Genomic DNA, 451655 nt, shown 5'->3' on the forward strand with positions numbered 1-451655 from the left:
GGTCGTGCCCATGGATTTGGCGGCTTCTGTAAGCGCAACCATTTCGGCATGCTTTGTTGGATCTGACTGCAGGCGAACCTCATTCTCTCCTTGGCCGACCACCTGACCATCAAGAACAATGGCCGCAGCAATGCCCGCTTTGCCGCTTTGTGCTCGTGCTTGAAGCGCACGATTAACAGCTTCGCGCATCGAGGCATTCTCGGCATTCGAGATCGCCTGCCTAGACAGGGCGCTATCGGATGCACGGTAACTGTCTTCCGTATGGTGGGCTGAACGAGAGGCATCAGATCCGAAACGCATTGGCAGCTCCAAAAATGTCATAGCGAAATCCGCAATAGCGATATGGGTTGCCTAGCGTGCATCAGGTGCAGCTTAGCCAACAGGATTCCGAAGAGGGGTAGGAACCAGTCAGCGTTGATGTGATCCAGCTTACTACTTCGAGCGTTTGACAACATGCTGTCAAACCAAATGCGGTGGCCTAGATGCCTTCAAGAGACCCTGACGTGCGAAAATTGGCGCTAACAATTTTCGCGGCCAACAGCCAGCTGCTGCATGCCGGGAATCAACTTGTTGCGCATCTCGGGCTGAGTAGTGCGTGGTGGCAGGTTTTGACGGCGCTTCGAGCGTCAGAGGCGCCGCTGACCACAGCGGGCCTGTCACGCAAGATGGGCCTGAGCCGACAAGCTGTTCAGCGCATCGTGGATCTGCTCGAACTCCATGACTTAGTGAAGCTTCAGCCCAATGCGCGACATCAACGCGCGAAACTCGTGGTTTTGACCGAGGCCGGCTTTGCGGCCGTTGGACGAGCTGAAAGGGCCGTTGGCCCCATCGATAAAGTCATTGCCGACCGGCTTGGCGCCGAGCGAATCCGCAATGCGATCAACACCCTCGAAGAGCTCAACGATGTCATCGCGGGAAACTTGGCAGCGGAAGTGGAAAAGCTCTCAAAGAAAGGATGAACTGATGATTTTGGTTACTGGTGCAACCGGCGGCATTGGCGGTGAACTCTGCAAATTGCTCGCTGAATCTGGAGTTCCGTTCCGGGCCATGGCGAGAAAACCCGACCAGATCGACCGGCTGCGGGAGCGCGGCTGGGACGTGGTGCAGGCGGATTTCTCCAAGCCCAGTTCAATTGTTGCCGCAGCGAAGGGGTGTGATCAGATGTTCCTGATTTCCCCACCGACAGAGGAGCAGGTGCAGCGGGAGACCGATGCGATCGATGCCGCAAAGCAGGCTGGCGTGGCGCGGGTCGTCAAGATTTCTGCATCGGACAGTAATGTACGATCGCCGGTGCCCTGGGCGAAGTCTCATGCGCTCATCGACCACCATCTGCGGGCCAGCGGCCTCAATTGGACGATTCTGAAGCCCACGGCCTTCATGCAGAATTTTCTCTGGTTCAAAGAGCCGATATCCAAGGGATTTCTGCCGCAGGTGACGGGCAACGGGAGTGTCTCTTGGGTGGACACCAGAGACGTGGCGCGCGTGGCGAAGTCTGTGCTCATCCAGGATGGGCATGACGGCGCGACCTATTTCCTGACTGGACCTCAGACCCTCGACATGAAGACCATTGCCGGCCGACTCTCGGAACTGGTGGGGCACAAGGTTCGATATCTCAACCTGCCGACTCCTGCCTTCAAGGCCATTCTGCGCCTGGCCGGGAATTCGAACTGGATGGCGAGGGGACTGGTCGTTCAGTTTGCCGATGTCGTTGCTGGTCACCACGACATCGACCCAACTTTTGAAATCGAGCGGCTGACGGGGGCCCCCGCGCATGATTTCGAGAGCTTTGCCGCCGAGCATATTGGCGCGTTCAGAAAAGCGGCCTGATATTGGCGTGACGCTGAAGGGTGGCGGCTCATAATTCCCCCTCCAGCGTCATTCCTACGCTATTTGCGCAAAAAAGAGTCGGGTGAGGGCTGTTTTTAAATCCCAATTGAGGAGGCTATCTTTTCCAGTCGATCACTTACTCCCAGGACGGCAAAGGTTTAACATCAGAAGACGCTGGACACGCCACTGCGGAAACGCCGAGGATTCAACGGGATAATTCGTCGCGCGCTTTTTCCAGTTCTTCGGCGTAGCGTCGCAGCAGATGGCTCTCGGTGAGCGTGCCGATGACTTTCCGCCCAACCAAGTCCGAAACAACGACCAGGGCGTCCGCATTGCTCTTTTCGAAAAGGGCCTCAGCGTCCACTGCGCTCAATGCGGGATGGAGCATTACCTCTCCATGGCGAAGGATGTTCTTGACCGCTGCCGAATTGTCCGCGGTACCCTCGCCGTAGGCATCAGCCACATCGATCATCCCAGCAGACTTCCATCGTCACGCAGGGCTATGACCCGTGTAGCTGATCCGAGCGGATAAAGCCGGCGGAACTCATCCAAGCTGATGAGCTCGGGTACCGACTTGGTATCACGTCGCATCATCTTGCCTACCGTCAGATTCCGCATCCAGCCCACGTCATGGGCGCTACGGATAGTTTCACCACGCAAGTGAAAGCGCCAAGTCGTAAAGGAATAGCCAAAGGTCTCGCGTAAGAGCATTGACGACGCGACCGCGGCGACCAAAACAGCGATCGTGAGTGGCAGACTGCCGGAGGTTTCAAGCGCCAGAAACGCCATGGTCAGTGGCCCACCAACTATGGCAGTAGCTAGTCCCGTCATTCCCACCAGCATAAAGACTTCGGGATACGGGAGCAGTGTCGGATAGACCAGCTCCGTCAGCTGGTAAAACACTTGGCCAAGAACTGCACCGATAAAGAGCGATGCGAAGAACAGGCCACCGCGAAACCCCGAACCGAGCGAAATCGCCGATGCCAGAACTTTCAGGATGACCACGGAAACCGCCAGCGCGAGTGGAAACGGGGGTTGGGAGAACGTACTTTGGACTGCACCGTGCCCCGCAGACAGCACGGCGGGACTTACCAGCGCCAGCCCTCCAACCAGCAGGCCTCCAATCGCAGGACGAGACCAGCTCGGAGCGCGAAGCCGCTGGAAAGCAACTTCCATCAGGCCGACCAGCCGCATGAGCAGTATGCCGATCCCTCCCATTGCCAGTCCGATCAACAAGATCAGCAGCACCTGGGGCATACCAATGTCCACCACCCGCGTGATCGTAACAATTGGCTCGCCATGGCCGAACAGCGATGCAACCAAGATGGCTGCAATGGACGCAGCAACAACCGGGCTAAGTGTGGAAATAGTATATGTGCCGATAATAAGCTCAAAGGCATGAAAGGCACCCGTCAATGGAGCGCCAAAGGCTGCTGCGATCGCCCCTGCCGCACCGCAACCGACAAGTTTTCGCATGTCGCCGCGGCGTAGCTGAAACAAGTCGCCAAGCTTGGATGCAACACCGCCGCCCATCTGGGTATAGGCCGCTTCCAGCCCGACGGACGCGCCGAAACCGTTCGAGATCAGTGTCTGTCCGGTAATGATGAAACTATCGAGCATGGAGAGCTTTCCGCCATGCAAGGCATTTGCTTCCACCAGATCGACATTGCGCGACTTGCGTTGGCGAAGCAGCAAGGCGATGGCACCCAGCACAATGCCTCCTGCTGCTGGGATAAAAGCAGCGTCGAAAGGCAAATGGTCCAGGGCGCTCAGGCGTTGGTTTGGTTCCAATTGATACAGCAACTGCTGTAGCCCGTAGGCAAGTTCACGCAGGATCAACACCATCATACCCGCCAGGGCGCCCACGATGACGGCCAGAAGCACCAGCCAGCTTTCCCGGCGACGGACCATGGTGCGAAGCCGCACGAGCGAGGCCTCGAGTCGTATGTTTGCGACCCACCAGCCTGTAATTCGGGACCAAGCTTCCCCGACGCTGGACATGGCAAAGATATGCCGCGCCGACGATGGCGAAGCATCAGGCTGCTGATCTTGGATGGGAAGCTCGGGCATTCGCTATCGGTCTACCTTCATGTGAGAAGAGGATCAACCATTGCAGGTCACCAGCACCCTTTGGGTAGCGAATTCGGGTGTTCGAACCTGCTCTGGTGACAGCTAGACGACGGCCTCTACGGTTCAACGCCCGGATGTGGACTGGCTCCGCTTGTCACCATGGACTGGATGTGACCGATCGATTGCGGTCATGGCATGTGGACATTGATTGTTCTTAAAGCCGCCCTTTGATCGGATTAGTTTTCCTAAAAGATACCGAGCTTGCCCTAGTATGAAATCCTTACTTCGGTGACAGCCTAACGCGTGGTGCGGACCCTGGCGCGGGCCAAAGGCACAAATTCGATGACAGGTGGCCCAATGTCCTTCAGGCCGGACTGCAAGGGTTTGCGCACGTTATAGCTGAAGGGCTTGGCGGCAGGACAACGGCTTATGATGATCCGGACGGCGGCCCCGATCTGAATGGCGCAAAGGTCTTGCCTTTGTTGTTGGCGAGCCACGCTCCACTCGACCTGACTATGATCATGCTCGGGACCAATGACCTCAAGCGAACCATCCACGGTCAAGCTGAGGGTGTGGCAGCGGGCATTGAGGTGCTGATCGACATCGTAAGAGCCCTTAAGGCCTCCATGAAGATCATGCTTGTCTCGCCGCCACACTTCACGGCGTCACCCAACCATGGAGGTCAACCCCGTGCTGGTCGTTCAACTGAGGAATCCCGCCGTGTCGCACCGCTACTGGAAGAGATAGCTCGTCGCCGACTTCTCAGATTTTTGATGCTTCGACCGTTACGATTGGATCAGCAGTCGACGGTGTCCACCTGGACAGGGAAAACACACGCGCATTGGGAATGGCGTTGATACCCGTGGTGCGAGACATACTTTCCGAGCCTTGATGCCCCGGCGAAATCTCAAGGTAGGTGGCCGCATTGGGCGCTTCTGACTCCGAAGCTGCCGTTCCGCTTACCACCCCGCTTTTGACGTGGCGGCGACCTAAGAGACCGGCAGCTTTCGGGAAATCAAAAATGCTGTCTCAACGGCCGGAACGGGGCGCTCAACCGACCGTCTGGTCTCGACCCGAGGCTGTGTGAAACCTCCTGACAATGCTATGATTTGATAATGCTTCGGGGGTGCGAGATGGGACGTTTTGTCTAGGCTGCCGACCGTCATCAGGCGAGCTTTCTGCCGGCGGCACGGGCCGAGATCGACGCCCCCGAGATGATTGCCCTTCCCGAGCGTGGCTACTAAGAGGGCGAGCAGATCCGCTCCCGCGCGAAGCCGGCATCATCCCCATGGTGCCAAGCTCAATACGTCACCGGCTCAAGCGCGAGGCTTCTGGGGCAAGGCCGCGTTCGATTATCAGCCAGAGACAGACACCTACCGGTGCCCTGCCGGCCAACAGCTGCATAAGCGCTTTGCCCGTGTCGCGGGCGGCAGGCTTATCAGCGTTTGCTTCAATCAGATGGCCTGCAGCGCATGCCCATCCCGCCCCTGTGTACGGCTGGCAAGGAGAAGCGCATCCGACGACGGGAGCATGAGGCGGTGCTCGATGAGATGGAGCGCCGGTTCGAAGTGATGCCAGAAGCGATGGCAGTCCGTCGCTGTACGGCCGAGCAGGTCGCCGTCGGCACCATCAAGGGCAAGATGGGCGCCCCCAGTTCCGAACGCGGGGGCTCCAGAGCGTTGCCGCAGAAGCCAGCCTGGCAATGCTCGACTGCAACATCAAGCGCGCCATCGCCGTTGCCGGCGTTGCCTACACCCTTAAGGCGATAGCGGGAAGAACGGAGCTGAAGCGCGTCGCAGCAAACACCCTGAGCAATCATGTGCGCCGAGTTCTCACATGGCCTCGACCCCATTGGGGACATTTGCGCTCCCCTAACGTTTCCTCAAAAGCAGCCGGTCTTTGTGATTATCGCCCGTTGAAGCCAGGATCTAAACACGCAAGGCGCTCAGGGGCGTTCCGACGAAACTGGAAAGGGCCACGTTGGAGGATCAGTATGCGATCGCCTGTTGGATAGTTATCCACATGCCCCAAAGTTGGTAAGCTGCGTATGTGCGGCCCACAAATACTGTTATCCGGCGTTTGGTCCGCGATGCCTCATAATGGTGACGACCAACTTGCTTGCTGAAATCCAGATCAGTCATTGACTTAGGTTACTGAGCTTATTCACATCGGCTTAAGCACAAGCACGCATTTTAGGTGGTGCGACCGATGACTACCGATGCGCCCTGCGTCGACGCTCGGATTGCGATCCGGGGATTTCAAATGCCAAGCTTTTTCACCGCCAGCCTTTCACGTCGCTTGTATGGTCTACTGGCTATCTTCGCTGTTGGCCTTCTGGGAGTGATGTCCTACCAACTCTACAGCCAGCGGTCATCGCTACAAGATTTCAAGCGAACCGAGCTGCAAAGTGTTGTGCAGACCGCCGTGAGCACGGTGCAGAGTTTCTATGACCGCGCGCAAGCGGGGGAATTTACGGAAGATCAGGCTAAATCCATGGCACTCGAGACGTTGCGTGCCATGCGGTATCAGGGCAACGAATATTTCTTCGTCGATACATACGACCTCGTCATGCTGATGCATCCGACAAAGCCGGAGAAGCAGGGATCGGATCGAGCTGTCGAAAAAGATGGTCGCGGTACGCTCTACATCAAGGAAATGGTCGAGGCGGTCAAAGCCAATGGCTCAGCTTTCAAAGAGTACCTTTTCACAAAGCCTGAGGGCGGGCTTGCCGATAAGGTTGCTTACGCCCAGGGCTTCGCACCTTGGGGTTGGAGCATTGCTTCAGGCATCCTTTTCACCCAGGTCGACGCCATTTTCTGGCAGTCGGTTCTTGGTGGCGCAATCATCACCGCGTGCATAATTTTGGCGATCCTTGCAGCGGGCATTGTGGTTGCGCGCTCGATCGCCCGGCCGATGGCAAAACTGAATAGCCATATGGCGCAGATCGCTGAAGGTGCGTTTGATACCCAGATCGAAGGCACTCAGCGCCGCGACGAAATCGGTGCTATGGCCCGAGCCGTAGAAGTTTTCCGGGAAAACGGCCTCAAGGTTTCCCAGATGACCGAAGCCGAGGCTGCTCGCATTATTCGCGACCAGGGAGCTCGTCAGGACATGATGATGGAGTTGCAACAGGCATTCGGCGATGTCGTCGATTCTGCGATTGAAGGCGACTTCAAAAAGCGTGTTCCCGCTACTTTCCCTGACGCCGAGCTGAACTCTTTGGCGAACTCGGTGAATGATCTCCTCGAGAGTGTCGACAATGGACTAAGCGAAACGGCTATGGTGCTCAGCGCACTCGCTAACACCGATTTGACGACCCGTATGAGCGGCCAACACCGTGGCGCTTTCGCCAAACTCAAAGCGGACGTCAATCAAGTGGCTGATCGCTTGACCGACATTGTCGGTCAACTCCGCGGCACGTCAGGCACTTTGAAATCGGCAACGAGCGAAATCCTTGCCGGCGCGAATGACCTTTCGGAGCGCACGACGCGCCAGGCTGCGACGATCGAAGAGACTTCGGCTTCGATGGAGCAGCTTTCCCAGACCGTGACCGAGAATGCTAGAAAAGCATCCGACGCCAGCCAGAAAGCGACTGCAGTGTCGCAGTCGGCGGAAGAAGGCGGGGTCGTTATGGACAAGGCTAACTCCGCAATGGAACGCATCACGCAATCGTCTTCAAAAATCTCGAACATCATCGGCATGATCGACGACATTGCGTTCCAGACAAACCTGCTTGCGCTCAATGCTTCCGTCGAAGCTGCTCGCGCTGGCGAAGCAGGGAAGGGTTTCGCCGTTGTCGCTGTCGAGGTGCGCCGGCTTGCTCAGTCAGCCGCTCAAGCGTCTTCCGAGGTAAAGGTTCTTATAGAGCAAAGTGCGCAGGAAGTTGGAACTGGCTCAAGGCTCGTTGCTGATGCATCGCATAAGCTCGAGGCTATGATGGAAGGACTTCGCGCGAACACTGCCCTACTTGATGATATCGCCCGCGCAAGTGGAGAACAGGCCTCAGCCATTGCCGAGGTCAACACCGCTGTTCGTCAGATGGATGAGATGACCCAGCACAATGCGGCTCTCGTTGAACAGGTGAATGCGGCTATCGAGCAGACCGAGAACCAGGCGAGTGAACTCGACCGGATTGTCGATGTTTTTACCATCGAAGCCATTTCGCATCGCATGTCGGCGCCTCAGAGCCGGCCGGCTCGCGTCATGCCGAAGGGTAAGGCGGCAGCGTCTTCTTACCTCACCCAAGGCAACGTTGCTCTCAAGGATGACTGGTCAGAATTCTGATCATTCCTATCCCTAGGCGTGGCGGTCTGGTGCTCAGGCCGTCACGCTTGTTCGGCTTGATCCCAGTTCGATGTCCTTAGGGATGGAGGTCGAGTGCGGATGATTTACCAATGTGAGCAGCCCAAGTTTGCGAGTGGCGCAGGCATAGAAAGTTGCACCCCAGACCTAAGCAGTCCGTCAGCTTTCGGGAAATCAATAATGCGGCTTGAAGGGCTGGAATGGGGCGCGTTTCTGCCAATGGCCTCCGACCTTGGATCAGCCCTAATGGTTAGTAGTGAGCTGTTTGGAAGCAACTCTAGCTGCGAAGATCATAGGCGTTGTTCAAAGTGCCATTTCACGAATTCGTCCGTTGTTCGGACACCATGGTCCATCACAGCCTCATAAACCGTAGCGCTGGGTATTTTGGCAGGCCCGTAGTCAGCAGACCCGAGTACGTCGTGTTTGATCTGCAAGATGATTTGCCGGTCAGTTTCCGTCAGGCGGGGTAACAGAGTCGTTAGGTGCTGGAGGTCTGGCTGCCTATCGGGCTCATCGATCAGCCAGATATCGATAGTCCATTCGGTCTTGTCGGGTGGTTGCACCGACAGCCACAGGTATAATCCGTCAGGGTATTTATCGGGTTCTAGGTTCCAGGACCCAGTGTCGTTTCGGAATCTGACGGTACCCACGTGCTCAGTCAGAAGCATCATCTGAGCGCCGATATTGGCAAATACCTCGAGCGCCTCATCATTCAGTCGATCGCAAATGACAGTAATGTCGATGTCCCGCCTAACCATGAGGCCCATGGCCGAGCTGCCGACACGGATCGGACGTCCGACTTTCGCAAGCCGATGCTCCAACTCTAGTAGAGCGACAACCTCGTCTGCTTCCGCCTGCATTCGTGCCTGAGCATCGCGTAGCTCTCGCATGGCCTTCTCCGAGGGTTGCCAACATGGCCAGATACCATGCTGGAAGTGATTGCTTTGCCCCTAACTTACCCAGAAGAAGTTGGTCTGCCAGTCTCGCCAAAACTGCTATCACCTGACATCGAGCGGGACGGCTGCTTTTGGGACGTGGCGGAGGCCTTCCGAATGGCAGAAATGGGGCGCTTTCCAACAAACGGACGCTTAGCTAAAGCCGGCTAGCATCATGGCGATGCGCTTGCGGACGGCGGACGAGTGGCCGACTGTAGAAAGCGTGGTGTCACGGAACCAGCGCATCGCGGGGGAGCGGAGCGTGGCCATACGGGTGAGCCGGTCGGTTCGCTCGAGCACCTGGCCAGCAAGGGCGCGCCGTTTGGTGTCGTAGGTGTCCAACATATCCTTTTCGCCGTTGAGGAAACCTGCCAACGCCGTGGCCAGTGCTTCGGCATCGCGCAGGCCCAGGTTCATGCCCTGCCCACCGGCCGGGCTGTGCACGTGAGCGGCGTCGCCGACAAGGAGAAAGGGACCGGCGTGGAAGCGGTCGGCGAGCTTGTGGTGGACTTGAAAGCGCGACCCCCACAGCACCTCCTGCACACGGGCGCCGCTGGTGGGGCCACGCTGGTCAATGACACGCTGGACATCGGCGACTGTGGGCAAGGATGGCGCATCGGCCAGTTGGGCTACCACACGGTACCGCTGGCGGCTCATCGGCGCAACAACTAGGGTGCCTTGGGCGGCAAAGAACAGACCCACCTCGTGCTGGCCGATGGGCCAATCCATGTGGACGTCGGCCAACATAAAGGAGCCGTAGGTGGCCCCCGGAAAGGCAATGCCCGCCTGAGCACGGACGAAGCTTTTTTCGCCGTCGGCACCAACGACGAAACGTGCCTGGAGACTGTATTCCTCGCCTAGCTGGTCGAGCGTGGCGAGGACGCCATTGGCGTGCTGGTCCAACTGCGTGATCAGGGCCGGCCTAAGGATATCGTGCCCCATTTCCTGCAGCCGCGCGGAGAGGATGGCTTCGGTTTCGTCCTGGGGGATCATCAGGGCAAAGGGACTCTCGCCACCAAGAACAGAGAAGGCTACTTCGAGCAGGACTCGGTCGCGATCGCGGACCCGGAAATCGGGTGCCTTGATACCCTGTGCGATCAACCGATCCGCGACACCTAGGCGTCCGAGCGTTTGGAGGGTTGCAGCGTGGATGACAGCGGCGCGTGAGGTATTCTGCGCTGCGGGCAGGGCATCGACGATGCGGAAGTCCACCCCTACCTGGGCAAGGCCAATGGCAGTGGCAAGGCCGGCAGGACCGGCACCGACAATCAATACATCCGTTTGCTTGATCATGGCTTCTCACTCTCTATGTAAACGCTTGATTACATCTCGGGTGGCGCGTAAGTCAACAAGTGTTTACAAGGGGGCGACGATGCGGGATGCGACGGCGACACAGGAGCGGTTGTTGCTGGCGGCTCGCCGCCGCTTTGCCGCGCAGGGTTTCGAGCGGACCACGGTCCGCGAGATTGCTGACGATGCAGGGGTTAATGTCGCCCTGATCAACCGTTATTTTGGCGGTAAGGACGATCTGTTTGCCCAAGCGGTCGCGATCGACCTTCAACTGCCCGATCTCAGCGCAGTGCCGCCGGAGCGGATTGGGACGCGTCTGGTGGAACACTTCTTTCGCCGCTGGGAAGGCGAGCCAGCAGACGACCTGCTGCGCGTGCTGGTGCGGACGGCGGCCACCCATCCGGCAGCGGCAGCCCGCGTTGTTGACATCTTTAACAATCAGGTACGGCCGCTAGTTGCCGTGCTGGCGGGCGAGGGGGAAGCAGCGCAACGCGCCAGCCTTGTGGCGACGCAGGTGCTGGGGCTGGCCTATTGCCGGTATGTTCTGAGCCTGGGAGCGAACGAGCTTACGCTGGCGTCAACGCGTTTCATAATCGGCGAAACGATCCAACGCTACCTTTTCGCGCCGCTCGAAGCCTGATCTCTCTGGAAGAGAGGCATTGTAGTGCTGCACCTTCGCGCCACCCGGTAAAGTCACCGAGCACTGTGGCCGTCTGCCAAAGACATGGAAGCTCTCAACGTCAATCAAGCGGTCCGGAGAACAAACAATCGATGTAAACTTTAGGGAAGCCGGCGGGAGGAGTCGAATGACCGAATTGGGGCGCGTTTCAGTCGCCACTGATTTGGCAGAATGCGGCAGTGCGAGCGTTAGATTGTAGCTCCCATCACTCACGGTTGCGCAAATATTGTTCCATGTTGAAGCTCGGCAGCCAGTGCTCGCGGCGCACTGTCCATAATTCATACGTGGGCGTGAAACGATTGATTTCGTCTAGCGTCCCTAATGGCACCTCGACCTCATCCTCCCACCGAGCAAAAACCGAAGACCCACATACAGGGCAGAAATGGCGGTCTTTGAAGGAATGGACCATCCCGGTGATTAGCACTTGGTTTTGATCGAAAATGGCGGATGCATAGAACGCCGCTCCATGATGCTTTCGGCAGTCCAGACAATGGCAGACGCCGACGCGTTTAGGATATCCTGTCGCTATCAATTGCACTGCTCCGCATAGGCAGCCGCCCTCCACACTGTTCTCCATCAATACCTCCATTGCCCGGTGAACGAGTTCTCGCAGTGGCTCCAGCGCTAGCCGCGTCAAAGATGTCCGATCGCGCTTCTTACTGCGACCTGTAGCGGCTGAAGTCGCAACTATGAACAGCTGAAGGATCCATGACGGTCCGGTAGTTATACGTCGCGCAGTCGATATGGGTGCCGATGCTAATTCTGCTTTTAGACCGTTCAAGCACGCCTTTGCTCGGACCGTCGGAGCCGATGCCCGCCCGGTGAACGCACCACTCGATATCGAGTGCTTGCGTTGCTAGATAGGTCATCACCGCCTCATTATCGCGGTGTTGGCCATCGAAACTTCGACCAACAGTGTTTCTGAGCACCCACATGATTGGCGATAGCCGGCGTCCATGAGGGCGGCTGAACCCTCCAGCCTGATAAAGAAACCGTTTGACGCCGTGGCGTCGCATCGATGGGATTAGCTTCTCAACGAAAGCGGTGTTGATCTTGGCTTGCTCCTGAAGCTTTCGGTCGCCCAACATACAGACAATGAAGTCGACACCGGCAACAAGCGCATCAGTGTCGACAGCTTCGGTCACCGATCCGTACACCACCTCGAGATTGGGGCCGGCTATCAGCTTTCCTGGCGTCCTGACCAAGGCTCTGACCCTGTGTCCGTCAGCTAGGACTCGAGCGAGGAAGTGCTTTCCGGTTCCGCCAGTCGCGCCTAGCACAAGGAATGTCGCTTGCTTGAACATCGTGTTTAGCTCCGCTTGGTCAGGATTATCTTTCCACTGTCTAGTTCATGTAGACATCGCATAAGAGCCGGTTGTCAATGACAATCTTTCTGGTGTAAAGATTGGCTATGGCTTCATACCACCATGGCTCGTTGCGGGCGGCTCTGCTCGCTGCCGCCGAAACAATCTTGCAACGCGAGGGGATCAACGCCCTGACCTTGCGGGCCGCCGCTCGTGAGGCTGGTGTCTCCCACACAGCGCCGGCGCATCACTTCAACGACCTTGCTGGACTGTTGAGCGCGTTGGCCGCATTGGGATTCAGCCGCCTTCATGATTTCGCACGCGCAGAGGCTGGAAATGTGGAAATCCCGGATCAACTTCTGGCCCATGCAAGGGGATACATCGCGTTTGCCCGCGCTCATCCTGAATTGTTCAAGTTGATGTTTCGCTCGGAGCGCTTGGATTGGGACCACCCTGACCTCGCAAGCGCCGCCGCACATGCATACTCGCTTCTGACGCCTGCGGCTGGTGAACGGCCGGCGCATATCGGACATAGCCAAGACGCGCTCGCAGATACGATGGCGCGGTGGTCCTATGTCCATGGTCTAGCAATGCTGCTCATAGACGGGCGGCTATCGGCAGGCGTGAGCATGTCGCCAGGGGCCGATGAAGACACACTCATCGCCGATTTAATCAAGCGTCTGCAACGTCTAGACGGGCGCGGTCATCGATAAAACGCCATCAGCTATCGATATGTCGGCACCTGAAACTGCCGGTCTCTTTCCAACCCCAACTTGAGCCTTTGCGGCGGCCGCAGCGGACTGGCAGCTTTCGGGAAATCAGAAACGCGGTCTGAATGGCGGGAATGGGGCGCAATCGGGACGAACGTTATCGACCGACTGAGTCCACTCGGCGGACGGAGTGCTATGCAGCTTTGAACGGCGGCAAGGGCGTAGTCTCGGCAAGGTCATGAACCAAGCGAGCAAAAAGCTATTACTTCGGTGCAAGCCCCAGCAGTATGACCTCTGCAGTCAAGTTACAGGCGGTGTTTGATCGCTTGAAGTTGTAAGGCTTGTCTAGGCGTTTGCCCATCCGCGTGACACATTCCGCCTAACTTTCTTGGAGGATATTATTGTGTCGGATCACCACACCCTCAACGACGGGACCACTCTGCCAAAGGTCGGCTTGGGCACTTACAGCCTTTGGGGCCATGCTGGCGTTGAAGCGATGGTTGCGGCCCTTGAAGGGGGCTACCGGCTCCTCGATTCCGCTGTGAATTACGAGAACGAAGGCGCCGTTGGAAAAGCCATCAGAAGTTCGGGTATCCCGCGCGGAGACATTCGCGTTGCCTCCAAACTTCCAGGCCGCCACCATAAGAAAAGCGCGGTGGTTCGCACCATCGAAGAGTCCGTCCTCAGGACCGGCCTCGATTATCTCGATCTCTATCTCATTCACTGGCCCAATCCGAGCCAAGGCCTTTATCTCGAAGCGTGGGAAGGCATGATCGAGGCACGCGAGAAGGGCCTTGTGCGCTCCATTGGCGTATCCAATTTCCTGCCCGAATATCTTGATGTGTTGATTGAGAAGACCGGCGTGACGCCAAGTGTCAATCAGGTTGAACTTCACCCATATTTCAACCAGGAAGAACAGCGCGAGGCGGACCGGACGCGCGGCGTGCTCACCCAAGCCTGGACCCCGATCGGCAAGAACACCGCACTGCTCGAGGAGCCGACCATCGTTGCCATCGCCCGAGAGCTCCAAAAGACTCCGGCGCAGGTGGTCCTGCGTTGGCATGTGCAGCTTGGTGTGCTGCCGATCCCGAAATCGGCGACGCCCTCCCGCCAGGTCGAAAATCTTACGATTGAGGATTTCAGGCTCAACGAGGCGCAAATGTCAGCGATCTCAGCCCTGAACCGCGCCGATGGCCGCATCTTCGATGCCGACCCATCTACACATGAAGAGTTTTAGGGCAGGACGAGGCAGCGGTATCAAGCGGACGCGGAGCTGCGTCCGCTTATCCCATTCTCGCACCAGAACCTGACAGTCCGCTATCTACCCTAAGATGATGATGCAGGGGGCTGTATCCTCCCCCACTTCAGCCATTCTCAGGCCAGCCAAGGCCCGCCGCAACTCGCCATCGCGGTTAGTCGATCGCTCCGGACAGGTCCTCGGGCGTGTCGATCGTTCGCATCCATTTGAGGGATTTGATTTCCCAACCTGGATCAGATGCTTTCAGGTCCGCGAGTAGCCCGGGCAGGTGTCTCGCGCCATAAGTCATGTAGATGTTCTGGTGCGTGTCGGCAATGATCCGCTCCGCCAGCTTGCGGTTGCGGAAGTCGAGGATCACGGGGTCAAGAGCGCTGGGCGCCTTATGGCCTGACAGTGCCATCGTCACCCAACCACGGCAGGCGGTGCCGATGAGACTGCGTTGTTCAGGGTTTGCCGACTGCAGAAGACCGAGAAGCTGGCCAATACCGCCCCCTCCGGTGTCGCTGCTGCTGGACTCGGACTTTTCCGCTTGAACAGCAGCGGCAAAGGCGGGGTGATCTGATACGAGGCGCTCGTATTCATGCATCATGTCTGCCGTCGACACGTCGGCATTGATATGCCGTTCTGGATGCGCCGTCATGTCCGCGCGCAGCAATTGGAAGTAGTCGAGCTGGAATGAGAGGCCGCAGGTATTGCCCAGCATTTCGTAATTATCACTAAGGTCGCCGCCACCCGCCACGGTCTGGGAGAACCAGGCATCCCCTTCTGGATCGCCGACGACACCCTCGTAATAGACGACGACGCCATCGCTCAATGCCTTCTCGAGGTCGTAAATCACGCTCTTGTAAAAGCCCTCGGACCCCACGTGCATCATGCCCTGCAAAAACACGGTCTTCGTGCCGTTCGACAGAGTCGCCTGCGGTACAGTGAGAGGATCGAGTGCGGTGCGGAGGGCGAGGAAGTAGATCGGCGCGGCAATTACGGCTGTCAGGGTGAAGAGCGTGCCGGCCGCAGCCTTGGCATAACTTGTCCACCAGCTTTGACGACGCTGACCGGAAAAGAGTCGTCGGACTATCCAGGCCAGGGAAAAGCCGGCAAAAGCGCGAGAGTGACGACGATCAGCGGCATCCATGCCCAGGCACCGAATAAGACTGGCACCCCCAGCAGGAAGGCAACGAAAAGCACAAACCAGGCAATGGCCGACAGTCTAAGCCTGAACCGCTCCGCGCCACTAATCGATGCTGGCGACGCGGCAAATGAAGTGTCAGAAATGGCGCCCCCAGCGTAGCGTTGAAAAGGCCCCCCGCTGGGGTGCCTCTCGTTTCGCTGAATTAATTCAATGAATCGAAGCTGCCATCAAGGGCGAACCAGCAATTGAAGGAAGTGCTCTCGCCGTCGCGATCGAAATATCCCTGCGTCACGTAGCGGTTGCCACTCTGGAAGGCGGTGTTGACAGTAATGTACTGAGGCCGCACGCCGAACTCCGCCGAGGCCTCGCCGGAACAGAAGCGCGGCATCTGGCTTGTATCGAGCTGGTCCGGTGTGCCGTTTTGAGGAGGGCTCATTTGACGCGGCGTAGTTGGGTCCGTTGCACGTCCCTGGGAATTTTCGACATAGAGTGTTAGGTCGTAGTCCGCAGTTTCGCCACGGCGCGCGGCATTGCGCATCAGGTAGACATCGATGATGTAGTTGCCGCTCGAGGGGACAACAAGCGACGTGTCATTGCCTGAGATGGAGCCGTTGAACAGCGCCTCGCTGGCGCCGGGCGCGGTGATGTTGAAGTAGTTGCTGGAATTGTCGGTATCGAGCTGGACATCCATTGTCTGACCTGCTGAAACGCCGATCGAGTAGCGCACGCTTTCATTTCCGGTAATGCTGTCTTCGACGGTAGTGCCCGAGGTGCCACGCGGAAAACGGACTGTCTCGTTGCGCACGCGTTGCCATCGCGCCTGCCAGCACGAAAGACAGCAGACTTATCTTGATCAGTGATCGCATGGTTGAAACTCCTTTGCTTGCAGGATATTCGCCGTCAATCATGACGCAAGATTTTCAGTTTGAGCACACCGGCGAAGCGATGCCGTCAAATCTCGGCCGAGTCAGAATGTGAGAGCCTCGTCACCATAAACACTAAGATACCTGACGGCAGCCGTGGTGAGGACCGGACAGTGCGACTCCATTTTGGACATGCCAATTGTATCGGCATTACCGGACGGTCGTCCGAGAATGACCAAGTTATGAGATGCCCAAACCTTTGACCATCGGCATCCGAAAAACGAACTTCGTCTCTATCTCGTCAGACATTACGTCAATTCGACCGTGATGGGCCTGAGCGATCTGGCTGGCAATATACAGTCCTAGGCCAAGACCCTGAGCACTGGGTCGCACTTCGCCGCGGTAGAAGGGTTGGAACAACCGGTCCAACGCAGCCTGCGGGATCGGCTCGCCACCATTGGCAACGGACAACTCGAACTCCCCGTCGTTCATCCTGGCTTCCACGACGACAAGTTGCTCATCGGAACCATGAGTGAGCAGCATCGCTTGATAGGTCAGGTGTCTATCTCGCCGGGATCAAAGCTAACATTGGTCGTGCAGATCAAGTGATGCGACGCGTCGGACACTGCGACCTTCACTGCATGCGCCCTAGTTGTGCAGGCGGTGTCCATCGATAGTTCCGAGGTTGTTCTGACTGCCTCCTCATGCGCCTTCTGAACTGACGGCAATTCGTGGCCATCTGGATCGACTACTGTTTTGTCATCTTCCGAGATGTCGAAAAAGAACCGCGGCATGGCGAACCTCCGGCTCCAATACGGTTGAAGGTCAGAAGCCGTTCCATCACAAGCCGTTAGTGACTAATCAACGGCTGGCAACCAATGTGGCCCCAAGACATGGACCGGGCATACAAACGCGTAGCATCCCCGACTTATGCAGATCCCTGAGACCTTCTCGGCGAAAGGCTTGCTTCGGCGCGAGCCCTTCCACACATTTCCAGTCACGGCGACTTCGTGGGGCCGCTTTCGCCGTTTCTATTGGTTTCTTCGGGTACCATCGCGACGCCGCCCTGAACAGGTGGCGCCCCCCCGCCGGCGACTTTATCGAGCGAGGCATCTGGCATCTCGTCTCTATCTGCGCGGGACACAATTTTATTCTGCGGATTATTTTTGGTCATGGAATTCTCCAACCCACCAACACTAACACCGAAGTGAGAAACGGCGAACTACAGAGAGTCGTCAATGCGTCCCACATCCGTTGCCAGGTAGACTGAAAGACCGAATTCTCACCACCGTGCCGCGGAAGGTAATGGCGCGGCAACCGTCTCGCCTTCGCCCTTGGTAACACACAACTGCCTAAATCCGTCCCAGCCGCAATAGCTCAGGCGACCGTCGGCACGCGCTATGCCGAAGGCCGAGTTAGGCGCGCCACATTCCTCGCAATAGTAGATCGGAAATTTGTGTGTCGTATCGGCGATTGGCGAAACAGCGCCGCTCTCGGATTGGAATTTCGTAGGCATCGACTCTTTTCTTTGAATGCTGCCCGCAGGTGCTAAATCTGGCGAGAAGCACGGTCAAGGAGCTGACCCATGCCGGCGGCGGGTTCGCCGATTAGCAACCGAGTTTTAGTCGGTGGCGTTTGCTAAGAAGTAGGAGGATTCCCATGCAGTATCGTAAGCTCGGCAACAGTGGTGCAGTCGTCTCGGCTTATTGTCTTGGCACAATGACCTTTGGGGCAGAATCGGACGAGGCGACCTCAATCCGGCTGATGGACCAGTATGTTGAGGCGGGCGGCAACTTCCTAGACACGGCCAATGTCTATAGTGCCGGCGTATCCGAAGAGATCGTCGGACGCTGGCTCAAGACCAAGAAGCTTCGCGATCTGGTCGTCACCACCAAAGGTCGTTTTCCAATGGGTGACGGCCCAAACCACCTTGGCTTGTCGCGAAAGAATCTAAACGAGACGCTCGACGCTTCTTTAAGAAGACTTCAAGTCGAGCACATCGACCTTTATCAGCTCCATGCCTTTGACGCATTGACGCCACTTGATGAAACGTTGCGTTTCCTCGACGACGCAATCGCAGCAGGCAAGATCGGCTATTACGGACTCTCCAATTTCCTTGGCTGGCAGCTTACAAAAGCAGTCTGGATCGCTAAGGGGCAGGGTTATCAGCCTCCGGTAACTCTGCAGCCGCAGTATAATCTGCTGGTACGCGACATTGAGCACGAGATCGTGCCGGCGGCTCTTGATGCCAATATTGGCCTTCTGCCTTGGTCTCCCCTCGGCGGAGGATGGTTGAGCGGCAAATATCAGCGCGATCAAATGCCGACCGGAGCCACAAGGCTGGGCGAGAATCCGAAGCGCGGCATGGAAGCCTTCGACAAGCGAAACGGCAATGCCAAGACTTGGGACGTTATCGGCGCGGTTGAAGACATTTCTCATTCCCGCGGCGCCACGATGGCACAGGTCGCTTTGGCCTGGGTTGCTGCACAACCTGCGGTCACTTCCGTAATCATCGGCGCCAGAACAACCGAACAGCTCACAGACAATCTTGGTGCAGCGGACTTGGTGCTCAGCCAGGAAGAGGTGACCAAACTCAGCGACGTCAGCAAACCAGAAATGTCAGATTATCCCTATGGCGAAGGCGGCATTGGTCAGCGCCATCGCAAGCTCGAAGGAGGGCGATGAAGGACGGCTAAAGCATCGCGCCATAGGTGTGGCTGATTGTGGCTATTGCTCAGTGGAGACGCTTCACGCCACCGTTAGTGCGCACACTTCGATTGCGCACTCATCCGTGTGAACGCCGATACACATCTTCGATTTCTGATCTCGGTTCGGGAGCCAGATTTCGATCCGCCGGATTTCCCTAGGTGCACAGCGAGAAGCGCGACGTGACAGAGCTCACGCGCGCGAATGATCTTGTAGGACGCCGGTGTTGGGCAAAACGCTCGGCTTCTTTCCTGCGCCGAGGCCATGGCCACACGGAACAACCATTGGATATCAACGGCAGGGATGGTGCTCGTCGGTCAGATGCCGGGTAGCGCCCAGGGCGTCATGTTCATTACCATCGAGAACGAGACTGAACCGCCAATCTCATTGTCTGGCCCAAGGTCTTCGAACAGCACCGCCGGATCGTCCTCGGCGGGTCCATGATGTCCATTTATGGCAAGCTGCAAAGAGAAGGAGAGTTAGTCCACCTTATAGCGAAGTCCATGACGGACATGACCGCTGAACTTGCAACCGTCGGCGGCAGGGACGGGCGGTTTTCCGTTCGACCCGGTCGCGGTGACGAATTCGCTCATGGCGGGTCATCCGGCGACTCCAGGACAAGAGAACGGGACGGGTTCTGTCAGCGTGATATCTCTGTGCCGGATCTGCATATCGACACGTTGAAGGTCAAAGGCCGAAATTTTCACTGACCGGCACAAGTGGCTGAGCCTCCGTGATTGGCACGATTAGCCACCCGGTCCTCACTCATCACCATTCTCATAAAGGGGCAGCAGCTCATCCTCGAAAAGGCCACCGATCGCTTCGAACGGTTCGCCTGCCACTTGAAAGTCGCCCANGTCCTCACTCATCACCATTCTCATAAAGGGGCAGCAGCTCATCCTCGAAAAGGCCACCGATCGCTTCGAACGGTTCGCCTGCCACTTGAAAGTCGCCCAGCTTAAGGTTTGGGAAAACAAAGTATTTGCCGGCGACCTTTTCCTGTGTCGCGCCGAAGATAACTCTTTTGATCCCTGCGAAGCGCATGGCCGAAAGGCACATCTCGCAGGGTTGCAGTGTTGAAATCATCACGCAGGAGGAAAGGTCGGTCGTGCCCATGGATTTGGCGGCTTCTGTAAGCGCAACCATTTCGGCATGCTTTGTTGGATCTGACTGCAGGCGAACCTCATTCTCTCCTTGGCCGACNGGTCGTGCCCATGGATTTGGCGGCTTCTGTAAGCGCAACCATTTCGGCATGCTTTGTTGGATCTGACTGCAGGCGAACCTCATTCTCTCCTTGGCCGACGACCTTACCGTTCAGCACGATCGCCGCTGCGATACCTGCTTTGCCACTTTCTGCTCTTGCTTGGAGTGCCCGATCGACCGCCTGTCGCATCGAGACATTCTCAGCCTCCGAAACCGCTGGCTTGGAGGTGGGCGTGTCCGACGGGGAGGTATGGGCTTGAACTAGGTTGGCAGAAGGCTTTGGATCAGATCCGAAAGGCATGTAAGGCTCCGAAGGTGTCGTAGCGAAATCCCCGAACCTCGTTCGAGTTGCTCACCACAAGCAGTCCTTCCATCCGAGAACTAAAAACACCCGTTTGGGAGTAAGCCGCTAGCGCCTCTTCAAACGGCATCCATCACCCGAAAAATGAGATGCGACGTGTTGGCACATTGGACGATGGGATGCGGAAGAGTTGAGCTTAGCCATGAGTTTTACGACATTGCTGCTTTTCGCGAGGCGCTAGCTATATGGCCGACCTGGAGAGTTCAGCTACATTGTCAGTCCGAATAGGAGCTTTGCATCTCTCGCCCTTCACACTGAACTTTCGATTCCAGTACGCATTGAACTTCAGGTTCAACAATTCTATCGAAGTAAAATATGTCGAACATATCCCAGGATCGCGCTCGCGTTGAGGGCCGACAAGATCACGAAGTTCGTTACGAGGCCAAGAAGAAGAACGTGAGCAAAGAGGCGGTCAAAAGGCAGTCGAAGGCGCTGGAAATAGCCTGAGCAAGGTCGAGGAAAAGTTGGATCGCAAGCCTGATCTCTTGAGCTAGATCGCCCTTAACAACCACATTTAGTCGGCTAATTAATGAGGCAGATCTTCTTCAAGCTGCTTGAGGACACACGCCCAGCGGACAGCGCCGGGCTCAACTGCCAGCGCATCCGCGGGGCTCAAGAATTATTCTTCGAGCGAATCATCGACATCGGTTTGCGGCCTGTCGCCACCACTGGCGAGTTCTTCATGCCACTGGCCTTGGTTGTCTTGATATTGAATGGCTTCGCTTTCACCTGCTAGCTGCTGGCGTTGCGCTGCTGAAACAGCAGCCTCATGGGCTGCCTGATGGGTGGGGAAAGTTTCCGAATAGACGTCGCCCACTTTGTAGGCAAAGCCACCATCGTGCTCAACTACATCGTACGTCACATGCGCCATGCTCTAACTCCTTTGTGTCGACCTAAAAACTTTCATCGTCCCCCGGAGGTTGCTGGGACGCGGAGCGAAAGTTTTTGTACTGGACTGCTCGATCTCTGCACTAGATCTGCCTGACCATGATGCACTTCCACGTCGTTGCGCGACGGAAAGCTCAGCGCGAGTTTCCTTAGGCGCTTAATCGCATAACGCAGAACGTTCTACTGGCATGCATTCGGAGGAAGATCTCAACCAGTCACAGCGAGAGGCGACCGGTGATGCAGTCAAATTCTCCCAGAGCCTTCGACATGTGTGGTGTGCGTCGTCCCACTGGTCTCAAGCAGAGTGCACCCTGACTTGCTTAGTTCCGTGCCACCCTCGCGTTGCACCAGCAGCGCCAGCGAGAGCAGTTTGGCGAGATGGGCTGTATCCACATCCGAAGGAGGCTTTTCAGATTTGGACATTGCCAAGGTTCTAAGCTCTTCGGGTGTCACGTCATAGTCAGTCATAAAAGGTTCCATCGGTGGGCGGTCTGTCTGGGCGGTTAGCCCGAGGCTCAGTTTTTGGTCAGCGGCCGGATGTTCAAGTAACGCTGCAGGATACTCGACAAAAAGCCCCCCTCTGCCGCGCTCCAAAAATCTGTTCTCATACCACTCATGAAAAGCTGCCGTGCTTCGTCGTATGCGAAATGGGTTCGGTCCCTCAGAGCCATAATCTAGGCCGCTAGACACTGCCCGAATGAAAATCATTCTGAGCGGTCAATGGGGATGACGAGTAACCTGTGTTGTTCTCACAGCAAAAGGAACACTACGATTTCCTGGCATTTGCCGAAGTGATCATGGCTCGGGCAACACGCACACCCGCTGAACATTTAAGCCTCATACTGAGGAGGCATTTTCATGAAGTTCAGCACTGCCCTTGCGACATTGGCAATACTCGGCGTCACACCTGTTTTTGCTCAGCAGGGCGATGGTACCGATCTGTCCTATTCCGTCAGCATTTTCAAACCGAACAAGGTCCTGCCCACGAGCGACAAACTGGCCCAGCTCAAAATTCCGGAAGGCTTTTCGGTCAAGCCTTTTGCAGCAGGCCTTGGCAATTCTCGCATCATCGCGGTCGCCGACGATGGCACTGTCTATGTCAGTCGGCGCGAAGAAGGTGACGTGCTGATGCTGCGGGACGAGGATGGCGATGGGCGGGCCGATAAGGCGCCGGTGACCGTCGCCAATCGTCCGCAGACGCACGGCCTCGCCATTCACGATGGTAAGCTCTACATCGCGACGGCCAAGGAAATCTTCGTAGGCGAAATCCAGGAAGACGGGACGCTTGGTGAGCTCGAACTGCTCGTCGGCGATTTGCCCGATGCCGGACAGCATCCTAACCGCGTGCTCGAGTTTGGGCCCGATGGCATGATCTATTATAGCGCCGGCTCGACCTGCAACGCCTGCAACGAGACAAATGCCGAAAATGCCACGATCCTCCGCATGGCGCCGGATGGCAAATCCCGTACCATTTTTGCGTCAGGCCTCCGCAATACAATCGGTTACGATTGGAATCCGACGACAGGCGAACTGTGGGGCCTCGATCACGGCATCGACTTTCTCGGCGACGAGGTACAGCCCGAAGAACTGAACCTTCTCGAGCAGGGTAAGCAATATGGCTGGCCTCATGTGTTCGGTGAGGGCGATCTCTATCCGCAAAGCAATCCGCCCGGTGGCATAACCAAGGAACAGTGGCGCGAGCAAAGCACACCAATGGTGATCGGCTATACGGCGCATGCCGCGCCGATGCAGATGAAATTCTATGACGGCGCGTCGTTCCCCGCCGAATACCAGGGCGATGCCTTCGCAACCATGCGCGGTTCCTGGAACCGCAACCCGGCTTCTGGCTACGAGATTGTCCGGATTGATTTCGAAGATGGCAAGCCGGCTTCGATCGAGCCTTTCATCAGCGGCTTTTTGACCGATGACGGTACGACGCACATCGCGCGTCCCGTGGGTCTTGCCATTGCCAAGGATGGATCACTGCTGATGGCCGACGACGCCAATGGGGTGATTTATCGCATTGCTTATGAGGGCAATGAAGCGGCCGCCGAGGGCACCGACACGCCGCCGGCCGAGGTCATGGAAGAGCAGGCATCGCGCGGGGTCGGCGTGCCGCTCGCGCTCCAACGCGATGAAACTGCGGCCGAAGGCGTGCTCGATGTCATGTCGGGAACGATCGAAGCGGACGCCGCCATCCCCGAAAAACATAGCGATTATGCCGATGGTGTTTCTCCGGCGCTCTCCTGGACTGCTGTCGATGGTGCAGCATCCTACGCTATCATCATGGAAGATCCGGACGCCAAGCCGATCACTCCATTCGTCCATTGGCTGGCTTGGAATATTCCTGGCTCGCTGACCCAGTTGCCGGAAGGTCTGCAGGAGCAACCCCGCCTGATGGAGCCTGAAGGCGTCATGCAGGGCCGCAACAGCGCTGGGACAAATGGCTATTTTGGCCCCAAGCCGCCCGTCGGTGATCCGCCACACCATTACCATTTCCAAGTATTGGCGCTCGATAAGGTTCTCGAACTTCCCGCGACCGCCGATCGCGATGCGCTGCTCGATGCCATCGAGGGGCATGTGATCGGCAAGGGCGAGCTTGTCGGCACGTATCAGCAGACCATCGAGCCGCCCAAGCAGTAATTTTCTTTCATCAAGATCATTTTCAAGGACCAAACAATGACGATCCATAAAACACTTTTGGGTGGGCTGGTTTCGGCCGCCCTGATGACGACAGCGATGACAGGCGTCATAGCCCAGGATGCGACGCCTGCCACACCCGCTGTACCAACAAACTCTGAAGCCGCAACGCCACCACCCATGCCCGCTTCGCCGAAGCCCGCGGCTGAAATGGCGCAGCCCAATGCCGACATGAAGGCCGTACTCGATGCACTTGCCGAACTTGAGGCCAAGCCTTTCCATACGTTGAGCGTGCCTGAAGCACGTAACCAGGCCAGCCCTGCCGATGCTGCCCGGACAGTGCAGCGGGACAAGAAAATTCCGTCCGAGCCTGAAGCGCTTGTCGAAACCAAAGACATCGCTATTCCGGGCCCCATGGGTGCGCTGCCCGCCCGGGTCTATATGCCGCCCGATGCTGGCGAAGGCCCATTGCCGGTTATTGTCTATTTCCACGGCGGTGGCTGGGTGGTCGCCGATATCAATGTCTATGATTCAACCCCGCGGGCCCTCGCCATCGGTTCGAAGGCGATCGTGATCTCCGTCGATTATCGCCATGCCCCGGAATGGAAATTTCCGGCAGCACATGATGATGCCTGGACCGCCTATGAATGGGTGGTCGAAAACATCCACACCATGAATGGCGACGCTGCGCGGATCGCTGTGGCCGGAGAAAGTGCGGGAGCCAACCTTGCGGCCAATGTGGCACTGATGGCCAAGGATCGTGAAGCAACGCTGCCGGTCTATCAGTTGCTTGTCTATCCGATTGCAGGAACAGACACTGAGACTGAGTCCTATCTCGAAAATGCCGAGGCCAAGCCGCTTGGCAAGCCCGACATGGAATGGTTCTTCGACCACGTTCTCGAAAACCCCGAACAGGCCAGCGATCCGAGGCTCAATCTCGTTGGCCGCGACGATCTTGCAGGCCTGCCGCCAGCAACCGTGATTACCGCACAGATCGATCCGCTGCGCACCGAAGGCGAGACCTATGCAGAGGACCTCGACGCTGCCGGCGTTGCGGTCAATGCGCTGCACTACGACGGCGTGACCCACGAATTCTTCGGCATGGCCAAGGTCGTTCCCGAGGCGAAAGAGGCGGTTGATGCCGCGAACGCCGATCTCACCGCCGCTTTTGCCCAGTAACAGCCAGGAAAACAAAATGACTCTTCGGATCAAAATCGCTGCCGCTGGCACAGCCGTGGCACTTTCTCTTGCCCTCTCCCCTTTGGCTTTGGCGCAGGACGTCCTCGCCAAGCCGGCCGGCGACGCGTCGCCGGTTTTCGTTGTTGATACGCCAAGCTTCCTCATGCAGACCATGAGCGCCAACCAGTTCGAAATCCAATCGAGCGAACTGGCCAAGCAAAAGGATCAGGAGGAAGCGATCAACGAGGCGGCCGACATGATCATTGCCGATCACAAGGCGGCGGGCGAAAAGCTCGACGCGCTCCTTGCAGATCATCCGGCAAAGCCGGACGATATGCCGGCGCTGGCACCAAAGCATCAAAAGATGCTGGATCAGCTCGAGGCGGCCGACGGCGCGGACTTCAAAGCGCTTTACCTCGACATGCAGGTGCAAGCGCACATGGAAGCCGTGGCGCTGTTCCGGACCTATGCCGGTTCAGGTGATGATCAGACACTGGTGGGTTTTGCCAGAGAAACCTTGCCGGCGCTTGAAACGCACTTGGCGCACGTCACGGCAATTGTGCACGGAGAGCACCGCTGAGATCGTAGCAATACGTGGCGCGTTATTCCACGCATTTGTCGATATGACTGGAATAACGTGCTCGACCGAACGCATCTAAAAGTCTTCGTACGCCGCAAGAGAGTTTGTCTTGCGGCGTACGCCGGCGTTTGGACTATGGATTTCCCTGGGTATGCGGACAGGCCCCCAATAGACAAGCCGACAACGCTGCACAGTGGCAACAGTGCCGGCAGTCCGACGATAAGCCTCAAGGGGCGTTGGTAGTGGCGACATTTCTATTGAGAATGGGGTTGCTATCGAGGTCGGAAATACCGGCTGATGCCCCGATAGTCGTCGTCGGCCTTGCCGCATGTGCGAGTTACCAGGCCGTCCCCTCGCCGAACAACAAGCGTGCGTCGACAGACACAAAGAGTTGCCTGGCCAAAACGTTTGCCCCGGCCAGGCTGTGGGATTAGTAACGGCGAGCCGATTCCGCAGGCACTTCACCGATGGACATCGCGCGGAAGAAAGGAATGAGCTGGTAGACGGCAGAAAGGCCGACGAGAACATAAACGATCCGAGCCAGGGCGGCGTCCTGGCCGCCGAAGATGGATGCCACGAGGTCGAATTGGAATGCGCCGACGAGCAGCCAGTTCACGCCGCCTACGATGACGAGTAGCAGCGTTATGAGATTGAGGGCTTTCATAAAATTCTCCAATGTACATTTGGAGAACCTCACCGTGCATCGACAGTTCCGACGATTAACAAGCCACCGTTTCGAACTGCTCCTCGACCTGAAGTTGAGCCAATATTGGCCTGCAATCGAGGTGGCGTTTTCGGCGTCATGACCTCAGAACAATCCATGTTGGAGCGTGGTCGCTCGACTTCTCCCAGCCTCGAACATGACGATCGACGCCAGCAGCTTTGAGGCGTCCTGCAATAGCCGGTGCGAGCAGGAGGTGGTCGATCCGCAGACCGGCATCCCGGCCGTAGGCATTCCGAAGATAGTCCCAGAACGTGTAGATCCGTTCATCTGGATGAAGTTTGCGAACCGCATCCGTCCAGCCTTGCTCGATGATTTTTCGGTAAGCGTCACGCACCTCTGGCCTAAAAAGTGCATCGTAGACCCAGCGTTCCGGTTTGTAGACGTCCATTTCGGTGGGCATGACGTTGTAGTCGCCCGCTAAAATCACAGGCAGGTCCGTCGCCAGCAGTTCCTTCGCGTGCGCAGCAAACCGCTCCAACCATTTTAGCTTGTAGTCAAATTTTGGGCCTGGTGCCGGGTTGCCGTTCGGAAGGTAAAGGCAACCGATGATTATGCCTTCGACCGCAGCCTCGATGTACCGGCTGTGAAGGTCATCACGATCACCCGGAAGTCCCGTTCTGGTCTCGATTGGCACTGTCCCGCGGGCGAGAATTGCAACGCCGTTCCAGCTTTTCTGACCATGCCAGATGGCGCCAAATCCGGCAGCCTCGATAGCGGCAGCGGGAAAACGCTCATCTGGAGATTTCAGCTCTTGCAAACAGACGACATCGGGCTCCGCCTCTTTAAGCCAGCGGAGAAGGACCGGCAGGCGGCCATTGACGCCATTGACGTTATAGGTGGCGATCTTCATCTCGAACGGCCTAGAGCTGATCGTTGTCAGGGCCCTTTGTTTCGCCGACCCTTCTAGCCAGAGCCGTAAACGACGGCATACTTGCGCCATCTCGGTTGTTATTGGCGAGCCGAAGCAGCCGAGCGGGAAAGGCGATGGCGTCGCGATGGGCTGGCGACAGGTCTTCGGAAACGCGATCGTCGCCCAAGACAATTTGCTCCGATCGAGCAAGACATTGGTCGATTTCCTCGATGGAAACGAGGCCTTTGGCGACCAGCATTTGATTCAAGCCTGCTATGGCCATCAGGAGGCCTTCGAGTTGCAGATTGGCGGTGTTCATTATCCGGGCTCCTCTTGTTGGACAGGAACGAGCCGTCAGCCTTGCCGTTGCGATGGCAAAAACCCCTATCACCGCTTAGCAGTCCATTGTGCCAGTTCTTCCGCGAGGGGTTGGTAGATTGTCCGGCTATTGTCGGACCAAGCGTGTTCAAGCAATCCATTCTGACAGGCCCTATCATCGTCCCACCCAAAATGATTGAGGATGGGATAAAGGCATAGCCCCTCCATCGGTACGCCTTTTGTGCGAGCGAGAGAGACCTCGCCTGCCGCATAACGGAGCCACTCGGGTCGCGCCTCAAATTCTGTACCAGTCTCAGAGAGCAATATTGGACGCCCATAGCGACCGTGTATTTCCATCAGCAACCGGTGCAGGGGGAGATATTGCGGATGATGGCGATCGATCGGCGGCCCGCCATGTATCCATTGATTGTTGCTGTAGTAATTGACACCGACGATATCGAGCAGCCGCATGGAGCCGCCAAGCTGCGGCCAGGCAAGTCCGGCCAGCATGTCCCAACTTTGATACTGTGCTTGGCGGTGGCCCTCTGCGGCCCAGAATTCATGCGGTCGTTCTGGCGCTGTCACCACATTGATCGCGGGGTCGCAGTGTACGAAGCGGGCGCGGTTGTCGATCTCGAGAATCGCTTCCATGGCGGCGATAGCCGCACGGGTTAGTTGGACCTTCAGCTCGAAGCCGCGGCCCCTGGCAAACGGATTGAGATAGCCGGCATCGCCGCCGCCCCAGGCGGTGAAGGATATTTCGTTGACCGGGCAATAAAACGGGATCGAGTCGCTATGGTCGCGGACCAGGCGAGCGGCGGCCCGGGCGAAGGCAGCGAAGCGATCAACGAATTGCGGTTCCCAGATATCCATATCGTCCGGCCAGCCATAGTGGAATAGATCCCAGATGACCTGTGTGCCAGTGGTGCGGGCGGCCGTGAGCATGGGCAGGATGCTCGACCAGTCGTAGCGGCCGGGAGCGGTTTCGATGCGGTGCCAGCGAAAGCCATCGCGGAAGGTACGCATGCCGAGAGACGCAAGTTGGCGATAGTCGGCTTCGGCATGTTGATCGTGAAGGCTAGAGGCGATGATGTCGAGCCGCTTGCCATTGCTCAGCCGATGGGTAGAGCACTCGAAACCGCCTTGGTAGAAGGATTGGAAGAGGGTCGGCGGAGGGGCCGAGGGGCGCTCGGCGATGACCGTGTCAATCAGGCGGCGCCATTGCGGCGTGACCACTGCGGCGCTGTAGGTGTTTTCGACTTTTGCTCGAAGTGCAGTGCCGAGACGTGTGCGAAGGGTGGAGTCGTCAAGGAGACGCACCATGGCTTTGGCGACCGCCTCAGGCGCGCGATGGGGCACGAAGAGCCCGGATAACTCATCCTCGATCTGTTGCAGGGCGCCGTTGTCGGGCGTCGCTATGACCGAAAGTCCTGCCGCTCCAGCCTCGGCTATCACATGAGGCATGCCTTCGCCTTCCGACAGCCAGGCAAAAATATCCATGGCCGCGAGAAGGGCGGGGACGTCGCGGCGATCGCCAAGGAAGCGCAGGGCATGCTGCAGATGGCTTTTCAGCGCCAGCAGTTGGAGCTTTTCCGCATATTCCGTCATAAAAGCATCCGGACCGCCCACGATCAGAAACAGCACGTCGGGACGCTGCTGGTGGACGATGGCTGCGGCGGTGATAAAATCTTCAACGCGCTTCTTTTCGTCGAGCCGCCCCACCCAACCGATGACAGGGATGGTTTCATTAATACCGAGCTCGGCGCGCATGCGCTGGCGATCGTCAGGGTGAAACTCGCTCAGGTCGACCATCGATGGAATTTCGATGGCGTCGTGTTCGCGGCCCGGCATTTTTCCCGCGGCGGCATCGCGGATCGAGCGGCAGACACCGACGTAGCGGCTGGTGAGGTGCTTGGGTCCAGCCAGGGCTTCAGAGACGAGACCGCCGTGTTCGATCAGTGGCGGACGCTGATGCGCGCGTTCGAGGGCTGGATAAATATCGGCGACATTCTGGCATGATATGACGACGTCATAGGTTGCAACCTTGCGCGCGAGATAGGCGACAGTGTCTTCAAACGAGAGGCTGTAGGGCACCGTGTCGACATCGACGCCCAATGCACGCAATTGCTCGTGGGTTTGGGCAGGCATGCCTGGCTTGTGGAAGCAGGCGACGACGTCGATGCGATAAAGAAGCGGGTCTAGCGTCTGGGCGAGAAGGCGTACTTCTGTCTCTTCGCCACCCACAACAAGCCAGGCAAAGACAAAAAGAATGCGCTTGGGTTCGGTGTTCACTCAGCCACCTTGAAGATGATCTGCATGAATTCGGGCCGCCTCTCCACCAGTTGGGCGAGGAAGGCCGGACCATCTTCAAAAGGCACGACATGGGTAATGACTTCGCGTTTGACGATGTCCCCGACTGATTGGAGGAGAGCCACCGTTTCGCCTGCCAACCGGCGCCGATCCCATTGATGCCCAAGGCCTCGAGGAACACGATTGATCTGGGCGCATTTGAGCGCCAGGCCATTGTGGTGGAATTCTTCCCCCAATCGCAGGGCTTCAGCGCCGCCTTGGTAAAAGGCGAGGTCGATCACGGTGCCTTGTGGTTTCAGCGCCTGAAGGGCGGAATGTAGGCTGCCCGCATGAGCGCGGGTTTGGAAGACAAAATCTGCACCGCGATCGCTTCCGCTATGCCACTGGGTCTTAGCATGTTGCACTGCCTGCGCCTCATCCATGGCGAGAATGCCTAAAGCTTCGAGCTTGGCGCGTCGATAGAGCGAAGGGTCAGCAACGATCAGGCCAGCCGCGCCCGCGCGCTGGGCAAACAAAGCGGTCATCAGACCGACCGTGCCGGCACCGACGACGATGACATGGCGACCGGCAATGCCTTGGCCCAGATGGGTCACCTGGCTGCCGAAAATGTCCGCGTCGGCGTGCAAAATGCCGTTTGCCGCAATGGGACCCATCTGGCCAACGAAGACGCCGAGTATGGGGTCTAGGCTGGGCGGAAGGGGCACGAGAACGTCGCGCGAAGGATCAGAAGTGTGACCAGTCTTGTGAGCGTAAGCGGTGGCGACGACCTCGCCATTAGCAAAGGCCGGGCTGCGGCTTTCGAGCACCCGCGCCGATTCCATATAGCCAAGAAAAGGCACGGGATAATGGAGACTTGGTTCGCCCGGCTCGAACACCCCGCGCTCGCCATTCCAGCGCGAGAAGAAATAGGGATTGGTGTGCTTCATGAAGGTCAGCTCAGTGCCGGCTGAAAAGCCGGAGTAGAGCGTTTGCAATTGCACCTGACCGTCGCCAGGTGGTCCTTCGTCATAGCCGAAATGATAGGCTTGGCCTTCGCGTTCGATGCCGAGCGAGCGGATGTGACGGTGAGGCATCAGCGGGTCACCAGATCGACGGCTTGGCCGGTCTCAGCCGATTGGTTGATGGCCAGCGCCACGCGGTGGGTTTTGAGGGCTTCGCCGTAGGAGCAGCGTATTCGGCTCGGCTTACCGCGGACGGCATCGATGAAATCACGGTCCTCGCGCCAGACCGGGTCGCCCTCTGCATGGCGAACAGGGCGACCGGCGCCGACATCGACCATGATATCGTGATCGGTCAGTTCCAGCGCCATGCCATCGGCAAAGAGATGGAGCCCAACACGGTGTCCCCAATTGAGGAGGCAGGTTGAGCCGATATTGCCGACTGCGCCGGACGCAAAGCGAAGGCTCGCCGTGCTGACGGTGGGCACGTCGAGGCCAGGATAGTTATCGCGATTGCTGTGGCCGGCAAGGCCAAAGACCTGGGTGACATCGCCGACGAGATAGCGGGCGAGGTCGATGATGTGGGTGGTCTGTTCGACCATCTGCCCGCCGGATTGATCCTTGTGCCACCACCATTGCGGCGGTGGGGTTTGGTCAAGCCAGTAGCCCGAGAGCAATTGTGCCGGGCGGTTTTCCAACAAGCGCCGAGCTTCATCGACCGTATCGAGATAGCGCCAGTGATAACCGACCGCCGTGATGAGGCCTGCGGTCTCGATTTCGCCAGCCAGAGCCTCTGCCATTGCGAGGTCGAGCGAGATGGGTTTTTCGACGAAGAAGGGTAGACCCTTGGCAATCACGGCGCGTTCGGCGGCGCCATGCGCGAAGGGGGGAATGCAGATATAGATGGCGTCAAGTCGGCCGTGCGCGAGCATGTCGTCGTGGTTGGCGAACGCGCGGGCGCCAAAGCGTGAGGCGGCGTCAACGGCGCGGTCGAAATCCACGTCAGCGAAACCTGCCAGTTCGACATCCTCGAATTGTTCGAGCACACCGAGATGGCGCTGGGCGATGCCGCCGACGCCGATAAAGCCTATGCGAGTCTTGGTCATGCGGAACGGGCCTGTAATTGCGATGAGGAAGGGGCCATGACGGAGGCGTAGATTTTCGCGGTTTGCGCGGCCATCCGGCTGGCAAGGAAATGCTGGTTGAACCGCTCACGTCCGGCTTCGCCGGATTTTTGCGCGGCGTCGGGGTCGGCAAGGGCGGCAGTTATAGTGGAGGCCAGAGCGATGGGATCAACGGGGGCGGTGAGATAGGGGTGAGCCTCGCCCACGGCTTCGATGCTGCCGCCGATTGCGGTGGTGACGACCGGCACGCCGGCGGCCATGGCTTCGAGCAGCACCAGCGGCAGGCCCTCGAACAGCGACGGCGAGACCAAGAGGTCCGCCGCCGCCAAGAGGTCGGGAACATCGTCGCGATGGCCAAGGAGGGTCACGGCATGATCGAGCCCAGCGTCGCGCACGGCTTTTTCCAGCGTGGTGAAATCCGGACCATCGCCGACCCAGACGAACCGCGCCCCGGGCTGATGTTCGAGCACGGCCGGCACTGCGTCGAGCAAGGTGGGATAGGCCTTCTGCTCGGTAAAGCGCGCAACGGTCAGCAGCATTTGTTCGTGCGCCAACACGCCCAAGGCCGATCGGGTGTTTTGGCGGTCTGTTGTGGCCCTGCGCGCCGCAATCCCGTTGGGCACAAGAGCAAAACGAGATGCGCCATGGCGGCTCGCAAAGCTGTCATAGGCGGCGCGCGAGACGGTGATAACGCGATCGACGGAAAGAAGCAGGGCACCATATTCCGCCTGTTGCACGGGACTGGTCAGCACATAGGGCAGGTGTTCGGTGCGGATGGTCGGCAGGCCCGCGGCCTTCCCGAGCCGCACGAGTTCGTGGCCTTCCCAGCCGATGCCGGCATGGACATGGAGCAGCGTGGCATTGTTCCGCAACCACGCTTTGAACGGATTGAGAGCGGAAAGATCGAACGCTTTTATGCGCAGGCCCATAGCAGCGGCGCGGGCTAGCAAATCGCGGCCGCCTGCATTGCCATCAGCGGCAATCACGACATCGAACTCGTCCGACAGGGCGCTGCCGAGCGTCAGCATGTGTTCGCCAAGGCCAGAGGGATGACGGCTATCGGTCGCCAAGACCAGGACCGGCCTCATGAGCCAACCGCCATATCGGTGGAGACATTCATGCGGCGATAGTGAGCCAGCGCCTGCCCGACGACTTGATCCATATTGTAGTAGCGATAAGTGCCGAGGCGACCGACGAAACTGACCTCAGGATGTGCATCGGCGAGATCGGCATATTGCTTATAGAGCGCTGCGTTTTCCGGTCGCGGGATGGGGTAGTAGGGGTCGCCATCGGCCTGGGGGAATTCGTAGCTGATCGAGGTCTGGCGATGCACCTGCCCCGTCAGGTGCTTGTATTCGGTGATGCGTGTATAGGGCACGGCCTCGTCTGGATAATTGACAACGGCCACCGGTTGGAAACGGCGCTGATCCAGGGTTTCGTGGCGGAAGGCGAGGCTGCGATAGGGCAGGGCGCCGAAACGGTGACCGAAATATTCGTCGATCGGGCCCGTGTAGATCGTGCGGGGCGCCAGGTTTTCTGCGCGGATATCGGCATAATCAACACCAAGCGCGAGATCGATATTGTCGTGGTCGAGCATGTTTTCGAACATGGCCGTATAGCCATGAAGCGGCATGGCCTGGAACGTATCGAGGAAGTAGCGGTCGTCCTCATTGCAGCGCGTGGGGATACGTGAGGTGACAGCCTTGTCCAATTGGCTGGGATCGAGCCCCCATTGCTTGCGCGTATAGCCTTCGAAGAAGGTGCGGTAGAGTTCGGCGCCAACCTGATTGATCACGACATCCTTCGACGTCCGCAGTTCGGCAATCGGCTCGGCGCGGCTGCGGAGGAATTCTTCGGCTTCAGCGTCAGTGCTGAGATCGAGGCTATAGAGCGCATTGAGCGTCGTGCGGTTGATCGGCATAGGCACGCGCTTGTCCCCAACCGCTGCAAGCACGCGGTGCTCGTAGGGCCGCCAGGCGGTGAAGCGGGAGAGATAGGTGACAATGGCGTCGCTATTGGTGTGGAAGATATGCGGGCCGTATTGATGCACCAGAATGCCGGCAGCATCGTGCTTATCATAAGCATTGCCGGCGACATGGTTGCGCCGATCGCAAAGGAGAACGCGCTGATCGCTGTCGGCCGCTAGCCGTTCAGAGAGGACCGATCCGGCAAAGCCAGCGCCGACAATCACCACATCATAGGCCGAGCGGCGTTTGGAGCTGCGCATAACCGGCAAGCGGATGACGGGGCGATCGCCACAAATGGCTTCGCCAACGAGACGCGACATCTGATCGAAGGTTTTGTCCCAGGACATGGCGGCGAGTTTTCCATCGACGGCCGGCTGCCAGTCACCAGGTTTGAGAGCCAGTGCGGCCTCGCAGGCGGCGGTGAATTCAGCTGGTGTCCGAGCGATATTGACGGCATCAAGCGCGCCATAGGCGGCGACGACGTCAGCAATAGGTGTCGAAACGACGGGGATGCCGGCAGCCAGATATTCCGGCGTCTTGGTGGGGCTGATGAAACGCGTCGCCTCGTTGATGGCGAAGGGCATGAGTGCCACGTCCCAGCCGGCGAGATAGGCCGGGAGATCGGCATAGTTGCGTTGGCCAAGGAAATGGAGATTTGGCACGCGGGGCAAATCGTCGGGACCGATCTTGGCGAGCGGCCCCACCATGATGAGCGACCAATCGGGTCGAGCGCGGGCGACCTTCTCAAGCAGTTCCAGATCGATCCGCTCGTCGATCACGCCATAAAAGCCGAGGCGCGGGCCGGGGAGGGCGTTGAGATCGCCGGCAGGCGCCATGCCTTTGCGGGCCTGGGCGAAGTGAGCGACGTCGACGCTCGATGGAAAGACATGGATATTGTCATGCTGCCCGCGTTTAGCAGCAAAGAGGCTTTCGCCACCGGTGAAGACCACGTCGGCGCGGTCGATCAGTTCTGCTTCGAGGGTCTTGAGCTGCGGTGGGGCGAAGCGGAAATTGGCCAGCTCGTCCATGCAGTCATAGACAATGGCCACCGCGTCGACGTGTTTGGCAAAGCCGAACATCATCGGGCTATAGAACCAGAGGACGGGCTTTGAGACGCCATGGAGGCGGAGCAAGGTGTCGAGCAAGCCTCTAAGTGCTGTCTCGCGCTGCGCTTCATCCCACCAATGGGGGATGCGCGGGCGGACGGCAATCACGTCGGTGCCGGCGAAAGGGTGATATTCGAGATAGGGCAGGTGGTGGTCGGTCGGGATATATTCCTCGAAGAAATAGACCTGCCGCTCACCGACAAACCTCTGCATCAAATGCTGCGGACGCTGCAGCACGAAATCCCAGCGCAGGTGCGAAAAGCAGATGAGGGGTGCGGCACGGCCTGCAGGCAGGGCGTCGAATTGGTCAGGCTTAAGCTGCTGGTTCAAACGACGCTCCTTGGCGGTCGGCTGTTCGGGATTTTTTGGCAATGGCCTCAGCGATCAGGCTCTCGAAGCGGCCGGCCGTGTGGGGCCAGGCCCAGCGTGCGAGGACGGCTTCGCGGGGGCTGAACCGCTCGGGATGATCAATCGCGGCAATGATGGCCTGCTCGAAGCTATCGGCCGGCGCGGCAATGCCGGTTTCCGGCAAGATATATTGAAGGCCGCAGGCGAGGTCGGCATTGGCCACGACGGGGAGGCCCGCGAGCATGTATTCGGTGATAATGGCAGGAGCGCCATCCTCGACACCACACACGACGCCGACACGCGCCGCGTTCATCAGCCGGTTGACCTCGGCATAGGGCACGCCCGGTGGGTCGATGAAATCGACGGTGATGTCGAGGTCATGCGCGCGCTGGCGAAGCGCTGCCGCGTCCTCGCCATAGCCCATGACGCAGAGCCCGGTGAGCCGGCGCGTCGCGCGGGCCATCGCATCAAACAGTACGTCGTGGCGCTTATAGGCCTGCGCCGCGGCAACATAGATGATGTCGTACTGTTTCGGGTCGCCGGTCGGGAAGAACGTTTGGGGGGAGGCGAATTCGGGGCCGATCGGCATGATCGCGGTTATCATATCGGGATGACGTTCATGGACGAGATCGGATTGCCACTCGGCACCTGTCAGCACAATGTCGAAATGGCGGCTGACCTCGGGTGGTACGCGCAGGGCAGGGGCGTCGATCGAATTGTAGATGATGATGCTGTCGCGGCACGCGTCGAGCATCGCTTCGCTGACCCCTAGACCCCATATGCAGAGAATGCGCGGTGCGCCATGCATGCGGATGAAATCGAGCATGGTCTCGGAATGGAAGGGTGCAGTGTCGTGACTGAGGGGAAAGATCCGGCGCGCGAGCTGCGGGGTATCCTCTTGGAAGGAGCCGTGTTCGATGCTGTGGTGCCAGATTTCGGCGAATTCGACGAGACCGCAGCGAATGGCAGTTAACGGTAGGCGCTCAAGGTAGCCGCCAACGACGGAGGGAGCCGGTTCGCTGACCAAAAGCTTCCTCGGCGCGGCGTCAAAAGGCTTTTCGCTCGGCCGGTGACCGTTTTCGACGCGGTCGCTGATCACCACAATGGACGTGCGCAAGCCCTCGCTGAACATATTATGCTCCGCCGTTCCCGCCACGAGTGGCGTGGGTCAAAACTATGAAAAGATTTGGCTTTTAGGGCCAAGCAGCCACTAAGGTTGCCTGCATGAACCGCGCCTTCCGCGTTAAGTTCCGTCACATGTCACGCGTTGCATAGAAGGCCAGAGACGGGAACGGACCCGGACACCCCTACAAGCGCCCAGCGCGAGGCCTCGCAAGGTCACTGGAAATTCGTCGGCCTCTCCGGGACGAGCACAATACTGCCCTCTCTGTCGGGCGGAGGATTTGAGGTGATGTTTCACGCATTTCGATTGGCAACACCGGGACCAACGCTCAGCGCTTCGTCGTTCCTGGCGACGGTGCAGGCAGGTAATGTTGCCATAGCCAATGATTAGGATGGGTTTTCGTGTATCACGCAACACCATGAAACCTCGGCCCAATCCAACCAGCGCAGATATATGGACGGTCAACTAACCACTAGGTTTTGCTCAGGATATTTCCGAACACGGACCAATCCGTACGGTTCGTTAGGTGCTCCAGCCCCAGAACACCAAGCCAACTATTCCCAAACGGGTCCAGCGCAGGAGACCATGCCGCTATGGATGCGATGTGCGGCACGACAGCCAGGATGCCGCCGCCAACACCTGATTTTGCCGGCAGGCCAACCCGAAAAGCGAAGTCTCCGGACCCGTTGTACATACCACATGTCATCATTATGGAGAGGATGCGCCGGGCGCGTCGGGATGCTTGCAAACCTCGGTCCGATCGTTCGTCTGGACCCTCGTGCATAAGAAACCGCCCCGCTTTAGCGAGCCCAATGCAATCGAGGGAAATAGCGCATTGATGCACATAGGCGTTCATAACGTCATCGACCGCATGGCGCAGATTGTCGTGGTGCTTGGCCATGAACAGCAATGATCGGTTGAGATCACCCCTAGCCTGATCGCTTTCCAGCACATCCGCGTCGACAGTGACGATTTCGTCGTCCATTTGCTGTTTGACGAAGCTCATCACCGAGCCATTCGCATCTTTCCCTTTTACATCGAGAAGAGAGTCGATCACGACGAGCGCGCCAGCATTGATGAAAGGGTTTCGCGGCACTCCTTTGAAGCGCTCGAGATCAATAATGGAATTGAACGCGTCTCCAGATGGCTCTCGGCCGACTCTCTTCCAGAGCGTGTCACCGTGTCTTTGTAGCGCCACTTCAAGCGCGAATACTTTGGAAATAGACTGGATCGGAAATGCATTAGATGCATCGCCGGCCTTTATAAGATCGCCTTCGCGGGTAAACACAGACAGACCAAATTTCGCAAAGTCCGCTTTGCGGGGCGCCGGTTTGTGGTGCTCGTCTGCCACCTTTTTTGCGTCTATATAGATCCGTTCAGCATGGTCCTTTACGTCCTTAACCGTCTCATCAAGAATTGTTTGTAACTCGAATACGCTGTGCTGACGGTCTTTCACTCAGAGTCTCCCATTTTCTGGTCAACGTGCGGCGAAGATTTGAGTGACAAGAATTGGAAGAATAAATGTCGACGCTTTTTGCGTGCTCCAACGCGTTCTAAGCGTAAGACCCAATCAAAAACCCGCGCCGTAGCGCGGGTTTTTCTGCGTTGTAGCGTTGAGTGTTAGTCGTTCCAGAGCTCGAGCTGCTGGGCGGCGGTGGGTTCGATCGCAAGGGACAGACGATTGGCTTCCCACGTAAATTGGTCGATTGGAACGATCACGTCGCCGTCAACGTAACCAGCGGCCTCTTCGAAATCGACAACCAGAGCTGTCGCGGTGGTCGCATCGGTACCGAGGACGGCTTCGACTTCACCGATTTTGATCCCTGCTGCGTCGTAGAGATCCCAGTCTTCGATCTGATCGACCGTGCTATTGAATGCAGCTACCTGCGCAGTGTCTTCCAGCTCGACCCACTGGGTCGGTGCTTGCGCCAATGCCGGTGCTGCAACGAGCAGAGCGACGGCAGGAACCAAGGCGAAATTTGCTTTTTTCATTCAGAAACTCCGTTTGCTACCGGAGAGGAACGCCCCAGGCATCGCATATGGTTGCCGGGCAAAATGTCGCGATTCCCGACCGCTAGTGTACCTGCCGCCGCTCGTGGGCCGTTGGCAGGTACGATGGTTGATCGCGACTCAGTCTCGTGCGACTAGGGTCGCCATGCCGTCAGCACGGCCGCGGGCCATAGCCGATGATCATTAGCCGTTAGGGCTCCTGCCGCTACGCACCGCGCCATCGCGTGATCTCCCTTTCCAGGAACGCGTAAAGCTCCGTCGAGCGACCGAAAGGCGCCGGTCAGTGCTAAAGAATGGAGCGACTTTTCCAGCAGTGCTCTACCCTACGGCAGCCGTAGACGGGCCCGCAGGGTCGCTTGTTCGTCTGTTGCAAACACGGCGCGCTCGAGGAGTTGCGGGACTACCAGATCGATAAAGCTCTGCAGGTCAGCGGGCATAATTGGGGCCATGACGTTGAAACCGTCGGCCGCTTCATTGTCGAACCACAACTGCATCGTCGTCGCAATGTCCGAGCCGGTGCCGACTGCGAGCAGGTGCCCCCGTCCACTTGCCATGCGCATCAACAATTGGCGCAAGGTCATGCTGCCGCGGCAGGCGATGTTGACCAACACAGCGACACGGCTCTGGCTCGATTGAGTTGGCGCAGCATGAGCGCGAACGGTGTCGGGCAAGGGTGCGTCGAGATCCGCATGGGAAAGATCGGTGCCAAGGAATTCGGAAAGCTTGGCGAGGACGTGTTCGATGACCATGAAGCTGTTCATCTGCGCAAGGCGGTCTTCAGCCTCACCCAGGGTGGGAGCGGCGATGGGCACAATGCCGGGATAGATAAGAAGGCTTTCGGGGGCTCGGCCATGCTGAACGGCCCGCGCCTTCATGTCACGATAGAAGGCCCGCGCATCGCCAAGGTCGGACTGTACTGTGAAAACCAAGTCGGCATAGCGGGCGGCAAAGTCTCGCCCGGCTTCGGAGGCGCCGGCCTGTGCAAGGATGGGGCGACCCTGCGGCGAGCGCGGCACATTAAGCGGACCACGGCTGCGGACAAAGGGACCTTCATGATCGATGGGCCGCACCTTGGCGAGATCGAGGTAGCGGCCCGATTGTTTTTCGGCAATTCGGGCGTCGGCCTGCCAGGAATCCCACAGGGCAATGACAGCCTGGGTGACATCGGCGGCGCGAGCATAGCGCTCGGCGTGATCGGGCATGGCATCGAGCCCGAAATTATAGGATTCGAGCGGGTTGGAGGAGGTGACGATGTTCCAGCCCGCGCGTCCCTTGCTGATGTGATCGAGGGAGGCAAAGCGCCGGGCGAGATGGAATGGGTGGTCGAAGCTGGTCGAGGCGGTGCCGATGAGGCCGATGCGGCTGGTCACTGACGCAAGTGCCGCGAGGATAATCAGCGGGTCCATGGCATCGCAGAGATGCCGGTCCGCACTGTGCTGGAGCGCCAGCACATCGCCCAGAAACAACGCGTCGAAGCCACCGTCTTCGGCGCGCCGGGCAATGTCGATCCAATAGTTGAGATCCGTCGAGGCCAGGGCATTGCTTTCGGGCATGCGCCAGCCGGCCTCGTGGCTGCCAAGTCCGAAGATGACGGCATTGAGGCCCATGCGCCGGCCTTTGCTCATGGTGCGGTGTCGAGATAATCGTTGGAGTAATAGGCGGTGAAATCGGGCTTGGCGGTTACCGGGGCGCCATTGCCATCCTTGAGAATGCCGGCATCGAAGAGAAATGTGCCAATAGCTTCCATTTTGGCAGGATCGATGGTGCCGATCGCGCCATTTTTGCCCCGGATATAGTGCCCATCGATCAAGGCCTCCAGCGAGGCCCGGACAAAGTCCCGGTCGAGCAACATATCGGCATTGGCTGCGACGAGAATGTCGGTAGCCTCGTCGGGATGGGCGATGGCATAGTCATAGCCGCGCTGGCTGGCCGTGATGAACGCTTTGGCGGTGTCCGCGTTGCGGGCAAGGTAGGCATTGCTGGTGCTAATGAAATTGGTGTGCTGGTCGGGCACGCCGAAATCGGCGTAGCGGAAGGAACGCTGGGCGGGGCCGTCGCGCTCGGCTTTAATGCCTTCCCAGGTGTAGACTTCGAGGGTGAAATCGACGGCACCATTGGCAAGCGCTTCATAGGCGGAGGTGCCAAGGGTGACGGTCTCGAACTCGCCCTTACCGCCATCATGACGGATGATCGTGTCGATCAGGGCGCTCTCCCATGCGCTGCCGAAGCCGCCATAGATTTTGCCATCGAGATCTCTGGGAGACTGGATGTCCTGCTGGGCGGCATTGAAGACGAGGCGGCCGGTTTCGGTCTGGACCAGGGCATAGGTTGCCACCAGATCGGCCCCGGCGGTGCGCTGCGTGAAAAGGCCGATAGAGCCCAGAATACCGAAATCGGCGACCTGATTGGCGACCAGCGTGCCAGCAGATGTATCGGTATAGGGCAGGATTTCGACGGCGAGCCCAGCCTCCTCGTAAAAGCCCTTGGCCTTGGCAACATAAAGGCCGATGTGATTGGTATTGGGCGTCCAGTCGAGCGCAATGGAGACGGGTGTGCCCTGGGCAAGGGCCGGGGTTGCGACCAGACTGACGGCGAGGCCGAGCGCTATCATCAAACGGGAAATGGGCATGAATTAGTCCTCCGGATTGAGCAGGGTCTGCAAAATTCGAGCTTCGAGGGCCGCAAGCTCGGGTGACCCGACGCTGTGGCGTGGGTGATCAAGGGGCACTTGAAAATGGTGGGCGACGCAGGCCGGGCGGGCCGACAGCACATAGATGCGGTCCGAGAGCAGCACGGCCTCGCGCACATCATGGGTGATCAGCAGCACAGTCCAGCGATGTCGGGTCCACATGTCGGCGAGCCAGCGCTGCATCTGGGCGCGGGTGAGGGCATCTAGAGCGCCGAAGGGCTCATCGAGCAGCAGCATTGGGCGTTGCTGGACGACTGTGCGCAGCAAGGCGGCGCGTTGGCGCATGCCGCCGGATAGCTGGGCGGGATAATGGTTTTCGAACCCGGCAAGGCCGAATTCTTCAAAGAGCGGGATAACCCTGGCACGGGCGGCCTGGCGGCCGAGACCCTGGACTTCAAGACCAAGCGTGGTGTTGCCGATGATGCGACGCCAGGGCATGAGCGCATCGCCTTGCGGCATGAAGGCGAAGCGATGCTGCGCTGGCGTGAGCGGCTGGTCATCGAGCAGCATCTGGCCGCCATCGGGTGCGATGGCGCCGGTCAGCAATTGCAGGATGGTGGATTTGCCGGCCCCGGACGGGCCGAGGATCGAGACGAATTCACCCGGCTGAACGCTGAGATTGATATCGGCGAGAACGTGAGTGTGCCCGAAGCTCTTACGTAATCTTTTGAGGTCTAGACGGGCGGAACTCATGGACGGGCCTCCGTCAGCCGGGCCCACGGCATGGCGGCGCGCTGCAGGAAGACGGTGGCGCCAAAAAGCAGCAGCGTGAGCGTGGCGCTGACAAAGACCGCAGCAAGGACGAGATCGGGGCGGAAATTGTTCTTGGCATTGAGGATATAGATGCCGAGGCCCCGGGCTGCGCCGGCATATTCGGCAAAGATGGCGCCCACCACGGCATAGGTGATGGAAATGCGCAGGCCTGCAAAGAAATAAGGCAGTGCCGAGGGCAGGCGGGCCATAACGAAAATGCGCCAGCGGGACGCACCCATTGAGGCGAGCAGGGCTGAGATATTGCGGTCGGTGGCTTCATAGCCCTGGGTTAGGGCGACAAGCATGGGGAAGAAGGTCACGAGCGCGACCAGCACGATTTTGGGTGTGAGACCAAAGCCGAACCACAGCACAATCAGTGGCGCGATGGCGACCAGCGGCAGGGTCTGCGTGATGATGAATACGGGAAACAGCGCCCGGCGCAGCTGTCGAAAAAAGTCGATCAGGATTGAAAAGAGAAAGGCGACGATGAGGGAGGACGCAAAGCCGAATGTGGTGGCTTGAAACGTTGCGATCGTATGGCAAGCGAGGGCTTCGCGCTGCTCGTAACCCTGGACGATGATGCGCGTGGGCGCTGGCAGGGCGGTAGGCGAAATGCCCCAAAGTTGCACATAGGTCTCCCAGGTCAGGATCAGCGTGGAGACTGAGGCAATGGCCGGGCCGGCATGGCGGATAAAGCGCGCGAAGAGTCGCGACGGGGCGGTAATGGACATGAATGGCCCTCGGGTTCAGCGCGCGCTGGGGCTGTTGGCTGAAACCGTCAGATCGATGGTGACATGGCCTTGTGGCGGGCCGAAGCGGCAGAAGGCCTGCTCGATGGTGGCAAAGAGCGCGCCGGTATCGCCACTGAGCTTGGTGGCGAAATGCTTGGACTTCTCGAAGGTGCCTGACTGCTTGAGGAAGTCGATGCAGCCATAGATTTCGTCCATATGGTTGCCTTGGCCCAGGACGTAAAGCGAGAGCTGGACCACAGAGAACACGCCGATGTGGGGGGCATTTTGTACCGCAGTCAGCGCCGCGGCCTGCCGTTCGGCCAAGGGTGCAGCGGTGCCGTCGAATTGGGTCGAATTGCAGATGGGATCGTCGGGCTCGCCGGGGCAGCCGCGCGAAATGGTGGCCGAGAGCACGCAATGTTTGCCGGTCCGGGCGGTGGCGCTGAAGAGATCGCGCATGGCCGGAAACAGCACTTCGGGCGGACCGACGAGCAGAGTGGAAATATCGTCGGTTTCAATGCGCAACTGGTCGCGATAGGGATCGAGCGCGCCCAAAGCACTGATGATGACGCCGACGAAATCGTCGGTCATTGGGTATAGGGATATCTGTGCGCCCGAAAACATGGCCCGCCTCGCTCCGCTGGTATTACCCAGATCAGCTATAGGGTCCGAAGGCTTCCCGCCCTCATCTCAGCCCCGACCTACGGAGCACCCCTGTGGATATGGGCACCATATGCGCTGCTGGTCGCAGAACGCAAGCCTTCTTAAATCAGAGGTAAGGTGAAGAGGCCGGCGAACTGATGTCGGCTGCCTGGTGCGGGTCCCGGTGAACGGAGCCGCAGAAACGGGTGATATTCATCAGGGCGCTGTCGCGCTGATCCTGATGGCTCTACCCGCTGTCCGCATCAACGCAAAAAGGTTTTCACCGAGTAGAGGGGGCAAGCTAGAGGAGGCTGAGAGCCAGTCAGTCGGATGCTCACGGTGCCCCGCTGCGCCAAGCGGCATTTCTGGGCCGTGAGTTCGACCGTTTGCAATCTTTAGGAATGTTAGTCCTACAACGACGCTCATGCGGCGAGCCTGTCTCGATGAGAAAATTGTCTCGTGCGACCTCTCATTCTTGGGGGAAGCCGCTTGGTGGCGGAGTAGGGCGTTCGGGGAAATGTCCGATAACGCCCGTTGCCACAGATGCAGTGGCACGTTGCGACCCTGTTTCGGCCATTCCCACTGGATTTGGTTTTGCGTTGACCGGACATGCGAGTGATGACGCCGCGTGCTAAGTCAGAGCAATGGCTATACGCAGGATCATGATTATCGGCGGCCCTGGATCAGGCAAGACCTGGCTCGCTCGACGTCTTGGTCGTCGTTATGAACTACCCGTCCACGCCGTTGATGAGGAGGTGTGGGATCCGCTTGGAAACCTGCGAGCTCCAGACGATATCGATGCACGCGTGCGCCGGCTGACGGCCCAAGAAAAGTGGATCATCGAGGGTGGCAACAGCAGGACCTATATAGATCGGGTTCAACGCGCTGACGCTATTATTCGAATGGCGCCACCGGTGTGGCTCCGGCTATCTCGCGTGCTTCGTCGGGATGGCATTCGGATCCAACTTCTCCGCTGGACGCTTCGATATGATGAGGTATTTGGACCAAAAGATAGGCTGGCGCTCGAGAGCGGGCAGGTTAGCGCAACGTGCATAGAGATTGGTTCGAATACCGAATTGCTTCGACTGCTTCGCGGTGGAATCGAGGAGTTCTGAACCGTCGCGGAGTTGGCGATCAACCTCATTTGCTACTGTCTCGATTTCAGCAGACCGACTGTTTGGCGGACATCGGATTGGCAGTCTGAACGACCGGGCGCGTTGCGGACTGTGCCTACGAACTCCAAGGGTGATTTTGATCGTGCTTTGACGTTGCAAAAGGCTGTCGCAACTTCGAGGGCGGCCGGCTCAGGCTATGGAAACCTAATGGGTAGACATTCGTTCTGATCGCGATCGATCGGGATGCGATCGCTGTTCTGCAGCCAAGCCTTGGGCGCTGCCGATAAAGGATGAATGGATGGTTCGGCGAGACGGTGGCGCCCCGCTTCTACCAGGCGTCAATTGTTATCGGGTCGAGACCGCTACGCGAGCTTCTGTCATCATCGATGCGGATGACTATTTCCGCGTTGCGCGAGCAGCGATGCTGAAGGCGAAAAAGCGCATCGTGTTGATCGGTTGGGACTTTGATGCCCGCATCCGGTTGGGCGCTCCCACGAACGATGGTGCGCCTGAAAAAGTCGGCGACTTCATCTATTGGCTCGTTCAGCAGAACCCTGAACTTGAAGTCTTTCTGCTGCGTTGGGATCTAGGTGCCCTCAAGATGCTGGCTCGCGGCTCCACCATTTTCACCGTCTTCAAATGGATGAGCCATAGACGTATTCACACCAAGCTCGATGGAGCCCATCCGCCAGCGGCATCGCACCACCAAAAGATCGTCGTGATCGACGAGGCGCTGGCCTTTTGTGGCGGCATCGACATGACCGAGGACCGCTGGGACACACGCGACCATGTCCACGAGGACCCACGCCGCGTGCGTCCGAATGGCAAGCCGCACAAACCCTGGCATGACGCCACAACGGCATTGGAAGGGCCGATTGCACGCACACTCGCCGACATCGCACGCGATCGATGGATCACGGCCGGAGGAAGGCCAATGCCAGAACTGGGCAAGCAGCAATCGCCTTGGCCTGACGCTCTCGATGCGCAATTCGTTGATGTGCCCATCGCAGTCTCTCGTTCTGCGCCTGAGATCGACGGCCGGCCGTCAGTTCTCGAGATCGAGCACCTGTATCTCGATCAGATTGCCAGGGCAAAACGCTACATCTATGCCGAAAGCCAATATTTCGCGTCGCGGCGGGTGGCTGAAGCAATGGCGAAGCGCCTCCAGGAGGCCGATGGACCCGAAATCGTCGTCATCAACCCCGATAGCGCGCAAGGTTGGCTGGAGCCCCTGGCGATGGACACCGCCCGTGCTCGCCTTTATCAGGCGCTGAACCGGCTGGACACGCATGGGCGCTTTCGGATTTACACGCCGGTCACCAGTGGCGGCGAGCCAATCTACGTCCACGCTAAAATCCTTATCATCGATGACGAGGTCGTACGCATCGGCTCGTCAAATCTGAACAATCGCTCCATGCGCCTCGACACCGAATGCGACGTCACTATCGATGCGACGTTTGCTCAGAATGAAGCTGTCAGTGAAACGGTCAGGGCCATTCGCAATAGCTTACTCGGAGAGCATCTTGCCGTTTCGCCCGACATCCTCGAGCGGGAAGTGAACGCGCGAGGACTGATCGGTGCCATCGAAGGCCTGCGTAACAATGGCAAATCTCTGGTCCCATACGCTCCTGAGGATTTAAGCGCCGTCGAGGCATGGCTCGCGGACCACGAGGTTTTGGATCCAGAGGGTCCCGAAGAGATTTTCGAAGCTTTCACGAAGCGCGGGCTTTTCCGTCGCTTGCGTAAGCCGAAGATCAATCTGGGGCGACCCTGACCTGCGAACTAGATTTTCACATGTATAGCGCGCCAAATGGTGCGTAGCCCAAACTATGACGGCCACATTTTAGCACTGCAGCCTAAAAAATATGCATATATTATTTCAGCGGTAATTTTAATCAGTTTCCACTTGCGCGCATGAATTTGTCTTGGTTGTTTGTGTCCAGCAAACACGGAGAAGACCCATGCTCACGCCTCGCCTTCTGGCGACCGCTACTCTCTTCAGTTCTCTGATTTTCGCCGTGCCTGCATTGGCGCAAACCGACGTCAAGCTGACTTTGGATTGGCGGTTCGAAGGGCCAGCAGCAGGGTTTCTGCTGGCGCAGGACAAGGGGTATTTTGCCGACGAGGGACTTAATGTCACCATCGATACCGGCAATGGCTCAGTTGAGGCCATTCCGCGCGTCGCCACCGGCGCTTACCAGTTTGGCTTCGGCGACATCAATTCGCTGATCAAGTTTCTCGACGAGGACAACACCCAGCCGGTCAAGGCCATCATGATGGTCTATGACAAGCCGGTGTTCTCGGTCATCGGTCGCAAATCTCTGGGGATCACCGACGATCCGAAATCGCTCGAAGGCAAGAAGCTCGGCGCACCGCCGCCCGATGGCGCCTTTGCGCAATGGCCAGCCTTCGTCGAAGCGGCGGGGATCGACACTTCGGGCATTACCATCGAGTCGATCGGCTTTCCGGTGCGCGAGCCGATGCTGGCTTCGGGGGATGTCGATGGCGTTTTTGGCTTTGCTTTCTCGGTGATCCTTAACCTCAAGGCCAATGGCGTTCCGGACGACGATATCGCCACTATCCTCTTTGCGGACCACGGCCTCAACCTTTACGGCAACGCCGTCATGGTGAACGAGACCTTTGCCGAGGAGAATCCGGAGGCCGTGAAGGGGTTTGTTCGGGCGCTCGCCAAGGGTTTTGCCGATGCCGTGGCTGATCCGGCAGCAGGCGCCGCTGCCGTATTGGCGCGCAATGAGACGCTCAATATCGACACCGAAACCGCGCGCCTGACCATGGCGAACGAGATGAACATCAAGACGCCCTATGTGGTCGAGAACGGTTTTGGCGGGATTGATGAGGTGCGCCTGGCCGCATCCATCGACACGCTGAAGATCTCGATGGGCCTCAAGGGCAATGTCACTGCCGCTGATGTGTTCGACGCACAATATCTGCCGCCGGCTGCAGAGCGCATGCTGCCGTAACTCTTTGGTGGCGATCTTCCCAGGCGAAAGGGCGCCTGGGTCATCTGCCCGGACCGTTCTTTCGAGCGAACGGGGACGGTCCGGGCAGACCTCTTTTTCTTCTGGAGCACCGGCATGGCTTCACCGCTTGTTTCCATCGAAAACGTCGACATGCGCTATGGCGGGCCGGACGGCACGCTGGCGGTCAGCGGGCTTAACCTCAAAATCAATCGCGGCGAATTTGTCGCCGTGGTCGGGCCCTCGGGTTGCGGCAAATCTACGCTGATGAAGCTGACGACGGGGCTGCATATTCCCCAGAACGGGGCGGTAATCGTCGCCAATAGTCAGGTGACCAAGCCTGTTTCGATCGTCGGCATGGCCTTTCAAAACCCGACCATGCTGCCTTGGCGGACGACGCTAGAAAACATTCTGCTGCCGCTCGAGATAGTCGAGAGACACCGGCGTCGGTTGCGCAGCCATAAAGCCGAATATGTGGCCAAGGCAGAGAAACTGCTGGAAACGGTGGGGCTGAAGGGCTTTGGCGACAAATTCCCCTGGCAGCTTTCGGGCGGCATGCAGCAGCGGGCCAATCTGTGCCGCGCGCTGATCCATGAACCGGAATTGCTGATGCTCGATGAGCCGTTCGGTGCGCTCGATGCCTTTACGCGCGAAGAACTCTGGTGCGTGATCCGGGACCTCCATGCGAGCCAGGATGTCACTATCGTGCTCGTGACTCATGATCTGCGCGAGAGTGTGTTCCTGGCCGATAAGGTCGTCGTCATGTCGGCGCGGCCGGGCAGGGTGATTGCCGAGCACGAGGTGCCGTTCGAGCGGCCACGGCAGTTGGACCTGCTCTACGAGCCCGTTTTCAATGAAATGGTGCAGCGGCTGCACGGGGAAATCGCAACGGCGAGGGCTGCAGTATGACGACGATGGAAACACCTACGCCTGTTGCGACTGCGCCAAAGCCGGCCTTCAAGCTCGATTGGGTGCGTCTCGCGCCGCTCCTCTACACGATCGGGCTCTTCGTTATCTGGGAGATTGGCGTTCGCCTGTCCGGGCTGCCGCATACGATTTTGCCGACGCCGACGCGAGTGTTCGAGGCCATCGCGCAATACTGGTCGCCGATCTGGAAGAACTCGGTGCAGACGCTCTACACCACTGTGCTCGGGTTCATGATCGCAGTTGTCGCAGGGCTCGGAATCGGGCTTTTCATCGGTTGGTCCAAGACCATTTATGCCGGGCTCTACCCCATAATGGTGGGGTTCAATGCCATTCCCAAGGTGGCACTGGTGCCTATCCTTGTCATCTGGTTCGGCATCGGGACTGTGCCGGCGGTGATGACGGCGTTTCTGATTTCGTTTTTCCCGATCGTTGTAAACGTGGCGACGGGCCTAGCGACTATCGAACCAGAAACGGAGGACGTGCTGCGCGCGCTTGGCGCCAAGAAAATGGACATCATGCTCAAGGTCGGCATTCCGCGCTCGATGCCCTATTTCTTCGGCTCGCTGAAAGTGGCGATCACCTTGGCATTTGTTGGTTCGGTCGTCAGCGAAACGGTGGCGTCCAATTCGGGCCTCGGCAACATGATGGCCTCGGCACAATCGAACTTTAACGTGCCGCTGGTCTTTGCGGGTCTTCTCATGCTGGCTGTCGAAGGTATCGCCATGTATGCGGTCATGGCTTGGATCGAAAGGCGCATGACCGGCTGGGCGCATCGTTCCACCATGGGGAACTGACTTGAAATAGTCGCGTACCACAAAACATCGGGCGGTTTCGCAAGATGGCAAAGTCGGGCGGAACTCGAGAAGCGGTGCCGCCGACAAAGTCCTAAATCACTGCGAGAAGGTGGCGACTGGCGCTAGGTTGCGCTATGCCTTGCCTCCGGCGATCGCGCTATCGCCTGTAGGTTTACGAAAACGGCGAACCGCTTTTCGTGCACTTGCCGAACACTATCGTTTGGCTCGAAGGCAGCAGCGGCGCGGGTCATTTTGGACATTGCCGTCGTTAGGTCGGGGAAGTGCCCGGCGGCCATCGACGCCAATATCGCAGATCCGAGCAGAACCGGCTCCTTGGCCTCGGTGACGACCACCGGCACGCCGGAGGTGTCTGCAAGGATTTGTCGTACCAGATTGTCCTGGCCGGCGCCGCCGCTGATCACGATCCGCTTTATAGGCGCGCCGTGTTTCTCCTGGATTTCGATGATTTGCCTGAGACCGTAGCCGATGCCGCTGAGCCCGGCGACATAGAGGGCGACAAGGCTCGCTTCCGACTGATCCATGCCGAGCCCTGCAATGACTGCGCGGGTGTCGGGATCGGCAAGGGGGGCGCGGTTTCCAAGGAATTCCGGGACGACGTGGACACCATCCGCGAGGCCGATCGCGTCAGAGGCCGAGGCGGATTGCCCTATGGCGAGCTGCGACAGGTAAGAAAGAAGCGGCAACCCGAGTTCTGCGGCTCTTTTGCTGGCTTCTCCACTGGCGGGGTGGAGGGAGACCAGGCGATCGATGGCCGCGCCTGCGGCCGATTGGCCGCCTTCGTTCAACCAGAAGCCGGGAACCATGGCATCGAAATACGGCCCCCATACCCCGGGGACAAAGGCCGGGCTTTGGGTCGTTGTCATCGTGCAGGACGATGTACCAAAGACGTAGGCCATATTCTCTTCGAGCGTTCCGAGAGCGCCGACTGTTCCAACCCCGCCTGCATGTGCGTCAATCAGGCCGGAGCCCACCGCCGTCCCCGCCGGCAAGCCCAGTTGATCTGCCGCCTCCTCCGTCAGGCCCCCAATGCGCGTTCCTGGTGAAACCACTTCGGTGCCGATACGGGCAAAACCCTCATCGGCCAGTGCATCAAGACCGATGGCCCGGAAGTACGTGGGATCCCAGCGATGCTCATGGGCGAGGTAGGTCCATTTGCACGTCACCGTGCAAGAGGATCGCGCAAGACTGCCGCTGGCGCGCCAGGTGATATAGTCGGCCAGATCGAAGAAATACTCGGCAGCGTCGAACGTTTCCGGGCGGTTTTCCTTCAACCACAGCAGCTTTGGCGTTTCCATTTCCGGAGAGATTGTTCCGCCCACATAGCGCAGCACATCATGGCCCATGCGGGTAATCCGTCTCGCTTGCTCGGCGGCTCGATGATCCATCCAGACGATAATATTGCGCTCGTGGTCTTCCGAAGGACCGACGGCAAGCGGTTTCCCGTTCTTCCCAACCACTACGAGCGAACAGGTCGCGTCGACACCGATCCCGACGACCGAAGAGGGCAGCACGCCGCTGGCCTCCACGGCCTCACGGACCGATGCGCATATGGCATTCCAGATGTTGTTGCCCGATTGCTCGACGATATTGCCGGTCTCGTGAAAGATGGCGATATCGCGTTTGGCCGAGGCCAGCATGTGTCCATCGGCATTGAAAACTCCAGCGCGAGCGCTGCCGGTTCCGACGTCAATGCCGACAAAATACCGAGCCGCGGTGGTCATTTTATATCCTTCAGAGATCGACAGTGGTGGGCAGGATGACAAGGTCGCGCACCGTCACGCCCTTGGCGCGCGTGACCATGAAAAGCACGGCTTCGGCGACTTCCGTCGGCTGCATCAGGCTGCCATTGGCGAGGGCTTCGTCCATTTTGGCCTTTGGCCAATCCTTGAGAAGCGCGGTTACGACAGGGCCGGGAGCGACGGCGCCGACGCGCACGCCATCGGGGGCCACCTGTCGGCGGAGGGTGTGGACAAAGGCTTGAACCGCAAATTTCGATGCGGTGTAGATCGGCTCCCACACCACAGGAACAAGGCCGGCTATGGAACTAGTGAGGACGATGTCGCCCGTTTTCTGAGCGACAAGATGAGGCAAAACCGAGCGGACAGCGCGGAAGGTGGCGTTGATATTGAGGTTGAGCATGCGCTCCCACTCATCGGGGTCACCATCGACGACCGGTCCGCCGACATAGGAGCCGGCATTGGCGTGGAAGATATCTAAGCCCCCGGCCTTGGCGCGGATGGCTTCGCCCAAACCATCCACTTGTCCATGGTCGAAAAGGTCGATCCTGAGGGCAAAGGCGCCTTCGCCCAATTCGTCCACCAGCGCATCGAGGCGTGCGGCGTCGCGATCTATAAGGACAACCTTTGCACCCTCCGCATGCATGGCGCGTGCACATTCGAGCCCGATGCCCGAGGCGGCCCCCGTTACGGCAGCGACCTTGCCGCCAAGTTTCTGGGTCATTTTGTAGTCTCCAAAATAGTCAGGCGCGGCCATGGCTGACGCGGCTGCGGCGAGCCAGCGAGTCGACGATGACGGCAATGGCGAGCACGGCGCCGGTGATCATGTAGCGCAGGGACGACGAGAGGTTGAGAAGGGTCAGGCCATTGGAGATGGCTTGGATGACGATGATGCCCAGCACGGCCGACCAGGCGCTGCCGCGACCGCCGAAGAGGCTGGTGCCGCCGATGACGGCCGCGGCAATGGCGTTGAGATTGACGTCGCCGGTGCCGGCCTGTTGGCTCGAGGAGGCGAGGCGGGATGCACCGAGAATGCCGCCGGCTGCAGCGAGGGTCGAACAGAGGATGAACGCCGAGGTGTAGATGCGGTTGACGTTGATGCCAGCGCGTCGGGCGGCCTCGCGATTGCCGCCGACGGCGAACATCGATCGGCCCCATTGGGTGCGCGTAAGGCCATAATTGAGCGCAACTGCGATCAGCACGAAGAGCGCGAACATCCAAGGCAGACCACGACCGAGGCTGAGGTACCAGACCGCAAAACCCAGAGCGAGCGTGAGGATGATTGCCTTGGCAAAAACGATCTGCATGGCGAGCGGTGAAAGCCCCGCAGCGACGCGGCGCTGGCTTGTGCGCCAGCCAGTGATGGCGATGACGGCTCCAGGAAGGATTGCGAGGAGGTACGAAAGCCAATCTGGCATGATCATGGTCTGCCCGAAGCGGACGAGATCGGACTGGAAGGGCAGGTTGATCGATCCCGTGGCGCCGAGGAGATAGAGCTGCAGGCCGAGGAGAGCCAAGAGCCCGGCAAGGGTCGCGACGAAACTGGGCATGCCGAGCCGGGTGTAAAAGATGGCGTAGACAAAGCCGACAAAGGCGCCTGTCGCCAGTGCTGCGATGATGGCGACAGGTAGAGGCATGCCGGTGTTGACCCAAAGGACACCGATGATCGCGGACGCCAAGCCGCTCATCGAGCCGACCGAGAGATCGATTTCGCCCAGCATCAGGACGCAGACGATCCCGAGGGAAATGACGCCAACCGTTGCGCAATCAAAGAGCAGGTTGACGAGGTTGTTGGGCGCGAGAAAGACCGGGTTGAGGGCGGTGAAAACGACTGAAATGAGAACGAGACCGACCATGACTGGCAGCATGCCGAGGTCACCGGAGCGGACGCGATCGATAAATCCGCGCCAGGCGCCGGCAAAGCTGTCGTCATTGCGCACGCGGCTGTCGGCGCGGTCGAGGGTCGACGAGGTTTTTGGATCGGGCGTGGTCATAGTCCGGCCTCTCTGGTGGCGGCGCCTTCAGCGCGCGATTTCTGGCGGCGGGTGACGGCGTTTTCGCTGGCGCCAGTGATGGCGGCGACGAGGTCTTGATGGGAGGTGTCGGCGGTAAAGACGCCGTTGTTGCGCCCGAGGCGCAAGACGACGATGCGATCGGCGACGGCGCGCACGTCTTCCATATTGTGGCTGATGATGATCACCCCGAGGCCGCGATCGCGCACGCGCTCGATAAGGTTGAGCACTTCGGCGGTCTGAGCAACGCCGAGCGCGGCGGTGGGCTCATCGAGCATGATGATTTTGGGTTCAAGCAGAAGAGAGCGCGCAATGGCGACCGTCTGGCGCTGGCCGCCCGAGAGCGAGGCTATGGGCTGGCGAACCGAGGGAATGCGGGCAGCAAGTTCGCGCAAGAGCGACCATGCCCGCAATTCCATGCCGACTTCATCGAGTTGCCAGGGGGCAAGCTCATGGCCGAGGAAGAGGTTGGCGACGACATCGAGGTTTTCGCAGAGCGCAAGATCCTGGAAGACGGTGGCGATACCCAATTCCAGCGCCTTGCCAGGGCCACTGAGGCTCACCGGATTGCCCAGATATTCGATGGTGCCGGCACTGGGCTGAAAGACGCCGGCAAGGATTTTGACGAGCGTCGATTTGCCTGCGCCATTATCGCCAACAAGGGCGACGACTTCGCCGGGATGGATGTCGAGTTCGATATCGGTGAGGGCCGAGACAGCCCCGAAATTCTTGGAAACGCCGCGCAGCCTCAGGATCGGCTCGGTTTGCGGTTGGCTCGATTGGATCATGATGCTGCCTCGTGAATGCGGCCCCGCCCCCGAGGGCGGAGCCTGGGGACCCGTTACTTGATGCTTAGAGCCGTGCAGGCGTCGGCATATTCGCCGGTGCACACTTCGGCAGCGGTCTGGATGCCCTTTTCGAAGATTTCCGCCTTGATGTTTTCGGCGGTGACGACGGCGGGGGTGAAGAGCTGCGAGGGCGTTTCGTAGAGCGTGTGGGTAGCTTCCGGCGTCTCGCCATTCATCAGCTTGACGGCCACTTCGGCCGCAGCACGGGCCACGATCTCGGAGGGCTTGGAGATCGTGTTGTATTGATCACCGGCGATGATCAGCTGGAGCGCAGCGATGGTTGCGTCATTGCCAGAAACCGGCGGGACGGGATCGACACCGGCAGCCTTGAAGGCCGCAATGGTGCCGCCGGCCGTGCCGTCATTGGCCGCAACGACGCCGACAATCTTGTCGCCGAAGCGAGTGATCTGGCCGGCTACCCATTCCTGGGCTGCGGGAGGCGCCCAATCCGGCGTATCGAATTCGGCCAGGGTCTCATAGCCAGAGGAATCGAGCGCCTTGTCGATGCCGTCGCGGATGAGGCCGGCAGCCGCGTCGGTTGGCGAGCCGTTGACCTGAAGAACGCCCGAACCCTCGGCGACGCCTTCGGCCTTGAGATGATCGACCAGCGACTGCGCGATGGCATTGCCGATGCCTTCATTGTCGAAGGAGACATAATAGTCGGCCGGCAGATCAGGGATCGGACGGTCATAGGCGATGACCTTCACCTCCTGAGAATGGGCGATCTCGACGAGCGCGGCTGCAGCGGCAGAGTCTACCGGATCGAGCACGATGATGGTCGCGCCCTGAGCGATCACCGAGTTAAATTGCTGCTGTTGCAGAGCGGCGTCGGCATTGGCGTTTTGGTAGATCAGCGTGCAATCGGCGCAGAGCTCTTTCATGGCGGCTTCAAAACCGGGCCAATCGTGCTCTTCGTAGCGCGTCGAAGCCTGGTCGGGCATCAGGAAGGCGACGGTGGTCGCGGCCTGGGCAGCGCCGGCGCCAGCCATGGCAATGGCAAGGGCGGCGGCAGTCTTGAGAGCGATAGTATTCATGGTTCTCCTCCAGAGACGGTTCTTAAAAAATCCGACGAGATGTCGGGTCGGGGCCATTCGCTTGGCAAAGACCGTCCTCCTGCGATCAAGACGCACTGTCTCGATCCGCCGGTTGCTTGCGGTTGCGAATGGATGGCTAGGTTTCAGTCAGACTGGGGCCGGGCTAGGCGGGGCCCCAAGGTGAGGAGACAGCGTTCATGCAGCCTCCTCAAAACTCTTGTTTTCAAGGAGCAGTCGCCGGAATTGTGTCGGCGTCATGCCGCGCAAACCCAGGAACTGCCGGTTGAAATTGGAGACGTTGTTGAAGCCGGAGGCGTAGCAGACGTCTGTGACGGTGGCGAAATCGGACGACATCAGCAGCTGGCAGGCGAGCGTAACGCGCAGCCGGTTGACGTATTTCGTGAGCGATTGGCCGGTGTGGCGCCGAAAACTGCGCGAGAGGGTCGAAGGGGTGACGCCGGCGAGGTTAGCCAGGGTCGCCTCGTCGAGCACTTCGGTGAGGTTCTCGTTGATATAGGCCAGAACCTCGTTGATGCCGGTCGACATGAAGCCCGACGGATCAGGCAGGTAATGCTGGCTGGTCAGGGTCTGTGCATCGCGGTCGGCTTCGAGCGCGGCGACGATGCCGAGAAAGAGTGCGATGCGTTCGGTGCCCGTTGCGAGGACAATCCGGCGCATGAGATCGGCGACGCGCTCGGAGGTGGTTTGGCTGAAAAGGACGCCGGAACTGCTGCGCTTAAAGAGTTTTCGTGCGGCGGCGAGTTCGGGAAAGCAGCCGATCATGCGGCTGACGAAATCCTCGGTGAACTGCATGACGCGGCTGCGCAAGGGGATAGTCGTTTCGTCAGCGAGTTCGCTGACCCAGTTGTGCGGCAGGTTAGGTCCGACAAGGACAAGATTGCCCGGAGCGAACTGGCCGATGAAATCGCCAATGAAGTATCGGCCGGACGTGGCACAGACGAGGTGTAGTTCATATTCTGGGTGGAAATGCCAGCGCACCGTATGAAACGGATAGCCGTGTTCCCACGCCTTGAACGATTCCGTCTCGCCGATACGGACGAGTTCGAGATCCGGTTGCACGACAATCCTCCCATGAGACCAATGCTTTTGAAGCTTGGTTTCAGCGTGTGCGGGTTTGCCCGTCTTCCACGACTTGAAAGCTAGTGCCTAACAATAGGCTAATGCTACCACGGACTTGTCCAGCGATTGATACGTTTTTGTCGCGACCTGTTTTGTAGAAGTCGTTTTATATCGGATTGCGGTACGTTAGTCAGACGATGGAATGTGGGGACTGAGTGCTCCACCTCGACGGCCGGAGGCCCTGCGTGAGATTTGCATCTTGCGGCTGAAGTGGGTCGCAAGACTTCAAGAGTGCGTGTGGGGCTGGTGTAGCAATGGCCAAGGTGGCTATTGACGACCCTATTGCGGTCTTTCGGTCATGAAGACGAACTTTCCAAAAGTAGAAGCGGCCGGTGGGAATTCGTGTCGTCTGACTGTCATTGCGCGCCACCCAGCTGAGCGTCGTGCGGATATCGCTCGATAAGTTCATCTTCGGGGAACGGCTGCGCATACTATCCTCCTTGCCAAGACCCGCTCATCATATGACGAACGATGTGCGGACAAGCTTGGCGGATCGAGAAATATCGCTCTCGAAGGACCTCAAGGGACAATCTCATCGTCGTCGAATTTGTGGCTCGGGCCGCTGTATTGTCGGCTTTCACGTCACCTCGCTCTAAGCCGCCAGTCCGCTGCTCATCCCAAAGCAGTAGGGCAAGGTCAGGCGACCCTGTTCAGACTGTAGAATCGCGCCAACCGTCTCCGCGGCCATGTAGCTGGCGACGACAAGTATTAGGGCGGCGAATGCCACATTGAGCATCCCTTTTTTGCTGGCAAGTGTGCTTGCGGCCCTAGTGCCGGCAAGACCGCCTAGGGCACCACCTCCGATGAATATGGCAGCGAGAGGCCAATCAACCAGGCCCGAAAAGGCGTAGCTCAAAGCTGTCGTTAGGCCAAAGGCGGTGACAGCCAGGAGCGAAGATCCGATGGCGTTTAGAATAGGCATCCCGGTTGAGGCGACGAGGCCGGGTACAATCAAAAAACCCCCGCCGATACCGAAGAATCCAGAAAGCGCGCCAGTTATGCCACCATAACCCAAAACTTTGGGTGCCTTCTCCCTGTTGCAGGTGGCTCCTGGAATGCCGGGATTTCCCCTGCCACGAAACATCAGCACGCCCACGACCAGCATCAGAATGGCGAAGAGGAACAACAGCTTTTCACCATCCATCGCCTTGCCGAGCGTCGAGCCGATGAAGGCCCCGGCGATACCGGCGACTGTGTACATCAGGGCGCAGCGCCAGATCACATTGCCCTTGCGGGCATGAGTAATAAGATTGGTGGCAGCGTTGGCCGCGACGGCAAATGCGCTCGTGCCGATAGCCATGTGAGCGACCGGAACCCCCACGAGATAGACCATCAGCGGCACAGCGAGGATCGACCCGCCGCCGCCGAAGAGGCCGAGCGTGAAGCCCACCAGGCTACCCGAGAAGGCGCCAAGAAGATATTGCAGGGGTTCAAGGAACATCGTCTTTTTACTTAGAGGGATGCGGCGTAAAGGCTGCCGGCGCGACCGCCGGAGCGGCAATATCCGAGGATGGGACCATCCGTTTCGGCGCGAGCCTGTTCAAAGCGGATGAGTTGGCCCTCGGTTACCGGCCCAGAGACCGGAATATGGAAGGCCTTGATCCCGAAGCGTTCAGCAACTTCGGCGATTTCAGCGAAAGAAGGCTGGTTCGGATCTTCATTGTCGGGGCGGGCACAGACGATGCCCTTGTAGCCAGCCTCTGCAATGGCCCTGATATCGTCGGCCTGGATCTGCGGGCTCTGGGCGAAATGGTCGTCGATCTTATTGATGGCCATGATGATTATTCCTTTGCGGTGATGAGCCCATTGATAGGCACTTTGAGATAGGTTTTTCCGTCGTCTTCGGGCGGCGGAAGGTGACCAGCCCGCATGTTGACTTGCAGGCTCGGGATGATGAGCTTGGGCATGGCGAGCGTGCTGTCCCGCTCTTCGCGCATTTTAACGAAAGCATCTTCAGTGGTGCCATGACCCACATGGATATTGTGGTCGCGCTGCTCCGCGACGGTGGTTTCCCACCTGATGCCGCGACCATTGGGGCCATAGTCGTGGCACATGAAGAGGCGCATCTCGCTCGGCAGGGTCAGCAGCCTCTGGATTGATCGATAGAGCGTTCGTGCATCGCCGCCGGGAAAGTCGGCACGAGCGGAGCCACCATCGGGCATGAAGAGCGTGTCGCCGACGAACACAGCATTGCCAATGACATGCACCATATCTGCTGGCGTGTGGCCCGGCGTGAAGAGCGTGTGCGCCGTCAAGGTGCCGATCTGGTAGCTATCGCCATCCTTGAACAGGCGATCGAACTGCGACCCATCGCGCTGAAATGCGGTGCCCTCGTTGAAGATCTTGCCGAAGGTGCTTTGCACCACGCGGATCTGGTCGCCGATGCCCAGCTTTCCTCCGAGCCTCGACTGGATATAGGGGGCCGCCGAGAGATGGTCGGCATGGACATGCGTCTCGATCAGCCATTCGAGTGTCCAGCCGTGGTCCTGAATATGCGCGATGATCTTGTCGGCGCCATCAGAAGCGATTTTGCCGGAGGCATAGTCGAAATCCATAACGGAATCGATCACGGCGCAGGCGGTCGATGCTGGATCCTTGACGATATAGCTGATGGTGTTCGTCGCCGCGTCGAAAAACGGCACGACTTCCGGTTTGATAGAGAGGTCAGGTGTAAACGGTATCGGTTGGGTGGACACGGAAATCTCTTTTCCAATGCGAAGCGTCACGCAAGGGCGTCGCGACGCGCCAGAGCTGCCTTGAGGCCATTGGCCATCAGAATGCCGACGATCATTGCCGCGACGAAAATGAAAGGGCTGGGTTCGCCTGAGCCGAGTGCTGGAATGGCGCCGCCAGGACAGAACCCAGCTATGCCCCAACCAATGCCGAATGTGGCTGAACCTGCGATGAGCGGCATGTCGAAATCGCGCTTGGTCGGCAGATGGAAGGTACGATCGAACACGGGTGCAGGTCGCCGTAGCACAAAGCGGTAGCCTATGAAGGTGACCAGCAGGGCCGATGCCATGACCAGCAAGAGGCTCGGGTCCCAAGTGCCGAAGGGATCGAAGAAATTGAGCACTTTCGCCGGGTTAGACATGCCCGAAATGACGATGCCGACACCGAAGACGAGGCCAATGGTGCCTGCGGACGCGATGCGGAGCATCATAAGCCTCCCAGAATGTGACGGACCACGAAGACCGTGACGAAGGTGGTCAACATGAAGATCAGTGTTGCGAGGATGGATCGTGCCGCGAGCCGTGCGATGCCGCAGATCCCATGGCCCGATGTGCAGCCGCCGCCAAAGGTCACACCGATACCGACCAAGAGGCCGCCAAGAGTGATAGCCCAATATGGGAGCTCGGCCTGAAGCGGCAGGGTAGAGCCAGTGAGGAGCAGGATCATTAGAGGCGCCGCAATGGCACCGATCAGGAAAGCGAGACGCCAATCCCAGTCGCCTTTGGGGAGGACCAGCCCGGTCAGGATGCCGGTCATTCCGGCTATCCTGCCGTGGAGCGCCATCAAGGCGACCGCGGATGCGCCAATAAGCGAACCGCCGAGTAAGGCCTGGAGCGGCGTGAATGTCGTTTCCATTGAGCCTGCTTGTGCTTGGATCAGCGCACTGATATGCGCTGGTCATAACCAATTTCGTTATATAACATATTCGAATGTTCTAATGTGTCAAGCGTGGAAACGAGAGATTTTGGATCAATGAATGCTGCAGAGCTCGAGCCGCGCGCTGAGGAAGCTGCTCAGCTTCTGACAGCCATGGCGAATACCAAGCGGTTGCTCATCCTGTGCAACCTGATCGGGCAGGAGCGGAGCGTCAGTGAGCTTTCCCGGATCGTGGCACTGGAGCAGTCACCACTGTCACAACATCTTTCGAAATTGCGGGCGCTCGGTCTGGTGAAGACGAGGCGCGATGGGCAGACCATCTTTTATCGGTTGGCGTCGGAGCCCGTCAGGAAGGTGCTGGAGACCCTGTATGATATCTACTGTCGATCGGCCGATGAGGTGTAGCTGTAGCGGCGGACTGCACCCTTAAACTGAAATGGCTGAGTTCTGCCCAGACTTGAAATGCCATTCACGTGCTGCGTGCTTGGCTCGACGGAGTTGTGGCCCGCGCAGGTAACGCGGGCCAGTGGCTTCAGGCAGTGCGGGTCAGCTTGACTCCGGGGAAATCCACGGGCACGTCGAGGGCGACGTTGACGTAGTTGGTGAAGAGATTGAGTGCCACATGGGCAATGATCTCGACGATTTCTCCCTCATCAAACCCGGCTGCGACGAGGGCATTGACATCATCGCTTCCGACGCTGCCGCGCTGTTCGACGAGACTGAGTGCGAACTTGAGAGCGGCTGCCGTGCGCGGATCGGCCGAGCGGCCGGCTTGCGCCTCGGCCATTTCTTCGGCCGTGGCGCCGGCGCGCTTGCCAAGGCCGGTATGGGCGGCAAGGCAATAGTGACAGGCATTGCGATCGGCGATGGCGACGGCAATCTGCTCGCCGAGCTTGGCGCCGAGGCGGCCGCCGCCAAGGGCTGCAAACGAGCCCCAGAGGCTAGCTAGCGCCGAAGGCGAATTGCCGACGGCCTTGAACATATTCGGGACGACGCCAAAGGCTGACTGGATCTCGGCAAAGTTCTGCTCGACCGAGCCAGTTGCTTCAGCGGGGGCGATAAGGGTAATTCTGCTCATGTTTCTTCTCTTCATAGCCTGGAGGGTGGGAACTGCCGGTTCGTCGATGGCAGTCGACGGACCGGCGCTTTTCGATCAGCTAGTGGCCGGCGCTGACCTTGCCGGGGAGGCTGAGGTCGCCCGATGCGACCTTGAACACGTTCTCGACGCACAAAAGCGGCGTATGCAGGTTGCCATTGACCTTGAGACCGGCGGTGACGCCATCAAAGTTCGCTTCGGCAATGCCGCTGATGAGCTTGACCGGAATGGTGACTTCCACCGTGTCACCGGTGAAGGTGGTGGGATAGTCGGGGCTGTCGATCAGGAGCGGCACGTTGGGCCAGGTCGGCGGCACCTTGGGCGTCGTGCCCTCGGGGATGTCGTTGACCTTGAGACCGCCAGGGCAGGCGGCGTCTTCGCCCAGCACCACCCAATGGGGATGCCAGACGTGACGGTTGACCCCGCCATAGGCGGCATCGTCGAAATCGGGGTGGAAGGTTACGGCAAGGGCGACGATGCCCTGATCGTTCTCGAAGCCGATATCCCCGCTATTGAGGCTTGTGGGCCAGACATAGGCATAGACGCTGGAGCCTTCGAACTTGCCCGTGGCGTCGGGCTTGTCGAGGCCGGCCTCGCCGCGAACGCGAGTGGTGAAGACGGCGTCTTCGCCATGCGTGACGATGGTGGTTTCGATGATGTCGAAGGAGGCCATGATGGCTTCGTTCGGATCGGCATGGATGCCAGTGTCATGGGCAAAGCTCGGCGCAGCCGAAAGGGTTGTCAGCAGCGTCGCCGCCAACAGGGTCAAACGGGTCATTTGTGGTGGTCTTTCTCAGATGCCTGGAGGGTTGAGGGTATGATCCCTGGTGAATTCGGCCCAGGTGGCAGCCCGGGCCGAAGGATCGGCGGTTTCGTGTTCGCGGCAATCGACCCGCAGGTCCTGCTGGCCGAAGGCGGCGTCCACGAAAGTGCAATGATGCGGCTGGGCCGCATCCTGATGCGCATAGGGCCGGAAGAACCGGCAACTGACGCACATGCGTTGAATGGGGATAATGCCGCTTTCCTGAAGGTGCCGGATCATGGTGACGAGCGAAACGAGCAGCTCTTCTTGCTGGGCCCTATCAAGGGCGCCAGCGGCGCTTTCGGCAACGCTGCGTGTTGCGTGGGCAGAGGCAAGCGAGGCCTCGCCGTGTTCGGTCAAGACGATCCGTACCGAGCGGCGATCGCTGGGGGCTGGGGCCTTATAGAGGTACCCCTTGCGTTCGAGCGCGCCGATCGAGTCAGTTGCGGAGGGCTGTGACACCCCGAGCTGTTGCGCAATATCGCGAACGCTCAATCCACCCGGCCGCCCTTCCAGAGACGCCATGATGGCGAACTGCGTTGGATTGACTCCCGCGGCACGTGCGCCAACCCAGTCATCGGCGCGCAAAGCTGTCGCAAGGCGCTCAAGACCTTCGTGGATGCGAAGAGGAAGTGATTTGGGTGTGACCGGCGTTTCCATAAGCCGATATATATAGGAGTCCTATGTAATAGCAAGCATGATGTCGTCTTGCCGTTTCATGGCGCGGGGACACACATCCCAATGATCTTCAGCCGTCATCATCCCTGCGGCGCAGTCGCGTCAGGGGGAGACTGTGGCGGGTCAGTATCGATAGCAACCTCGACGGACATGCCGGGCAAGAGGTGGAGCGCGAGTTCCTGATCGGGGTCGATCTCGATCTTGACGGGGATGCGCTGGGCGATCTTGGTGAAATTGCCGGTGGCATTGTCCGGCTTGATGACGCTGAATTCGGACCCGGTGGCGGGCGAAATTTCGGCGATGTGGCCTTTGAGCGCCGCATGGGCGAGGGCGTCGACGGTGAGCGATACGTCCTGGCCGACATGGAGCCCGGGCATCTGCGTCTCCTTGAAATTGGCCACGACCCAGCGTTGCGGCGGTGTTACCGAGGTCAGCTGCGTGCCGACGGCGACGAACTGGCCGATGCGGGCGGCGACTTCACCCAGCGTGCCATCCACCGGAGCAACGATTTTGGTATTGGCGAGATTGATCTTGGCCAATTCGACGGCCGCTTCCGCCGAGCGGACGGCGCCTTGGAGAGCGGGGACGCTGCCCTCGACCAGCGACAGGTTTTGTTCGGCCATGCTCACATTGGCCTTTGCCTGCGCCACGCTGGACTGAGCCTGAAGGAGCGCCGCGTGAACCTGGTCGGCGCTCGATTGCGGCGAGAGCCCAGACGCCAGCAGGGATTCGCTGCGCGCGGCATCGGCTTCGGCGCGTTGGAAGGCGGCTTGGGCCGCTTCGAGCTGGGCTTGCGCAAATTCGACGCTCGCCTGCTTGGAGGCGCGGTTTTGCTCGTAATTGTCGAGCGCGCTGCGCTGCTGCGCCAGGGCGCCTTCGGCTTGCTCGAGCTGCTGGAGATAGATGCGGTCATCGAGCTGCACCAAGAGATCGCCCTTCTTAACCTCCTGATAATCGGTGACTGGCACCTCGGTCACATAGGCGGCAAGCTGCGGCGCGATCATGGTGACGCGCCCGCGCACAAAGGCATTGTTGGTGGACTCGATCGTCGACGTGAACGGCGGCAGTTGCCAGGCGTAGAGTACGACGCCGACGCCGACGATGCCGATGATGAGGGCGGCCCAGCTGCCCTTGGATGTGAGAAAGTCTTTGATCTTCATTTTGGATACTTCGTCGTGAAATCAGGTGGCGGGGACGGGGGCAGTCGATACTCGGGCCGAGCCCAGAACGCGTAGTCCCAGATGGAGAAGAAGGGCGGCGGCCGCGGCGATAGCGCCGTAGAAAATCAGCAAAAACAGATCGTTATAGGCTAACACCCAGGATTGCTGGGTGAGCGATTGGGTCAGTAGCGTCAGGCCCTGCGTATTGCGCTGGGTCGGATCGGTCAGCACCCGGCCATAGGCGCCGCCATAGGCCTGGATGCGCTGGACGACCACAGGGTCGAGAAGGGTAATGCCTTGCGCCAGGACATTGGAGTGAAACTGCTCGCGCAGGGCCACGAAGGTGGAAAAGATGGCGCTGCCCAACAGGCCGCCCAGACTTTGCGTGGTCAGGAAAACGGCGAGGAACGAAAGGATATATTGCGGGCCGCGCGCCAGGGCCTTCATGAAGCCATTGAGCATGGCCGGGGGCAGAAAGAGCCCGCTTGCCGCGCCGATTAGCGCTTGGCTGACATAGAACTGCTCTGGGCGACTCAAAGTGGTCGAATGGGTATCGAGCCAGCTGCCGATAGCGATCAGGATCAAAGCGGTGAGATGGATGATCTCCACCCGCTGGGGCTTGATGATCATGCTGAGGACGGCGGTGGCCGCAAAGGTGACGATGCCGATGACGGCGAAGAGCGGGATTAGCTGATCGTTCTGCATGTTTAGCACGGTGAAGAGGCCGAAGACGCCCACCGATTGCTCCGATAGCAGCAGCCGGAAGGCGACGAGCGCGCCGGCAAAGATCAACATGTCGCGCCCGGTGAGCCAGCGGAGGTCAATGATCGGATTGGTCCGGTGCAGTTCGACGATGCAAAAGAGCGCCATCGAGCCGATGCCCAGAGCCAGCACGACGCCGATCCAGGGTGTTTCAAGCCACCAGAGGGTCCGCCCCATGCCGAGCACGATGGCGATGCAGCCAAAGCCGACAGTCATGAGCGGGAAGCTCACAAGGTCGTCGCGATCGAAACCTTGACGCGCGGCGGATGGGTCAGCGGCACGAGAAAAACGACGGCCAGCGAAATGAGCGCGAGGCCCAGTTCGACTGCATAAAGGCCGGTCCAATCGCCCAATTGCAGCAATTCGGGCGAGATGACGCGCGCAAGGGGCAGCGCCAGCGTCGAGCCGAGCATGCCAAAGCAGATGCCGATGCTCATCTTCTTCTGCGGCGGGAGCCACTCGAGCATATAATAAAAGCCGAGCGTGCTGAGCGGTGCGGCCGCAATCCCCATGATGGCGCGGACGACGATGGCCGATTGCAGGTCATGGGCAAAGAGATGGGCGATGACTACCAGCACATAGGCGGCGATGCCGATCTCGGCGAAGCGGCGGAGGCCGAACTGGGTCCGCACCTTGAACATCAGGATCGTGCCAGCCAGGTTCGTGGCGAAGTAGGCCGCTGCCAGCCAGCCCATTTCGGACTGGGTTGCACCAAAGGAGGCCTGCAGCCCCTGAAGGTTGGCGGTGATGAGGTTCAGGCCCAGGCCTTGGGTGAGGCCCAGAACCAGCGAACTGAAAATATAGACCGCGGCAACGAGCGGCGACTTGGGCACGAAGGGCGGCATGGCCGGCGGTGCACTTGGCTGGCTGGCAGGCTCGGCGGCTTGCGCTGGGGTAGGCGCCAATTCTGAGGCTTGTGACGTCATGATAAATCTTGCGCCCTAATTTGCCCCGGAATGGCGCAGCGGAGCGCCTGGGTGCGGGCGAGGATCTGCAGGAGGACGCGGTTGGCGATCTCCATTTCGGCCTTGTCCAGGTCCTCGATGAGTTGCCGGTTGAGGTCGCTGAGGAGCTTTGAAACTCTCCCGGCGATCACCTGGCCTGTCGTGGTCAGGACGATTTTCTTCGCCCGCCGGTCTTCGGGAGAGGGGATGCGCTGGATGTAACCAAGGGCCTCGATGCCATCGAGAATACGGACTGCAGTCGGATGCTCAACGCCAAGATGATTGGTCACGTCAGCCTGGCTGGCGCCGGTTTCGAGTGGCAGCAGAAAATAAAGTACGCGGGCGCGCGCCGACGTGAGGTTCATGTCCCGCAGATGGACATCGAACGAAGCGCTCAATTCCCTACTTAACCGGCTGACGGTTCTGAGCAGATCCAGCTCATCCACCATTTTGTTGTTCCCTATAATGTAGGGAGCTACATAAAATTGGGAATGAGGATCTGCAATGGCTCATTCTGCATGGTTGACATGCGCAGCGAACTGCTCCGCAAGCCGGCCTTGATGGCAGGCATGCCTCCTAACGGAGCTTGGACGGAAACATCCTCATCTCAAATGCAAAGAGGCTCAGCTCTTGCCACACCGGAGATAGAGGTCGAAGCCAGTCTTTTGCGTAATCATCAGGATGTCTTGGCTCGGGCGTATAACGGTCACGGGCCCATTATTTCTCTCGTTGTGGGCAATCACCGCTTCGCTCGGTGGGCGGTCCTCGTCGTAACCAAGGGCGCCATAAAAGCTCTCCGGTTCAATACCCAGCGTGTAGTTGCCAGTGTTGTTTCGCCGATATTGCCAATGCAGACCGGGCGGCGCATCGATGACGCCGATGTCGAAGCCATCAGCGACGCTTTCGATGGCCATGACCAGCGAGCGATCCTCTGCGCAGAACTGGGCCACCTTCGCCTCCAGCCCTGCATAGTTTCTGGCCTCGAGTTCGACATAGGCTGACATATTGGCCCAGACCCAGCGACCATCGATGTCGGACACGTTGTCTATCGTGTTCAGAGTTCTCTCGAGCTCAGCCATAGCGCTCTCTTCAGCGGCTGCCGGGGTTGTTGCGACGGCGAGGAGAGTGAAGAGCATATAGGGCACCAGCTTCATCGCTATGTATCCTTCCGGGTGTTGGGCTGTTCCGGGGCAAACGCAGGAATGAACAGGGTCATGTCGCGCAACGCCCGTAGATTTCGGTCCGATAGGGCTCAGCCAAGGCGATCAAGTCTGCAGACACCCGGTAGAGGTTGACCTGGCTCGCGGCAGTTTGAAGGGTGCGTGCGCGCATCTCGGATCCGCGTTCGCCCTCTATCGCATCGAGACGGAGCATGCTGAAGAGTGCTGCCGGATCGAAGCTGCGGTGGAAGAGCGAACCGCTGATCCAATCGAAGCGATAGACCATGTCCCCACCAGAATTGGGTGCCGTCATCTCGAAGCTGCCTTCATCGATCTCGGTGATGATAGCCCCGCGCGACGGGTCATTGCCGCAGATGCGGTCGAGTAGGCTGGCGATGAGCCCAGGATCCGGATCGGCACCCTTGGCATTGGCCAAAGTGCTGAGAGGTAGCCACTCGCCCTCGATATCCGAGACAACGCCGGCCGCTGTTGGCTGACCGAAAATCCTGTTGGCCAGAGCAAAGTTCTCTTCAATCTGACCATATGACGGGCCGGCAATGGCTGCGGTCAGGGCGAAGGCAAGTGCGATGCGCATGATCTGGTCCTTTTGTGTGTTGTCCATAGGACGACGAGAACCAGCGGGACCTTGGTGCCAGGCAGACTTTTTCGATCGGCGAGGCGATTTTTTGTTCTATGCACCAAGCGGCACGGCTATTTGTGCAATGGCGTCGACCTGATCGGCGGTAGCCAGCAGATAGTCCTGGAGCTGCACCACGGCATAGCTCATGGCGCCGGCAAAGAGCAGCAGGCTTAGCCAGATGAGCTGAAGAAATACCCGCTGCAGCGACCATTGGCGCCACCGGCAGATGCCCCATGCAATGATCAGGATTTGGTAGGCGGCCGGATAGAGAAACAGCGCAGCCATTCCGACGGTATAGCCCTGTGATCCCGCGTCACCTTGGATCGCGGAGGCGCCCATGATCCAGGGCAGGAGCAATAAGGCGGCCCCAATGGCGATAGCGAGAGGAATGCCGTGGACGATCAAGCCGCGCCACATCAGGGTGAACCCTCCAGAGCCAGAGCAGCAGATTGGCCGAGGATGTCAGACTTTACAGGATAGGAGACCCTGTCGGAGCGAGTGGCAATAACGAAGCGCATGGGGCGACCTTTATATCCTTTAGATATGAGACGCCCGTGATCCAAAAAAGCTTGGTGATTATCCGACCAAGGTTTTGCGCGCGACGGGCGTCTCATCTGAAACAGGGAGGGAAACGAAATGCTCGAAGCCCGGGCCGTTAGGGTCAACTTCTGGAGCATGCCATGACAATGCATGTCCTGCCTCTGCACCGCCGCGTGGTCGCCTTGATATTTCCTCTGATCATTGGGGGCATTGCCGTGCTGACAACGCCAACCTTTTTCGAGGTTGGCTTGCCGTGGTGGCCACTGTTGATCCTTGGCCTGCCGGGCCTTTTGTCTTTGCTGATCTGCTATGAATATTGGAACGCAGCAATTGGCTTCGATTCAGAGCAGTTGCACTTTCGCAGCGTCGGCTATCAGGTAACGGCGCCTTGGCAGAGGGTCTCGGAGCGGATAACCGATGGCAAAGTGTCCCTTTATGTCGAGGCGTGCGAGCCGCGCTATCGATGGTGGCTTTGGATCATGCAGTCGGCACTGCATGTGTTCATGCCCCATCGCTCGCGCTACGCCCACGGCTTGATGGCCTTAATCCCGCTTTACTGGTTCGCCTCGGCACCCGATGGCGCAGTGATGCAGGACTTCCGGAAGTACAGTGGCAACAGGGTAGGCTCGGCAGACAAGCTCAGCGCCATGCCTGACCTTGCGGAATTACAAAATGCCGCCATTCGCAGCATAGCGCACGACGTGATCAACCTGCAGGATGGAGAGTGGGAAGACCGGGAGTGGCGCTACCTGGCAGTCGATCACGAGGTCCTCGTTGCAGATGGGCGCCGCTCGAGCACGCAGGCCAAGGTCATTGCGCAAAGGCCTGGTGCCGAGTTGGAGGAATTGGGCTTTCGTCTCAGTCCGGAGAGCAAAGCGCATCTGTTGGCTCTGCGCGGGGCCATGGCGGAAGTCGACGGCAAGATCTGGACCATCCTCGATATGACGGTTGATCACAGCGGGGAATATGATTTTACCTTTGGCTATGGTGCGCCGCCTCGACTGAATGGCGATCTCCTCCATAGCCCGCTGACTGGGCTTTTGGAGCGCTATCGAAAGGCCCGGTCCAAGTGAGCGGAGATATGGGCGGTGCGCTGGCCAGCGGGCTCGACCGGGACGAGACCACAACGCTTTTGCGCAATGCCGAACCCCGCCGCATTGCCAATCTGGCTGCGAGCCTTAATCTGTGTGCAGGCATCTTCTTTCTGCTGCTAGGTAGCGCGCCCTTCGAGGGCAGTTTTTTGTGGCCGATCGTTGCCATTGTAGTCGCTGGCATGGCGTGGACCGTCTCAAATCATCTCTGGCGCGACATTGCCTTGGCGACGGTAGCGGAAACGATCTGCGTGCGCTGGGGGCAAAGCCAGTTCGCCAGCGGCTGGGGAACGGTCGGTATCGAGAAGTGGATGGCCGACCTTTTCAGCGAAGAAGGTATGCGCTTTACGGCATGGGAGAGCCAGGGCAAGCACAGGGATATCGCCTATCGGCTCAACGAGGCCACCATCTGGCGCCGCATGAGCACTCAAAAGCGCTACGAGACCTTTTACCTCATGGAGGTTCAAGTCGCCGTGCCGCACTCCTTTGCCGGCAGCATCGAACTGCGCCCCCACTCAAAATTCATGACCGGCGTCGATGATTTGTTCCGACAACTGTCCGGCGACGAGGTGCAAAGGCGCGTTATTTCGCCTCAGTTCGATGCGGTCTTCGATACGCTGGCCAGTCCCAATGCGGATGTGGGCAAGCTGCTGACACCGGGCTTCCAGCAAGCCATGCTCGCTCTGGCCAAACGCAATCCGCACTCATACGTGTCGGGAAGGTTCCAGCATGGCTGGTTCAGTTTCCGCCTGCCTATCCCGCATCTGGCGTTCTCCTCAGCCGGTCTCTTAAAGCCAATGGCCGCGCTGATTGATGATGTCGACACGCTCTGGTGGGATTTGACCATCCCACACCGGCTCATCGATAGCCTCACCGGGGATTACGAGGGGCCGCTCCGATAGTCGGGCTACGCTCATCCTGCCGGTTCGGCGAGGCGGCGTTCGACATCGGCCCTGTCGGCAGCGTTGGAGACGCTTTGGGAACGTTGGGGGTCGCGCGCATATTTGCCGTTGACCAGATGGTAGATGCGCCAGAACCGCACGTCGTTGACCCGAAATTGCACGGCCACGATATCCTTGTCTGGCTGGGCAAAGGCGGAAAGAAGCTCGACCTCCTCGCCCGGCATAATGCCTTGAACATCGATCGTCTGCTCGCCGGAAATCTCGGGCAGGAAAATTTCCAGGGCCGTTGCGTCCTGTCGTGTTCCGATGACGACGCCGTCACCCTCAAAACGCGAGATTGTCTGGGGGATGGCGTCGATTGGCGCCTGGCTTCCCCCGGGGGATGGCTGCATGCCCATGCGCGTTCCGCTGTTGGACGGGGCATCTTCGGCAGGAAGTCCATCGCCACGCGACAGCGTGGTTGAGCCGGGTGGCGTCGTCACCGGTGCGTCGGCAACCGTGTCCCGTCCGCTTCCCGTCCCAACATTGTTTGGCAATAGACCTGGCGCAAACAGAAGCGCGACGACAAGAGCCGCGACGCCGACACCGACTGGTATCAGCCAGCGGACAGGCTGGCGGAACCAGTGGGCAATGGAGTTGACGCTGGCTCGTGGCAAGGGGCTGCGGTTGGCAAAGGCTTCCCGGCTCTGCGCGATCGTTGCATGCATGACCGCTGGATCCGGCTCAGGATCGAGAAATTGCGGCATCCGCTCTAAGGGATCGCGATCGCTATTCATAGCAAGTCCTTCAGCGACTTGCGCGCATTGTGGATGTGCCAGGAGACGGTCACTTCCTTGCATCCCATGATGACGGCTGCTTCTGCCTGCGAAAGTTGTTCGCCATAGACCAGCATTACGGCATCGCGCTGCTTGTCCGGCAATCGCCGCACAATACGCCAAATATCATCGACGCGCAGTTGGTCTTCCTGGTCGGGATCACTTTCGACCCGCGCCAGAGTCGCGACCGTCTCGATCTGCTTGCCCTGCCGTTCGCGGCTCCGCTGCAGGTCGCGGACGGCATTGAGTGTTACGCTATAGAGCCAGCTCGTGAACTTCGATCGCCCATCAAAGCGCGCGACCGCATCGGCCAGCCGCATGCAAACGGACTGGGTGACATCCTCCGCATCGCTTTTGTGACCGAGCCAACGGAAGGCGGTCTTGTAGATGAAGCGATAGTGCTCGGAAATCAGTCTTTCGAAAGCTTGTGCGTCGCCCGCTTTGACCCGCTTGATAAGATTTTCGGTCGTGTCGGACGGTTCTGAAATAGTCCCGTCAACAAGTCGCACCCTGTCAATTTCCCCCCATCTGCCCTTGGCAGTAATGCCATTGAAGCGAAATGGTTGTGGCAAAAATGAGATTTTCCCTTTTGCCATGAGCCGTTTGCAATTTTGGAGCGATAGCGAAAAGGCCGCCTCACTGCTCATTGGTGCGCATCCAATAGACCTGCCCATCAATGATGATCTCTTGGGGTCGGTCGGCGTCATGGCCTTCGATCAGGGCCACGAAATGTCGCTCCTCGCCTTCTGGACCTTGAATCAACAGCGTGTAGCCATCGAACGAATAAGCGCCTGTCGCGACGTCATAGGCGCGTTTGCCTGAGGCGATGATGTAGGAGGTGCCGAAGCTGCCGGCGACGAAGCCACTGCGAGAATACCGTAGCTGGCCGTCACCCAAAAAGGCGTATTCGCGATCGCTGCGCACGCCACCCATGCCAACATTGAGGAGGTAATAGGTCGCGTTAAGAACTTGCCCCTCGGGCACCGGCATCAATCGCTTTGCTTCGGAGATATCGATCGTTGACCCAACATCGAGTCCGCCGCTCTGGGTCAGCATGAGTTGGTCGGCCTCGTCTTTCCAGGTGAACCACCGGTCGGGTTCGCGCTGTCGGGACAGGTCGAGGTTCAGGTCTGTAAAGGCGAAATTCCATGCGTGGCGATAGGCAGTGCCATCGCGCAGCAGCACGTAAATGTCTTCGTCGCGCTGGGTGTAGCCGTTGCCAAAGCCATCCATGCGATTGGCAAACTCGGCGTCGTAGAGGACACGGTCGATATCGCTCAGGACGATGCCTGCGCCGGGAGCGCCATAGGCTTCAGCATAGTCGAGAGGACGGAGCATCAGGCCTCTACTCTCGTCGGCAACCGTTGCTCGGTCATTGTCAAATTGGCTGTCGTCGAGAACACGGCAATCATCGAGACTGAGTTCGCCGCCCTCACGGTCTTCGCGCAGCCACCGGATTTGACCAATGACGACGCGTTCCGCGCCGATATCGCGTGCCATTGTTGCTTCCTGCTCGTCGCTGGCAAAGGACCGGCAGCTTGCAAGGAATGTCGATTGCTGATCGCCGCGCCATTCGCGCAACGTATCCGCGCTGGTAATCCTGCCGTTGATTGCTAGGGCAGGGCGCAGAGCCAGCCAGTTTTCTGCGTGATTTTGCCTGGCCTCGCGGAGGTCACGATCCTGCTCCGCGCCGCTTTTCGAGCCGATCTCGTCCATTTTTGCAGCAAGCTCGGCCGAAAGGGCGATCAGCGACACCACTTCGAGTTCAGGGCTTGTTACCTCTGTCGGCGCTTCGGCCACGACGATCCCAAAGCTGTCGGCATTGCGCAGCAGGTAGCGGATGGGCCGGGCGATATCGAACATGTCATTGTCGTCGAGTGTGGCGCGGAGATCGCCGCAGACACTGCTATCCTTGGCGACATCATCATCGACCAGTGCCTTGGCCCGGGCTCTGTTGGCCTCAAGGTCTTCATCGAGGTCCGGCATAACCATCGCGGCTGAAGCGATAAGGCGCTCATAGCCAGCGAGATCGACGCGGTGTCCCCATCCGGCGAGAGCATCTTGTCGTGCCTGTTGGCTATCTGGGAAGCGCGCATCGCAGGCCGAGAGATAGGCTTCTGCGACGATGGCGGCAGTCGCCGCCTTTCCCAGAGCATCCATGAAATCGGCGGCATCATCTCCCGATGCCGTCGTGGGTGCTATCAAAGCAACCCAGAATGCCAGCGCACTCCGCACTATCAAGAGCAGTCCCCGATGATGCGCTCAACCTGCAGCGTCCCGTCGACCAGCCTTCCCAGGATGGCGAGGCACTGATCGCTGGCCCATGCTTCCTCTATTCGGTTCGCGTCGGCTGTTGTTGCCTCGATCCGCGGCAAGGTTTCTTGCGCCCACAGAAGGTCCGATGGCCCGGCCTGCGCAGCTGCCGAAGCCCAGATTCCGCGCCACGGGCAGGGCGCCTGAACACAATAAATGCCGGTCTTGCCAACGAATAACCGTTCGCCGCCAGTTTCGGTGTCAGCAGCAAATGCAGGGCTTATGGCTGCAAAAAAGCCGAACAGCAGACCCAGGGCAAGACGCATCGTTCGCTCCTAGCGGTTTTCGAGGCCGTTGGCTTCGCGTTCCTTGGGAATGCTTTCGCGATTGGCCTCGACCTGTGCGATCAAACGTTCGAGGCCGTCGCGAACCTCCTTGAGTGTAGAAGCATGCTCCGTCTTGGACGTGGTGGGATTGTCATTGGCCGCGTCCCATTCGAGCGCCCATTCCATCGCCGCGATCCATTCGTCGACATCGCCGGCGATATATTCATTGACCGGTTTTCCCACTTGTTCGCTCAAGGCGCTGAACAGGATGCCCTCGTCGCGCGCGTCGTCGCCGCCAGCGCTAATGAGGAAGCGATAGCGCAACTGGCCAGCATACATCCAATTGGCCGCTTCCTGCCCCTTGCCTTCGCCCAGAAGGCGCGAGGAGAGAATGTAAAGCGCTGCTGGGTGAAGCGCGCTCGCCTCTGCAACGATCTCGGCGCTACTCATATCTTCAAGGCTTTTCATATCCTGCGCCGGGGCGGCCGAGATCATTGCGGTCGCAAGCAGCAGGGAGATCAGCAGTCGTTTCATGATCCGCATCCTTTTGGTTCTGCCCATAAGACGCGGCGAGCGAGCCAAACCTTGGTCCACAGCTAAAGATTTTTTCTGGAAAATCAGCCTTCGCCACCAAGGTCTGCGGCGTGGCAAGCGTCACATCGGCAAGACAACATGAAGGAGACACGCATGCGCTCTTGCGTCATCGCTGCCGGCCTGCTGCTGGCAACCGCCGCCCCCGTACTCGCTCAAAATACCAATCCCCTCCGCGATGGCCTGGACCACTTGCCGGCAACGCTCCTTTCCGGGCAGACGGGCGACTTCGCCTATTTCCTTGATATGCACACGCTCATGAGCCTTGTGGACGACGATAGTGCCCCTCGTCCCCAGTTGCGTGCTATGCCGATCGTCGATGTCTTGGCCCTCGAAAGCGTCTTCGAAACCGAGCCGGCCGAGTGGGAAGCCAAGGCCGGCACAACGATCGACAAAATCCGCTACTTTACCGGATATGGCCGCCCACCCAATTCCACCAGCAATTGGGGTTTGGTTGATGCGGACGCGGCAACTGACATGATTGCAGCGCTAAAGGCGGTGGGATTTGAAGATGCCGGTGTTTCGGGCGTTGTCGGCAATGGCGAGCCACAGCGGTTCGACCCATCCAAGCGCGATCCCTCTGACCCATGGCGTACTGCAATCGGCGCGGCGCAGTTTGCCGCGGCCGTGGGGACCAATGTGGTCCAGGCACAAACCCCTCAGGCTGCTACGGTCGCTGCCGGGCAACAGCCCAGCCTTGGTGATAATCCGATCGTTGCAACGGCTCTGGCGGGGCTTGAGCAGGCAGCCGGGAATGGTCAGGTGGTCCAGGCAGTGGTGATCTCGCCGCTCTTTGGCATGGCCGCTCTCGACCCCGCGGCGATGCTGGCGCCCTCGGCCGATATGGACGAAACCAAGGAGCGTCTTGAAGAGCAGATGGCCGCACTTAGCCAAGGCATTCCGCCCTATCTCGGAGGGATCATTGCCGATATCCAGCATGACCGGCCAGGTGTCGGCATTGCCTTGACCTACCCCGACTGCGCTATTGCTGAGGAGGCTGCGGATGCCATAGCGACGCGGTGGGTCGACATGGCCGGCGATGCTGCACAGGGCGAGGTTACCGCAAATACGGCCGAAGGCGAGGGAGGCTTCTGCGCTGCCACAGTGAGCGTCTTTGTCGATGCCGATAGTCCCGAGCAGAACCCTGCCTATCGTGTCCTGATCGAGACCTACACGCGAGGTCAGGTCGGTATTCTACAAATCGGCGAAAACTGAGCCTTGAGCTCCGGGGCAAAACTGCGCCCCGGAGCTTCATTTCATCGACCGACAAAGTTACGGCATAGTCGATCGTCCGTTCTTCCCGGATGGAGTATCGGTTAGTCCAGTTGAGGCAGTTCAGCCTGGCTCAACTCCGAGAGATGTTCGGCCTTGAACTCCCGCAGATTGCGCAGAAAAGCTTCCGATGCGGCATCGCCATAAGCGCGCTCACTCATGGCGAAAAGCATCGATCCTTTCTGGCCGTCAAATTCGCCTTCCACATAGCGATAGCCATTCCATTCGAGGATGAACTCGCCATTCTTGTCCTTGGTTGAGAGCAGGAAGTCGAGCAGGTACTCGCCATTGTCGGGATTGTCGAAGACGGCGTAATTGGCGACCGGGTCACTGCCCTTGCGCTGCTCGACCATTGCCGCCTGCGCCCCGACAACTTCGGTGAGCGGTGCGTCTGTAGCGAGAAATTCTACCATTACCATACTTTCGTAGCTGTCACCAGCGGCGCCTTCGGGCAGGTATTCCTGCTTAAAATAGCTCGGTTGCGGATTGGACGACCAGGAGAGGATATAGTCCGTATCGCCGACCTTGATCGGACCGGGGACGCCCAGGTAATCGGTTACGCCCTGCGCTTGGGAAGGCATGATGGAACAGAGCGCGAGCAGCGCCGTGGCGGTAATCGTCTGACGGAACATGGGTTGATCTCCTCGACAAGGCAGAGCGCCTCACTACCCATGTGACGGCGCCTGCAGCCAAGACCTTGGTCTGGTCGTGACTTTTGTTCGACCAAGATTGCGCTCGCGCCCGTCGTCCTATCAGTGAACAGAAATGGAGAGCGCCATGCCTTCGCGATTGCTGATTTGGACCGGGGTCATTTTGCTGGCTGTTCCCGCCACGGCTCGGGAGGAAAACTGGCGGGCAGATGCGTTAGAAAAAGCGCAGGATTATCATGCCGCCAACTTGCCTCCTCTTTGCATGGAGCCCGACACTTCAGAAACGGAGCCGCCCAGTTTCGAATTGCAGGTGGGCGAAGAGACGGCGGCCCGCCAGGCGCTGATCGTCGAATTTCCATGCCAGATTGGCGCCTATAGCCAGACCGCGGTCTATCTGCTGTCGGATCAGCAGGGCACGGTGTCGCAAATCGTCTTCCCGGCACCCAAGTTTGACGTCAATTATGTTGGCGGAGAAGAAAGTGCAGGCGTCGACACTATAGTCGTCTACGAAACGCCCTATCTCCGCGAAGTGGTCAATCCGAGCTACGATCCATCCAGCCGCACCATGTCAGAGCGCAACAAGTGGCGCGGCTTGGGTGACGCCTATACGGAAACGCGCTGGCAGTTCAAGAACGGCAAGTTCGAGATTACCTACTTTGCCGTCGATGCCACCTTCGATGGCAAAGATGATCCCATTGTTCTGATCGAACGCGACATCTGGTGACTATTGGTCGAGGCTTCGGAGCCCGACAATGAAATGCATGTAGCGCAAATAGCGCTCGCCGGTGGCTTCGTCGCTGGTCGCGACAACCTGTCGTCGTCCTCCGTCCAGCGCCTCATGCTGCTCCCTGGTTAAAAGGTCTGATCCAATCGCGGACAGCGCATCATAGCGCAGGCTCCGATAACTTGTCTCGTGACCAGCTTCGATCATCGCGGCGTCCATGACCACGTCGGCGTCGATGCCGCCACACTGTTCGGCGATCCTTTTGCGCTCTCCGTCCAGCACCGCGATCATGTGGCGGTCGAAGGGCGCTCCTTCAGCGTGCCCGATCTGACTGCTTATCGCCGCGATCTCGCTCTCGCAACGGCCGCTGGGGACCAGATGATCGCGTGGCTGACCCGGAATGGTGATGGCTTCGATCAGGGGATCAATCAAGTTCCAGTCGGTCTTCTCCTCGGCGCTGATACAACTCAGCGTCACATAGCCGGAAGGGCTCGGAATGACCGCAACGGTGAATGCGCCGCCCGTTTCATGCTTGCCATGGACGCGATGGGCGTAAGAACCGTGAAGGGTAAAATCTTTGCCGCCTTCGATTGTGCCGGGCACGGCAACCTCTTGCGCCATGCGCTCGTAGGTGCCTGTATCGAGAACGAGGCTATTGACCCAATCCTGGTCCCCCTGCCCATAAGCTGGGTCGTATTGAAAGCTGATGTCGCAAAGATCGCCGCTGGGATCCACGGCAGGTAAACCCGGATTGTCCGATGACACCGTGATGACCACAATGCCCTCGGGTGTCTGCCCCACCAATTTCGCGTCAAAGCCATCCGGTGTTTCGAGCGTCAATCCGAAATCAGGATCGACCAGAACAGGACCGTGCGCTCCATCTTGCGCCAGCGCAGCGGCCGTCATGCAAGCGGACATCGAAATTGCAGCTATGACCTTCATCGAGACCTCCATGTTTCGAACATAGGACGCTCGGCCAGTCAGCTTTCTTGGTCTGCCAAGACAGATTTGCAGATGGACATATCGTCTGCGATCGCGATCGCGCCTCGCTCATGAGTTTTACCTAGATGGTCTGATCTGGAAGCATCCGTCCCTCGGATGCAGCTGTCGCAATTGTTTCCCCACTGGCGCCTTGTCCCCTCACTCCCAAAAAAATCCAGTTGCAAAGTTTGGCTTAGTTGATAACGTTTCAACTTACTTGACGGAAGCGGCGAGACAGCCGCGTCAAGGGAGGAGAAAATCATGTTCAACCGCTCTTTGCGGCGTCGTACCGTCTTGGCCGGCGTCATGCTTGCCGCTCTTGCCGGCGTTAGTCCGTCCGTCCTTGCGCAGGACATTTCTGGTGATCTTGTCATCCTACAATGGCAGACCGGCACAGATGGTCAGATGTGGAAGGATGTCGAAGCCAAATTCATGGAGATGCATCCCGGCGTCACCATCAAGGAATTCCAGCCCGCAGGCGGGCAGGGCGATGCCCGTGGCGGTATGCGCACTGCGCTCATGGGCGGCGAGGTCGTCGATATCATCATCAATACCTGGCCGGCCTTCCGCGCAGAACTCGTCAATGCCGGAATTCTGCGCCCGATCGATGATCAATGGGCTAGCTTTGGCTGGGACGACAAGCTCAGCCAATCCTGGCGCGATCTCGGCTCGATCGATGGCACGACCTACGGCATCACCTATACCTATGGCGACCGCTCGGCGATCTGGTACAAGACCGCCCAGCTCGAAAAAGCTGGCGTCACGCCGCCAAAAACCTGGGACGAGTTCATCGCGAGCTTCGATAAGCTCAAGGCAGCCGGCTATCCAGCGCCTGTCGTAATCCCTGCCAAATACTGGGCGCATACCGAGTGGTTCGAGACGCTGCTGCTGCGCACCGCCGGCGTCGACGTTGCCGCGCAACTGGCGGCGCATCAAATTCCCTGGACCGACCCGAAGGTCAAAGCGGCGCTGATGAAATATGCCGAAATGCTGCAGGCCGGCTGCTGCGCTCCGGCGGCGACCATGCTTGCGATCGAAGAACCTTATCCAACGCTTTATACGGCTGAGGAGTCCAATTACATGCTTTTTGGCATGTGGACCAATGCGGCGCTGAAGAATGATCTCAAGCTCGAAGAGGGCGTCGATTATTCGATCTTCCAGTTCCCCGCGTTGGGCATGGGTTTTGACGATACGTCGAGCGTTGATACCAAGGAACTGAACGTCACGACCAACGGCGCCAACCCCGCAGCGGCGGACGCTTTCCTCGATTACATCGTCAGCCCCGAGGCTTCCGCCATCATGGCCGGCTACGGTTATGCCTCACCAAGTTCGGCTGCGGACGGATCGCTCCTTGGTCCGGTCCAGCAGATCGCCACCGGCGCCGTTTCGAGTTCCAAGGTGCAGTTCGTCCTCGGCGATCTTCTTCCCGGCGATCTCGTCGATGAATATCGCGTCCAGCTGCAGAAGTTCCTGCAGAACCCAACCGAGGCGACCGTCGACGAAGTGCTGGCCGCCATCGAAGCCAAAGCGGCAACGGCTTACTGATGAGCCGGTCTCTGCCCCAGATGGTGGCAGACCCGGCGGACGTTTCCTCCCGCGATGGTGGCGGACGGCTTCGGCTGCCCGCCACCCGTGGATGGCGCATCAAGGAAACACCGGCTGCCTGGCTGCTCATTACGCCCGTGATCATCCTTTTCGGTATCTCGGTGGTTTATCCGCTGTTCGATACGCTCAGGCTGTCGTTCTTTGACATCAAAGGCCTGGCGCCAGCCAAATGGGTTGGCTTTGGCAATTACGTTACGCTGTTCAATGATGCGACCTTCCGCAACACGCTGCTGACAACGCTGATCTTCACGCTCGGCACGACGGTAATTTCGGTCAGCCTTGGCTGGGCTCTGGCCATGCTTTGTGCCTTTGCGCCCGTCCATACGACGCCCTTTCGCGGCATGATGTTCGTTACCTTCGGCATTTCCGAAGCGGTATCGGGCTATATGTGGCTCAATATCCTGCGCCCCGACAAAGCAGGGCTCCTCAACGCCATCATCGGCAATTTCATTCCCGGCTTCGCCCATTCCTGGTTGGGTGACCCCAATACGGCGCTCTGGTCGCTGATCTTCGTTGCGTCCTGGAGCGGTGTCGGCCTGCCGCTGATGCTCTGCTTTGCCGCGGTTCAGTCGATCCCGCGGACGGTGCTCGAGGCTGCCTATATGGATGGTGCCAAACCCACGTCGATCATGCGGCATATCATGATGCCGCTGTCGCTTCCGGGTGTACGCGTCGCCATTTTCATCAACCTGCTCGGGGCTTTGCGCGCCTTCGACATCATCTATGTGATGACCGGCGGTGGCCCCGTGCGCGCCACAGAGACGGTCGGCTACTTCATGTATCGGGAGTCGATGACACAGTTCAAATTGGGCTATGGCGCCGCGGCCACTGTCGTGCTGCTCGTCGCCGTTCTCGTCATTTCCATCCCCGCCATCATCCAGCGCACGGCAGGTGCCAAATGATCGGGCGCATTCATTGGTGGACTGTCGTTCTGGTCGGTGTCATCGCGACCATCTGGGTCATCCCGGTGCTCGGCATCGTCGTGACTTCGCTGCGTCCGCCGAGCGAAGTGGCGCTCGGCTGGTGGCGGCTCGATACGTTCAGCATCACGTTCGACGCGTGGATCCGGGTGTGGGATGAATATCCGCTGGCCCAGGCCTTCTGGTTTACGGCAATGCTTGCGGCGCTCGCAACGCTTGGCACCATGCTGCTGACGCCAGCCGCGGCCTACGCGTTCCACTTCCTCAATTTCCCGTTCCGCCGGCTGTTGCTGATCCTGATCATCAATGCCTTTGTGCTGCCGCAGCAGGTGGTGGTTATTCCGCTCTTTACGCTCTGGCGGGATTTGAAGCTGATCGACAATATCGCAGCCGTGCTCATTCCCTATGTGGGTATGAGCTTTGCCTGGTCGATTTTCCTCGTGAAGAACTTTCTCGAGGACTTTCCCAAGGAGTTGATCGAGGCGGCCAAGATTGATGGCTGCGGGCCCCTTTCGACCCTTCGCCACATCGTCCTCCCCAATGCGACAAGTCCCATCTTTGCGGTCGGCGTTCTGCAGTTCCTCTGGACCTGGAACGCACTCCTTCTTCCCATGCTCTATCTGCGGAGCATGCAACCCTTGCCCGTCCTCCTGACCAAGGTATCGGGCACCTATGAGAGCAATTGGGATCTGCGGTCGGTGGCCGCGATCGTCACCACGATCGTCCCGCTCATCGTCTTCGTGATCTTTCAACGCCAATTTGCCGCCGGGTCGCAGACCCGCACAGGGGCCAAAGAATGACTATCCAACGCACCAACAAGCCGCTGCGCTTTCGCCAGATCCATCTCGATTTCCACACGTCCGAGCATATCCCCGATATTGGCAAGGATTTCGATGCAGCAGATTTCGTCGATACGCTGAAGAAGGCACATGTTGATTCCATTACGGTCTTCGCCAAGTGCCATCACGGCTGGGCCTATTACCCAACCAAGATCGGCGCGCCGCACCCGAACCTGTCCCGGCCCGATCTCCTCGGCGAAATGGTCGATGCACTCAACGCGGCCGATATCGAATGCCCGATCTACATCACCGTGCAATGGGACGAGCGCAATGCGCGGCTGCATCCGGAATGGCGGGTGCGGTCAGCCACCGACAACCGCTTCGATCCCGCCCAGCTTGAAGCGGGCTGGCACACGCTCTGCCTCAACCACAAGGACTATCGCGACGAGCTTCTGGGTATGGCGCGCGAAGTCGCCAGCACCTATGCAACGCCGGGCATCTTCTTTGATATTGTCCTCGCGCCCGATTGCGTGTGTCAGGCTTGTCTCGACACGATGGCCGAGATGGGTCTTGATCCAGAGATCCACGCCGATCGCCTGACCAAGGACGAATGGGTCAATGATCGCTTCCGGCGCGAAATGAGCGCGGCGCTGAATGCCGAATTCCCGGGGCTCCGGATTTTCTACAATTGCGGCCATATCCACAAGCAGGGGCCGCAGCGCTTCGAACCCTATTCCCATCTCGAACTGGAAAGCCTGCCGACGGGCGGCTGGGGATACAATCACTTCCCGGCCAGCGCGCGCTATGCGGCAACGCTTGGCTTCGATTTTGTCGCCCATACCGGGAAATTCCATACGTCCTGGGGCGAATTCGGCGGCTTCAAGCATCCCGATGCCTTGGAATTCGAAGCGGCGCAAATGGTGGCGCTAGGGTCAAAATGCCTTGTCGGCGATCAGTTGCATCCAAGCGGCGCGATCAATCCCGATACCTATGCCTCGATCGGCCCCGCCTATGCGCGTGTCGAAAAGCTCGAACCCTATCTCGAAGAAGCGTGGCAGGTGTCCGAGGTCGCAATCCTCTCGGCGGAATATTTCCACCATGCAGGCGACCGCAACAACAATGCCGATGATGGCGCGGCGCAGATGCTGCAGGAATTGCAGCAGCCCTTCGACGTCATCGACCCGAGCGTCGATTTTGCGCGCTACCGCGTCATTATCCTGCCCGATGAGGTGCCCGTCGAAGGGGATCTGCAGACCCGGCTCAATGCCTATGTCGAGGCGGGCGGCAAGCTGATCCTGAGCGGTATTTCTGCGTTGCAGGACGACGGGTCTTTTGCGGTCCCTGCCGGCATACGCAATCTCGGCCCGGTCGAGTTCAATCCGTCCTACCTCCGCGCCAGCGCTTCGCTCGACCAGTCCATGACGACGTCGCCCTTCGTCGTCTATGGCCGGGCCCTGGCGATAACCCCCGAAGGCGCGGAGGTGCTGGCAGAGGTCATGCCACCCTATTTCAACCGGACCTATGCGCATTTCTCGTCGCATGCTCACGCGCCCGACAATGTCGCATCGGCTCCGCTCGGGGCGGGCGTCACGCTCCATAAGGGCGTTGGCTATATCGCTTACCCGATCTTCTCGATCTATCGGGCGATGGGCCAGCCGCTTTATCGCTATATCGTCCGTGGCCTCCTCAAGCGGCTCCTACCCGATGCCGCTCTCGAGACCGATCTGCCGAGCTCGGGCCGCGCATCGCTCAGCCAGCAGGAGGCGCGTGGCCGCCACATCCTTCATCTGCTTTATGGCGCTCCGCAGGTCCGCGGCAATGCCGTGCCGACGCGGGATGGAACGAGGGTCATGGAGATGATCGAGGATATCCCGGCGATTGGCCCCGTCACGGCCAAGGTGCGCCTGCCAGCGCCGCCGCGTCGCGCCTTCGAGGCCGTCTCGGGCGAGCCGGTGGAGGTGACCGATCTTGGCAATGGGCAATATGGGGTAACGCTTGAGCGCATGCGCATCCATGCGGCCATTGTGTTTGAACAAAATGCCTAGCGTGACAATTGCTTGGCCGGGCCCTGTGGCGCCCGTGCCCAAGCCGCATTATGCAGGTGAAAAGCGTCCGGGGCGATTTTTCCGGGCGCGTTCACCAGGGATACGAAGACGGATGACCGACCAAGCGATCAATAGAGCACGCCCGGCGACAATTATCGATGTTGCGCGGGCAGCCGGTGTCGCCGTTGGCACTGTGTCGCGCTATCTCAACGATCAGCCCATTCGCGGCGGCAATCGCGAGCGCATCGCCCAGGTGATCGACGAACTGGGCTATCGCCGGAACAGCGCCGCTGCAGCGATGAAGACCAATACCAGCCACATGGTTGGGCTCATGGTCCCCGCCGTCGGCGAATTCCACGCCGCTTTGCTCGATCGTCTCAGCCGGCACATGCGCCAGACCGGGCGCGCAGTGCTCTGCTATTGCCACGATACCGACCCCAGTTCGTTCATGGACGGGATCGAGTTTTTCGCCGGCCATCGCGTCGATGCGGTGGTGATGGATGGCAATGAAGAGCTTCGCCAGCGGCTTGAGCCCTATATCAGCCAAGGCATGTTGACCGTGCTCTATGACAATGACTTGCCGGGCTTAGCCGCCGACCGGGTCTTTGTCGAAAACCGCCGCGCCAGCAAGCGGCTCATCGATCATGTGCTCGATCTCGGTCATGAGCGGGTGGCGATCATTCACGGGCATCTGGTCGATTCCGTCGCCCGCGATCGTCTCCAGGGCTATCGCGATGCGTTCCTCGCCCATGGTGTCGAAGAGCATCCCGAACTCGTCGTCGATGCGCGCTGGAACGAGCAACGCGGCTATAGCGCGATGGGCGATCTGATGGCGCTGCCCAATCCGCCGACGGCCGTCTTCGGGGCCAATTACAATATGAGCATTGGCGCGCTGCGCTGGTTGCGCGAGCACAATGTCTCGATCCCGCAAGACATATCATTTGTCAGCTTCGACGATGTGCCGGCCTTTTCCGTGCACGTGCCGGGGATTACGGCAGTCGGTCAGCCGGTCGACAAGATGGCCGAGGCCATTGTTTCGATCCTTGCCGAACGGCTGGGCGATGGATCGCTCGGCAATCGCACCATACGCATCGATGCTGAAATCACTCTGAGAGGCTCCACCCGACGCTTGCGCCGGTAAGGAGCCACGCCTGGAGGAGGCGAGAATGGCCAATGTTGCGCTGACCGATGTCAGCAAATCCTATGGAGCGCTCGAGGTCATCGAAGGCCTTAACCTCTTCATCGACGACGGGAGCTTCACGGTTTTCGTGGGGCCATCGGGATGCGGAAAATCGACGCTTCTGCGCATGATCGCCGGGCTCGAACCCATCACTAAGGGCACGCTTTCGATCGACGGAAAAACCATGAACCAGGCCGACCCGATCGAGCGTGGCGTTGCCATGGTGTTTCAGAATTACGCGCTTTATCCGCATATGACGGTCGAACAGAATATCGGCTTCTCCCTGCGCATGGCGGGGCTTAGCAAGGAAGACATCGCCGCCCGCGTCGCCGTTGCGGCTCGGACGCTGCAGATCGAACCGCTCCTCAAGCGCAAGCCGGGTCAACTTTCCGGAGGCCAACGTCAGCGCGTCGCCATCGGGCGCGCCATCGTCCGCGACCCCGAAGTGTTCCTTTTCGACGAGCCGCTGTCGAACTTGGATGCCGAACTGCGCGTGTCGATGCGCGTCGAGATCGCCAAGCTCCACAACCAGCTTGGCTCGACCATGATCTATGTCACCCACGACCAAACCGAAGCCATGACGCTGGCCGACAAGATCGTCGTCATGCGCGCCGGCAAGATCGAGCAGGCCGGCACGCCTGAAGAACTCTATGATAACCCCGACAATCTTTTCGTCGCCGGCTTCATCGGGTCGCCCCGCATGAATTTCCTCCGCGGCACTCTTGGCGGCGGCACGGTGCGCCTCGAAAATGGCGGTTCGCTGCCTGCAAGCGGCACGGAGGACAAGGTGCTGGTGGGCGTCAGGCCCGAGCATTTCGTCGAGCCGGGGCAGGGCGCTGCAGACGTCTCGGTCACTGTCGATGTCGTCGAAAATCTCGGCGGCACGCGCTTTGTCTATGGCACACTCTCGTCCGGCGAAAGCGTCGTCATCGAGGCGCGCGAACGGCCGGGGATCAAGGCCGGCGACGTTCTCTCCTTCGGCATCAGGCCCGATCGGGCCATGCTTTTCTCTTCCTCTGGCGCTCGGCTGCGGAACATCTGATGACTGACATTCTCTGGTATCTCCAACCGGCCACCGAGTGGACGGACGCTCTCCCCTTGGGCAATGGCCGGCTCGGCGCCATGGTGCATGGTGGCGTCGGCCGCGAAGAACTTCAGCTCAACGAGTCAACGCTCTGGTCTGGCGGGCCATATCAACCGACCAATCCCGAGGCCTTGCCTAACCTCGAAAAGGTGCGCAAACATCTTTTCGCCGGACGCTATCAGGCGGCTCACGATGTCGCCCAGTCCCATCTTCTTGCCAAACCGCACTCGCAGATGAGCTACCAGCCGGCAGGCAATCTCTTTGTCGATTTCCGGCATGAAGCGGTACCCGGCAGCTATGCGCGCAAGCTCGATCTCGCAACCGCCACCACGACGACCACCTATGCGCTACTGGGGTCCGGTCTTGATCCCGATGCCCCGCATTATACACGCACCGCCTTCGTCTCTGCGGCAGATGACGTCATGGTGCTGCATCTGGCATCCTCCGTACCAAAGCTGCTCGATTTCGAGGTGTGGCTCGATAGTCCGCAACCCGGCGATATTTTTGCGGGCGACGAGGGGAGCCTCGTCTATCGCGGCCGCAATTTCGGCAAGCATGGGGTCGATGGGCAACTCAGCTTCGGCATCGATGCGCATCTCCGGGTCACAGGCGGCACGGTCGAGCGCCGCGGCCGCCGACTCGTGGTGCGCGATGCGACGGAAGCGCTCATTCTCCTCGATATCGCGACCAGCTTCGTTCGGTTCGATGATGTTTCAGGGGATCCCAACGCCAAGCTTCTCGCGCGACGCGATGCCTACCTTGGGGCGGACGTCGAAACTCTCCGCACCCGCCACATCGCGGCCCATCGGGCACAGTTCGATCGGTTGGATATCGACCTTGGCGCGGGCCGGGATGATCTTCCAACAGACCAGCGTATTGCCAATTTCGCCTCGGGCGACGATCCCGGCCTTGCCGCGCTCTATGTCCAATATGCGCGTTACCTGATGCTTTCATCGAGCCGCCCCGGCACGCAACCGACCACACTGCAGGGGATCTGGAACAAGGACACGCGGCCGCCTTGGGGCAGCAAATATACCGCCAATATCAATCTCCAGATGAACTATTGGCTGCCCGATCCCGCCAACTTGCCGGACATGGTCGAGCCTCTCGTGGCGCTCGCCGAGGATCTGTCGACCACCGGCGCCGAAATGGCACGGGCTCACTATGGCGCCCGAGGCTGGGTGCTCCATCACAATACCGATCTCTGGCGCGCTACCGGCCCCGTCGATGGCGCCTATTGGGGCATGTGGCCGACAGGCGGCGCCTGGCTCATGGCTCAACTCTGGGATCACGCCCGTTTTGCCGGAAGCCCAGATGCTCTCGTGCGACGGCTCTATGGTCCCCTTAGAGGTGCCGTGCTGTTTGCGCTCGATACGCTCGTCGCCATGCCGGGGACAAATTATCTCGTCACCGCGCCATCCATCTCGCCGGAAAACCGCCATCCCCACGGCGTCGCGCTCTGCGCGGGTCCGACCATGGACAACCAGATCCTTCGCGATCTCTTTTCGGCCTTTGCCGAGGCTGCCGACCAATTGGAGGAGGATGCCGACCTCGTCCAGCAGGCCGAGGACGCGCGGAGCCGCCTTCCCGAACATCGCGTCGGCAATGCGGGGCAATTGCAGGAATGGATGGAGGATTGGGACATGGACGTTCCAGAAATCCACCATCGCCATGTCTCGCATCTCTATGGACTTTATCCCAGCGACCAGATCAGCACCGAGAGCACGCCCGAACTCGCTGCTGCCGCGCGCCGGTCGCTTGAAATCCGCGGTGACGAGGCGACCGGCTGGGGTATTGGTTGGCGCATCAATCTCTGGGCCCGCCTTGGCGAGGGCAGCCACGCCCATGATGTGCTGAAGCTCCTGCTCAGCCCCGCGCGCAGCTACAACAACCTGTTCGACGCCCATCCGCCGTTCCAGATCGATGGCAATTTTGGCGGTGCTGCCGGGATCCTTGAAATGCTGGTGCAGTCGAGCGAAGCCGAGATCCGGCTGCTCCCGGCTTTGCCGGAACAATGGCCGAGTGGGTCAGTGCGCGGCATTCGGGCCCGCGGCGGCATTGAGCTGGACTTGGTCTGGGCACAGTACCACGTTGCTTCGTTACGTCTGCGCAGCGCTGCGCAAAAAACGGTGACAGTTCGGGTGAACGGTCAGGCTTTCTCCATTGAAGTGGTCCCAGGTGTCGACGCTGTTCACGATTTTACCGAGGCGCCCTGATCGCGCAGTCAGATGCAGGCGCTGACGAAGGTTACGGGCAGGAAGACCAGAATTCCCGCGCCCAAGGCCGCGCGGTTTGCCCATACGGCCGCGATCGACAGCGTCGTCGTCGGCTCGCCTTCGCGGACTGGTTTGCCCATGGCGAGCCAGGCAAGCGGAATAAGGCTGGCCACATAGGCGCCGATCAGCAGCCAGCGGTGATTGGGCCAGCCATAGGCGCATCCGATCGCCTGGAGGCCATAGAGCACCACGAAGGCCAGCGACCACACTGTAAAGCCGGCGATCAAGAGCAGCAGGGCGCGGAGATCTTGCCGGACCATCAGGTGCCCCCCGCCCACGCCAGGAGCGTTGCAAGGCCAAGCGCCGGGATCATCGTCGCCGCGGCATAACCATTCCAGAGCCAGGCGAGCACAAGTTCCGTCTGGCGGCGTGCTGAAACATAGCCCTGGGTCAGGCGCCAGAAGCCGTGTCCTGCCAGGAGCGCGGCAAGGCCGCAGTGAATGGCGGAAAATGAGAGCAGGGCAAACATGACAGCCTGCCGCGCGTGGTCGGTAGGGTTGGGCACTGCGGTCAACAGCACGATCAGCATGACTAACGCTGCCACGTGTCCAAGTGCTGCGGCCAGCAGAAAACCCCCGGCGTTCTGGCCTGACAGATTGCGTTGCCGTGCCAGCCAGGAGGCTCCTGCGGCGGATGCTGATAGAATCCATGCAAGCCCGCTCAGCCAGACAGGCCAATCGATTGGCACGAGACCTTCCCAGTTCGGCGCGACTACCAGGAGAAACAGCCCGCCGAAAAGCAGCGACGAGAAGAGCGTTGCATTCATCACCAAGGCGCAGCGATTGGCGAGAACAGCCACATTGTTGGGACATTCGACATCAAGCGGGGCGGCTTCGCCCATGCCGATATCGATCAGTCCCTCGTCCTCCGTCTGTCCAATGTTGGCGGGCCAGATGAGGAACAAGATCAGCGTCAGCAGCGCACCGAAAGGGGCGAGCCAATAGAGCCCGAAGAGCATGGCGAGAAAAAAGCTTGCCGTCGCTAATGCCGTCCAGAGCGGCAAATAGGTGCGGCGCGGCAGGATAATGACATGCTCAGGCGCGCCAGTGAGCATATCGACGCCCATGGTTTCTTGATCTCCATTGCGGGTAAAGCCGAGATAGCCGTAGCCACCGGCCAATAGAGGTCCGATCTTGGCTGGCTCCAATCCGTCCGCCCGCTCGTCGATCCTCGGGATCGCAGCGAAATTATAGCTCGGTGGTGGCGTTGGCGTCGCCCATTCGAGCGTTTGCGCCTGCCAGGGGTCGCGGCGGAAATAGCGGCCGAAGCGGAACTGCAGGACAAGATCGGCCAGAACTAGGCAGAAGCCCATGGTCAGGATGAAGCTGCCGAAAGACGACAGGAGGTTGAGCCAATCCCAACCCCAATTCGACGGATAGGTCGAGATGCGGCGTGGCATGCCCATGAGCCCGGTCAGGTGCATGAGGAAGAAGGTCAGGTTGAAGCCGATGAAGATCAGCCAGAAGGCCGGAATGGAAAGCTTATAAAGGCTCTGGCGCCCCGAAATGTGCGGCAGCCAATGATAGATGCCGGCGAGCATGGGGAAAACGAAACCACCCACCAGCACATAGTGGAGATGGGCGACGACGAAATGGGTGTCGTGCACCTGGGTGTTGAACGGCACCATAGCGAGCATGACGCCAGTTAGCCCGCCGATGACGAAAACGAAAAAGAAGCCGAAGACATAGAGCATCGGCACGTCCCATTTCGGCTTCCCAGAAGCCAGCGTGCCAAGCCAGGCAAATATCTGCACCGCGGTGGGTATGGCGACGAGGGCGCTGGCGGACGAGAAGAAGGCGAGCGCGAGATGCGGAATACCCACCGTGAACATGTGGTGGACCCAAAGGCCAAAGGACAAAAAACCCATGGCGACGATAGCCGCGATGATGGCGCGATAGCCGAGGATTTGGCGCTGCGCAAAGACGGGAATGATGGTCGAGAGCGCACCTGCCGCGGGCAGAAAGATGATGTAGACCTCCGGATGACCGAAAAGCCAGAAGAGGTGCTGCCAGAGAAGCGGATCGCCGCCGCGGGTGGGATCGAAGAAGGGGAGGTCGAAGGCGCGTTCGAGTTCGAGAAGGATCGAACCCAGGATGAGCGGCGGAAAGCCGACGATCATCATGCCCGAGGTGACGAGCATATACCAAGCCATCAGCGGCATACGGGCCAATGACATGCCTGGCGCGCGCATTTTGAGGATCGAGACGAAGATCTCGATCGCGGCAGTGACGGCGGATATTTCGACGAAAGTGATGCCGAGCAGCCAGACATCAGCATTGATGCCCGGTGTGTAAGGCTTGGACGAGAGCGGGGTATACATGAACCAGCCGCTATCGGGCGCGGCGCCCAACAGCATCGCGACGATGAGGATCGTGCCGCCGAAAAGGTAGCACCAGAAGCCATAGGCGGTGAGCCGAGGAAAGGCCATGTCCCGTGCGCCCAGCATCTTGGGCAGCATATAGATGACGAAGCCCTCGAACATCGGGATGGCGAAAAGGAACATCATCACCGTGCCATGCATGGTGAAAATCTGATTGTAGATTTCGGGTCCGATGAAGGCGCTGTTCGGCGTCGCAAGCTGCGCGCGGATCAGCATGGAGAGAAAGCCGCCGATGGCAAAGAAGGTGAGCGCCACCACCATGAAGCGCTTGCCGAGCACAGTGTGGTTGACGCTCGATAGCCGCCCAATGCCAGGCGGGGTCATCCAGATGCGCTCAAGTTCCTTGTGGAGGCGGATTGGCGAGATAGGCGTGTCGCTCACTGGCCGGCCTCCATCAGAGCGGCAAAGTCTTCTGGCGAATGCGCCTCGACGCGGAAAAACATGATGTCGTGCCCTTCGCCGCAATATTCGGCGCATTGGCCCCAATAGGTGCCGCGTTCGTCGGCCTCGAGCCGGATGAGGTTGGTGTGGCCGGGAATGGCGTCGATCTTGCCGCCGAGGCGCGGGATCCAGAAGGAGTGGATGACATCGGCTGAAGTCACGGCAAAATCCACGGGTTGCCCGGCGGGTATGTGCACCACCTGCTCCTCGGACGTCGTGCCGTTAGGATAGCCGAAACGCCATTGCCAGCGTTCGGCGGTCACCTCGATGCGCAATGGTTTATCGCCGCGCGGCAGCAATTGTTCGCCGAGAACAAGCGCCGTACCCGTCAGCAGCACGAGCACCGGAATGGGCAGGATGAGGCCGCCGCCGATGATCCAATGCCCCGGCTTGAGCCGCGACAGAGTGCCAGTCCGGAAATAGGCGAGAAAGAACAGTGCCATGACGATGGCAAACAGCCCCATCGCGCCCCAGAGCATGACCCACCAGAGCGTCGCGAGATTGGCGGCACGGGGGCCGGCTGGGTCAAGCGTCGATAATTCGCCGCCGCAACCGGCCAAGAGGAACGGCGTTGCTGCAAGAGCAGAGATTTTTGAGAGGGAAACGACCCAGTGGCGGATACGACGCAGGACAGCGAAGAGCGGGAAATCACGCTGGAAGAGGGGCGGGAGATCGACGCCGGTCATCCCAACCCCATCATTCGTGAAATTGCCGAAAAGGACGTGAGTTCGGCCATTGCCGTCGCCGGACATCCGCTTCACGCCATGCTGGTGCACTTCCCCATCGCCTTCGTGATCTCGACGCTGGGCATCGACATTTTTTATTGGTTCACCGGGGACGAATTCTGGCTCGAAGTCGGCAAATGGTCGGCTGGCGCGGCATTCGTTTTCGGCGTGCTTGCGGCCGTCGTGGGCACGCTCGAATTGCTTGCCGTGCCCGGCATTCGTGTACGCGTCGCGAGCTGGAACCATGCGATTGCGGCCATGGTGATGTTGGCCATCGTCGGCGCCAATACCGGCCTTCGTCTCTTCTGGCCCGAAACCGTCTTGCCCAATGGCCTGATGCTCTCGGTTCTGTCGAGCATGGCCGCGGGCTTTGCCGGCTGGCATGGAGGCAAGCTGATTTTCGATCATGGTGTCGGCCTCCTCATATCATCCAAGCAATGAAGGGACGGGCGATCTCGCCCAGCCGCCCCGGGACGAAGAGGTCCGCGACGAAGCCGGGCCATTCGAGCCGGGGTTTGCCCAGAACAAGAATGAGAATGGTGCTCACGGTCAGCAGCGTCAGCGGCATGACGATGAGAAACCGGACCATGGGATAGGCGCGGTTGGGCTCGAAAAGCCGCAGGATCATCAGGCCGGAAAAGATATGGATGCCCGTCATCACCGAGACGGCCAGGAGCTTGGCTGAAAACCAGGCCTCATAGGTGGCCATCAGAAAGATCAGCACCGTCCCCGAACCGACCGCGACGAAGGCGGCGGGCGAGACGATCGCCACATAGAAAAACCGGGTGAAGGCGTGGAGGCGATAGAGGGCCTCGTCTTCGAGGCCCTTGCGCTGCAAATAGAGGAAGGGCAGGGCGATGAGCCCTGAACTCCAGAGCGCGATGCTGGCGACGTGAATAAATTTGAGCCACGTGACGATCATCGCGCCGCCTGCCTGATCCCCAGCGCATCGACCAGTCGCCAGAGGACGAGTGCGAGAAGCGGCAGATTGGCCGGCACCCACATGATCAAGCCGCCAAGCTGCTGGTCGTCCACTGGCGAGAGGCCGAAGGCGGCGCTGGTGGTAAAATGCGGCAGGTAAAGCGGGTTCTGGGCAAAGACCAGCAGCGCCCCGAGCATGCCCATCTGAATGGCACTGGTCAGCGCGCCCAGAGCCGACGACATGGGGGCGGTGGAGTGGAGGAGGCCCAACCATAGCCAGGTAAAACTGGCGAGAAGGCTGAATTGCATCGCCCAGTAAATGAGGGGATGCGTGAAGGCCGACGTGTAGAGATCCGGGCTATGCCAAAGCCAAAGCGCCGCTGTCGACAGCGCAACAGGCAGCAAGAGATTGTGCCGTTCGCCCAAACGTTTCGGCAGTGCCAGCGCAAGCAGTGGCGCCACGACCATCGTCAGGAGCACGTGATGCCCAACACGGGCCGAAAAGAGGCTAACGGTCAGCGCGCAAAGCGGCGAGACGAAGAGGATTGCAGCAATGAGCCAGGCGGACAGAAAGGCCATCCGCCTGACGTTCGAAGTGTCCCGAAGACAGAAACCGCCGACGAGAGCCACGGCAATAAGACCAGCCAGTAGGCCCGGTTCAAAATTCCAGCGGCTCCAGAGGTCCGCAGGAATGGCCGGCTGGCCGCAATAGCTCATGTCAAACGAGAAGGGTCCTGCCACGGCCACGATTGCCCCTATAAAACAAGGAGCGCCAAGGGCGCTGAGGGCGTTTTACGGACAAAGGTGGTCGGGCAAGTTTGCGCCAGGCCGCGGTTTTTCGCGAATAACGCAACGCCCTCGCATAGGACACACGTCGTCCATCGCCACCCATCTGCCCCCTCATCGCTGTGCGATGCAACCTGCGCGCCCATTTGCTCTCCCTGCAGTCTCAGAGGCGCAACGCCGTGATTTCGACACGGTTCCACAAAGCCCACCGTTCGCGTGCCTGGAATTGCCTGCGCCCTCAGGCTGCGAGCATGAGGTTTACCCGATAGGTGCTGAGAACGGCTTCGAGATCGTTCGGCGCACGGCCCGTGATATCTGCAACGCCCGCCGAGACACGATCCTCGCTGCCTTCCGCAATTGCCGCGTCCATAAGGGCAAGCGTCGTCGCGTAATCATCTGGCAGGCCATTGGCTCTGTGACGCGCGGCGAGTTGCTCCGGGGTCAGGTTGATGTGCCGTATCGTCCGCCCAGAAATCTTGGACAGAACCGCAGCGACATCAGCATAAGTCAGCGACTGAGGGCCGGTCAGCACGATATCCGCATTCTGCACGAGGCTTGAATCCAACAGGACCCTTGCGGCAACTGCAGCGATGTCGCTCGCGTCGATAAACGGGACGCGGCCTTGGCCGGTAGCCGAGTAAATCGCATTGTCCTCGTGGATGGACGACAGGTGCTGCGTGACGAAATTCTGCATGAACCATGTCGGGCGTAATACCGACCAGTTCACATCCTGCTCCGCGAGCCACTCATGCACCGCCCCCATCATCGGCCCGCCGCGCGGCAGCGATGAGGCCGAAAGCAGCACGAATTTTTCGACCCCTCCCTCGATGGCCTGCTCCAGAAATGGCAGCATCACCGCAAGCGGCTCGCTCGTATCCGTCGGCGCAACGAGATAGATTTTGCTCACGCCATCGAGTGCCAGATCATAGCTTTGGCCGTCCCGCCAATCGAATTGCCGATCGTGCGGACCATCCGGCTTGCGCGTGGCTCTGACGAAGTCGGCCTCTGCGGTGTTGAGGTGGCGTGTGAGAGCACTGCCGGTCGTTCCCGTTGCTCCGGTAATGAGAATGCGGTCAGCCATTGTTCGCCCCGTTCTTCTTTGCCGGATTGGCCTCTGCCGTCGTCATCAGAGCGACGGGGTTCCAGTAATCCTTGTAGTGAACGATCTTGCCTTGCCTTGTGCGGATCACCGAAATGTATCGCTGCTCATAGGGTTTTGCTGGTCGCCTTCACCGTCCCCACACCTTCGAATTCAACGATGGTAACGTCCGGATCTTCGGTCCGAAGGACCGCGACATTGTCGAGCGCATCGATCGTGATCATGTCCCCGACATTTTTCAGATAGGCCCGCAGAGCCTCCTTGCCGTCCACCCGCTTGACCATGTCCGGGAGCGCATAGGGAAACTCCATCACGACATCATCGGCGACCATGTCGATATAAGTCGGCGCGTTTTGGTCGACGCGATCTGCCAGCGCATAGCGCAGCATGGCGGAGAAGCTTTGAAATGGATCCGTCATTGGACTAACCTTTCGTCGGAACACTATCGTTCCAACCATCTAGGGAGCGTTACGATGGAACGCAACCGTTCCGACGAAAAGAATTCTGGTCGGCTTGCGAGTGGCGCTGCGGTGAAGCGTCCTCAAATCACCGACGCATTGAGCCGCGCCTTCTTTGAAGAATGGGCGCGTGTCGGCTATGCCCGGCTTAGTCTCGAGAAAGTTGCCGGCGCCGCTGGCGTCGGCAAGGCGGCGCTCTATCGCCGGTGGTCGTCAAAGGCCGAGATGGCGAGCGATCTCCTCTCCCAAGTTGGCATTGATCTGACCCGGACTGAGGACATGGGCTCGCTTGAAGCCGACGTCGAAGCGCTCCTCCGCGCTATCCGGCGGGTTCTGCGCCATCGCGTGATAAAGCGCATCCTCGTCGATCTTCACGCCGAAATGGGCCGTGAGCCGGCCTTGGCCGACGCCATTCGGCCCTTTCAGTTCGCACGGCGCGAGCAGGCCAATGCCTTTATGGATCGCGCCATCGCGCGTGGCGAGTTGCCGCCGACGGTCGATCGCGCAGCAATTGCCGATTTTCTCGCAGCTCCGCTCTATTGGCGGCTCATCGTTCTCGGGGGCAAAGCCGGGTGTGAGCACATTCGTCGTCTGGCCCGGATGATTGCGGCCGCGGCGAAAGCGAGTGGAGACGAATAGAGGAAGATTAGTCAGTCAGGGTTTTCACCGAGGCCCGCTCGACCAGTTTAGGCACCAGCATCACCCGCTGCGGCGGAAGCCGGTACCGGGTGCCGTGCATCCGGTCGAGAAGCAGGCGGAAGGCCGCGATGCCCATATCGCCGCCGGGCAGCCGAACTGTCGTCAGGGGCGGAGAGATCTGCGTCGCAGCAGCAAAATCGCCATAACCGACGACCGAAATGTCTTCAGGAACCCGCAAACCCATGCGGTGCAGTTCAGAAACGACATGGACCCCCAGCGCATCGTGCGCGCAGAATAGAGCCGTCGGCATGTCGCCCTCGATCTTGAGATCAAGAAACGCCCCGGCAAAGCCGTCCCCGCCGAACTGGATTTCGATGACGCTGGCCCCGTCCTGATTGATCAGCGCTTCGCGGAGGCCAAAAAGGCGCTCCATGCGGCCGCGCAATACCCGGCTGCCATGCACGAAGCCGATCCGCCGGTGGCCGCGCTCCAACAGATATTGCCCGATGGCATTGCCTGCCTCATGGTCGGCGCCGGTCACCTGGTCGACCTCTTCGAGCGGCAGCACCCAGCCCAATCGCACGACGGGCTTTCCGGCCGCCTTCAAGACCTGCAAGGTCGCGGTATCATGTTGCCCGACAAGGACAACGCCGGCGCTCACGCGCGCAATGTTCTCGACACTGGTGGCTACTGCCGTCCAGTGGATTTGCACCTGATAGCCCGACTCCGCCGCCTCCCTCTGGATGCCGTTCTGCATCTGCATCCAGAGTTCGCTGTTCACCGGGTCATGGTCGTTGAAGATGATGTGGATTGCAGGGCGGGTTGCTGCCACGTCGACAGCGCGAAGGTAACCCAGTTCGAGCGCCTTGGCCGTCACGCGCGTCCGGGTTTCTTCGCTAACGCCATCCTTACCCGCAAGAGCTCTCGAAACCGCGAACTTTGAGATCGCCAATTGGTCGGCGATTTCCTGCAATGTGATTTTCTTCAATCGCTCACCCATGGCGTTTGTTAGGTTGTATCACGCCAAAAGTTTTGCGCAAGTTTTGTATTTTCGGTCATAATAGCTGAGCAATTTCAGTGAAATGACCATATTTCGATTTTCTCCATTTCAATCCGCCTAAACGTATTGACCTAACAGTCTGGTATTGATTGGCTATTGTTAGCTTGAAGAGCGGCGTTTTAGCCGTCCGAGCTGAGGAGGGATCGATGACCAATATTTCTCGCAGAACATTTCTGGCCGCAACTGGCGCTGTACTCGTGCTGCCGGCCATTCCGGCCTTCGCTCAGGCGCCGTTGAAGGAAGCGCCGGCGCTGGCCGAAGCGGTTGCTGCCGGTACTATTCCGCCGCTCGCCGAACGCCTGCCGCTCAACCCTATGGTGGTGCAGCCCTTCGAAAGCGTCGGCCAATATGGCGGCGACCTCCGCGCTGCGCTTGTCGGCGGCGGCTCGCTCAACATGATGCACCGCTATCAGGGCTATGAGCCGCTCGTGCGCTATACCCCAGGTTTCGGCGGAGTCATCCCCAATGTCGCCGAGAGCTTTGAAGCCAACGAAGATGCGACGGCCTATACGTTCAAGCTACGCGAAGGCCACAAGTGGTCCGATGGCACGCCCTTCACCACCGACGACGTGATGTTCTTCTACGAAGACATCCTCCTCAACGAAGAGCTCGCCCAATCCCCGCCGACCCCGCTCCGCTCGACCGATGGGAGCACTGCGACCTTCGAAAAGATCGACGATCTGACCTTCCGCATCGTCTTCGCCCAGCCCAATGGCCTCCTGCCGCTGCGTCTCGCCTGGGCCAATGATGATCGCACGACCCGCACCCCGCGCCACTATCTCGAGCAGTTCCACATCAAGTACAATCCTGATGCCGACAAGCTCGCGACTGATCAGGGCCTGACCGGCTGGGTCCAGCTCTTCCAGATCAAGAGCGGTATCGCTGTCGATGGCGAAATCTTCAAGAACAAGGACATGCCGACGCTTTACGGCTGGCGCGTCACCCAGCCGATCGGCGAGTCCGCCGAATACTCGATCTCCGAGCGTAATCCCTACTATTTCAAGGTCGATACCGACGGCAATCAACTGCCCTATATCGACCGGATTACCTATGCGGTCGCGGCCGACAACGAAGTACTGCTGCTCAAGGCGCTGCAGGGCGAGATCGATCTTCTCGACCAGTGGATCTGCACCCCGGCCAACCGCGCCGTGCTCTATGATGGGCAGGAAACCGGCCAATACGGGTTCTACACCACGACCTCGACCGAGCCCAACGAGATGGTGTTCCAGCTCAACCTGACCCATCCCGATCCCGCCAAGCGCGCGCTTTATCAAAACAAGGATTTCCGCGCCGCGCTCAGCCATTCGATCGATCGTCAGGCCGTCATCGATACGATCTTCATCGGGCAGGGCGCGCCGGCTCAGCCATCCATCCGCCCCGAAGATCCGCTCTACAATGAGCAGCTCGCCACCCAGTTCACCGCCTACGATACCGCCAAGGCCAATGAACTCTTGGATGCCATCATTCCCAATAAGGATGGGGAAGGCATGCGCCTCGACGAGGCCGGCAAGCGCGTGACCATAATCTTCGAGATCGATCAGGTCCGCCAGACCTTCGTCGACAGCTTCCAGCTTGTCCTGCCCATGCTCCGCGCCGTTGGCATCGACGCCCAGATGCGCACCATGGATCGCTCGCTCTGGGAAGTCCGCGTGCGTCAGGGCGGAGAATATGACGCCACTGTGCACAAATTCGGCGGCAATGGCGGCATCGTCGCCATTCTCGATCCGCGTTACTTCTTCCCCAATACCACCGAGGCCATGTACGCCAAGGGCTGGCAGATCTGGTACAACGACAAGGACTCCGTCGACGCCGTCGAGCCACCGGAAGCCACCAAGCGCCAGTTCGAAGCCTATAACGAGTTGCGTCAGTCGAGCGACCCGGTTCGTCAGAACGAGCTGATGGCCGAAATCCTCCAGATCGCCGCCGACGAGTTCTACGTTTTCGGCATTACTCTGCCGCTCGACGGCTATGGCATCGTCGCCAATCGCCTCAAGAATGTGCAGCCGACCATGCCCAATTCCTGGGGTTATCCGACGCCCGCGCCGACCAATCCCGAGCAATACTACCTCAGCTGATCGCTCCCAACGTCAGCTTTGCACCGGCGGTCCCTCCGCCGCCGGTGCACACACCATAAAACCAGAACAACCGGATCGTCCGATGCTCAAGATCGAAGACAGCCCGTCTACTCTCCGGACGCCAGATTGGTACAAGACGGCCACGCGCTGGACGCAGCTCACGTTCGTCGAGGACGATCCGCAGCGCTATGACCCCGCCTTCTGGGTCGATGTGTTCAAGCGCACCCAGTCCAACGCCATCTGCCTCTCGGCCGGCGGTTACATCGCTTACTATCCAAGCGAAATTCCGCTGCATTATGTGTCAAAGTTCATCGGCGACACCGACCCCTTTGGCACGCTTGTCGCTGAAGCGCGCAAACTCGACATGCACGTCATGGCCCGGGTCGATCCCCACGCCATCCATGCCGACGCCGCCGAAGCGCACCCCGAATGGGTGTCGCTCACTGCCGATCGCCAGCCGCGCGAGCACTGGGCCATGCCCGGCATTTTCGTCACCTGCGCCTATTCGAGCTACAATTTCGACTTCATGACCAAGGTGATCGTCGAGATCGCGGAAAAATACGACATCGACGCGCTCTTCGGAAATCGCTGGCAAGGTCACGGCGTCTGCTACTGCAAGGCCTGCGAAGACAACTTCCGCCACGCGAGCGGCTTCGACCTGCCGGAAACGACCACCGCTTCCGATCCCGTCTGGCAGGCTTGGGCCGCCTGGCGCCGCACGACGCTGACCAAGCTCGTTGCCCATTGGGACACCGAAGTCAAAAAGGTGAAGCCGCATGCCAGCTTCATTCCCAATATGAGCGGTTCCTCGCTCATGGAATTCGACCTTTCGGTCATCAAGAAGCATTGCCCCATTCTGTTCGTCGACCACCAGGGCCGCCGCAATGTCGAGCCCGCGTGGTCCGCCGGCCGCAACGGCAAGCGCATCCGCGCCACGTTCCGCGATCGGCCAGTGGGGCTCATCACCTCCATCGGTCCCGAGGAAATCCCGCGCTGGAAGGACTCGGTACAGACCGGCCCCGAAATCGAGCAATGGATCCACGCCGGCATCACCCAGGGCCTCTTTCCCTGGTTCACCAAGTTCAACGCCTGCATCCCGGATGATCGCTGGGTCGAGCCGACGGCCAATGCCTTCAAGCTCCACGCCAAGGTCGAGCCGGTCATCGGCTCCATGCTGCCGAAGGCCGAGATCGCTGTCATCGATCCCGCAACAACCCTCCGCCATTGGGACCCCGACAAGCGTCATCTCGCCGAACTCAACGACATGGGTTTTTACCACGCCCTCGTCGAAGCCCGGCTGCCGTTCGAATTCCTCTCCGACCAGATCATGACCATCGAGGAACTGCGCCGTTACAAGCTCGTCATCCTCGCCAACGCCACTTACCTGTCCGATGCCCAGTGCCAGGCGCTGCGCGATTTCGTCGCCGAAGGTGGTTCCGTCGTCGCCGCGCACCAGACCTCGCTCTACGACGAAAAGGGCGCGGCCCGATCCGACTTCGGCCTCGCCGATGTCTTCGGCGTGAAAATGACCTCGGCTCCGCGCGCCAATGTCCGCAATTCCTACGTCGCTCTCAAAGGCACCCATCCGATCAATGCTGGCTTCGGCACTGCCCAGCGCATCATCGGCGGCACCGAGGACGTTGCGGTTGAACCCACCACATCAGTGGAAACGCCTTTTCTCAAGATCCCAGACTTCCCCGATCTGCCGATGGAAGAAGTCTATCCGCGCCTGCCGCCCCAGGGCGTCGGGGTCGCCGCCCGCACGACCGAAGCCGGTGGCCGCGTTGTCTACATCCCTTGGAATATCGGCGAGGTGTTCTGGACCTATATGGCCGAAGACCAGGGCCGCCTCATCGCCAACGCCGTCAAATGGGCGCTTGGCAAGGAACCCGAAGTCACGGTAATCGGCCGCGGTGTCTTCGATGTCGGCCTCCACGAAGACGAAAAGGGCAGGGCGCTCTGCCTCCTCAATCTCACCAATCCGATGATGATGAAGGGACCCCTCCGCGATACCTGGCCCGTTGGCCCGCTGACAGCCACGCTCGAAATCCCCCAGGGGAAAAAAGCTAAATCCGTCAATCTTTTGGTCGCGGATAAACAAGTGCAATTTGCAATCGCCGACGGCCGTGTAACCGTCGACATCAGCCAGATCGAGACCATGGAGGTGGTCCATCTGGTTTGGGAGTGAGTGAGAGGAACCCTTCCAGCCGTCCGCGCCCACGGCGTCATTCCCGCGAAAGCGGGAATCCCATTCCCAACCCGAGATCCCCGCTTTCGCGGGGATGACGCCAAGAAAATAGAGAAACCAGTTTCTCCCCAATCGCCGCCGCTATCCCTCCCCTGCCAGGGGGAGGCTAGGTGGGGTTCTGAGGGAGCCACCAAACCACCCGGCCCGACGGCATCCCCGCCGGACCACCCCGCAAAGCCGAAAGAGGAGCGGCAATGCTGAACTATATCTTGAAGCGACTGGTCTACATGATCCCGACCCTGATCGGCATGTCGATCATCTCGTTCGCCATCATCCAACTGCCACCGGGCGATTATCTGACTTCGTTACTCTCGACGCTCGCCGATGGCGGCGCGCCGATCGATCCCGCGACTGTCGAGCGCCTGCGTTCCCAATATGGCTTGGATCAGCCGATCTGGATCCAATACGGCAAGTGGATGCTGGGCATCCTCACCCGCGGCGATTTCGGGTTCTCTTTTGAGTGGAACCAGCCAGTCTCGGAAGTGATCTGGTCACGCATGGGCTCGACCCTCGCCATTTCCTTCGCCGCACTGCTCCTCGTCTGGGCCGTGTCGCTCCCCATCGGCATCTATTCCGCCGTGCGCCGCAATTCGATAGGCGACCACGTCTTTACCTTCTTCGGCTTCATCGGCCTTGCCGTGCCAAACTTCATTTTGGCGCTGACGCTGATGTATGTTTCCTTCCGCGTGTTCGGCCAATCCGTCGGCGGCCTCTTCTCGCCCGAATATGTCGACGCGCCCTGGAGCCTCGAAAAACTCTGGGATCTGATCCTCCACCTCTGGATCCCCATCCTCGTCATCGGCATGTCCGGCACAGCCGCGATGATCCGCATTCTCCGCGCCAATCTCACCGACGAGTTGTCAAAACCCTATGTGACCACGGCACGGGCCAAGGGGCTGCCGGAATACAAGGTCATCGTGAAATACCCGGTGCGGATCGCGCTCAATCCCTTCGTCTCGGCCATTGGCTGGGTGCTGCCCGAACTCGTTTCCGGCGTCACCATCACCGCCATCGTCCTCAACCTGCCGACTGCGGGCCCGCTGCTCCTCCGGGCGCTCGTCGCGCAGGACATGTATCTCGCCGGGAGCTTCATTCTGCTCCTGAGCGTGCTGACCCTCGTTGGCATGCTCGTGTCCGACATCCTGCTCGCGCTGCTCGATCCGCGCATCCGCTACAATTGAGGTGATGCGATGACCCTTACGCCCATCCTCGATGCCAAGCTTGCCGAAGACGGCCCGGCCATTTCCGGCCTCAAGCCCGGCATGGACCCGATCTCCGACGCTGCCGCCGGTCAATGGACCCTGATCTGGCGCAAATTCCTCAAGCAGAAAGTCGCCCTCTTCTGCGGCGGCGTGATTTTGGTTCTTTATCTCATCGGCGCCTTCGCCGAATTCCTCGCACCCGGCCTGCCCGACACCAGCCGCGCGCAATACACTTACGCGCCGCCACAAAGCATCGGCCTCTTCACGCCCGATGGTCAGTTCCAATTCCACGTAAAAGGCTACACCGTCGAGATCGATAAGGCAGCGCTCCGCCGCACCTTCGTCGTCGATGACAGCGTCATCGTCCCCGTGGGCCTTTTCGTCGAAGGTCCCGCCTATAAGTTCTGGGGCCTCTTCGAGACCAACCGGCACCTCATTGGCGCGCTCGATCCCACCCAGCCAATGTATCTGCTCGGTGCCGATCGCCTCGGCCGTGATCTTCTCAGCCGGCTGATCTATGGCACGCGCATTTCCATGTCGATTGGCCTCATCGGTGTTTGCATGTCGCTGGTGCTCGGCGTCGTCCTCGGCTCCATTTCCGGCTATTTCGGTGGCTGGGTCGATACCGTCATCCAGCGCATCATCGAAGTCGTCAGCGCCATGCCGACCATTCCGCTCTGGCTTGGCCTCGCCGCCGCCATTCCGCTCACCTGGTCACCGCTCAACGTCTATTTTGTCATCACCATCATCGTCTCATTGCTGGGGTGGACAGGCCTCGCCCGCGAGGTCCGCGGCCGCTTCTTCTCCCTCCGCAACGAGGACTTTGTGACGGCCGCCAAGCTCGATGGCTCCTCCGAACGCCGTGTCATCTTCCGGCATATCCTGCCCTCGTTGACGAGCCATATCCTAGCCGTCGTCACGCTAGCCGTGCCTTCGATGATCATCGCCGAGACCTCGCTTTCTTTCCTCGGCGTCGGGCTCAAGGCGCCCGTAGTCTCCTGGGGCGTGCTGCTGCAGGACGCGCAGAATATTCGCTCGATCTCAACCGCGCCCTGGCTTCTCATCTGGCCAAGCCTTGCCGTCGTGATCGCGGTTCTCTCCTTCAATTTCTTCGGCGATGGCCTCCGCGATGCCGCCGACCCCTATGAAACCTGAGGAGCCGATACCCATGGAAAAGCCAGTCCTCAGCGTCGAAAATCTCTCGCTCGATTTTCATCTTCGCACGCACATTCTCCATGCCGTCCGCGATGTGAGCTTTGAGCTCCACCGCGGCCGCACCCTCGCGCTCGTCGGCGAAAGCGGCTCCGGCAAATCCGTCACCGCGCGCTCGCTCATGCGCATCGTTGACAAGCCCGGCGTCATGGTCGGTGGCCGGATCATTCTCCGCACCCAGGGCCGCGAAGTCGATCTCGCCCAGCTTGCCTCCAATAGTCCCGAGGTCCGTGCCTTCCGCGGCTCCCGCATCGGTCTCATCTTCCAGGAGCCGATGTCCTCGCTCTCGCCAGTCCACACCATCGGCAGCCAGATCGATGAAGTGATCCGTTTGCATTCGGGGATGGACAAGCGGACCGCTCGCGCCCGCACCGTTGAGCTTCTTGGGCAGGTTGAGATTCCCAACCCCGCCGAAATGGCCGATCGCTACACCTTCGAATTCTCGGGTGGCATGCGCCAGCGCGCCATGATCGCCATGGCGCTCGCGGTCAATCCCGACATTCTCATCGCTGACGAACCGACCACGGCGCTCGACGTCACCACCCAGGCCGAAATCCTCGACCTCATCAAGCGCCTGCAGACCGAGCGCGGCATGGCCATGCTGCTCATCACCCACGACATGGGCGTCGTCGCCGAAGTCGCCGATGATGTCGCCGTCATGCGCTTCGGCCGCATCGTCGAGACCGGCACGGTCGACGAGATCTTCCACGCCCCCCAGCACGCCTATACCCAGCGCCTTCTCGCATCGACCCTCAAACTCGAGCAACCCGCAGATGCTCGCGCCGAGGCCGTCATCACGCCCCAGCCGCTCCTGACGGTAAAAGGTCTCACCAAAGTCTATGGCGGCGCTAAAGGCTTTCTCGGCACCAAAAAATTCGCGCTCAAGGCCGTCGACGATGTCAGCCTGGTCCTCCATGCCGGCGAAAATCTCGGCGTCGTCGGCGAATCCGGCTCCGGCAAAACCACCCTTGGGCGCCTCATTCTCCGCATCGTCGAGCCGACTGCAGGACAGGTCCTCTACCGCCAAAAGGACGGTAAGGAGATCGACGTCACCGCGCTCTCCAAATCAGACCTGCGCAAATTCCACGCCGACGTGCGCCTGATCTTCCAGGACCCCTTCGCCTCGCTCAACCCCCGCATGACCATCCGCCAGATAATCGGCGATCCACTCGTCGTCGAAGGCAAGCTCAAGGGCAAGGAGATCGAAGAAAAGACCGCCGAACTCCTCCGGCTCGTCGGCCTCTCGCCCGATGTCATGGAGCGCTATCCCCACGCCTTCTCCGGCGGCCAGCGCCAGCGCATCGGTATCGCCCGCGCGCTCGCGCTCGATCCCCGCATCATCATCGCCGATGAAGCGACTTCCGCCCTCGACGTGTCGATCCGTAGTCAGATCCTCGATCTGCTGCTCGAGATCCAAAGCCGGCTCGAACTCTCCTTCATCTTCATCTCCCATGACATCTCCGTCGTTCGCTATTTCTGCGATCGCGTCGCCGTCATGCATCGGGGCAAACTGGTCGAGATCGGTCCGGCCGAAACGATCTGCACAAGCCCGAATGAAGACTATACCCGCGCCCTGATCTCGGCCGTTCCCAATCCTGACCCCCGCAATAAGCGGATGTTGCACCGAACACGCCTTGCGGCCCTCTCAACGTCAACGTGATGCTACCGAAATGACTACCAATCAGCGTGCCGTGTTAACCGGCGCAGGCGCCATGAGCCGCAAGTGGCTCGACGCCATAAAAACTGTCGGCGGCGTCGATATCGTCGGCATTGTCGACATTAATCCCGCCAATGCCGAGGCTCGCGCCGCCGAGCAAAACATCAATCCCGAGATCGGCACTGACCTCAAAGCGATGTTGGATAGATTATCTCCCGAGATCGTCTTCGACGTCGCCATCCCCGCCGTCCGTCACGGCATCGTCTCGACCGCCCTTGCGGCCGGCGCCCATGTGCTTTCCGAAAAGCCCATGGCCGAAACCCTTGATCAGGCTCGCGATTTGGTCGCCCGCGCCGAAGCCGCCGGTCGTTTCCACGTCGTCATCCAGAACCGCCGCTACCTCGCCCAACTCCGCCGCATCCGCCGTCTCGTCGCCTCCGGCGCCATCGGGGATATCACTGGCGTCCACTGCGACTTTTTCCTCGATCCCCACTTCGGCGGCTTCCGCGAACAGATGCCCCACGTCCTCCTTCTGGACATGGCGGTCCACACCTTCGACGCCGCCCGCTTCGTCATCGACGATGCCGCCACCTCGGTCTATGCCGACGAGTGGAACCCCGCCGGCTCCTGGTACGAACGCGACGCCTCCGCCTTTGCTAGCTTCCGATTTTCGCAAGGCGCCGTAATGACTTACCGCGGCTCCTGGGCTGCGGCGGGCCTCCGCACAAGTTGGGAAAGCACCTGGCGCATCACCGGCACAGAGGGCTCCATCCTCTGGGACGGCGCCGACGACATCCGCGCCGAACGTGCTCAGCCTCATATCGCCGGTAAGCTCCTACCCGACACGCAAGCCCTTGAAATTCCAGCACTAGACCCGGCCGACCGCATCGGCGGCCACCTTGGCGTCATCACCGATTTTCTTGATGCCACCCGTGGCGGCCCCGAGCCCGAAACGGTCAGCCGCGAAAACATCAAAAGTCTCGCCATGGTCCTCGGAGCGATCGACAGCTCCACCTCCGGCCGTCGCGTAGAAATCGTAATTTAGGAGAAAATTCATGGTCATAGCCCCCAAAGCCATTCGCATCGGCACGATGATCCGCGGCCACGAACCGGACCCGGTTGGCTATCTCGAAAAGATCCTCCCGCACGGCTTTGAAAGCATCGAGCCCTATTTCTGGCAGACCGTAAACAAGGATCTGCCCGAGCTCGCCAAGCGGTTGAAAGACGTCATCGGCGACCGCGACGTCACCATGTCGACCCTGGGCATGTTCGGTAACCCCTTGGAAGAACAGCCAAAAGACATCGACACCCTGCGCGGCTGGGAAGCGCTGATCGACAACGCCCACCATTTTGGTGCCACCTGCGTCGCCGGCTTTACTGGTCGCATCCGCAATCGACCGCTGCCCGAAAGCCTGCCGCAGTTCAAGCAGATCTGGTCCGAACTCTCCAAGCGCGCCGCCGACAAGGGCGTAAAAATCGCCTTCGAAAACTGCGCCATGCGCGGCAATTGGGAAACCGGCGATTGGAACATCGCCCACAATCCCGACGCTTGGGAAATGATGTTCAACGAGGTGCCGGAAGACAATCTCGGGCTCGAATGGGAGCCGTGTCATCAGATGGTCTATCTTATTGATCCCATTCCGCAAATTCGTAAGTGGGCGCATAAGTTCTTTCATGTCCATGGCAAGGATGCCACCATCCGTTGGGATGTCATCAAGTCCCAGGGCTATGGCGGCAAGGAGAAAGCCGTCTGGATGCGCACCCCCGGTTTTGGCGATACCAACTGGTTCGACGTCATCTCAGAACTCCGCCTCGCCGGCTGGTCCGGCTCCATTGATATCGAAGGCTGGCATGACCCGGTCTATCGCGAGGAGCTAGAAATGGTCGGCCAAGTCCACGCGCTCAACTATCTCAAAGCCGCCCGTGGCGGCGACTTCGTCCCCTATCCCGGCCCGCTCAAGGGAGCCTGACCCGTGCCGCGTTTTTCTGCAAATATCTCAATGCTCTATCCCGAACTGCCCTTCTTGGAGCGGTTCGCTGCTGCAGCTACGGACGGCTTCGAGGCCGTCGAATATGTGGGCGCCTATGACCAGGATCCCGCTGAACTCAAATCATTGTTGAAGCAGCATGGCCTGACCCAGGCTCTGTTCAACCTGCCAGCCGGCAACTGGGCTGCCGGTGAGCGGGGCATCGCCTGCCACGCCGATCGGATCGAAGATTTCCGCCAAAGTGTTGATAAGGCGATCGAATATGCCGAGGCGACGGCTTGCACGCAGGTCAATTGCCTTGCAGGCATCTCGCCAGCCGGTATCGATCGATCACCCCTCGAAAGCATCCTCATCGATAATCTCAAATATGCCGCGACGCGTCTTGCCGACAGGGGAATAAAGCTGCTGCTCGAGCCGATCAACACCCGCGACATTCCGGGATTCCTGATCAACTCGACCGATGACTACGAGCGTATTTCCGCAGCGGTCAGTCACCCAAATCTATATCTGCAATATGACTTCTATCACATGCAGGTGGTGCAGGGTGACCTGCTTCCAACCTTCAAGCGTCTCCAGTCGCACATTGCCCATGTGCAGATCGCCGACAATCCCGGACGCAACGAGCCGGGCACCGGCGAGATCAACTACCCTAATATCTTCACGGCCTTGGATGAGGCCGGTTACGCAGGCTGGGTCGGGGCAGAATACAAGCCAAAGGCCGGCACGAGCGATGGCCTGAACTGGCTCAGGGACTGGAGGGCATCAGCATGAAAATCGGATTTATTGGACTCGGCGTCATGGGGCGGCCAATGGTCGGCCATTTGATTGCCGCAGGGCACGAGGTCTTTCTCTACCGAGTGAAAGACGTCTCCCAGCATCTGGTCGAAGCCGGCAAGGCATTGGACAATCCAAAAGCGGTCGCCGAGGCTGCAGACGTGATCATCCTCATGTTGCCCGATACGCCTGATGTGGAGGCGGTTCTCTTCGGCGATGACGGCGTTGCTCAAGGCCTCGCTATGGGCAAGCTCGTCATCGATATGAGTTCGATTTCCCCTTTCGCCACGAAGGCCTTTGCGGCCCGCATCGCAGAGATTGGTGCTGGCTATGTAGACGCGCCTGTATCTGGCGGTGAAGTTGGCGCAAAAAATGCGGCGCTTACCATCATGGTCGGCGCCTCAGAAGGTGATTTCGAGAGAGCTCTGCCGCTGCTCAAGCTCATGGGCAAGAACATCACCCGGATTGGTGGAGTGGGTGATGGTCAGACAGCGAAAGTGGTCAACCAGATCATCGTTGGTCTCACAATCGAGGCTGTAGCTGAAGGCCTGACCTTGGCAAAGGCGTCCGGCGCAGATCCGGCAAAGGTCAGAGAAGCCTTGATGGGCGGCTTTGCCTCTTCGCGTATTCTCGAGGTGCACGGCGAGCGGATGATCAACGAAACATTTGATCCGGGTTTCCGCATCCGACTCCATCGCAAGGATATCGGGCTTGCTCTGGAGTCGGCAAAAGCGCTCGATCTTTATCTGCCGCACGCGGCAAATCTGCAGCAACTCATGAACAAAGCCATTGCCGATGGTCTTGGCGACAAAGACCATTCAGCGCTCATCAAAGCGCTGAGTTGAGATTGGTCGATGAGGAGGCGGCGTTGGTCTCCTCCGACCAGACTAGTCCGGCCGCACGTCCGGAACTGGCGCCAAGAGTGCAATTAGCGTGTAGGCGAGCGAGCCGAGAGCAGAATAAGAAGAGGCGAAGGTTTCGTCGCGCGGGACAGCGATCAGGCGGCCATTCTGGCAAGCTTTGAGGAAGGCGCAGTAACCGGGGATCGTCGCTTCGAGCAGGTCATAAGCGTCCTGCGCTGTTTCCCCTTCTTCAGCCCGATAGGTGACGAGGATCAGGTCTGCGTCGAGTTCGGGCAGGCGTTCCGGGCTGAAATCGGCGAACTTGCCGTATTCGATTTCCTTGACAGCGTCTGGCATGGCGAAGTCGGCCTCGTCGAGGAGACGCCCTAGCGCTGCAAAGTGGCGGTATGATCGGATTTGGCCTTCGACTGCCGCGATGACGTTTACGGAAATATTTGGTGCATCGACCTGGGCCTTGAGCTGATTGAGCTGCTGCGCGTAGCGCGTTTCGAGAAGCTTTAGCGCGTCACCCGTGCCGGTGATTTCGGCGAGGCGATCATAGAGCTCGAACTTGTCGCTTCGGTTGAAATCGAGCAGCACGGTCGGGGCGATACTGGCGAACGCCTCCGGGTCCTGGTTAGTCGAGAGGATGATCAGATCGGGATCGACGGCGGCGACAGCCTCGGGGTCGATCTCGGTGCCGGTGCCAAGGAAGGTGATCGGGGCCGTATCGAAATCGACGCCGGTCAGCATCTTGGATGAGCGCATGAAGGGTTGGCTCTCGATGACCACGCGACCGTGGCTGCCAACGGGCGTGACGCCAAGCTCGATCAGCGGCACGGAAAAGAACAGGTCCTGCAGCGAGGCGATGCGCTGGGGATCGGCAGGGATTTCAACACTGCGGCCGGCATCGTCGGTAATGGTCCGCGTTTCCTGCGCGAGGGCGGGCAGGGCAAGGCATGTCGCGAGCAGCGCGGCGGCTGCGGTGGTCAGGGCGCGGGAGGGTAATGAAAACATCGGCTGCGTCCGGCTATTGAAGTCAGGGAGTGGCGGAATAGGGTGTGACGTCGTCGAGGCACCAGCGAAGGACGTCTTCGCCCTCATTGTCGGCGACGACGCTGCAATTGCCCTGCATGAAGAAGGTCTGGGCATGCATGCTTATGGTCAGTTTTGTGCCGGCGATTTCGGCCTCCAGCGCCAGGGTCTGTCCCTCTGCGGCCGTCTCGGGCAATTCGCCGTGGAGGTGGACGGTTTGTTCGGCTTTGCCGTTCCGGTTTGCCCAGGCCATGGCGGCGATTTCGGCGACTTGGATGGGTTCGGCGATATCGGTGCGGCCCTTGTAAGCCGCGACGTAAACGCGGCCTTGTTCAAGCGCGGCGAGGAATGCCGGCGCCTGGGCGGCGGTCATGCGGCCATAGCGCTGGCGCTGCGGCATAACGACGATGGAGGCAGCGAAGCGGCAGCCGCCGATATGGGTGGCCTGTACGATGTGGAATTTGGTCGCGTCAGCGGCGGCCACCAGCGCCTTGTAGGTCGAAAAACCGTGGCGGGCACAGCAGGCGTCGCGACGGCTGTCTGTGCAGACGATGATGACCTGTCGCGGATCGTGGCGGCCTTCGAAGACCCGGCCATCGACATAATCGCCGATTGCCTTGATCAAGGCGGCTTCATCCGTGAAGTCGGCATAGGTGCCTTCGGGGACGGCGTGGAGCGTCGGCAGACTGCCTTCGGCTTCGACTTTGTCGATCAGCGCGACATGGAGGCCGCCTTTGGCGGCGGCATGCATGGCGGCGCGCAATTCGGGCGACATGCCGGCCGATTCCCAACGTGGCGTGCGCCACTGTCCGCGGGGCCAGGCTAGCATGAGCGCGCGTTTGGGCGCATTGCCGGTGCCGGCTAAGGGTTCGCCGCGTTCTAGACAGAGGTCAGTGCAGAAGAGATGCTTGGCCATTACGGCGCTTCGACGAAAGGCGTGAACGGGCGGCCCGCGACATTGTTCTCGACCAGCTCGAGCGCCAGTTCGAGGCCGGTCATGGTGCTGCCGAACGTGGGTCCGGGGAGGACGACAAACTGCCCGTTCTGGCAGGCGGTGAGGGCGGCGCACCACCCGGGGGCAAATTTTTCGTAGGCCGCGCGGATGGTTTCGGGCGTCGCGTCGGGCTGCTGGCGGTAGAAGCCGAAGATGAAATCCGCGTCGAGTTGCTGGATCAGTTCGGCGCTCCAGGAGGCTTGCGTGGCGTTGAGGGCTGCAACGGCGGCGGGCTGGGCAAAGCCGAGATCGGAGAGAACCTGGGTGATAGCGCCGAGATTGGCACGATAGACCCATAGATCGTCGGCTTCTGGGAACATGAATGTGGTGGTCGCCGAGATCGCTGCGGTATCGCCGATGAAGCTCTTGGTGCGCTCGATATTAGCTTGGTAACTCTGATAGCGCGCTTCGAAATTGCCTGACTGACCGCTGACATCGGCAAGGGTGCGGAGGGTTTCGATGAGGCCAAGGGCCCCATTGTCGATGACTAGCGTCGGCGCGATCGACTGGAGCTGATCGACGACGGCTAAATCGGTATAGGTGCCGCCGATGATGAGATCGGGCTGCAGAGCGGCGATGGCCTCCACGTTCAGCGCGTTGAATTGGCCGACATATTGGATGTCTGTATTAGCATAGTCGATCCCGAGCGTATCCATGCCGCCGCGCATGAAGGTCTTGCCTTCGGCATCGACGCGGCCGGCGCTGCCGACGACCGAGGCGCCGAGCTCGTAGAGTGGCAGGGCGATGATCTGGTCATTGAGCGCAACGATGCGCTGCGGGGCGACGGGGATATCAAAGGTGCCGTTGGCCGCGGTGACATTGCGGGTTTCCTGCGCGAAGGCGGGGATGGCGAGGGTCAGCGCGAGGCCAGCCAGGGCGAAAAGGGTACGAAGCGACATGGGTAACTCCGGTTCAGTGCGTTTGCGTTGGTCGCGTGCGGACCAGGAGGATGACGAAGACGGGGACGCCGATTGCGGCGGTGATGATGCCGGCCGGGATCTGGATCGGCGCGAACGCGGCGCGGCCGAGAAGATCGGCGAGCGAGACGAGAATGGCGCCCCAGAGAGCGGTGAGGATGAGGTGCAGACCCATGCCAGCCCGCGCGAGGCGCTTGGCGGCGTGCGGGGCGATCAGGCCGACGAAGCCGAGGGGGCCGACGACGGAAGTAGCAACCGCGGCGAGGGCGACGGCAATGGCGAGCTGGATATTGTTGGCAAGGCGGATGGGGGCGCCGAGGCCGGTGGCGGTGCCTTCGCCGAACCGCATGGCGCTCATGGTGCGGCTGAGTGCGAGGAGGATAGGCGCGAGGATAACAGTCCAGCCGGCAAGGGTCGCGACATCGTTCCAGTTGGTGGCATTGATGGATCCGGCGAGCCAGGAAAGGGCGGCCATGGCGCGGTCGATCTCGCTATAGGTGAGGAGCGCGGAGGTGATGGAGGCGACAAAGGCCGAGAGGCCGATGCCCATGAGGATAAAGCGGATGGCGCCACCGCCCTGGCGGGTGTGCGACAGACCCTGGATGGCAAGGGCCACGGCGATGGCGCCGAAGAAGGCAGCCCAGGGGCGGAAAAGGGCGAGCGAGGCGGGGAAAAGAACTGTTAAGGCGACGACGGCGAGGGCGGCGCCCTGGCTGATGCCGACAAGGGAGGGATCGGCGAGGCCGTTGCGCGTGGCGTTCTGGAGGGTGGCGCCGGAGAGCGCCATCATGGCGCCGACGAGAGCGGCGGCGAGGGTGCGGGGGAAGCGGAATTCCCAGACGACGTTGTCGATGGCGCTCGAAATAGTGATGCCGCGCAGGGTGTTCCAGACTTCTTCGAGCGCGATGCCGTAGGTGCCGGTGGCGAGGCTGATGCTCATCACCAAGAGGAGGATAAGTGTGAGCGATGTGGCGGTGATGAGGGCGCGAAGGGGGATGCGGAGCGCGATTCGCTCGTCGAAGAGGCGCAGGACGAGGTGGCGGGGCGCGGCGGTGGCGTGGCTCATCGTGTCCTCCGGCGGACGAGATGGACGAAGAGCGGCGCGCCGATCATGGCGGTGATGATGCCGGTCGAGATTTCGCGGGGCGGGATGGCCACGCGGGCGATGATGTCGACGCCAAGGAGATAGGCCGCGCCGGCAAGGGCGGCGTAGGGGACGATCCAGCGATAGTCGGAGCCGACATAGAGGCGGACGACATGGGGGATGACGAGACCGATGAAGCCGAGGGGACCAGCGAGGGCGACGGCTCCGGCAGTGAGCACGACCACGACGGCGAGGAGCTGGGCCTTGAGGGGCCCTGTGCGGACGCCGAGGCCCTGGGCAACGTCGTCACCCATGGCGAGGACGGTGACGCGGGGGGCGAGGAGAATGCCGGCAAGGAGCGCGACCAGCATGGGCGGGCCGACATAATAGAGCATGGTCACGTCGCGGCCAGCGAGGCTGCCAGTGAGCCAAACACGAAGGTTTTCAAAGGTTTCCTGGTTGAGCAGGTGGATGGCGGAGATCACGGCGCCGAGGAAGGCGCTGACTGAGGCGCCTGCAAGGGTCATGCTCAGCGGCGTGGCGCCACCGGGGACAAGTCTGGCGATGATGTAGACGATCGCTGCGGCGCCGAGGGAGCCGGCCATGGCGATCCAGGGCAGGAGGGCCATGGTGGCGAGGCCATAGACCGAGGTGGCGATGACGACGGCAAAGGCGGCGCCACTGGTGAGGCCGAGGAGGGCTGGATCAGCCAGGGGATTGCGAGTGACGCCCTGCATCAGCGCGCCGGCAAGGGCCAGGGTGGCGCCGACGACCACGGCGATCACGGCGCGCGGCAGGCGCAGGTTGAAGACGATGACGTGGTCGAAGTCCTTGGAATCGAAAGCGAAAAAGGCATCGACGACGGTGCCGAGCGGCAGGGCTTTGGCGCCGACGGCGATGTGGAGAAGGAAGAGACCGGCGAGGATGGCGAGCAGAACCGGCACGCCGGACCATGAGCGCGCGGAATGGCGAACGGGCGATGGTGCGGCTGCAACCGTCACTGCGCAGCCTCGAGGACGCGGCGGCGGGCGCCGACGGGGACGCAAACGAGGCGGCCGCTGACCGGATCGCGGAGCACGCTGGCATCGAGATCGAAGACGTGTTTCAGGCGGTCGGCGGTGAAGATATCGTTGGGTTCGCCGGCGGAAACGATCTTCCCGTCCTTCATCATGACGAGGTAATCGGCATAGGCCGCAGCGAGGCTGAGCTCGTGGAGAACTATTAAAAGCGTGTGGCCGCGATCGTGGGCGAGGCTGGCGAAAAGGTCCATCAGATCGACCTGGACCTTGAGGTCGAGGAAGGTCGTTGGCTCGTCGAGAAGGATGAGGCGGGTCTCCTGGGCGAGGACCATGGCGACCCAGCAGCGCTGGCGCTGGCCGCCGGAAAGCGTATCGACGCTGCGATCAGCAAACTGGGTGATACCGGCAGTTTCGATAGCATATTCAACGGCTTCTTCGTCGGCGCGAGTCCATTGGCGGAGAAGGGACTGGTGCGGATAGCGGCCTTGGGAGACGAGTTCGCGGACGGTCAGGCCTTCGGGGGCGACTGGGCCTTGGGGGAGAAGGCCGAGTTTGGAGGCGACGGCGCGGGTGTTGAGCGCGTGGATGTCTTTGCCTTCGAGAAGCACCTGGCCGCGGGACGGGGATAGAATACGCGCCAGGGTCTTGAGCAGGGTGGATTTGCCGCAGCCATTGGGGCCGACGAGGACGGTGACCTTGCCATCTGGGACGAGGAGATCGACGGCATCGAGGATGGGGGCGTCGGCGTAGCCGGCGTCGATACCGACTGCTTCGAGACGGCTCATCGGGGTCTCCGGGCTCAAGCAAGTACTGGCGTGTCTTGGTTCAATTTAACCTGAGTGTCAAGTTCAGATATAGGCGCAATGAGGCTTCGACGGGTATGAAAAAGCCCTCCGAAATTTTCGGGCGGAGGGCTTAATGTCGTGGCGGCGCAGTGCGTTAGACGGGCAGCATCAGCGTGGTGTTGCGCGTCAGCTTTGCGGTGAGCGGCAGGTCGGCGGAGGATTGGCCGACGTGGAGGGTGAAGTCGCCGGCTTCGACCAGCCAGTGCTTGGCTTCGGTGCGGAAAAAGGCGAAGGAGCGGGCGTCGAGGGGGAGGATAACTTTTTTGGACTCGCCGGGCTCCAGGGCGATTTTGGCGAAGGCCTTGAGTTCTTTCGCGGGGCGCGGGGACGAAGATTGGGCGTCTCCGACATATAATTGGACCACTGTCGAGCCCGCGCGCGGACCCGAATTCGTTACCATTACGCTAACATTGACATCGCCATCGGCCTCAAACCGTGACTCTTCGACAGTCAGGTCGCCGAGATCGAAGCGCGTGTAGCTCAAACCGAAGCCGAAGGGGTAAAGCGGGGTCATGCCCAAGCGGTCATAGTGGCGATAGCCGACGAAAATCCCTTCTTCGTAACGCACCTTGCCTTCAAGCCCTGGATAGACTTCGCGGTCCTGGCTGTGAGCCGGGTTATCGGCCCAGCGGACGGGGAAAGTCTGGGGCAGTCGGCCGCCGGGTTCGGCGGCGCCGGTCAGAACATCGGCGATGGCGTTCCCGGCTTCCTGGCCGGGGTACCAGGCTTGGAGGACCGCTTCGACCTGATCGATCCAGGGCATTTCGACGGGGCCGCCGGTCTGGAGGATGACGACGGTTTTGGGGTTGGCCTTGGCGATGGCGGCGACGAGGTCGTTCTGGCGGCCTGGGAGTTCGATGCCGTCGAGGTCGCTGCCTTCGGTGTCCCATTCGCCATTGCGGCCGATGAAGAGGAGAGCGATTTCGGCGTCGGCGGCGAGAGCGGCTGCGTCATCGATGGCCTCTTGGCCGAGCGGGAAGCCGATGCCGCAGGCGAAGGCGGCGAGGCCGAGCGTGGCAAAGTCCTTGGTGCCGAATTCGATGGTGATGTCGTAGGTGCGGCCCGCTTCCATATCGATCGTGCCGACGACTTCATCGCAGCCTTCTTCGAAGAAGGTGCGGCCCTTGGTCCAATTGGTCCAGGCATCGGCGACGAGCTTGCCATCGACATAGACCTTGGTGAAACCGGCCGAATAAATGCCGACACGATGGGTGCCGGTGTTTTCGGCGGTGTAGCTGCCGGTGACGCGGGCGGAGAAGTGGAGGGGATCGACCTTGCCCTCGGCAACTTGGCCGATCCAGAAGGCCTGGGCGTCTTCCATTGTGCCGGTATGGACCGGGTTGCCTTCGAGCTTTTCGTTGGCGAAGTAATCGACCTTGAGCGTGCCGCGGAGCAATGGCTCGAAGCGATCATTGGTGCAGCCGGGAGCGTAGGTCAGGCGGTTTTCGCCAAGCTGGTCGACGAGGCCTTCCCAAGGCGAGATGCGATAGTGGGCGTTAAGCTGGGCGCTGCCGCCACCCATGATCTGGGCGCGCTTGGCATTGGGGCCGATGACGGCGATCTTGCCATTGCCGGCGAGCGGCAAAATGCCCTGGTTCTTGAGCAGCACGGCGGCTTCGGCCCCAGCGCGGCGGATGAGGGCGCGGTGTTCGGGGCGATCATTGGCCTCTTCATTGTGGGGGCGGTGATCGTCGAGCGATCCGGTGCGCTGCATCAGGCGCAGCATGGCAAGAACGCGCTTCTCGAGCGTTGCTGCAGAGACAGCGCCGGAATTGACGGCGTCGATCAGCTTTTGGCCACGATCGCGCGCGGGGCCGGGCATTTCGAGATCGAGGCCGGTATTGACGGTTTCGGCGGTCGAGTGCGAGCCGAACCAATCGGACATGACGATGCCATCATATTTCCACTCGTCGCGGAGGACGGTGGTCAGCAGCCAATTGTGCTCGGAGGTGAATGTGCCGTTGAGGCGGTTATAGGAGCTCATGACGCCCCAGGTGCCAGCCTTTTTGACCGCCCATTCGAAGGGGATCAGATAGATTTCTCTGAGGCTCCGCTCGTCGATCTGGCTCGACATGGCCGTGCGCTCGATCTCGCTCTCATTGCCGACGAAATGCTTGATGGTCGCGCCGATGCCCTGATCCTGAAGGCCGGTGATATAGCCCACGGCGAGCTCGGCTGAGAGGAAGGGGTCTTCAGAATAGCATTCGAAATTGCGGCCATTGGTGACCGAGCGATGGATATTGACCGTGGGCGCCAGCAGCATATGCGCGCCCTTGGATTTGACCTCATCGGCGAGTGCGGTGCCTATCTCGTGGGCCAGTTCGACATTCCAGGTGGCGCCGATGGCGATGCCGACCGGGAAGCTCGCCGACTTGACGCCGCCGATCAGAGATCCGCCGCCGCGTGCGCCATTGGGACCATCGCTGACGCGCAACTTGCCGATGCCGAGACGTTGGACCGCGGGCACGGACCAGAAATCCTCGCCCGAGAGGAGCGAGACTTTTTCTTCGAGCGTCAGCTCGGCGAGGAGTTGCTTGATGCGGTCTTCGGTCTGGTCGGTCATGCGGGACTTCCGTCGATGAAAAGGTTGCGCGCAGAGCTTCCTTGGCACTTTCCGGCGAGAGGCGGAAGGGCGTTAGGCGCCGATCTGTTGGGAAACAAGGCCGGTGCGGGCCGAGGCGATGTGCTTGCGCATGATGAGTTCGGCAAGGTCGGCGTCGCGGTCGGCGATGGCATCGACAATGCGCTCATGTTCGGTCAAGGCGCGCTGGGCGCGGCCGGGCACGATGCGGTGCTGCATGCGGTAGAGGCGAAAGAGGGTGTAATATTCGCCGCAGAGCAGATCGAAGAGATGCTGATTGCGGCCGATGCGAGCAATCATGAAGTGGAAATCGGAATTGGCCGTTGCCTGCCAATAGACCATGGCATCGTCGGTCGAGAGCATCTCGCGGTGCATTTTCAGCATGGCGCGCAGCCGATCGACTTCCTCTTCCGTCGCATGCTCGGCGGCTTGGCGGGCGGCGAGGCCCTCGAGGACTTCGCGGATGGTGAAGAGTTCGAGGGCGTTGGCCGCGGTGGGCACGACGACCCGGACGCCCTGGCGCGGCGCACGGGTGACGAGCTTGCGCTCCTCGAGTCGGCGGATGGCTTCGCGCAGGGGGCCGCGGCTGACACCATATTGGGCGGCGAGACGCGGTTCGCTGAGCTTGGTGCCGGCGGCAAAGGTGCCCCGGACGATGGCCTCGCTCATCTGTTCGAAAAGCTGGTCGGTGAGGAGGCGGTCATCCGCCTCCCCAATTGTGTCGATCGCTTGATCCAAGACGATCTCCTTTGCCGGTCTCAGTCGAGACCGTGATCGAAGATGCCCTGGCCGGTGGGCTTCGATGGAGTCACGCTGCCCTGGGGCAGGGCCGGGATGAGGACATCGAGCGTGCCGGCGGCTAGGTTGGCAAAGCCCTTGGCGGCGTCGAGGAAGGTCTGGCGATCCGCGTCAGCCAGTTGGCCCTTGGTGAGGGTTTCGAATTTGCCGGCATAGTCGGGCCAGGTCCAGGGGTGGTTGCCATTGGGGTGGGCGTCGGCAACGCCGCGCTCGCCGGTGATGACGCGGCCATCATCGAGGGTGACGATGATCTTGCCACCGAAAGCGCGCTTGTCCGGGTTGGGGTCAAGGTAGCGCACGGTCCAGGAGGGTTCTTCGACGGTGCGGATCTTGTGCCAGAGGGCGACGGTGGACGCGGTGCGGGCGCGCTCACGAGTGTAGGAATCGACGTGGTGCCATTTGCGGTCTTCGAGGGCGACCGCGAGGATATACATGATCGAATGATCGAGCGTTTCGCGGCTGGCCTCCGGGTCCATCTTCTGCGGATCATTGGCGCCGGTGCCGATGACATTATGCGTGTGATGGCTGGTTTCGAGGAGGATGTCTCTAACCTTGGAGAGGTCGCCAATTTCCCTGGAGAGGTCGATGGCGAGATCGATCAAGGCCTGGGCCTGATATTCGGCTGAGTGGGCCTTGGTGTAGGTTTCCATGATGCCGCGCGGGCTCTCGCCGGGGGCAGGGAGAGAGACCTGATAGGCGTCGTTCTTGCCGCCGAGCATATAGGCGAGCACGGAGTCTTCGCCTTCATAGATCGGGGAGGGCGAGGCCTCGCCGCGCATGGCGCGATCGACGCATTCTATGGCGAGCTTGCCCGAGAAGCCGGGGACATAGGCCTTCCACGACGAGATTTCGCCCTTGCGCGATTGGCGGGTGGAAAAGCTCAGGTGCACGGCCTGGTTGACCGCTTGGAAGATCACTTCGGTTGGGAGGCCCAGCATGGCGCCGATGGCGGCGGTGGTCGCGGGGGCGAGGTGGGCGACGTGGTCTTTCTTATATTTGTGGAGCGAGATGGCCTTCACCAGAGCCACATGGACTTCATACGTTACGGCGATGCCGCGGGCGAGGGCCTTGCCGTCGATGCCCAATTGCTGGGCTACGGCGATCAACGGGGAGATGGCGTCGCCGGGGTGGGAATAGTCGGCGGCGAGGAACGTGTCGTGAAAGTCGAGTTCGCGGACGGCGGTGGCATTGGCCCAAGCGGCCCATTCGGCATCGACGCGGGTGCCGCTGCCGAGGCCATAAAGGGTCGAGCCGCCCTTGCGCGGATGGGCGAGCGCCATGGCGCGGGCGGCAGCGACGGGGGCGCGATTGATCGCGGCGAGACCAACGCTGGCATTGTCGACGATACGGCAGGCGATCATTTCGACGACGTCGTCATCGAGCGGGCCGCAATTGGCGGCGAACTCGGCGATGTGCCAGGCGAGCTGGTCCTCGCGCTTGAGATTGGCGGCGGAGGGATGAACTTTGACGTCGTAGGTTTTCATGGTCGAGCGGGAGTCCTTGATCTTAGGCGTGGGCGCGGAGGCGCTTGAGGAAGATGGGCAGAGCGAGAAGCAGCACCGCAAGGGTGATGAGGATTGCCGAAAGTGGCGTCGAAACCAGGACCATCGGATTGCCCTGACCGGCGGCAAGGGCGGTGCGGAGCTGGGTTTCTGCCATCGGGCCGAGGATGAGTCCGATCAGCACCGGCGCGATGGGGAAATCATAGACGCGCATGACATAACCGGCGAGGCCGACGACGAGCATGATGGTGAGGTCCACCCATGACCCGGCAAGACCCCAGACGCCGATCATGGCGAAGACGAGGATGCCGGCATAGAGCTGCGGCCGGGGGATGCGGAGGAGCTGCACCCAGATGCCGACGAGCGGCAAATTGAGCACCAGCAACATGACATTGCCCACATAGAGCGAGGCGATGAGGCCCCAGATCAGCGCGGGGTTCGAGGTGAAGAGGAAGGGGCCGGGCTGGAGGCCGTAGTTCTGGAAGGCGGCCAGCAGCACCGCCGCGGTGGCCGAGGTGGGGAGCCCGAGCGTCAAGAGGGGCACGAGGATGCCGGCGGCGGCGGCGTTGTTGGCGGCCTCCGGGCCGGCGACGCCTTCGATGGCGCCCTTGCCGAATTCTTCGGGATATCTGGTGAGTTTGCGTTCGAGCGTATAACTCAGCATGGTCGGGATTTCCGAGCCGCTGCCGGGGAGTGCGCCCATGGGAAAGCCGATGGCGGTGCCGCGCAGCCATGGTTTCCAGGAGCGGGCAAAATCCTGCCTGGTCATCCAGAGCTGGCCCTTGATGGGGGCCATGACGCCGGGGGTCGAGCGATAGCGGCTCGCGACATAGAGGATTTCGCCGACGGCAAAGAGCGAGACGAGGACCACGGTCAGCGCAATGCCGCGGAGAAGCTGCATATTGCCGAAGGTGAGGCGCGCTTGGCCGGTCATGGTGTCGATGCCGATGACGCCGATGGCGATGCCGAGAAAGAGCGAGATGAAGCCGCGGGTGCGCGAGGTGCCCATGACGACGGCCACCGAGCAGAAGGCGAGCGCGGTGATGGCGAAATAGTCGGTCGGCTTGAAATAGAAGGCGAGTTCGGCGACGGCGGGCGCGGCGAAGGTCAGGCAGAGCGTCGCGATGGTGCCGGCGACGAAGGAGCCGATGGCGGCGGTGGCGAGGGCTGCAGCGCCGCGACCGGCGCGGGCCATCTTATTCCCTTCGAGCGCGGTCATCATCGAGCCGGCTTCGCCGGGGGTGTTGAGGAGGATCGAGGTGGTCGAGCCGCCATACATGGCGCCGTAGAGAATGCCGGCAAACATGATGAAGGCGGAGGTCGGGGCGAGGGCTGTGGTGACGGGCAGCAGCAGAGCGATGGTCAAAGCCGGGCCAATGCCGGGCAGGATGCCGATGGCCGTGCCGAGAACGGAGCCGACGAGCGCCCACATGAGATTGGTCGGCTGCAGGGCGACGCCGAAGCCTTGGAGGAGGAGTTCAAAGGTTCCCACGGCTCATACCCCCAGCGGCGGAAAGAAGCGGCCAAGCTGGAGGCCGAGCTGATGGAATAGGAACCAACTGCCGGAGGCGAGAATGGCGCCATAGACGAGGTCGAGATACCAGCGGCGCGAACCGAAAGCGTTGGCGACGAGGACGAAGGAGAGGGTGGCGGTGAAGGGCATGCCGAGCGGGCCCATGGTGACGATCGGCAAAGCGACGGCGACGAGAGCGGTGAGGAATGCGCGCCTGTCCATTTTGGTGGCGCCGTCAGCGTCTTCGGCGTCCTGCGCCTCAAACGTTTCGCCGCGCCAGATTTGCACCATGAGGAGGGCGCCTAGGAGCAGCAAGGCCCCGCCAGCGACGGTGACGAAAAGGCCGGGTCCGACGGCGGCATAGCGGGCGCCCTGCGGCAGGCCGAAGGCGTTGTAGAGCCAGACGGCGCCCATGACCATGAGGCCAAGGCCGATCCAATAGGGTTTTGGCGTGGTGGAGGCAGCCGCGCGGCTGCCTCCGGTCGTGTTGCGCTCGTCAGTTGACAAGGCCGGCGTCCTTCAGGATCTGGCCCTGGCGCTCGGTTTCTTCGGCGATGAAGGCGCCGAATTCTCCGCCGGGGAGGAAGTAATCTTCCCAGCCCTGGGCTTCGAGCACGGCCTTCCACGCATCGCTCTGGGAGAGCTTGGTGAAGTTGTCGACCCACATGGCATAGTTGTCATCCGGCGCGCCGGGGGCAGCGAGGATACCGCGCCAATTGGCGATCTCGACGTCATAGCCGGCTTCCTTGAAGGTCGGCACATCGGGGAGATTGGGGCGCCGTTCGGCCGAGGTCACGGCGAGGAGCTTGATGCGACCCTGTTCGGCGAACTGGGCGAATTCGGACGTGCCGGAGACGCCGGCCACGAGCGTGCCATTGACGATGGCCGTCACGGTTTCGGCGCCCGAGGTCTGCGGGATGTAGTTGAGATCGGCGACAGGGATATCGCCGGCCTGCGCCAGCAAAGCGAGCGAAATGTGGTCGACGCCACCGGCAGAGCCACCGCCGAGTGCAGCGGCGCCAGGATCAGCCTTGATCCCGGCAACGAGGTCAGCCAGCGTGTTGTAGGGCGAATCTGCAGCCACCGCGATCACCAGATATTCCGCCGTCATGCGGGCAACGGGGCGGAATTCGGCGAGGTTGATCGGCGAATTGTTGAGGGCGATGGCGCCGACGGTGATGGCGCCGAAAACGGCGAGGGAATCGGGCTGGCCGCTGGCGGTGCCGAGGAATTCGGCGAGACCGACAGTACCGCCTGCGCCGCCCGTATTGGTGAAATTGACGCCGCCGGTATAGATGCCGGCATCGTTCATGGCCTGAAAGGCCTGGCGGCCGAGGCTATCCCAGCCGCCGCCTGGATTGGCCGGCAGCATGACATTGACCTGCGCCACTGCAGCGCCGGTGCCGAGCGCAGCCGTCATCGCCAAGACGGCGAGCGTCTTCGAAAAGTACATGTGATCCTCCCAGGCGCAGGGTCCGTTCTTTAACGGTTCTTCGCTGCGCCGATATGTCGACAGTTTTGACGCTTCGAACTGATCATGGATCGGTTTTTGGCGTCAAGGGAGAATGTTCTGCCGACAGAATTGAGCTTGGGATCAATTGCTGAGGCGGATGTAGGGGATGTCCTTGGCCGCTATTTCGTCGAGGCTTTCTTCGTAACCGGCATCGGCATAGCGCATGACGCCGAGGGCGGTGTCGTTGGTGAGGGCGCGGTCGAGGCGTTCGTCGGCTTCGGGCGTGCCATCGGCAATGACAGTGACGCCGGCCGAGGTCATGTAGCCGGCATAGCCGCCGCCGCCGGAGTGGACGACGACGAGATCGGCCATGGACGAGCAAAGCAGCATGGCGTCGAGGAGGGGCCAATCGGCGATGGCGTCGGAGCCGTCCTTCATGCGCTCGGTCATGATATTGGGATGGGCCATGGCGCCGGCATCGAGGTGATCGCGGCTAAAGGCGACGGGGCCCTTGAGTTCGCCCGTGGCCACCATGGTGTTGACGGCGCGGGCGAGGGCGGTGCGTTCGCCATGGCCGAGCCAGGCGATGCGCGCGGGGAGGCCTTCGAAGGGGACGTATTGGCTGGCGAGGCTGATCCAGTTGGTGACGATCCGGTTCTCCGGAAACATGTCGAGGAGTTTTCGGTCGATTCTGTGAATGTCCTCGGGGTCGCCGGAGAGCGCCATCCAGCGGAAGGGGCCGATGGCGCGGGCAAAGAGCGGGCGCAGATAGGCTTCGGTGAATATCGGAATATCGAAGGCGTTGTCGACGCCGCCGGCCTGAGCATGGGTGCGAATGAGGTTGCCATTGTCAAAGACTTCGGCGCCAGCGGCCTTGAAGCCGAGCATGGCTTCGACATGATCGACGATGGAGGCGCGGCTTGCGGCCATGAGCTGGCCCTGGCCGTCGGTGCGGAGGCGCCGGACCTCTTCGAGGCTCATGCCCTTGGGGACATAGCCATAGACGAGATCGTGGGCGGCGGTCTGGTCGGTGACGATATCGGGGATGATGCCGCGGCGAAGGATTTCGGGATAGATTTCGGCGGCATTGCCGACGAGGCCGACGGAAAGCGCGCGCTTTTCGCTTGTGGCGGTTTCGGTGAGCGCGAGGGCGGTGTCGAGATCGGGGGCGATCTCTTGGAGATAGCCGATGGCCTGGCGCTTGCGAGCGCGCTCGGGATCGACATCGACGCAGAGGATGGCGGCACCGGCCATGCGCCCGGCAAGGGGCTGGGCGCCACCCATACCGCCAAGGCCGGCGGTCAAGACGAATCGACCAGCGAGGGTGCCGCCGAAGCGGTTCTCGGCGATGCGCATGAAGATTTCATAGGTGCCCTGAATGACGCCCTGGCTGCCAATATATTGCCAGGCGCCAGCGGTGAGGCCGCCCCAGCAGATGAGGCCTTTTTTCTCTAGCTCGTAGAAGACTTCGGCGCGGGCCCATTGGCCGACGAGATTGCAATTGGCCATGATGACCAAGGGCGCCTTGGCTTGGGTTTTGAGAAGGCCGATAGGTTTGCCGGATTGGATGAGGAGGGTCTGGTCCTCGTCCATGCGGAGAAGGGTTTCGACGATGGCCTTGTGGCTCGCCCAATTGCGTGCGGCCTTGCCGAGCGAGGCATAGACGATCAGCTCATCGGGGTTTTCGCCGACGGCAAGGACGTTTTCGAGCAAGCGCAGCAAGGCTTCCTGGCGCCACCCCTTGGCCCGCAACTCCGGACCGCCGGGAATGGGAAAATTGGGATGGCGGGGATTGGGGCTGGGCATGGAAGAACCTTAGGCGTTGGCGCCGTCGAGGGCATAGCGGGCAATTTCGATGCCCATCTGCTTTTCGACATATGGGTAGACGGTTGGATCGAGCACCGAGGCGCTGAGCGGGATTTTGGATTTCGGTACGTGCAGCACGAAAATCTGCATGCCTTCGCGCAACTGGCCGACGCTGAGGGGTTCGCCCTCGGCGGAGAGGGTGGTGATGACATCGGGGAAGGTGGCGGTGCGGGCGCCATCGCGGCCATCGACGGCCATATATTCGTTCATGACGTGGAGGACGTCGCCGCTCGACAGGGTAACGGCGCCGATGTCGAAGGCGTCCTTGGTGTAGAGCACCGCTTTTTTGAGGATCGTGCCCTCGCAGAGCACGGTGCCATTGGTGGTCTTGGCGATGGTGTCGATGATGGCGGTGCCGCCCTTGGCTTGGGCGGCAATGATGGCTTCGCCGAGTTTGAGGGCAAGGGAGATGCCGCCGAGTGCGGCGTGGCGGCGGACATAGCTGGCGCGGAGCGGATTGCGGCAGGAGGCGATGAAACCGCCGGACTGGTCGGCGGCGGTGCGGAGAATGGGCGAGATTTTCGCCGTGGCACCGCGGGTGACGAGCTCGATATAGCGGTTTTCGGCGCGATTGCCGCCGACGGCCGTCTGGATCATTTGCTCGGGCGAGCCGGCCATGCCGATCGAGCCCATGTCGCCAGTCGGGTGGGCGCGAATATCGCCGACGGCATCGACGACCTTGGTGCCGAGGACGGCGGAGGGGAGCCAGCCGTTGAGAGTGGACGACTTGCCGTTTTGACCGATCATCAGGCCGGAGAGTTTCTCGCCGAGCGCTTCCTGCAGCAGTTGGACCGCCTTGATGTAGTCGACGCCCTGCATTTCCCACGGGGTGGTGGAGGCGGGAGCGCCGATGGCCGCGGCGGTGGCGACCCAGGCGTTTTCGTCGAGTTCTTCGATGCTGACGAGTTCGGGCTTGCCGACGCTGACCGCGGCATAGCCGAGCTGGCGGCCATGATCGGCCCAGCCGCCGCCACCGGCCGCATAGACGGAGCCTCCAAGCACGGCGGCTTCGACGTCCTTTTCAGTCAATATGCGTCCCAAGCCTGATCCCCTTTATTCAATTTGCGGCCGCTTGCTTTTGGCCTGTGCGGGCGGTGAGCCAGCGTTCAAGCCCGGCGAGGGCATCATAGATCAATACGGCGAGGATGCCGACGATCAAACCGCCCTGGAGGACGAAGGCCGTGTTGCCCGATTGCAGGCCGGCTATGATGACTTCACCGAGGGTGCGCGCGGCGACGGTCGAGCCGATGGTGGCGGTCGCGAGGGCGATGACCGTCGAGAGGCGAATGCCGGCGAGAATGACGGGAAGGGCGAGGGGGAGTTCGACGCGCATCAGGCGCTGTCGGCCGGTCATGCCGACGCCGCGGGCGGCTTCGATGACGTTGGGCGGGAGGGTGGTGAGGCCGGTCAGCGTGTTTTCGAAGATCGGCAGGAGACCATAGAGGAAGAGCGCGATCAGGGTTGGCGCGGTGCCGAAGCCGAGAATGGGGACGGCAAGCGCGAGGACGGCGACGGGCGGAAACGTCTGGCCCACATTGGCGATGGTGCGCGAGACGGGCAGGAATTCGGCGCCGAAAGGGCGGGTGACGAGAATGGCGAGGCCGACGGCGACCACGGTCGAAAGCGCGATGGCGATGGCGACAATGGTCAGGTGGCTGATGGTGATATCGAGCAGATTGCCTTGATTGTAGATGGCCGGCTGGGTGGGGCGGGCGAACAGGGCGAAGAAGCCCTGGAAGAGGTCGGGCTGGATGAGCAACGCGACCAGCACCAAGAAGACCGCGAGCCTGATGAGGAGGCCGATTTTCATTGCGGACGCGCCGCCATACGCGCGCAGGCGGCGAGGGTGATTATGCCAATGGCTTGGCCGTCGCGGGTGACGGGCGCGGCAGTGCGGCCCGACCAGAGGAGGTCGCTATAGGCATCGCGGAGGCTGGCGTCGGCCGCGATGGGGCTGCCGGTGGCGGTGCCGGTTTCGACATGGTCGCCAACGCGGGTCAGCGAGAGGAGGCGGAAGGGCCGGTCCGAGGTGCCGATGAGGTCGGCGACGAAGGGCGTTGCCGGATTGACGATGATTTCGGCGGGTTCGGCATATTGGAGGAGCTTGCCCTTATCCATGACGGCGATGCGGTCGCCCAAGTGGATGGCTTCCTCCATGTCGTGGGTGACCAGCACGATGGTGGTGCCAAGCTTGCGCTGGATGGCGAGGAGATCTTCCTGGGCCTTGGCGCGGATGAGCGGATCGAGGGCGCCGAAGGGTTCGTCCATGAGAAGGATATTGGGGCCGGCGGCGAGGGCGCGGGCGACGCCGATGCGCTGCTGCTGGCCGCCCGAGAGCTCGTGGGGCATCCGATTGCGGAACTGGGCGGGGTCGAGCTGGAATAGCCCCAGCAGCTCATCGACGCGGGCTTCGATCTTCGATTTTTCCCAGCCAAGCAGCTTTGGGACGGTGGCGATGTTTTGGGCGACGGTCCAATGGGGGAAGAGGCCGTGGCCCTGGATGGCGTAGCCGATGCGGCGGCGGAGCTCATGGGCGGGGACGTCGCGGATATCTTCACCGTCGATGCGGATGGTGCCGGCAGTGGGCTCGACGAGGCGATTGATCATGCGCATCAGCGTCGTCTTGCCCGAGCCCGAGGTGCCGACGATGACGCTCATGGTGCGGGGCGGAATGGTCAGGCTGATGTGGTCGACGACCGTGGTGCCATTATAGGATTTGACGATGTCCTCGATTTCGATCATGCGCCGCGTCCCTTGATACTGATCTGTTCGACGATGGCGTCGAGAATGACTGCGGCGGCGAAGGCGAGGCCGACGGTGGGCACGGCGCCGAGGAGCACGAGGTCCATCGCCGTCTGGCCGATGCCTTGGAAAACGAAAACGCCGAAGCCGCCGCCGCCGATAAGCGCGGCGATGGTGGCGAGGCCGATATTCTGGACGAGCACGATGCGGATGCCGGTGAGAATGACCGGCAGGGCCAGCGGCAGCTCGATATTGAGGAGGCGCTGGCGATCGGTCATGCCCATGCCGCGCGCGGCATCGACTACTTGGCCATTGACGCCGAGGAGGCCAACGACGGTGTTGGATACGATGGGCAGGAGCGAATAGGCAAAGAGCGCGATGAGGGCCGGGGCGATGCCGATGCCGGAAATGCCGATATTGCTGGCGCCGGGGATGTTTGCGGCGACCCACGCGAGGGGGGCGATGAGGAGGCCGAAGAGCGCGATCGAAGGAATGGTCTGGACGATGTTGAGCGTGTTGAGCACGGCAGCGCGCAGCGGTTTGACGCGATAGCAGAGAATGCCGAGGGGGATACCGGCGAGGGTGGCTATAGTGACGGAACCGAAGGCGAGGACGAGGTGGGTGCGCGCTTCCTGCCAGAACGCGGGCGCGCGGCTGGCATATTCCTTGAGAAGCGAGAGATTGCTCCAGAGGCCACTCCAGAGGATCAGGCCGATGGCGCCGAGTACGATGGCAAGCAGTGCGACGCGCCAGACGGGGCGGAGGCGGAGGCGTGTCAGAGCGTCGGTGACCATCAGCGAGAAGGCGAGGAGCAGCAGCCAGAAGCCGGCGCCAGGGGCGACGCGGGCATAGTTGTTGTCAGCGGGCGTCAGATGGCTGGCGGCGGCGCCGATGGCAAAGGCGAGAACGGCGAGGGCGAGGAAGCCGGCGGCCAGTTTGACGATGGGGCGGAAGCGGACAAGCGCTGTCGCGAGTGCGGCGCCGATCGCGGCGATCAGGAGGATGGACCAGCCGTCGTCCAGCGAGCCGACGATGCCGATGCCTTCGCCAGGGACAATGCGGTTGGCGCGAAAGAGGGCGAAAGGCAGGGCGAGACCGGCAAGACCAATAATGGCGACCAGCACCCCGAGTTTATCGAGGCGATGCCAGGGCTTCTTTTCGATGTCTGCTGACGCTGCAAGACTCAAGCTGTGGGTTCCAGCTCCGGTTGTCCGACGCGTGGCCGGGCTTGAAAAGGGCGGGCTTGTGGCCCGCCCTAAGGGCTTAGCTCAGGAAGCCGTTCTTGGTGAGGTAGTCGGTTGCGACAGCAGCGGCAGGCTCGCCACCGACCTGAACGCGGCCGTTGAGGTCCTGCAGGACTTCGAGGGTCAGGCCTTCGAAGACGGGCTTCAGCAGTTCGGTGATCTGCGGATATTCCTTGAGGACTTCATCGCGGATGATCGGGGCGGGCTGGTAAACCGGCTGCACGCCCTTGTCGTCTTCAAGAACTTTCAGGCCCGAGGGAGCGATGCCGCCATCGGTGCCATAGACCATGGCGGCGTTGACGCCATTGGTCTGCTGGGCGGCAGCGGCGATGGTGGCTGCGGTGTCGCCACCCGAGAGAACGACGAGCTGATCAGGGGTCAGGGTGAAGCCATAGACTTCCTGGAACTTTGGCAGCGCGGCCGGGGAATTCACAAATTCCGAAGATGCGGCCAGCTTGACTTCGCCACCGCCGGCAACCCAGGCGCCGAATTCGGTGAAGGTCGTCAGATTGTTGGTTTCGGCGACATCGTTGCGGATGGCGACGGCCCAGGTGTTGTTGGCGGGCGAGGGCGTCAGCCAGACGATCTTGTTGGCTTCAAGATCGAGCTTTGCAGCTTCGTTGTATGCGCTTTCGGCATTGTTCCAGAGCGGATCATCGGCCTTATCGAAGAAGAAGGCGGCATTGCCGGTATATTCGGGATAGATGTCGATTTCGCCAGCGATGATGGCTTCGCGCACGATCGGGGTGGCGCCGAGCTGGATGCGGTCTTCAACCTGGATGTTGTTGTTCTCAAGCACCTGCTTGATGATGTTGCCGAGAACGCCGCCCTCGGTGTCGATCTTGGACGAGACCACGACCTGAGCCTGGGCAGTGCCGGCCAGCACGACGAATGCGGATGCTGCAGTCAGCAGCTTGGCGGTGAGGCGCATATGTATCTCCGTTAGGGACCGGACGCTCCGGTTGTTTCTTAGCCTAGCGAGTTGCCCGGGGTAGGCGAGGCTTGGGTTTCTACAGACCCTCCCCCAACGCGAAAAACTCATCCACCTCTTCAATGGTCGAGTGAGAAATCAGTTCGCCAAGAAAATCTTCCGAGCCCAAAGATTCTTCAAGGTCTTCGACTTCCGAGGAAAGCGGGCGATCGACTGTGTAGGTTTTCGAGCAGTTTCGGACCCGCGCATAGACCATTCCGGGCACGTTGCCAGGCTGGTCGCCGGAAATGTCCATGGCTTGGGCGGCGAGCATGGCTTCGAGAGCGGCAAGGCGCTGCAGCGCCAGGATTTGCCGCTCGAAACGCTCGACGACAAGGGGCAGGAAGGCGGCTTCGTCTTCCATGCCGTCGGCAACGACCATGGAATTGGCCGAGATGGGCGCAGTCATCGAGAGGACGCGGGCAAAGAGTTCGCCGGCAAGCTTGATGGCGGGGCCGAAGCCGGTGGCGACATGGCCGGGAAAGACGAGATTGACCGGCAGATCGCGGCGGCCGCCATTGCCGAGGAGGACGCAGCGATTGAACGAATTGCGCGCGACATGGGCAAGGCCAAGCTGGGCGGCCTGGATGAAGAGGGTGACATCAAGCGGCAGGGAGCCGCCGGAAGTGAGCACCTGGCCATTGGCGACGACGGGATTGTCATCGGTGCGGCCGGTGGCGGCAAGGAGGGTGCGGCCGGCGACGCGGAGGGCTTCGAAGCCGGTGCCGAAAACCTGGCTCATCATGCGGAGGCTCAACGGGTCCTGGATCTGGGTGGCATTGGGCCAATCCCAGCCGCGGGCATTGAAATAGAGCCAGGCGCCGATGCGGCTTTCGCCTTCGGTGCCGGCATAGGCGACGGCTTTCCAGGGATCGCGCGAGGCGCCGAGTGCGCCGGCGGTGGTGATGGCGGTGGCGAGCAGCACGCGAACTGATGCGGCGGCCCGGCGCAGGGCATCAGCGGCGGCGGCATAGCCGACGGCATTGGTCGAGACCGAGGCAAGACTATCGCGGGCGGCGAGATGAACCGGGGCGAGGCCGGCTGCGGCGAGGGCATGATCGGCGGGGAGGCGCTCGCCATCGAAAAAGGCTTCGCCGGCCCCGGTCAGCACGGCGCCGATCTGGCCCATGAGACCGATATCGGCGCAGCCGATGGAGCCGGTGCGGCGGACGACGGGGACGACGTCGCGTTCGAGAAGATCGAGATAGGCCGAGACGAGGGATGGCGTGCAGCCGACCTTGCCGGTGAGCAGCATATTGGTGCGGATGGCCATGGCCATGCGGACGATGTGGCGCGAGAAGGGTTCGCCGGTGCCGAAATGGTGGGCGCGGACGAGGCCGATATTGAAGGCGTCCATCTCGTCCTGCGACCAGGCGATGTCCTTCATGGCGCCGACGCCTGTGGTGGCGCCATAGACGGGTTGGCCGGCCGCTATAGCGTTTTCAATGGCTTGGCGCGAATGGGCGACGGCGGCCAACGCATCTGGATCGGGCACGAGCGGGGCGCGGTGCTGGGCGATGCGCGCCAGATCGGCAAAGCTCAGCGGGCCGCCGGAAAGGCTAAGCGGGGTGCGGTCTTGACGGTGGGTGCCGGCGGGCATGAGGCCTCTGGAACTATGGGCAGCTTTCTCAGAGATAGCCTAGCCGCATTGCCCCGCCAAGCGAACCTCAAACAGACTTGAGCATGCCGCCATCGACACGGATGAGGCTGCCGGTGACATAGGATGCTTTGTCGCTCGCGAGAAAGGCGACGACATCGGCCAGTTCCTCGGGGCGGCCATAGCGGCCGGCGGGGATTTGCGAGAGCGACTGGGCCTTTACCTCATCGACGGTCTTGCCGAGGCGCTTGGCGGCGGCGGCGTCGAGTTCATCGACGCGGTCGGTATGGATGCGGCCCTGAACGATGACATTGGCAGTGATGCCGTCAGCGGCGACTTCGGAAGCGAGGGTTTTGCTCCAGCCGACCAGCGCCTGGCGGAGAGCATTGGATATGGCGAGGCGCGGGATGGGGGCTTCGACGCCCGAGGAGGTGAGGGTAATGATGCGGCCCCATTTGCGCTCTTTCATGCTGGGCAAGAGGGACTGGCTGATGGCGATGAGCGGGGTGATCATGGTGTCGAACTGGCGCGAAAAGTCAGCAGGCGCAAGCGCTTGCGCTTCGCCAGGCGGTGGGCCGCCGGAATTGTTGACGAGGATATCGGCACCGCCATCGGCCGTGATCTTGGTGATCAGCGCCTCGATGGAGGCGGGGTCGGCCAGGTCGAGAGAGACGGCGCTAATGCTGCCGCCGAGGGTTTTGTCGACGTTGGCATCGAGCGCGGCGATGGCGTCGGTGGAGCGGGCGGCGCCGATGACGTGGGCGCCTTCATTGGCGAGGGCGAGGGCGGTGGCGGCGCCGAGGCCCTTGCTGGCGCCAAGGACGAGGGCGCGCTTTCCTTCGATTCCGAGCTTCATGCGGCAATCTCCTTGAGGCGCTTTTCTTGCCGGGCGAGGAGGCGTTCGACATCGGCGATGTCGAGTTTGCTCAATGCCGGCGCGGGTTTACGGAGAGTAGCTGACGAAATGACGCCGCGTTTGGCAAGCACATATTTGCGGCAGGCGAGGCCGATGCCCTGTTGCTGCTCGTAGCGGGCGAGCGGGAGATAGGCGTCGAAGATGTCATGAGCGCGGTCGGGATTGCCCTTGGCGTAGTTTTCGACGACGCCGACCATCATTTCGGGGAAGCAGAAACCAGTCATGGCACCATCGGCGCCGCGGCCCATTTCTTCGGGAAGGAAGAGGCCGCCATTGCCGCAAAGGATTGAAATTCTTCGGGTTTCGCCCTTGTCGCTGGAAGCGCGGAGGGTGGTGATTTTCGATAGGCCGGGCCAATCTTCATGCTTGAGCATGACGCAGGTCGGGATATCCCTAACGATGCGATCGATGACTTTTGGGGCGATGGTGACATTGGTTGTCAAGGGGTAATCCTGGAGGACCCAGGGGGTCTTGCCGAGGACGTCGCCGACCGAGGCGAAGTAGGCGTAGATCTGGTCGTCCGTCTTGAGGGTCCAGGACGGGGCGACCATGACGCCTGCGGCGCCGATTTCCATAACGGAATCAGCGAGTTCGCGCATGGGGGCGAGGCCGGGAGCGGTGACGCCGACGACGACGGGGATTTTGGCGCGGGAAATGACGCGGCGGGCGATTTCCCTGGATTCTTCAGCAGTTAGCTTGGGCGCTTCGCCCAATTGGCCGAGGATGGTGAGGCCGGTGGCGCCTTTTTCCTCATAGAAATCGACCATGCGATCGACGCTTGCCCAATCCACTTCGCCGGTGTCGGAAAAGGGTGTGACGGCAATGACATAGACGCCTTTGGCATCTTCGGTCAGAAGGGGCATGAGGCGACTCCGGTTGTTGGGCTCAGTGAGAAAAATAGAGGGTGGCGGCGTTGTTGGCAAAGACCGCGGCGTGATGTGCCGGGGGGATAGTGTCGAGGCTGAGCGCGATCAGATCGTCGTCCTCGGGGACGGTCTTGAAAAGCTCGGTATGGGGCCAATCGCTGCCCCAAAGGACGCGGTTTGGGTAGCATTCCGTTAGCGTTGAAACGGCTGAACGATAGAACTGGTTATTCGGGGCGTCACTGAGGCGATAGGGCGCGGAAATTTTCACGTAAACGCGGCCGGTTTCGAGAGCGTGGTCGAGATCGTCGAGGGCGGTGCCGGGATCGTCGAGGGCGATGAAGGCGAGGTGATCGATGACGCCGGTAATGTCATAGCGCGCTGTGAGATCAGCGACGGTCCCGATGGCTTCGGGGCCGATCTGGAACTGGGCGTGCCAGCCGAGGGCGCGAATGCGCGGGGCGAGAGTGGCGAAAGCGTCAAAGCCGATGCCGGATTTATTGCGCAGGTTGAAGCGGACGCCGCGAACGCCGAGGGCGTCAAGCCGCTGGAGTTCGGCGTCGCTGGTTTCGGGCGGAATGACGACGACGCCCCGGACGCGATCGGCGTGGCCGGTCAGCGCTGTCAGGAGGACGCGATTGTCTAGGCCGTAGACGCTTGGTTGGACGAGGACGCCGCGGGCGATGCCGAAGGTTTCGGCGAGGGCGAGCCAGTTGTCGATTGGTTCGATCCGCGGCGTGTAGCTGCGCGGGATGGCGAGCGGAGCCGCGGGGGCGAAGACGTGAAAATGGGCGTCGCAGGTGTTTTCGGGCAGGCGCAGATTGGCCGGATTGCGCAGGGGGCGCGGGGGGAGGCAGAGCGTGGCGTCGAGCACGTCAGCCATGGTCTTTGGCGGCCATCAGGAAATCGAAATCGAGACCATCGTCGGCCTGGGTGACGTGGCGATCGTAGAGTTGGGCGTAGCCGCGGGGTGGCGATGGCGGCGGCGCAGGCAGTGCAGCCATGCGGGCGGCGAGCTCGGTGGCGGAGATCAGGAGTTCGAGGCGGCGATTGGGCACGTCGAGGCGGATGCGGTCGCCGGTGCGGACCGCCGCAAGGGGGCCGCCATCGGCGGATTCGGGGGTGATGTGAAGGACGACCGTGCCGAAGGCGGTGCCGCTCATGCGTGCATCGGAAAGGCGGACCATGTCCTTGACGCCTTGGCGGGCGAGGTGGCGCGGAATGGGAATGTAGCCGGCTTCGGGCATGCCGGGAGCACCCTTGGGGCCGGCATTGCGGAGAACGAGGACATCGTCGGCGGCGATGTCGAGACTGGGATCGTCGAGGCGTTCGGTCATGTCGCGGACCGAGTCAAAGACAACGGCGCGGCCTTCGTGGACCTGCAGCTTTGGATCGGCCGCGGCGTGCTTGATGACGGCGCCGCGGGGGGCGAGATTGCCCGAGAGAACCGCGATGGCGCCGGCAGGCGAGATGGGCGCGGTGCGCGGGCGGATGATCTGGGTTTCGTAGCGCGCGGGCAGGGTGCCGATGGTGTCGCCAAGCGTGCCGCCGAAGGCGCGAGGGGCGGCGAGATCGAGCAGATCGGTCAATTCCGAGAGGAGGCGCGGGACGCCACCGGCGGCGTGGAATTCGCCCATATAGCCGGTGCCGGTTGGTTTTAGATCGACAAGGACTGGGACCTTTTGGCCGATGGCGTCGAATTCGGCCATGTCGAGCTTTTTGCCCAGGCGCCCATAAATGGCGGCGAGATGGACGACGGCATTGGTGGAGCCGCCGAGGGCTTGGAGCGTCACGAGGCCGTTGCGGAGGGCGGCAGGGGTCAGAACTTCTGCGGTGGTGAGGCCGGTTTCGGTCATGGCGACGGCGGCGCGGCCGGTTTCTTCGGCAAGGCGCATGCGCTCGGACGAGGTGGCGGATGCTGAGCCGGCCATGGGGAGGGAGAGGCCCATGGCTTCCATTAAGGCCGCCATGGTGGAGGCCGTGCCCATGACGGTGCAGGTGCCGACGGAGCTGGCGAGCTTGCCATTGATCTCGGCGACTTCGTCGGCATCGATCTGATCGGCGCGATATTGGGCCCAGATGCGGCGGCAATCGGTGCAGGCGCCGAGGCGTTCGCCGCGATGGCTGCCGGTATCCATGGGGCCCGTGGGGAGGACAATGGCCGGGACTTCGCTCGAAGCGGCGGCCATGACCTGGGCGGGGATGGTTTTATCGCAACCGCCGATCAGAATGACCGAATCCATGGGCTGGGCGCGGACCAGTTCCTCGGTTTCCATGGCCATGAGATTGCGCAGGAACATGGAAGTGGGCGAAGCAAAGCTCTCGTGGATCGACATGGTCGGGAAGACCATGGGCATGCCGCCGGCCAGCATGACGCCGCGCTTGGCCGCTTCAATCAGCTGCGGGACATTGCCGTGGCAGGGATTATAATCGGAATAGGTATTGGCGATGCCGACGATGGGGCGATCGAGCGCGTCATCGGAATAGCCCATGGCCTTGATGAAGGCCTTGCGCAGGAACAGCGAAAAATCCTGGTCGCCATAGCTGGTCAACCGTCTGCGAAGCCCGCGGGTCACGATATCCTCCCCTGCCGCGTCTTGGTGCGGCTTGTCGGGTCATTCCTACAGGCGTCAGCATTATTGTCAATAATGCGGATGGCGTTGTGTGCGGTTTTGGTTGTGCATGTTGGTTATATGCGCTTAAATTCAGGCAAATCGCTGCTGTGGCTGATTTCGCTGCGAGGCGCGAAGAAACGATAAATTATTGACAAGAGGCGATTGTGCGGATCGGATTGGTGGGGGCGGGCTGGGTCACGCAATATCATTTGCCGGCATGGACAAAACTCGGGGATGTCGAGGTGGTGGCGATCTGCGATCCCGATGAGGCGGCGCGGAATGCGCGGGCGGATGAATTTGGGATCGCGGGGCGGTACGCGTCTCTGGCCGATATGCTGCAAAGCGAGCGGCTCGATGCGCTCGATATTGCCTCGCCGCGGAAATTTCATGCCGAGCAGGTGATGTTGGGAGGAGAGCGCGGCTTACCGATGCTGTGCCAGAAGCCGCTCGGGGTCGATCTCGCGGAGGCAGAAGAAGTGGTCGCGGCGGTGTCGGGCAGGGCGCGGCTGATGGTGCACGAGAACTGGCGCTTTCGGCCCTATTATCGGCAATTGCGGGCCTGGCTCGACGAGGGGCTGATCGGCGAGGTTTTCGAGGCACGTCTCGATTTTCATTCGAGCGGGATGATTGCCGATGGCAAGGGTGAGCGGCCGGCGCTGGTGCGGCAGCCGTTCTTCCGGCGCGAACAGCGGCTGCTGGTGATGGAGGTATTGATCCATCACCTCGATAGTCTGCGGTTTTTGCTCGGGGAGTTGGCGCTGACATCGGCTCGGCTGCGGCGGAGCAATGACGAGATTATCGGCGAGGATCAGGCTGTGTTGCGGCTGGAGCGGCTGGCGGACGGAATGCCGCTCAACGTGTCGGGTAATCTCGCGGTGCATGGCGCGCCGCCGGCGCCGAGCGATCAGCTTTGGCTTTGGGGGAGCGAGGGCACGATCCATTTGGATGGGACAGTGCTGAGACTATTGGGGTCGAGCCCGCGCGAGATGCGGTTCGATGGGCCGGAGAGCTATCAGGCGGCCTATGACGGGGCCGTGGCGCATTTCGTCGATTGCATGCGAACGGGCAGGGCGTTCGAAACCAGCGCGGCCGATAATCTCGAAACGCTGCGGCTGGTGGAGGCCGCCTATGCGGCGAGCCAGTTTAAACCGGCGGGGACTCTCTGATAGAAGGGCGGGGTAACCTCCCGGGGCCGCCAGCATGACCGAGCATCACGAGACCGAACCCGAAGACGTGAAGATCGTGCGCGCGCTCGAGGAGGACATCATCTTCGGGCGCTTGGCGCCGGGCTCGCGCCTCACCGAGGACAAGCTCCTGTCGCGCTTTCCGGTGACGCGGCATTTCGTGCGGCAGGCGCTGGTGCAGCTTGAGCAGATGGGCGTCGTCGTGCGCGAGCGCAACAAGGGCGCCACGGTGCGCTCGCTGACCCCGAGCGAGGTCGAGCAAATCTATGCTGTGCGCGAACTGGTGCAACGGCAGGCGGCATTGATGATCCCGCTGCCGGCGCCGCAGGGGCTGATCGATGAGCTACAAGAGATTCACAAGGAGCATGGCGAGCATATCGAGGCGGGTTATCTGCGCGGCGTGCACGAGACCAATGACCGCTTTCACCTGACGCTGTTCGGGGCCTGCGGGAACAAATACCTCGTGCAGGCGATCGAGCTCTATATGCGCTACAGCCTGCCGGTGCGGGCGAATTCGATGGCGGATCGGGCGGCGCTCGATATTTCGCACAGCCAGCATCGGCTGATGATCGAAATGCTGGGCGGGCGGGATAATTGGGTTCTGGCGCAGTTGTGCGTGGACCATCTGCAGCCGTCGAAGAAGCGGTATATTGGGTTGGTCGAATAAGCGGGTGAGAGAAGGTCCCCTCACCCGGATCGCTAGGCAATCCGACCTCTCCCCCGAAGGGAGAGGTGTCGCTGCGCGATGTCTTCGGTGGTAGTCGCCGAAAGATCCCCCTCATCCGGCCCTTTGGGCCACCTTCTCCCCGAGAGGGAGAAGAATAAGAAGGGGGGCAAACTTGAATTGTGCAGGTGGGCTGCTGCGGCTAGCATCTTTCTCAGGTCGTAAAACGGCCGGGCGCGGGAGGCGCCTTGAGGAGGATTTGATGAAGCTTGCTTTTGTGGTGCCGGCCTTGGTGGCCGGGACTTTGGCGCTGGTGGCGCCTGTCTTGGCTCAGGGGGATTTTCCGAGCCATCCGATCAATCTCGTCGTGCCGTTTGCGGCGGGCGGATCGACGGATCTCGTCGGGCGTATCGTCGCCGAAGCCATGTCCAAGGAGCTTGGGCAGAATGTGCTGGTGGTGAACCAGGCTGGGGCTGGGGGCGTCGTTGGAGCGACGGCGGTGGTCGATGCGGCGCCGGATGGGTACACGATCCTGATGGGGACGATCGCGACGCATGCGCTGAGCGCTTCGCTTTATGCGACGCCGCCGTTTGATCCTTCGGCCGATTTCACGCCAATTTCTCTGCTGGTGACCGTGCCGAATGTGTTGCTGGTCAACCCCGATTTTCCAGCCAAGACTGTCGAGGAATTGATCGCAAAGCTCAAGGCGGAGCCGGAGCAGCATGCTTATGCCTCGTCGGGCAATGGGACCCCGCTGCATCTTTCGGGGGAATTGTTCAAATCTATGACCGGCACGGACATGGTGCACGTGCCCTATCAGGGGTCTGGGCCGGCACTGGTCGATGCGCTTTCGGGCGCGGTGCCGATCATTTTCGATAATCTGCCTTCGGCGAGCGAGCATATGAAGGCGGGGACGCTACGGCCGCTGGCGGTGACGACGCTGGAACGGAGCGCGAGCTTCCCCGACGTGCCGACGATTGATGAGGCCGGGGTGCCGGGCTATGAGACCAACACCTGGAATGCGCTGTTTGCGCCGGCCGGGACGCCACCCGAGGTGATCGAGAAGCTCAATGCGGCGGCGGTGGCGGCGGTCAATGATCCAGCGGTTAAGGCGCAGTTGGCGGAGGCTGGGGCGGTGGTCGTCGGGTCGACGGCTGAGGAACTGGCCGAGCATGTTAAGAGCGAAGTGGCGCGCTGGGCGCCGGTGATCGCCGAGGCAGGCGTTTCGATCCAGTAGGGAACGGGTTGCGGGTCGTGAACGTTTAGAGAACAAACAAGGAGTTCTCAGATGTCCACGACCAATCCCAAAATCGATCCGGGTCCGCATTCCAATCTCGAAAAAGATCCGAGCGAATGGACGACCGGCGACGATCCGATGACGGATGCGCAGGGGTCTTATTTGAAGACGCTTTCGGAGCAGGCGCATAAGCCGGAGCAGTTTGCTGATGATCTGAGCAAGGCGGAAGCCTCGGAGCGGATCGACGCGCTGCGGCAGGAATTGGGGCTGGGTTCGTAAGTACTATCTCCGCAAAATAAAGCACCCCGCCGAGGGAGGTCGGCGGGGTGCTGTCGCGACAAATCAGCAAGGGCTGATTTGCGCGGAGTTCAGTAGTCGATGCGGAGGAGAGAGACGCCCTGGCGGGGGAGAGTGGTCGTCAGGGTGACGGCGCCGTTGGAGGCTTCGGCTACAGAGGTTTCGAAGACGGCGAGTTGGCCGGAGGCTTCCAGCTTCTTGTAGTCGTCGCCGGTGACCTCCTGAGGCGAGCCCATGGCTTTCCACACGCCGAAGGAGTTGGAGTGATCCTTGTCCATGCGGTAGTGGGTCAGCTTGTGGCTGCCGGGCTTTATGCCTTTGAGTGACAGGGTGACATTGGCGGCGCCGTCTTCGACGTCGTCATCGTGGTAGTTCCAGACGAGGATCGAGACGCCGGTATCGTCGCGGGTGGCGACGGCGTTGACGTCGGGTTGCTCGCGGACGCCGTGTTCCATGATGGTCTGGATATCGAGGGCGTGGTCGGATTTGGCCTCGACCCATTCGCCTTTGAGCTTGCCGAGCATGCGGAAGCCATTCAGCACCGCCTTATCGACGCCATTGGTCGCGAGATCGCGGAAGCCGTCGTACCAGGGCTGGTCTTCGAAGAGGAAGGCCCAGGTGACAGCGCCTTCGATCTCGATGCCGGCGCGCTGGCTGAGTTCGTAGGTGCGGATCATGCTTTCGACGACATAGGCGCCGTAGAGCGGCCCGTTGCGATAGCCGTTTTGCGGATGGACGCGGGCGGAGCAGGCAGCGCAGCCTTCGGGGTCGGATTCGCCGATGACCGTGGGCAGATGGCGCAGGGTCGGGAATTCGTTGACGATGGCGAGGTTGGCCTCGATGTCGCGGAGCTGCTTGTGGAGGCCCATGCGGACATGGTCCTTCCAGATCACCGGATTGCCCTTGGCGTGGAAGGCGATGAAGTCGATGGGGGAATCGTTGTCGACGACGTGCTGCAGGAATTCGCGGAGGAATTTCTGCGCCTTGGGGTTGTTGAAAGCGCCGCAGGTGTGGGGGCCGCCGACGCGGGCGCCGGGCAGGGCGGCTTTGATGGCACGGGCGGCGACATCGTACATTTCGCAGAATTGCGGGATCGTACCCTTCCAATAGATGCCATCGGGCTCGTTCCAGACTTCCCATGGCCAGGAGAGGACTTTTTCCTCGCCATAGCGATCGGCGAGGTGCCGGGCCCAGGCGTGGATGAGGTCGCCCCACTTCTTGAGATTGTTGGGCGGATTGGCCCAGCCCGTCAGGATGGTGGCGTAGGGATCGGTCGGGGTCCAATGGTGCCGGTATTCGCCTGGATCGTCGGAGAGGGCTTCGGGCATGAAGCCGACCTGGATCAGCGGGATATTGCCGGCTTCGACATAGGCGTCGAAGATCTGGTCCATGATGGTCCAATCGTAGACCGGGTTGCCGTCGGCGTCTTCGGTATAGGCATTGGTCGAGCCCCATTTGAGGGCATATTTGCCATCGCCTGAGGTCAGAAGATTGTGCGTGCGCACGCGCGGGGGCTCGGGGCTGAGCTCGGTCAGGGCGTTGAGCAGCTTCTTGCCATTGGCGGTGTAGGTGTAATTCGGCTCGTCATAGCCGAACCAGTTCCACAATGGCCGGTAAGCACCGCGGCTTGCGCCCGCGTCCACATCGATGCGGACGTCGTAAGTCGTGGTCATTGTCTTGTCTCCACCCTTGATAGCTGCGTTTTGGGTCATTGCCCGTTTGGTGCGGTGAGCCTACTCGGGCGCGTGTCTTTGTCAATAATACAAAGGTGGATTGTCGATTAAATCCCGCACTCTGGCGATAAGTGGCGTGAAAATGCGCCGTTTTGTCGATAATCCTGTTGCCCTCGGTCAAAATATTGTCGATAAAGCTGTTGGCGCGGACTGCCGGGAGGAATTGGCGGGCGGCGTCGAGGTGAGGGAGGCGATGTGCGGCAAAGGCCTGCGCAGTCGCTGCCTGCGCAAAGCGCGGGCCACAGGAGGAACGACCATGCTCTTTCGGAAGCTGGTGGCAACCGCGCTAGCGATCGCCAAGGTGGCGATGCCAGTCGCTATAGCCGCAACGGCGGTGCCGGTAGCCGCCCAGGATTTCATCGCGGGCATTCCGCGTAATGAGGCGCTGATTATTCAGGGTCCGGCAGCGCAGAATGCCGAATGGTTCAACCTTTGGGCGCCGGGCGGCGGGGCGAGCACTAATGGCTTGCAGCAGCTGACCGCCGATACGTTCTGGTTCATCAATCCCGAAGGGGTGGGCGACGCGGCCTGGACCAATGCGCTGGCGACCGAAAAGCCGATCTATAATGACGATTTCACGCAGATGACCGTCAAACTGCGGGATGGCATCTTCTGGAGCGACGGGGTTCAGTTTTCGGCTGACGATGTCGTCTATACGGTCGAGACGCAGGTCGAACATGCCGGCATGGGCTGGAGCGCGCCGTTTACGGTCAATGTCGAGAGTGTCGAAGCGACCGATCCATTGACGGTGGTTTTCAATCTCAAGGAACCCAATTCACGGTTCCATACGCTCTTTACCGTGCGCTGGAATGCGGCCTGGATCATGCCCAAGCATGTGTTCGAAAAGGTCGAGGATCCACTGACCTATAACGCCAATCCGCCGGTGTCGCTCTCGGCCTATGTGCTCGACAGCTATGACAGCGCGGGCAATTGGGTGATCTGGAAGCTGCGGGAGGACTGGCAGCGCACCTCGATCGGCATGACGCTCGATAAGGCGCCGGACGTGAAATATGTCGTCTATCGCAATGCGGGCAATCCCGATGCGCGCGTCATCGAGCAGATGAACCACAATCTCGATGTGATCAACGACATTGCGCCCGAAGGCATGTTCACCATTGCCCGCGATGCGCGCGAAACCACCGCGTCATGGTTCCCGGGCTTCCCCTTTGCCCATCCCGATCCGACACTGCCGTCAGTGCTCTTCAACCACCAGCGCGAACCATACGCCAATAAGGACGTTCGCTGGGCGCTGGCCCTGATGATCGATATCCGCGCCGTGGCCATGGGGTCTTATCGCGGGGCAGCGAACCTGGCTGCACTGTCCGTGCCGCCGACCGGTACGGCCGTGGTCGATTATTACGAGCCGATGCAGGAATGGCTCAACGGCTATGAGCTCAATACCGGCACGCGGACCATAAAGCCTTACGACCAGACCGTGCCGCAGCAGATCGCTGCGCTCGTCAAACCGCAATGGGGCGAGGACATTCCGGACGATCCGGCCCAGCTTGCCAAGATGTTCGGCAATGGCTGGTGGAAGCAGGACGTGCAGGCGGCAGCGGAACTGCTGCAGAAAGCCGGCTTTACCAAGAACGGCAACCAGTGGATGAAGCCCGATGGCACGCCATTCACCATCAAGCTGATGGTCGAGGGCGACAATGTTCCGACGCTCGCGCGTGCCGGCACCATCATCGCCCAGCAGTGGTCGATGGAAGGGGTGCAGACGACGGTGGACGTCGCGGGGCCGACCAACGGCCAGCGTCTCGGCGGCGGTGACTTCGATGTCGCCATCTACTGGACCGTCGAGACCTGGGGCGGCCACCCGGACCTTTCGTTCTTCCTCGAAAGCTATCACTCCGATTTCGTCAAGCCAGCCGGGGAAACCCAGCCGCCGCGCAACCTGACCCGTTGGACAGATGAACGGCTCGACCAGATCATCGAAGCCAATCGCGTGATCGGGTTCGACGCCCCACAGGTCACCCAGCTCGGGATGGACTATCTCAAGCTTGCCGTCGAAGAGATGCCGTTCATTCCGCTGATGGCCTACAACAAGTTTGCGCCTTTCGACACGACCTACTGGACCGGTTATCCCAGCGCCGAGAATCCCTATTCGGCTTCGGGTCCGTTCTGGAGCAACCTGCGCTACATGGTGGTGGCCCTCGAAGCCAACCCGAACGCACCGGCTGCACAATAGGCCCTGCGGGCGGGGCATGACCCCGCCCGTTTCCTTTGATTCATAGTTCGAAACGGGCACGCAGATGGACGGCTTTGCCAAATATCTCGTCCGGCGCCTCTTCCAGTTTTTCCTCGTGATTTTCCTGGGCGTTTCGCTGGCTTTCGTCATCACCAAGCTTTCCCCGGTCGATCCGGTGGAACAATCCGTGTCGTTGATGACCAATTTCGGTGCTACCGACCCGCGGGCGGTGGAACTGATGCGCGAAGCGCTGCAGGAGCTTTATGGCCTCAAGGGCTCGATGATCGAGCAATATGTGGGGTTCTGGGGTCGCGTGGTGCAGGGCGATTTCGGACCCTCGCTTTCATCGTTCCCGACGCCGGTGATGTCGCTGATCATGAGCGCCTTGCCCTGGACCGTTGGGCTTCTGACATTGGCGCTGATCATCACCTGGACGCTCGGCAACCTGCTCGGGGCGTTGGCGGGCTACTACCGCAACAATACGCTCTTAAAACTGTCGGGCGCGGCGATCATGGCGCTCCATCCGGTGCCGGCCTATATCATCGGTCTCGTGTTACTGCTTGCCTTCGGCTTTATCTGGCCGGTGCTGCCGATCTCGGGCGGGGCGCAGATGAACCTGCAGCCGGCGTTCAGTTTCGACTATATCCGCTCGCTTATTCTGCACGGCACGCTGCCGGCGCTGACGCTGGTGCTCGTCGGGATCGGGAGTTGGTTCATTTCCATGCGGTCACTGGTCTCCAATATCGTGACCGACGACCATGTGGTCTATGCCGAGCTCGGCGGGGTGAAATCGAGCAAGATCTTTTCCCAATATGTGGCGCGCAATGCGCTGCTGCCGCAGTTGACGGGGCTGGCACTTAGCCTTGGCAATGTCTTTGGCGGCGCCGTTATCACCGAATTTCTCTTCAATTATCCCGGCGTCGGGCGGCTCCTGATCCAGGGCATTTATCGCGGCGATTATTCGCTGGTGCTCGGGGTGACGACCATGTCGATCGTGGCGGTGGCTGTCGCCGTCTTCATCATCGATCTCATCTATCCGCTCATCGATCCGCGGGTGAGGCACGGCTGACCATGTTCAAGATTCTTCGCGACTTGCTGCGCTATAACCGGGAATTCGCCATCGGCTTCGTGCTGACGCTCGGTGTTTTCCTTTTCGCTCTGGCGCACTTCTGGGCGCCAATGCCGGACAGCGCCATCTATCTCCTGCCGCCCGACATGCCGCCTTCGGCGCAATACTGGTTCGGCACGACATCGCGCGGGCAGGACGTGCTCTGGCAGATGAGCTCGGCGATCTGGAACACGATGCTGTTTGGGATCACCGTGACCATCCTCAGTCGTTTGCTCGCGGTCGCCGTGGGCATGATCTCGGGCTATCTCGGGGGCAAGTGGGACGAGGCGTTGATGACACTCAACGACACCATGATCGCGCTGCCCAATATTCCGATCCTCTTGCTCGTCTATTTCGTGATGCGGGATTCGATGAGCTGGCCGGTGCTGGCGGCGACGGCCGCGCTCCTCGGGTGGAACTACGATGCGCGGCTCATCCGCTCGGTCACGCTGAGCTTGAGGAACCGGGAATTCACGCGTCATGCGGTGTTCGCCGGGATGAGCGTGCCGCAGATCCTAATCCGCCAGCATCTGCCCTATGTCATGCCGGTGATCTTCTTTACCGCGATGAACAACCTGATCTGGGCCATCGGGCTCGAGGTGACGCTATCGGTGCTCGGTTTTTCCGACATCAACCGACCGACCATTGGGGGGATGATCTATTGGGCCAACCAGCACCAGGCGATAATCGCCGGCATCTGGTGGTGGATCGTGTTTCCGATCATCGCCATCGTGCTGCTGTTCCTCGGGCTGTTCCTGCTCGCGATATCCGTCAACGAATATATCGACCCGCGTAGTCGCTTGAGCCGGATGGGAGCGTGACCATGCTGTCTGTTGTTGAGAAAACGCCGCTCAGCGTCGACGCCGCTCCGGTGCTGAAAGTCGAAGGCCTCAAGGCCTATTACCAGATGAACTACTTTGGCGTACGCCGGGAGGTTCGGGCGGTCGACGATGTGACGCTGACCATCAAGCGCAACGAGATCTATGGGATTGCTGGGGAGTCCTCCTCGGGGAAATCTTCGCTGATCAAGACCATTGCCGGGGCGATTACGCCGCCGCTGCGGGTGGTCGAGGGCTCGGTCAAGTTCGATTTCGGAGGCAAGGTGCTCGACGTCTATGGTGAGCCGGAGCGGATGAAGAAGGCGCGCTGGCAGCACCTCTCCTATATCATGCAGGGTTCGATGAACGTGCTGAACCCGGTGCGCAAGGTGAAGCACGCGTTTCACGACTTTGCCTTCGAGCATATGGGGCTTTCGGAACGAGCATTTCGGGAGCGGGTGGAAAAGCACCTGCAGCGGATCGGGCTTGATCCGCGGGTGCTTGAATCCTTTCCGCACCAGCTTTCAGGCGGAATGCGGCAGCGATTGACGATCGCGCTGGCGACGGTGTGCGAGCCCGATTTCATCATTGCGGATGAGCCGACGACGGCGCTCGATGTCTTGGTGCAGCAGGATGTGCTGGCGCTGATCAAGGATATCCAGCGGCGCATGGGCGCTTCGATCATCTTCGTGACGCATGACATGACGGTGCATGCCGCGATCGCCGATCGGATCGGCATCGTCTATGCGGGGCGGCTGGTCGAAGAGGGGCCGACGCTCGATGTGTTCAGGCAGCCCCAGCACCCTTATACGGCGCATCTGATTGCGAGCTTGCCAAGGCTCGGCGACAAGACGCGGCGCTCGGCCCTGCCGGGGAAGCCGCCGAACCTTGCCGAGCCGCCGAGTGGCTGCCGGTTTCATCCGCGCTGTCCGCTCGCCATCGACAAATGCAAGACCGATAATCCGCCGCTCGAGAACAGGCTTTCAGGCCGGGTCGCCTGCTGGCGGGCCGGAGAGGTGGCTGCAGCATGAGCGCGCTTCTTGAACTCAATCATGTGAACAAGGACTATGCGGTCGGCGGGTTTCTCGACCGGTCGATCCTTCATGCGGTCAAGGATGTCAGCTTTAAGATCAGCGATACGGCGCCGGAGATCTTCACCATTGTCGGGGAATCCGGCAGTGGCAAGACGACGACGGCGCGGATGATCCTCGGCAATGAGACGCCGACGAGCGGGAGCCTGACCTTTGAGGGGCAGGATATCGCCAAAATTCGCAGCCGGGCGGACAAGCTCAAGTTTATGGCGCGGGTGCAGCCGATTTTCCAGAACCCGTTCGAGGCATTCAATCCGCTCTCGACGCTCGATTATTATCTCTATTCGACGGCTAAGCGGTTTCTGGGGCTAAAGCGCAAGACCGAGATCGAGGCGGAGGTCGACAAGGCGCTCAACCATGTGGGGCTGAGCCTTGCCGAAGTCCGCGGCCGCTATTCGCACGAGCTTTCGGGTGGGCAGTTGCAGCGTATCGCGGTGGCGCGGGCGCTGATACCGGAGCCGAAACTGATCGTGGCGGATGAACCGGTGTCGATGGTCGATGCGTCGCTGAGGATGTCGATTGTCAATCTCTTCCGGGATTTGCGGGATACGCTCGGGGTCTCGATCATCTACATCACCCACGATCTCTCGACGGCCTATTATATCTCGGACCGCGTGATCATCATGCACAAGGGAGATGTGGTGGAGGCGGGGGCGGCGCAGACGGTGCTGGGCAATCCGCAGCACGATTATTCCAGGGCGCTCGCGAGTGCGGTTCTGCCGCCCGATCCGGTTTTGGCGCGGCGGATCATCGAAGAGAAGATGGCGGCGCGGGGCTAGGTCTCCGTCGGGCGGAGAAGGCGGTGGACCGCCTGCACGACTTTGAGGAGTGATGCCGGCTTCTGGATCTGGGTGATGCCGGCAAGGCCGGGCGGGATGATCTCGGTGTCGTAGCCGGTAAGAAAAAGGAACGGGGTCGCTCGTTCGCCGAGATAGGCAGCGAGTCCGAAGCCGGCGCCGGTGCCGAGATTGATGTCGAGAATGGCGGCGTCGGGATGTTCGGTTTCGGCGCTTTCCTTGGCGCGCATTTCGTCGGCGAAGGGGCCGATGACGGTCGCGCCGGCGCGGCGGAGAGCGGTCGAAACGTCGGAGGCGAGGAGGTAGTCGTCTTCCGAGACGAGAATGCGATAGCCGGACAGATTGGGCGCCTGGGCAAGATCGAGACTGCCGCCGTGGACCGAGACGGGGGTGGGCGAGGCGGTGTCGAGAATGCTGGCCTTTTCTGGCAGCGGGAATTCGAGCGTGCAGCGAAGGCCGGTGGGGGAGAATTGCATCTCGCCGGTGCCGTCCAATTCATATGGGATGCGTCGCTCGATCAGTTCGCTGCCAAAGCCGCGACGGCGGGGTTCGCTGAGATCTGTCAGCCCGCTTTCCTGCCAATCGATGTGGAGCCAATCGGTCCCGCGGCGCACCTGCTGGGTCCACCGGATCGTGAGCTTGCCGTGGGGCACGGCGAGGGCGCCATATTTGGCGGCATTGGTGGTGAGTTCGTGAATGGCGAGTGTCAGGACCTCGATGGCCTTGGGGCCGAGTTCGATCGGTGGGCCATCGAGCGTCACCTGCCCAGGCTGGGGCGCGTGGGCCGAAACCTCTTCCTCGATCATCGTCCCCAAAATCGTGCCGGTCTCGGTGCTACGCGTCAGTAGAGCCTGGACGCGGGCGAGGGCGGTGAGGCGGCCGGCGAGGAGGCTTTGGTAGCTCGCGACGCTGTCGGCGGTCGAGGCGGAGCGACTGGCGATGGACCGGATCACCGCCATGATGTTGCGCACGCGATGCTGCAATTCGGCGAGCAACACGGCCTGGTGTTCGGTCGAAATGCGCGCGTCAGTAATGTCGGTCGAAAAGCCTGCGATCCGCTCAACCTGGCCAAGATTGTCGAGAAGCGGAAAACCGGTGCTGCGGATCCAGCGGAAGGCGCCATCCGAGGGGCGGAGGATGCGGTAGTCGTGAACCACGGCTTCCCCGCGCCGGATTGCCGCGACATTGGCCATGACGTCGGGGCGGTCCTCGGGGAGGATCATAGCGTCGAGCGCGCGGGCATCGGCGCGTGCGGCATCCGGCGAAATGCCGAGGACGGTTTCCATGGCCTGACTGGCGAATTCGACGGCAAGCGTTTTGGCATCGCGGATCCAAAGGGCATCGGACGAGGCGTCGGCAAATTTGCGGAAGCGTTCTTCGCTGGCGCGAAGCGCCGCCTGGGCGCGCTTTTGTTCGCTGATGTCCTGGAAAAGCACGGCCACCTGGCGCGTTTCGGGGCGGCCGACGCGGAAGGCGTAGAGATCGAAGGTGCGATCTTCGAGCGCGGAGGAGTTTTCTTCAAAGCGTAGGCTTTCGCCCGTCACCGCGACGCGGTCGTAGATCTCGATCCACTTCTCCTCGATGTCGGGTGTCAATTCCTTGATGGTCTTGCCCGTCGCATCATGGAGGCCATTATGGCGCTCGAAGGCCGCGTTCACCTCGATATAGCGCCAGTCGACGGCTTTCTTGCCGTCGTAGAGCATCTGGATGATGCAATAGCCCTGATCCATGGAGCTGAAGAGCTCGCGGTATTTTTCTTCGTTTTGACGGAGCGCTGCCTCGGCGCGGGCGCGTTCGACGGCGGCCCAGGTGCGCTCGGCCGTCGCCTCGGTCACGGCGACCTCGGTTTCGGTAAAATCATGCGGGCCGGCAAAATGAACGGCGAGGATGGCGACGAGGCCGCCATTTTTAACGAGGGGCACATTGAGCGTAGCGCCAAGGCCGAGGGTGGCGTGGGCGGCTTTTTCTGCGGGGCTCAGGCTTGGGTCGGCCTGGATATCGGGGCGAATGGAGGAGCGCCCGGCGAGGAGGGCGGTCATGAGTTCGATGCCGTAATCGGCGTAGCGATAGCGGCCGGCAAGGCTCGGACCGCGATTGGTCCAATCCCGGGTCAATTGCACATGGACGCCATCGCCGAGGTCTTCGGCATAGGCGACGCGGTCGGCATCGAGTTCGAGGGCAAGGACGCGCTGGGCGACGACCTGGATTTCAACCGGATCGTCGAGCTGGCGGATCGCATCGGTCAGTTTGAGGAGGTAGGCCTCGATCTGAAGCCGGGCCCCGGCCGGTGGTTGGCCGATCACGGATACTGCTTCAGAACGGGCTTTTGAAGGCCGCCATCGTCGGACACCTGATGTTCCTCCGGCGACGCGGGAACAGGGGCATTGCCATAGGGATCGCGGCTGCGTTCGCGTTTTATCTGGCGGGCGGCAAGGGCGTCCGCCTCCGTTTCAGTGTCGGCGACGAGCGCGGCAGCTTTCGCTGCGGGGATGCCGAAGTCTTCTGCGAGAAAACTCACTTCTTCGTCCTTGGGCTGCATGCCGAAACTCCGTGTTGCGATGGGCGATGGATCGAACTGGAAATGTTCGAACATGGCCCGGAGTTGCGCCAGACCATGGCTAGCATGGCGGCGACGGCGGCACGATTACGCAGGTTAATTGGATCGGCGGCGAGTGTGCGTCATCAGGGACTTAACCTGAGGCAGGTGCTGAACCTTCGCGGATTCCCAGCCATTTGCCCGGCATGTCCAAGCCGGCAATCAGGAGGAATTTTTGATGAGCGACACAAGCGTCGACGACGCACCAAAGCGCGCAAGCAAGGATGACAAGGACGGCGATCTGGCAGTGGTCGGCCGGTCGGTCCTCGTCGGCAAGCCGATTGCCGAAGTCTATGAAGGCTGGCGCGACCCAACGCGGTTTCCCGGCTTCATGAAGGCGGTCGAAGCCGTGGAAAAGCGGGGCGAAGACTATCATTGGACGGTCCGCGCGCCGCTCGCGCAAACGGTGACGCTCGTGACCAAGATCACCGAGGACGTGCCGCACAAAACGATTGCCTGGGAATCGACCGAAGACTCCCAGATCAAGACGCGCGGTCGCGTGACGTTCGAGACCGCGCCGGCCGATCGCGGCACCGTGGTGACCGCTGACATCTCCTATGCGCCGCCGGGCGGAGACGTTGGGCGGATCGTCGCCAAGCTCTTTGCGGCCGAGCCTAATATCCAGGCGCGGCACGAGCTCAAGCGCTTCAAGATGCTCATGGAAACCGGCGAAATCGCCACTGGCAGCTTTCACAGCAAACAGAACGAGGAAAACTGATGCGGGCGCTCACTTGGCACGGCAATAACGACGTTCGCGTCGACACTCACCCCGATCCCGAAATTCTCAACCCGCGCGATGCGATCCTGAAAGTGACATCGACCGCCATCTGCGGGTCCGACCTGCACCTTTATGACGGCGTCATTCCCGGCCTGATATCGGGCGATATTCTCGGCCATGAATTCATGGGCGAGGTGGTCGAGGTGGGACCCAAAAGTACGCTCAAGAAGGGCCAGCGCGTCGTCGTGCCTTTCACCATTTCCTGTGGTGGATGCTTCCACTGCAAGAAGGGTCAGTTTTCGGCGTGCGACAATTCCAATCCAGCGGAAAAGCAGGATGCGAGCGAAAAGCTCTACGGACATGGCATGGGGGCAGCATTTGGCTACACGCACCTGACCGGTGGCTATGCCGGCGGACAGGCGGAATATGTGCGCGTGCCGTTTTCCGATGTTGGGCCGATCGTCATTCCCGATGAGCTGGGCGACGAGGATGTGCTCTTTCTTTCCGATATCCTGCCGACGGGCTGGATGGCGGCGGAGAATGCAGAAATCGAGCCGGGCGATACCGTTGCCGTCTGGGGCGCGGGACCGGTTGGGCTCTTTGCGGTGCAAAGCGCCGTCATCATGGGCGCGGCGCAGGTGATCGTCATCGATCACCACGAGCATCGGCTGGAATTGGCCAAGCAATTTGGCGCCAAGACCATCAATTTCGAAAAGACGCATGTGCGCGAGGCATTGATGGAGATGACCGCGGGCATCGGGCCTGATGCGGTGATCGACGCTGTGGGCATGGAAGCCCATGGGTTTGTGGTCGATAATGTTCTCGACCTCGTCAAACAGAAGATCGCGCCGGGTGCGGATCGCGGCCATGCCTTGCGGCAGGCGCTGCTGGCGTGCCGGAAGGGCGGGCGGGTTTCTGTGCCCGGCGTCTATGGCGGCATGCTCGACAAGTGGCCGCTTGGCGCGATGATGGAAAAGGGCCTGACCATCAAGGGCGGCCAGACCCATGTGCAGCGCTATACCGGGGATCTGCTGCGGCGCATCATGGAGAAGGAAATCGATACGACCTTCCTGATCAGCCACCGGTTGTCGCTCGAAGAAGCGCCGATGGGCTACAAGAACTTCCACGACAAGCAAAACGAATGGACCAAGGTCGTGTTGCGGCCCTGATCGATGAAGCGGCCGGCGCTGATGCTCCGGCCGCTTCGCCATTTGAATATGTCGACGATGCCGTGGTCTAGGCGGGATGATCTGAGATGTGGCAGGCAGCTTCGAGCGTGCCCCGCCGTTCCCTTCAAGAGACCAGTGGAGAGAACGATGTCGACACCAACAGAAATCTACGTCACCGGATTGCGCAACGCTCACGCCATGGAACAACAGGCGCTGGCGATTATGCGCCAGCAGGTCGAGCGCATCGAGCATTATCCGGACGTCGAGGCGAAGAAGTGACGGCGGTCTTCATTGATGGCATTCGGCAATGAGCGAGCCTGACAGGCGGTCCGAAACCGACAAGGTGATTGTCGATAGCGCGCAGGGGAAGGCTGAACGTCTTCTCCTCGGGACCAATCCCTATGGCAGCATGCTGCGGATTTTTGGCGTCGTACTGGCGTTTATCCTGATTGCCGGCACGGTGTTTTATGTGGTGGGTCAATAATTACGCGCCCCACACTCAACAAATGTTAGCGCGGACAGAGCCGATCCTGCTGTAGGTTAAACGCTCAAGTCTTGGCCCTTTGGGCTTCCACCGACGGAGGAATGACCAATGGATCTCGAGGGAAAACGGATCCTGGTCGTCGAGGACGATTTCTACCTCGCCGATGAAATGTGCCAGGATTTGCGCCGCCAGGGCGCGATCGTTCTCGGACCGGCGCCGACTCCTTTTTATGCCATGCAATTGCTGGGGCGGCGCGGTGTCGATGGTGCAGTGCTCGATGTACGCCTGCACGGCACAACAGTGTTCAGCCTCGCCGATGAACTGACGCGCCGGGGCACGCCGATCATCTTTGCAACGGCCTTTGGCGATGAGGCGATGCCAGAGCGTTACAAGGGCAAGCCGCGGCTGACCAAGCCCTATGATCGCTCGCGGCTGATCGAAGCTATTCTCGAAATGGGAAACAGGCGGCAAGCTGAGCCGGTGGCGCAGCCCCGGATCATGGCGCGGAGCGCCGCAGACGATAACCGGGATGCAGATCCTCGGACGCGCATGATGCGCGCGATCTGCGTGACGATGCGGCGCTCCTACGAAGCGGCTAGCGCGCGTCAGTGAGATAAGCTGGCGAGAAGCCGGCAATGCGCTGCAGCTCCGCCTGATCGAGCAGATTGATCCGCGCACCGACGGTGCGGACAAGTCCGCGGCGGCGCAATTCCTGCAAGGTGCGATTGACGTGAACGGCCGAGAGGGCGAGGTAAGCGCCCATATCGGCCTGCGTCATGTTCAGAAGAAATTGCGCATGATCGGCAAGGCGCACGCGGCGCAGGCGGAATTCGAGCTCGCAAAGAAAATGCGCCATGCGCTCGAGCGCTGTGCGATGGCCGATCGAGAGCAGCAACTCCTCGGTGACGGCGGTGTCGATCGAAAGATTGGCGAGCAGGGCCGCCAGAATATTGGGATAGTGCTCGCAGAGGGTGATGACCTCTTCCATCGGCGCGCGCATCACCGTGCATGGGGTGACGGCGCAGAGGGTGGAGAGTGTCATGTGCCCGGTGACGATGGCATAGCAACAGATATCGCCGGGCACGACCATCGACATCAGCCGGCGCACACCGTCTTCCATAGTGCGCTGGCGAAAGACCATACCGCTCGATAGGAGGCAGAGGTCTCTGCGGCTATCGATGCTGCCGTCTGCGGGGACGTTTTGCCGGGTCCATGAGAGGCCGGCAAGGGCCGCGACCTCGTTGTTTTTCAAGAGGCCCGTTTCCCAGAGGCGCTTGAATATAACAGGCCCGGGCATAGGCGTTTCGAATGGCTTTACATTGCTGGCGAGCATTATCGGTCCAATCATTCCCCCTATTGAGTACAACTCCGAATGCGCGCGATCGGAGCAAGAGTTTTCTGAATTGGTCTGAGAGACAAATGTGACTAACGCAGGTTAGATGGACGACAATCTATTTAGATCGATTTCGAGGACGCTAATGCCTTGTTTAACCTATGTGAATTGCACGGCGCGCAACGGCCTATAGGGTCAAGTCCAGATACGAAGAATCATGGGCTTGCCGTTGAAAACGAACAATAATTCTGGGGTGGAAAGCGGGTGCCCCGGCTGCGGGATGACGTGGTTCACGCAATGCGTAACGCTTCGGGCGCGACCTGAATGAGGGGCGCGCTTCGTCCAACCCTGAGCCCGGGGGAAATCTGGCACCGCCGATTGACCGATTTGATGGATCTTTCCGAGGGTGCACGCGCTGCGGTGCGCGATGCCGTATCGGCGCCACGCAGCTATCAATCGCGCGAGCATATCGTGCGGGACGGGTTGGAAGATACGGCTGTGCGCGTGCTGCTGTCGGGTTTCGCCTGCCGCTACAAATACCTGCCGGATGGCAGCCGGCAGATCACGACATTCATTGTGCCGGGCGACATTTGCGACTTTGGTTTTCTCTCCGATAGCCCGGCATCGCAGAGCGTCGTGACGCTCTCGCATAGCACTGTGGGCATGGTCGATCTCGATCGGCTAGCGGGGATCGTCGAGCAATATCCCGAGGTGATGACGGCGATCCTGCGCTGCGCTGCGATCGAGCATGGGGCGACCAATGAACTGCTGGTCAGCCTTGGTGGGCGCAACGCGTTGCACCGAGTCAGCCATCTCCTTTGCGAGATGCACTTCCGGCTCAATAAGGCGGGGCTGGTGCGCGAGGATGGCAGCTTCGACCTGCCGCTGACGCAGGCGGAACTGGGGGAGGCACTCGGGCTTTCGACGGTGCACGTCAATCGCACGGTGCAGGTGTTGCGCCGGCTGGGTCTTGCGACATGGAGGGACAAGGTTGTGACACTGCCGGACCCCGAGGGGATGCGGTCGCTGTGCTCGTTCGATCCTGGATATTTGCAGGCCCGGTAGGCGGTTATCCTACGCCTTTGGGCTATTGAGGGCTCGATCCGCCGGTCAAAACCTCAGCCCAACGTGACGATTGGCTCGCCTCACGGGCAGCATCGGTCGCGAGGCCGATCAGCAGCGTTTCGACGGCGGATGGCGCGGGTGTCTCAGTCAATGGCAGGCGAAAAAGCTTGGCGCCGGTTTTGACGTGGATCTGTCCATGCTCGACGAAATAGGTCGCGTGATAGGACCTGCCTTCGTGCTCGATGGTCAAATCGCGAACCAGATTTGCCTCAATCATCGCCTTGCTCCTCAAGCGCCGTGGCGCTGCCGTGCTTTGCGATATGCGAGGGCGCATATCGCATGAGAGAAGCGACCTTGAATTTGGCCGATCTTGCAGCGTCATCAAGCAAGAACCAAACCCAAGGTCGTTGGCAGAACTTTGGGCGAAAGGCTTGAGTTCCGCCATCCACTTTCGGGTTATCGTAGGATAACAGACGTGGTCTTCAGCGTGGTGTCGTGCCCCACCAGATCAGCGCGATCGCGGCGGCGGCAATCGCTGCAATGACGAGGATATAGACGAGGAGGCCGCTGGCGCCACCGCGGCGGGTGAGGTCGCTTCGGTCACGCTCGGGCTTGAAGGCGGTGGCGGTGCCGCCGGCCTGGGCATCGGTTGGCAAAGGCGCGGCGGCGGGATCGGGGAACGCGACCTTATCGCCGGTGCGGCCGGCATCGATGCTGGCGCGCAGTTCCTCGCCGCCTGCTTGATGGCGTGGCTTTGGGTGGAGCGGGATGATGCGGTCGGACATTGTGGGCCTCCAGTCTAAGAAGGCCAATGCGAGGAGCAGCGGGCTGTTCCGCTGTTTATCAGGGGTCGTAAAAGCTTAGCCGACGCGGCGGACGCTGCCGCGGATGGTAAGGCGGCAGCCGAGTTCGAGGCGGTGGGCTGGCGGATTAAGGAGCGCATTGACGATGCGCCGCTCAAGGAGATGCAAGGCTTCGGCCCCCATATGCTCGAGGGGGACGCTGACGGTGGTCAGCGAGGGTGAAGTGAATTCGCCGAGGGCGACACCGTCGAATCCGACTATGGAAACGTCCTGCGGCATGCGGATGCCGGCGCGGTGGAGGGCCGTGATGGCGCCTAGGGCGAGGTTATCGGCGGCGCAAAAAATGGCGGTGATGCCGCCGAGCCCATCATGGTCTTTGAGCCAGTGCTCGATGGCCGCTGCGCCGTATTCGGGCAGATAGCCATCGGCAAAATGGACCTGGGCCCCGTCGATTGCGATATTATTGGCGCGGAAGGCATCGATAAAACCGTCGCGGCGGCGGCGGATGGTGGAGCGGCCTTCCCAGGTGAGATGCATGATCTGGCTATGGCCCTGGCCGATCAGCCAATTGGTGGCGTAACGCGCGGCGAAGCGATTGCCGGGGGTAACGCTGTCGATCTGCATTTCGTGGTCTTCGCCATTCATCAGGACAGCGGGAATGCGGGCAGCGGCGATGTCGTGGAGGAGCTCGGGGCGATCGTCGTTGAGGATAAGGACGCCATCGACCTCCTGGCTCTGGGCCTTTTCGACGATCTTTGCGCCATCGGCCATTTCGGGGCCAATTTCCATGGGGATGACACGAATTGCACGGCGCTCGCATTCGCGCGTGAGGGCGCTGAGAAGGGTCCAGGAATAGAGGTTGTGCTCGTTGTGGGGGAGCGTGTCGGTGGGCACGGCGAGGAGGACGCTGCGGAGTACAGCGATCGCCGCTTTTTCGCGACGGCGGGCGAGATAGCCGAGGGCATTGGCGGCGTTGAGGACGCGCTCGCGGACTTCGGCGGAAATGGGGGCAGTGCCATTGAGGACATGGGAGACGGTCGAGACAGCGACGTCGGCTGCCTCGGCGATGTCCTTGACGCCGACTTTTCGGCTTGGGTCTCTTACCACGCGTGTTGCCCCGCTGCATCGAGGGGCGGACCACACTCGATTGTCGCCCCGGCGAAGGCCGGGGTCCATCTTGAGATCTCGGGATGGATCCCGGCTCAAGGCCGGGATGACATCCAGTGGAGGGAAGGGCACCGGGCTTAATTAAGCCCGAGTGTCCTCAGAACTCCGGATCGTAGTTGAAGTATATGGGATTCGACAGGGCGACCATGTTCTGGCTTTGCGCCATGGAATTGGGGACTTCGGGATAGGGAGCCTGGGGGCCTTCGATTTCGACGCGATAGTAGCTTCGGTCCGTGGGCGATGGGATATCGGTGAAGCGGACCGTGCGGGTGGTGGCGTCGGTGAGAAGGGTCGCGAAATCGCTGCGGTTCTTGATGACGCGGACTTGGTAATTGGCGCCGGGGATACCGCCGCCCGAGAGGCGGACTTCGAAGGTGACGGGGGCGCCCGTAGGGATGGCGTTATCGCCCATCATCATGTCGAATTGGCCGGCACCCGTCGTGTCGGCGAGGAGTTCGACGCGCGGGTTGTAGGGGTTGGAGCTGACGGAGGCGCGGCCTTGTTTGAGGGCCGCGAGGATTGCTGGCTTGCTGCGGTCGGCGGCGAAAATCCAGGTGGTGGGCGTGCCGACGTAGTTGCCTGACCGCTCGATGGTCAGGGGGACGATGAGGGCCGGATCATCGGGCATGCCATGGTGGGAATCGCTGCCGCCGCGGGCGCCGAGCATGCGGCCGGAGAGGAGCTGATCGTCCCAGATGCGCACGCTTGGGATATTCTTTGGCCAGATGCTGGTGTTCCAGATCTCGACGCTGTCGGCGAGGTCGAAAGAGAACCCATAATGGTTCTTGTGGTGCGGGTGATTGGCGGACCAGTGAATGCCGAGGTCTTGCTTGAGTTTGAGAAGGTCCCAATCCCGCGCGTTGCGGGCGTCGAAGATGGCTTGATGGTCGTAGGGCTCGGCCGAGAGAATGTTGACGTGGCCGCGGGGGGCGGTGAGTTCGGCGCCGTAAAAGAGGAGGACGCTTTCGGAGGTGTATTCGGGATCGGCCCAGGTGTTTTGGGCGACGGCGCCCTGGACGTGGACGTCATGGTCGGTGATGGCGAGATAATCGAAGCCGAACTGTTCCGCGAAACTGATGATGCGGGATTGGGGGTTATTGGAGCTGTCGGTCGAGTGGCGGCAGTGCATGTGCCAATCGCCCTTGAGCCAGACGCCGTTCTCGACGCCGAGGAGCGGGGGGAGGGTGCTGGGGAGAGGTGGGATCATGGCGGGGCTCGGTGTTTGGGGGACCCCCACCTAGCCTCCCCCTGGGAGGGGCAGGGACGGAGCGGGGCTCACGTTGATCTTGTTCTCATCTACCCACCGCGTGTCATCCCTGCGCACGCGGGGATCCAACTTGAGATCTCGGGATGGGCCCCGGCCTTCGCCGGGGTGACAATCGAGGGTGGGTCAGGGCGGGCTCAGCCCAAAGCGATGGTTTTGATTTCGAAGGGTTTGAAGGTCAGGTCGATGGTTTTGGCGCTCTCGGCCAGCGTGGACGTGTCCGCTTCGTAGAGATCGGTTTCGCTGATCCTTGTGGCGTTCGGCAGCGTCAGGGTGACGGTGCCGGCCTTATTCTGGGTTTCCCAGAGGCGGAGGACCGTGCGCTGGCCGTCTTCGCTTTGCTTGACGGTTTCGATGGCGATCTGGTCGCTTGAGAGTGTGGCGAGGGAAGTGAGGGTCGGTGCGGCAGTGGCTGAACCGGCGAGGAGGCGCAGGGGCTGGTTGAAAGCGGTGGCGGCGTTGTGGACGGTTTGCAGATCGCCGGCGTGGACGAGGAGGGCGTAGCGGAGGCGATGCTCGCCTTGGTCGGCTTCGGGCCAGGGGAAGACCGGGGATTTGACCAGGGTCAGGCGCAGGGTCGAGCCCTTGGCGTCATAGCCATATTTGCAATCGTTGAGCGCGGCGACGCCGAAGCCGGCCTCGCTGAGATCGACCCAGCGGTGCATCGAGGTTTCGAAGCGTGCTTTATCCCACGACGTATTGGCGTGGGTGGGGCGGGTGAGGTGGCCGAACTGGGTTTCGGCGCGGCTGACATCGGTGCGGATGGCGAGCGGGAAGCCGGTCTTGAGGAGCGTCTGGTGCTCGTGCCAATCGATCATGGTGTCGAATTCGAGCTGGGCCGCGTCGGCGGCAAGCGAGATCACCTGGACGATGCGGGAGTTCTCATAGGTCCACTCGAAGCGGATGGCGGCGCGCCAGGGGCCGGTTTCGACGACATTGGCCGAGACCAGGGTGTCGACGGGCCAGGACTGGTCTTCGACATAGTCATCGATGTCCCAGGCGTCGAAATCGATCGGGATATCGCGATGGGCAACGAAGCTGTTTCCGAGCTTGCCGGGCTGGAGGGCTTCGCGATTGCGGATTTTGTCGAAGAGGGAGGTGAGCTGGCCACGGGTGTTGAACGTGGCGCGGAGGGTGGGGTTTTCGAGATGGGTGGGGGAGACGGAGAGCGTGGTTTCGGGGGCGGAAGCCGTCGCCTCAGTAAAGGTCAGGGCAGTGGCGGAGAGGGGCGCGAAACCGGCGGAGGGAGCTACGGTTTCGGTTGAGCCGTCGGCGCGGGTGATGGTCTGGGCCGTAATGGTCTCACCGGAGACGGCGATGGCCGATGTGCCGGCGGGCAGCGTCAGCAGATCAGTGCGCGTAAGGCTCGTGGAATTGAGGACCGTGTAGGTGCCGGCTGTCGCGAGGGGCGCGGCGAGTTGGTCGCGAAGGGCTGCGGCTTCGGCGAAGAAGGCGGCGTAGTCGCGGTCGCTGTCTTCGTAGACGAAGCCGATCGAGGTTCCGGGAAGGATGTCGTGGAACTGGTTGAGGAGGACCGTCTTCCAGAGCCGCTCCAGCGTGTCCTTGGGGTAGGCGATGCCATGCCGGCTCGCGAGGACGGCGAGAACCTCGAGATCGTGGAGCGTCTGTTCGGCGAGGCGATTGTTGCGCTTGTTCTTGGCGACCGAGGTGAGGGTGCCGCGGTGATATTCGAGATAAAGCTCGCCGACCCAGCTTGGGAACGCCTCGGGCTCGCGGTTCATGCGCTCGACGAGGCGCTTGAAATAGGGTGCCATGGGCTCGTGTTTGATCTTGGGGCAGCCGGGAATGCCGCGCTCCATGCGGCGGACATTTTCGAGCATGCCGCGGGTGGGCCCGCCGCCGCCATCGCCGTGGCCATAGACGAGGAAGAGCTCGTCGTGGAGACCCTGCTGGCTGAAACGCTTCCAGGTGCCCATGACGTGGCTGGGGACGAGATCGGGGCAATAGGTGGTGTTGATCCCATCATATTCGTAACGCTGGGTCGTGAGGAAATAGGCCGGGACCTTGGTGCCATCCAAACCCTGCCAGAAGAAGATTTCATGCGGCATGCGGTTGGTGTCGTTCCAGCTCATCTTGTGGGTGATGAAGACTTCAAGGCCGGCCAGGGCCATGAGCTGGGGGAGGGCAGCGGTGTAGCCAAAAGTGTCTGGCAGCCAGACGATTTTTGGCGTCACGCCGAACTTGTCCTGGTGGTACTTTACGCCCTTGGTGATGTGGCGGACGAGGCTTTCGCCCGAGGCGATGACGACGTCGGGTTCGAGCCAAAGCGCGCCTTCGATCTCGAAGCGGCCGGCTTCGACCTGACTTTCGATGCGGGTGAACAGCTCGGGATAGTCCTCTTCGAGATAATCGAGCAGCACGCCCTGATTATACATGAAGCGGTAGTCGTCATATTCGTCCATCAGCGAGAGGGCATTGGCCATGGAACGCGCCATTTTCTGGCGGGTTTCGCGCACGCGCCAGAGCCAGGCGACGTCGATATGGGTGTGGCCGGTGGCGACGATCTCGGGCATGGCATCGGCGTCGGCCTCGGCGTAGAGGGCGTCGGCGCGGGTGCGTGCGGCTTCCAGGCTCGCGGTGAAACGTTCGGGATTGCCGGGGCGCAGGTCGATGAGGTCCACGGCTTCATCGATATGGCGGAGGAGGCGGGCGCGGCGGGCATCGTCGGGCTTGAGGAGCCGGGCGATGTCGAGCGGGACCTTTAGGTCGTAGTAGACGATTTCGGCGAGGCGATCGAGTGTGACCAGTTCGACGGCAAAGCCGAGCTGGCGGCGGTTTTCGATGGTGCCGGCCTCGATGAGGATGTCGATCGTTTCGCCGCCGGTCGCCTTGGAGGTGATGCGGAATTCACGGTGATTGCCATCGCCGCCGCTGGCGATCTTGCCGTTTAGGCGAACGAGAAGCTGCGGATCGCTGCGGCCCATGACGGAGCCGAACTGGGCCTCCACGCGGCCGAAGACGGGTTTGCCGGCCATTTCCTGAGGCAAGGTGACGGAGCCGCCGAACCAATAATAGCCATCGGGCTCGCCCCAGACGAGGTTCTGGTCGACGTCGGTCCATTCGCTGCGGTCTTCGAGTGCGGCTAGGTTGCGTTCGCCATTTTCGGCCTGCCGGTGCTTGAGCGGCACGAAGATGCCGGAGCGCTGGAAGATGCGCTCGCGGAGCACGGCGAGCAGGCGGTCGAGCTTGGCAATACGGGGCATGGGCAGACTTTTTCAATGGGACGCTGTGATTCAATTGACGGGTAGCGATAGCGAAAAACTATGGCGAGCGCGCGATAAAAACGTTGCAATGCCGAGATTTCAGCGGTTTTCCGCTTGTCGTTTCGGTGTCACAGTTTTGCTCTATCGCAGCGCCACTTTTCCCTTTTCAATTGGCCCGCCATGCACGCCCTAGACGCCACAGTATTGAGTAATGCTCGTATCGTTCTTGCCGATGGCATCCACGAAGGCGCGGTCGAAATCGCGGGCGGGGTCATCACCGATATCGGTTCGGCGAGCCGGCGCGGCACGGATCTGAACGGCGATTATCTCATTCCGGGGCTGGTGGAACTGCACACCGACCACCTGGAGACGCACTATGCGCCGCGGCCGAAAGTGCGGTGGCACCCGGTGGCGGCGGTGCAGGCGCATGACGCCCAGATCGCGGCTTCCGGCATTACCACGGTGTTCGACGCCATTCGCGTCGGGATCGACGAGCATGCCGATATGGGCGCGGTGGAGCTGCGGATCTTGGCCGATGCAGTGACGGCGGGCGTCAATGCCGGGCGGCTGCGGGCGGATCACCTGATCCACCTCCGCTGCGAGGTTTCGGCGCCGGATTGCCTCGAAAGTTTCGAGCAAATCATGGACCACCCGCTGGTGCGGCTGGCCTCGCTGATGGACCACGCGCCGGGCCAACGGCAGTTTGCGAGCCCGGATGCCTACAAGGTCTATTATCAGGGCAAGCTCAAGATGACAGACGATGAACTCGCCGAGTTCATCGCCAGACGATCATATGAATCTAGGACTTACTCGGACAAGCACCGCAAGGCATTGGCAGCGCTGAGCGCGGAGCGGGGCATTGCGCTGGCAAGCCACGACGATGCGACCAAGGCGCATGTGGACGAGGCCGTGGCGCTGGGCATCCGCATTGCCGAGTTTCCGACGACGTTTGAAGCCGCGCAGGCTTCGCGCGATGCGGGCATGGCCATCCTGATGGGCGGGCCTAATGTGGTGCGCGGCGGATCGCATTCGGGCAATGTTTCGGCACGCGATCTGGCGGCGGCGGGGCTCCTCGATATTTTGTCGTCCGACTACATTCCATTCTCGATGCTGCAATCGGCATTTTGCCTTGCCGAAGAGGTGCCGGGGATAAGTTTGCCGGACGCGATCGGTTTTGTGACCAAGCGCCCGGCCGAGGCGGCGGGGCTCGATGATCGCGGTGAGATTGCCGTGGGCAAGCGCGCGGACCTCGTCCATGTGCGGGTCGAAGAGGGCATTCCGATCGTCATGACCGTGTGGCGGCAGGGGCGTCGGGTTATATGAGCGGAACTATCGTCGCCGTCGTGGGCTCGAGTGGCGCTGGCAAGGACAGCGTCATGAACTTTGCGCGCGAGCGGCTGGGCGATGAGATCTGCACCGTAAGGCGCGTGGTGACGCGGCCGGCCGATGGCGGCAGCGAGGATCATGACAGCCTCTCGGAGGCAGAGTTTTTGGCCGCGGAGAGCCAGGGCGAATTTGCGCTGAGCTGGGAGGCGCATGGGCTGCATTATGGGCTGCCGGTGTCGCTCGATCGGGATCTTGGCGAGGGGCGGGTGGTTGTCGCCAACCTCTCGCGGGCGGTGATCCCGGACCTGTTGCGGCGCTATCCGACGGCGCTGGTGGTCGAGGTCTGGGCGGAGCCGGAAGTTGTCGCGAAGCGGCTGGCCGGGCGCGGACGGGAAGATGCCGGGGAAATCCGGCGGCGGATGGACCGGAGCGTCGGGGTGAGACTGCCAGCGAGCACGGTGCGGATTGATAATTCGGGCGCGCTGGATGTGGCTGGGGAGCAGTTTGTGGGGCTGCTGAGGGATCTGTTGCGGGTCGGGGTTAGGGCTTAGCCTTTTTGGGCCGGCGCTTTTGGCTCCACCCCCTCCCTTCCTCCCCCATCTAGGGGGAGGTGTCGTATCCAGTTTTTGGCACTATCTGTTCAAAGCCACAGATATGCACCTCCCCCTTGATGGGGGAGGGTGGGAGGGGGTGTTCTATAGCCCTAGTTTCAAACCACCAATTCCATGCGCTCCGCCGGAAAGCGGCTCAGCGCGTAGGAGAGCGGATTGCTGTCGGGGTCGGCGTTGACTGCTTCGGAAACCAAGACGATCGCGCCGGGGGCGAGGCCCAGAAGCCGGGTTTCTTCGACGTCGGCGTGGCGGGCGGAGATGCGGGTGGTGGCGCGGACGTAGTCGGGGAAACCGTAGCTTTCGAAGGCGCGTGTGATCGAATTGAGCTCGGTGAGGCGGGCGGCGAAATCTGGAAATTGGCGATAGGCGAGCCAGGTGGTGGAGCGCGAGAGCGGCACGCCATCGGCGAGCGAAACCGCTTCGAGCCGCACGACCTTGGCGCCGGGTTTGAGGCCGAGGGCTTCGGCGACCTGGGCGCTGGCGTTATCGATGCGGTCGCCCAGGGTGTTGGTGACGACGGTGTTCGCCTGGCCCTTGAGGCCTTCGCGGAATCTGGTGCGCTTGCCGATGGGGTAGCTGAGGCGGCGAATACTTCTTACGAAAGTGCCGCGGCCTTGTTCGGCGATGACGACGCCTTCTTCGGCCAGCACCGCGAGGGCGCGGCGAACCGTGTGGCGGTTGGCGGAAAAGCGTTCGGAAAGAAGGGCTTCGGTGGGGAGGCGATCGCCATTGGCGAGTTTGCCGCCGACGATATCGAGGCGGATGGCATCGGCGATCTGACGCCAGAGGGCGACGCCGCCGGCAGTTGAATGCGATTTTGTCATTGCACTTTCACACGAGAAGCGTAGAGCGGAACGAGTGAGATTAGTTGTCTAGTTTATTAGACAAATCGAGGCAAGCATGATGTCAGAGATTTCTGCCGAACAGAGCGCGAGAAAGCGGGCGCTGGATGTGCTGGCGGCGGCGCCGGCCAAGGCGCTGGCCGAGCGCTGGGCCGCTTTCGGTGACCAGCCGGCGCATCAGCGCATTCGTGGCCCCGAGACCGGGCTCGTTATGGTGCGCGGCCGGGCGGGGGGCGGCGGGGCGCCGTTCAATCTCGGCGAGGCGACGGTGAGCCGGGCCAGTGTGCGGATTGTAACCGGGGAAATTGGGCACGGGTATTGTTTGGGGCGTGATCTCGATAAGGCCGAGGCGATTGCGGTGATCGATGCGCTGCGGCAGCGCGAGATGGCGCGGGTCGATGCGGAAATTATTGAGCCGCTGGAGGCGCTTATGGCGGCGGGCGATGAGAAGCGGGCCGAGGAGACGGCGGCGACGCGGGTGGACTTTTTCACCATGGTGCGAGGGGATAACTGATGCTTTCCCATGATTTTGGCGCGGGTTTTGCCGATCCGGTGCGCGATGCGCAGGGTGTGTTCCGGGCGGTTCTGGATGCGCTGTCGCATCCCGGTGTGGCGCAAAAACTGACGGGTATGAGTGACGGTGTGGGTAACCTCAAGGGTGAATTGGCTAGCACACTGTTAACACTTGGCGACCACGACACGGCGATTTGGTTATCACCGCGCGTCGATACGGCGGCGGTGAAGGGATTTGTCGGGTTTCATTCCGGCGCGCCGGTGGTGAGCGATGTGGCCAAGGCCGTTTTTGCTTTCGTGGCGCTCGGGGATGCGCTGCCGAATTTGGCGGACTGCAATCTTGGAAGCCAAGAATATCCGGATCGGTCGACGACGCTGGTGGTGGAATTGCCGGCGCTGAGTGGCGGGCCGGCGCTGGTGCTGCGGGGGCCGGGTATTCGCGACACGCAGGAGATTAGCCCGGTGGGTTTGCCGGGGGATTTCGTCAGCCAGTGGAGCGAGAACCGCGAGCTTTTTCCGCGCGGGGTGGACCTGTTGCTGGTGGCGGATGGGCAGGTGGTTGGCCTGCCGCGGACAACCCGGATTGGGGACGCGTAAATGTATGTTGCTGTAAAGGGCGGGGAAGCCGCCATTGCCAATGCGCATCGGTTGCTGGCGGATCGGCGGCGCGGAGATCGCGCGGTGCCGGCGTTGCGGCTCGACCAGATCGTCGAGCAGTTGGGCCTCGCGGTGGACCGGGCCATGGGCGAGGGATCGCTGTATGATCGGGAGCTGGCGGCGCTGGCGCTTTTGCAGGCGCGGGGCGATCTGATCGAGGCGATCTTTCTGGTCCGGGCCTATCGCACCACGCTGCCGCGGTTTGGCTATTCCGAGCCGATCGACACCGGGGCGATGAAAATCGAGCGGCGGATTTCGGCGACGTTCAAGGATTTGCCGGGCGGGCAGATGCTGGGGCCGACATTTGATTATACGCACCGGCTGCTGGACCCGAGCATTGTCGGCGAGGATGCCGAAGTGCCGGCCACGCGCGAGGCCGAAGAGAGCCGGGCGCCGCGGGTGACGGATTTGCTCGGGCGGCAGGGGCTGATCGAGCCGGATGGCGAATTGCCTGAGGGGCATGAGGTTGGCGATCTGACGCGCGAGCCGCTGGATTTTCCGCTCAATCGGGATTTGCGATTGCAGGCGCTGGCGCGGGGCGACGAGGGATTTCTGCTGGCGCTCGGCTATTCGACGCAGCGCGGCTATGGGCGGACGCATCCCTTTGTCGGGGAAATCCGCATTGGCGAGGTCGAGGTCGAGTTCGACATTCCCGAGCTGGGCTTTGCGGTGAGCCTGGGGCGGGTTCGGGTGACTGAATGCCAGATGGTCAATCAGTTCAAGGGCTCGGCGACGATCCCGCCGCAGTTCACCCGCGGCTATGGGCTGGTGTTCGGGCAGGCGGAGCGCAAGGCGATGGCCATGTCGCTGGTGGACCGGGCGCTGCGGGCGAAAGAGTTTGGCGAGGATATCGTGGCGCCGGCGCAGGACGAGGAATTCGTCATTTCGCACTCGGACAATGTGCAGGCGACGGGGTTCGTCGAGCACCTCAAACTTCCGCATTATGTGGATTTCCAGGCGGAGCTGGATTTGATCCGGCGGATGCGGGCGGAGTTTGAGGGGCGGGAGGCGGCGGAGTGATGCGCTTGGTCGCTGATGTTCTGGCAATAACCGGAAGTTTTGGCGGGGTGTTCCTCTCCCCCTCGGGGAGAGGTGGCTCGGCCACAGGCCGAGTCGGTGAGGGGGATCTCTCCACTCTCGCTCAAATATCCCCCTCATCCGGCGCTGCGCGCCACCTTCTCCCCGAGGGGGAAAAGAATAAGAAAGCCCTGGAGCAAGCGTCATGAACGCCGTCGCAAATTACAATTTTGCTTATCTCGATGAGCAGACCAAGCGGATGATCCGGCGGGCTATTTTGAAGGCTGTCGCCATTCCTGGGTATCAGGTGCCGTTTTCGTCGCGCGAAATGCCAATGCCTTATGGTTGGGGCACGGGCGGGGTTCAGGTGACGGCGTCGATTATTGGGCCGGATGATGTGCTGAAAGTCATCGATCAGGGAGCGGATGATACGACCAATGCGGTGAGTATCCGGGCGTTCTTTGCCAAGGTGGCGCAGGTCGCGACGACGACGCACACGGCGGAGGCGACGATCATCCAGACGCGGCATCGTATTCCCGAGCGCAAGCTCGAGGCGGGACAGATCCTGGTTTATCAGGTGCCGATTCCTGAGCCGCTGCGCTTTTTAGAGCCGCGCGAGACCGAGACGCGAAAGATGCATGCGCTCGAGGAATATGGGCTGATGCATGTGAAGCTTTATGAGGACATTGCGCGGCATGGGCGGATTGCGACGACCTATGCTTATCCGGTCAAGGTCGAGGGGCGGTATGTGATGGACCCGTCGCCGACGCCGAAATTCGATAATCCGAAAATGCATCGGAGCGAGGCGCTGCAGCTGTTTGGGGCGGGGCGTGAGCACCGGATCTATGCGGTGCCGCCGTTTACGGATGTCGTCAGCCTCGATTTTGAGGATCATCCGTTTGAGATTCAGCATTTTGAGGAGCCCTGCGCGCTGTGTGGCGCGGAGGGGGTGTATCTGGATGAGGTCATTTTGGATGATCGGGGCGGGCACATGTATGTGTGCTCGGACACCGACCACTGCGAAGAGCGGCGGGAGGCGGGGTTTGTTGGGGTGTTGGGGATGAAGGAGGCGGCGGAGTGATGGGACGCACTTTTTCACCTCTCCCTTTGGGGGAGAGGTCGGCGCAATTGCGCCGGGTGAGGGGGCCTTTGGCAATCTCATGCTTTTGGGAAGGCCCCCTCACCCGACCCAAGAGGGTCGACCTCTCCCCCCAGGGAGAGGTGGAGAACGGAGCCGCGATTCTAGTGTTTCTGGAGCAATCCCATGTCTGACGAACCGCTGCTCAAGGTCAGCAACCTGACCAAATACTATGGCTCCCGCCTTGGCTGTGCCGATGTCAATTTCGAGCTTTATCCGGGCGAAGTGCTGGCGATTGTCGGCGAGAGTGGGTCGGGGAAGACGACGCTGCTCAATACGCTTTCGGCAAATCTTGAGCCGACGTCGGGCGAGGCGCTCTACCGGATGCGCGATGAAAGCTGGCGCAATATCTATGAGCTTTCCGAGGCTGAGCGGCGGTTTCTGACGCGGACGGATTGGGGCTTTGTGCATCAGAACCCGGCCGATGGGCTGCGGATGACGGTGTCGGCGGGTGCCAATGTCGGCGAGCGGCTTATGGCGGTTGGGGATCGGCATTATGGCCGTATTCGCGACACTGCGCTCGATTGGCTGGGGCGCGTAGAGATTGCGGCGGATCGGATCGATGATCAGCCGCGCTCGTTTTCGGGAGGGATGCGGCAGCGGTTGCAGATTGCGCGGAATTTGGTGACCGGGCCGCGGCTCGTGTTCATGGATGAGCCGACGGGTGGGCTCGATGTGTCCGTACAGGCGAGGCTCTTGGATTTGTTGCGACAATTGGTCGGCGAGCTTGGGCTTTCGGCGATTGTCGTGACCCATGACCTGGCCGTGGCGCGGCTGCTGAGCCATCGGATGATGGTGATGAAGGGTGGGCATGTGATCGAAGCGGGGCTGACGGACCGGGTGCTCGATGATCCGCGCGAGCCTTATACGCAGTTGTTAGTCAGTTCGATTTTGCAGGTGTGATGATGACCGCTCTATCCGTAAGAAATCTCGCAAAGACTTTTACGATGCACCTGCGCGGGGGGATCAGCCTGCCGGTGGTGGACAACGTCACTTTCGACGTCGCACCGGGCGAATGCGTGGTGCTGGGTGGGCCATCGGGGGCGGGAAAATCGTCCATTTTGAAGATGGTCTATGGGAATTATGGGGTAGATCGCGGCGCGGTGCTGATTGCGCATGACGGCGCCTTGGTGGATTTGGCGAGTGCCGATCCACGGACTGTGCTGACTTTGCGGCGGGATGCGATTGGGTATGTGAGCCAGTTTTTGCGGACAGTGCCGCGGGTTTCGGCGATCGATGTGGTGGCGGAACCGCTGGTGGTGCGTGGGGTCGATAAGGCCGAGGCGCGGGGGCGGGCCGGAGAACTGCTGGCGCGGCTCAATCTGCCGGAGCGGCTATGGGAGCTGCCGCCGGCGACTTTTTCGGGTGGCGAGCAGCAGCGCGTCAATATTGCGCGGGGTTTTATCACGCATCACCCGGTTCTGCTGCTCGATGAGCCGACGGCATCGCTCGATGCGGCCAATCGAGCCGTGGTGGTGGGGATGATTGCGCAGAAAAAGCGCGAGGGAGTCGCGATGCTCGGGATTTTTCACGATGAGGAGGTGCGGGCGGAAGTGGCGGACCGGATCGTCGATGTGACGGATTTTGCGCCGAAGGTGGCGGCATGACCCGGCTCGGCGACACACCCTCCATTCATCCGACGGCACAGGTGATGGAGTCCGAGCTTGGGCGCTATGTCGAGATCGGTGCAGGCTCACATGTCAGCCGGTCCAAGATCGGCGACTATTCCTACTGCGTCGAGAATACGCAGATCGCGTATGCGGATATTGGAAAATTCGCCAATATCGCGAGCCATGTGCGGATTTATGCCTCGATGCATCCGATGGAGCGGGCCTCGCTCCATCACTTTACCTATCGCTCGGCCTGGTATTTTGAGGGCGAAGAGGACGATCAGAGCTTTTTCGACTGGCGGGCGGCGGACGGCATTCGGATTGGGCATGATACCTGGATCGGGCACGGGGCGGTGGTGATGCCAGGCGTGACGATTGGTAATGGGGCGATCATCGGGTCGAATGCCGTGGTGACCAAGGATGTGGTGGATTTTGCCATTGCCGTAGGCGTGCCGGCACGGACGATCAAGCAGCGGTTTTCCGATAATGTGGCGGGAAGGCTCGATGCGATGAAGTGGTGGGATTGGAGCCACGAGAAACTACATCAGGCGCTGCCGGATTTTCGGGCGCTGGGGATCGAGGCGTTTTTGGAGAAGTATGAGGGGTGACCCCCACCTAGCCTCCCCCTGGTAGGGGGAGGGATGTGGTCCGTGGTTCTCAGGCTGCAACACAAACTCGATATATTCCTCCCCCTATCAGGGGGAGGTTAGGTGGGGGTGCCGCGACAACCCGCAACAGTCCGGTGAATAGTCATGGAACCGTCACCGATCATACATGGTGACGTTACACGCGCGCCTTAGGTCTGCCGCAGTTCAACGACTGGGGCGGGCTCATGCTCAAGATTTCGCACGTTACACGACGGTTCGGTGACAAGATCGCCGTCAATGATGTGACGCTCGAAATCCCGCAAGGGCAGATGGTGGGCATTATTGGCCGTTCGGGCGCTGGCAAGTCGACACTGCTGCGCATGATCAATCGGCTCAACGACGTTTCGTCGGGCTATATCGAATATGAGGGCGTCAAGACGTCCGAGCTCAAGGGCAAGGCGCTGCGGGCATGGCAGCGCGATTGCGCCATGATCTTCCAGCAGTTCAACCTCGTGCCGCGGCTCGATGTCATCACCAATGTGATGCTGGGGCGGCTCAATGGCCGCAATCCGCTCCTGAACCTCCTCCAGGTGTTTTCGCCGGACGAGCAGTTCGAAGCGCTCAAGGCACTCGAGCGGCTCGATATCGCGCAGACGGCGACCCAGTGGGCGCAGACCCTGTCGGGCGGCCAGCAGCAGCGCGTCGCGATTGCGCGGGCGTTGATGCAGAAACCGAAGATGATCCTTGCCGACGAGCCGATCGCTTCGCTCGATCCGCGCAATGCGCAGATCGTCATGGACTCGCTCCGCGACATCAATTCCGAGGGCATCACCGTCATCACCAATCTCCACACGCTCGATACGGCGCGCGCTTATTGCGAGCGCATCGTCGGCATGGCGGCCGGCAAGATGGTGTTCGACGGCACGCCGAACGAGCTGACGACCGATGTCGCTCGCACCATTTACGGCGCCGATGGCCTCAAGGAGGCCTTTTCCGAGGCGATGACTTCGACCTCTATCGCGCCCATCCAATACCTGCCGCGCACGCCGACCAATGCGCAGCAGGCGCCCTGAAACTCGGCCCTTTTCAGAAAAAACCGAGATTACCCAAACGCGTCACCAAAGGAGACCTCCCGTGTCCGCGATCCGTAAACTGCTTCTCGCCTCCGTCGCGCTTTCCATGTCGACCGCAGCCTTTGCCCAGGACGGTCTCGTCCTCCGCATCGGTCTCGATGGCGGCGAAAACGAAGCCGACCAGCTGCGCCGTTCCGAATGCGTTGCCGAGCCGCTGAAGGCCGCAACCGGCGCCACCGACGTCCAGTTCTTCCCATCGCCCGACTATAACGGCATCATCCAGGGCCTCCTCGGCGGCACAATCGACATCGCCATCATGGGCGCTTCGTCCTATGCCGCGATCTACCTGCAGGACCCGGAAGCCGTTGACCCGGTTCTGACCACCCAGCAGGAAGACGGTTCGACCGGCTACCACACGATCATGGTTGCACGTTCGGATTCGGGCATCACCGATCTCGCTTCCACCAAGGGCAAGAAGCTCGGCTTTGCCGATCCGGACTCCACCTCGGGCTACCTGATCCCGTCCGTCGCTCTTCCGGCCGACCTCGGCATGCCGATCGCTGAATTCTACAGCGAAACCGGATTTGGCGGCGGCCATGAAAACCTCGTGCTCGGCGTTCTCGACGGTACCTGGGATGTCGGCACGACCTTCGGTTCGGGCCAGGGCGAATTCTCGGAAGGCTACACCTCCGGCAACCTGCGCATCATGGTCGACAAGGGCCTCCTCGACATGGATGACCTCGTGGAAGTCTGGCAGTCGCCGATCATCCCGAACGGCCCGCTGATGGTGTCGAACAAGCTGCCAGCCGACATCAAGGAAAAGGTCACCGCTATGTTCAAGGCGCTGCCCGAGACCGATTTCGAATGCTTCGATGCCTTCACCGCCGGCGGCTACACCAACTTCGTCGACGCCGACCAGACCATGTACCAGACGATCATCGACGCCCGTAAGTCGGTTATCGGCGGCTGATTTTTTGATCCCGGGAGGCGGGCAAGGCCTGCCTCTCATTTCAATCAAGCCACAGCGTCATCCCCGCGAAAGCGGGGATCTCTGCAAGAGGGATTCCCGCTTTCGCGGGAATGACGCCGTGGTTGTTGGAGACGCCTCGCGATGGCCGATATTTCCCAGCAGTCACCCGGACTTTCGCCGGCCGGCCAAACGATCCTGCAGCATTATCGCTCTCAGGTGATGACGCGACGGGTCTATACGATCCTCGTGGTGATCGGGGTGATCGTGGCGCTGGTGGCGGCCATGAGCTATGCCAATTCGGCCAATTCGGGGAAGTTTTTCGAACGCCTTCCCTTCATGTTCGACTTCATCAAGAACTTTACACCGCGCGATCCGCTCGAGATTTTTCGCGCCATGTTCGGGGTGGCCTCGCCCTATTTTGATGGCTCGGCGAAGTATGATTATACCTCGAGCAATATCTATCTGACCGATAGCTTCTACATTCCCAATTTCATTTATCAGCTCATCGTCACGGTCAATATTGCCGTCGTGTCGACCATCATCGGCGGGGCGATCGGGTTTTGCCTTTGCTTCTTTGCCGCGACCAATCTGGTGGGCGCGGGGCCGGTGCGCTGGGTGGTGCGGCGCATCATGGAAGTGATGCGTGCTTTCCCGGAAATCGTCATCGCCGGGCTGCTGACAGCTGTCCTCTCCATCGGACCGATTGCGGCGATCGCGGCGGTTTCGCTGCATACGATCGGGGCGCTGGGGAAGCTCTTCTTCGAAGTTGTCGAGAATGCAGACATGAAGCCCGATGAGGGGCTGAAATCGGTTGGCGCGAGTTGGCTTGAGCGCGTGCGCTACGCCATCGTGCCGCAGGTGATGCCCAATTTCGTGTCCTATGGGCTGCTGCGCCTCGAGATCAATGTGCGCGCGTCGACCATTATCGGCGCAGTGGGCGGCGGCGGGATCGGCGAAGTGTTTCGCCTCTCGATCGGGCGCGATTATGCCGCGCAGACCTATGCGATCATCATTCTGCTGCTCGTGACCATCATTGCCATCGACCAGTTTTCGGGCTGGCTGCGGCGGCGGCTGGTGGGCGATGGCAACTTCAATTTCGGAAAGGCGAGCGTGTGACCATGTCGGCGATCAGTGCTGCCGAGCGCACTCGGCTCGAACAGAAATTCCCCGAGGTTTTCAAGACCTCGTTCCTCAAACGGCACGGCTTGATCGTCGCGCTCTTGGCAACGGCGGCATATCTTGTTTTCTGCTGGTTTTTCTTCAATGTCGGGCCGGCCCTGCAGAACGGCAAATGGGATCGCGCCTCCATCTATGTGCAGGACTGGTATAGCTGGCGCGCCCAGCCGCGGCTGCGCTTTGGCGATGATGGCGTGGTGACGCCGCAATGGTCGAGCCGCGGGCAATATCCGGCCGATGCCACAATCGATTGGCTGACGCCGCATGCCGACGGCAGCATGACTGCGACCTTTGGCAGCGCGGCGGATCGGCTCGACATCACGACGCGCCAGGTCGATGTCTATCTCAATGGCGAAGTGTGGCCGGTGACGATCACGGCGGATGCGGCGCTGGCGCCGGAAGGCGGGCCGGCCGCGATCCAGCAGGATCGGCAGAAGGTGGTGGTCGACTTCGGGTTCGAAGGGCAGGCCGAAATCCGCGCCAATCAGGTGGCCGTGCAGCGCCGGTTTTTTGGTTGGGCCAATTTCCTCTACGATCCTACCTCGCCGCTCTGGGGCAATGATCTGTTCTCCTCGATCGGGCTGATGCTGTCGGGCGACAGGGTCAATCCCGATATGTCGAATGCGCAATATGTGCTGAACCAGTGGCTCGGGAACAAGGCGTGGCAGCATGCGGATATTCTCGTAAAGCTGTTCCAGACGCTGGTCATGGCCTTTGTCGGCACGCTCTTGGCGACGCTGATCGCCTTTCCGCTGGCCTTTATTGCGGCGCGGACGATCACGCCGAGCGGGGCAGCGAATTGGGGGATGAAGCGGTTTTTCGATTTCATCCGCTCGGTCGACATGCTGATCTGGGCGCTGTTCTTTACCCGCGGCTTTGGGCCGGGGCCGATCCCGGGGATCGCGGCGATTTTTCTCACCGATACCGGGGCGCTTGGGAAGGTCTATGCCGAGGCGCTTGAAAATGTCGACGACAAGCAGCGCGAGGGCATGAAGTCGGTGGGCGCAAGCCCGATGGCGGTCAACCGCTATGGCGTCGTACCGCAGGTTTTGCCGGTGTTCGTGTCGCAATCGCTTTACTTCTGGGAGAGCAATACGCGTTCGGCCACGGTTATCGGCGCGGTCGGGGCCGGGGGCATCGGGCTCAAACTGCTCGAATCGATGGGCACCAATTCGGACTGGGACAAGGTCGCCTATATGGTGCTGCTGATCCTCTTGGTGGTGTTCCTGTTCGACAATATGTCGAATGCGATCCGGTCACGGTTGATTGGGTCGAATACCTGACAAGTGCCTCGCCATAAAAAGAAGTGACTGAAAGCCGCTGCCTTCGGGTGGCGGCTTCGTCTTTCGCCGGTTTAGAAAATACGGCGCCTTCGTGACATGCGGCAGGCGCATTGCTTGGTCGTCGTGAGTGCGGTTGACCGCATCCTTGGCAAATCTTCCACTCGGCAGGTTCCGGTGAGGAGATGCGCGATTGCTCAAGATACTCTACCTGGTCCCCAACCTGTCCGACCCTGCAGCGGGACGACGGGTGGCGATGTTTCAGCTTGGTGGTGCGGACGTCGAGCTGGCGGGGTTTCGCCGGGCCGATGCACCGCCTTCGAGCCTGCCGGTCGAGATGGTGGTCGAGCTCGATGTGACGCATGACGCGCGCATGTTGCAGCGGCTCCTGGCGACGGTAAAGGCGCGCTATACGGCGCGGGGCTGGGCGCGGCGGTTTTCGCGGCCGGATGTGATCGTGGCGCGTAATCTCGAAATGCTGGCGATCGCCGAGCATCTCTTGCAGCTTTGGCCCGATCCGCCGGCGCTCGTTTATGAATGTCTCGATATTCATCGGCTGATGCTGCGCGAGGATGGCGTTGGGCGGGCGATGCGTTCGGTCGAGCAGCGGCTGATGCAGCCGGCGAGCCTTTTGCTGACGAGTTCGCCTGCGTTTTTGAGCCAATATTTCGATGAGCAGGGCGCGCCGCCGGCGCGGTTGATCGAGAACAAGGTTTTTGCCCCTAGCTTTCCCGAGACGGGGCGCAACCCGGGCTTGGCGCTCGATGACGAGGGGCCGTTGCGGCTCGGCTGGTTCGGGGCGCTGCGGTGCGCCCGATCGCTCGATATTCTCGAGGCGCTCTCGACCGAACTGGGTGGCAAGCTGGAGGTGACGCTGCGCGGGCGGCCTGCCTTGGTCGAGTTCGACGATTTTCATCGCACGGCCAATGGGGCTCGGCATCTCAGCTTCGAAGGGCCCTATGTCTATCCCGACGATCTCGCGACGATCTATTCGGGCGTGCACTTCGTCTGGGCCATCGACTTTTTCGAAGAGGGGCAGAATTCGAGCTGGCTGCTACCCAACCGGATTTATGAAGGGTGCCTCAATGGCGCCATCCCAATCGCGCTCAAGGGCACGGAAACGGCGGCGTTCATCGCGCGGCATGGGATCGGGATCGTCATCGACGATGTCGAGATTTCAGCGCTGGTCGAGCTTTTTGCCGGCATGAGCCGGAAACGCGTGCGCGAACTGGCGCGGGCGGTGGCTGACAAGGACAAGAGCCATTTTCGCTGCGAGGAGGACGAGTGCGTGGCGCTCGTCAAGAAACTCGGGGCTCTCGCGGGCATGTCGGCGATGGAGATGGCAGCATGAGCGCGCGGGTTCTGATTATCGTGCCGACGCTGAATGAAAGCGCGCATATTCCCAGTCTGCTTGACGGATTGCTGGTCGAGGCGGAAGTGCTCGACGCGACGATCGTCGTGGCCGATGGCGGCAGCCAGGATGGGACGCGGGAGATCGTGGCGGCGCGGGCGGCGGGTTCGACGCGTATTCACCTGATCAACAATACGCGGCGCATTCAATCGGCGGCGATCAACCTGGCGGTGGCGCTCTATGGGGATCGCGCGGATTATCTCATTCGCATCGATGCGCATGGGACTTATCCGACGGATTATTGCCGGGACCTTGTGGCCGAGGCGGAAGAGCGGGGCGTTGGCAGCGTCGTCGTGCCGATGACGACGATGGGGCATGCACCGTTTCAGCGGGCGGTCGCGACGGCGCAGAATTCGCCGATCGGCACGGGTGGCTCGGCGCATCGCACCGGCAATGTAAGCGGGCCGGTCGACCATGGGCATCATGCGCTGATGCGTGTCGATGCGTTTCGGCAGGTTGGTGGCTATGACGAGACGTTCCGCGCCAATGAGGATGCGGAGCTCGATTTCCGGCTGCGGGCTGCGGGCCACACGATCTGGCTGACTGACCGGACGGGGATGATCTATTATCCGCGGGCAACGGCAACTGGGCTTTTTCGCCAGTATTTTGGCTATGGCGGGGGCAGGGCGCGCAATATCTTGAAGCATCGGATGCGGCCGCGGCTGCGGCAGATGGCGCCGTTGGCGATTTTGCCGGTGGTGCTTTTGGCGGTGCTCTCGATCTGGCACTGGGCGTTTCTGGTGCCGCTCTTGCTTTGGGGTGTTCTCTGTATCGGGCTCGGCGTGCATGCGGCACGGAAATACTATCCCGAATATGACATGCCGATGAGCCTCTCGCCGCTGGTCGGCTGGGCGGCGATGATCATGCATTTTGCCTGGTCGTCGGGCTTTTGGCTGCATCTGATCCAGCGGCCGTTCCGCAAGGGAGCGGCGTGATGGCGCGGGTCGATATCTGTGTTTGCACCTTTCGCCGGCCGTTTCTGGCCGAGACGCTGCGCTCGATCGGGCGGCTGGAGCGGGGCGGGCATGATATCAGGGTGATCGTGGCGGATAATGACACGACGCCATCGGCGCGGGGGCTCGTTGAGGACCTTGCGGGGAAACTGGCTTTGCCGGTGCGCTATGTGCATGCGCCGGAGGCCAATATCTGCGTCGCGCGCAATGCGTGTCTTGATGCGGCGGAGGGCGATTTCATCGCCTTTGTCGATGACGATGAGACCGTGAGCCCCGGCTGGCTGATGGCGCTTTTGGCGCGGGCTGAGGAGACCGGCGCGGCGGCGGTGCTGGGGCCGGTGGCGGCGGTTTATGGGGCGGATGCGCCGGACTGGATGCGGCGCGGCGACTTTCACTCGACCTATCCGGTTTTTGTCGAGGGTACGATCCGCACGGGCTATACCTGCAATGTGCTGATCCGCTGGGCGGCTCCATTTTCGGCGCTGCGGTTTGATCCAAGGCTCGGGAAATCGGGCGGCGAGGATACCTCGTTCTTTTATGCGCTGACCGATCTGGGCGGCACGATCGACTATGCGCCCGAGGCGCTGGTGGAAGAGCCAGTGACAGCGGCGCGGGCCAGCATGGGCTGGCTTGTGAAGCGCCGGCTGAGGTTTGGGCAGACGCACGGCATGTTGCTGACAGGGGGGCGGGCCAAGCGGCTGCCCGCGGTGGGCGCAAAGATCGCGTTTTGCTGCCTGATGACGGGGCTGACGGCCTTTTCGCCGATTGCGCGGCGGCGCAACTGGCTGCGGGCCATTCTTCACATGGGTGTGGCGGGAGGCCTTCTGGGCCTCAGCCAAGCCGAACATTACGGCCACTCGGCCACGTCCTGAGCCTTCAGGCGGAGAACCACATGCTTGAAAAGAACCCCTTTCCCGAAGCCATGGCGCCGCAGCCATCGGACATCAAGACCTTAGACCTCGATCGCATCTTTTCGCTGGTGCGGCGGCAGGCTTGGATCCTGGCGCTCTGCGTTGCCGCGATGGTGGCGCTGGCAGTGTTTTACCTTGCGCTGGCGCCGCGTAGCTATATGTCGGCGGGGCAGATCCTGATCGACAAGAAGCTCGAACAGGTGACGAGCGGGGAACAGACGGCGACGAGTTCGACCGATCTCGAAGCGCAGGTGCTCAACCAAATCGAGGTTCTGCGCTCGAGCCGCGTGGCCAAGGCCGTGGCGGAAGCGGAAAACCTGATGACCGATCAGGAATTTCTCAATCCGCCGCCCTCGTTCAGCCAGCGGGTGAAGAGCCTTTTCGGGCTTGGATCGGGCGGGGCGACGGAAACGCGGGAAGCAACGCTCGATGAAGTCGCCGGAATGCTGCGCGCCAATGTGGCGGTGGACCGCATGGGGCGGTCCTCGATCATTCGCGTCGGCTATGAGGCAGCGACGCCGGAACTGGCCCAGCGGATCGCGCGGGCCTATGGACAGGCGCTGCTGCAGGATCAGCTCAATGCCGAACTCGAAGCGACGGGCGCGGCGGCCGATTGGCTACAGCAGCGGCTCGCCGAGATTGGCGAAAGCCAGCGCCAGGCGATTTTGGCGATCGAGCAATATCGCAAGGAAACCGGCCTCAGCGTGGGGCAGGATCGCGACCTGACCAATCAGCGCATCGAGACGCTCTCGACCCAGCTTGCCGAGGCGCAGGCGGAGACGGCGCGGCTGCGGGCGCTTTCGGGGCAGGTCGAGGCGGTGATCGCGGAGGGGCCGGAAGCGGCCTCGGCCTCGGTGTCGCTGTTGGCCGGGGCGCAATCGGATCCGGCGGAGATTTCGCTGCTGCGCAATCAGGTGGCGACACTGACGAGCCGGATTGCGGAGGTGGAGGGCACCTATGGCGCGGACCATCCGCAGCTTTCGGTCTTGCGGGCGGAGAAGACCGCGCTCGACAATCGCATCTTTGCGCTGCTGCAAAACCTTGGGCAGCAATATCGCACGCAACTGACCATTGCCCAGCAGCAGGAAATCGGGCTGCGCGGCGATATCGACGCCGAAGGGCAGAGCGCCGGGGCGATCGGCCAGGAACAGGTGCGCTTGAATGAATTGCAGCAACGTTCGGACGCGTTGCGGGCGCTCTATAATAGCTATCTGACGCGCTACGAAGAGGCGGTGCAGCGGCAAAGTTTCCCGATCCCATCGGTGCGGATCGTGACCGAAGCGCTGATGCCCGATGATCCATCGAGCCCACGGACGGTCGTCATCCTTTTGGCGGCGATTATCGCCGGGTGTTTCGCCGGCGCGGTTCTGGGTATGCTCAACGAATTGCGCGAGCGCGGTTTCCGCACCGGGGAGCAGGTGCGCCGGCAATTGGGGCTGCGGTTCCTTGGCTATATGCCGAAGCTGCAGCTTGGGGCCGATGACACGCAGGACATCAGGCGCAAAACCATTCGCATGCTGGTGCGCGGGGCGCTCGGCAGCAAGATGGGCCGGCGCTGGGGCGCGCCTTATCTTGAGGCGCTAAAGGCAACGCGGCTGGTGCTGCAGCCGGTGGCCGAGCGGGCAAGCCCGGTGCTGGGCGTGGTTTCGGTTCTGCCGGGCGAGGGAAAATCCACTTTTGCGCTGTCGCTGGCCGAGATGCTGAGCGAGTCCGGGGCGCGTGTGCTGCTCGTCGATGCCGATGTGGCGCCCGATGTCGACGCCATGTCGCGCCGGGTGGTGCCGCTGCAGCCAGCAGAGTGGCGGAGCGTCGCGACGACCGATGTCGAGAGCGGGATTGTCACGATTTCTGCCGGCGCGGCGGAAGTGGGTGGCGGCTATCTCTCGAGCATTGCGATGCAGAAGATGCTGTCCGAAGCGCGGAGCCAGTTCGATTATATTATCCTCGACCTTCCGGCTTTGGGGCCGGTGATCGATGCGCTGACCGTATTGCCGTTTACCGATGCGAGCGTCTTGGTGACCGAATGGGGCAACACCCCGCGGCGACTGGTGCGCGGCGTTTTGGAGCGCGAGCCGGAACTGGCGGATCATATGGTGGGCGTCGTGCTCAACAAGGTCGATCTCGGGACGCTACCGAAGTTCACCGATATCGGGGGGATGGAGCGGTTCGCGTATAAGCGGCGGCGCAAGGTCGAAGATCGGGAATTGGAAACGGCGCCATAGGGCGCCGTTTGGCCAAGTGTATTTTCCACTAAGTGGGGTCGCGGTCTCTCTCTTCCCGCAAAGCAGTCGCCAGCTTGCGCCGTGGCATCATGCGGTCGTGAATAACGCCGAGAATAACGATTTCCGCTTCACCGTTCTTGGTGACTTTTTCTTTGAAGAAGACGAGGTGAGAGGCGCTGCCTCGTCTTGCCCTTACGTGATCCAGATGCATCGATTTAATTCCTGGACCAACGCCGTTTTGAGGACGACAAGCGGGGCGATTTGGATCTTGCAGGATCATCGCGATACCATCGTCGATGATCCCTGCGTACGAAAGCATCTGGCCAGCACCGAAATCTTTCCTGGTGGATTTCAGAATTCTGGCGATGTCGGCGGTGGCTCGTCGTGTCAGACGATGCTTCACTCATCGTCCTCTTCAAGAATCCTCTGGGCGATCTGTACTGCCGTGAGATCGGAATAGTCTTCGCGGTCTGCCTGTTCCAGGCCTTCAGCCAAATGTCGTCTCAGTAGCTCGAGCTTGATCTCATCCATCTCGCGATCACGCTTCATGAGCCGAAGGGCATCGCGCATCATTTCGCTGGCGGACGCATATTCGCCGCGCTCGATCTCGCTGGAGACAAAGTCTGCAAATTCGTCGGTAAGGCTGATGTTCATGGTGGGCATGTGAAACCTCCGCAAGAGAAATATAGAGCATTGGCAATTTTGCCAAGATCAATGCGGTGGTTTGGTCAGGAGGCGGGAATACCCCTCATCCGGCCCGTTGGGCCACCTTCTCCCACAAGGGGAGAAGGAAGTCTGTGCGTGTTGAGGGGAGGCTATTCCGCAGCCACTTTCATGCCGTCGATGAGGCCGAGTTTGGAGAGGGCGGCTAGGAAGTCCTCGGCGATGTCGTCGCGGTCGAGGGCGTAGGCGACGTTGGCGGCGAGGAAGCCGACCTTGGAGCCGCAGTCGAAGGATTGACCGTCATATTTGACGCCGGCGAAGGGCTGGGACTTCATGAGGGTCTGCATGGCGTCGGTGAGCTGGATTTCGCCGCCCGCGCCGCGGGGCTGATCGGCCAGGAGGCTGAAAATCTCGGGCTGCAGGATGTAGCGGCCGGAGATGATGAGATTGGACGGGGCATCCTGCGGCTTGGGCTTTTCGACCATTTCGGTGATGGCGAAGCCGCCATCGGTACCGGCGCCGCGGCCGACGACACCATAGGAGGAGACCTCCTGATGCGGGACCTCCTCGACGGCGATGACATTGCCGCCGGTGGTTTCATAGGCTTCGATCATCTGCTTGAGGACGCCGCGGCGGCCCTTGAACAGCATGTCGGGGAGGAGCAAGGCGAAGGGTTCATCGCCGACGATATCGCGCGCGCACCAGACGGCGTGGCCGAGGCCGAGCGGCTCCTGCTGGCGCGTGAAGCTCGTGCGACCAGCGGAGGGCAGATCCTGGCGGAGTTCTTCGAGCGCCTTGAGCTTGCCGCGGGTTTCGAGGGTCGTTTCGAGCTCGAACTGGCGATCGAAATGGTCTTCGATGACGCCCTTGTTGCGGCCGGTGACGAAGACGAAATGGGTGATTCCGGCTTCTTTGGCTTCATCCACCGCATATTGAATGAGGGGACGGTCGACCACCGTCAGCATCTCTTTCGGCATGGCCTTGGTTGCTGGCAGGAAACGCGTTCCGAGGCCAGCGACGGGAAAAACGGCAGTCTTGACGCGTTTAACCACGGCTATCTCCTGATTGAGGGTAACAACGGGGTGAATTGGAACATGTTGAGGCCAGTCGAGAAAGCCTAAAGCGCGATTGGAGATGCATGGCTTGCTTGCAGATTTGCCGTTGTTTCATTCTGTCCCAATTGGGGCGGGTTGCGTCGGCGCAAGCGGAAAGATGGCGCAATCGATTTCGCCGTTGGCGAGTATTGGTGGCTGCAACACAAGTCTAGAAGACAACCATGTGCCGATATGCGACGTTGGCCCTAAGCAGGCTTCGTGCGACCCCTTACTACGCAGTCGTGAAGGAAGGTCGTATTCTCAAGGCCCTGGGAGGGGTGTATTTACGAAGCGCTGCTAGACAACGAGCACGAAGGTGCCGCGGTGGGTTGGACCTGCTGCAGGGGGAGGCAAGGGTGAACGCAAAACGGCCAGAGGACAGCGCGGCGCACAAGGCGCCCCTGACGGCGCCGACCGACCGCGAACAGCGCACGCCGTTTCCCTGGCCTTGGGGGCTCGTCGCTATTGGGGTGATGGCGCTCGGTTGGGTCGGCATCTACCTCGTCTGGAACGGTGTCGTGTTCCTTTTTAACCTCTAAGGCGAGGGTGTGTGCCCGGCATTTTCGCCTTGCGGTTACTTGCGCGGCGCTCGCGACCATGGTTTAGGTCGCATTTTAGTTTGCTGCTGCCAAATCTTTGAGCACTCAATACTTTACCGAATGATTTGCGTTGGTTGGCCCTAACGCAATCGGGTGATTTTGTGGCTGGTGGTCTGCATGACTGCCATGCGCGACAAGCGTTGCCATGCATTTCCGATCATGTTTGCCTGCACTCACGCCGGACGGGGTTAATGCTTCGTAATTTCCGGCAGGCAAATGCGGCGTCTCCGGACCGTGGTTCGGAGTCCACAATCTGAATGAGTCAAACCCGGTCTTCCGCGTCGGCGATCTCGCTTGCGCGAACCCTTTTGCACGTCACCAGCGGCGGGTCGTCTCGCCTTCTTAGCAAGCCCCTTTGCGAGAGAATTCGTTATGTCGATGATCAATGCCGAAGTCGGCCAATCTTCTTACCCCACCCAGGCAGGCATGCCGCGTGGCGGTTTTGCCAAGCGCAGTTTCGATGTCGTTACTGCCTCGACCATGCTGTTTTTTGCGCTGCCGGCGATGTTCTTCATCGCCGTTCTGATGTTTTCGACCGATCGCGGGCCAATCTTTTTCGGCCATGAGCGGATTGGCTTGAACGGCAAGCGGTTCAAATGCCTCAAATTCCGCTCGATGGTGGTCGATTCCCAGGAAGCGCTGCGGCGCCACCTCGAGCTTTTCCCGCAGGCGCGGGCCGAATGGGAAGAAACCCAGAAGCTGCGGAATGACCCGCGCATCACCTGGCTCGGGAAGTTCCTGCGGGTGACGAGCCTTGATGAACTGCCGCAGCTCATCAACGTTATTCGCGGCGACATGAGCCTTGTCGGGCCGCGTCCGATCGTCCAGGACGAGGTCAAGCGCTATGCCGACGAGATCGCCCATTATGCGGCGGTTCGCCCTGGTATTACCGGCCTTTGGCAGGTCAGCGGGCGCAGCGACACGGGCTACGATCAGCGCGTGCAGCTCGACAGCCGCTATGTGCGCGAGTGGTCGTTCCGGGGTGACATGGTCATTCTCGTCAAGACCATCGGGGTTGTCGCCCTGCGGACCGGCAGCCGATAGGAGCGCGCGATGGCCATTCTTTCCCTTCGCCCCGGCGCTTTCCGTACCCGCAATCCCGGCCGCGATGCCGAAACCGATCAGGCGCGCACGGAAACCGTGCGCAATGCAATCCTGATGGCACTGGCCGATGCTCGCCGCGAACGCGACGGGCTCAAGCAGCGCATGAGCATGTATTATGCGCAGGCGGCGACCATGTTGGACGCGTCGGACGATTATGCGCGGCGTGAGAAAGCCGACGAGATGGTGATCCGCACCGCAGAACAGGGCGCGGCGGCAGCGCGGCGCCGGGTGGCGGCGCTCGACGCGCAGATCGAAAAGTTCGGTGCCTTGATCCTGCAGCTCGACGGCAATTCCGTCGCAGCATCGGGCGAGGCAGACGAAGCGACGAGCGCTTAGGAACCGGGACAGAACCATGCAGAACATCGAGCGCGAGCCTGAGGCTGCGCCGCTGATCTCAGTGGTGATGGCCAATTTCGAAGCGGGCGATAAAATCGTCCATGCGCTGCATTCGGTGCTGCGCCAAAGTTTTTCCGACATCGAGATCATCGTCAGCGACGATTGCTCGGGCGACGATAGCCTCGCCCATGTGCGGCGGCTGATGGAGATGGATGGCCGGATCAAGCTGATCACGGCCATGGCCAATGGCGGCCCGGCGCGATGCCGCAACCGGGCGCTCGATGCGGCGCGTGGCAAGTGGATTGCCGTTGTCGATAGCGACGACATCATCCATCCCGAACGGTTCGAACGGCTGATCGCGGCGGCGGAAGCGCATGATTGCGATATCGTCGCCGATGATCTCTTGCTGTTTTTCGAAGACGGGTCCTTGCCCAAGCTGATGCTGGGCGAGGGGACGGATCGCGCGTTTCTGGTTTCGGCGGAGCGCTGGATTTTGGCGGGGACCGATGGGTCGCCGGCACTGGGCTATTTGAAGCCGCTGATCCGGGCCGAGCGGCTGAAGGCACTGCGCTATGACGAGCGGTTGCGGATCGGGGAGGATTTCGACCTGATCCTGCGCTTGCTGCTCGATGGCGGGCGTATGCTGGTCGTGCCGGAGCCGTTCTATCTCTATCGCCGGCATTCGCAGTCGATTTCGCACCGGCTTTCGGTGAGCGATATGGAGGCTATGGCTGAGCGGCAGCGCGCGGTTATGGTGCAGCATGAAGCGCTCGATCGGCGGATCACGGCGGCTTTTGCGCAGCGGCTCCAGGGGTTGCAGCGCGGGCTGACGTTTGAACGGCTGGTGGCGAGTCTCAAGGGACGACGCTTTGGCAGTGCGCTGGCGCAGGTGGCGCAGCGGCCAGGATTGGCGCCGAAACTCTTGGCGTCTATCGCCGAAGGGCGGAAGCGGCGGGCGGCAGCGCCTGTGGTGGCCGAGGCCTCGCCGGTTTTGGTACTGGGCGCGGGGTCGGACCATGCGGTGCCGGACTATGTGCCATCGCATTTGATCGACTGGTCTGCGCCGCGGCCGCGCGAAATCTGGCGCGACTTGGCGAGCCGGCGCGGGCAGGGGGCAGTGCGCTGCATTCCGCTCGACGCCGCGGGAGAATATGCCGCCGGGTTCATTCCCGAGGCCGTCGTGTCGCATCCCGAGCGGGTGGGGCTCGCGTCATGATGGAGCAACGCTGCCAGTTGACGCTCAATTTTGCAACGCTACTTACCTTCGGGGCTTTTGCCGCGCTGGTGCTGAACGCCATGTTCGGGCCGCTGGCGGCGCTGACCTTTATGGGGTGCGGGGCGCTGTTGATCGTCAGCAATCCAGGGCAAAGCCTTGAAAGTCTTAGGCAGTGGTGGCCGGTACTAATCCTGCCGGCCTATTGCATGCTGACATCGCTCTGGTCGCTCTATCCGGCCAATTCCTCTCGCTATGGGCTGCAGCTGGCTTTTACGCTGGCCGTGGCCGTGGTCATCACCGGGCGGGTGTCTACATCGACGCTGATGCGGCTGATGTTCATTGTTTACGGCATCGGGGTCGTGGCGAGCCTGGCTTTTGGCAAGACGGGGCTCGGTGGCGCCTGGGTCGGGGCGTTTGGCAGCAAGAATGCGGTTGCGGCGCATATCGCGGTTTTTGCGCTGGTGTCGGTGGCTGTGGCGGCGGACCGGGATTCGCCGATCGTGCTGCGCGTGCTGGGCGTCGGTGGCGCGCTGCTTTCGGGTCCGTTGCTGTCGCTGGCGCAATCGGCGGGCGCCATCCTGATGGTAGCGCCATGTCTTGCGGTGATTTTGTTGACGCTGCTGCTGAACCGACTCACGGGGATGCAGAAGCTGTTCGTCATGACCATGATCGTCATTTTGGCGGCGGGGCTGATGCTGTTGATCATGGTGGCGGGGGATACGCTCCTGGCGGGCGTGCTCGAAGGCTCGGGCAAGGATGCGACACTGACCGGGCGCACGGATCTTTGGGCCACCGGCCTGAGCTATATTGCCGAGCGGCCGCTGCAGGGGCTGGGCTATCGCTCGTTTTGGGTGATTGGTTTTGCGCCGGCGGAAGAGCTCTGGGCTATGTTCGATGTGCCTTCGGGCGCCGGGTTCAACTTCCACAACACCTATATTTCCAATGCCGTCGAGATTGGTCTCGTTGGGCTTTTGATGCAGATCGTCATCATCTATGGCGGCGCGGTGGCCATGGGCATTTATACGTTTGCCCGGCCGAATGCCGCCAATGCGCTGCTGCTGTCGCTGCAGCTCTTGATGATCCTTCGCAGCTTCATCGAAGTCGAAGTGTTCTTCGAGTTTTCCATCCGCTCGATCATGGGTGTCGCCACCCTCATCTATGCCGCCCAGGGGCTTATGGCCCTCAGGGCCCAGGCAGCGCCGCCGGCGCGTCGTCCCAAAGGATTATTGAGCCATGTCAGATTTCCAGCCAGGCCTCGTCCATATCCGCACGCCGACCTATAAGCGCCCTGATGCCTTGCGGCGGGCGCTCTATTCGATGATCGACCAGAGCTGGCCGCATTGGATTTGCGACGTTTATGACGATGACCCGGATCAGGCAGCGCGGAGCGTCGTGACGGCGATCGGGGATGCGCGCATTCGCTACACGGCGAACAAGCCACAACTCTTTGCGTCCAAGAACATCGACCAGTGTTTTAGCGCCGAGAATCCGCATGGCGCGGAGTTCTTCTGCGTGGTCGAGGACGACAATTTTGTCCTGCCCGACTTTTGCGCGGCCAATATCAAGCTGATGGCGGAGGAGAATGTCGAGATCGTCCTGCGCAATCAGGTGTTCGAATATGCCAGCGGCACGGCCGCGGCGCAGCTGTCGACCGTTGGTGTGCTCGATGAGCTGTTCACCGAGGGGCGCTACGCCGCTGGCGATTTCCGCTTGTCGCTATTGGCGGGGATCGGGGTCTCCAATGGCGGGCTGTTCTGGTCGGTAAGGGCGCGCTCGCCGCTTGAAATCCAATATCCGTGCACTGCGACGCTGCAGGAATATCTGCGGACCTATTCGGTGGTGGAGCCGATCTATGTCGCCATGCATCCGCTGGCCGTCTGGGCTGAGAACGCCGAACAGACCACGCGGAATGCGGAACTCAAGGCCGGATATCTGCGGCGGGAGCTGGATTTGAAGCGCGCCGTGCAGGCGCTGCGGCGGCGGGTTTGGGAAGAGGCATCGCCGGAGCAGCGGGCGAGTTTTCTGACCGACCAGCGCTTTGCGACGCCGCTTGGGACGCGGGCCATGCATGTGGGGAAGGCGCTGATCGATCAGAAGCTTTCTGGTCATGTGCCGGTGCGGGAGGCCTGGAAGCTGCGGCTGCGCGGGTGGATGATCCGGCTCCTTGGGCGGGTGACGCCTGACTTCAAGCGCTTCGTTGCCTCGCGCGATGGGCTGCGGCAAACGACGAGCCGGGCATGAGTGCAGTCACCGAAGCGGGCGGCGCCGGGCTCGATCATCTGAAAACGGGCCGGGCTTCGGCGGCGATCAAGGGCACGATGTGGTCTTTGATCAGTAGCCTTGCGCCGGCACTGCTCGGATTCCTGGTGTTTTTGGCGACGTCTCGCGTCTTGAGCCCGACCGAGTTCGGCATCGTCGCTTATGCCGCCAGCATTGCGACCGTTGGCATGGCCGTTTCGCCGATGGGGTTTCGCGAGGCGCTGATTCAGCGCGAAGGGATTGGCGCGGAGCATCTCGATACGGTGTTTTGGCTGTGTTTTGGCGCAGGCATCTTGGTTTTCGGGGCGCTTTGCGCGGCGGCGCCGTTCGTCGCGGGGGCGTCCGGGGATACTTTGCTGCTGGCGCTGATCCCGTTCATTTCGGCGCGCGTCATCTTCGATATGGCGGCGGCCGTGCCCAATGCGCTTCTGGTGCGGACCATGTCGTTCCGGATGCTAGCGATGCGGACCACGGCGGCGTCGCTGGTTGCGGCGGCTGTGTGTCTTGGGCTGCTATGGGCTGGGTTCGGGCTGTGGGCGCTGGCCGCGTCTCAATTGGCGGCGTCGATCACGACATGCTTTGGCGCGCTGATCGCGGCCAAATGGGTGCCGGGGTTCCGGTTCCATTTTCGGGCTTTGAAGGATTTGAAAGCCTTCGGGCTATTTTCGACCGGCAATCATTTCATCACGACCTTGAGCGTCGATCAGCTGCTGATCGGGGCGCTGTTGGGCCCAGCAGGGCTTGGTATCTATGGGTTTGCGCGGCGCATCTTTCAGATTTTGACGGACCTGATCGGGGGGGCGCTCAACCTCGTGTCCTATTCGCTGCTGTCTTCGATGCAGCGCGAGCCGGGGAAGCTGCGTGATGCTTATCTGCTTGGGACATTTGCGTCTTCGGTCGTCGCCTTTCCGGTCTTTGCGGGGCTGGCGCTGGTGGCTGGGGATCTCATTCCCTTTGCGTTCGGCGATCACTGGGTTGAAGCCATCCCGGTCGTGCAGGCCTTTTGTGCACTGGGGATTTTAACGGCGGTCGGGATTTTGCAGGCCTCGCTGATCCGCAGCCAGGGTCAGGCCGATCTCTGGTTCTATTATGTGCTCAGCAAGCAGGTGGTCACGGTGCTTTACGTGTTCCTGTTCGCCGGCTGGGGGCTGCTGCCGCTGACGATTGCACTCGTTATCCTCAACGTCCTAATGTGGCTGCCGAGCCTTCATATGGTGGTGCGGCTATTGGGGATTTCGCTGTGGGCCTATCTCGCCTCGTTTGCCCTGCCGGTTTTGGCGACGGCGGCGATGTGGGGCGCGGGGTGGCTGGTGCAGCGGGAGATGGGGGAGAGCGAACCGGTGCTGCGGCTGGTGGCGACGGTGGGCGCCGCAGCGCTGAGCTATGGGCTCGTTATCGTGGTCTTTGGGCGCGAGCGGGTGCAGCGGCTGGTGGGGTTTGTGCGGCGGCGGTAGGCATTGGACCTTAAGGTCGTTTTGTAATACGATGTAGTCCCATTCTGGAGCGCGCCATGACCAAGCATCAGCTTTCCGATCCGATTACACTTCGGCTGCCCCAGGATGTTTTGAGTGCGATCGAGAAGATTGCCGAGACATCGGACCGGTCCCGAAGCTGGGTGATGGTTCGCGCCATGCGCCGTTATCTCGCGAGCGAGGGCGGCGATATTCTGAAGGTTGCAGAGGGTATCGGTCAGCTTGAGGCTGGCGTGTTCGAGGACATGGACGATGTCATCGCGCAGGTGGAGCAGATCGTTCGCGGCAATGCCGCCTGATGAAAGTGCGGCTGTCCAAAAATGCCGCCGACTACATCAGACAGGAGGCCGCCTATCTCCGGCAGCATAGCCACGCGGCGGCAGAGCATTTTCTTGAGCGCGTGAAGTCTGTGCGGCGAGACCTGGAGGGGTTTGCGGAAGCGGGATTTGCCGATGAAACGCTGCCCGTGCCGGGAATGCGGCGCTTTCTGCGCGACGGGTACTTTTACGATTATCGGATTGGCGCGCGAGAGATTGAAATTGCTGCGGTGTCGAGTTCGGTGAACAGGCCATTGGCCGTGCCCCCGGATGACCACGATATCGACTTCGAGGCGAAAGATTAGGGCGGCCGGGGCCGCCCCTTTTTGTTTCAAGCCACAGCGACGCGGCTGCGGACGAAGGTGTGGACGGCGGCTTGGGCTTTTTCGGTGACTTCGGCGATTTTGGCGTCGCTGCTGAGCTGGGGCGTGAGCTTGGCCATCTCTTGCAGGTGCTGGGCAGCGATGCCGGTGAGGATGCGGTTGGGGATGGCGGCGAGGGGGGAGGCGTTGAATTGGCCGACCTTGCCGAGGCGCCCGCCACGGCCGGTGCGGCCGATATAGTATTCGAGGACGCTGGTGGGCTTGAGCGTGTTGAGGCGCACGTCTAGATCGAGCGCGCCGGCCCAATCGAGCCACTTCTTATGGTGGCCGCCATAAATGGGGCGCGCACCGATCCAGGGCGTGCGGAGGGCGTCGGCGACGATGGCGCCATGCATGGCTTCGGTGATGAGGAGGCGGGCACCGCGGATCTGGCTGAGGACTGTTTCGACCGGGGCGGTGGCGTCGATCAGCGTCATGCCAGCCTGTTTGCACGCAGCGGCCCAATCGCCGCGCTCGAGGCTTTCATAGTGCGGCATGAAGGCGATGCCAGTGTTGTTGTCGGGCGCTGGCAGGTCCATGGCGCGGAGGAGGATCGCGCTGTCGCAGATGGATAGTTTTGGATCAATGCCAAGGGTCTTGGCGGTGTTGGGCCCGCGGACGAAGCGAATGTCCCAAGTGCCGTCATGGACATCGGGCAGGCCCATATAGCCGGCATAACCGGAGCCCATGACATATTTGCGCGATTTGGCCGGCAGGTGATCGCCGATGATCGAGCCGATGCCGACGAAGAGTTCGCTCTCGTCCTCATCGAGGAAGTTTTTCGGCAGGAGAGCGGGCCAGACGTGGAGATTGAGTTCGTCGCCGAAATTGGGGACGTGGCCGCGGAAGAATACGAGCTTCATCAGGAGGACCTTTTAGTTTCGGCAGAGAATGGATTGATCGAAGGCGCAGCTTTGCCCGAGCGGGGTGAAGGCGACCCAATCGACCTCCATGGCGATGGGAGCGGTGATGGGGGCGAACGCGCCCATCCAATCGGTCAGCGTGTCCGAGCCCCAGAGGCTGAAGAAGATGCGCTGGGGATTGGAGGGAATGGTTGCGGGTGTGTCCATGGTGCGGACCAGTTCGCCATCGATGTAATAGCGCAGGCGGTTCGGCTCCCAGGTAAAGGCGAAGGTAACGTAATCCTGGTCCGAAGGCTGAGGCAGGGCGTGGGATTGGCCGCTGCCGATTTCGCCGTCGCCGCTCTTGCCGTTGACGAAGGTCGTGGTTTCGACATGGGCGGTGTCGCGGAGAAGGATTTCGAAATCGATCTCGTCATGCGGCTTGCCCTGCTGGGGGCCGATATAGGTGAAGAAGGCGGCGTTTAGCCCCGAGCCTTTTGGGGTTTTCAGTCGCGTCTCATAGGTGCCGAAGCCATAGGCCTTGCGGGTCTGGATTTCGCCGCAGCTATATTGGCGGTCGCCTTTTGGCTTGGGTGCGAAGCCGACGCGCAGATTGCCGTTTTCAGCGCGGACCTGATCATTGGCCCATTGGCAATTCTGATGGGCGCCGTTGGACCAGCCATCGGAGACATACCAGCGGCCGGTATCGAGCCTGTCGAAATCGTCGAAGAACGCCTCTTGGGCGAGGGCAGGGGTGGCGAGAGTTGCAGCGATCGACAGGCAGGCAAGGAGGCGTTTCATCCTGGTCTCCTGGGGTTAGGGCGCAAGCGCCAGGCGGGCCATGACGACGTCGCCCGAGACGAGGGGCGTGTCGATCTGGGCAGGGAGTTCCTTGCCATCGCGGACGATGGAATAGGTGTATTGCGGCGCCTGATCGCCGGGCACGGCAGCGCCGGTATAGAGAGCGGCTTCCTGGACGAGGCCCTGTTGGGTCTGGATTTTAAGCGCGAGGGCGCTGATCTGGCCGTCGACAGTTTGCTTTTCTAACGAAAGGTCGGAAATGCGCTGATCGGCGAGGCGGGCCTGTTCGCGATTGGCTGTGGCGATGGCCTGCTGGGCCTGGAGGGCAGCCGTCTCGGTATCGAGAAGGCGCGCCTCGAGATCGGCGACATTGGTCTGGAGAGAGGCGACGCGGGAGGACAGGGCGAGGCCATCTTCGGAGAGGGTCGAGATCTTTTGGAGCTGGTCTCGCGCCGTTTCGAGCTGCGTCTCGGTGCTGGCTTTCTTCTGATTGAAGGCTTCGATCTGGGTAGTCAGCAGATTGATCTCGTCGGTGAGCGAGGTCGATTGCGCTTCGGCCTGACGCTTTTGTGCAGCAAGGATTGCGGTTTCGGCCGAGAGAAGGGCGCTAATCTCGGGGAGGTCGGTCAGTTCGGGCGGAACGGCGATTTCGCTTTGGCCGGTCAGTTCGGCTTCGAGGCGGGCGCGGCGGACGAGCAGGCGATTGTATTCGTCCTCGAGCACGTCCAGGGCGCCGGTCGTGCTGAGCATCTCCTTTTCCGGACGTGCGACGGCCTCGGCGCTGCGGCGCTCGCCGCCTGCGAGGGCCAGGGCCTTGATGACCGTGAGATTGGGCGCGAAGGGATATTCGCCGGGTGTGGAGACATCGCCCGAAACGTAGATCGGGCCATAGGCGGAGACTTCTACCGTGACGGATGGGGCTGTTGGCAGGCCGAGGGTTTGCTGCAGGCCAGCGCCGATCGTTGTCGCCAGATCGGTGCTGGTCTTGCCGGCGCCTTCGGTGGGCCCGAGCATCGGAAAGTTCACATTGCCATCGGCGCCGACGATGTAATCGCCGGCAAGGGCTGCCCATTCCTGGAAACTAGAATCGGCGGCTTTCCACTGGACGACCTTGATCGTCAGCTTGTCGGAAATGCCCAAGATATAGGGCTCTGCTGCATGCACAGAGGTGAACGCGGCGGAAGCCACGAGCCAGACGGCGATGTACCGGGCGACGGACGAAGTCTTGCCGGGGGATGAAATCATGTCCCCATCCTTGCTTTCGATCGAGATGACAGGATGGTTGCCAGCGATCGTGCTCGCAATGGGGCGGGCAGGAATTAAGGCAGACCAGTAACCTGTGAGGGCGTGAGGCTAGAGGATTGTTTTCGCAGAGGTTTCCGTGGTCGCATCGGATGTTGCCGGCTCGCACAAGGGAGATATGCTGGAGGCGGGAAACTGCGATTGGGCATTTCGCGGATTTGATGGGCGCGTGCGCTTGGTCGTGTGGATACTGGGGGCATAGCCGAGTGAAGAAAGCCGTCGGCGTTGCTGCGGCGACAGGGCAGGCCAAACCACGCTGCGGTCTCTGTCATCAAGCGCGCCGAACTCGTCCTGATGCGCCTTGCTGCGCGTCTGGATATCGAAAATGCGCGGATCAAGCGGTTCGGGGAGGGCGGCCATGGCGGTAAAGAGAACGGCGGCGCATTGGGGAGACAACTGCAGATTGCGCTCGAAATAGACGACGACCTCGCTGAGCGCGGCATCGGGCGCAACGGCCTGAATTTTCTTGATGGCCTCCTGGCATGTGCGCTGCTTTTGACGCGCTGTCAGACCGTGAATATTTGCCCGGGTGATCGCCTGGTCAAGCAGTTCGCCATCCCAGATGCCGGTCACCGGATAGCGGCCGACGCAGCGCTGGCAAATCCAGAGCGATTCTTCGTCACGGGTGACTTCATAGGTGAGACGCTGCTCGTCCTGCCCGCAGAAGCCACAGGTGCTGGCGAAGGTCACGTCATCCGCAATTTCCCACGTATAGGCCCAAGTCTTGGGATCGCCCACGGCGTCGGCAAGCGTATAGCGGATACGGGCCATCGGCATGCTTTGGAGCCTCATCGTTCGTTGCGCAAATCCCCATTCACGGGGGCGTGACTTATGATGGACAAAGCAAGGCACGCATTGGAGTCAACGAAGGCAAGTTACGGCAAAAATTAGGAGATTTGGTGGCAGTTTAGCTGCTCTAGGTGCAGGTGGCGTCTGAGGAACTGTCGCTTGTCAGCCGGGTGTATCGGGGATAAGGGACCGCCATGCTGACCTCATCACGCACTGCTCTCACCGCTTTTGCCCTTATCGCAGTGCTCGCCATGGCGCCCGTTGCGCCCGAAGCGGCCAATGTGCTGTTCCTGATTTCCGGGATTTTGGGCTTTGGGTTTTTGGTGCGCTCAGGCGTCGCAGCTATTCGGCGCCCGGTAGTCTGGATGCCGCTTCTTGCGCTTCTTCTTATCGCGATTGCCTACGTCATTGGGTCGGGGTCGGTGGATGGGCTGATTGGCTTGGCCTATTTTGCGCCGGTGATCGGGATTTATCCGCTGGTGGCGGCAGGCGAGGAGCCGGGCTTTGAGGCGGTGGATTTGGCTGGTGTACTGGGCTTGGCAGGCGTTGCCGGAGCCGCGCTGATGGCGGCAGTCGAAGTGATGGAAACGGGGACAAGCCGGGCCGGCAATAGCGTCGCCAATCCGATCCACTTTGCGGACGTTGCGCTGATTGTTGGCTTTCTTGCCTGCGCCGGCATGCTGCGTCCGGCGGGCAGATGGCGGTATGTCTACCTGTTGGCGCCAGTCCTGGCTTCGGTCGCGGTGGTGCTTTCGGGGTCGCGCGGCCCCATGGTTGCGATTGCGATTATGGGCTTGGTCGCTGGGCTAGTGGCCGTGGGTACGCGCCTCGTATCGCTGAAGTGGGCGGGGATCGCATTGGTCATTGTGGCGGTGTTCTGCGTGATCGGTGCGGTCGCCGGGGTGCAGCAGCTTTCTGGCGTGCAGCGCGTGCTGATCGATATTTCCGAGGTGATGCGGGTGGGCATACCGACGGACGAGTCCACTAGTATCCGGCTCCAGATGCAGTTGGGTGGATGGCGGGCGTTTCTCGAGGCACCGGTCTTTGGTCAGGGACCGCTCGACTTTGTCAGCGTGGCCAATGGCCTGGCAGAGGTGCCGTTTGGTGAAGCGCCGCATCTCCATAGCGATCCTGCGGACTTTGCGGCAAGCGCGGGGATCATCGGGATGGTGGCTTACCTGCTGTTGCTGTTGGCGCCATTGATTGAGGTGTTGCGGCTTCCGCGTGGTGTCGAGCGCGCACGGTTGCTGGTTCTGGCTTCGGCGCTGGTAGTCGGCTATTTCGTCATGGGCCTGACCAATGCCATGTTCGGCATCTGGAACGTGACCACTGGCTATGCTGCGATTTGCCTCGTGATTGGCCTGCTTGCGACATCCGTCCGGCGGGCGCCGCGGGTTGAGGGCGTCTGAAGCCGAAATAGCGTTCGGTTGGTTTCGCCGCTGGCGGAACGAATTTCTCATTCTGCCCGGAATCTTGCGCTGACCAAGGCTTGAGAAACTCTACTTCTCGGCTAGAGTTGGAACGAAATTTCGGGGTAGGGTTTCCCCGAGTGAATAACTCTGGCTTTGTCGCGGCTGCCGTGGACTTGCCGCGACTGAGGGGGTTGCATGACGAGACTTGGCCGCTTTCGCCAGCCGAGCGTCATCCCGGGCTTTGGCCTGACTTTTGGATTTACCCTCACCTATTTCTCCCTGATCATTCTCGTGCCGCTCGTCGCACTGGTTCTGCGCTCGACCGGGCTTGGCTGGAATGGTTTCTGGGCGGCAGCGCTTGATCCGCGTGTGCTCGCGGCACTGCGGACGAGCTTTGTGACCGCGCTGATCGCCGCGGGCGTCAATGTCGTGTTCGGGACGTTGATCGCCTGGGTGCTGGTGCGCTACCGCTTTCCCGGCCGACGGATTTTCGATGCCATGGTCGATCTGCCTTTTGCCCTGCCGACCGCGGTGGCAGGCATTGCGTTGACGGCGATCTATGCGCCGAATGGCTTTATCGGGCAGATCGCGGCGCAGTTCGGCATTCGGATCGCCTATACGCCGATCGGCATTACGATTGCGATGATCTTTATCGGGCTGCCGTTCGTCGTGCGGACGATCCAGCCGATCCTCGAAGAGACTAGCAAGGAAGTGGAAGAGGCATCTGCAACGTTGGGCGCAAATCGCTTCCAGACGATTTCGCGGGTGCTGCTGCCGAGTTTGACGCCGGCGATCCTGACCGGCTTTGCCTTGGCTTTTGCGCGGGCGGTCGGCGAATATGGTTCAGTGATTTTCATTGCCGGCAATATCCCTTTCGTTTCGGAAATTGCGCCGCTGCTGATCGTCATTCGCCTTGAAGAGTTCAATTATGCCGGGGCGGCCGTGATCGCCACGGTGATGCTAGCGATCTCCTTTGCGATGCTCTTCGTCCTCAACCTGATCCAGGCCTGGAGCCGGCGGAGGTATGGCTATGGAAGCTAGTTTGCAGCATCGCCAGGTGACCTCGCCGACCAATGAGCCTGCCGGTGTGCGGTGGACGCTGATCCTTGCGGGTCTCGTCTATATGGCGCTATTCATCGTCTTGCCGGTGATCGCCGTATTTTCTGAGGCTTTTGCGCAGGGCTGGGGCGCATTTTTTCAATCGCTGCAGAGCCCTGATGCCCAATCGGCCATAAGGCTGACTTTGCTGGTAGCGGCGATCGCCGTGCCGCTCAATGTTGTTTTCGGCATCTGCGCATCGTGGGCCATCGCCAAGTTCGAATTCAAGGGCAAGGCGTTTCTGATCACCTTGATCGATCTGCCATTTTCGGTGTCGCCGGTGATTTCGGGGCTCGTTTATGTGCTGCTGTTTGGATCGGGCAGTGTGCTCGGCCCTTGGCTGCGCTCCTATAATATCGAAATTCTCTTTGCCGTGCCCGGCATTGTCCTCGCGACAATCTTCGTGACCTTTCCTTTCGTCGCGCGGGAATTGATCCCGCTGATGCAGGATCAGGGCAGCGGCGATGAAGAGGCGGCGATTTCGCTCGGCGCTTCGGGCTGGCAAACGTTTTGGAAGGTGACCCTCCCCAATATCAAATGGGGTCTCCTTTATGGCGTGCTGCTGTGCAATGCGCGCGCCATGGGTGAATTCGGCGCCGTTGCGGTGGTTTCGGGCAAGATCCGCGGCCAGACGACGACGATGCCGCTGCAGGTCGAGATGTTCTATAATGAATATCAAAGCACCGCTGCTTTCGCCCTCGCCTCGATGCTTGCCTTGCTCGCTCTTGTAACCCTTGTTCTTAAGACAGCGCTCGAATGGCGATTTGGCGATGAACTCGCCGCCACCGGGCGCGGCCATTGACTGGACCATAGATGGAAGTACGCGTTCAAAACGTCCGCAAGGAATTCGACCGGTTTCCGGCGCTGCATGATGTGTCGCTCGATATTGCTTCGGGTGAACTCATTGCGCTTCTGGGCCCTTCGGGTTCGGGCAAGACGACGCTGCTGCGCCTGATCGCGGGGCTCGAACGGCCGACAGCGGGCAAGATCTTTTTCGGGGCGGAAGACGCCTCGGAAAAGAACGTGCAGGAGCGCAATATCGGCTTCGTCTTCCAGCATTATGCGCTGTTCCGGCACATGACGATTTTGGAAAACGTTTCCTTCGGGCTCGAAGTGCGGCCGCGCGCGACGCGTCCAGCCAAGGCGGAAATTCGCCGCCGGGCGCGCGAACTGCTCGATCTGGTGCAGCTTTCGGGACTCGAGAAGCGCTATCCGAGCCAGCTTTCGGGCGGGCAGCGACAGCGTGTGGCGCTGGCGCGTGCATTGGCGATCGAGCCGCGCGTGCTGTTGCTCGATGAGCCCTTTGGCGCGCTCGACGCACAAGTGCGGCGGGAGCTGCGCAAGTGGCTACGCGAAATTCATGATCGCACCGGGCACACCACTGTGTTCGTGACGCATGACCAGGAAGAAGCGCTGGAGCTGGCCGATCGGCTCTGCGTGATGAGCCAGGGCAAGATCGAACAAGTGGGGACGCCGGATTCGGTTTACGACCATCCGCAATCGCCTTTCGTTTTCGGCTTTATCGGGGAATCGAGCACGCTGCCGGTGACGGTGGAGCGCGGCGATCTCTGGCTGGGAGATCGGCCGCTTGGGGTTTCCGGCGTCGAGGGGAATGGCCCGGCACAACTCTATTTCCGGCCGCACGATATCGAACTCGTCGAGGCCGATGCAGCACTCCGCGGTGTCGTGGCGAGTAGCCGACGCGTCGGCGGTACGCGACGGGTGGAGCTGGAATTGGGTGGTTCGGCGCACCGGGTAGAGATCGATCTGCCGTTCGATCATCCGGCCGGCGAGCGCAGCCAGATCAGTTTCCGGCCCAAGCGTTGGAAGCTGTTTCCGGCGGTTTAGGTCAGATTTTTTGGCATTAGCCGTTTGCTCTCCTCTGTCTTCCCTCGGGCTTGACCCGAGGGTCACTGCGCCAACACATTGAACGTTTGTGGCTCCCGAATTGGCCCTCGGGTCAGGCCCGAGGGAAGGGCGGTGTGTGGGACAGTCCGAGCGCCCAAAGCGTCTGCAGTGGCTGGCCCCGTCTCTTTGGCCGGGGTGGAAATCGAGGTGATCGTACGTTACTTGGCTTTGCTCAGGGCTTCGCGCAATTGGCGCAGGATGGAATCCTGGTCGTAGGGCTTACGGACGACGCCGATGCCCTCAAAGGCAGTCGGGATGCTGCCAGCTTCGCCATAGCCCGTAGCGAAGATGAAGGGGATGCCGTCGGCCAGCAGTTGGCGGGCGATGGGTTCCGAGGTTTCTTCGCCCAGATTGACGTCGAGGATCGCGATATCCGGTCTGTTCCGCGACAGGGCGGCGCTGGCTTCGCGATGCGAAGTGGCGACGGCATCGACCTCCATGCCCGCATCGACCAGAAGGCGTTCGAGATCCATGGCGATCAGCATCTGATCTTCAACGACGAGCACATGCTTGCCGGTGAGGTCAGTGTCTGCGACCACCGAAGGATGGGACGTTTCGACCGGGGTCGGCGCCGGGACGTTACGAATGGAGATGAAGCGCGGTGGGATTCTGAACCGGGCAAGAACGCCCTCGCGAAGGTATTGCACGTCGCTTTCCCCGCCGAGATCGAAGGGAATGCTGCGATCGATCAGCACCGTGCCGAAGCCGCGGCGGCTGGGCGGAGTGACTTCGGGACCATCGCTTTCTTGCCAGACGATATTGCAGCCACCGACATCGTCGATGCTCCAGGTGACGCTGAGCGTGGCGCCGGGGCGGGAGAGCGCGCCGTATTTGGCGGCATTGGTCGAAAGCTCGTGCAGCACCAGCGCCATGATTGAAAAGGCGCGCGCATCCATCCAGACACCGGGGCCAGATAGGACGATGCTCGATGTTCCGGTGCGGTAGGGGGTTAATTCTGCATTGAGCAGATCGACCAGGGAGCCGCCACCATCGCCGCGAATGACCTGATCATGGGCGAGCGAGAGGGCATGGATGCGGCCGCGGAGCGACTCGACATAGTTTTCGAGGCTCTGGCCGGTATGGTCGGGGCTTGTGACCAGCGATTTGATGACCGCGAGGATGTTCTTGACGCGGTGGTTCAGCTCTTCGTTGAGCATGCGCTGGCGCAGTTCGGCCTTGGCGCGCTCATCGGCCAGCAATTCCGAATGTTGCAGGATGACTCCGACGAGGGCGGCGCGAGCCGCTTCTCCGAATTCGCGCTCCTGCTCGGTCCAGGGCGCGGATTGCTGGTGAACCGTCTCTTTCCAGATGGCGAAGCTCTTGCGCGGCGTCAGACGATCGCCGAGCGGGCCTGTCTCGTAGACCTTATCCGGATTGCCGGCCCAATCGAGTGTCTGCACCAATTCCTTGCGGAAATAGAACAGGAAATCGCGCGGCCGCTGCGAGAGTGGCACGATGAGAACGCCTGCAGCGGTCGCTGCATATTCCTCGGCGCCGGGGAAGACATTGGCCAATTTGTTGGTGGCCCAAATACAGCCTTCGGCGACGGTCTGCGCGAACCGTGCGAGGCCGGGGATTGCTTCGGGCGGTGGCGTCGCGCCAGAACTAACGAGCTTGCCGTCGATCCACATGGCAAGGCCATCGGACGGTATGAGATTGCCGAAATCGCTCAGATGATCGCGGAACAGCTGATTGATGTCGTCTGCGCCGACAGCAAGCCCAAGGAACTCGTCGAGGGCGCGGCGCGCCGTGGTGACGGCTTCGAGGAGGCGCCGATTGTGGAGGGCATTGAGATGGAGCGAGAAAAACTCGCCGAACATTTCGGCGGCGACCCGCTGCGCCATGGACAGCGTGCGTGGGCCATAATGGTGGCAGGCGATCAGCCCCCACAGCTCGCCATCAATGATGATGGAAATCGACATCGAGGCGCCGACACCCATATTGCGGAGGTATTCGCAATGGATGGGCGAAACGCTGCGCAGATGCGCGAAGGAAAGGTCGAGCGGCTCGCCGGAGATATCGAGCACCGGATTGACTGGAATTCGCTCGAAATTGGCGTCGGAAATGATGCGGATCGTGTTCTTGAGATAGAGCGCACGGGCCTGTTGCGGGATGTCGCTGGCAGGGAAATATTGGCCGAGGAAACTTTCGAGATCGGGGCGCTTGGCTTCGCTCATCACTTTGCCGGCGCCATCGGAGCCGAACTGGTAGATCATGACGCGATCATAGCCGAGCATCCCCTGGATCAGGCGGGCCGTGTCGCGGATCAGGCGATCGGTCGTCGTGATCTGCTGGATGCGGCCAAGCATGGCGCGGGTCAGTTCGAGCGGTTGGGCAATTTCGCTTTCGGCCGGCTCGAGCTCGATGATGGCATTGCCCTTGAAGCGGTGGACCGCGATGTCATACCGGCGGCCGTTGGGCAGCAGCTCGCCAAAGAGCAGCGAAGAGCGGGCGCCTTCCTGCGTGCGCGAAAGAGCGTTGCGAATGTTATGGGAAACCTGATCGCCTAGCACTTCGGGCAGCGAGCGGCCGTTGAGATCGCCTTCTACGCCGATAATGCCAGCACAATTTTCTGAATGACGCAGAACGGTGACGGCGGACATGTCACAGGCGAGGAGGCATCCATGGGGCTGAATGCTGCCCGGAATGTGGATGGGTTCGCGATCACAATTGGTCAGGTCGACCTTGGTCTGGGCGTTCATGGGGCCGCAACCGTGTAGGCATCGAGGGCGAGGCGGAAGGCATCTTCGCTGGCGCGCAACACGTCTTCATGCTCGCCGGCGGGGGTCTGTTCCAGAACCGAGAGGAACTGCGGCCAGCGTGCGATGTCGCCGGCCTGACGGCCAAGATGACGGGCGCCGAAATCTTCGGAGAAACCGATAGCCTTGGCGCGGCGCAACAGGAGGCGGGCGCCGACGCTGGAGCCTTCGAGGACATAGAGCATGCCGAGGCGTTCGCCGCGATTGGCGCGCGGCGTTTCACTGGTTTGAGTCTTGGGCACGGAGCGGCCGAGATCGGCCAGATCCTGCGCCATGACGTCGGCCAAGAGCGGGGACTGCCAGCCGTCGCCGGCAAGGCGTGGCTCTATGGCCGCACGAAAAAGATAGCTGCGCGTGACATAGTCTGCGTAGTCGTCTTGGGCAGTGAACTCCCCCACCTGCTGATCAAGCTGGTGGTGGAGCGCGGCGGTCCGCTCTTTGAGCGCGGAACGCAGTGAGGCTATGGCCATGGAAGCTCCGATTTCCAGCGAACATAGGTCGTGTGACCAAAGCTGTCATTTCAATATTTTATAACTTATGTCATAGCGCACAACGCTTTTTGCGCGGCCTTTCCAGAATTGTTGACTTGGATGGTCACCTTTATTAAGGGGTGACGCGCGACGAATTTCGGCGCGTGGTGCGATGACGGCAGCAGACTGCCGAGAGGTGTGACATGGCAGAGCGGAAAACGGCCTTGGGCCTGATGCAGCGAATGGCAACGGTTGCGTTGGTTTTGGCTGGGATCACGGGCTTTTCTATGGCGCAGGATGTCGCACCGGTCAGCCCTGTGCCGGATGTGGTTGCGCCAGCAGTTGTGCCGGGAACGCAGACGGCGCCTGCCGTTGTGGATGTTCCGGCTGAGCCTGCAGTTGGTGTCGAAACCGGGTTACAGGGGCATGACCTATCGCCCTGGGGCATGTTCATGGCGGCGGATTACGTCGTCAAAGGCGTGATGATCGGGCTTGTGACAGCGGCTGTCGTGACCCTGACCATCTGGTTGTTTAAGACCCTGCAGCTCGCAGGCGCGCGGCGACGGGCGCTGGCGACAGTGCGCGATGTTTCGAAGGCCCAAAGCCTCCGCGACCTGGCCGAGACGATGCGGCAGCGGCGCGGCGTCGGGGCGATGCTGGTGGCGGCGGCGCAGGAAGAAATGGACGCCTCAAGCGATATGCTGGGGCGGGTTGATCCCGGCGGGATCAAGGAACGTGTTTCCTCGCGGCTGTCGCGGATCGAGGTGGCCGCCGGCCGCAAGATTTCCAAGAGCCTTGGGATTTTGGCGTCGGTCGGTTCTGTGGGGCCTTTCGTCGGCCTCTTTGGGACCGTCTGGGGCATCATGAATGCCTTTGTCGGGATCGCCGAGACGCAGACGACAAACCTCGCCGTCGTGGCGCCGGGTATCGCAGAGGCGCTGCTCGCGACGGCATTTGGGCTTGTCGCGGCTATTCCGGCGGTGGTGATCTACAATGCCTTCGCGCGCTCGGTGACGGGCTATCGGCAGGTGCTGGCCGATGTATCGGCGGGGATCGAACGGGTGGTGAGCCGGGATCTCGATCGCGTGGCGCTGCATGGTCGCGTTTCGAGCGCTAAGGCGGCGGAATAGGCCATGGCTGGGCGGATCAAGGATAGCGGCGGCGACGATCTCGAGATCAATCACGAGATCAATGTGACGCCCTTTATCGACGTCATGCTGGTGCTGCTGATCATCTTCATGGTGGCGGCGCCTTTGGCGACGGTCGATGTCAATGTCGACCTGCCGGTGTCGAACGCGACGCCAGCGCCGCGACCCGATGAGCCGCTGTTTGTGACGCTCAAGGGCGATCTTTCACTGGCCATCGACAATGATGTGGTGGCGCGCGACGCGTTGCAGGTGCAACTCGATGCGGTGACCCAGGGGGATCGCGAGACGCGGGTGTTTTTGCGGGCCGACCAGGACGTCGCCTATGGCGAACTGATGGCGGTGATGAACCTGTTGCGCGAGGCCGGCTATGTGCGGATCGCGCTCGTTGGGCTCGAAAGTGCCAATGGGGTTGCTTTGCCAGAGGCTGCAGCGGCGCAATGAAACTGACCGGCGACAGTTTTAGTCCCGAAGATTTTTTGCGCACCACGCGGGGCGAACTTGCGCTTTGGGTGACGGCGAGCTTGATCGTGCTTTCGGGGATCGGCTCGGGCGTCTGGGCCTATCAGCGGTTCGTGCCGGCGGAACCGGCTGGAGAACAGGCCGGAGCGATGACGGTGGAATTTGCCGAGTTCGTGACATCCCCGGCAGACGAAGAGCTTGAGATCGCCGAAGGGGCGCCTTCCACGGCTTCGGAAGCCGCGCCGGAGACTGAGGCGGAGCCGGATCCTGAAGCAGAACCGGCGGAAGAGCCTGATCCAATCGAAGAGGCGAAGCAACTGGAGGAACCTGAGCCAGTGGTTGAAGAGCCGCCACCGGTTGCCGAGGAAGCGCAGCCGGAAGCTGAGGAACCGCCGCCGGTTTTAGAAGAGCCGCCGCCAGAGCAAGTTGCAGAGCCCGAGCCGGTGGCGCGTATGGCTGCGGTTGAGCCCGAGCCTATGCCAGAACCGGAGCCTGCGCCTGTCAAAACGGCAGAGCCGGTGATCGAGGTGCCCGAGGTGGAAGTGCCCGAGCCGGCTGTGGTGATCGAGCGGCAGGCGGAGGTGGTGCCGGAGGCCGAGCCGGTTGAGGAACCGCCGGTTGTAGAACCGGTCGAGCCGGAGGCGGAGCCAGAACCAGAACCGGTGGATCCGAATTTGCCCGTGCCGGTGACGATGCCGCAGCGGATTGCCGATATTCGCGCGGAAACGCCGGCGACGAAGTTTACGCCGCCGCCACAGCGAAAGACTGCACCGCCGCCGTCAGCGGCGAGCGTTGCGGCTGCGCCGAAGCCGGCTGCGGAAAAGGCTGAGCAGGTCGCAGCGCCGCAGCAAACGGTTTCCGCGGCGCCGAGTGCGTCGCAGGTTCAGAGCTGGCAACGAAAGGTCAGTTCGCATGTGAACAGGCGCTTGAGACATCCTCAAGCGGGTAGATCTAGGGCAGCGACTGGTACGGCGTGGGTTTGGTTCAACATCGACCGAAGCGGCGGTGTTGTTTCAGTTCGCCTCTCCGAGTCTAGCGGTTCAGATATTCTGGATCAGGCAGCGTTGGACTTAATCTGGTCTAGTTCGCCTTTGCCTGCGCCCCCTCCTGGATTGCCGGAAGACAGTTTGACTATCAAATTTCCGGTCGAGTACGAAAACCGATAGCGCCTTCGATCGTTCGCAGGTGACTCGTGATGTCTTTTCGATCACGAAATATTACTGGCGAGGGCAAATGGATATCGGCCACGACCTTTGCGGGCTGGCCCGCAAGGATCAACACGCGGTCAGCTAATCTTGCGGCGTCTTCGGGCATGTGAGTAACGAGGAGCGTCGTCGGCTGGTCGGCTGCGATGATCTCTGCGACGAGATCCTGCATTTCGCCGACGAGGGCGCGGTCGAGGGAGACGAAGGGTTCGTCGAGGATCAGGAGGCCTGAGCTCATTGCCAAGGCGCGGGCGAGGCTGGCGCGGCGCTGCATGCCGCCGGAGAGTTGGCGGGGGTAGAGTTTTGCGGCGCTGGTGAGGCCGGTGCGCTCAAGGGCGGACAGGGCGGTGGCGGTATCGACGCCTTGGCCGGCGGTGCGGATGTTGTCGAGGACGGTCAGCCAGGGGAGGAGGCGGGGGTCCTGGAAGACGAAGCCGGGGGGCGGGGCGTCGATGGGCGACTGGCCGTCGATCTGGATGGAGCCGCTGAACTGCGTGTCGAGGCCAGCGATCATCCGGAGCAGGGTGGATTTGCCGATGCCGGAGGGGCCGAGGATGGCGGTGACGCTGCCCGGAGCGATAGTGAGATCGATGCCGGCCAGGACCGGCGCCGCGTTTGTTGCGTAGCGCTTTTCGGCGATGGAAAGGTTCAGGCTGGGTCCGCGCGCCATTTGAGGACCTTGTGTTCGAGGGGGCGCAGGAGGCCGTATTCGACCGCGAGGACGACGGCGATGAAGGCAGTTGTGTAGGCCAGAATGCTGGTGATGTCGAAGAACTGGAAGAAGAGGCTGACGCGGTAGCCGACGCCACCATCGCTGCCCAAGACTTCGAAGACGAGGACGATTTTCCAGATCAGCGACAGGCCCGTGCGTGCGGCGGCGAGCACGAAGGGCATGAGCTGGGGGATGAAGACGAGGCGGAGGCGCCGGGCGAGGGGCCAGCGCATGGCGCGGGCGAGTTCGTCATATTCGGGGGCGAAGTTGCGCACGCCTTCGCGGATGGTGGCGGCGACGAGGGGGAGCTTGTTGACGACGACGGCGGAAATCAGCGCGGTCTCGGTGAGGCCGAGCCAGATGTAAAAGAGGATCGCGACGACGATGGCGGGCAGGTTGAGACCGACAATGAGCCAGCCGGAAAAGAGGCGATCGAGACTGCGGACGCGGCCGAGGACGAGGCCAAGCGCCGTGCCGAGCACCATGGCGAGGAAGAAGCCGAGGCCGGCGCGGATAAGGGTTTGCCCGAGATCAGGCAGCAGGCGTTCGGCGGTGGCGAGATGAATGAGTTCGGCGCCCACCGCGAGGGGCGTCGGGAAAAGGCGCTGGGCCATGAGCATGGCCAGCACTTGCCAGAAGAGCAGAAGGAGCGGGATAGAGGCCAGCTCAAGGAAACGATGATGGCGTTGCGCGGATGGCACCAAAACTACTTGCTGTAGCCGGGCCAGAAGGTGCCCTCGGCAAGGGTCGTGTCATCGCCGACCACATCACTGCCGCCGAATTCGGCGAGGAGTGCGAAAGTCTTTTCGGCGGCGGAGGTGTCCGCGGGATCGTAGGCGGTGACGATGCCGGCGCGGTAGCCGGATTTGAGGGCCTCGAACAGCGCGGGGTCGTCGGCGGCGCCCATCAGGTCTTTGAGGTGTTCCCAGGCCGAGTCATCGGTGCGAAGCACGTCCTTGGCGGCGAAGGAGGTGTCGAGGAAACGCTTGAGGGCTTCGGGCTTCGCTGCGGCTGTGGCTTCGGTAAATGTCCAGCCGAGAAGGGGCGGGGGTGTCGCGATGCCGAGATCGCCCAGCATGGCTTTGACAGAGAGCAGTTCGGTGGCGCCGGATGCGGCGGCGCGAGCGTTCCATTGCCAGAAATTGAGGCCAGCATCGATCTTGGCACTGGCGAGGAGTTCGTTGACGAGCGGCGGAGCGCCGAAGCGGGGCTCTGTGGCTTCCGCAAGAGTCTTGCCGGTTTCGTGGGCGAAATAGGCCTGAAGAATGACCCAGCTTTTGTCGGCTGGGCCGCCGGCAACGCCTATGACTTTGCTTTCCAGATCGGCGACCGAGGCGATGTCGCTGCCGGCGGGGATCATGAGGCCCCCGACGGCGAGCGAATGGGGCACCATCGCGACCATATTGCCGGAATTGCGCTGGACCGAGACCCAGACGAAATCGGAGAGGATGACGTCGACGGCACCGGTCTGGAGCGCGATCTGGCCAGCGCGGCTATCGGCGAGCGGGCGCACGACGAGATCGAGATCATGGGCCTTGTCGAGGCCCATGGATTTGATGGTCTCGATCTCCCATTGCACGGTGCCGCTTTCCTGCACGCCGATGGTCAGCGTCTCCGCAGCCCCGGCAGAGCCGAGGCCAGCGAGCGTGAGGAAGAGCGCGGTGGCAGCGTGCTTTAGGGCCGTCATGGTCGATCAGGCGCCGGTGACGCGCCAGATGACATCGCCGACGTCGTCGGCCATGAGGAGGGCGCCATCGGCTGCGACGGTGACGCCGACGGGGCGGCCATAGGAGTATTTTTCGTCAGCCGAGAGGAAGCCCGTTAGGATATCGCGCGGCAGGCCGGTGGGCTTGCCGTTTTCGAAGGCGACGAAGGTCAGTTTGTAGCCGCTCAGCTTGCTGCGGTTCCAGGACCCGTGCTGGCCAATGGCCATGCCGGCAGGGAAGCCGGGCAGGGTGTTCTCTGGCATCCAGGTGAGGCCGAGGGAGGCCGTGTGGCCGCCGAGGGCGTAATCGGGGTGATCCTGGGTTGCGGCAGAACGGGCCGGGTTCTGAGTGACGCGATCATCGACCACGCCCCAATAGGAATAGGGCCAGCCATAGAAACCGCCATCGCGCACCGAGGTCAGATAATCGGGCGGGGTTTCGTCGCCGAGGCCATCGCGCTCGTTGACGACCGTGAAGAGCGTATTGGTCGTCGGCTCCCAGGCCATGCCAACTGGATTGCGGAGGCCGGCGCCATAGATGCGCGAGGTGCCCGTGGCGATGTCATATTCGTGGATGCAGGCGCGGTTTTCTTCGGCCGCCATGCCGGCATCGCCGATATTGCTGAGCGAACCGACGGCGACATAGAGTTTTGTGCCGTCCTTGCTGGCGATGAGATTGCGCGTCCAGTGGCCGCCGGGAACGAGGTCCATCAGTTTCTTGCCGGGTGTGGTGATGCTGGTGGCGGCGGGATCATAGGGATAGGCGTAAAGCGCATCGCTGGCGCCGACATAGAGCGTCGAGCCGATCAGTGCCATGCCATAGGGCTGGCGGACATTGGCGATATAGGTGTGGCGGATTTCGGCGACGCCATCGCCATCGGCATCGCGGAGGAGAATGATACGGTTCGGGCTATCGCCCGAGGCCCGGGCGCGCTGCATGGTGACCGACATGGCGTGGTCAAAAAGCGAGCTTGGCTTGCCCGATTCACCCATGGACTCGGCGACGAGCACGTCGGCGTTGGGGAGGACATAGACCTGGCGGGGATGGTCGAGCCCCTTGGCGAAGGCATTGACCTTGAGGCCCGCAGCGACCGTTGGCTTATGATCGCCTTCCCAGCCCTTGGCGGTCGGCATTTTCAGCGTCGGAATGCTGCCCTGGGCCTTGGGCTCGGGAATGGAGGGCTTGGCGCCGAAAACGGGCGGGCGCGGACCATCGCCGGAATGGCGGACAGCAACGGCAACGGCGCCAACGGCAGCGACGATCTGGGCGAAGATGGAATTGGCGTTCATTGGCGTCTCGACAGACTGGTATGGAACCGGGGCGGCGCCAAACTAGCGGCATTGTCGCCCGCGAGCCAATAGGAAAACCGGCTTTTTTGGAGTTTCCCGGCAGAAACTTAGGGCGGGCTAAACCTGGGACATCGGTATTGTTTGTAGTTCGGCCTCAACCCGGAATTTACCGTCACCGTGTTAGAGTGGACACCTGAGACCCAGGAGGGTTCCATGAAGCCGCCGTTCTACGCCGCAGTGCTGGTGGGGCTGGTATTTCTTTGCGGGTGCAGCGCCAGCGAAGCGCCCCTTGTCGCGGGTGGTCCGACGCCCACGCAGGCCATCGACGCCATGTTGGCCAATCCCCGTATTCTCGAACGCGACCGTGTCGCCGTGGTCGAAAAGCGCATCCGGCTCGAAGCAACGGATTGCGCCAAGCATCCGAACGGGGTCGTTACCTGCTGGGTGCGGCTCTATTCGATTGGGCGCGGCTGGTCAGCACCGAGCATGGGGCGGTTCACGCCACAGGATGACAATTGGAGCTTCGAGTTCTGAATTCGGGCGAAGCTCCCGGATTTGTTGGGCTTTTCGACTCTGCGGCCGCAACCGAATCCGTGAGCGGAACGTTGGATGGTGCGGCATTTGAAATGTCGCGCTCAACAGTGGGGTTTATGACATGGGCGACGCAGGCATTGGCTGGATTGCAGCCATCATCATCGGCGGTATTGCAGGTTGGATCGCCTCCAACATCATGAAGACCAATACCGGGATTTTTCTCAACATCGTCCTCGGCATTGTCGGCGCGGCGATTGCGAGCTTCCTTTTCGGTATTCTCGGAGTTTCCTTCGGTGGCTGGCTTGGCTACCTGATCGCGGGCCTTCTGGGCGCGTGTATTCTTATTGCCCTGGTTCGCGCGATACGACGTTAGAACGGTAAGAGAATTTTATGGAAAGGGTCGGCAGTGATGCCGGCCTTTTTTGTTTTGGCCTTTGGGAATCATCTTTCTCCACCGCGTCATTCCCGCGAAAGCGGGAATCTCTCTTCCGGTGTAAAAGGGATTCCCGCTTTCGCGGGAATGACGCCCAGATTTTTTGAGAGCTCCGTACCGTCCAAAGCGAACAGTGCACCCTCGGGGAAGGTTAGGTGGGGGTTAGTCGTGCAGCCGCTTTTCGCCGGCTTCGATGCGAATGGGGAGAACGTTTTCGGCTGGGGGGAGCGGGCAGACGGCGTGCTCGGTGAAGGCGCAGGGCGGGTTTACGGCCTTATTGAAGTCGAGAACGATGGTCTTGTCCGTAACATCTTCGCCGAAGACGAAGCGGCAGGCAGCGTAAGTGCTGTCCTTCGATGTTTGGTCGCGGATGACGAACTGAGGCGATTCCGGCGTGCCGTGGGTGGCGAGGAGTTCGTAGGTGACGCCATCGCGGGTGAAGACGGCTTTGTGGGTGGCTTCGACATCGGTCGGGATCGACTTGGACGTGTCGATGGTGAGGCCCTTGGCGGTTTCGAGCTGCACCCAATCGGCCACAACGCGCCATGTGGGGTCGAGCGGGAAGTATTCGAGCGGCTGCAGCTTTTCGGGGGCAGCCGACGTGGTGTCGCGGACGCGGAGGGCGTTTTCGCCGTTGAGGGACGTTACCTCGAGGAGGAGATTTCCGGCGGTGAAACGCGGCGGATTATATTTCGAGAGTTCGAGGACCTGCGGGGCGCCGTCTTCGGGCGTGTAAGTCACTTGGCCATCGGCGTCTTGGGTGAGGCTGCCGATATGGGAGGGGCCGGAGGAGAGGATGATGTCGTTGTCGGCGGCGGTGCCGACGGTGACGGTGCCTTCGGCGAGCCAGACGCGGGCGATGATATTGAGCCAGCCATTGGGGGCTTTGAGAGCGGCGAGGCGCTTAGCCTGCCAATCGGCATATTGGGTGAGGTAATCGGTCATGATGAAATCTCGTTGACGGAGAGGCGCGGCACGCTGGCGAGCAGGCGCTGCGTATAGGGATGCTGGGGGTTTTTGAGGATTTTGGCGGTTTCGCCTTGTTCCACGATCCGGCCTTTTTCGAGGATGACGATGCGGCGGCAGAGGGCGGCGACGACGCCAATATCGTGGGAGACGAAAAGCAGAGTCATCTCCGCGCTGAGGCGCGCGAGCAGATCGACGATGCGGGTGCGGGTGGTGAGATCAAGCGCACTGACGGCTTCATCGGCGAGGAGGAAGGGCGGGCGGGCGACGATGGCACGGGCGATAGCGATGCGCTGGCGCTGGCCACCGGAGAACTGATGCGGATAGCGCGTGGCGGCGTCGCGATCGAGGCCGACGGCTTCTAGGGCCTCGGCAACCATCTGCCGGTGATCGCCGTCGATTTTCAGGGAGCGCAGGGGCTCAGCGATGATCGAAAAAATAGTCTGGCGCGGATCGAGGGAGGAATACGGGTCCTGGAAGACGATCTGCGCCTGGCGCCGGAACTGGCGCATGAAAGCGCGGTTGCCAGTATCGAGGTTTTGGCCGTCGAAAGTGATGCTGCCGCTATCCGGGCGGGCGAGGCCGAGGAGGAGGCGGAGCAAGGTGGTCTTGCCCGAGCCGCTTTCGCCGACGAGACCGACCGTGTCGCCGGGGGCGATTTCGAGGTTGATGTCGGAAAGAATTTGCCGAGTGGCGCTATAGCCGAAATCAACGTTTTTGACCTGGATAAGGGTCATGGCGTGCCCTCCAAGGCCCGATCAAAGCTGCGCGCGGCGGCGAGGAGGCTTTTGGTGTAATCGTGCTGGGGATTACCGAAGACGTCGGCGACGGTGCCGGCTTCGACGGCTTCGCCCTGGCGGAGGACGACGACGCGGCTGACGGTGTTGGCGACGACGGGGAGGTCGTGGCTGATGAAGAGGAGCGCCATGTTGCGCTCTCTGACGAGACGGTCGATCAGGGCGAGGATTTCGGCCTGGGTGGTGACGTCGAGCGCGGTGGTCGGTTCGTCGGCAATCAAGAGATCAGGCTTGCAGGCGAGGGCCATGGCGATGGCGATGCGCTGGCGCTGGCCACCTGAAAGTTCATGCGGATAGGCGCGGGCGATGCGCGGCGGATCGGGGAGGGCGACCTCGGTGAGAAGGGCAAGGACGGCCTCGTCGAGTGCGGTGCCATGAAGCGGTTTTCCATCGCGTTTGGCGCGGCGGGAGAGGGGTTCGGCAACCTGTTTGCCGACGCGCATGAGCGGATCGAGCGCGGTCAGCGGTTCCTGGAAGACGATGGCGGCGGCGGTGCCGCGGAGCGTGTTGAGCTGGCGTTCCGGCGCGCCGATGACTTCTGTGCCGGCGAGAATGGCGGAGCCGCTGGCGCTGAGACCGGCGGGGAGGAGACCGGTGGCGGCGAGGGCGGTGAGGGACTTTCCGGAACCGGATTCGCCGATGAGGCCTAGGCGTTCGCCCTTTGCGAGGAAGAAGGATAAGCCGTGGATCAGCGTCTTGCCGCCGGTCGAGACCGAGAGATTGTCGAGCGTGAGGAGAGCGGTCATCGGGCGCGCCTCGTGGGATCGATGAAGTCGCGGAGGCCGTCGGCGAGAAGGTTGACGCCGATGGCGAGGGAGACGAGCGCGATGCCCGGAGCGATGGCGCCGAGGGGGGCAGTGTAAACCGTGCCTTGGGCCTCTTGCAGGATGCGGCCCCAGGAGGCGTTGGGCGGCGGGGCGCCTAGGCCGAGATAGGAGAGAGACGCTTCGGCGATCACGGCGAGGCCGAATTGCAGGGCGAAGTTAACCGCGAGGGTCGGCCAAATATTGGGGAGGATATGGATGGCGACGATTTTAGGCCAGCTGCTACCCGAGGTGCGGGCGGCGGTGATGTAGTCCATCACCAGCACGCGCTTTGCGAGAATGCGGGTGAGGCGCGCGACGATGGCCGAGAGAGCGATGCCGAGCGCGATGATGGCGGACCACAGATTGGCCGTGTCGCTGGCAGCGACGACCAGCATGGCGATAAGCAGGGTCGGGAAGGCAATGAGGATATCGAGCGTGGCCGCCAAGGCATCATCGAGCCAGCGGGTAGCGAAAGCAGACAGAATTCCGAGGGTGACGCCAATGACGGCGCCGATGGCGACGGCGCCGAGCCCGACGGTGAGCGCGATGCGGCTACCGATCATCATCTGCGTAAAGAGATCGCGGCCGAGCCTGTCGGTGCCGACCCAATGGAGAAGGCTTGGGCCTTCGAGGCGGCCGCCGGCCATGGCAGTCGGGTCATAGGGCAGCCAGATGAGGCTGAGGAGCCCGGCAAAGACGTGGAGGCCGACGAGGATGAGGCCGGCCCAGAGAATGAGCGGGCGGCGCTGGCGTTGCGGCGCGGTGATGATTTCGGTGGTCATTCGCGGGCGCTCCCGGTTGAGCGGAGGCGCGGATCGATCAGGCGCTGGGCGATGTCGGCGGCAAAGCCGATGAGGAGGACAAGGAGGGTCGAAATGAAGAGGACGCCCTGCACATTGGGATAATCGCGCTGCTGGATGGCGAGGAGCAGCATGGAGCCGAGGCCGGGCAGCGAGAAGACGCGCTCGATGACGACGGCGCCGAGGAAGGTGCTGGCGAGTTCGATGCCCAGAATGGAAATCACTGGCACGGCGCCGTTGCGGAGGCCGTGGCGGATTAGCGCCTCTGGGAAACTGGCGCCGAGCGCGCGGGCGGTGCGGAGGTAATCGCTGCCGAGCACGTCAAGCGTCGCGGCACGGACATAGCGCAGGAGCGAGGCGCCCATGACGAGGCCGATGGTGAGCGCCGGCAGGATCATGCCCGTGATCGCTTCGCCAAAATTGGCCCAGCCTTTGAGCGGAAAGCCGCCGGAGGGGAGCCAGCGCAGATTGATGGAAAAGAGCGTCACCAGCAGAATGCCGACCCAGAAGACTGGAATGGCGATGCCGAGCTGGGAGATGACCGAAATGGCCGTGCCGTACCATTTTTCGGAGCGGACGGCGGCGAGAATGCCCAGCGGAACGGCGAGGATCAGCGCGATAAAGAAGCCCATGAACGTCAGCGGCAGGGTGACCGACATGCGGTTGCCGATTTCTTCCAGCACCGAGGCGCGGCTGACGAAGGATGTGCCGAGATCGAGACGCGCGATATTGCCGAGGAAGCTGACGAATTGCACGGCGAGCGGCTGATCGGAACCGACCTGGGCGCGGGCGGCGGCGATCTGCTGCTCGGTGGCGCCGACGCCAAGGAGAGCATTGGCCGGATCGCCGGGGAGGAGGCGCAAGAGCACAAAGAGAACCACCGCTGCGACGAAAAGCGAAGCGAGAAGGATCAGCGTGCGGCGGAGGAGGTAGACGAGAATGGGGAGATTCCTTGCGCGGTGTCGGGCGCAATATTAGCGGGGGACTGAAAGCAAAGCCACCGGCTGGTGGGCCGGTGGAAGGTGTGTTCAATGGATTCCCAATTGCCGTCATCACCGGGCTTGTCCCGGTGATCCATCGCTCGGCGCGGTATGGATTGCCGGGACAAGCCCGGCAATGACGGCGGCGCGAGGGAGCCTATTCGCTCTTCTGAATGTCGTAGGCGTAGAACTGGGAGTTCAGGCCGTTGACGGGGTAGCCGGTGACGTTGGTGGCGGAGACGACGATCTGGGGATAGAGGTAGAGCCAGTTGCTGGCGGCGTCTTCGGCGATCAGTTTATTGGCTTCGGTCAGCTTTTCGGTCTGTTCGGCTTCCGTGGCGGCGGATTCAGAGTCAGCGATCAGCTTGACGACCTCAGGGTTGTTATAGCCCCAGTAGAAGTCGGGATTGCCGTAGAAGACGATGTCGCGGTGGTTCACGTGTTCCTGCAGCGTCGCCTGGAAATCGTGGGCCTGGTAGACCTTGGTGTACCATTCATTGGCGGTGATGATGTTGATGTTCACCTTGACGCCGATCTTGGCATATTCGGACTGCAGGAACTGCGCGACGATCGGATGCGGATCGTAGTCCGGGGTGTCGAGGGTGAACTCAAAGCCATCGGGATAGCCGGCTTCGGCGAGGAGGGCCTTGGCGCTGTCGACGTCATAGGCATCGACGCTGGTGAGATCGACATACCAGGGATCGGTCGGCGGCACGAAGGAGCCGATCAGCGTGCCATATTCGCCCCAGATGGAATTGAGCAGGCGGGCCTTATCGGTAGCGCGGGCCAGAGCCTTGCGGACCTTGACGTTGTCGAACGGGGCGACGCGATCGTTGTAGGCGAGGATTTCCTTGGTGGTGGAAGCGCCTTCGGTGACCGTATAGGGCGAATTGCCCTGGAACTGGGCGAGGGAATCCGGGCTCTGGACCGACGTGATGATGTCGACGGCGTTCGTCAGCAGCGCGTTGTTGAGCGCGGTGGCATCGGTGAAATAGGTGTAGATCACTTCGCCATTGGTCGGGGCGTCACCCCAATAGGCGTCGTTGCGCTCGAGGGCGAGGGCCGAACCGCGGCGCCATTCGCCCAGCGTATACGGGCCGGTGCCGTCTTCGGTGGCCGTGATATCTGTGGCGGCGTCGTTGACGATCCAGACATAGGAGAGGTTGTAGGGCAGCGAGATCGAGCGCGCCGAGAGCGTGATCACGACGGTCTGGTCATCGGGGGTTTCGATGCCGGTGATGGTCGAGAGGCTCTTCTTGCGCGAGCTCTTCGAGGCTTCGGCGGTGACGCGCTCGATGGAATATTTCACATCGGCTGCGGTCAGCGGATCGCCGGAGTGGAAGGTGACGCCGGGCTTGAGCTTAAAAGTGTAGGTGAGGCCGTCTTCGCTGGCTTCATAGCTATCGACGAGCTTGGGCTCGACAGCACCGGCATCGGTCAGCTGGAACAGGGCTTCGTAGACATTGCCATTGAAGGCTTCGTTGATGCCCTGGCCGGCGCCGGCGGTATTGTCGAGGTTCTGGGGCTCATAGAGCGAGCCGATGCGGATGGAGGCGTCGGGATTGGCCTCCTGCGCGAGGACTGTTGCGGGCAGGGAAATGCCGGCCAGAAGGGCGGCGAGAAGGAGGGTTTTGGTGGTCATGCGACGCTCCGAAAAATGCTGGCCGGGAGCTTATGATCTGGCCAGAAAATTCTCTATCTATCCGGTCGACAATCTTGTGCCGGGACTCGTGCCGATAAGGTATTTTCTACTCGGCAAACGCGCCGAAGGAAAATCTCATTTCACAATGTGATGGGACCCGCCGTGAGAAGGGTTTCCAGTATCGTAAAATCTCCGTAAAATTGACGAGGAATGCGGAGTGGTCATGATCGAGGAAGACGATCAGCGCGGATTTAGCGAACAGCCTATGGCGCGGTTCGATGCCGCGACCGATATGGCCGTGGCCTTTTACCGTTTTGCCCTGCAGACTTACCAATATCGCTGCGCGATCAGTGGCTTGAGTGTTTCGCCTCTAGATGAGAATCTGCATGAAAAGCTTGAGGTGGTGCTGATCCATCCGCGCGAATTCGGTGGGGAATTGGAGATCGGCAATGTGCTGGTGCTCGAATCGCGCTTGGCGCAACTTTTTTCCACCGGTGTGGTGAGCGTCGCTGACAACGGAACGCTAACGGTGGCGCGGCCAGATGAGGTTTCATCTGAGCGTGAGGACGTTATCAGCCCAGGCGCGGCGCTGCTTTTGCCGGAAGATCCATTGCTGCGACCGAGTGCTAAAAACCTGCAGTTTCATCGGCTTACGATTGCGCGCTACGCGGCTTAGCTGTGTGAATTGACTGCAGCGACTGGTTTTTTGACTGGCGTGGGTGCAGGCTGGGCTAAACTTCCATACCAGGATATTGCACCGTGCCCTTTCCCGATCTCACTCACCCGGCGCTTGGCGCCTATCGTAGCAGCGTTGAAATGCCTGGTGATTTCGCCAGCTTCTGGTCGGACACGCTGGCTCAATCGCGCGCGGCGGGCGGCAAGGTCGAGATGGTGCCCGCCGAAACGAGCCTCAAGCTGATCGAAGCTTTTGATGTGACCTTTCCGGGGTTTGACGGTCAACCGGTCAAGGGTTGGTTGCTTTTGCCGAAGGTGCGCGAAGGTAAACTGCCGCTCATCGTGCAATTCATCGGCTATGGCGGCGGGCGGAGCTTTCCGCATGAGCTGCTGCATTGGGCGGCTTCAGGCTATGCCTATTTCCGGATGGATACGCGCGGGCAGGGTAGTAGCTGGAGCATGGGCGCGACCTCGGACCCCGTGGGCACGACGCCCTCCATTCCCGGCATGATGACCAAGGGCGTGCTCGACAAAAACGACTACTATTACCGGCGCCTCTTTACCGATGGCGTGCGTGCGGTCGACATGCTGCTCGAGCAGGATTTCGTCGATCCCCAGCGCGTTGCCGTTTGTGGCGGTAGCCAGGGTGGCGGCATTGCCCTGGCGGTTGCTGGCATCGATAGCCGGGTGAAGGCTGTGATGCCGGATGTGCCGTTTCTCTGCGATTACCCCCGTGCGGTGCGGACTGCGGGACGCGATCCCTATCTCGAGATTGTACGCTTCTTGGCCCAGCATAGGGATAAGTCAGGTCAAGTCTTTGAAACGCTGCGGTATTTCGATGGCGTCAACTTCGCGCGGCAGAGCCAGGCGGCGGCATTGTTCTCGGTAGCGCTGATGGATGATATCTGCCCGCCGTCGACGGTCTATGGCGCCTATCAGGCCTTTGCCGGCAGCGATAAAACCATTGTGGAATATGAGTTTAACAACCACGAGGGCGGCGGGCCATTCCAGGATCGCGAGCAGATGAAATGGCTCGGAAAACGGTTCGGAATGGCGTGAAAAGGGAAAAACTTGCTTTACTCAAGAAACGCAAATATTGCGTAATTGAGTGAGGAGGGTCTTTTCATGGCCAGCAAGCGCGCGAACCAAGCCGATATTGCCGAAAAGCTCGGCGTATCCGTATCGACCGTGTCGCGGGCGCTGGCCAATGAGATCGGGATCAGCGACGCGGTGCGGCGGGATGTGCAGCGCGTCGCGCGGATGCTCGGCTACAAGAGCAAGCATGTGCCGGCGGTGGCGAGCCTCGACAAGCGCGCCGTCGCCATGGTGCCGCTCAATGGCGCCATGGGGAACCTGACAAGCTTTTATCACGGCATTGTCGAAGGCATGCGCGCTCAGGCGGCAGAGCAGGGCATTTTGCTCGATGTGCGTCTCGTCAATGAAGAAACGGTGACGCTCGATTTCATTCAGCGGCATATGGCCAAGACCGGCGCCAATGGGCTGGTGCTGGCGGGGATCGATCCCGATGAGGCACTGGCGCAGTGGGCGATCGACGCCGATGTCAGCGTGGTGCTGGCCAATGGTGTCGACCCGCTGATGCGGCTGAGTTCAGTGTCGCCGGCTAATTTTTTCGGCGCCTATATGGCGACGAAACACCTGCTCGATGCGGGGCATCGCCGGATTCTCCACTATACCTATCGGCACCGCCACACGATCATGCAGCGGCGGCGCGGGTTCGAGGCGGCGATGGCGACTGTGCCGGATACAGAAGCGACGGTGGTGATTTCCAACGAGCATTCCAGCCACGATCTGCTCGCCAACCTCCTGGCTGCGAAATACGACGTGACAGCGGTTTTTTGCTGGAATGACAGCGTGGCGGTTTCGATGGTGGATTCGCTGCTCGGGCAGGATTCCCCAATGCCCAAGAGCTTTTCCATGATGGGCTTTGATGATCTGCCGATTGCCGGGATCGCCAATCCGCGGCTGAGCACGGTGCGGGTTGATCGCGAGGCGATCGGGCGCGGCGTCGTCCGGCTTCTGGCGCAGCAGCTTGAGGGCGAACGCGCGGTGCAGCACCTCGAGGTTGGGCTGACGCTGGTCGAGGGCGAGACTGTGCATCGGCTGGATTGAGGGGGCGTTTTATCTTCTCTTCCCGAGCTTGCCTCCACCCCCTCCCAGCCTCCCCCATCAAGGGGGAGGTGTCGATCGAGTTTGGGGTTAGGTGTGTTCACGACCATCGGACAGCACCTCACCCTTGATGGGGGAGGCTGGGAGGGCGTGATCTCCGGCTCCAAACGGATAAAAATATCAGCGCCCTTGTTGAGATCGATGCGCTTTTCGGCGCATCCCATCCCCTATCCATTTCCACCCACAACGCAATTCTCGCAATATTGCGTAAATTGCGTGAATTGCGCAAAAGTCTTGAATTTGCGCAAGATTGTGCATAGCCTTGCGTTAGGTTCGGCGCCATCCGGTAGCATTCCGGTAACATCGAGCGCGGCTTAAGGGGGAATTGGTGGATCTTCGGCGGTGGAATGTGCGTCAGGTTCGGGAGGTGCTGGAAAGCGCGCCTGACTTTGCGCCGTTTCCTCGGGCGAGGTCTGATGAATGGGTTGGCGTGAAGGATCGGCTGGGCGCTGATGTGCTCGCCGGACTGGTGGGCCAGGCGGAAGCAGATGCTGTTGCCGACGTACCGGCGCTTCCGGCGCGGCTTTATCGTGAGTTTGCCGAGACTGGTCGCCGTGAGGGCTATGAGGATGCGCAGCGGGCGCGGCGGAGCATGCTTTATCGGCTGGTATTGGCCGAATGGCTGACCGGCGAAGGGCGGTTTGTTGCTGCTATCGAGAATGTGCTTTGGGCGCGGCTCGAGGAGACCAATTGGGCCTGGCCGGCGCATGCGCGGGAATTGGATCGGTTTGACCGACCAACGCTCGATCTGGCGGCGGCAATGACGGCGCTTGATCTGGCCGAAGTGGATTATCTGGTAGGAGATAAGCTCTCGGCCAATCTGCGGGATCGCGTGCGGGTTGAGGTCGAGCGGCGGGTCGTCGGGCCGTTTCTCAATCGGAACGATCACTGGTGGCTGCATACGACGCCGCAGAAGCAGGTGAACAATTGGACGGCGGTCTGTGTCGCTGGGGCTGTGGGCGCAGCGCTTTATCTTGAAACGGATATGGGGCGGCTGGCGGAGATCGTCACGCGGGGTCTGCATAGTCTCGCGGATTATCTCGAGACGTTCGATCGCGAGGGCGGGTCGTCCGAAGGGCCGGATTACTGGACCTATGGGTTCGGCAATTATGCCGTGCTCGCACATCTGCTGCATGAGCGGACGGGTGGGGCGATCGACCTGCTGGACGGCGATTTCATCCGGGACATTGCGCAGTTTCCGCTGCGGACCATGCTGACCGAGGGTGTTTGGGTGAGCTTTTCGGACTCGGATCACAATCCGAGTTTTCATCCCGGCCTGTTGTCGCTGTTGGCAAAGCATCTCGATCTGCCGGGGCTTTTGGGCCTCGGCATGCATAATTACTTTGGCGTCGAGGTATTCAACCAATTCGTCTGGCCGCTTCGGCAGTTTGCCTGGCCGTTGGCAAAGGCCGAGCCGGCCGTTTTGGGACTGCAAGATTGGTATGACGAGATGGGCTGGATGATCAGCCGGCTTGATCCCAACGACCCAAATTCGCTGCGGCTGGCCGCCAAAGGCGGGCACAATGACGAGATGCACAACCAGAACGACGTGGGGTCGTTCATGGTGGTTGCGGGCGGCAAGGTGGTGCTGACCGATCCGGGGCGTGGGCGCTATTCGAAGGCCTATTTTGGGCCCGATCGTTATCAGAACCTTTTTGCGTCTTCGCTGGGTCATTCGGTGCCGGTGGTGAATGGAGAGGCGCAGGCTGAAGGCAGGGCGCATGCGGCCAAAGTGCTCGAGCATGGGCATGATGGAGCCGAGGATCGGCTGGTGCTGGAGATGGCAGCGGCCTATCCGGCGGAGGCTGACCTCTCGCAGTTGCAGCGGACGGTGGCGCTGAAGCGCGATGTGCCGGGTGGAGCGGTTCGGCTTGAGGATCGCTATGCATTCAAGAGCGCCGAAGGTGAATTTCAGTCCGTATTGGTGACGTCGCTTTCGGCGGGGGCCGAGGGTGACGCTGTGCTCGTCGGCGAGGCTGGGGCGGGGGCACGCATCGGCTTTGATGCCGGCGCGCTCGAGGTCGCTTTCGATGTTCGGAAAGCCCAGGAAAAACAATATCAGCCAGCGGTCGATCTGACCCGCATCGTGTTCACGCCCCGGCGGAGGAGCCGGGAAGGACGCGTCGTGCTCGACATCTCGCCGCTCACCTGAGCGGGAGTTTTTGTGGCTGATCCCGGGAGGATGGGGCGGCCAAAATCATCTCCGGTCAAAGCACCGGAAAAGGGAGGGATAGTATGAGGAAGACCTATCTTGGTTTGACCGGTGCGGTGGCCATTTCGGCCATGCTCGCCGCGGCAAGCCCGGTCTGGGCGCAGCAGCAATCGCCAGTGCTCGATGCAGCGGTGGAAAGCGGCGAACTGCCGCCGGTGGCCGAGCGGCTGCCAAGCAATCCGCTGGTGGTCGATGGCGAGAGTGTCGGCAAATATGGCGGCACCTGGCGCATGGGCATGCGCGGCGGCGGGGACAATGGCATCATCGTCAAGACCGTGGCCTATGAAGGCCTCGTGCGCTTCGACCATGAGTGGAAGACCGTGCTGCCTAACCTGGCGGAAAGCTGGGAAGTGAGCCCCGATGCCAAGGAATATACATTTAAGCTGCGCGACGGGGTGAAGTGGAGCGATGGGACGCCGTTCACCACCGAGGACATCGCCTTTACCGTCGAAATCTACAAGGACCCGAACTACGCCGCGGGCAGCTGGATCGACAGCACGACCAATCCGCTGACGCTGGACGTCATCGACGAGCTGACCTTCAAGTTCACCTTCGAAAAGCCCAATGGCATGTTCCTCGAGAACATTGCCGGCACCGACGGGCTCCACATCACTTCGCTGCAGAAGAAATATTGCGGTCAGTTCTACCCCAAATATAACGAGAACGCGGACGCCGATGCGCAGGCGGCGGGCTTTACCAATTGGGCGCTTTATCTCCAGGACCGTTGCTCCTGGGGCTTTGAGACGATCCGCTTCTCCAACCCCGACCTGCCGGTGCTTTATGGCTGGGTCATCGACCAGCCGCTCAACGCCAATGCGGCGCGGCTGACCTGGAAGCGCAATCCCTATTATTGGAAGACCGACAGCGAGGGGAACCAGCTTCCCTATATCGACAATCTCGATATGCGCGTCTCGGAAAGTATCGAAGAACTGACGCTGCTGGCGCTCAATGGCGAGATCGATTTCCAGGAGCGGCACATTGCGACCACGGTCAACAAGCCGCTCTTCTTTGATGGGCAGGAACAGGGCGACTATCACCTGGGTGAAGTGATACCGTCCTCGTCCAATACGCTCGTGTTGCAGTTCAACATGAACCACGACGATCCGGTCAAGCGTGAGCTCTACCAGAACAAGGACTTCCGCGTGGGCCTTTCGCACGCGATCGACCGGCAGGAAATCATCGACGTGGTCTTTACGGGCCAAGGCGAACCCTTCCAGGTCGCGCCGCGCCCGGAATCCGAGTTTTATGACGAGGAACTGGCCAAGCAATATACCGAGTTCGATCCCGATCTGGCCGCGCAGCATCTCGATGCGGCGGGCCTGACAGAAATGAACGGCGACGGTATTCGCCTGATGAGCAATGGCCAGCCGGCCAAGATCACGGTGGACGTCATTTCGGCGCTGCGGCCGGAATGGATCGATATCCTCGAAATCATGCAGTTGCAGTTCCAGGCGGCCGGCATCCAGCTCGAGCTCAACAATATCGACCGCACGCTGTTTTACGACAAGCGCCCGGGCAATGACTTTGACGCCCAGATTTGGGCCGGTGACGGCGGCATCGAGGCGATCCAGGACCCGCGCTACTACTTCCCGTTCAGCGACGAGAGCGTTTGGGCCTATAAGTGGGTGCAGTGGTACAATGGCACCAAGCCCGAAATCGCCGAAGAGCCGGTCGATTGGGCAAAGGAACAGATGGCGCTTTACGACCAAGTGAAGGCCGAGGCCGATCCGGCCAAGCGTGGTGAGCTATTCCGCCAGGTGCTCGCGATCACCAAGGAGCAGTTCCCGGTGATCGGAGTGAGCCTGATGCCAAACTCCTATTCGATCATCCGCAACAACCTCCGGAACGCACCCGAGAGCATGTTCAATGCCTGGCTGTTCCCGACGCCTTCGCCGATGGATCCGGTGACCTGGTACTTCGAATAAGCGGGGCTGTCCTCCAATCCGCTCCTGCCCCTCGCGGCTCTCCCTGGCTGCGAGGGGGTTTTTAGACAAATAGGTTTGGGGCTCCCACACCCCGTCCCTTCCTCCTGCATCAGGGGGAGGTGTCAGGGCAGTGGGCTTGGCGAGATGCTGCCCAACGCTCGATCCGCACCTCCCCCTCGATGGGGGAGGCTGGGAGGGGGTGAACCCCCAAAAAAACCGAATCTTCGGAAGGCCCAAGTCCATGGTTCAGTTCATCATCCGGCGTCTCATCGCCATGATCCTGACGCTGTTCGCCATCTCCATCGTGGCATTCGCCATTATACAATTGCCGCCGGGCGATTATCTGACGACCTATATCGCCTCGCTGTCTTCGACCGGCGAGCAGGTCGATCCCCGAGTGATCGCCAATCTGCGCGAGCAATATGGGCTCGGCGAGCCGTTCTATGTCCAATATTTCAAGTGGATCGGCGGCATCCTGACCGGCAATTTCGGTCAGAGCTTCGAGTGGAAGCGGCCGGTCACCGAATTGATCTGGGGGCGCCTGGGCAATTCGATGCTGCTCGAAGGCATGGCGGTGATCACTATGTGGCTGATCGCGCTGCCGATCGGCATCTATGCGGCGGTGCGAAAATATTCGCTGGGCGATTATCTCGCGACTGTGGGCGGCTTTCTCGGGCTGGCCGTGCCGAATTTTTTCTTCGCGCTGATCCTGATGTACCTGGCTTACACCTGGTTCGGGGTGACGCTGGGCGGGTTGTTTTCGCCGGGCTTTGAAAACGCCCGCTGGAGCCTGCCGCGCATCTGGGACTTTTTGAGCCACGCCTGGGCGCCGATCCTGGTTCTGTCGATGGCGGGGACGGCGGAGCTGATCCGTATCCTGCGCGCGAACCTGCTCGATGAACTGAAGAAGCCCTATGTCGTGACCGCGCGGGCCAAGGGTCTGCCGGAGTGGCGGGTGATCCTCAAATATCCGGTGCGGCTGGCGATGAACCCGTTGGTGTCGACCATTGGCTGGCTGCTGCCGGCGCTGGTTTCGGGGTCGGTGATCGTTTCGGTGGTGCTCAACCTGCCGACGGCCGGGCCGATGTTGCTGCGCTCGCTGACGACGCAGGACATGTATCTCGCCGGCGCAATCATTCTGCTCCTCAGCGTTCTTACGGTCATCGGCACCGTGATTTCCGACATTCTCCTTGCGCTCATCGATCCGCGCATTCGTTACGGAGGCAAATGATGGCCGTGGATACGATACAGCCGACCATTCATGCCGATGTGCCCAAGGTCCGCGCCCGACGCGAAAGCCAGCTGGGGCTGATGTGGCGCCGGTTCAAGCGGCACAAGCTGGCGCTGGTGAGCCTTTGGGTCGTGGTGATTTTTTACCTCGTGGCGCTGCTCGCCGAGTTTCTGGCGCCGACCGATCCCGGCGCCTATAGCGCGCGCTATACCTATGCGCCGCCGCAGGGGATCAATTTCTTTGCGGTCAACGAGGATGGGGGCTGGGAATTCGGGCCCTATGTGAATGGGTACAAGACCGAGATCGATCCGGTGGCGCTGCGGCGGACTTTTGTGATCGACGAAGAGGTGCGGCTGCCGGTCAAATTCTTTGCCGAAAGCAAGCCGTATCTGCTGGCCGGGGTCATTCCGATGTCCGTGAAGTTCATGGGCGTCGAGAACCCGCGCGATCCCTTTTATATTCTCGGGGCCGATCGGCTGGGGCGGGATATGCTGAGCCGGGTCATTCACGGCACGCGCATTTCGCTTTCGATCGGGCTGGTCGGCGTGACCATGAGCCTCTTCTTCGGCATCGTGATCGGCGGGTTTGCCGGTTACTACGGCGGCTGGTTCGATAGCGCGGTGATGCGCGTCGTCGAATTCATCCGCTCGATGCCAACCATTCCGCTGTGGCTGGGGCTCGCCGCGGCATTGCCGAAGGATTGGAGCGCGCTGCAGACCTATTTTGCGATCACGCTCATTCTCAGTTTAATCGGGTGGACCGAATTGGCGCGCGTGGTGCGGGGGCGGTTCCTATCGTTGCGCACCGAGGATTTCGTGACCGCGGCGCAGCTCGATGGGGCGAGCGATTGGCGGATCGTGACGCGGCATATGGTGCCCAGTTTTACGAGCCACATCATTGCGGCGGCGACGCTCGCTATTCCGGGGATGATCCTGGCGGAAACGGCTTTGTCGTTCCTCGGGTTGGGGCTGCAGGCGCCGATCGTATCGTGGGGCACGCTGCTGCAGGATGCGCAGAATATCCGGACGCTGGCGACAGCGCCTTGGCTGCTGGCGCCTGGGGTCTGCGTGGTGGTGGTTATTCTGGCGCTCAACTTTTTTGGCGATGGGCTGCGTGATGCGGCGGATCCTCATGGGCGGTGATCTTCTCTTTACCTCTCCCTTAGGTGGAGAGGTCGGCGCGCAGCGACGGGTGAGGGGGCCTTTGGTCTCGCGCTCGTCGACAGGCCCCCTCACCCGACCCAAGAGGGTCGACCTCTCCCCCAAGGGAGAGGTGGCGCTCCGCGCCTTTTCATTCACGGAGGAAAGATCATGACCAAGCCCCTCCTTTCAATCAACGACATGTCGATCGTCTTCACCTCGCCCGACGAGCCGGACATCGAGGCCGTGCGGCAGGTGGATCTCACACTCACGCCGGGCAAGACGCTCGCGCTTGTGGGTGAGAGCGGGTGCGGGAAGTCGGTGACGGCGCGGGCGGTTTTGCGGCTGCTCGATAAGAATGCCGATATCCGGACTGGCGAGATCGTCTACGAGGCCGAGGGCGGGGCGGTGGATGTCGCGCGATTGAAGCCTGACAGTCTCGCGATGCGCTCGATTCGTGGTGCGCAGATTTCCATGATCTTTCAGGAGCCGATGAGCTCGCTGTCGCCGGTGCATACGATCGGCAACCAGATCGACGAGATCATCGTGCTGCATGAGCGGCTGACGCAGAAGCAGGCGCGGGAGCGGACGGTTTCGCTTCTCCATCAAGTGGGTATTCCGGGCGCGCGGGAGCGGGCGAATGCCTATCCGTTTGAATTGTCGGGTGGTCTCAGGCAGCGCGCGATGATTGCGATGGCGCTGGCTTGTACGCCAAAACTGCTGATCGCCGATGAGCCGACGACGGCGCTCGATGTGACGACGCAGGCTCAGATCCTCGATCTCCTGCGGCAATTGCAGGACGATTTCGGCATGGCGATGCTGTTCATCACCCATGACCTCGGCGTGGTGGCGGAGGTCGCCGACGATATCGCCGTGATGTATCTCGGCGATGTGGTGGAGCAGGGGGATGTGTTCGAGGTCTTCAAGGCGCCGAAGCATCCTTACACCCAGGCGTTGATGAGTTCGGTGCCGCGGTTGCAGCGGAAATCCGAACGGACACGATTGCAGCCGATCAAGGGCACTGTGCCGTCGCCGAAGGACCGGCCGGTGGGCTGCGCCTTTACCAGCCGCTGCCCGCATGCCTTTGCGCCATGCCCGACCATTCGCCCCGACCGGACGCCGGTGAGCGAGGGCCATGTGGCGCGATGCCATCTCCTCACGCATACGAAAGAGGAGGCGCTCGCATGACGACGCTGCTTTCCGTCGAACATCTTTCCAAGGTTTTTACGCTCGGTGGCGGGCTCTTCAAGCCGGGCCGCGAACTTGTGGCGCTCAACGATATCAACCTGACGGTGGAAGCGGGCGAAACGCTCGCTATCGTGGGGGAGAGCGGCTGCGGCAAGACCACTCTTGGGCGCTGCATCATCAAGGCGCAGCCGGTCAGCGAGGGGCATGTTTTTTATCATCAGGAGGGTGGGGGGAAGGTCGAACTAACGTCGCTCGACAAGAAGGCCATAAAACCCTATCGGCGCGATATCCGCATGATTTTTCAGGACCCGATGAGCTCGCTGAACCCCAATATGAGGGTGTTCGACATCGTCGCCGAGCCACTGCGGGTGCACAAGATCTGCAAAGGGCGGGAGCTTGAGGATCGGGTGATCTCGACGCTCGCCAAGGTCGGGATTCCAGCCGATGCAGTGGGGCGCTATCCGCACGCGTTTTCGGGCGGGCAGCGGCAGCGCATCGGCATTGCCCGGGCGCTGGTGCTCGACCCGAAGCTGGTGATTGCCGACGAGGCGGTGTCGGCGCTCGATGTGTCGATCCAGGCGCAGGTGCTCAACCTCCTTGATGATCTCAAGGAAGAGTTCGGGCTGACCTATATTTTCATCAGCCATGATCTTGGGGTGGTGAACTACATCGCCGACCGGGTGGTGGTGATGTATCTCGGCCATGTGGTCGAGAATGCGCCGACGGAAATGCTCTTCGAGCGGCCGCGACACCCCTATACCGAGATGCTGCTCGAGGCGCTGCCGATTGCCGACCCGACGCGGCGCAAGGGGCGGAACAAGGAACTCAAGGGCGAAATCCCCTATCTCGGCAATCGGCCCAAAGGGTGCCCGTTCCACACGCGCTGCAAATATGCCGAGGACAGGTGCCGGACGGAAAAGCCGGTGCTGCGACCGATCCATGGCACCGCCCAAGAGGCCGCCTGCCACTTTGCCGAGACACTCGAACTGAAGGGCGCTTATGACGCGCCGGGGTTTGTGCCTCCGACGCCGCTGGTGACTGCCGGTGGATTGCCCGGACAGACCGGGCAATGACGATGGAGATGAGAATGTTCAGCAGAGAAACGAAGATCTCGCCGATCGTCACCACCCGGCCTGTCCGGGTGGCCCATGCCGGACCGTACGGAAGACAACAGGAATTTTCGAACAAATGACTTATGATCCGGCCACGGCCAATCCGCTTTTTGGGAATCCGCTGAAGACACGGGACGATGTCGAGAATGGGCTGCGCGATCTGTTTCAGCCGCTGCTGCCCTACTTTTCGGAAGGTGGGGCGCGGGTGCGGCTTGACGGGGCGGGGGCGCATTTCGATCGGGCGGCGGCTGATCTCGAAGGCTTTGCGCGGCCGCTTTGGGGGCTGACGCCGCTCGCAGCAGGTGGAGCCGAGTTCGATCATTGGGAGATTTATCGGCAGGGATTGGCCAATGGCACGGACCCGGGGCACCCGGAATATTGGGGCACGGTGAACGGGACGGATCAGCGGCAGGTGGAGCTTGCGGCGATCGGCTTTACGCTCAAAATGCTGCCGCATCTGGTTTGGGAACCGCTGCCGCAGAAGGCGAAGGATAATCTCGCGGCTTATCTGAAGCACGCGCGCAAGTTCGAATATGCCGACAACAACTGGAAGTTCTTCCGCATCCTGGTCGATCTTGGGCTTGAGGAATGCGGGGTCGAATTCGACCGGTCCTATACCGATGCGTATCTCGAAGAGCTTGATGGCTTTTACCTCGATGGTGGCTGGTATCGCGACGGCAATGTCCGGCGGATCGACCATTACATTCCCTTTGCAATGCACTTTTACGGGCTGATCTACGCCAAGCTTGCCAAGGGCGATGACAAGCGGGTGGCTGACTACAAGTCGCGCGCTAAGGAGTTTGCGCGGGATATTCAGCACTGGTTCGACGAGGATGGCGGGACGCTGGTTTTCGGGCGGTCCCTTACCTATCGCTTTGCCTGCGGCGGGTTTTGGGGCGCTCTGGCTTTTGCCGATGTCGAGGCGCTGCCCTGGGGCGTGATAAAAGGGCACTTTCTGAGGCACCTGCGCTGGTGGAGCAAGTTGCCGATTGCGCATGGCAATGGCGTGCTGTCGATCGGCTATGGCTATCCCAACCTCTTTATGTCCGAGAGCTATAATTCGGCGGGCTCGCCCTATTGGGCGCTGAAGGCGTTTTTGCCGCTGGCGCTGCCGGCCGATCATCCGTTCTGGATGGCAGAAGAGGTCGAAGCGGATTTCGATGAAGCGCCGGTGCCGCTAAAACATCCGGGCATGGTGAGCTTTCATACGAAGGGCAATGTGGTGGCGCTGTCGAGCGGGCAGCAGAACTGGCAGATGCGGCACGGCGCCGAAAAATATGCCAAGTTCGTCTATTCGAGCCGCTATGGGTTTTCGGTCGAGGTGGACGAACGGGCGTATCCCTCCGGGGCCTTCGATGGCGCCTTGGCGCTGAGCGACGATGGGCGGCACTATCGGGTGCGCGAGACCAATGAGACGGCGCAGATCGCGGGCGACACGCTTCATGCGGTTTGGAAGCCGTGGAGCGATGTGACGGTCGAAACCTGGCTCATTCCAGCCAATCCTTGGCACATCCGCGTGCATCGGATCACGACGCCGCGGGCACTGCATGGGACCGAGGGCGGCTTTGCCATCGACCGGGCGGAGTTCAATGCTGATACTTATATCGACGAAAAGGGCCGGGGGGTTGCCAAGAGCAAGACGGATGTCAGCGCCATTGTTTGCCTCTTAGGCGGTCGCGAGGGGCGGGCGTTCCGGACTTTGCCCAATAGCAATCTGATATTTTCGAAGGCTATCGTGCCGCAGCTGCGCGGAGACATTCCGGCGGGCACGACTGTGCTGGTAACGGCGGCGATGGCTCTGCCGACAGGGGCGGAGACCGAGGCGGCATTGAGCGCTGTCCCGGCTGCGCCTGACATTGCCGAACTCGAAGCCCTTTTTGCCCGCGAGGGCGTTGATGTCAGCGCCATAATGGTGCCGGAGCGGTTCTGATGCCTCCCAAACTTCTCTTCGCCATGGCGGCGGACAAGACGCGGCATGTGTTCGACGAAGCGAGCCTCGATCGTCTATCGGAAAGCTGCGAACTGCTGCGGCGAACGCCGGTCGATGGGTTCTCTGACCCAGAGGCGCGGCGGCTGCTGGGCGAGACGGAAATTCTTGTGACCGGGTGGGGCTGTCCAATGATCAGCCCGGAGGTGTTGCGCGCGGCGCCGAACCTCCGGCTGATCGCGCATGCGGCGGGGACGGTGAAATATACGATCGATCCATCGGCCTACGCCTCGGGCATTCGCGTGACGCATTCGGCGGATGCCAATGCGGTGCCGGTTGCCGAGTTCACGCTGGCCTCCATTCTCTTTTCGGCCAAGCATATCTTTGCGCTGCGCGATCTTTATCGACAGGATCCGACGCGCCGTTCGAGCTATGCGCTGGGGGATACGGCGATCGGGAATTTCCGGCGGACGGTGGGGATCGTCGGTGCGTCGCGGATCGGGCGGAAAGTGATCGAATTTCTGCGCAGCTTTGATTTTTCGGTGCTGCTCTATGATCCCTTCGTGCAGGCGGGAGATCCGGATCTGGCTGGGGTCGAGCTGGTGGAGCTCGACGTGCTGATGGCGCGATCGGACGTGGTGTCGATCCATGCGCCGTCCCTGCCCTCGACGCGGGGGATGATTGGGGCAAGGCAGTTAAAACTGATGCAGGATGGGGCGAGTTTCATCAATACGGCGCGTGGGGCGCTGGTGGACGAGGCGGCTCTGGTGGCGGAGATGCAGACGGGGCGTATTTTTGGGGTGATCGATGTGACCGATCCGGAAATTCCGCCGGCGGACTCGCCGCTGTTTACGCTGCCTAACGTGTTCTTGACGCCGCATGTTGCGGGGGCGATCGGGACAGAGCGGCTGCGGCTGGGGTTGATGGCGGTGGAGGAGATCGAACGGTTCGTTCGAGGCGAGCCGATGCTTTATGAGGTGCAGCCGGAATTGTTGGAGAGGCTGGCGTGATGGACGAGCGTTCACCCTCATCCGGCCCTTCGGGCCACCTTCTCCCCGAGGGGGAGAAGAATGGACCGGTGGTCGCTTCTGTTCCTCTCCCTCTCGGGGAGAGGGTGGATCGCGCGCAGCGCGAGACGGGTGAAGGGGACTGGCACCGCACGCGTCTCCAATATCTCACTTGGGATCGAACCCCTGAGGATATCGACAGCCCCGAACACCGGGCGCGACAGGCGGAGCTGGCGTTGCGGGCGGGGGCGCAGTTTGCGCCGAGTGCCTATGTTGCGGCTGATGCGGCGATTTTTACCACCCGCCTGGTGCTCGGCGAGCAGAGTTGGATCGGTGGGCACGCGCTGGTGCGGGGCGATGTGGAATTTGGTGCGCATTGCACGGTCAATCCTTATGCGATGATTTCGGGCAGGGTGCGCTGCGGGGATGGGGTGCGGATCGCGAGCCATGCGTCGCTGGTTGGCTTCAACCATGGTTATGACGATCCCGAAGTGCCAATTTATCTGCAAAAGCATGAGAGCCGGGGCATCACTATCGGTGACGATGTCTGGGTCGGGGCCAATGCGGTGATTGTCGATGGCGTCACGATCGGGCGCGGCGCGGTGATTGCGGCGGGGGCGGTGGTCAGCAAGGATGTGCCCGAAATGGCCATCGTGGGTGGCGTACCAGCCAAGGTGTTGCGGTTTCGCGGGAAGGGGCGGCGGGACGAGACGCGAAAACAGCTTGAGGCGCTGGGCGATCGGGCGGCGAGGCAATGGCGCGAAGTGCTGGCCGAGAATTTCGATGGCGCGGATTATGTTTCGCGCGAGAACGACAATACGGCGCGGAAGAGCAATCGGCACTTATGCGATGCGATTGAGATTGCGGCGGCGTTTGGGGAGGTGCCGCCCGGGCTCGATGTGGCGGGGACACTGGCGCGTTTGCAGGCGGTGCAGGATCCGGTAACTGGGCTGTTTCCCGATCCGTTTCAGCCGCCGAAGCTGGGCGTTGCGATGCGCGACGATGGGTTGGCGCTTTATAATGTGCTCTCGACCGGTTACGCGATCGAGGCGCTGGGCGGGCAGCCGCTGCATCGGGTCGAGGCGGTCGAGATTTCGGCGACGGACTTGCGGCTGTGGCTCGAAGGGCTGACCTGGCGCGAGCGGGCCTGGGGCGCGGGGGCGGCGGTCGATGCGATTGGCACGGCGCTCTATTTCAATGCGCGATATTTTACGACCGGCACGACGCGCGAGACGCTGTTTGGTTGGCTGGCCATGAAGCAGGATCGCGGCTCGGGGCTTTGGGGGTCGCCAACGGCGGATGAGGGGCTTTTGCAGCCGGTCAACGGCTTTTATCGGCTCACGCGCGGGACCTATGCGCAGTTCGGCGTCGCGGTGCCGCGGCCGGAGGCGGCGATCGACTCTGTGCTGCTCAACTATCGAAATTATGGCGGGTTTTCGGGGCGGACTTACACGGCGTGTAACCTGCTCGATACCATTCATCCATTGCTGCTGTGTCTCAGCCAGACCGACTACCGACGGGCGGAGGCGGAGCAGCTTGTGCGCCTGGTGATCGCGCGGGCGGGTGAGCGCTGGATAGAAGGCAGGGGCTTTGCCTTTGCCGATGGGCAGGAGCCTGGGCTGCAGGGGACGGAAATGTGGCTGTCCGTGGTGCATCTTGCGGCCAAGCTTTTGGGGCTTGAGGATGCATTTGCGTTTGTGCCGCGGGGTGTGCATCGGACGGAAGCGGTGGGGTTAGGACTATGACCAAGAAAGCGCTCGTCGTCTGGGGCGGGATGGAGCTGCATACGCCGGAGCGGGGGGCGCAGGTGGTGCGGGAGCTGCTCGAAGAAGAGGGTTTTGTGGTCACGGTGACGCCGGATTACGACGCGCTGGGGGCCGAGGATGTCGGCAGCAATGATCTTGTCGTTCCCGTCATTACCGATGGGACGCTGGCACCGGAGAAGATGGCTAATCTGATCGCGGCGATCCGGGCGGGGACAGGGCTGGCCGGGTACCATATGGGGCTGGCGACGACGTTTCGGGCCAGCGTGCCTTTTCGCTATGCGGCGAGCTGCTATTGGGTGCAGCATCCGGGCAATATCATCACATATACGGTTGATGTGACGCGGAGCGATCATCCAATCATGGCAGGGATAGAGAGTTTTGAGCACACCTCGGAGCAGTATTACCTCAACTACGATCCGGCGGTTGAGGTGCTGGCGACGACGCGGTTTTCGGGGGAGTTTCATCCCTGGCGCAAGGATGTGGTGATGCCGGTCGTGTTTACGACAACCCACGATCAGGGGCGGGTGTTTTATTCGTCGCTGGGGCATACGGCGGATGAGCTGGCGCTGGAGCCGGTGCGGACGATTTTGAGGCGCGGTCTGGTTTGGGCGGCGCGGTAGGGACGATGGCTGACACAAAACGCTGCGTCATCCCCACGAAAGCGGGGATCTTTGTTTAGGGCAGGCAGGGATTCCCGCTTTCGCGGGAATGACGCCGTGGCGGTGGGGGCCAGGGGCTACTGCTGCTCCTGCTCCGCCTGTCGTCGCAACACTTCCGATTCCGGCAATGCATTCGCATATTGTAGTTCGCGATTGGCTCTGGCCCAGAAGGCGGGGTGGACGCGGTCGAGCAATTCGGGCGGGGTCGGCGTTAATGCAAGTGAATCGGCGGTGTTTTCGTCGAGCCACAGAATGGCGTTCTGGCGGTACCAGGCGGGGATGGCGTCGTCGGTCCAGATCTTGTCGCGGATGACGTCATAGGGTTTGAGTCCATGGGCGGCGAAAAGGCCGGCCCAGAAGCTCGGCCATTGTTCGTTGACATGGCCGACGCCGCCCTGGCCGGGAATGGCGGCGGAAAAGAGCACGGCGGGGGCCATGGCGGCGAGGTCCGCGACGAAGCTCTCGGCGCGGCTGGGGGCCAAGTGCTCAGCGACTTCCAAGGATAGTACCAGGTCGACTTTGGGCCCGGAAAAGGGCTGTTCGAGGTTGTGGCCGCGAAAGTCTATGCCGGGATCGTCGAGCATTTCGGGGCGCACCCAATCGCCTTCCATGCCGAAGCGATAGTGGGCGCCGGAGGCGGCGAGGAAAGTGCCGGTGCCGCAGCCGATATCGGCGACGCGGTCGCGCTTGAGACCCTTCGGAAGGCTGCCGAAAATGCGGCTCGCGGCATGGGCCGTATGAGTCCGCCGATCGGCGTAAAAATCGGCGGGGTAGAGCGATGTCGGCATGGGGCAGAATCTCCTCGTGGTCACTCTACGCGGGATGCGGGTTCCCAGACCAGATCGTGATTTTTGCGGCGGAACCACTCACGGGAAGCGCCGTTGCAGAGGCAGCGTCATCTCAAACGAATTCTTTAAAGCAAATTCTTGGAGACGAGCACAAAATGGCTGACAAGCAACTCGACGATCTGTTTCTCGATACTCTTAAAGACATTTATTATGCCGAACGGCAGATCCTCAAAGCGCTGCCGAAGATGGCAAAGGCGGCAACTTCGCCCGAGTTGAAGGCCGGCTTCGAGCAGCACCACCAGGAAACCGAAGGCCAGGTGGAACGCCTGCAGCAGGTTTTTGACATTCTAGGCAAGCCGGCCCGCGGCAAGACGTGTGATGCAATCCTTGGCATTCTGGAAGAAGGCAAGGAAATTATGGACGAATATAAGGGCGCGACGGCGCTCGACGCCGGCCTCGTGGCGGCCGCACAGGCTGTCGAACATTATGAAATCGCGCGCTATGGCACGCTCGTGACTTGGGCCAAGCAGCTCGGCCACAACGACATCGCCCAACTGCTTTCCGAAACGCTGAAGGAAGAAGAAGCGACCGACAAGAAGCTGAGCCAGGTCGCTCTCGCCTCCGTGAACCAAAGGGCCGCTTAACCCTAGCGGGATTGCCGATGCAGAAAAACACTGCCCTTGCCGAGCGGATTCGCCAAACGGCTTACTTCCTGTCGCAACAGGATGGACATCCCGAGGGGAGGGCAACGGAGTATTGGCTCAAGGCCAAGGAAATGCATCTGCGTCAACTGGCTTATGACCGCTGGCTTGCCGAAGGCACGCCGGCGGATAGCTCGGAGCTTTTTTGGTATGAGGCCGAAAAGGAAATCGAGGGGAAATGAAAGCGGGCCCGAAAGGGCCCGTTTTTTTGTTCTGCGCACTTGGTAGCGCTGGGCCCTGCGAGCGTAGCTCTCCGGGCCTGAGCTGCTCAAAACTCCCCACCGGGGAGTTTTGTCGGCGCGGAGCGCCGCCGCAGCTCAGTCCTTCGCACGCTCCACGTACGAATTGTCTTCCGTGAGAATGACGATGCGGGTGCCGGCGCCGATGTGGGGCGGGACCATGACGCGGAGGCCATTGTTGAGGACGGCTGGCTTATAGGACGAAGAGGCCGTCTGGCCCTTGACCACAGGCTCGGTCTCGACGACTTCGAACGACATGCGTTGCGGCAATTCCATCGAGAGCGGCACGCCTTCGAAGGTCATGAGGTGAACCTTCATGCCATCGGAGAGGTATGCGGCCTGTTCGCCGATGACGTCATCGGGCGCAACCAGCTGCTCGTAATTGTCCGGGTCCATGAAATGGTGCCCTTCGCCATCCGAATAGAGATAGTCGTAGATACGGTCGTCGACGTCAGCCTTTTCGACCATTTCCACCGTGCGCCAGCGACCGACGACCTTCACGCCATCGGAGATGCGGCGCATGTTGACGTTGGTGATGGAATTGCCCTTGCCGGGATGAACGTTTTCCGCAGTCAGAACGACGTGGAGGTTGCCATCCTGCTCGACCACATGGCCTTTGCGCAGGGACGAGGCGATGACCTTGACCATATTTCTTCCTTGTTCGTGTCGATGGCGCGTACTAGAGCCTGAGCCGTCCGCGTGCCGATAAACTGTTGTCGAGCGCCCGATATCCTATTCCGCACCATTTCGCCAGTCCGGCACGGCAAGAAACCGCATGACCGCTTCGATCCCTCAATCCTCCTCGCCCTGGTGGGCGCCCGAGCGCCACGCCGATCGGCGTCCGGCGCTTCTGGCGCGCAGCCGGTTCGATGCGCGGGTGCGGGGGTGGTTTGCCGAACGGGATTTTCTCATCGTCGATCCGCCGGGGCTGCAGCGCTCGCCGGGTAACGAGACGCATCTCCATGCCTTTGCGACGACGATGATCGGCAATGATGGGGGAGGGCAGGCGATGTATCTTCATACCTCGCCCGAATTCACCATGAAGAAGTTGCTCGCGGCAGGCGAGACGCGGATTACGAGCCTGCAGCATGTCTGGCGCAATCGCGAGCGCTCGGCACTGCATCATCCTGAGTTCACCATGCTCGAATGGTATCGGGCAGGCGAGGGCTACGATTCCATCATAAACGATACTTTGGCGATCATCCGGCTCGCGGCGGAAGTGACCGGGATTGCCCAGTTCGAATTTCGCGGACGGGTGTGTGATCCACGGGCCGAGGCGGAGCGGGTCAGTGTTGCCGATGCGTTTTTGGCGCATGCGGGTGTGGATTTGCTCGCCACGATGGACGCCGAGGGGGTGCCGGACGGCGAAGCGCTGGCGGCGCAGATGATCTCTGTGGGGCTCGATGTGCCGGAGGATCGCAGTTGGAGCTATCTGTTCAGCCTGATCCTCGTTGAAAAAGTCGAGCCGAAGCTGGGGAATGGACGGGTGACGGTTCTGGATCGCTATCCGGCCTGCGAGGCGGCGCTGGCGCGGCGGGTGCCGGGCGATCGGCGGGTTTCCGAGCGGTTCGAAGTCTATGCGTGTGGCGTGGAGCTGGCCAATGGGTTTGGCGAACTGACCGATGCTGCCGAGCAGCGGGTTCGCTTTGTCTCCGAGATGGACGAGAAGGCGCGGATCTATGGCGAGCGTTATCCGGTCGACGAGGATTTTCTCGCGGCGCTGGAGCTGATGCCTGAGGCGAGCGGGGTTGCGCTGGGGTTTGATCGATTGGTGATGCTGGCAACGGGTGCGCAGCGGATTGAGGCGGTGCTTTGGGCGCCGGTGGCGGAATGAGTTTGGCGAAGAAACCCCTCACCCGTCTCGACCTTCGGTCGATCCACCCTCTCCCACAAGGGGCGAGGGGGGGCTCCACTCCTGAGGCAAGCAATGAGCCCATTTCTCCCCTTGTGGGAGAAGATGCCCGAAGGGCGGATGAGGGGTCTCGCACCGTTAAGTCCACTAAAGCCCTGGTTGAAGCTGGGCTGGTGCAGGATGCTGGCGCGCTCGATGCGGTTGCCGAGCGCTATGCAATCGGCATCACGCCGGCCGTCCTCGAACTCATCGACCCCGCTGACTCCAATGACCCGATCGCGCGCCAGTTTGTGCCGACTGAAGCTGAACTGCTGACTACGCCGGAAGAGCGCGCTGATCCCATCGGCGACCTGTCGCATTCGCCCGTCGAGGGGATCGTTCATCGCTATCCCGACCGGGTACTGCTTAAGGCGGTTCATGTCTGTCCGGTCTATTGCCGCTTCTGTTTCCGCCGCGAGATGGTGGGGCCGCAGGGGCTGGGGACGCTGACCGGGCCGGAACTCGATGCGGCGATGGAGTATATCGCGGCGCATGAGGAAATCTGGGAAGTGATCCTCACCGGCGGCGATCCGCTGGTGCTGTCGCCGCGGCGGTTGACTGGGCTGATGCAGCGGCTGGCGCAGATCGAGCACGTTAAAATCGTGCGGTTTCATACGCGGGTGCCGGTGGTCGAGCCGGAGCTGATCGACGATGCGATGGTCGAGGCGCTGATGGTGAGCGGCAAGACGACGTATCTTGCTGTCCATGCCAATCATCCGCGCGAGTTTTCGCCGGCCGCGCGGCAGGCGTTCAAGCGGCTGTTCGATGGTGGCGTGGCGCTGCTGAGCCAATCGGTGCTGCTGCGCGGGGTCAACGATGATGTCGAGACGCTGGCGGCGCTGATGCGGGGTTTTGTCGAGAACCGGATCAAGCCCTATTATCTGCACCATCCGGACCTGGCGCCGGGGACGAGCCATTTCCGGATCGGCATCGAAGAGGGGCAGGCGCTGGTTGCGGCCTTGCGCGGGCGGATTTCGGGCCTGTGCCAGCCGACCTATGTGCTCGATATTCCGGGTGGCCATGGCAAGGCGGATATCGGCGCCGCGACGGTTTCGGGCGGCGACGGGTGTTTTACCGTGCGCGATTGGCAGGGCGGCGAGCACGCCTATCCGCCGGAATGAAAAGGGGCGCCGCGTCGCCCCAAAACTTTTATTCGACGACGCGCGGATCGACGTCCTTGGAATAATCGACGCCGCCGACGCTGAAGCCGAAGAGCTTCAAAAACTCCTCGCGGTATTTTGGCAGGTCAGCGAGGTCGGCCAAGTTTTCCGTGTTGAGGACGGCCCAGCGCTTCTTGAGTTCGGCCTGCATGGCATTGGACAGTTCCCAATCGTCGACGCGGACGCGGCTGGCGTCGTCGAGGACGATGACGCCCTGGAGCTTGTCGCGGAAAAGGCGATCGATCTGCTGAATCGGGCCTTCGCCGAGGCCCATTTCGTCTTCGACCTTGATCAGCAGGGTGCCATAGAGCGGCACGACGGGAATGGCAGAGCTCGCTTGGGTTACGACGGCCTTGAGCGCGACGACATGAGCCGAATTATCGCCATGGGCGGCGCGGATGGCGGCGGCGGCGCGATCGAGATCGCCCTTGGCCTTGCCCAGCGTGCCCTTGTGATAGATCGGCCAGGTCAGCTCGGAGCCGAGATAGGTGTAGTTCAGGGTCGTGAAGTCGTCGGCGAGGACGCCGGCTTCCGACAGGGCCTTGATCCAGAGTTCCCAATCTTCGCCGCCCATGACCTTGACGGTCGCCTGGGCTTCTTCCTCGGTCGCGGGCTCTACGGAGATTTCCGAGACTTCGCCGGTGCCGGTGTTGAGGGTCTTCGACGTTACCGCGGTGCCATAGGGCTTAATGGCCGAGCGATAGGTGATGCCGTCCTTGGGGTCGGTGCGGACCGGGGAGGCGAGGGAATAGACGATGAGATCGACCTGACCGAGGGTCGACTTGATGGCTTCGACGGTCTCGGCCTTGACGGCGTCCGAGAATGCGTCGCCTTCGATGGTCACGGCTTTGGCGCCGGCGGCGCGAGCGCGATTTTCGAAGGCGCGGTTATTGTACCAACCGGCGGAGGCGGGCTTGGCTTCCCCGGGTTCGCGCTCGAAAGAAACGCCGACCGTATCGGCGCCAGAGCCGAAGGTGGTGACGATGCGCGAGGCGAGGCCATAGCCTGTCGAGCAGCCGAGCACCAGGACGCGCTTGCGATCGGAGGGGATCGGGCCCTTGATTACGACGTGATCGATCTGGCGCTGCACATTGGTGGCGCAGCCAGTGGGGTGAGCGGTGGTGCAGATGAAGCCGCGGATCTTGGGCTCGATGATCATGGGATTTTCTCCTCGATTTGCTCAAGCCAATAGACCGAATGTGGCGAAAGTGCTAGCCGCCGCTTGGGGTTTTGCCCGGGGCGACAACAGGTTTGGCACGACGTTGTTTGCAGTACTTTCGGGCAGAAAGTGTTCGGCTGGCACAGATTTTCCACAATTTGGGTGAAGTCACGGCTGGTTCACGCGCGCGTGATCCTATTCATTGCCACGAAATCGGGCCTATCGCTGACACATCAAGAGGCATCCATGTCCCAAGTCGCACTTCCCTTGCCGAGCCGATCGCTGACGCTGGCGCCAAAACCCTTTGCGGTGCCGGCTGGCTTTCTGTTTACGCTCGTCATCCTCTCCGCAATGGCCATTGGCCTTGCCTGGTGGCAGGGGCCGGGACTGTTGCGCGACTGGGAAGTGAGCCGCGATCCTGTGGTGCTCGACGATTGGGACATGGTCGATGGCGAGTGCTCCTCGCGCCGCGGGCTAACCGATTGCGAAGCCAATGTGACCTATTCCTATGACGGGCAGGATTATCAGAAATATATCACGCTCGCCTTTTTCGACCTGAGCAGCGGCGATTACACGGTTGATCTCGTGGTCTCGCGGGACAATCCAGACCTCGCAACGCTCAGCCTCGGGCTCGACATGCTGGAACCGTACCATCGTCATGGCGGTCTTCATGTTGCTCTTTGGCGGTGGCGCCATCGCCATGCTTTTTGCCGGGCTACAGGCAGGACGGGCTAATCGCGCGGTGGCCGGGCCGGGGCGCTTGAACGTCGTGCCGGTCGAGGTGATCGAGGTCAAGAAGGTGCGCGGCAAGGACGCCGTGACCTATCTCGACAATATCCGCTCGCCTTCCAAGCGGAACATTCGCACCTTCATGGACAAGGGGCAGGAGCCGCTGATCGGCTATGACGAAGCCGGCAAGCCGGTTGGCCTTGCGGTGTTGCACGAGCAGAGCAAAACGCCGATCCTGCTCGATAGCCGGCTCGAGCGCATCGAGATGACCGAAGGCGAACGCCAGGCGGCGCTTGCGGCATTTGACGCCGAGCAAGAGCAGCGTGGCGTCGTGCGCGCCGCCAATCCGTCGCCTACGGTCAAGCGCGGGCCGAATATCCTACGCGGTCTCGCGGCGGGCCTGGGCGTGATCGTGCTGGCGGTCGTCGCGTTCTTCGGCTTCTGGCTCTATTACGTGACCTCGGCGCCTGATGCGTTCGATTCCATCGGGATCGAAATCAACAACATCATGCCCGAGCCGCTGAACACCTGGGGCTGCGAGCAGCTCTACAAGCGCTTCGGCGATGATCGCGCGCCATTTGGCTGTACGGCGGATGATTATCAGAGCTGGAAGGTGGCGCAGCCGACGGGGAAGGTGAAGTCGTAATCGCTCACGTGGCGGTGGGTTTTCGGCTCCTGCGCCCCCTCTCCCTCTGGGGGAGAGGGTGGGGTGAGGGGGCCTTTTAGAGGCAACGTGGCTTCAGAAGCCCCCCTCACCCGGCCCTGCGGGCCGACCTCTCCCCCAGAGGGAGAGGTGAAGAAAGGAGCTAGCTCTTCGCTGGCCCTGCGGGGAAAATCCCGGACATTACCGTGAACCCCGGTACACGCCGTACCCTATCCGTCCAGCGGCGGAGGGCGGGGTAGTCCTGGCGGCCGATGCCGCCTTCTTCACTCAGCATCACATAGGGGAAGCAGGCGATGTCGGCGGTGGTCGGATGAGCCGGTGCGCAGAGCCAGTCGCGGCCGGATTTCTCGCCGAACCAGAGATGTTCATCGAGAATGCGGAAGATGCGATGCGCGCCCATTTGGCTTTTTTCGATATCGAAGGGATAGCTGTAGCCGAGTGCAAGGCGGGCAGCAGATGAGGTCGCGGTGATATCGTCGGCGACGGCGTGCCAGCGGAGGATTTCGGCGGTGACAGCCGGATCATCGGGAAACCATTGGCCCGACGTGTCGAACTTCTTGGCGAGATAGACGAGGATGGCGCCGGAGTCGGAGAGGACAAGATCGTCGTCTTTCAGCACTGGCAATTGGCCGAACGGATTGAGACGCAGGAACCAGTCGGCCTTGTGTTCGCGACCGGGGAAAAAATCAACCGGATGAATCGCATAGGGCACGTTGAGAATGTTCATCAGCAACCGCAGCTTGTAGCAGTTGCCCGAGAGCTCGAAGTCGTAAAGCGTTATGATCATTGTCAGATATCCAGAACCAGGCGGCCGGACTTCGCGCGGCTGACGCAGGTCATCATGCAAGTGTTGGACGCCTTCTCGGTCTTGTTGAGATAGACGTCCTGGTGATCGACTTCGCCCTCGATGACGCCGGTGAGGCAGGTGCCGCAGGCCCCTTGCTCGCAGGAGGAGGGGACGGTGAGCCCGGCTTCGCGCATGGTCTCGAGGATGGTGCGGCCGGCCGGGACGTGGAGCGTCATGGCAGAGCGGGCGAGTTCGACATCGAAGGCCGAGGAGGCATCGATGGTCTTGTCGTTCTGGAAATATTCGAAATGCACGGCTTCGTCGGGCCAGCCGAGCGCGGTCGCGGTTTCCTGCACCATTTCGAGCATGGCGCCGGGGCCGCAGATATAGACATGGTTGGCGAACTGGTATTGGCCAAGCACCTCGGCGACCTTGGCCTTGATGGCTTCGCGCGTGAGGCCGATATGGCGGTCGGCCCGGCCGTGGAGCACGTCGAGCTCGCTCGAAAAGGCCATGGTTTCGCTGGCGCGGGCGAAATAGTGCAGCTCGTAGTTGAGGCTCGACTTATCGAGGAAGCGCGCCATGGAGAGGAGCGGCGTGATGCCGATGCCGGCGGCGATGAGCACGGTGCGGGTGGCGTCGCGGCGGAGGGGGAAATTGTTGCGCGGCTCAGAAATGGCGAGCACGTCGCCCTCGCGAACGGTTTCGACCAAGACCTTCGAGCCGCCCTTGGACGCACTCTCGGCCTTGACGCCGATGGTGTAGCTCATCAGGTCGCCGGGTCCGTTGGTCAGCGAATATTGGCGCACGAGGCCATTTGGCAGGTGCACGTCTATATGGGCGCCGGGCTGGAAGGTCGGCAGGTGCTTGCCATCGCGGTCGGCAAGTTCGAAGCCGATGACGCCATCGGCAGACTGCCACTTGCGCTTGACGACGACCGGGAAGGTATTGCCGCGCGGCACGGCAATATCAGGCATGGTCGAGAGTTCGACCGAGACTTTTTCAAAGACCGGCTGCAGCGGCTCGGGCGCCGGCTTTTTGGCGGCGGCGCGTTCGAGGCTGTCGCGCAGCTTGGTCAATTGCTCGTTGTAATAGCGCAGCGTCGCGATCTCGTCGGCCGGCTTTTCCGGCAGGATGCCGCGGATGACCGAGCGGGCAGCGTCGACGGGCTGAACGAAGAAATGGGCGCTGCCCAGCGTAACGGCGCGGCCGGGGATGAACTCGACAGGCTGATCATCGGGCGCTAGGCGGGAGAGGCCGGCGAGGACGTCTTCGGGCGTGGCATTGACCGGTACGGGACGCAGTGCGAACCAATCGTGGTCCTCAGCGCCGGGGAAGGGGGCAAAGGGCTGGTCATCGTTCGCTGCAGACCAGATGAGCCCGAAGGCTTCTCGGACGGGATATTTGCGGTTTTCGATGCGGCGGGCGGGGGCGTCTGCCGGGTGGGCCGGAATATAGGTGCAGCCGGCAGAGCGATTGGCATAGCGCCAGCCATGATACTGGCACTTCAGCTCCTGGCCCTCGTTGATGCCGATGGAGAGGCGCACGCCGCGATGGAGGCACCGGTTTTCCCAGGCATTTACATTGCCATCGTCAGCCCGCCAGACGGCCAATTCGCGGCCGAGCAATTGGCCATGATAGACATGGCGAAAGGGCAGGTCCTCGCTCGAGGCGATGGGATACCAGGTGGGGTCGGATAGACTGAGGGGCATTGTCGATCAGATCCAAAGTTTGAGGATCGCGCCACGATCGAATTTTTAGTCACGATTGCCACCCTGGCGTACGGGGTGTCTCGTCTTTTTGCTCGGCGTCATCCCCGCGAGAGCGGGGATCTTACCTTGTGGCGGGGACTCCCGCGTTCGCGGGAATGACGCCGTGGTTTGGCGGTCAATTCGCCTGGGGAATCACCCCATACGTAATCCCCTTCTGGCTCAGCCATCTCCGATAGGCGATGGCTGACTTATCCGCGCGGATGGGGGTTTCCGAGCGCGGATCGAGCGGTAGTTTCTTGGGATATTGGTTTTCGAGGATCGGCTTGTCCTGGCCGAAGATGGTCTGCTGGAACCGGCGCAGGTCGGTGATGGTCGAGGTCGAGTCGATCATCGATTGCAGGAGATGCGCGCGGCAGGTTTCTTCGGTCATGGGCTGGAGGAAAATGCCGATGACATCGCGGCGGCTTTCGTCCTCGGGGCAGGATTTATAGAGCACCGAGCAGAAGGGATGCGGCACGCGATAGACGTATTCGACTTCCATGGCCTGGGTCGCGGATTTGGCGGCACGCGGCTGCATAAATTTGCACTTGGTGGCGAGCACTTCGTCGCGCTCTTCCGAAACTTCCACGTCGTATTCCTTGACCTCGGTATGTGGCTCGGAGCCGAGGATGTCGGTGTGGACATAGGGAAAGTGGCCCATGTCGAGGAAATTCTCGACGGCACGGGGAGCGGAGACGTGAATGCCGATGGAGCCGCAGCTCATGTTGACGCGGTCGGCTTCGGCAAATTCTGGAATCGGGAAGAGATCGGCCGATGGTGTGCCGAGGCATGTCCAGGTATAGCCATAGGCGGTTTTCACCGGCAGGCGATCGAGCACCGTTTCCGCGTCGATATCCTCGCCGTTTTCTTCATCGGTCGCGAACCAAACCACCGGCTCGCCATCGAGCCCGCGGGTCATGGCGAGGCGGCGATCGAGGAGGAGCGTGGTTTCGATAAGGCCGATCTTGAGCTCGTCGGTTGCGGCGACGACGTGCCAGAGATCGCGGGTGATGGGGTCTGGGGCTTTGGGCATGGGCGTGCTTTCGAGGTTCGCAGGAGAATAGCGATGTGGACGGGGCGTGCCAACAAAAAGTGCGGGTGAGGGTGTGCGGTTAAGGTTTGGGCAGTGCATACCGCTTGCCCCGCCGCCGTCATCACCAGGCTCGTCCCGGTGATCCATGGGATACTCCGGAGTGCGCGGAGAGTTGTATTGCCCGAACAAGTCGGGCAATGACGGTGGGGAGGTTTCGGCTTCCGCCTCGTGGACAGCGTGTCTAGACTGCTCACAGGAGGACACTATGGACAATCAAACCACCCCACGCTTTCCCGAGGCCCTGGTGCGCAGCCAGGTTGAGGCGCGGTTGGCGGAGGCGGGGGCGAGTGAAGCGTCGCGTGCCGCCGCGATCCGGGCGATGCTGCATGCTTCGCTCGTGGGCGTGGACAGCCATGGCGTGCGGTTGACCGAGCATTATTGCCGGATGTTGGGCGGTGGGCGGCTCAACCAGAACCCGCAATTGACGGTCGACAAGCGCGGGGCGGGGAGTGCGCTGATCCATGCCGATGATGGGCTCGGGCACTATGCGGCGTACAAGGCGGTCGAGGTTGGGATCGAACTGGCGCGCGAAGCCGGTGTTGGGGCGGTGGGCATTCAGCATTCCTCGCATCTCGGCGCGGCGGGGGCCTATGCGGTGGCGGGGGCGGAGCAGGGTTTTGTGACCTTTGCGACGACCAATACCGATTCCATGGTGGCGCTGTTCGATGGGGCGCAAAAATTCCACGGCACCAACCCGCTCGCCTTTGCGGCGCCGGTGGCCGAGGGGCGGCCGTGGCTCTTGGATATGGCGACATCGTCCATCCCGCTCAATCGTGTGCTGCTGCATCGCTCGCTCGACAAGGAGCTGCCGGCGGGTGTCGCGGCGACGCCGGATGGGCAACCGACGACCGATCCGCATGAGGCGGATATGCTGCTGCCGTTGGGCGGTGTGGATTATGGCTATAAGGGCGCGGCGCTTGCCGGGGTCGCGACGCTGTTTTCGGCGCTGCTGACCGGGACGACACTCGATGGCGATTTCATCCCGATGTATGGCGGGGACGATATCTCGACGCCGCGGAACATGGGGCATTTCGTGCTGGTGATCGATCCGGACAAGTTCGCTGGGCGCGAGGTGTTTTTGCGCGCGATCGGACGCTATCTCGAGAGCCTGCGGGGATCGCACGTGCGCAAAGGCGGGCGGGTGATGGCGCCGGGGGATCGAGAATGGTCGGAGATGGATAAGCGGAAGAAGGAGGGGATTCCGCTGGACCCGGATACGGTGCGGTTTTTGGGGGTGTAAGCAGGGCTGTCCACACACACGATGGACACCCTCCCCTTTGACGGGGAGGGGTGTTCACACGCTCGAAAATGGTGGCTCCCCTCGCCCCCTCCCCCGTCAAGGGGGAGGTGTGGCGTTGAGTGTGTGAGAGGCGCGGAGGACCCTCAATCTTCCCGATAAATATCAAACGGCCCGATCGCCTGCGTCGTCGCCATCAGTTCGATCTTGTTGACGTTGACATGCGCAGGCAGGGTCGTCGCCCAGAAGATGCTTTCGGCGATGTCGTCGGCATTCATGGCCTTGGTCTTGGAATAGGGCGCGGAGGCCTTGCCTTCGTCGCCCTTGAAGCGGACGAGGGAAAACTCCGTCTCGGTCAGGCCCGGCTCGATATTGGTGACGCGGACCTTCTTGCCCTGCAGGTCTGAGCGGAGGTTGAGGGCGAATTGTTTTACGAAGGCCTTGGTCGCGCCATAGACCGAGCCGCCGGGATAGGCATATTCGCCGGCTACCGAGCCCAGAGTAACGACATGGCCGCCGCCGCGGGCGATGAGGCCGGGCAGCAACAGGCGGACGGTGTAGACGAGGCCCGAAATATTGGTGGAGATCATGGTCTCCCAATCTTCGAGATTGGCTTCGGCGGCAGGCTGCAAACCAAGCGCGAGGCCGGCATTGGCGAGGACGATGTTGACGCCGTCGAAGGGCGCGGGAAGGTCGGCGATCGCCTTTTCCATGGCGGCCCGATCCTGCACGTCGAGGGCGATGATGTGGCAATTGTCAGCGCCAAGCTCGGCCTGCAGCTTTTCCAGCCGATCCTGACGCCGACCGGTTGCGATCACCTTGCCGCCGGCAGCGACATAGCGGCGGGCGGCAGCCTCGCCGAAGCCGGAGGTGGCGCCGGTGATGAAGACGACAAAGCGGCTGGGATCGAGCAGCTGGTACATTTTTCGGTCCTGGAGGAATGGTCGAAGGGGAGGGTTTCAGGGTGGACCCGCAGGCGCGTTGCCGTCAACAGGCGTGGTGGCTCGCAGCGGCACGATCAGAATTAACAGCGTTGCCGATCGGCCACGCATCTGCCTTTCGCACCATCAATTTCTTCCCCGGTGCTTGCCCCGCGCTGCAATGCCGACCTACAGTCGCGCCGAACGCATCGCCCCTCGGGCACGCGGCGGAGGGTTAACCCAATCTTTCCTGCCGTCCCTCTATTCTCAGCTTCCGCCTATTGGTTGAAGCGTAACGGTCGGGAACTGGTCCACTGCAAAGAGCGCGTTGGGTATCGAGTATTGGCGCCTTGTGTTTCGCCGCGGCTGCATTGTCCGCAGCGGTCGGGCCTGCTTATGGTTTTGAACTCTTTGGCATGAAGTTTTTCGAGGACGAGACCGAAGAGTCCGTCATCGTCGACCCCCAGCCCTATGTGGTTACGTTCACCTCGAGCGAGGGCGGCGCGGTGGAAACCGCAGCGCGCAATGCCTCCTCGCTGATCGCGGACGAATCAGAGCCCGCCTCAGCCGCTGCCGGGCTGATTGCCAAGGCGCGGGGTGATTACCGTCGCATCATCGCGGCGCTTTATAATGAAGGCCATTATGGCGCGGCCGTCAGCATCCGAATCGGTGGGGTCGAAGCGTCCACCCTCGCGCCCGACGTGAACCTGCCCGATCCGGTTGATGTCACCATTGCTGTGACGGCAGGACCGCTTTTCACCTTCAACAATGTCGCCATCGTCAATCAGGCGCCGCTGACCAGTGATGCCGGTGACGAAGTCGAACTGCCCGTCATGCGCGGCTATGGCGCGGGACAGATTGCGCGATCTTCCGTCATTCTCGCCGCCGAGCAATTGGCGGTGCAGGCTTGGCAGCAGCAGGGCTATGCCAAGGCAGAAGTGGTCAATCGCGATGTGATCGCCGACCATGCGCGGCAGACGGTCGATGTCACCATCACAGTCAATCCCGGCCGCATCGCGGCATTTGGCGATATCAACGTCACCGGCACCGAGCGCATGAACCCCGAATTCGTGCGGCAGCAGGCCGGGCTTGCCGTGGGTCAGGAATACGATCCCGACGAGATCGAGCGGGCGCAGAAGCGACTTGATCGACTCGAAGTGTTCCGCGCGGCGCGTTTCCAGGCGGCGCAGGAAATCGGACCCGACGGGCTCTTGCCCTATCAGTTGATCGTCGAAGAATTACCCGGCCGCCGCTTTGGTGCAGGCGCGAGCTTCTCGACCGTCGATGGGCTCGGCATTGAAGGCTATCACCTCTGGCGCAATCTCTTTGGCCAGGCCGAGCGGCTTAGGCTCGATGCGCGCGTTGCCAGCATTGCCTGGCCGATCGATACGGCGCAATTCGATTATTTCTTCGGTGGCACCTTTACCAAGCCGGGCTTCTTGACGCCGGATACCGATCTTGTCGCCGCCATTTCGGCCGAGCGGACGATCTATCCGACCTATACCGAAACTTCGGCGCTCGGACGGGTCGGCTTGACCCATTATCTTTCCGATGAGCTGACGCTTGAAGGCGGCGCGAGCTATGAGCGCGCCCGCTTCGACGACGTCTTTGGCACGCGCGATTTCTCGACGTTGGGCGTTTATGCCGGCGCGACCTTTGATGGCCGCAACAGCACGGTCGATCCGACCGAGGGCATTTATGCCGCCGGCACGGCAGAGCCTTATTATGACTTTGCCTTCGGCAAGATGGGTCTGCGCGTCACGGCCGAAGCGCGCACCTATTTTGGTTTTTCCGAAAATGATCAGTTCGTTCTCGCCGGTCGCATCAAGGGCGGCGCGCTGCTCGGGCCGGGACTCAATGAAATTCCGCCGGACAAACTGTTCTTTTCAGGCGGCGGCGGGTCCGTACGTGGCTACGGGTTCAAGTCGATCGGCGTCGACAATGGCAATGGGCAGGTGACGGGTGGCCGCTATCTGCTCGAGGCTTCGCTCGAAGCGCGCGCCAAGGTGACCGAGAGCATCGGCGTGGTCGGTTTCGTCGATGGCGGCTATGTCGCGGCTGATACCTTCCCCGGCCTTGAGGATCTGCGGCTCGGCGCCGGTGTTGGTGCTCGCTATTATACGGGTCTTGGTCCGCTGCGGCTCGATCTGGCCATTCCGCTCAACAAGCGCGCCGGCGATCCCGATTATGCCATCTACGCTGGCATAGGGCAGGCATTCTGATGGCTTGGTCTCGCAATCATCGCCGGCTGGCCCTTGTCGGTCTCATTCTTGTGCCCATGACGGCTATTCCCGCGACACTGATGGCGCAGGATGGATCGGACCAGGAGCAGAAGGACTGGCTCACGAGTTTCGTGCAGGATCGGCTATCGACGCCTGAACGGCAGATCACCCTTTCCAATATCGAGGGTGCGCTTGGTTCGGATGTGACGATCCGTGAGATCACCATTTCCGACCAGCAGGGCGTGTGGCTGCGCGTCAATAATGCCAGCCTCAACTGGAGCCAAACGGCGCTGTTTACCGGCCGGCTGCAGGTCAATTCGCTGAAAGCGGATTCGATCGAATATCTGCGTAATGCCGTTCCTGCCGAGGGTGTCGACCTGCCGCCGCCGGAAGCGGGTAGTTTTTCGGTGCCGGAATTTCCGGTGGCGATCGAGCTTGGTGAGCTGTCGATCCCCAAGGTGACGTTCGGCGAAGGCGTGTTCGGGCTTGGCTCTGAGATTTCGCTGGCGGGCAATCTCAAGCTCGATGGCGGCAATCTCGATACGACGCTCGATATCGTGCGGCTTGATGGCCCGGGCGGCACGCTCGATCTCGACCTCAAATATGCGCGCGACAGCAACGAGATCAATCTCAACCTCGATCTCAACGAGCCGGAAAATGGCGTCCTCGCCAATCTCCTCAGCATCGAGGGGCGGCCGGCCATGCAGTTGACGCTGGCGGGGCAGGGGCCGGTTGCCGATCTTCGTGCCGATCTCAATCTCCTCGCCAATGGCCAGACGGCGCTTTCGGGCGTTTCGACGATCACGCAGAATGCCGACGGATATCTGATTGACGCCAATCTCGGCGGGCCGCTCTCGACCCTGATCGCCGAACAGTATCGCCCATTCTTCGGCGCCGATACGCGGCTGACGGCCAATGCCCTCCTGCGCAGCGCCGGTGGGTTCGATCTCAACGCCCTCAATATTTCCGGCGGGCAACTGGCGCTTGAAGCGACGGCCAGCACCACGGCCGACAATTTCCTCTCCCGCCTCGATTTGAAGGCTTCCATCGCCGATCCTCAGGGTGGACTCGTGACGCTGCCGGCGGCGGGCACGACGCAGGTGCGCGCGGCGCAGTTCGTCATCGATTTTGGCGAAGATGGCTCGGAAGATTGGCGGGCTGATGTCGGTATCGACGGGCTCGTGACCGATGAGTTTTCGGCCGCGCGGGTGGGCCTTAACGTCAATGGCGTCGCAAGCGCTCTCGCTGATCCCACGAAGCGCATGATCACCTTCAATGGCGATGGTGCCGTGTCCGGGATTACCGGCGACGAGGCTGTCATCGCCGCGCTTGGGGACAGCGTCGGGCTTGGCCTTGCTGGCCTCTGGAATGCCGGGCAGCCGATTGAACTGGCGCAGTTGCGCGTCGTCGGCAAGGCGCTGACGGCAGGACTTTCGGGCAATATCGACGGCGGCGGGTTTCGTGGGCGCATTGGTCTTCAGACCGACAATATCGCGCCGTTCTCGGCGCTGGCCGGGCGCGACCTGACCGGTGCGCTCTCGCTCGATGCCGAGGGATCGCTCGCCTTTATTGGTGGCGGTTTTGACCTGACCTTTGATGGTTCGGGCAATAATCTCACCATCGACGATCCGACAGCCGATGCCTTGCTCGCGGGCAATGTGGCGCTGTCCGGCCGCCTGGCGCGCACGCCGGCCGGTCTCGTCGCCGACGACTTTGCGATCACCAATCCGCAGGTGCAGTTCACCGCCGATGGCGTCTATGGCACGGCCGAAGCCAATTTTGCCATTGGGCTCGATCTCTCCGATCTCGGCCTTCTGAGCGATCAGGCCTCCGGCGCGTTGAATGTGCGTGGCACGGCCAAATCCACCAGCGCCGAGGCGCCGGTTGTTCTCGCGCTCGACGCCAATGTGGCTGATGGCCGGTTGATCGACCGGACGCTGCGCGATGCGAAGCTCGGGCTCAACCTCGACGTGCTCAGTGGCAAGATCAGCGGCAGTGTCGATGGCTCGGCCATGCTCGATGGCTATGAGGCAACGCTCTCGTCGCAGATCGCTGTCGATGAAGTGCAGCAGGCGCTCAAGGACCTGAATTTCGAGATTGCCGGCACGCGGATTTTTGGTTCGGTCAGCCGTGCGGTCGATACCGCTTTGCTGACGGGCCGGCTCGACGTCGTCGCGCCGGATGTGTCGCTCGCGGCAGCTTTGCTCCTGCAGGACGCTGCCGGCAGCGTCAATGCGGCGCTGGTTCTTGCGCCGGTTGATGGCACGCAGCAGGTGGGGCTAACGGCCAATGCCAGCGGTTTGACGGTCAACGATATCGTCGTCGGCCGCGCTGATATCACCGGGACGGTCAGCGATCTCTTCGGCGTGCCCGTCGCCAATGGCACGATTGCGGCCAGCGATGTGAAGGCGGCCGGCGCCACCATAACGAGCCTCAATGCCCGCGCAGACCAAAGCGGCGACACCACGCGCTTTGATGGCGAAGCCGCGCTTGCGACCGGTACTCGTATCGATCTTGCTGGTGCTTTGGCGCCGACCGATGGCGGCTATCGTCTCTCTCTCGATCGCGCCAACCTGACGCAAGGCACGCTGGCCGCACGGCTGGCTTCGCCGACGGAACTGATCGTTCGCGACAATGCCGTGTCGCTTGATGCGCTGCGGTTCGATGTCGGGTCGGGCAGCATCACGGCGACCGGCACGGCCGGCGAAACGCTCAATATGCGCGTCCAGATTTCGGCGCTGCCGTTGTCTATCGCCAATACGATCGTGCCGAGCCTTGGTCTGGCCGGGACGCTCGAGGGCACGGCGGTCATTTCCGGTTCGTCGTCCGATCCCCAAGTGCAGTTCCAGGCGCAGGGCAGCGGCATCAATGCGGCCGTCATCCAGCCCTTCGGCATTGCGCCGGTGAGCATCACGGCAAGCGGGACCTATGCCAATAATTTAGTGGCGCTTGAGCGGCTGGCGGCCAATGGCTCGGGTGGTCTCTCCGTGTCCGGCTCGGGCCGCGTGCCGCTTGCGGGCAATGGGCTGGCCGTGTCTCTAACCGGTTCGGCGCCACTGGCGCTCGCCAATCGCTTCGTCGCCGATCGCGGCGGGCAGCTTTCCGGCACAGCCAATTTCAACGCCGATGTCTCGGGCAGCATTTCCGCGCCACAGTTTGGTGGCTCGGTTTCCGTCGCGGGCGCAGGCTATATTGATCCCGAGCTCAACCTGCGTTTGACGGGCATTACGGGCCGGGCAAGCCTTGCAGGCACCCAGGCTCGGATCGAAAATCTTTCGGCCAACCTTTCGACGGGTGGCTCGGCTTCGGCCTCGGGTACCGTCGGCATTTCGGGTCAATTCCCGGCCGATCTCAGCGTCTCGATCAATTCGGCGCGCTACTCGGATGGCGAGATTTTCCTCGCGACCGTTTCGGGCGGGTTGAGGCTGACTGGCAATCTTCTTGGTACGCCGCTGCTTGCCGGCAACGTCACCATCGAAAACGCCAATATCACCGTTCCGGAAGGCTTTGGTGGCGGCACGCCGCTGATCGATGTGCGCCACATCAATACCCCGCCTGCCGTCAGCCAGACGCTGCAGCGCGCGCGGATCGATGCGGCTGGTGCGCCGGTTCCGCAGACGCGGTCGGCTGGTCTCTTGCTCGACGTCAATGTCAATGCGCCGAACCAGATCTTCATTCGCGGCCGTGGTCTCGATGCCGAGGTCGGCGGTTCGGTGCGGCTTGCCGGGCCGCTCAACAATATCCAGCCGGTCGGTGCCTTCTCGCTCGAACGCGGTCGTCTTTCCGTGCTTGGCCAGCGGCTTGATTTCGAGACGGGCACTGTGACGCTGGTCGGCGATCTCGATCCGCAGCTTTATTTCGTGGCACGGACCGAGGGCGACAACATCACCGTTTTCGTCACCATTTCCGGTCGCGCTTCGGCGCCTGATGTGAGCTTCAGTTCCAACCCCAGCCTGCCGCAGGATGAAGTCCTCAGCCGCCTGATCTTCAAGCGCTCCATGGGCGAACTGTCGCCGATCCAGTTGGCTCAGCTTGCGGGCGCGGCGGCGGAGCTCGTCGGCGGCGGCGGTGGAGGCGGCCTCGTCGATGGTCTTCGCGGTGCGGCCGGCCTCGCCGATCTCGACGTCGTCACAGATGCGCAGGGCAATGTTGGCGTGCAGGCCGGGACCTATCTGCAGGACAATGTCTATCTTGGCGTCACGGCTGGGGCCAATGGACAGTCGAAAGTGTCGATCAATCTCGATGTGACCGACGATCTCGTCGTGCGCGGCGCTGCGGGGCAGGATGGGAATTCGAGCGTCGGCGTCTATTACGAGCAGGATTACTGATGAGCTATTGGGACGAGCGCTACAGCACGTCCGAGTACCTTTTCGGAGAGGAGCCCAACGCTTTCCTCGCGCGCCAGGCGCATCTGCTCCCCAAGTCTGGGACGGCTTTGGCCATCGCCGATGGGGAAGGGCGCAACGGGGTCTGGCTCGCCGAACAGGGGCTGGGCGTCGTGTCTTTTGATGCCTCGCCGGTCGGTATCGAGAAAGCCAGGCGGCTCGCGCAGAAGCGTGGGGTCGCTCTCGATCCACAGCTCGTCGATATCGCCCTTTATGGTTGGCCGGTTGAGCAGTTCGACGTCGTTGTCGGCATCTTCTTTCAGTTCGCCGGACCTGACCTGCGCGATGCGATCTTTGCGGGCATGCAACGAACCCTCAAGCCCGGTGGCCTGTTGATCCTGGAAGGCTATGGTCCGCGCCAGCTCGAGTACAAGACCGGTGGGCCGAGCATGATCGAGAACCTCTATACCGAAGCTTTGCTCGCCGAGAAGTTCGCCGGTCTCGAGATTTTGCAGCTGCAGGACCATGATGTCGAGCTCGCCGAAGGCGCGCGGCATGTAGGCCGGTCGCATCTCGTTGATCTTGTGGCGCGTAAGCCCGGATAGCGGGTTGTTCTTCCACCCTCCTTCTTGAACGTCCACCGCGTCATTCCCGCGAAAGCGGGAATCTCTGCGTCGGTGCGATGGGATTCCCGCTTTCGCGGGAATGACGCCGCGTTTGTGAAATTGACGGACCGGGACTGTTCCGATCCGCCTTGGTCAAGCCTACTACCGGCCCGCGCCACCTGTCTTTTCCGCTTTGGCCTCATCCCACCACCAGATGCTCGGGAAGCCGCTGGCGAATTCGGGCAGGGTTTCAGGACGGCTGAAGCGGTCCCAGCGGGCGGTGCGGGAATAGCGCAGCGCATAGCCGGGGATAACGTAATCGTGGGCGAGAAGGACGCGGTCGAGCGCCTCGATCACGGCCAACTGCGTATCGCGGTCTGGCGCGGCGACGAGCTTATCGATCAATGTGTCGATGCCCTTGTCGGCGATCCCCGCATAATTGCGCGAGCCTTCTTCATTGGCGCTGCCTGACCCAAAGAAATCGCGCTGCTCGTTGCCGGGCGAGAAGGACTGCGTCCAGCCGGTATAGATCATGTCATAATCGAAGCTGCGCAGCCGGTTGATATATTGTGGCGTGTCGACGATGCGCACAGAGACGGCAATGCCGATCTGACCGAGATTGCGCTGCAGATTGGCAGCGATGGCTTCGAGCGTCGGCTGGTGCATCAGGATTTCGAATGAAAGCTGCTGACCATTGGCATCGACAAGCTGGGTCCCGTTGAGCGTGTAGCCTGCCTCGGTCAAGAGGCCGAGCGCCTTGCGGAGGTTTTCGCGCAGCTTGGTCGGGTCGCCATTGACCGGATTGGTGTAAGCCTCGGTGAAGACAGCCGGCGGGACTTCGTCCTTCACGCTATCGAGCACAGCGAGGGTTTCGCCCTGCGGCAGACCCTTGGCGGCGAAGGGGAGGCCAAAGAAGTAGCTGTCGATGCGGGCGTACTGATTATAGAAAATCGTGTTGTTCAGCTCTTCGAAATCGAAGGCAAGGTTGATCGCTTCGCGGACGCGCTGATCCTGAAATTTCTCGCGGCGGAGATTGGGAATGAAGGCGGTCATGTCGCCGCGGCCGTTATAGTCCTGCGGGAATTCTTCGCGGACGACGCGGCCTTCTGTAACGGCTGGGAAATCGAAGCCCGTGGCCCAGCGGCGGGCGGTATATTCGCTCCAATAATCAAACTGGTCGCCCTTGAACGCCTCGAACCAGACGGATTCATCGAGGAAATATTCGTAGTCGATCACGTCGAAATTGTTGGTACCGATCTGGGTCGGATGGTCCTTGGCCCAATAATTTTCATCGCGCGTATAGGTGATGGACCGGCCGGCATCGAAACTGGTAATTTTATAGGGGCCCGAGCCCATGGGCGGCTCGAGCGTCGAGGCACCGATATCGCGCTTCTTGCCATTGGCGTCTGTGCCCTCCCACCAATGCTGCGGCAGCACCATGAGCTGGCCGAGAATGTGCGGCAGCTCCTTGTTGCCGGTCATGTTGAAGGTGAAGGTGACTTCGCCCGGCGCCGTCACCTCGGCCTTGGTGATGTTGGCGTAATATTGGGTATACATCGGGCTGAGCTCAGTGAGCTTGTCGAAGGACCAGACGACATCCTCCGCCGTCACCGGCTCGCCATCCTGCCAACGTGCCTTGGGGTCCATGCGGAAGATGACGGAGCCGAAATCGTCGGCGACCTTCATCGATTCTGCGAGGAAACCGTAGGAAGTGTTCACCTCGTCGAGCGACGAGGTCAGCAGGGTCTCATAGACCAAGCTCAAGCCAAGAGGGGCATCGCCCTTGGGCAGGATGGGGTTGAAGGTATCGAACCCGCCACGGGTGCCGAGCCGAACCGTACCGGTCTTGGGCGCATCGGGATTGACGTAATCGAAATGCGCAAAACCTTCGGGATATTTCGGCGCTTCTGTGAGGCTGTCGGCATAGACCCAGACTCCGGTGGGCGTTTGCGCCAAAGCGGGCAGAGCAAGGCCAAGGGTCAGAAGTCCGGAAGCAAGGAGTGTCGAAAACTTCATGGGGCGCTCTGTCTATGGGGTTGGAGTGTCGTCGGAGGCTTTTGCCGGCTTGGTGGAGCCGACTGGATCAATATCGAATGCGGCCGCCATCAACTGGCGGGTATAGGGATCGCGCGGCCGCGCAAAGATCGCCGCGGCCGGGCCGGTTTCGACCACTTTGCCATGGCGCATGACAACGAGCGAGTGGGCAAGGGCTTTGACCACCCGCAGGTCGTGGCTGATGAACAGGTAGGTGAGATTGCGCTTCTGCTGCACGGCGCGGAGCAGGTCGATGACCTGCGCCTGGATCGAGATGTCGAGCGCGGAGGTCGGCTCGTCGAGGACGAGGAAATCCGGCTCGATCACCAAGGCCCGGGCGATCGCGATGCGCTGGCGCTGACCGCCTGAGAACTCGTGCGGATAGCGATCGGCCGCTGCGGGATCGAGCCCGACTTCCTTGAGTGCCGCTTCCACCTTGGCCGAGCGCTCAGTCGACGAGAGGTTCGGCATATGCACGCGCAGACCTTCGCCGATGATCTCGCTGACGGACATGCGCGGGCTGAGCGAACCGAACGGGTCCTGGAAGACGATCTGCATGTGCCGACGCAAAGGCCGCAAGCCCTTCGATGATTTTTGGCTCACTGTCTCGCCGAGCACGACGATTTTGCCGTTCGATGGAATGAGCCGCAGGATGGCGTAGCCCAGCGAGGATTTGCCCGAGCCGCTTTCGCCGACAACGCCCAGCGTCTCGCCACGCTTGATCGCGAGATCGACGCCGTCGACAGCCCGGATATGGCCCACGACACGGCGAAGCAGGCCCCGCTTGATCGGGAACCAGACTTTTAGGTCCTTGGTCTCGACCAGTGTCGGCGCGTGACCATTGGGCAGGTTGGGCGCGCCCTTGGGCGCAGCAGCGAGCAGCTTTTTGGTATAGGCGTGTTGCGGGCGCGCAAAGATTTCGGCGGTCGGTCCGCTTTCCACGATCTCGCCCCCGGTCATCACCGCCACACGATCGGCGATCCGGCGCACGATGGTCAGATCGTGTGTGATGAACAGCATCGCCATGCCATGGCGCTGCTGCAGCGATTTCAGCAGGGCGAGGATCTGCGCTTGGACCGTGACGTCGAGCGCTGTCGTCGGTTCATCGGCAATCAGCAGTTTCGGGTTGTTGGCCAGCGCCATGGCGATCATGACGCGCTGCCGCTGGCCGCCGGAAAGTTGGTGCGGATAATCGTCGATCCGGCTTTCGGGATCGGGAATACCGACCTCACCCAGTAACTCGAGCGTCCGCTGCCGCGCCGCGGTCTTGCGCATGCCTTGGTGGACCGCGAGCACCTCGCCGATCTGCTTGCCGACGGTGTGGACCGGATTGAGCGAACTCATCGGCTCCTGGAAAATCATCCCGACCTGATTGCCGCGCACACCACGTAGGGCTTGCTCGGATGCAGTGAGCAGATCCTGCCCATCGAGCAGCACCTTGCCCTCTAGCTGCGCCGCAGGCGGCAGGAGTTTCAGGACCGAAAGGGCAGTCACCGACTTGCCCGATCCGCTCTCCCCCACCAGCGCCAGCGTCTCGCCTGGCGCGATAGCGAAATTGACACCCTTAGCCGCCGCAAAGGCGCCGAAGCGGATGGTCAGATCCCGAACGGAGAGGAGGGGGGCGGTCACGAGAACGTCTTTCTTGGATCGAAGGCGTCGCGGACGGCTTCGCCGATGAAGACGAGGAGGGTCATCATGATGGCGATGGTGAAAAAGCCGGTGAGGCCTAGCCAGGGTGCCTGGAGGTTGCGTTTGCCCTGCGCGAGCAGTTCGCCAAGCGAGGGCGAGCCGAGGGGGAGGCCGAAGCCGAGGAAATCGAGGGAGGTGAGGGTGGTCACCGAGCCTGAGAGAATGAACGGCATGAAGGTCAGCGTCGCGACCATGGCATTGGGCAGGAGGTGCCGCCACATGATGGTGAGGTTCGAGACGCCCAAGGCGCGGGCGGCGTTGACATATTCGAAGTTGCGGGCGCGGAGGAATTCGGCGCGGACGATGCCGACCAACGCGACCCAGGAAAAGAGCAGGAGTATGCCGAGCAGCACCCAGAAGCTGGGGGCAATGACGCTCGAAATGATCAGCAGCAGGTAAAGCGCCGGGACGGACGTCCAGATTTCGATGAGGCGTTGCGAGATGAGATCGAGCCAACCACCAAAGTAGCCCTGCACGGCGCCGGCAAAGACGCCGATGACGGACGAGACTACAGTGAGGATCAGGCCAAAGAGAATGGAAATTCGGAAGCCATAGATGAGGCGGGCGAGGACATCGCGGCCGCGATCATCGGTCCCTAGCCAATGATAATTGCCGAGATGGCAATTGGGGTCGGCTGTTCCTTGGGGATAGCGCGAGCAGAACTGATCCCAGGTCAGCATCCAACTCGGTGGATTGGTGCCGGAGGAGGGGAGATAACCATCAACCGTGTCATGGCTGAAGCGCACCGGTGGCCAGATCGACCAGCCATTGGCGGCTATTTCCTCGGCGATGAAGGGCTGCCGATAGTCCGTGGTGGCCAGAAAACCGCCGAACTTTGCCTCGGGATAGGTAACGAATGCCGGCGCGAGGACCTCGCCCTTGTAAGAGACGAGGACAGGACGATCATTGGTGATGAACTCCGCGCCCGATGTCAGCACGAAGAGCACGAGAAAAAGCCAGAACGACCACCAGCCGCGGCGGTTTTTCTTGAAATTGGCAAGGCGCCGCTGGTTGAGCGGGGAGAGAGCCAGCGAACTCATGCGTCGCGGCTTTCGAAATCGAGCCGCGGATCGACCCACATATAGGCGAGGTCAGAAATGAGGCTGATGACCAAGCCGAGGAGCGAGAAGATATAGAGCGTCGCAAAGACCACGGGATAATCCCGCGTCGCGATGGCTTCGAAGCCGAGAAGCCCCAGGCCGTCGAGCGAGAAGATGGTCTCGATCAGCAAGGAGCCGCCGAAAAAGGCACCGATAAAGGCACCGGGGAAGCTCGCGATGATCAGCATCATCGCGTTGCGAAAGACGTGGCCATAGAGCACCTGATGCTCGGTCAGTCCCTTGGCGCGGGCCGTTGTCACATATTGCTTGGAGATTTCGTCGATGAACGAGTTCTTGGTGAGCAATGTCGCAGTGGCGAATGCACCAAGACCCATGGAGATGATCGGCAAGACCAGGTGCCAGAAATAATCGAGAACCTGTCGCCAGATTGGGAAGCTCGAAAAGCCGGGTGACGTGAGCCCGCGCAGCGGGAAAACCTGCCAGAAACTGCCGCCGGCGAGCAGGACGACCAGCGCAATAGCGACGAGAAAACCGGGTACGGCATAGCCGACGATGACCACGGTCGAGGTCCAGACATCGAAACGGGACCCATCGCGCCTTGCCTTGGCGATCCCGAGGGGAATCGAAATGCCATAGGCGATCAGGGTCATCCAGAGCCCGAGCGAGATCGAAACGGGCATTTTTTCGATGACGAGATCGATGACGGAAATGTCGCGATAATAGCTCTGGCCGAAGTCGAAGCGCAGATAATTCCACAGCATCAGCCCGAAGCGCTCGAGCGGCGGTTTATCGAAACCAAACTGCTTTTCGATTCGGGCGACCAACTCGGGCGGCAGCCCTTGCCGGCCGCGATATTCGCCAGCCTTTTGATTGTTTTGCGGGCCGGGCTGGGATTGCACCTCCTCGCCGCCGCCACTCACGCGCTCGCTTAAAGCGACGTTCTGCCCCGACATATTGGCCAGCGCCTGTTCGACGGGACCGCCGGGGGCAAATTGGGTGATGACGAAAGATACGGCCATGATGCCGAAAATCGTGGGAATCATCAGCAGAAGTCGGCGGATGATGTAGGCGCCCATCGCGGCTCCAGCTCGTTTCCTCGATAATCCTTCTTTCGCGGGCAAATCACCTGCGTTTACGGGACCTTGGCTGCAGTGCATCACCTGTTGCCACATTTGGCAACATCACAAGCGCGTTGTCTTGTTCACCTGTGCAAGGTTTTCATTGCCTCTACGGCAAAGAGCGGGCCACATTCGGCGCAGAAAGGGAGTTTTGATGAACTTCATGACCATTGCGCAGGTGCGCGACGACAGTGTGGCCCGGGTCATCCTTGTGGCCCTTCGCGCGCATGGATTTCACCCCATGGAGCAAGGCGATGGCGGGCTTCCCGGTGTGCCCAATCTCTTCGGGCCGGAAGGGGTCGGCATAAACGTTCCGGAATCAGAGGCCTCCGATGCAACGGTTCTGGTCGAACAGTTGTTGAAGGACATGGGCCAGAGTGGCACGTAAAAGCGCCATAAACAGAAGCGATGTTTTCTATGCGGGACGGGCGTTGAACCCCAGCGCGGCTTGCGTTAATAAGCCGCCTAAAGAGTTAATTTCCTTTAAGCCTTCGGGCAGGAGTGACCAATGAAGGTTTGGATGCGCGGATCCGCTTCCGTGGTTGGATTGGGCCTCGTCGCGATGACGCTGGCGGCATGTTCGACCACCAGCCAGTCGAACACGGCCAATCTCAATGTCGTACGCCCGGCGCAGCAGTTGCAGCCGGTTCAGTCCTCGACAGTACAGCAGGGCACGCTGCCCGCTATCGGTGCATCGGGCACGCCAGCGCCCGGTCTTTCGGGTACGCCCGTGCTTGGCGGCGCGCCAGTTGGCGGCATGGCGCCGATGACCACGGCGTCCGCATCGGGCTCGATGACGACGCCGATGGGCAGCAATAGCTCGATCGTCAATGTCGGCGCTCCGGCTGCCGGTTTCTCGGCTGGTCCCGAAGGCGTATGGACGGTGACGGCCGGCGCCAGCACATGCCAGCTCAACCTGCCGATGACGGCCAAGACGGGCACGTCCTACTATCGTGCGTCCTCGCCGGGCTGCACCGTGGCCCAGATCGCTGGCGTCACAGGTTGGCAGCAGGTGGGCAGCCAGCTCCAGCTTTATGATGATAACGGCAATATCGCTGCCTTCCTCGCCCCCTCGGGTGGCCGCTATATCGGCACCATGAGCGGCGGTCAGGCGATCTCGATCGCCCGATAAGTTTTTGGAGCCGGTCGCGAGACCGGCTCTTTCTTTTGCCTGCTCCGCTGCCATACCGTTTGTGCGGGCTGGCGTGTCGAGTATGGATGGGCCACAAGCGTCGGGTTTCGACCGCTTTGTCGGGTTGTTGCCCGGGCCTCTTTCCCAGCGGTTCATTCTCTTGTCCCAAAATCAGTTTGCTACCCACCCTGTCGCGAGCCCGGTTCGCAGCGAGTATCTCGCATTGGTCGAGCGCGGCGCGCTGACGTCCGACCCGGCACAGCTCGAAGCGGCAACCCATTTCGATCGGCTTTGGCGGGACCTGACCGAACAGCGATCCAAGGGCTTTTTGGGGTTTTTCGAGAAGCCGCGGCACATCCGTGGCATTTATCTCGTCGGCGAGGTGGGGCGTGGCAAAACCATGCTCATGGACCTGTTCTATGGAGCACTGCCGATCAAGCAAAAGCGTCGAGTGCATTTCCATGAATTCATGGATGAGGTGCATGCCGGCATTTCCGCGTTCCGGAAATCACCGCGGGGCAGGGACGATAATGCCGATCCCATCGATGCCGTCACCAAGCCGATCCTGAAATCGGGCCTGCGCGTGCTTTGTCTCGACGAGTTTCATGTGCATGACATCACCAATGCCATGCTGCTCGATCGGCTTTTTGAAAAGCTCTTTGCCGGCGGCGTCACGCTGGTTGCGACCTCGAATGTCGAGCCGGATCAGCTCTATAAAGACGGTCTCAACCGCCAGCTCTTCCTGCCATTCATTGCGCGTCTCAAGGCTGAGGCTGAGGTCGTCACGCTCCTTTCCGAGCAGGATTATCGGCGGCTGAAATTCGCCGGCCAGCAAGTCTACGCCTTTGGTCAACCAGTCGAGGTGAAGCCGGTTATGGACCGTCTGTGGCTGCGGATTACCGGTGGCGAGGCCGGACAACCCGGCAGCATCGAGAGCATCGGCCGGCAAATCCCCGTGCCGCTCCAATCCATGGGCGCAGGGCGGTTCGCCTTCGCTGACCTTTGCGAAAAGCCGCTGGGCACGCGGGATTTCGTTCGTATCGCCCACCATTTCGATTCGCTGATGCTCGACAACGTGCCGCAAATGGACCGCACCAAGTCCGATGCTGCCAAGCGCTTTATCCTCCTGATCGATAGCCTATACGACCGTGGTGTTAAACTCGCTGCCAGTTTCGAGGTCGGGCTCGAGGCGCTGGGCAAAGACGACAAGACCGCCTTTGAGTTCCAGCGGACCATCTCGCGCCTCAACGAAATGCAGTCCGAAGAATACCTAGCCAAGGGTCTGCGGGACGCGGCGCCAGTGGAAACAGTAAGCTAAAGTCCGACCGACTTCTTAAGCACGTCATTTACCCGGCCCTGCCAGCCTTTGCCAGACGCGCGCAGGCGGGCGAGCACATCGGCGTCGATACGCAGCGTGACCTGCTGCTTCGGGCTTTCGAGGGGAGGGCGGCCTCGGCTGCGCCGGATGCTTTCCGCCTGTTCAGGAAAGACCTCAGTGAAGGGACGGAATTGCGCGAGCTCATCGTCGGTGGACGGTCTCTCGATTTCCGGGTCGGGGCCAATTAGCTCGCCGGTGGCGTCATCGACCCACCAGCCATCGTCATCCTGGTGAACGCCGCCAGCCGCGATCAGCGCCTGCATCTCCTCGTTGTACAGTTCCCAACGCCGCTGCAATTCTGCTTCGCCACCGGGACTATCGTCCAGATCTTTGGTAACGAAGGCAGGCCAGTTTTTAGGCATGAGTTTGCATCCTCTCCTGACGGCTCGCCGGTCGCATCGAAATCACCGAAAGCGCTTCGGAACCAAGCGGGCGAAACACCACAACGATCACCTGCACTCCAGACAAGCTCCCTATCGCGAGCAAGCGCCCGTCACGCGATGGCTCGACAAAGGCGGACAGGAAAAACTCAGCGTCGAGGTCGCGGAAATCCAGGCCATGTTTGGCGAGGTTCGCGAGGCGCTTGGGTTCGTCCCAGGTGATCAGCATTGGAATATTTGTAACTCCAATAAATGCGCGACGCAAGAATTAGTGTCGGTACAGAAATTACTGCATGCCCAACCGGCATTCCCCCATCGCTCATCGGCAAGGCAGATTTGCGCCCTAAGACGAAGGGTTCACTTGCCCGGTTTGCCCGACAGGGTTAAGACGTGCGCCAATTCAACGCAGTCTGGGATGAAGACTTATGGCGCGCAAGAAGATTGCCCTTATCGGTGCGGGACAGATCGGCGGAACACTGGCTCTGCTGAGCGCACAGAAGGAACTGGGCGACGTCGTCCTGTTCGACGTGGTTGATGGTGTTCCCCAGGGCAAGGCTCTCGATATCGCCCAGTCGGCTCCGGCCCAGGGTTTTGACGCTGCCATGAAGGGCACGTCGGAATACAAGGATATCGAAGGCGCCGACGTCGTTATCGTCACCGCCGGCGTGCCGCGCAAGCCCGGCATGAGCCGCGATGACCTTCTCGAAATCAACCTCAAGGTGATGGAGCAGGTGGGTGCGGGCATCGCGAAGTATGCGCCCAACGCCTTCGTTATCTGCATAACCAATCCGCTCGACGCCATGGTCTGGGCGCTGCAGAAGTTCTCGGGTCTCCCGGCGAACAAGGTCGTCGGCATGGCCGGCGTTCTCGATAGCTCGCGCTTCGTCCACTTCATCGCCGAAGAGCTTGGCGTTTCGATCGAAGACGTTTCGGCCTTCGTGCTCGGCGGCCACGGTGACACGATGGTGCCGCTGACCCGTTATTCGACCGTTGCCGGCATTCCGCTGACCGACGTCGTCAAGATGGGCTGGATGAGCAAGGAAAAGCTCGACGAGATCGTCCAGCGCACCCGTGACGGTGGCGCCGAGATCGTTGGTCTTTTGAAGACCGGTTCGGCCTTTTACGCGCCGGCCGCCTCCGCCATTGCGATGGCCGAAAGCTATCTCAAGGACAAGAAGCGCGTACTGCCTGCTGCTGCCTTCCTTTCCGGCCAGTATGGCGTCAAGGATACGTATGTCGGCGTGCCGATCGTGATCGGCGCCGGCGGCGCTGAGAAGATCATCGAAATCTCGCTCAATTCGGCCGAACAAAAAGCCTTCGACAAGTCCGTCGAGTCGGTTGAAGGCTTGATCGAAGCCTGTAAGAAGATCGCGCCAAAGCTGGCGTAAGTTTATGAAAAGCCGCTGGCAAGTCCGGCGGCTTCTCCTTTCCGGTCTCTAGAATCGGCCGGTTATCATCTGCCCACCCAAGGGGAATCCAATGAACATCCATGAACACCAGGCCAAGGCGCTGCTGAAAGAATATGGCGCGCCCGTTGCTGCCGGCGTCGCCATCTATTCGGCTGACGAAGCTGAAGCTGCGGCAAAGTCGCTGCCCGGCCCGCTCTATGTGGTCAAGAGCCAGATCCATGCCGGCGGCCGCGGCAAGGGCAAGTTCAAGGAACTCGGTCCCGATGCCAAGGGCGGCGTTCGCCTCGCCCGCACCATCGAGGACGTCGTGGCATTCTCCAAGGAAATGCTCGGCAACACCCTCGTGACCGCTCAGACTGGCGATGCCGGCAAGCAGGTCAACCGCCTCTATATCGAAGACGGCGCCGATATCGCCCGCGAACTCTATTGCTCGCTCTTGGTCGATCGTTCAGTCGGTCAGGTGGCCTTCGTCGTTTCGACCGAGGGCGGCATGGACATCGAAGCTGTCGCCCATGACACGCCCGAAAAAATCCACACCATCGCCATCGATCCAGAAGCCGGCGTCACCGCTGCTGATACCGCTAAGATCGTTGCCGCGCTTCAGCTCGACGGCGCTGCCGCCGAAGACGCCAAGACGCTGTTCCCGATCATCTACAAGGCGTTCAGCGAGAAGGACATGGCTCTTCTCGAAATCAACCCGCTGATTGTCATGACCGACGGGCACCTCCGCGTCCTCGACGCCAAGGTCTCGTTCGACGGCAATGCGCTCTTCCGTCACGACGACGTAAAGGCGCTGCGCGACGAAAGCGAAGAAGACAGCAAGGAAATCGAGGCCTCGAAGTGGGACCTCGCTTACGTTGCGCTCGATGGTAACATCGGCTGCATGGTCAATGGCGCGGGCCTTGCGATGGCGACCATGGACATCATCAAGCTGTACGGCAAGGAGCCGGCAAACTTCTGCGACGTCGGCGGTGGCGCCGGCAAGGAGAAGGTCGCTGCAGCCTTCAAGATCATCACGGCTGACCCCAAGGTCGAGGGCATCCTCGTCAATATCTTTGGTGGCATCATGAAGTGCGACGTCATCGCCGAAGGCGTTGTCGCAGCCGTCAAGGAAGTGGGTCTGAAGGTGCCGCTGGTCGTGCGCCTCGAAGGCACCAATGTCGACCTGGGCAAGAAGATCCTCAACGAGTCGGGTCTCGCGATCACGGCGGCCGACGATCTCGACGACGCCGCCAAGAAGATCGTCGCGGCGATCAACGGCTAATTTGAAGGACCTTACCTGATGTCTATTCTCGTCAATAAGAACACCAAGGTCCTCGTTCAGGGCCTGACCGGCAAGACCGGCACCTTCCACACCGAACAGGCTCTGGCCTATTACGGCACGCAGATGGTCGGCGGTATCCACCCCAAGAAGGGTGGCGAAACCTGGACCGGCGCTGGCGGCGAATCCCTGCCGATTTTCGCAACCGTTGCCGAAGCCAAGGAACGCACCGGCGCTGACGCCTCGGTCATCTATGTGCCGCCAGCCGGCGCTGCCGATGCCATCATCGAAGCGATCGACGCGGAAATCCCGTTCATCACCTGCATTACCGAGGGTATCCCGGTAATGGACATGGTGCGCGTCAAGGCTCGCCTCGACCGCTCCAAGTCGCGTCTCCTCGGCCCGAACTGCCCGGGCGTCCTGACGCCGGAAGAATGCAAGATTGGCATCATGCCGGGCTCGATTTTCCGCAAGGGTTCGGTGGGTATCGTCTCGCGCTCCGGCACGCTGACCTATGAAGCCGTGTTCCAGACCTCGAACGAAGGCCTCGGCCAGACCACGGCTGTCGGCATCGGCGGCGATCCGGTCAAGGGCACCGAATTCATCGACGTGCTCGAGATGTTCCTTGCCGACGAAGCCACCCAGTCGATCATCATGATCGGCGAAATCGGCGGTTCGGCTGAAGAAGATGCGGCGCAGTTCTTGATCGACGAAGCCAAGAAGGGCCGCAAGAAGCCAATGGCTGGCTTCATCGCTGGCCGCACTGCGCCGAAGGGCCGCACCATGGGCCATGCCGGTGCTGTCGTCTCCGGCGGCAAGGGCGATGCGGAATCCAAGATTGCTGCGATGGAAGCCGCGGGTATCCGCGTTTCGCCATCGCCGGCACGTTTGGGTACGACGCTTGTGGAAGTTCTGCGCGGCTAAAGACGGTCGCGACCCCCACCTAACCTCCCCCTGGTAGGGGAGGGACGCATCGAGTTTGGCTCGATCTTGGTGGGCCACGGACAGACCCCTCCCCCTACGAGGGGGGAGGCTAGGTGGGGGTCTTCCCACCCACCAAATTTCCCCTCTGCGACCAATGTCGGTCGCGCTTCGGTCACGGTTTGGTGTTAAGCCGGACGCCGACCGATTTGGTACATATGTTCTAAGTCGCGGCGCCTGCTCAGGGCGCCGCAAGTCTTAACAAGATACAAAGGAAAAGCGGTCAATATTCCCCCACTTTGGGTGGCCGCAATTGAGAACCGGCTCTCCGCCGGTTTGTTGAGAAGGATGACAGGACGCAAGGTCCTGCGCAAAAAGCGATGACACGACAGGAAAAGAACGACGCGTTCTTACTGACCTCGTTCCTCTATGGGGGGAACGCCGACTACATCGAACAACTCTATTCCCGCTACAAGACCGATCCGTCGAGTGTCGATGGTACGTGGTCCAGCTTCTTCTCAAGGCTCGACGACAGTGATGCCGAAGCGTTGAAGAACGCCGAAGGCGCAAGCTGGGGCCGCAAGGATTGGCCGCAGGCGGCGAGTGGCGACCTGATTGCTGCGCTCGACGGCAATTGGGGCGAAGTGGCGGTCAAGGCTGAAAAGGCGACCTCCAAGAAGGCTGCTGCCGAAGGCAAGCCCGCGCCAAGCGCCACCGATGTGCTGCAGGCGACGCGCGATTCGATCCGCGCCATCATGATGATCCGTGCCTATCGCATGCGCGGCCATCTGCATGCCGATCTCGATCCGCTGCGTCTCAAGGCCGAAGAACCGGCTCCCGAGCTCGACCCCAAGAGCTATGGCTTCACCGAAGCCGACTACAGCCGCAAGATTTTCATTGATAACTATCTGGGGCTCGAATACGCGACGCTCCCGGAAATGCTCGCCATCCTGCTGCGCACCTATTGCGGCACGGTGGGCATCGAATTCATGCATATCTCGGATCCGGAAGCCAAGCAGTGGATCCAGGAGCGCATCGAGGGCCCCGATAAGGAAATCACCTTCACCGCCGAAGGCAAGAAGGCGATCCTTTCCAAGCTGATCGAGGCAGAAGGCTTCGAAAAGTTCATCGACGTCAAATATACCGGCACCAAGCGCTTCGGCCTTGATGGTAGTGAAGCCGCGATTCCGGCGCTCGAGCAGATCATCAAGCGCGGCGGCGCGCTCGGCATCAAGGACATCGTCTTTGGTATGGCCCACCGCGGCCGCCTCAATGTCCTGACCCAGGTGCTGCAGAAGCCGCATCGCGCCCTGTTCCATGAGTTCAAGGGCGGCGCTTTCTATCCCGACGACGTCGAAGGTTCGGGCGACGTGAAGTACCACCTTGGTGCGTCTTCCGATCGCGAATTCGATGGCAACAAGGTTCACCTGTCGCTGACCGCGAACCCCAGCCATCTCGAGATCGTCGATCCCGTCGTGCTCGGCAAGTCGCGCGCCAAGCAAGACCAGCACATCGCGCCCGATGGCAAGCTCGTCAACATTGCCGTCGACGGCAAGCCGGACCGGTCCATGGTCCTGCCGCTGTTGATCCATGGCGATGCGGCCTTTGCCGGCCAGGGCGTCATCGCTGAATGCTTGGGCCTTTCCGGTCTCAAGGGTCACCGCACCGGCGGCTCGATCCATCTCGTTATCAACAACCAGATCGGCTTTACCACTTCGCCCATCTATTCGCGTTCGTCGCCCTATCCGACCGACGTTGCCAAGATGATCGAAGCGCCGGTTCTGCACGTGAACGGCGATGATCCGGAAGCCGTGGTGTTCGCCGCCAAGGTCGCGGTCGAATATCGCCAGAAGTTCGGCAAGCCTGTCGTCATCGACATGTTCTGCTATCGCCGCTTCGGCCACAACGAAGGCGACGAGCCAAGCTTCACCCAGCCGCTCATGTACTCAAAGATCCGGAGCCATAAGACGACGCTTGAAATCTACTCGGAAAAGCTGGCCGCCGAAGGCGTCATCAGCCTTGCCGAAGTCGACAAGCTCAAGGCCGACTGGCGCTCCAAGCTCGAAACCGAGTTTGAGGCCGGCCAGGACTACCGCCCGAACAAGGCTGACTGGCTCGATGGCGCCTGGAAGAACTTCAAGCCCGCCGACGAAGAGGGCCCGCGCCGTGGCGAAACCGGTGTCTCGCTCGACAAGCTCGTCGAGATCGGCACCAAGCTCACCACCGTTCCGGCAGACCTCAACGTCCACCGCACGGTCAAGCGCTTCATCGACAACCGCCTCGGCGCGATCGAGTCGGGCGAGGGCATCGATTGGGCCACCGCGGAAGCCCTGGCTTTTGGTACGTTGGTCACCGAAGGCCACCCGGTCCGTCTCTCCGGCCAGGATTGCGAACGCGGCACGTTCAGCCAGCGCCATTCGGTGCTCAATGACCAGCAGGTCGAGAACAAGAGCTATACCCCGCTCAACAATCTCGATCCGGAAAACCAGGCGCGCTACGAAGTCATCAACTCGATGCTTTCGGAAGAAGCCGTGCTCGGTTTCGAATATGGATACTCGCTGGCCGAGCCGAAGGCGCTGACCCTTTGGGAAGCCCAGTTCGGCGATTTCGTGAACGGTGCGCAGGTCGTCATCGACCAGTTCATCTCCTCGGGCGAGCGCAAGTGGTTCCGCATGTCGGGCCTCGTTATGCTTCTGCCGCATGGCTATGAAGGGCAGGGGCCGGAGCACTCCTCCGCGCGTCCCGAGCGCTTCCTCCAGCTTTGCGCCGAAGACAATATGCAGGTCGCCAACTGCACAACGCCGGCCAATTACTACCATGTGCTGCGCCGGCAGCTTAAGCGCGACTTCCGCAAGCCGCTGATCCTCTTCACGCCAAAGAGCCTGTTGCGTCACAAGCGCGCCGTCTCTGGCCTCGTCGAATTGGGCCCTGATTCCTGCTTCCACCGTCTCCTCTGGGACGATGCCGAGGCTCCGGGCGTGCCGAAGACGACTACGCGCCTTGTCGGCGACGACAAGATCCGCCGCGTCGTCCTGTGCACCGGCAAGGTCTACTATGATCTCCTCGAAGATCGCGAGAAGAAGGGCGTCGATGACGTCTACCTTCTCCGCGTCGAGCAGCTCTATCCGTTCCCGGCCAAGGCGCTGGTGGACGAATTGAGCCGCTTCCCCAATGCCGAGATCGTCTGGTGCCAGGAAGAGCCGCGCAATATGGGCGCTTGGACGTTCATCCAGCCCTATGTGGAATGGGTGTTCGACCAGATCGGCCGCGAATATCAGCGCGTTCGCTATGTCGGACGCAAGGCTGCCGCCTCGCCGGCAACCGGCCTGATGCGCACCCACCTGGCGCAGCTCCAGGAATTCCTCGACGAAGCGTTTGCCAAGTAAGCACGAGATAAAAGGATCAACAATGTCGACAGAAATCCGTGTGCCGACGCTGGGCGAAAGCGTCACCGAAGCGACCATCGGCCAGTGGTTCAAGAAGGTTGGCGATACCGTCAACGCTGACGAACCTCTGGTTGAACTCGAAACCGATAAGGTCACCATCGAAGTGCCGGCCCCTTCGGCCGGCGTGCTCGAAGCCATTGCCGCCAATCCTGGCGACACCGTCGATGTCGGCGCGCTGCTTGGCGCCATCGGCGCTGCCGGTGCCGGGGCTGCTGCCTCTGCGCCTGCCGCTGTTGCTGCGCCGGCTCCTGCCAAGGCCGAAGTGCCCGCCGCCAATGCTGCCGGCCCCGAGCCGATCCAGCAGGCGGGCGCGACCGACCGCGCTCCGGCGCCATCGGCTCAGAAGCTGATCAACGAGAATGGCCTTGATGCTAACGCCATCGGCGGTTCGGGCAAATCGGGCCAGGTGCTCAAGGAAGACGTGCTCGGCGCTCTCGCCCGCACCTCGACCCCGGCGGCACCCGCTCCGGCTGCCAAGCCAGCCGAAGCCAAGGCGCCTGCCGCGCCGCGTGCACCGACCGCTGCCGGCGATGCCGAGCGCGAAGAACGCGTCAAGATGACCCGTCTCCGCCAGACCATTGCTCGCCGCCTCAAGGACGCGCAGAACACTGCAGCCATGCTCACGACGTTCAACGAAGTGGACATGAAGCCGGTCATGGACCTGCGCAATTCCTACAAAGAACTGTTCGAGAAGAAGCATGGCGTCAAGCTTGGCTTCATGGGCTTCTTTGCCAAGGCCGTGGTTCACGCGCTCAAGGAAATCCCGGCCGTCAATGCCGAGATTGATGGCGATGAGCTGATCTACAAGCAATATGCCCATCTCGGCGTTGCTGTCGGTACCGATAAGGGTCTCGTCGTTCCGGTCGTGCGCAATGCCGATCAGATGTCGATCGCCCAGATCGAAAAAGAAATCGGTAATCTCGGCAAGAAGGCTCGCGACGGACAGCTCTCGATGGCCGACATGCAGGGCGGCACCTTCACCATATCCAATGGTGGTGTCTATGGCTCGCTGATGTCGACGCCTATCCTCAATGCGCCGCAGTCTGGTATTCTTGGCATGCACAAGATCCAGGAGCGCCCGGTCGTCGTCGGGGGCCAGATCGTCATCCGTCCGATGATGTATCTCGCGCTGTCCTATGACCACCGGATCGTCGATGGCAAGGAAGCGGTCACCTTCCTCGTTCGCGTCAAGGAAAGCCTTGAGGCGCCCGAGCGTCTGGTCCTCGATCTCTAAGGAACGTTTGACGCCAACGACGCGTTACGCGAAAGGCCCGCTTCGGCGGGCCTTTTTTCTTGGTCTAACCAAACCGTGTTGTTGGCGGAGCTCGATGTTAACGACCTGTTAGCGGAAGTGGCCCCTATGCATAGCGTAGTCGTTGAACTGTCACACGCCTCGGAGATGTGGGTTGCGTTTTTGTCTAACCCTGATCGCTCTTCTTCTCGTTCCGGTTATCCCCGCCACAGCACAGGATGATTCCGCCGGCAATCAACAGTTGATCGGCGAGCTGATGGCCTTCCATGGATCGCAAGCCATCGTCGATGTCATGACCACGCATTGCTACGAAACCACGGGTCTTGATGGCGCCTATAAGGCAGCCGCCGACAATTGGTATCTGCGGAATATCGGCTTTCTCGATCTCGCCGATCGCGTCATTGCCCGCCTCGGCGGCGGGGCAGAGGACCAGCGCCGCGCCGCCGAAACCTATGGCGGTTCGCAGATCATGACGGCCTATAACCAGGCCTACAACAAAGACAATTTCTGCCGCGCCTTTCTGGCCCAAGTGGAATCAGGCGCGCTCGATATCGATCAGCAATTGCCCGATCCGTTGAAGCGGGCGCAGGAAATCTCGGCCTCGTCCTGATCCAGCAAACGTCTCGCGCGTTTCAGCTACAGTTGCCGGAGGATTTCATGAGCACCGAACTGACTTTACTGATCTGGAGCGCCGCGCTCGCCTTTGCCTATGTCCTCGTGCAATCGACGGCCTACCGGCTCGATTACGGGATCAAATATGCCGGCTCGCAGCGCGACAATGAGCGGCCACCCAATAAATGGGCCGCCCGCGGCAATCGCGCTCTGCGTAACTTCCTTGAAACCTATGGCATTTTCATCGCGCTTGCCGTGGCCACCGAACTCTCGGGCCGCTCCGATGGTCTGACGCAGTGGGGCACGCAGATCTGGTTCTGGGCGCGTTGGGTCTATATCCCGGCCTACTTTATCGACGTGCCCTTTGTGCGCTCCGGTGTCTGGACGGTGTCGATGATCGGGTTGATCCTCCTCTTTGTGGGCGTTGCCTTTTAGGTGAGGGCCCTTGCCGGGCGGCGCATTGCCGCTCGGAAGCCAGTGGTGTAACGGTTTGACCGCTATCATTGCGGTGCACCATGACTTTTCCCTGGCTCGAATTCGCCGGCCTTATGCTGGCCTTTGGCATCAATGCCGTTATTCCTGGCGCCGATTTCGCCATGGTGCTGCGCCAATCGGTGGCCCACGACCGCCGCGCTGCGCTCTTCACCTCCGCCGGTATCGCCACATCGATCCTCGTCCACGGCACCTATACGCTGCTCGGCGTCGGCGTGATCGTCGGCCAATCATTGCTTTTGTTCAATGTCTTGAAGTGGTTGGGCGCAGCCTATCTCGTCTGGCTCGCCATTCAGGCGCTGCGCAGCCCACCGCCGCAGCCGCCGTCCGAACTCGATGCCTCGCAGGCCCGCCGCGGCGATATGGCAGCCTTTGCGCTGGGGTTTCTCACGAACCTTCTCAACCCCAAGGCCGTGCTATTCTTCCTCGCGTTGTTCACTTCGCTCGTCTCGATCCACACGCCGGGCGAAGTAAAAGTTATCTACGTGGGCAGCATGAGCCTTATGCTTTTTGCCTGGTTCGCATTGGTGTCGTTTTTCTTTACGACCCCTTCGGTGCGGCAGGGCTTTTTCCGCGTCGGCCGGTGGTTTAATCGGGTTACCGGCATTACATTCCTGGCGTTGGCCGTTCGCGTCGCGCTGGCACAGCAGCGCTAAACTTATCTGAGGCTTAGAAGAACCATGGCAGACCAATTCGACCTCGTAGTAATCGGCTCCGGCCCCGGCGGCTATGTGGGCGCCATCCGCGCCGCGCAGCTCGGGCTCAAGGTGGCCGTGGTCGAAAAGTGGCCGACGCTCGGCGGCACCTGCCTCAATATCGGTTGCATTCCCTCCAAGGCACTGCTCCACGCCTCCGAGCTTTTCGAGGAGGCCGGCCACGGCTTCAAGCAGCTCGGCATCGACATTCCAGCGCCGGTTCTCAACCTGCAGCAGATGCTGGCGCACAAGTCCGATGTCGTCGCTTCCAATGTCGGCGGCGTCGATTATCTCTTCAAGAAGAACAAGATCACCGTCTTCCGCGGCACTGGCTCGATCCCGGCTGCTGGCAAGGTGCTGGTGACGCCGCAGTCTGGCGCTGCGCAGGAAATCGAAACAAAGAATATCGTCATCGCCACGGGTTCGGTTTCGGCCAATCTCCCGGGCATCGACATTGACGAGAAGACCGTCGTCACCTCGACGGGCGCGCTGTCGCTCGACAAGGTGCCGGGCCATCTCCTCGTTATCGGCGCCGGTGTCATCGGGCTCGAACTTGGTTCGGTCTGGCTCCGTCTTGGCGCCAAGGTGACCGTCGTCGAATATCTCGATCGCATCCTGCCCGGCATGGACAGCGAAGTTGCCCGCCAGTTCCAGCGCATGCTGCAAAAGCAGGGCATGGAATTCAAGCTCTCGAGCAAGGTATCCGGCGTTCAGAAGGATGCAGGCGGCGCGCTCAAGGTGCAGGTCGAGCCAGCCAAGGGTGGCCAGGCCGAAGTGATCGACGCCGACATCGCGCTCGTCGCTATCGGCCGCAAGCCGTTCACCGAAGGTCTCGGCCTTGAAGGCGCTGGCGTGGCGCTCGACGAGCGCGGCCGCGTCAAGGTCGATGGGCACTACAAGTCTTCGGTCGATGGCATTTATGCCATTGGCGACGTGATTGCCGGCCCGATGCTGGCACACAAGGCCGAGGATGAAGGCATTGCCGTCGCGGAGATCCTGGCTGGTCAGGCCGGCCATGTGAACTATGCCGCGATCCCGTCCGTCGTTTACACCAATCCCGAAGTCGCCTCGGTCGGCAAGACCGAAGACGAACTCAAGGCCGATGGCGTCAACTACAAGATCGGCAAGTTCCCCTTCACCGCCAATGGCCGCGCCAAGGCGATGCTGGCGACACAGGGTTTTGTGAAGATTCTCGCCGATGTGGAAACCGACCGCGTGCTCGGCGCCCATATTGTGGGCAAGAATGCCGGTGAAATGATCCACGAGTTGGTGACGCTGATGGAATTCTCGGGCGCTGCGGAAGATTTGGCGCGGACGACCCATGCCCATCCGACGCTGTCGGAAGCTGTGCGTGAAGCGGCGCTTGCGCTGGGCGACGGGGCGATCCATATCTGACGCAGTCTCCGAGCTCCACCGCTTGTCACCCCGGCGAAGGCCGGGGCCCATCCTGACATCTCAAGATGGATCCCCGCTTGCGCGGGGATGACACGCAGTGGTTTGATCGAAGACACATGAGGCGCCGCTAATCACGGCGCCTTTTCTGCCTCTCGATAATTCATCATACAAGTTCAGATTAATTGTATGTTGACTTGTCTTGAAGACTTCCATACCAGTTTGCCCACGGCACCAATTTCCGAGGAGGGGAGGGTGCCCAGCGGCCGGCATAGGCCGGCCATGCGTCTCGTTCGAGGAAGGGACCTGACGCTGGATTTTTGGGAGGACATCCATGTTTCATCTGCCAAAGATGGCGGCTATGGCCGTCGTCGCGACTTCGCTCATGCTTTCGACAGCCAGCGCCCAGACGATGCTGCGCTCGTCCGACACGCATCCCGACGGCTATCCGACCGTCGAAGCGGTCAAGAAATTCGGCGAACTGCTGAGCGAAAAGACCGATGGCCGCTATTCGGTTGAAGTGTTCCACTCGGCCCAGCTTGGCCAGGAAGCCGACACGATCGAGCAGACACAGTTCGGCGTCATCGATATGAACCGCATCTCGATCGGCGCCTTTGGTACCCAGGTGCCGGAAGCTACCGTCACCCAGCTGCCGTTTATCTTCCGCTCGGCCGAGCACTTCCACAATGTGCTCGACGGTCCGATCGGCGAAGAAATTCTCGCCGCCTTCGATCCCGTCGATGTCGTCGCGCTTGCCTTCTATGACGGCGGCTCGCGCTCGTTCTACAACAGCGAAAAGCCGATCAACTCTCCAGCCGATATGGCAGGCCTCAAATTCCGCGTCATGCAGTCCGACATCTTCGTCGACATGGTCGGTGCCCTTGGCGCCAATGCCACGCCCATGCCATATGGCGAAGTCTATTCCGGCATCCAGACGGGCGTTATCGACGGTGCGGAAAACAACTATCCGAGCTATGACACGGCCGGTCACGCCGAAGTCGCTAAATACTACTCGCTCGACGAGCACCTGATGGTGCCCGAAGTCCTGGTGGTGTCCAAGGTCGTCTGGGATGGTTTGACGCCGGAAGATCAGGCGCTGTTCCGCGAAGCCGCCAAGGAGTCCGTCGCCGTCCAGCGTGAGCTCTGGCAGGCTAAGGAAGTCGAATCCAAGGCTGCGGTCGAAGCCCTCGGCGCGACGATCAACGAAGTCCACAAAGCCCCCTTCATTGAAGCCATGAAGCCGGTCTACGACAAGTATCTCACCGATCCCAAGCTGCAGGACCTCGTTTCCCGCATCCAGGCCACCGAAGGCTGAGGCCTCTCGGGCCGGCTCAGGCCGGCCCGTCTTTCCCCCGAGGAGTTTGAGCCATGAGAGAACGGTTCAAGAGAGCCGGAGCGGTGACGCATGCCTTGTCGGAAGGCGCGCTCTGGGTTGCCGGTATCGGTCTCGTTTCGATGACGGTGATCGTGGCCTATCAGGTCTTCATGCGGCACGTGGTCAATTCCTCGCCGCCCTGGACCGAGGCCGGTTCGATCATGATCATGAGCTGGTTCATTTTCTTGGGCGCAGCGGTTGGCGTGCGCGAGAACTTCCATATGGGGTTCGACGTGCTTCTCTATATCCTGCCACCGGGGGGCAAGCCTTGGCTGCGCGGGATAAGCGACATCGCCATTTTCGCCTTCGCCGCTGGCATGGTCTATTATGGCGGTGAACTGGCTTTGCGCGGTTGGACCGTGCGCATTCCGGTAGTCGGCCTGCCGCAGACCTTCACCTACCTCCCAATCGTCATCGCGGGCTTTTTGATGTGCCTGTTCTCGCTCGAGCGCCTCTTGCTGCGCGCTGCCGGCGAGAATGTCGATGATCCCATCATCGATGCGACCGTGACGGCGGACTGAGGGCAAAATGGAATATTGGATTCTCTTCGGCGTCTTCACGCTGCTCATGCTGGTGGGCACGCCCATCGCCTTCTGTCTCGGCATTGCGAGCTTTGCGACGGTCGTCTATCTCGGCCGCCCGGCAATCGTCGTGTTTCAGCAGCTCAATTCCGGCGTTTCCGCCTTCACGCTGATGGCCATTCCGTTTTTCATCTTTGCCGGCGATCTGATGATGCGCGGCGGGATCGCAGCGCGGATCATCCAATTTGCAGGCTCGCTGATCGGCCATGTTCGTGGCGGTCTGGGTCAGGTCAATGTTGCGGCATCGACTCTGTTTGGCGGCATTTCCGGCTCGGCCGTGGCGGAAGCCGCAGCGGTTGGCGGCATCATGATCCCGCAGATGAAGGCACGTGGTTATGGCGCTGATTACGCGGTGAACGTGACCTCGATGGCGGCACTGATCGCGCTTCTTCTGCCGCCCAGCCACAATATGATCATCTATTCGCTCTCGGGCGGCGGGCGCATTTCTATCCCCGACCTCTTTACCGCTGGTATCATACCCGGATTGCTGCTCGCCGCAGCGCTGATGGTCACGGCCTATTTCGTTGCCGTGAAGCGCGGCTATCCAACCGAGCCGTTCCCCGGATTTGCACGGGCCTTCCAGTTTTTCCTGATTTCCATCCCCGGCCTCATGCTGATCGTCATCATCTTCGGTGGCGTCCGCTCGGGCATCTTCACCGCCACGGAAAGCTCCTGCATCGCGGTGATCTATGCGCTGCTGGTCACCGTCTTGGTTTACCGCTCCATGGGGCCGAAGGAATTCGTGCACTGCGTGATGGGTGCGGTGCGGACCACGTCCATGGTGCTGTTCATCATCGGCGCGGCGGCGGCTTTCGGCTGGCTCATGGCCTATCTCAAGGTTGCGACCATTCTCACTGACGCGATCTCGCAGCTGACCACCGATCCGCTGATGGTGCTGCTGCTGATCAACGTGCTGTTGCTCCTTCTCGGCACCTTTATGGATATGGGTCCGCTGATCGTCATCACGACGCCGATCTTCCTGCCCATGGTCTCGGCCTTCGGCGTCGACCCCGTGCATTTCGGCGTCATCATGATCCTCAACCTCGGCATCGGGCTCAATACGCCGCCCCTTGGGCCGGTGCAGTTTGTGGCTGCTGCCGTGGGCAAGATCACGGTCTGGGAAGCCATGAAGAGTGTCTGGCCATTCTATGGGGCAGGGCTCGTCGTTCTCGGGCTCGTGACCTATATTCCGGCGCTCTCGCTCTGGTTGCCGAGTCAGTTCCGGTAAGGTCATGTCCCTCGTTGAAGCCGCACTTCCCGCCCGCAAGCCCAAGCTGGCACAAATGGTCATCGATGCGCTGAGAAAGCGCATTTCGTCCGGTGAATTCGGGCCGGGCGAAAAGCTGCCCACCGAAAGCCAGTTGACCGTGCATTTCGGCGTCAGCCGCACCGTTGTGCGCGAAGCCATCGCAGCGCTTTCGGCGGATGGTTCCGTGCAGCCGCGGCAGGGAGCGGGTGTGTTCGTGCTAGCGAATGCTGCCAGCGCCTTTGCCGCGATCGGCGGGGAAACGTCGAACAAGATTTCGGTCGCCCTCAACGTGCTCGAAGTGCGCATGGGCATCGAGATCGAGTCCGCCGGGCTCGCTGCGGTGCGCCGCAGCGCCAGCCAGGAAGCGGCGATCCAGGAGGCCTGGCACGAATTTGGCCTGCTGCTAAAATCGGGCAATCCTACGGGCAAGACCGATTTTGCGTTCCACCGCGCGATCGCTGCTGCGACCAACAACCCGTTCTACATCGAAGTCCTTGATGGCCTTGGGAGCCGCACGATCCCCTGCGATGTCGCTTCGCCCTGGGGCACGGAGAGCGTGCTGACTTATGACTATCAGGCCGGGCTGCACGAGGAGCACAAGCGCATCCTTCAGGCCATTGCTGCCCAGAATGCCGACGCCGCCCGCGAGGCCATGCGCCAACATCTCTCGCGCAGCCAGGACCGCTATCGCGCCCGCCTGACCGAGCAAGACTGACCCTTTCACCTTTCTACGCCGGAGCTGCCATGACTACCGAATTCGACATCCGTTTTGCCATCGATCCCGTCGGGGCCGCTGGCATGGGCACGGCCGAGCTGCGCGAGAATTTTTTGATCGACGATCTCTTCGCCAACGGCGCCGTGCGCTGGACCTATACCCATTACGACCGCATGGCGGTTGGTGGCGCAGTGCCGAGCGGGGACGAACTGGTGCTGGAGAGCATCAAGCCGACCGGGACGGCGAGCTTCCTTGAGCGCCGCGAACTGATCGCGGTGAATATTGGCGCAGCCGGCACGATCACGGTCGACGGCACCGCGCATACAGTCGGTTCGCGCGACATGCTCTATATCGGGATGGGATCCAAGGATGTGCGCTTCTCTGGAGCAGGCGCGAAGTTTTACCTGCTGAGCGCTCCGGCCCACGCCTCGCATCCGACGACGCTTCTGCAGCAATCTGGCGCCAAGCGGCTCGATATGGGCAGTGCAGAAACCGCCAATGAGCGCTCGATCTATCAATACACCAACAGCCTCAAGAGCTGCCAGTTGGTCGTCGGGCTCACCCAGTTCGCGCCCGGCTCGGTCTGGAACACCATGCCCGCGCATGTGCATGATCGGCGCATGGAGGCCTATCTCTATTTCGACCTCAAGCCCGATGCCTTTGTCGTGCACCTAATGGGTGAGCCGGATGAGACGCGACACATGATCGTCCGCAACGAGCAGGCGATTCTGTCTCCGCCATGGTCGATCCATGCTGGGGCTGGCACCGGATCGTACACCTTTATCTGGGCTATGGCTGGCGACAATATCGACTATACCGACGCCGAAAAGATCCCGATGGAGGATCTTCTTTGACCGACCTCAAGGCCTTTAGTCTGACTGGCAAGACGGTAATGGTCACCGGCGCCAATACCGGCATCGGTCAGGGCATCGCGCTGTCGATCGGCCGGGCTGGCGGACGGGTGGTCGGCGTCGGCCGGTCGTCCATGGAAGAGACGGCATCGCTCATGGCCGGGCAGGGCGCTGACTTCGTCGACGTGCGCGCCGATCTTGGCTCGACCAAGGACGCGCAGGCCATGTTCGATGCGGCCTGGGACCAGCATGGTCCTATCGATGGTCTCGTCAACAATGCCGGGATCATTAAGCGCGTCGATGCGGTGGACTTTACCGAGGACGATTGGGACGCGGTGATGGACATCAATCTCAAGACGATGTTCTTCCTCGCGCAATCGATGGGGCGCAAAGCTTTGGAGGAAAACCGGGCCGCACGGATCGTCAACATCGCCTCGATGCTGAGCTTTCAGGGCGGCATTCGCGTCGCGAGCTACACGGCGTCCAAGAGCGGTGTGCTGGGGATTACGCGGCTCTTGGCCAATGAATGGGCGGCTAAGGGCATCAATGTGAATGCCATTGCGCCGGGCTATATCGAGACCAACAATACTGAGGCGCTGCGCAACGATCCCGATCGTTCGGCTTCGATCCTCGGGCGCATTCCGGCGGGGCGCTGGGGTGTGCCGTCCGATATCGGGGACGCGGCTGTGTTCCTCCTCGCTCCGGCTTCCAACTACATGCATGGCGCCGTCATCCCCGTCGATGGCGGCTGGCTCGCAAGGTGATGTTATGACTGAACAGAAATTCTTCGCTCAACCCAACGAAACCGAATGGACGGAACTGGCGCCGGGCAATACGCGCCGGGTGCTGATCCATACTCCGGAATTGATGCAGGTCGAGTTTGGCTTCGAAAAAGGCGCGGTCGGCGCGCTCCATAGCCACCCGCATATTCAGGTGAGCTATGTGGCGGAAGGCAGCTTTGAGGTGACGATCGACGGCAAGACCGAAGTTGTCGGTCAGGGCGGCAGCTTCATTGTGCCGTCAGGGCTCGTGCACGGCGTCGTGGCGCTCGAAAAGGGCCGGCTGGTGGACGTGTTTACGCCGCATCGGGCGGATTTTTTGTGAGAGGTTTTAGGACCCCCACCTAGCCTCCCCCTGGTAGGGGGAGGGATCTGCCAGTGGCTCGTTGGTATCGCGGCATACTCGATGCGTTCCTCCCCCTATCAGGGGGAGGCTAGGTGGGGGCTACGCAATCTCCGCCACCATCGCCGCATAGTCCTCCTCATGCGTCCCCGGCCAATTCGCCATTCCCTGCGCGGTCAATTTCCCACGCCGGGGTGGGATGTAGCTGTAGATGCGGCGGACGGGTTCCTCTCGCCATTGCAGGTTGAAGGCTGCGAATTTTGGGAAGAATTGCATATCCGAATAGGGCAGGTGGTCGTGGATCCACCAGGCCATGGCTTCCCAATTGCCGGTGCGTTCGTAGTAGGGAATGAAGCGGTTGACGATGACGCAGGCTGTGGCACCCATGCGGCCTTCGGCGTCTCGGCGGTCCCAGATGTGGCCGGCGTAGTTGCTGGCATTGCTGGCGCAATTGAGTTTGTTGACGTTGCCGAAGTGGTTGACCTGCGGCGAGCGATAGGATGAGCGCACGGAGAGGGGCCCGAATTTTTCCTGCAGCGGTTCGAGCAGTTCTTCGCAGAGGCGCGTGCCGGCGGCGATGGCGAGATCGAGATCATCGGGCAGGTTCTGGAGGCCGTTGATGACGGCGATTTCGGAATACAGAAAATCGCGCATGAAGAAGTTTTCCGAGAGCCTCACGCGGCCGAAGGCTTCGAGGGCGCGCACGGTTTTCGGCGGACGCATGGGACAAATCTCCATCGGCTCTGGACGGCAAGGGTTGCTTCTGTAACGTGGCGGAAACAACCCGATTTCGACGCGCTTCCAGGTTCTGTCCATGCTGATGATCATGTTTTATGTCGCCATCACCGCCGAGGCGATGACGGCCGCCCTCGCTGCAGGGCGGCGCAACATGGACTGGTTCGGCGTCTGCATCATCGCCTGCGTCACCGCGCTTGGTGGCGGCACGGCGCGCGACATGATCCTTGATCACTATCCGCTCTATTGGGTACGCAATCCCTATATCCTGGTGCTGGTCTGCGGCGCGGCGCTTTTGACCATAGCGCTGGCGCGGGTGGTCGACAAACTTCGCTGGCCATTCCTGCTTCTCGATGCGGTCGGCCTTGTGGTCTTCACCATCGTCGGTTGCAATGTGGCCATCGAAACCAATGCGCATCCGATCATCATCATCGTTGCTGGCATGGTGACCGGGATCGTCGGCGGCATTCTGCGCGATGTGCTCTGTAACGACATTCCGCTGGTCTTCCATGGCGAGCTCTATGCGACTGTGTCGATCGTCACGGGTGTCGTTTATTATATGGGGCTCCTCGGCGGCTTGCCGACGGATCTGATGGTGCTCGTGGCTTTGGCCGTGGGCTTCCCACTGCGCATGCTGTCGCTCGTGCTGAAATGGGAAATGCCGAAGTTCGTTTTCGATCGAGACATGCGCAAGTAAAGCCAGACGTGCGGAAGCTGGCAAATCCCTAGCGGACTGTGCTAGAGGCAGGGCTACCATACAAGAATGGAGTTCTGCTTTGCGACAGACCTGGCGGTGGTTCGGCCCGAAGGACTTGTGCTCGATCGACGATATCACGCAGGTGGGAGCAGTGGGCGTCGTCAGCGCCTTGCACCATGTGCCCAATGGTGTCATCTGGACCAAGGACGAGATCGCCAAGCGCTACAGGGAAATCGCGACGCGCAAGGACGGCTCGGCATCGGGCCTGACCTGGGACGTGGTCGAAAGCCTTCCGGTCAGCGAAGATATCAAGAAGCAGAAGGGCGATTGGCGCGAGCATATCGCCAATTACAAGATCTCCATGCGGAACCTCGCCGAAAGCGGCATGGAGGTGATCTGCTACAATTTCATGCCGGTGCTCGATTGGACCCGCACGGATCTGCGCTGGGAAGTGCCCAATGGCGGCTCCTGCATGCGGTTCGATATCAACGACTTCGCGGCCTTTGACATTCATATCCTGAAGCGTCCGGGTGCGGCCGCCGACTATACCAATGCGATTGCCGACGAGGCGGAACGCCGCTTTTCGAACCTCAGCGAGGACGAGAAGAAGCAGCTTGGGCGCAATGTCACCATGGGTCTGCCGGGATCGACGGAATCCATGTCGCTGCAGGACGTGCAGGCGCATCTCGACGAGTATGGCAACATCACCCGCGACCAGCTTCGCGAGCACTTTGTGCATTTCCTCGAAGAAGTGGTTCCTGAGGCGGAAAAGCTGGGCCTGCGTCTTTGCTGCCACCCGGATGATCCTCCGTTCGCCCTCCTCGGCCTGCCGCGCATCATGTCGACGGAGGAGGATTACAAATACATGCTCGATGCCGTCGACAGCCAGACTAATGGCATGACGCTGTGTTCGGGATCGCTCGGAGCGCGGCCGGATAATGATCTGCCCGGCATCATGGAGCGGTTTGGGCCAAAGGTGCATTTTCTGCACCTGCGGAACGTCAAACGCGACAATGACGATATTGTCGGCTCGTTTTTTGAGGCTGAGCATCTTGGCGGGGACACCGATATGGTCGCGCTTATCGCCGCGATCGTGCGCGAAGAGCGGCGGCGGAAGGCTGAGGGACGCAGGGACGCGATCATTCCCATGCGCCCAGATCACGGTCAGGATATTCTCGATGATCTTGGACGCCGGGCGCAGCCGGGCTATCCGACCATCGGGCGCATGAAGGGCCTTGCCGAATTGCGCGGCATCATGACGGCGCTCGAACACCAATCGGTAAACTTCTAATCAACCGGTTAACACCCTCTGCGCGCGCCACTGCCACACTGGACACTTGAGTCTAGGTGGTGTTGGCGATGGGTATGATGAGCGCGTTGCGGCGAGCGGTGACGTCTTTAAGACCGTCACCACACGTTACCCCCCCGGCGCTGCAAGAGCCGGCGCGCATTCTTGTAGTCGATGACGATATCAATGTGCTGCGCGAGGCGGAGCGGATCATTCGCTTCGCGGGCCACGTGCCGATGTCGATTGGCGCCCCACAGGCCGCTTTGCAGATGGCGCGATCGATGGCGCCTTCGGTTATTCTTCTCGATGTGCTGATGCCCGGTTTCGACGGCTGGGATGTGCTGGCAGCATTGAGGGCCGATCCAGAAACCAGCGATATCCCCGTGATCATGATCTGCATGCTGGGTGAGCACAGTGATGCGCTTGCGGCAGGCGCTGCGGGCAGCGTGAACAAGCCACTTCAAGCGGCGGCTGTTTCAGCCGAGATCTCTCGCGTGCTTGCTCATGCGATGCTGCGCCAGACGTTGCGCGCCTAGGCACTGACCGTCAGCGCATCCACTTTGGCGCGAAACGGAGGCCATGTTGCGGCGGCAAGTGGCGCATCAGGCGCCGATAGATCAAGCCAAAGATAAAAAACACGACGAGCGATACCGCGAGGAAATAGAGCGCGGCGACCGAGAAATGCAGGAACGCATTGTAGTCGCGTTCGAAGAGGGTCTTTGCCGTGATCATCAGATCCGCCTGGGCGCCGATGACCGGCAGCGCGAAATAGACGATGGCCGTTGCGTGGAAGAGGAAAACCACTTCGTTGGTGTAAGCGGGCCAGGCGAGACGGATGAGGTTAGGCCAGACAACCCGGCGGAATTGCTGGGCGGGGGACATACCATAGGCGCGCGCGGCTTCGACGGCGCCACGGGGGACTGCGCGCAGGGCACCGTAGAAGATTTCAGCGGTATAGGCGGCCGTGTTCAACACCAGAACGAGCGGCCCGATGAATAGCGGGTGCAGCACAAAGCCCGAGATTCCGAGCGGCTTCCACACGGAAATATTGAGCGACAGCGCCAACGAGTAGAACATGAAGAACTGGATGAAGAGCGGCGAGCCCCGGAAGGCGTAGATATAGCCGCGCGACAGCCGGTTGATCAGCGGGTTGCGCGACGCCTTGCCGAGCGCGAGGAAGACGGCGAGCACAAAGCCGAGCGGAATGGAGGCGAGGGCGAAGTAGATGTTGAACATCACTGCCGGCGCCATGATGGCGAGGTCGTTGAGGAAGCCCTGCATTACGCGTGTGCCTCGCTCAAAATGCCTTTGCCGACGCGGCGCATGATGGCCTCGAAAACGCGCTCCGAAAGCCAAGTGACAAGGATGTAAAAGACAAAGAGCACGAGGTAATAGCGCCAGCGCCAATCCGCGTGGACGAGGCCCACAGCGGGCAGGAAGTTTGGCGCACCGAGGCGATCGGCCCAGAGGACGATATCGGCGATCTGCAGCAGCGAAAGCAGCGAGGTCGCCTTGATGATCAGCATCCAGACATTGGAGAGGCCGGGAAGCGCATAGACCCACATCTGGCGGATGTGAATGTGCCACAGCACTTGGCGAGACGACATTCCATAGGCGCGTGCGGCTTCAAGCTGCCCCAACGGGACGGAGCGAAGCGCGCCGTGAATGACATTGGTGGCGAAGGCGCCATAGACGATGCCGAGCGAAACGCTGGCGAGCATCAGATATTCCGGCGTACCGAGAATCCAATTGGCTTCGCGGCACGGTGGCCAGGCGGCAGTTTGGGCGGCAACCATCGCCGGTGAACACACCTGCGTTGCGACTAGCCACTCGACGCCTTGCTCGAAGGCGAGGGGGAAAAAGAGGAAAAAGAGAACGTCTGGCACGCCGCGCACGATGGACGAGTAGATAGTGCCAAGGACGCGGAGCGGCAGGAAACGCGCGTTTCGGGCCGTGGCGCCGGCCAGGCCGAACAGCACGGCAAGCGCGCCACCCATAAGGGCCGCGAAAATGGTGAACTGGAAGCTGGCATACCAGGTCAGATGCTTGCCATTGGTCAGATAGCTGAGCCAGAAGGCGATGTCGTCGGTCATTTGGCGCGCACCAGTTCAATCGGTGAGCGAGGAGTTTTGGCTCCTCGCTCTAGGCGTATCAGTTCGCGTAATAGGGGCCGCGGCCGTCGAACCACTTGGCGATGAGGCCATCGACGGTGCCGTCTGCCTTGAGGGCTTCGATGGCGGCGTCGAGCTTGGCGGTCAGGTCGGTGTCTTCCTTGCGGAGGCCAATGGCCATGCCTTCACCGATCATGATGTCAGGACCGGTGTAGTCGATGGCGCCGCTGGATGCGGTGACGATGGGGTCGACATAGGCGCCATCGGCAAAGATCGCGTCGAGATTGCCGGCTGAGAGATCCGCCACGGCCTGATCAGCGGTGGTGAAGGAAACGATGGTGTTGTCCTTGGCGAGATTTTCCTCGGCATAGGCTGCCTGGATCGTGCCGCCCTGGACGCCGATACGCTTGCCGGTGAGGGCATCGAAATCGATCTCTGCACCAGCCAGCGCTACATAGCGCGACGGATCGGGCGGAAAGTATTCGTCGCTGAAGGCGATAGTCTGCTTGCGCTCTTCGGTGATCGACATGCCCGCCATGATGGCATCGTAGTTGCCAGCCAACAGGTTCGGGATGATCGAATCCCAGTCGTTGACGATGAATTCACAGGTGAGGCCAGCCTTTTCACAGATGGCGCCGGCGAGCTCGATTTCGTAGCCGGCGGGTTTGCCGCTTTCGTCGAGGAAATTCCATGGCGCATAGGCGCCTTCCGTCGCGATGCGGAGGCTCTCTTGTGCCATCGCGCCGCTGCTCAGCGTCAGGGTGGCAAGTGCTGCCAGGATTATCTTCTTCATTAGCGTCTCCATTACGTTTGACGTCGAGAGTTTAAGTATGTCGCTGCTCTTCGTGATTGGCAGCGTTGAGAAACTGTCTGAGGCGGGCCGATTTGGTGGACCCAAAAACCTCGTCCGGCGTGCCTTCCTCCTCGATCAGGCCCTGATGGAGGAAGACCACCCGGTCCGAGACGGAGCGGGCAAATTCCATATCGTGGGTGACGAGAACCATGGATCGGCCTTCGTCAGCCAGCACTTTGATGACGCGCAGAACTTCGACCTCGAGTTCCGGGTCGAGCGCGGAGGTCGGTTCGTCGAAGAGCATGACGCGCGGATTGATGCAAAGGGCGCGAGCGATCGCGGCGCGCTGCTGCTGACCACCAGAAAGTTGGGATGGATAGGCGTCGGTCTTTGAACCGATGCCGACCTTATCGAGCATGGCGCGAGCCTCGGCCTCAACCTCGGCACGCTGGCGGCCCTGGACGATGAGCGGCGCTTCCATGACATTTTGCAGTACCGTCATGTGCGCCCAGAGATTGAAGGACTGGAAGACCATGCCAAGCTCGGAGCGGATGCGCCGGATCTGGGATTCGTCTGCGATCTGACGTGCTTGGGCCGAGCCGCGAAGCTTGATAGCTTCGCCATCGATCAACACGTCGCCTTGATCGGGAACTTCGAGCATATTGATGCAGCGCAGAAGGGTCGATTTGCCCGAGCCAGAAGACCCAATCAGACTCACCACCTGACCTTCGCCGACGGACAGCGATATGCCCTTCAAAACCTCCAGCGCGCCGAAGGACTTATGCAGATCGCGCAATTCCACAACGGGCATGGTCGCAGCGGGCGCCGTGTTCAGTTCGTGCATGCTTACCGTAGACCCGGTTTCGGGCATTCCTGATGGCAACTGCCTTATTTTGAGGCTGGCAGTTTTGACCGCCTTCAACAAATGCAAATGGCGCCGAGATAGCAAGGGGAAAAAGCAGAATTGCCCAGCGCTCTTGGACTTGCGGTGAAAACGGGGCACAAGGCCGCGTGTTCGATGCGCAGGGTGCGGCATGTTCTTTCTGGTTTCAAAGATTTTCTGGCTGGTGGCGCAGCCGTCGAGCATTGTCGTGTTGCTGCTGCTTCTCGCGCTCGGTTTCGCGCTTTTGAGGAAGCGGAAATCGAGCATTGCGGCGCTTGTGTTGGCCGTGCTTGTCCACGGGTTGGTGGGATATACCACGCTGGGCTATGTCATCATTCAGCCGCTCGAAGATCGGTTTTCCGTGCCCGCGACGCCACCACAGGCGGTCAATGCGATTATCATGCTGGGTGGAGCAACGTTGGCGCGTCCAAGTTCAGCCCGGCAAATTGCGGAACTCAATGATGCCGGCGATCGCCTGACCACGACCTTATGGCTCGCCAACGCTTATCCGACGGCAAAGATCGTTGTCAGTGGGGGAAGCGGCGTGTTGGACGACGAAGGAGAATCTGAGGCCGAAACGGCCAAGCGCTTTTTCTCCATGCACGGCATTTCCGAGGATCGCTTTATCCTCGAAGGCGAGTCACGAAATACCGACGAGAATGTCGCTTTCACCGAGTCGCTGTTGGGTGATCTGGCGAACGGCAATGTCATATTGGTGACTTCGGCATTTCACATGCCGCGCTCAGTCGGTATTTTCAGCAAGGCGGGACTGCGCGTAATCCCCTGGCCGACGGATTATCGGACACCGGGGCCGCAGGGGCTTTGGTTCGATATCGCTAATCCCGTGCAAAATCTGAATGTGACGACTGTTGCGATCAAGGAGTGGATCGGGCTCGCGGTCTACTATTGGACAGGCAAAACCACCACTTTTCTTCCTCAGCAATAAAAAAGGCGGCCACGAGGGCCGCCCATTTGGCTATTTAGAAGTTTTAAGTCCGGCGGAAGAGGCCGATAACAAGAGAAATGACGAGGAACGCCAGGAAAAGGAAGAAAAGGATCTGGGCGATACCTGCAGAGGCGCCAGCAATGCCACCAAAGCCAAGAACGCCGGCAATAAGAGCGATAACGAGGAAGACGAGAGCGTAGTAAAGCATAGTTGCCTCCAGAGTGATGTCTTGCAGAATAAACGTGCGACCTTTTGGCAAGTTCCTGCAGGCAACAAAAAAGCCGGCATAGCCGGCTTTCGAGTTTTGCACGCAACCTTTGGTGTCAGGCTGCGGCGCGCGAACCGTCTTCGAAGAACAGTGCCTGACTGATCAGCGCCTTCACCATTTCCGGATTGAACGGCTTGGTGACGAGGAAAGTCGGCTCAGGACGTTCACCCGTAAGAAGACGCTCGGGGAATGCCGTGATGAAAATCACGGGTACCGAATGGGTATTGAGGATGTCGTTGACTGCATCGATGCCCGAGCTGCCATCAGCGAGCTGAATGTCCGCCAGGATCATGCGCGGCTGGGTCTGATTGAACAGGCTAACCGCCTCAGCATGCGTGCGGGCGATGCTGACGACCTTGTGGCCGAGGCTTTCGACCATCTGCTCGATGTCCATCGCGATCAATGGCTCATCTTCGATGATCATGATCTCGGTCGCCACCTGGCGCGAGATTTCATGCGAGGCCTGATCGAGGAGCGAGGCAAATTCCTGGTCGCTTACGCCAAGCACTTCGGCAGCCTGGGCATGCGTGAAGCCCTCGACTGCAACGAGCAGGAAGGACTGGCGGGGGCGGGGGGCGAGGTTGGCGAGATTACGAGCAGCGCGCTGTTCCCACGCGAAGGTCGAGATCGGTTCGGGGATATCGACAGCGGACGACGTGAAGAGAGCCGAGAACAATTTGTAAAGCGCAATGCGATCGCTCGATGCTTCCGGGAACAACGAGATATCGGCAATAAGGGCTTCCAACGTGGCGGCGACGTAAGCGTCGCCAGACGTCTGCGATCCTGTAACCGCCCGTGAGAATCTCCGGAGGTAAGGCAGGTGCGGCGCAATCCGCGTGGACAGAGACATGTAGGGAAACTCCAGTGACGCTTTTAGTCCGTGACTTCACGAATTAATTTAATGGCGCATGGAGAGAAAAGTTCCGAACCGATGGAACTTTTTTTATCCAGACGAATTTTCTCTGATTAGCGGGACCGCTTCCGAAGCTTGGGTAGAGTCAGGGCATGAAGAACGACACATTGGTGGGCCAACAAAACATGCGGCAGCAGCCGGATGATGGCCTTGGGCCGACATCAGATATTGGCTCGCGTCTGCGCGCGCTCTATGGCGCAGTGCAGGAAGAGGGCGTGCCTGATCAGTTGCTCGATCTACTCGAAAAACTGGATAGTGCCGAACAGGCACATGCCAAGCAATCTTCGCAGGGCGGAGAATAAGCGAATGGCGACAGAGACGACGTCGTTCAAGCGCGAAATGCTGTCCACATTGCCGAGCCTCCGTGCTTTTGCCGTGTCCTTGACCGGCAAGCACGATAAAGCTGACGATCTGGTGCAGGACACCGTCATGAAGGCGTGGGCTAAGCAGTCCAGCTTTGAGATGGGAACGAATATCAAGGCGTGGCTTTTCACCATTCTGCGCAACGAGTTTTATAGCCAGATGCGTAAGCGCGGGCGCGAAGTGCAGGATACCGATGGTGCATTCACCGAGCGGTTGTCGGTGCACCCATCGCAATATGGCTCGATGGACCTTCAGGATTTCAAGAAGGCGCTAGGTCAGCTGCCGGATGATCAGCGTGAAGCAATCATTCTCATTGGTGCGTCAGGCTTCTCATATGAAGAAGCGGCAGAGATCTGCGATTGCGCCGTTGGCACTATGAAAAGCCGCGTCAGCCGCGCACGCTCACGCCTGCAAGAGATGCTGAAGATCAGCGGTGAATCCGACTATGGTCCGGACGCTGTTTCGGCCCAGGTGACCACCACCAACCACTCCTTCTAAGCTACAATCACCGTCCGGATGGCATCGATCATGCTTTCGGACGGTGTCGGCTTGAACAATAGCGGCACGCCGGAGAGCCAGTTAATGCTCTTCCGCAAGTCCTGATCGGCGGTGACGCCAATCACCGGAATACCCTGCCGCACGAGATCGCCAATCAGTTGAAGATTGCTCGGCAGGTTGCGTTCGATCTCGACGATGGCGAGGCCTATTTCGCTGAACGGGACCGCCAGCTCCTCAATGAATGCGGGGTCTTGCGCGATCAAAACGCGTGGCGAAGAGAGGTCTTCAAGGGTCGCCTGAATGTCCAGCGCAATGAGGTATTGAGCCTCAACGATAAGCGCCGTTTGGCCTTTGAGCATTCGGCGTTTTCCTTGCTGGATGGGACAATCCTTGTGTTCCTTGGCCGGTAGGCCGTCATTTAAAAAAGACATACGCATCGGAACGTGGCGGATCACGCCCGCGTTATTCCGCCAGCGTCATAACGTTCAGGATTTCCCTTGAATCTCGTCCTTCCCAGCACCGGGAGAAGGGTGCCCTGCGAACAATGCCCACTGCGCGGCTTGCCAGCATTCCGCGACTTTACCGAACCAGAGCTCAAATTCGTGTCGAGTTTCAAGCGGGGCGAACTGGTTGCCGAAACTGGATCGGCTATCCTTTCGGAAGGCAATCACAGTCCGCATCTCTACACGGTGCTTTCCGGCTGGGCTTTCAGGTTCAAGACGCTGCCAGATGGTCGCCGTCAGATTTTGAATTATCTGCTCCCCGGCGATTTGCTTGGACTACAGGGGTCCGTGTTGGGCGAAATGGAGCATTCGGTCGAGGCCTTGACGCCCGTCATCCTCTGCGTGTTCCAGCGCGATAAGCTGAACGAGCTTTTCGAGGCCCACGCCGGGCTTGGCTTTGACGTCACCTGGCTGGCGGCGCGGGAAGAGCGGATGCTTGACGAACACCTTCTCAGTGTTGGCCGGAGAACGGCGGTCGAGCGGGCGGCTTATCTGCTGGCATTTCTTCACAACCGCGCCGCAACACTTGGGCCAGTTACCGACAAGGTGCTGCATGTACCACTGACCCAGCAGCATGTCGCAGATACACTTGGCCTCTCTATCGTGCACACGAATAAGACGCTGCGCAAACTAGCGGAGAAAGATCTCATCCGGTGGTTGGATCGGAGTTGCGAAATCATCGATCCAGAAGGTCTGCAAGAGCTCGCCGATTGGGATGCCCCCAGAGAAATCACAAGGCCACTGATCTAAATGATTGCAGCCTCAATGCTGCCATTGCCGCATGGCACGCGGTGGACCTACAATAGGTCTCCGTCCAGCGACAAGAGTCGGCCAGGATGGCTTGGATGATAACGGTGGGACAAGAACCCAACAGCACAGTTGTGCCATTACTCGGACATCGCACTGCCCGACGCATTGCTGTCTGGTCTTCCCTTTGCCTTGTTTTTCTCGCTGCCATCGTTTCGCTCTTGCTCATGCAGGGGATGGAACGCCAGTTGAGCGATATGACCGAGACTTACGCTGTGCGTGACAAGGCCCGGCAACTCATCAACATCATAGGAGAGGCTGAAGCCAGCCAGCGCGGCTATATGCTGACGCGCGACCGCCAATTTCTGGTCCCATACCGCACTGCCGCCGCTCAGATCGACACCTATGTTTCCTCGCTTCTGGATATGGCAGCTGACGATCCGGCGCAGACAGCTCGTGTGCGGAGCATAACGGGCGACATCGCGGGCAAGATGGCCGAGATGGAACGGGTGGTGCAGCTCGTCGCAACGGAGCGTCAGGAAGAGGCGCAGACGCTGACCGATACCGGCATGGGCGCGCGGATGATGGGTGAAGTGCGCGATACGCTCGAAGCCTTCATCGGCGAGGAAAATCAGAAGCTTGCCGTGCGTAATGACGCTATCGATCAGTCGCGCTTGTGGCTGGTGGGGACGATCATCGCTGCTTTGGCGGCAGCGGTGTGCCTTGGCTATGCTTTGATGTCGCGGACGCAGAAGCAGGTTAGTTCGATGGCGCAGCGCAACCGCGGGCTGATAAACCAGAACGAAGCGCTTGAAGCCGAGGTGGCCGAGCGGACGCGCGCGATCGACGATGCGCGAGCGCATGCGGAGCGTGAACGGCAGCGCGTGGAAGCGCTGCTGCAGGATACCAGCCACCGCATTGGCAACTCACTGGCCACTGTTTCTTCGCTTCTTGCCTTGCAGTTGATGCGGACACGGTCGGAAGAAGTGCGTGTGGCCCTCGAGGCGGCAAGGCTTCGCGTGCACGCCATTGCGTCGGCTCATCGTCGCCTTCGCTTGGGCGATGACATGGAATCGGCGAGCGCCGAGGAGTTCTTGAGCGCAGTCCTCGAAGATATATCAATCACTCAATCCGATTCCGAGCGCATCACCATCGAAGGCAAGATCGATCCGATCGAAGTGAGCTCACGGGACGCGACCACGTTGGGCATTCTGGTTGGTGAGTTCGTCACTAACGCCCTCAAGCATGCCTTCCCCGATGGACGGAAGGGGCATGTCGAAGTTGCCCTTTTCCGCAATGATGCGGGTGTGCCGACATTGACGGTGCGCGATACGGGTGTCGGCCTACCCGAGGGCAAGGAAGAGGGTGGGCTGGGCTCGGTCATCATCAAGCAGTTGTCCAGCCAGTTTGGTGGGGAACCGATCTATACGAGTGAGCCGGGTAATGGCGTCACCGTAGTGGTGGCGATGCCCGCGCTCGTTCAAGCGCCGACCCACGCGGCGGCGGAGTAGATTCATGCATTTAGCCGCCGTCTTCAATCGCGACAGCGGCACATTACGCACCATGAACCTCGAAGAATTTTGCGCTGAGGCTAAGGACGCTTTTGCGGCTGCCGGGCATGAATTCGACTGCCAGATCGTCAATGGCGATGAGGTGGTTTCGACCCTTGAAAACCTAGCCACCAGCTACACGGTCGAGGCGATCATCGCAGCTGGCGGTGACGGGACAATTTCGACCGCCGCGGCTCTCGCTCTCAAAGAAAATAAGGTTTTGGGACTATTGCCGGCGGGCACAATGAACCTTTTTGCGCGCACTTTGGGTGTGCCCCAGGATATTCACCGCGCGGTGCACGCGATTGCGCAGGGAACCGTTGGATCGGTCGATATAGCGACTGCCAACCAACAGCCTTTCGTCCATCAGTTTAGCGTCGGTATTCACCCGCGGCTCGTGAGGATCCGCAATGGCATGGTTTACCGAAGCCGCGTCGGCAAAATGTTGGCAAGCCTGCGAGCGATTGCGGCCGCGGCAGCAAACCCGCCGAAATTCGACGTGGAGTACACCGACAGTACCGGCAAACACAGCCGAACCGTTTCTGGGATCGCGGTTTCGAACAATCCGCTCGATGATGGGCCTGTACCGGTGGCTGGGCAACTCGATAGCGGGCGCCTGGGTGTCTACTTCGCCGCACCAGTGACCACGGGTGAACTCATTGGGCTCGCTATAGATGTGCTGTTGGGCCGTTGGCGCAACAATCCGCAGGTGACGGAGCTGGAGTGCACCCAGCTCGAGCTGCATTTTCCGAAGCGCAAAAAAGATGCGCAGGCCGTGATCGATGGCGAATTGATCGATCTGGATCGGAAGGTAATCTTGAAGGCGGTGCCCCAGGCGCTGCGCGTCATTCTGCCGAAAGCAGAAAGCTAAAACTCGCGACGGTTTCCCGTCACGAGTTGTGGTCGTTGCGATCTCTCAGGAGTGCAACCGCGGCTATAGCTGCTGCCGGGATGCCGAGCTTCAAAAGCAAAGGCGAACGGGCGAGCAGTGGCAGAGCGGTCAGGGCTGCCGTCGTCAGGAACGCACCAGTGTCGCTGGAGCGCCGCTTTTCGACAATGCGCCTTTTACGGCCTGCTTCAGCCATCGAGAAACCGATCAAGGTGATCAGCGCGATGGCCAGAAACCCGCCAGCAAAGATCAGCGAGGCGTAGAGAGGCCCGACCGACGCTGCGAGCGCGATATATCCTGCTGCAATCAGGAATCCGACGCCAATGGCGCCGAAAACCATAATAACCGCGTAGACAACTGCAAGACCCTTGAGACGCTGCCCGAGCCCCTCGACCTCAAGGCCGAGAAGCCCGGCGAGGGGCATGAGCAGGTTGAACATCAGCGAGTCAACAGGGCCAGAACGAAGCCGACGCCGAGAGCCGTTGCGACGGAGGTTAGCGGCTTTTCGCGGATGGTGTCCTTGAGCTGCTGCTCGTACTCCCCCGCCTGGTCCTGGGCCTCCTCGACCATATGACGGCCACGGCGCTTGAGCTGGCGGAATTCGGTTTCGGCGATGTCGCGGACTTCGCCGGCCTTTTCGCCGGTCAGTTTGCGCAGCGTCTCGCCGATGGACTTGAGATCGTCCTGAAGCTGGGCAACCTGTGCCTCAAGTTCCTGCTCGCGGGTCTTTTCGGAAACGCGGGCGCCCTTGCGGGCAGCGGCGGGTGCCATATCGGTGGTGGATGCCATGGGAAACTCCTGTTTATCACAGGTGAAAACGCGGCAACCTCCTCCCGGTTCCGGCCTGTGGTCCTAAAAGAGAAAGCCCCAATGCACAGAGTGCATCGGGGCAAAGCGAGACCGAAAGGGGGGCGTCCTTCGGTTCGCAAAGACACAGGTCTAGGGGACAAGTGCCTATTTCGTTGCTGCTAAATCCGGCCCATCAGCACGAGGATCAGCACAACCACGAGCACGACACCCAAGATGCCGGACGGGCCGTAACCGAAACCGCGCGAATAGCCCCAGCTCGGCAGTGCGCCGACCAGAAGCAGAATAAGAATGATAATGAGAATAGTGCCGAGACCCATGAAACCCTCCTCGATCTAAACGGCTTGATCAGCGCTTGATCGACCCAGACGAAGCGCTGATATCGGCGGACATTCCCGCCAATTCGGAATTAGAAAAGTGCGACCATGAGTGCTGCGGCGGCAGCCAGAATGAAGGCTGCAGGGATCAGAGCGCGGAAAACGTCGTTGGCGTGGCTTGGTTCGTCGTAACCCTCGTTTGGCCAAGCCATCGAGGAACGTCCAGCATGTTCCAGAGCGCGAATTTCAGCCTGAGTCATCTTTGCCTCCAGCGACCCGCCAGCGCGGGAACTCGTGGTCATTGCCCGTCATGGGCATCGTGACAAAGAAACGGCAATGCTGTGAATTGGTTCCAGCGCGCTGCCCGGTATCTATTCGATGCGAATGACGTCCACCGATTGGCGCGTTTCGTGCGAACCGTGGGTGCGCAAAACGCCGACAATCGGAGAGACGTCGGCATAGTCGCGACCGTGACCAATGGCGATATGATCGCCGCCAGCCATCATGGCATTGGTCGGGTCGAACTCAACCCAACCCATGGTCGTGCCACACCAGACGCGAACCCAGGCGTGCATGGCATCGGCTCCTTCGAGGCGTGCTTTTCCAGGTGGGGGGAGGGTGCGGAGGAAGCCCGAGACATAGCCGGCTGGTACTCCCAATCCACGAAGCCCGGCGATCATGACATGTGCGAAATCCTGGCAGACGCCTTTTTTGAGGACAAAGGCCTCGGCTGGCTTGGTTTCGACGTCAGTCGCTTTGGGGTCGTATTCGAAATCCCTATGTATGGCGAGGCAAAGGGCCATGGCTTTGCCAAGGACGGTGTCGGCATGCGCTGACTGAGCGCTTGCATAGTCCTTGATGTCGGGAGCCAGTTGCACTCGTGGGGAGGCCGCAAGGAAATGCTGCGGGCTGTCGGGTTGGACGGACCAGTAGCGTTCAACCTCTAAGGCAAGCTGATCCATTGTGGGGGAAACGTCACTTCGCTCGACATGATCTTCAACCTGAACCCGCGCCGTAAGGCGAACTTCGAATTTCTCGTGCGGCTCAACGAAGCTGACATCGCTGACCATATTGCCGAAGAAGTCGATGAAACTCGTCGCGCGCTGTGGCTTCGGGAAGAACGAGAGCGATGAGGCGATGACCCGCTGGTGCCCAGGCACCGAGGACGGCGCGACGCGGATGTGATGGCGCCCACCATGCACCGGCGCATCATAATCATAAGTGAGGGTCAGGCGGAGGTCGTAGAGCATGGGTCAGGTGAAGTAATGCGCGGCGATGAGACCAGCGAGCATGCCGATTTCATTGGCGATGTTTTCGAGAACCTCAGGCGTAATGGCTTCAGGTTCGGCAATGATGAGGCGGGTCTGTAGCTCAAGCGCCGCCTTGGCAACTGTCGAGAGTTGCCCATCCCGAATGCCGCCAGGCAACTCCTCCAATTGGGTGCGAAGCTCGGTCAGCTGGAACAGGACCGAACGCGGGTTGAGCGGGTCGAGGACCAAAAGGTCGATCGCGCTTTGCGTTCCGGCCGTTACCGAATAGCGCCGGCGATGTGACATGACGCTATCGCCGATCTCGAGCAGCATCTCGAGCGAGCCATCGGGCGCATCGTCGCCCGAGAGGGCGCTAGCAATGCGCGCCGTTTGAATGGCGCGCTCCAGGCGGCGCCCGATTTCGAGGAAGCGCCAGCCGGCGAAGCGATACATGTTTTCATGCACAAGGCCGGAAAAGCCGGCAAGCTTGCGCAGGATCACGGTCATGGCACGCGTTGCGTCATCGCCGCCTTGAATGCGCGTCGCAAAGCGTTGGGCAGTCTTTTGCAGATCGTTGAGGGCCAGCCAGCCATCGGGCGAAAAACGGTCGCGGATCTGGCCGGCGCTGTGCACCGCACTGTTGATCGACACCAGCAAGCCCTGTGGCATTGCCTCGGACGCATCGACATCGATGCTGTCGAGGAAAGCGGCGCAATGGGTCAGGATCGGCAGATCGGGCTTTGACAACTCGGCGAGGCGGGCATTGTAGGCGCGCAGAATGCGGACTGTCGCTTCGCAGCGTTCGGCATAGCGGCCAAGCCAGATCAGATTATCCGCAGCTCGGCTCGGGAGGCTGCCGGCGGAATTGCGGACCAGGCGGTCTCCTTCCTGCGGCAATAGCGAAATCTGTTCTACCGGCGACGATGACACGACCCAGACGTCGGCTGCCTGACCACCGCGCTGCATGGCAAGGGCAGTTGTATCGGGGGTCGATCCGACGCGCGCGAAGCCGCCGGGCATCAGCGTCCACCCGCGCTCGGTGCGGGACGCGAAGACGCGAAGTGTAATCGGCCGCGGTTCGAGCTTGCCATCGACATAGACGGGCGCAGTCGAAAGCTGCACGGGCTCCTGACCGACATAGTGGCGGCCATTCTCGGCGATGCGCTGGCGGAGCAGGGTCTTTTGCTCAGCCGTCATGCTGGAGCCGAGCGCGGTGCCGCGCAGATCGTCAAAGGGCAAGGTCGTGGCGAAAGCCGGCCCAAGCATGAGATTATCGAAATTATCGAGGACGAAGTCACGCTCGGAACGCTGGCCGCACCACCAGGTCGCAATCTCGGGAAGTTGGAGGCCTGCGCCCAAAAGATGCTCGCAGAGCCGCGGCATGAAGGCGGAGAGAGCGCGGGTTTCTAGGATGCCGGTGCCGAGGCCATTGATCATGGAAATGGAGCCGGAGCGCACGGCTTCGACCATGCCCGGAGTGCCGATGCGGCTATCGTAGCGCAGTTCCAGAGGATCGACGAAGCTCGAATCCATACGCCGCCAGAGGACGCTGACGGGCTTGAGGCCCGCAACCGTTCGCACCATGACTTGGCCGTTCTCGACAACGAGATCCTCGCCTTCGAGCAGCATCAGACCGAGATAGCGCGCGATATAGGCGTGTTCGAAATAGGTTTCGTTGAGCTGGCCGGGTGTCAGGATGCCGACACGGCCGCCATCGCGCTTGGCCTGTGCAAAGAGATGATCACGGAAATCACGGAAGAACCCGGCCAAGCGCTGGATGTTCATCTCGCCATAGATATCGGACAGCGCGCGAGTGGTAGCCACGCGGTTTTCGAGCGCGAAGCCAGCGCCAGACGGCGCTTGCATGCGATCGCCAAGGACCCACCAGGCGCCATCCGGCCCACGGCCGAGTTCAAAAGCGCAGAAGTGGAGGAAGTGACCGCTCGTTGGCTTGACCCCGACGAGGGGGCGCAGGAACTCGCCGTTTTGAGCAACCAGTTCAGGCGGCAGCAGGCCTTCCTGTACGAGGCGATTGTCGCCGTAGATGTCGGCGACGATCTTCTCCAAGAGTTCGGCGCGCTGGGTCAGGCCGGTCGAGATGGTCTGCCATTCCGCTTCGTGAATGAGGAGAGGAATATGCGCCAAGGGCCAGGCGCGCTCCTTCCCTTCGGCGCCATCATACTTGCGGTAAAATACACCAGCGTCGCGCAGATATTGGTCAGCGCGCTCGAAGCGGGCTGAAAGCTCCGCGGGCCCGAGTGCATCGAAGGCCGCCATGAGCTTGTCCCACCCGGGACGCAGGGCACCTGATGCATCAAGCATTTCATCAGGCACGCCCGGCAAAAGGGCGTAATCCCTGATGATGCTCGGGCCGGCGGGCGGCGTCGTGCGGGTGTTCTGACTCCGCTTTCTCATGGCGTTACGTGACCCGTGGAGGGCGCCGCAAGTCGAGCGTCAGCGGGAATTCATCCGTTGGCCGTTCCGGGCGATACAAATAATTGCCCGGCGTATAATTGTGCGGCACGAAGCGCGCAAGCCGCCGCGCCTCGGCTTCGTTGCCATTGACGGGGAAAGTCTCGTAGTTGCGGCCACCCGGATGGGCGACGTGATAGACGCAGCCGCCGATCGCGCGCTTGGTCCAGATGTCGTAGATATCGAAGACCAGCGGCGCGTGGACCGGCATGGTGGGGTGCATGCCGGAGGCCGGTTGCCAGGCTTTGAAGCGGACGCCGGCGACAGACGTGCCGGCTTCGCCGGTGGCGGCGAGTGGGGCAGAGCGCTCGTTGCAGGTGACGAGATAGCGGCCGGGATTTGGGGCTGTGAGCTTGACCTGGAGGCGTTCGACCGAACTATCCACATAGCGGACGGTGCCGCCGATGGCGCCTTGTTCGCCCATGACGTGCCAGGGCTCAAGGGCTTGGCGGAGTTCGAGTTTTACCCCGTTCGATTCGACTTCGCCGCAGAAGGGGAAGCGGAATTCGAGCTGGGCTTCGAACCATTTTGGGTCGAACTTGAAGCCGGCGCGGTCAAGGTCGGCGAGGATGCCGAGGAAGTCCTGCCAGACGAAGTGGGGGAGCATGAAGCGATCGTGGAGCGTCGTACCCCAGCGCGTGAACTCGCCTTCCAGCGGGTTCTTCCAATAGTGGGCGATGAGGGCGCGGATGAGCAATTGCTGGGCAAGGCTCATGCGCGCGTTCGGCGGCATTTCGAAGCCGCGGAATTCGACGAGGCCGAGGCGGCCGGTGGGGCCGTCAGGCGAAAAAAGCTTGTCGATACAAATCTCTGAGCGATGCGTGTTGCCGGTAACATCGGTCAAGAGATTGCGGAAGAGGCGGTCGACGAGCCAGGGCGGGGTGGTGCCGAGATCGGGCGAGGGCACGTCGGCCATGGCGATTTCGAGTTCGTAGAGGCTGTCGTGGCGGGCTTCGTCGAAGCGGGGGGCCTGGCTCGTCGGGCCGATGAAGAGGCCTGAGAATAGGTAGCTCATCGAGGGATGGCGCTGCCAGTGAAGGATCAAAGACTTCAGCAAATCCGGGCGTCTCAGGAACGGACTGTCCGCCGGCGTAGCGCCGCCCACGACGACGTGGTTGCCGCCGCCGGTGCCGGTGTGTTTGCCGTCGATCATGAATTTATCGGCGCCGAGCCGGCAGTTTCGGGCTTCGTCGTAGATGGCGGTGGTGGTTGCGACGCAATCGTCCCAGTTGGCGGCTGGGTGGATGTTGACTTCGATGACGCCGGGGTCGGGGGCGACGCGGATAACGTTTAGGCGCGGGTCGAATGGAGGGGGGTAACCCTCGATGTGGACTGGCTTTTTGATTGCCTTGGCGGCCGCTTCGGTGGCGGTGATAAGATCGAGATAGTCGTCGGCGTCGGCCACGGGCGGCAGGAAGACGCAGAGGCGGCCTTCGCGCACTTCGACCGTTAGCGCGGTGCGCACATCGGAGTTGATTTCGTTAGCATTCCGTTGCCGTTGAGCCGTGCTTAAGGGTGTTTCGGTGAAAGACGCGGTGGGCTGGGCGTGGAGGCGCTCCAAAATCGCTTCGGGCTCTGCCAGTGGAGGCCGAACTTCGCCGGGATCGGCGGGCACGACATGGGGATAAGATGTCGGGGGAATATGGTCGAGACTGCCGAGGGGGAGGCGGTACCCCGCGGCGCTGTCACCGGGCACGAGATAGAGTTTGCCGCGGCGGGTTTTCCATTGTTCGGTGACCCAGCGGCGACCGGTGGCCGCGGCATTCCAGCGCTGGACCGGGAAGACATAGCCGGTTGGGTTGGTGAGGCCACGATCAAAGACCGTGGCCATGCGGGCACGCTCTTCGGCATCGGCGAGTTTGGAATTTGCGGGGTCGACGTTTTCGGGAAGCTTGGCTTCCTTGAGGAGCCATTCGCCCGGGTCTTCATAGGCGGGTGAGACCGTGTCGGTGGTCAGACCGAGATTTTGAGCTATGGCCTTGCTCAGAGCCTCGGCGTCGGCCGGGGTGACGCCATAGTCCTTGCCTTCCTCGGCGATGAAGCTTTCGTCGGACCAGATCGGTTTGCCGTCGAGGCGCCAGAAGAGAGAGAAGGTCCAGCGGGGGAGCGTTTCGCCCGGATACCACTTTCCCTGGCCGTGATGGATCATGCCATTGGGCGCGAAGCGGGTGCGGAGCCGGCGGATCAAGGTGTCGGCGAGGCGGCGCTTGGTGGGGCCGACCGCGCCGGCATTCCACTCGTCGGCCTCGAAATCGTCGATGGAGACGAAAGTAGGTTCGCCGCCCATGGTGAGGCGCACGTCATCAGCCTTCAGAAGAGAATCGACCTGATGCCCCAAGGCATTGAGTTCGTTCCAACTTTCGTCCGAGAAGGGTTTTGTGATGCGCGGATGCTCGGCGACCCGCGTCACCTTCATGTCGAAGGCGAAATCGACCTCGGCATAGGAGGCGAAGCCCGAAATCGGCGCCGCATTGCGATAATGCGGGGTCGCGGCGAGGGGGATATGGCTTTCGCCGGTGAGAAGGCCGGAGGTGGGGTCGAGGCCGATCCAGCCGGCGCCAGGAAGATAGACTTCGCACCAGGCATGGAGGTCGGTGAAATCATGGTCGGTGCCGGCGGGACCATCGAGCGAGACGAGGTCCGGCTTGAGCTGGATCAGGTAGCCGGAGACGAAGCGGGCGGCGAAGCCGAGATGGCGGAGGACGTTTACCAGCAGCCAGCTTGAATCACGGCACGACCCCCTGGCGTTGACGAGCGTTTCTTCTGGTGTCCAGACGCCGGGCTCGAGGCGCACGATGTAATCGACTGATTGCTGCAGGCTGGCATTGAGATCGGTGACGAAGTTCACCGTGTTGCGCGGACGCTTGTCGATCGCGTCGATGAATTTCGAGACTGCCGGGGTCAGCGGCTCGGGCTGGCGATAAATTGCGAGATCGGCCCGAACGTCTTCTGGATAGTCGAACGGCCATGTCTCGGCCGACTCTTCGACGAAGAAGTCGAAGGGATTGTAGATCGTCATATCGGCGACGAGATCGACCTCGATCTTGAGTTCGGTCACCGGTTCGGGGAAGACGAAACGGGTTAGGAAATTGCCGTAGGGATCCTGCTGCGTGTTCACGAAGTGGAGGTTGGGCGAGACCCGGAGCGAATGGCTCAGAACCTTGGTCTTGGAATGGGGAGCGGGTTGGAGCCGGATGATCTGAGGCTGCAGGAAGACGGGCCGGTCGTACTTATAATGCGTCAGATGATAGATTGCGGCTTTGATCGACATTCGGCTGAAACGCTCGCTCAATAGCCACAGATTTTAGACTTCCCGGAAGAGAGCTTAGCGGTGATTTGGGGACTTGGATAGGCGGCGTGCACAAGCCGATGTCGACAACGGGGTCGAGGGCAAATAGTCAGCCCGGCAGTTGCAAGGCAGCGTGGTGGGGTGCTCGGGTTTGCGAGTTTGGTCCCCTCTGCGAGAGCGATCTTGGCGCAAAGCCCAAAGCGGTGATGCGCTTTTGTTGTTGCGGCGTCAGTGCTGGCCAGACCAGCTTGCGGGCGGCGCTGTCGAGATCACCATATTCGCGCTGGTGAGCCTGACTGCGGAGCTGGATTTCGAAAATCCGCTTATCAATGCCGGGATCAACTTCGTCGAGAAGCGCAAAGAGCAGGGCTGCGTGGCGTGGGGAAAGCTGCAGATTACGATCGAAATAGAGGGAGATTTCGAGAGTGGCTGTGTCGCCACTGCCGGCCACAGCCTTGCGGATGATATCATGGCAGGTCTGTTGCTTGATGCGCATGGTCAGGCCGTTGAGATGGACGTGCGCATCGCTGGCGGTGAGCGTCAATTGATCGAGCATGGCGCCAAAGCTGTAACGTCCGGCGCAGCGCTGACACACCCAGCGCAGGTCGGAGTCGCGACGGATTTCGTAGGTCAGACGCTGGTTCGCCTGGCCGCAAAAGTCGCAGCATGAGGCAAAGGCGACATCGTCGGACAGGGCCCAGGTGAACGACCATTGGTCAGGCCTGCCGACCGATGTGGGCAGCGTGTAGCGGTGCGCCGATCCGGGCATTGTTCATCTCGCAATGTGTGGGAAGGTAGAGGCGAGGCGGCGACTGGGGCCGCCTCTTTGCTTCAATCCACGCGCTTGGAGTGGATCAGGTCGCCAACATTTTCGAATTCTTCGGGATAGGCGTCGACGATGTCCTTGGGGTTGCCCGAGGCGTAGCCATTGTCGCGATCGCGCAGGTGCTGGATCATCTCGCCGGCATTGGTGAAAGTCGTTCCGTCGAGCAATTCGTACTGCTTGCTACCGCCCCGATTGTTGTTTTCAGGATCCGCATAGGCGCCTGAGGTGGCGAGGAGGGCCATGGCAATGGCCACGGTTGCTGACTTCATCATGAGAGCGTCCTTGGGTTCTGTTTTGGAACGGGCGAATCGTACCATGGGCCGCCTGACATCGACCTGACACCTGTGGTCAGGTCGATGGGCGAGCCTTCGCAATGGTCTAGTAGGTCGCTCCAGGGGACGCAAAAACACCAAGGGCGCCAACGGATTTTCCGGGCGCCCTTGTGTTTTTATCAGCAGGATGGGGAGGGAGGCTTAGAACTCGCTCCAGTCTTCGGCGACGGCGGTGTTGCCGCGGGTCATGTAGGTCTTGGCCGCCTGCTGGACCTTGCGTTGGATCGTCTTGATGCCTAGGGCCGGCGCCGGGCTTGCGGACGCGCGGGCGGCGGGGTGGTGGTCTTCGAGGATGAAGATATCGACGATCCGATCGAGCTCGGAGGCTTGGCCTTCGGTCTGCTCGATTGCAGCATTGGTTTCTTCGACGAGCGCGGCGTTGTGTTGTGTCATCTCGTCCATCTGCCGGACGGCGACATTGACTTCCTCGATCGAGGAGGCCTGCTCGCGACTGTCGCGGGCAATGCCTTCCATGACGAGGCTGTTTTCGCGGATGCCAGTCAGGATTGCCTCAAGCTTGGCGGCGGCGTCGGCGACGAGCTTGGAGCCGCCAGAGACTTCCTTGGCGCTCTGTTCGATCAAGGCCTTGACGTCCGACGAGGCGCTCGCGGCGGACTGAGCGAGGCGACGCACTTCGACGGCGACCACGGCAAAGCCCTTGCCGGCGTCACCGGCGCGTGCCGCTTCGACGGAGGCGTTTAGCGCGAGCAGATTGGTCTGGAAGGCGATGTCATCGATGAGGCCGATGATATTGGAGATCTTGGACGAAGACGTCGTGATCTTTGCCATGGCGTCGGTCGCCTGACGCATGACCGCTCCGCCTTCTTCGGCGGTGTGGGAGACGGCTTGCGACTTGGTATTGGCGTCTTCGGCCTTCTTGGCATTGGTCAGCACGGTGGCTGCCAACTGTTCCATGGTGGCCGAGGTCTCTTCGATGGTCGCGGCTTGCTTGGTGGTCCGCTCGGAGAGGTCGTTTGCGCCGGCAAGGATTTCACCGGTTGCCGAGCGGACGCCGCGCGAGGTGCGGCGCAACTGGCCGACGATATCGGTCAGCTTTTCAGCGACGGCATTGGTGTCATTCTTGAGCTTGGCGAAGGCGCCCTGATAGTTGCCCTGAACGCGCTGGGTCAGGTTGGTTTCGGCAAGCGAAGCCAGAACCTTGCCGGTTTCATCGAGCCCACGATCGACCGTTTCGACGAGAGAATTGACCGAATTGGCCAAGGCGTTCAGTTCGGTATCGGGGAATTGGGCATCGACGCGCTTCGAAAAATCGCCGGCAATTGCGGAATCGACGACATGGCCGAAGGCGTTTTGCAGCTCGCTCATCATCTTGCGGCGGGCCTGCTCGTCGGCAACGATGCGAACCGCTTCGGCCTGGCTCATATCCCGCACCTTCATGGCGTTCTCGCGGAAAACTTCCACTGTGCGCGCCATGACGCCCATTTCGTCATTGCGTTCCGTATCGCGCACCGCAACGTCGAGATTGCCCTTCGACAGTTGATCCATGGTGCTCGAGAGACGTGCGATCGGGCGACGGACGATGGCCAGCGAGGTGATGAGGATGACGCCGAGGCTGACGAGCAGGATCAACGCGCCGGCGATGATGGCGACCTGGATCTGTTGCCAGACCGGGTTCTGGAAAACGGAGGCAGGAATATCGAGCACGGCGGCCCAGGTCTTGTTCATCCCCGGCGCTGTGAAGGGATAGACGAGGCGGACCGAGCCATCGGGCATATCGCGGATGACCTGCATGGTGCCCTTGGTGAGGGCCTCGGTGACGAGATCAGCACCTTGATCGGCATAGGCGGTAATGAGCTTGGTCGAATCAGGATGGGCAAGCCAATTGCCATTGCTCGCGACCAGCATCACCTGCCCGACGCCGAAGGGGTGAAGTTCGGATAGGACGGAGGTGAGGTCGCTGAGCTTGATGTCGACGCCGGTGATCCCGACCATCTCATTGTTCACCATCACGGGAACGGAGACCGAAGTCAGCAGCTCGTTCTCATTGGACAGATAGGGCGAGGTGATGACCGGCTGCTTGGTCTGGAGCGGGGCGGTGTAATATTCGGAATCGGGTTTGACGGACCAGGTCGAGAATTCCATCGCGCCGGTCGCGTTCTTGGTCCAATAGGCCGTGAAGAGGCCGTCGGCATTGGTGCCTTCGGTGCCGGTCAGAACCCGCGGCGAGGTGGCGCCGGGCAGCTCCATCATCCACGACCCGAAGACGAAATCATATTGCGGGGCGACTTGACGGAGGAGGGCGATCACGTCGGTGCGCAGCTTGGCGCCGTCGGTTTCATATCCCGAGATGCTAGCGGAGAGGGCGGCGCCGGCGGAGGTCGCGACCGACAGTTTCACCGCCACCTGATTGGCGACATTGGCCGCGGTTTCGGCGGCGAGGGTCATCACCTGATCTTCGGTGCGCGTCTTGGCGGACCAAACATTGAAGGCGGTGTAGACGGACAGAATCGCCGCTATCGAGACGCCCGAGACAAGTAAAAGCTTACCCGAGATGGTTTTAGATAGATGGAACACGAGAGCGACACATGTTTGCAGGCTGAATTGCCATGGACACTGTGCGCAATCATGATCAAAACTCGGTTAATGTAGGTTAGGCTCATCAGCGACGGGCGGCGGACTGCCCCATTTTCGAGACGACTTTGCGGATGTCGCGCTCGGTATCGCGGAGATGGAGGCGCATCGCTTCTGCAGCGGCGCGGCCATTGCCTTCGCGAATGCAATCGAGAATGCGCTGATGGGCGGCGATGGTGTCGTGGGGTGTGTGCCCGCGATCGACGTGGCCGCGCTGGCTGATGAAGAATCCCTCGCGGAGGGGCGTGGCCATGGCCTCGAACAAATATCCCAAAACACGGTTACCGCTCGCTAAGGCTACCGCTTCGTGAAAACCGAAGTCGGATGCGTGGAAGCGGATTTCAGCGGCCTCATCTGCGAACTCGTTGGAATCACCGAGGGCGTCGCGCATGCCCTGCAGGGCGCTTTCAATGGCGACGATGCCAGCGCGATTGGCACGTTTTGCGGCGAGCGTCGCCGATTGGACCTCCAATGACAGACGTACCTCAACGAGATCGAAAAGCCCCTTTGGATCGGTGCGGACGATGCTCGTCAGGAAGTCGGAAAAGGCGGAGCCATCGGGCTCGCGGACGACGGCTTTTCGACCGCGCGAAAGCTCCAAAAGTCCGCGGCCAGCAAGGAGTTTTACGGCCTCGCGAATCGTCAGCCGGCTGACCGAATAACGCTCGGCCAATTCGGCTTCGCTGGGGAGGCTTTGGCCCGGCGTCAGCTCGCCCAGAATCTCCTGCGCAAGGTGATCGGCCACAGCGCTTGCCGCGCTCGTGTGATCGGCGCGCGCCTCATCACTCAACACACCCATGAAGCCTCCCAAGGTATCTGATACCTTTGACTCCCGCGTGCCGTTTTTCGGCTGGTTTTTGGCGGGGAGTCGCCTCGTTGTCATCCAGGGTATCGATGCAGGTTGCAACCAGCAACACCCTGGAAGCGGGGGTTCTAAGCCTAAATTTATATCTTCGACAATCGAAAAAATAACTATGCGGGAAGCAGCCCCGCTTTACATGCATATCTGATTATCCTAATTTCCCGCCCGTGGCCTTGGAAGGGCCGAGGCGGCTAACGAGCCGTCCGAGCAGGAGGACATCATGCAGTTTTCGTTCCTGACCCCGGCAGTGCGCCGGCAGGGCAGGGACAGTCCGTCCGGATGCGGTTTGAGCCGCGCCGGGAGCGGAGCCGGAAACGAATTGGCCCGATCGTCAAGCCACGCCGAACACATCAATCACCTCGAAAAATCTAAGGGAGTCGAGACGTGAAGGTTCTGAAATCAATTGCGACGCTGTTTGCCGCTGGTGCCCTGATGGCAACCGCTGCAACCGCCGCCCATGCCCAGGATAAGGGCCAGATCGGCATTGCAATGCCGACGCAGTCGTCGCTCCGCTGGATTTCGGACGGCAACGAGCTCAAGACCGCGCTTGAAGGCAAGGGCTACACCGTCGACCTGCAGTTTGCTGAAGACGACATCCCGAACCAGCTCGCTCAGATCGAAAACATGGTCACCAAGGGCGTCAAGGCTCTCGTGGTCGCTTCGATCGACGGCACCACGCTCTCGTCCGTGCTGCAGCAGGCCGCTGATGCCGGCATCAAGGTCATCGCTTATGACCGTCTGATCCGCGAATCGGGCAATGTCGACTACTACACCACCTTCGACAACTTCCAGGTTGGCGTTCTCCAGGCCAACAGCCTCGTGAAGGGCCTCAAGGAACGTTTCGCCGACACCAAGCCATGGAACGTCGAACTGTTTGGCGGTTCGCCGGACGACAACAACGCCTTCTTCTTCTATGATGGCGCCATGTCCGTTCTGCAGCCGATGATCGACTCGGGCGACATCGTCGTTAAGTCCGGGCAGATGGGCATGGACCAGGTCGGTACGCTGCGTTGGGACGGTGCTGTTGCCCAGGCTCGCATGGACAACATCCTCTCGGCCAACTACTCGGACGGCAGCCGCGTTGACGGCGTTCTCGCTCCCTATGATGGCCTCTCGCGCGGCATCATCTCGTCGCTCCGCGGCGTTGGTTATGGCTCGGGCGACCTCGCATGGCCGATCATCACCGGCCAGGACGCTGAAGCTCCGTCGGTGAAGGCAATCATTGCTGGCGAACAGTATTCGACCATCTACAAGGACACCCGCGAACTGGCCAAGACCACTGCCGACCTCGTCGACACCGTGGTTTCGGGCGGCACGCCGGAAGGCCTCGACACCACCACCTATGACAATGGCGTCAAGGTTGTGCCGTCGATCCTGCTGACCCCGTATGAAGTCGATGCGACCAACTACAAGGAACTGGTCGTCGACTCGGGCTACATCAAGGAAGAAGACCTGCAGTAATCACTGCGGTTTTTGAAACCAGGGGCTCCGCGGCAACGCGGGGCCCTTTCGAGATTGCACCGGATGGCCTCAGGGTGAGCTTTTCCAAGCACGGTGGCAGGCACGAAAGCCGGACACGGCCTCGTGTTTCGACAAGCTCAGAATGCGGTTTAACCAGAGTGGCAGTCTCAATTCCGGCCCGTCGTGACGGCGGAGCGGCTTCTATCGAAAACAGGGACCAGTATGTCCAACACCATTCTTGAGATGCGCAGCATCACCAAGACCTTTCCAGGCGTGAAGGCGCTTTCGGACGTCAATCTCGACGTGCGGGAAGGCGAAATACACGCGATCTGCGGCGAAAACGGGGCCGGTAAATCGACCCTGATGAAGGTCTTGAGCGGGGTTTATCCGCACGGCACCTATGAAGGGCAGATCTTCTACAAGGGCGAGGAACAGCAGTTCCGCTCCATTCGCGACAGCGAACACAAGGGCATCGTCATCATCCACCAGGAGCTGGCGCTGGTGCCGCTGCTCTCGATCGCCGAGAACATCTTTCTTGGCAACGAGCAGGCAAGCAATGGCGTGATCGACTGGGACGAAACCCGTGACGGGGCGCGCAAGCTCCTCTCGATGGTTGGTCTCTCGGAAGACCCCGATACGCTCGTGACCAATATCGGCGTCGGCAAGCAGCAGCTCGTCGAAATCGCCAAGGCGCTGTCAAAGCAGGTGCAGCTCCTGATCCTCGACGAGCCGACCGCGTCGCTTTCTGAAAAGGACAGCCAGGCGCTGCTCGATCTCTTGATGGAATTCCGCAAGCAGGGGATCACCTCGATCATCATCAGCCACAAGCTGAACGAGATTTCGCGCATCGCCGACCGCGTGACCGTCATCCGTGACGGCCGCACCATCGAGACGATGGAAAACGAAGAGATCACCGAAGACCGCATCATCACCTCGATGGTGGGCCGGTCGCTCGACGATCGCTATCCGAACCGTGAGCCCAAGATCGGCGAGACGATCCTCGAGGTGAAGAACTGGTCGGTTTATCACCCCCAGCACCGCGACCGTCAGGTCATCAAGAATGTCGACATTACCCTACGCAAGGGTGAGGTCGTCGGCATTGCCGGGCTGATGGGCTCGGGCCGTACCGAATTTGCCATGAGCCTTTTCGGCAAATCCTGGGGCCAGAAGATCACCGGCGAAGTCTTCATGCATGGCAAGAAGATCGATACCGGCACGGTTGGCCGCGCGATCCGCCACGGCATTGCCTATGCCACGGAAGACCGCAAGACTTTTGGGCTCAACCTCATCGATCACATCAAGAACAACACGACCATCGCCAATCTGCCGGGCGTGTCGCGTTGGGGCGTGATCGACGATCTGGCCGAGCTCGATGTTGCCAACGACTATCGCAAGAAGACCAATATCCGTTCTTCGAGCGTCTACCAGACCGTGGGCAATCTTTCGGGCGGCAACCAGCAGAAGGTCGTTCTCTCGAAGTGGCTCTATGCCAACCCGGACGTGCTGATCCTCGACGAGCCGACGCGCGGCATCGACGTGGGCGCCAAATATGAAATCTACACCATCATCAATCAGCTGGCGGCGCAGGGCAAAGCCATCCTGGTGATCTCTTCGGAAATGCCGGAACTGCTCGGCATCACCGACCGACTTTACGTAATGAACGAAGGCCGCATCGTTGGCGAAATGCCGACCAGCGAAGCAAGCCAGGAAAAGATCATGCGCTCCATCGTGCGCGCTGAAGGAAAAGCATCATGACCGTTCAAACTGCACCGACCGGCGTTCCGGCCGATCAGACCAAGACCCAGGAGCTGAGCTTCTTCGGGGCCGTTCGCGCCAATATGCGCGACTATGGCCTGCTGCTGGCGCTCATCCTCATCATGGTGTTCTTCCAGTATTTCACCGCCGGCGTGCTCTTCAAGCCGGTGAACCTCACCAACATCATCCTGCAGAACAGCTACATCATCGTGATGGCGCTCGGCATGCTGCTGGTGATCGTCGCCGGCCATATCGACCTTTCGGTCGGCTCGGTTTCCGGCTTTGTCGGTGCTCTCGCGGCCATGCTCATGGTCGGCTGGCGCTTCCCGCCGGAACTGGCATTCCTCGCCAATCCGATCGTTGCCGGCATCATCTGTCTAATCGTCGGCGCGGCGATCGGGGCGGCGCAGGGCTATCTCATCGCTTACCACCGGATCCCCAGCTTCATCGTGACGCTGGCCGGCATGCTCATCTTCAAGGGCCTGTCGCTCGCGATCCTCGCCGGCAAGTCGGTCGGGCCGTTCCCGGCCGAATTCCAGCTGCTTTCGGCTGGCTTCATTCCCGACGTGATCGGGCCGACGACGCTGGTTGCTGCCAGCGAAGGCGTGCAGCCGCTGATCCTTCACACGACGACCATGGTGATCGCCATTGTTGCTGTGGTTGCGACTGTGTTCTTCGCCATCCGGACCCGCGCCCGCCGCAAGGCTCGTGGTTATGATGTCGAGCCATTCAGCCTGTTCGTGGTCAAGAACCTCGTCATCGCGGCGCTGGTCCTGTTCTTTGCCTATATGCTGGCGTCCTATCGCGGCCTGCCCAACGTGCTCGTCGTCATGGGCATCCTGATCGCGTTCTTCGTGTTCCTCACAAAGCGCATGACCTTTGGTCGCCGCATCTATGCTCTCGGCGGTAACCTCAAGGCCGCTGCGCTTTCGGGCATCAAGACCGAACGCACGACCTTCTACATCTTTGCCATCATGGGTGCGCTCGCCGCGCTCGCCGGCATGATCTATGCGGCCCGCCTCAATTCGGCGACGCCAAAGGCCGGCCAGGGTCTCGAACTCGACGTGATCGCGGCCGTGTTCATCGGCGGTGCTTCGGCACTCGGCGGTGTCGGTGCCGTCGCCGGCGCGGTGATCGGTGCCTTCATCATGGGTGTGATGAACAACGGCATGTCGATCATGGGCGTCAACATCGATTGGCAGCAGATGATCAAGGGCGTCGTGCTGCTTGCAGCCGTGTTCTTCGACCTCTACAACAAGAACCGCTCGGCCTGATTTTCTCGGGCCTTCAGTTTTGGGCCGCCGGAGAGACCCGGCGGCCCTTTTTGTTTTCAGGCTGATTCAGGAAGGCGGACGATCACCTTGATTTCAAAATCGAAACCGGCAAGCCAATTGACGCCGACTGCTGTCCAATTGGGGTAGGGCCTGGTGTCGAAATGGCGGGATTTGGCGGCCATGATTGTCTCGAACTGGCTTTCGGGATCGGTGTGGAAAGTGGTGACGTCGACAATGTCGTCGAGGGTGGCGTCGGCGGCGGCGAGGACGGCCTTGAGATTTTGAAACGCGCGCTCGACCTGATCGGCAAAATCAGGTTCGGCGGAGCCATCGGGGCGGGTGCCGACCTGGCCGGAGACGAAGAGCAGATCGCCGGAGCGGATGGCGGCGGAATAGCCATGGGCTTCATAAAGGGCGTGGCGTTCGGCGGGGAAGATGGGATTGCGGATAGCCATGGGGGCTCCAATTACTGGTTTGGGCGCGGGCTTTCGGCAGCGCGCGGGATTTGATATACGAGGCGTATGTAATGAAATACGTGCCGTATGTCAAATTCAGATACGGTGCGTATGTGAATTGGGTTTGGGGATATGGCCAATAAGCGCATTGCGATGATGGAAGAAAACCGCGCCAAGCTGATCGCGGCGGGGCGGGCGGCTTTTGCCGAACACGGCTATGCCGCGGCATCGATGGATGATTTGACGGCGTCGGCGGGACTGACGCGCGGGGCGCTCTACCATAATTTTGGCGACAAGAAGGGCCTGCTGGCGGCAGTGGTCGAAGAGATCGACGGCGCCATGGCGGCCAAGGCGCAGGCAATCGGCGCGAAGAGGGACGATCCGTGGGACGGACTGCTCGCGGAGGGCGCGGCTTATATTGAAATGGCGCTCGATGCCGAAGTGCAGCGGATCGTCTTGCTCGATGGTCCTTCGGTGCTGGGAGACCCGTCGCAATGGCCGAGCCAGAATGCCTGCCTGCAGGCGACGCGGGCAACACTCGAGCGACTGATGGCTGAGGGTCGGGTAAAACCAGTCGACGTCGAGGCGGCGGCGCGGCTGATCAATGGGGCGGCGCTGAACGCGGCGCTTTGGGTGGCGGCGAGCACTGATCCAGATCAGACGCTGCCGCGCGTGATCGGGGCGTTCAATGCGCTGGCGTCGGGATTGTTGACGCGGTCGGCGTAGCCGGCTGAGGCTGCGGAAAGAGTTGGGCTGCCCGTCAGTGAGACGAGCAGCCCGCTGTCTTTGCTAGGCCGGATCAGGGCGCGTCGGTGTTGGCGACGTCGAGGACCCAGGTGATGCCGAAACGGTCGGAGAGCATGCCGTAAAGCGGAGCCCATCCTGCGGCGGCAAGGGGTTGGACGATCGTGGCGCCCGCGGCGAGGGCATTCCAGTAGCGGGTGATTTCATCAGCGTCTGTGCCGTGAACCGAGACGAAGATCGGCGTGATGCCGGGATCGAAGGGACGGGCCGCCGGCACATCGAAGGCCATGATGTGAAAACCCTCAGGACTGCGGACCTGGCCGAAAGCGACGTGATCGGCTTCTTCGGTTGGGAAGGTGGGATAGATCTGGCTGTGGGTGAGGATCATGACCTCTCCACCAAATACCGACTGGTAGAAAGCCAGAGCCTCGCGTGCCTGGCCGCGGAAATTGAGATGGGTGGTGGTGGTGATGCTCATGGCGTCGTCCTTGCTGAAGTGATGACGCTGTTGTAGCGCTACCCAACTGACATTTTCCGGCAGTTGGACATGGCGCGATCGGATCGACTTTTGAGGCTGCTGCAGGCCATGCGGGTGATGCCGGCGCCGATCACCGCGCAACGGCTTGCAGAAGAGACAGGCGTGTCGCTGCGCTCGCTTTATCGCGATATCGATAGTCTGCGGGCGGCGGGCGCGCGGATCGAGGGTGAGCGTGGCTATGGCTATCGGCTGATTGAGGATTTTGCGCTGCCGCCGCAGACGCTGACGCGGGCCGAGATCGAGGCGCTGGTGCTGGGCCTGAGCGAAGTGCGCGGCATGGGGGACAAGGCGCTGGCGGATGCGGCGCGTTCGGCGCTGGCCAAGATCGCCGCGACCCTGCCCGACGAGGCGGAGCAGCAGGTGCTGCATGCCGTGTCGCTGGTCTATCGGCCGGAGCCGCGAGCGGTTGGCGTTGACCTCGAAACCCTGCGCGAGGCGGCGTGGCAGGAGCGGGCGGTCGAGATTGCCTATGTCGATCAACATGGCGCCGAGAGCGAGCGGACTATATGGCCGCTGGCGCTGGTCTATACGGAGCGGACACTTTCAGTACTGGCCTGGTGTTGCCTGAGGCAGGATTTTCGAATTTTTAGAGGCGACCGGATGCGGGCAGCGCGGGTGACCGGCGAGAGTTTTAGGCCAAGACGCGTGGCGTTGTTGCGGGATTATCTCCAGCAGTTGAGGGCACGGGAGGGTTCGGGAGAGGCGAGTGCGATCTGAGGGCGCGGGGCGTCAGGTGACGCCTGAGGTGGTGATGGAGAGGCTGGCTTTTGCGCAGTCGATTTCGGCGATAGCGCCATAGGGCAGGGTGAGCATGGGCATGGTGTGGCCGAAGTCGAGGCCGGAGAGGACTGGGAGATTTTGGAGGCCGGCTTCGGCAAGGCTATCGGTGACGGCGGTTTCGAGCTGCTGTTGATAGGTCGGATCGCCCAAGGAGTCGGGGCGGGCGAGGAGGATGCCGCCGAGACGACCGAGGATGCCTTGGAAGGCGTAGTTGCGGAGCCAATAGCGGATGAACTTGGCCGGCGGTGCGTCCTCTGAGGTTTCGTAAAAGAGGATGGCGCCGTCCCACGCATCGAGGCTCGGCCACCAGGCGGTGCCTTTGACCATTTCGAGCACTTCGGCGCAGCCGCCGATCAGGGGGCCGCGGGCTATGCCGGTGCCTTGGAGGACTTTGGGCGGGGTGGCCGGATTGAGGACGCGGGGCTGGGCTTGGGCGACGGGATCAGACCAATCGGTGCGCTCGCTGGTCCAGCCTGCAATGTTGACGGGGACGAGGCCGGGTGGATCGGGCGAGAAGAGGGTCTTGCGCAGGCTATCGACCGTGTAGGCGTGCATGCCGCCGTTTTCGGCGAAGCCGGCCATGATGCTGGGGCCATAAAAGCTTACGAGACCTGCCGCGAGGCAGGCGAGGTGGATGGTGGTCGTGTCGGAAAAGCCCAGAAAGACTTTGGGATTGCGGCGGATGATGTCGAGGTCGAGATGGGGCATGAGGCGGATGGAATCGTCGCCTCCGATGCTGGCGAAAATGCCGGCTATGCTGGGGTCAGCGAAGGCTTGGTGAAGGTCGGCGGCGCGCCATTCGGGGTGGGCGGCGAGGTCTTCGGCAGATGCCAGCGTGTGCGGCATGTCGACGACCTGGAGGCCGAAGGTTTCCTCCAGCTGGCGTTTTCCTGCGGCATAACGCTGGGGCAGGGTGCCTGGGCCGCCCCAGGAGGGGGAGACGACCGCGATCCGGTCACTGGGCACGAGGCGGCGCGGTTTTTGGAGGGCTGGGGACATCGGGCAACTCCAGGTTTCGGCCTTGGCGCGCGGGTTCTCAGCCGGCGAATTCGACGAGGGTGTGGTCTTGGCCCACGAGTTCTTCGTCGATGATGGCCGAGATGACCGACCAATCGCCCTTGGCGAGGCCGGCGCCGATCTTGGGGTAGCCGATGCGTTTGCCGGGGAATTGGGTGGCGACGGTGTTCATGACGCTGCGGATGGCGTCGTAATCGGCCCGGGTGCCGTGGCCGCGGAAGTCGAACTGGGTATAGCCGTTGACGATCGTGAACTGGGTTGCGCCGCGCACAATGTCGGCGCTGGTGATCGTGCCGAGCTTTTTCCTATCGCCGGATTTGGTCTGTTTGTCGGCAGCAAAGGCTTCGGGGAACAGTCGCTTAATGGAAAAGGCAATGCCGGCGCCCATGGTGCAATAGCAATTGCAGCCATGAATGATGACGTCAAACTCGCCAGCAAGCGCCAAAGCCAGCAGATCGCCGCGAATGACTTTCATGACTGCTCCTCCCAACACGTCTTATCCGTGAGGATATAGGGCATCCTAGCGGTGTAATCACTTAGGAAGTGAGGGACTACTCTGCAGGCGCGGCCTTGCCGTCGATTTCTTCGAACTCGCGTTCGAGGCGGGCCTCTTCTTCCGATTTTGGTTTTGAGAAGCGCGCGAGGAGGAGGTAGGCGACAGGGGTGAGGTAGAGGGTGGCGATGGCGGCGAAGCCGAGGCCGCCGACGATGACCCAGCCAAGGGCGGCGCGGGCTTCGGCGCCAGCGCCGGAGGCGAGGACCAAAGGCACCCCGCCGAGAATGGTGGCGATCATGGTCATCAGGACCGGGCGGAGGCGGATGTTGGAGGCCTGTTCGATGGCCTCGGCGACGGACATGCCGCGATCACGAAGCTGATTGGCGAATTCGACGATCAGGATACCGTTCTTAGCCATGATGCCGACGACGAGGACGAGGCCGATCTGGGAGAAGATATTGAGGCTGCCGCCGGTGAGGAGGATGGCCCAGAGGCCCGCGGCGACGCCAAAGGGGACCGTAGCCATGACGATGATGGCGCTCCAGAAACTTTCGAACTGCGCGGCGAGGACGAGGAGGATGATGACCAGCGCGAAACCGAAGGTGAGGAAGAGGGCGTTATTGGCTTCGCCGATGGTCTTGGCTTCGGCAAGCGGGATGATGGCCGTGCCGGGGGCGAGGAGCGGGGCGGCTATGGTCTGGAGCTGGGTGTAGGCGTCGCCGAGGGCAAGGCCATCTTCGAGGCTGGCGGTGACCGTGACGGCGCGGCGTTGCTGCTCGCGGCGGAGGGACGGCGGCACCGGGGCTTCTTCAATGGTGGCGATGGTGGACATGGGGACGTAGCGGCCATCGCCGGTGCGGACGAACAGGGTTTCGAGATCGCGCGGGTCGTTGACCGGGTGAGAGGTCGAGAGCATGCGGACTGAATAGCTTTCGTCATTGATGAAGATGGTGCCGATATCGGAGCCATCGATCATGGCCTGCATGGTGGGTGCGAGGCCGTTGATGTCGATGCCGAGGGCCGTGGCGCGGGCGCGATCGACGGTGAGGGTCAGCTGCGGTTGGGTGGTATCAAAATTGACCGAGACGCGGCCAAAGCGTCCATCTTCGGTAAGGGCATCGGAGATTTTTTCGGCGGTTTCGGAGAGGACCGCATAATCGGAGCCAGTGACGGCGAATTGGAGGCCGGAGCCGCCGCCCCGGATGCCGAGGCTATTGCCTTGGCTGACATTGGCGCGGACGCCGGGGACCTGAGCCATAAGGGCGCTGATCTCGGAGGCGATCTGCTGCTGGCTGCGGGTGCGCTCGCCCCACGGGGCAAGGGTGAGCGTGATCGAGCCGCCATTGCCCCAGCCGGAGAGGACGAAAATGGAGCGAACTTCCCCCGATTTCACATAAGGCTGCAGCATGGATTCGACTTCGGAGAGGCGGGTGCGGACGAAATCGAGGCTGGCTGTGTTGGGGGCGTTGATGCGGAGATTAATGGCCGAGCGATCTTCGGACGGCGTGATTTCCTGGCGGAGGCTGCCATAGACGTAATAGGCCGAGCCCGCGAAGATCACGGCGACGAGGATGATGACGAGCGGGTTGCGGAGCGCGACGCGCAGCGTACGGCGATAAAGACCGGAGAAAAAGTGACCGATCTTGGCGAAGGGACCGCCTGTGTGTTCGCCGGAGGAATTGCGGAGGAGGCGCGAGGCGACCATGGGGCCCATGGAGAGGGCAACGACGCCCGAAAGCAGGACGGCTATGGCAAGGGTATAGCCGAATTCGCGGAAAAGACGGCCGCTCTGGCCTTCGAGGAAGGAGAGAGGGACAAAAACGGCGACGAGAGTAACCGTGGTGGCGACGACGGCGAAAAACACTTCCTGCGTGCCGAGAACGGCGGCGGCGCGGGGGCCGGCGCCCATATGCTTCCGGCGCATGATGTTTTCGAGGACGACGATGGCGTCATCGACGACGAGGCCGGTGGCGAGGACGAGCGCCAGAAGGGTGATGATGTTGAGCGAGAAGCCTGCGAGATACATGCCGGCGACAGCGCCGAGAAGGGCGATGGGCATCGAAATGGCGGGCACGATGATGGCGCGCCAATCGAGCAGGAACACATAAATGATGCCCACGACGACGACGAGCGCGACGATCAGCGCGATTTCGACTTCGTGTAGCGCGCCTTCGATAAAGACGGCTTCGTCGCTCGAAATGGTGACGGTGACGCCTTCTGGAAGGGACTGATTGAGCGTGTCGACGGCTTCGTGGACGGCGTGGGAGATCGAGACGGAATTGGACTGGGCCTGGCGAACGATGCCGAGGCCAATGCCGGGGCGGCCATCGGCGCGGATGGAGGAGGAGCTGGCGGCGGCATCGAAGACGACGCTGGCGACATCGCCGAGGCGCGTGCGGCCATTTATGATGATGGCCTCGAAATCCTTGGGCTCGGTGATTTCGGAAATGGCGCGGACGGTGATGTTCTGGTTGGGGCCGTTGATGGAGCCGGCGGGGGAATCAAAGGCGATGGTCGAGAGCGCGTTGCGGATATCGGCGACGGTGAGGCCGTGGCTCGCAAGTTTGACCGGGTCGATATCAACCTCGAAGGCCGAGGTGCGGGTGCCGTAGACCTGGACTTCGGCAACGCCTTCGACGGCGGAGAGACGCTCGGTGATGATGCCATCGACGAGTTCGCTAAGGCCAGCAATATCGGTGTTTGTGGCGGTGACGGCGAGCTGCATGATCGGCTGCGCATCGCTATCGGCCTTGAAGATGGTGGGCGCTTCGACGTCATCGGGCAGGCTGCGCGTGACGCGGCTTAGGGCATCGCGGACGTCGGAGGTGGCGATGTCGAGATTGGTATTTTCCGAGAATTCGAGGGTGACGCGGCTTTGGCCGACCGAGGAGCTTGAGGAAATGGCGGTGACGCCCTGAACGCGGGCGACTGCGCCTTCGACAATGGCGGTGACTTCACGATCGACAGTTTCAGCGGCGGCGCCCGTGAAGCTCGTGGAAACCGAAAGGACCGGGCTTTCGACGCGGGGAAGCTCGCGCACTTCGATGCCGATCAGGGCGGCGAGGCCCGCCACCATGATGAGGGCATTGATGACGATGGCCATGACCGGGCGACGGACAAAGAGTGTGGCGAGGGCGCCGCCGCGTTCGTTCTTGCTGGCTATGGACACGGGCGGTGGCTCCTTTAGAGCGTTGGTCGGCCTAAGGGCGATGCTTCTGGCTGGTTTCGTTCAATCCCATTTGCTGTCACCCCGGCGAAGGCCGGGGTCCATCTCCAGATCTCAGGATGGGCCCCGGCCTTCGCCGGGGTGACAATCGAGTTTGGATTGGGAGCGGGGGGCAACATGAGCAATTTAGCTAGCCGGTGCAGGTGGAGATTCGCCTGTGCCATCCGGGCCTTCGAGCAGGGTGACGGTGGCGCCGTCGCTCAGTTGCAAAATGCCTTCGGTGATGATGGCGTCGCCGGGCTTTAGGTCGGCGCGGACGAGGACGCCGTCGCTGTTGCGCTGGATGATTTCGGCGGGAACGCGGGTGGCTTTGCCATCGACATATTTCCAGACATAGGAGCCTTCGGCGGACCAGAGGATGGCCAGCGGGTTGACAGCCGGATAGCGCTCGCCCGGGAACGCCAGGGAAACGGTGAAGCTCATGCCGGCGCGCAGGGTGCCGTCGGGATTGGGGATTTCGGCCTGGACCTGGAGAGTGCGGCTGGCGGGATCGATGCGGGTATCGATAGCCGAGATATCGCCGGTAAACGTCTGGCCGGGGAGGGCGATGGCGGCGACGGAAACGGCCATGCCAGGCTCGATCTGGGCGGCATAACGTTCGGGCACCCAGAAATCGATAAGGATCGAGGAGGTGTCGTCGATCGAGGTGACGGCGGTCTGGGCGGGAACGTAATTGCCGGGGGTCACGCGGATGAGGCCGACGCGGCCGGCGATCGGGCTCGTGATGGTGCGGCGCGAGAGAGCGACGTCGGCATTACGCAGTTCGAGTTCGGCATTGGCGGCGCTGAGCTGAGCGGCGGAGAGGGCCGTGCCGGCGACGACATTGTTGCTCGCGAGGCCTTCAGTGCGCGTCAAGGTGGCGCGGGCGTCTTCGACGGCCAGTTCGGCGCGGTCATATTCGATCTGTTCGGCGGCGGCACCAAAGCGGGCGATGATAGCGCCTTGCTCGACAATTTGACCGGGGCGGACGGCGACTTCAGCGAGTTCGCCGCCGGCGGTGGCTGTGACCGTGACCGAACGGACGGGGGTGCCTTCGCCGATGGCGGCGAGGGTGTCGTTGATATCGGCCATGGTGACGCCGGTGGTGATCACATTGGTGGCGCGGGGAGTAAAGCCGCCGGGACGGCCACCGCCTCCGGGAGCGCCGCTACCACCGGTCTGGGCGCCCTGGCCGCCGCCGGGACGGTTGCCTCCGGGGCCGCCGCCTTGCTGCGGCGCGGCTTCGGCTTGCGGGCCAAAGGGCAGGGTGATGCCTGCATTGGACAGGGTTTGATGGGCGCCAGGGGCGAAGAAGAGCCACGCCAGCGCGGCGGCCACGAGAATGACGATCGAGGCGACAATCTGCCGGATCAAACCAGACCTCAAACTGTAAACGGGAAAAACACCGTTACGGTAACAGGTTGACCGGGCGTGTTAAATTAAAATGCGGAAAGGTTTCGGGATTGTGAGGGGTAGTGGCACGCCCTCGTCCTTCGAGACTTCGCAAAGGCGAAGCACCTCAGTATGAGGGCTACCGGACTACTTGAGACCTAGCTTTCGACTTCGGCGTCGGGGCGGGAGCCCCATTCGGCCCAGGAGCCGTCGTAGACGGCGACGGATTTGGCGCCGGCTTGTTCGAGGGCGAGGGCTAGGGTCGAGGCGGTGACGCCGGAGCCGCAGGAGGTGACGATGGGCTCGGAGAGATCGACGCCGCGCTCGTCGAAGAGCGCCTTGAGGGCTTCGGGGGATTTGAGCATGCCGTTTTCGGTGAGGAGGCTCACCGGGACGTTGCGGCTATTGGGGATGTGGCCGGAGCGAAGGCCGGGACGCGGCTCGGGGGCTTCGGCGTGGAAGCGCGGGGCGGGGCGGGCGTCGAGGATCTGCGCCGTTTCGGTGTTGCTGAGGCCGTTTACGGCATCAAAATCAACGACGCGATCGGGATTGAACTGGACGGTGAAGGTGGCCGGGGCCTTGGTCTTGTGACCGGCTTCGAGCGGGCGGCGTTCGGCGCGCCATTTGGGGCCGCCGCCGGAGAGGATGCGCACGTCCTTGGCGCCAAAGGTTTTGAATGTCCACCAGACGCGGGGGGCGCTGAAAAGGCCGAGTTCGTCATAGATGACGATGGTCATGTCGCTGCCAACGCCGAGCGCGCCGACCATGCGGGCGAAATCTTCGGGGGCGGGGAGCATGTGGGGCAGGTTGGAGGAGGTATCGGCGACACCGTCGATATCGAAATAGACCGCGCCGGGAATGTGGCCGGCGAGGTATTCGGCTTGGGCATTGCGCGAGGCGTTGGGCATGTGCCAGCTCGCGTCGACCACCGCGATGTTTGGATCGCTCAGATGTTCCGCCAGCCATTCAGTTGAAACGAAAAGGCTTTCCATCACGCGATTCCTCGTTGCTGTGGGGGGACAATGGCGCTGCGCCGGGCGGCGGTCAAAGGGTAAATCGACGCGGGAGGTATGCGTGGGGGTTGGGGGGCCTGTGGCAACGCCCTCGTGGTTCGAGGCTTCGCTACGCGAAGCGCCTCACCATGAGGGCTACGGTTGAGCTGGTGACAGTCGGCGTCAAGCGCCGAGAGTGAGAAGATCCTTTTGGGCGAGGTGGAGCGTGACGGTGTCGCCGCGTTGGAGGGGGCTGGTCTGGTTGTTAAAAGTGTCGATGTTGACGAGCGTGCCGCCGATGTCGACGCGGAGGCGTTGGACGGAGCCGAGGAAGTGGAGATCGGCGATGGTGCCGGTCAGGGTGAGGTCGGTTTCGGGGCGGGGGGCGAGGGAGATGAGCTCGGGGCGGATGGCGCGTTCGCCCGGGGTGCCGGCTAGGACGCCGGCGGGAAGCGTGTTGAGTTGGCCGACGAAGGTGGCGACGAAGCGGGTGGCCGGGCGATTGTAGATGTCGTGGGCGGCGCCGAGCTGTTCGATATTGCCTGAGTTCATGACCACGATGCGATCGGAAATGGACATGGCCTCTTCCTGATCGTGGGTGACGAAGACGGTGGTGATGCCGAGATCGCGCTGGATGGCGCGGATTTCTTCGCGGAGGGAGACGCGGATTTTGGCGTCGAGCGCGGAGAGCGGTTCGTCGAGGAGAAGGAGGCGCGGTTTTGGCGCGATGGCGCGGGCGAGGGCGACGCGCTGCTGTTGGCCGCCGGACATTTCATAGGGATAGCGCTTGTCAAAGCCGAGGAGGCCAATCAGCTTGAGCATCTCATCGACGCGGGCGCGGCGTTGCTCGGCTGGCATGCCTGCGACTTTCAGGCCAAAGGCGATGTTTTCGCCGACGGTCATATTGGGGAAGAGCGCATAGGCCTGGAAGACCATGCCGAGCTGGCGCTGATTGGGCTTGAGATGCGTGATGTCTTCGCCATCGACGCGGATGGTGCCGGAGGTGGGGCGCTCGAAGCCGGCGATCATCCTGAGGATCGTGGTCTTGCCGCAACCGGAGGGGCCGAGGAGTGAGATGAACTCGCCCTTGGCGAAGGCAAAATTGACGCCTTTGACGACCGTATTGGTGCCGAAGGATTTGACGAGGTTCTGAACTTCGAGAAAGGCGGGCATGTCAATCGGTCCGGGCGGAAGTGCGGGGGGCGAAGCGGCCGAGCACGTTGATCATGCCCATGGCGCCCCAGGTGATGATGAAGGAAATGATGGCGAGCGCGGCGGGCTCATAGGCCCGATTGGTGCCGATACCCACGAGATAGGGGCCGAAGGCAGGGCGGTTGAGGAGGCTCGCAATGGTGAATTCGCCGATGACAATGGCGAAGGTCAGGAAGGCGCCCGAGAGTATGGCGACGAGGATATTGGGCAGGATGATATTGCCGATGATCTGGACCTGGCTGGCGCCCATGATCTGCGCGGCTTCAGTGAGGGTGCCGATATCGATGGTGCGCATGCCGTTGTCGACCGCCCGGTACATATAGGGCATGGCGAGCATGACATAGGCACAGGTGAGGAGAATATCGGTGCCGAGGATGGAGCCGGTGAAGGGGATCAGCGAGGATGAGCCATAGAGGCGGACATAGCCATAGACCAGCACCAGTGCGGGAATAACCAGCGGCAGGAGGGTAACGAATTCCATGAACGGCCGCAGCCAGGGCATGCGCAAGCGGACGAAATAGACGGCCGGCACGACGACAAAGATGCCGACGATAATAGTGAAGACGCCGACGCTGAGCGAATAGCCGAAGGTCGCGTAAAATTTCGGATCGGAGAAGACCGAAACATAGGCGTCAAAGGTGTATTCGTTGCGGCGCATGCGCAGCGAGAAGATGAACGTCGCGAGCAGCGGAATGAGGAAATAGGCCGCCCCGAGCGTAACGATGAGCCAGGGCCAGAACTTTTGGGCCTTCATTTCATCCACCTTTCGGCACGCGCGGCGACGACGAGATAAATGACGTTGGCGAAAGACGTGATGAGGATCATGCCGACGGCCAAAGCGGCGCCGAGGCCGGGATTTTGCAGGGCATCGCCGCGGATCTGATTGTAGAGCAGCACGGTGACGATGTTGAGGTTGGAGCCGGTAAGCGCCCAAGCGGTGGCGATGGCGCCGAAGGCATTGGCAAAGAGTAGGCTGAGGGTGCCCAGGAAGCTCGGCCAGAGAATGGGCAGGCCGACATAGCGCCAGAATTGCCAGGGCGAGGCACCGAGCGTCTGGGCGGCTTCGTTCCACTCCTTCTTGAGGCCGTCGATCGCGGGAGCGATGGTCAGCATCATCAGCGGGATCTGGAAATAGAGATAGGTCAGCGTCAGGCCCCAGAAGGAAAAGAGGCTGAAGCCAGCGCGGTAGAGATCGAAGCCGAAGACATCGCGCAGGATGATGGTGACGAGGCCGATGCGGCCGATCGAGGCGATGAAGGCAAAAGCAAGCGGCACGCCAGCAAAATTGGACGCGACACCGGAAAAGGTCATGACGGCAGAGCGGAAGCCGGCGGGCAGTTTGCCGCGAATGATCGCAAGGGTGATGGCGAGGCCGATCAGCGCGCCGAGAATGGCGGAGGCGCCGGAGACGCGGATCGAAATCCAATAGGCGGCCATGATCTGATCGGTGAACAGGTCGGCGATGTTTTCGAAGGTGAAATTGCCCTCGCGATCGGTAAAGGCGGCGCCGAGGAGGGAGAGCGTCGGCAGGAAGAGGAACATCACCGCGAAGAGGACGAAAGGGAAGACGGCGAGGCTATCCCAGTGGATGCGGCGGTTGGCGTTAGATGCGCTCATGGTGCTTGGGGCGACCCCCTCCTAGCCTCCCCCTGGGAGGGGGAAGGACCGCGCAGTGGATGTGGCGCGATTTTGCCTCGAACTCGATGTGGCTCCTCCCCCCTGTCAGGGGGAGGATGGGTGGGGGTGACGCCGCGAACGCAGAGCGCGCGGAGAAAACCCCCACCCGTGATCTCTCCCCACAAGGGGGAGGGTGTCGACTGAGAATTCAGTCGATCAGGTCAGCTTACTGAACCGAAGCGCCGACGGTGGAGTCCCAGCCGCCGGTGATGGTGGCTTTGTTGGCGTTCTGCTCTTCAATCGAGGGGAACACGGCCTTGGCGTAGTTTTCGGCGGCCGGGAGCTTGGCCATCAGGTCAGCTGGCAGGACGCCAGCGTCGGACATGGCGTTGAAGCGGATCGGGTGGCAGTAGCCGGCGAGCCAGCCGAGCTGACCTTCGTCGGAATAGAGATATTCCATCCAGAGTTTGGCAGCGTTCGGGTGGGGTGCGAAGGCCGAGATGGCCTGGACGTAGACGCCGGCGACGACCCCATCGGACGGCACGACGACTTCGATCGGCGGGTTGCCGTTGAGGTTGTCGCGGGCGGCGAGAAGGTTGTAGTCCCAGTTGATCGCGATCGGGGTCGTGCCCTGGGCGATGGCAGCAGCTTCCGCGTCGACGGGGACGAAATTGCCTTTGTCGTTGAGCGCCTTGAAGTATTCAAGGCCAGCCTGGGCGGCAGCATCCTGAGCGGCACCGGTCGAGAGACCAGCGGCATAGACGGACATGATGGCGTTGTTGGCGGTACGCGGATCACCAGCCAGAGCCACGGAGTTGGCGAACTCGTCCTTGTTCAAGTCGGCCCAAGTTGCCGGGTTTTCGCCGGTGATGATGTCCTTGTTGATGCCGAAGGCGAGGACGCCATAATAATCGCCATACCAAAAGCCATCGGCGTCCTTGGCATCGTCCGGAATCTCGTCCCAGGTCGAGACCTTGTAAGCCTGGAGAAGGCCTTCGTCCTTGGCCTGCGGGCCGAATGCGAGACCGATATCGAGAACGTCAGGAGCCTGCGGGCCGGTATTGCCCTTGTTGGCGCGGACGGCTTCGAGCTCGTCTGCCGAACCGGCATCGGGGTTCAGTTCGTTGACGGTGATGCCGGGATACTTAGCCTTAAAGCCTTCGATCACGCCGCCATAGTTGCACCAGGAATGGGGCAGGGCGATTACGGTGAGCTGGCCTTCGGTCTTGGCGGCGTCGTAGAGCGCGGTCAGATCGGCCTGGGCGATAGTCGGAGCCGCGAAGCTGAGCACGGTGAGAAGCGAAACCGATGCGGTCAGCGTAGACTTGAACGTCATTCTTTGTCTCCCTGAATGAGCAGTCGCTCGCCCTCCCCAAGGAGAGCTGGTGCGAACGGGCGAGGGAGTAGAGAGGTCAGATGACAGTGCAATGACATATTGGTGACGGTGCGGAGTCGCCCATAGAGAGGCGATAATGGCCGCAACATCAATCGATTGCGCTCATCTGCCCATCTGCTCGCGTCCTCCCAGCCGCAGGGTGAGATTGCCCAATTGTGACAGTCTCGTCCAGATGGTCAAAATATCGTCGCGGGGAGTAGATGCTAATCACTGGAAGTTATCTTTGGCGATAAGCCTCCCGCTACAAAGATCGTATTGAAAAAAGAGAGGCCTGAAGTGGTTGATGACGATCAACCGCGTTGTGCAAACGCCTTCCTTCATCTCCAGCCGATAGATCCACTCCGTCCCGTTCTGTTCGACAAGTTCAGCAGAGCCGTTGTCGACCAAGACGTTAAGAATGGGTCGTGGAAATTCGATAGGCAGGATGTATGTTTCTGCAACCACAGGCAGCCCTGCAAGTGAGGCCGTGGCAAGCGCAAATGGCAGCATAATTTTTGCTATATTCTTCAAGCCATCCTCCAGGTTTATTTCAGACTAGAAAAGCGGTCACTGTTCGTCCAGCGCTCAATTCCATCTCGACTTTTCCATTGGCGGACGTGAAGCTTAGCCCGACTAACAATTCGAGAGCCTTCCCTCATGGCCTATGGCGTTCATGCCTATGCGGATGATCCGCGCAATGCTTCCATTCTGATTGCCGTCAATGACCAGTTGATGCCGCGCGACAAGGCGGTGGTGTCAGTGTTCGATTCTGGCTTCGTACTCGGGGATGGCGTCTGGGAAGGGTTGCGGCTGCACAAGGGCGGGATCCCCTTTTTGTGGGCGCATCTGGAGCGGCTTTATGAAGGGGCGAAGACGCTCGATTTTTCGGTCGGTTTGACGCCGGACGAACTGGTGAAGCGGATTTTTGATTGTCTTGCGGCAAACGGCATGACGGATGGTGTGCATATCAGGCTGATGGTGACGCGCGGGATCAAGGCGACGCCGTATCAGGATCCGCGGGTGACGATCGGGGATGCGACCATTGTCATCATCCCCGAATACAAGGCGCCTTCGGCAAAGCCCGATGGGATTTCGCTCTTCACATCGACGATCCGCCGCACGGCGCCGGATATGCAAGACCAGAAGCTTAATTCGCATTCCAAGCTCAACTGCATTCAGGCCTGCATCCAGGCAGCAAAAGCCGGGGCGGACGAGGCGCTGATGCTCGATCCGCAGGGTTTCGTGGCGACTTGTAATTCGACGCATTTTTTCATCGTGCGGCGTGGCGAGGTCTGGACGTCCACCGGCGATTATTGCCTCGGCGGGATTACGCGCTGGAACATTATCCGCGTGGCTGAAGCGGCGGGGATCACCGTGCGGCAGAAGAATTTCTCGCTGACCGATGTCTATGGGGCGGACGAGGCTTTTGTGACGGGAACCTTTGCGGGGCTGACCTCGGTGCGCGAGGTGGATGGCCGGAAAATGGGGCATCCGCTCAAGGGGCCGGGACCAATTCCTGGAGAGATGACGGCGCGGCTAGCCGGGCTTTATGGGGACCTGATCGAAGCGGAGACCTTTAGGCCATGAGCGAAGTCATGCGAATTGCCATGTGGTCGGGGCCGCGAAATCTTTCCACCGCGATGATGCGGAGCTTTTCTTCGCGGGCGGATAGCTTTGTCAGCGACGAGCCGTTTTATGCGGCTTATCTGAAGGCGACGGGGATCGTCCATCCCCTGCAGGAAGAGGTCCTTGCGTCGCAGCCGCAGGATCCTCAGGCGGTGGTCGACTATATCCTCGGGCCTGTGCCGGGCGGAAAGAGCGTTTGGTATCAGAAGCATATGAGCCATCATATGATCGAGGAATTTCCGCTCGATTGGATGGACAAGGTGACCAATGTTTTCCTTCTGCGGGCGCCGGAGCGGGTGCTCGCGTCATACGCGCAGAAGCGGGAGAGCGTGACGCTGGCCGATATCGGGTTTGAAGGGCAGGCCATGCTGTTCGATCGGGTGACGCAGCGGACGGGTAGGGCGCCGGTGGTTGTTGACAGCGATGATATCAGGCGCGATCCGGAGGGGACTCTGCAGGCGCTTTGTGCGGCGATCGGGCTTGCTTGGGATCCGGCCATGCTGAGCTGGCCCAGGGGCGTGCATCCGGAGGATGGGGTCTGGGGGCCACATTGGTACAATGCGGTCTACAATAGCACCGGGTTTTCGCCGCCGGATGAGATCGGGGCGCTGCCGGGGGACTTGGCTGACATCGCGGATGAGGCGCGGCCGTTTTATGAGAGGATGCGCGGGTTTAGGCTCGGGGCGTGAGGTTTTGAGTCAGGGCCGAAGAAGGCCCCCTCACCCGGACTGCCATGCAGTCCGACCTCTCCCCAAAGAGAGAGGTGTCGCTGCGCGACCAAAACGCTTCTTCTTCAGCTAAAACAACGGCGCGGGGCCGGAGCTTTCGCGGAGGACGAGTTCGACGGGCCAGAGTTCGTGGATTTCGCTGACGGGTTTGCCGCCGAGGAGCTGGAGGAGGAGTTCGGCGATGCGGGACCCGGCTTGGCGGATCGAGGAGCGGGTCGTCGACATGGTGGGGTACATGTTGTCGGCGTTGAGATAGGGGAAGACGTCGTCGTGAGCGATCATCGAGACGTCGGTTCCAAGGGTCATGCCGGCCTGGCGGATGGCGCGGAAGACGCCGAGGGCGGTCATCATCGAGCCAGCGAGGAAAGCAGTGGGGCGGGGGCGCAGTTCGAGCATGGATTGGGCCATGCGGAAGGCGACTTCGTCGGTAAAGGCCGTATTGCCCATCAGCGCGGGATCGAAGGCGACACCGCGGGCAGAGAGGGCGGCCATGTAACCGAGTTCGCGGTGCTCGGCGAAGGTGCGGCCTTTGACGCCATTGAGAAGCGCGATGCGCCGGTGGCCGAGATCGAGCAGGTGGCTCGTGGCGCGTTCGAGGCCGCCGGTGTTGTCGATGTCTAGCCAGGCGACGGGGCGGGTCGCATTGGTGCGGCCATGAAGCACGAAGGGGATTTTGAGATCCATCAGCAGTTCGGCGCGCTCGTCGTTGAGCGTTGGCGAATGGAGAATCATGGCATCGACGCGCTGGCTGGCGGCGAGGCGGCGATAGGCCGCGAGTTCCTCCTGCTGGCTGGCAACCGTCGTGACGACGATGTCTATGTCTTGCGTGGCCATGCGACCGCCAAGGCCCGAAAGAAATTCAGACATGTGGGGGCCGAGTTCGTCGGCGCCGCGCAAGACCATGCCGACGGCGCTGGCACGGCCCGTGGCGAGGCGCAGGGCGCTGGCATTGGGGCGATATCCGAGCTCAAGCGCAGCCTCGGAAACGCGCAATCGCGTGGCCTCCTTGACTTCAGGATAGCCATTGAGCGCGCGACTGACCGTCGTCTGCGATAGGCCGAGATGCTCGGCGAGCTCCTTCAATCTCATAGCGCTCGTGGCCCAGCTGGTGCGGCACCCGGCTTTTGAAAGCCTTTGGTTTGCCGCCCCATTAGGGCAGGCCAGGCTCTTTGACCAGAGCCTTGACCCAACTCCTCCAAAGTCCATTCAAAGCGATTTCAATTTTGGATGCAAGGGTGTCAAAAGTTTCAAATTGTTTGAGGTGCGTACATCAGCGTAGATTCAGCCAAATTAACGACTTTGGTGCTCTAGATTGGACTAAGTAGCTGACGCGTAATGCTAAAAATAGGGTTCCATCAAAAAAGGTAAAAATACGGCATTGGTGCTGCTTGACAGTTTTCCGGCGCTCTGGTTCATTTTCGTTCAAAGCGCTTTGAAAACGTACCCGGTAAATGGGTATGGCAAAGGGCTTTGGGGGAGATCAGGTCTGGCCTGGCGTATGGCGCCGGGCGTGCCTCTACGTCTCCCCGGGCAAAATTCTTTTGGGAGGACTTCCGATGATGTTGAACAAGCTGCTCGTTGCGATGATGGCGAGCGTAACGCTGGTGGGCGCTGTACAGGCTGCCGATCTCTCGATCGTTTCGGGCGATACCGGTAATGGCCTGGCATTCCTGCGCAGCCAGCTCGACAAGTTCGAACAGCAGACCGGCAACAAGGTCACCGTTGTGCCGATGCCGTCTTCGACCACCGACCAGTTCGGCCAGTATCGCCTGTGGCTTGCTGCCGGCAATGCCGATATCGACGTCTACCAGACCGACGTGATCTGGGCTCCGCAGCTTGCCGAGCACTTCACCGACCTGACCGAAGCGATGAAGGATGTCGTGGGCAACCACTTCCCCTCGATCATCGAATCCCAGACCGTCGACGGCAAGCTCGTCGCCATGCCGGCGTTCACCGACGCTCCTGCGCTCTACTATCGCAAGGACCTGCTTGAAAAGTACGGCAAGTCCGTGCCGACGACCTGGACCGAGCTTGAAGCCACGGCCAAGGAAATCATGGATGCCGAACGTGGCGCCGGTGCCGCCGAGCTTTGGGGTTTCGTGTTCCAGGGCAATGCCTATGAAGGCCTGACCTGCGACGCTCTCGAATGGGTCGTGTCGAATGGCGGCGGCCAGATCATCGAAGCAGACGGTACGATTTCGATCAACAACGAACAGGCTGCTGCCGCGATCGATCGCGCTGCCGGCTGGGTTGGCACGATCGCGCCCGATGGCGTCCTGGCCTATATGGAAGAAGAAAGCCGCGGCGTGTGGCAGCTCGGCAATGCCGTGTTCATGCGCAACTGGCCTTATGCTTATGCACTGAGCAATGGCGAAGACTCTGCCGTGAAGGGCAAGTTCGACGTCGCTCCGCTGCCAGCCGGTGACGGCGAAGGCGGTCGTTCGGCTGCAACGCTTGGCGGCTGGAACATGGCCGTTTCCAAGTATTCTCCTGACCAGGAAGCTGCAATCGAGCTCGTGAAGTATCTGGCTTCGGAAGAAGTGCAGAAGGAACGCGCGATCAACCAGTCGAACCTGCCGACCATTCCAGCGCTCTATGAAGATAAGGACGTGCTTGCCGCGTCGCCCTTCATGGCGAACTGGAAGGCGATCTTCGAACAGGCCGTGCCACGTCCGTCGGCTCCGACCAAGACCAACTATAACGAAGTCTCTTCGATGTTCTGGAGTGCGGTGCACGAAACGCTTTCGGGTAACGGTACTGCTGCCGAAAACCTCGAACTGCTCGAGGCCGACCTCAACGATCTCAAGGGCAATGCCTGGTAAGTCCTCCCGGCAAGCCTAATGGACGGGCGGCCGGGGTTTGTCCCCGCCGCCCGTTTTTTCAATAATAGTCTGGATAGGGAGGACGACGATCATGGCGACCGATGCACTGGCGCCTCTTGCGACGGCGAATGCGCCGAAGGCGAAATCAGAACTCATGCTGCAGCGCGCACGTGCCGCGCGGCTGTTTCTGATCCCCATGTTGGTCGCGCTGGCGATCGTGGCCGGTTGGCCGCTGCTGCGCTCGATCTACTTCTCCTTCACCGATGCAACCCTCAACAATCTCTACGGCGCCGAATGGATCGGCTTCGGCAATTACCTGCGCTGGCAGGTGCTTGAAAGCGGCACCGTGCGCTATCGCGGCGTGCTGGCTGATCCCGACTGGTGGAATGCGGTGTGGAACACCGTGCGCTTCGCTTTTTGGTCGGTGTTCTGGGAAACCATCCTCGGGATGATCGTTGCCCTGGTGCTCAATGCAGAATTCAAGGGTCGTGGCATCGTTCGGGCGGCTATCCTTATTCCCTGGGCTATTCCGACGATCGTTTCGGCTCGTATGTGGAGCTGGATGCTCAACGACCAGTTCGGCATCATCAATGATCTGGGCATGAAGCTGGGGCTCCTGGCCGCTCCGGTGGCATGGACCGCCTCGGCGGATACGGCGATGACGGCGGTTCTGATCGTCGATATCTGGAAGACGACGCCGTTCATGGCGCTGCTGATCCTGGCGGGTCTGCAGATGATCCCGCGCGACATCTATGAAGCCGCCGAGATCGATGGCGTCCATCCGGTCAAGCAGTTCTTCCGGATCACGCTGCCGCTGGTACGGCCCGCGCTGATGGTCGCGATCATCTTCCGCGTGCTCGATGCGCTCCGGATCTTCGACTTGATCTATGTGCTGACACCGAACTCTTCGGCGACCAAGACGATGTCGGTCCTGGCGCAGGAAAATCTGTTCCAGTTCAATAATTTTGCCGAAGGCTCGACGCAGTCGACGCTGCTGTTCCTGATGATCGCGATCTTTACCGTGCTCTATATCTGGATCGGCAAAGTCAATTTCGATGGGGGAGACCGCTGATGGGTGCGACCTTCGATCTCTGGAAGACCACGAAGACCGTGCTCTTCTATGCTCTCGTCGTGGTTATCGTCGTGGTGTCGGTGTTTCCGTTCTACTACGCGATCCTGACGAGCCTCAAATCGGGCACGGACCTGTTCCGCGTCACCTATTGGCCAACCTCGTTCAGCCTGGACAATTTCCGTCAGGTGTTCACGCAAGGTGAATTCCCGCGGAACCTCCTGAACTCGGTTTTCGTCGCTTCGGTGACGGTGATCCTCGCCCTGTTCCTTGCGATCACGGCATCCTTTGCTCTCAGCCGCGTGCGGTTCCGGGGGCGGAGTCTGTTGCTCATGACGATCCTTGCGGTCTCGATGTTCCCGCAGATCGCCGTGCTGGCTGGCCTGTTCGAAGTGATCCGCTTCCTTGGCATCTACAACACGCCTTGGGCGCTGATCTTTGCCTATACGATCTTCACGCTGCCGTTCACCGTCTGGGTGCTGACCACCTTCATGCGTGACCTGCCGATCGAGATCGAAGAGGCAGCAATCGTCGATGGTGCGACGCCCTGGGTGATCATCACCAAGGTGTTCATGCCGCTGATGTGGCCGGCGCTGGTGACGACGGGGCTTCTCGCCTTCATCGCGGCTTGGAACGAGTTCCTTTTTGCGCTGACCTTCACCGTCTCCAACCAGACCCGTACCGTGCCGGTGGCCATCGCGCTGCTTTCGGGCGGATCTCAGTATGAAATCCCGTGGGGCATTATCATGGCTGCCTCGGTCATCGTCACCGTGCCGCTCGTCGCACTGGTGCTCATCTTCCAGCGCAAGATCGTGTCCGGCCTCACCGCCGGCGGCGTCAAAGGCTAAGAGGTTCCAAAAAAATGGCATCTATCGAACTTCGCAATATCAAGAAGTCCTTCGGCGCGGTGAACGTCATCAAGGGCGTCGATCTCGAGGTGAAGAAGGGTGAGTTCATGGTGTTTGTCGGGCCTTCGGGTTGTGGCAAATCCACCTTGTTGCGCCTGATCTCGGGGCTCGAAGACATTACTTCTGGCGAGATGCTCTTTGACGGCAAGGTCGTCAATTCGCTGACGCCGTCGAAACGCGGCATCGCCATGGTGTTCCAGTCCTATGCGCTTTATCCGCATATGACGGTCTACGAGAATATGGCTTTCGGCCTCAAGCTCGACAAAGGCCACAGCAAGGACGAGATCCGCCGCCGCGTCGAGCGGGCTGCGGATATGCTGCAGATCCGGCAGTATCTCGATCGTCTGCCCAAGCAGCTCTCGGGCGGACAGCGCCAGCGCGTTGCTATTGGCCGTGCTATTACCCGCGACCCCAAGGTGTTCCTCTTTGACGAACCGCTCTCGAACCTCGACGCCGCCCTGCGCGTCGCGACGCGTATCGAGATCGCCAAGCTCCACGAGGAAATGAACGACGTCACGATGATCTACGTGACGCATGATCAGGTGGAGGCAATGACCCTCGCCGACCGGATCTGCGTGCTGCGTGATGGTCTCGTCGAACAGGTCGGCACGCCGATGGAACTTTACGAGCGGCCGGACAGTATCTTTGTTGCCGGCTTCATCGGGTCACCGAAGATGAACTTCCTGACCAAGGACAAGGCGGCAGCGCACAATTGCGCCACGCTTGGCATTCGCGGCGAGCACCTGACGGTCTCGCCCGATGGGATCTGGGAGGGCACTGTCATCCATACGGAAAATCTCGGTGCCGACTCCTATGTCTATCTCGATATGGGCGAGGAAGAGCCCGTGGTCGTCCGTCTCGACGGCGCGTCGAGCTATCAGAGCGGCTCAACGGTGCGCGTATCGCCACAGGCGGAAAATATCCATCGTTTCGACGAAGCTGGTAAGCCGATCCGCTGACGAAAAAAATAAAGGTGACGGTCCAAGCATCGTCACCTTTCTCACCCAATCTGTCACTGCCGCGAAAGCGGGAGTCTCCTCGATAAAGGGAGATTCCCGCTTTCGCGGGAATGACGCCGAAAAAACCAAGGAATGGCGACCGCCTCCCCGCTTCGCCATGCATCTAGGAGAATACCAATGCCGATCCGTACGCTGGTCTGGGGCGAGAACGTCCATGAGCAGAAGAACAAGGTCGTTGCCGACAATTACCCAACGGGCATGCACAACCAGATCGCTTCACTCCTGAAGCAAGACGGCAATCTGGCCGTGAAGACCACGACGCTGCAGGAGCCAGAGCACGGGTTGACCGATGCCGTGCTGGCCGAAACCGACGTGCTGCTCTGGTGGGGCCACGCGGCGCATGACAAGGTCGACGATGCTGTCGTCAAGCGCGTGATGGAACACGTCTGGCAGGGCATGGGTCTGATTGTTCTCCACTCGGGCCACCATTCGAAGGTCTTCAAGGGCCTGATGGGTTCGCCGGCGAACCTCCACTGGCGCGAAGCCGGCGAGCGCGAGCGCCTTTGGGTCGTCAATCCGGGCCATCCGATCGCCAAGGGCCTGCCGGCCTATTTCGAACTCGAATATGAAGAAATGTATGGCGAGCCCTTCACCGTGCCGGAGCCGCTCGAGACCGTATTCGTCTCTTGGTTCCAGGGTGGCGAAGTGTTCCGTTCGGGCCTGACCTATCGTCGTGGCGCCGGCAATATCTTCTACTTCCGCCCCGGCCACGAAACCTATCCGACCTATCACGACGCCAATGTCGGCCAGGTGCTGCGCAACGCGGTGAACTGGGCCTATAACGGCGACCGCCATGCGCACCTGATGAAGGCGCCGAACACGCCGGTCGGCGAAGCGATCGAAAAGATCGAAGAACGCGGCGCCAAGCTCAGTGCATCCGATCACGCTGGCGAAGTGAAGCAGTAAGAGACGCTTCGTCCGTTGGTTGTTCGGCTTGTCCAGGCAATCGACGGGCGTTACTAGCGTGAGACTGGATCGCCCGGACAAGCCGGGCGATGACGACGGGACAGGTATCGAGGCTTTTTTTGGCTTCGAGTAGTGAAACAATCAGACGGTCGTTTTGGCGGCCAAGGAATTAGAAGAATGCGTATCCTCATTCTGGGTACTGGCGGCATGGCGAACCAGCATGCCAAGCATTTTGCGGCGATCGAGGGCGTGACGCTAGCCGGCGGCGTGGACGTCGATCCCGCGCGCGTCGAGGCGTTCAACCAGAGCCACGGGATCGAGCGCGGCTTCGGCTCGCTCGATGCGGCTTTGGCTTGGGGCGAGTTCGATGCTATCGCCAATGTGACGCCGGACAGCATTCACCACCCGACTACTATGGCGGCGCTGAATGCGGGCAAGCACGTGTTCTGCGAAAAGCCGCTGGCGACCGACTATGCCAAGGCCATGGAAATGACCGAGACGGCCGAACAGCTCGGGCTCGTCAACATGGTCAACCTGACCTATCGCAATGTTGCGCAACTGCAGAAGGCGCGCGAGATCGTGCAATCGGGGCAGGTGGGTCGCGTCAAGCATTTCGAGGCGAGCTATCTCCAGAGCTGGCTTGTCTCTAAGGTCTGGGGCGATTGGCGCACGGAAAGCCAGTGGCTGTGGCGCCTGTCGAAGAAGCACGGCTCGAACGGCGTGTTGGGCGATATCGGCGTCCACATCCTCGACTTTGCCGCTTATGGGGCAGGGAGCGATTTCTCAAGGGTCTTCTGCCGGCTCGAAACCTTCGATAAGGCAGAGGGCAACCAGATCGGTGAATATGATCTCGACGCCAATGACAGCTTTGCCATGACAGCGCAGCTTGAGAATGGCGCGCTCGGCGTCATCCATGCGACGCGCTGGGCCACCGGGCATTTCAACGAACTGCGTCTTCGTGTCTATGGCGACAAGGGCTCGGTGGAAGTGCAACACCGGCATGACTGGTCCAAGCTCTTCACCTGCCTCGGCGACGATGTCGAGACCGGGACATGGACCGAGGTCGAGGTGGAACCGGTGTTCACCAACTATCAGCGCTTTGCCGAAGCGGTGCGGACGGGCCAGAATATGGAGCCGAGCTTCCGTCACGCGACGAACATTCAGAAGGTGCTCGATTTGGGCACGGTGACGGACCGTGACCGGATGGAGCACAAGGTCTGAGAACCTCAGCGCGATATCCGAAATACAAAAAAGCCCCGGTGTGAACCGGGGCTTTCTTTTTAAGTTTGGGTCGTTTTAGGCGCGATCGTCCACATAAACGGTGACCATGCCATCGGCGGCCGATTTGACGGCGACGACGTCATCGGCTGTGTAGCCTTCGGCATCGAGCTTGGCCTTGATAGCAGCGTTCGCTTCGATATTAGAGTGAAGCGTGGTCTGGCCTTCGGCATTGGCCGAGAGAGCTTCATCAAGCGCGGCCGCTTCAGTGGCGGCATTGCCCTGTAGCGAGGTCAACAGAACGATGCTGACCTGAGAGTCTTCCGTCACTGCCGAGAGATCGACGCTGGCATTGCCAGAGATCGAAGACACGACGGAGCCGTAGGTGTTGTCAGACATGCCACCGGCATTGGTGCCGGCCTTGGCGTTTGCATTGGCATTCGTGCCGGCATTGCCGGTCGTGGAAGTGCCATTCGTCGTGGCATTGGCATCGGTGCTGGTACCAGCACCTGCCTGCGCATCCATCGCAGGCGTGTCAACGCTTACCCCAGCGCCGGCATCCACGCCAACAGCTGCATCTTGGGCAATAGCAAAAGAACCTGCGCTCATCAGAGCGGCGACCGAAACGGCGGCCAGGATCTTGTTCATCGGTATTCTCCGGTTGCAATTGCCCCCCGCCTGACAACGGGGGTCTGACACGGCAGTTGCAACACTTTTAAGCAAAAGGGACAGCAAAGCGGCAATTGTGATGAGCCATTGCAACCGGGATGGCAGGATCGCTGTTTATTCGGCATCACAATAGGAGCGTCAAATGGGTATCATCTGGGCCATCATCATCGGCTTCCTCGCAGGTCTCGTCGCCAAGTGGATCACACCGGGTAGCAACGAACCGCGCGGGTTCATTCTCACCACTATCCTCGGCATCGTCGGTTCGGTTCTCGCAACATGGCTCGGTCAGCAGATCGGCTGGTATGGCCCGAATGACGGCGCAGGCTTCATTGCCTCGGTGGTCGGTGCCATCATTATTCTCGTCATTTGGGGTCTGGTCGCGCGCCGCCGTTGATACCGGCCGGAACGTGAATGGGGCGGAGTTGTTGTCTGGTCATGAGTACACAATCGGGTCGCAAGTCGTTTTTGATCGTCGATGACGAGCCTATCGTCAGGATGGAACTGGCTGAGGTCGTCAGAGAGTGTGGTTATGAGCCATGGGAGGCTGGGAGTACCGCAGAGGCGCTCGGCATTCTCGGACGGGCGGGCGATGCTTTTTCCGGTCTTATCACCGATATCAACATGCCCGGCACGCGAAACGGTATGGTGCTCGCAAACCATGTGAGATTCATGTGGCCCCATATCAAGATCGTCGTCGTCTCGGCGGGACGGAAGCCGTTTTCGGGTGAAATGCCCGACAATGCGCGCTTCGTCCCCAAGCCCTGGAATGAAGACCTGCTCACCTCAGCGATTGCGCTGAACTGAAGCGAAAAGGGCGCCCGGTGGGCGCCCTTCCTGTTTTTACTTGATCACCGTGATACGGCCATCGGTATAGGGGGTATATTCCCCTCCGAGTTTGGCGAGGTATTCGGCAACCACCTGCTCGAGCGGCGGGCCAAAGTCGTAGGGGTTTTCGCCTTCGGCAAAAGTGCCATAGCCGTCGCCGCCACCGCGGACATAGTTGTTGGTGACGATGGTATAGGTCTTCTCCTCGTCGATCGGCACCCAGGTATCGCCTTCACCCTTGACCATCACATCGCTCACGCGCTCGCCGGCGGGCTTTGCGAGAGTATAGCTATATTTGAGGCCTGAAACCTGAGCGAAGCGGCCGGCGCCGTTCTCGATGTCGGAAACGCCGTTTTCGAGCGCTTCGATGACGTCGGCACCGGAAATCTGCACCGTGGCGAGGGTGTTGGAGAAGGGGAGGACAGTCAGCACGTCGCCGACGGTGATTTCACCGGCGTCGATGGAGGAGCGGATGCCGCCACCATTCTGGAAGGCGATGGTAGCACCCTGATCGGCGACGCGATCGAGGATGGCGTCGGCGAGGAGATTGCCCATGGAGCATTCTTCGACGCGGCAGACTTCACGGGCGCCTTCAAGCTTGGCGGTGGTCGAGCCGATGACCTGGCTGGTCATTTCCTCGATCGGGCCGGCGAGTTCGGCGAGCTGGGTCTTGAACTCTTCGTTGGCGGTGACCGATGCGTCGATCAGGAAGGGCTCGCCCTCGGCCTTGGTGACTTTGCCCTCGTCATCCCAGGTGATGGCGATATCGCCCAGATATTTGCCATACTGATTGGCCTGAACCACGGGGACTTCGACGCCCTCGGGATTGGTGACCATGGTGGGGTAGGGGCCAACGGCGCCTTCCATGGAGCCCAGCAGCGAGTGGCTGTGGCCGCCGACGATGACGTCGACGAGCGGCAGCGAGGCGGCAACGTTGAGATCTTCATTGTAGCCGATATGGCTGAGAAGGATGATCTTGTTGACGCCGGCTGCATCGAGCGCTTCGGAGGCGCCGCGGACATATTGGATGACATCGTGGAATTCGACATCGCCGGGCGAGGCGATATCGGGCGTGTCTTCGGTGGTCGCGCCGATGATGCCGACCTTTTCGCCGCCGATATCGAGGACGATCGAGCCTTCGATCTTGCCGCGGAGGCCTTCATCCTTGGTCACATCGAAATTGCCGCCGATGATCGGGAATTTGGCTGCTTCAATGAATTTCAGGAATTCTTCCGGGCCATCGTCGAACTCGTGATTGCCAGTGGCGACGACATCAAAGCCCATCTGATTGAAGAAATCGGAGACGACCTTGGACTTGTAGGTCGTGTAATAGAGCGACCCCTGGAAGTTATCGCCTGCCGAGAGCAGCAGCGAATTGCCGCCTTCATATTTGGCGCGGGTATCATCGATGATGGTCTTGAGGCGGGCGATGCCACCAAAGCATTCCCCGGCCGCATCGGTTTCGGCATCGCAATTGGAATCGGAGCCGGTGATGGGGTCGAAGCGCGAATGGAAGTCGTTGATGTGCAGGATGTTCAGCGTGAACTCGGCATAGGTGGCGGTCGAAAAACCAGCGCAAAGCGTGAGCGCGGTGGCGCCCAGCAGTAGTTTCTTCATCCCTCAAATCCCTTGTGGCTCGTGGCAAATTCCGCTTCGGGACCGCCGGCGATGCACCTCGCCAAGCGGCCGGGGGAAGCACAAGGTTTAGTTAATCAGCTAATTATGACAGTGAAAAGTGTTGTGGCAGCGCAATTTGCTCGATTGAGCGAAGGCGGCACGGGACGGGGTTTCAATAGCGGATGAGTCAGGTATTCTCCGCCCCGTTTGATTTGCGGGGTTAATCCTGATGCGTAGTGCTTTGATCGTTTATGGTGGCTGGGAAGGTCACGACCCGGAAGAATGCGCGGCGATCTATCGTCGTTGGCTCCATGAAGACGGCTATGCGGTGCGTACCGCGACCGAAACCAGCGCCTTTGCCGACCCCTCCATCCACGATCTTTCGCTGATCGTTCCGATTTTCACGATGAGCAAGATTGCCAAGGAAGAGGTCGAAAACCTCGTCAAGGCAGTCGAAGGCGGCGTGGGCCTCGCCGGGCATCATGGCGGCATGAGCGATGCGTTCCGCGAAGCGGTGGACTATCAGTTCATGGTCGGCGGCCAGTGGGTGGCGCATCCGGGCAATATCATCGACTATACGGTCGATGTGACGAAGCCTGAAGATCCCATCATGGACGGCATCCCCGCGTCCTTTCCCTATAAGTCGGAGCAATATTATATGCATGTCGACCCCTCCAACGAGGTGTTGGCGACGACGACCTTCACCGGCGAGCATGCAAGCTGGATCAATGGTGTCGTCATGCCGGTCGTCTGGAAGCGCCGCCATGGGCAGGGCAAGGTGTTCCATATGACGCTCGGCCATCAGGCCAAGGAATTCGAGAACGCCGATATGGCCACGATCATGCGTCGGGGCATGAATTGGGCAGCGCGGGCCGAATAGGCTCTCGCTCGAAGGTGAGTTGAAACCCGACCCGTTTTGCTCTCGTATCTGAAACGATCAAGGAGAGCAGGATGAGCGTGGATTCGAGCCAAGAACAACCTGCGGGTGGAGAGCCAAGGCCCTCCGCCGACGCGTCTTCCCAAACGCCGGTGGCTCGACCCAAAGGACCGTTGGTTTATCGCCAGTCCATCTGGACCCGGTTGACCCATTGGGTTTGGGTCATCTGCCTCTTCTTTCTGCTGCTTTCCGGGCTGCAGATTTTTAATGCCCATCCCGCGCTCTATATCGGCCAGCAATCGGGCTTCGAGTTCGATAATTCGGTCTTGCGGATCGGGGCGGTCAACACACCACAGGGGCCGCGCGGCCAGACGACGGTATTCGGGCAGACGTTCGATACGACCGGCGTGCTCGGGATGAGCGGTACGGCGGAAGCGCCAGCTTATGTGGGGTTCCCGGGGGCGGTGACCATTCCGTCCTATCGCGATCTTGCCACCGGCCGGGTTGTGCATTTCTTCTTCGGCTGGCTGATGGTGGCGGCGCTGTTCGTCTGGTTTTTAGCGAGCTTCATCAACGGCCATCTCAAGCGGGATATCTTGCCGCGTGGTGGTGATCTCAAAGAGCTGCCGAGGGATATTGGCGATCATGCGCGGCTGAAGCTGCATCATGGGCGGCGCTACTCGCCGCTGCAAAAGCTGAGCTATTTCGCCGTGTTCTTCGTGCTGTTTCCGCTGATCGTGCTGACGGGACTGACCATGAGCCCCGGCATGGACGCCGCCTGGCCATGGCTGCTCGATCTTTTCGGTGGGCGGCAGACGGCGCGAACCATCCACTTCGGCACGATGGTGCTGCTGGTGCTGTTCTTCATCGTCCACATTTTGATGGTGCTGCTGGCCGGGCCGATCAATGAGCTGCGCTCGATGATCACGGGGTGGTATCGCACAAGCCCGGGAACGCCAGCTGCCGAAGGAGATAAGCCATGAGCGGCCTGATCATGAACCGCCGCAAACTGTTGGTGGGCTCCGCGGCGCTGGGATCGAGCATAGCGCTCGCTGGATGCGATCAATTCAACTTTCTGGGGCAACGCGGACATCCCGTGCGGCAGGCGTTGGAGCAGGCGAATGTGCTGACCTATCGCGCGCAGCGGGCGTTGATTGGCGATCAGACGCTGGCACGGGAATATGCGGCGAGCGAAATCCGGCAGGGAATGAAGCCGAACGGCTCCACGCAGCCGACGACGCCGGAATATACTTTCCTCAAGATGCAGAATTTCGCGTCTTACAAGCTGACCATCAAGGGCATGGTCGAGCGCGAGGTCTCGTTCTCGCTCAACGAATTGCGGAATATGCCGGCGCGTAGCCAGATCACCCGGCATGATTGCGTTGAAGGATGGAGCTGCATTGCCAAGTGGACCGGGACACAGCTCGGACCGCTCCTCGACATGGCCGGGGTGAAGCCAGAGGCGCGCTATTGCGTCTATCACTGCTTCGACAATATCCAGAAGTCACTCTCGGGCGAGATTTTTTACTACGAGAGCTCGGACCTGGTGGACGCCTATCATCCGCAGACCATTTTGTCGTATGGGCTCAACGATCAGGTTTTGCCGGTGAGCAATGGCGCGCCGGTGCGGCTGCGGATCGAGCGAGCGCTTGGATATAAGCAGCCGAAATATCTGCACACGATCGAATTGGTCGATGATCTGACCCCGTTCGGTATGGGCAAGGGCGGGTATTGGCCAGACAACGGCTATGATTGGTATGGTGGGATCTAGGTGTTGCGCCCAGTTGGACATAGCGGGCTGCAAATGGCGATCTGACTCAACTGGGCGCATAACTTAGGGCGTCGTGGCTCCCGTTTGAGGGGCACAAACCACCCATGCGCCTGTTACACTTGCCTTTATGGGCATTGTGGCCCATATGGGACGCAGCGTTGCGGCGAAATGTGCCGCTAACGGACTTCTCTTCTTACTCAGCGGTGAGCGGCGAAGTCAGCCCGGATAGCGAAAATGCTCCGGGTTTGAGCCAGCACCCGCGCGATAATCCCTATCGCCCGATTGCATTTTTATTCATGGCGCCTGCGGTTCGCAGCGTGCCCGCGCAGTGTTTTGCGCATGATGAAAGATCAAGATTTGACCGATTTTTCCAGTCTCGGCTTGCCCGTCACCCTCGTTGATAGCCTCAAGGCCGGTGGGTTCGAGACGCCAACCAAGATCCAGAGCGAAGCGATCCCGAAGCTGCTCGAGGGCCGGGACATGATGGGCATTGCCCAGACCGGTTCGGGCAAGACTGCGGCCTTTGGCCTGCCGATCCTTGCCGGGCTTGCCCAATTGACCGGCCGTCCGCGGCCGATGACGACACGCGCGCTGATCCTCGCACCGACGCGTGAACTTGCCGTGCAGATCGAAGAGAATATCCGTAAGTTTGCAGGCTCCAAGCAGAAGATCGACACTGTTCTCGTGCTCGGTGGCGTGTCGCGCTACCATCAGGTGCAGAAGATCGCCAAGGGTGTGGACGTTGTAGTGGCAACGCCCGGCCGTCTCAAGGATCTGCTTGACGACAATAAGATCCGCCTCAATGAAACGCGTTGGCTGGTGCTCGACGAAGCCGATCGCATGCTCGACATGGGCTTCATCGCGCCGGTGAAGGCCATTGCAAAGGCCATTGGTCTGCGTCGCCAGACCATGCTGTTTTCCGCGACCATGGCGGCTGAGGTCGAAGATCTCGCCAAGGGGCTCCTCAAGGAGCCGGTGAAGGTCGAGGCGGCGCCGCAGGGGTCGACGGTCGTCAAGATCGACCAGCGCGTGATCCTTTCTGGCGCCAAGGCCAAGCGCAATGTGCTCAATGGCCTCCTCGACGACGAGAAGGAAGGCATGGAGCGCGTGATCGTTTTCGCACGCACCAAGCATGGCGCCGACCGCGTGACCAAGAACCTTGCCATCGATGGGCATGAGGCTGCTGCCATTCATGGCAACAAGAGCCAGAATGCGCGTCAGGCAGCGCTGAAGGGTTTTTCGAGCGGGAAAGTCCGCATTCTCGTTGCCACCGATATTGCCGCCCGCGGTATCGACGTTCCCGGCATCACCCATGTCGTGAACTATGATCTGCCGGACGATCCGGAAAACTATGTGCACCGCATCGGCCGTACGGGCCGCAATGGTGCGACCGGTATCGCGATCACGCTCTGCGACGGCACCGAGCGCTCGAAACTGCGCGATGTCGAAAAGCTTATCCGCCGTACGCTGCCGCTTTCCGGCGACGTCAACATGGTCGAAGAAGCAACGGCTTCGGCGCCGCGACAACCACGGCACACTGTCGGGGCTCCTGGTGGGCAGCGCACTGCACGCAATCCGAAGCCGGATCCGCGCAAGTTCAACACGCCGCGTCCGGGTGGCGAACGTGGCAGGGGCGGCAGCCCGCGCGATGCAAATGCCCCACGCGAAGCGAGCGCTGGCCCTGCCCGGGATCCGCGCAATCCCCTGGCCCCATCTCGCTCGGTAAAGCCACCGCGCGCTGACGGCCTCAAGGCCAAGCCGCGTTGGACCACGGGGGCGAAAAAGTCCGCTGCACGCAATCGCCGCGGCGAAGGTTAAATGAAAAAGGGCGGCCCGGTGGCCGCCCTTTTTGTTTGCAGATTCTGTATGCACTCAGTGGTTCAAGACTTCGCATTTCACCATGAGGTCAGCGTCGCAGCGCCAGTGCTTTAGCAGTTATGCCACCGAGGCCATGTAGATGGTGTCTTTGTCGACCTGGGCTTGATCCTCGATGCCGGGGGAGAGGCGTTTGAGGAAGCTGAGGGCCCAGTCGTCGACATTGTGCTTGGTGGCGGCGGCCCAGAGGGCTTGCCAGCGTTGCTTGCGTTCTTCGAGCGGCATGTCGAGGGCCATGCGAAGGGCTTCGGCGGTTTCGTCGGTGTCGAAGGGATTGACCAGCAGCGCTTCGGGGAAGATTTCCGCGGCGCCGGCGAAGCGGGAGAGGACCAGCACGCCGGGGTCTTCCGGATCCTGCGCGCCGACATATTCGTGGGCGACAAGGTTCATGCCATCGCGGAGGGGCGTGACGAGGCCCACGCGTGCGAGGCGATAGAGGCCGGCGAGACTGGGTTGGCCATAGGCTCGCTTGACGTACGTCAGGGGTGCCCAATCTGGTTCGGCGAAGCGGCCCATGACGCGACCCGCCATGGCGTCGAGGGTGTCGCTGGTTTCCTGATATTCCTTGATGCTGTCACGCGAGGGTGGGGCGACCTGCAGCAAATGCACGTTTCGGCGGAAACGCTGATTGTTGGCGAGAAGCTTTTCGTAGGCTTCGATGCGCTGCGGCAGGCCCTTGGAATAATCGAGACGATCGACGCCGAGGATCAAGCGCTGGTCGGCGAGGGCGCGGCGCATGCGATGGATCATCTTCTTGGCCGCCGGGCTGGTCGAGAGCCGCGTAAAAGCCTCGGGGTCCGAGCCGATGGGGAAAGCGGTCACTTCGGTCTTGGAGAAATCGATGGTCTCGGTCGACGCGGTAGCGAAGGTCGAGGGTGCCTGGTGCTCGGCGAAATCGGTGAATGCCGCAACGTCGCGATTGGCCTGCATGCCGATCAGATCATAGCGCGACAGGTCGCGCATGAGATCGCCATGGTGCGGGATGGCGTAAAGCGCATCCGCCGTGGGGAAGGGGATGTGGAGATAAAAGCCAATGCGGTTCTTCGCGCCGAGGCGTCGCAATTCGCTGGCAAGAGGGATCAGGTGATAATCGTGCACCCAAACGACATCGTCTGGCTTGAGGAGCGTCATGAGCGCCTTGGCGAACTGCTGGTTCACGCGGCGATAACCCTCGTACCAATAGCCTTCGATGGTCGCGAGATCGAGGCGCAGGTGGAAGCTCGGCCAGAGGATTGAGTTGGAGAAGCCGGCATAATAAGCGCGGTGATCATCGGCGGTAAGGTCGATCTGGGCGACCTTCAAACCATCGATGTCTTCGAAATTCGGCTTCGACGATGGGGTTTCGGTGAGTTTTCCGGACCAGCCGAACCAGAAGCCTTCGTGGTTGGACAGGACCTTTCTCAGAGCGACCGCAAGGCCCCCGGCCGCAGGACCCTTGCCTGGCGTACGATTGGAAACGATGACGATGCGGCTCATAGGTAGACCCCCTAGTTAGAAAAACAATGAACCGGACTGGTGCGCCCGGGTCTGAACTTGCGTGGTTTCAGGCTGTGATCGACACCTCGGATCAGTTTGCCGTCGTGTCCGCCAGGATCGGTGCATCGTCGCGATGCGCCATATCGGTGAGGCCACGGATCAGTGCGTGGACTGAAGCAACATCGGCAATGCGAAGACGGGCGGACGTCTCACCGGCGCCGAGCTTGATGCCGACGCCACCAAGTTCCTGAGCGGCGAGGAACGCATCTTCGTCGGTCCGGTCATCGCCTATGAAAATCGGCGTACGACCCTTGAAGGGTTCCTCTTCCATGAAGGCGCGCAGCGCCGCGCCCTTGTCGAAGGCGGCAGGCCGCGCTTCGAGCACCATCTTGCCCGGCACGAGGGAATATTGCGGATGGCTTTCCAGCACCTCTTCCATCGCGCGGAGGCAATCGCCTTCAAGCTCCGGCGCCTGACGGAAATGAAGAGCCACTGCGCCGGCCTTGGGCTCGATGATCAGTTCGGGATGCGCCATGGCGAGCGGCTCGATAGCGCGAGCGATCTTTTCGGCGCCGACGATCAGGTCTTCGTCCAGCTCTTCCATCGAGCCATCGGCGCGACGGCGCTGCGAACCGTGCGCTCCGGCGACGGGAAGATGGAGTGGGGACAGGAAGCGATCGATGTCGGAGATTTCGCGTCCGGTTATGACGGCAAAGGCGTGGTCAAATTCCTGGGTGGCGCGCTCAAGCTGCTCTGCAAGATCGCTCGGCACCACAACTGCATCAGGCCGCTCGGCGATTTCGACTAGAGTGCCGTCGAAGTCGGTGAAGATGGCCAGCGCGGGCAGCTCGGCGCCATTCCGAATTAGCATTTCGTTCATAACTTCTCTCACTTCGGATTACGGCTCATGAGACCTAACGCCACGGGAGAAGAAAAGTTCGCGCCACACGGCAGACATGCACGTGGCGGGAATATGAACAAATCTAAATCACGCGTTCGTGATCACCTCAGGTTGGGAGCGATATGCCTTTTGTTGCGTTTTATGATCGCGAACCGGTGAACAGCTCGGTTCGGACTAAGTTGAGGGATTACCAGAACAAATGCGTCCTATGCTCACCAAGCCCGTTCAGTCGCAACTGATGCTGACCGCTCTCTTCGTTGCGGCGCTGAGCTTCATAACATTAGCGGCTTCGTTTGCGGAAATGCCGGTGACGGATGCGCAAATTGCGGTAGGGAGCAATGAATAAGGCGAGCGCAACGCAAAGCGAGCTTCAACGACCTGAATTGTTTCGGGTCGTTATTCCCATGCCAAAATGCGCTGGGATCGAAACGTTGGTCAGGCGACCGTTGAAGTCGCTGCGCAAAACTCAGGCAAGCGGAATGCCTTTGCTGCCTTTGTCGCGCTGATAGATCGACGACAAATCCCCATAAGCGGCCCGTAGATCGTCGACCCGCGCGAGCAGTTCTTCGCGCTGTCCGCGATCAAGACTCGCCAGCAATTCACCAATCGACCGGCTTTTGAAGAAAGCGTTCTCTCGGTTATAGAGCGGGCGCTCATCCGGCACTTTGTCGCGATCAGGATCAGGGACGGCATAAACCGACTGTAGGATTTGAATGTCGTAGGGAATTGCGAAGCTGTCGCGGCTGTCTTCGTAGGTGAAGAGATAATAGAAATTGTCGAAGCCTGCCCAGGTGATGCCGGATAGGCAGAGCGAGCAAGGCTCGTGGGTCGTGAGGAATATGCAGTCCTTGGTTGCGGGCCGCTGATCTTCGGGCAATTCAAAGAACTTTTTGATGGCGTGCATTTCGCCATGCCAAAGCGGATTTTCGGTTTCGTTATTGGTTTCGGCGATCACGAGCGACAGGTCAGACTTGCGGAGGATCGCCGCGCCGAACAGCTTGTTGCCTGCGGCCACTCCCCTCGCGGTTTTCGGCACGATGTCGTGCTCGATGACATCGAGAAAGCGCTGGAGAAGGCGGGTCGTTTCCAAAATCTACTCCGTGGCCTTGATCAGACCGATCAACGGAATCTCCGCGCTATCGAGAAGGCGCAGGCTATCATCAGTGAGATCATAAGACGCGGTGGCGTCAAGCGCCGCGAAGAAGGCCCGTTCCTGCGCCATGAGGTCGGCACTGCAGGTTTTTTTGGTCGATGCAGGCAGCCCAAACTGGAGGCCGCCGCTCTCGATCGTGGCTTGCGTGAAATAATCGTTGCATCCGGCATGACCATCCACGCGCAGATCGGACGCGATGGAGAGGGTTATGGGGCGGCTGCCAGAGACGGGCGTTCCCGCTATGCTGGTGACCTGCCAGGTTGCACCGATGAGACCGGTTTCGATGACAGGTTCAACGACGGATTGGGCACCCGTGTAACGCGAGACGACGATTGTCGTTGGCGATGGCGAATTGAGATCGACGGGCACGGCGACGTCGTTGCGGAAGAGGATGGCACTACCGAGGCGGATATCGGCGACGAGGCCATAGGATTTTTTCGACCCGGTCAGATCCGAGCGGATGGCCAGCGCGAATTGGAGCGGCGGCTGTGCGCCTGAGGGAACGGAGGAGCCGGCACCAAGAACCGGGCGGCCATCGGGCAGGGTGACGAGGCCGATGTAAAGGCTTGCTCCAGCGGGAAGCGCCATCCGTTCGCGATAGGTTACGTCGCCGGTCAGCGACAGGCCCTGCGCAAAGGTAGAGCTCGACAGCAGCAGAAGCGACATAACGATCGAGATAAGCCGGGTGAGCATGGCAATCCTCCCTATCGTTTTAGCGTAGCGGGTCGGCATGACGTTGGCGAGGCAAAGTGGCGCTTGGGGTTAAGCGCTCGGTTCGCGATGGGTGACGATGAGGGGGGCTGAGAAAACGTGCTCCTCAAGATTATTACCGTCGCCGCCGCGGTCGACGACGAGGAAATCGGTTTCTTTATCGAGGGTCGTCAGCACGCCGTGCCACGTGTTCATGGCAATGTTGACGCCTTGCCCTGGGCCGGGGCGAAAGGCGCGGATGTTGATCGGCGTGCCGCTCTCGTCCTCGGCAACGATGACCAGCCAGTGGGCGTCGCCGAGGGGATAGAAAGCTTGGCTGCCAAGGGGGTGGCGCTCAACGAGCGTGAGGCTGAGCGGCGGGGCGTAAGGCTGGCCGCGGAAGATCGAGATCAGTGGACGGGGATGGACGCCGCCGAGTTCGACGCGTGCAAGATCATGGAAGCGTTCGGTCTTGCCGGCATTGATCGGATAGTGGTGCGCGCCCTCTGTCTGGATGACCTGACCGAAGGGGGCGAAGGCATCTGGCGTCAGCGACTCGATGAAGATGGTGTCGGGCATTCCGGTTTCCTCGGCTCAGAACGGCAGCTTGGCGTGGCGGTTGACGTCCTTATAGAGCAGGTAGCGGAAGCGCTCTGGGCCGGCATAGCAGGCCTGTGGGCAGAAGGCCCGGAGCCACATGAAGTCGCCTGGCTCGACCTCGACCCAATCGCGATTGAGCCGATAGACTGCCTTGCCCTGGAGCACATAGAGGCCGTGTTCCATGACATGGGTTTCCTCGAAGGGAATGACCGCGCCGGGCTCGAGGGTGACGATATTGACGTGCATGTCGTGGCGGAGGTCGGTGGGTTCAACGAAACGCGTCGTACCCCAGGTGTCCTTGGTGCCCGCCATCCAGCGAATGGGCTGGTCCTGCTCGTTGGTGACGAAGGGCGGGGGAATTTCGACGCCATCGACGACTTCATAGCGCTTGCGCACCCAATGGAAGCGGGCCGGATCGGTCGCGCGATTGGTGATGGACCATTTGCAGCCGGGCGGCAGGAAGGCGTAGCCGCCTTCCTTGAGCGTATGCGTCTGACCTTCGATGGTGATATTGATCTGTCCGGCGACGACGAAAAGCACGCTTTCGGCTTCGGGGTTGTCCTCAGGCCGTTCCGACCCGCCGCCCGGCAGAACTTCCACGATGTATTGTGAGAAGGTTTCGGCAAAACCGGACATGGGGCGCGCGATGACCCAGAGCCGGGTCTCGCGCCAATGGGGCAGGTAGGATGTTACGATGTCGCGCATCACCCCGTGCGGGATCAGGGCATAGGCCTCGGTGAAGGTGGCGCGGCCGGTGTGGAGGGCCATCTGGGTCGGCAGGCCGGCGATGGGTGAGGCGTAGGTCGTTGCCATGAGCTCGGGTCAATTCTGGACGATTCCGGAAAGACTAGAGCGGAACGGCGGATGAGGCCATGCCTCTTATTCGCTGAGGGCGAGGTTCTTCTCAAGCTTGCTGAGCATGGACGCGGCATAGGCGGCATATGGGCCGATCCAACGCTCGTGGATGGCGTGGACGGGCAGGGCATCGAGGTGGTTCCAGCGCTCGCGGCCGCGGCGCTCGGCAATGACGAGACCGGCTGCTTCGAGAACGCCTAGGTGTTGCATGATCGTGCAGCGATCGAGCTCGGGGAACGCAGAGCAGAGCGTGCCAGTGGTCGCGGGTTCGGTCTTCAAAACATCAAGCATGCGCCGCCGGATGCGGTGGCTCAGAGCCTTGAAAATCAGATCGTCTTGGTCGTCGGTTGACATGTTATATTTTTATAACATATGGTTTTGTGGGTCAAGCGGAGGAGTGAGAAATATGCGTGCAGTTGTGAGCAAGGGGCCGCGTCCGAGCCCGGAATTTTCTGTATCCGGACGGATCAGCAAGCCGGTACACGAGGTGTTCGAGGCAGTGGCTAATCCCAAGGAATTGTCGGGGTATTTTACGACGGGCGGCGCGAAGGGGCGGCTTGAGACCGGCGCCGTCGTGACTTGGGATTTTCACGATTTTCCCGGTGCCTTCCCTGTCCATGTGGTTGACGTTGTACAGGACGAAAAGATCGTTCTGCGCTGGGGCGCGGCGGACGGAAATGACGAAACAGGGCAATACGAGACCACGGTGACGATGACCTTTGCCGGGCTGGACGATGGCCGCACGCTAGTGACGATCCACGAAAGCGGTTGGCGCGACAACGCGGCGGCGCAGAAGGCGTCCTATGGCAATTGCGAGGGGTGGACGGGAATGCTGTGCGCGCTGAAAGTCTATGTCGAGCACGGGATCAACCTGCGCGCCGGCTTCTACAAATAGCGCTAAGGTTCGATTAGGGTTACCAAATTTTCAACTTTTGGCCCGATGGTTGAAGGCATGAGTAACCCAAGCGTGTCGCTTTTCGTTGGATCGTCTACCTGGCTGCAGCATCATCTGCCGTGGTTGGCAGCGCTGGCCTTGTTCATGGGCCTATTCAGCGACGAACCTCAATTCGACGCTGACCCCGACGATATGAACGGGTAGGCCGCCGTTCCAGGGTGGCTCAGGGGAGGATGGCCTTGAGCCGCAGCAGCGCGATGCGTTCGACCTGCGCGCAGGCGGTGTCGAATTCATCTTGCGCCGAATTGGCGAGGCGCTTTTCGAAATTGGCGAGAATGCCCGCCTTATCGTGGTCGCGGACGGCGACGATGAAGGGGAACCCGAATTTTTGGGTGTAGGCATTGTTGAGCGCGGTGAATTTTTCGCGCTCTGCATCGGTCAAGGCGTCGAGGCCGGCTGAGGCTTGTTCGGCAGTGGATTCGGCGGTCAGGCGCTGTGCGGCAGCGAGCTTGCCGGCGAGGTCTGGATGGGCGCGGAGAACCGCGAGACGTTCTTCCGGCGTTGCCATGCGGAACTGGGTGCGGAGCGCAAAGTGGAGGCCGATGGCGGTGTCGTTTGCGGGAGCCAATTCGCTGTCCCAGGCGCGTTCGGCGATCCAATGGGAATGCTCGAAGATGGAACCGTAACGGGTGACGAACTCGTCTTTGGGGAGTTGGCTGGGTATGATTTCGGGCGCGGTGTAGGGATGTTCTTGCATCCAATGGCGGGCGATATCCAGGCGCGTCGGGACCCAGACTTTGTCAAAAGTCTTGATGTAATCAACGAACTTTTTGAGGCCCTGGAAGCGGCCGGGCTGGCCGATGAGCCGGCAGTGGAGGCCAAGCGACATCATCTTGGGGCTGCCTGCTTGGCCTTCGGCGTAGAGGCAGTCAAAAGTGTCCTTCAAAAACTGAAAGTACTCTTCTCCATTGTCGAAGCCGGGGCCGGTGACGAAGCGCATGTCATTGGTTGAGAGTGAATAGGGGATGATGAGCTGGGGATGGCCGTGGATGACTTTCCAATAGGGCAGGTCGTCGTCATAGGTGTCCGATATATAGGCAAAGCCACCATAATCGGCGACGAGATCGACCGTGTTGAGCGAGGAGCGGCCGGTGTACCAGCCGAGGGGGCGGGAGCCGGTGGCCAGCGTATGAAGGCGCACGGCCTCTGCGATCTGGCTGCGCTCTTCGTCCAGAGACATGTCCTTGTGCTGGACCCATTTATAGCCGTGGGAAGCAATTTCCCAACCGGCGTCCTGCATGGCGGCAAGCTGTTCGGGCGCGCGCATCAGGGCGGTAGCGACGCCGTAAATGGTGACGGGGAGTGCGGCCTCGGTGAACAAGCGATGGAGGCGCCAGAAGCCGGCGCGGGCGCCGTATTCGTACATGCTTTCAACATTGGCGTGGCGCTGGCCGGGCCAAGGCGCGGCGCCGAGGACATCGACGAGGAAGGCCTCGGAGGCAGCATCGCCATGGAGGATGTTGTTTTCGCCGCCCTCTTCGTAATTGAGCACGAATTGCACCGCGACATGGGCGCCACCGGGCCAGTTGGCATTAGGGGCATTGCGGCCGTAGCCTTGCATGTCGCGGGGGTAGCGGTTCATCACTGTCTCATGCGTCGGTGTCGTTGAGGGCAGGGTAAGCGCAGGACGGGTGATTTTACCAGTCGTCAGATTGCACCGGGCAGTTGCAGGCCATCAAAATAGCTTTTGGCGTGATCGAAGAAAATGGCGGGGGCTAGATGAAGCGCGCTGCCTGTGCGGACGAGGATGCCGAAGCGATTGGTGGGAAGGCCGGGATCGTGCAGCGGCTTGAAGATCAGGCGGCCGTCGGCAATTTCGTTTTGTGCGCCGATGGGCGTCATGACCGATAGGTAATGGCCGCCCAAGGCCAATTCGACCAGCATGCGGATGGAATTGACTTCCACCATCGGAGGCAGGGCGAGGCCCGGGCGGCGTAGGAAGGGCTCTATGACTTCGCGGATGGAGATTTCGGGCCGGGCCACCGCGACGGCATGATCGAGGCACTGGTCCATGGTGAGGTTTTTGGCCGAGGCCAAGGGATGGCTCGGGACCATGACGGCGCCAATATGGACATCGCGGCGGTAGGCGATGTCGATCTGTCGCGGCGGCTTGGAGATGAAGCCAAAGCCGATGTCGATGCGCTCCTCGACGAGACGTTCGACCACTTCACTCGAGGATATGATGGAGAGATCAATGGTGAGGCGCGGGTAGCGCTGGCCGAAGTCGGAAATGAGGCGCGGCAGGAAGGAGAGGCCGACGCTTTCGACGGTGCCGATGCGGACGACGCCGGCGCGGACGCCGCGGAGGAGTTCGATCTCTGAGACGGCGGCTTCCATTGGCGCGGCGAGGCGGCGGGAATGGCGGAAGAGGATTTCGCCGGCGGGGGAGAGGCGCATGCGGCGCTTGTCGCGGAGAAAGAGGGTGATGCCGAGGGCATCTTCCAACTGGGCGACCTGTCTTGTGACCGCTGACGAAGCGACGTTGAGGCGGCGGGCGGCTTCACGGATCGACAGGTGGATGGCGACCGCGTTGAAATAGAGCAGCGATGGCTGATGGAACACGCGGGCGAGGAGGCCTGCAGAAAGCGCGTGTTCGCGGGGGCGGTCGGCAGTCGGGCTCTTGTCGGTCATCGTGGGACTTGCTGTTGCCGTTTCGGCAGCATAGTGCTCCCAATTTGAGAGTATCAAGAGCAGAATCGCAGTTCTATGGTGCTCTTCGGGGAAACGAATTGCACATGCCGTTCCGAAACGCCCCACGTTCGGACGGTGTGTATAGGAGCAGCATATGGCCGGCGGACGCCTCACCACTCACGTTCTCGACACGATGGCGGGCAAGCCGGCGCGTGGTATGCGCCTCGAACTGCACTTCGTGCATGGCGACCACACGCACAATCTGGGCGACAGCTACACCAATGCCGACGGTCGGGTCGATCAGCCGCTCCTCGCGGACGATCAGTTCCAGCAGGGCGAGTTCGAGATTCGCTTTCATGTCGGGCAGTATTTTGAGCGCATTGGGGTCGAGATCGAAACGCCGTTCCTCGATGTCGTGCCGATCCGCTTCACCATCTCCGAAGACAAGCACTATCACGTGCCGCTGCTTGTCAGCCCCTTCGCCTATTCGACCTACAGGGGGAGCTGAGCCATGGTGGAGTTCGCAAATGCCATCCGCTTTCTGCTCAATGGCGAGGAAATCACCCTCATCGATGTCGCGCCGGACCTGACGCTGCTCGATTGGCTGCGGCTGGAGCGGCGTCTGCGCGGCTCGAAGGAAGGCTGTGCCGAGGGCGATTGCGGGGCGTGCACTGTGCTGGTCGGTCGGCTGATGAATGATGAGATCATTTATGACTCGGTGACGGCGTGCATCCGCTTTGTCGGAAGTCTGCATGGGACGCATGTCGTCACCATCGAGCATCTGCGCGGCGAGAATGGCGCGCTGCATCCAGTGCAGCAGGCGATGGTGGATCACCACGGGTCGCAGTGCGGGTTCTGCACACCGGGTTTTGTGATGAGCCTTTATGGGCTGTGGATGCGGAACCCGAGCCCGACGCGACCAGCGATCGAGAAGGCGCTGCAGGGCAATCTTTGTCGCTGCACCGGTTATGCGCCGATCATTCGCGCGGGCGAGGCCATGGGCACCTATGGGCAGCCGCAGGGCGATGTGCTTTGGGCCGAACGGATCGCGGTCAAGGACACGATCAAGGCGCTGAATGATGGGCGGCGCGTCGTCATTGGCGAGGGTGACAAGCAGATCATCATCCCGGCGAGCCTCGACGATTTCGCTGCCGTTTATGAGGCCAACCCCAATGCGCGGATCGTTGCCGGCTCGACCGATGTCGGGCTGTGGGTGACGAAATTCATGCGCAATATCGGGCCGGTGATCTTTATCGGTCACCTGCAGGAATTGAAGCGCATCGCCGAGAACGCCAGCGAAGTGCGGTTTTACGCTGGCGTCTCATACTCGGAAGCGCTCCCGGTCATTCAGGCGAACTTCCCGCAGCTCGGGGAGCTTTGGAACAGGATTGCCGGCGAGCAGATCCGCAATATGGGGACGATTGGCGGCAATATCGCCAATGGTTCGCCGATTGGGGATACGCCGCCGCCATTCATTGCGCTGGGAGCAAAGCTCAGTCTGCGTCGCGGCGAGCATCGGCGCGAAATCAAGCTCGAAGATTACTTCATCGCCTACGGCAAGCAGGATCGGCAGCCGGGCGAGTTCGTCGAAAGCGTAACACTGCCGCTGCTGCCGGCGGGCGAGAAATTTGCGACCTACAAGATTTCCAAGCGCCGCGAGGAAGATATCTCTGCGCTGTGCGGATCGTTCCGGGTGTTCGTGAATGACGCCGGCGTCGTCGGCATGGCGCGGATTGCCTTTGGCGGCATGGCGGCGACGCCGAAACGGGCCAAGGCCGTCGAGGCGGCTCTGGTTGGAAAACCGTGGACGATGGAGACTGTGGAGGCGGCTGTTGCTGCTTTCGCCGAGGATTATCAGCCAATCAGTGACATGCGCGCTTCGGCGGAGTATCGGTTGCTGACGGCGCAGAACCTCCTGAAGCGGTTCTTCCTCGATGTGTCGGGGCAGGATGTGCGGCTCAAGCGTGAGGTGGCGTGATGAACAAGCATGCTGCACCGATTAATCTGGCTGTGATGCATACCAATACGCGGCACGATAGCGGGCCGAAGCACGTCACGGGTACGGCCGAATATATCGACGACATGATCGAGCCGGTCGGCACGATGCATGCCTATCTGGCGCTCTCGACCAAGCCGCATGCCGAGATCCTCGGCATGGATTTTTCTGCGGTGCTGAAGGCGCCCGGCGTTATCGGCGTTCTGACCAATGACGATGTGCCGGGTGTGCTCGATATCAGCTCGGCGCATATGCATGACGAGCCGGTTTTTGCCGATGGTGTCGTGCATTTCTGGGGGCAGCCGGTTTTTGCTGTGGTCGCACAGACGCGTGACCAGGCGCGGCGGGCGACGCATCTCGCCCAGATCGACTACAAGGAACTGCCGTTTTTCACCGATGTGCGGTCGGCTCAGGCGGCTGGCGGCAAGCTGGTGACGCCGCCGCTGAAACTCGAGCGCGGCGATGTGAAGGCAGGTCTCGCCGGCGCGCCGCGCCGGGCCAAGGGTGCGATCACCATTGGCGGGCAGGACCACTTTTATCTCGAGGGGCAGATCGCCCTGGCGGTGCCGGGGGAGGACGAGGATGTCACGCTCTTTTCTTCGACCCAGCATCCCAGTGAAATTCAGTTAATCGTCGCGCAGGCGCTGGGCATTCGGCACAACGCGGTGACAGTAAATGTGCGTCGCATGGGCGGTGGCTTTGGCGGCAAGGAAACGCAGGGGAATCTGTTTGCAGTGGTGGCGGCGCTGGCGGCCAAGACATGGAACCGGGCCTGCAAGATCCGCCCTGACCGTGACGACGACATGAGCGCGACGGGCAAACGGCACGATTTCGTGGTCGATTATGATGTCGGCTATGACGAGACCGGCAAGATCCACGCGGTGGATGCGGTTTATGGCGCGCGCGCTGGATATTCGTCAGACCTGTCGGGGCCGGTGACAGACCGGGCGCTGTTCCATTGCGACAATGCTTATTGGTATCCCGCGGTGCGGGCGAGATCTGAGCCGCTTTATACAAATACGGTTTCCAACACGGCTTTCCGTGGCTTTGGTGGGCCGCAGGGCATGGTGGGCGCCGAGCGCTGGATCGAGGATATTGCCTATGCGCTGGGCAAGGATCCGCTCGATATTCGCAAGGCCAATTTCTACGGCACCGATACCGACAATGTGACGCCCTACCATCAGATGGTTGAGGACAATATCATCCATCGGATCGTGGATGAGCTTGAGACGTCGTCGGATTATCAAGCGCGGCGCGCGGCGATTGTTGAGTTCAACAAGACCAGTGCGGTGCTCAAGAAGGGCATTTCGCTAACGCCCGTAAAATTCGGCATCTCCTTCACGGCGACCTGGTACAATCAGGCCGGCGCGCTGGTGCATGTCTACAAGGATGGGTCGATCCATTTGAGCCACGGTGGCACCGAGATGGGGCAGGGGCTCTATATCAAGGTGGCGCAGGTGGTGGCCGATGCGTTCGGGGTGAACCTCGACACGGTCAAGATCATGGCGACTTCGACGGGCAAGGTTCCGAATACGTCGGCGACGGCGGCTTCGTCGGGGTCAGATCTCAATGGTGCGGCGGCCTATGACGCGTGCCGGCAGATCAAGGAGCGGCTGCTGACGCATGCCGCGAAATTGCATCAGGTGAGCGAAGCCGAGTGCGAATGGGTGCAGGGTGGCCTTCAGGCCGGCGCGAAATTCGTGCCGTTTGCCGAGTTGGCCATGTCGGGCTTCATGAACCGCGTGCAGCTTTCGGCAGCGGGCTTTTATCAGACGCCGAAAATTCATTGGGACCGGGCGACCGGTCGCGGGCATCCGTTCTACTATTTTGCTTATGGCGCTTCGGTCAGCGAAGTGACGATCGATACGCTGACAGGGGAGTACACCGTCGATCGCGTCGATATTTTGCATGATGTTGGTAAGTCGCTGAACCCGGCCATTGATCTTGGTCAGGTTGAGGGTGCCTTTGTGCAGGGCATGGGCTGGCTGACGACAGAAGAGCTGGTCTGGGATGCCAAGGGGCAGTTACGGACCCATGCGCCGTCGACATACAAGATCCCGCTCGCGAGCGATGTACCGCCGGTTTTCAATGTGAAGCTGGCGGAGTGGTCGGTGAACAAGGAGCCGACGATTGGGCGATCGAAGGCTGTCGGTGAGCCGCCATTCATGTTGGCGATGAGCGTGCCGGAAGCTTTGGGCATGGCGGTGGCGAGCGTGGCGGATTACGCGATCGCGCCGCAGCTCGATATGCCGGTGACGCCGGAGCGGGTGTTGATGGGTGTCGAGCGAATGAAGCGGGAGGCGCGGGGGTGAGCAGGGTGCGTGTGGATTTACCCCCACCTAGCCTCCCCCTGGTAGGGGGAGGGACAGCATCGCGCTTTTGTAAGTGGCGTTCCACGACATCAAAACTATCTCGGCGTCATTCCCGCGAAAGCGGGAATCCCATGTGCCGCGACGAGATTCCCGCTTTTGTGGGAATGACGCGGTGGGAAATTGAGGGTGCTTGGGTATGACCTCCACCGCCCTCGAAGCCTTCCTCGCTGCCAACCCCGACATCATCGCTTGCGAATTGACCTCTGTGCGCGGGTCCTCGCCGCGCGAACAGGGAACGTTCATGCTGGTCGCGCTTGGGGCGATCTTTGGGACCATCGGTGGTGGGGCGCTCGAATATATGGTTATCGACCATGCACGGCGATTGATCGCCGAAGGGCGGACCGCGGAGGCGATGGATGTGCCGCTTGGGCCGGAGATTGGCCAGTGTTGCGGCGGGCGGGTCATGGTGTCTCTCCGCTTCGCGGATGCTGCGATCCGCCGGGAGGTCATGGCGCGGACGATGGCCGAGGATGCGCTGACGCCAGAGGTTTACGTTTTCGGGGCGGGCCATGTTGGACGGGTGCTGGCGCAGATCCTTGCACTGCTGCCGGTCCGCATGGAGGTGATCGATACGCGACAGGATGAGCTTGATCTCTTGGCGCCCGGGATCGCGCATCGGCGTGTGGCGATGCCCGAGGCCGTGGTCCGCGCCGCGCCGCGCGGCAGCGCTTTTGTGATCATGACCCATGACCATGCGCTCGATTTCTTGATCGCCAATGAGGCGCTCAACCGGCTCGACAGCCCCTATGTCGGCATGGTTGGCTCGAAAACGAAGCGCGCAAAATTCGCGAGCTGGTTTCTCGAGCAAGGGGGCGACAGGGTCGCTTTGGATCGGTTGGTGTTACCCATAGGCGCACAAGGGCTTGGGGATAAACGGCCATCCGCCATTGCGGCACTAGCGGCGGCCGAAATTATGGTCCAAATTGGGCAACGGGAAGCTTTGGACGGGCAGGTGCCTATCCCCGAAAAACGGGGGGTGGTGAGTGGACTTTGACATGCCCAATCGGCTCGAACTGACCGGCATTACCAAGCAGTTTCCCGGCGTTTTGGCCAATGATCAGGTGTCGTTCGCGGTCAAGCCCGGCGAAATCCACGCGCTCCTCGGCGAAAACGGCGCCGGCAAATCCACCCTCGTCAAGATGATCTATGGCATCATGCAGCCCGACGCCGGCGAAATCCGCTGGAATGGCGAGCCTGTTGTGGTGCCGAATCCCAAGGCTGCGCGAAAGCTTGGCATCGGCATGGTGTTTCAGCATTTCTCGCTGTTCGAAGCGCTGACGGTGCTGGAGAACATCGCACTCGGCATGGATGCCAAAATTCCCTCGCGCGAGCTTGAGGGCCGTATCCGCGAGGTGATGCAAACCTATGGGCTGGTGCTCGATCCGCACCGGACCGTCGCGACGCTTTCGGTCGGGGAACGCCAGCGCATCGAAATCGTCCGGTCGCTGCTGCTCAACCCGCAATTGCTGATCATGGACGAGCCGACGTCGGTGCTGACGCCGCAGGAGGTGGAGCAGCTTTTCACCGTGCTGCGAAAACTCGCTGCCGAGGGATGTTCGATTCTCTACATTTCGCACAAGCTGCATGAAATCAAAGCCTTGTGCGATACAGCGACCATCCTGCGCGGCGGCAAGCTCGTTGATACTTGCGATCCAAAGCAAGAAACCAGCCGCTCGATGGCCGAGAAGATGATCGGCAGCGGGTTGAAGGATATCGTCAAGGCTGAGGGCAGGGCGTTTGGTCAGCCCAAGCTCGTCATCAATCGTTTACGCACCAATAAGGCGGGTCATTTCGACGTGCCAGTGGACAATGTCAGCTTCACCGTTCGCGCCGGCGAGATCCTCGGCATCGCCGGTGTGGCAGGCAATGGGCAGAATGCGCTCCTCGATGCGCTTTCGGGCGAGATCATCGGCGACGATCGCGAGGCCATCACCATCGATGGTTTTGGCATCGGGATGATGAACACGACGGAGCGCCGCAAGCGCGGGCTTTGCGCGGTGCCCGAAGAGCGCAATGGTCATGCGGCGGTGGGTGATTTTTCGCTGGCGGACAATTCGGTGCTGACGGCGCGCGACCGGCTCGGCATGGTCGTCATGGGCCTGATCAATTCGGGCGCGGCCAAGACCTATACGGGTAAGGTCATTGCCGATTTTGCCGTCAAGGCGCTGGGTCCGAGTTCGACGGCGGGATCGCTGTCTGGCGGGAACTTGCAAAAGTACATTATGGGCCGTGAAATTCTGCAGAAGCCTTCGGTACTGGTGGTGAGTCAGCCGACCTGGGGCGTCGATGCAGGGGCGGCGGCGGCAATCCATCAGGCACTGGTCGATCTGGCGTCTGCTGGTTCGGCGATCGTGGTGATCAGCCAGGATCTCGATGAATTGCGGGCGCTCTGCGATACGCTGGCGGTGATCAATATGGGACATCTGAGCGCCGCCAAGCCGGTCAAGGATTTCAGCATCGAAGAAATCGGTCTCCTAATGGGTGGCGTCCACGGAGCCTCGGAGGCCGATCATGCAATTCCGGCTTGAGAAGCGTCGCGAGCCGTCCAAGGCTATGATCTACATCACGCCGGTGGTCGCCGTGGTCCTGACCATGATCGTCGGCGCGGTGATCTTTTCGCTGATCGGCTATGATGGCATTGGCGCGGTGCGCGAGATTTTCCTGACGCCACTGACCAATAGCTACAAGTGGCAGGATCTGGGGATCAAGGCGGCGCCGCTGATCATCATCGGCGTGGGTCTTTCCATCGCTTATCGGGCGAATGTCTGGAATATCGGGGCCGAAGGGCAGTATGTCATCGGGGGGCTTGCGGGCACGGGCATAGCGCTCCTGACCTATGGCATGACGGGCTGGTGGATCCTGCCGCTGATGGTGCTGGCTGGGATGCTGGGGGGCATGGCTTATGCGGCTATCCCGGCGCTGCTGCGCACACGGCTCAACGTCAATGAGATCCTGACGAGCCTGATGCTGACCTATGCTTCTGTTCAGCTGATCTACTATCTCATCCGCGCGCCCTGGAAGGACCCCATGGGCATGGGCTTTCCGCAGACGCGGCTGTTTTCGGAAGCGGCGCGCCTGCCGACGATCATTCCGGGGACAATTGTGCATCTTGGCGTACCGATTGCAGTTCTCGTTGGGATCGTCGCCTGGTTCATCATGACTCGGTCGGTGTTTGGCTACCGGATGCGCGTCGTTGGGGCCGCGCCTCATGCTGCACGCTATGGCGGGTTTTCCGAGAACAAAACCATTTGGCTCGCCATGCTGGTGAGTGGTGGCTTGGCCGGTCTCGCGGGTGTTCTGGAAGTCGCTGGTCCCTTCCAGCGCATGGTGCCCGGCTTTCCGACCAATTACGGATTTACCGCCATCATCGTCGCGTTTCTGGGGCGGCTCAATCCGCTGGGTGTGATCGTTGCGGGCATTGTTCTCGCCATCACATTCGTGGGTGGTGAAGTCGCCCAGACCACCATTGGCCTGCCCAATGCGGCGACCGGGATTTTCCAGGCGATGATGCTGTTCTTCCTTTTGGCTGGCGATATTCTGATCAAGTACCGGTTGCGCCGCGTGTTGCCGCAACCATCGGTGGGAGCGGCATAATGGAACTGGCGCTCGCAATTCTGATCACGGTCGTTGGTGCATCAACCCCTATTCTGATCGCGGCCTTGGGCGAATTGGTTGTCGAGAAGGCAGGGGTGCTCAATCTGGGCGTCGAAGGCATGATGCTGATCGGCGCGATCGCCGGCTTCGTCGTGCAGTTCCACACCGGTAATCCATACCTGGCGCTGCTCTGCGGCGCCGCGGCCGGGACAGCGGCATCACTGATCTTTGGTTTTTTGACGCTGTCGCTCTCAGCCAATCAGACGGCAACGGGTCTGGCGCTGACGATTTTCGGGACTGGCTTTTCGGCGCTTGCCGGATCGTCCTATTCGGCGCGGCCAGTGACGCTGATGCAGCCGCTCTTTCCTGCCGAATTCTACGGCAATCCAATCGGGCGGGTTATCTTCGGCTACTCGTTCCCTGTCTACTTCTCCTTCGTGATGGTCGTTGCCATCTGGTATTTCCTCCACAAAACGCGCGCGGGCCTGATCCTGCGGGCCGTTGGTGAGAATGACCAATCGGCGCATTCGATCGGCTATTCGGTGATCGGTGTGCGTTATCTCGCCGTCATGTTTGGTGGAGCCATGGCCGGTATCGCGGGAGCCTGTTTCCCGCTGCTGCTCACCCCGCAATGGGCGGAGCGGATGACGGCGGGTCGCGGCTGGATCGCCGTGGCGCTCGTGGTGTTCGCCTCGTGGAAGCCATTCCGCCTTTTGGGCGGCGCCTATCTCTTCGGGCTCGTCATGACTACCGAGCTCTATGCCAAGGCTGGTGGCGGACCGCTGAGCGCTGTGCCGTCCGAGCTCTGGGCCGCTCTTCCCTATATCGCAACCGTCGTCGTGCTGGTGCTGATTTCGCTCCGCCGCGATGCGTCTACCAATGCACCGGCTTGCCTCGGCAAGCCGTTCTTGCCCGCCAATTGAGATGACATTGGAACGATCATCTCGATCAAGGAACGTCAGTCAGGAGAAACATCAGATGACACTTTCGCGTCGTACATTCGTCAAAGTCGGCGGCGCCGCCTTGGCCCTGCCGCTCTTGGGCTCGCGCGCTTTCGCGCAGCTCGAAAAGGTCAAGATCGGCTTCATCTATGTCGGTTCGATCAACGACAATGGCTACAACTATGCCCACAACCAGGGCCGCATCTACGTCGAAGAACAGCTCGGCGATAAGGTCGAGACCGTGTTCGTCGAAAACGTGCCAGAAGGCCCGGACTGCGAACGCGTCCTCCGCGAACTGGCCCAGCAGGGCTGCCAGCTGATCTTCGCAACGAGCTTCGGCTTCGGTGACTCGGTGGTCAAGGTTGCCGCGCAGTTCCCGGATATCGCTTTCGAGCACGCCACCGGCTACATGAACGGCCCGAATATCGGCCTCTACAATGCGCGCTTCTATGAAGGTCGTGCGGTTTGCGGCACGATCGCTGGCCACATGTCGAAGACCGGCAAGGCCGGGTACATCGGCTCCTTCCCGATCCCGGAAGTGGTGATGGGCATCAACGCACTGGCGCTGAGCGGCCGTCGCATCAACCCAGAATTCACCGTCAAGCCCGTCTATATCTCGACGTGGAACGACCCGGCCAAGGAAGCTGACGCGGCCCGCGCCATGATCGATCAGGGCATCGATATCGTTGCCCAGCACACCGACGGCCCAGCGGCCCTCCAGGTTGCTGCCGAGCGCGGGATCGTTGGTGGCTTCGGCCAGGGTGCCGACATGTCGGCCTTTGCGCCCGACACCCAGCTCACTGCGATCATCGACCATTGGGGCCCGCATTACCTCGCATCCGCCGAAGCCGTTCTGGCTGGGACGTGGACGCCGGGCAACACTTGGGAAGGTCTCAAGGAAGACGTCGTGCAAATGGGGCCATATGGCGCCAAGGTGCCGGAAGACGTTCGCGCTGCCGCTGACCAAGTCAAGAATGGCCAGATCGATGGCTCCTTCCATATCTTCACTGGCCCGATCAAGGACAATACCGGCACCGAGCGCGTTGCCGCTGGCGTCGTCATGACCGATGCCGAGCTGCTGAGCATGGATTGGTATGTCGAAGGCGTCGAACAGCCGGCGTAAGCTAGCTGGTTTGACCGAGTGTTGAGGGGCGGGCCTGCGCCCGCCTCTTTTCTTCTCCCCATCGGGGAGAAGGTGTCGCGTAGCGACGGATGAGGGGGTGCTGACCGCATGCGCAGATATTGCGACAGCCCCCCTCACCGACTCGGCTTTGCCGAGCCACCTCTCCCCGATGGGGAGAGGAACAAGAAGAGGGACAGCATGGGCGATCTGGCAATATTTTATGAGTGGCTAATGTTTGCCGTGCGCTGGTTGCACGTCATTACCGCCATCGCCTGGATCGGGTCTTCGTTCTATTTCATCGCGCTCGATCTTGGCCTGCGCAAGACGCCCAGCCTGCCGCCGCTGGCCCATGGCGAGGAGTGGCAGGTGCATGGCGGCGGGTTTTACCACATCAACAAATATCTGGTGGCGCCAGAGTTTTTGCCTGAACACCTGACCTGGTTCAAATGGGAAAGCTATTGGACCTGGATGAGCGGCGCCACGCTGCTGGCGCTGATCTACTATGTCGGGGCTGACCTCTACCTCGTTGATCGTAATGTGCTCGATATTCCGAGCTGGGGCGCGATCCTGCTCTCGATCGGCTCGATCGTGCTGGGTTGGGTACTTTACGACGCGCTTTGCAAATCCAAGATCGGGCAATCGACGACCGGGCTGATGCTGGTGCTGTTCGCCATTCTTGTCGCGGCAAGCTGGGGCTATACACAGCTCTTCACCGGACGCGCGGCAATGCTGCATATGGGCGCGTTCACCGCGACCATCATGGCGGCGAATGTGGCTATGGTCATCATTCCCAATCAGAAGATCGTGGTGGCGGATTTGAAGGCGGGCCGGGTGCCTGACGCCAAATATGGCAAAATCGCCAAGCAGCGCTCACTCCACAATAATTACCTGACGCTGCCCGTTATCTTCTTCATGCTCTCGTCCCACTATCCGCTGGCATTCGCCACGCAGTGGAACTGGATCATCGCCTCGCTGATCTTCCTCGTTGGCGTCGTGATCCGGCACTATTTCAACACGCGCCACGCGCGTAAGGGCAATCCGCACTGGACTTGGGCTGTTGCCGTCATTCTCTTCATCACCATTGCTTGGCTCTCGACGGCGCCAAAGCTGCCTGGGATCGATACGCCAGCAATTGCCAGCGCGACCGGCGAGCGGTTCATGGCAACTGAGCATTTCAAGCTGGCGAGCCAGACAATTCAGACACGCTGTTCCATGTGCCATACGGCCGAGCCGGTTTGGCCGGGTGTCTATGAGGCGCCGAAGAATGTCATCCTCGATAATGACATTGCCATTGCAAATCACGCCAAGGATGTCGCCATGCAGGCGGGCTATGCCCACGCCATGCCGCCGGGCAATGTCACGGAGATGATGCCTGAGGAGCGAGCTATTCTCGTTCAGTGGTTCCGCGAGGGTTCAGGCTCGTGAGCCGGACGATCCTGCGTGGACGCGTGCTGAGCTTTCATCGTGCGCCGCAAGGCATCGATGATACGGAAAGCTATCTCTATCTCGAGGATGGCGCAGTCACCATCGAGAACGGTGTGATCGTGGCCGTGCTTGATTTTGCCGAAGCCGAGACGACAGGATCGGCGATCGTCGACCACCGGCCGAATCTGATCATGGCCGGCTTCATCGACATGCACCTCCATTATGTGCAGAGCCAGATGATGGCGTCTTATGCCGGGTCGCTGCTCGATTGGCTCAATACCTATACTTTCATCGAGGAACAGAAGTTTTCCCAGCAGGGGCATGCTGACGCGGTTGCGGTCGATTTTTATGACGCGCTGATCCGGCATGGCACGACGACGGCGGTTGCTTATTGCTCGAGCCATCCGCGTTCGGTCGACGCCTTCTTTGCCGAGGCGCATCGGCGTAATATGCTGATGGTTGGCGGCAAGGTGATGATGGATCGCAATGCGCCGGACGATCTGCTCGACACGGCGCAGTCTGGCTATGACGACACCAAGGCGCTGATCGCGCGCTGGCATGGGCGGGGCAGGGGGCTCTATGCCATCTCACCACGCTTTGCGATCACCTCGACGCCCGGGCAGATGGAGATGGCGCAGGCAATCGTGGCGGAGCATGGGGACTGTTACGTGCAGACCCATCTCAGCGAGAACGACGCAGAGATTTCTTACTCGATGGAGCTCTATCCCGATGCGCCGGACTATACTGGAATTTATGAGCGCTATGGGCTTCTGGGGTCCAAAACGCTGCTAGGCCATTCGATCCACCTCAATCATCGCGAGACAGCAGTGATCGCTGAGACCGGGTCGGTGGCGGTGTTTTGCCCGACATCGAACCTGTTTCTTGGCTCGGGACTCTTTGACCGCGAGCGGTTGGTGAAGCATGGGGTGCGCATCGGCCTTGCGACCGATATCGGTGCGGGGACGAGCTTTTCCATGCTCAAGACCATGGATGAAGCGTTCAAGATTTTGCAGTTGCGGAAGCAGAGTTTTAATCCGCTGGCGTCGTTTCATCTGGCAACGCGTGGTAATGCCGAAGCGCTTGGATTGGCGGAGACGATTGGCAGCGTGGCGCCGGGGCGGGCGGCCGATTTGGTCGTGCTCGATGCGCGAGCGACGCCGACTATGCAGATGCGGATGGGGAGTGTCGAGACGCTGGTCGAGGAACTGTTCGTCCTGCAAACGCTGGGCGACGACCGCGCGATCGCCGAAGTCTATGTGGCAGGCGCAAGGGCGAAGTCCACTTTAGGCGGGTTGTGACGCCGCCTGCGATGGCCTAAAGCTGTCGCCAAACTGTTATCGAGAGGTTCCAGGCATGAGCGACTACCTGACGAAATCCGGCTTGTCCGTCCATCCTTTGCTGGTGGATTTCGTCGAGAAAGAGGCGCTTGCCGGGCTTGGCGTATCGGCCGATCAATTCTGGGATGGGCTGGCAAATCTGGTGCGCGAGCATGCGCCGACCAATGCTCGACTCTTGGCCAAGCGGGATGAGCTGCAGAGCCAGATCGACGAATGGCACCACAAATATGGGGCGGTCACCAACAATCCGCAGGGCTATGAGTTCTTTCTGCGCGAAATTGGCTATGTCGTTCCAGAGCCTCAGGATTTTACGATTGCGACGGACAATCTTGATCCCGAAATTTCGAGCCTTTGCGGGCCGCAATTGGTCGTTCCGGTGTCCAATGCGCGCTACGCGCTCAATGCTGCAAATGCGCGTTGGGGCAGCCTCTATGATGCGCTTTATGGCACTGACGTCATCTCGCGCGATGGCGATTTAGCGCCGGGCAAGGGGTACAATGCGGAGCGCGGGGCTGCTGTCGTGGCGCGGGCGGCGCGGTTTCTGGATGAGAGTTTTCCGTTGGCGACAGGCAGCCATTCGGATGTGATCGGGTACCATCTCGTTAACGTTGAGGGCCAGCGACACCTGCAAGTCGATACTCCTTCGGGACGCACGGGGCTTCGCGACCCATCCGGCTTTGTCGGCTATGGTGGGACCGAGGATCAGGGCGAGATCGTGCTCCGGCATAACGGGCTGCACGTGATCCTCGCCATCGATCCAAAAAGCCAGATCGGATCGGCGCACAAGGCTGGGCTGGCCGATGTCGTCGTCGAGGCGGCGCTGACGACGATCCAGGATTGCGAGGATTCGGTCGCTGCAGTCGATGCCGAGGACAAGGTCGGCGTCTATCGCAATTGGCTCGGGTTGATGGACGGCACGCTCGAAGACACGTTCGAGAAGGGCGGGCAGACTGTTACGCGCAAGCTCAAGGCAGACCGGACCTATAAGGACACCAATGGCCAGCCACTGGTGCTCAAGGGGCGCTCGCTGCTGCTGGTGCGAAATGTCGGGCATCTGATGACGACCGACGCCGTCCTGCTCGATGGCAAGCCGATCGGCGAAGGGCTGATGGATGCCGCGGTGACCGCACTTTGCGCACTGCACGACAAGGGCAACAATTCGCGCACCGGGTCAATCTATGTGGTCAAGCCCAAGATGCATGGCCCTGAGGAAGTGGCTTTTGCCTGCGCGATTTTTGCGTCGGTCGAGGGTTTTCTCGGGCTCAAGCCGAATACGATCAAGATCGGTATCATGGATGAGGAGCGCCGGACTTCGGCTAACCTCAAGGCCGCGATCTATGAGGCGCGGAGCCGTGTGTTCTTTATCAATACCGGCTTCCTCGATCGGACCGGTGACGAGATCCATACGTCGATGGAAGCAGGCGCGGTGCTGCGCAAGGACGAGATCAAGTCCGAGCGCTGGATCAGCTCTTATGAAGATCGCAATGTGCTGATCGGGCTGGCTTGCGGCTTTTCGGGTCGCGCGCAGATCGGCAAGGGCATGTGGGCCCGGCCGGATGATATGGCGGCGATGATGAATGCCAAGATCGGGCATCCAAACGCTGGCGCCAATACGGCATGGGTGCCATCGCCGACGGCGGCAACGCTGCATGCGCTGCACTATCACCAGGTCAACGTGTTCGAGGCGCAGAGCCGTCGGCATAATCAAGCAGTGCTGGGACTGTCGGACCTCTTCTCGATGCCGGCACAGGTGCCCTATTCGTTGAGCCGCGAAGAGATCACGCGTGAGCTTGAGAACAATGCTCAGGGCATTTTGGGCTATGTGGTACGTTGGGTGCAGCAGGGTGTTGGCTGCTCAAAGGTGCCGGACATCAACAATGTCGGGCTGATGGAAGATCGTGCGACTTGCCGTATCTCTTCCCAGGCGGTGGCGAACTGGCTGCGGCATGGTCTGGTGAGCCGCGATGAGGTGACCTCGGTATTCGAGCGCATGGCCAAGGTGGTCGATAGCCAGAACGAGGGCGATCCGATCTATCGGCCGATGGCGGAGAACTACCAGTCTGTCGCGTTTCAGGCGGCGTTGGATTTGGCGCTGAAGGGGGCGGATCAGCCGAGCGGGTATACGGAACCGCTGCTGCATGCGGCGCGGCGCAAGGTCAAGGCGCGGGACGGGAAGTAGGGTCGCATCCCCTCATTCGTCGTCACCACCGGGCTTGTCCCGGTGGTCCATGCGGAGGTGAGATGGATTGCCGGGACAAGCCCGGCAATGACTACGGTTAATGGGTAGTGGCCTAGACTTCCATCAACGCCAAGCGTGCCGCCTTCGCCATCTGCACCAGAACCATGTGCATGTCTTGCGGAACGCTGATGGGCTTTTCGAACCAGATGCGGCGGATGTCGTCGCCGTGGGCGATGTCGATGCCTTCTGCGTCGACGCCAGCGAGAAGCCATTTGCCGCTGGGGGCTTTGGCGTAGTGTTGAGCGTAGAGATCGACCGCGTCGGCGTGGTCTTCGTTCATGTGTTCGAGGGCGTGCGCCTCGGCAGCGGCCAAGGCCGGGTCGGCATTGGAAAGTAGATCGGCCGAGGTCAGCGCATAGGCTTTGCCGAAGCCCGCATTGAAGCTGGCGGATATGGGGTCGAGCCGCACGAAGCGGAAGTCGCCGAGGTCGGCATAGAGCTTTGCCTTGGGCTGGTGGGCCAGATAGCGCGCAGCGATGCGGAGGCTATCGGGTGCTTCTCGGTCGAGGATCGTCGCATTGGCGGCAATGGAGATTCGTGGATAGGCGAGGGGATCGCCTTTGCCCGGCTCGCCGAGAAGGAGCGAACAGCGGCCATCGGCTTTGAGCGCGGGAAAATGAGCGGCGAGGCCCGAGATCAAGAGTACAGGGGCGCAGTCAAAATCGGTCGAAACACCAACCCGCGTCACTTGTGGCGCGCCGTTTGCCGGATCGAGCGTTGCGAGAGCGCCGTGGCGCGCGGTTCGGACCAAGTCCTTGGCCTGGCGCAACGCTGCGGCATCGGTCGGCTGGAGCCGTGATTTTTCTTCCATGACATGTCCCTCGAAGTTGATGCCGGAACTATGTCAGGAAATGATGATCGTCAATGTCAGATTATGTGGGTCGGGAGGATGATATTGGTGCCATCATGGAAAACCTTCACCGTGTTGGCGACCAGATTGACCGAGGTATTTATCGGCTCACCGGTGCCCGGATTGCGGGCGTAGCGCGGGTGGGCGCCCGAGGCGATGAGAAGGCGCAGGCGATGGCCGGGGAGGAGCGTGTGCGCGGTGGCATGCAATTTCAGGTGCAGCTTGAGTGCGCCCTCCGGATGGGATGAACCCTGCGGGGTGACGTGAAGGAGACCGTCGCAGATATTGCGCGAGATGCCATCGGGCCCGACATCGTTCAGGCGGACGAAAAGATCGACATTGGGGTGTTCGGCCTTGATGCTGAGGTTGACCCGGCATTGGCCGATCACTGTCAGCTTCTGGAGCAGAACCGGGCTGGTATAGGAGAGGACATCGCCGCGCGCTTCGAGCGGCGCGTTATCGACTGGTCCGGCGCCGGTAAAGGCAAAGATTGCGCCGCCGAGATTGGGCGTTGGGTCGTTGGGATCATAGCGATAGCTGTCGCCACCGGCTGACGGTTCTGGCCGCTCCAGAAGGCGCCTGTCCGACGCGATGGCGTAAGTGACCGGCGTCGGTGGACCCGGCGGGTAGCGGTCGAACTCGTGCCAAGCGTTTTCGCCTGAGATGTGAAGCCGGACCGGATTTCTGCGGAGACCAGAGGCATCGCCAAGAAGCTTGGCGCGCATCCAGATCAGCGTTTCGCGGAGGTTGTCGCGTTGCAGTTCTTCGGCGATGTGGAACCAGGTGCCGACCGTCAGAAATGGCGTGTGACCGAGTTCGACGAGGCGCTGATAGTCGGCCAAGAGAGGATCGACCATGAAGTCATACCAGCCGGAAATGAAGTGGACCGGTGGTGTCGATTTGGACAGGCGGTGGCTGTGGTCGATCTCTTTCCAGAAGCCGGCATTGCCAATGGCATGGTCGAACCAATAGCGCCAGAAAGGTATCTCGTGCCCCACGGCAGCAATATCAGCGTCGATCAGGGGCAGGACACTCGCCGCGCGCTCGGTGCGGCGCTCGATGTCACCGGAGAACATGCGGGCCGCGGTCGCCAGTGGATTGGTCCGCAAACCCTCGATGACCTGCACCCAGGACAACCAGAGATTGAGGTGGAAGGCGCCCGAGGGAAAGACGACCGGCTGGAAATTGGAGGTGGTGACCTTGGTGGCCATGGCTGAAATGGGCGGAAGAGCGTCGGAAATAGCCCATTGCGCATAGCCGAGATAAGACGGGCCTGTGAGGCCGATGCGGCCGTCATACCAGGGCTGTTGCTCGAGCCACCTGAGTGTCGCGAGGCCATCGGCGCGTTCGTTGGCGAAGGGGTCGAATTCGCCACCGGAAAGCTCGGTGCCGCGGCAGGCCTGAATGACGACGTGGAATCCGCGTTCGGCATAGGCCTCGCAAATGGCGCCAAAACCGCGGCGGCCATAGGGCAGCCGCATGAGGATCGTCGGGTGAGGGCCATCGGCGCGGGGGGCGTAATGGTCTGTCTTGAGGAGGACGCCATCGTCCATCGGCACGGAAATGCCGCGCGTTTTCTTTACTCCATTGAGCCGTGGCGGCAGATCTTCCAGCCAGGCCAAGTAGAGTGAAGAGATGCTCATGGGCTCAGCTCACGAAGTCGAACGTGTCGACGTCGAACAGCCCGCGATCGGTCATTTTGAGATGCGGGATAACAGGCAGCGCGAGGAACGAAACCTGAAGGAAAGGTTCGGGCAGCACGCACCCCAGATTCTTGGCCGCATCGCGGAGGATGTGAAGATCGTGCGCAACGTCCTCGAAGGATTTGAGGCTCATGAGGCCGGCAATCGGCAGGGCAAGTTCGGCTGTGACCTTGCCACCATCGGCGACGACGAAGCCGCCACGCAGTTCGATCAAACGATTGACTGCAACAGCCATATCTTCGTCGGTCGCGCCGACGACAGTGATGTTGTGGCTATCGTGACCGACCGACGATGCGATGGCACCGCGCTTGAGGCCAAAGCCGGTGACGAAGGCGCGGCCGATATTGCCATTTTTGCCATGGCGCTCGACGACGGCGACCTTGATGACGTCGGCAGCGAGATCGGGCTGCAGGCCCGTTTCTGTGGTGGCGAGTGTCGCTTCCTCGCGGAAGGTCAGGATGAGACCGGGTTTGACGCCGATGACCGGCACGCGATTTTGGTCGGGCTTGGCTTCGGTGATGAAGGTCTCGGCCGCAACAGGCTTGGCTTTGACGGAGAGGAGGCCAACCGGCTCCACATGGCTGCGCGTGTCGAAGAGGGCAGGCGTGACATGGCGTCCGGCAGCGATGACGTCGGACACGCGGCAGTCTTCTAGGCTATCGACGAGGACGATGTCCGCGCGCCAGCCCGAGCCGAGGAGGCCGCGATCGCGGAGACCGAAGATGCGCGCAGCCGAGTGGCTTGCGGCGCGATAGACATGGTGAAGGGGGCGTCCCATGGCGATCAGGCGGCGGATGGAACTGTCGAGGTGCCCTTCTTCTTCGATGTCGAGAGGATTGCGATCGTCGGTGCAGAGCGCGACGAAGCTCGAGGTGTTTTCGTCGAGGATTTCGGCGAGGGCTTTCAGGTCCTTCGAGACTGAGCCTTCGCGGATCAAGATCGCCATGCCTTTGGCGAGCTTTTCGCGCGCTTCGGCCGCGCTTGTCGCTTCGTGGTCGGTGCGGATGCCAGCGGCGAGATAGCCATTGAGCGCCTGGCCGAGGAGGAGGGGAGCGTGGCCATCGATGTGACCGTCCTGATAGGCAACGAGCTTAGCGAGAATCCCGGGATCGGCGTTCAGCACGCCGGGGAAATTCATCATCTCGGCGAGGCCAAGGGCCTTGGGGTGGCTGCGGAAGGGCAGCAGATCTTCGATTTCGAGCTGGGCGCCCGCGGTTTCGAAGGGGGTGGCGGGCACGCAAGAGGAAAGGTTGACCCGCACATCCATGATGGTGCGCTCGGCGCTATCGAGGAAATAGCGGATGCCTTCGGCGCCAAGAACATTGGCGATTTCGTGTGGATCACAGAGGGCGGTGGTGACGCCATGGGGGAGGACGCAGCGGTCGAATTCGAGCGGAGTGACGAGCGAGGATTCGATATGGAGATGGGTGTCGATAAAGCCGGGAACAGCAAAACGGCCGGTGCCGTCGATCTCCGTCTTGCCTTCGTAGCGGGCATGGGTGCCGACGATGCGGTCGGCGACGACGGCGATATCCGTGACGGTGACCGCACCGGTCATGACGTCGAGCATGCCGACATTGCGGATGACGAGGTCGGCCGGTTCCTTGCCCTGTCCAGCCATGATCATGCGGGTGAGGAGGGCAGGGGAGGTCATCGGCAAGGGCTTTCTTGTGGTCATATGGAAGGGTCGGTCGGGCGGCGCGCTGCGTCAAGCCCTCTCAAAAGGAACCCTGGTGTGCGCAAGACGTTGGAATCATCAACACATTCGGGAGCTGACGCATGGAAACCTACGATCCGAACAAGAATGCCACCGAGGTTCGGCAGGCAAGCCCGCGCAAGATGAATATGCGCGTGCTAGTTGTATCTCTTATCGGCGTGGTGATCGCATTTGCGGTTATCCTCATCATCTACAACATGATGATGCCTGCGCCGACCACCTGAGGCGTTTCAGGCGCGGCGCGTGCTGAAGGCGCCGCGCAATTCATTTTGCTGCCGTGATGGCTCGTTGATTTCCGTAGAGCCGTAAAGGCAGAAGCGGTTGCGGCCGCTGTTTTTGGCGCGGTAAAGCGCGTCATCGGCGAAGCGCTCCAGATCTTCGGCATTTTTGGCGACATCCCAGGCCGTCGCGATGCCGACGCTGACTCCGATGGTTGCCGAGCCACTGGACAGCGCCATGGGCTTGGACAGTTCAGCGACGATCTTTTTCGCAAGCTCGATCGGTTCGTCATGGCTGGAAATGCTCGGCTGGATCACCGCGAACTCGTCGCCGCCTAGCCGAGTGAGGGTGTCCTTCTGCGAGAGCAAAGGCGCGAGGCGTCGGGCGACGAGGGTGAGCAATTCGTCGCCTGCCGCGTGGCCCATGCTGTCGTTCACCTCCTTGAAGTGATCGAGATCTAGCGCAAGAAGCGCCAGGCGCGGCTGATTGTCGGTCGGCGGGGCAAAGCAGCTTTCGAGCGTGGCGCGGAACATGCTGCGATTGCCGAGGCCGGTCAGGGGATCACGGAGGGCGCGTTCATGGGCTTCTTCGCGTTCGGCCTGCAATTGCTTGAGGACGCGGCGCAGGCTGCGCAGGAGTTGGACGATGATCAGCGCCGTGATCAGCACCCCGGCGATGAGCGCGGGGAGAGTGTCGCTGATCAGATGAGAGCCCGGACGTGAGGCATTCCAATCGAGCCAGGCGATCGTCTGACCTGAACCGTCGACGACGGGAACGGCAGTGGTGCCTGCCGGTTTTTCGAGGGTGAAGGCCGGGTTGTCGACGAGATATTCCGTCCCCATGTAGTTCGCCATTTCGGCATCGAGCAGGACGACGGAGATGAAGATGGCTTCAGACCCCAGCTCGGATGGATTGGAGCCGCTCAACGACAGGAGAGGCATGGCGCCGACCAAGGCCGGGTGACCATCGACCATGGTGAATTCAACGATGTTGGGCGGCGTTTCGGTATTGCCTTCGTTGAAGGCGGAAATGGCTGCCTGAACATCAAGTGTGCGTAACTGCTGGAGGAGGGGCTTTAGCCGATCGATTGTATCGACGGACGTTTCGGGCGCGACATGGCCACCTTCGTGCACCGCCATAACAGGGTTATGATCGGAATCGACGAGGTAAACGCGGTTGTGGCCATAGGTCTGATAGGCGTAATTGCCGAGGTTTTCGGCAAGCCAGGCGCTGTCGCCCCTTTCGTACGCAGAAACCGCTTCGTCCCAGACGGCAATATCTTGCTGCGCTGTCTTCATATTGACGGCGAGTTCAGCAATTCCGCGTTTCAGCAGCTCACTCTCGTGCCCATAGGCATCCGCATCGATCCGCTGGGCGGACCAGACGAGGAAGCTGCCGAGACCGACGAGCGCAATCACCGCCACCGCGATCAGCGGCAACAGAAAGCGGGTCGAGAAATGCGAACGGTCTTTGACCGACATAGCGCGCTCCAGTCAGGCACGGAGAAATCTATGTCAGGACGATGAGTGGAGGATGAATCGTGATCGCAGATTGTAACTTGCGTTAATCAACTGTTTCCGTGACGCCGGGGGAAGTTTGCGGCCTGTTCCTCGCCCGAGTGATCAAGTAAATCTATCTGGGAATAGAGGAGGATAATCCATGGCTATGGTCCGTGCACTGGTGCTTGAACGTCAACACGAACTCGCCCTGCGCGATATTGATATGCCGCTCGAGGTTGGTCCGGGCATGGTGCGGATCGCGATCCATACGGTGGGGGTCTGCGGGTCGGACGTGCACTATTATACGCATGGCCGGATCGGGCCTTTTGTCGTCAATGAGCCGATGGTTCTCGGCCATGAGGCATCGGGGACAGTGGTCGAGGTCGGGCAGGGCGTCGATCACCTCAAGGTGGGCGATCGCGTCTGCATGGAGCCTGGCATTCCTGACGCCAATTCGCGGGCGAGCCGGATTGGCATGTACAATGTCGATCCCGCTGTCCGCTTCTGGGCGACGCCGCCGATCCACGGCGTGCTGACGGCTGAAGTCGTGCATCCTGCAAATTACACGTTCAAACTGCCGGACAATGTCAGTTTTGCCGAAGGCGCGATGGTTGAACCATTCGCAGTCGGCATGCAGGCGGCGGCCAAGGCCAAGATCACGCCCGGAGATACCGCGGTCGTTCTTGGCGCGGGACCAATCGGCACGATGGTGGCATTGGCGGCATTGGCAGGTGGGTGTGCCCGCGTGATCATTGCCGATCTGGCGCAGCCAAAGCTTGATATCGCGGCGCAGTATCAGGGGATCATTCCCGTCAATATCCGCAACGCCAATATCGCCGAAAAGGTCAGCGAGATCACGGATGGATGGGGCGCGGACGTTGTTTTCGAATGTTCAGGATCGCCCAAGGCTTGGGAAACGATCATGGACCTGCCGCGGCCCGGCGGCGCGATCGTCGTCGTTGGTCTGCCCGTCGAGCCGGTCAAGGTCGACATTGCTGGCGCCTCGACAAAGGAATTGCGGATCGAAAATGTCTTCCGCTATGCCCATCAATATGACCGCGCCATCGCGCTGATTGCCTCGGGCAAGGTGGACCTCAAGCCGCTGATTTCCGAAACGTTCGCCTTCGAAGATTCCAAGGCGGCATTCGACCGGGCAGTGGAAGCGCGGCCCGACGACGTCAAACTGCAGATCCGCGTCGAGCGCTAAACTGAGCATCACCTACACGGGCGAACGCAGGCCGTCAGCTGATCAACAAAGATGGACTGTTTTGTCTAGCGACAGCTGAACCGCTGATGGGCCGCGGGGAGAAGTATATTGGTCGCCAGGCAGCATTGAGGGACAATGTGCTGCCGGCGGATACTTCTCCCCCTGTACGGTTGCGATCGGGAGGTATCGCAACCGTGCCCCCTCGCCAGTTCACTTGGAGCTGAACCGGCGTCCAGACGTCGATGGTGCAGATCGACGCCCGTATTCGAGGACGGGAAGCAGGGCTTGGGAAATACCGGGCGATAGTCAGCCCGGCCGCTCTGCTTCCCGTCGAGGCATGTAACCTGTGGACGCAGGAGTTACATGCCAACGGCGTCCAGGCGCTCATTGCGCACCCAGAATTCCGCTATGCCATCCAGCTCCCAACGATAGGCGTCGAGTTCGGGCTGGCGAAAGAAGACGGCTGCCGCGCCGGCTTCAAGGTAACTGGATCGGCCCGCCCGATCGGTCGGGGGGACCATCACCACGATGTCGACGCCTTTTTGGCGAAGCCAGCCGTGGTGGCTACGAACAAATTCCAAGGTCGCCCTGCTATGATCCTTAAGGTCGATGACCAGAAAATCCGGCCATTGCGCCAGAGGATCTTCCAAAACGCGGGTCAGACCCTGAAGGCCGATTGCGCCATCGCCGAAGTGACAAACTGCAGGGCCGCCGTTTTCAGCAAGCATCCGCATGAAGAGACGTGCCGAATGGCAGTCGTCATCGATCAGCCCAATGAAGGGTGAATGCTTGATTGAAAGGGACACACGCTACCTCTTGCCCGGCGCCGCTCCGGGCAAAGCTACTCTTGGACAGGCATGAAGCGTCGCGCCGCATGCCGTTTAGAAATCACTACTGTGGTGGTCGTAACGCGTTCCAGGGACGAGAGCCGCTGGGAACAAGCCGGGAGAACTGCACCGACACCCGGCATATGTCTGGGTCGGCGCTGCGCCGCTAGGCAACACCGGGTAAAGTGCAGGTAAGTAGCGCTTGCTTTTTACATGTAACGCGGCACTATTAACGTCCAGGCGGGGGTAAAATGGCCGAGGACGGCGTGACGAGGGAAGAGGTGCTTGCGGCACTCGATCGGCTATCGGCTTGGCCCGATATGGCGCGGTCGCCGCAGATCGTCCGCTTCCTCGATTATATCGTCAAACATCGGCTCGATGACGATATTCAATCCATCAAAGCCTATTCGATCGCTGTCGATGTCTTCGGCCGCTCAGCCGATTTCGACCCGCAGAGCGATCCCATCGTGCGCGTGCAGGCGCGGCGGATGCGGCAGCTTCTCGACCAGTATTATGCGGGACCGGGAGCAGAGGATAGCGTTCGTATCGTCTTGCCGGTTGGACGATATGTACCTGATTTTGTCGAGCATGTGGTGGAGCCAGCCGATGTCGTCGACGACGAGGGCAGCGAGCCTGACCTGACGCCTACTGCACGGCGCGGACATGTCACCGTTTCCTGGCTCGTTCTCTTGGTCATAGCGATCGGCGCTGCAGCGCTTGCCTACTCGCTTTCGACTTGGGGGCCGCGGCAAGACCAGCAGGTCGCGCGCAACGGGGCGATCCAGCAGCCCAGCATCCGCATCATGGAATTTCAGAACCTGACGGATGACCCGACGATCACAGCCGCAGTAGCGGGACTGGCCGTCGATCTCGTCGATCGCATGCAGACGCTCAATTTCCTCAATGTGGATTATGGCGGGCGCGGGGAAATCGGCGGGCAGGCCCTGCCCAAGGACGGCTATACGCTGACGGGCATCGTGCGCCGTGATCCGGCAACCCAGGTAAATTACCAGTACAGCGTGCTCGTCACCGAGGTCGCGACCAATAATGTCATCTGGAATCGCACAATGGTGGTCAGCGGCTCTCAGCTTGCGGACACGAATCGGATCGAGGCGCTTTCCATCGACATCACGTCTGTTCTGGGTAGCGCGCGCGGCCCGCTCCATGCCCGGGCGCGACATCTTCTGATGCAGGGCGCGCCGACCGGTGGCGAAAGCCCCTATGTTTGCCGGATCATGTTCAGCATCTATCGCGAGACCATGACAGCGGCGGCGGCTGATCGGACGCAGGCGTGTTACGCAGCCTTGCCCGAGCAGGATCAGAACAACGGCATTGCCTTGGCGGCGGTGGCGAGCATCATCGCGGAAGCTCCGGGCAATCGCGATGTTACTCCAGCAGCTCGGCTGGGCCGATATCGCGAGGCTGGCGATATGTTGGTAAAGGCCGTGCAGGCGCTGCCGACCAGCAGTTTTGTTTGGGAACAGCGCGCACGGCTTTATGAGGCCATGGCGGAGCACGCTTTAGCCGAGGCGGCCTATGGCACGGCTTTACAGACCAATCCGGCCAATCTCGATGCGGTCGCGGCGCATGCGCGGCATCTCGCGTTTATTGGCCGGCTCGATCAGGCTGAGCCACTTGCCGAACGATCCTTGTCCGGGCCGACGACAATTCCCGACTGGTACTATGGGGTGCCAGCGCTTGCGGCATTGGAAACCGGCGATTTCTCGCAAGCCGAGCAGTTTGCCGATACCTATGCGCGGGCGGATCGGGAAGTGGGGCCGATATTGGCGATCCTCGCCGCTCAAGGGCAGGGCGACGAGGAGCAAGTGGCCAAGGAATTGCCACGGGTTTTGGAAGTGCCCTCGTTCCGGGCGGGGGGCATCATTACCCAATTGCGTCGGCGGATCACCGACACGGCTTTGCTCGATCGAATCCGGATGGGGTTGGCCGAAGCTGGGGTGCCGCAAATGTCGCTGGTGACCGCGTTCTGATCAGTGGCCGCTCGAATGGCTGAAGAGGTTGATCACGAGGACGCCGGAGAGGATCAGGCCGATGCCGATCAGAGCAGGCAGATCGAGCGATTGGCCATAGGCGAAATAGGCGATGATCGAGACGAGGATGATGCCGACACCGGACCAGATGGCGTAGCCGATGCCAACGGGAATGGTCTGCAGCGCCAGCGAGAAAAAGTAGAAGGTGATGCAATAGCCCACGACGACAACGATCGAGGGAACGAGTTGGGTGAAACCCATGGAGGCGCGGAGGAAGGAGGTCGCGATGACTTCGCCCATAATGGCTATCGCGAGATAGGCGGCGCCGTTCATGATGCGGGGTCCGCAAAGGTCGTCTTGCAGAGTTCGACGAAGCGCGTACCGCGTTCTTCGAAATTCTTGAACTGATTATAGGACGGGGCGCCGGGGGACAGAATGATCGCATCGAAGCGATCGCGCTGGGTCGCTAGCGTGGCGATGCCGCTTTCGAGGTTTTCCGTTTCGGTCACAGTGATGTTCGGCGCGATCTTGCGGGTCGCGCTGGCGAGGCGCGTGCCTGTGACCGGGAGCGTGATCAGCGTCGTCACGCCACGCAGAGCGAGGAGGCTGGCGAGCTCGGCATAATCTTGCTCGCGCTCGTGGCCGCCGGCGATGAGCGCGATGCGACGGCCGGGATAGGCGGCGAGAGCCGCTTTGGTGGCTTCCGGTGTCGTCGAGATCGAGTCGTTGACGATGGTCAGATCGCGAAGGCGGTGCTCTTCGAGGCGATGCGGCAGCGGGCGGAACGCGGCGATGCCGGCGAGAATGCCATCCATGCTGGCACCGACAGCCAGAGCGATCTCGGCGGCAAGCTGGGCATTGTCGAGATTATGGGCGCCCTTCAGGCGCGATTGCGACACGGCGCTTTCGAGCGCGCGCGCTTCGGCTTCGCTGAGGGATTTGACCAGTCGGCGATGGTCGCGGACGGCTTTGGCGACCAGCGCGTTGGGCGCGGCCGCCTTGCCGAGGGCGACGGCGAAACTGCCGTCGCGATCAACGAGATTGAGCTTGTCGGCGTAATAGCGCTCGACAGAGCCGTGCCAGTCGACATGTTCGGGATAAAGGTTGGTGATCGCGGCGACATCGGGCGTGAAAGCCATGTCGGCGGTTTGATAACTTGAGAGCTCGAAGACGACGATGGCATGTTTGTCAGCGATTTCGAGGGGGGCGAGGCCGACATTGCCGGCGAGGCCAGCATCGAGGCCGGAGCGCGCGAGCATCAAGTGGACAAGGGTCGCGGTGGTCGATTTGCCCTTGGTGCCTGTGATGGCGATGACCGTGCGGCCCCGGCGATAAGTGGCGCCCCAGAGATTGAGGTTGGAAGTGATCTCGATGCCGGCTGCGCGGGCGGTGTCGAAGATCGGCTTGTATCGGGAGACGCCTGGGCTTTTCACGATGGTGCCGAAGCGGCGCTCGGCGATGGCGGCCGGGAGATCTGAGGGGCTGATCGCTTCGGTGTCGGGGATGTCGGCGGTGCCGCTATCGACGGTGACGAAGACGGGAAGATCGGGCTGATGACGCTTCAGGAATTGGCGGGTGGAATTGGCCTCGCGGCCCGCGCCGTAGAGGAGGATCGGGGCATCAAACCGCATGGGCGGCCACCTTTGCCGCGAGGGCGGGCGGGATGTGGTGGTCGTGACTATCGGTCAGGCATTCGGCCATGGCGCGCTGTAATTGCTCTTCGCCATATTGCGCGAAAAGGTCCGCCTTTACGCCACGGACCACGGCATCCTGATGCCAATCGGCGTGGCGGGTGAGGGTGTAGAAACAAGCCGCGGCTTCGAGGATTTCGCCCACACATTCCCAGGGTTTTTGGCCGGTGAGACCGGAGAGTTCGCGGAAGGAATGTTCGTTGGCGGGCTCATCGAGGAGGTTTTTGCCGAAGATTTTCAGCAAGCGATCCCTAGCCATAAAGGGCGCGAAGATCAGGAAGACGAAGTGGCACTTTGGGCATTCGCCGCACCAGAGCGGGCCGTCGTTGCCGTTGAGGCGGAAATTGCGATTGCAGCTCGAAAAGACGGAATCGAAGCGACCGCCCTGGGTGAATAGCGAGGCGATGCGGGCTTCCGAATAGGGGCGGAGCAGCGAGAAATACTTGAGGGCGCCGCCGGTGGCATTCGAGAGCACGTCGGCGATCAGCAGCTCGAAGCCAAGGGATTTCGAATATTGGTGATTGGTCTCGCGACCGTCGAATTCGATATTGCCTTCGCTGGCCGAGCGTTCGTTGCTGAGAACGATCTGATCGTAGCCGAACAACAGGGCGCAAAGCGAGGCGATCATGGAATTGATCGCGGTCGAGGGGACGTGGCCATTGTAGTAGCCGGGCTCTTTGCCAAGCCGGATCATTTCGGCGTCGAGGGTGCGCGTGACGTAGAGCGGCGCGCGGCCGATGGCGTCGACCGAGGTGAGGATCGGTCCCTTGGGATTGACGGCAAAGGGCGTGAAGTCGACGCCGACATGGCTGAGGAGTTCGACGCTGACAAGGGAGTCTTTGCCACCGCCGATCGGGAGCAGGGTGCGTTCGGGCAGGGACAGCGTCGGTTTCTGCGTCTCGGAATCGAGTGCGGTGGTCAGCTTGAGGCGGCCGAAGCGGGCGAGATCGTTGCGGGCGTAAAATTCGCCGAGGCCGTTTTCGTAGACGTCGATGACGAAGGCCTTTTCGGCTTCGGTCAGCTTGACGTCGGGTGCGGCAATTTCAAAGGGTGCGCGAAGTTTGAAATAGCTTACGCCGAGGACGAAGGCGGTGAGATCGAGAAGTTTGCGGAAGGCCGGGCTCTCGGCCTTTGCGGCATCGGCGCCAGGGGGCAGGCCCAGAACTTCGGTGAAGCTGAGATCGTTCAGCCGATAGCTGAAGCGGGCTTCGCCGCTCTGGGGGTCAAAACTGGGACGGTCGATGGAAAAGGATTCGGTCACGGGCAACTCACGCGGCTTTGGTCACTCATATAGGTGATTTGTGGCCGCGGCAGTAGTGGTACGCTAGTAGATGCGCATCTGCATGCGCATGACGATATCGGTGCCGATGCGCTGGAAGCCGTATTCGCGCATGGTGCAGGACCAGCCATTGCCGGCTTTTTCGATGCGGAAGAGATTGTAGCGCGCGGGATCGTCGAGGGTGCCGCCTTGCGCGGCGCTCGCTGCTGCCACGCCGATGACGGGCACTTCGTGCTCGTTGCCGGGGATGTGGTGGATCGAGGAGCGATGCGTGTGGCCGTGAAGGATCAATTCGGCACCGCGTTCGGCAATCACCTTGCGGAAGATGCGGTGGCCTTTGAGGCCGAATGAGGGGTGCTGCAGCTCGGGATTGGGCGGATGGTGGATCATGACGACGCGGAAATACCCGGCATCGCCGAGGAGTTTGAGCATCCGATCGAGCCGCGCAGCCTGCTTTTCTTCGAAGCGGCCGATGGCGAGAAAGGGGGCGGTGGGGACGGCGCTCGAGCAGGAGACGATGGCGAGATCGCCGACGCGGCGAACGAAGGGATAGGTTTCGCCTTCAAGCGTTTCGCCTTCGAGATAGCTGCCCCATTCTTCGCGGGCATTTTCGAGGGCTCCGGGCACATAGGCGTCGTGATTGCCGGGGCAGACGGCGACCTTATCGGAACCGCCGAGAGCCTTGAGCCAATCGCCGGCCCGGCGCACTTCGGTGGGCAGAGCAAGGTTGGTCATGTCACCGGTGACGGCGGTGAAATCGGCGTTCTGCTCCTGCATATGGGCAACGAGGCGCGAGAGCGTTTCGGCATTAAGCTCACCGTGGCGCTTCAGCTTCCAATTGAGGTAGCCGGTGATGCGTTTTCCCACCAAGTCCTTGAGACCCACTTCGGGCATAGGAGACAGGTGGAGGTCCGATATGTGCGCGAGCGTAATCATCGAATGGGGTTTTGCCAGATGCTGGGCAGCAGGGAAACGGTCAATCGGGACCTGGGGCGGGAAATTCAGGACAAATCGGCTTTATCCACTTGGATCATGCGGCGCAAACGCATGAGGAAAGCGCTTGGCTGCATGGCAGCCAGCAAAATGAACTATCGACTTTTGCGCTGGAAACGCTACCCCTCGATCAGTTTTCAGGAGAACGACTGCCGATGCTGACCCGATTCCAGCGCGTTCGTGCCAAGGTGTTTCTGACGATTATCGGCATTATCCGCCATATGACCATCGGCACCAAGGTGATGCTGATCGATGGCAATAAGGTTTTTCTGATCAAGCATACACTCATTCCCGGATGGCAGTTTCCGGGCGGCGGGATCGAGCCCGGCGAGACTGCGGAGGCTTCGGCCGCGCGCGAGACGCTGGAGGAAACGGGGCATCGGGTGACTGGGCCGATGGAGCTTTTTGGCGTCTATCACAACACCAGCGTCGTGACGAACCGCGACCATGTTCTGCTTTATATCGCCCGGCAGCACGAATTTGCCTTCGAGCGGAAGAAGGATCACGAAATCGCCGAATGCGGCTGGTTCGAGATAACCAAGCTGCCGGACGGCGTGACACCCGCGACGTCGCAGCGCATCGACGAGGTTTTCGACGGTGCGCCAAAGCGGGATGTCTGGGGTTATTGAGGCTTAGCGGCGGCCGGGCAGTCGCTTGGTTTGCGTGAGACTTGGGTTGGCCACGGCGAGGCCCGTACCAAAAACGATAGCGTCTTCGACCAAGCCGGTCTTTGTCTGGCCGTAGCGCTCCATGGCGGCGCAGCGGATGCGCCAACCCACATAGGATGATGCAAGGGCGGTAACGACAGCCAGGGCCGCGCCCGTGGTGCGTTGATCTCTCGGGGCAAGGGCGGCACCGGCATAGGCTGCGGTGATGCTCCGGACGGCAAGGCCAATGGGCACAATTCGGTCTGGCGCCGATTTCATCTTATCACCGGCCATTTCTGCGGCAGCGAATGCCGTCGCGCCTGCTGTGACGACCGGATTGCGGAAGAGTTTCTGGAACGGCAGGCTAGCGTCGATTTCCTGGCGATTAGTGGCAATGGCGATCGCCGCAAGCGGGCTAATGCCGCGCTGTCCTGCGACGAGACCGATGAGAAAGGACCGCAACATGGGGGTGTGCTCCGAAAAAGTGTCGGTGGCACAACGTCCCTTTTCTGCAAACGATCCTTTCTCGAACTCGGCTTAGTCCATGAAGGCCAGCTTGGGGCCAATGGGCACAATCCGATGTGGATTGATCGTCGTGTGGCTCCAATAGTAGTGCGTCTGGATATGGCCGATATCGACGGTTTCCTTGACGCCCGGCACCTCATAGAGCGCCTTTAGGTAGTGCGAGAGATTCGGATAATCCGCTATCTGCCTTAGATTGCATTTGAAGTGGCCGAAATAGACGGCGTCGAAACGCACCAGCGTCGTGAACAGGCGCCAATCGGCTTCGGTGATGCTATCGCCGGTCAGGTAGGCATTGTCGCCCAATAGGCCTTCGACCCAATCGAGGGCATCGAAAAGTTTCCTGGCTGCTTCCTGATAGGCTTCCTGAGTGGTCGCGAAGCCGGCTTTGTAGACGCCGTTGTTGATGTCGTCATAGACGCGGGCATTGATCTCGTCGATGCGGCCGCGCAGGGCTTCGGGATAGTAGTCGTCAGTATTGCCAGTCAGCTCGTTGAAGGCCGAATTGAACATGCGGATGATTTCCGCACTTTCATTGGAGACGATCGTGTTGGTCTTCTTGTCCCAGAGGACAGGGACGGTGACGCGGCCGGTATATTTCGGATCGGCTTCGGTATAGACCTGCCAGAGAAAGTCCTTGTTGAGCAGCGTGTCGCCGGTCGAGCCTTCGTCGGTCTTGAAACTCCAGCCGGTTTCGTCGGGCATTTTCGGCGAGACGATCGAGACCGAGATCAGGCTCTCGAGTTCCTTGAGCTTGCGGAAGATCAAGGTGCGGTGAGCCCAAGGGCAGGCGAGGGAGACATAGAGGTGATAGCGGCCGGCTTCGGCGGCAAAGCCACCTTCACCGGTGAGCCCAGGGCTGCCATCGGCCGTGACCCAATTGCGGAAGCCGGATTGGGAGCGGACGAATTTTCCGCCCGTCTTGCTCGTATCGTACCATTTGTCCGACCATTCGCCGTCGATCAACTGTCCCATCTTTGGTCCCTTTCGGTCATCTTGCTGTCGGTTTTCTACGCTTATTTTGGATAAGCGTTGCGTCTGGCTGATACTTAAAGGCGAGGGGCAACAACGATAAGGCACCGCGCGCGCAACAATGCGTTGTGCATTTGGGATACACCGATCCATTGGAGAGAGGAATTTCGGCCATGACGCAGATATTCCCATTTACGCGTGACCACGCTGGTGCTAATGCGGATTCAGACGTGGAGGCGTCCAGGATGGTGAAGGTTTTGCAGATGTTCCGACGACCCTAGTTGGTCGTTTTCGCGCGGTGCCCGAGGGGCTGCCGCTTGTTCTTCTGCACGAAATCTTTCCTGGATCAGACCCATGAACACGCCTGTTGCGGCTGAGGCCGTTGCTGCCCCTCTTTCCGGTCAACTCACTGTGCGGCCTGCGACGCCCGCCGACGATGTTTTCGTCGACGATCTGCAGGCCATTGCCTTTGGCCCCGGCCGGTTTGCCCGGACCGCTTTTCGCGTGCGCGAACGGTTTCCGATCGACCAGAGCCTGAGCCTGATTTCAGAAGTCGACGGCACGGCTTGCGGTTCGGTGTGGATGACCCCGATCAGCGTCGGCGGCATGAAGGGCTATCTCCTCGGGCCGCTCGCGACCCATCCCAATTTCCGCAAGCGGGGCGCCGGCAAGCTTTTGGCGCGGGAAGTCAGCAAGCGGGCGCTGGCGCGCGGCGAGGGGCACTTCGTGTTGCTGGTCGGTGATCAGGATTATTATTGCCCGCTCGGCTGGGTGCCGACGACCCCGGGAAATATCCAGTTTCCTGGGCCGGTCGATACGAGCCGCGTTTTGCTGCTGGCCGATGATCCTGAATTGGCGACGACGCTTAAGGGCTCGATCGCGGCCTTCGACGCCGGCAAGTAGAGCGCAAAAACGGGTGCATCGGCTGATACCGTCGCGTAAGCTGCGGCCAGCGATGCACAATTGTCCGGACGTCCCTTTGTCTTCTTATACCCCGATTGCCCAAATGCTCGCCGGGCGGCTATTGCCGTCGCCGCCGAGCCTGCCGCAGGGGCGTGATCTCGTGCCCGATTGGGCGCCGCTCGAACCATTTTCGCGGCCGCCTGTTTTGGCGGCGGTTCTTATTGGACTGGTGAAGCGGCCAGAGGGGCATACGGTGCTTTATACCGAGCGCTCGCCGGATCTGCGTTCGCATTCGGGGCAGGTGGCCTTTCCGGGTGGCAAGGTCGATGCGGACGATGAAGACGCCGGGGCTGCGGCGCTGCGGGAAGCCAATGAAGAGATCGGGCTCGACCCCGCCGAAGCCAAGGTGCTCGGCTATATGGAGCCCTATTTTACCGGCAGCAATTATCTGATCACGCCGGTTATTGCCGAGGTGACGCCGACGGGGCCATTCGTGCCCAATCCGGGTGAGGTGCATTCGGTGTTCGAAGTGCCGCTGCAGCGGATTTTGGATTCGGGCAGCTATGGCCGGTTTCGCATCAGCCGCGGCGGCAAGGAACATTCGACCTGGCAGATCGACCACGATGGGCACGTCATCTGGGGCATTACGGCGAATCTGACGCGAAAATTCCGGGACTTGGTGCTGGGCGAGGTTGCGGCGTGATTCCGGAGCGATTGCCGGCGGCGGAATGGCTGGAGCGGTCTGAGACGCAGCAGATTTTTGCCGCGCTCGACGGCGCAGAGGGCACGACGCGGGCGGTGGGCGGCATCGTGCGCGATACGCTGATGGGACGGTTGCGGCCCGATTCCGATATCGACATGGCAACGGAGCTGCTGCCGGTCGCAGTGATGCAGAGGGCCAAGGCGCATGGCATTGCGGCCTATCCCACCGGCATCGAGCATGGGACGGTGACGCTCCGGCTCAATGAGACCAGTGTCGAGGTGACGACATTGCGGCGCGATGTTGAAACCGATGGCCGGCACGCGCAGGTGCAGTTCGGGACGGACTGGACGGAAGACGCCAAGCGTCGCGATTTCACGATGAACGCGCTTTATTGCGGGTCGGATGGTGCGCTGTTCGATCCATTGGGCGGCGCTGGCGATGCGCTCAATGGGAGAGTCCGGTTTATCGGCCAAGCCACTGAAAGAATTGCGGAAGATGGCCTTCGGGTGTTCCGGTTCTTTCGGTTCACGGCGAGCCATGGGGGCGAGCGGCTTGATCCGGAGGGGTTGGCGGCGTGCCAGGATGCGGCGGGCAGGCTCGATCATATTTCTGCCGAGCGGGTGGGCGCCGAGATGTGGCGCATGCTCGGATTGGCCAAGGTGGCGCTGACGCTGGCAGTGATGAGCGAGATCGGGTTGCTGGCACTGTCGCGGGAGATATTGGCGGCTTTGGTGCGATATGAGGCGCTTGGCGGGGCCGGGGCGGCGGCGCGGCTGTCGATCGTGGCCGGTGGCGATCTCGATGCATTTCAGGAGCGGTGGCGGTTGTCTAACGCTGCGGTCGATACGGCAAAGCGCATAGCCGCTGCAGCGAGCCTGGCGTCGGCGGATCAAATCGCGAGAGCGGTCTATGCGTTTCGGGAAGATGCCATTGAGGCGCTGGCCGTGGCCGCTGCGAGGGAAAACTGGCCACGCGAGCGGTTGATGGAATCAGCGCGGGAACTGGGGCGTTTGCCTGACCCGACGATGCCAGTTTCGGGAAAGGACCTTTTGGATTCAGGCATAAAAGCCGGGCCAGAGGTTGGAAAAACCCTGGCCCGACTTGAGACGCTCTGGATCGAGAGCGGCTTCAGTTTGAGTAAGGACGAGTTGCTCGCCCAAATTTAGTGCTTGGTGTCACCGGCACTATCGACGTCCACTATGCGCTCCTTAATGCGCTCGACCATGTCGGGTCTCACTTCGGTTTCGCCGTGGTAATTCTTCAGGTTTTCGACCGCGCGGCGCACAACTTCGGCTTCGCTTTCGGCCTCGGCTTTCCAGGTTGAGCCGGGAATGAGCGTACCGGATTCAAAACGTTTCATGTCGTTTTCTCCTTCGTCTCTATTGGAGAGGGTAAACGGGTCAGAAACTTATAGGTTGCAGCGGTGCACCTAGTCGTCGGTGAACTCGCCGAGGATGTTGAGGCCGTCGATCCAGGTGCCGTCGTCGTTGCGGATGACTTCGCGGCTGAGGACGCCGCTTTCCTGCGCGATGGCTTCGGCCAGGTCGCGGTCATGGGTCACGACCCAGATCTGGCTGCGCTCGGCGGCCTTGACGATCATGCGCGCAAGGATCGGCAGTAGGGACGGGTGGAGGCTGGTTTCGGGCTCGTTGAGGGCGATGAGCGGCGGGAGGCGGTAAGAGAGCAGTGCGCCGGCGAGCGCCAGGAACTGCAGCGTGCCGTCCGACAGTTCGTGGGGCAGAAACACCCGCTTGGGCATTTCGGGATAGCGGAGGCCGAAGGTGGCGTGTTCGCCGACCGGCGGCACTTCAAGCGCGACGCCGGGGAATGCATCGGCGATGGCGCGGTCGAGGTCGGTGGTGTCCTGGCGGATGTGGCGGAGGGTCGCGAAGACGGCGCCGAGATTGCTGCCGTCTGGGGCGAGGGTCGGGGAGGTCACGGCGCGGGCTGGGCGGCGCAGCGCCGAATCGGGGTCGGTGCGGAAGCCGTGGAAGAAGCGCCAGCCGAGGATGGCGTCGCGCAGACGAGCGATTTCGGGGCGTCCGCCGAGGCGGGAGAGGGCAGTTTCGCTGGGCAGCAAGTCTTCGTCGGCAATTTCCCGGCGTCCATCGGCATCGCGCGCCCAGGCGATGTTGCCCTTGCGCTCCATCAGCATGACCGGCTTGCCGCGATGGCGCATCGTCGCCAGTTCGGATTTCACCTGCGCTTCATTGGGGAAGGCGGCGACGCTTTCAGCGGGAGCGAAGCCGACTTCGAGCCGGTAGTTCAAGCCGTCCGGGAAGCCATCGAGTTCGCTGAATTCCGCTTCGAGCGCCAGCCGTTGAGGTTCGCCGGAGCGATAGCCATCGGTGCGGTATTTGGGGTCGAAGCTGCCGTCTTCCGTGAGGTTTTTGCCGCCCGCCCAAAAGACCGAGGAGAGGCCGCCTTCGCGGGCCAATTCGTCGGCCAGCGTGCCCTTGGCGGCGCTCTGCAGCAATTCGAGCGAGCGGTAGAGATTTGTTTTCCCGACGCCATTGCCGCCGACGAGGACGGTCAATTGGCGCAGGGGGAAACGGATGCGGCGCACCGATCGATAACCGATGATCTCTAGCGTCGCGAGGGTCATGTCAGGGCCACTTCACCGCGGGCGGCATGGAGGAGAGAATCGAATTCACATTGCCGCCGGTCTTGAGACCAAAGGTCGTGCCGCGATCGTAGAGCAGGTTGAACTCGACATAGCGGCCGCGGCGCACAAGCTGTTCGTCGCGATCGGCCTCGGTCCAAGGTGTTTCGAAGTTGCGGCGGACGAGCTCTGGGTAAATGGTACGGAACGCCTCGCCAACGGAGCGCGTGAAGGCGAAGTCGGCGTCCCAATCTCCGGAGTTGAACTGGTCATAGAAGATGCCGCCGACGCCGCGGTGTTCCTTGCGGTGGGGCAGGTAGAAATATTCGTCGCACCAGGCTTTGAAGCGGTCGTAATCCGCGCCTGGAGCGGCCTCACAGGCTGCGCGCATGGCGGCGTGAAAGTCGATCGTGTCGGGATCGTCCTGCGTCCGCCGACGGTCGAGCACGGGAGTCAGGTCGGCTCCGCCGCCCCACCACTGCTTTCCAGTGACGATCATGCGCGTGTTCATGTGCACCGCCGGAACGTGGGGGTTCCAGGGGTGGATGATCAGCGAAATGCCGGAGCTCCAGAAGCCGGTGCCGGCTTCGGTGCCGGGCATTTGCTTGGCGAAATCCTCGGAGAAATTGCCGTGCACTGTGGAGATATGGACGCCGGCCTTTTCGAAGACGCGACCATGAAGCATCGACATTTCGCCGCCGCCACCAGCCGCGCGATCCCAAGGCGTACGTTCAAAGCGCCCAGGTGCCATTTCAGCGTTGGGGCCACTAACCGCGCTTTCGAGATCTTCGAGCGACTGGCAGATCTGGTCGCGAAGACTCCGGAACCAGGCGGAGGCGGCGGTTTTCTTGGTTTCTATATCGGCAGGAAGGGTCATGGCGGGGGAAATGGACCTTTAACTCAGCTCTGTAAAGCGGCCAATCTGTCTCATGGCCTCCCCTATGATCATGCTTCCCGCTAGGGCGACATTGATCGAGCGCAAGCCGGGACGCATGGGAATGCGGACGCGGACATCAGCACGCTCGGCGACAGAATCAGGGACGCCGGCGCTTTCGCGCCCGAGGAGGAGAACGTCGCCGTCCTGATAGGCCGCGTCATAGGCAGACTGACTGGCCTTGGTGGTCAGAAGCACCAATCTGCGGCCCTCGGCGGCGCGCCACTCTTCGAACTGGGCGAAGCTGTCGTGCTCGCGCACGGTAGCGTGCTCGATGTAATCGAGGCCCGCACGGGCAAGGCCCTTGGGCGTGATCGGAAAGCCTGCCGGGTGGATAATGTGGACGGTGATGCCCATGCAGGCGCCCAGCCGGATAAGCGTCCCCGTATTTTGAGGGATATCAGGCTGATAGAGCGCGAGATCGATGGGCAAGGGCATCATTCCCGGTCGTCGCCGGGTCCAGTGAACATGTCTGGCGCAGAGATATAGTTGCGCGAAGGCAAACTGTCATCGGGCGCACACTGGACAAGGCCAGCCGAGAGTGCAAAAAGAACCGCAACTGACGGACCGCTTGAGGGCGGCCGGCTATCGATTCTGCTTATGTAGTCGTAGGCTGGTGCCGGCTCCGTCATTTATGCATTCGTACGGGGAAACGGACTTGTCCACGCAAGCAGAACACTCATCCACAAACCGGCGGGATTTTCTTTATATCGCCACCGGCGCAGTCGGCGCCGTCGGTGCTGCCGCGGTGGTATGGCCGCTGATCAATCAGCTCAATCCCGACGCATCGACGCTGGCGCTCGCCAGCATTCAGTACAATATCGCGCCGATCGAAGAGGGCCAGTCGGTCACGATCACATGGCGCGGCCTGCCGGTTTTCGTGCGTCACCGCACGCCCAAGGAAATCGAAGAGGCCAAGGCCGTTCCGATGGCCGACCTCAAGGATCCGGAAACCGATGAGGCCCGCACCAAGCCGGGCCACGAACAGTGGCTGATCATGATCGCCAACTGCACGCATCTGGGCTGTATCCCTGTGGGTCAGTCCGGTGATTTCGATGGCTGGTTCTGCCCATGCCATGGTTCGCACTACGACTCTGCCGGCCGTATCCGTCGCGGGCCCGCGCCCAAGAATCTGGTGGTGCCGCCTTATGAATTCCTCAGCGATACGCTGGTCCAGATCGGTTAGTGGGGGCATTTCCGATGTCAGAACATTCGACTTACGTTCCGGGAACTGCCGTTGAGAAGTGGCTGGACGACCGCCTGCCGGTGGTGCGTTTCGCCAAAGAACATCTTATGGACTTCCCGACGCCGAAGAACCTCAACTACTGGTGGACGTTCGGCGCCATTCTCGTGATGTGCCTTGGCGTGCAAATCGTCACCGGCATCATCCTTGCCATGCATTATGTGCCAAATGTGGCGCTGGCCTTCGACTCGGTCGAGCATATCCGTCGCGATATCAGCGGCGGCCGCGTCATCCAGGCCACCCACGCCGTTGGCGCTTCGATGTTCTTCGTCGCGCTTTACATCCATATGTTCCGCGGTCTTTTCTACGGCTCCTACAAGGCGCCGCGCGAAATCCTCTGGATCCTCGGCGTCGTGATCTTCCTGCTCACCACCGCGACCGCGTTCATGGGCTACATCCTGCCCTGGGGCCAGATGTCGTTCTGGGGTGCGACAGTTATCTCGAACATCTTCTCGGCCATTCCACTCGTCGGCGACAGCATCAAGCAGCTCGTTCTCGGCGGGTTTGCCGTGGGCAATCCGACGCTGAACCGCTTCTTCTCGCTGCACTATCTGCTGCCATTCATCATCGCAGCCGTTGTTGCGCTCCACATCTGGGCGCTGCACGTTCCGGGCAACAACAACCCGATCGGCGTCGACGTCAAGGATAGCCGCGATACCGTTCCTTTCCATCCGTACTACACGATGAAGGATCTGTTTGGGATGGTGCTGTTCATGATCCCGTTCGCGTGGTTCGTGTTCTTTGCGCCCGATATCCTCGGCCACCCCGACAACTACATCATGGCCAACAGCCAGGTGACGCCGTCCCACATCGTTCCGGAATGGTATCTCTTGCCGTTCTACACGATCCTCCGCGCCATCGACTTCAACATCCTCTTCATCGACTCCAAGCTTGGCGGCGTGATCGCCATGGGTGGTGCGATGGCCTGCCTTCTCGTCGTGCCGTGGCTCGACACCTCGAAGGTGCGCTCGGGTGTGTTCCGTCCGATGTTCCGTTGGTTCTACGGTCTCTTCGTGATCAACTTCATCGCGCTGATGTATCTCGGTGCGCAAGAAGCCGCGGAGCCCTATACCACGCTCGCCAAGGTCTGCACCGCCTTCTATTTCCTCTATTTCCTGGTCATTCTGCCGGTGCTCTCGCGGATCGAGACGCCAAAGCCGCTGCCAACCAGCATTTCCGAGAGCGTTCTCGGAAACAAGGCACACGCGTGATCGGGGCCGGTAACATGAACATGCATAAGCTCATCATTGCCGCTGCCGCGCTCGTCGCCGGTCTTGCCATGGCTCCTGTTGCCCAGGCAGCAGAAGCAGGCCCGCATCCGGAACGTCAGGCCTGGTCCTTTGGCGGTATCTTCGGCACCTATGACACCAATCAGCTCCAGCGCGGCTTCCAGGTTTTCCGGGAAGTCTGCTCAAGCTGCCACAGTGCGCACCTCCTCGCTTTCCGTAACCTGATGGATGAGGGCGGCCCGGAATTTTCCGAAGCTCAGGTCCGTGCTCTGGCGCTTGAATATGAAGTGAACGATGCGACCGCTGATGGCGGTCGCCGTCCTGCGGTGCCGGCTGACCGTTGGCCTTCGCCTTTCGCCAGCGATCAGGAAGCCCGCGACGCAAACGGTGGCGCACTGCCGCCAGACTTCTCGGTGCTTGCCAAGGCCCGCGGTGTCAAGGATCCGTTCCCGACCTGGATCTTCAACTACTTCACCGCGTACCAGGAAGGCGGCCCGGATTACATCCACGCGCTGCTCAATGGCTACCACGAGGAAGTGCCGGAAGATGCGCCGCACAGCAGCGACGGTACGCCGTTCCAGCTGCCTGAAGGCAAGCATTACAACGACTACTTCCCCGGCCACGCTATCGGCATGGCTCCGCCGCTCGCCGATGGTGTTGTCGACTATGCCGAAGCCGAGAATGGCACTGCCGTTCCCGAGACGCTCGAGCAGTACTCGACCGACGTTGCCGCTTTCATGATGTGGGTTGCGGAACCGCACCTCGTGTCGCGCAAGCAGACGGGCTTTGCGGTGCTGATCTTCCTCGTGCTGTTTGCCGGCCTTATGTATGGCACGAAGCGCAAGATCTGGGCTGGTATCGAGCACTAAGTTCGACGCCGCAGTCAGCGATCAAGGGCTCCTCCGGGAGCCCTTTCTTTTTGAGGCGATGGCGCAGCTTTTTCTCTCACATCGGCGCAAGGGTCTTGTCATTCCCGCCGTCAGCCGCAATATGGAACCGTATCGGTTCTTTGGAGGAGGTTGCCTTGTCCGCCATTCGCCTGGCTGTCACCGTCGTGTCCGCCGCCATGACCATCAGCCGCCATCCCGTTGTTCGCGCCGGCATCCACGCCGTGGCGAATAATCCGAAGGCGCGCGATGCTGCGATCAGCGCGACGCGCTCGGCCGCCTATAATGCAGGCGTCATTGCACGCCATATTTCCGGCCGCCGCACCCCCTGAGCCCATTCTCTCTTTGAAGGCCTTCCATGTCGATCGACCTCAAGTCGCTCGTCCGGACTATTCCGGACTATCCCAAGCCGGGTATCCTGTTCCGTGACATCACGACGCTGATCGAGCATCCGGAAGGTTTTAAGGAAAGCGTCGAGCAGATCGCGGCGGCCCATCGCGGCATGGGATTCACCCATGTTGCCGGTATTGAAGCCCGTGGCTTCATCTTCGGGGCAGGGGTGGCTATCGCCCTCGGCGTCGGCTTTGTGCCCGTCCGCAAGCGTGGCAAGCTGCCGGGCACCACCATCGGCCAGAATTATGCGCTCGAATATGGTGTCGACACGATCGAGATCCATGCCGACGTGCTTCATGCCGGCCATAAGGTGCTTATCGTCGACGACCTGATCGCGACGGGCGGGACGGCAATTGCGGCCGTCAGCCTGATCCGTCGAACCGGCGCCACCTGCGACAACGCTGCCTTCGTCATCGATCTGCCGGCACTGGGCGGGGCGGCGAAACTGCAGGCCGAGAAGGTTGCGGTTAGCTCGCTGATGGCCTTTGACGGGCACTAAGGCCAACTAGACTGCGCAGAACAATCCCCGCAAAAGCGGGGATTTTTTTGCTTGGCCTACCAGTTGCTGCGGCCATCCATCTTTTCGACCCTGACCTTGGACCAATCAAGCTCATCGATCGTGTTGAGATTGATGGCATAGGTGCGGCGTTCGGGGACGACGCCGGGTTCGCCCTTGGGAGTGCCGTCAGCATTGTATGCCGAGGCCCAATCGGGAGAGCTACCCCAGGTCTGAATGCCGCAATGGCTGCAGAAGTGGTGCTGGTTCATGCCGCCACTGGCCGAATAGGTCGTGTCGCCATTGAGTTGATCGAAACCGAGTTCGCCCTCCTCGAAATAGGCCCATACCGCACCGGTTCGCTGGCAGAAGCTGCAATTGCAGGTCTTCGCCTCGGTCGGCATGCGGGGCAGGGTGATGCGGGTGGCGCCACAATGGCAAGACGCGGTCAGCGACATGATGGATCTCCTCTAGGGTGAGGAGACCTTAGGCACGGACGCTGACAGCCTTTGTCAGTACCGTCCTAAGCTGCAGCCGCCTGTAGAACGACGCGTGGGTCGACGAGACAGAACTGGTTGCCTTCGGGATCGCGCATGACCGTATAGGTGGGGAGGACGCGATCGACCGTGGCGCCTGCTTCCTTGAGGCGCTCGACTTCGACGCCGCGATCAGTAACTTCAATGTCGAGATGGACGCGATTGTTGTCGAAGACGCGGCCATCGACATTCTGGAAGCAGATCGACGGACCGGGGCCATCAATCATGACAGTCGTGTCAGTCTCGGGCGTCAGGCCAAGAGCGGCGAGGCGCGCAATTTCGTCTTCGTCATAAGCACGAACGTCATAGCCATCGAGAATTTTAGCCCAGAACTGAGCCAGAACGGCGGGCTTGTCGCAATCGAAGACGATCTCGTGGATCACACCCATTTGCGTTTATCCTTTGTCGTTGTCCTCTTCGAGTTAGACAGCAAATGCGGCAAGTTTAGAGCGCGGGTGTTTGGCCCTGCTGCTGAACGGTTGTGGCTGTAGTGGAGCCCGGCGCTGAAGCGCCGGGCTTGATTGGTTAGTGGCGTTTATCGGTGTGCAGCAATTGCCCAAGTGAGGGCAGCCGGGTTGGCGGCGTCTGTTCGCTGCTCGGGCGCTGTGGTGGCCGGGGCTGCTGTTGGCTATGCCGCGGCACATTGTGGGTGTGATTTATCGGCTGCGGGCGCTGGAATTGGTTTTTAGGCATGAGTGATCCTGTCCGCCTCGGCGAAAGCCAAAGGCAGTTGAAGACGTGCAAAGCGTGCAGAAGACCACACGCAAGTGAACTGAAGTGACGACGCCGTCAGCGCGGAAAGTTGGGGTTAGGGGAAGACCAAAGCCGTCCAAAAATCATCCGTCGCAACACGCGCAAACATGACCGGCGGGACCTCGATGCGAGGGCGCCAAGAGCGGTCAGTAGCGTCCGGTGTGCGGGTTCAGATGTTCATTTCTGGACGGGGCCTCCTGGGCAGTTGCGGAACGTAGCCTACAAAAAGAAAACGGCCCGGGTCAACTGGGCCGTCCTGATTTGATTGTCGACGCTTTAGATCAGGGCTCGAGCTGACCCTGGGTGGGGTCTTCCTGGGCGCTGACATTAGGCTCGTTGCGGGTCTTCCACAGCGAGAACAGGATGCCGCCGGCCAGGATCGCGATGGTGACCGTGAGGGACAGCAGCGTGTCGATATGGATGTGGAACGGCACGAGCGAGATCTTGATGCCGACCAACACGAGGATGATGGCAAGCGAGGTCTGCAGGTAACGGAAGCGGTTCATCGCGGCCGCAAGGGCAAAGTAGAGCGAACGCAGGCCGAGGATCGCGAAGATGTTCGAGGTATAGACGATAAACGTATCCTGGGTGACTGCAAACACAGCCGGAACCGAGTCGACGGCGAAGATCAGATCGACGACTTCGACCATGATCAGGGCCACGGCGAGCGGCGTCAGGAAGGTGACGATCTTTCCGGTCTTGGGATCAGGCTCTTTGACCGTGAAATTACGGCCATGCAGCTTCTTGGTGACGCGGAAGCGCTTGGAGATGAACTGGTAGACCTTGTTCTCTTCCAGGTTCGGCTCTTCGTCCTGATGCTTGAACATGCGGATGCCGGTGAACACCAGAAAGGCACCGAAGCCGAGCAAAATCCAGCTGAACTGATTGACGAGCGCGGCACCGACACCGATGAGCACGGCGCGGAAGAGAATGACGCCCAGAATGCCCCAGAACAGCACGCGGTGCTGATAGAGACGGGGGATGCCGAGGAAGCCGAAGATCGTGGCGATGACGAACATGTTGTCCATCGCCAGGCTCTGTTCGAGCAGGTAGCCGGTGTAGAATTCGAGGCCCGCGGTCGCGCCGCGCTGCCACCATACCCAGCCGCCGAAGGCGAGGGCAATTGCAACGTAAAAGCCATAGAGCAGCAGGCTCTCCTTGGCTTCGATCTCGTGCTCGTCCTTGTGCAGGATGCCGAGGTCGAAAACAAGCAGAGCTATAACGATAGTGATAAAGGCAACCCAGAAATAGATGGGTGTACCGAGGAACTCGCCCGTCAGGGCGGCAAGAAGCGACTCCATTTCGCCGGACCTTCTCCATGTGAAAGTTGGAGCAGCTCCGACATCGTCATGGGGGACCATGACCAGAGGGGCCCGGCGCTGCCCCTCTAAAATGCTCAAACCGTAGAAAAGTTCAAGCCCCCTTGTGAGGGGGCCTGTAAATGCGCTGAACGCCTTAATTTCCGGGCATGGGCGGCGGATTGCCGCTCGGCGGTGCACCCGCCGGCCTGCCGCCAGACGTGCTTCTGGTCGCGGTGAGGTCGACTGGAATCGTCACCGTTCCAGCGAGCGGACCAGTCGGGCTACCCGTGATCGCGAGCGTCTGCTGGGCGACTTCCGCTTCGGAATTATCCCGAAACACCATATCCGTCGCGATGGTGATGCGACCGAGGTTGCTGGTGCCGTTGCTGTAGCGGCTGTCGGCTGCATAGACGTCAGCCGAGATGTCGTGCGGCAAGGCGATTTGGGCGGTGAGAAGAGAAGCATCGCCGGAAACGGCTTTCTCCGCATTTTCAAAGACTTCGAAGTGGATATGTGGCCAGCGCCCGTCATAGCAACCGGGGAAGATCGTCGTAAATCGCACCTTGCCTTCGGCATCGGAAATGCCCACGCCGCGAAGATAGTTGGCATCGGGTGTGTCGTAGAGCGAATAGAGGCCGGTCGTATCGCAGTGCCAGATGTAGATGGCGTGATTGGCGAGCGGCGTGCAGCCGTCGGCATTGACCAAGGTCAGCTCAAGATCGAGCTGGACGCCTTCGGCAACGGGCGTCAACGTGCCGAACGATGGGCGCAGATCAGTGCGGATGACGCCCTCTTGCGTCAGGGCATTGACCACCTGGCCGCTGCGGACATTGGAGCCATCGGCGGGGTAGGGGCCGGCCGTTTCCCATGGCAGGGCGATGCATTCCAAAGCGGAGGCGGGAAGACCGGTAAGCGCGACGGCGCCGACGCCACCAAAGAGGGCCAGCAGGCTTCGGCGGCTGACAAGGCGCGGAAGATCGTGCCGGAAGCCTAGATCGTGGTCGTCGTGGTCATGAAGCATCTGCGGGATCCTGTCCGTGGGGCCATTGAAACAGTCAAGGTCTATGCCTTGATCTGCAAATCAACTACCCGCCAGCGCCTGACAGGATGGCTACCGGCAGATGAAATCTTGGCAAGGAACAGCCGGCGCTCAGCGCGGCGTGCAGAGCATCACAATGGCATCAGCCGTTTCGAGCTGAACCGCAACGCCGTTGACCGGGTCATTGACGGTGCGGGCTGTCTGGATGCCGGCATTGCCGCGGAGATTGCCATCATTGAGACCGGCGCCGTCTTCGTAGGGCGTCAGTGTCCCGGTTCCGGAATTGGGGTCGCCGGCGGTGCGCGAGGCCCAGCCATAGACGCTGCCATAGATGGTCAGGATGCCGACGCGATTGGTCGATGCGTCGCGGCAACTCCAATTGCCTTGGTAGATCTGCGCCATCGATGGCACGGACAGGGCGAGGAACAGCAATAGGGCAAGGGCGAATCGGCGCATGCGGTGAGAGTGCCGATGGCCTAAGCCATATTCAAGTGCTGCGCCGCAATCTGGGTCCGATGATGGGCAAGCTGGTGAGTGCCAGCAACACTTTCATCTTCATTGGCATGCGGTAATCCCGGAGCTTCGAAAAACCAACGATCTCAGCGCGATAAACTATCTCGTCGCGCTGGTTCCGGGCGGTCAACCGATTGAAGAGGAGGCCCCAACCCAGAAGCGAATTGGATGGTCTCTTGTCAGTCACGATCAATTCATAGGTGACCGTGTCGCCGGGGCGCACGGGCACTTTGAATTCCATGGAATTGACGCCGGGCGACGGGCCTGAAACACCGGGCTCCTGACCCAGTCCGCGCAAGCGCTCGGCCTCATCAAACAGAGCATCGACCATCTTGCGGTGGCCGACGCTGACGGTGTGCCAGCCGCTCGCGACGAGACCGCCGAAGTGGCTATGGCGCGCCTGGTCTGGATCAACGTGGAAATATTGAGGGTCGTAGAGTTTGGCGAAGCGGATGATTTCTTCTTCGGAAAAGGTGTGGCTGCCGAGCGGAAACACTTCGTCGATGACGATATCTTCGAACCAACGCGTCATGCGAGGGCCTCGCGGCATTCCACCAGATTGGCCAAGCGCATGGTCATTACCGGCTTGTCCTTCTGATTGCGGATATCGAAATCGAGCGTGACGATGCCCCATTGCGGATGGCTGGTGGAGCGGCGCAATTCGGCAATGGTGACTGTACCGCCGATGGTGTCCCCAACCATGAAGGGGTTCTTCCATTTGAGATTTTCAAATCCCAGCCCGCCGGCCGAGGCAACGTTGCCCAGAAAACTATCCACCAGCATGCGCAGGCTGAGGGCACCGGTCTGCCAGCCGCTCGAGGCCAAACCACCCAATAGACTTGCCTTGGCGGCCTTTTCATCGATGTGGAAGGGCAGGGGATCGAACTCGTGAGCGAAATCGAAAATCATCTGCTTGGTCACGGTCACATGGCCAAGGGTGATAATCTCGCCAACGGTCAGGTCTTCAAAATGCCGCCGGTCGCGCGTGACAGGATTGGTCATCGTCTTTCCCTATACGTCAACCGGCTTTTCGCATGACGCTGGCGTCTGGGCAAGGGTGCAGCAGTCGCCGTTCAGGCGTCTGCCTTGACGCGCATATCTTCGGTTAGAAGGCTGCGGAACTCGGCTTCCGGCATGGGTTTGCCGAAGTAATATCCCTGCGCCTCGGTGCAGCCTGCGGCGGTGATGGTTTCGAGTTGGGCGAGCGTTTCGACGCCTTCGGCCGTGGTGCGCATACGAAGATTGCGCCCGAGGGTCGCGATCGACTGAACGATCGAGAGGCTGTCGGGGCGATTTTCGAGATCGCGTACGAAGCTCTGATCGATCTTGAGTTTGTCGAAGGGGAAGCGCTGCAGATAGCTTAGCGACGAATAGCCCGTGCCGAAATCGTCGAGCGCTATGGTGAGGCCGAGGGCGCGAAGCTGGTGCAGCGCTTCAAGATTGACGGCGTTGTTTTGGAGCAGGACGGACTCGGTGATTTCGAGTTCGAGCCGCCGCGCATCGAGTTCGCTGGTGGCAAGGACAGCTTTGACGATGTCGATGAGGCCAGGGCGCCGGAACTGGACCGGCGAGAGATTGACCGAAACGCGAACATGCTCAGGCCAGTTCAGCGCGTCCTGGCAGGCCTGATGGAGCGCCCATTCGCCAAGGACTTCGATGGCGCCGGTTTCCTCGGCGAGCGGGATGAACTGAGCGGGCGAGATCATGCCATGGTCGGGATGGCGCCAGCGCATTAGGGCTTCGCCGGCAACGATGCGGCCGGTGTCGAGCCTGATCAGCGGCTGATAATAGAGCTGGAACTGGCCAAGCTTGATACTGCGCCGCAGATCGGTTTCGAGCTGGCGCCGGTATTGCATGTCCTCATCCATCTTGGACGAGAAGAAGCGATAAGTGCTCTTGCCTTCGCTCTTGGCACTATAGAGCGCGAGATCGGCATTCTTCATCAAATGGTCGGTCTCGACACCGTCCTTGGGCGCTAACGCGATACCGACGCTGGTGCTGATGATGATCTCATTCTGATCGACGTGATATGGCTGGCCGATGCTCGCAATGATCGCATGCGCCAGCGTTTCGGTGCTCTCAGTCGTGCTGTTCTCGCAATAGTGCAGCACGGCGAACTCGTCGCCGCCGAGCCGGGCGACGATGTCGCGCTCTGAGGCCGCGTGGCGCAGGCGTTCAGCCACCTGGCGCAGCAGCACGTCGCCGACCGGGTGACCCAGGGTATCGTTGACTTCCTTGAAGCGGTCGAGATCGAGATAGAGCACAGCGAAGTGCTTCTGGTTCTTGGAGAGGGCGTGCACCGCCTGGGTGATGTTCTCCCAGAACAGCAGGCGGTTTGGCATGCCCGTCAGATTGTCATGGTGCGCCATATGGAAGATGCGGTTTTGTGCGCGATGGCGCTCAGTGACATCCTCAAAGGTGCAGACCCAACCGCCTTCGGAGGTCGGCTCACGGGAGACCACCAGCACCGTGCCATTGGGCAGGTGGTGCGTGTGGTCGTTGAGAAGCGCAATGTCGCCGCGGGCAGCGGCGCCGGGCTCATGGACCGCGTCTGTCAGCAGATCGGAATCGATGAGGTTGCGGAGGGCCATTCCAGGCGCGGCTTCCGCCTCGGTCAGGCCGAATAGGCTGAGAAATTGCGGGTTGCAGACGATGACGCGCTCTTGCCCATCGATGAGGCAGAGGCCGAGGGACATGGCATCGAGCGCAGCGTCGAAGCGCGCGTTTTGTAGCGCCAGACTGCTCTCGCTTTGCTCAAGTACTTTCTGAGCGCGGCCCAACAAGCCATTGTGGACCAGCAAAAGCGCAATCAGAGCGCAACCGCAAACGAACATGCCCAGAGCAACGTATGCAAGAGCCTGCTGCAGGGTGAAAAGCTCAGCGCGTGCCGCCTCGATGCGATCGATGTTCCAGACGTTGGCGTCGGTCGATAGACGAACCAGCTTGGGATAAACCGGCTCTAGGATGGTGGAGATTTGCGCAGGCGCGTCAGGTGCCGAGATCGTCGTGATCAGCGGCCGCACCGTCTCGATGGCCGTGCTCAGATCGGCAAGGATTTTCGCGGCTCGATCGTCTGTGCGGATCAGTTCCTGAACGGCGACATCGCGCAAAGTCTTGATGCGGTTAACGACGATGTCGAAGCGGAGCTTCACCTCGGCTTCGGTGATTGCAGGGTCGCCCATGCCATAGGCGCTGACGCGTTGCTGGAGGCGTGCGAATTCGCTTGGCACCTGGGCAATGGTCCAGGTGACATTGTTCAGGCCAACGCTTTCGAGCGCAGCCTGCCGCTGGAAAAATAGCGCGGAAATGTAGATCGCCGAGGCAAAAAAGCCCAGGATCACAACGGTCAGCGCTATGCGAAGGAAGCGCATGGTGAGCGACTTTATCCCATGGTGTAATGTCGCGTCAGACGGCGTTCTGCCTATTCGACGTCGATCTCCTTAACCTGCCAAACTGCGCGCCCGTAATAGGGTTGTCCCTGCAATTTGGCATCCGAATCAAATGGATAGATGACGAAGAATGGGCCCTGATCGTCGACAGGCATATAGTCGCCATTGCGTTTAACAGCGAGAATCGTGCCGAAATCTGTGAAATCCGAGGTCGGGATATCGACGCTGTAATCATTGAGCGCAACGACCGTCGCGGTGGTGCCTTCCGCCTTGGCGGCTTCAAGGATTTTCGCGATCGGTACGCCTTCAAAATCGACCACGCCCTCATTCCAGGGGGTCTTCGTTTTGACGGATACGAGGCCCATGGCCTCAAGCTCGTTGCGGTCGTAAGTGACTGTGCCTGCTGGGCTAACCACGGTGAGGGTGGGCAGGTCCTGGGCCATGGAGGGCGTGGCTGCGGCCGCGAAAGCGGCAAGTCCGAATGCTGCAAGAAGACGAAATAGAGTCATGGAAGAGTTCCTCTGTCATCCCCAGATTGCAATGGGAGTTCTTAAGACCCGTTAAGGTCCACAACTTCATCACTACAGGCTTAACGGGCGGTGATCCGTGTCTATCGTATTTATGCGCAACTTCCACCAGGGAGCGGTCTAAAGACTTGCCTGGCGGCCGGCCGCCCTGAATTCCAGCGGTGCAAGACCGCGGCGGCGTCGCAGTACTTTAGCGAGATAATTGCCGTCCGAAAAGCCAGTTGCAACAGCAATTTCGGCGACTGACATTTCGGTCGCGAGGAGGAGGCGCTCGACGCGTTCGAGGCGTTTTTCGAGGACGTAATCGGAGGGTGCGAGGCCCACTTCGGCACTGAACATGCGGACGAAATGGGCGCGGCTGAGCTCGGCTATTGCCGCGAGGCGCTCGATGGGGAGAGGGGCCGCAATGTGGGTTTCGATGTGAGAGAGAACGCGCGAAACGCTTGAGGGTAAAGACTTTTCCGCCGGCGGCCTACTACCGAAAACGGTGTCATGGAGACTGGTCATGGCGGCATAGGCGGCGTTTGACGCGAGGCCGGGTGACGGGTCGGTCATTTCGAGGACGTCGAGACAGGCGGCAGCTAGCCGGTCGACTTGCGCTGTTGCGGGTTCGAGGACTGGGCCGGCACTCTCGATGATCTCGCGGGCGAGGCGTAGGGCTTCGCGGCCATTGAGCAGTAGCCAGAAATATTCCCACTCACCGCCGCGCTCGAGCCAATAACGGTGCGCGTGGGGGATGGTGATTATCATGATTTTTCCGGGGGTTAGCCGGTGGCGTGTGCCCGCATAGTCAAGGCGGCCTTCGCCCAGGGTCGTGTGCTGCAGGACGAGGAAAGGGGCGGTGCCGCGCTTGGTGCCATCCCAGGAATAGACCTCGTTACGTCGCTGCTCGTAACCAGCGCTGACACTCATGCAATGCAGCGGCGCGGCACTGCGTGGCAGATTGAGCGAGCGAATATCGTGGCCGTGGTCGAGAAGCTGGGAGAGCACAAAATTACCCATGATGGCACAAGCTTTCTCTACACCAATGGGTGCGCAGCAGCTAGCTATTGGTAACATTACGTTACCGTTGAGCGGTGCACGGGAGGAAATATGTCATTCAAGGTTGCTGTGATCGGCGCTGGGTCGGTCGGCTTTACCAAAACGCTGATTTCGGACTTGCTGAAGGTGCCGGAATTTGTCGGTTGCGAATTTGCGCTGACCGACCTCAATCCGCACAACCTCGATATGGTCAAGCAGATCATCGAGACGATCGTGTCGGTGAACAAACTGCCGGCCAAGGTGACGGCGACCACCGATCGTCGCGAAGCGCTGGCTGGCGCGCGCTATATCATGAGTTGCGTGCGCGTCGGCGGACTTGAGGCTTTTGCGACCGACATTTCCATTCCGCTGAAATATGGCGTCGACCAGTGCGTGGGCGATACCATTTGTGCCGGTGGCATTCTCTATGGCCAGCGCAACATTCCTGTGATCCTCGACTTCTGCAAGGATATCCGCGAAGTCGCCGAGCCGGGCGCACTGTTCCTTAACTATGCCAACCCCATGGCGATGAACACCTGGGCGGCTGACCTTTATGGCGGCGTCAATGTGGTGGGTCTCTGCCATGGCGTGCAGCATGGCGCACACCAGATTGCCGAAGTGCTGGGGGTGAGGGATGACGAGCTCGACTATGTCTGCTCCGGCATCAATCACCAGACCTGGTATATCGACATTCGCGCAAAGGGCCGGAAGATCGAAAAGGAAGAGCTGATCGCGGGCTTTGAGAAGCACCCGATCTATTCCAAGACCGAAAAGGTGCGCATCGACGTGCTGAAGCGGTTTGGCGTCTATTCGACCGAGTCGAACGGGCACCTTTCCGAATACCTGCCCTGGTACCGGAAGCGTCCGGACGAGATCAATCGCTGGATCGACATGAGCGACTGGATTCATGGCGAGACGGGCGGTTATCTGCGCTATTCGACCGAGCGCCGGAACTGGTTCGAGACCGATTTTCCGATGTTCAAGGAGCAGGCGAACAAGCCGCTTTCCGAACACAAGCGGACCAGCGAACACGCAAGCTACATCATCGAAGCGCTGGAAACCGGGCGGCCCTATCGCGGGCATTTCAACCGCCGCAACAATGGCATCATCACCAACCTGCCCGATGATGCGATCATCGAAAGCCCGGGCTATGTCGACCGCTTCGGGATCAACATGATCGAGGGCATTACCCTGCCGACGGCTTGCGCCGCTACGTGCTCGGTTTCGGTTTCGGTGCAGCGTCTTTCGGTCGAGGCTGCGATGACGGGCAATCTCGATACGCTCAAGCTTGCCGTATTGCACGACCCACTGGTCGGGGCGATCTGCACGCCGGACGAAGTTTGGGCCATGGTCGACGAGATGGTGGTCGCTCAAGCCAAGTGGCTGCCGCAATATGCCGACGCCGTGCCGGCGGCCCAGGAGCGCGTGGCCAAGTCGACGGTCAAGACGCGCGACTGGGAAGGTGCTGCACGCAAGAAGGTTCGCTCGGTGGAAGAACTCCGCGAAATGAGCGGCGCACACCACTAGGCTTTTCAAGTTTGACGCGACCTCCCAAGCGTCATTTTGGCCCCGGCGAAAGCTGGGGCCATTTTCATTGAGGGTGTGTACGTATTTTTCAGCGTTTGCTCAAGGCCCTGACGGGTGTATGGTATCGAAAGGTACTACCGGAGGTCGCCATGGCGGTTTCAGTCAAGCTCGACGACGACATGCGTGAACGCGTGCAAACTGTGGCCGACAGCAAGCAGCGTTCGGCACACTGGGTAATGCGCGAAGCTATTCGGACCTACGTGGAAAAAGAAGAAGCTCAGCAGAATCTTGATCAGGCTTCCCAAGAGGCCATGGAGCATTATCGCAAGACGGGCCTACACGTCACTCATGCGGAAGTCACTAAGTGGCTGGAAAGCTGGGGTACTGACGACGAACTGGATCCGCCTCAGTGCCACAGGTGATCTATTCAGACCGGGCGCTCAACGATCTTCGCCGGTTGCGCGTATTCCTGATGGACAAGAACGCGCCAGCAGCGTCAAGGGCGAGCAAAACGATACTCTTCCATCTCGATGTACTGCAGGTAGCGCCAGATATTGGACGTCTTGTTGGGGACGGGCCTAGTCGGGAACTAGTCATTCCCTTTGCCAATGCTGGCTATGTAGCACGTTACGAGCATGATGTCGTCGAGGACATTGTTGTGGTGCAAACCATCAGGCATCAGTTGGAAGAATCCGCGAGATAATTCTCTGCCTGCGCCGACGTCGACTTTTCCCGCACTTGGTCCGGATTTCAAAGATCAACTTGCCGCCGCCTCCTCGGGCAAATAGCTTCTCCCTGGGGAGAACTAACACATGGCAAAGCCAGCGCATTTTGTGGTTGTGGGCGGGGGGACGGCCGGGTGGATCGCGGCGTTCATCATTCAGGATGAGGCGCGGCGGCGCGGGTTGGATTTCAGGATTTCTGTGGTCGAGAGTTCGCGTATCCCGACGGTTGGGGTAGGGGAGGCGACGACGGCGGCGTTTCGTGTTCTCCTCAAGCACTTTGGGATCGATGAGTTTGAATTCTTCCGCAAGACCGATGCGAGCTTCAAGCTTGGGATTAAGCATGAGGACTGGCGACGGAAGGGCTACACCTATTACGGGCCGATCGATGATCCGCATCAGGTGGTGCAGGCGCCGCCGGGGTCGCCTTCGGATTATCTGAATGTCTATGCGGTGGCGGCGGGCAGGGCGGTGCAGGAGATGCATATGTTCCAGCCACTGCTGGAGCAGAAGAAGGCGCCATATGCGTTGAAGGCGGACGGGTCGCTGATCCCGCTGGGGCCATTTCACCACGCCTATCATTTCGATCAGGCGCTGGTGGGGAAGTTTTTCGCCAGCAAATCCAAAGGTGTCGAGAAGGTCGATGCGCTGGTGGCCGGGGTCGAGCGAGATGGCGAGAGCGGGGATATTTCCGCGCTGGTGCTGGACGACAATTCGCGGCTTGAGGGCGACTTCTTTATCGACGCGACGGGTTTCCGAAAGCAGATCATCGTCAAGGCGCTCGATGCCCCTTGGAAGAGCTATGCGCATGAACTGCCGGTCAATCGGGCGCTGCCGTTCTGGATCGATGTGAACGAGGGGGAGGAGCTTCCCAATTACACGCGCGCCTGGGCACAGAGTTCGGGCTGGATGTGGCAGATCCCGACGCGTACACGCTTTGGCTGCGGCTATGTTTATTCCGATGAGTTTTCGACGCCGGAACAGGCCAAGGAAGAGGTCGAGCGGGTGCTGGGCCACGAGATCGAGGTGCGGAGCGATATTCGGTTCCAGATCGGGCGGCTGGAAAAGGCGTGGATCGGGAACTGCGTTGCCGTTGGACTGAGCTCGAGTTTTTTGGAGCCGCTGGAATCGACGTCGATTCATGGGACCATCGTGCAGATGATGCTGTTTGCGCAGCGTTATATGGATGAGCCTGGAAAGATCTCGCAGAAGGCACGTGACGATTATAACGCGCGAGTTGGACGGCAGGTCGATGATTTCCGGACGTTCGTCAATACGCACTACATGACCGAGCGAGACGATACGCCGTTTTGGCGCGAGGTGCGGGCCAATCGCATCCACCTCGAGACTAAGGAGCGGCTGGCGCGCTGGCAAAAGCAGATGCCGCGGCATGGGGATTTTCCGAACTATCTTGGTGGCCTGCCGCATATCGAGACGCAGCTGCATTATCCGGTGCTGAATGGGCTGGGGCTCCTGGACCAGAACTTGGCGCGCAGGGAGATGGAGGCTGATCCAAAGCTCAGGCGCTTTGCGCAGCAGACATTTGATGGCCTTGTGAGGGAATATCGGGCGGCCGCGAACCAGGCGCTGGGACATCGGGAATTTTTGGATATCGTGCAGGGCATGGCGTGAGCGATTGGATGGGGTTTGTCCCGGCCGTGCTGGGATTGCTGGCCGTGCCGGGGCCAACCAATACGCTGATGGCGGCAAGCGGGGCGCAACGGGGGGTGCGGCAGTCGCTGCATTTGCTGGTTGGGGAGCTCGGCGGTTACGCGATTGCGATCACGGTTTGGATCGAGATTGTGGGCGCGGTCGCAGCGCGAGAGCCGATGCTGGCGGTGGTCGCAAAGCTGGTGGCCGTGGCGTTTCTCTATTGGTCGGCGTGGAAGCTCTGGCGGAATGCGGGGCAGGCGGATTTGGGGCAGCGTGGGATTACGCTGGGGCGCGTTTTTGTGACGACGTTGCTTAACCCCAAGGGGCTAGTGTTTGCTTAACCCCAAGGGGCTAGTGTTTGCTTTTGCGATTTTTCCGAGTGTTGGGTTTGTCGAGCGGCTGCCTTATGGCGTCGTGTTTGCGGCGGTCGTCATTGGTACGGCGATTGGGTGGATGTCGCTGGGGAAATTGGCGCAACGCGGCGCGGCGGGATCGCTGACCTCGGCGCGGGTGGAGCAGATTACTGCGGTTGCGCTGGCGGTGTTCGGGACGGTGTTGGCGGTGCAGACGCTTCAGTCTCTAGGCTGAGCAGAGAACGTAGGTATCGCGCCAGCCACTAGCATCCCCCTCATCCGGCCCTTTGGGCCACCTTCTCCCCGCGGGGGAGAAGAATGGATCCGTGCTTGCGTGGGCAGGGTGCCCCTTATTCCTCGCCCCATCGGGGAGAGGGTGGATCGCCCGCAGTGCGAGACGGGTGAAGGGGACTCTCAGGCGTCGTGCCTTTCGAGCGTAGTTCTCATAGCCTCCTCGCCTTAAACCGCTCCACCGGAGCGCTTTACCCTTCGGGACGCCTCGAAGCATTGACATCCAACCCAAACCGACCCAATTGGAACCCAACAATTTCCCGGAGTTTCCCATGGGCTTTAAGATGGGCATCGTCGGCCTGCCGAATGTCGGCAAGTCGACGCTTTTCAATGCGCTGACCCGCACCGCGGCGGCTGCCGCTGCCAACTTCCCGTTCTGCACCATCGAGCCCAATGTGGGCGATGTGCCGGTGCCTGATGCGCGGCTGCAGAAGCTGGCGACGATCGGCAAATCGGCGACGATCCTGCCGGCGCGCATGAGCTTTGTGGATATTGCGGGCCTCGTGAAGGGTGCGTCGAAGGGCGAAGGGCTGGGTAACCAGTTTCTGGCGAACATTCGCGAATGCGACGCTATTGCCTATGTGCTGCGATGCTTTGAAGACGGCAATATCATCCACGTTGCCAATAAGGTTGACCCGCTGGCCGATGCCGAGGTGGTCGAGACCGAGCTGATGCTGGCCGATCTTGAAAGCCTCGAGAAGCGCCGCAATGGCGTGGAAAAGAAGGCCAAGGGCAATGACAAGGACGCCAAGGTTACGCTCGAGCTGATTGATCGTTCGCTTGTCCTGCTGCGCGATGGCAAGTCGGCGCGCTTTGTCGAGCGGTCGGCCGAGGAAGAAAAGGCGTTTCAGGAGCTGCAGCTTCTCACCTCGAAGCCGGTGCTTTACGTCTGCAATGTCGACGAAGGGTCGGCCGAGAACGGCAATGCGATGAGCAAGCTGGTTGAGGCCTATGCCAAGGCCAATGATGCAGGTGTCGTGATCATTTCGGCTGAGATTGAATCGCAGCTGGCTCAGTTGCCGGATGCCGAGCAGGCCGAATATCTGGAATCGCTGGGGCTGCATGAGCCGGGCCTCAACCGCATGATCCGTGAGGCTTATGATCTGCTTGGGCTGCAGACCTACTTTACGGTGGGCCCTAAGGAAACGCGCGCCTGGACGATCCATAAGGGCGACAAGGCTCCGGCGGCGGCGGGCGTCATCCATACCGATTTCGAGCGCGGGTTCATCCGTGCGCAGACGATTGGCTTTGATGATTTTGTGACGCTCGGCGGCGAAGTTCCGGCCAAGGAAGCGGGCAAGGCGCGCGACGAAGGCAAGGAATATGTCGTCAAGGATGGCGACGTGATGCTCTTCAAGTTTAACACTTAGAGGCGTCCCGCAGGGCAAATCGCGCCAGTGGCGCGATTTGAGGCGAGAAGGCCATGAGCGCTCTGCGCGAATGGCTGGGGCTAGGGCACTGATGTAAATCCCCGCGCAAGTGGGGATTTTTTGTTTGTGCCACGACCTCGTGGTTCGAGGCCTCGCTTCGCTGCGCACCTCACCATGAGGTCTACTGGGAAGTTAGTGCGGGCCCATGGCTGGCTGGTTGGTGCCGCAGGGGCCGCCGTCCATGTTGATGGCGATGTCTTGTTTGTCGCCGGCAAAGCTGAGGGCTTCGTACCAGTGGCTGATCTCTTTGGTGCTGGCTGGGATGTAGTGGAAAATCAGCGAGCGGCGGAAGCGGTCGGGGCTGGTGTTGGGCGTCGAGCCGTGGATGACGCTGCCGTTGAAGAAGAGCACGTCTCCGGCTTTGAGCTGCATCATTTGCGGTTCGAGGCCCGGTGGGGGCTCGACGTGTTCGGTGGTGAAGAACCGGGTGGGGTCTGACGGTTCGGGGCAGGCGATGTCGAGCATGGACGTTTGGGGTACGCACATCATGCCGCCATTGTCGGCATCGGCGTCGTCGACGGCGATCCAAGCGGCCATGCAGGTGCCGGGTTTTACGCGCAGGTAGAAATTGTCCTGGTGTAGATCCTGGCCGCGGGCGCCGGGGGGCTTGAAGTAGAACATGGACTGGCAGGCAAAAGGTTCTTCGCCGAAGAGATCGGTAAGGACTGGCTGCAAACGCGGATCGAGCATGTAGCGCATGGCAAGCTGGCCGACCTCTTTGTCGGGGTGCTTGTGCGGATGCATCATGCGGGGATAGCGGCTGAGCGGGTCGTTGGGCGTGTTGCCGCGCGGCGTGTCGGATAGGCCGGGGACGGGGCCATCGGCTGCGGCGTCCATGAACGTCTCACGGATTTCGGCGATTTCTTCGGGCGTGATCAGGCCGCGGACGGCGAGGAAGCCGTCGCGTTCGAACTGCGCTGCCTGTGTGTCATTGAGAAAAGCGTGTGTCATTCCGACCTCCCTTTTGGAGGAAGATTAGGCCGGGACCAGGCTACTGGCCATGGAACATGCTGCCGATGATATGTAATATCCTGCTATGAACGAAATGGCAGAAAGCCCGTATCAGTCGGCGCGGCGGCTTCTTACGGGGCACTTTGATGAGACATCGGGCTATCGTGCCGTGCGGCGGCGCGGGGTGGGCGATTGGCTGCTGGTGCACACGACGGGTGGGCGCGGGCGGTTTGGATATGCCGGCGGCGAGCTGATCGTTGAGGCGGGAGACTGGGTGCTTTTGCGACCGGGAACGCCGCATGATTATGGGGTCGAGGCGACGCTTGAGCGATGGGAGCTGGTGTGGGCGCATTTTCAGCCGCGGACGGAATGGCTGGACTGGCTGGCTTGGCCGGTGGTGTCGGGTGGGCTGATGCATCTGCGGATCGAGGACGCAGGTTTGGCGGCGCAGTTTGCGGGGGTACATGCGGTGCTCACTGGTTCGCAGCTTCGGCGGGAGGCGCTGGCGTTCAATGCGCTGGAGGCGGTGTTGCTCGGGTGCGACGGGTACAATGAGCGGGAGGCTCAGGCCGGCGATGGACGCGTGCGCAAGGCGCTGGATTTCATCGAAGATCGGCTGGCGGAGAAGCTGCTTATCGATGATGTGGCTGAGGCGGTGGGCTTGTCGGCGTCGCGATTGGCGCATGTGTTTCGGGAGGAAACAGGCGAGACGGTGCAGGGGCATATCGAGGCGCGGCGGATGCAGCTGGCAGCGGATTTGCTGCAGCGGACGAGTTTTCCGGTGAAGCAGATTGCCGCGAGTGCCGGGTTTGAAAGCCAGTTCTATTTTTCCCAGCGGTTTAAGAAGTGGATGGGGGGTTCGCCACTGCGGTTTCGGCAGCAGACGCCGGAGAGTTGATTGCTAAGCGGATGTCATCCCTGCCTTGAGCCGGGATCTATCTTGAGATCTCAGGATGGGCCCCGGCTCAAGGCCGGGGTGACAATCGAGTGTGGGACTGGCGCAGGGCGGGAGCCCCCCGCCATTCGACCATAGGTCTCATGGCCTAGTCCCCTCAAATCCCTCCAATGGAGCGATTTGCCTGCGGGACGGGGCCTAGCCTTCAATCGTATCCTTCCGCATCTGGCTCGGGGTCATGCCATAGGCCTTGCGAAAATGTTCGTAGAACTGGGTCTGGCTAACGAAGCCGGATTGGAATGCGACGTTGGCGATGGAGAGGCTGCCGTCGAAGAGGAGGGAGCGGGCGCGGATGAGGCGCATGCGGGTGACGAATTTCTGGACCGAGATGTGCATCACCTTGGTGAAGAGGTTGGTCGCGTAATTGGGGTGGAGCCCGACGACCTTGGCGATGTCCTCGGCGGAGAGGGGATCGGTGATGTTTTCAACGATATGGCGAACCATGCGAACGACGTAGCGCACCGGCGTCGTGGTGCGCGTGCGGGTGCCGGATTTTTCGAGCCAGGCGGGGAGGAGCGTGTCCCAACCGGTGATGGCGGCGCGGCGGAACATGGTACCGATTTCGGTGCGGACGAGGTCGGCGCGGAGCGAATTGCCGCTGCGATAATCGGCGTGCCAGCGTTCGAGCGTGTCGAGACCGATGCATTCGGGCGTGAGCTGGATGACGCCGCCGCCCATCAGGGTTTCGGTGAGGCGGCCGAGATGGGGCATTTCGAGGAAGGCGTCCATCGGCAGATAGATATTGAGCTGACGCGCATCGGCGACGTCGTGAAGGGCTACGGTCTGGTGGGGAATGCCAGCCCAGAAGGCGACGAGGCGGTTGGCACCAACGGTGATGGGGCCGCCGTCGAAGGAATAGTCCATCTGGCCCGAGGTCAGCCAATTGAACTCGATATGGCCATGACTATGGGGCGCGGACATAATCTGGGGCGGAAATGCGCGGATGCCGAAGCGGCCAAAAGCCTTGCCCGAGGCATAAAAGCTGCGGTCCGGACGCGGGGTCGGGCGGGGCGCCTTCTCGCGGGGGCGCATTTGGGACAAAACAACTGTCATACTTATCAGCGGGCTTCTTAGAAAACCGGAATAAGTCTCTATCATTCCGGATTGCATCATCGCTGGCAAGTCGTAGGTTGAGATCGTGCACGGGACCAGAGTCAGCGAGGAGAAACTGACTCGACGCATCACGCGCTAGCCCGTTGCGAAGGGAGGTTCTATTGAGAAAGCCTATCTATGCCCTTGGCGGGGCAGGACTTTTGCTGTCCGTTTCCATGTCCGCCGTTTTCGCTCAGACCGAGTGGACCACGCCACCAGATCCGCCGGAATTCGCCGCACAGAGCGAACCGGTATTCGTGAGCGGTTCCGATATCCAGGAATACAAGGCGCTGCCGGAATATCATGAGCCGGACTTCGTCAAGGCATTCGTCGATGCCGGCAAGCTGCCGCCGGTCGCCGAGCGCCTGCCCAAGGAACCACTGGTTTTCAAGACCCCCAACATGCCAGACGGCATGGGCGTTTATGGCGACACGATGCGCCACGTCATTGGCGGCCGTCCTGACGGCTGGAACTATATCGGTGGCGCGACCCAGGGTTGGGGCGGCATCGACATCGGCATGTACGAATGTCTGACGCGTACCGGTCCGCTGTTCCAGGTGAAGGCCGACGAACTTGAGCCGTTGCCAAACCTGGCCAAGAGCTGGGAATGGTCCGAAGATGGCCACGAACTGACCATGCACCTGATCGAGGGTGCGAAGTGGTCTGACGGCGAGCCTTTCGGCGCCGACGACGTCATGTTCTATTGGGAAGACAACGTTCTCGACACCAATGTCGCCCCAACGGGTGGCGCAACACCCGAAAGCTTTGGCGAAGGCACGACGCTCGAAAAGATCGACGACGCGACCGTCAAGTGGACCTTCAAGCAGGCCAAGCCCACGCAGTTCCTCTATGCCATGGCCTATGGCACGTTCTGCCCAGGGCCGGCGCATATCCTCAAGCCGCAGCATCCGAAATATTCGGAAAACAACTACGATCAATACAAGAATGCCTTCCCACCTGAATTCCTGAACTTCCCGGTTATGGGTGCGTGGGTGCCGGTGGAATACCGTCCGGACGACGTGATCGTGCTGCGCCGCAATCCCTATTACTGGAAGGTCGACGAGAACGGCAATCAGCTGCCCTATCTCAACGAAGTCAGCTATCGCCTCTCGACCTGGGCTGATCGCGACGTGCAGACCATTGCCGGCACGGCCGACTTCTCGAACCTCGAACAGCCGGAAAACTTCGTGGAATCGCTTCGCCGTGCGGCGGAAGAAACCGCTCCGGCTCGCCTACAGTTCGGCGCCCGCACGATCGGCTACACCCTCTATCCGAACCTTTCAGGCAATGGCTGGGGTGAACCGAACGAGCTGAGCCAGGCTGTGCGCGAGCTCAACCGGAATATCGATTTCCGCAAGGCGATCACCTATGCGATCGACCGCAAGAGCCTCGGTGAATCCCTCGTCAAGGGGCCGTTCACGACGCCTTATCCGGGCGGTCTCTATGCCGGCACGAGCTTTTACGACAAGGATTCGACCGCCTTCTTCGGCTACGACATGGAAAAGGCCAAGGAATATCTGGCCAAGGCCGGCCTCGAAGACACCGATGGCAATGGCGTCGTCAACTTCCCATCGGGCACGGCGGGTGGTCAGGACGTCCAGATCACCATGCTGGTCAATGCCGACTACACCACCGACAAGAGCCTTGCCGAAGGTGTGCTCGCACAGATGGAAGCCCTCGGGATCCGCGTCATTCTCGACACGGTGAGCGGCAACTCGCTGGCCGAATACCAGCAGGGCGGCAAGTATGACTGGGCGATCCTCCGCAACGGTTCGGACCTCGTCTCGGTGGTTCAGGGTACGGCTGGGCTTGCCCCGGTTGGTCCGCGTACGGCCTTCTCGCACCGCGCCGGCACTGACGGCACGCTCGACCTGATGCCGTTCGAGCAAGAGATGGTGGATACGGTCAACAAGTTTATCGCCAGCGCCGACAATGCGGAACGCGCTGACCTGATGAAGACCTACCAGCAGATCTATACGCAGAACCTCTATGCCATCGGCCTGACCCAGTATCCGGGTGCTCTCTTGATCAACAAGCGCTTCGCCAATATCCCGGCCGGCGCCCCGATCTTCCAGTTCAACTGGGCCGAAGACAACGTGATCCGCGAACGCCTCTATGTACCGGCGGACAAGCAGACCACGAACGAGTTGCATCCGAACACCCTGCCCAATACGCCGGGTGTGGGTAACGGACCGATTTCCAACTGATCCCTCTCCAATGACAGGTTCGGCGGCGGCACGCTGCCGCCGGACTTCGACCCAAAAAGTTTCTGCCAGAAGAGAGTGTGATGCTGCGCTTCCTCGTATTCCGGATCCTGGGGGCCATCCCCATCCTCATTCTGCTGAGCATCGTCACCTTCCTGATCATTCAGGCGCCTCCGGGCGACTATGGCGACTATATCCGCACCATGGCGATCAACCGCACCGGCGCCACCGCCGAGCAGGCCCAGGCCATGGCCGAAGCCTATCGCGCTGCCAATGGGCTCAACGATCCGCTGATCGTGCAATATTTCCGCTGGATCACCGGCGTCGTGACCCGCTTCGATTTCGGGCAATCGCTCTACTACAACAAGCCCGTGGGCGATGTGGTGGCCGAACGCCTGCCGCGCACGATCCTCCTTGCTCTGACCTGCCATATCCTGGCTTCGGTGATCGGCATCAGCCTCGGCATTCTCGCGGCGACCCGTCAATATTCCTGGGTCGATACGGTGCTGGGCTTCATTTCCTTCATGGGCATGACGATCCCGCGCTTTCTGCTCGCGATCATCATTCTCTATGTTCTCGTCTTCCGGCTCGGGGTGAACGAGATCGGCAGTTTCAACTCGGCCCATTGGGGCGGCCAGCCCTGGGGCTGGGGACGGTTCGTCGACCTCGTCGCGCATGTGTGGCCGGTCGTGCTTGTCGCGACGATCGGTGGGCTCGCCTATAATATGCGCGTGATGCGCGCCAATCTACTCGACGTGCTCAACAGCCAATATGTCGAGACGGCGCGCGCCAAGGGTCTGCCGGAAAGCGCCGTGATCATGCGCCATGCCGTGCCCAATGCGCTCCATCCCCTGGTCGCCTATCAGGGCGTCGTACTGCCCTACATGCTAACGGGTGAAATCGAGGTTGCGATCGTCTTTGGCCTCGCCACCGTCGGTCCGGCAATCGTGGGCTCGATGGGTGTGGGTGACGTCTGGGTGACCGCGACGTTCGTCATGGTGCTCGCCGTCACGCTCATCATCGGCAATATCATTTCCGACGTGCTGCTTGCGCTGCTCGACCCGCGCATTCGCCTGGGCGGGGAGAAGTCCAATTGACTAGGTATCACGATCCAAATCCCGGCTCTTCCATTCCTCTACCGCCCGACGCCGCCGGCCCCATGCCGACGCCCGCAGAGGAAGCGGATACGCCCGAGGTCAATTCGCGATGGAGCAGCACCAGCGACGAGGGTTATCTGGCGCTCGTCTGGCGGCGGTTCCGGCGCTCGACGATCGGCATGATCGGCCTCGTGCTGGTTGTGCTCCTCATCGTCGTCACGATCTTTGCCGATTTCTTCGCGCCGCAGGATCCGAAGGCTGCCGATATCGGCTTTGCGCCGCCCGATCATGTGAGCTTTTTCAAGGGCGATGGCAGCTTCACGCTCATTCCGGTGGTGTTTCCAATTGCCGAAGGCGATGAGCTTGATCCCATTACCTTCCAGCCGCTGGTTGGGCCGGACTATGACAACCCGACCGAGCTTGGCTTCTTTGTGCGGGGGTATGAATACCGACTGCTGTGGGTGATCCCGGCCAATATCCACTTCTTCGGGCCGGTCGATCTGGAAAAGACGGTGCACTTCCTCGGCACTGACAAGTTCGGACGCGATATTCTCGCGCGTGGCTTTGTCGGGGCACGGATTACGCTGACCATTGCGCTGGTGGTGGTCACGCTGACGACGATCGTCGGGACGCTGGTGGGGATTACGTCGGGCTATATTGGTGGGCGGTTCGATTCCTGGGTGCAGCGGGTAGTTGAGTTCATCTTGATGTTCCCCCAATTGCCGCTCTATCTGGCGCTGACGACGCTTATTCCGGCAACGGCGCCATCCAATGTGTTCATTGCCTTCGTCATCGGCGTGATCGCGGCCTTGGGGTGGGCGCAGCTCAGTCGCGAGGTGCGATCGAAGACCTTATCACTCGCGCGGATCGAATATGTGCGTGCAGCGATTGCCGTGGGTGCCTCGGATCGACGGATCGTCGTGCGTCACATTCTCCCCAATGTGCTGAGCCACATCATCGTCGCGGTGACGCTGGCCATCCCAAGCGTCGTGCTGCTCGAGAGCTTCCTTGGTTTCCTCGGCTTTGCCGTGAAGCCGCCGCTGATCTCCTGGGGGCTGATGCTGCAGGACACGTCGTCCTATTCGGTCATCGGATCCTATCCGTGGATCCTCTCGCCCGTCATCTTCGTGCTGATCACCGTCTTTGCGTTCAACGCGCTGGGCGATGGCCTGCGCGACGCCGTCGACCCCTATTGAGGCCAGTGTCATGACCCCCAGCAATCCAGTTTCGAGCGAGCGGCATGACCTTGGTACCCACGGGCGCGAGTTGATCCTCGACGCGCGGAATGTGGGTGTCGATTTCAAAGTGGAAGGCGGCACGGTGCACGCGGTGCGCGATGTGTCGTTCCAGCTTCACAAGGGCGAGACCATTGCTCTTGTAGGGGAATCTGGGTCCGGCAAATCGGTGACGGCGCGGACGCTGATGAAGCTTCTGACCAAGCGAGCCACTATCCTCCCCAATACGCGGATCACGCTTTCGGGCAAGGATGTCGTCAAAATGGGCGACAAGGAGATGCGCAAGCTCCGTGGCAATGACATTGCCATGATCTTTCAGGAGCCAATGAGTTCGCTCAATCCGGTCTACACGATCGGGCAGCAGCTTTGTGAGGTCATTCACCTCCACAACAAGGTCTCGCGCGACGAGGCGATGAAGCGCGCCGAGGCACTGCTGACCGAGGTGCAGATTCCGGAGCCGCGGGCACGGCTGAACAACTTTCCCCACCAGCTTTCTGGCGGACAGCGGCAGCGCGTGATGATCGCCATGGCGCTGGCTAACCGGCCGGATGTGCTGATTGCCGACGAGCCGACGACGGCTCTCGACGTGACGGTGCAGGCGCAGATCCTCAATCTTATCAAGGACCTGAAAGACAAGTATGGCATGGCGGTGATCCTGATCACCCATGACCTGACGATCGTCCGGCAGTTTTCAGAATATGTCTATGTGATGCAGAACGGTCGCGTGCAGGAGCACAATGCGACCGAGGCATTGTTCGCCAATCCGCAGCACGCCTATACCAAGCATCTGCTGGCCTCCGAACCCAAGGGGACAGCGCTGCCGCTGGAAGAGGGCGCGCATGATACCGTGCTCGAGGGCAAGCAGGTGAAGGTGGCGTTTACGCTCAAGCGTGGCGGATTTTTCAAGCCCGACTTCTTCGAGCTCAAGGCCGTCGACAATCTCGACATCAAGCTGATGCGTCATGAGACGCTCGGGATCGTGGGCGAAAGCGGCTCGGGGAAGACGACGTTTGGGCAGGCGCTGGTGCGGTTGATCGGCAATCAGGGCGGGCAGATCTGGTTCGATGGCGAACGGATCGATGGCAAGGACCGCCAGGCCATGCGGCCGTTGCGGAGCCGGATGCAGATCGTGTTCCAGGATCCGTTTGCCTCGCTCAATCCGCGCATGTCGATCCGCCAGATCATCGAGGAAGGGCTCGTGGTCAACGGCATCGGCGCGAATAGTCGCGAGCGCGTCGACCGCGTGAGGCAGGCGCTGCGCGATGCCGGCATGCCGGACAATATCCTCTCGCGTTTTCCGCATGAATTCTCGGGCGGGCAACGCCAGCGTATCGCGATTGCGCGCGCTATCGCGCTCGAACCCGAATTCATCCTCCTCGACGAGCCGACATCGGCTCTCGATCTTTCGGTTCAGGCCCAGATCATCGACCTGCTACGCAAATTGCAGGACGAGAAAGGCCTCTCCTATCTCTTCATTTCGCATGACCTCAAGGTCGTGCGGGCCCTATGCCATCGGGTGATGGTGATGCAGCACGGCAAGATCGTGGAGCAGGGGCCGGTCAATGAAGTGCTCATCAACCCCAAAACCGAATATACGGCGCGTCTCGTGCGGGCCGCATTCGAAATAGCTGCCTGACGACTGGAGTTTATAATGGCAAATCCGAAAATCACCTTCATCGGTGCCGGCTCATCGGTGTTCATGAAGAACATCGTGGGCGATATTTTGCAGCGTCCAGCGCTGGCCGGCGCGCAGATCCGTCTGATGGATATCAATCCGACGCGGCTTGAAGAGAGCGAGATCATTGCGCAGAAGCTGATCAACACGCTTGGTGTTTCTGCGACGGTCGAGACCTTCTCGGACCAGCGCAAGGCGCTCGACGGCACCAACTTTGTCGTCGTCTGCTTCCAGATCGGTGGCTATGAGCCTTCCACCGTCGTCGATTTCGAAGTGCCCAAGAAGTACAACTTGCGTCAGACCATTGCCGATACGCTCGGCGTCGGCGGCATCATGCGTGGCCTCCGCACCGTGCCGCATCTGTGGAGCATTTGCGAAGACATGCTGCAGGTCGCGCCCGACGCGATCATGCTGCAATACGTCAACCCGATGGCGATCAATACCTGGGCGATCTCGGAAAAGTATCCGACGATCAAGCAGGTCGGCCTCTGCCACTCGGTGCAGGGGACGGCGGCTGAACTGGCTCATGATCTCGGCATTCCTTATGAGGAAATCCGCTATCGTTCGGCCGGCATCAACCACATGGCCTTCTACCTCAAGTTCGAGCATCGCCAGGCCGATGGCACCTATAAGGATCTCTATCCAGAGCTCTTCAAGGCCTATCGTGAAGGCCGTGCGCCCAAGCCGACCTGGAACCCGCGCTGCCCGAACAAGGTGCGTTACGAGATGATGACGCGGCTGGGCTATTTCGTGACCGAAAGCTCCGAGCACTTTGCGGAATATACGCCTTACTTCATCAAGGAAGGCCGCGAAGACATCATCGAAAAATTCGGCATTCCGCTCGATGAATATCCCAAGCGCTGCGTCGAGCAGATCGCGAACTGGAAAAAGACGTCCGAGGACTACAAGAAGGCCGACCGGATCGAGGTCAAGCAGTCCAAGGAATATGCCTCGTCGATCGTCAACTCGGTTTGGACCGGCGAGCCTTCGGTGATCTACGGCAATCTGCGCAACAATGGCGTCATTACCTCGCTGCCGCACAATGCGGCGGTGGAAGTGCCATGCCTCGTCGACGACAATGGGCTGCAGCCGACCTATATCGGCGAATTGCCCCCGCAGCTCACGGCGCTGATCCGCACCAATATCAATGTGCAGGAGCTGACGGTTCGTGCGCTGATCGAGGAAAACCGCGAGCACATCTATCATGCGGCGATGATGGATCCGCACACGGCGGCGGAACTGGATCTCGAGCAGATCTGGAACGTGGTCGATGATCTGCTGGAAGCGCATGGGACGTGGATCCCGGAATGGGCACGTGGGCCGCGCAAGCAGCGCGTCGCTTAGGTCGCGCGATCAGTTGGCCATAGCGGCCTGCAAATGGCGGTCTTCTCCGCTTCCGGTGCTCACGTACCAACGTACGCTGCGCTCCGGTTCTCGAAGACCACCATTTTCGACTCGCTCTGACTCAACTGCTCACGCAACTTAGTTGCCAAGTGATGAGATGGTGGGCCTCGGTGGAAACGCCGGGGCTTTTTTTGGGGGGCAGAGTAGGCGAGCCACGATCCTACCTTCTCCCCTTTGTGGGAGAAGGTGGCGCGCAGCGACGGATGAGGGGTATTATTGCTGCGTGTGTCACTCGCTCCTCTGCGGAGGAGGGATACCCCTCACCCTGACTTTTCGCTGGACGCGAAAAGTCGGTCCCTCTCCCTCGAGGGGCGAGGGGAAGGGCGGCGCCTGTGCTGGCCTTCACCCCCTCCCAGCCTCCCCCATCAAGGGGGAGGTGCGGGCCGGTCGGCTTGGCTGGGAGTGAGTCACATACGCGATGCGGCACCTCCCTTTTGATGGGGGAGGATGGGTGGGGGTGTGAGAGCCAGGATTTAGTGGACTACTCGCCCTTGCCAAACAGTTTGTTGAGCATATCCGCCATGGGGCCGGATTTGGGGACTTCGGCTTGGGGCTTGCTGGTGCGGGCCTGGCGGATGTGGCTTTGGGCTTTGGGGGCTGGTTTGGGTTCTTCGCTGCCCTTGCTTGCCAGTGCCAGCTTGTTCATGAAGCCGGCGTCGTCGCCTGCCAGCAGCATCCCCGCGTGGCGGGCGATGTCGTCGAGGAGGGGATCGAGCCAGGCTTTGTCGGCCTTGGCGAAGTCGCCGAGGACGTGGGGGGTGACGAATTCCTTGCCGGGGTGGCCGATGCCGAGGCGGACGCGCTTATAGTCGAGGCCGATCTGGGGATCGATCGAGCGCAGGCCATTGTGGCCGCCATTGCCGCCGCCGATCTTGACGCGGACCTTCCCGGGCGCGAGGTCGAGTTCGTCATAAAAGACGACGATGTCGGCGGGCGGGATTTTGTAAAAGCTCGCGACCTTTTGGACGCTGTCGCCGGACTTGTTCATGAAAGTCTGGGGCTTGAGCAGGAGCGCGCGTTCGGAGCCGATCGTGCCTTCGGCGAGGAGGCCGGAATTCTTCGATTTCCAGCCGGAAATGCCGTTTGCGCGGGCGATGGCGTCGATGGCCATGAAGCCGATATTGTGGCGATTGCCTTCATATTGGCTGCCTGGATTGCCCAGGCCGACGAGGAGTTTCATTGCGCGCTCGTTCTTGGTCCAAGTCGTTATGTGATCGCGTTTCCGAGCGGCAAAACCGTTGCCACTCTGGCTGGGAAACGCGTCCAGAGGGCATAACGCATCAAGGGGGCAAATGAAAAGGGCGACCCGAAAGCCGCCCTCAATGCTTCGGAAAAGCTCTAACCGATTACTCGGCCGATGCTTCGCCTTCTTCGGTGGTTTCTTCGTCATCAAGGCTGCCGCTGGCCTTGAGAGCGGACGGCGCAACGACGGTTGCGATGGTCACGTCTTCTTCGTGGCTGTGGTCGGCAGTGCCCTTGGGCAGCTTGATGTTGGAGATGTGGACGGTATCGCCGATTTCGAGGCCGGTGAGATCAACGGTCACGAATTCCGGGATGTTGTCGGACGGCACGGTCAGATCGAGCGTGTGGTGCAGAATGTTGAGCGTACCGCCGCGCTTGAGGCCCGGGCTCGCATCTTCGTTTTCGAAGTGCACGGGAACCTGAACGTTGATCTTCGAGCCCTTGGCCACGCGCAGGAAGTCGATGTGGATCGGCTGATCCATGACGACGTCGAGCTGGTAGTCACGCGGGATGACCTGGTGGATCGTGCCATCGACGTCGAGGTCGAGGATGTGCGACTTGAAGCCACCGGCATAGATGAACTTTAGCGCGTCCTTATAGGCCACGGAAACGGCGACGGGGGGCTTCTTGTCACCATAGATAACTGCAGGAACGAGTCCCTGACGACGAGCTTCGCGAGCGGCCCCCTTACCCACTCCGTTGCGCGCCTGTGCCTTGAGCACTTTATTCTGAGCCATGGAAAGCATCCATTGGGTTGGTGTATGGCGTCTTCGCGACGGCATACGCACCCGTCCTCCAGGGGTGACGGGCACTTCATGGGGTGCGCTATAGCTCAAGCGGGGGACGGCGGCAAGGAAGCAGACGGGGATTCCGGAGGCTTTCGGCGCGGGCGAGGACAAGAAAGTGCGTGGTCACACTTTCGTCATAGCGCCAAGTGTTGATAGCGCTCGTTTTTTCGTCATCAGCATTCCGGATTCGATCATGAAACCTGCCGTCGTCCTTGCTCTTGCCTCGCTCGTGGTTTTTGCCGTTCCGGCCTATGCGGCGCCGAAGTTCTCGTTCGGGACGGACGGCGGTGAATATACCAATGACGGCGAGTGCGACGATCCGCGCTTTGAGGGCAAGGGCATGACGACGACGCCACTGCTCAGCGACGACATTCTCAATGACGCTACCGACTGTGGCGAGGCCTATGCCTCGGGCACGATTTCGCTGCGCGGCGTGTCGGAAGATGGCGTGCCCGAATTCGGCGACAACAAGGGTGAATATGCGAAGGACGGCGAATGCGACGACATGCGGTTCAAGGGCGCCGGCATGTCAACGCCGCTGATCGAGGACGATATCATGCACGACGCGAGCGACTGCAAGGCGGCGTTCGAGGCGGGGACGATTCAGTTGGTTTTGAAGTAGGGGGCTAGACCCACTGCGGGTCTTCCCCGCGCAGGCGGGATCCATCCTGAGATCTCGGGATGGGCCCCGGCCTTCGCCGGGGTGACATTCGGTGTGTGGGAACGCGCTCGCCATTCGAGCGTAGCTCTCATGGCCTAGCCAGCTAAAATCGCTCCACTGGAGCGATTTTGCCTGCGGCCGCAGCCTAGTCAAACAGGCTCGAAACGCTCTGCTCGCTGGCGGTGCGGGCGATGGCTTCGCCGAGGAGGGGGGCGATGGCGATGCGGCGGATGTTGGCCGCGGCCTTGGTCGCGTCGGTCTCCTGGATCGAGTCGGTTACGACCAGTTCCTTGAGCTTTGAGGCGGCGATGCGCTCGGCGGCGCCTTCGGAGAGGACGCCGTGGGTGATATAGGCCGAGACTTCCTTCGCGCCGGCCTTGAGGAGGGCCTCGGCGGCGTTGACCAGGGTACCACCGGAATCAACGATATCGTCGATGAGAATGCAGGCCTGGCCCGAAACGTCACCGATGATGTTCATAACCTCGGACACGCCGGCCTTGGGGCGGCGCTTGTCGACGATGGCGAGATCGGTGCCGAGACGCTGGGCGACCGCGCGGGCGCGGGCGACGCCGCCGACGTCGGGCGAGACGATCATCGTGTTCTCGAGCTTATAATTGTCGAGAATGTCGCGCGTGATGATCGGCGCGGCATAGAGGTTGTCAGTCGGGATATCGAAAAAGCCCTGGATCTGAGCGGCGTGCAGATCGAGCGTGATGACGCGGTGGACGCCGGCTTCGGTGATCAGGTTTGAGACGAGCTTGGCCGAGATTGGCGTACGACCGGCGGCGCGGCGATCCTGGCGGGCGTAGCCGAAATAGGGGAGGACGGCGGTGATGCGTCGGGCCGAGGACCGGCGCAGGGCGTCGGTGAGGATCAGCAATTCCATCAAGTTGTCATTGGCGGGAAAGCTGGTCGACTGCAGCATGAAGACGTCTTCTCCGCGGACGTTTTCATGGAGCTCGACAAAGACCTCCTTGTCGGCGAAGCGTTTGACGGTGCAATCCGTCAGGGGCAATTCGAGGTAGCTGGCGACGGCCTGGGCGAGGGCACGATTGGAATTGCCGGTCACCAGTTTCATGGGCGCGATCCTGTCTCAACCGATCCCAAGGACGGGGACCTTCCAGTTTCGCGGGCAGCTTTAGCGAGTCATTTTTGTGACCGCAACGCCCGTTCGATCACATGCGTAAATTAAGAGTAGTGCAGCACGCGATGTTTAAGCCGCGAACCGCACCTCGTTTCAGGCAAGGCCGATGACGGAAAGCTGGCGGCCGGTGCGCGTTTGCTTGTGCGTGGCGTAGCGATGGGAGAAGAAACGGCTGGGCTCGGCATAGGTGCAGAGACCGGTTTCGGTGATGCCGGAGAGGCCGAGGGCTTGCGCCTCTTCGGCAAGGAAGAGCGGCAGATCGAAATGCGGGGTGCCGCCGGGCGGGGTGATGAAGGCGGATTCGGCTTTCGCATTTTGATTCAGGACATCATCCTTAAAGGCTTGGCCGACTTCGTAGTTTTCCGCGGAGATGGTGGGGCCGATGGCAAGGAGAATGCGGCGGCGCTGGGCGCCAAGGGCCTCCATGGCGGTGACGGTGTTGGTCAGGATGCCGGTGACGGCGCCACGCCAGCCGGCATGGGCCGCGCCGATGATGCCGGCATGGGGATCAACGAAGAGGAGCGGGGCGCAATCGGCGGTGAGAATGCCGAGGAGAACATCGCCGCGGCGAGTGACAAGGGCATCGGCTTCGACGGTCGGGTCAGGCAGGGCGCCGGCTTCGACGGTGACGACGCGGTTGGAATGGACCTGTTTGACAGTGACGAGCGTGTTGCCGCCGAGCACATCGGCTATGCGGCGGCGGTTTTCGGCCACGGGCTCGGGTGCGTCGCCGGTGGATTGAGAGGCATTGAGGCCGGCGAACTCACCGGTTGAGACGCCGCCATGGCGGCCGAAGAAGCCGTGGTGGACGGTGTCTGTATCGGTGAAGGGTTGGACGGTGTGGAACTCGATCATGCGGCGAACCCCGGCGGATTGAGGCCGGGGGAGTGGGCGCAGAAGACCTTGAAGAGGTCGCCCATCTGATCCTTGGCGGTGAGGCGTTCCAAAGCGGCGCGGATGTCGCTGGCTGAACCCGGATTGGCGCCGGAAAGGGCGGCGGCGCGTTCGGCGATGCCGAGGCGAGTGAGGAATTCGCCCTGGGTGGCAAGAGGCTGGACCGCGAGGCCAACTTCTCGCGCAACGGCGGCGAGGGCGGCGAAATCGACATGGGCGGACAGATCGGTTTCGCCGGGGTTTTCCAGCACGTCGGCGAAGGCGTGGTTGCGGACGCCCTGCAGCGTGTCGCCGGTCTGGGTGCGAGCGTAGCCATAATCGATCGCGAGGACGCTGCCGCCTTGCTTGGCGATGGCCTTGGCGACGCGCGACATGACTTCGCTGCCGGCAAAGCAGACTTCGAAGAGGCTGTCTTCTTCGGCATTGGCGACGGCGGTCGGCATCGCGTCGTTGGAGATGGGTGTCGGCGCGAGGCCAAAGACGCGTTTGCCATCGGCGAGGCCGATCATGCGTTCGTGCCAGCCATCGGCCTTGCGCACAAATTGACGGATGGGCAATGCGTCGAAGAATTCGTTGGCGACGACGATGATCGGGCCTTCGGAGAATTGCTCAAAGTTTTCAAGCCATTGCGGCTCGTAGCTTTCAAGGCGATTCCGCTGCTGAGCGGTGAGCGCTGGGTTAGTCTCGAACAGTTTCAGCTTGAGACCATCGCGGAAACCGGGGGCGCGGCAGGCGACGCGCAAGATATCGGCCATGAGCGTGCCGCGGCCGGGGCCGAGTTCGACGAGGTTGAAGCTCTTAGGCTCGTCCATCTGCTGCCAGACATTGACGAGATGGAATCCGATCAGCTCGCCGAACATCTGCGAGATTTCGGGCGCTGTGATGAAATCGCCGGCGGCACCGAGCGGATCGGCGCCCTTGTAATAGCCCTGGGTTGGATGAGTGAGGCAGAGACCCATATAGGTGGCGACCGACATGGGGCCGGTCGTCGAGATCTGTAGATCGATCTGCTGTGCGAGCGGGAGCTGGGTATTCATTGATGGCTCCTCAAGCACGCAGTTTGTTGGTCGGCCGGGTGAGGGCATAGACGACGAGAATGACGCCACCAAGAAGGATGGGCAGGCTGAGGACCTGGCCCATGGTGAGCCAGCCGCCATAAAGATAGCCGAGTTGCTCGTCGGGGAGGCGAATGGTCTCGACGAAGATGCGCGACAGCGCATAGCCGATGGCGAAAATGCCGGCAACGAGGCCGGGTTTCCTGAGCCCATAAAAGACGTGGGTAGCGACGCGGATGATGAGGAAAAGCAAAAGACCTTCCAGCGCGGCTTCATAGAGCTGGCTCGGGTGGCGCGGCACCTGCAGCGGATCGGTCGGGAAAATGACGCCCCAGGGTAGATCGGTCGGCGCGCCATAGAGCTCGGCATTGATAAAATTGGCGATGCGGCCGAGGAAAATGCCGATGGTGGCGACGGCGCCCAATAGGTCGAGCGAGGACAGCCAATAGCCGCCTTTGTAGCGGGTGAAGAGGATGGCCGCGAGCATGAGGCCCACCATACCGCCATGATAGGACATGCCGCCATCGAGCGTGTTGATGATCTCGAGCGGGTTCTGCAGGTAATAGGGCAGATTGTAAAAGAGCACATAGCCCGTGCGGCCGCCGATGACGATCGACAGCATGGCCCAGAAGGCAAAATCCCAAATATCCTTGGCCGGGAAGGGCGGAGTGCCGCGATACCAGAGGCGCTCGTTGCGGAGCAGCAAATAGCCATAGCCGGCGCCGAGAATGACGCCGAAGAGATAGGCCAGCGCATACCAACGGAGCGCGAAGGGGCCGATGGCAAAGGCGATGGGATCGATATTGGGAAAGGGCAAGGTCTATCCTTCTCCGGCAGGGTCAGTGCAGGGTGGCGGGAAAGCCGTAGCCTTGGCGCGCATGGGTCGCAAGGGGGAAGGCGAAGAAAGGGGCGGTGCGGCGCTATTGACCTTGTCTCACCGGAGACGGGTTATTGACCTTAGGCTTGGCGCGCCGGTAGTTGCCGTTTCTGGAAGCCTGTTTTTGACTGTTCGAACCCAGCCATACGGTAGAAGTCGAGTATCTGTGGTTTGTTAGATCCCGTCATGAGCATGGTTTTGTAGCATCCTGCGGTCCACGCGGCTTCGCATGCTGCGTCCAAGATTTGTTGGCCAAATCCGCGCCGCCGGAAATCGGTATGGGTCACGACATTTTCGATTAGCGCATAGGGTTTACCGCCGCGCGTAAGGTTGGGCACGACGATGAGTGTGCACGAGACGGCAAGATGATTGTCCACAATCCCGACCAGGATGTCGCTGCCGGGGTACAGGCGAAGGCATTCGAGATTGGCTGAGGCTTGTTCGAGCGACGGGACGGCGTCGCCAGGAGTGAGGTGCTGGTAAAGGGCAAGGAGGTTGGGGAGGTCTTCCACGCATGCTGGGCGGATCGTGAGTGCGTTCATTGAACTGGACCGGCTCTTTGTTTTATGTGTCAGTATGATGGGCTATCTTTCTGCTGCACAGCGCCACAGTCAGGACACATCCGGTTGCATGCTCGATGTTTTGAGGCGGGAGCAGGTATGTCGGAATTTGAAGCACGATTTCAGCCGCTGTTCGAGGTTTTGAGCGATCCGGAAGCGCTTTTTCATGGCGCGGATATGCGGGATGATCTGTTGGCGCTGGAGCCGTTGATCCCGGATCGCGCGGCGGAGGCGCGGCTGTTTCGCGAGCTCGCCGTGTTGGAGGCAAAACGGGACGAGCTGGTCTGTCTCGATCATGCGGATCGTGCGTTGGCGGCGCAGGCGGAGACCGGGGCGATCGATGATCGTGCGCTTTATTTCATGCATATGCAGTGCGGCGATGTCGGGACGGCCTGGAAGGGCGGTCCGCGTACGGAAATGCATCTTCAGCGGGCGCTTGAGCTGCATGCCAAGCTACAGCAGCCTATCGGAGAGGCGTTTTTCGTTCGGCTTAATTTGGGCGTCTTTAATAACACGGTGCATGGTCCGCGGCGTGCGCTCGATGCTTATGAGCCGCTTCTTGCCGATGCTGAGCAGCATTACGGCGCCGACAATCCGGAACTGAGGCGACTGGTTGGGCTGATGGGCGCTTGTTACGAGGCGCTGGGAGATATGGAAAAGGCGCTGGCCCTTGGGACGCGTAGTTATGAGCTCAGTGTTCCCGGTGACGATCCGGGTCCACGGGTGAGTGCGATGCTTACCTTTGGCAAGCTCAATTTTCGGTCCGGGCGTGTGGACGAGGCGCGACGCATTCTTGCCGACATGATCTTCTTTGCCGACGCAAACTGTACCCCGGCAACGCGCAGATTTGCGCGCGACGAGACGCGCAATATCTTCCCGGACATAGCCGATGCGGGGCTCTAGCCCTTGGTACGCAGGGTCGAGCGGCCGCCATCGACGCCGAGGATTTGGCCAGTGATCCAGCTTGACGCGTCGGACAGGAGAAAGTCGGCGGCATTGGCGCTGTCTTCGGCGGTGCCGAGGCGGGGGAGGGCGTGAAGCTGGGCGATGGATTTGGCCATGGCTTCGTTTGACGTCAGGGACTCGGCCAGAGGCGTGGCTGTCAAAGAGGGTGCCACGGCGTTGACGCGGATTTTTGGGGCGAGTTCGGCGGCAAGAGCGACGGTGAGGCCTTCCACGGCGCCTTTGGCCATGGAGATGGACGCGTGGCCACTAAAGCCTTGGGCAACGGCGACGGAAGAAAAGAGAACGATGGAGGCGGTCCCCTCATATTGCTTGAGAGCGGGCAGGGCGGCCTGGATCGACATGGCGGCGCCTGCAGCGTTTATGGCGAAATCTCTGGCGAAATCTTCGATCGTCAGCCGGGCCAACGGCTTCAGATTGATGGTGCCGACGCAATAGGCGAGGCCGGCGACGGGGCCGGGGGCTTGCTGGATCGCCGCAGTCAGTGCGGTGGTGTCGGTGACATTCGCTTCCGCCCAGGTGCCGCCGGTTTCATCAGCAAGGGCGGCGAGGGCATCGGGGCTGCGACCGATCAAGTGCGGTACCAACCCGCGAGCTGCGGTCTTTTTCGCAAGAGCCGAGCCAATGCCGCCCGCGCCGCCGACGATGATGATGGTGTCGCTCATTACCGTTTCTCCGTTGCTCAGAACGTACGCGTGGATCTGCGGTTCGGTTCATTGAGAAGGCGCGGCCAATGGTTGCACTGGTCAATGCGGCAGGGGTGGCCTACATAGGGGAGCAAACGCAATTGCAGATAATGGGATTATCATGAGCCAGAGCAATAACAGGATTTTTGACGGTCTTGGCCGGATCATGAACGAAGCGGCGGGTGTCGCCGACGGCGTGCGGCGCGAAGTCGAGACCGTTGCCAAGTCGCAGGCGCAGCGGATCGTGGCCGATATGGAATTGGTCAAGCGCGAGGACTTTGATGCGCTGCGTGAGCTGGTGCAGGTCCAGGGCGAAGAAATCGACGCGCTGCGTCAAGAGATTGCGGCGCTCAAGGCTGCAAAGACCGTCTAACGGCCGCCTCACTCAATCGGCCAAATTTCGCCAGCGCTTTACAACAGATGCGCTGGCTTGGATCTCTCGGGTTAACGAGAGGTTACCGTCTTCCACAAGAGATTGGGCGCTTGGGCGTCAGTTGAACTGCTGGAATCGGAACTGCAGTGTACGGTTTGTGATGTGGACGATTCGAACGCAGGAGGACGCGTGAGATTGGGTCTGCAGTGGAGGGGTGACGGCGGTTGTCGTGTCCCAGAGCGCCATGCCAGCACGGAACCGGCCCATGTCATTGATTGCCCACGAGCCCGATCGTTCGTCCCACCCGGTGGACCTGGTCGAGCACATCGCATCGATCAACGACTGGAATTTTGAGCGCCAGGACGCGGACGAGATTTCGATCTCGGTGCGCGGGGGCTGGAGCGACTATCACGTCTCGTTCAACTGGATGGAAGACCTCGAAAGCCTGCATATCGCCTGCGCCTTCGATCTGAAGGTGCCAGAGGGCCGGCGCAGCGAAATCCGCCAATTGATCAGCCTGATCAATGAGCAACTCTGGATTGGGCACTTCGATATCTGGAACAAGGAAGGCGTTGTGCTCTTCCGCAATTCGCATCTTCTTACCGGCGGGGCCGATGTGTCGCCGCAGCAATGCGAGGCGCTGTTGCGCTCGGCGACCGATAGCTGCGATCTCTATTATCAGGCGTTTCAGTTTGTCGTCTGGGCCGGAAAATCGGCCGCCGATGCGCTGAGCCATGTGATGTTTGAAACCGTGGGCGAGGCGTGATGACCGATTTGCGATCCATTGGGCCGGTCATGCTGGTTGGCGTGGGCAAGATGGGCATGGCGCTGGCTTCGGGCTGGCTCGATGCCGGATTGCCGCCGACCAATCTGGTGCTGGTCGATCCGCGGGCGAGCGACGAGGCCAAGGCTTTTGCGGCCGATTATGACCTTGTGATCAACGAAGCTGCGCTTGGGCTGCAGCCCACTGTGCTGGTGCTGGCGGTGAAACCGCAGGTGATCTCGGCGGTGATGAGCGAGCTGGCACCGATGATTGGGTCGCACACGCTGGTTCTGTCAATTGCGGCGGGGATTTCGCTGGATCGGCTGTCATCGGGCACGGGCACAGATCGCGTTGTGCGCAGCATGCCGAACACGCCGGCGCAGATCGGCAAGGGTGTCACTGGTGTCGTTGCCGGTGGTGGCGTCGATGGTTCAGGGCGGTCGGCGGCGGAAGCGCTGCTATCGGCGGCCGGACTTGTCATTTGGTTTGATTCCGAAGGTGATCTCGATGCGGTGACGGCGGTTTCGGGTTCGGGACCTGCTTACGTGTTCAATCTGGTGGAGGCGATGGCTACTGCTGGTGTTGCGCAGGGGCTCGAAGAGCATGTAGCCATGACGCTGGCGCGGCAGACGGTGATTGGCGCTGCGGGTTTGCTGGAGATCGATCCGGCGCCGGCCAGCGTCTTGCGCCAGAATGTGACCTCGCCCAATGGCACTACTGCGGCGGCGCTCGAGGTGTTGATGGGCGCTGATGGGCTGGGGCCGGTGATGGACCGGGCTGTTACGGCCGCGCGGAAGCGCAGCGAGGAACTGGGGCAGGGCTGATAGCAGTTGCTGCTTAACCCTGCCTTGAAAGGGCAGTTGGCGGTCTCGTAATACGGGATCGAAGCGTGGCGATGCGATCCTGCAGCTCGGGTGGGGTGCCCATCCGATCGAGCAGCAGATTGACGGCGAGCACGTCTGCCGACTGATTTTTGTGGCGGAAACGCTCGCCATGAGCTTCGGCGAGGACGAGTGCGATTTGCGGATCGTTCTGATCGGATCTGTGGGCTAGGCCGAGGGCCTGAATGGCGCGGTTGAGCAGCCGGCCGATGCGATCTTTGTCATCGCTGATTTGAACTTCCGAAATCAATAATTGGCCGAGCCCAAGCCCGGCGGCCTGAAGGGTAGGCGGGTCTTGCCCGACAAATGGATCCTTGAGGATCGTATCGTAGCACCAGATTGCTTCGATGACCTCGCCTTGCTGCTCCAGGCGTCGCGCTTCCGAGAGATAGTGGATCAGGTCGAGAATTTTACGCTCCGCACGCTCCAAGTTCAGTTGGTGTCAGCGTGCGGGATGAGCATTTGTTCGGCAATCGGCTTTTTTACAGATTGACCGTCAGGTTGAGCCGTTCGAGGACAGAGCGATCGGTTGGCTCGACCATGCTTACGAGGAACTGACGCACCATGTGCGCGCCTTCGGGCGGCAGGGCGGCGATGGCTTCATCGATGCGGCTGGCCTGAGTGGCCGAGAGGGTGGCAAAGAGCATGCGGCCCTTGTCCGTGGCAAAGAGCAGGCGCTGACGTCGATCGGAGTGCCCGGTCTTTTGCTCGATATAGCCATTGTCGATGAGCTGGCGGAGGACGCGAGCCAGGCTTTGCTTGGTGATTTTCAGGATGTCGAGCAAGTCCGCGACTGGCATGCCGGGGCGTAAATTGACGAAATAGAGCACCCGATGATGCGCGCGGCCAAAACCCTGACGCTCAAGGAGAGCATCGGCATCGCCGGTAAAATCCCGATAGGCAAAGAAGAACAGGCCCATGATATCGAGCGGCAGCACCGACCGCGCGATCGCAGCAGAATTTATGTCAGCCTTGTTGACATTTTTTTGGGCCTCTGCCATTGTCTCTCCATCACATCGGCGTTTCGTCTTATCCCAAAGACATTGTGGTTTGCCAAGGGCATGGCCCTTGGGGCATGATTAGAGAAACGTGCGGTTCGTGTAAGAACGGCAAAAACAAAGACTGTGGAGAGGATCATGGCAGGCGTGCCCATGGACCAGCGTGATGGCTGGATCTGGTTCGATGGCGAACTCAAACCGTGGAAGGACGCGAAGATTCACGTGCTGACGCACGGGCTTCATTATGCCAGCTCGGTATTTGAAGGTGAACGCGCCTATGGTGGCGAAATCTTCAAATCGCGCGAGCATACCGAGCGTCTGATCCGTTCGGCGGCGACGCTCGATATGCCCTTCCCCTATTCGGTCGACGAGATCGAAGCGGCAAAGCGCCTCGTGCTCGACAAGAATGGCCTCGTTGACGCTTATCTGCGTCCTGTCGCCTGGCGCGGCTCGGAAGAGCTGTCGGTGCCGGCGCGCAACAACAAGGTGCATGTGGCGATCGCGGCCTGGGTTTGGCCGAGCTATTTTTCCACCGAAGAGAAGCTGAAAGGCATCCGCCTCGAGTGGAGCAAGTGGAAGCGCCCATCGCCTGAGACGATCCCATCTTCGGCCAAGGCTGCGGGTCTTTATATGATCTGCACGCTCTCCAAGGACGCGGCCATGGCCAATGGCTTTGCCGATGCGCTGATGCTGGACTATCGCGGCTATGTGGCTGAGGCCACTGGCGCCAACGTGTTCTTCATCAAGGGCAAGGACATCACGACGCCGACGCCGGATTGCTTCCTCAATGGCATCACCCGGCAGACGCTGATCGCGCTGGCGAAGGAAAACGGTTTTACCGTCACCGAGCGGCATATCATGCCGGAAGAGCTGAGCCAGTTTGACGAGTGCTTCTTGACCGGCACGGCCGCGGAAGTGACGCCTGTTTCGCTGATCGGCGACTATAAGTTTACCCCGGGCGAAGCTTGCCGGACGCTGATCGATGCGTACTCGGCCGCAGTGCAGCCGAAGCGGGCGGCGGCGGAGTAATTTTCGCTGATTTTAATTTGAGAGGCCGGGCAGCGATGCCCGGCCTTTTTGTATTTTGGGGTGGCGAGGCATTTGCTATGATGGGACTATGAAGAAGCTGACCATATCGGTGACCGAGCATCAGGCATCGCTTCTTGAAGAGGCGGTGGCCGAGGGCAAGTTTGTGTCTGACAGTGAGATGATCGCTGCGGCGCTGAAGCTTTGGGAGAAGCGGGAGGCGGCCAAAGCTGAGGAAATCGAGTGGCTAAAGCGGGACTATCAAGCTGGACTTGATAGTGGACCGCCGGTCGAAATTGACTTCGACGACTTGCTTGCTGAATTAAACGCCAAATATGAAAAGCGTGCCTAAGTCCCGGTTTTCACCGCGGGCTAGCAAGCAAATCAATATCATTTGGCGGTATATTGCCCAGCATAGCCGGCAGGCGGCGAATGGCGTGCTGCGACGAATACATGAAGCAGTTCGGCTCGCTGCTGAAAATCCGGGTATGGGAGCACGGCGTGAAGATATTAGCCCAGGAGCGAGGACCTCGTAGTCGGCTCATATCTTGTTCTCTATGAGCCGACACAGGATGGCATCCTCGTGGTAGCCATTGTGCACGGTATGACTGCTCCGAAATCCTGGCTGGATTAACGCCAGCGATCTCTTGCCGTGTCGTCGGACGCTTTCGCCTCTACCCATTCCGTGCCCGCTGCCGCTTCTTCCTGTTTCCAGAACGGGGCGTCGGTTTTTAGGTAATCCATGAGGTATTGGGCGCCGTCGAAGGCGGCTTGGCGGTGGGGGGCGAGGGTCATGACTTGCATGATGGGTTCGTCGGGGACGAGGCGGCCGTAGCGGTGGAGGATTGCGGCGTCGATCAGGTCGAAACGGGCGATGGCAGTAGTGCGGATGGCGGCGATCTCGTTTTGGGCGAGGTCGGGGTAGCATTCGAGGATGAGGGCCGTGATGGGGCGATCAGGCAGTGAGCGGACCATGCCGGTGAAGGTGACGGCAGCGCCGGCTTCGGGGTGGTTGGTCTGGAATTGATTTAAGAGGGTGCCCGGATCGAAGGGGGCGTCAGAGATGATGATCATCTCAACCGCCGGTCATGGGCGGCAGGATGGCCACTTCCTCGGCGCCATCGATCGGCGTGTTCCAGGGAACGATGCGGGCGTTCTTGGAAATCTTGAACTGCTTGGGATTGGCCATGGCGAGATCTAGACTTTCGTCATTGGCGCGAAGCCAGGTGACGAGGTCTTCGAGCGTAACGACATCAGCCGGCGGCGTGACGTCGTCGCTGGCGCGGTTGAGGCGCTCGCGCAGCCAGGCGAAATAAAGGATTTTCATTTCGCCGTCGTGCCCACGAGATGCGGCCAGGAGGCGCGGAGATAGTTCCAGCCGGTCCAGAGCGTGATGGCACCGGCAGCCCATAGCAGAATGTCCGAGATGAGACCGAAACCGGGCACAATACGCTCGAAAAGGACGACCGCGAGGGCAACGAGCTGGACGGTCGTCTTCCACTTGGCGAGCTTGCTGACGGGCAGGACGACGGAGGTGTTGCCCAGGAATTCGCGGAGGCCCGAAATGAAGAATTCGCGGAAGAGGATGGCGACGACGGGAATCATGTCCCAGCCGGAAAAGCTGCCGTCCCAGGCGAGCGCGGTGATGAGGATGCCGACGAGGAGTTTGTCCGCAATGGGGTCGAGCATGCGGCCGAGATCCGAATACTGATCCCAGGCGCGGGCCAGATAGCCATCGACCCAGTCGCTGGCGGCGGCAATCACAAAGAGAACCAGCGCGATGATGCGGAGGGTAATGTCGCCATCCATCACCAACCAGACGATCGGGATGATCGCGGCGATGCGGGCGATGGTGATGATGTTTGGGACGAGCGTAAGCGGGTTTCTGGCCATGGGGCGAGAGAACAGGAATGGGGGCGGGGGGTCAAGGGTGGTTGGAGTGGAGATCGCCGTTCACCCCCTCCCAACCTCCCCCATCAAGGGGGAGGTGTAGTTCGGTGCATGGAGTGGATTAAGCGACGGCCTGATTGTTCACGGCCCGGCGCTTTTCGACGGCTTCGGCGAGGGCGTTGAGCGTGGTGACGGTCGTGTCCCAATCGATGCAGCCATCGGTGATGGACTGGCCATAGACGAGGTCCTGGCCGGGGACGAGGTCCTGACGGCCGGCGACCAAGTTGGATTCGATCATGACGCCGATGATGCGCTTGTCGCCGGCGGCGAGCTGGGTGCCGATATCGGCGAGGACCAAGGGCTGGTTTTCCGGGTTTTTGGAGGAATTGGCGTGGCTAGCGTCGATCATGATTGCGGGGGTGAGGCCGGACTTGGTCGCTGCGTTCGCTGCGGCTTCGACGCTCTGGGCGTCGTAGTTGGTGGTTTTGCCGCCGCGGAGGATGATGTGGCAGTCCTCATTGCCCGTCGTGGCGGCGATGGCGGAACGGCCATCCTTCGTGACCGCCAGGAAATGGTGAGGGTGGCTGGCTGACAGCACCGCGTCGAGCGCGATCTTCACGTTGCCGTCTGTGCCGTTCTTGAAGCCGACGGGGCAAGAGAGGCCGGAGGCCAGTTCGCGGTGGATCTGCGACTCGGTGGTGCGCGCGCCGATAGCGGCCCACGAGACGAGGTCGGCGATGTATTGCGGCGTCGTCATGTCGAGGAATTCGCAGGCGGCGGGGAGCCCGAGATTGGCCACGTCGAGCAGCAGGGTGCGGGCGGTGTGGAGGCCTTGCGTGATATTGAAGCTGCCGTCGAGGTCGGGGTCGTTGATCAGGCCCTTCCAGCCGACCGTGGTGCGCGGCTTTTCGAAGTAGACGCGCATGGTGATTTCGAGGCGATCGCCGAGGGTTTCGCGCAGGGCGACGAGGCGGTTGGCGTAATCCATCGCCGCCTTGGGATCGTGGATCGAGCAGGGGCCGACGATGACGACGAGGCGATCATCCTGGCCTGTCAGAATATTATGGAAATCGTGGCGGGCGGCGAGGACGGTGCGGGTGGCGGCGTCGGTGCGCGGATGCTGGCGCATGACCTCGATGGGTGTGGTCAGCGGTTTTATTTCGGTGATGCGAAGGTCGTCGGTCGATTTGAGCATTTTCTTCGGTCTCTCGGTTTTGAAGTCGAGGGGCCAAGAAAAAAGCCGCCTCGGAAGTCGGGCGGCTGGCTTGCGATTTGGGTCTGGTCTTGTCGGGATCAGGACACGCGCGCGATAGCCTCCGCCGGGAGCGGATAGCTAAAATACCAATAAAAGGTCGCTGCGTTGATCATGGCGAGAAAGCTAGCCGAGGAGTCGGGGCTTGTCGAGTCCCGACTTTAGGAGGGGGCGAGGGCGCTAGTTTCGCATCCACCGTCTGTCATCCCGGCGAAGGCCGGGATCCATCTTGAGATCTCAGGATGGGCCCCGGCCTTCGCCGGGGTGACAATCGAGAGTGGGAATGACGCGGTGCAAAAGTACGAGCTAGCCGCCGGCACCCTGATAGTTTTGGATGCAGTGGCGCCAGTGGAGGGCGCCGAGGAGGACGGCTAAAGGGCCAGCGAGGAGGGATGCCGGTCCGGCCCAATCGCCAAGGAGGGGGACGGGCTTTCCCAGGGTTACCGCGACCGGGACGAAGGCGAGGAAGCCGAGCGGAGCGATGGTCAGCATGAGGATCTGGAGCGGAACAGGGAAGATGTTGAGCGGGTAGCGGGCCAGTTCCCAGAAGCCGAAGAAGATCGAGAACAGGTGTTTTGAGCGGACCCAGACGAGCGCTGTGGCGCCGATCATGGTCATGATGGCGGCAGTGACCATGGCGGCGCTGAGGAGGCCCGCGACGAAGTAGAGCGCGCTCAGGATTGACCAGTTGACGCCCACTTGCGTGACGGACCAGGCCATGAGGCCGACGGCGAGAATGATGTGGCCGACATAGCCGATATTGAGGCCGGAAAAGACGAGATAGACCCACGGGCTGACCGGCTTGATGAGGACGGCATCAAACGTGCCGAGGCGAACCTTTTCCTCGATGTCGCGGAATTGCGTGAAGCTCAGCGAAGCGCCGAGGGAATAGGCGAGGAGGTGAAATGAGAGGAGCAAAGCCATTTCGCTCCAGGTCCAACCGCCGAGATTGCCGAAGCGGAGCAGGAGGAGGGCGATGGCCGTGTAGGTGGCGGCGTAGCTGAGCGCCTGGGCGAACCAGGCGAGGAGCATGGCACCGCGATATTCCATGCGCGTGCTGACATACATTCGGACGAGATGCGGGACGACGGCGAGGGAGCGGGACATTTCTTCAGCCTCCCTGCACGACGAGGCGGGTGCGTGCCTTACCCCAAAGGGCGAGGACGGCAGCGGTCAGCAGGCCGAGCCAGAGGAGGCCGATGCCGAGATGGAGCCAGGTGGCGGTGGGATCGAGTTTTCCGAGATAGACGGCGGCTGGATAGTAGCTGATCCAGGCGAAGGGGAGGTAGCCGAAGATGGTGGCAAGGGGCGTCGGCAAGAACCAGAGTGGGATGATGGCGCCGGAAAAGAGTGACATGATCGCCATGAGAAGCCACTCGAGCGAGAAAGCGGTGAGGAGCCAGAAGGCGAGGAGGCCGCAGAGGCACGCGAGGGTGAAGAGGATCAGCCAGGACACCGCCCAATAGGGGAAGAACATGAGGCCGTGAAATAGGCTCGCGGGTGGCAGGAGGCCTACGGTGAAGCCGACGATGAGAGCCACGGGCACGACGATGGCGACGCATTCGAAGGCGAAATGACCGAAATGGGTCGAGAGGAGATAGCTGGGATAGTGCAGCGGTTTCAGAAGAAAGACCGCGACGTCTCCAGTGCGGACGGCGTCGCCGACATCGTAGAGGACGCGGGAATATTCCCAGTAGAGCAGAGGACCCGAGAGCAGCGCGTAAGTGACCATCTCGGGCAGGGTGATGCCATCGACCTGCGTTGCCCCTGCGAAGGCGGCGGTCCAGATCGCGATGCGCGCAAAAATGCTGACGAGATCGCCAAAGGCGCTGGCCCAGACCTGGTTGCGATAAACGAGGCGCGACTGGAAGGCGGTCAGCGCGAAGGCGGGATAGGCGGCGGCCCTCATGGCCTGGCTCCGGCGAGCGCGGGCTTGTTCTGGTAGAAGGTGCGGATCACCTCCTCGATATTGGGCTCTTCGAGTTTGATGTCGGTGAGGTCGTGACCAGAGCCAAGTTCGGTGAGGACGTCGAGAATGGACGTCTGTTCGTTTTCGAGCAGGAAGTGTTTTGCCGCGCCTTCGTCGGTGACGAGCTCAGCGGTTTTCAGCGTTATCGGGCCGGGATCGGTGCCGAATTCCAGTTTCAAGCGGCGGCGTGAGCCGAGGGTTTGGCGGAGGTGTTTGAGCTCGCCATCGAAGAGCAGTTTGCCGTCATCGACCATGATGAGGCGCGGACAGATTTCCTCGATGTCGACGAGGTCGTGGGTAGTGAGGATGATGGTGGTGCCGCGGTCGCGGTTCACTTCGGCTAGGAATTTTCGAACCGTGTCCTTGGCGACGACGTCGAGGCCGATGGTGGGTTCGTCGAGAAAGAGGATTTTGGGATCGTGCAGCAGCGCCATGGCGATTTCGGCGCGCATGCGTTGGCCGAGGCTGAGCTGGCGGACGGGGCGGTCGATGTAGCTCGCCATGTCGAGCATGGTCGTGAGGCGGGCTAGGTTATCGGCGAAACGGGCGGTGGGGATGTCGTAGATGTGGCGGTTGAGGTCAAAGCTGTCGCGGACGGGGAGATCCCACCAGAGTTGGCTGCGCTGGCCGAAGACGACGCCGATCTCGGCGGCATTGGTGATGCGGTTGGTATGGGGTTCGCGGCCGAGGACTTGGACCGTGCCAGAAGATGGGACCAGGATACCGGTCATCATCTTAATCATGGTGGATTTGCCAGCGCCGTTGGGGCCGAGATAGCCGACGGCTTCGCCCGGCTGGATGGTGAATGAGATGCCATCGACGGCGCGGATTTCGGTGAAGTCGCGCGAAAAGAGGCCGCGAATAGAGCCACCAAAACCCGCCTGACGCTTAGGCTGGCGGAAGATTTTTTCGACTGACGAGGCCGAGATGATAGCCATGATTCCCCTCCCCAGAGGCGGGGCGAGGCTAGATGATTCTCGGGGCTGGGGAATGGGTTATGTGAAAAAGCCCGCGTCTGTGCGACGCGGGCTTGGTCAGCGATTACTGAAGCCTAGAGATCGACCTTGGCGTTGGCGCCCATGTCGGGCTTGGCGCCGGTGGCGGCCGCAACGAGCATCTTGGCGGTGGCGACTACCATGTTCGGGCTATCCCAGACTTCGCCGTCGTCCGGCGTCACCTTGAGGAGGCGGATCTGGGGATCGTTCTCATCGTCCCACCAGGCCTTGTCGAATTTTTCCCAGAGCTCGGCGATCTTGGCGCGGTCATTGAGCACTTCCGCTTCGCCGGCGATAACAGCATATTTGTGTCCGCCATTGTCAGCCCAGGCGAGGGAGACGTGCGGATACTTTTCGATCTCGGTGAGTTTATGGCCTTCCAGATCGGTCAGGAAGTAGATGGCATGTTCTTCGCGGCGAACGCGGGCGGACATCGGGCGGCTGCGCTGTTGCTTGCCGTCCCAGGTGGTGAACATGCAGATGTCGATTTTCTCGGCCAGCTCCCAGATGCGGTCGATGGCTTCGCCGGCCGGGAGGGTGTGGTTGTTTTCTTCGGTCATGGTTCGGCTCCTATGAGTTGGAAGACGAACGGCCAGACAGGCGGGAAGTTGCCGCGATGTGAAAGACTAAGCGATCACATCGCTTTGGGGTCATTATCATCCGGCCATATTGAACTGTTGCAGCTGCAGGACGGTGACTTCGCCGTCCCATTCCGGCCAATGCTTGCGGTGGAGTTCTACAAAGCGCTCGGTCCAGTCGACCATCTCGGCGTCGGTCTCGAGCTCGTAAACCGCGTAGCCGCCGACCATTTCCTTGGCCTCGGCAAAGGGGCCATCGGTGACCATTTGGCCCTGGCGCGTCGTGACGGTGCCGGCGAGCGACATGCCGCCGGTTTCGATCATCTTCGCGCCCGCTTCCATTCCGAGCTGCACGATGGCCTGCATCAGGGCGGCGGGCGGCTGGCTGGCGGTTTCGGGGTTGAGGGTCTTGACCATGGTAAGGAATTTCATCGGACGCTCCTGTTTGGGTTCTGACAATAAGACGAACCGAGGAGACGCTTTTCGACAAAAATCTGAAGGTGCGGAAAAGAAAATGCCGGGACGGGCCCGGCACTGGTCTATTCCATGCGATTGACAGCGTTGTCGATACCGCCAATGTCGATCCGCGGCTCTGGCGCGCCTTCGCCGAGATCCCAATTGACGACCTGTTCGGTGCCCTGGACGTCGATCGTCGTCTTGGATTTGAGGGTCAGGTTGGCGGTTTGTTCGGCGCCATTGATGGAGACCTTGGCCGCATCGTCGGCGGCGTCCATCGTCGCGTTGACGGTGTTTTCCGTGGTGTCGATCGAGAGGGTCGAGACTTTGTCCGCGTTGACCGTGTGGCCAATGCCGGAGATGGCGATGGTGGCGGCGTCTTCGACATGGACCGTGTGGCCATCGCCGTGGACGACGACCTGGCCGCAGGTGCCGGTCAGGTCGATCTGGTTGTCGGCCCCATAGATACCAACATCGAGGCCATCGCAGGGAACGGTGCGCGTCAAGCCGACGCCTTCGATGACGACTTCCTCCGGTTTGGCCGTATCGCTCACCTGAGCGAAGGCAGCAACGGGGAGGGCGGCGAGAAGGGTAATCGACAAAATGAGACGCATGGCAGATTCCACTGACCGTTCAAGATGCGCGGAAACTGCAGGCAGAGTTCGGCCTCAATGGGGCAGGATCACGTTCGATTGAAGTGATCGTAAATGAGCTGCGCCATTGCGCTTGAAATAGTTGGGACCGCTGCAAGGTCCATGAGGCTGGCGCGGGCGACAGCCTTGGCGGAGCCAAAGTGGTTTAGGAGCGCGCGTTTTCGCGTTGGGCCAATGCCTTCGATCTCGTCGAGCGGATTGGAAATCTGCTCTTTCTTGCGTTTGGCGCGGTGGGTGCCGATGGCGAACCTGTGGGCTTCGTCGCGGAGGCGCTGAACGTAATAGAGGACGGGGTCGCGGTGCGGCAGCATGAAGGCGTCCTTGCCTTCCATGAAGAATTTTTCGCGGCCAGCGTCACGCTCTTCGCCCTTGGCGATGCCGATGAAGGTGACTTCCTTGGGCAGGTTCAGTTCGGCAATGACCTGTCGCACGGCATTGAGCTGGCCCGCGCCGCCATCGATAAAAACGATATCGGGCCAATCGGGCATGCCGGTCGCTTCGTCTTCGGCGTCGGTTTCGCTTTCGGCGGCGAGACGGGCGAAGCGGCGGGTCAGCACCTCGCGCATCATGCCGAAGTCATCCCCGGCGGCGATGTCGGATTTGATGTTGAAGGTGCGGTAGTGCTTTTTCGAAAAGCCTTCCTCGCCCGCCACGACCATGGCGCCGACCATATTGGTGCCGGAGATGTGGGAGTTGTCGTAAACTTCGATGCGGCGCGGGGGATCGTCGAGCCCAAAGCAATTGGCAACGCCTTCGAGAAGCGTGCGATTGGAGGCGCCTTCAGCGAGCTGGCGGCCAAGGGCTTCGCGGGCGTTTTGCATGGCGTAATTGACGAGGTCGCGCTTTTCGCCGCGTTGCGGAGTTTCGACGCGGACCTTTTGTCCAGCGCGGCTGCGAAGCGCCTCTTCAAGCAGTTCGCGCTCGGCCATCTCGTGGCTGAGGAGCACGAGGCTGGGAGGCGTGCGATCCTCGTAGAACTGGCCGATGAAGGCTTCGAGCACTTCTACGTCGGTGAGAGAATCGTCGGCCTTGGGGCGGAAGGCGTGATTGCCCCAGTTCTGGAAAGCGCGGAAGAAGAAGACCTGGACGCAGAACTGGCCGCCCTCGTGGTGGATGGCGAAGACGTCGGCTTCCTCGACATTGCGTGCGGTGGCGTCGCCGCCTTGGGACTGGACGACTGCAAGGGCCGAGAGGCGATCGCGGATCAGGGCGGCGCGCTCGAAATCGAGATTCTCGGCGGCGGATGCCATGTCCTTTTGCAGGTGGTCGCGGACTGATTGGGATTTGCCGGTGAGAAAGAGGCGCGCGTCTTCGACCAGTTCGCCATAGGCCTCAAGGCTGGTTTCGCGGGTGCAGGGGCCGGCGCAGCGTTTGATCTGATATTGCAGGCAAGGCCTTGTGCGGGCTGCGTAAAAGCTATCCGAGCAATTGCGGAGGAGGAAGGCCTTCTGGAGGCTCGCAATGGTGCGGCTGACGGCGACAGCGGACGCGAAGGGGCCAAAGTAGTGGCCAGGACGACGGCGGCTACCGCGGTGCTTGGTAAGTTCGGGCGCTTCGTGATCCGTGGCGATCAGGATGTAGGGGAAGCTCTTGTCATCGCGGAGGAGGACATTGAAACGCGGCTTCAGACGCTTGACAAGATTGGCTTCAAGAAGGAGCGCTTCGGCTTCGGTCTCGGTGCGGACGAATTCCATGCTGACCGTGGCAGCGATCATGCGCTGGATGCGCACGGGCAGGCCCTCGGGACGAGTGTAGTTGGTGACCCGCGACTTGAGCGAGCGCGCCTTGCCTACATAGATGACCTCGCCATTGGCATCGACCATGCGGTAGACGCCCGGGGCGGAGGGCAGGGTGCGGACGAAGGCGCGGATGACCTCCGGGCCGGCAGGTTGTGGGCTAGGCGTATCTGTCATGGTCTAAAGCGGTTTTCGTGATTGGAGTCGCATGAGCGCTCCAACTCCTTTTCGGTGGTCAGGCCCTAGGGGTTGGACCGCGTCGGGCGGGGTAGTCAAGATGTTTGCCGCCATCGAGGGCCAGCATCTGGCCGGTGAACGCGGGCATGGAGAGAATGGCGAGGACGCCTTGGGCAATTGCGTCGGGGTCTGCGTGGCGCTTGAGCGGCAAGGATTTCACGCTGTCGGCAAAATCCTGATCGCTCTGGCCTTTGTGGGGCAGGACAGGCCCGGGGCCGATGGCATTGACGCGAATGGCGGGCGCCAGGGATTGGGCCATGGTTCGGGTTGCGGTCCACAACACGGATTTTGAAAGCGTGTAGCTGAAATAGGCCGGGCTTGGGTGCAGCACCCGTTCGTCGATCATGTTGATGATGTTTCCCTCGACGCCATCTGGCAATTGTGCGGCGAAGTCGCGTGAAAGAAATATGGGGGCTTCGGCATGGACCGAAAAGTGCTGGTCCCAGAGTTCCTCGTTCACATCCTGGGCACTGTCGGGATCGAACACCGAGGCATTGTTGATCAGAATGGTGAGGGGGCCGAAAGGCTTGGCCGCCTCGGCGATCAGAACGGCGCGGCTTTTGCGATCCGAGAGGTCAGCCTGCACGGTCGTGGCGCGGCCGCCTGATGCGACGATTTCCGCAGCGACTTTTTCAGCGCCGTCTGCGCCGGAGCGATAGTGGATGACAACGGCATGGCCCTGTTTGGCCAGCGCCCTGGCAATCGTCGCGCCGATGCGGTCATTGGCGCCAGTGATGAGGGCCACGCCAGGCGTGTCGGGGAAAATCTGCGGCTGCTGGGACATCGGAGTTCAACAGGTCGCCTTCGCGACCCCCTTTAACATATGTGGCTGACGCGACAGCCAAGGTGCTGTCGGTAGTGGAAAGAATTGTCAGACTACGGCAGCAGCTTGCGCTTTCGCCGGGTCAGGCGCGGGGTTAACCTGGGTTATGCGGACGGGAAATCCGCAGATGAGAGAGGGGGACTAAAATGGACGTTGTAGTACCCATAGTGGTGCAGCTTATCGCCGGCGGTGCTGGCGGGAGTGTATTGGGGCAATTGGCACGATCGCTCAGCCTTGGACCGGTGGGCGATAGCATAGTCGGTGCAATCGGTGGCGTGTTGGGCACGTTTCTGACGGGGCTTTTGCCCAATTTCGACACGCTTCTTGGCGCTTCATCGGCGACCAGCGCCATGGATTTGGGAGCGCTTGCCGGGCAGGGTGCGGTAGCTTTGATCATCGGCTGCGCGCTGACGGCTATCGTGGGCACGGTGAAGTCTTTCATGGTCAAGGGTAGGGCCATGCGATAGCTTGAAGGCGCCCCGCACGCTTTGCGATTTGTGGGGCGTTTTTTCCTGCCTTCGATGTGACCATGTCCTCCCCCACCGACCAGAGCCCCGACAATCTCGGGCGCGCCATTGCCTTGACGCTCACCACCATTGCCGTTTTCGGCGTGCAGGATGCGGTGTCCAAGCTTCTCGTGCAAGATTACTCGCCGTTCCAGATCACCATGATGCGCTATTGGGGATTTGCCCTGTTTGCGCTGGTGATGGTGGCGCGGCAGGGGCCGATTCGACAGGCCTTCCGTTCTGCCATGCCGAAGCGACAGATTTTGCGCGGCGTGCTGCTGATGGCCGATATCTGGTGTTTTGCGATCGCGCTGCAGACGGTGCCGCTCGGAGAATTGCAGGCGATCGTGATCGTCTACCCGCTGCTGGTGACGGTGTTCGCTATTCCGATCCTTGGGGAGAAGGTCGGGATTTTCCGGTTTGCAGCGGTGGGTGCCGGTTTGGTGGGCGCATTCGTGATCCTGCGGCCGGGCGGGGTGCCGATGACCTGGGGCGTCGTCTTCGCGCTGGCTTCGGCCTCGTTCTACGCCATCTACATTGTTTTGACGCGGCAGGTGTCGAAGGCCGATGGCGCGGGAACCAGCCTTGCCTATGCGTCCTGCGTGGGCTTGGTTCTCTCGAGCATGGTCGGCGTATTCTTCTGGCAGCCGATGGAGTGGCAGGCGCTGCTCATGGTGGTGCTCGTGATGATAACCACCTGCGCGGGACATGGCGTGATGGTCTTTGCGCTGGGCATGGCGCCGGCGAGCGTCTTGCAGCCGTTCAACTATTTCTCGCTGCCCTGGGCGATCGTTCTCAGTGTCGTTGTGTTTGGGCACTGGATCGATCCGGTTTCGCTGGTGGGCGCGGGAATTATCGTGATTGCCGGCTTGGTCGTGATGGCGCGGGAGCGGAAGAAGAAGATTCCTGCCGTGGTGGTGGCGCCGGTGGGAGAGGCCTAGGGCGGCGCCACAAAACCTCAGGATGGGCCCCGGCTCAAGGCCGGGGTAACGTCTTGTGTGTGGGTGCAGGTAGGCGATCAAGTCAGGCGAAGAATCTCGAGATCCAGACGCCGGCGGCGGAGCTGACGGCGGTCAGGGTTGTGCCCCAGGCCATGTCGACTATGGCAACCTTGGGCGAGAAGCCCTGGATAGTCGAGAGATTGGTCAGGTCATAGGTGCCATAGGCGACGAAGCCCAGGATGGCGCCGAGGACGAGAGCTTTGACCACATCGCCATCGGCTGGCGCTGCAACGAGAGCGACGATGCCGACGATGTAGGCGAGGTAAAACAACCCGGCGATAACGAGATTGGGCTGTTCGCGCATCAGGCCGCCGAGTTCGGGCATGTAAAAATTCTTGCCCATGGTCGAAAGCCAGATGAAGTCGAGCGGGAAAAACACGATGGCGATAGCGCCGTAGAGAATGAGATATTTGGTCAAGGTAAGCCTCCCCTAAAACTATTCAGGAAACGAGGCGCATTGCGTTCTGGATCACTTGCAGTAGCCCATGTGAAGGGGCATGTGTCTGGCAAGGACTGCCTGCGCACCCGAGGGGACCGACTATGGGATTGCTCCAAATTGCCTTGATCCTGCTGTTGATCGGCGGTGGCTGGACCTTGCTCACCCGCAAGAAGGTGACGCGGGAGCGCGATGCGCTGACCTTGCGCCGCGTCGACGCCTATATCGAAACCATCAGGCGAGAGCGGCGCAATGCGGATCTCGTGGCGATGAGCGACAGTGAATTGCGCGACCTGCTGCATGCCGGAGCGCGGAACTATCGGGTGGCGAGTGAGAAGCGGACCTGGTTTCTGCTTGGTGTTGGCGGGGTAACGCTTTTTTCCGCCATTGCGATTGCGAGCCATGACGGATGGCGCGGCTTTGGAATTGCCATGTTGGTCGGCGCGATTGCGGCCTATGGTCTGAATGAGTTTCTGGCGCGCAGGGCGCGGGCGCCGCTGGAGCGGCACGGGATCGATGTCGAGCGGTTGATCGTCGAATAAAAAAGCACCGAGCCGAAGCCCGGTGCCTTTGATCATGTCAGGGTCGGTTATTGGCCGACGCAGAAGTAGCCATTGGGGCCATTGTAGCAGAAGCTGGCGCCCGGATTGCTCGGGTAGGGGTAGTTAGGACGCGGCGGACGCGGATTCCAATGTGGCGGACGCGGCGGTGGGCCGGGGTTCCAGTGCGGCGGGCGCGGCTGGTTCCAGTGGGGAGGACGCGGTGGCGGAGGTGGCTCATAGCCGCCATCCCATCCACCATTCCAGCCGCCGCCGCCGCCGGTCGAGAGATAGTTTGCCGAGACCCAACCATCTGGGCCGCGCTTTTCGATGTAGCACCAGCTACCGCGACAATATTGGACGTCCACACGTTCGCCGCGGCGCAATGCATCGACGACACCATAACCGGTACCCGGACCGGAGCGGACGTTTACATTGCTGGTTGCGACTGCAGGAGCGGCCGAAGCCGCAGCGGTGGTTGCCAGTACTGCCAGGGTTGCGAGCGTGGAGGCTATGAGCTTGCGATTGAAGGCCATGGGAGTTCTCCTTTCCCTGTCGTTGGCTTTGTTTGCCTGGGACTAATTAAGCGCATTGCGGATGAACCCAGACTGAACAAAGCCTTTAGACTTCAGATAGCCCAGACGTTTCACGGTGCGTTGATTGGAGAAATGCGCGAAATGGCGCGGCGTTGCTCGCGGACAGGGGTGTCCGCGTTAAAATTGCAGCAGATCGGTAAAACGCTTGAGGATCTGGCCGAACTTCTTGCGTTGCTTGGGCTTGAGTTCGCCGAGAAGCGCCTCTTCGAGCTGGGCCCAATGATCGGCAAGACTATTGCGGATGCGAATGCCGCGCTCGGTCAACGCAACGCCGGGAACCAGCTCCGGGCCGACCGCACGCCGATCGATCAAGTCGCGCTCGATGAGGCGGCTGAGGCGGGGGTTGAGGGATTCTAGGGAAAGGCCAAGTTCATCGGCAAGCGCCTGTTCAGTCGTGCCGGAGCGACCAAGCTCGAACAGCACGGCGTCATCACCTGGCTCGAGACCGCGTTCCTTGAGCGGCACGAGCAGCGCCTTGTGTGCCAATTGGCCGGCGGCGATGAGCCGGTAGAGCACGGAGCTGGGTGAAGGTTTGGACATAAGCGGGAAAATAGTCCGAACTCCAGTTACGCGTCGATGATGCTTCTATCCTATCGTTAATCAGGCAACGACCAAGACCCGTTATTGTTCACTCAGCGCAGATGAGTTATGCGTCCATTTGCAGGGTTGAGCGATGCAATCGCGCTTGTCTCGGCATAAGGCGGCGCGCCGCGGCGTGCGAGCAGCGAGGGACCAAACATGCAGGATCTGGCCCGCATTCGTGCATTCGTGCAGGTCTTCGACTCAGGCGGTTTTTCCTCGGCCGCGCGGCTCCACGGCCGCTCCAAGGCGCTGCTCAGCAAATATGTCACCGATCTCGAAGATTATCTCGGCGTGCGCCTGATGAATCGCACGACGCGAAAGCTCAGCCTCACCGAAGCGGGCGAAGCATATTATCGTGAAGCCTCGTCACTGCTGCAGCAACTCGACGATCTCGACGCGACCATAACCGACCAGACGGCAGAGCCGCGCGGCATGTTGCGGGTCTCGGCACCGCGTAATTTCGGCGAGTCGACGCTGGCGCCGGCAATCTTCGAGTATCTCAAGAAGTATCCAAAAGTGTCGCTCGATCTCCGGCTGGAGGATCGCTATGTCGATCTCGTCGATGAGGGGATCGATGTGGCGTTGCGGATTTCGACGCTGGCGGATTCCTCGCTGATCGCGCGCAAGATCGCCGATATGCATGTGGTTGTCGGCGCGGCGCCATCGCTGCTGCAGGCGGTTGGTGCGCCCAAGCACCCTGAGGATTTGCGGCATTTGCCCTGCATTATCGACGTCAACCTGCAGGGGCAATCGAATTGGCGGTTCATCGAGGACGGCAAGACCATCTCGGTGCCGGTCAATGGGCCGCTGCGCGTCAATTCGCCTTTGGCGGCACGCAAGGCGGCGGCGATGGGCCTTGGATTCGTCGTATTGCCTTCGTACCTCGCTGATCCGCTGGTGGCGAGTGGAGAGCTCGTGCCGGTGCTGCCCGGCTTTCTGCCCACGGGGCAGACGCTGCAGGCCGTCTATCCGCATCGGCGGCATCTGGCGGGCAAGGTGCGGGCGCTGATCGACCATCTGGTGGACTGGTTCGCCACCCACCCGATCAACTGACGGATTCTGCTGGCGTGACTATTGCTGCTATCCGAGCTCAGGCCTTGCGCCTTGTGGTGTTCTTGCTTGCGGTTCTTGGGCTGGCTCAGCCCACCTTCGCACATCCTCATATTTTCATCGACGCAAAGGTCGATGTTGTCTTTGACGACGCCGGGCGCATTGCGGCGCTGCGGCACCACTGGACATTCGACACTGCCTTTTCCGTTTGGATGGTGCAGGGGCTCGACACCAATGGCGATGGCACGGTCAGCACTGAAGAGATGCAGCCGCTTGCCGACGACAACATGAACGGGCTCGCGCAGTACGATTTCTACACTTATGCCGGGGATGGCATGGCGTTCACACCGGCCGGCGACCAGCGGATGCGCTATGAAAACAATCGGGTGACGCTCGATTATTCGATCAATGCCACCGAGCCCGTCGCGCCAGGATCGAAGTTCGAACTCGGGATTTTTGACGCCGAATATTATGTGGCCATCAGCTTCGCCGATGCTTCCGCGGTGCAATTGGTAAACGCACCGGCAAGTTGTTCGACGCGACTGGTGCCGCCTGCGCCCATGGACAAGGCGACCGAAGACCGGCTCTATGCGCTGGGTCCGGATGTTCTTGAATTACCGCCTGACCTGGCGGCCGCGATGCGCGGCACGCAGGGGATGATCGTCATTTCTTGTGGTCCCGCACCGGCGCCCACGACAGCGCTGGAGGCGACGCAGCACGTGGCCGAGGCGCGGCCGACGGCGCCTTTTGGTGGTCCGCCGCCTGAGCGTGGGCTCAACCTGCCACGCACCGGTTTTTTCGGCTGGATCCAGCAGGAGCAGCGCAATTTTTACGCCGCGATGACCGGGGCGCTTGATCGCATGCGCAGCGATTGGACGGCGTTCTGGCTGCTTGGCGGGCTGAGCTTCCTCTACGGCGTGTTTCATTCTGCGGGGCCGGGGCACGGCAAGGTGGTTATCTCGTCCTATGTGCTCGCCAATGAGCGTCAGTTGCGGCAGGGGATTGCGCTCAGTGCGGTGTCGGCGCTGTTGCAATCCATTGTGGCAATCGTCTTTGTTTTGTTGCTAGCCGGCGTGTTGCGGCTGACAAGTACTGCGCTTGGCGACGCGGCTTATTGGGTCGAAATCCTCAGCTACGCGATGGTCGCGCTGCTTGGTGTGTGGCTGCTGCTGCGCAAGATTTTTGGCTGGGGGCATCACCACCACCATCATCCAGAGCCCATACCGGTGCGCCGCGATATCTGGCATGATCATGATGGACACGCGCATGAGCATCATGACCACGACCATGATCACCACCATCACGGGCATGACCACGACCACCATCATATGCACCATGCCGTGGCGCCGGCTGATCTAAGGGGTAATTGGCGCGAAAAGCTGGGAGTCGTGCTGGCGGTGGGGTTGCGACCGTGCTCTGGCGCATTGGTGGTGATGGTCTTTGCGCTGTCGCAGGGTGTGTTGATGGCAGGCGTCGTCTCCGTCTTGCTGATGGGGCTGGGTACGGCGATCACCGTTGCGGTGCTGGCGTCGCTGGCCGTTGGCGCAAAGGGGCTCGTGAGCCGGCTTGGTGGTGGCGAGAGCGTTCTGGCACAGCGGATCGTCTGGTGGGCCGAATTGGCGGGCGCGGCTTTCGTGCTGATGTTCGGTATTCTCCTCCTGATGGCGAGCCTTTAGAGCGCGACCCAGTGCCGCCTTGCGGCGGGGCGAGAAGCGGCTATGGTGCGGCCAAAATCTGGACTCATTCCAAGACCGGCCCCCAAAATGTCCGACCACCTGCCTAAAGATCACCCGCCCGTTCCGGCGCAAAAGGTTGGCGTGCTGCTGCTCAATCTCGGCACGCCTGACGCGACCGATTTCTGGAGCGTGCGGCGCTATCTCAAAGAGTTTCTGTCCGACCGGCGCGTGATCGATACCAATCGGTTGATCTGGTGGCCGATCCTCAACCTCATCATTCTCAATTTCCGGCCGCAAAAGGCGGGGCATGCCTATGCGCAGATTTGGGACAAAGAGCGCAATGAGAGCCCGCTGCGGGTTATCACGCGGGCCCAGACAGAGGCGCTGGCGGCGCGTATGTCGGGCGATGGCGTAATGGTCGAATATGCCATGCGCTACGGCAATCCTTCGACCAAGAGCGTGCTTGAAAAGATGCAGGCGGCCGGGTGCCAGAAAATCCTGCTCGTGCCGCTCTATCCGCATTATTCGGCGACGACGACCGCGACGGCGAATGACAAGGCGTTCGATGCGCTCAAGCAGATGCGGTGGCAGCCGGCGGTGCGGACGGCGCCGGCTTATTTCGAGGATGCCAAATATATCGAGACGCTCGGCAATTCGATCCGCGACGGGGTTGCCAAGCTCGATTTCGAGCCTGATCTCGTGATCACCAGCTATCACGGCATGCCGGTCGAATATCTCAAGAAGGGCGATCCGTACCATTGCCAGTGTTACAAGACGACGCGGTTGGTGCGGGAATATCTGGGCTGGCCCAAGGAGAAGCTGATGGTCACCTTCCAGAGCCGGTTCGGACCCACGGAATGGCTGCAGCCATATACCGACAAGACGCTCGAGGCGTTGCCGGGCCGGGGGATCAAGAAAGTCGCGATCTTGGCGCCGGCATTTTCGGCGGACTGCATCGAGACGCTCGAAGAAATCGCCATGGGGGGCAAGGATACCTTCATGGAGGCGGGCGGGGAAAACTATGCCTATATCCCGTGCCTTAATGACAGCCCCGCTGGCATGGACATGATTGAATCCATGGTGCGCCGCGAATTGTCTGGGTGGCTCTGAAGGCTACCAGCCTGGGCCGCTGAAATCAGGCGGGGTGGCGCGGATCTTGGCGGACCAGCCGACGAGCCATGAGGCGTCGACCCAGCCGGTATCGGTGACGAAGCACCAGCGATCGTTACGGGTGCAATAATCGAGCGTGACTTCGGTGCCGTCGGGTATACGGCCGATGATGCCGTATTCCATGCCGGGGCCGGTGCGGACGGCGATGTTGCCGCCTTTGACGCGGGCTGTGGGTTCGTCTGCGAGGGCAGGGGTGACGGCCAGCGCCATAAGGGCGGGGATGAGCAGGGCGCGCATGAGGCAATCCTTGGGTTTGCCTGTTCTTGCCGCAGCGGCGTGGCCTAGACAAGGCGGCTGGCCCAAAAAGAAAACGACCGCCCGGAGGCGGCCGCTTTCGGAATTTTCGGCTAATTACTGCGCAGCGACAGTAATTACTGCGCTGCGACGACGAGGCCGGGCGAGTAGACGACAGCGCGATTGCTGAGGTCGACGAAGTAGACGCGGTCATTGGTGTAGAAATAGCCGTGCGTCGGATCGCCTTCGATCGGGTGGATGACGATGGCTTCGGGGACGGCATAGCCGACATCGATGGAGCCATCGATCACGACGGGATCGGTCGGGTGCATGCGGACATAATCGACCGAGCTGGCTTCAACGCCGCCCGCTGCGCCAATGGTCGCGCCGGTAAAGCCGCCAATGGCTGCGCCGATGGGCCCAAAGATCAGGCCGCCAACAATGGCGCCCGTGGTAGCACCGGCAGCGCCGCCGACGACCGCGCCGCCCGCGGCCTGCTCATTGGGATCCTTGATGATCTGCGCCTGGGAAATGGCTGGGGCCAGGACGAGGGTCGAGGCCATAAGGGCAATAAAAAGCTTCTTCATTTTAGTCTCCGTTGGCTTTCGCCTTTGGCAATGGGCTGACAACTGGCGAGCCCTCGCGAAGGTTCCGGTTCCGAACGAATGTGCTTTTTGCGCGTGGCGCAGGGGCCACAGAGAGGCGCCCAGCAGAAAATGCCGCCCGGCCTTGCGGCGTCGCGGTTTCGCTTACGATAACGGGCGGCCATTGGGCCTTTCTGACTAGGGTAGAACGGTCCAAGGGCCGCCCGTTACGGGTCCGGAGTTTGCAGCGGGTCCGGATTCAGGCGCGAACGTTATTTCAGTCGCGGCTGCCGTATTTCAACTCCCCGCCCGGACAGGCGCCCCCATCCACCGGCCTCCCATCCGGCCCTGCGTCGGGACCGCGTAACTGATGGGATGGCTGCAGTATGGGGCAGGCTTTTGGGGCCGGGGATAGATTTTTGTATTTTTGTATTTTTGGGCCGCCTGGCGGGTGCGGGCGGCTTTGGCGCGAGGCGGGGATAAGTGGCCCAGGCTCAGGTGTGCTTGGAGGGAAAGCCATCGGCGTCTAGAGCGGGCGCGAGGACGCGAAAAGATTTATGGAATTTGCCATTGGCCTTATAGTGGGCATAGCGATCCTCGAACATGATGCCGGCGGCCGTCAGGCGCGTCACGAGAATGGCGAGATCGGCCAGGGTAAAGGGCTCGTCGGGGATAAGCACCCGAAAATGCGGCATGCCGGCTTCGCGACGAAAAAGCTTGAACGCCTGCTGGATCATGGAATTGCAGGCCTCCCTCGTGTGCTCGCCGATCGGGCCCTTGGGCTTATGGAAGCGCACGATATAGGTCATCGCGATGACATCGACCTGCAGGCGATTATAGGCGCAGATGCGGCGCTGGCTGAGATAGGGGGTACGGCTCATGTCGGTCTCTCCTCGTTGGAGAGACGAGGATAGGGGCCGCGGGGGCGTGGGGGATAAATGGGCTAGTAGCGCACCGGGCGCTTGGCGATGATCTCGGCGATGCGGATCGTATCGCCGGCATTGAGATAGCGGCCGCGTTCGAGGATTTCGCTCACATATTCCTCGTAGGTGAGGCCGATCAGAGCGGCGCGCTGGGCGCGGATCCTAGCGATGTCGAAGGGGGCATCGAAGGCGCGCTTCTTTGCATGGGCCCATTCGAAATACCGGCCAATGCCGTTTTTGCCCCAGGGCGGGATATGGGTGTCGTCATCGTCAAGCGGCGGGCCGCCGTTGGAGAGGGTGGTCATGAGTGGGAGGGTGGCGCAGGGCCGGGCGGAGGGCAATGCGTTGTTTGGCGTAGGTGGGGGGGGTAAGGGCGGGATGGAACCGGGTGATCGGGATTGTTTCGGCATCTTTGAACCCCACCTAGCCTCCCCTTGGGAAGGGGAGGGATCGGCCGGCGGGTGCCTGGATAGCGCGGCAAGAACCGCTGCGTCCCTCCCCCTGCCAGGGGGAGGTTAGGTGGGGGTCTTTTGGTTTTGGACTGAACCGGGTGATCAAACCTTGCCTCGCCATCTTTGATCCCCACCTAGCCTCCCCTTGGCAAGGGGAGGGATTGGCCGGTGGGTGCTTGGATATCGCGGCAAGAACCGCTGCGTCCCTCCCCCTACCAGGGGGAGGTTAGGTGGGGGTAGCCTCAGTAAAACTCCCAATCTCTCCGAACCTACCTCGCCGCTATCCTCTCTGCGGGGGACACACATGGACGACCAAACCACCTTCGCGCGAAAACTGCGGCGGGATCAAACGCTAGCCGAGCGGCGGTTCTGGGTCTTGCTGGAGCCATGGCGCGACGCCGGTTGGCATTTTCGACGGCAGGCGCCGATTGGGCCATTCGTGGTGGATTTTGTCTGCAAGCGGCAAAAGCTGATTTTTGAGATCGATGGCGACAGCCATTATTCCGATGAAGGCGTGGCGCGCGATAGCGTTCGGACGGCGTATCTGCGCCGGCTCGGTTATTCGGTGCTGCGCTTTACCAATGAGGATGTGCTGGGCAGCGACGACGGGGTGTTTGAAGTGCTGCGTGGGGTTTTGGGCGAGCCGGATGCCGGCCTCTCTTCTCCTCCCCCTACCAGGGGGAGGCCGGGTGGGGGTTCTTTTTCTTAGGCTGGGCGAGCCGGGGGCCCACCTAGCACCGCGTACTAGGGAGGAGGGGCGGGATAGAGGTTGGAGGAAGGTGACAGCCAAAAAAAACTTCGTGGGACCTCGGTGGCCGCTCTTGAATTAAATTTGATGGAACCCAAGATAAGGCTGATCTTGGTTAAATAGGGCCAAGAGTTAAGTGTTATCACTGTCAAGGCCGACCAGCAGCCCGAGCGCGATATTTATAATCACCTGTAAGTATCCTTTCGTCGTTGCGGTCACCTGGTGTCGCCGGCTGATCAGCCAGCTCACCACAGTATACGCTATGTCGTTATGTTGCGCAGTTAGAGTATTCACTGGCCAGTCCAGAGTTACGCTCGTTTAGAACGGTGTGGGGCAGAGGCTTTCAATCGCATGCGCGCGATGCTTCTGCCCCCTCTCGAACGGATCAATTATGACCGGTTGGATTCCCGATCAAGATGCCTTGAAGTGGTATCCTCATTTCGACAAATACCTTTCGCCGGAAAAGGCAGGCAAAGTTGCCACAGACGCGCATCGAGTGGCGACAAATTCGTTCTTTCCACTCCTACGCTACGTGCAAGCTTGGCAGCCATTTCGGACAAAAATAACTAAGGGCACACTCAAGGAGCGCCCAATAAGGTATGCGTCTCGACGCGACGCATATATTTACTCATATTATCGAAAATTGTTGAGCGAGCGCTATGAAGCTGAATTGGCTCGACTTGGCATAAGTGCCTGTCCCATCGCCTATCGAAAAATTCCTGTTGAAGGCGGTTCTGGTGGTAAGTGCAACATTCACTTTGCAAAAGATGTGTTTGATGTAATTTCTGACATCGGCAACTGTACTGTTGTTGCGCTCGATATATCGAAATTTTTTGAACATCTCGATCATTATAAGCTTAAGAAGATATGGGCTAGAATGCTAGGGGTAAATCAGCTTCCTGCTGACCACTTCGCTGTTTATAGTTCTCTCACGAAATATTCATACGTAGAGCGAGATGATCTGTATAAGCGCCTCGGAATTATACAGGAAAAAATTGTAAACGGCCGAACGGTAGAATTTTACACTGTGCCCTTTGACAAAATGCCGTTGCAACTCTGCACATCTGCTCAATTTCGTGAGCTAGTTGCGGGCGAAAATGGGGTGCATTCTTCTCTAATAAAGAAAAATGAGTTTGAGTACGGTATTCCCCAAGGCACGCCCCTGTCTGATCTACTGGCAAATATGTACTTAATAGACTTTGATGTTGCATTGGAAAATTATGCAAGTTCAAGGGGTGGTAGATATTTTCGATACTCAGACGATATACTTCTTATAATTCCAGGTTCAGCCTCAGAAGGTGTTAACGCGGAAAAATTTGCGCAGATGAGCATCTTGGCATCTGGCAAGAACTTGGTGATAAAATCATCAAAAACTATCATGGTTGAGTTCAAAAAAGCGGGCGATTTGCTCTCGTATTCAATACCCGCTGGATACCAAAATAAGAATGGTCTTGAGTATCTCGGATTCAGATTTGACGGGAAGCACGTTTATCTTAGAGATAGTACATTATCAAATCTATATAGAAAAATGTCGAAAGTCTTGTATCACGAATGCTTAGCGCTGGTGAAAAGATATCGAGATAAAACGCCCGCTCAAATAGTTCCGCTTTTTGACTTGGATGCGGTTCACGCTCGTTTCTCTCGTGTCGAAGACTTTGAGAAATACGCAGATAGTAAGCGGAACTGGACCTTTTGGACTTATGCTCGACGCGCGAGCGAGATCATGGGCGAACGAGGTACAAAAATACCGTATCAGCTGAAAAGTAATCGCCTCAATTTTGAGGCGATGTTCTTGGAAAAGCTAAGCTTCGCATACGCTCGTATCAATAAGTAGATCGTCATTGACGCCAGAGCTGATATTGATTCCAAAGGAACGCGTTGGGATCTAATCCACTTCCCCCGACAACGTATCCAACTCCATCTCCCGCAGGCGCTTGACCTCGTCGCGCAGTCTCGCCGCCTTCTCAAACTCAAGGTTCGTCGCGGCTTCGCGCATTTCGCGTTCGATGTCTTTGATGACCGTCGCGAGATTGTCGCCGGTGACGACCTTTTCTTTGCCGTCCTTGCCTTTGCCGATGCTGACCGTGACGTGGTCTTGTTCGTAGACGCTGTCGACGATGTCGTTGATGCGGGCTTTCACACTTTGCGGCGTGATGCCGTGTTCGAGGTTGTAGGCGATCTGCTTTTCGCGGCGTCGGTTGGTTTCGGCGAGGGCGCGTTCCATGGAGCCGGTTTCTTTATCGGCATAGAGGACGACGCGGCCATCGACGTTGCGGGCGGCGCGGCCGATGGTCTGGATGAGGGAGGTTTCGGAGCGGAGGAAGCCTTCCTTGTCGGCGTCGAGAATGGCGACGAGGCCGCATTCGGGGATGTCGAGGCCTTCGCGGAGGAGGTTGATGCCGATCAGCACGTCGAAGGCGCCGAGGCGGAGATCGCGGATGATCTCGATGCGCTCGATGGTGTCGACGTCGGAGTGCATGTAGCGCACCTTTATGCCCTGCTCATGCATGTATTCGGTGAGGTCTTCGGCCATCTTCTTGGTGAGGACCGTGCAGAGGGTGCGATAGCCGCGCTTGATGGTCTGGCGGATCTCGTCGATGACGTCGTCCACCTGATGGGTGGCGGGGCGGATTTCGACCGGGGGATCGATGAGGCCGGTGGGGCGGATGACCTGTTCGGCAAAGACGCCGCCGGCCTGTTCCATTTCCCATGAGCCGGGGGTGGCCGAGACATAGACCGATTGCGGGCGCATGGCGTTCCACTCCTCGAAGCGGAGGGGGCGGTTGTCCATGCAGCTTGGCAGACGAAAACCGTATTCGGCCAGGGTCGCCTTGCGGCGGAGATCGCCGCGATACATGGCGCCGAGCTGGCCGATGGTGACGTGGGATTCGTCGACGAAAACGAGGGCGTTGTCGGGCAGGTATTCGAACAGCGTCGGCGGCGGCTCGCCGGGGCGGCGGCCGGAGAAGTAGCGCGAATAGTTTTCGATGCCGGCGCAGGAACCGGTGGCTTCCATCATTTCGAGATCGAAGAGGGTGCGCTGTTCGAGGCGCTGGGCTTCGAGGAAGCGGCCGGCGCCGTTGAGTTCCTGGAGGCGCGCGGCGAGCTCGGAGCGGATCAGCTTGATCGCGCCGGTGGTGGTGGCGCGGGGGGTGACGTGGTGCGAGTTCGCATAGATGCGGATGAATTTGCGCTCGCCGATGGTTTTTCCGGTCAGCGGATCGAATTCGACGATCTTCTCGATCTGATTGCCGAACATGGAGACGCGCCAGGCGGCGTCTTCATAGTGGGACGGAAAAATTTCGACGGTATCGCCGCGGACGCGGAAGGAGCCGCGGGTGAAGCTTTGCTCGTTGCGCTTGTATTGCAGGGCGACGAGCTTTTGCAGCATTTCGCGCTGGTCTATGCTCTCGCCCTGGTGCACGTCGATGATCATGGCGGAATAGCCTTCCACCGAGCCGATGCCGTAAATGCACGAGACCGAGGCGACGATGATGACGTCGTCGCGCTCCATCAGCGCCCGCGTCGCCGAGTGGCGCATGCGGTCGATCTGCTCGTTGATGGTGGATTCTTTCTCGATATAGGTGTCCGTGCGCGGAACGTAGGCTTCCGGCTGGTAGTAGTCGTAGTAGGACACGAAATATTCGACGGCGTTTTCCGGGAAGAAGTGCTTGAACTCGCCATAGAGCTGGGCGGCGAGGGTTTTGTTAGGCGCAAGGATCAGCGCGGGGCGCTGGGTGCGCTGGATGGTCTGGGCGACGGTGAAGGTCTTGCCCGAGCCGGTGACGCCGAGGAGGACCTGGTCGGTTTCGCCATTGTTGACGCCTTCGACGATGTCGGCGATGGCGGTGGGCTGGTCGCCGGCAGGGGTGTAATCGGTGACGAGCTTAAAGGCCTTGCCGCCTTCGAGTTTTGCCGGGCGCTCGGGGCGATGGGGCACCCAGGGGGAGGAGCCTTCTACCTCTTTGCGGCCGTGAAGGATGATCTGCTCGAGGGCTTTCACGGTGGCGGTGATGCCGACGGTGGTGGCGTTTTCGAGAGTTTCGCCCTTTCGGGCTTTGTTCTTTTTGACGGATGCGTCGAGGGCTTCGCGGAGTTTGGCTTGCGCTTCGGGATCGGCAGCGGCGGCGCGGGAGATTTCGCGCGCGGTTACGGCCTTCGACGGCATGTGGTTGAAGCCGGCTTGCGGGGCTTCGCCCAGCCCCGAGAAGTCCACGCGGTCGACGGAATTGATCTTGGTCTTGCCGGACTTCTTTGCCATGCCGGTGGCGGTGTCGTGGCTCGACTTGGTGGTGCGGCGCTTTTCGAGCGGGGTCTTTGGCGCTGCCGCCGCTTTCTCAGCCGCATCGGCGCGGTCGAGGGCGCGCTTGTTCTTCATCCGCTCGGCATAGAGCGGCTTACTGGCCTGGATGTCCTCGGCCTTTTCGATCTCGGCGAAGAATTCGTCGATGGAAAATTCGGCTTTGCCGGGGCGAGTGGATTTGGGGGCCATGGCGCGGGCTCTTCTTCAGCAGGACGGGACGGGCAGGGAAACCACTAGATGGGTGTCCTGTCAGGCAATGTCAGCAGGGGAGATGATCACGACTTCTAGCACGCGGCCAAAGGCAAGCAAACGCGCTATTGTGGATCGGGGGCGGGCGAGGAAGCCTGGCCGGCCTCGCCGTGGCGCCAGACGGTACGCGATTGGGTCTCGGGATCCTGCACGATGACTTCGGCGTCGAATTGTCCGGATTCGCGCGCCTCGTCGATGGCGGACTCGATCGCCGCTTCGCGGGTCTTGAATGGTGCAGAAATGCTGCCGCGATTGGTATGCTGCCAGGCGCCGTCGCGTTCACAGACAATGTAGTGATTTTGGGTCATGGGGTCCTCCGTGGGCAGATAACGCGGAGAGGGCGGGGAGGGATGCCGGGGCAGGACAGGATATTGGCAG

446 protein-coding genes, 4 pseudogenes and 1 riboswitch are annotated in these 451655 nt (G+C 60.8%); of the genes and pseudogenes, 216 read left to right on the forward strand and 234 right to left on the reverse strand.

Annotation, left to right across the window (positions count from 1 at the left end):
- Window positions 1-321, reverse strand: a 321-nt coding sequence (locus ASG47_RS20700) for a deaminase (protein ID WP_244487102.1), incomplete at its 3' end; no start/stop codon positions are given.
- 182 nt (window positions 322-503) lie between these two features.
- Between ASG47_RS20700 and ASG47_RS13330 the strand changes: the two genes are divergently transcribed.
- Together ASG47_RS13330 and ASG47_RS13335 are read left to right on the forward strand one after the other, a co-directional pair.
- A complete protein-coding gene (locus ASG47_RS13330; RefSeq protein ID WP_244487103.1) occupies window positions 504-959 on the forward strand; it encodes a MarR family winged helix-turn-helix transcriptional regulator in 456 nt (151 codons plus the stop codon).
- Entirely contained in the window at window positions 904-1827 is a 924-nt protein-coding gene (locus ASG47_RS13335) for an SDR family oxidoreductase (protein WP_200940935.1), read from the forward strand. Before ASG47_RS13330 ends, ASG47_RS13335 begins: the two co-directional genes overlap by 56 nt.
- A gap of 205 nt (window positions 1828-2032) precedes the next feature.
- On the opposite strand, the gene ASG47_RS21125 is transcribed toward ASG47_RS13335, so the two are convergent.
- Together ASG47_RS21125 and ASG47_RS13340 are read right to left on the reverse strand one after the other, a co-directional pair.
- Window positions 2033-2299 (reverse strand): CBS domain-containing protein, encoded by a 267-nt coding sequence (locus ASG47_RS21125; RefSeq protein ID WP_244487104.1) that lies wholly within the window; start codon window positions 2297-2299, stop codon window positions 2033-2035.
- A complete protein-coding gene (locus tag ASG47_RS13340; RefSeq protein ID WP_244487105.1) occupies window positions 2296-3897 on the reverse strand; it encodes a chloride channel protein in 1602 nt (533 codons plus the stop codon). The genes ASG47_RS21125 and ASG47_RS13340 overlap by 4 nt, the downstream gene beginning before the upstream one ends.
- A gap of 344 nt (window positions 3898-4241) precedes the next feature.
- Here ASG47_RS13340 and ASG47_RS20385 point away from each other — a divergent pair.
- A pseudogene (locus ASG47_RS20385) lies at window positions 4242-4754 on the forward strand (GDSL-type esterase/lipase family protein); the annotation flags it as partial.
- 597 nt (window positions 4755-5351) lie between these two features.
- On the opposite strand, the gene ASG47_RS13350 reads toward ASG47_RS20385, so the two are convergent.
- Window positions 5352-5600, reverse strand: a complete 249-nt coding sequence (locus ASG47_RS13350) for a hypothetical protein (protein WP_061909832.1) — start codon at window positions 5598-5600, stop codon at window positions 5352-5354.
- A gap of 640 nt (window positions 5601-6240) precedes the next feature.
- On the opposite strand from ASG47_RS13350, the gene ASG47_RS13355 reads away from it, so the two are divergent.
- On the forward strand, window positions 6241-8181 hold the full coding sequence (locus tag ASG47_RS13355) for a methyl-accepting chemotaxis protein (protein ID WP_244487116.1): 1941 nt from the start codon (window positions 6241-6243) through the stop codon (window positions 8179-8181).
- Between the two features lie 308 nt (window positions 8182-8489).
- Here the strand turns inward: ASG47_RS13355 and ASG47_RS13360 are convergent, their stop codons facing one another.
- Window positions 8490-9089 (reverse strand): hypothetical protein, encoded by a 600-nt coding sequence (locus ASG47_RS13360; protein WP_061909841.1) that lies wholly within the window; start codon window positions 9087-9089, stop codon window positions 8490-8492.
- A 198-nt stretch (window positions 9090-9287) separates the two neighbouring features.
- A complete protein-coding gene (locus ASG47_RS13365) occupies window positions 9288-10427 on the reverse strand; it encodes an FAD-dependent monooxygenase (protein ID WP_061909843.1) in 1140 nt (379 codons plus the stop codon).
- Window positions 10428-10506: 79 nt separating this feature from the next.
- Here ASG47_RS13365 and ASG47_RS13370 point away from each other — a divergent pair, with 79 nt between their 5' ends.
- Window positions 10507-11064, forward strand: a complete 558-nt coding sequence (locus ASG47_RS13370) for a TetR/AcrR family transcriptional regulator (protein ID WP_061909845.1) — start codon at window positions 10507-10509, stop codon at window positions 11062-11064.
- 244 nt (window positions 11065-11308) lie between these two features.
- Here ASG47_RS13370 and ASG47_RS13375 read toward each other — a convergent pair whose 3' ends face one another.
- Together ASG47_RS13375 and ASG47_RS13380 are read right to left on the reverse strand one after the other, a co-directional pair.
- The gene (locus ASG47_RS13375) at window positions 11309-11680 is read right to left on the reverse strand and encodes a GFA family protein (RefSeq protein ID WP_061910761.1); all 372 of its coding nucleotides are present in this window, start codon (window positions 11678-11680) and stop codon (window positions 11309-11311) included.
- Window positions 11681-11759: 79 nt separating this feature from the next.
- Window positions 11760-12407, reverse strand: coding sequence for an NAD(P)-dependent oxidoreductase (locus ASG47_RS13380; RefSeq protein ID WP_061909847.1), 648 nt, complete (start codon window positions 12405-12407; stop codon window positions 11760-11762).
- Between the two features lie 107 nt (window positions 12408-12514).
- Between ASG47_RS13380 and ASG47_RS13385 the strand changes: the two genes are divergently transcribed.
- Window positions 12515-13120, forward strand: a complete 606-nt coding sequence (locus ASG47_RS13385; RefSeq protein WP_061909850.1) for a TetR-like C-terminal domain-containing protein — start codon at window positions 12515-12517, stop codon at window positions 13118-13120.
- A 400-nt stretch (window positions 13121-13520) separates the two neighbouring features.
- Window positions 13521-14354, forward strand: coding sequence for an aldo/keto reductase (locus tag ASG47_RS13390; protein ID WP_244487106.1), 834 nt, complete (start codon window positions 13521-13523; stop codon window positions 14352-14354).
- Between the two features lie 175 nt (window positions 14355-14529).
- On the opposite strand, the gene ASG47_RS13395 is transcribed toward ASG47_RS13390, so the two are convergent.
- From ASG47_RS13395 to ASG47_RS20705, 5 genes are all read right to left on the reverse strand, one after another.
- Complete coding sequence (locus tag ASG47_RS13395; RefSeq protein WP_061909852.1) at window positions 14530-15507, reverse strand: hypothetical protein; 978 nt, start codon at window positions 15505-15507, stop codon at window positions 14530-14532.
- 199 nt (window positions 15508-15706) lie between these two features.
- Entirely contained in the window at window positions 15707-16309 is a 603-nt protein-coding gene (locus tag ASG47_RS20945; protein ID WP_200940939.1) for a hypothetical protein, read from the reverse strand.
- A 298-nt stretch (window positions 16310-16607) separates the two neighbouring features.
- Complete coding sequence (locus ASG47_RS13405; RefSeq protein ID WP_061909854.1) at window positions 16608-16910, reverse strand: sensor histidine kinase; 303 nt, start codon at window positions 16908-16910, stop codon at window positions 16608-16610.
- An 11-nt stretch (window positions 16911-16921) separates the two neighbouring features.
- The gene (locus tag ASG47_RS21330) at window positions 16922-17161 is read right to left on the reverse strand and encodes a DUF6894 family protein (protein ID WP_061909856.1); all 240 of its coding nucleotides are present in this window, start codon (window positions 17159-17161) and stop codon (window positions 16922-16924) included.
- 203 nt (window positions 17162-17364) lie between these two features.
- Window positions 17365-17541 (reverse strand): hypothetical protein, encoded by a 177-nt coding sequence (locus tag ASG47_RS20705; RefSeq protein WP_156464109.1) that lies wholly within the window; start codon window positions 17539-17541, stop codon window positions 17365-17367.
- Between the two features lie 485 nt (window positions 17542-18026).
- Between ASG47_RS20705 and ASG47_RS13415 the strand changes: the two genes are divergently transcribed.
- Entirely contained in the window at window positions 18027-19052 is a 1026-nt protein-coding gene (locus ASG47_RS13415; protein WP_061909858.1) for an aldo/keto reductase, read from the forward strand.
- Between the two features lie 338 nt (window positions 19053-19390).
- Here ASG47_RS13415 and ASG47_RS20990 read toward each other — a convergent pair whose 3' ends face one another.
- The 3 genes and pseudogenes from ASG47_RS20990 to ASG47_RS21335 form a co-directional block, all read right to left on the reverse strand.
- The gene (locus ASG47_RS20990; protein WP_210168436.1) at window positions 19391-19540 is read right to left on the reverse strand and encodes a hypothetical protein; all 150 of its coding nucleotides are present in this window, start codon (window positions 19538-19540) and stop codon (window positions 19391-19393) included.
- 394 nt (window positions 19541-19934) lie between these two features.
- Window positions 19935-20276 (reverse strand): nucleoside deaminase (locus tag ASG47_RS13425; protein WP_210168437.1); only part of this gene is annotated, 342 nt, incomplete at its 5' end.
- Between the two features lies 1 nt (window position 20277).
- Window positions 20278-20577, reverse strand: a pseudogene (locus ASG47_RS21335) (deaminase); the annotation flags it as partial.
- Window positions 20578-20952: 375 nt separating this feature from the next.
- On the opposite strand from ASG47_RS21335, the pseudogene ASG47_RS20390 reads away from it, so the two are divergent.
- A pseudogene (locus ASG47_RS20390) lies at window positions 20953-21131 on the forward strand (DUF3606 domain-containing protein).
- Window positions 21132-21256: 125 nt separating this feature from the next.
- On the opposite strand, the gene ASG47_RS13435 reads toward ASG47_RS20390, so the two are convergent.
- Both ASG47_RS13435 and ASG47_RS20710 read right to left on the reverse strand, forming a co-directional pair.
- On the reverse strand, window positions 21257-21508 hold the full coding sequence (locus ASG47_RS13435) for a DUF2188 domain-containing protein (RefSeq protein ID WP_061909866.1): 252 nt from the start codon (window positions 21506-21508) through the stop codon (window positions 21257-21259).
- A gap of 260 nt (window positions 21509-21768) precedes the next feature.
- Window positions 21769-21993 carry a hypothetical protein gene (locus tag ASG47_RS20710; RefSeq protein ID WP_156464110.1) on the reverse strand — a complete coding sequence of 75 codons (225 nt, stop codon included), beginning with the start codon at window positions 21991-21993 and terminating at the stop codon, window positions 21769-21771.
- 390 nt (window positions 21994-22383) lie between these two features.
- Between ASG47_RS20710 and ASG47_RS13445 the strand changes: the two genes are divergently transcribed.
- The 3 genes from ASG47_RS13445 to ASG47_RS13455 are packed head-to-tail and all read left to right on the forward strand — an operon-like array spanning window position 22384 to window position 25924.
- The gene (locus ASG47_RS13445) at window positions 22384-24168 is read left to right on the forward strand and encodes a YbhB/YbcL family Raf kinase inhibitor-like protein (protein WP_061909871.1); all 1785 of its coding nucleotides are present in this window, start codon (window positions 22384-22386) and stop codon (window positions 24166-24168) included.
- A gap of 36 nt (window positions 24169-24204) precedes the next feature.
- Window positions 24205-25344 carry an alpha/beta hydrolase gene (locus tag ASG47_RS13450; RefSeq protein WP_200940941.1) on the forward strand — a complete coding sequence of 380 codons (1140 nt, stop codon included), beginning with the start codon at window positions 24205-24207 and terminating at the stop codon, window positions 25342-25344.
- Window positions 25345-25360: 16 nt separating this feature from the next.
- Window positions 25361-25924: a DUF4142 domain-containing protein gene (locus ASG47_RS13455; RefSeq protein ID WP_061909875.1), complete on the forward strand. Its 564-nt coding sequence runs from the start codon at window positions 25361-25363 to the stop codon at window positions 25922-25924.
- Between the two features lie 430 nt (window positions 25925-26354).
- On the opposite strand, the gene ASG47_RS13460 is transcribed toward ASG47_RS13455, so the two are convergent.
- The 14 genes and pseudogenes from ASG47_RS13460 to ASG47_RS13525 form a co-directional block, all read right to left on the reverse strand.
- A complete protein-coding gene (locus ASG47_RS13460) occupies window positions 26355-26588 on the reverse strand; it encodes a DUF378 domain-containing protein (RefSeq protein ID WP_061909877.1) in 234 nt (77 codons plus the stop codon).
- Between the two features lie 136 nt (window positions 26589-26724).
- On the reverse strand, window positions 26725-27498 hold the full coding sequence (xth, locus tag ASG47_RS13465) for an exodeoxyribonuclease III (RefSeq protein ID WP_061909878.1): 774 nt from the start codon (window positions 27496-27498) through the stop codon (window positions 26725-26727).
- A gap of 10 nt (window positions 27499-27508) precedes the next feature.
- Window positions 27509-27817 (reverse strand): hypothetical protein, encoded by a 309-nt coding sequence (locus ASG47_RS13470; RefSeq protein ID WP_061909879.1) that lies wholly within the window; start codon window positions 27815-27817, stop codon window positions 27509-27511.
- A gap of 68 nt (window positions 27818-27885) precedes the next feature.
- Window positions 27886-30108 (reverse strand): glycosyltransferase family 4 protein, encoded by a 2223-nt coding sequence (locus ASG47_RS13475; RefSeq protein ID WP_061909880.1) that lies wholly within the window; start codon window positions 30106-30108, stop codon window positions 27886-27888.
- A pseudogene (locus ASG47_RS13480) lies at window positions 30105-33216 on the reverse strand (glycosyltransferase). Before ASG47_RS13480 ends, ASG47_RS13475 begins: the two are co-directional and overlap by 4 nt.
- A gap of 56 nt (window positions 33217-33272) precedes the next feature.
- Window positions 33273-35474, reverse strand: coding sequence for a UDP-galactopyranose mutase (glf, locus tag ASG47_RS13485; RefSeq protein WP_082511779.1), 2202 nt, complete (start codon window positions 35472-35474; stop codon window positions 33273-33275).
- Between the two features lie 100 nt (window positions 35475-35574).
- The gene (locus tag ASG47_RS13490) at window positions 35575-36741 is read right to left on the reverse strand and encodes a glycosyltransferase family 4 protein (protein ID WP_156464111.1); all 1167 of its coding nucleotides are present in this window, start codon (window positions 36739-36741) and stop codon (window positions 35575-35577) included.
- A gap of 463 nt (window positions 36742-37204) precedes the next feature.
- A complete protein-coding gene (gene glsA, locus ASG47_RS13495; protein ID WP_061909882.1) occupies window positions 37205-38188 on the reverse strand; it encodes a glutaminase A in 984 nt (327 codons plus the stop codon).
- A gap of 164 nt (window positions 38189-38352) precedes the next feature.
- Window positions 38353-38724 (reverse strand): PRC-barrel domain-containing protein, encoded by a 372-nt coding sequence (locus ASG47_RS13500; RefSeq protein ID WP_061909885.1) that lies wholly within the window; start codon window positions 38722-38724, stop codon window positions 38353-38355.
- Window positions 38725-39065: 341 nt separating this feature from the next.
- A complete protein-coding gene (locus ASG47_RS13505; RefSeq protein WP_061909887.1) occupies window positions 39066-40367 on the reverse strand; it encodes an LLM class flavin-dependent oxidoreductase in 1302 nt (433 codons plus the stop codon).
- Window positions 40364-41371, reverse strand: a complete 1008-nt coding sequence (locus tag ASG47_RS13510; RefSeq protein WP_061909889.1) for an ABC transporter substrate-binding protein — start codon at window positions 41369-41371, stop codon at window positions 40364-40366. Before ASG47_RS13510 ends, ASG47_RS13505 begins: the two co-directional genes overlap by 4 nt.
- 3 nt (window positions 41372-41374) lie before the next feature.
- On the reverse strand, window positions 41375-42124 hold the full coding sequence (locus tag ASG47_RS13515) for an ABC transporter ATP-binding protein (protein WP_061909890.1): 750 nt from the start codon (window positions 42122-42124) through the stop codon (window positions 41375-41377).
- Entirely contained in the window at window positions 42121-42915 is a 795-nt protein-coding gene (locus ASG47_RS13520) for an ABC transporter permease (RefSeq protein WP_061909891.1), read from the reverse strand. The genes ASG47_RS13515 and ASG47_RS13520 overlap by 4 nt, the downstream gene beginning before the upstream one ends.
- 15 nt (window positions 42916-42930) lie before the next feature.
- Complete coding sequence (locus tag ASG47_RS13525) at window positions 42931-43539, reverse strand: YkoF family thiamine/hydroxymethylpyrimidine-binding protein (protein WP_061910765.1); 609 nt, start codon at window positions 43537-43539, stop codon at window positions 42931-42933.
- A riboswitch (TPP riboswitch) is annotated at window positions 43530-43641 on the reverse strand. It overlaps the preceding gene by 10 nt.
- A 1329-nt stretch (window positions 43642-44970) precedes the next feature.
- On the opposite strand from ASG47_RS13525, the gene ASG47_RS13535 reads away from it, so the two are divergent.
- The 4 genes from ASG47_RS13535 to ASG47_RS13550 all read left to right on the forward strand — a co-directional run bounded on the left by ASG47_RS13535 (window position 44971) and on the right by ASG47_RS13550 (window position 49371).
- Window positions 44971-46446, forward strand: coding sequence for a phospholipase D-like domain-containing protein (locus tag ASG47_RS13535; RefSeq protein ID WP_061909894.1), 1476 nt, complete (start codon window positions 44971-44973; stop codon window positions 46444-46446).
- 187 nt (window positions 46447-46633) lie between these two features.
- Window positions 46634-47653 (forward strand): ABC transporter substrate-binding protein, encoded by a 1020-nt coding sequence (locus tag ASG47_RS13540; protein WP_061909896.1) that lies wholly within the window; start codon window positions 46634-46636, stop codon window positions 47651-47653.
- A 114-nt stretch (window positions 47654-47767) separates the two neighbouring features.
- Window positions 47768-48559 (forward strand): ABC transporter ATP-binding protein, encoded by a 792-nt coding sequence (locus tag ASG47_RS13545; RefSeq protein ID WP_244484173.1) that lies wholly within the window; start codon window positions 47768-47770, stop codon window positions 48557-48559.
- 5 nt (window positions 48560-48564) lie between these two features.
- Window positions 48565-49371, forward strand: a complete 807-nt coding sequence (locus ASG47_RS13550; protein ID WP_244484197.1) for an ABC transporter permease — start codon at window positions 48565-48567, stop codon at window positions 49369-49371.
- Between the two features lie 122 nt (window positions 49372-49493).
- Here ASG47_RS13550 and ASG47_RS13555 read toward each other — a convergent pair whose 3' ends face one another.
- From ASG47_RS13555 to ASG47_RS13605, 11 genes are all read right to left on the reverse strand, one after another.
- A complete protein-coding gene (locus tag ASG47_RS13555; protein WP_156352202.1) occupies window positions 49494-51113 on the reverse strand; it encodes an FGGY-family carbohydrate kinase in 1620 nt (539 codons plus the stop codon).
- A gap of 10 nt (window positions 51114-51123) precedes the next feature.
- Window positions 51124-51852 carry an SDR family oxidoreductase gene (locus ASG47_RS13560; protein WP_061910772.1) on the reverse strand — a complete coding sequence of 243 codons (729 nt, stop codon included), beginning with the start codon at window positions 51850-51852 and terminating at the stop codon, window positions 51124-51126.
- A 19-nt stretch (window positions 51853-51871) separates the two neighbouring features.
- Window positions 51872-53122, reverse strand: coding sequence for a sugar ABC transporter permease (locus ASG47_RS13565; protein ID WP_061909900.1), 1251 nt, complete (start codon window positions 53120-53122; stop codon window positions 51872-51874).
- Window positions 53119-53928, reverse strand: coding sequence for an ATP-binding cassette domain-containing protein (locus ASG47_RS13570; RefSeq protein WP_200913694.1), 810 nt, complete (start codon window positions 53926-53928; stop codon window positions 53119-53121). The genes ASG47_RS13565 and ASG47_RS13570 overlap by 4 nt, the downstream gene beginning before the upstream one ends.
- A 53-nt stretch (window positions 53929-53981) precedes the next feature.
- The gene (locus tag ASG47_RS13575) at window positions 53982-54977 is read right to left on the reverse strand and encodes a sugar ABC transporter substrate-binding protein (RefSeq protein ID WP_413813469.1); all 996 of its coding nucleotides are present in this window, start codon (window positions 54975-54977) and stop codon (window positions 53982-53984) included.
- Window positions 54978-55217: 240 nt separating this feature from the next.
- On the reverse strand, window positions 55218-56102 hold the full coding sequence (locus ASG47_RS13580; RefSeq protein ID WP_061909904.1) for a helix-turn-helix domain-containing protein: 885 nt from the start codon (window positions 56100-56102) through the stop codon (window positions 55218-55220).
- Window positions 56103-56754: 652 nt separating this feature from the next.
- Window positions 56755-57603 carry a sulfite exporter TauE/SafE family protein gene (locus tag ASG47_RS13585; RefSeq protein WP_061909907.1) on the reverse strand — a complete coding sequence of 283 codons (849 nt, stop codon included), beginning with the start codon at window positions 57601-57603 and terminating at the stop codon, window positions 56755-56757.
- Window positions 57604-57614: 11 nt separating this feature from the next.
- Window positions 57615-57938, reverse strand: coding sequence for a TIGR01244 family sulfur transferase (locus ASG47_RS13590; RefSeq protein WP_061909909.1), 324 nt, complete (start codon window positions 57936-57938; stop codon window positions 57615-57617).
- A gap of 5 nt (window positions 57939-57943) precedes the next feature.
- Window positions 57944-58858, reverse strand: coding sequence for an MBL fold metallo-hydrolase (locus ASG47_RS13595; RefSeq protein WP_156352201.1), 915 nt, complete (start codon window positions 58856-58858; stop codon window positions 57944-57946).
- 26 nt (window positions 58859-58884) lie between these two features.
- On the reverse strand, window positions 58885-59322 hold the full coding sequence (locus ASG47_RS13600) for a DUF6691 family protein (RefSeq protein WP_061909911.1): 438 nt from the start codon (window positions 59320-59322) through the stop codon (window positions 58885-58887).
- Window positions 59322-59750: a YeeE/YedE family protein gene (locus tag ASG47_RS13605; RefSeq protein ID WP_061909913.1), complete on the reverse strand. Its 429-nt coding sequence runs from the start codon at window positions 59748-59750 to the stop codon at window positions 59322-59324. Before ASG47_RS13605 ends, ASG47_RS13600 begins: the two co-directional genes overlap by 1 nt.
- Window positions 59751-59867: 117 nt before the next feature.
- Here ASG47_RS13605 and ASG47_RS13610 point away from each other — a divergent pair, with 117 nt between their 5' ends.
- A complete protein-coding gene (locus ASG47_RS13610) occupies window positions 59868-60176 on the forward strand; it encodes an ArsR/SmtB family transcription factor (RefSeq protein WP_061909915.1) in 309 nt (102 codons plus the stop codon).
- A gap of 127 nt (window positions 60177-60303) precedes the next feature.
- Here ASG47_RS13610 and ASG47_RS13615 read toward each other — a convergent pair whose 3' ends face one another.
- The 10 genes from ASG47_RS13615 to ASG47_RS13660 all read right to left on the reverse strand — a co-directional run bounded on the left by ASG47_RS13615 (window position 60304) and on the right by ASG47_RS13660 (window position 67430).
- Window positions 60304-60849, reverse strand: a complete 546-nt coding sequence (locus tag ASG47_RS13615) for a carboxymuconolactone decarboxylase family protein (protein ID WP_061909917.1) — start codon at window positions 60847-60849, stop codon at window positions 60304-60306.
- Window positions 60850-60928: 79 nt separating this feature from the next.
- Window positions 60929-61645, reverse strand: a complete 717-nt coding sequence (locus tag ASG47_RS13620) for a hypothetical protein (RefSeq protein WP_061909919.1) — start codon at window positions 61643-61645, stop codon at window positions 60929-60931.
- 15 nt (window positions 61646-61660) lie between these two features.
- On the reverse strand, window positions 61661-62329 hold the full coding sequence (locus tag ASG47_RS13625; RefSeq protein WP_061909921.1) for a MarR family winged helix-turn-helix transcriptional regulator: 669 nt from the start codon (window positions 62327-62329) through the stop codon (window positions 61661-61663).
- Window positions 62330-62427: 98 nt separating this feature from the next.
- On the reverse strand, window positions 62428-63507 hold the full coding sequence (locus tag ASG47_RS13630; RefSeq protein WP_061909923.1) for an HlyD family secretion protein: 1080 nt from the start codon (window positions 63505-63507) through the stop codon (window positions 62428-62430).
- A 21-nt stretch (window positions 63508-63528) separates the two neighbouring features.
- Entirely contained in the window at window positions 63529-64500 is a 972-nt protein-coding gene (locus ASG47_RS13635) for a hypothetical protein (RefSeq protein ID WP_061909925.1), read from the reverse strand.
- Entirely contained in the window at window positions 64497-65195 is a 699-nt protein-coding gene (locus tag ASG47_RS13640) for an MFS transporter (RefSeq protein WP_061909927.1), read from the reverse strand. Before ASG47_RS13640 ends, ASG47_RS13635 begins: the two co-directional genes overlap by 4 nt.
- The gene (locus ASG47_RS13645) at window positions 65192-65662 is read right to left on the reverse strand and encodes a MarR family winged helix-turn-helix transcriptional regulator (protein WP_062631443.1); all 471 of its coding nucleotides are present in this window, start codon (window positions 65660-65662) and stop codon (window positions 65192-65194) included. Before ASG47_RS13645 ends, ASG47_RS13640 begins: the two co-directional genes overlap by 4 nt.
- A 174-nt stretch (window positions 65663-65836) precedes the next feature.
- Window positions 65837-66367: a hypothetical protein gene (locus tag ASG47_RS13650; protein WP_061909931.1), complete on the reverse strand. Its 531-nt coding sequence runs from the start codon at window positions 66365-66367 to the stop codon at window positions 65837-65839.
- A gap of 58 nt (window positions 66368-66425) precedes the next feature.
- Window positions 66426-66968 carry a hypothetical protein gene (locus ASG47_RS13655; protein ID WP_156352200.1) on the reverse strand — a complete coding sequence of 181 codons (543 nt, stop codon included), beginning with the start codon at window positions 66966-66968 and terminating at the stop codon, window positions 66426-66428.
- Window positions 66969-67064: 96 nt separating this feature from the next.
- On the reverse strand, window positions 67065-67430 hold the full coding sequence (locus ASG47_RS13660; RefSeq protein ID WP_061909935.1) for a hypothetical protein: 366 nt from the start codon (window positions 67428-67430) through the stop codon (window positions 67065-67067).
- Window positions 67431-67693: 263 nt separating this feature from the next.
- Here ASG47_RS13660 and ASG47_RS13665 point away from each other — a divergent pair, with 263 nt between their 5' ends.
- Window positions 67694-68626 (forward strand): hypothetical protein, encoded by a 933-nt coding sequence (locus ASG47_RS13665; RefSeq protein WP_061909937.1) that lies wholly within the window; start codon window positions 67694-67696, stop codon window positions 68624-68626.
- Window positions 68623-69546, forward strand: a complete 924-nt coding sequence (locus ASG47_RS13670) for a hypothetical protein (protein ID WP_156464112.1) — start codon at window positions 68623-68625, stop codon at window positions 69544-69546. The genes ASG47_RS13665 and ASG47_RS13670 overlap by 4 nt, the downstream gene beginning before the upstream one ends.
- 11 nt (window positions 69547-69557) lie before the next feature.
- Here the strand turns inward: ASG47_RS13670 and ASG47_RS13675 are convergent, their stop codons facing one another.
- From ASG47_RS13675 to ASG47_RS13695, 5 genes are all read right to left on the reverse strand, one after another.
- Window positions 69558-70322 carry a hypothetical protein gene (locus ASG47_RS13675; protein ID WP_061909941.1) on the reverse strand — a complete coding sequence of 255 codons (765 nt, stop codon included), beginning with the start codon at window positions 70320-70322 and terminating at the stop codon, window positions 69558-69560.
- Window positions 70319-71008, reverse strand: a complete 690-nt coding sequence (locus ASG47_RS13680; RefSeq protein ID WP_244487108.1) for an RNA polymerase sigma factor — start codon at window positions 71006-71008, stop codon at window positions 70319-70321. Before ASG47_RS13680 ends, ASG47_RS13675 begins: the two co-directional genes overlap by 4 nt.
- Entirely contained in the window at window positions 70998-72521 is a 1524-nt protein-coding gene (locus ASG47_RS13685; protein WP_061909943.1) for a hypothetical protein, read from the reverse strand. Before ASG47_RS13685 ends, ASG47_RS13680 begins: the two co-directional genes overlap by 11 nt.
- 77 nt (window positions 72522-72598) lie before the next feature.
- A complete protein-coding gene (locus tag ASG47_RS13690) occupies window positions 72599-72940 on the reverse strand; it encodes a hypothetical protein (protein ID WP_061909945.1) in 342 nt (113 codons plus the stop codon).
- A gap of 9 nt (window positions 72941-72949) precedes the next feature.
- Window positions 72950-73474 carry a hypothetical protein gene (locus ASG47_RS13695; protein WP_156352198.1) on the reverse strand — a complete coding sequence of 175 codons (525 nt, stop codon included), beginning with the start codon at window positions 73472-73474 and terminating at the stop codon, window positions 72950-72952.
- Between ASG47_RS13695 and ASG47_RS20715 the strand changes: the two genes are divergently transcribed.
- Both ASG47_RS20715 and ASG47_RS13700 read left to right on the forward strand, forming a co-directional pair.
- On the forward strand, window positions 73473-73616 hold the full coding sequence (locus ASG47_RS20715) for a hypothetical protein (RefSeq protein WP_156464113.1): 144 nt from the start codon (window positions 73473-73475) through the stop codon (window positions 73614-73616). The two genes, ASG47_RS13695 and ASG47_RS20715, sit on opposite strands and share 2 nt — an antisense overlap.
- 11 nt (window positions 73617-73627) lie before the next feature.
- Window positions 73628-74746 (forward strand): hypothetical protein, encoded by a 1119-nt coding sequence (locus ASG47_RS13700; protein ID WP_156464114.1) that lies wholly within the window; start codon window positions 73628-73630, stop codon window positions 74744-74746.
- Between the two features lie 101 nt (window positions 74747-74847).
- Here ASG47_RS13700 and ASG47_RS13705 read toward each other — a convergent pair whose 3' ends face one another.
- Complete coding sequence (locus tag ASG47_RS13705) at window positions 74848-75435, reverse strand: hypothetical protein (RefSeq protein WP_061909951.1); 588 nt, start codon at window positions 75433-75435, stop codon at window positions 74848-74850.
- Window positions 75436-75580: 145 nt separating this feature from the next.
- Here ASG47_RS13705 and ASG47_RS13710 point away from each other — a divergent pair, with 145 nt between their 5' ends.
- Window positions 75581-76177: a DUF1176 domain-containing protein gene (locus ASG47_RS13710; protein WP_162243263.1), complete on the forward strand. Its 597-nt coding sequence runs from the start codon at window positions 75581-75583 to the stop codon at window positions 76175-76177.
- On the opposite strand, the gene ASG47_RS13715 is transcribed toward ASG47_RS13710, so the two are convergent.
- The gene (locus tag ASG47_RS13715; protein WP_156464115.1) at window positions 76178-77119 is read right to left on the reverse strand and encodes a hypothetical protein; all 942 of its coding nucleotides are present in this window, start codon (window positions 77117-77119) and stop codon (window positions 76178-76180) included. It abuts the gene before it with no gap.
- A gap of 300 nt (window positions 77120-77419) precedes the next feature.
- On the opposite strand from ASG47_RS13715, the gene ASG47_RS13720 reads away from it, so the two are divergent.
- From ASG47_RS13720 to ASG47_RS13750, 7 genes are all read left to right on the forward strand, one after another.
- Entirely contained in the window at window positions 77420-78703 is a 1284-nt protein-coding gene (locus ASG47_RS13720) for an ABC transporter substrate-binding protein (protein WP_061909957.1), read from the forward strand.
- A complete protein-coding gene (locus ASG47_RS13725) occupies window positions 78703-79665 on the forward strand; it encodes a carbohydrate ABC transporter permease (RefSeq protein WP_244487109.1) in 963 nt (320 codons plus the stop codon). The genes ASG47_RS13720 and ASG47_RS13725 overlap by 1 nt, the downstream gene beginning before the upstream one ends.
- Window positions 79662-80483: a carbohydrate ABC transporter permease gene (locus ASG47_RS13730; RefSeq protein WP_061909959.1), complete on the forward strand. Its 822-nt coding sequence runs from the start codon at window positions 79662-79664 to the stop codon at window positions 80481-80483. The genes ASG47_RS13725 and ASG47_RS13730 overlap by 4 nt, the downstream gene beginning before the upstream one ends.
- Window positions 80480-82507, forward strand: coding sequence for an alpha-amylase family protein (locus tag ASG47_RS13735; RefSeq protein WP_061909961.1), 2028 nt, complete (start codon window positions 80480-80482; stop codon window positions 82505-82507). The genes ASG47_RS13730 and ASG47_RS13735 overlap by 4 nt, the downstream gene beginning before the upstream one ends.
- Window positions 82508-82619: 112 nt before the next feature.
- Window positions 82620-83648, forward strand: coding sequence for a LacI family DNA-binding transcriptional regulator (locus ASG47_RS13740; RefSeq protein ID WP_061909963.1), 1029 nt, complete (start codon window positions 82620-82622; stop codon window positions 83646-83648).
- A gap of 25 nt (window positions 83649-83673) precedes the next feature.
- The gene (locus tag ASG47_RS13745; protein WP_061909965.1) at window positions 83674-84729 is read left to right on the forward strand and encodes an ABC transporter ATP-binding protein; all 1056 of its coding nucleotides are present in this window, start codon (window positions 83674-83676) and stop codon (window positions 84727-84729) included.
- A complete protein-coding gene (locus ASG47_RS13750; protein ID WP_061909967.1) occupies window positions 84729-86987 on the forward strand; it encodes a glycosyl hydrolase family 95 catalytic domain-containing protein in 2259 nt (752 codons plus the stop codon). Before ASG47_RS13745 ends, ASG47_RS13750 begins: the two co-directional genes overlap by 1 nt.
- Window positions 86988-86995: 8 nt before the next feature.
- Here the strand turns inward: ASG47_RS13750 and ASG47_RS13755 are convergent, their stop codons facing one another.
- The 3 genes from ASG47_RS13755 to coxB are packed head-to-tail and all read right to left on the reverse strand — an operon-like array spanning window position 86996 to window position 90428.
- Window positions 86996-87307 carry a hypothetical protein gene (locus ASG47_RS13755; RefSeq protein WP_061909969.1) on the reverse strand — a complete coding sequence of 104 codons (312 nt, stop codon included), beginning with the start codon at window positions 87305-87307 and terminating at the stop codon, window positions 86996-86998.
- Window positions 87307-89751, reverse strand: coding sequence for a cytochrome c oxidase subunit I (gene ctaD / locus ASG47_RS13760; RefSeq protein ID WP_244487117.1), 2445 nt, complete (start codon window positions 89749-89751; stop codon window positions 87307-87309). The genes ASG47_RS13755 and ctaD overlap by 1 nt, the downstream gene beginning before the upstream one ends.
- A 53-nt stretch (window positions 89752-89804) precedes the next feature.
- Entirely contained in the window at window positions 89805-90428 is a 624-nt protein-coding gene (gene coxB / locus ASG47_RS13765) for a cytochrome c oxidase subunit II (RefSeq protein WP_244487110.1), read from the reverse strand.
- Between the two features lie 51 nt (window positions 90429-90479).
- Between coxB and ASG47_RS13770 the strand changes: the two genes are divergently transcribed.
- Window positions 90480-91034, forward strand: a complete 555-nt coding sequence (locus ASG47_RS13770) for a DUF2231 domain-containing protein (RefSeq protein ID WP_320408925.1) — start codon at window positions 90480-90482, stop codon at window positions 91032-91034.
- On the opposite strand, the gene ASG47_RS13775 is transcribed toward ASG47_RS13770, so the two are convergent.
- From ASG47_RS13775 to ASG47_RS13790, 4 genes are all read right to left on the reverse strand, one after another.
- Complete coding sequence (locus ASG47_RS13775) at window positions 91015-91515, reverse strand: CopD family protein (protein ID WP_156464116.1); 501 nt, start codon at window positions 91513-91515, stop codon at window positions 91015-91017. The genes ASG47_RS13770 and ASG47_RS13775 overlap by 20 nt on opposite strands.
- The gene (locus ASG47_RS13780; protein ID WP_244484157.1) at window positions 91512-92261 is read right to left on the reverse strand and encodes a cytochrome c oxidase assembly protein; all 750 of its coding nucleotides are present in this window, start codon (window positions 92259-92261) and stop codon (window positions 91512-91514) included. Before ASG47_RS13780 ends, ASG47_RS13775 begins: the two co-directional genes overlap by 4 nt.
- 277 nt (window positions 92262-92538) lie before the next feature.
- A complete protein-coding gene (locus ASG47_RS13785; protein ID WP_061909975.1) occupies window positions 92539-93381 on the reverse strand; it encodes an NmrA family NAD(P)-binding protein in 843 nt (280 codons plus the stop codon).
- A 125-nt stretch (window positions 93382-93506) separates the two neighbouring features.
- Entirely contained in the window at window positions 93507-93818 is a 312-nt protein-coding gene (locus ASG47_RS13790; RefSeq protein ID WP_156464117.1) for a nuclear transport factor 2 family protein, read from the reverse strand.
- Window positions 93819-93872: 54 nt separating this feature from the next.
- On the opposite strand from ASG47_RS13790, the gene ASG47_RS13795 reads away from it, so the two are divergent.
- Entirely contained in the window at window positions 93873-94496 is a 624-nt protein-coding gene (locus ASG47_RS13795) for a TetR-like C-terminal domain-containing protein (protein WP_061909977.1), read from the forward strand.
- Between the two features lie 7 nt (window positions 94497-94503).
- Here the strand turns inward: ASG47_RS13795 and ASG47_RS13800 are convergent, their stop codons facing one another.
- Window positions 94504-95484: a LacI family DNA-binding transcriptional regulator gene (locus ASG47_RS13800; RefSeq protein WP_244487111.1), complete on the reverse strand. Its 981-nt coding sequence runs from the start codon at window positions 95482-95484 to the stop codon at window positions 94504-94506.
- A 218-nt stretch (window positions 95485-95702) separates the two neighbouring features.
- Here ASG47_RS13800 and ASG47_RS13805 point away from each other — a divergent pair, with 218 nt between their 5' ends.
- The 9 genes from ASG47_RS13805 to ASG47_RS13845 all read left to right on the forward strand — a co-directional run bounded on the left by ASG47_RS13805 (window position 95703) and on the right by ASG47_RS13845 (window position 107557).
- Window positions 95703-97631 carry an ABC transporter substrate-binding protein gene (locus ASG47_RS13805; protein ID WP_061909981.1) on the forward strand — a complete coding sequence of 643 codons (1929 nt, stop codon included), beginning with the start codon at window positions 95703-95705 and terminating at the stop codon, window positions 97629-97631.
- A gap of 82 nt (window positions 97632-97713) precedes the next feature.
- Window positions 97714-99819, forward strand: a complete 2106-nt coding sequence (locus ASG47_RS13810) for a family 10 glycosylhydrolase (protein ID WP_061909983.1) — start codon at window positions 97714-97716, stop codon at window positions 99817-99819.
- A 254-nt stretch (window positions 99820-100073) separates the two neighbouring features.
- Window positions 100074-101060, forward strand: a complete 987-nt coding sequence (locus ASG47_RS13815; RefSeq protein ID WP_046141300.1) for an ABC transporter permease — start codon at window positions 100074-100076, stop codon at window positions 101058-101060.
- A 9-nt stretch (window positions 101061-101069) separates the two neighbouring features.
- A complete protein-coding gene (locus ASG47_RS13820) occupies window positions 101070-102236 on the forward strand; it encodes an ABC transporter permease (protein WP_061909985.1) in 1167 nt (388 codons plus the stop codon).
- Window positions 102237-102249: 13 nt separating this feature from the next.
- A complete protein-coding gene (locus tag ASG47_RS13825; protein WP_061909987.1) occupies window positions 102250-103953 on the forward strand; it encodes an ABC transporter ATP-binding protein in 1704 nt (567 codons plus the stop codon).
- Window positions 103954-103963: 10 nt separating this feature from the next.
- The gene (locus ASG47_RS13830; RefSeq protein WP_061909989.1) at window positions 103964-104995 is read left to right on the forward strand and encodes a Gfo/Idh/MocA family protein; all 1032 of its coding nucleotides are present in this window, start codon (window positions 103964-103966) and stop codon (window positions 104993-104995) included.
- 10 nt (window positions 104996-105005) lie between these two features.
- The gene (locus ASG47_RS13835) at window positions 105006-105920 is read left to right on the forward strand and encodes a sugar phosphate isomerase/epimerase family protein (RefSeq protein ID WP_061909991.1); all 915 of its coding nucleotides are present in this window, start codon (window positions 105006-105008) and stop codon (window positions 105918-105920) included.
- A gap of 3 nt (window positions 105921-105923) precedes the next feature.
- Window positions 105924-106709, forward strand: a complete 786-nt coding sequence (otnI, locus tag ASG47_RS13840; protein ID WP_061909993.1) for a 2-oxo-tetronate isomerase — start codon at window positions 105924-105926, stop codon at window positions 106707-106709.
- A complete protein-coding gene (locus ASG47_RS13845) occupies window positions 106700-107557 on the forward strand; it encodes a 2-hydroxy-3-oxopropionate reductase (protein WP_244487120.1) in 858 nt (285 codons plus the stop codon). Before otnI ends, ASG47_RS13845 begins: the two co-directional genes overlap by 10 nt.
- A gap of 42 nt (window positions 107558-107599) precedes the next feature.
- Here ASG47_RS13845 and ASG47_RS13850 read toward each other — a convergent pair whose 3' ends face one another.
- The 23 genes from ASG47_RS13850 to ASG47_RS13960 form a co-directional block, all read right to left on the reverse strand.
- Window positions 107600-108571 (reverse strand): ABC transporter substrate-binding protein, encoded by a 972-nt coding sequence (locus tag ASG47_RS13850; protein ID WP_061909997.1) that lies wholly within the window; start codon window positions 108569-108571, stop codon window positions 107600-107602.
- A gap of 22 nt (window positions 108572-108593) precedes the next feature.
- Window positions 108594-109505: a sucrase ferredoxin gene (locus ASG47_RS13855; protein WP_061909999.1), complete on the reverse strand. Its 912-nt coding sequence runs from the start codon at window positions 109503-109505 to the stop codon at window positions 108594-108596.
- Window positions 109505-110482: an ABC transporter substrate-binding protein gene (locus tag ASG47_RS13860; RefSeq protein ID WP_061910001.1), complete on the reverse strand. Its 978-nt coding sequence runs from the start codon at window positions 110480-110482 to the stop codon at window positions 109505-109507. Before ASG47_RS13860 ends, ASG47_RS13855 begins: the two co-directional genes overlap by 1 nt.
- Window positions 110483-110495: 13 nt before the next feature.
- Entirely contained in the window at window positions 110496-111566 is a 1071-nt protein-coding gene (locus ASG47_RS13865; protein WP_061910003.1) for a FecCD family ABC transporter permease, read from the reverse strand.
- Complete coding sequence (locus ASG47_RS13870; RefSeq protein WP_200940943.1) at window positions 111563-112585, reverse strand: FecCD family ABC transporter permease; 1023 nt, start codon at window positions 112583-112585, stop codon at window positions 111563-111565. Before ASG47_RS13870 ends, ASG47_RS13865 begins: the two co-directional genes overlap by 4 nt.
- Entirely contained in the window at window positions 112582-113388 is an 807-nt protein-coding gene (locus tag ASG47_RS13875; protein WP_061910005.1) for an ABC transporter ATP-binding protein, read from the reverse strand. Before ASG47_RS13875 ends, ASG47_RS13870 begins: the two co-directional genes overlap by 4 nt.
- 154 nt (window positions 113389-113542) lie before the next feature.
- The gene (locus tag ASG47_RS13880; RefSeq protein ID WP_061910007.1) at window positions 113543-116011 is read right to left on the reverse strand and encodes a beta-glucosidase; all 2469 of its coding nucleotides are present in this window, start codon (window positions 116009-116011) and stop codon (window positions 113543-113545) included.
- Between the two features lie 72 nt (window positions 116012-116083).
- Entirely contained in the window at window positions 116084-116767 is a 684-nt protein-coding gene (locus ASG47_RS13885) for a GntR family transcriptional regulator (RefSeq protein ID WP_244487112.1), read from the reverse strand.
- Between the two features lie 20 nt (window positions 116768-116787).
- Window positions 116788-118311: an MmgE/PrpD family protein gene (locus ASG47_RS13890; protein WP_061910011.1), complete on the reverse strand. Its 1524-nt coding sequence runs from the start codon at window positions 118309-118311 to the stop codon at window positions 116788-116790.
- A 22-nt stretch (window positions 118312-118333) separates the two neighbouring features.
- A complete protein-coding gene (locus ASG47_RS13895) occupies window positions 118334-119821 on the reverse strand; it encodes a tripartite tricarboxylate transporter permease (RefSeq protein ID WP_061910013.1) in 1488 nt (495 codons plus the stop codon).
- Between the two features lie 3 nt (window positions 119822-119824).
- Window positions 119825-120349 (reverse strand): tripartite tricarboxylate transporter TctB family protein, encoded by a 525-nt coding sequence (locus ASG47_RS13900; protein WP_082511748.1) that lies wholly within the window; start codon window positions 120347-120349, stop codon window positions 119825-119827.
- Complete coding sequence (locus ASG47_RS13905; protein WP_061910015.1) at window positions 120339-121295, reverse strand: Bug family tripartite tricarboxylate transporter substrate binding protein; 957 nt, start codon at window positions 121293-121295, stop codon at window positions 120339-120341. Before ASG47_RS13905 ends, ASG47_RS13900 begins: the two co-directional genes overlap by 11 nt.
- A gap of 141 nt (window positions 121296-121436) precedes the next feature.
- Window positions 121437-123101, reverse strand: a complete 1665-nt coding sequence (locus tag ASG47_RS13910) for a urocanate hydratase (RefSeq protein ID WP_061910017.1) — start codon at window positions 123099-123101, stop codon at window positions 121437-121439.
- Between the two features lie 9 nt (window positions 123102-123110).
- Window positions 123111-124202, reverse strand: coding sequence for a DUF917 domain-containing protein (locus ASG47_RS13915; RefSeq protein ID WP_061910019.1), 1092 nt, complete (start codon window positions 124200-124202; stop codon window positions 123111-123113).
- Between the two features lie 16 nt (window positions 124203-124218).
- Complete coding sequence (locus ASG47_RS13920) at window positions 124219-124971, reverse strand: ABC transporter permease (RefSeq protein WP_061910021.1); 753 nt, start codon at window positions 124969-124971, stop codon at window positions 124219-124221.
- Window positions 124968-125903: an ABC transporter ATP-binding protein gene (locus ASG47_RS13925; RefSeq protein WP_061910023.1), complete on the reverse strand. Its 936-nt coding sequence runs from the start codon at window positions 125901-125903 to the stop codon at window positions 124968-124970. The genes ASG47_RS13920 and ASG47_RS13925 overlap by 4 nt, the downstream gene beginning before the upstream one ends.
- Window positions 125900-127090, reverse strand: a complete 1191-nt coding sequence (locus tag ASG47_RS13930) for an ABC transporter permease (protein ID WP_061910025.1) — start codon at window positions 127088-127090, stop codon at window positions 125900-125902. The genes ASG47_RS13925 and ASG47_RS13930 overlap by 4 nt, the downstream gene beginning before the upstream one ends.
- 76 nt (window positions 127091-127166) lie before the next feature.
- The gene (locus ASG47_RS13935) at window positions 127167-128078 is read right to left on the reverse strand and encodes an ABC transporter substrate-binding protein (protein ID WP_061910027.1); all 912 of its coding nucleotides are present in this window, start codon (window positions 128076-128078) and stop codon (window positions 127167-127169) included.
- A gap of 79 nt (window positions 128079-128157) precedes the next feature.
- Window positions 128158-129717, reverse strand: coding sequence for an aromatic amino acid ammonia-lyase (locus ASG47_RS13940; RefSeq protein WP_061910029.1), 1560 nt, complete (start codon window positions 129715-129717; stop codon window positions 128158-128160).
- A 67-nt stretch (window positions 129718-129784) separates the two neighbouring features.
- A complete protein-coding gene (locus ASG47_RS13945; protein ID WP_061910031.1) occupies window positions 129785-130570 on the reverse strand; it encodes an SDR family oxidoreductase in 786 nt (261 codons plus the stop codon).
- On the reverse strand, window positions 130567-131493 hold the full coding sequence (locus ASG47_RS13950; RefSeq protein WP_061910033.1) for a dihydrodipicolinate synthase family protein: 927 nt from the start codon (window positions 131491-131493) through the stop codon (window positions 130567-130569). The genes ASG47_RS13945 and ASG47_RS13950 overlap by 4 nt, the downstream gene beginning before the upstream one ends.
- Before the next feature lie 22 nt (window positions 131494-131515).
- Entirely contained in the window at window positions 131516-132376 is an 861-nt protein-coding gene (locus ASG47_RS13955; protein ID WP_061910035.1) for an amidohydrolase family protein, read from the reverse strand.
- Entirely contained in the window at window positions 132369-134069 is a 1701-nt protein-coding gene (locus ASG47_RS13960; RefSeq protein WP_061910037.1) for a dihydroxy-acid dehydratase, read from the reverse strand. Before ASG47_RS13960 ends, ASG47_RS13955 begins: the two co-directional genes overlap by 8 nt.
- A 203-nt stretch (window positions 134070-134272) precedes the next feature.
- On the opposite strand from ASG47_RS13960, the gene ASG47_RS13965 reads away from it, so the two are divergent.
- The 4 genes from ASG47_RS13965 (at window position 134273) to ASG47_RS13980 (ending at window position 137472) form a co-directional block, all read left to right on the forward strand.
- Window positions 134273-135274 carry a Gfo/Idh/MocA family protein gene (locus tag ASG47_RS13965; protein ID WP_244487113.1) on the forward strand — a complete coding sequence of 334 codons (1002 nt, stop codon included), beginning with the start codon at window positions 134273-134275 and terminating at the stop codon, window positions 135272-135274.
- A 34-nt stretch (window positions 135275-135308) separates the two neighbouring features.
- Window positions 135309-135959 carry a GntR family transcriptional regulator gene (locus tag ASG47_RS13970; protein WP_061910041.1) on the forward strand — a complete coding sequence of 217 codons (651 nt, stop codon included), beginning with the start codon at window positions 135309-135311 and terminating at the stop codon, window positions 135957-135959.
- 259 nt (window positions 135960-136218) lie between these two features.
- Window positions 136219-137193, forward strand: a complete 975-nt coding sequence (locus ASG47_RS13975; RefSeq protein WP_061910043.1) for a Bug family tripartite tricarboxylate transporter substrate binding protein — start codon at window positions 136219-136221, stop codon at window positions 137191-137193.
- A 51-nt stretch (window positions 137194-137244) separates the two neighbouring features.
- A complete protein-coding gene (locus tag ASG47_RS13980) occupies window positions 137245-137472 on the forward strand; it encodes a DUF3072 domain-containing protein (protein WP_061910045.1) in 228 nt (75 codons plus the stop codon).
- An 89-nt stretch (window positions 137473-137561) separates the two neighbouring features.
- On the opposite strand, the gene ASG47_RS13985 is transcribed toward ASG47_RS13980, so the two are convergent.
- Entirely contained in the window at window positions 137562-139163 is a 1602-nt protein-coding gene (locus ASG47_RS13985) for a GH39 family glycosyl hydrolase (RefSeq protein ID WP_061910047.1), read from the reverse strand.
- Window positions 139164-139479: 316 nt separating this feature from the next.
- Between ASG47_RS13985 and ASG47_RS13990 the strand changes: the two genes are divergently transcribed.
- From ASG47_RS13990 to ASG47_RS14010, 5 genes are all read left to right on the forward strand, one after another.
- On the forward strand, window positions 139480-141414 hold the full coding sequence (locus ASG47_RS13990; protein WP_061910049.1) for an ABC transporter substrate-binding protein: 1935 nt from the start codon (window positions 139480-139482) through the stop codon (window positions 141412-141414).
- Between the two features lie 64 nt (window positions 141415-141478).
- Entirely contained in the window at window positions 141479-142483 is a 1005-nt protein-coding gene (locus tag ASG47_RS13995; RefSeq protein ID WP_061910051.1) for an ABC transporter permease, read from the forward strand.
- A gap of 2 nt (window positions 142484-142485) precedes the next feature.
- Window positions 142486-143343 carry an ABC transporter permease gene (locus tag ASG47_RS14000; RefSeq protein WP_061910053.1) on the forward strand — a complete coding sequence of 286 codons (858 nt, stop codon included), beginning with the start codon at window positions 142486-142488 and terminating at the stop codon, window positions 143341-143343.
- A gap of 2 nt (window positions 143344-143345) precedes the next feature.
- A complete protein-coding gene (locus ASG47_RS14005; RefSeq protein ID WP_061910055.1) occupies window positions 143346-144371 on the forward strand; it encodes an ABC transporter ATP-binding protein in 1026 nt (341 codons plus the stop codon).
- The gene (locus ASG47_RS14010) at window positions 144368-145210 is read left to right on the forward strand and encodes an ABC transporter ATP-binding protein (RefSeq protein WP_061910057.1); all 843 of its coding nucleotides are present in this window, start codon (window positions 144368-144370) and stop codon (window positions 145208-145210) included. Before ASG47_RS14005 ends, ASG47_RS14010 begins: the two co-directional genes overlap by 4 nt.
- Here ASG47_RS14010 and ASG47_RS14015 read toward each other — a convergent pair.
- Window positions 145207-147531: an HWE histidine kinase domain-containing protein gene (locus tag ASG47_RS14015; protein ID WP_061910059.1), complete on the reverse strand. Its 2325-nt coding sequence runs from the start codon at window positions 147529-147531 to the stop codon at window positions 145207-145209. The two genes, ASG47_RS14010 and ASG47_RS14015, sit on opposite strands and share 4 nt — an antisense overlap.
- The gene (locus tag ASG47_RS14020; protein WP_061910061.1) at window positions 147528-147821 is read right to left on the reverse strand and encodes a hypothetical protein; all 294 of its coding nucleotides are present in this window, start codon (window positions 147819-147821) and stop codon (window positions 147528-147530) included. Before ASG47_RS14020 ends, ASG47_RS14015 begins: the two co-directional genes overlap by 4 nt.
- 181 nt (window positions 147822-148002) lie before the next feature.
- On the opposite strand from ASG47_RS14020, the gene ASG47_RS14025 reads away from it, so the two are divergent.
- From ASG47_RS14025 to ASG47_RS14035, 5 genes are all read left to right on the forward strand, one after another.
- A complete protein-coding gene (locus tag ASG47_RS14025; RefSeq protein ID WP_061910063.1) occupies window positions 148003-148542 on the forward strand; it encodes an SRPBCC family protein in 540 nt (179 codons plus the stop codon).
- Window positions 148542-149711: a zinc-dependent alcohol dehydrogenase gene (locus tag ASG47_RS14030; protein ID WP_061910066.1), complete on the forward strand. Its 1170-nt coding sequence runs from the start codon at window positions 148542-148544 to the stop codon at window positions 149709-149711. Before ASG47_RS14025 ends, ASG47_RS14030 begins: the two co-directional genes overlap by 1 nt.
- Window positions 149712-149858: 147 nt before the next feature.
- On the forward strand, window positions 149859-149990 hold the full coding sequence (locus ASG47_RS20395) for a DUF892 family protein (protein WP_082461284.1): 132 nt from the start codon (window positions 149859-149861) through the stop codon (window positions 149988-149990).
- 28 nt (window positions 149991-150018) lie between these two features.
- Window positions 150019-150195 carry a hypothetical protein gene (locus tag ASG47_RS20720; protein WP_156352194.1) on the forward strand — a complete coding sequence of 59 codons (177 nt, stop codon included), beginning with the start codon at window positions 150019-150021 and terminating at the stop codon, window positions 150193-150195.
- A gap of 108 nt (window positions 150196-150303) precedes the next feature.
- A complete protein-coding gene (locus ASG47_RS14035; RefSeq protein ID WP_061910068.1) occupies window positions 150304-150807 on the forward strand; it encodes a response regulator in 504 nt (167 codons plus the stop codon).
- On the opposite strand, the gene ASG47_RS14040 is transcribed toward ASG47_RS14035, so the two are convergent.
- Entirely contained in the window at window positions 150791-151528 is a 738-nt protein-coding gene (locus tag ASG47_RS14040) for a Crp/Fnr family transcriptional regulator (protein WP_061910070.1), read from the reverse strand. The genes ASG47_RS14035 and ASG47_RS14040 overlap by 17 nt on opposite strands.
- Window positions 151529-151906: 378 nt before the next feature.
- Here ASG47_RS14040 and ASG47_RS14045 point away from each other — a divergent pair, with 378 nt between their 5' ends.
- Entirely contained in the window at window positions 151907-152593 is a 687-nt protein-coding gene (locus ASG47_RS14045; protein WP_162236116.1) for a Crp/Fnr family transcriptional regulator, read from the forward strand.
- Window positions 152594-152615: 22 nt separating this feature from the next.
- Here ASG47_RS14045 and ASG47_RS14050 read toward each other — a convergent pair whose 3' ends face one another.
- From ASG47_RS14050 to ASG47_RS14070, 5 genes are all read right to left on the reverse strand, one after another.
- A complete protein-coding gene (locus ASG47_RS14050) occupies window positions 152616-152870 on the reverse strand; it encodes a hypothetical protein (protein ID WP_061910075.1) in 255 nt (84 codons plus the stop codon).
- Between the two features lie 205 nt (window positions 152871-153075).
- A complete protein-coding gene (locus ASG47_RS14055; RefSeq protein ID WP_061910077.1) occupies window positions 153076-153378 on the reverse strand; it encodes a hypothetical protein in 303 nt (100 codons plus the stop codon).
- 75 nt (window positions 153379-153453) lie between these two features.
- Window positions 153454-154503, reverse strand: coding sequence for a LacI family DNA-binding transcriptional regulator (locus tag ASG47_RS14060; protein WP_061910079.1), 1050 nt, complete (start codon window positions 154501-154503; stop codon window positions 153454-153456).
- A 157-nt stretch (window positions 154504-154660) separates the two neighbouring features.
- Complete coding sequence (locus ASG47_RS14065; protein ID WP_061910081.1) at window positions 154661-155770, reverse strand: CehA/McbA family metallohydrolase; 1110 nt, start codon at window positions 155768-155770, stop codon at window positions 154661-154663.
- Between the two features lie 194 nt (window positions 155771-155964).
- Window positions 155965-159051: an alpha-mannosidase gene (locus ASG47_RS14070; RefSeq protein ID WP_061910083.1), complete on the reverse strand. Its 3087-nt coding sequence runs from the start codon at window positions 159049-159051 to the stop codon at window positions 155965-155967.
- Window positions 159052-159231: 180 nt separating this feature from the next.
- On the opposite strand from ASG47_RS14070, the gene ASG47_RS14075 reads away from it, so the two are divergent.
- Window positions 159232-160374: an alpha-D-ribose 1-methylphosphonate 5-triphosphate diphosphatase gene (locus ASG47_RS14075; RefSeq protein WP_061910085.1), complete on the forward strand. Its 1143-nt coding sequence runs from the start codon at window positions 159232-159234 to the stop codon at window positions 160372-160374.
- Complete coding sequence (gene phnN, locus ASG47_RS14080; RefSeq protein WP_061910087.1) at window positions 160371-160928, forward strand: phosphonate metabolism protein/1,5-bisphosphokinase (PRPP-forming) PhnN; 558 nt, start codon at window positions 160371-160373, stop codon at window positions 160926-160928. The genes ASG47_RS14075 and phnN overlap by 4 nt, the downstream gene beginning before the upstream one ends.
- A gap of 158 nt (window positions 160929-161086) precedes the next feature.
- Here phnN and phnF read toward each other — a convergent pair whose 3' ends face one another.
- The gene (gene phnF, locus ASG47_RS14085; protein WP_061910089.1) at window positions 161087-161812 is read right to left on the reverse strand and encodes a phosphonate metabolism transcriptional regulator PhnF; all 726 of its coding nucleotides are present in this window, start codon (window positions 161810-161812) and stop codon (window positions 161087-161089) included.
- Between the two features lie 76 nt (window positions 161813-161888).
- Between phnF and phnG the strand changes: the two genes are divergently transcribed.
- From phnG to ASG47_RS14165, 15 genes are all read left to right on the forward strand, one after another.
- On the forward strand, window positions 161889-162344 hold the full coding sequence (gene phnG / locus ASG47_RS14090) for a phosphonate C-P lyase system protein PhnG (protein WP_156352206.1): 456 nt from the start codon (window positions 161889-161891) through the stop codon (window positions 162342-162344).
- Complete coding sequence (phnH, locus tag ASG47_RS14095) at window positions 162344-162940, forward strand: phosphonate C-P lyase system protein PhnH (protein ID WP_061910091.1); 597 nt, start codon at window positions 162344-162346, stop codon at window positions 162938-162940. Before phnG ends, phnH begins: the two co-directional genes overlap by 1 nt.
- Entirely contained in the window at window positions 162941-164020 is a 1080-nt protein-coding gene (locus ASG47_RS14100; RefSeq protein WP_061910093.1) for a carbon-phosphorus lyase complex subunit PhnI, read from the forward strand.
- A 202-nt stretch (window positions 164021-164222) separates the two neighbouring features.
- The gene (locus ASG47_RS14110; protein ID WP_061910096.1) at window positions 164223-165098 is read left to right on the forward strand and encodes an alpha-D-ribose 1-methylphosphonate 5-phosphate C-P-lyase PhnJ; all 876 of its coding nucleotides are present in this window, start codon (window positions 164223-164225) and stop codon (window positions 165096-165098) included.
- Window positions 165099-165281: 183 nt separating this feature from the next.
- Entirely contained in the window at window positions 165282-166058 is a 777-nt protein-coding gene (gene phnK / locus ASG47_RS14115; RefSeq protein WP_061910098.1) for a phosphonate C-P lyase system protein PhnK, read from the forward strand.
- On the forward strand, window positions 166058-166762 hold the full coding sequence (gene phnL / locus ASG47_RS14120) for a phosphonate C-P lyase system protein PhnL (protein WP_061910100.1): 705 nt from the start codon (window positions 166058-166060) through the stop codon (window positions 166760-166762). Before phnK ends, phnL begins: the two co-directional genes overlap by 1 nt.
- Entirely contained in the window at window positions 166759-167373 is a 615-nt protein-coding gene (locus ASG47_RS14125; RefSeq protein WP_061910102.1) for a DapH/DapD/GlmU-related protein, read from the forward strand. The genes phnL and ASG47_RS14125 overlap by 4 nt, the downstream gene beginning before the upstream one ends.
- Before the next feature lie 224 nt (window positions 167374-167597).
- Window positions 167598-168425, forward strand: coding sequence for a phosphonate ABC transporter ATP-binding protein (gene phnC, locus ASG47_RS14130; protein WP_061910104.1), 828 nt, complete (start codon window positions 167598-167600; stop codon window positions 168423-168425).
- 61 nt (window positions 168426-168486) lie between these two features.
- Window positions 168487-169395: a phosphonate ABC transporter substrate-binding protein gene (phnD, locus tag ASG47_RS14135; protein WP_082461297.1), complete on the forward strand. Its 909-nt coding sequence runs from the start codon at window positions 168487-168489 to the stop codon at window positions 169393-169395.
- A gap of 141 nt (window positions 169396-169536) precedes the next feature.
- Window positions 169537-170511: a phosphonate ABC transporter, permease protein PhnE gene (gene phnE, locus ASG47_RS14140; RefSeq protein ID WP_061910106.1), complete on the forward strand. Its 975-nt coding sequence runs from the start codon at window positions 169537-169539 to the stop codon at window positions 170509-170511.
- Between the two features lie 2 nt (window positions 170512-170513).
- Complete coding sequence (phnE, locus tag ASG47_RS14145) at window positions 170514-171854, forward strand: phosphonate ABC transporter, permease protein PhnE (RefSeq protein ID WP_061910108.1); 1341 nt, start codon at window positions 170514-170516, stop codon at window positions 171852-171854.
- Window positions 171855-172044: 190 nt separating this feature from the next.
- Window positions 172045-173202 (forward strand): glycosyltransferase, encoded by a 1158-nt coding sequence (locus ASG47_RS20875; RefSeq protein ID WP_061910110.1) that lies wholly within the window; start codon window positions 172045-172047, stop codon window positions 173200-173202.
- The gene (locus tag ASG47_RS20880; RefSeq protein WP_061910112.1) at window positions 173199-174197 is read left to right on the forward strand and encodes a glycosyltransferase family 2 protein; all 999 of its coding nucleotides are present in this window, start codon (window positions 173199-173201) and stop codon (window positions 174195-174197) included. The genes ASG47_RS20875 and ASG47_RS20880 overlap by 4 nt, the downstream gene beginning before the upstream one ends.
- A complete protein-coding gene (locus ASG47_RS14160; RefSeq protein ID WP_061910114.1) occupies window positions 174197-175087 on the forward strand; it encodes a glycosyltransferase in 891 nt (296 codons plus the stop codon). The genes ASG47_RS20880 and ASG47_RS14160 overlap by 1 nt, the downstream gene beginning before the upstream one ends.
- A 20-nt stretch (window positions 175088-175107) precedes the next feature.
- On the forward strand, window positions 175108-177348 hold the full coding sequence (locus ASG47_RS14165; RefSeq protein WP_061910116.1) for a Wzz/FepE/Etk N-terminal domain-containing protein: 2241 nt from the start codon (window positions 175108-175110) through the stop codon (window positions 177346-177348).
- 28 nt (window positions 177349-177376) lie between these two features.
- On the opposite strand, the gene ASG47_RS14170 is transcribed toward ASG47_RS14165, so the two are convergent.
- From ASG47_RS14170 to galU, 3 genes are all read right to left on the reverse strand, one after another.
- Window positions 177377-177751, reverse strand: coding sequence for a type II toxin-antitoxin system RelE/ParE family toxin (locus tag ASG47_RS14170; protein WP_061910118.1), 375 nt, complete (start codon window positions 177749-177751; stop codon window positions 177377-177379).
- Window positions 177748-178011, reverse strand: a complete 264-nt coding sequence (locus tag ASG47_RS14175; protein ID WP_061910120.1) for a type II toxin-antitoxin system ParD family antitoxin — start codon at window positions 178009-178011, stop codon at window positions 177748-177750. Before ASG47_RS14175 ends, ASG47_RS14170 begins: the two co-directional genes overlap by 4 nt.
- A gap of 152 nt (window positions 178012-178163) precedes the next feature.
- Window positions 178164-179063, reverse strand: coding sequence for a UTP--glucose-1-phosphate uridylyltransferase GalU (gene galU, locus ASG47_RS14180; protein ID WP_082511751.1), 900 nt, complete (start codon window positions 179061-179063; stop codon window positions 178164-178166).
- A 398-nt stretch (window positions 179064-179461) separates the two neighbouring features.
- Here galU and ASG47_RS14185 point away from each other — a divergent pair, with 398 nt between their 5' ends.
- From ASG47_RS14185 to ASG47_RS14225, 9 genes are all read left to right on the forward strand, one after another.
- Complete coding sequence (locus ASG47_RS14185; RefSeq protein WP_156352208.1) at window positions 179462-179644, forward strand: hypothetical protein; 183 nt, start codon at window positions 179462-179464, stop codon at window positions 179642-179644.
- A gap of 432 nt (window positions 179645-180076) precedes the next feature.
- Complete coding sequence (locus tag ASG47_RS14190; RefSeq protein ID WP_061910126.1) at window positions 180077-180748, forward strand: sugar transferase; 672 nt, start codon at window positions 180077-180079, stop codon at window positions 180746-180748.
- Between the two features lie 9 nt (window positions 180749-180757).
- The gene (locus tag ASG47_RS14195; RefSeq protein ID WP_061910128.1) at window positions 180758-181144 is read left to right on the forward strand and encodes a hypothetical protein; all 387 of its coding nucleotides are present in this window, start codon (window positions 180758-180760) and stop codon (window positions 181142-181144) included.
- Between the two features lie 16 nt (window positions 181145-181160).
- Window positions 181161-182360, forward strand: coding sequence for a glycosyltransferase family 2 protein (locus ASG47_RS14200; RefSeq protein WP_061910130.1), 1200 nt, complete (start codon window positions 181161-181163; stop codon window positions 182358-182360).
- A complete protein-coding gene (locus ASG47_RS14205) occupies window positions 182357-183643 on the forward strand; it encodes an O-antigen ligase family protein (RefSeq protein WP_061910131.1) in 1287 nt (428 codons plus the stop codon). Before ASG47_RS14200 ends, ASG47_RS14205 begins: the two co-directional genes overlap by 4 nt.
- Entirely contained in the window at window positions 183594-184601 is a 1008-nt protein-coding gene (locus tag ASG47_RS14210; protein WP_061910133.1) for a glycosyltransferase, read from the forward strand. Before ASG47_RS14205 ends, ASG47_RS14210 begins: the two co-directional genes overlap by 50 nt.
- On the forward strand, window positions 184598-186073 hold the full coding sequence (locus tag ASG47_RS14215; protein ID WP_061910136.1) for a lipopolysaccharide biosynthesis protein: 1476 nt from the start codon (window positions 184598-184600) through the stop codon (window positions 186071-186073). Before ASG47_RS14210 ends, ASG47_RS14215 begins: the two co-directional genes overlap by 4 nt.
- 56 nt (window positions 186074-186129) lie before the next feature.
- A complete protein-coding gene (locus tag ASG47_RS14220; RefSeq protein ID WP_061910138.1) occupies window positions 186130-186390 on the forward strand; it encodes a CopG family ribbon-helix-helix protein in 261 nt (86 codons plus the stop codon).
- On the forward strand, window positions 186390-186713 hold the full coding sequence (locus tag ASG47_RS14225) for a type II toxin-antitoxin system RelE/ParE family toxin (protein ID WP_061910140.1): 324 nt from the start codon (window positions 186390-186392) through the stop codon (window positions 186711-186713). Before ASG47_RS14220 ends, ASG47_RS14225 begins: the two co-directional genes overlap by 1 nt.
- A gap of 26 nt (window positions 186714-186739) precedes the next feature.
- On the opposite strand, the gene ASG47_RS14230 is transcribed toward ASG47_RS14225, so the two are convergent.
- From ASG47_RS14230 to ASG47_RS14245, 4 genes are all read right to left on the reverse strand, one after another.
- Complete coding sequence (locus tag ASG47_RS14230) at window positions 186740-187633, reverse strand: polysaccharide pyruvyl transferase family protein (RefSeq protein ID WP_061910142.1); 894 nt, start codon at window positions 187631-187633, stop codon at window positions 186740-186742.
- A 12-nt stretch (window positions 187634-187645) separates the two neighbouring features.
- Window positions 187646-188413, reverse strand: coding sequence for a family 16 glycosylhydrolase (locus ASG47_RS14235; protein WP_061910144.1), 768 nt, complete (start codon window positions 188411-188413; stop codon window positions 187646-187648).
- 15 nt (window positions 188414-188428) lie between these two features.
- A complete protein-coding gene (locus ASG47_RS14240; RefSeq protein WP_061910146.1) occupies window positions 188429-189658 on the reverse strand; it encodes a polysaccharide biosynthesis/export family protein in 1230 nt (409 codons plus the stop codon).
- Between the two features lie 108 nt (window positions 189659-189766).
- Window positions 189767-190492 carry a hypothetical protein gene (locus ASG47_RS14245; protein ID WP_061910148.1) on the reverse strand — a complete coding sequence of 242 codons (726 nt, stop codon included), beginning with the start codon at window positions 190490-190492 and terminating at the stop codon, window positions 189767-189769.
- A 206-nt stretch (window positions 190493-190698) separates the two neighbouring features.
- Here ASG47_RS14245 and ASG47_RS14250 point away from each other — a divergent pair, with 206 nt between their 5' ends.
- The 4 genes from ASG47_RS14250 (at window position 190699) to ASG47_RS14265 (ending at window position 194862) form a co-directional block, all read left to right on the forward strand.
- Entirely contained in the window at window positions 190699-191913 is a 1215-nt protein-coding gene (locus ASG47_RS14250; protein ID WP_061910150.1) for an O-antigen ligase family protein, read from the forward strand.
- Between the two features lie 198 nt (window positions 191914-192111).
- Window positions 192112-192957, forward strand: a complete 846-nt coding sequence (cysT, locus tag ASG47_RS14255) for a sulfate ABC transporter permease subunit CysT (protein WP_061910152.1) — start codon at window positions 192112-192114, stop codon at window positions 192955-192957.
- Window positions 192941-193816 (forward strand): sulfate ABC transporter permease subunit CysW, encoded by an 876-nt coding sequence (gene cysW, locus ASG47_RS14260; RefSeq protein ID WP_082461299.1) that lies wholly within the window; start codon window positions 192941-192943, stop codon window positions 193814-193816. The genes cysT and cysW overlap by 17 nt, the downstream gene beginning before the upstream one ends.
- An 11-nt stretch (window positions 193817-193827) precedes the next feature.
- Window positions 193828-194862 carry a sulfate/molybdate ABC transporter ATP-binding protein gene (locus ASG47_RS14265; RefSeq protein WP_061910154.1) on the forward strand — a complete coding sequence of 345 codons (1035 nt, stop codon included), beginning with the start codon at window positions 193828-193830 and terminating at the stop codon, window positions 194860-194862.
- A 218-nt stretch (window positions 194863-195080) separates the two neighbouring features.
- Here ASG47_RS14265 and ASG47_RS14270 read toward each other — a convergent pair whose 3' ends face one another.
- Window positions 195081-197624 carry an HWE histidine kinase domain-containing protein gene (locus ASG47_RS14270; protein ID WP_061910157.1) on the reverse strand — a complete coding sequence of 848 codons (2544 nt, stop codon included), beginning with the start codon at window positions 197622-197624 and terminating at the stop codon, window positions 195081-195083.
- Window positions 197621-198151, reverse strand: coding sequence for a biliverdin-producing heme oxygenase (locus ASG47_RS14275; protein ID WP_061910159.1), 531 nt, complete (start codon window positions 198149-198151; stop codon window positions 197621-197623). The genes ASG47_RS14270 and ASG47_RS14275 overlap by 4 nt, the downstream gene beginning before the upstream one ends.
- Before the next feature lie 203 nt (window positions 198152-198354).
- On the opposite strand from ASG47_RS14275, the gene exbB reads away from it, so the two are divergent.
- From exbB to ASG47_RS14290, 3 genes are read left to right on the forward strand one after another with little or no spacing between them, the layout of a single operon-like run.
- Window positions 198355-199281, forward strand: coding sequence for a tonB-system energizer ExbB (gene exbB, locus ASG47_RS14280; RefSeq protein ID WP_061910161.1), 927 nt, complete (start codon window positions 198355-198357; stop codon window positions 199279-199281).
- A gap of 3 nt (window positions 199282-199284) precedes the next feature.
- Window positions 199285-199740, forward strand: coding sequence for a TonB system transport protein ExbD (gene exbD, locus ASG47_RS14285; RefSeq protein WP_061910163.1), 456 nt, complete (start codon window positions 199285-199287; stop codon window positions 199738-199740).
- Entirely contained in the window at window positions 199737-200924 is a 1188-nt protein-coding gene (locus tag ASG47_RS14290; RefSeq protein ID WP_061910165.1) for an energy transducer TonB, read from the forward strand. Before exbD ends, ASG47_RS14290 begins: the two co-directional genes overlap by 4 nt.
- Here the strand turns inward: ASG47_RS14290 and ASG47_RS14295 are convergent.
- The 4 genes from ASG47_RS14295 to ASG47_RS14310 all read right to left on the reverse strand — a co-directional run bounded on the left by ASG47_RS14295 (window position 200893) and on the right by ASG47_RS14310 (window position 204670).
- Window positions 200893-201633 carry an ABC transporter ATP-binding protein gene (locus ASG47_RS14295; RefSeq protein WP_061910166.1) on the reverse strand — a complete coding sequence of 247 codons (741 nt, stop codon included), beginning with the start codon at window positions 201631-201633 and terminating at the stop codon, window positions 200893-200895. The two genes, ASG47_RS14290 and ASG47_RS14295, sit on opposite strands and share 32 nt — an antisense overlap.
- Entirely contained in the window at window positions 201612-202289 is a 678-nt protein-coding gene (locus tag ASG47_RS14300; RefSeq protein ID WP_200913702.1) for an ABC transporter permease, read from the reverse strand. Before ASG47_RS14300 ends, ASG47_RS14295 begins: the two co-directional genes overlap by 22 nt.
- Window positions 202290-202381: 92 nt before the next feature.
- Complete coding sequence (locus ASG47_RS14305; RefSeq protein WP_061910170.1) at window positions 202382-203362, reverse strand: ABC transporter substrate-binding protein; 981 nt, start codon at window positions 203360-203362, stop codon at window positions 202382-202384.
- Between the two features lie 6 nt (window positions 203363-203368).
- On the reverse strand, window positions 203369-204670 hold the full coding sequence (locus ASG47_RS14310; protein WP_061910172.1) for a PQQ-dependent sugar dehydrogenase: 1302 nt from the start codon (window positions 204668-204670) through the stop codon (window positions 203369-203371).
- A 213-nt stretch (window positions 204671-204883) separates the two neighbouring features.
- Here ASG47_RS14310 and ASG47_RS14315 point away from each other — a divergent pair, with 213 nt between their 5' ends.
- Entirely contained in the window at window positions 204884-205204 is a 321-nt protein-coding gene (locus ASG47_RS14315) for a hypothetical protein (protein WP_061910174.1), read from the forward strand.
- A 121-nt stretch (window positions 205205-205325) separates the two neighbouring features.
- Entirely contained in the window at window positions 205326-205577 is a 252-nt protein-coding gene (locus tag ASG47_RS14320; RefSeq protein WP_061910176.1) for a GlsB/YeaQ/YmgE family stress response membrane protein, read from the forward strand.
- Between the two features lie 222 nt (window positions 205578-205799).
- On the opposite strand, the gene ASG47_RS14325 is transcribed toward ASG47_RS14320, so the two are convergent.
- The 6 genes from ASG47_RS14325 to ASG47_RS14350 all read right to left on the reverse strand — a co-directional run bounded on the left by ASG47_RS14325 (window position 205800) and on the right by ASG47_RS14350 (window position 211628).
- Window positions 205800-206582 carry a DUF1684 domain-containing protein gene (locus ASG47_RS14325; protein ID WP_061910178.1) on the reverse strand — a complete coding sequence of 261 codons (783 nt, stop codon included), beginning with the start codon at window positions 206580-206582 and terminating at the stop codon, window positions 205800-205802.
- Window positions 206579-207340, reverse strand: a complete 762-nt coding sequence (locus ASG47_RS14330; RefSeq protein ID WP_061910180.1) for an ABC transporter ATP-binding protein — start codon at window positions 207338-207340, stop codon at window positions 206579-206581. The genes ASG47_RS14325 and ASG47_RS14330 overlap by 4 nt, the downstream gene beginning before the upstream one ends.
- Window positions 207337-208146 carry an ATP-binding cassette domain-containing protein gene (locus ASG47_RS14335; RefSeq protein WP_061910182.1) on the reverse strand — a complete coding sequence of 270 codons (810 nt, stop codon included), beginning with the start codon at window positions 208144-208146 and terminating at the stop codon, window positions 207337-207339. The genes ASG47_RS14330 and ASG47_RS14335 overlap by 4 nt, the downstream gene beginning before the upstream one ends.
- Window positions 208143-208988, reverse strand: coding sequence for an ABC transporter permease (locus ASG47_RS14340; protein WP_061910184.1), 846 nt, complete (start codon window positions 208986-208988; stop codon window positions 208143-208145). The genes ASG47_RS14335 and ASG47_RS14340 overlap by 4 nt, the downstream gene beginning before the upstream one ends.
- On the reverse strand, window positions 208985-209947 hold the full coding sequence (locus ASG47_RS14345) for an ABC transporter permease (protein ID WP_061910186.1): 963 nt from the start codon (window positions 209945-209947) through the stop codon (window positions 208985-208987). Before ASG47_RS14345 ends, ASG47_RS14340 begins: the two co-directional genes overlap by 4 nt.
- 196 nt (window positions 209948-210143) lie before the next feature.
- Window positions 210144-211628: an ABC transporter substrate-binding protein gene (locus ASG47_RS14350; protein ID WP_061910188.1), complete on the reverse strand. Its 1485-nt coding sequence runs from the start codon at window positions 211626-211628 to the stop codon at window positions 210144-210146.
- 223 nt (window positions 211629-211851) lie between these two features.
- Between ASG47_RS14350 and ASG47_RS14355 the strand changes: the two genes are divergently transcribed.
- The 13 genes from ASG47_RS14355 (at window position 211852) to ASG47_RS14415 (ending at window position 228617) form a co-directional block, all read left to right on the forward strand.
- The gene (locus tag ASG47_RS14355; protein WP_061910190.1) at window positions 211852-212304 is read left to right on the forward strand and encodes a hypothetical protein; all 453 of its coding nucleotides are present in this window, start codon (window positions 211852-211854) and stop codon (window positions 212302-212304) included.
- Window positions 212305-212387: 83 nt separating this feature from the next.
- Complete coding sequence (locus ASG47_RS14360; protein WP_061910192.1) at window positions 212388-213362, forward strand: acetylxylan esterase; 975 nt, start codon at window positions 212388-212390, stop codon at window positions 213360-213362.
- A gap of 66 nt (window positions 213363-213428) precedes the next feature.
- Entirely contained in the window at window positions 213429-214433 is a 1005-nt protein-coding gene (locus ASG47_RS14365; RefSeq protein WP_061910193.1) for a LacI family DNA-binding transcriptional regulator, read from the forward strand.
- 487 nt (window positions 214434-214920) lie between these two features.
- On the forward strand, window positions 214921-216642 hold the full coding sequence (locus tag ASG47_RS14370) for a heparinase II/III family protein (RefSeq protein ID WP_061910195.1): 1722 nt from the start codon (window positions 214921-214923) through the stop codon (window positions 216640-216642).
- Between the two features lie 83 nt (window positions 216643-216725).
- Window positions 216726-218627, forward strand: coding sequence for an ABC transporter substrate-binding protein (locus ASG47_RS14375; RefSeq protein WP_061910197.1), 1902 nt, complete (start codon window positions 216726-216728; stop codon window positions 218625-218627).
- A 241-nt stretch (window positions 218628-218868) separates the two neighbouring features.
- Window positions 218869-219858 (forward strand): ABC transporter permease, encoded by a 990-nt coding sequence (locus ASG47_RS14380; protein ID WP_061910199.1) that lies wholly within the window; start codon window positions 218869-218871, stop codon window positions 219856-219858.
- Window positions 219858-221000, forward strand: a complete 1143-nt coding sequence (locus ASG47_RS14385; RefSeq protein ID WP_082461300.1) for an ABC transporter permease — start codon at window positions 219858-219860, stop codon at window positions 220998-221000. Before ASG47_RS14380 ends, ASG47_RS14385 begins: the two co-directional genes overlap by 1 nt.
- Before the next feature lie 168 nt (window positions 221001-221168).
- Window positions 221169-222185 (forward strand): ABC transporter ATP-binding protein, encoded by a 1017-nt coding sequence (locus tag ASG47_RS14390; protein WP_061910200.1) that lies wholly within the window; start codon window positions 221169-221171, stop codon window positions 222183-222185.
- Window positions 222182-223258 (forward strand): ABC transporter ATP-binding protein, encoded by a 1077-nt coding sequence (locus ASG47_RS14395; protein WP_082461301.1) that lies wholly within the window; start codon window positions 222182-222184, stop codon window positions 223256-223258. The genes ASG47_RS14390 and ASG47_RS14395 overlap by 4 nt, the downstream gene beginning before the upstream one ends.
- 115 nt (window positions 223259-223373) lie before the next feature.
- Window positions 223374-225227 carry a DUF2264 domain-containing protein gene (locus ASG47_RS14400; RefSeq protein WP_061910207.1) on the forward strand — a complete coding sequence of 618 codons (1854 nt, stop codon included), beginning with the start codon at window positions 223374-223376 and terminating at the stop codon, window positions 225225-225227.
- Window positions 225224-226234: a hydroxyacid dehydrogenase gene (locus tag ASG47_RS14405; protein ID WP_156464118.1), complete on the forward strand. Its 1011-nt coding sequence runs from the start codon at window positions 225224-225226 to the stop codon at window positions 226232-226234. The genes ASG47_RS14400 and ASG47_RS14405 overlap by 4 nt, the downstream gene beginning before the upstream one ends.
- Window positions 226235-226338: 104 nt before the next feature.
- Window positions 226339-227976, forward strand: a complete 1638-nt coding sequence (locus ASG47_RS14410) for an acyltransferase (protein WP_061910211.1) — start codon at window positions 226339-226341, stop codon at window positions 227974-227976.
- Entirely contained in the window at window positions 227973-228617 is a 645-nt protein-coding gene (locus ASG47_RS14415; RefSeq protein WP_061910213.1) for a ThuA domain-containing protein, read from the forward strand. Before ASG47_RS14410 ends, ASG47_RS14415 begins: the two co-directional genes overlap by 4 nt.
- A 116-nt stretch (window positions 228618-228733) precedes the next feature.
- Here the strand turns inward: ASG47_RS14415 and ASG47_RS14420 are convergent, their stop codons facing one another.
- Window positions 228734-229444 carry a class I SAM-dependent methyltransferase gene (locus tag ASG47_RS14420; protein ID WP_061910215.1) on the reverse strand — a complete coding sequence of 237 codons (711 nt, stop codon included), beginning with the start codon at window positions 229442-229444 and terminating at the stop codon, window positions 228734-228736.
- A 155-nt stretch (window positions 229445-229599) separates the two neighbouring features.
- Here ASG47_RS14420 and ASG47_RS14425 point away from each other — a divergent pair, with 155 nt between their 5' ends.
- Window positions 229600-230088, forward strand: a complete 489-nt coding sequence (locus ASG47_RS14425) for a ferritin-like domain-containing protein (RefSeq protein WP_061910218.1) — start codon at window positions 229600-229602, stop codon at window positions 230086-230088.
- A gap of 17 nt (window positions 230089-230105) precedes the next feature.
- On the forward strand, window positions 230106-230327 hold the full coding sequence (locus ASG47_RS14430; RefSeq protein ID WP_061910219.1) for a DUF2934 domain-containing protein: 222 nt from the start codon (window positions 230106-230108) through the stop codon (window positions 230325-230327).
- A 135-nt stretch (window positions 230328-230462) separates the two neighbouring features.
- On the opposite strand, the gene efp is transcribed toward ASG47_RS14430, so the two are convergent.
- Window positions 230463-231032, reverse strand: a complete 570-nt coding sequence (gene efp / locus ASG47_RS14435; RefSeq protein WP_061910221.1) for an elongation factor P — start codon at window positions 231030-231032, stop codon at window positions 230463-230465.
- 127 nt (window positions 231033-231159) lie between these two features.
- Here efp and epmA point away from each other — a divergent pair, with 127 nt between their 5' ends.
- Window positions 231160-232218 carry an EF-P lysine aminoacylase EpmA gene (gene epmA, locus ASG47_RS14440; protein WP_061910223.1) on the forward strand — a complete coding sequence of 353 codons (1059 nt, stop codon included), beginning with the start codon at window positions 231160-231162 and terminating at the stop codon, window positions 232216-232218.
- Window positions 232219-232331: 113 nt separating this feature from the next.
- A complete protein-coding gene (locus ASG47_RS14445) occupies window positions 232332-233396 on the forward strand; it encodes a lysine-2,3-aminomutase-like protein (protein ID WP_061910226.1) in 1065 nt (354 codons plus the stop codon).
- 28 nt (window positions 233397-233424) lie between these two features.
- Here ASG47_RS14445 and fabV read toward each other — a convergent pair whose 3' ends face one another.
- Window positions 233425-234594, reverse strand: coding sequence for an enoyl-ACP reductase FabV (gene fabV / locus ASG47_RS14450; protein ID WP_061910228.1), 1170 nt, complete (start codon window positions 234592-234594; stop codon window positions 233425-233427).
- A 246-nt stretch (window positions 234595-234840) separates the two neighbouring features.
- Between fabV and ASG47_RS14455 the strand changes: the two genes are divergently transcribed.
- Window positions 234841-235329, forward strand: a complete 489-nt coding sequence (locus ASG47_RS14455; RefSeq protein ID WP_061910229.1) for a hypothetical protein — start codon at window positions 234841-234843, stop codon at window positions 235327-235329.
- Window positions 235265-235969: a hypothetical protein gene (locus ASG47_RS14460; RefSeq protein WP_156464119.1), complete on the forward strand. Its 705-nt coding sequence runs from the start codon at window positions 235265-235267 to the stop codon at window positions 235967-235969. Before ASG47_RS14455 ends, ASG47_RS14460 begins: the two co-directional genes overlap by 65 nt.
- Window positions 235970-236129: 160 nt before the next feature.
- On the opposite strand, the gene ASG47_RS14465 is transcribed toward ASG47_RS14460, so the two are convergent.
- The 3 genes from ASG47_RS14465 to ASG47_RS14475 all read right to left on the reverse strand — a co-directional run bounded on the left by ASG47_RS14465 (window position 236130) and on the right by ASG47_RS14475 (window position 239558).
- Window positions 236130-236771: a glutathione S-transferase family protein gene (locus tag ASG47_RS14465; RefSeq protein WP_061910800.1), complete on the reverse strand. Its 642-nt coding sequence runs from the start codon at window positions 236769-236771 to the stop codon at window positions 236130-236132.
- A gap of 5 nt (window positions 236772-236776) precedes the next feature.
- Complete coding sequence (locus tag ASG47_RS14470; RefSeq protein ID WP_061910233.1) at window positions 236777-238486, reverse strand: Rieske 2Fe-2S domain-containing protein; 1710 nt, start codon at window positions 238484-238486, stop codon at window positions 236777-236779.
- A 175-nt stretch (window positions 238487-238661) separates the two neighbouring features.
- Window positions 238662-239558 carry an aromatic ring-hydroxylating oxygenase subunit alpha gene (locus ASG47_RS14475; protein WP_061910235.1) on the reverse strand — a complete coding sequence of 299 codons (897 nt, stop codon included), beginning with the start codon at window positions 239556-239558 and terminating at the stop codon, window positions 238662-238664.
- Between the two features lie 265 nt (window positions 239559-239823).
- Here ASG47_RS14475 and ASG47_RS14480 point away from each other — a divergent pair, with 265 nt between their 5' ends.
- Window positions 239824-240858 carry an Ldh family oxidoreductase gene (locus ASG47_RS14480; RefSeq protein WP_061910237.1) on the forward strand — a complete coding sequence of 345 codons (1035 nt, stop codon included), beginning with the start codon at window positions 239824-239826 and terminating at the stop codon, window positions 240856-240858.
- Between the two features lie 143 nt (window positions 240859-241001).
- On the opposite strand, the gene ASG47_RS14485 is transcribed toward ASG47_RS14480, so the two are convergent.
- A complete protein-coding gene (locus tag ASG47_RS14485; RefSeq protein ID WP_061910239.1) occupies window positions 241002-241778 on the reverse strand; it encodes an SDR family NAD(P)-dependent oxidoreductase in 777 nt (258 codons plus the stop codon).
- Window positions 241779-242191: 413 nt separating this feature from the next.
- Between ASG47_RS14485 and ASG47_RS14490 the strand changes: the two genes are divergently transcribed.
- From ASG47_RS14490 to ASG47_RS14500, 3 genes are read left to right on the forward strand one after another with little or no spacing between them, the layout of a single operon-like run.
- The gene (locus ASG47_RS14490) at window positions 242192-243997 is read left to right on the forward strand and encodes an autotransporter assembly complex protein TamA (RefSeq protein ID WP_082511786.1); all 1806 of its coding nucleotides are present in this window, start codon (window positions 242192-242194) and stop codon (window positions 243995-243997) included.
- A complete protein-coding gene (locus ASG47_RS14495) occupies window positions 243997-248325 on the forward strand; it encodes a translocation/assembly module TamB domain-containing protein (RefSeq protein WP_061910241.1) in 4329 nt (1442 codons plus the stop codon). Before ASG47_RS14490 ends, ASG47_RS14495 begins: the two co-directional genes overlap by 1 nt.
- Window positions 248325-248927: an SAM-dependent methyltransferase gene (locus tag ASG47_RS14500; RefSeq protein WP_061910243.1), complete on the forward strand. Its 603-nt coding sequence runs from the start codon at window positions 248325-248327 to the stop codon at window positions 248925-248927. The genes ASG47_RS14495 and ASG47_RS14500 overlap by 1 nt, the downstream gene beginning before the upstream one ends.
- A gap of 162 nt (window positions 248928-249089) precedes the next feature.
- Here ASG47_RS14500 and ASG47_RS14505 read toward each other — a convergent pair whose 3' ends face one another.
- From ASG47_RS14505 to ASG47_RS14520, 4 genes are read right to left on the reverse strand one after another with little or no spacing between them, the layout of a single operon-like run.
- Window positions 249090-250943: an extracellular solute-binding protein gene (locus ASG47_RS14505; RefSeq protein ID WP_061910245.1), complete on the reverse strand. Its 1854-nt coding sequence runs from the start codon at window positions 250941-250943 to the stop codon at window positions 249090-249092.
- A gap of 12 nt (window positions 250944-250955) precedes the next feature.
- The gene (locus tag ASG47_RS14510) at window positions 250956-252590 is read right to left on the reverse strand and encodes an ABC transporter ATP-binding protein (protein ID WP_061910247.1); all 1635 of its coding nucleotides are present in this window, start codon (window positions 252588-252590) and stop codon (window positions 250956-250958) included.
- On the reverse strand, window positions 252587-253690 hold the full coding sequence (locus tag ASG47_RS14515) for an ABC transporter permease (RefSeq protein ID WP_061910248.1): 1104 nt from the start codon (window positions 253688-253690) through the stop codon (window positions 252587-252589). Before ASG47_RS14515 ends, ASG47_RS14510 begins: the two co-directional genes overlap by 4 nt.
- A complete protein-coding gene (locus ASG47_RS14520; protein ID WP_061910250.1) occupies window positions 253687-254787 on the reverse strand; it encodes a microcin C ABC transporter permease YejB in 1101 nt (366 codons plus the stop codon). The genes ASG47_RS14515 and ASG47_RS14520 overlap by 4 nt, the downstream gene beginning before the upstream one ends.
- Before the next feature lie 196 nt (window positions 254788-254983).
- Here ASG47_RS14520 and ASG47_RS14525 point away from each other — a divergent pair, with 196 nt between their 5' ends.
- From ASG47_RS14525 to zapE, 3 genes are all read left to right on the forward strand, one after another.
- Entirely contained in the window at window positions 254984-255217 is a 234-nt protein-coding gene (locus ASG47_RS14525) for a hypothetical protein (RefSeq protein ID WP_061910252.1), read from the forward strand.
- Window positions 255218-255337: 120 nt separating this feature from the next.
- Window positions 255338-255961, forward strand: a complete 624-nt coding sequence (locus ASG47_RS14530) for an AprI/Inh family metalloprotease inhibitor (RefSeq protein ID WP_061910254.1) — start codon at window positions 255338-255340, stop codon at window positions 255959-255961.
- Between the two features lie 160 nt (window positions 255962-256121).
- A complete protein-coding gene (gene zapE / locus ASG47_RS14535) occupies window positions 256122-257279 on the forward strand; it encodes a cell division protein ZapE (protein WP_200913704.1) in 1158 nt (385 codons plus the stop codon).
- On the opposite strand, the gene ASG47_RS14540 is transcribed toward zapE, so the two are convergent.
- Complete coding sequence (locus tag ASG47_RS14540) at window positions 257276-257701, reverse strand: BrnA antitoxin family protein (protein WP_061910258.1); 426 nt, start codon at window positions 257699-257701, stop codon at window positions 257276-257278. The genes zapE and ASG47_RS14540 overlap by 4 nt on opposite strands.
- Window positions 257694-257948, reverse strand: coding sequence for a BrnT family toxin (locus tag ASG47_RS14545; RefSeq protein ID WP_061910260.1), 255 nt, complete (start codon window positions 257946-257948; stop codon window positions 257694-257696). Before ASG47_RS14545 ends, ASG47_RS14540 begins: the two co-directional genes overlap by 8 nt.
- Window positions 257949-258144: 196 nt before the next feature.
- Here ASG47_RS14545 and mdh point away from each other — a divergent pair, with 196 nt between their 5' ends.
- The 16 genes from mdh (at window position 258145) to ASG47_RS14625 (ending at window position 275074) form a co-directional block, all read left to right on the forward strand.
- The gene (mdh, locus tag ASG47_RS14550; RefSeq protein ID WP_061910262.1) at window positions 258145-259107 is read left to right on the forward strand and encodes a malate dehydrogenase; all 963 of its coding nucleotides are present in this window, start codon (window positions 258145-258147) and stop codon (window positions 259105-259107) included.
- A gap of 91 nt (window positions 259108-259198) precedes the next feature.
- The gene (sucC, locus tag ASG47_RS14555) at window positions 259199-260392 is read left to right on the forward strand and encodes an ADP-forming succinate--CoA ligase subunit beta (protein ID WP_061910264.1); all 1194 of its coding nucleotides are present in this window, start codon (window positions 259199-259201) and stop codon (window positions 260390-260392) included.
- 18 nt (window positions 260393-260410) lie between these two features.
- Window positions 260411-261313, forward strand: a complete 903-nt coding sequence (sucD, locus tag ASG47_RS14560; protein ID WP_061910266.1) for a succinate--CoA ligase subunit alpha — start codon at window positions 260411-260413, stop codon at window positions 261311-261313.
- Between the two features lie 377 nt (window positions 261314-261690).
- Entirely contained in the window at window positions 261691-264696 is a 3006-nt protein-coding gene (locus tag ASG47_RS14565; protein WP_061910268.1) for a 2-oxoglutarate dehydrogenase E1 component, read from the forward strand.
- Window positions 264697-264718: 22 nt separating this feature from the next.
- Window positions 264719-265990, forward strand: coding sequence for a 2-oxoglutarate dehydrogenase complex dihydrolipoyllysine-residue succinyltransferase (gene odhB, locus ASG47_RS14570; RefSeq protein WP_061910270.1), 1272 nt, complete (start codon window positions 264719-264721; stop codon window positions 265988-265990).
- A 172-nt stretch (window positions 265991-266162) separates the two neighbouring features.
- On the forward strand, window positions 266163-266618 hold the full coding sequence (locus ASG47_RS14575; protein WP_061910272.1) for a hypothetical protein: 456 nt from the start codon (window positions 266163-266165) through the stop codon (window positions 266616-266618).
- Between the two features lie 47 nt (window positions 266619-266665).
- Complete coding sequence (locus ASG47_RS14580) at window positions 266666-267055, forward strand: MAPEG family protein (RefSeq protein ID WP_061910275.1); 390 nt, start codon at window positions 266666-266668, stop codon at window positions 267053-267055.
- Between the two features lie 80 nt (window positions 267056-267135).
- The gene (locus ASG47_RS14585) at window positions 267136-267768 is read left to right on the forward strand and encodes a LysE family transporter (protein WP_061910276.1); all 633 of its coding nucleotides are present in this window, start codon (window positions 267136-267138) and stop codon (window positions 267766-267768) included.
- Between the two features lie 24 nt (window positions 267769-267792).
- Complete coding sequence (gene lpdA, locus ASG47_RS14590; RefSeq protein WP_061910278.1) at window positions 267793-269202, forward strand: dihydrolipoyl dehydrogenase; 1410 nt, start codon at window positions 267793-267795, stop codon at window positions 269200-269202.
- A 331-nt stretch (window positions 269203-269533) separates the two neighbouring features.
- Window positions 269534-270514 (forward strand): TRAP transporter substrate-binding protein, encoded by a 981-nt coding sequence (locus ASG47_RS14595; RefSeq protein WP_061910280.1) that lies wholly within the window; start codon window positions 269534-269536, stop codon window positions 270512-270514.
- 53 nt (window positions 270515-270567) lie between these two features.
- Window positions 270568-271095: a TRAP transporter small permease gene (locus ASG47_RS14600; protein ID WP_061910282.1), complete on the forward strand. Its 528-nt coding sequence runs from the start codon at window positions 270568-270570 to the stop codon at window positions 271093-271095.
- Between the two features lie 7 nt (window positions 271096-271102).
- On the forward strand, window positions 271103-272383 hold the full coding sequence (locus ASG47_RS14605) for a TRAP transporter large permease (RefSeq protein WP_061910284.1): 1281 nt from the start codon (window positions 271103-271105) through the stop codon (window positions 272381-272383).
- A 4-nt stretch (window positions 272384-272387) separates the two neighbouring features.
- Entirely contained in the window at window positions 272388-273119 is a 732-nt protein-coding gene (locus ASG47_RS14610; RefSeq protein ID WP_061910286.1) for a FadR/GntR family transcriptional regulator, read from the forward strand.
- A gap of 29 nt (window positions 273120-273148) precedes the next feature.
- Window positions 273149-273973, forward strand: a complete 825-nt coding sequence (gene kduI, locus ASG47_RS14615; RefSeq protein WP_061910291.1) for a 5-dehydro-4-deoxy-D-glucuronate isomerase — start codon at window positions 273149-273151, stop codon at window positions 273971-273973.
- Window positions 273970-274734: a 2-dehydro-3-deoxy-D-gluconate 5-dehydrogenase KduD gene (gene kduD, locus ASG47_RS14620; protein WP_061910294.1), complete on the forward strand. Its 765-nt coding sequence runs from the start codon at window positions 273970-273972 to the stop codon at window positions 274732-274734. The genes kduI and kduD overlap by 4 nt, the downstream gene beginning before the upstream one ends.
- Window positions 274735-274738: 4 nt before the next feature.
- Window positions 274739-275074: a cupin domain-containing protein gene (locus tag ASG47_RS14625; protein ID WP_061910296.1), complete on the forward strand. Its 336-nt coding sequence runs from the start codon at window positions 274739-274741 to the stop codon at window positions 275072-275074.
- 120 nt (window positions 275075-275194) lie between these two features.
- Here the strand turns inward: ASG47_RS14625 and ASG47_RS14630 are convergent, their stop codons facing one another.
- Entirely contained in the window at window positions 275195-275815 is a 621-nt protein-coding gene (locus ASG47_RS14630) for a hypothetical protein (protein WP_061910804.1), read from the reverse strand.
- A 91-nt stretch (window positions 275816-275906) separates the two neighbouring features.
- Here ASG47_RS14630 and ASG47_RS14635 point away from each other — a divergent pair, with 91 nt between their 5' ends.
- The 3 genes from ASG47_RS14635 (at window position 275907) to ASG47_RS20400 (ending at window position 278348) form a co-directional block, all read left to right on the forward strand.
- A complete protein-coding gene (locus ASG47_RS14635) occupies window positions 275907-276524 on the forward strand; it encodes a trimeric intracellular cation channel family protein (protein ID WP_061910298.1) in 618 nt (205 codons plus the stop codon).
- Window positions 276525-276603: 79 nt separating this feature from the next.
- Window positions 276604-277815 (forward strand): mannonate dehydratase, encoded by a 1212-nt coding sequence (uxuA, locus tag ASG47_RS14640; RefSeq protein ID WP_061910299.1) that lies wholly within the window; start codon window positions 276604-276606, stop codon window positions 277813-277815.
- Between the two features lie 56 nt (window positions 277816-277871).
- On the forward strand, window positions 277872-278348 hold the full coding sequence (locus tag ASG47_RS20400; RefSeq protein WP_156464120.1) for a two-component system response regulator: 477 nt from the start codon (window positions 277872-277874) through the stop codon (window positions 278346-278348).
- Between the two features lie 10 nt (window positions 278349-278358).
- Here the strand turns inward: ASG47_RS20400 and ASG47_RS14650 are convergent, their stop codons facing one another.
- From ASG47_RS14650 to ASG47_RS14665, 4 genes are read right to left on the reverse strand one after another with little or no spacing between them, the layout of a single operon-like run.
- Complete coding sequence (locus ASG47_RS14650; RefSeq protein ID WP_061910302.1) at window positions 278359-279093, reverse strand: ABC transporter permease; 735 nt, start codon at window positions 279091-279093, stop codon at window positions 278359-278361.
- On the reverse strand, window positions 279093-279905 hold the full coding sequence (locus tag ASG47_RS14655; protein WP_061910304.1) for an ABC transporter permease subunit: 813 nt from the start codon (window positions 279903-279905) through the stop codon (window positions 279093-279095). The genes ASG47_RS14650 and ASG47_RS14655 overlap by 1 nt, the downstream gene beginning before the upstream one ends.
- A gap of 58 nt (window positions 279906-279963) precedes the next feature.
- Entirely contained in the window at window positions 279964-280716 is a 753-nt protein-coding gene (locus tag ASG47_RS14660) for a transporter substrate-binding domain-containing protein (RefSeq protein WP_061910306.1), read from the reverse strand.
- A gap of 31 nt (window positions 280717-280747) precedes the next feature.
- The gene (locus ASG47_RS14665; RefSeq protein ID WP_061910307.1) at window positions 280748-281560 is read right to left on the reverse strand and encodes an ABC transporter ATP-binding protein; all 813 of its coding nucleotides are present in this window, start codon (window positions 281558-281560) and stop codon (window positions 280748-280750) included.
- A 190-nt stretch (window positions 281561-281750) separates the two neighbouring features.
- Here ASG47_RS14665 and ASG47_RS14670 point away from each other — a divergent pair, with 190 nt between their 5' ends.
- Window positions 281751-282545, forward strand: a complete 795-nt coding sequence (locus ASG47_RS14670) for a YdcF family protein (protein ID WP_061910308.1) — start codon at window positions 281751-281753, stop codon at window positions 282543-282545.
- A gap of 43 nt (window positions 282546-282588) precedes the next feature.
- On the opposite strand, the gene ASG47_RS20405 is transcribed toward ASG47_RS14670, so the two are convergent.
- Together ASG47_RS20405 and ASG47_RS14675 are read right to left on the reverse strand one after the other, a co-directional pair.
- A complete protein-coding gene (locus ASG47_RS20405) occupies window positions 282589-282753 on the reverse strand; it encodes a DUF1328 domain-containing protein (protein ID WP_046142315.1) in 165 nt (54 codons plus the stop codon).
- A gap of 115 nt (window positions 282754-282868) precedes the next feature.
- Window positions 282869-283663 carry a response regulator gene (locus tag ASG47_RS14675; RefSeq protein WP_061910309.1) on the reverse strand — a complete coding sequence of 265 codons (795 nt, stop codon included), beginning with the start codon at window positions 283661-283663 and terminating at the stop codon, window positions 282869-282871.
- A 155-nt stretch (window positions 283664-283818) separates the two neighbouring features.
- Between ASG47_RS14675 and ASG47_RS14680 the strand changes: the two genes are divergently transcribed.
- Together ASG47_RS14680 and ASG47_RS14685 are read left to right on the forward strand one after the other, a co-directional pair.
- Window positions 283819-284028, forward strand: a complete 210-nt coding sequence (locus tag ASG47_RS14680) for a NepR family anti-sigma factor (RefSeq protein ID WP_061910310.1) — start codon at window positions 283819-283821, stop codon at window positions 284026-284028.
- A 4-nt stretch (window positions 284029-284032) separates the two neighbouring features.
- Window positions 284033-284587, forward strand: coding sequence for an RNA polymerase sigma factor (locus ASG47_RS14685; protein ID WP_061910312.1), 555 nt, complete (start codon window positions 284033-284035; stop codon window positions 284585-284587).
- Here ASG47_RS14685 and ASG47_RS14690 read toward each other — a convergent pair.
- Window positions 284584-285042: a hypothetical protein gene (locus ASG47_RS14690; protein WP_156352214.1), complete on the reverse strand. Its 459-nt coding sequence runs from the start codon at window positions 285040-285042 to the stop codon at window positions 284584-284586. The genes ASG47_RS14685 and ASG47_RS14690 overlap by 4 nt on opposite strands.
- A 42-nt stretch (window positions 285043-285084) precedes the next feature.
- Here ASG47_RS14690 and ASG47_RS14695 point away from each other — a divergent pair, with 42 nt between their 5' ends.
- The 3 genes from ASG47_RS14695 (at window position 285085) to ASG47_RS14705 (ending at window position 288258) form a co-directional block, all read left to right on the forward strand.
- A complete protein-coding gene (locus ASG47_RS14695; RefSeq protein ID WP_061910316.1) occupies window positions 285085-285840 on the forward strand; it encodes a Crp/Fnr family transcriptional regulator in 756 nt (251 codons plus the stop codon).
- A gap of 254 nt (window positions 285841-286094) precedes the next feature.
- A complete protein-coding gene (locus tag ASG47_RS14700; protein WP_244484284.1) occupies window positions 286095-287348 on the forward strand; it encodes a sensor histidine kinase in 1254 nt (417 codons plus the stop codon).
- 4 nt (window positions 287349-287352) lie between these two features.
- Entirely contained in the window at window positions 287353-288258 is a 906-nt protein-coding gene (locus ASG47_RS14705; RefSeq protein WP_061910320.1) for a diacylglycerol/lipid kinase family protein, read from the forward strand.
- Window positions 288259-288277: 19 nt separating this feature from the next.
- On the opposite strand, the gene ASG47_RS14710 is transcribed toward ASG47_RS14705, so the two are convergent.
- The 11 genes from ASG47_RS14710 to ASG47_RS14750 all read right to left on the reverse strand — a co-directional run bounded on the left by ASG47_RS14710 (window position 288278) and on the right by ASG47_RS14750 (window position 300960).
- Window positions 288278-288715, reverse strand: coding sequence for a phage holin family protein (locus ASG47_RS14710; protein ID WP_061910322.1), 438 nt, complete (start codon window positions 288713-288715; stop codon window positions 288278-288280).
- Complete coding sequence (locus ASG47_RS14715; RefSeq protein ID WP_061910324.1) at window positions 288715-289065, reverse strand: DUF883 family protein; 351 nt, start codon at window positions 289063-289065, stop codon at window positions 288715-288717. The genes ASG47_RS14710 and ASG47_RS14715 overlap by 1 nt, the downstream gene beginning before the upstream one ends.
- Window positions 289066-289244: 179 nt before the next feature.
- Window positions 289245-289403 carry a DUF3309 family protein gene (locus ASG47_RS20410; protein ID WP_082461306.1) on the reverse strand — a complete coding sequence of 53 codons (159 nt, stop codon included), beginning with the start codon at window positions 289401-289403 and terminating at the stop codon, window positions 289245-289247.
- An 89-nt stretch (window positions 289404-289492) separates the two neighbouring features.
- Window positions 289493-289660, reverse strand: coding sequence for a hypothetical protein (locus ASG47_RS20730; RefSeq protein ID WP_156352215.1), 168 nt, complete (start codon window positions 289658-289660; stop codon window positions 289493-289495).
- A gap of 111 nt (window positions 289661-289771) precedes the next feature.
- Window positions 289772-290650 (reverse strand): transglutaminase family protein, encoded by an 879-nt coding sequence (locus ASG47_RS14720; protein WP_061910326.1) that lies wholly within the window; start codon window positions 290648-290650, stop codon window positions 289772-289774.
- 3 nt (window positions 290651-290653) lie between these two features.
- Window positions 290654-293065, reverse strand: coding sequence for a circularly permuted type 2 ATP-grasp protein (locus tag ASG47_RS14725; protein WP_061910328.1), 2412 nt, complete (start codon window positions 293063-293065; stop codon window positions 290654-290656).
- 4 nt (window positions 293066-293069) lie between these two features.
- Window positions 293070-296393, reverse strand: coding sequence for a DUF2126 domain-containing protein (locus ASG47_RS14730; RefSeq protein WP_061910330.1), 3324 nt, complete (start codon window positions 296391-296393; stop codon window positions 293070-293072).
- A 127-nt stretch (window positions 296394-296520) separates the two neighbouring features.
- Window positions 296521-297180: a hypothetical protein gene (locus ASG47_RS14735; RefSeq protein WP_061910332.1), complete on the reverse strand. Its 660-nt coding sequence runs from the start codon at window positions 297178-297180 to the stop codon at window positions 296521-296523.
- 62 nt (window positions 297181-297242) lie between these two features.
- On the reverse strand, window positions 297243-297509 hold the full coding sequence (locus ASG47_RS14740; RefSeq protein ID WP_156464121.1) for a hypothetical protein: 267 nt from the start codon (window positions 297507-297509) through the stop codon (window positions 297243-297245).
- Between the two features lie 201 nt (window positions 297510-297710).
- Window positions 297711-300104 carry a methyl-accepting chemotaxis protein gene (locus tag ASG47_RS14745; RefSeq protein WP_061910336.1) on the reverse strand — a complete coding sequence of 798 codons (2394 nt, stop codon included), beginning with the start codon at window positions 300102-300104 and terminating at the stop codon, window positions 297711-297713.
- 85 nt (window positions 300105-300189) lie between these two features.
- Entirely contained in the window at window positions 300190-300960 is a 771-nt protein-coding gene (locus tag ASG47_RS14750; protein ID WP_061910338.1) for a FadR/GntR family transcriptional regulator, read from the reverse strand.
- Between the two features lie 456 nt (window positions 300961-301416).
- Here ASG47_RS14750 and chvE point away from each other — a divergent pair, with 456 nt between their 5' ends.
- The 3 genes from chvE (at window position 301417) to mmsB (ending at window position 305513) form a co-directional block, all read left to right on the forward strand.
- Entirely contained in the window at window positions 301417-302484 is a 1068-nt protein-coding gene (gene chvE / locus ASG47_RS14755; protein WP_061910805.1) for a multiple monosaccharide ABC transporter substrate-binding protein, read from the forward strand.
- A gap of 222 nt (window positions 302485-302706) precedes the next feature.
- The gene (mmsA, locus tag ASG47_RS14760; RefSeq protein WP_061910339.1) at window positions 302707-304239 is read left to right on the forward strand and encodes a multiple monosaccharide ABC transporter ATP-binding protein; all 1533 of its coding nucleotides are present in this window, start codon (window positions 302707-302709) and stop codon (window positions 304237-304239) included.
- Window positions 304236-305513: a multiple monosaccharide ABC transporter permease gene (gene mmsB / locus ASG47_RS14765; RefSeq protein WP_061910341.1), complete on the forward strand. Its 1278-nt coding sequence runs from the start codon at window positions 304236-304238 to the stop codon at window positions 305511-305513. Before mmsA ends, mmsB begins: the two co-directional genes overlap by 4 nt.
- A 56-nt stretch (window positions 305514-305569) precedes the next feature.
- Here mmsB and ASG47_RS14770 read toward each other — a convergent pair whose 3' ends face one another.
- A complete protein-coding gene (locus ASG47_RS14770) occupies window positions 305570-305968 on the reverse strand; it encodes a RidA family protein (protein ID WP_061910343.1) in 399 nt (132 codons plus the stop codon).
- 132 nt (window positions 305969-306100) lie between these two features.
- Here ASG47_RS14770 and ASG47_RS14775 point away from each other — a divergent pair, with 132 nt between their 5' ends.
- Complete coding sequence (locus tag ASG47_RS14775) at window positions 306101-306694, forward strand: TetR/AcrR family transcriptional regulator (protein WP_061910345.1); 594 nt, start codon at window positions 306101-306103, stop codon at window positions 306692-306694.
- A gap of 73 nt (window positions 306695-306767) precedes the next feature.
- Here the strand turns inward: ASG47_RS14775 and ASG47_RS14780 are convergent, their stop codons facing one another.
- Entirely contained in the window at window positions 306768-307190 is a 423-nt protein-coding gene (locus ASG47_RS14780) for a VOC family protein (RefSeq protein ID WP_061910347.1), read from the reverse strand.
- 69 nt (window positions 307191-307259) lie between these two features.
- Here ASG47_RS14780 and ASG47_RS14785 point away from each other — a divergent pair, with 69 nt between their 5' ends.
- Window positions 307260-307967, forward strand: coding sequence for a helix-turn-helix transcriptional regulator (locus ASG47_RS14785; RefSeq protein WP_061910349.1), 708 nt, complete (start codon window positions 307260-307262; stop codon window positions 307965-307967).
- A gap of 12 nt (window positions 307968-307979) precedes the next feature.
- Here ASG47_RS14785 and ASG47_RS14790 read toward each other — a convergent pair whose 3' ends face one another.
- The 10 genes from ASG47_RS14790 to ASG47_RS14835 all read right to left on the reverse strand — a co-directional run bounded on the left by ASG47_RS14790 (window position 307980) and on the right by ASG47_RS14835 (window position 319867).
- Entirely contained in the window at window positions 307980-309029 is a 1050-nt protein-coding gene (locus ASG47_RS14790; RefSeq protein WP_061910351.1) for a S66 peptidase family protein, read from the reverse strand.
- Between the two features lie 37 nt (window positions 309030-309066).
- Window positions 309067-309522, reverse strand: a complete 456-nt coding sequence (locus tag ASG47_RS14795) for a macro domain-containing protein (protein ID WP_061910353.1) — start codon at window positions 309520-309522, stop codon at window positions 309067-309069.
- Window positions 309523-309598: 76 nt separating this feature from the next.
- Complete coding sequence (locus ASG47_RS14800; RefSeq protein WP_061910355.1) at window positions 309599-312712, reverse strand: efflux RND transporter permease subunit; 3114 nt, start codon at window positions 312710-312712, stop codon at window positions 309599-309601.
- A gap of 183 nt (window positions 312713-312895) precedes the next feature.
- The gene (locus ASG47_RS14805) at window positions 312896-314122 is read right to left on the reverse strand and encodes an efflux RND transporter periplasmic adaptor subunit (protein WP_061910357.1); all 1227 of its coding nucleotides are present in this window, start codon (window positions 314120-314122) and stop codon (window positions 312896-312898) included.
- 176 nt (window positions 314123-314298) lie between these two features.
- Window positions 314299-315132 (reverse strand): 3-mercaptopyruvate sulfurtransferase, encoded by an 834-nt coding sequence (gene sseA, locus ASG47_RS14810; protein ID WP_061910359.1) that lies wholly within the window; start codon window positions 315130-315132, stop codon window positions 314299-314301.
- 183 nt (window positions 315133-315315) lie between these two features.
- On the reverse strand, window positions 315316-316305 hold the full coding sequence (locus ASG47_RS14815; protein WP_061910361.1) for an ABC transporter ATP-binding protein: 990 nt from the start codon (window positions 316303-316305) through the stop codon (window positions 315316-315318).
- Between the two features lies 1 nt (window position 316306).
- On the reverse strand, window positions 316307-317098 hold the full coding sequence (locus ASG47_RS14820; RefSeq protein ID WP_061910363.1) for an ABC transporter permease: 792 nt from the start codon (window positions 317096-317098) through the stop codon (window positions 316307-316309).
- Window positions 317095-317961 carry an ABC transporter permease gene (locus ASG47_RS14825; protein WP_061910365.1) on the reverse strand — a complete coding sequence of 289 codons (867 nt, stop codon included), beginning with the start codon at window positions 317959-317961 and terminating at the stop codon, window positions 317095-317097. The genes ASG47_RS14820 and ASG47_RS14825 overlap by 4 nt, the downstream gene beginning before the upstream one ends.
- Window positions 317962-318187: 226 nt before the next feature.
- On the reverse strand, window positions 318188-319297 hold the full coding sequence (locus ASG47_RS14830; protein WP_061910367.1) for an ABC transporter substrate-binding protein: 1110 nt from the start codon (window positions 319295-319297) through the stop codon (window positions 318188-318190).
- 267 nt (window positions 319298-319564) lie between these two features.
- Window positions 319565-319867: a hypothetical protein gene (locus ASG47_RS14835; RefSeq protein WP_156464122.1), complete on the reverse strand. Its 303-nt coding sequence runs from the start codon at window positions 319865-319867 to the stop codon at window positions 319565-319567.
- Between the two features lie 126 nt (window positions 319868-319993).
- Between ASG47_RS14835 and ASG47_RS14840 the strand changes: the two genes are divergently transcribed.
- Both ASG47_RS14840 and ASG47_RS14845 read left to right on the forward strand, forming a co-directional pair.
- Window positions 319994-320923 carry an aminotransferase class IV gene (locus ASG47_RS14840; RefSeq protein ID WP_061910371.1) on the forward strand — a complete coding sequence of 310 codons (930 nt, stop codon included), beginning with the start codon at window positions 319994-319996 and terminating at the stop codon, window positions 320921-320923.
- A complete protein-coding gene (locus ASG47_RS14845) occupies window positions 320920-321651 on the forward strand; it encodes a hypothetical protein (RefSeq protein ID WP_200940944.1) in 732 nt (243 codons plus the stop codon). The genes ASG47_RS14840 and ASG47_RS14845 overlap by 4 nt, the downstream gene beginning before the upstream one ends.
- A 108-nt stretch (window positions 321652-321759) precedes the next feature.
- On the opposite strand, the gene ASG47_RS14850 is transcribed toward ASG47_RS14845, so the two are convergent.
- Window positions 321760-322779 (reverse strand): substrate-binding domain-containing protein, encoded by a 1020-nt coding sequence (locus ASG47_RS14850; protein WP_061910372.1) that lies wholly within the window; start codon window positions 322777-322779, stop codon window positions 321760-321762.
- Window positions 322780-323246: 467 nt separating this feature from the next.
- Between ASG47_RS14850 and ASG47_RS14855 the strand changes: the two genes are divergently transcribed.
- The 6 genes from ASG47_RS14855 (at window position 323247) to ASG47_RS14880 (ending at window position 329635) form a co-directional block, all read left to right on the forward strand.
- Entirely contained in the window at window positions 323247-324512 is a 1266-nt protein-coding gene (locus ASG47_RS14855) for an ABC transporter substrate-binding protein (protein ID WP_082511757.1), read from the forward strand.
- Window positions 324513-324603: 91 nt separating this feature from the next.
- Window positions 324604-325584: a carbohydrate ABC transporter permease gene (locus tag ASG47_RS14860; RefSeq protein WP_061910374.1), complete on the forward strand. Its 981-nt coding sequence runs from the start codon at window positions 324604-324606 to the stop codon at window positions 325582-325584.
- Window positions 325584-326429: a carbohydrate ABC transporter permease gene (locus ASG47_RS14865; protein ID WP_061910376.1), complete on the forward strand. Its 846-nt coding sequence runs from the start codon at window positions 325584-325586 to the stop codon at window positions 326427-326429. Before ASG47_RS14860 ends, ASG47_RS14865 begins: the two co-directional genes overlap by 1 nt.
- Before the next feature lie 14 nt (window positions 326430-326443).
- Window positions 326444-327448, forward strand: coding sequence for an ABC transporter ATP-binding protein (locus ASG47_RS14870; protein WP_061910378.1), 1005 nt, complete (start codon window positions 326444-326446; stop codon window positions 327446-327448).
- Window positions 327449-327625: 177 nt separating this feature from the next.
- Window positions 327626-328414 (forward strand): ThuA domain-containing protein, encoded by a 789-nt coding sequence (locus ASG47_RS14875; RefSeq protein ID WP_061910381.1) that lies wholly within the window; start codon window positions 327626-327628, stop codon window positions 328412-328414.
- 177 nt (window positions 328415-328591) lie between these two features.
- A complete protein-coding gene (locus ASG47_RS14880; protein ID WP_061910383.1) occupies window positions 328592-329635 on the forward strand; it encodes a Gfo/Idh/MocA family protein in 1044 nt (347 codons plus the stop codon).
- A gap of 75 nt (window positions 329636-329710) precedes the next feature.
- Here ASG47_RS14880 and ASG47_RS14885 read toward each other — a convergent pair whose 3' ends face one another.
- Window positions 329711-330280: a hypothetical protein gene (locus ASG47_RS14885; protein WP_061910385.1), complete on the reverse strand. Its 570-nt coding sequence runs from the start codon at window positions 330278-330280 to the stop codon at window positions 329711-329713.
- 163 nt (window positions 330281-330443) lie between these two features.
- Here ASG47_RS14885 and ASG47_RS14890 point away from each other — a divergent pair, with 163 nt between their 5' ends.
- Together ASG47_RS14890 and ASG47_RS14895 are read left to right on the forward strand one after the other, a co-directional pair.
- Window positions 330444-330695 carry a GlsB/YeaQ/YmgE family stress response membrane protein gene (locus ASG47_RS14890; RefSeq protein WP_061910387.1) on the forward strand — a complete coding sequence of 84 codons (252 nt, stop codon included), beginning with the start codon at window positions 330444-330446 and terminating at the stop codon, window positions 330693-330695.
- 41 nt (window positions 330696-330736) lie between these two features.
- Window positions 330737-331105: a response regulator gene (locus ASG47_RS14895; protein WP_061910389.1), complete on the forward strand. Its 369-nt coding sequence runs from the start codon at window positions 330737-330739 to the stop codon at window positions 331103-331105.
- Window positions 331106-331141: 36 nt separating this feature from the next.
- Here ASG47_RS14895 and ASG47_RS14900 read toward each other — a convergent pair whose 3' ends face one another.
- Window positions 331142-332743, reverse strand: a complete 1602-nt coding sequence (locus ASG47_RS14900) for a bifunctional metallophosphatase/5'-nucleotidase (protein WP_061910390.1) — start codon at window positions 332741-332743, stop codon at window positions 331142-331144.
- 229 nt (window positions 332744-332972) lie between these two features.
- Between ASG47_RS14900 and ASG47_RS14905 the strand changes: the two genes are divergently transcribed.
- The 4 genes from ASG47_RS14905 (at window position 332973) to ASG47_RS14920 (ending at window position 337209) form a co-directional block, all read left to right on the forward strand.
- Window positions 332973-333623, forward strand: coding sequence for a ThuA domain-containing protein (locus ASG47_RS14905; protein WP_061910391.1), 651 nt, complete (start codon window positions 332973-332975; stop codon window positions 333621-333623).
- 71 nt (window positions 333624-333694) lie between these two features.
- Window positions 333695-334603: a cytochrome b/b6 domain-containing protein gene (locus tag ASG47_RS14910; protein WP_082511759.1), complete on the forward strand. Its 909-nt coding sequence runs from the start codon at window positions 333695-333697 to the stop codon at window positions 334601-334603.
- A complete protein-coding gene (locus ASG47_RS14915; RefSeq protein ID WP_061910393.1) occupies window positions 334600-335391 on the forward strand; it encodes a molybdopterin-dependent oxidoreductase in 792 nt (263 codons plus the stop codon). The genes ASG47_RS14910 and ASG47_RS14915 overlap by 4 nt, the downstream gene beginning before the upstream one ends.
- Window positions 335392-335748: 357 nt before the next feature.
- Window positions 335749-337209, forward strand: a complete 1461-nt coding sequence (locus tag ASG47_RS14920) for a DEAD/DEAH box helicase (protein WP_413813466.1) — start codon at window positions 335749-335751, stop codon at window positions 337207-337209.
- 117 nt (window positions 337210-337326) lie between these two features.
- Here the strand turns inward: ASG47_RS14920 and ASG47_RS14925 are convergent, their stop codons facing one another.
- Together ASG47_RS14925 and otsB are read right to left on the reverse strand one after the other, a co-directional pair.
- Window positions 337327-338742, reverse strand: coding sequence for an alpha,alpha-trehalose-phosphate synthase (UDP-forming) (locus tag ASG47_RS14925; protein WP_082511760.1), 1416 nt, complete (start codon window positions 338740-338742; stop codon window positions 337327-337329).
- Window positions 338743-338833: 91 nt separating this feature from the next.
- A complete protein-coding gene (gene otsB, locus ASG47_RS14930) occupies window positions 338834-339622 on the reverse strand; it encodes a trehalose-phosphatase (RefSeq protein WP_200940947.1) in 789 nt (262 codons plus the stop codon).
- A gap of 220 nt (window positions 339623-339842) precedes the next feature.
- On the opposite strand from otsB, the gene ASG47_RS20735 reads away from it, so the two are divergent.
- A complete protein-coding gene (locus ASG47_RS20735) occupies window positions 339843-339989 on the forward strand; it encodes a hypothetical protein (RefSeq protein ID WP_156352216.1) in 147 nt (48 codons plus the stop codon).
- Between the two features lie 120 nt (window positions 339990-340109).
- Here ASG47_RS20735 and ASG47_RS14935 read toward each other — a convergent pair whose 3' ends face one another.
- From ASG47_RS14935 to ASG47_RS14955, 5 genes are all read right to left on the reverse strand, one after another.
- Window positions 340110-340733, reverse strand: a complete 624-nt coding sequence (locus tag ASG47_RS14935) for a nucleoside deaminase (RefSeq protein WP_061910397.1) — start codon at window positions 340731-340733, stop codon at window positions 340110-340112.
- Between the two features lie 3 nt (window positions 340734-340736).
- Entirely contained in the window at window positions 340737-341489 is a 753-nt protein-coding gene (locus ASG47_RS14940; protein ID WP_061910399.1) for an META domain-containing protein, read from the reverse strand.
- Window positions 341490-341558: 69 nt separating this feature from the next.
- Window positions 341559-342065: an ureidoglycolate lyase gene (locus tag ASG47_RS14945; RefSeq protein WP_061910401.1), complete on the reverse strand. Its 507-nt coding sequence runs from the start codon at window positions 342063-342065 to the stop codon at window positions 341559-341561.
- A 15-nt stretch (window positions 342066-342080) separates the two neighbouring features.
- Complete coding sequence (locus tag ASG47_RS14950; protein WP_061910404.1) at window positions 342081-342899, reverse strand: bifunctional allantoicase/(S)-ureidoglycine aminohydrolase; 819 nt, start codon at window positions 342897-342899, stop codon at window positions 342081-342083.
- A 66-nt stretch (window positions 342900-342965) separates the two neighbouring features.
- Window positions 342966-343295, reverse strand: coding sequence for an ArsR/SmtB family transcription factor (locus ASG47_RS14955; protein ID WP_061910406.1), 330 nt, complete (start codon window positions 343293-343295; stop codon window positions 342966-342968).
- A 52-nt stretch (window positions 343296-343347) separates the two neighbouring features.
- Here ASG47_RS14955 and ASG47_RS14960 point away from each other — a divergent pair, with 52 nt between their 5' ends.
- Window positions 343348-343836, forward strand: a complete 489-nt coding sequence (locus ASG47_RS14960) for an SRPBCC family protein (protein WP_061910408.1) — start codon at window positions 343348-343350, stop codon at window positions 343834-343836.
- Window positions 343837-343893: 57 nt separating this feature from the next.
- On the forward strand, window positions 343894-344040 hold the full coding sequence (locus ASG47_RS20740) for a hypothetical protein (protein ID WP_156352217.1): 147 nt from the start codon (window positions 343894-343896) through the stop codon (window positions 344038-344040).
- 19 nt (window positions 344041-344059) lie between these two features.
- Here ASG47_RS20740 and puuE read toward each other — a convergent pair whose 3' ends face one another.
- Together puuE and ASG47_RS14970 are read right to left on the reverse strand one after the other, a co-directional pair.
- Window positions 344060-345478: an allantoinase PuuE gene (puuE, locus tag ASG47_RS14965; protein WP_061910410.1), complete on the reverse strand. Its 1419-nt coding sequence runs from the start codon at window positions 345476-345478 to the stop codon at window positions 344060-344062.
- A 65-nt stretch (window positions 345479-345543) separates the two neighbouring features.
- Window positions 345544-346527 (reverse strand): LysR family transcriptional regulator, encoded by a 984-nt coding sequence (locus ASG47_RS14970; protein ID WP_061910412.1) that lies wholly within the window; start codon window positions 346525-346527, stop codon window positions 345544-345546.
- 154 nt (window positions 346528-346681) lie between these two features.
- Between ASG47_RS14970 and uraH the strand changes: the two genes are divergently transcribed.
- From uraH to ASG47_RS15025, 11 genes are all read left to right on the forward strand, one after another.
- Window positions 346682-347035, forward strand: a complete 354-nt coding sequence (uraH, locus tag ASG47_RS14975) for a hydroxyisourate hydrolase (protein ID WP_061910414.1) — start codon at window positions 346682-346684, stop codon at window positions 347033-347035.
- A 3-nt stretch (window positions 347036-347038) separates the two neighbouring features.
- On the forward strand, window positions 347039-348505 hold the full coding sequence (gene xdhA / locus ASG47_RS14980; protein WP_061910416.1) for a xanthine dehydrogenase small subunit: 1467 nt from the start codon (window positions 347039-347041) through the stop codon (window positions 348503-348505).
- Window positions 348505-350835: a xanthine dehydrogenase molybdopterin binding subunit gene (gene xdhB, locus ASG47_RS14985; protein WP_061910417.1), complete on the forward strand. Its 2331-nt coding sequence runs from the start codon at window positions 348505-348507 to the stop codon at window positions 350833-350835. Before xdhA ends, xdhB begins: the two co-directional genes overlap by 1 nt.
- 196 nt (window positions 350836-351031) lie before the next feature.
- Window positions 351032-351889, forward strand: a complete 858-nt coding sequence (gene xdhC / locus ASG47_RS14990; protein ID WP_061910419.1) for a xanthine dehydrogenase accessory protein XdhC — start codon at window positions 351032-351034, stop codon at window positions 351887-351889.
- A 1-nt stretch (window position 351890) separates the two neighbouring features.
- Complete coding sequence (locus tag ASG47_RS14995) at window positions 351891-353423, forward strand: ABC transporter ATP-binding protein (RefSeq protein WP_061910421.1); 1533 nt, start codon at window positions 351891-351893, stop codon at window positions 353421-353423.
- Complete coding sequence (locus ASG47_RS15000; protein ID WP_061910424.1) at window positions 353407-354489, forward strand: ABC transporter permease; 1083 nt, start codon at window positions 353407-353409, stop codon at window positions 354487-354489. Before ASG47_RS14995 ends, ASG47_RS15000 begins: the two co-directional genes overlap by 17 nt.
- On the forward strand, window positions 354489-355412 hold the full coding sequence (locus ASG47_RS15005) for an ABC transporter permease (protein WP_061910426.1): 924 nt from the start codon (window positions 354489-354491) through the stop codon (window positions 355410-355412). The genes ASG47_RS15000 and ASG47_RS15005 overlap by 1 nt, the downstream gene beginning before the upstream one ends.
- Before the next feature lie 55 nt (window positions 355413-355467).
- Window positions 355468-356553 carry a BMP family ABC transporter substrate-binding protein gene (locus tag ASG47_RS15010; RefSeq protein ID WP_061910428.1) on the forward strand — a complete coding sequence of 362 codons (1086 nt, stop codon included), beginning with the start codon at window positions 355468-355470 and terminating at the stop codon, window positions 356551-356553.
- Window positions 356554-356751: 198 nt separating this feature from the next.
- Window positions 356752-357978 (forward strand): urate hydroxylase PuuD, encoded by a 1227-nt coding sequence (locus ASG47_RS15015; protein WP_061910430.1) that lies wholly within the window; start codon window positions 356752-356754, stop codon window positions 357976-357978.
- On the forward strand, window positions 357975-359276 hold the full coding sequence (gene guaD / locus ASG47_RS15020; RefSeq protein ID WP_061910432.1) for a guanine deaminase: 1302 nt from the start codon (window positions 357975-357977) through the stop codon (window positions 359274-359276). Before ASG47_RS15015 ends, guaD begins: the two co-directional genes overlap by 4 nt.
- Before the next feature lie 55 nt (window positions 359277-359331).
- Window positions 359332-361494 carry a malate synthase G gene (locus tag ASG47_RS15025; RefSeq protein ID WP_061910434.1) on the forward strand — a complete coding sequence of 721 codons (2163 nt, stop codon included), beginning with the start codon at window positions 359332-359334 and terminating at the stop codon, window positions 361492-361494.
- Between the two features lie 112 nt (window positions 361495-361606).
- On the opposite strand, the gene ASG47_RS15030 is transcribed toward ASG47_RS15025, so the two are convergent.
- The 3 genes from ASG47_RS15030 to ade are packed head-to-tail and all read right to left on the reverse strand — an operon-like array spanning window position 361607 to window position 365761.
- Window positions 361607-362365 (reverse strand): HugZ family protein, encoded by a 759-nt coding sequence (locus ASG47_RS15030; protein WP_061910436.1) that lies wholly within the window; start codon window positions 362363-362365, stop codon window positions 361607-361609.
- Between the two features lie 56 nt (window positions 362366-362421).
- Window positions 362422-364047 (reverse strand): CocE/NonD family hydrolase, encoded by a 1626-nt coding sequence (locus ASG47_RS15035; RefSeq protein WP_061910437.1) that lies wholly within the window; start codon window positions 364045-364047, stop codon window positions 362422-362424.
- 4 nt (window positions 364048-364051) lie between these two features.
- A complete protein-coding gene (ade, locus tag ASG47_RS15040) occupies window positions 364052-365761 on the reverse strand; it encodes an adenine deaminase (protein ID WP_156464123.1) in 1710 nt (569 codons plus the stop codon).
- A 125-nt stretch (window positions 365762-365886) separates the two neighbouring features.
- Here ade and ASG47_RS20745 point away from each other — a divergent pair, with 125 nt between their 5' ends.
- A complete protein-coding gene (locus ASG47_RS20745) occupies window positions 365887-366048 on the forward strand; it encodes a hypothetical protein (protein WP_156352219.1) in 162 nt (53 codons plus the stop codon).
- 6 nt (window positions 366049-366054) lie between these two features.
- On the opposite strand, the gene ASG47_RS15045 is transcribed toward ASG47_RS20745, so the two are convergent.
- Entirely contained in the window at window positions 366055-367524 is a 1470-nt protein-coding gene (locus tag ASG47_RS15045; protein ID WP_061910441.1) for a diguanylate cyclase domain-containing protein, read from the reverse strand.
- A 178-nt stretch (window positions 367525-367702) separates the two neighbouring features.
- On the opposite strand from ASG47_RS15045, the gene ASG47_RS15050 reads away from it, so the two are divergent.
- Window positions 367703-368749: an NAD(P)-dependent alcohol dehydrogenase gene (locus ASG47_RS15050; protein WP_061910443.1), complete on the forward strand. Its 1047-nt coding sequence runs from the start codon at window positions 367703-367705 to the stop codon at window positions 368747-368749.
- Window positions 368750-369108: 359 nt separating this feature from the next.
- Here the strand turns inward: ASG47_RS15050 and ASG47_RS15055 are convergent, their stop codons facing one another.
- A complete protein-coding gene (locus ASG47_RS15055) occupies window positions 369109-369555 on the reverse strand; it encodes a hypothetical protein (RefSeq protein WP_061910446.1) in 447 nt (148 codons plus the stop codon).
- Window positions 369556-369827: 272 nt separating this feature from the next.
- Here ASG47_RS15055 and ASG47_RS15060 point away from each other — a divergent pair, with 272 nt between their 5' ends.
- Window positions 369828-371567 carry a tetratricopeptide repeat protein gene (locus ASG47_RS15060; protein WP_061910448.1) on the forward strand — a complete coding sequence of 580 codons (1740 nt, stop codon included), beginning with the start codon at window positions 369828-369830 and terminating at the stop codon, window positions 371565-371567.
- On the opposite strand, the gene ASG47_RS15065 is transcribed toward ASG47_RS15060, so the two are convergent.
- From ASG47_RS15065 to ASG47_RS15080, 4 genes are all read right to left on the reverse strand, one after another.
- Window positions 371568-371900 (reverse strand): DMT family transporter, encoded by a 333-nt coding sequence (locus ASG47_RS15065; protein WP_061910450.1) that lies wholly within the window; start codon window positions 371898-371900, stop codon window positions 371568-371570.
- Window positions 371897-373198 carry a UDP-N-acetylmuramoyl-L-alanine--D-glutamate ligase gene (gene murD / locus ASG47_RS15070; protein ID WP_061910452.1) on the reverse strand — a complete coding sequence of 434 codons (1302 nt, stop codon included), beginning with the start codon at window positions 373196-373198 and terminating at the stop codon, window positions 371897-371899. Before murD ends, ASG47_RS15065 begins: the two co-directional genes overlap by 4 nt.
- A complete protein-coding gene (locus tag ASG47_RS15075) occupies window positions 373188-374519 on the reverse strand; it encodes an endonuclease domain-containing protein (RefSeq protein WP_156464124.1) in 1332 nt (443 codons plus the stop codon). The genes murD and ASG47_RS15075 overlap by 11 nt, the downstream gene beginning before the upstream one ends.
- A gap of 63 nt (window positions 374520-374582) precedes the next feature.
- A complete protein-coding gene (locus ASG47_RS15080) occupies window positions 374583-375431 on the reverse strand; it encodes a metallophosphoesterase family protein (protein WP_062631595.1) in 849 nt (282 codons plus the stop codon).
- A 24-nt stretch (window positions 375432-375455) separates the two neighbouring features.
- Between ASG47_RS15080 and ASG47_RS20885 the strand changes: the two genes are divergently transcribed.
- Window positions 375456-375692 carry a hypothetical protein gene (locus ASG47_RS20885; RefSeq protein ID WP_162243265.1) on the forward strand — a complete coding sequence of 79 codons (237 nt, stop codon included), beginning with the start codon at window positions 375456-375458 and terminating at the stop codon, window positions 375690-375692.
- Window positions 375686-376159, forward strand: a complete 474-nt coding sequence (locus ASG47_RS15085) for an NUDIX domain-containing protein (RefSeq protein ID WP_156352220.1) — start codon at window positions 375686-375688, stop codon at window positions 376157-376159. Before ASG47_RS20885 ends, ASG47_RS15085 begins: the two co-directional genes overlap by 7 nt.
- A gap of 3 nt (window positions 376160-376162) precedes the next feature.
- Here ASG47_RS15085 and ASG47_RS15090 read toward each other — a convergent pair whose 3' ends face one another.
- Both ASG47_RS15090 and ASG47_RS15095 read right to left on the reverse strand, forming a co-directional pair.
- Window positions 376163-376642, reverse strand: coding sequence for a hypothetical protein (locus tag ASG47_RS15090; RefSeq protein WP_061910460.1), 480 nt, complete (start codon window positions 376640-376642; stop codon window positions 376163-376165).
- A 72-nt stretch (window positions 376643-376714) separates the two neighbouring features.
- A complete protein-coding gene (locus tag ASG47_RS15095; RefSeq protein WP_061910462.1) occupies window positions 376715-377674 on the reverse strand; it encodes a glutathione S-transferase family protein in 960 nt (319 codons plus the stop codon).
- Between the two features lie 351 nt (window positions 377675-378025).
- On the opposite strand from ASG47_RS15095, the gene ASG47_RS15100 reads away from it, so the two are divergent.
- From ASG47_RS15100 to ASG47_RS15110, 3 genes are all read left to right on the forward strand, one after another.
- Window positions 378026-378574: a GNAT family N-acetyltransferase gene (locus tag ASG47_RS15100; protein WP_082461314.1), complete on the forward strand. Its 549-nt coding sequence runs from the start codon at window positions 378026-378028 to the stop codon at window positions 378572-378574.
- 76 nt (window positions 378575-378650) lie between these two features.
- On the forward strand, window positions 378651-379277 hold the full coding sequence (locus tag ASG47_RS15105; RefSeq protein WP_162243266.1) for a CoA pyrophosphatase: 627 nt from the start codon (window positions 378651-378653) through the stop codon (window positions 379275-379277).
- Window positions 379274-380443 carry a CCA tRNA nucleotidyltransferase gene (locus ASG47_RS15110; RefSeq protein WP_082511763.1) on the forward strand — a complete coding sequence of 390 codons (1170 nt, stop codon included), beginning with the start codon at window positions 379274-379276 and terminating at the stop codon, window positions 380441-380443. Before ASG47_RS15105 ends, ASG47_RS15110 begins: the two co-directional genes overlap by 4 nt.
- On the opposite strand, the gene ASG47_RS15115 is transcribed toward ASG47_RS15110, so the two are convergent.
- The 4 genes from ASG47_RS15115 to ASG47_RS15130 form a co-directional block, all read right to left on the reverse strand.
- The gene (locus ASG47_RS15115) at window positions 380440-380637 is read right to left on the reverse strand and encodes a DUF1059 domain-containing protein (RefSeq protein WP_061910466.1); all 198 of its coding nucleotides are present in this window, start codon (window positions 380635-380637) and stop codon (window positions 380440-380442) included. The genes ASG47_RS15110 and ASG47_RS15115 overlap by 4 nt on opposite strands.
- A 69-nt stretch (window positions 380638-380706) precedes the next feature.
- On the reverse strand, window positions 380707-381882 hold the full coding sequence (locus ASG47_RS15120) for an AAA family ATPase (RefSeq protein WP_061910468.1): 1176 nt from the start codon (window positions 381880-381882) through the stop codon (window positions 380707-380709).
- A gap of 1 nt (window position 381883) precedes the next feature.
- Window positions 381884-382756: an oxygen-dependent coproporphyrinogen oxidase gene (hemF, locus tag ASG47_RS15125; RefSeq protein WP_061910470.1), complete on the reverse strand. Its 873-nt coding sequence runs from the start codon at window positions 382754-382756 to the stop codon at window positions 381884-381886.
- Between the two features lie 18 nt (window positions 382757-382774).
- Window positions 382775-383239, reverse strand: coding sequence for a tRNA (cytidine(34)-2'-O)-methyltransferase (locus tag ASG47_RS15130; RefSeq protein WP_061910816.1), 465 nt, complete (start codon window positions 383237-383239; stop codon window positions 382775-382777).
- A 208-nt stretch (window positions 383240-383447) separates the two neighbouring features.
- Here ASG47_RS15130 and petA point away from each other — a divergent pair, with 208 nt between their 5' ends.
- From petA to ASG47_RS15155, 5 genes are all read left to right on the forward strand, one after another.
- Window positions 383448-383999 carry a ubiquinol-cytochrome c reductase iron-sulfur subunit gene (petA, locus tag ASG47_RS15135; protein ID WP_082461317.1) on the forward strand — a complete coding sequence of 184 codons (552 nt, stop codon included), beginning with the start codon at window positions 383448-383450 and terminating at the stop codon, window positions 383997-383999.
- Window positions 384000-384013: 14 nt separating this feature from the next.
- The gene (locus ASG47_RS15140) at window positions 384014-385267 is read left to right on the forward strand and encodes a cytochrome b (RefSeq protein WP_061910474.1); all 1254 of its coding nucleotides are present in this window, start codon (window positions 384014-384016) and stop codon (window positions 385265-385267) included.
- A 14-nt stretch (window positions 385268-385281) separates the two neighbouring features.
- Window positions 385282-386154: a cytochrome c1 gene (locus tag ASG47_RS15145; RefSeq protein WP_320408926.1), complete on the forward strand. Its 873-nt coding sequence runs from the start codon at window positions 385282-385284 to the stop codon at window positions 386152-386154.
- Between the two features lie 155 nt (window positions 386155-386309).
- Entirely contained in the window at window positions 386310-386504 is a 195-nt protein-coding gene (locus tag ASG47_RS15150) for a hypothetical protein (RefSeq protein ID WP_061910476.1), read from the forward strand.
- A gap of 26 nt (window positions 386505-386530) precedes the next feature.
- The gene (locus ASG47_RS15155) at window positions 386531-387064 is read left to right on the forward strand and encodes an adenine phosphoribosyltransferase (protein WP_061910478.1); all 534 of its coding nucleotides are present in this window, start codon (window positions 386531-386533) and stop codon (window positions 387062-387064) included.
- 56 nt (window positions 387065-387120) lie between these two features.
- Here ASG47_RS15155 and ASG47_RS15160 read toward each other — a convergent pair whose 3' ends face one another.
- From ASG47_RS15160 to ASG47_RS15205, 10 genes are all read right to left on the reverse strand, one after another.
- On the reverse strand, window positions 387121-387519 hold the full coding sequence (locus tag ASG47_RS15160; protein WP_061910480.1) for a GFA family protein: 399 nt from the start codon (window positions 387517-387519) through the stop codon (window positions 387121-387123).
- A gap of 65 nt (window positions 387520-387584) precedes the next feature.
- Window positions 387585-387986: a VOC family protein gene (locus ASG47_RS15165; protein WP_061910482.1), complete on the reverse strand. Its 402-nt coding sequence runs from the start codon at window positions 387984-387986 to the stop codon at window positions 387585-387587.
- 645 nt (window positions 387987-388631) lie between these two features.
- Window positions 388632-389651 carry a TerC family protein gene (locus tag ASG47_RS15170; RefSeq protein WP_061910484.1) on the reverse strand — a complete coding sequence of 340 codons (1020 nt, stop codon included), beginning with the start codon at window positions 389649-389651 and terminating at the stop codon, window positions 388632-388634.
- Between the two features lie 154 nt (window positions 389652-389805).
- On the reverse strand, window positions 389806-390672 hold the full coding sequence (locus tag ASG47_RS15175; protein WP_061910486.1) for a hypothetical protein: 867 nt from the start codon (window positions 390670-390672) through the stop codon (window positions 389806-389808).
- Window positions 390673-390801: 129 nt separating this feature from the next.
- Window positions 390802-391146 carry a hypothetical protein gene (locus ASG47_RS15180; RefSeq protein ID WP_061910488.1) on the reverse strand — a complete coding sequence of 115 codons (345 nt, stop codon included), beginning with the start codon at window positions 391144-391146 and terminating at the stop codon, window positions 390802-390804.
- Window positions 391147-391177: 31 nt separating this feature from the next.
- Complete coding sequence (locus ASG47_RS15185; RefSeq protein WP_061910490.1) at window positions 391178-391735, reverse strand: MaoC family dehydratase; 558 nt, start codon at window positions 391733-391735, stop codon at window positions 391178-391180.
- Window positions 391732-392205, reverse strand: a complete 474-nt coding sequence (locus tag ASG47_RS15190) for a MaoC family dehydratase (protein WP_061910492.1) — start codon at window positions 392203-392205, stop codon at window positions 391732-391734. The genes ASG47_RS15185 and ASG47_RS15190 overlap by 4 nt, the downstream gene beginning before the upstream one ends.
- 71 nt (window positions 392206-392276) lie before the next feature.
- Complete coding sequence (locus tag ASG47_RS15195) at window positions 392277-394574, reverse strand: putative bifunctional diguanylate cyclase/phosphodiesterase (RefSeq protein WP_061910494.1); 2298 nt, start codon at window positions 394572-394574, stop codon at window positions 392277-392279.
- A gap of 50 nt (window positions 394575-394624) precedes the next feature.
- Window positions 394625-395101, reverse strand: a complete 477-nt coding sequence (locus tag ASG47_RS15200) for a molybdopterin-dependent oxidoreductase (RefSeq protein ID WP_061910496.1) — start codon at window positions 395099-395101, stop codon at window positions 394625-394627.
- 138 nt (window positions 395102-395239) lie between these two features.
- Entirely contained in the window at window positions 395240-396121 is an 882-nt protein-coding gene (locus ASG47_RS15205) for an AraC family transcriptional regulator (RefSeq protein WP_061910499.1), read from the reverse strand.
- A gap of 90 nt (window positions 396122-396211) precedes the next feature.
- Between ASG47_RS15205 and ASG47_RS15210 the strand changes: the two genes are divergently transcribed.
- The 7 genes from ASG47_RS15210 to ychF all read left to right on the forward strand — a co-directional run bounded on the left by ASG47_RS15210 (window position 396212) and on the right by ychF (window position 402055).
- Entirely contained in the window at window positions 396212-397666 is a 1455-nt protein-coding gene (locus ASG47_RS15210) for an alpha-glucosidase/alpha-galactosidase (protein WP_061910501.1), read from the forward strand.
- 149 nt (window positions 397667-397815) lie between these two features.
- The gene (locus tag ASG47_RS15215) at window positions 397816-398088 is read left to right on the forward strand and encodes a CopG family ribbon-helix-helix protein (RefSeq protein ID WP_061910820.1); all 273 of its coding nucleotides are present in this window, start codon (window positions 397816-397818) and stop codon (window positions 398086-398088) included.
- Window positions 398076-398369, forward strand: coding sequence for a type II toxin-antitoxin system RelE/ParE family toxin (locus ASG47_RS15220; protein ID WP_061910503.1), 294 nt, complete (start codon window positions 398076-398078; stop codon window positions 398367-398369). The genes ASG47_RS15215 and ASG47_RS15220 overlap by 13 nt, the downstream gene beginning before the upstream one ends.
- A gap of 109 nt (window positions 398370-398478) precedes the next feature.
- A complete protein-coding gene (locus ASG47_RS15225; protein WP_061910505.1) occupies window positions 398479-400020 on the forward strand; it encodes a tryptophan halogenase family protein in 1542 nt (513 codons plus the stop codon).
- Window positions 400017-400382, forward strand: a complete 366-nt coding sequence (locus tag ASG47_RS15230) for a LysE family translocator (protein WP_156464126.1) — start codon at window positions 400017-400019, stop codon at window positions 400380-400382. The genes ASG47_RS15225 and ASG47_RS15230 overlap by 4 nt, the downstream gene beginning before the upstream one ends.
- Window positions 400375-400629: a hypothetical protein gene (locus ASG47_RS15235; protein WP_061910509.1), complete on the forward strand. Its 255-nt coding sequence runs from the start codon at window positions 400375-400377 to the stop codon at window positions 400627-400629. The genes ASG47_RS15230 and ASG47_RS15235 overlap by 8 nt, the downstream gene beginning before the upstream one ends.
- Before the next feature lie 328 nt (window positions 400630-400957).
- Window positions 400958-402055 carry a redox-regulated ATPase YchF gene (gene ychF / locus ASG47_RS15240; protein ID WP_061910511.1) on the forward strand — a complete coding sequence of 366 codons (1098 nt, stop codon included), beginning with the start codon at window positions 400958-400960 and terminating at the stop codon, window positions 402053-402055.
- 192 nt (window positions 402056-402247) lie between these two features.
- Here the strand turns inward: ychF and ASG47_RS15245 are convergent, their stop codons facing one another.
- Window positions 402248-403066: a phytanoyl-CoA dioxygenase family protein gene (locus ASG47_RS15245; protein ID WP_061910513.1), complete on the reverse strand. Its 819-nt coding sequence runs from the start codon at window positions 403064-403066 to the stop codon at window positions 402248-402250.
- A gap of 94 nt (window positions 403067-403160) precedes the next feature.
- On the opposite strand from ASG47_RS15245, the gene ASG47_RS15250 reads away from it, so the two are divergent.
- On the forward strand, window positions 403161-403964 hold the full coding sequence (locus ASG47_RS15250; protein WP_162243267.1) for a helix-turn-helix domain-containing protein: 804 nt from the start codon (window positions 403161-403163) through the stop codon (window positions 403962-403964).
- Between the two features lie 195 nt (window positions 403965-404159).
- Here the strand turns inward: ASG47_RS15250 and ASG47_RS15255 are convergent, their stop codons facing one another.
- On the reverse strand, window positions 404160-405074 hold the full coding sequence (locus ASG47_RS15255; protein ID WP_162243268.1) for a helix-turn-helix domain-containing protein: 915 nt from the start codon (window positions 405072-405074) through the stop codon (window positions 404160-404162).
- A gap of 215 nt (window positions 405075-405289) precedes the next feature.
- On the opposite strand from ASG47_RS15255, the gene ASG47_RS15260 reads away from it, so the two are divergent.
- From ASG47_RS15260 to ASG47_RS15280, 5 genes are all read left to right on the forward strand, one after another.
- Complete coding sequence (locus ASG47_RS15260) at window positions 405290-407320, forward strand: ABC transporter substrate-binding protein (RefSeq protein WP_061910519.1); 2031 nt, start codon at window positions 405290-405292, stop codon at window positions 407318-407320.
- Window positions 407321-407400: 80 nt separating this feature from the next.
- Window positions 407401-408414 (forward strand): ABC transporter permease, encoded by a 1014-nt coding sequence (locus tag ASG47_RS15265; RefSeq protein ID WP_061910521.1) that lies wholly within the window; start codon window positions 407401-407403, stop codon window positions 408412-408414.
- A 62-nt stretch (window positions 408415-408476) separates the two neighbouring features.
- Entirely contained in the window at window positions 408477-409610 is a 1134-nt protein-coding gene (locus ASG47_RS15270) for an ABC transporter permease (RefSeq protein WP_061910523.1), read from the forward strand.
- 10 nt (window positions 409611-409620) lie between these two features.
- A complete protein-coding gene (locus ASG47_RS15275) occupies window positions 409621-411285 on the forward strand; it encodes an ABC transporter ATP-binding protein (protein ID WP_061910525.1) in 1665 nt (554 codons plus the stop codon).
- Window positions 411286-411297: 12 nt separating this feature from the next.
- Window positions 411298-412668 (forward strand): alpha-glucosidase/alpha-galactosidase, encoded by a 1371-nt coding sequence (locus ASG47_RS15280; protein ID WP_156464127.1) that lies wholly within the window; start codon window positions 411298-411300, stop codon window positions 412666-412668.
- 541 nt (window positions 412669-413209) lie between these two features.
- On the opposite strand, the gene pth is transcribed toward ASG47_RS15280, so the two are convergent.
- The gene (gene pth / locus ASG47_RS15285; RefSeq protein ID WP_061910529.1) at window positions 413210-413908 is read right to left on the reverse strand and encodes an aminoacyl-tRNA hydrolase; all 699 of its coding nucleotides are present in this window, start codon (window positions 413906-413908) and stop codon (window positions 413210-413212) included.
- Window positions 413909-414074: 166 nt separating this feature from the next.
- The gene (locus tag ASG47_RS15290; protein WP_061910823.1) at window positions 414075-414707 is read right to left on the reverse strand and encodes a 50S ribosomal protein L25/general stress protein Ctc; all 633 of its coding nucleotides are present in this window, start codon (window positions 414705-414707) and stop codon (window positions 414075-414077) included.
- A gap of 244 nt (window positions 414708-414951) precedes the next feature.
- Here ASG47_RS15290 and ASG47_RS15295 point away from each other — a divergent pair, with 244 nt between their 5' ends.
- Window positions 414952-415380, forward strand: a complete 429-nt coding sequence (locus ASG47_RS15295) for a hypothetical protein (RefSeq protein ID WP_156464128.1) — start codon at window positions 414952-414954, stop codon at window positions 415378-415380.
- A 184-nt stretch (window positions 415381-415564) separates the two neighbouring features.
- Here ASG47_RS15295 and ASG47_RS15300 read toward each other — a convergent pair whose 3' ends face one another.
- The 5 genes from ASG47_RS15300 to ASG47_RS15320 form a co-directional block, all read right to left on the reverse strand.
- Window positions 415565-416497 (reverse strand): ribose-phosphate pyrophosphokinase, encoded by a 933-nt coding sequence (locus ASG47_RS15300; RefSeq protein WP_061910533.1) that lies wholly within the window; start codon window positions 416495-416497, stop codon window positions 415565-415567.
- A 159-nt stretch (window positions 416498-416656) separates the two neighbouring features.
- Window positions 416657-417418, reverse strand: coding sequence for a peptidoglycan editing factor PgeF (gene pgeF / locus ASG47_RS15305; RefSeq protein ID WP_061910535.1), 762 nt, complete (start codon window positions 417416-417418; stop codon window positions 416657-416659).
- On the reverse strand, window positions 417415-418494 hold the full coding sequence (locus ASG47_RS15310) for a class I SAM-dependent methyltransferase (protein ID WP_061910537.1): 1080 nt from the start codon (window positions 418492-418494) through the stop codon (window positions 417415-417417). Before ASG47_RS15310 ends, pgeF begins: the two co-directional genes overlap by 4 nt.
- A gap of 10 nt (window positions 418495-418504) precedes the next feature.
- Window positions 418505-419329: a prolipoprotein diacylglyceryl transferase gene (gene lgt, locus ASG47_RS15315; RefSeq protein ID WP_061910539.1), complete on the reverse strand. Its 825-nt coding sequence runs from the start codon at window positions 419327-419329 to the stop codon at window positions 418505-418507.
- A 140-nt stretch (window positions 419330-419469) separates the two neighbouring features.
- Entirely contained in the window at window positions 419470-419931 is a 462-nt protein-coding gene (locus ASG47_RS15320; RefSeq protein WP_061910541.1) for a GNAT family N-acetyltransferase, read from the reverse strand.
- 117 nt (window positions 419932-420048) lie between these two features.
- On the opposite strand from ASG47_RS15320, the gene ASG47_RS15325 reads away from it, so the two are divergent.
- The gene (locus ASG47_RS15325) at window positions 420049-420852 is read left to right on the forward strand and encodes a tetratricopeptide repeat protein (RefSeq protein ID WP_061910543.1); all 804 of its coding nucleotides are present in this window, start codon (window positions 420049-420051) and stop codon (window positions 420850-420852) included.
- On the opposite strand, the gene ASG47_RS15330 is transcribed toward ASG47_RS15325, so the two are convergent.
- On the reverse strand, window positions 420849-421577 hold the full coding sequence (locus ASG47_RS15330; RefSeq protein WP_061910545.1) for an SDR family NAD(P)-dependent oxidoreductase: 729 nt from the start codon (window positions 421575-421577) through the stop codon (window positions 420849-420851). The two genes, ASG47_RS15325 and ASG47_RS15330, sit on opposite strands and share 4 nt — an antisense overlap.
- A 142-nt stretch (window positions 421578-421719) precedes the next feature.
- Between ASG47_RS15330 and ASG47_RS15335 the strand changes: the two genes are divergently transcribed.
- From ASG47_RS15335 to proC, 3 genes are all read left to right on the forward strand, one after another.
- Complete coding sequence (locus ASG47_RS15335) at window positions 421720-421971, forward strand: accessory factor UbiK family protein (RefSeq protein ID WP_061910547.1); 252 nt, start codon at window positions 421720-421722, stop codon at window positions 421969-421971.
- Between the two features lie 265 nt (window positions 421972-422236).
- On the forward strand, window positions 422237-422737 hold the full coding sequence (locus tag ASG47_RS15340) for a YbjN domain-containing protein (protein WP_061910550.1): 501 nt from the start codon (window positions 422237-422239) through the stop codon (window positions 422735-422737).
- A complete protein-coding gene (proC, locus tag ASG47_RS15345) occupies window positions 422737-423558 on the forward strand; it encodes a pyrroline-5-carboxylate reductase (protein ID WP_061910552.1) in 822 nt (273 codons plus the stop codon). The genes ASG47_RS15340 and proC overlap by 1 nt, the downstream gene beginning before the upstream one ends.
- A 13-nt stretch (window positions 423559-423571) precedes the next feature.
- Here proC and ASG47_RS15350 read toward each other — a convergent pair whose 3' ends face one another.
- Together ASG47_RS15350 and ASG47_RS15355 are read right to left on the reverse strand one after the other, a co-directional pair.
- Window positions 423572-424045: a hypothetical protein gene (locus ASG47_RS15350; RefSeq protein ID WP_061910553.1), complete on the reverse strand. Its 474-nt coding sequence runs from the start codon at window positions 424043-424045 to the stop codon at window positions 423572-423574.
- Between the two features lie 52 nt (window positions 424046-424097).
- On the reverse strand, window positions 424098-424616 hold the full coding sequence (locus ASG47_RS15355; RefSeq protein WP_413813467.1) for a MarR family winged helix-turn-helix transcriptional regulator: 519 nt from the start codon (window positions 424614-424616) through the stop codon (window positions 424098-424100).
- Window positions 424617-424751: 135 nt separating this feature from the next.
- Here ASG47_RS15355 and ASG47_RS15360 point away from each other — a divergent pair, with 135 nt between their 5' ends.
- The 3 genes from ASG47_RS15360 to ASG47_RS20420 all read left to right on the forward strand — a co-directional run bounded on the left by ASG47_RS15360 (window position 424752) and on the right by ASG47_RS20420 (window position 426175).
- Window positions 424752-425642, forward strand: coding sequence for a branched-chain amino acid aminotransferase (locus ASG47_RS15360; protein WP_061910555.1), 891 nt, complete (start codon window positions 424752-424754; stop codon window positions 425640-425642).
- Window positions 425643-425730: 88 nt separating this feature from the next.
- On the forward strand, window positions 425731-425991 hold the full coding sequence (locus ASG47_RS15365; protein WP_061910557.1) for a type II toxin-antitoxin system ParD family antitoxin: 261 nt from the start codon (window positions 425731-425733) through the stop codon (window positions 425989-425991).
- On the forward strand, window positions 425975-426175 hold the full coding sequence (locus ASG47_RS20420; protein WP_244487114.1) for a type II toxin-antitoxin system RelE/ParE family toxin: 201 nt from the start codon (window positions 425975-425977) through the stop codon (window positions 426173-426175). Before ASG47_RS15365 ends, ASG47_RS20420 begins: the two co-directional genes overlap by 17 nt.
- 94 nt (window positions 426176-426269) lie before the next feature.
- Here ASG47_RS20420 and ASG47_RS15370 read toward each other — a convergent pair whose 3' ends face one another.
- The 12 genes from ASG47_RS15370 to ASG47_RS15425 form a co-directional block, all read right to left on the reverse strand.
- Window positions 426270-426713 carry a molybdenum cofactor biosynthesis protein MoaE gene (locus ASG47_RS15370; protein ID WP_061910559.1) on the reverse strand — a complete coding sequence of 148 codons (444 nt, stop codon included), beginning with the start codon at window positions 426711-426713 and terminating at the stop codon, window positions 426270-426272.
- A 1-nt stretch (window position 426714) separates the two neighbouring features.
- Window positions 426715-426966 carry a MoaD/ThiS family protein gene (locus ASG47_RS15375; protein WP_061910561.1) on the reverse strand — a complete coding sequence of 84 codons (252 nt, stop codon included), beginning with the start codon at window positions 426964-426966 and terminating at the stop codon, window positions 426715-426717.
- Window positions 426963-427532: a CDP-diacylglycerol--glycerol-3-phosphate 3-phosphatidyltransferase gene (pgsA, locus tag ASG47_RS15380; RefSeq protein WP_061910563.1), complete on the reverse strand. Its 570-nt coding sequence runs from the start codon at window positions 427530-427532 to the stop codon at window positions 426963-426965. The genes ASG47_RS15375 and pgsA overlap by 4 nt, the downstream gene beginning before the upstream one ends.
- Window positions 427533-427650: 118 nt before the next feature.
- Entirely contained in the window at window positions 427651-428724 is a 1074-nt protein-coding gene (locus tag ASG47_RS15385) for a 3-deoxy-7-phosphoheptulonate synthase (protein WP_061910565.1), read from the reverse strand.
- Between the two features lie 363 nt (window positions 428725-429087).
- Window positions 429088-429888 (reverse strand): ABC transporter permease, encoded by an 801-nt coding sequence (locus ASG47_RS15390; protein WP_061910567.1) that lies wholly within the window; start codon window positions 429886-429888, stop codon window positions 429088-429090.
- 4 nt (window positions 429889-429892) lie between these two features.
- Entirely contained in the window at window positions 429893-430690 is a 798-nt protein-coding gene (locus ASG47_RS15395) for an ABC transporter permease (RefSeq protein WP_061910569.1), read from the reverse strand.
- Window positions 430687-431691, reverse strand: coding sequence for an ATP-binding cassette domain-containing protein (locus ASG47_RS15400; RefSeq protein ID WP_061910571.1), 1005 nt, complete (start codon window positions 431689-431691; stop codon window positions 430687-430689). Before ASG47_RS15400 ends, ASG47_RS15395 begins: the two co-directional genes overlap by 4 nt.
- Window positions 431692-431801: 110 nt before the next feature.
- Window positions 431802-432305, reverse strand: coding sequence for a pyridoxamine 5'-phosphate oxidase family protein (locus tag ASG47_RS15405; RefSeq protein ID WP_061910573.1), 504 nt, complete (start codon window positions 432303-432305; stop codon window positions 431802-431804).
- Between the two features lie 96 nt (window positions 432306-432401).
- Window positions 432402-432755, reverse strand: a complete 354-nt coding sequence (locus ASG47_RS15410) for a YciI family protein (RefSeq protein WP_061910575.1) — start codon at window positions 432753-432755, stop codon at window positions 432402-432404.
- 107 nt (window positions 432756-432862) lie between these two features.
- Window positions 432863-433393, reverse strand: coding sequence for a DUF3060 domain-containing protein (locus tag ASG47_RS15415; protein WP_156464129.1), 531 nt, complete (start codon window positions 433391-433393; stop codon window positions 432863-432865).
- Between the two features lie 68 nt (window positions 433394-433461).
- A complete protein-coding gene (gene uvrC / locus ASG47_RS15420; RefSeq protein WP_061910579.1) occupies window positions 433462-435345 on the reverse strand; it encodes an excinuclease ABC subunit UvrC in 1884 nt (627 codons plus the stop codon).
- A 58-nt stretch (window positions 435346-435403) separates the two neighbouring features.
- A complete protein-coding gene (locus tag ASG47_RS15425) occupies window positions 435404-436189 on the reverse strand; it encodes an SDR family oxidoreductase (RefSeq protein WP_061910581.1) in 786 nt (261 codons plus the stop codon).
- Between the two features lie 185 nt (window positions 436190-436374).
- On the opposite strand from ASG47_RS15425, the gene ASG47_RS15430 reads away from it, so the two are divergent.
- The gene (locus ASG47_RS15430) at window positions 436375-436695 is read left to right on the forward strand and encodes a hypothetical protein (protein ID WP_061910583.1); all 321 of its coding nucleotides are present in this window, start codon (window positions 436375-436377) and stop codon (window positions 436693-436695) included.
- A 62-nt stretch (window positions 436696-436757) separates the two neighbouring features.
- The gene (locus ASG47_RS15435) at window positions 436758-437675 is read left to right on the forward strand and encodes a DMT family transporter (RefSeq protein ID WP_061910585.1); all 918 of its coding nucleotides are present in this window, start codon (window positions 436758-436760) and stop codon (window positions 437673-437675) included.
- 82 nt (window positions 437676-437757) lie between these two features.
- Here the strand turns inward: ASG47_RS15435 and ASG47_RS15440 are convergent, their stop codons facing one another.
- Complete coding sequence (locus tag ASG47_RS15440) at window positions 437758-438153, reverse strand: DUF2177 family protein (protein WP_061910587.1); 396 nt, start codon at window positions 438151-438153, stop codon at window positions 437758-437760.
- A gap of 122 nt (window positions 438154-438275) precedes the next feature.
- Between ASG47_RS15440 and ASG47_RS15445 the strand changes: the two genes are divergently transcribed.
- The gene (locus ASG47_RS15445) at window positions 438276-438713 is read left to right on the forward strand and encodes a hypothetical protein (protein WP_061910589.1); all 438 of its coding nucleotides are present in this window, start codon (window positions 438276-438278) and stop codon (window positions 438711-438713) included.
- Window positions 438714-438760: 47 nt separating this feature from the next.
- Here the strand turns inward: ASG47_RS15445 and ASG47_RS15450 are convergent, their stop codons facing one another.
- Together ASG47_RS15450 and ASG47_RS15455 are read right to left on the reverse strand one after the other, a co-directional pair.
- Window positions 438761-439246 (reverse strand): SH3 domain-containing protein, encoded by a 486-nt coding sequence (locus ASG47_RS15450; protein WP_061910591.1) that lies wholly within the window; start codon window positions 439244-439246, stop codon window positions 438761-438763.
- Between the two features lie 177 nt (window positions 439247-439423).
- Entirely contained in the window at window positions 439424-439846 is a 423-nt protein-coding gene (locus ASG47_RS15455; protein ID WP_156352226.1) for a MarR family winged helix-turn-helix transcriptional regulator, read from the reverse strand.
- Window positions 439847-440044: 198 nt separating this feature from the next.
- Between ASG47_RS15455 and ASG47_RS15460 the strand changes: the two genes are divergently transcribed.
- The 3 genes from ASG47_RS15460 to hemH all read left to right on the forward strand — a co-directional run bounded on the left by ASG47_RS15460 (window position 440045) and on the right by hemH (window position 443724).
- A complete protein-coding gene (locus tag ASG47_RS15460; protein ID WP_061910595.1) occupies window positions 440045-440941 on the forward strand; it encodes a LysR family transcriptional regulator in 897 nt (298 codons plus the stop codon).
- Between the two features lie 14 nt (window positions 440942-440955).
- Window positions 440956-442614: a DUF1007 family protein gene (locus ASG47_RS15465; RefSeq protein WP_082511767.1), complete on the forward strand. Its 1659-nt coding sequence runs from the start codon at window positions 440956-440958 to the stop codon at window positions 442612-442614.
- A gap of 87 nt (window positions 442615-442701) precedes the next feature.
- Window positions 442702-443724 (forward strand): ferrochelatase, encoded by a 1023-nt coding sequence (gene hemH / locus ASG47_RS15470; RefSeq protein WP_061910599.1) that lies wholly within the window; start codon window positions 442702-442704, stop codon window positions 443722-443724.
- Between the two features lie 3 nt (window positions 443725-443727).
- Here the strand turns inward: hemH and ASG47_RS15475 are convergent, their stop codons facing one another.
- The 4 genes from ASG47_RS15475 to ASG47_RS15490 all read right to left on the reverse strand — a co-directional run bounded on the left by ASG47_RS15475 (window position 443728) and on the right by ASG47_RS15490 (window position 445830).
- Entirely contained in the window at window positions 443728-444021 is a 294-nt protein-coding gene (locus ASG47_RS15475) for an SH3 domain-containing protein (RefSeq protein ID WP_061910601.1), read from the reverse strand.
- A gap of 134 nt (window positions 444022-444155) precedes the next feature.
- Window positions 444156-444605 carry a DUF1236 domain-containing protein gene (locus ASG47_RS15480; RefSeq protein WP_061910603.1) on the reverse strand — a complete coding sequence of 150 codons (450 nt, stop codon included), beginning with the start codon at window positions 444603-444605 and terminating at the stop codon, window positions 444156-444158.
- Between the two features lie 491 nt (window positions 444606-445096).
- On the reverse strand, window positions 445097-445483 hold the full coding sequence (locus ASG47_RS15485; RefSeq protein WP_061910605.1) for a hypothetical protein: 387 nt from the start codon (window positions 445481-445483) through the stop codon (window positions 445097-445099).
- A gap of 62 nt (window positions 445484-445545) precedes the next feature.
- A complete protein-coding gene (locus ASG47_RS15490; RefSeq protein ID WP_061910607.1) occupies window positions 445546-445830 on the reverse strand; it encodes a hypothetical protein in 285 nt (94 codons plus the stop codon).
- Between the two features lie 451 nt (window positions 445831-446281).
- On the opposite strand from ASG47_RS15490, the gene ASG47_RS15495 reads away from it, so the two are divergent.
- Both ASG47_RS15495 and ASG47_RS15500 read left to right on the forward strand, forming a co-directional pair.
- Entirely contained in the window at window positions 446282-446686 is a 405-nt protein-coding gene (locus ASG47_RS15495; protein ID WP_082511768.1) for an endonuclease domain-containing protein, read from the forward strand.
- Between the two features lie 430 nt (window positions 446687-447116).
- Window positions 447117-448559 (forward strand): reverse transcriptase domain-containing protein, encoded by a 1443-nt coding sequence (locus tag ASG47_RS15500; RefSeq protein WP_156464130.1) that lies wholly within the window; start codon window positions 447117-447119, stop codon window positions 448557-448559.
- A gap of 51 nt (window positions 448560-448610) precedes the next feature.
- Here ASG47_RS15500 and uvrB read toward each other — a convergent pair whose 3' ends face one another.
- Both uvrB and ASG47_RS15510 read right to left on the reverse strand, forming a co-directional pair.
- Window positions 448611-451217 (reverse strand): excinuclease ABC subunit UvrB, encoded by a 2607-nt coding sequence (gene uvrB / locus ASG47_RS15505; RefSeq protein WP_061910612.1) that lies wholly within the window; start codon window positions 451215-451217, stop codon window positions 448611-448613.
- Window positions 451218-451342: 125 nt separating this feature from the next.
- A complete protein-coding gene (locus ASG47_RS15510) occupies window positions 451343-451585 on the reverse strand; it encodes a DUF2188 domain-containing protein (protein WP_061910618.1) in 243 nt (80 codons plus the stop codon).
- Between the last annotated feature and the right edge of the window lie 70 nt (window positions 451586-451655).

Source organism: Devosia sp. Leaf420 (assembly GCF_001425445.1).
Classification (GTDB): domain Bacteria; phylum Pseudomonadota; class Alphaproteobacteria; order Rhizobiales; family Devosiaceae; genus Devosia.

Excerpts from the sequence above, each read along its gene's own strand:
- ASG47_RS13335 (WP_200940935.1), top strand. The coding sequence starts at position 904 with ATGTCATCGCGGGAAACTTGGCAGCGGAAGTGGAAAAGCTCTCAAAGA.
- ASG47_RS21125 (WP_244487104.1), bottom strand. The coding sequence starts at position 2,299 with ATGATCGATGTGGCTGATGCCTACGGCGAGGGTACCGCGGACAATTCG.
- ASG47_RS13340 (WP_244487105.1), bottom strand. The coding sequence starts at position 3,897 with ATGCCCGAGCTTCCCATCCAAGATCAGCAGCCTGATGCTTCGCCATCG.
- ASG47_RS13355 (WP_244487116.1), top strand. The coding sequence starts at position 6,241 with ATGTCCTACCAACTCTACAGCCAGCGGTCATCGCTACAAGATTTCAAG.
- ASG47_RS13360 (WP_061909841.1), bottom strand. The coding sequence starts at position 9,089 with ATGCGAGAGCTACGCGATGCTCAGGCACGAATGCAGGCGGAAGCAGAC.
- ASG47_RS13365 (WP_061909843.1), bottom strand. The coding sequence starts at position 10,427 with ATGATCAAGCAAACGGATGTATTGATTGTCGGTGCCGGTCCTGCCGGC.
- ASG47_RS13370 (WP_061909845.1), top strand. The coding sequence starts at position 10,507 with ATGCGGGATGCGACGGCGACACAGGAGCGGTTGTTGCTGGCGGCTCGC.
- ASG47_RS13375 (WP_061910761.1), bottom strand. The coding sequence starts at position 11,680 with ATGGAGAACAGTGTGGAGGGCGGCTGCCTATGCGGAGCAGTGCAATTG.
- ASG47_RS13380 (WP_061909847.1), bottom strand. The coding sequence starts at position 12,407 with ATGTTCAAGCAAGCGACATTCCTTGTGCTAGGCGCGACTGGCGGAACC.
- ASG47_RS13385 (WP_061909850.1), top strand. The coding sequence starts at position 12,515 with ATGGCTTCATACCACCATGGCTCGTTGCGGGCGGCTCTGCTCGCTGCC.
- ASG47_RS13395 (WP_061909852.1), bottom strand. The coding sequence starts at position 15,507 with ATGGATGCCGCTGATCGTCGTCACTCTCGCGCTTTTGCCGGCTTTTCC.
- ASG47_RS13405 (WP_061909854.1), bottom strand. The coding sequence starts at position 16,910 with ATGCTGCTCACTCATGGTTCCGATGAGCAACTTGTCGTCGTGGAAGCC.
- ASG47_RS21330 (WP_061909856.1), bottom strand. The coding sequence starts at position 17,161 with ATGCCGCGGTTCTTTTTCGACATCTCGGAAGATGACAAAACAGTAGTC.
- ASG47_RS20705 (WP_156464109.1), bottom strand. The coding sequence starts at position 17,541 with ATGACCAAAAATAATCCGCAGAATAAAATTGTGTCCCGCGCAGATAGA.
- ASG47_RS13415 (WP_061909858.1), top strand. The coding sequence starts at position 18,027 with ATGCAGTATCGTAAGCTCGGCAACAGTGGTGCAGTCGTCTCGGCTTAT.
- ASG47_RS13435 (WP_061909866.1), bottom strand. The coding sequence starts at position 21,508 with ATGGCGCATGTGACGTACGATGTAGTTGAGCACGATGGTGGCTTTGCC.
- ASG47_RS20710 (WP_156464110.1), bottom strand. The coding sequence starts at position 21,993 with ATGACTGACTATGACGTGACACCCGAAGAGCTTAGAACCTTGGCAATG.
- ASG47_RS13445 (WP_061909871.1), top strand. The coding sequence starts at position 22,384 with ATGAAGTTCAGCACTGCCCTTGCGACATTGGCAATACTCGGCGTCACA.
- ASG47_RS13450 (WP_200940941.1), top strand. The coding sequence starts at position 24,205 with ATGACGATCCATAAAACACTTTTGGGTGGGCTGGTTTCGGCCGCCCTG.
- ASG47_RS13455 (WP_061909875.1), top strand. The coding sequence starts at position 25,361 with ATGACTCTTCGGATCAAAATCGCTGCCGCTGGCACAGCCGTGGCACTT.
- ASG47_RS13460 (WP_061909877.1), bottom strand. The coding sequence starts at position 26,588 with ATGAAAGCCCTCAATCTCATAACGCTGCTACTCGTCATCGTAGGCGGC.
- xth (WP_061909878.1), bottom strand. The coding sequence starts at position 27,498 with ATGAAGATCGCCACCTATAACGTCAATGGCGTCAATGGCCGCCTGCCG.
- ASG47_RS13470 (WP_061909879.1), bottom strand. The coding sequence starts at position 27,817 with ATGAACACCGCCAATCTGCAACTCGAAGGCCTCCTGATGGCCATAGCA.
- glf (WP_082511779.1), bottom strand. The coding sequence starts at position 35,474 with ATGCAGAGGTTTGTCGGTGAGCGGCAGGTCTATTTCTTCGAGGAATAT.
- ASG47_RS13490 (WP_156464111.1), bottom strand. The coding sequence starts at position 36,741 with ATGTTCAGCGAGGGCTTGCGCACGTCCATTGTGGTGATCAGCGACCGC.
- ASG47_RS13500 (WP_061909885.1), bottom strand. The coding sequence starts at position 38,724 with ATGAAAAAAGCAAATTTCGCCTTGGTTCCTGCCGTCGCTCTGCTCGTT.
- ASG47_RS13505 (WP_061909887.1), bottom strand. The coding sequence starts at position 40,367 with ATGAGCAAAGGCCGGCGCATGGGCCTCAATGCCGTCATCTTCGGACTT.
- ASG47_RS13510 (WP_061909889.1), bottom strand. The coding sequence starts at position 41,371 with ATGCCCATTTCCCGTTTGATGATAGCGCTCGGCCTCGCCGTCAGTCTG.
- ASG47_RS13515 (WP_061909890.1), bottom strand. The coding sequence starts at position 42,124 with ATGAGTTCCGCCCGTCTAGACCTCAAAAGATTACGTAAGAGCTTCGGG.
- ASG47_RS13520 (WP_061909891.1), bottom strand. The coding sequence starts at position 42,915 with ATGTCCATTACCGCCCCGTCGCGACTCTTCGCGCGCTTTATCCGCCAT.
- ASG47_RS13525 (WP_061910765.1), bottom strand. The coding sequence starts at position 43,539 with ATGTTTTCGGGCGCACAGATATCCCTATACCCAATGACCGACGATTTC.
- ASG47_RS13535 (WP_061909894.1), top strand. The coding sequence starts at position 44,971 with ATGGTTCGGCGAGACGGTGGCGCCCCGCTTCTACCAGGCGTCAATTGT.
- ASG47_RS13540 (WP_061909896.1), top strand. The coding sequence starts at position 46,634 with ATGCTCACGCCTCGCCTTCTGGCGACCGCTACTCTCTTCAGTTCTCTG.
- ASG47_RS13545 (WP_244484173.1), top strand. The coding sequence starts at position 47,768 with ATGGCTTCACCGCTTGTTTCCATCGAAAACGTCGACATGCGCTATGGC.
- ASG47_RS13550 (WP_244484197.1), top strand. The coding sequence starts at position 48,565 with ATGGAAACACCTACGCCTGTTGCGACTGCGCCAAAGCCGGCCTTCAAG.
- ASG47_RS13555 (WP_156352202.1), bottom strand. The coding sequence starts at position 51,113 with ATGACCACCGCGGCTCGGTATTTTGTCGGCATTGACGTCGGAACCGGC.
- ASG47_RS13560 (WP_061910772.1), bottom strand. The coding sequence starts at position 51,852 with ATGACCCAGAAACTTGGCGGCAAGGTCGCTGCCGTAACGGGGGCCGCC.
- ASG47_RS13565 (WP_061909900.1), bottom strand. The coding sequence starts at position 53,122 with ATGACCACGCCCGATCCAAAAACCTCGTCGACCCTCGACCGCGCCGAC.
- ASG47_RS13570 (WP_200913694.1), bottom strand. The coding sequence starts at position 53,928 with ATGATCCAATCGAGCCAACCGCAAACCGAGCCGATCCTGAGGCTGCGC.
- ASG47_RS13575 (WP_413813469.1), bottom strand. The coding sequence starts at position 54,977 with ATGGCTGGCGCCGGCGCTGCCCAGGCCGCGACCACCGTCGCCTTCCTG.
- ASG47_RS13585 (WP_061909907.1), bottom strand. The coding sequence starts at position 57,603 with ATGTTCCTTGAACCCCTGCAATATCTTCTTGGCGCCTTCTCGGGTAGC.
- ASG47_RS13590 (WP_061909909.1), bottom strand. The coding sequence starts at position 57,938 with ATGGCCATCAATAAGATCGACGACCATTTCGCCCAGAGCCCGCAGATC.
- ASG47_RS13600 (WP_061909911.1), bottom strand. The coding sequence starts at position 59,322 with ATGCTCCGCATCGCGTCCGCAGGCACCATTGGCCTCGTCTTCGGTGTC.
- ASG47_RS13605 (WP_061909913.1), bottom strand. The coding sequence starts at position 59,750 with ATGGAAACGACATTCACGCCGCTCCAGGCCTTACTCGGCGGTTCGCTT.
- ASG47_RS13610 (WP_061909915.1), top strand. The coding sequence starts at position 59,868 with ATGAATGCTGCAGAGCTCGAGCCGCGCGCTGAGGAAGCTGCTCAGCTT.
- ASG47_RS13615 (WP_061909917.1), bottom strand. The coding sequence starts at position 60,849 with ATGAGCAGAATTACCCTTATCGCCCCCGCTGAAGCAACTGGCTCGGTC.
- ASG47_RS13620 (WP_061909919.1), bottom strand. The coding sequence starts at position 61,645 with ATGACCCGTTTGACCCTGTTGGCGGCGACGCTGCTGACAACCCTTTCG.
- ASG47_RS13625 (WP_061909921.1), bottom strand. The coding sequence starts at position 62,329 with ATGGAAACGCCGGTCACACCCAAATCACTTCCTCTTCGCATCCACGAA.
- ASG47_RS13630 (WP_061909923.1), bottom strand. The coding sequence starts at position 63,507 with ATGAAGATCAAAGACTTTCTCACATCCAAGGGCAGCTGGGCCGCCCTC.
- ASG47_RS13640 (WP_061909927.1), bottom strand. The coding sequence starts at position 65,195 with ATGACGTCACAAGCCTCAGAATTGGCGCCTACCCCAGCGCAAGCCGCC.
- ASG47_RS13645 (WP_062631443.1), bottom strand. The coding sequence starts at position 65,662 with ATGGTGGATGAGCTGGATCTGCTCAGAACCGTCAGCCGGTTAAGTAGG.
- ASG47_RS13650 (WP_061909931.1), bottom strand. The coding sequence starts at position 66,367 with ATGAAGCTGGTGCCCTATATGCTCTTCACTCTCCTCGCCGTCGCAACA.
- ASG47_RS13655 (WP_156352200.1), bottom strand. The coding sequence starts at position 66,968 with ATGCGCATCGCACTTGCCTTCGCCCTGACCGCAGCCATTGCCGGCCCG.
- ASG47_RS13660 (WP_061909935.1), bottom strand. The coding sequence starts at position 67,430 with ATGTGGCGCGGCTTGATCGTCCACGGCATTCCTCTCGCTATCGCCATT.
- ASG47_RS13665 (WP_061909937.1), top strand. The coding sequence starts at position 67,694 with ATGACAATGCATGTCCTGCCTCTGCACCGCCGCGTGGTCGCCTTGATA.
- ASG47_RS13675 (WP_061909941.1), bottom strand. The coding sequence starts at position 70,322 with ATGAATAGCGATCGCGATCCCTTAGAGCGGATGCCGCAATTTCTCGAT.
- ASG47_RS13680 (WP_244487108.1), bottom strand. The coding sequence starts at position 71,008 with ATGAGCAGTGAGGCGGCCTTTTCGCTATCGCTCCAAAATTGCAAACGG.
- ASG47_RS13685 (WP_061909943.1), bottom strand. The coding sequence starts at position 72,521 with ATGGATGCTCTGGGAAAGGCGGCGACTGCCGCCATCGTCGCAGAAGCC.
- ASG47_RS13690 (WP_061909945.1), bottom strand. The coding sequence starts at position 72,940 with ATGCGTCTTGCCCTGGGTCTGCTGTTCGGCTTTTTTGCAGCCATAAGC.
- ASG47_RS20715 (WP_156464113.1), top strand. The coding sequence starts at position 73,473 with ATGATCCGCATCCTTTTGGTTCTGCCCATAAGACGCGGCGAGCGAGCC.
- ASG47_RS13695 (WP_156352198.1), bottom strand. The coding sequence starts at position 73,474 with ATGAAACGACTGCTGATCTCCCTGCTGCTTGCGACCGCAATGATCTCG.
- ASG47_RS13700 (WP_156464114.1), top strand. The coding sequence starts at position 73,628 with ATGCGCTCTTGCGTCATCGCTGCCGGCCTGCTGCTGGCAACCGCCGCC.
- ASG47_RS13705 (WP_061909951.1), bottom strand. The coding sequence starts at position 75,435 with ATGTTCCGTCAGACGATTACCGCCACGGCGCTGCTCGCGCTCTGTTCC.
- ASG47_RS13710 (WP_162243263.1), top strand. The coding sequence starts at position 75,581 with ATGCCTTCGCGATTGCTGATTTGGACCGGGGTCATTTTGCTGGCTGTT.
- ASG47_RS13715 (WP_156464115.1), bottom strand. The coding sequence starts at position 77,119 with ATGAAGGTCATAGCTGCAATTTCGATGTCCGCTTGCATGACGGCCGCT.
- ASG47_RS13720 (WP_061909957.1), top strand. The coding sequence starts at position 77,420 with ATGTTCAACCGCTCTTTGCGGCGTCGTACCGTCTTGGCCGGCGTCATG.
- ASG47_RS13725 (WP_244487109.1), top strand. The coding sequence starts at position 78,703 with ATGAGCCGGTCTCTGCCCCAGATGGTGGCAGACCCGGCGGACGTTTCC.
- ASG47_RS13730 (WP_061909959.1), top strand. The coding sequence starts at position 79,662 with ATGATCGGGCGCATTCATTGGTGGACTGTCGTTCTGGTCGGTGTCATC.
- ASG47_RS13735 (WP_061909961.1), top strand. The coding sequence starts at position 80,480 with ATGACTATCCAACGCACCAACAAGCCGCTGCGCTTTCGCCAGATCCAT.
- ASG47_RS13740 (WP_061909963.1), top strand. The coding sequence starts at position 82,620 with ATGACCGACCAAGCGATCAATAGAGCACGCCCGGCGACAATTATCGAT.
- ASG47_RS13745 (WP_061909965.1), top strand. The coding sequence starts at position 83,674 with ATGGCCAATGTTGCGCTGACCGATGTCAGCAAATCCTATGGAGCGCTC.
- ASG47_RS13750 (WP_061909967.1), top strand. The coding sequence starts at position 84,729 with ATGACTGACATTCTCTGGTATCTCCAACCGGCCACCGAGTGGACGGAC.
- ASG47_RS13755 (WP_061909969.1), bottom strand. The coding sequence starts at position 87,307 with ATGGTCCGGCAAGATCTCCGCGCCCTGCTGCTCTTGATCGCCGGCTTT.
- ctaD (WP_244487117.1), bottom strand. The coding sequence starts at position 89,751 with ATGACCCCGCCTGGCATTGGGCGGCTATCGAGCGTCAACCACACTGTG.
- ASG47_RS13775 (WP_156464116.1), bottom strand. The coding sequence starts at position 91,515 with ATGATCGTCACGTGGCTCAAATTTATTCACGTCGCCAGCATCGCGCTC.
- ASG47_RS13785 (WP_061909975.1), bottom strand. The coding sequence starts at position 93,381 with ATGGCTGACCGCATTCTCATTACCGGAGCAACGGGAACGACCGGCAGT.
- ASG47_RS13790 (WP_156464117.1), bottom strand. The coding sequence starts at position 93,818 with ATGACGGATCCATTTCAAAGCTTCTCCGCCATGCTGCGCTATGCGCTG.
- ASG47_RS13795 (WP_061909977.1), top strand. The coding sequence starts at position 93,873 with ATGGAACGCAACCGTTCCGACGAAAAGAATTCTGGTCGGCTTGCGAGT.
- ASG47_RS13805 (WP_061909981.1), top strand. The coding sequence starts at position 95,703 with ATGACCAATATTTCTCGCAGAACATTTCTGGCCGCAACTGGCGCTGTA.
- ASG47_RS13810 (WP_061909983.1), top strand. The coding sequence starts at position 97,714 with ATGCTCAAGATCGAAGACAGCCCGTCTACTCTCCGGACGCCAGATTGG.
- ASG47_RS13815 (WP_046141300.1), top strand. The coding sequence starts at position 100,074 with ATGCTGAACTATATCTTGAAGCGACTGGTCTACATGATCCCGACCCTG.
- ASG47_RS13820 (WP_061909985.1), top strand. The coding sequence starts at position 101,070 with ATGACCCTTACGCCCATCCTCGATGCCAAGCTTGCCGAAGACGGCCCG.
- ASG47_RS13825 (WP_061909987.1), top strand. The coding sequence starts at position 102,250 with ATGGAAAAGCCAGTCCTCAGCGTCGAAAATCTCTCGCTCGATTTTCAT.
- ASG47_RS13830 (WP_061909989.1), top strand. The coding sequence starts at position 103,964 with ATGACTACCAATCAGCGTGCCGTGTTAACCGGCGCAGGCGCCATGAGC.
- ASG47_RS13835 (WP_061909991.1), top strand. The coding sequence starts at position 105,006 with ATGGTCATAGCCCCCAAAGCCATTCGCATCGGCACGATGATCCGCGGC.
- ASG47_RS13850 (WP_061909997.1), bottom strand. The coding sequence starts at position 108,571 with ATGTTTTCATTACCCTCCCGCGCCCTGACCACCGCAGCCGCCGCGCTG.
- ASG47_RS13855 (WP_061909999.1), bottom strand. The coding sequence starts at position 109,505 with ATGGCCAAGCATCTCTTCTGCACTGACCTCTGTCTAGAACGCGGCGAA.
- ASG47_RS13860 (WP_061910001.1), bottom strand. The coding sequence starts at position 110,482 with ATGTCGCTTCGTACCCTTTTCGCCCTGGCTGGCCTCGCGCTGACCCTC.
- ASG47_RS13865 (WP_061910003.1), bottom strand. The coding sequence starts at position 111,566 with ATGAGCCACGCCACCGCCGCGCCCCGCCACCTCGTCCTGCGCCTCTTC.
- ASG47_RS13875 (WP_061910005.1), bottom strand. The coding sequence starts at position 113,388 with ATGAGCCGTCTCGAAGCAGTCGGTATCGACGCCGGCTACGCCGACGCC.
- ASG47_RS13880 (WP_061910007.1), bottom strand. The coding sequence starts at position 116,011 with ATGACCGACCAGACCGAAGACCGCATCAAGCAACTCCTCGCCGAGCTG.
- ASG47_RS13890 (WP_061910011.1), bottom strand. The coding sequence starts at position 118,311 with ATGAAAACCTACGACGTCAAAGTTCATCCCTCCGCCGCCAATCTCAAG.
- ASG47_RS13905 (WP_061910015.1), bottom strand. The coding sequence starts at position 121,295 with ATGTACTTTTCGAAGACGCTCGCCGTCTTGGCGATGACGGCTGCGCTC.
- ASG47_RS13910 (WP_061910017.1), bottom strand. The coding sequence starts at position 123,101 with ATGCCCAGCCCCAATCCCCGCCATCCCAATTTTCCCATTCCCGGCGGT.
- ASG47_RS13920 (WP_061910021.1), bottom strand. The coding sequence starts at position 124,971 with ATGAAAATCGGCCTCCTCATCAGGCTCGCGGTCTTCTTGGTGCTGGTC.
- ASG47_RS13925 (WP_061910023.1), bottom strand. The coding sequence starts at position 125,903 with ATGATCGAAATCGAGGACATCGTCAAATCCTATAATGGCACCACGGTC.
- ASG47_RS13935 (WP_061910027.1), bottom strand. The coding sequence starts at position 128,078 with ATGCGCCTCACCGCCAAGCTGCTGACTGCAGCATCCGCATTCGTCGTG.
- ASG47_RS13940 (WP_061910029.1), bottom strand. The coding sequence starts at position 129,717 with ATGCCCGCCGGCACCCACCGTCAAGACCGCACCCCGCTTAGCCTTTCC.
- ASG47_RS13945 (WP_061910031.1), bottom strand. The coding sequence starts at position 130,570 with ATGAAGCTCGGAATCGAAGGAAAGCGCGCCCTCGTCCTTGGCGCCAGC.
- ASG47_RS13950 (WP_061910033.1), bottom strand. The coding sequence starts at position 131,493 with ATGCCCCTTCTGACCGAAGATGCCAAAGGCGTCTATGTCATTGCCGTC.
- ASG47_RS13955 (WP_061910035.1), bottom strand. The coding sequence starts at position 132,376 with ATGGCTGACGTGCTCGACGCCACGCTCTGCCTCCCCCCGCGCCCCCTG.
- ASG47_RS13970 (WP_061910041.1), top strand. The coding sequence starts at position 135,309 with ATGACCGAGCATCACGAGACCGAACCCGAAGACGTGAAGATCGTGCGC.
- ASG47_RS13975 (WP_061910043.1), top strand. The coding sequence starts at position 136,219 with ATGAAGCTTGCTTTTGTGGTGCCGGCCTTGGTGGCCGGGACTTTGGCG.
- ASG47_RS13980 (WP_061910045.1), top strand. The coding sequence starts at position 137,245 with ATGTCCACGACCAATCCCAAAATCGATCCGGGTCCGCATTCCAATCTC.
- ASG47_RS13985 (WP_061910047.1), bottom strand. The coding sequence starts at position 139,163 with ATGACCACGACTTACGACGTCCGCATCGATGTGGACGCGGGCGCAAGC.
- ASG47_RS13990 (WP_061910049.1), top strand. The coding sequence starts at position 139,480 with ATGCTCTTTCGGAAGCTGGTGGCAACCGCGCTAGCGATCGCCAAGGTG.
- ASG47_RS13995 (WP_061910051.1), top strand. The coding sequence starts at position 141,479 with ATGGACGGCTTTGCCAAATATCTCGTCCGGCGCCTCTTCCAGTTTTTC.
- ASG47_RS14000 (WP_061910053.1), top strand. The coding sequence starts at position 142,486 with ATGTTCAAGATTCTTCGCGACTTGCTGCGCTATAACCGGGAATTCGCC.
- ASG47_RS14005 (WP_061910055.1), top strand. The coding sequence starts at position 143,346 with ATGCTGTCTGTTGTTGAGAAAACGCCGCTCAGCGTCGACGCCGCTCCG.
- ASG47_RS14010 (WP_061910057.1), top strand. The coding sequence starts at position 144,368 with ATGAGCGCGCTTCTTGAACTCAATCATGTGAACAAGGACTATGCGGTC.
- ASG47_RS14020 (WP_061910061.1), bottom strand. The coding sequence starts at position 147,821 with ATGTTCGAACATTTCCAGTTCGATCCATCGCCCATCGCAACACGGAGT.
- ASG47_RS14025 (WP_061910063.1), top strand. The coding sequence starts at position 148,003 with ATGAGCGACACAAGCGTCGACGACGCACCAAAGCGCGCAAGCAAGGAT.
- ASG47_RS14030 (WP_061910066.1), top strand. The coding sequence starts at position 148,542 with ATGCGGGCGCTCACTTGGCACGGCAATAACGACGTTCGCGTCGACACT.
- ASG47_RS20395 (WP_082461284.1), top strand. The coding sequence starts at position 149,859 with ATGTCGACACCAACAGAAATCTACGTCACCGGATTGCGCAACGCTCAC.
- ASG47_RS20720 (WP_156352194.1), top strand. The coding sequence starts at position 150,019 with ATGAGCGAGCCTGACAGGCGGTCCGAAACCGACAAGGTGATTGTCGAT.
- ASG47_RS14035 (WP_061910068.1), top strand. The coding sequence starts at position 150,304 with ATGGATCTCGAGGGAAAACGGATCCTGGTCGTCGAGGACGATTTCTAC.
- ASG47_RS14040 (WP_061910070.1), bottom strand. The coding sequence starts at position 151,528 with ATGCTCGCCAGCAATGTAAAGCCATTCGAAACGCCTATGCCCGGGCCT.
- ASG47_RS14050 (WP_061910075.1), bottom strand. The coding sequence starts at position 152,870 with ATGATTGAGGCAAATCTGGTTCGCGATTTGACCATCGAGCACGAAGGC.
- ASG47_RS14055 (WP_061910077.1), bottom strand. The coding sequence starts at position 153,378 with ATGTCCGACCGCATCATCCCGCTCCACCCAAAGCCACGCCATCAAGCA.
- ASG47_RS14065 (WP_061910081.1), bottom strand. The coding sequence starts at position 155,770 with ATGATCCCACCTCTCCCCAGCACCCTCCCCCCGCTCCTCGGCGTCGAG.
- ASG47_RS14070 (WP_061910083.1), bottom strand. The coding sequence starts at position 159,051 with ATGCCCCGTATTGCCAAGCTCGACCGCCTGCTCGCCGTGCTCCGCGAG.
- ASG47_RS14075 (WP_061910085.1), top strand. The coding sequence starts at position 159,232 with ATGCACGCCCTAGACGCCACAGTATTGAGTAATGCTCGTATCGTTCTT.
- phnN (WP_061910087.1), top strand. The coding sequence starts at position 160,371 with ATGAGCGGAACTATCGTCGCCGTCGTGGGCTCGAGTGGCGCTGGCAAG.
- phnF (WP_061910089.1), bottom strand. The coding sequence starts at position 161,812 with ATGACAAAATCGCATTCAACTGCCGGCGGCGTCGCCCTCTGGCGTCAG.
- phnG (WP_156352206.1), top strand. The coding sequence starts at position 161,889 with ATGATGTCAGAGATTTCTGCCGAACAGAGCGCGAGAAAGCGGGCGCTG.
- phnH (WP_061910091.1), top strand. The coding sequence starts at position 162,344 with ATGCTTTCCCATGATTTTGGCGCGGGTTTTGCCGATCCGGTGCGCGAT.
- ASG47_RS14100 (WP_061910093.1), top strand. The coding sequence starts at position 162,941 with ATGTATGTTGCTGTAAAGGGCGGGGAAGCCGCCATTGCCAATGCGCAT.
- ASG47_RS14110 (WP_061910096.1), top strand. The coding sequence starts at position 164,223 with ATGAACGCCGTCGCAAATTACAATTTTGCTTATCTCGATGAGCAGACC.
- phnK (WP_061910098.1), top strand. The coding sequence starts at position 165,282 with ATGTCTGACGAACCGCTGCTCAAGGTCAGCAACCTGACCAAATACTAT.
- phnL (WP_061910100.1), top strand. The coding sequence starts at position 166,058 with ATGATGACCGCTCTATCCGTAAGAAATCTCGCAAAGACTTTTACGATG.
- ASG47_RS14125 (WP_061910102.1), top strand. The coding sequence starts at position 166,759 with ATGACCCGGCTCGGCGACACACCCTCCATTCATCCGACGGCACAGGTG.
- phnC (WP_061910104.1), top strand. The coding sequence starts at position 167,598 with ATGCTCAAGATTTCGCACGTTACACGACGGTTCGGTGACAAGATCGCC.
- phnE (WP_061910106.1), top strand. The coding sequence starts at position 169,537 with ATGGCCGATATTTCCCAGCAGTCACCCGGACTTTCGCCGGCCGGCCAA.
- phnE (WP_061910108.1), top strand. The coding sequence starts at position 170,514 with ATGTCGGCGATCAGTGCTGCCGAGCGCACTCGGCTCGAACAGAAATTC.
- ASG47_RS20880 (WP_061910112.1), top strand. The coding sequence starts at position 173,199 with ATGAGCGCGCGGGTTCTGATTATCGTGCCGACGCTGAATGAAAGCGCG.
- ASG47_RS14160 (WP_061910114.1), top strand. The coding sequence starts at position 174,197 with ATGGCGCGGGTCGATATCTGTGTTTGCACCTTTCGCCGGCCGTTTCTG.
- ASG47_RS14165 (WP_061910116.1), top strand. The coding sequence starts at position 175,108 with ATGCTTGAAAAGAACCCCTTTCCCGAAGCCATGGCGCCGCAGCCATCG.
- ASG47_RS14175 (WP_061910120.1), bottom strand. The coding sequence starts at position 178,011 with ATGCCCACCATGAACATCAGCCTTACCGACGAATTTGCAGACTTTGTC.
- ASG47_RS14190 (WP_061910126.1), top strand. The coding sequence starts at position 180,077 with ATGTCGATGATCAATGCCGAAGTCGGCCAATCTTCTTACCCCACCCAG.
- ASG47_RS14195 (WP_061910128.1), top strand. The coding sequence starts at position 180,758 with ATGGCCATTCTTTCCCTTCGCCCCGGCGCTTTCCGTACCCGCAATCCC.
- ASG47_RS14200 (WP_061910130.1), top strand. The coding sequence starts at position 181,161 with ATGCAGAACATCGAGCGCGAGCCTGAGGCTGCGCCGCTGATCTCAGTG.
- ASG47_RS14205 (WP_061910131.1), top strand. The coding sequence starts at position 182,357 with ATGATGGAGCAACGCTGCCAGTTGACGCTCAATTTTGCAACGCTACTT.
- ASG47_RS14210 (WP_061910133.1), top strand. The coding sequence starts at position 183,594 with ATGTCAGATTTCCAGCCAGGCCTCGTCCATATCCGCACGCCGACCTAT.
- ASG47_RS14215 (WP_061910136.1), top strand. The coding sequence starts at position 184,598 with ATGAGTGCAGTCACCGAAGCGGGCGGCGCCGGGCTCGATCATCTGAAA.
- ASG47_RS14220 (WP_061910138.1), top strand. The coding sequence starts at position 186,130 with ATGACCAAGCATCAGCTTTCCGATCCGATTACACTTCGGCTGCCCCAG.
- ASG47_RS14225 (WP_061910140.1), top strand. The coding sequence starts at position 186,390 with ATGAAAGTGCGGCTGTCCAAAAATGCCGCCGACTACATCAGACAGGAG.
- ASG47_RS14230 (WP_061910142.1), bottom strand. The coding sequence starts at position 187,633 with ATGAAGCTCGTATTCTTCCGCGGCCACGTCCCCAATTTCGGCGACGAA.
- ASG47_RS14235 (WP_061910144.1), bottom strand. The coding sequence starts at position 188,413 with ATGAAACGCCTCCTTGCCTGCCTGTCGATCGCTGCAACTCTCGCCACC.
- ASG47_RS14240 (WP_061910146.1), bottom strand. The coding sequence starts at position 189,658 with ATGATTTCATCCCCCGGCAAGACTTCGTCCGTCGCCCGGTACATCGCC.
- ASG47_RS14245 (WP_061910148.1), bottom strand. The coding sequence starts at position 190,492 with ATGCCGATGGCCCGTATCCGCTATACGCTTGCCGACGCCGTGGGCGAT.
- ASG47_RS14250 (WP_061910150.1), top strand. The coding sequence starts at position 190,699 with ATGCTGACCTCATCACGCACTGCTCTCACCGCTTTTGCCCTTATCGCA.
- cysT (WP_061910152.1), top strand. The coding sequence starts at position 192,112 with ATGACGAGACTTGGCCGCTTTCGCCAGCCGAGCGTCATCCCGGGCTTT.
- cysW (WP_082461299.1), top strand. The coding sequence starts at position 192,941 with ATGGCTATGGAAGCTAGTTTGCAGCATCGCCAGGTGACCTCGCCGACC.
- ASG47_RS14265 (WP_061910154.1), top strand. The coding sequence starts at position 193,828 with ATGGAAGTACGCGTTCAAAACGTCCGCAAGGAATTCGACCGGTTTCCG.
- ASG47_RS14270 (WP_061910157.1), bottom strand. The coding sequence starts at position 197,624 with ATGAACGCCCAGACCAAGGTCGACCTGACCAATTGTGATCGCGAACCC.
- ASG47_RS14275 (WP_061910159.1), bottom strand. The coding sequence starts at position 198,151 with ATGGCCATAGCCTCACTGCGTTCCGCGCTCAAAGAGCGGACCGCCGCG.
- exbB (WP_061910161.1), top strand. The coding sequence starts at position 198,355 with ATGGCAGAGCGGAAAACGGCCTTGGGCCTGATGCAGCGAATGGCAACG.
- exbD (WP_061910163.1), top strand. The coding sequence starts at position 199,285 with ATGGCTGGGCGGATCAAGGATAGCGGCGGCGACGATCTCGAGATCAAT.
- ASG47_RS14290 (WP_061910165.1), top strand. The coding sequence starts at position 199,737 with ATGAAACTGACCGGCGACAGTTTTAGTCCCGAAGATTTTTTGCGCACC.
- ASG47_RS14295 (WP_061910166.1), bottom strand. The coding sequence starts at position 201,633 with ATGGCGCGCGGACCCAGCCTGAACCTTTCCATCGCCGAAAAGCGCTAC.
- ASG47_RS14300 (WP_200913702.1), bottom strand. The coding sequence starts at position 202,289 with ATGGCCCAGCGCCTTTTCCCGACGCCCCTCGCGGTGGGCGCCGAACTC.
- ASG47_RS14305 (WP_061910170.1), bottom strand. The coding sequence starts at position 203,362 with ATGACGGCCCTAAAGCACGCTGCCACCGCGCTCTTCCTCACGCTCGCT.
- ASG47_RS14310 (WP_061910172.1), bottom strand. The coding sequence starts at position 204,670 with ATGAACGCCAATTCCATCTTCGCCCAGATCGTCGCTGCCGTTGGCGCC.
- ASG47_RS14315 (WP_061910174.1), top strand. The coding sequence starts at position 204,884 with ATGAAGCCGCCGTTCTACGCCGCAGTGCTGGTGGGGCTGGTATTTCTT.
- ASG47_RS14320 (WP_061910176.1), top strand. The coding sequence starts at position 205,326 with ATGGGCGACGCAGGCATTGGCTGGATTGCAGCCATCATCATCGGCGGT.
- ASG47_RS14325 (WP_061910178.1), bottom strand. The coding sequence starts at position 206,582 with ATGACCGATTACCTCACCCAATATGCCGATTGGCAGGCTAAGCGCCTC.
- ASG47_RS14330 (WP_061910180.1), bottom strand. The coding sequence starts at position 207,340 with ATGACCCTTATCCAGGTCAAAAACGTTGATTTCGGCTATAGCGCCACT.
- ASG47_RS14335 (WP_061910182.1), bottom strand. The coding sequence starts at position 208,146 with ATGACCGCTCTCCTCACGCTCGACAATCTCTCGGTCTCGACCGGCGGC.
- ASG47_RS14340 (WP_061910184.1), bottom strand. The coding sequence starts at position 208,988 with ATGACCACCGAAATCATCACCGCGCCGCAACGCCAGCGCCGCCCGCTC.
- ASG47_RS14350 (WP_061910188.1), bottom strand. The coding sequence starts at position 211,628 with ATGACCACCAAAACCCTCCTTCTCGCCGCCCTTCTGGCCGGCATTTCC.
- ASG47_RS14355 (WP_061910190.1), top strand. The coding sequence starts at position 211,852 with ATGATCGAGGAAGACGATCAGCGCGGATTTAGCGAACAGCCTATGGCG.
- ASG47_RS14365 (WP_061910193.1), top strand. The coding sequence starts at position 213,429 with ATGGCCAGCAAGCGCGCGAACCAAGCCGATATTGCCGAAAAGCTCGGC.
- ASG47_RS14375 (WP_061910197.1), top strand. The coding sequence starts at position 216,726 with ATGAGGAAGACCTATCTTGGTTTGACCGGTGCGGTGGCCATTTCGGCC.
- ASG47_RS14380 (WP_061910199.1), top strand. The coding sequence starts at position 218,869 with ATGGTTCAGTTCATCATCCGGCGTCTCATCGCCATGATCCTGACGCTG.
- ASG47_RS14385 (WP_082461300.1), top strand. The coding sequence starts at position 219,858 with ATGGCCGTGGATACGATACAGCCGACCATTCATGCCGATGTGCCCAAG.
- ASG47_RS14390 (WP_061910200.1), top strand. The coding sequence starts at position 221,169 with ATGACCAAGCCCCTCCTTTCAATCAACGACATGTCGATCGTCTTCACC.
- ASG47_RS14395 (WP_082461301.1), top strand. The coding sequence starts at position 222,182 with ATGACGACGCTGCTTTCCGTCGAACATCTTTCCAAGGTTTTTACGCTC.
- ASG47_RS14400 (WP_061910207.1), top strand. The coding sequence starts at position 223,374 with ATGACTTATGATCCGGCCACGGCCAATCCGCTTTTTGGGAATCCGCTG.
- ASG47_RS14415 (WP_061910213.1), top strand. The coding sequence starts at position 227,973 with ATGACCAAGAAAGCGCTCGTCGTCTGGGGCGGGATGGAGCTGCATACG.
- ASG47_RS14420 (WP_061910215.1), bottom strand. The coding sequence starts at position 229,444 with ATGCCGACATCGCTCTACCCCGCCGATTTTTACGCCGATCGGCGGACT.
- ASG47_RS14425 (WP_061910218.1), top strand. The coding sequence starts at position 229,600 with ATGGCTGACAAGCAACTCGACGATCTGTTTCTCGATACTCTTAAAGAC.
- ASG47_RS14430 (WP_061910219.1), top strand. The coding sequence starts at position 230,106 with ATGCAGAAAAACACTGCCCTTGCCGAGCGGATTCGCCAAACGGCTTAC.
- efp (WP_061910221.1), bottom strand. The coding sequence starts at position 231,032 with ATGGTCAAGGTCATCGCCTCGTCCCTGCGCAAAGGCCATGTGGTCGAG.
- epmA (WP_061910223.1), top strand. The coding sequence starts at position 231,160 with ATGACCGCTTCGATCCCTCAATCCTCCTCGCCCTGGTGGGCGCCCGAG.
- fabV (WP_061910228.1), bottom strand. The coding sequence starts at position 234,594 with ATGATCATCGAGCCCAAGATCCGCGGCTTCATCTGCACCACCGCTCAC.
- ASG47_RS14455 (WP_061910229.1), top strand. The coding sequence starts at position 234,841 with ATGTCCCAAGTCGCACTTCCCTTGCCGAGCCGATCGCTGACGCTGGCG.
- ASG47_RS14460 (WP_156464119.1), top strand. The coding sequence starts at position 235,265 with ATGTTGCTCTTTGGCGGTGGCGCCATCGCCATGCTTTTTGCCGGGCTA.
- ASG47_RS14470 (WP_061910233.1), bottom strand. The coding sequence starts at position 238,486 with ATGCCCCTCAGTCTATCCGACCCCACCTGGTATCCCATCGCCTCGAGC.
- ASG47_RS14475 (WP_061910235.1), bottom strand. The coding sequence starts at position 239,558 with ATGCCCAAAGCCCCAGACCCCATCACCCGCGATCTCTGGCACGTCGTC.
- ASG47_RS14480 (WP_061910237.1), top strand. The coding sequence starts at position 239,824 with ATGGACAATCAAACCACCCCACGCTTTCCCGAGGCCCTGGTGCGCAGC.
- ASG47_RS14485 (WP_061910239.1), bottom strand. The coding sequence starts at position 241,778 with ATGTACCAGCTGCTCGATCCCAGCCGCTTTGTCGTCTTCATCACCGGC.
- ASG47_RS14490 (WP_082511786.1), top strand. The coding sequence starts at position 242,192 with ATGAAGTTTTTCGAGGACGAGACCGAAGAGTCCGTCATCGTCGACCCC.
- ASG47_RS14495 (WP_061910241.1), top strand. The coding sequence starts at position 243,997 with ATGGCTTGGTCTCGCAATCATCGCCGGCTGGCCCTTGTCGGTCTCATT.
- ASG47_RS14500 (WP_061910243.1), top strand. The coding sequence starts at position 248,325 with ATGAGCTATTGGGACGAGCGCTACAGCACGTCCGAGTACCTTTTCGGA.
- ASG47_RS14505 (WP_061910245.1), bottom strand. The coding sequence starts at position 250,943 with ATGAAGTTTTCGACACTCCTTGCTTCCGGACTTCTGACCCTTGGCCTT.
- ASG47_RS14515 (WP_061910248.1), bottom strand. The coding sequence starts at position 253,690 with ATGAGTTCGCTGGCTCTCTCCCCGCTCAACCAGCGGCGCCTTGCCAAT.
- ASG47_RS14520 (WP_061910250.1), bottom strand. The coding sequence starts at position 254,787 with ATGGGCGCCTACATCATCCGCCGACTTCTGCTGATGATTCCCACGATT.
- ASG47_RS14525 (WP_061910252.1), top strand. The coding sequence starts at position 254,984 with ATGAACTTCATGACCATTGCGCAGGTGCGCGACGACAGTGTGGCCCGG.
- ASG47_RS14530 (WP_061910254.1), top strand. The coding sequence starts at position 255,338 with ATGAAGGTTTGGATGCGCGGATCCGCTTCCGTGGTTGGATTGGGCCTC.
- ASG47_RS14540 (WP_061910258.1), bottom strand. The coding sequence starts at position 257,701 with ATGCCTAAAAACTGGCCTGCCTTCGTTACCAAAGATCTGGACGATAGT.
- ASG47_RS14545 (WP_061910260.1), bottom strand. The coding sequence starts at position 257,948 with ATGCTGATCACCTGGGACGAACCCAAGCGCCTCGCGAACCTCGCCAAA.
- mdh (WP_061910262.1), top strand. The coding sequence starts at position 258,145 with ATGGCGCGCAAGAAGATTGCCCTTATCGGTGCGGGACAGATCGGCGGA.
- sucC (WP_061910264.1), top strand. The coding sequence starts at position 259,199 with ATGAACATCCATGAACACCAGGCCAAGGCGCTGCTGAAAGAATATGGC.
- sucD (WP_061910266.1), top strand. The coding sequence starts at position 260,411 with ATGTCTATTCTCGTCAATAAGAACACCAAGGTCCTCGTTCAGGGCCTG.
- ASG47_RS14565 (WP_061910268.1), top strand. The coding sequence starts at position 261,691 with ATGACACGACAGGAAAAGAACGACGCGTTCTTACTGACCTCGTTCCTC.
- odhB (WP_061910270.1), top strand. The coding sequence starts at position 264,719 with ATGTCGACAGAAATCCGTGTGCCGACGCTGGGCGAAAGCGTCACCGAA.
- ASG47_RS14580 (WP_061910275.1), top strand. The coding sequence starts at position 266,666 with ATGAGCACCGAACTGACTTTACTGATCTGGAGCGCCGCGCTCGCCTTT.
- ASG47_RS14585 (WP_061910276.1), top strand. The coding sequence starts at position 267,136 with ATGACTTTTCCCTGGCTCGAATTCGCCGGCCTTATGCTGGCCTTTGGC.
- lpdA (WP_061910278.1), top strand. The coding sequence starts at position 267,793 with ATGGCAGACCAATTCGACCTCGTAGTAATCGGCTCCGGCCCCGGCGGC.
- ASG47_RS14595 (WP_061910280.1), top strand. The coding sequence starts at position 269,534 with ATGTTTCATCTGCCAAAGATGGCGGCTATGGCCGTCGTCGCGACTTCG.
- ASG47_RS14600 (WP_061910282.1), top strand. The coding sequence starts at position 270,568 with ATGAGAGAACGGTTCAAGAGAGCCGGAGCGGTGACGCATGCCTTGTCG.
- ASG47_RS14605 (WP_061910284.1), top strand. The coding sequence starts at position 271,103 with ATGGAATATTGGATTCTCTTCGGCGTCTTCACGCTGCTCATGCTGGTG.
- ASG47_RS14610 (WP_061910286.1), top strand. The coding sequence starts at position 272,388 with ATGTCCCTCGTTGAAGCCGCACTTCCCGCCCGCAAGCCCAAGCTGGCA.
- kduI (WP_061910291.1), top strand. The coding sequence starts at position 273,149 with ATGACTACCGAATTCGACATCCGTTTTGCCATCGATCCCGTCGGGGCC.
- ASG47_RS14625 (WP_061910296.1), top strand. The coding sequence starts at position 274,739 with ATGACTGAACAGAAATTCTTCGCTCAACCCAACGAAACCGAATGGACG.
- ASG47_RS14630 (WP_061910804.1), bottom strand. The coding sequence starts at position 275,815 with ATGCGTCCGCCGAAAACCGTGCGCGCCCTCGAAGCCTTCGGCCGCGTG.
- ASG47_RS14635 (WP_061910298.1), top strand. The coding sequence starts at position 275,907 with ATGCTGATGATCATGTTTTATGTCGCCATCACCGCCGAGGCGATGACG.
- ASG47_RS14650 (WP_061910302.1), bottom strand. The coding sequence starts at position 279,093 with ATGCAGGGCTTCCTCAACGACCTCGCCATCATGGCGCCGGCAGTGATG.
- ASG47_RS14655 (WP_061910304.1), bottom strand. The coding sequence starts at position 279,905 with ATGACCGACGACATCGCCTTCTGGCTCAGCTATCTGACCAATGGCAAG.
- ASG47_RS14660 (WP_061910306.1), bottom strand. The coding sequence starts at position 280,716 with ATGAAGAAGATAATCCTGGCAGCACTTGCCACCCTGACGCTGAGCAGC.
- ASG47_RS14665 (WP_061910307.1), bottom strand. The coding sequence starts at position 281,560 with ATGCACGAACTGAACACGGCGCCCGCTGCGACCATGCCCGTTGTGGAA.
- ASG47_RS14670 (WP_061910308.1), top strand. The coding sequence starts at position 281,751 with ATGTTCTTTCTGGTTTCAAAGATTTTCTGGCTGGTGGCGCAGCCGTCG.
- ASG47_RS20405 (WP_046142315.1), bottom strand. The coding sequence starts at position 282,753 with ATGCTTTACTACGCTCTCGTCTTCCTCGTTATCGCTCTTATTGCCGGC.
- ASG47_RS14675 (WP_061910309.1), bottom strand. The coding sequence starts at position 283,663 with ATGTCTCTGTCCACGCGGATTGCGCCGCACCTGCCTTACCTCCGGAGA.
- ASG47_RS14680 (WP_061910310.1), top strand. The coding sequence starts at position 283,819 with ATGAAGAACGACACATTGGTGGGCCAACAAAACATGCGGCAGCAGCCG.
- ASG47_RS14685 (WP_061910312.1), top strand. The coding sequence starts at position 284,033 with ATGGCGACAGAGACGACGTCGTTCAAGCGCGAAATGCTGTCCACATTG.
- ASG47_RS14700 (WP_244484284.1), top strand. The coding sequence starts at position 286,095 with ATGACCGAGACTTACGCTGTGCGTGACAAGGCCCGGCAACTCATCAAC.
- ASG47_RS14705 (WP_061910320.1), top strand. The coding sequence starts at position 287,353 with ATGCATTTAGCCGCCGTCTTCAATCGCGACAGCGGCACATTACGCACC.
- ASG47_RS14710 (WP_061910322.1), bottom strand. The coding sequence starts at position 288,715 with ATGTTCAACCTGCTCATGCCCCTCGCCGGGCTTCTCGGCCTTGAGGTC.
- ASG47_RS14715 (WP_061910324.1), bottom strand. The coding sequence starts at position 289,065 with ATGGCATCCACCACCGATATGGCACCCGCCGCTGCCCGCAAGGGCGCC.
- ASG47_RS20410 (WP_082461306.1), bottom strand. The coding sequence starts at position 289,403 with ATGGGTCTCGGCACTATTCTCATTATCATTCTTATTCTGCTTCTGGTC.
- ASG47_RS20730 (WP_156352215.1), bottom strand. The coding sequence starts at position 289,660 with ATGACTCAGGCTGAAATTCGCGCTCTGGAACATGCTGGACGTTCCTCG.
- ASG47_RS14720 (WP_061910326.1), bottom strand. The coding sequence starts at position 290,650 with ATGCTCTACGACCTCCGCCTGACCCTCACTTATGATTATGATGCGCCG.
- ASG47_RS14725 (WP_061910328.1), bottom strand. The coding sequence starts at position 293,065 with ATGAGAAAGCGGAGTCAGAACACCCGCACGACGCCGCCCGCCGGCCCG.
- ASG47_RS14730 (WP_061910330.1), bottom strand. The coding sequence starts at position 296,393 with ATGTCGATCAAAGCCGCAATCTATCATCTGACGCATTATAAGTACGAC.
- ASG47_RS14735 (WP_061910332.1), bottom strand. The coding sequence starts at position 297,180 with ATGCCCGGATCGGCGCACCGCTACACGCTGCCCACATCGGTCGGCAGG.
- ASG47_RS14740 (WP_156464121.1), bottom strand. The coding sequence starts at position 297,509 with ATGATGAAGTCAGCAACCGTGGCCATTGCCATGGCCCTCCTCGCCACC.
- ASG47_RS14750 (WP_061910338.1), bottom strand. The coding sequence starts at position 300,960 with ATGGGTGTGTTGAGTGATGAGGCGCGCGCCGATCACACGAGCGCGGCA.
- mmsA (WP_061910339.1), top strand. The coding sequence starts at position 302,707 with ATGTCCAACACCATTCTTGAGATGCGCAGCATCACCAAGACCTTTCCA.
- mmsB (WP_061910341.1), top strand. The coding sequence starts at position 304,236 with ATGACCGTTCAAACTGCACCGACCGGCGTTCCGGCCGATCAGACCAAG.
- ASG47_RS14770 (WP_061910343.1), bottom strand. The coding sequence starts at position 305,968 with ATGGCTATCCGCAATCCCATCTTCCCCGCCGAACGCCACGCCCTTTAT.
- ASG47_RS14775 (WP_061910345.1), top strand. The coding sequence starts at position 306,101 with ATGGCCAATAAGCGCATTGCGATGATGGAAGAAAACCGCGCCAAGCTG.
- ASG47_RS14780 (WP_061910347.1), bottom strand. The coding sequence starts at position 307,190 with ATGAGCATCACCACCACCACCCATCTCAATTTCCGCGGCCAGGCACGC.
- ASG47_RS14785 (WP_061910349.1), top strand. The coding sequence starts at position 307,260 with ATGGCGCGATCGGATCGACTTTTGAGGCTGCTGCAGGCCATGCGGGTG.
- ASG47_RS14790 (WP_061910351.1), bottom strand. The coding sequence starts at position 309,029 with ATGTCCCCAGCCCTCCAAAAACCGCGCCGCCTCGTGCCCAGTGACCGG.
- ASG47_RS14795 (WP_061910353.1), bottom strand. The coding sequence starts at position 309,522 with ATGAAAGTCATTCGCGGCGATCTGCTGGCTTTGGCGCTTGCTGGCGAG.
- sseA (WP_061910359.1), bottom strand. The coding sequence starts at position 315,132 with ATGGAAAGCCTTTTCGTTTCAACTGAATGGCTGGCGGAACATCTGAGC.
- ASG47_RS14815 (WP_061910361.1), bottom strand. The coding sequence starts at position 316,305 with ATGCCCGCCTTTCTCGAAGTTCAGAACCTCGTCAAATCCTTCGGCACC.
- ASG47_RS14820 (WP_061910363.1), bottom strand. The coding sequence starts at position 317,098 with ATGAAGGCCCAAAAGTTCTGGCCCTGGCTCATCGTTACGCTCGGGGCG.
- ASG47_RS14825 (WP_061910365.1), bottom strand. The coding sequence starts at position 317,961 with ATGAGCGCATCTAACGCCAACCGCCGCATCCACTGGGATAGCCTCGCC.
- ASG47_RS14830 (WP_061910367.1), bottom strand. The coding sequence starts at position 319,297 with ATGACGTTCAAGTCTACGCTGACCGCATCGGTTTCGCTTCTCACCGTG.
- ASG47_RS14840 (WP_061910371.1), top strand. The coding sequence starts at position 319,994 with ATGGCCTATGGCGTTCATGCCTATGCGGATGATCCGCGCAATGCTTCC.
- ASG47_RS14845 (WP_200940944.1), top strand. The coding sequence starts at position 320,920 with ATGAGCGAAGTCATGCGAATTGCCATGTGGTCGGGGCCGCGAAATCTT.
- ASG47_RS14850 (WP_061910372.1), bottom strand. The coding sequence starts at position 322,779 with ATGAGATTGAAGGAGCTCGCCGAGCATCTCGGCCTATCGCAGACGACG.
- ASG47_RS14855 (WP_082511757.1), top strand. The coding sequence starts at position 323,247 with ATGATGTTGAACAAGCTGCTCGTTGCGATGATGGCGAGCGTAACGCTG.
- ASG47_RS14860 (WP_061910374.1), top strand. The coding sequence starts at position 324,604 with ATGGCGACCGATGCACTGGCGCCTCTTGCGACGGCGAATGCGCCGAAG.
- ASG47_RS14865 (WP_061910376.1), top strand. The coding sequence starts at position 325,584 with ATGGGTGCGACCTTCGATCTCTGGAAGACCACGAAGACCGTGCTCTTC.
- ASG47_RS14870 (WP_061910378.1), top strand. The coding sequence starts at position 326,444 with ATGGCATCTATCGAACTTCGCAATATCAAGAAGTCCTTCGGCGCGGTG.
- ASG47_RS14875 (WP_061910381.1), top strand. The coding sequence starts at position 327,626 with ATGCCGATCCGTACGCTGGTCTGGGGCGAGAACGTCCATGAGCAGAAG.
- ASG47_RS14880 (WP_061910383.1), top strand. The coding sequence starts at position 328,592 with ATGCGTATCCTCATTCTGGGTACTGGCGGCATGGCGAACCAGCATGCC.
- ASG47_RS14885 (WP_061910385.1), bottom strand. The coding sequence starts at position 330,280 with ATGAACAAGATCCTGGCCGCCGTTTCGGTCGCCGCTCTGATGAGCGCA.
- ASG47_RS14890 (WP_061910387.1), top strand. The coding sequence starts at position 330,444 with ATGGGTATCATCTGGGCCATCATCATCGGCTTCCTCGCAGGTCTCGTC.
- ASG47_RS14895 (WP_061910389.1), top strand. The coding sequence starts at position 330,737 with ATGAGTACACAATCGGGTCGCAAGTCGTTTTTGATCGTCGATGACGAG.
- ASG47_RS14900 (WP_061910390.1), bottom strand. The coding sequence starts at position 332,743 with ATGAAGAAACTACTGCTGGGCGCCACCGCGCTCACGCTTTGCGCTGGT.
- ASG47_RS14905 (WP_061910391.1), top strand. The coding sequence starts at position 332,973 with ATGCGTAGTGCTTTGATCGTTTATGGTGGCTGGGAAGGTCACGACCCG.
- ASG47_RS14910 (WP_082511759.1), top strand. The coding sequence starts at position 333,695 with ATGAGCGTGGATTCGAGCCAAGAACAACCTGCGGGTGGAGAGCCAAGG.
- ASG47_RS14915 (WP_061910393.1), top strand. The coding sequence starts at position 334,600 with ATGAGCGGCCTGATCATGAACCGCCGCAAACTGTTGGTGGGCTCCGCG.
- ASG47_RS14925 (WP_082511760.1), bottom strand. The coding sequence starts at position 338,742 with ATGAGCCGCATCGTCATCGTTTCCAATCGTACGCCAGGCAAGGGTCCT.
- otsB (WP_200940947.1), bottom strand. The coding sequence starts at position 339,622 with ATGAACGAAATGCTAATTCGGAATGGCGCCGAGCTGCCCGCGCTGGCC.
- ASG47_RS20735 (WP_156352216.1), top strand. The coding sequence starts at position 339,843 with ATGCGTCCTATGCTCACCAAGCCCGTTCAGTCGCAACTGATGCTGACC.
- ASG47_RS14940 (WP_061910399.1), bottom strand. The coding sequence starts at position 341,489 with ATGCTCACCCGGCTTATCTCGATCGTTATGTCGCTTCTGCTGCTGTCG.
- ASG47_RS14945 (WP_061910401.1), bottom strand. The coding sequence starts at position 342,065 with ATGCCCGACACCATCTTCATCGAGTCGCTGACGCCAGATGCCTTCGCC.
- ASG47_RS14950 (WP_061910404.1), bottom strand. The coding sequence starts at position 342,899 with ATGGCAACGACCTACGCCTCACCCATCGCCGGCCTGCCGACCCAGATG.
- ASG47_RS14955 (WP_061910406.1), bottom strand. The coding sequence starts at position 343,295 with ATGTCAACCGACGACCAAGACGATCTGATTTTCAAGGCTCTGAGCCAC.
- ASG47_RS14960 (WP_061910408.1), top strand. The coding sequence starts at position 343,348 with ATGCGTGCAGTTGTGAGCAAGGGGCCGCGTCCGAGCCCGGAATTTTCT.
- ASG47_RS20740 (WP_156352217.1), top strand. The coding sequence starts at position 343,894 with ATGAGTAACCCAAGCGTGTCGCTTTTCGTTGGATCGTCTACCTGGCTG.
- puuE (WP_061910410.1), bottom strand. The coding sequence starts at position 345,478 with ATGAACCGCTACCCCCGCGACATGCAAGGCTACGGCCGCAATGCCCCT.
- ASG47_RS14970 (WP_061910412.1), bottom strand. The coding sequence starts at position 346,527 with ATGACCGACAAGAGCCCGACTGCCGACCGCCCCCGCGAACACGCGCTT.
- uraH (WP_061910414.1), top strand. The coding sequence starts at position 346,682 with ATGGCCGGCGGACGCCTCACCACTCACGTTCTCGACACGATGGCGGGC.
- xdhA (WP_061910416.1), top strand. The coding sequence starts at position 347,039 with ATGGTGGAGTTCGCAAATGCCATCCGCTTTCTGCTCAATGGCGAGGAA.
- xdhB (WP_061910417.1), top strand. The coding sequence starts at position 348,505 with ATGAACAAGCATGCTGCACCGATTAATCTGGCTGTGATGCATACCAAT.
- xdhC (WP_061910419.1), top strand. The coding sequence starts at position 351,032 with ATGACCTCCACCGCCCTCGAAGCCTTCCTCGCTGCCAACCCCGACATC.
- ASG47_RS14995 (WP_061910421.1), top strand. The coding sequence starts at position 351,891 with ATGCCCAATCGGCTCGAACTGACCGGCATTACCAAGCAGTTTCCCGGC.
- ASG47_RS15000 (WP_061910424.1), top strand. The coding sequence starts at position 353,407 with ATGCAATTCCGGCTTGAGAAGCGTCGCGAGCCGTCCAAGGCTATGATC.
- ASG47_RS15005 (WP_061910426.1), top strand. The coding sequence starts at position 354,489 with ATGGAACTGGCGCTCGCAATTCTGATCACGGTCGTTGGTGCATCAACC.
- ASG47_RS15010 (WP_061910428.1), top strand. The coding sequence starts at position 355,468 with ATGACACTTTCGCGTCGTACATTCGTCAAAGTCGGCGGCGCCGCCTTG.
- ASG47_RS15015 (WP_061910430.1), top strand. The coding sequence starts at position 356,752 with ATGGGCGATCTGGCAATATTTTATGAGTGGCTAATGTTTGCCGTGCGC.
- ASG47_RS15025 (WP_061910434.1), top strand. The coding sequence starts at position 359,332 with ATGAGCGACTACCTGACGAAATCCGGCTTGTCCGTCCATCCTTTGCTG.
- ASG47_RS15030 (WP_061910436.1), bottom strand. The coding sequence starts at position 362,365 with ATGGAAGAAAAATCACGGCTCCAGCCGACCGATGCCGCAGCGTTGCGC.
- ASG47_RS15035 (WP_061910437.1), bottom strand. The coding sequence starts at position 364,047 with ATGAGCATCTCTTCACTCTACTTGGCCTGGCTGGAAGATCTGCCGCCA.
- ade (WP_156464123.1), bottom strand. The coding sequence starts at position 365,761 with ATGACCTCCCCTGCCCTCCTCACCCGCATGATCATGGCTGGACAGGGC.
- ASG47_RS20745 (WP_156352219.1), top strand. The coding sequence starts at position 365,887 with ATGGAAACCTACGATCCGAACAAGAATGCCACCGAGGTTCGGCAGGCA.
- ASG47_RS15045 (WP_061910441.1), bottom strand. The coding sequence starts at position 367,524 with ATGTCGGTCAAAGACCGTTCGCATTTCTCGACCCGCTTTCTGTTGCCG.
- ASG47_RS15050 (WP_061910443.1), top strand. The coding sequence starts at position 367,703 with ATGGCTATGGTCCGTGCACTGGTGCTTGAACGTCAACACGAACTCGCC.
- ASG47_RS15060 (WP_061910448.1), top strand. The coding sequence starts at position 369,828 with ATGGCCGAGGACGGCGTGACGAGGGAAGAGGTGCTTGCGGCACTCGAT.
- ASG47_RS15065 (WP_061910450.1), bottom strand. The coding sequence starts at position 371,900 with ATGAACGGCGCCGCCTATCTCGCGATAGCCATTATGGGCGAAGTCATC.
- murD (WP_061910452.1), bottom strand. The coding sequence starts at position 373,198 with ATGCGGTTTGATGCCCCGATCCTCCTCTACGGCGCGGGCCGCGAGGCC.
- ASG47_RS15080 (WP_062631595.1), bottom strand. The coding sequence starts at position 375,431 with ATGCCCGAAGTGGGTCTCAAGGACTTGGTGGGAAAACGCATCACCGGC.
- ASG47_RS15085 (WP_156352220.1), top strand. The coding sequence starts at position 375,686 with ATGCTGACCCGATTCCAGCGCGTTCGTGCCAAGGTGTTTCTGACGATT.
- ASG47_RS15090 (WP_061910460.1), bottom strand. The coding sequence starts at position 376,642 with ATGTTGCGGTCCTTTCTCATCGGTCTCGTCGCAGGACAGCGCGGCATT.
- ASG47_RS15095 (WP_061910462.1), bottom strand. The coding sequence starts at position 377,674 with ATGGGACAGTTGATCGACGGCGAATGGTCGGACAAATGGTACGATACG.
- ASG47_RS15100 (WP_082461314.1), top strand. The coding sequence starts at position 378,026 with ATGAACACGCCTGTTGCGGCTGAGGCCGTTGCTGCCCCTCTTTCCGGT.
- ASG47_RS15115 (WP_061910466.1), bottom strand. The coding sequence starts at position 380,637 with ATGAAACGTTTTGAATCCGGTACGCTCATTCCCGGCTCAACCTGGAAA.
- ASG47_RS15120 (WP_061910468.1), bottom strand. The coding sequence starts at position 381,882 with ATGACCCTCGCGACGCTAGAGATCATCGGTTATCGATCGGTGCGCCGC.
- hemF (WP_061910470.1), bottom strand. The coding sequence starts at position 382,756 with ATGACCCTTCCTGCCGATATAGAAACCAAGAAAACCGCCGCCTCCGCC.
- petA (WP_082461317.1), top strand. The coding sequence starts at position 383,448 with ATGCATTCGTACGGGGAAACGGACTTGTCCACGCAAGCAGAACACTCA.
- ASG47_RS15140 (WP_061910474.1), top strand. The coding sequence starts at position 384,014 with ATGTCAGAACATTCGACTTACGTTCCGGGAACTGCCGTTGAGAAGTGG.
- ASG47_RS15145 (WP_320408926.1), top strand. The coding sequence starts at position 385,282 with ATGAACATGCATAAGCTCATCATTGCCGCTGCCGCGCTCGTCGCCGGT.
- ASG47_RS15155 (WP_061910478.1), top strand. The coding sequence starts at position 386,531 with ATGTCGATCGACCTCAAGTCGCTCGTCCGGACTATTCCGGACTATCCC.
- ASG47_RS15160 (WP_061910480.1), bottom strand. The coding sequence starts at position 387,519 with ATGTCGCTGACCGCGTCTTGCCATTGTGGCGCCACCCGCATCACCCTG.
- ASG47_RS15165 (WP_061910482.1), bottom strand. The coding sequence starts at position 387,986 with ATGGGTGTGATCCACGAGATCGTCTTCGATTGCGACAAGCCCGCCGTT.
- ASG47_RS15170 (WP_061910484.1), bottom strand. The coding sequence starts at position 389,651 with ATGGAGTCGCTTCTTGCCGCCCTGACGGGCGAGTTCCTCGGTACACCC.
- ASG47_RS15175 (WP_061910486.1), bottom strand. The coding sequence starts at position 390,672 with ATGCTTCATGACCACGACGACCACGATCTAGGCTTCCGGCACGATCTT.
- ASG47_RS15180 (WP_061910488.1), bottom strand. The coding sequence starts at position 391,146 with ATGCGCCGATTCGCCCTTGCCCTATTGCTGTTCCTCGCCCTGTCCGTG.
- ASG47_RS15185 (WP_061910490.1), bottom strand. The coding sequence starts at position 391,735 with ATGACGCGTTGGTTCGAAGATATCGTCATCGACGAAGTGTTTCCGCTC.
- ASG47_RS15190 (WP_061910492.1), bottom strand. The coding sequence starts at position 392,205 with ATGACCAATCCTGTCACGCGCGACCGGCGGCATTTTGAAGACCTGACC.
- ASG47_RS15195 (WP_061910494.1), bottom strand. The coding sequence starts at position 394,574 with ATGCGCTTCCTTCGCATAGCGCTGACCGTTGTGATCCTGGGCTTTTTT.
- ASG47_RS15200 (WP_061910496.1), bottom strand. The coding sequence starts at position 395,101 with ATGACTCTATTTCGTCTTCTTGCAGCATTCGGACTTGCCGCTTTCGCG.
- ASG47_RS15205 (WP_061910499.1), bottom strand. The coding sequence starts at position 396,121 with ATGGGTAATTTTGTGCTCTCCCAGCTTCTCGACCACGGCCACGATATT.
- ASG47_RS15210 (WP_061910501.1), top strand. The coding sequence starts at position 396,212 with ATGTCATTCAAGGTTGCTGTGATCGGCGCTGGGTCGGTCGGCTTTACC.
- ASG47_RS15215 (WP_061910820.1), top strand. The coding sequence starts at position 397,816 with ATGGCGGTTTCAGTCAAGCTCGACGACGACATGCGTGAACGCGTGCAA.
- ASG47_RS15225 (WP_061910505.1), top strand. The coding sequence starts at position 398,479 with ATGGCAAAGCCAGCGCATTTTGTGGTTGTGGGCGGGGGGACGGCCGGG.
- ychF (WP_061910511.1), top strand. The coding sequence starts at position 400,958 with ATGGGCTTTAAGATGGGCATCGTCGGCCTGCCGAATGTCGGCAAGTCG.
- ASG47_RS15245 (WP_061910513.1), bottom strand. The coding sequence starts at position 403,066 with ATGACACACGCTTTTCTCAATGACACACAGGCAGCGCAGTTCGAACGC.
- ASG47_RS15250 (WP_162243267.1), top strand. The coding sequence starts at position 403,161 with ATGGCAGAAAGCCCGTATCAGTCGGCGCGGCGGCTTCTTACGGGGCAC.
- ASG47_RS15255 (WP_162243268.1), bottom strand. The coding sequence starts at position 405,074 with ATGACAGTTGTTTTGTCCCAAATGCGCCCCCGCGAGAAGGCGCCCCGC.
- ASG47_RS15260 (WP_061910519.1), top strand. The coding sequence starts at position 405,290 with ATGTCCGCCGTTTTCGCTCAGACCGAGTGGACCACGCCACCAGATCCG.
- ASG47_RS15265 (WP_061910521.1), top strand. The coding sequence starts at position 407,401 with ATGCTGCGCTTCCTCGTATTCCGGATCCTGGGGGCCATCCCCATCCTC.
- ASG47_RS15270 (WP_061910523.1), top strand. The coding sequence starts at position 408,477 with ATGCCGACGCCCGCAGAGGAAGCGGATACGCCCGAGGTCAATTCGCGA.
- ASG47_RS15275 (WP_061910525.1), top strand. The coding sequence starts at position 409,621 with ATGACCCCCAGCAATCCAGTTTCGAGCGAGCGGCATGACCTTGGTACC.
- pth (WP_061910529.1), bottom strand. The coding sequence starts at position 413,908 with ATGAAACTCCTCGTCGGCCTGGGCAATCCAGGCAGCCAATATGAAGGC.
- ASG47_RS15290 (WP_061910823.1), bottom strand. The coding sequence starts at position 414,707 with ATGGCTCAGAATAAAGTGCTCAAGGCACAGGCGCGCAACGGAGTGGGT.
- ASG47_RS15295 (WP_156464128.1), top strand. The coding sequence starts at position 414,952 with ATGAAACCTGCCGTCGTCCTTGCTCTTGCCTCGCTCGTGGTTTTTGCC.
- ASG47_RS15300 (WP_061910533.1), bottom strand. The coding sequence starts at position 416,497 with ATGAAACTGGTGACCGGCAATTCCAATCGTGCCCTCGCCCAGGCCGTC.
- pgeF (WP_061910535.1), bottom strand. The coding sequence starts at position 417,418 with ATGATCGAGTTCCACACCGTCCAACCCTTCACCGATACAGACACCGTC.
- ASG47_RS15310 (WP_061910537.1), bottom strand. The coding sequence starts at position 418,494 with ATGAATACCCAGCTCCCGCTCGCACAGCAGATCGATCTACAGATCTCG.
- ASG47_RS15320 (WP_061910541.1), bottom strand. The coding sequence starts at position 419,931 with ATGAACGCACTCACGATCCGCCCAGCATGCGTGGAAGACCTCCCCAAC.
- ASG47_RS15325 (WP_061910543.1), top strand. The coding sequence starts at position 420,049 with ATGTCGGAATTTGAAGCACGATTTCAGCCGCTGTTCGAGGTTTTGAGC.
- ASG47_RS15330 (WP_061910545.1), bottom strand. The coding sequence starts at position 421,577 with ATGAGCGACACCATCATCATCGTCGGCGGCGCGGGCGGCATTGGCTCG.
- ASG47_RS15335 (WP_061910547.1), top strand. The coding sequence starts at position 421,720 with ATGAGCCAGAGCAATAACAGGATTTTTGACGGTCTTGGCCGGATCATG.
- ASG47_RS15340 (WP_061910550.1), top strand. The coding sequence starts at position 422,237 with ATGTCATTGATTGCCCACGAGCCCGATCGTTCGTCCCACCCGGTGGAC.
- proC (WP_061910552.1), top strand. The coding sequence starts at position 422,737 with ATGACCGATTTGCGATCCATTGGGCCGGTCATGCTGGTTGGCGTGGGC.
- ASG47_RS15355 (WP_413813467.1), bottom strand. The coding sequence starts at position 424,616 with ATGGCAGAGGCCCAAAAAAATGTCAACAAGGCTGACATAAATTCTGCT.
- ASG47_RS15360 (WP_061910555.1), top strand. The coding sequence starts at position 424,752 with ATGGCAGGCGTGCCCATGGACCAGCGTGATGGCTGGATCTGGTTCGAT.
- ASG47_RS15365 (WP_061910557.1), top strand. The coding sequence starts at position 425,731 with ATGAAGAAGCTGACCATATCGGTGACCGAGCATCAGGCATCGCTTCTT.
- ASG47_RS20420 (WP_244487114.1), top strand. The coding sequence starts at position 425,975 with ATGAAAAGCGTGCCTAAGTCCCGGTTTTCACCGCGGGCTAGCAAGCAA.
- ASG47_RS15370 (WP_061910559.1), bottom strand. The coding sequence starts at position 426,713 with ATGATCATCATCTCTGACGCCCCCTTCGATCCGGGCACCCTCTTAAAT.
- ASG47_RS15375 (WP_061910561.1), bottom strand. The coding sequence starts at position 426,966 with ATGAAAATCCTTTATTTCGCCTGGCTGCGCGAGCGCCTCAACCGCGCC.
- pgsA (WP_061910563.1), bottom strand. The coding sequence starts at position 427,532 with ATGGCCAGAAACCCGCTTACGCTCGTCCCAAACATCATCACCATCGCC.
- ASG47_RS15385 (WP_061910565.1), bottom strand. The coding sequence starts at position 428,724 with ATGCTCAAATCGACCGACGACCTTCGCATCACCGAAATAAAACCGCTG.
- ASG47_RS15390 (WP_061910567.1), bottom strand. The coding sequence starts at position 429,888 with ATGTCCCGCTCCCTCGCCGTCGTCCCGCATCTCGTCCGAATGTATGTC.
- ASG47_RS15395 (WP_061910569.1), bottom strand. The coding sequence starts at position 430,690 with ATGAGGGCCGCCGCCTATCCCGCCTTCGCGCTGACCGCCTTCCAGTCG.
- ASG47_RS15405 (WP_061910573.1), bottom strand. The coding sequence starts at position 432,305 with ATGACCGAAGAAAACAACCACACCCTCCCGGCCGGCGAAGCCATCGAC.
- ASG47_RS15410 (WP_061910575.1), bottom strand. The coding sequence starts at position 432,755 with ATGAAATTCCTTACCATGGTCAAGACCCTCAACCCCGAAACCGCCAGC.
- ASG47_RS15415 (WP_156464129.1), bottom strand. The coding sequence starts at position 433,393 with ATGCGTCTCATTTTGTCGATTACCCTTCTCGCCGCCCTCCCCGTTGCT.
- uvrC (WP_061910579.1), bottom strand. The coding sequence starts at position 435,345 with ATGACAGATACGCCTAGCCCACAACCTGCCGGCCCGGAGGTCATCCGC.
- ASG47_RS15425 (WP_061910581.1), bottom strand. The coding sequence starts at position 436,189 with ATGTCCCAGCAGCCGCAGATTTTCCCCGACACGCCTGGCGTGGCCCTC.
- ASG47_RS15430 (WP_061910583.1), top strand. The coding sequence starts at position 436,375 with ATGGACGTTGTAGTACCCATAGTGGTGCAGCTTATCGCCGGCGGTGCT.
- ASG47_RS15435 (WP_061910585.1), top strand. The coding sequence starts at position 436,758 with ATGTCCTCCCCCACCGACCAGAGCCCCGACAATCTCGGGCGCGCCATT.
- ASG47_RS15445 (WP_061910589.1), top strand. The coding sequence starts at position 438,276 with ATGGGATTGCTCCAAATTGCCTTGATCCTGCTGTTGATCGGCGGTGGC.
- ASG47_RS15450 (WP_061910591.1), bottom strand. The coding sequence starts at position 439,246 with ATGGCCTTCAATCGCAAGCTCATAGCCTCCACGCTCGCAACCCTGGCA.
- ASG47_RS15455 (WP_156352226.1), bottom strand. The coding sequence starts at position 439,846 with ATGTCCAAACCTTCACCCAGCTCCGTGCTCTACCGGCTCATCGCCGCC.
- ASG47_RS15460 (WP_061910595.1), top strand. The coding sequence starts at position 440,045 with ATGCAGGATCTGGCCCGCATTCGTGCATTCGTGCAGGTCTTCGACTCA.
- hemH (WP_061910599.1), top strand. The coding sequence starts at position 442,702 with ATGTCCGACCACCTGCCTAAAGATCACCCGCCCGTTCCGGCGCAAAAG.
- ASG47_RS15475 (WP_061910601.1), bottom strand. The coding sequence starts at position 444,021 with ATGCGCGCCCTGCTCATCCCCGCCCTTATGGCGCTGGCCGTCACCCCT.
- ASG47_RS15480 (WP_061910603.1), bottom strand. The coding sequence starts at position 444,605 with ATGAAGAAGCTTTTTATTGCCCTTATGGCCTCGACCCTCGTCCTGGCC.
- ASG47_RS15485 (WP_061910605.1), bottom strand. The coding sequence starts at position 445,483 with ATGAGCCGTACCCCCTATCTCAGCCAGCGCCGCATCTGCGCCTATAAT.
- ASG47_RS15490 (WP_061910607.1), bottom strand. The coding sequence starts at position 445,830 with ATGACCACCCTCTCCAACGGCGGCCCGCCGCTTGACGATGACGACACC.
- ASG47_RS15495 (WP_082511768.1), top strand. The coding sequence starts at position 446,282 with ATGGACGACCAAACCACCTTCGCGCGAAAACTGCGGCGGGATCAAACG.
- ASG47_RS15500 (WP_156464130.1), top strand. The coding sequence starts at position 447,117 with ATGACCGGTTGGATTCCCGATCAAGATGCCTTGAAGTGGTATCCTCAT.
- uvrB (WP_061910612.1), bottom strand. The coding sequence starts at position 451,217 with ATGGCCCCCAAATCCACTCGCCCCGGCAAAGCCGAATTTTCCATCGAC.
- ASG47_RS15510 (WP_061910618.1), bottom strand. The coding sequence starts at position 451,585 with ATGACCCAAAATCACTACATTGTCTGTGAACGCGACGGCGCCTGGCAG.